Consider the following 461373-nt stretch of genomic DNA (forward strand, 5'->3'; position numbering starts at 1 on the left):
CGGTGCATAAGTCTCGATATCGACACTGTCAAAGTCTTCGACAAAGAAAACCGCATGAGGGTTACCAATATTCAGGGCGATACCATGGTTGAGAGGGCCGTTTTCGACGGGTAAAGACAGAGTATCGCAAGCATCTGTCAGAGGAATATGCTGCCAGTCAGTGGTAATTAGTCCCATATCAACGCTGATCAGGCCAGAGTCTTCTAACTGACAGGTAAGAATCCCTGCGCCTGTTTCAATTAATACTTCGTGGCTGTTGTTTTGTTCCATGAGTAAGCGGGCGGCACAGCGACTGGCGTTGCCACAGGTAGAAACTTCTTTACCGTCGATATTCAAAATGCGCAGAAAAGCATCAGCCCCGGCAGCTTTGCCGGATTGACTCGGAGGGTTGAGGATCAGTAATTGCTCGGCACCTATGCCGATCCGTACATCACAGATTCGAGTGATTTCGTTGGCATCAGGATCAAAAGGTGTAGTACGGGCGTCAACAATCACAAAGTGATTTTCCAGACCCTGCATTTTTACGAAAGGGCGCCCAGACATATAAATGGCTCCTGCTTAGATGTTTCTTATTATTAAGTGACGATCTGCTATTAGCGGTCTGCACGAGAAAGCACTTTTAAGTAAGCTAGTGCGTGCCTAAGTGACTTTTCTGTTTTTCCATACAAATGTGATATGTATGCTTTTTAGTTGGTTATGCGCGATTAAGAAAAATAAGTAACGATAATGGCTAAATATCAATGGTTTCTGACGTTAACAGATAGTGATGGAAAATTATCATGAAAAAAAACTGCTGTGAAATATCATTATTTAAGAAGTCTATTCATTTTTGATATGGGATACTTCAGATAGTTACTGATTATTTCGGAGAAAGCATCAATGCAGATTACACCTCGTCAGATTGAAATTTTTCGCTGGTTACTTATCAGTGGCTCTGCGACGGCGACTGCAAAGGCTCTGAATACTTCACAGCCCACGATTAGCAGGGAACTGAAGGCCCTGGAGGATCAGCTTCGGTTTAAGTTATTCAAGCGGGATAAAGGTCGCTTGCTGCCTACGGAAGAGGCGCTGGAGCTTGGTGAAGTTGTTGAAAATTCTTATGTAGGTTTTAAGCATATTGTTCGTGCAGCAGAGGGCATTAAAAACCATGGACTGGAACATATCAGAGTTGCCTGTTTACCCGCTTATGCTCATGCGCTGATTCCCGTTGTATCGCGTTATATGATAGAAGCAATGCCTAATGTGCGGATCTCAGTACACAGTGCCGAAGAACAGACATTACAGCAGGAATTTTTTACTAAACGCTACAACATAGTTTTAGTAGAGACATCACATATGCTGGGAGATGGCAGCGTGGATATTTTGGATGTGGGGAACTTAGTTGTAGTTCTGCCCAGCGGTCATCCACTGTGTGAACGTCAGGAAATATATCCGGAAGATTTCAATGGTGTTGATTTTATAAACTTCAATTTTGAAGATATATATCGGGAAAAACTCGATAAAGTACTGACTGAGAAAGGTATTACCCCGCGTTCACAAATCGAAACTATCACTGCGGTTGGTGTTTGTGCAATGGTGCAGGCAGGCTTGGGGGTTTCACTGATCAATCCTTTGACTGCTATGGCTTATCACGGGCAGGGCGTAGAAGTGAGGCGTTTCTCGCCAGCGATTCCTTACCGGATAGAAGCTAAAAAATTGCAGCATTCCTTATCCAGTGAACTAACAGAGCTGTTTCTTTGTCAGGTGAAAGCTTATCTGGAAGTGTTTCAGGATCAACTGCGGGCTAATGATTTACTTTAATAGAAAAGCGCCAAGTTAGCTTTAAAGTGCCTGTTGAATGCTAGTTATGCCTTTACTGATTTTGATTATTTTTGTAAAGAAATCGCTATATACTGCAAGACGGCGTTGATGTCTTTCTTGAGTCGTAGATTAACGATGGATAGATATATAATGACTATGTATTTAAAAAAGAATGTCTGTTAATAAGTCTGTTTTTAAATAAGTATTTAAGAGGCTATAAAATGGAGAATGGCGCAGTGCAGGATGTAAACGAAGTTTCTCAGGATGGTAAAAATATGGCGCTATTGTCATGGATTGGCACTTTCTTTTTAGGCTTCATTCCAGGATTAATTCTGTATTTGATCAAGACAGATGATGCCTATGTGCAGGATCAGTCGAAGGAATCTTTAAACTGGTCTATTACGGCGATGATCGGCTACTTCGTCGCATTTTTGCTCAGCTTTATCGTCATCGGAGTGTTTCTGATTCCCGTGATCGGTCTATGCCACCTGATCTTTTGTATTATGGGTGCGGTGGCTGCTTCAAAAGGCAAAGCCTTCAGAGTGCCTTTTGCGATCCGTCTGATTAAGTAAATCGTCAGATATAAAAAAGCCTTAAGTTTCGATAAACGTAAGGCTTTTTTATCTAGCAGTCGGGCTGATTAAGCAGCAGCAACGATCGCTTCAATGTCTTCAATAAAACCTTTCAACATAGTCAGGCAGGTGCCTGCATCATCTTCAGTCATGTCGTTGCCTTCACGCAGTACGTAACGGGCATCGTCTAGGTCGGTACGGTGAGAGAAATAGAACGTCTCTTTCCAGAACTTAACCGCAGTAGCTTCTTCAGTCTTCAGATATTCACAGGCAACGGTTGCATCATTAACACTTGGCAAAGCCGCCAGAGCTTTATGCTTATATACCTTTACGACAACGCCTTCAGGCCAGTGCTGTAAGCGGACATCCAGATCGCATTTGATATCCGCGTTTTCTTTCTTGATATAGACCTTCTTTACTTCGAAAGAACCGCGCCACTTGGCGAACATATCGCCGCTGAAAATCTGCGTTTCGATGTGATCAAAGTAGTTTTCGATTTGTGGGGTAATCAGGTTGATATCGGTAGACACAGAAGGGTACTCGTAGAGGTTAAATAATGTAGAAGACTACTTGTTTAGCGGCAGTAGTACGATTCATTAATTCTTATCGGGTGATTAACACTGCTTAGCTGAAAGGTATTTATTGTGGCTGTAAGAGTGAGTTTACGTATTGGCCCAGGCTAAAGAGTATATAGATGTGTTCTAAATGAATCGAACAAGGGTACTTATCCTGTAGATTTTTTTATGGCCGTTGGGGATTGTAGTATTTTTGTAGTAGTTCAATGATAATTCAATTATTACCCAAATTGGTTAGTTTTGAGATAGAAGTCACAGCTATTGTTTCGTAATATTCGCAAAATTTAATATAAATAAATCTTATAACAAAATAACAGCAACGGTATGCGACTGTTATAAAAGGAAATTCTATGGCTGTACTAGCTGGTCTAAAAGTTAGATCTACGTTGTTTCTAGGGTTTGGAGTGCTGATTATTATTTCAATAATTAGCTCTGTTTCGGTTTTCATTCAGTTAGAAAATACGACTAAAGTCCAGGAGAAGTTACTGAATGTACGGGCCCCAACGGTCGAGTCCGGAATCAAATTATCCGGCGCGATTAACCAGACCCTTTCAGGATTACGGGGCTACCTTATTTTGGGGGCAGATCCAGCTAAGGCGACTGTATTTAAAAATGAACGTACTGCAGGTTGGCAGGTACTGGATTCTTCTTTTCAGGAACTGAGAGCATTTTCACAGAGCTGGACTGTACCGGCTAATATTGAAAAGCTCGAACGGATGAAGGTGCTGATTGATGAGTTTCGTGTGGCTCAGCAAGAAATTGAAGGAATAGCACATACTAATGAAAATATTCAGTCATATGACATCCTGTTAAAACAAGCAGCGCCAACTGCGGCTAAAACAATTGCTGCTTTGACTGGGTTGATTGAAGCTGAGATGGATAGCTTTGCAGGCCTGGAACGTAAACGTTTATTGAAAAACCTTGCCGATAGCAGAGCAACTTTCGCCCTGAGTCTTGCCAATATAAGAGCTTATTTACTGTCGGGCGACGAGCAGTTTAAAAATAACTTTTTAACGTTATGGGAAAAAAACCAAAAGCAGTTCAAAGTTTTGGAAGGCAAGACCAGTTTTTTGTCATCAAAACAAAAGCCCCTGTGGAACGAATATGTATCGCTGCGTAAAGAGTTTCGTCCGTACGTTACTGAAATGTTTGCATCACGCAGTAGCCCAGACTGGAATAAAGCGAATGCATGGTTAGGTACAAAAGCAGCCCCTAAAGCTAAAGAAATCCAGCAAATACTTGTTGATATGCGTGCATCGCAAAAAGCACTGTATGAAGCAGATCAGGCTGAGTTAACGGAATCAGTCCATTTATTACATGAGGTGCTAATGGTCAGTTTAGCTCTGACCGTTCTGTTTGGGTGCGGCCTTGCATATACCATTAGCACAGCCATTACTAAGCCTCTGGGTGGCGAACCTAAAGATATGGCGCAACTTGCAGAGAGAATATCCAGAGGTGATTTAACCACTGATTTTGGCTCTGATCATAAAGCTCAGGGGCTTTTCCTGTCGATGATTAATATGAATGCTAACCTGAAGAAACTGGTTAGGAATATTCATGATTTATCCAGCGCAATTGCCAGTTCCAGCCAGATGACCACCAACATAGCTGAGCAAACAAATAATAATGTTCAGTCTCAATATCAACAAACTGAGCTGGTAGCTACGGCCGTTGAAGAAATGACGTTAACGGTTAATGAAGTAGCGCAAAATGCAGCAGGCTGTGCTCAGATTACTGATGATTCAGAAGCTATTACTTCAGATGGGCAGCGTAATGTTCAGCAAACAATTGATACAATTGAAAAGCTGACGAATGAAATTACCAACGCCTCGAAAGCTATTACTGCTGTACAGGAGCAGAGTCAGGCGATTAACTCTATTTCTGAAGTGATCGGTGGCATAGCCGAACAGACAAATCTTTTAGCACTTAATGCCGCGATAGAAGCTGCAAGAGCTGGAGAGCAGGGAAGAGGGTTTGCTGTAGTTGCTGACGAAGTGCGCTCGCTGGCATCGAAAACTCAGGACTCTATAACCAGTATTAATGACATTATTAGCTCACTGCAGAAAGGTGCTGATCAGGCTGTTGATGTGATGGCTTTAAGCCAGGAAATGGCGTTAGAAACCACGGAGCAAGCTCGGGTCTCAGGTGAGTCGTTAACGCAAATATCAGAGTCGGTAAAGCAGATTCAGGATATGGCCAGCCAGATAGCTGTTGCTTCGGAAGAACAGGCGAGTGTAACTGTGGATATCAGCGAGAACATCCAGGCGATTAGTGATATCTCAAGGGAAACCTCCACCCATGCGAATGACACAGTAGAAGCCGGACATGATATGAGCTCTAAGCTGGAGCAGCTAAAGAGCGTTGTCGCTACTTTTAAAGTGTCTTAGTTAGGCTGGTATTCGCTCTGACCAACGCTGCTGGGCATTCAAGACTGGATACCCAGCGGCTTAAATCTGCTATTAATGCGCAGAGCTGGTAAATCAGGAAACTTGTGGGGAGCTACGCTTGAGTTTCCAGATATTAAATTTATAGAACCCATAATAAATCCAATACACAGGAACAGGCGCAAGAAACAGGGCAATAGCCCACATAACCTGTTTGTTTTGGATAGTCAGTGTTGCCAGATAAACATAGTGGATAAGCACACAGCATAAAAATACGATCAAAATATCAAATCTGTAGTGAGTAACTGCGGCCCCTTCATCTGCGAACTTATTCAAATACAGCAGAATGAGTAATAGTAAGATGCCTACCAGCCCCAGGGTATCGAAGGCTTTTGTTATAAAACGCTTTCTGTCCATGATCATCGATCTCCATATCGTGCATAACTAGCTATAGCAATTCTGCGCTATCGGTATGTATTTGTCGTCACTTATGTGTCTGATCCGACCCAACTTGAGTATTGAAATATAAAGAATTTTTAATACTTTACTTGAGTCGCATATCAACGACAGATAAATTATGCCCGCTCTTTGCTTTCACCAGATGATAGCTGGAAGTGTTGTGAGCAATTGGTCAAAGATGATCTAGGAAATTATCCGGATAATGGAATCAGCATGGATGTGTTGTTTCGGAGATCCAGTTACATAGGATTAGAAATGAAAAGTTTTAAAGTGTTTATTGTTTTAGTTTTAGCTGGTTTTATGTCGGCGTGTTCTGCGCCAAGTTATAAGGGAGCGCCAATATCAGATAGTACTCTTGGAAGTAATCCTGAAATTGTGATCGTAAAAGACTCTGAAACGAAAGAGGGTTTTCTGGACACGATCAAGCAGTGGTTAACTAAAAATGGGTACGGTTATGAAGTTAAGCCTGACGATTCAAAGCATGATTTAGAGAAAATGACTATTGAGTATGTAGGGCACTGGAAGTGGGATCTTGCTCTATATCTGAGTCAGGCTGAAGTTGAAGCGTTTTATAAAGGGCAAAGAGTTGGTGAAGTAAATTACACAGCAGCGAATAATTTGAATTTTAATAAATTTAGTAATGCTGAAGAGCGAATTGAGTACATGTTGGATGTGTTATTCGGAAAATTAACACCTGCTGAAGCGACTGCAAGGATCAATGAAAAATAGTTTGAGTTTATTTGTGATCGAAATCTGCAGGCTTAGAAGTTAGAGTTGCTGTACTTAACATGCTTAGATTGCAGGAAACTGCAATCTAGTTTTTAGGTAGTTAAGCTTTGAGAGATTTCGGGAACAATCATCTGATGTAAAGGGGATGATATCTAAGTATGATATTCCTCCAGTTAATACATCAGGATAAACCAGAAATGTCTCTGTCATTCCAAGAAATCGACTGCCAAGAATCTCCTTTAGGCAATATCTCCCTGCGCAGACGCCGTTTACCGGCATTCAGTGACAGAGATATTTATGAAGTAAAGCTCGGTGATGAGTTCTTGATGTCCAGCATGTTTGTTGAGGCTGAAGAGGCGTTGTCAGATCTTGGTTTAGCGGCAGTGCAAGGCGAAGAGCTTAGTGTTGTGGTAGGTGGTCTGGGCTTAGGTTACACCGCTGTAGCAGCGTTGAAAGACGAACGCATCTCAGAACAGCTAGTGGTTGATGCTTTAGATACGGTTATCGGCTGGCATCAGGATGAGAAAGTCCCGCTGGGTAAGGTTCTAAATGCCGATGCTCGCAACCGTTACGTACATGGTAGTTTCTTTGACCTAGCCACTGATCCTGAAAACGGCTTTGACCCACAAAGCCCGGGCCGGAAGTTCGATGCCATCTTATTAGACATTGACCACTCCCCGACCGAATATCTGAATGAATCGAACGCCAGCTTCTATTCAACCGAAAACCTGTCACTTATGGCTGAACAGCTAAAGCCTAAAGGCGTATTCGCGATGTGGTCACAAAACCTGCCAGAAGAAAGCTTTGTTGCCTTGCTGAAGACTGTATTTGAGAACGTTGAATCCCACATAGTGCCTTTCTACAATCCATTCCTCGGTACGGAATCTACAAACTCTGTATATGTATGCGTGAAAGGCTAAATCAAAGCCTTTCGGTCATTTCTCTTATTTACCGGTAATAAGTGCTACGAGCTACTGGCACCAAGTTTCCCCTTCCGTGCAGCCGAGCATTGCAGCTGGCAACAGATAAGCCTGAGAAACTGTTTGAGGGAGCGTAGCGACCGAGTTTTGCGAAGGCCTGTTGCTAGTAAAACGCGCAGGGAATCTGGCGTAGCCGGACAAGCGGTGGGGCGGCGTTTAGATTCTTAAGACTTTTGCGCCGTTATAAAAGTCTTGAGTCGCGTTAGCGAAAAAGATCATCTCAAGCATTGAATTAGCACTGCAATGAACAAACAAAGAAGCTCTCAGCCTACTTATTCTCAAAGTCACACGAAGAAAAAAAAGACCAAAAAAATCCCAGCTCAATGGCTGGGATTTTTATCAGACAAAGAAAATAGGGGCTGATTACAGCGCCTCAATCTTCCCATATTGCTCAGTCAGCTGAGTCAAAGAAGCTTTAAACTCCCCTAGCTTCTCACGCTCTTTAGCAACAACCGCTTCAGGTGCATTGGCAACGAACTTATCGTTGTTCAACTTGCCTTCTAAACGACCGGCTTCTTTCTGCAGTTTGTCCATTTCTTTCTTCAGACGGGCCAGTTCAGCGTCTTTGTCGATTAGGCCGGCCATAGGTACCAGTACCTGCATATCGCCAACCAACTGTACTGCAGACATAGGTGCTTCGTCGCCCGGGTTCAGCCAGGTGATAGAGCCCAGCGCTGCCAGCTTAGACAGGAATGCCTGGTTAGCTTCGAGAAGTGCTTTGTCAGCTTCGCTACCGTTGTTGAACAGGACGTCCAGGTCTTTACCCGGAGAGATACCCATTTCACCACGGATGTTACGAATGCCGGTGATAACGCCTTTCAGCCATTCGATATTAGCTTCAGCTTCAGTATCCAGCTTGGCTTCGTCGCCGCGTGGATAAGGTTGCAACATGATAGTGTCGCCAGAAGTACCGGCTTCAGTCTTAATTGACTGCCAGATTTCTTCGGTGATGTACGGCATGATCGGGTGAGCCAGACGCAGGATCTGTTCCAGTGCCTGTACCAGTGTCTGACGGGTGCCGCGCTTGGCTTCTTCTGAAGCGTTATCGTCCCACAGTACTGGCTTAGACAGTTCCAGATACCAGCTACAGTACTCATTCCAGATGAAGTCATACAGTGACTGGGATGCCATGTCGAAACGGTATTCGTCCATGTGCTTCTGAACTTCAGTTTCTACTCGCTGTAACTGGCTGATGATCCAGCGGTCTGCCAGTGACAGTTCAACTGCATTACCGCTCTGGCCACAATCTTCGCCTTCAGTGTTCATCTGAACGTAGCGTGCAGCGTTCCAGATTTTGTTACAGAAGTTACGGTAGCCTTCCAGGCGTTTCATGTCCCAGTTGATGTCACGGCCGGTAGAGGCCAGTGCCGCCAGGGTGAAACGCAGGGCGTCGGTACCGTGAGCAGAGATGCCTTCAGGGAACTGCTTTTCAGTACGCTTACCGATTTTTTCAGCTTGCTGGGGTTGCATCATGTTGCCGGTGCGTTTTTCCATCAGCGTTGGCAGGTCGATACCGTCGATCATATCCAGTGGATCCAGAACGTTGCCTTTGGACTTGGACATTTTGTCGCCGTTTTCGTCACGGATCAGGCCGGTTACGTAAACGGTTTTGAAAGGTACCTGTGGCTTGCCGTCTTCATCTTTCATGAAGTGCATGGTCATCATGATCATCCGGGCTACCCAGAAGAAGATGATGTCGAAACCGGTAACCAGTACGTCAGTCGGGTGGAATGTCTGCAGGCGCTGGGTGTTTTCAGGCCAGCCAAGGGTGCCGAATGTCCACAGACCAGAGCTGAACCAGGTATCCAGAACGTCGTTGTCCTGAGTCAGTTCAACGTCGTCGGCCAGGTTGTACTTTTCGCGGGCGGCAGCGGCGCTGTTAGCAACATATACTTTGCCTTCATTGTCGTAGAACGCAGGGATACGGTGTCCCCACCACAGCTGACGGGAGATACACCAGTCCTGAATGTCACGCATCCAGGCAAAGTACATGTTTTCGTACTGCTTAGGAACGAACTGAATATCACCGTTTTCAACGGCTTCAACTGCGGGCTTAGACAGGGTCTTGGCATCGGCGAACCACTGATCGGTCAGCATAGGTTCGATAACTACGCCGCCACGGTCGCCGTACGGGATAGTCATGTCGTTTTCTTCGATCTTCACCAACTGGCCGGCAGCTTCAAAGTCGGCAACGATTTCACGACGGGCTGCAAAACGTTCCATGCCACGGTATTTCTCTGGCAGGAAAGTATCCATTTCGTTGTTTGGTGTGCCGTCTGTGTTGAAGCACTCGGCTTCATCACGGATGTCTGCGTTCAGGGTAAGGATGTTCACCATTGGCAAACCGCAACGCTTACCTACTTCGTTATCGTTGAAGTCGTGAGCGGGAGTGATTTTTACACAACCAGTGCCTTTTTCCATATCGGCGTGTTCATCAGCAACGATAGGGATGCGGCGGCCAACTAATGGCAGAATGATTTCTTTGCCGATCAGGTCTTTATAACGTGGATCTTCCGCGTTTACTGCTACACCGGTATCACCCAGCATAGTTTCCGGGCGGGTAGTCGCAACAACCAGGAAGTCTTCACCTTCAGAGGTTTTAGCACCGTCGGCCAGTGGGTAACGCAGGTACCACATCTTGCCTTTAACATCGCGGTTTTCAACTTCCAGATCGGAAATTGCAGTGTGCAGTTTAGGGTCCCAGTTAACCAGGCGCTTGCCACGGTAGATCAGGCCTTCGTCATACAGACGGATAAATACTTCCTGTACTGCGTTGTAGAAACCGTCGTCCATGGTGAAGCGTTCGCTTGGCCAGTCAACGGAGTTACCTAAACGGCGCATCTGGCCGGTAATGGTACCGCCGGACTCTTCTTTCCATTCCCAGATCTTGTCGATGAAGTTATCGCGACCCAGGTCATGACGGGTTTTCTGCTCTTCAGCGGCCAGTTTACGTTCTACTACCATCTGCGTCGCAATACCTGCGTGGTCGGTGCCGACCTGCCACAGAGTGTTTTTACCTTGCATGCGCTGGTAACGGGTCAGAGCATCCATAATCGTGTGCTGGAATGCGTGTCCCATGTGCAGGCTGCCGGTGACGTTTGGTGGCGGGATCATGATGCAGTATGAATCGCCTTCGCCGGATGGGGCGAAGTAACCGTTGTCTTCCCAGGTTTTATACCAGGATTTTTCGATCTCGTGGGGCTGGTAGGTCTTATCCATTATGCTCGTCCAAAACGCAGATGTTCACCGTCGTCGGTTACAGCCCGTAGGCGTGCTGGTAGCTAAAAGCAGTGACGGTGATAAATTGGCAAAAAATTGGTGTCGATTATACCGGCAGATGGTGTCAGAAAACATAGAGCGGCACACAAATATGGGATGAATTCGCCTCAGGTGTCGTCACTCAGGGAAAACAGCCGGGATAAGTGCTGAAGAAAACCGGCAGAAAGACGGTGTACGGGGAAATTAATAGTCAGTGCTTTGGCCGCATGTCGTGCATTTTGATTTCAATGCCGGCGTCTTTGTAGGTGGCGTAATTTTTCCGGGTGGATACCAGGATGTCATCTTGTTGCACAACGATTTCCAGAATACGTTCAAACTTCAGTATTGCTTCACCGGTATCCAGATGCAGGTTAATGAAAACGTCGCGATGCTCTGGCAAGGTATCTCCCCAGCCAATTTGTACGGGAGCAGGGGTATTGGCGCCGGAACTGGCTTTGCTTACTATGCCGTGGGGAATAAATGCTTCCGGGCGAAAGTCCCAGAGTAGCTGATCCAGCCGGTCGGCTTCCTGTTCATTGGCTACTGAGATGAACACCTGACGGCCCTGGCCCAGTACTTTATCCGCCAGACGGCAAAGAAAGGTATAGCGGCTTTCGTGGCTGGTGTCGGTAAGGACGTAAAAGTCGGCCTGGCTCAAAGGAATATCTCAGCAAAATGATGATGTAGTTATGGTAAAAGAAACGGCGGTTGATTTTCAAATCAGTACCGCCGTTTTTTATCTTTCAGAGTCTAATACTAGGTATTAGTGATCGTGACCACAACCTTCTTCAGCGTCGTCTTCGCCTTCATCAACCTGGTTTAACAGGTGCTGGCATAGCAGTGGTACACAGCGGCCTGTTGAGCCTTTGGCTTTGCCTGCGCTGTTCCATGCAACACCCGCGATATCCAGATGTGCCCAGGCGAATTCTTTGGCGAAGCGTTCCAGGAAGCATGCAGCTGTAATAGTACCTGCAGCCGGGCCACCAATATTCGCGATGTCTGCGAAGTTGCTGTCCAGCTGTTCCTGATATTCTTCACCTAGTGGCAGGCGCCATGCGCGGTCTGCAGCGAAGTCGCCAGCAGCTAGCAGGCTGTCGGCCAGTTCGTCGTTGTTGCTCAGCAGGCCTGTTGTGTGGTGGCCCAGTGCCACGATGCAGGCGCCGGTCAGTGTAGCAACATCAACTACACTTGCTGGCTCAAAGCGCTCTGCGTATGTCAGTGCATCGCACAGTACCAGACGGCCTTCAGCATCTGTGTTCAGAATTTCTACAGTCTGGCCGGACATAGTGGTAACGATGTCGCCAGGTTTAGTCGCTTTACTTGACGGCATGTTCTCAGCACTGGCTACGATAGCAACCACGTTGATTGGCAGTGCCATTTCTGTCAGCGACTCCATGGCACCGATCACGCTGGCTGCGCCACACATGTCGAACTTCATTTCGTCCATTTTCGCGCCAGGCTTCAGGCTGATACCGCCGGTATCAAAGGTGATACCTTTACCGACCAGTACATGTGGCTTTTCACCTTCTTCGCCGCCTTTGTATTCCATCACGATCAGCTTGGATGGCTGGATAGAACCTTCACCAACAGACAGTAAAGAGAACATGCCCAGTTCGGCCATTTCTTCTTCTTCAAGTACTGTGGTTGTCAGCAGTTCGCATTCAGCGTCCAGCGCAGTCGCTATTTCCGCCAGGTAAGTTGGCGTACAGATGTTGCCCGGCAGGTTACCCAGTTCACGTGCTGTTGTTACACCGTTAGCAATTGCGCTGCCGTCAGCGATGGAATATTCCGCCAGTTCAGCGTCAGCTTCTTCGACACGAAAAGCCAGAGACTCCAGTGCGATTGGATCAGCTTTTTTGCTCTTGGTTGCATCGTACTGATACAGTTCAGCACTGGCCCATTCAGTGTTGTGGCGGATTTGACGGTACAGATCGTCGTCATTGCTTTCCATGTGATCCAGTGCAAATACCGCGCTGCTCAGCTTCAGTGATTTGACTTGCGCCATACCGGCAACGATCACTTTGCGCTGGCTTCTGTCAGTTCGGTCTTCCTGCTTGCCAACACCCATGAGTACAACACGCTTGGCTTTGATGCCAGGAACCTTATGTAACAACAGATTCTCGCCAGCTTTACCACTGTGGTCGGCTGCAACATCTGTCAGGTAGCCCTGAGACTGAGCATCAATAGCTAAGGCTGAAGGACTTAGCTTGCCTTCCGGGGCAATCGCCAGAATAAGACATTCGGTTTCAAGGTCAGTGACTGCATCAGTAAAGATTTCAAATTGCATGGTTACTCCAGAGAAGACATCGTGTCAGCTTTGTAAGATAATGCCGGCGGTGATTTGCCGGTGTAAACAGTTGGCTTAGCACCGTACCGGATATGCTGACTGAAAGAGTCAAACGGTTGTGTGAAGCCTTTTGCTGCAGTGTATATGAATGTGCGGCATCTGCCCAACCGGATCAGCAACATCTGAGATGTTTTTACTGCCTAGTGATTCGTGGCCCCGGGAACATCGGAGGATTTACAGAGTCATTAGCTTGATGCCTGATTTTTTAGCTGTCAGGTGTAATATTGAATGCGTTTTATCTCAAGCCATCGAGAGATTAAAAGTTGATTATCTTCCGTTATATCAGTCGTGAAGTTTTGCTCAATATGAGTGCCGTCAGTGGAATACTTCTGCTGATTATTATGAGTGGACGGTTTATCCGTTATCTGACTAACGCCGCAGCGGGTAAATACTCGGTAGATACGGTGTTTTTGTTTTTGTGGTATCGCTTACCGGGCTTTCTTGAGCTGATTTTGCCTTTAGGGTTGTTTCTGGGGATTTTGCTGGCCTATGGCCGCCTGTATCTGGAAAGTGAAATGGCGGTGCTGAAAGCTACGGGTATGAGCCAGCGACGGTTATCCCTGTATACCCTTGGGCCTGCGGCAGTTGTTGCAGTGCTGGTTGGTGTAATGAGTTTGTGGCTGGCACCGGCCGGCGTGCAAAAAACCGAAGCGGTTTTCCAGCAGAGTCAGCAGAATGCTCTGGATAGTGTTGTACCGGGACGTTTTCAGAAACAGCCGGATGGTATTCGCTCAACCTATGTTGAAAAACTTTCTGATGAGCGCCAGATGCAGGGCATTTTTGTATCTGAAACCCAGCCGGGTAAATCGCTGGCTGTGGTGGCTGCCGACAGTGGCCGGCAAATAATCGATCCTGATACGGGTGCGCGCTATCTGGTACTGGAAAATGGATTCCGCTATGAAGGTCAGCCGGGTGATGCTAAGTACCGGGAAATTCAGTTCAGTGAATATGGTATCCGCTTGCCGGATAGCCGTGATGAGCCTGAGGTTTCCGGCGTGGATATGGCACCGACTGCGGAATTGTTTGGCGGTGATGCTCAGGAAACAGCGCAGCTGCACTGGCGTATATCATTGCCGGTGATGTGTCTGATAGTTGCCTTGCTGGCGGTACCTTTAAGCAAGACAAATCCACGGCAAGGTCGTTTTGCTAAGTTAATTCCATCTATTCTTTTGTATCTGGTGTATCTGTTATTGCTAACGAATACCCGTAGCTTAGTAGAGGATGGTAAAAGCCCGGTCATTGCTATGTGGGGTGTACATTTACTGTTCTTCGGCTTCGCGATGAGTTTGCTGTTTGCCCGTGGATTCTGGGAACGCCTTGGTAACCAGTTCGGCTTAGTAACCGGAAAGCTTTCCATTAAGAAACTGCGTAAGGGGAAGGCTGACAATGCTTGATACTTTTATGACCCGGCTTGACAGATATATTGGTGCATCGGTATTGGCATCCCTTGCGGTTGTTTTGGCGATTGTTATCGGTCTGGATGTGCTATTTGCCATGCTGGATCAGCTGGAACAGGTGAATGAGCGTTATACCATGGCCTCATTGCTCGAATATCTGCTGCTGACAACGCCTAAGCGTTTCTATGACTTTATCCCTTTAAGTTGCCTTGTTGGGTGTCTGATAGGTCTGGGCAGTCTGGCTTCCGGCAGTGAGTTGACTGTTATGCGGGCGGCAGGTGTCTCTATTGGCCGTATTGTTTTGGCGGTTCTTAAACCGATTGTTTTGCTGGGTGTATTCACTGTAGCGCTGGGTGAATATGTAGTGCCTTACACTGAGCCGCTGGCAGAAAGCCGCCGCGCAGTGAAAGTCAGTGATGGTGCGATTACTTCTGGCTATGGTATCTGGCATCGCGAGAGTGATGAATTTATTCATATTAATGCTGTGTTGCCGGACGGCTCGCTGAAAGGTGTGACCCGTTATCGCTTTGATAAGGATGACAGTCTGATTTCCAGTAGCTATGCAGTCAGTGGCAATTATGCAAATGATACATGGTTGCTAAATGATGTCCGTGAAACACAGTTTCATGAAGACAGTACAGAAGCTAACCGTTACGAAACTCAAAACTGGGATGTGAAGCTGACACCGCAGCGTTTATCAGTCATTGTGGTGGAACCGGATGAGCTACCTATATCAGGACTACTTAGCTACAGCAGTTATTTACGTGAGCAGGGCTTAGAAACGACTACTTATATGCTGGCGTTCTGGAGTAAGTTATTCCAGCCGTTATCTATGATTGCGCTGGTCCTGATTGCTATCTCATTTATTTTTGGACCGCTTCGCAGTGTAACGACTGGCCAGCGGGTTATTTCCGGAGTGGTTGTTGGGGTTATGTTTAAGTTTGCTCAGGATCTGCTGGCACCTATCAGTACTTTGTATAGCATTGCGCCTTTCTGGGCGGCACTGATGCCTATTTTGCTCTGTGCATTGGTCGGCGGCTGGTTATTGCGTCGGGCGGGTTAAAGTCAGAGAGCATTTAAGCAGAAATAAAAAAGCCGCTGTATCGTCAGAAACAGCGGCTTTTTTGTAGCTGTAAGATTATTTTTTCTTTTTCGGCAACAGCACTATCTGTGTTTCCGAAAAGCTGTCGTGCCAGGTCGCTTTATTGGCAGAGAACAGCATCCAGATAAAGCCTAGTCCGCCACAGGCAAAAGATAGAATAGCCATCATGAAACGCAGCAGTGCCTGTTTCAGGTTGATGTGCTTATTGTCGATGGTCTGTACGCGTAACTGCCAGGCTTGCATGCCAAGAGTCTGACCAAGGCGTACCCAAAAGTAGGCATAAAAACCGAAGGTACATAAGAACAGAGTAGACTGAAATAATGGGCCGGATACGGCTTCGCCATCATTTAAACCTATAACAAAGATCATACCTACGCACATCCAGATTGCAGCGATCAGCATACCGTCATATACCATTGCCGCCAGACGGCGTAATAAGGAAGGCTGGCGAAGAGCGCCGTCTAATTCCGGAAAAGGTTTATTCATGACTAACCCGTATAATCAAAGTGTTGAATGTTAATTCGCGGCTACTGAAGCTCTAAGTGTGCTTTCAGGTTCGGCTGAGCTTAAACAGCGGGCGTATCCAGATGCCCAGATAGCTGCCAATAATAGCGCCTGCCAGCCATAACCAGCCGTGCATACTACCGGAAACAATGCCGCCAAAGAAGGCGCCAATGTTACAGCCGAAGGAAATTGTCGCGCCGTATCCCAGCATCAGACCACCCAGGGCTGATGCCAACCAGTGGATTGGTGGTACGCGCCATTGCCAGCTAAAGCGACCGGCTAAGGATGCGGCCAGAAATGCCCCCAGCATAATGCCGATATTCATTACTGAAACTGTGTCTTCCCAGATGCTTTCTAGCAATGCATCGTCACGGCCCGGTTGTAGCCAGTAGGTCCAGAAGTCAGGCTCAAGTTCATAGCCAAGCTGCATGCTTGTATCTAACCAGAGTGCCAGTTTAGTACCCCACAGAGGATAAGACAGAGCAACTGACCATGGCCGGCCGGTCACAATTACAACTATGTAGTTAAGCACTGCAAGTGCTATAGCTCCCCAAATTAGTGGCCAGGGACCACGCAGTAAGCGCTTACTTAATGGCATACCTTTGCCTGCATTATCTGTCTGAAGTTCACCGTGTCGACGTTTTTCCAGCCATATAGTGGCCATAGCTATGAGTGCGAATGCAGTGAGGTTGATCGCCAGAGCGGTGATCAGGCCAAGACTTTTTAAACTGGATATCGGGGCTAATTGTGGCAGCGTTGTCCACCATTCATAATCAGCGGTTGCCCAGAAACCACCGGCCATAAAACCTATGATTGCCGGGATTGCACGCAATTGCCCACCACCGACCTGAAACAGGTTGCCGGAGCCGCATCCGCCGGCAATTTGCATACCTATTCCAAACAGAGCGGCACCAAAGAGGACGGAGAATCCCAGTGGGCGGTTGAAACCGTTGACGTCATTGCCGAACGCACTGCCAGTATCAAGAATTGGAAAGATCAGGCAAACGGCCACGGCGAGCATCAGCATTTGTGCCCGTAAACCGCGACCACGGCGTTCGACAATCAGATTACGCCATGCAGCAGTAAAACCAAAAGAAGCCTGATACAGCGCAAGACCTAAGGCGCCACCGAGGATTAATAACAAGGCCGAATGGGCGCTGAAGTCGCGATACAATAATCCCGTAAGCAGGGCGAAGAGTCCCAGAGAGATAAATAGTGGACGGCTGATCAGAGGGGCGGAATGGCTCATAGTGATCCCTGTACGGTGAGCAATAATTATGAGGGGAGAGTATAGGGGATGTCTGTTATCAGGCCAATTTTGAATAACAAAAAGCCGGCACACAGGCCGGCTTTTGTATAAATGATTGCAGCGCTTATTTAAAAGGCGTTACAAATTTGTTTTTGTAGTCTTCAGCCAGTTGCTTGGCTTCCGACAGTTCCTTATCAGACAGCTTCATTACGATGCGGGACTGAATAGCACGGGCTGTCGGATTGCCCAGCTCCATCGCGTTCTGTAACCATGCATAGGCTGTGATGTTAGTGCTTTGGCTGGCATCACCGCCATGGGCGTTGGAATACAGCGCCCCAAGGAAGAACATAGCATCCATGTGGCCTTGCTCTGCAGCTTTGCGATACCAGCGCTCTGCCTGAGTAAAGTCCTGCTGTACGCCGGTGCCAAAGTTGTAGCTGCGGCCAATATTGTGCTGCGCCAGTACCAGACCCTGATCAGCGGCGCGCTTGTACCATTCGATGGCTTTAGCCGGATCGCGTTTTACACCATAACCGAACTCATACATTTCACCGAGGCGGTTTTGTGCAGTGGCATCGCCACCTTCAGCAGAGGGCTGAATGCTTTCAAGTTCAACTTTGTATGCTTTGTTTTTATAAGCGCGGCGGGAATCTACACAGCCCAGGTTTCCTCGGTCTGCACAGCGATTATACAATTTAACAGCTTCTTGTTCGTCAGCATCTACGCCCAGACCGAATTCATACATCTGGCCCAGATAGTTCATAGCTTCAAGATTGTTTTCTTTAGCCAGTGGCGCAAGTTCAGCCAGTGCAATCGCGTAATCTTTATTTTCAAAAGCCTGAATACCTTTACCCAGGTTAGCAGCCAGCGCAGCAGTTGTGTTCAGACTTAACAGCAGGCCGGTAGCGATCAGAAGTTTTTTGCTCATTGGCGGACGCTCGTGTGTGACAAATATTATTTAATTGAGCGCATTATAACGCCCGATTGTTCAGAGTCGAAAGGTACAGTTATATTCATTTACACCGGGACTCATTGGGTAGCTGTTTTTAAAGCTGAATTATGAAAGTTTTTCGGTGGTTGCCGGTATGACCTGCATTTTGCCTGTAGGTTGCAATCGGGTTTAATATTAACTGTATCTAATATAGTGGTGAATTCTAACGGATCGCAGTTAAAAAAACAGGCAGGTGCGACGATTTGTCGTGCTGATTGTCTGCTAGAGTGATCAGGATCAAGTTGTTTTCTTCGGATAGCCATGGTCGTTAGAGCTGGTAACTTGTACTTGGTATTGAACAACTAACACTGAACTTGAAGTCCCGGATGAAGGTCAATGTATATATTGTATGAAGAGGCATGTTTAGCTTGTACTCAAACTGAGTCTGTATTATTGATATCTGCTTGATATCGCTATTAAATATTTATTTGTACTGTCGGCAGGATGCTGGCGAATAATCGGGTTTGTGGAGGTGTGTATGTTTCAGGATATGTCTAAGGCGTTGGATCAGTCGATGAGCCCGTTCAAAGAGCTGGTGGATATACAGACGAAAATGCTTGAGCAACTCACTCAGCAACAGATGGCCTGTACTAAGGCTTGTATTGACGCCACTATGCAGCAAACACAGGCTTTGCAGGAGTGTTCTTCTGCTGAACAGCTGGTTGAGTTACAAAAAGCCTACGCCAGTCAGTTGGAAGCAAGTCTGACAGTTGCCAACGAGAATAATCTTAAAGCCCTGGCGGATGCCCAGGCGTCAGTAGAAAAGTTGGCGCAGGACTCCTTTGAGGCGTTTGCTTCCAAACCCTGAACCTCACAGGTAATATGCGTGCCTTTCTAATACGGTCTTCTATGAAGGCCGTTTTTGTCAGTGTTTTGGATAGAGTCTATGTCCCAGAGTATCGGTTTATTTTACGGTTCAACGACTGGTAACACAGAAGATGTTGCTGAACGTATAGCTGCACAGTTAGGTAGCGAGCATGTTTGTTTGTATGACGTGGCTGATAACGGTTTGGCAGGTTTTGATAAATATTCATATCTGATTTTTGGTATTTCAACCTGGGATTTCGGCGAGCTTCAGGAAGACTGGGACGATATCTGGTCTGAGATCGATGATCTGGATTTTAGCGGTATAACCTGTGCGTTGTTTGGTCTGGGTGATCAGATTGGTTATCCCGAATGGTTTCTGGATGCCATGGGGATGCTGCATGAGAAACTGCAGAAAGGCGGTGCACATATAGTTGGTCACTGGCCAAATCAGGGTTATGACTTCGAAGCTTCAAAAGCTCTTAACGCTGATGAGTCTCAATTTGTCGGGTTGGCGCTGGATGATGATGGTCAGACTGGCGAAACAGATGAGCGCATTGCAGTCTGGTGTGAACAGATTAAGCCTGAGCTTGGTCTTGCGTGAGTTTTTTGTTTGTAGTCTATCCGTAATTGTCAGAGAAGGTCTTTTAGCTTTTTTACAGAGAATTGTCTTTTTAGCGACTGGTGTCTGAATAAAAAGCTCTTGAGGGCTTTTCTGATATGGGGATCTGATATGCCGTTCTGGAAAATGGCTCTAAAGAAAAATTACTAGCTGAAGCGTCAAAAAAAACCTGTAAAGCAGGCCAATCGTGCAAAGTTTTGTTTTGCCTGAACTCCGCTGAGTTCCGAATGTCCTTTGATGAGTAATATTAATGCTCAGACATTATTCTGAATAAGGAAGGCGAGATGTTCAAACGATCATTCACGATAGCGGGCTTGTCCGTTTTACTGGCATTTCCGGTGGTTTCTGTTGCTGCTTCTTCAGACATCAGTGCCAATGTACTAAAGGCCATGGACGGAGAACACCGTTCTGATAAGAATAAACAACGTAATGTTTATCGCCATCCGTTAGAAACACTTCAGTTTTTTGAATTAGATGCTGATATGAGTGTGGTGGAAATCTGGCCTGGTGGTGGTTGGTATACTGAAATACTGGCGCCTGTTTTAAAAGATCAGGGTGAGTTTTATGCCGCAGGTTTTTCTAAAGTGGCTAAGCGAACCCCTAAGTGGCGAAAGGACTTTCAACTACGCTTTGAAGCTAAGCTGACCAATGATCCGCAAAATTACAGTGCAGTGAAAGTGACTGATCTGGCTATCCCTGAACGACCTGAAATAGCGCCGGCTAACAGTGTTGACCGGGTATTTACCTTCCGCAATGTACATAACTGGATGAAGGGCGAATACGCTGATGGTGTGTTCAGCAGTATGTATGCAGCGTTGAAGCCCGGTGGTATTTTAGGCATTGTTGAGCATCGGGCTAAACCCGGTACTTCGCTAAACGATATGATCGTCAGTGGTTATGTGACAGAAGCGAAAATGATTGAATTAGCTGAAACTGCCGGTTTTCGCTTACTTGGTAAGTCGGAAGTGAATGCTAATGTTAAAGATACAAAAGATCATCCAAAAGGTGTTTGGAGTTTGCCACCGACTTTACGTCTGAAAGAGGTTGATCGTGATAAGTATCTGGCAATCGGTGAAAGTGATCGTATGACGCTGAAGTTTATTAAAGACTGATAAGCGGTGAGGTTAACTGGCCCGTTGTTGCTCGACGGGCTTTTCAATTGAAATGTTTTTCAGAAAAACAATGCAGCTATACAACCGCATAGTGTCATGACGAACAGAAACCATTTGAGGGTTTGTTGCTTCACGCTGACAGCGAAATGCACACCAATTCTTGCGCCAATCATGGCGCCTGCGCCTAATATTAATCCTGGTAGCCATAACACCTGATCTTGTGAAATGAACACGGCTAGTGCGACAGCTGTGAATGCCAGTGAACAGATAAGTTTCAGGGCATTGGCTCGGATCAGGTCATAGCGAAGGCTACCAGCCAGCGCGCCCAGCAAAATAAACCCCACTCCTGCCTGAACAAAACCACCATAGAAGCCTGCAATACCCAGCCACCACCAGGATGAACGGCGCTGACTGACTTTGTGTGCCTGGGTGCCTGGGGGTGGGCAGACAACTGAAGGGCGTAACAGAATGATCAGCGCCATGGTCAGCATAGCGCCCAGTAATAATGGTTTAAGTACCCAGCTGGGAGAGAAGGCGGCTGCAATAGCGCCGCATAAACCGCCGATGAGCGTTGGTAGTAAGATTGGTCCTATATCATCGGTGGGCAGTTTGCCTTTGCTTTTAAAACCGAGCACACCGGTGATTGATTGTAGAAAAATGCCCAGTCGATTAGTGGCATTAGCAATTTCGGCCGGCATACCCATTACCATTAACACCGGTAATGTCAGATTAGAGCCACCCCCAGCGAGTACATTGATGATCCCGGAGGCAATGCCGATAGCTATCAGTAGCAGTATAGTGACGAGGGATAGTTCCATTATTCTCAGCTGTTCCGGTCCATATCAGGGGTATGCATCATAGCGAATCTGCGGGATAAGCGGAAATTGCCGGGTTTCGCCGACTCAACCGTTTTCACTGGCGCTGACTTCGGGTAAAATACTGTGCCTTTTTATTTGGCTTGTCTGGCGGTGTTTTTTCCTGCTGAGGAGTCATTCATTCAACTGCCGAGTGTGATCATCTACGATGGAAGTTAATCCAATCATTACCAGCCTGAAAGATATCAGCGAACGTACGGAAGTACTGCGCGGTTATCTGGAGTATGCCGAGAAACAGGATCGCCTGGAAGAAGTGACCCGTGAACTGGAAGATCCAGCAGTATGGAACGAGCCTGAACGTGCCCAGACATTGGGTAAGGAACGTGCGACTCTGGAAGGCGTAGTAAAGACGATTGATGATCTGACTAATGGCGTTGCCGAAGCAGAAGAGCTGCTGGAAATGGCTGTTGAAGAAGATGATGAAGATACTGTTGAAGAAGTCCGCGGTGAAGTGTCTGGCTTAGAAGCTCTGCTCAGCCAGCTTGAATTCCGCCGGATGTTCTCCGGTGAAGCTGATGGCAACAATGCTTTCCTTGATATTCAGGCCGGTTCCGGTGGTACTGAAGCGCAGGACTGGGCTGAAATGATGCTGCGTATGTACTTGCGCTGGGGCGAAGATAAAGGCTTCAAAACTGAATTGCTGGAATGTTCTGCCGGTGATGTGGCAGGTATTAAGTCTGCAACGATCAGCTTTCAGGGCGAATATGCGTTTGGCTGGTTACGCACAGAAACAGGTGTACACCGTCTGGTACGTAAGTCACCATTTGATTCCGGTGGCCGTCGTCATACGTCATTCTCTTCGGTATTTGTATCCCCTGAAATTGATGACAATGTTGATATTGAAATTAACCCTGCAGATTTGCGGGTTGATGTTTACCGGGCGTCCGGTGCTGGTGGTCAGCACGTTAACAGAACTGAATCTGCGGTACGTATTACTCACGGTCCTTCGGGAATTGTGGTGCAGAGTCAGAGCCAGCGTTCTCAGCACCAGAACAAAGATACCTGTATGAAGCAGTTGCGCGCAAAGCTCTACGAGATGGAGATGCTGAAGCGAAGTGAAGCTGCTCAGGAAACTGAAGATAATAAAGCGGATATTGGCTGGGGTAGTCAGATTCGTTCATATGTACTGGATGACCAGCGCATTAAAGATTTACGTACCAATGTACAGAGCAGTAACTGTGACCGCGTGCTGGACGGCGATCTGGATCTGTTCATTGAGGCGAGTTTGAAAGCTGGTCTGTAAGGCTGGCTTGTAAAACTGAGCTGTTAAAAAGAGACAGCAATACATTATTAGTTTTCAGCGCTGAAAATACAGCGCTGAGACATTGACAAGATTTCACCATTTAAAGGTTCCGAACACCATGTCTGATAATACTCAGCAACAAGATGAAAACCGTTTGATTGCCGAGCGCCGTGAAAAGCTTAACGGCCTGCGAGAAGCGGGTCAGGCGTTTCCGAATGCCTTCCGTCGTGACAGCTACGCGCAGGATCTTCAGGATACTTATGGCGAAAAGTCTAAAGAAGAGCTGGAAGAGATGGCGATCACGGTCAGCATTGCTGGCCGGGTAATGCTGAATCGCGGTGCGTTCGGTGTTGTTCAGGATATGACTGGCCGTATTCAGTTCTACGTGAATAAAGAAGCGCGTCCATTTGCTAAGAGCCTGGACCTGGGTGACATCATTGGTGTAACCGGTATTCTGCATAAGTCAGGCAAGGGCGACCTGTATGTCGACCTGGGTGAGTACCAGCTGCTAACTAAGAGCCTGCGTCCGCTGCCAGACAAGCATAAAGGCCTGCAAGACACAGAGATGCGTTACCGTCAGCGTTATGTGGATCTGATCACTAACGATACTTCCCGTCGGGTGTTTGAGATCCGTGCGAAGATTGTTTCCGGTATTCGTAATTACCTGACAGAACGTCGTTACGTTGAAGCTGAAACACCTATGTTGCAGGTTATCCCGGGTGGTGCGACTGCACGTCCTTTCGTGACACATCATAACGCGCTAGACCGTGATATGTTCCTGCGTATTGCGCCAGAGCTGTATCTGAAGCGTTTGGTTGTTGGCGGCTTTGAGCGGGTTTTCGAGATTAACCGTAACTTCCGTAACGAAGGTCTTTCAACCCGTCATAATCCTGAATTCACCATGCTTGAGTTTTACCAGGCGTATGCGGATTACAACGACCTGATGGATTTGACCGAAGACATGCTACGCACTCTGGCGAAGGATGTGTTGGGGTCCACGACTATGACTTATCAGGAACAGGAATATGACCTCGGTGCGCCTTTCCGTCGCATCAGCGTGTTTGATTCTATCCTGCATTACAATCCGGACCTGACTGCGTCTGACATCGATAACATTGAGTCTGCCCGTGCCGTAGCCGACAAGCTGGGTATTCCCCTGAAAGATGGTTACGGTCTGGGTAAAGTGCAGATCGAAATCTTCGAGAAAACAGTTGAAGATCGCCTTGATCAGCCAACTTTCATCACTGAATATCCTGCCGAAGTGTCACCTCTGGCACGCCGTAATGACAACAACCCGTTCATTACTGACCGTTTTGAATTCTTTATCGGAGGCCGTGAAGTGGCAAATGGCTTCTCGGAGCTTAACGACTCTGAAGATCAGGCTGAGCGTTTCCGTGCCCAGGTTGAAGAGAAAGATGCTGGCGATGACGAAGCAATGCATTTTGATGATGACTACATCAGCGCGCTGGAATACGGCCTGCCACCAACGGCGGGTGAAGGTATTGGTATCGACCGTCTGGTGATGTTCTTTGCGGATTGTGATTCTATCCGTGACGTTATTCTGTTTCCGGCAATGCGTCCACGAGCGTAAACGTCGAAGCAGGGGAAAAGCTGCCGCGAGAAGTCGCCGCAGCTTTTTTGTTTTAAGGTCGTCGCATTATTAATGGCAGGTAGTTGCTGTTGATAACTGTGGTACAGGTATAAAAAATGAGTTGGTTAATTCCTGAAAAGAAACGCAATATTCCCGGTAAACGCTGGTTGAGTATTGGTTTACGTACCCTGCATTTGATTGGGATTGCCGGATTGTCCGGGGCATTTTTGTTCGATCTCCCTAAGGAAGTCTGGCATCACTATCTGTTGCTAACGCTGGCTAGCGGTGGCCTGATGGTGCTTAAAGAACTATACAGTGATGGTATCTGGCTAATACAGCTTCGTGGTCAGATCATTATGCTTAAAGTGGTTCTGTTGGCGCTGGCCTGGTTCTATTGGGAAGCTTATGATCTCTGGCTGTATATGCTGTCGATTGTCTTGTCTGGCATTATTTCCCATGGTCCTGGCAAACTGCGTTATTACTCTTTATGGCACGGTAAGGTTTTCACCCGGGATGTCATGCGGGGCAGGCCATTAGGTAAAGTAAAAGACAGTGGGGAAAGTGAATGACAGCTTTAGTCACGCTGCGTCAGCAATTAGCCAGCACTCAAGGCTGGTCAGAATATCTTGAAACAGAATTGCAGCAGGATTATATGTTGCAGTTAGCTGATTTTCTGGATGCTGAGGTAGCTGCTGGCAAGCAGGTGTTTCCGGCTGAGGGTAACTGGTTACAGGCATTGCAGGCGACGTCGCTGAATAAAGTAAAGGTGGTTATTCTGGGGCAGGACCCTTATCACCAGCCGGGTCAGGCTCATGGTCTCAGTTTCTCTGTCATGCCCGGTGTCAAAGTGCCACCTTCACTGAAGAATATGTATAAAGAGCTTGAGTCAGATTTAGGCTATACGGCGCCGGATCATGGCAATCTGCAGTGTTGGGCGGAGCAGGGAGTATTGCTGCTGAACACAGTGCTGACGGTTGAATATGACAAGGCCGGTTCGCATCAGAAAAAAGGCTGGGAGTCTTTTACCGACAAAATCATCGAGACAGTTAATGCGCAATGCAGTGATGTGGTGTTTGTTCTCTGGGGCAGTCATGCGCAGAAAAAAGCCAGCATGATTGATGTAGCAAAACATCAGGTTCTTGAGTCTGCCCACCCGTCACCGCTATCTGCATTTCGTGGTTTTTTTGGTAGCCAGCCTTTTAGCCAGGTAAATACATATTTGGAAACTGCAGGGCGGGAACCGGTTAACTGGTTGCTCGAGAATATTGACGTTAAACCGGATCAGGGAGCGCTGTTTTAAGTGTTTGCTGATAACCCCAATATGCGTGGCGCGATGCTGATGATGGCCAGTATGGCCGGTTTCGTGTTTAACGACAGCATCATGAAATATCTGGCCGCAGATATCAGTTTGTATCAGTCTATTTTTATTCGCGGTCTGATCGTAACTGCACTGATAGCAGCGCTGGCCTGGCGTTATGGTGTATTACGCCAAAGCCTGGAAAAGCGTGACCGTTTCTGGATGGGCTGGCGTGCATTAGGGGAAAGTGGTTCAACCCTTTGCTACCTCACCGGTTTAATGCAGATTCCAATTGCTGCGGCAGCGTCGATTCAGCAGGCTGTGCCTCTGGTGATTACCTTTATTGGCGCGATCTGGTTAGGTGAACAGGTTGGCTGGCGGCGTTATCTGGCGATTATTGTCGGCTTTCTCGGTGTCTTGCTCATCGTGCGACCCGGGGCAGATAATTTCAATATTTATGTAATGTTTTCAGTTGCCGGGGTTTTATTTCTGGTACTTAGAGATCTTTCTACCCGGCAGTTTTCCAGTGATGTATCCTCACTTTTTGTGGCCTTAATAGGCTCGTTACTGGTAACTGTCAGTAGCGGTATTCTGTCTTTATTTGAAACCTGGCAGCCGCTGACATGGCCTGTGATGGTTGGGCTGAGCGGTGCTGCCGGTTTTATCTTCTTCGGTTATCTGTGCGGCGTCATGACCATGCGTGCCGGGGATATCGCCTTTGTTTCGCCGTTCCGCTATACCGTGCTTATCTGGGCGGCTTTGCTGGGATATCTGGTTTTCGATGAAGTGCCGGATAACTATATGCTGATGGGCGGATTGGTAATCGCCCTTGCCGGGGTTTACAGCTTCTATCGGGAAACCCGTCAGTCTAAAACGTCCGCCAGTTGAAACGCCTGAATCGTTTTGCTGCTGGTGATTAACCAGTCGGTGAAGGTATGTAATGCGCTGCTGGCAGGTATGGCTGGGTTTGTACATAAAAAATAGCTGCATGGATTATCAACATAGATGTCTGTGAGAACAGTTAACTGCTTTCTTTTCACCGCATCCATCACCAGTGATGTCCGGCCAATTGCTATACCGTGACCCAGTTCGGCCAGTTGCAGAGTAATGTTTGACTGAGAGTGTCGCCCTACCTTATCGGTTGGCAGATCTATACCGACCTGTTCTGCCCAAAAGCCCCAGGTGTCACCGTAAGGTGGTGGGGTCGGGCTTTCATCACCCAGTAAAGGTAGTTCCGCCAGTTGTTGTAATTGTTGTTGGTCCAGAGGTGGCTGCAGATTATGCTGGTGGGCAAAATCTGGTGAGCATACTGGCATCAGCTGCTCATTAAACAAAGCAGAGAGTTTGCTGCTGCGGATTTCTTTGGGGCCATAAGCCAGTGCTGCATGAGCGTGATAGAGATCAAAATCTAACGGGCTGGCAACGGCGTTTACTGAAATTTTGATATGCGGGTAAGCCTCGTTAAACGCCATTAGTCGTGGGAATAACCAGCGAATCGCAAAGCCGGGCAGGACCGATAATACCAGTTCATTACTGTGCTGTTTACGGCGTTCCAGTTCAATACAGTGTTGGATGTGATTTAAACCATGCTTTACTGCAGCTAATAATTCAGCGCCGGCGGGTGTTAGTGATATCTGCCGGCCTTCACGGCTAAATACTTCAAAGCCAACTCGTACTTCCAGACCTTTTATATGCTGACTAATGGCGCCCTGGCTGACTCCAAGTTCTTCAGCGGCTTTAGTAAAACTGCTCAGTCGACAGGTACATTCAAATATCTTTAATGCTTGTAATGATGGTAATAAGAACATTTGTTATTAGTTTTTTCTAATGATTGTTTAAGCAGATTAGGATAGGGCAAGGCATATTACTTTGCTACCGTGCAGTCTCAAAAATATAAAAACAAATCTAGGAGAGTGTTTGTGAATACCACACATAATCCGAGCTTCAGACAGTCTTTGCTGACCTTCGCTGCCATCGTAACAGTGATTGGTGTGGGGCTCTTTTATCTGCAAACCAGCCTGCACAGCTTAATGTTAATTTGTCTGCTGATTGCCGGCGTTAGTGCCTGGCGACTTAGTGAGGATGGATTCAAATCTATCAGAGAGGCAATGAATGGCGGCATTCAGGGTGCATTGTCGGCAATCTATATATTTATTCTGATTGGTGTACTGATTGCCGCGTTTATTCAGAGCGGCACAGTAGCTGCACTGATTTACTACGGACTGGAGTTCGTGTCTCCGGTGGTGTTTCTTCCTGCAGGTCTGATCCTGTGTAGTTTTATGTCTGTTGCTACAGGTACCAGTTGGGGAACGGTTGGTACTGCTGGTGTTGTGTTAATGGGTATTGGTGAAGCGATGGGGATTCCGTTGCCGCTAGTGGCGGGTATGGTTGTTTCCGGAGCCTGCTTTGGCGATAAAATGTCGCCGGTATCTGATACCACTAACCTTGCAGCTATGTCTTCCGGTACAGACTTGTATAGTCATATTAAGAGCATGCTCTACACCACCGGACCTGCGTATCTTATTACGCTGGCAATCTTTACGTTCATGGGGCTGGGTTATATGGATAACCGCTTACCTCAGGATGAGCTGAGTGCAATGTTAGCGGGTATTACTAATACATATTCTATTAATCTGCTGTGCCTGCTGCCTTTTCTGGTGATGCTGGTGATGAGCCTGAAGAAGGTTAGTGCTGAAGTTGCCATGATGTCTGCGGCTGTTGTCGCAGTTGTGCTGGCGATTGTAATGCAGGGTGCTGAATTTACTTCTGTGCTGGGTTCTTTGTATGGCGGAGGTTCTTTTGAAACCGGTGTGCCGACTCTGGATAAGTTGTTTGGTCGCGGTGGTATTTCATCGATGATGTGGACGCTATCTCTGGCACTGATGGCGCTGGCGCTGGGCGGTATCTTAAGCGGGTTTGGTTTTTTGCGGGTTTTAATTGCCGGCATTCTCAGCCGGGTAAAGCGTGCAGCGAGTTTGATCGCAACGACCATATTGGCCTGTTTTGTCGGCAATATGAGTATGGGTGAAGCTTACATGTCTATCATTCTGGGTGGGCAATTGTTCGGTGATGCTTATGATAAACACAATATTGATCGCTCCGTTATGTCCCGTTCGCTGGAAGAAGGTGCAACTCTGACAACCGCATTGATTCCGTGGACGACTGGTGGGGCGTTCTTTGCTTCCACACTGGGTGTGGAGGTGTTGGACTACGCGCCATGGGCGCTACTGAACTGGATTAATCCATTGTTATCAATCGGGCTGGCTTACATAGGTGTAGCTATGTTCCGTAAGAAGTCACCCATGCAGCCTGCGGCTGCCTGATAAATGAAATGTCCGGCTGCTTCAGCCGGACGTTTCAGTTTTTTGAAGGAGTTAATAAATGTCCATTGAGTTTTCAGCGGCCCAGAATGATGTTTTGGCAGGCCTGCGGGCATTGCCAGAGGACCTGCAAAAAGATGTGCCGGTATTAATGGTAAACCGTATAGGTAATACGGATCAGGCATATATGCGGACGGAGAATTTTCTGGGTTATGCAGCGCCTGATGAGGTTTATCAGCTGACAATGGAAGGCATGATTACAGCCGCAGATATGCAGGTGCAACCAATGCCTGAGGCGGTAAAGCCGCCCAGTCTGGAGTTGACGGGGGACTGGCAGTCTGAAGTAGACCTGACCATTGATGATGCCAATATTTTGGGGGGGAACGGTCGCTATCTGTTGCCAAAAGGGGATGAGACGCTGGATATTCCCGTGGCAGAGACAACCGCTGAGCATTTGGCGTATTACAACAGCTATCTTGTGCCTGTAGGTGAGGCTCTGAGCTTTAAAAGCAGTGGTAATTTGCCGGTAACGGTAACCGCTGTGGGTGAGGATTATGCAGAAGAGTATTTGCTGGATCCTGCGCAGGGCGGTGGTGCTTATCTGGAAGTGCATGACCGTCCACATTTTCATATGCCACTGGATGAAACCGCGGGCGGTTATCTGATTATTGGCAAGCGTAATGCTGATGGTAAGGATGAGGTATCAGCATTTCAGGTACCGTTTGGCTATGGTCTGCATATGGGACCCTGGGCGATTCATGCGGATGCATATCTGGTAGGGCGGTATATGGTGATCTACTCAGCAACCTCTGAGTTTTCGACTGTTATTTTGCGTAAATCCTGTGGTGAGCTGGCTAAAGTTCGTTTTGTATAGTTGATATGTTATTGGTTTAGTTCTGTGTAGTCGGGCTGGCAGGTAAGCGTTTATGTATCTGTCGTTTGGTTAGCAGTCGTGAATAAAAAAAACGGCGTGACCCGAATGGGAACGCCTTTTTTTATGCTGCATTATGTGTAGAGCTTAGCTTGTCTCGTCCCGGGCATTGAGTTGGCGACGCAGATGCAGGTTTTCACCTATCTGGCTATCCGGGTCATCACTGAGCAGAACAATTAATTCTCCATCAATGAAGTCCTGCTCGATGCCAATCATTAATCCAGGCCCCTGATCGAAACGTAGCAGGATCAGTGCATCGTAATTGAATGCTTCTGATGGCATTTGTAATTTGCTGGCGACAATGTCGAAGCGTTCCTGTTGCTGATAGATTTCGATACTTTTCAGATAGCTGTCAGAAGGAAGTTCTAACCAGCAACTGGTGTCTTCATCCGGCCTTACGTCTGCGCGTAAGTTGCAATCCAGTCGACCAAAACTGAAACCGTCCTGGAATGCCTGACGGCAGGTACTGACTTCAAGCCACTGAGTATCACCACAGCTAAAGCGTAACTGACGGGCGCGATACAGCTCGCTACCCAGAACGCTGCTCATACCTTCTATCCAGATACGCCGTACGGAATGGCTGAACAGTTCATGTAAGGCATCCTGCGCCTGTTTATCCAGGTGCAGGACTTTCAGCAGAATAGGATCGCTCATCGCTTAGATTCGAATAATTCTGGATCAAGTACGTATGGCAGGCTCAGGCGTTCCAGTTGTGGGCCTTCGACTGATTCCAGGTGAATGCTTTGCTCGCCGTCATCAAATACGTCTTTGAGCATAACTGCCAGCAGTTCATATTCACCTTCCCCGGCAGGTGCGCTACAAACAACATTACCGACGCTGGCACGGGCGGCTGTGGCCAGTACTGTACCTGCAACAGGTGTAGTGTCTGCCTGTACTTTAAGACGGAACATAGGGCGTTTGAGTTTGCCACGGTGCTGTAAGCGGGTAATGATTTCCTGGCCGGTATAGCAGCCTTTACGGAAACTGACACCTTCGAAGGCCTGCAGGTTAGTCATCTGTGGAATAAAGGTTTCCAGAGTATCCGGTGTCAGTGACGGAATACCTTGCTGAATTTCACTGAGTAACCAGTTTTCGCTGCCGGTCAGAGCGCCGTCTGTGGCTAGTGCGCTGAGTACTTGCTCAGCTTGCTCAACTTCGAGCCAGAGTTCATATCTTTCACCGGGCACTTTAATTAATACGCCGCCTTCAAGGTTAACGAACTGATCAGTTTCAGTCGGTAGCTCACTGCTTAAAGCTGACAGTGCTTGAACAGCATCATTGCCTTGAATGCCCAAGCCGACAACAGTGTCGCTAATGTCTTTGCTATCTGCCTTAGAGAACATCATGTACTTGTTAAGTACTGATTGTGCGTTACTCAGGATCTGGCGGTTAGTGCGCAGCCAGAAGCCACCTTCAGCGGGCATTACCCGGCTCAGGCTGATCATACTGCCTTTGACATTGTTGTGTGATGCCAGTCGGCTGAAACCGTTATTGATATCCCGCATATCACAGGAGATTTGCCCCTGAAGAAACTTTTCTGCTTCTGTGCCTATAACATTGAAAATGCCCAGATGCGTCAGCGGTGTAATACTGAGTGCCGGGTTAGCAGCTGCAGGACTATGACTATAGCCTTGTTCGTCAATGCTGATCTGCTGAGATTCTAAGATGCTGTGCCAGGTGCTCATAGCATGACCTTCTTGCCGTAAAGCAGTTACGGTACCGGTTTATTCCGGAGGTAAGCTGCTTTGTTAAGTATGAGTTTGTTATATGGAGTTACAGGTAGTGAATTTAAACCCGGTTAGCAAAAGCATGGCCGAGATTAACCGGGCTGCCTGCCTGCAGGTTTTCCTGCCATTCAATAACGTCTTTGCCGAATAGCAGAATTACGGTTGAGCCCAGTTTAAAGCGGCCCATTTCAACACCTTTTTCAAGTGTAATGGGTTCCTGAGGTTCTGGCGTGTGCTCAATTCTCCAGGTCTTACGCTGCTGAGGTGCAACCTGGCCTGCCCATACCGTTTCGATTCCGGCGACGATCATTGCGCCTACCAGTATCATTGCCATCGGGCCGTATTCAGTATCGAAAATTGCCACCAGACGCTCATTGCGCGCAAACAGGTTTTCGACGCCTTCAGCAGTCGTCTGATTAACTGAGTATAGGTCGCCTGGTACGTAGATAGTGTCACGCAGAGTACCGGTTACTGGCATGTGTACCCGGTGATAATCTTTAGGTGACAGGTAAACTGTTGCGAACTGACCATCAATAAATTGCTCGGCTAGGTCGTTGTAGCCGCCCAGCAGGGTTGTCAGAGCGTAGCCTCGACCTTTTGCCTGAAAGATGCGGCCATGGTCGATGGGACCCAGCTGGCTGATAGCGCCGTCAGCAGGGCTGATAATATCGCTGTCAGCCAGAGGGCGACGGTCGAGCTTGATTTCCCGGGTGAAGAAACTGTTGAAATCCGGGTAGGCGTTCAGAGATTCCTGAACGGCTTCACTCATATTGACGTTGTAACGCTTTGCGAACCAGCTGATGAAGGTGCTTTTCACCCAGTTGATCCGGCAGTCTGCCAGTTTGCCAACTAAACGGGACAGTAAATGCTGAGGCAGAACATGCTGTAACAGAATGAAGATTTTATCTTTCACTTAGGGAATCCAGGTCGTTTAACAAAATATACCCGCCGAGAGAGTGTATCTGTCGGCGGGTAGTAAGAAATTTTTGATTGATTCGGAAGGATTTACTGCTCAACCGGTGTGTTTGGATGGTTACCCCATTCGAACCAGGAGCCATCGTAGCAGCGGACATTTTCAAAGCCAAGATACTTAGTAAAGAGATAGCTCAGACCTGAACGGCGGTGTGTCTGGCAGTGGGTAATAATGGTTTTATCCGGAGTGACTCCCAGAGCTGCCAGTTCGGCGATGATTTCTGCAGCCGGTCGCAGGCGGGTGTCATCTTCAGAGATCAGGGCATTGGTCCAGTTATAGTTAACTGCACCGGGAATATGGCCGCCTTTGGTCGCGTTGATAACTTTCTCACCGCGGTATTCCGCCGGGGAGCGGACGTCCAGAATACAGTGCTCTGCACTATTAAGATGAGTAAGTATGTATTCCATATCTGCGAGGTTGGCTGTGTCGAGGCTAACCTGATAATCGGTTGGTTCTATTTCCGGTACATCTGAGCTGGTGGTATAGCCGGCATCTTCCCAGGCTTTGAGGTGGCCATTCAGAAATGAACAGGCGTTATGCCCGGCAGCGTGCAGGGTCCAGATCATACGGCCGGCCTGTGGCCCCATCTGGTCATCATAAACCACGACGTGACTTTCCGGTGTCAGGCCCAACGCAGAAAATAATGTGCTGAGCTGCTCTTCAGACGGCCGTTTATTAGGGATAGGCTGTTGGCCGCAGAGTAAGCCTGCCGGTGCCATGTGTCTGGCGCCGGGGATGTGTTTAGCTGCGTAATGCTCAGCCGAGGACAGATCAATGATTACTATCTGGCTGGCGTCATTTTCAAGTTGTTCGGCAAGCTGTGCAGGAGAAACCAGTAAAGGCAGTGACATATACAGTATCCTGGAGTGTAGCGGATTAAATTTAGTTCTTGGACAGTGCCGCCAGACAGCTGGTTGCCGCCGTACAGAGTTGCTTAAACTGTTTATGCTGTACGGTTTCTATTTCTGTAGCTGCTTCGCCCATATCTGCATAGACAATAGCAACAGGTTTGCTGTTCATAAAGACTGACATTAATAAGTAGTTAGAATCATTAATGTGTTGCTTATAGCTGTCTGGAAGCATCTTGCTGATTCTGTGGGTATTATCCTGATTTACCATAATGCAGGCCACTTTATCATATAGGCGGCTAAACAGACCTTGTGTGTCTGTCTGATGCTGAGACTGGTTAAGCGGATGATCACTGCTAAAGCCAATGCTGTGAATAACTTTGAGAATCTGACTGCGGGTATTAAGAGTGTTCAGGCTCACCCGTTCCATTCCTACGCCCTGGACCAGTACTTTGAGTAAATCTTTTAACACTTCAGACGGATGCTGATAATCCTGCGCATATTGCAGGAAGCGTTCGTTGACGGTGGCGATCAGTGCCGGGTCTTTCAGCTTAGAGTCGGAGCCAACTGCCGTCTGAATTTTACGCGGTCGTGGAATTGGAAAGTGTTTGCTGCAGAATTTGTATTCAGCTTCTGAAAGCTTGTATCCCCCCTGATGACTGGAAGGGATAAATAACATTTCTGCTGCCGGTGTCAGCGTACCGACTACAAAGTAATCGCGGGATGACTGCGCACAATTCTTGTGTAGCAGGCTCATAGTGCTGCCAAGCTCACTTTTCAGGTAGTCACTGACAATATCTATGATGTGCAGTGTGGTTGGCTTATGCCAGCCAAAAGTAGCGGTACCTGCGAGCCAGTTAGATAGTTTTACTGGAAAAAAGCGTTGCTGAACCAGGTGGTTCAGTTCCCGTAATTCTTCGCCTCTGAGGCGCGGATCTTCCAGCGAACGCTGATGCAGTTTCATCAATGTACGTTTATTTAGCGGTAAGTCTTCAGCTAAAGAGGTTTGAACCAGCTCGGGCAGGTTCCAGGAAACAGCCAGGCCATGGGATATGTCTTTAATGGTGCAACCAAAGAGTTCGCGTTCGACGGTTTCGCTGTCTTTACCCTGTTCACGGATTTTGATCTGCATCTGTGACATATGCAGTGGTGCATGATGCCAGAGTGCCCAGTGGCCTATGCCGTAGAACAGTGCCGCAAGATAACTTTCTTCGGTAAACATGCCTTTACGGGCGTGTTCCAGCCAGGAACGTACCTGAACAGCAGCGTGGTGGCTGTTGGCAGTTGCACGGAAGTACATTTTATCGGCAGTGCTATGTGCATTCAGGCGGGTGCCTTTCATGCTGTTAATCAGTTTTTCGAGATTGTCTGTGCCTAATGAGCTGATGGCATGTTCAACACCGGTGACGACGGAACCTTTTTCCGCGTGGAGGATGCTGGCCGCCTTCACGACGTGGAGGCAGAGTAAAGGATCAGACTTGATCAGTCGGTTAAGATCCTTCATGGATGTCTTATCGGACTGCAATGCCTTTTGAATGCGACGTAAACTACTGGCGCGAACGGAAAAATCTCTATCCGTCAGATACTGCGTCCATTCTTCTGCGTCGTATGGCTGGATCGTACTCATTAATGGTCCTGGTGCCGGTCACTGATCAAACGAAAACCACTCTGGTTAAGTCTTTGTTAAGAGAGGTTTTCGGCACATTAAACCTTTTATTTACAAGATAGTTAAGTTTCTTCCCTCGAAGTGAGTATATGTTTGTAACTATTTACCCGTTGACGACTGATTTTTTCTTCCTCAATGGCCTGTTTTATCGCGCATTGAGGTTCCTGCTCATGCTGGCAATCGCGGAATTTGCACAGACCAAGAAAAGGTGTGAATTCGGTAAAGCCTTCGATGATGCGGTCTTTTTCAATATGCCAGAGGGCAAATTCCCGGATACCCGGTGAGTCGATCAGGTCGCCTCCATCAGGAAAGTGGAACAGGCGGGCAGTAGTTGTTGTGTGAGTACCTTTACGGGTCGACTCGGACAGAGCGCCGACTTTCAGATCAACGCCTGGCAGAAGGGCGTTAATCAGAGATGATTTTCCAACCCCTGACTGACCAACGAAGACGCTGATTCGGTCATTAAGAATGGCTTTAAGTTCGTCTAGCCTGTCTTCACTGGTACTGGAAACCTGGAGTACTTTGTAGCCGATGCCTGTGTAGAGGTTGATCATCTCTTCGATATACTGGCGGTTTTCGTCGTTAAGCAGATCTTGTTTGTTCACCAGTAAGATAGGCTCAATACCGCTGGCTTCTGCTGCGACCAGATAACGGTCGATCAGGTTGTAGTGGGGCGTGGGTTCAACCGCGATCGTGATAACGATGTGGTCAATATTCGCCGCGACGGGTTTCAGTTCGCCATGGTTATTTGGCCGCTGCAGGACTGACTGACGTTCTTCAGTAGCTACCACAACGCCGTGCTCAGCACCGGCGCGCCAGATAACTTTATCGCCGGTAACCAGTGTGCTCAGGTTGGTGCGCATGTGGCAACGGAAAATTTCGCCACAGTGTTCGCCTTCCAGAGCTTCAACGTCTACCTGTCGGCCGAAGTGGGAAATGATCTGACCATGCTGTTCCGGTCCGAGATCGCCGCCTTCAAGCTCTTGATCGATATTGGAATTCTTTCGCTTTGCCCGTTCAGAACGTTCGTCTTGAATCTTTTGTATGCGCCACGCCTGACGGCGGGTGAGTTTACGTTTGGCCATTAAGTTTGTTGCGCCGTATAGATGCAGTGGGATCTGATTATATTTTGGGCGCTGAAAAGAAGTTTTTTTATCACTACAGATGTTATGCAGATAGTTTTTCAGCGGCCTGCTAAGGTATTCTATAACACTTTTAAATAACAGTGCTGAAATCTAAGGGGAATTGCCGTATGTCTAGGCAAGATAATCTTATCTGGATCGATCTGGAAATGACCGGCCTTGATCCGGAACAAGAACGTATTATCGAGATTGCCACTATTGTGACTGATGCGGATCTGAATATTTTGGCGCTGGGGCCAAGTCTGGTGGTACATCAGTCTGATGAACTTCTGGATGCGATGGATGACTGGTGTACTAATCAACATGGCGGTTCAGGTCTGACTGCCCGGGTGAAGGCATCATCAATCAGTGAGCGTCAGGCTGAAGAAGAAACCATTGAGTTTGTTAAAAAATACGTTGATAGCGGTGCTTCGCCGATCTGTGGTAACAGCATCGGTCAGGATCGCCGCTTTCTGGTGAAATACATGCCTGAGCTTGAAGGCTATTTCCATTACCGTAATCTGGATGTCAGCAGCATTAAAGAACTGGCGCGTCGCTGGCGGCCTGAAGTGCTGAATGGTGTAGCGAAAAAGGGCTCTCATTTAGCGATGGATGACATTAAAGATTCTATCAATGAATTGAAACATTACCGGGAACACTTCTTTAATTTGTGATCTGGTGAAGTTATTCACAGCTGTGACCGATGCCCAAAATGAGTATCTTAAACTTTAGAATGAGTGAGTGCTAATTTAGCGGTTTAATATTTACGGTTATGGATGTATTTATTTCTTTTATTTCAATGGCTAAGCTTTACTAAGTAGCTTTTGTTTTATGTCTAAACCCCGGCTTCTCCGGGGTTTATTTTTTGATAAAGCCATTTTGGTCTGATTTACAGCAAATTTCTGCGTTCCTGCAGGGTTTCTATTTTTTTTTAAACAGGGTTTATTAATAGTCATCTGTTCGGTGTGCTTGAGGGAGCCTGCCTGAACAATATGAATGTTGTTGTGTCCGCTTCATTTAGATTCATAAAACAATAAATCTCAGCCGGACGCTGGTGAAGTGACATATGGACGTGCGTAACTGTGGCTGTTTTCGGGCTGGGTGTTTCGTGTAACTGTCTGCGTAACATTCCCTGTCGGCGGCTTCGAGTATTGAGAGAAGCAGTATGACGATCAAGACACGTATCTTACTGGCCATTGTATCTATTGGCATTATTCCACTGATCTGCGCCAGTGCAGTTGTAATGTATGCCACCTCCAATGAAGTCAATGTCGCCCTTGATGACGCGGCGTCTGCAAAGCTGATAGCTGTGCGGGAAATGAAAAAAGACCAGCTTGTCAGCTATATCAGTGATCTGAAAAATCTGGTGAAAAGCATTGCTGCCAATGAACAAACGGTGGTGGCTACCGGGTATTTTTCCAGCTCTTTTGATTTAAATAAAAAAGTAGACGCTGAGCAGCAGCAAAGCCTGGATAGCTTTTATAGTGGTGCCTTTACGAATGAGTTTAAGCAAAGAGACCCGGGTTTTGACGTGGCAAACTCAACGAATGCTCAGGGGGCTCTGGATGATGCAGCACGTTATTTTCAGATGCGTTATATCAGTACTAACCCAAATCCACTGGGGGCTAAACAGTCGTTAGATCAGGCAAAAAAAGTTACTAAGTTTAATGCCCGCTACGATCTTTACCATTCGCAGTATCATCCTGGTTTGCGCCGTTTACAGGAGGAGTTTGGCTTTCCGGATGTGCTGATAGTCAGCCCGGAAGGTCGGGTTGTGTATTCTGTTGCGAAGAACGTTGATTACGCGACTGATTTATCTGCAGGTAATGACAGTGGTTTGATCCAGGCGTGGAATCAGGCTAAAGATGCAGCGGCTGGCCAGGTGTTTCTGACGGATATCAATACTTACTTCGCTGACTTCGGAACCCCTGCAGCATTCCTTTCTTCACCGGTTTTTGAAAAAGATAAGAATATCGGTACTTTGATTGTGCGTTTGCCTGTAGAGCGGGTAACGCTTGCGCTGACCAGTAATAAGCATTGGGCAGATGTGGGTTTAGGTCAGAGTGGAGAGGTGTATCTGGTTGGTGATGATCAGCGTTTACGTACCGATAGCCGGCGTTTAATTGAGTCTCCAGATAAATACCTGAGTGAAATTACAGTGACTGGCTGGCAGGACAGCGTTGAGCAGATTCAGAATCGCCGTACCGGTGTGGCGCTGCAGAAAGTTAGCTCAGAAAGTGTTGCGTCAGCTTTGCAGGGGAATTCGGGTGTTATCCGCACGCAGGGTTATTACGGCGAAGAGGTGCTTTCCGCTTTTACAGCACTGGAAATTGACGGCTTACGATGGGCGCTGATTTCAGAAATGAGCAGCGCAGAAGCATTCGTCAGTGAAGAGCAGATACTGGGTTCTATTACCCGTACCAGTGGTGTTGTGGTGCTGGTGGTTCTGGTGGCTGCAATTCTGTTTGGTTTGTTATTGTCGCGGTTATTGGTTAATCCACTGCGTGAACTGGTTACCTCATTTCAGGAAATCGCTGAAGGCGATGGTGATCTGACAACTCAGTTGGCAAGCGCGGAACGTAAGGATGAAATCGGTGAGTTAGCAACTGCTTTTAATGCTTTTGTCGCCAATATTCGTGATGTTGTTGCACAGGCAAGTGAAACGGCAGAAAGCCTGACAGCTGTTACTAATCAGCTGGCGCAGCAGTCCGGTGATACTGCCTCCCGTATGGGGCAGCAACGTTCAATGAGTGAATTGATTGTAACTGCCATGACGGAGTTTTCGTATTCGATTGATCATGTTGCTCAGAGTAGTAATGAAACACTTAATGCAATGGTCAGTGCCGGTGAGAAAATGGTCAGCGGCGCCGATAATGCACAGCGTTCTGTAGGTGAAATTGACCAGCTGGTTGGCTTTACCCGGGAGTCGGCTGATTCGATTAATGCGCTTTCCGGCGAAATTGATCAGGTTAGCTCGATTCTAGATGTCATTAATGACATTGCTAAACAAACCAGTTTGCTGGCATTGAATGCGGCAATAGAAGCTGCCCGCGCCGGTGAGCAGGGGCGTGGTTTTGCGGTGGTAGCTGACGAGGTGCGTACATTGTCTTCACGGACCCAGGAAGCCACTGTGAATATTCAGGAAACAATGGAGAAGTTACGGGAAACCGCGGATGACTCTGTGCGTCGGGTTGAGAACTCTATGGAGAATGCTGAGCGTGGCATTGCCATGGTTAATGAAACAGCAACGGAACTGGATGAAACTAAGCGTCTGATGGCGGATGTTGAAGCAATGCAAACGCAGATTGCTACAGCAGTTAATGAGCAACTGGATGTTATTAAAGATATCGAAAAGAATGCAGTTGAGATTGATACCTTATCTGAGACAACCCTGGATAGCGCTCAGGAGTCCGCCGGGGATACCGATAAATTAAGCCAGATGGCTGATCGGCTGCACAGTCTGGTTGGGCGGTTTAAAACCTGATTGTCGACTGTTCTGTCAGAGTAAAGCGTTAACGCATAGTATCAGTCGGCCAGTTTGGCTGCTCGCGGATGCTCAGCAATTGGCAGAACAGTTACTGTATCTGTCTCGCGGGCATCCAGGTTATCCAGTGCCCATTGCGCATGTTCTTTCACCAGATCATTGGTAGTGGGGGTGCTTAACAGCGCTTGCAGTGCGAGTCGTGATTCAGGGCTGCTAACGCCGTTGCCCAGTGCAACTGCTATATTACGTTGCCAGCCCTGATAACCACTTCGACGAATAGCGGAGCCTTCGGTGCGTTTCAGAAATGTAGCTTCATCCCAGCTAAGTAATTCTGTGAGAGCTTTGTCATCCAGTCCGTGGCGGGGTTTAAAGTCGTCTTCAGCGGACGATTGGGCAAAACGGTTCCAGGGGCAGATCAGTTGACAGTCATCACAACCAAAAATTCTGTTGCCCATTAGCGGGCGCAGTTCTAAGGGTATGCTGCCGTTAAATTCAATGGTCAGATAGGAAATGCAGCGGCGGGCGTCGACGACGTATGGCTCGACAATTGCTTTGGTAGGGCAAACATCAATACAGGCCTGGCATTTTCCGCAGTGTTCTTCAGTGTAAGGGTCATCGACTGGTAACGGCAGATCAACAAACAGTTCTCCTAACAGAAACCAGGAACCGGCTTCTCTGTTGAGGATAAGACTATGTTTACCTTGCCAGCCAATACCTGCCTTTCTGGCCAGTGGGCGTTCCAGCACCGGAGCGCTGTCGACAAAGGCCCGGTAACCGAACTCACCGATTAAGGCTTCAATGTCTTTACCCAGCCGGGTGAGGCGCTTGCGCATCAGCTTGTGATAATCGCGGCCCATGGTGTAGCGGGAGATATAGGCTTTTTCCGGATTCTTAAGAATCCTGAGGGTTTGAATATCCGGCGGCAGGCAGTTCATCCTGACACAGATAACCCGTCGGGTACCTTCTACCAGTAACGCTGGATCAAGACGTTTATCGATATTGTTTTCCAGATAGCCCATTTCACCGTGATAACCTTTTTTCAGCCAGCGGTGATAAGCGTCTGACTCAGGCATTACATTGGTGTCACTGATGCCGCATTGTTGAAAACCATGCGTGAGTGCTGCTGCTTTAATGGCCTGACTGAGGTCGGCGAGTGATTTCGAATCTTGATTCATTATGGCTAAGTCGTGGTAGCTGTTTTTACTGTAGGTTGGATATAATGAAGCCAAATTCCCAGTCGAGATCAGATATCGTGGCTAAGTCTTCGCAATTACCCGCTGCATTATACACAGCTGAACTGACCCGGGCACTGGATGCTGCGGCGATCAGTGCCGGAATGCCAGGTTTCAAACTGATGTTGCGGGCCGGACATGTCGCTTTTGACCGCCTGATGCATCAGTGGCCGGAGGTTAGTTCATTAAGCATTCTCTGTGGTACCGGTAATAATGGTGGCGATGGCTTTGTCATGGCCGCATTAGCGCAGCAACAGGGAATTCAGGTGCAGGTGATCTGTGTTGCCCGGATGGATGATTTTTCCGTACAACTGCGGGGTGAAGCTCGTCAGGCATATGACTGGATGTGTGATCAGGGTGTTGAGTGCCACCGTTATCGTTTGGGTATGTCTTTGCAGGGTGATGTCATTGTTGATGCGTTATTAGGCACAGGTTTAAGTGGCGTCGTTGCGGAGCCTTTTGTTGGTGCTATCCGGCAGATAAACCTGGAGGGTAAGCCGGTCCTTTCGGTGGATATACCTTCCGGTTTATGCAGCGATACCGGCGCGGTATTAGGTGATGCTGTACGCGCTGATCATACGGTTACTTTTATCGGTATGAAGCAAGGCATGTTGACCCATGAAGGTGTGGATCACTGTGGGTATCTGCATTTCGACAGTCTGCGTATTTCTGACGATATCTATGAGTCTATTCCTGTCAGTGGCTTCAGAACCTGTAAGGATGATCTGGCTGAGCTCTTGCCTGCACGGGGTACATCCAGTCATAAAGGCCATTTTGGACATGTGCTGGTGATCGGTGGTGATCATGGCATGGGTGGTGCTGCGATTATGGCTGCTCAGGCAGCTGGCAGAAGTGGCGCTGGCCTGGTGACCCTGGCAACCCGGTCGGAACATGTCACAGCAGCGCTGACCAGAGCGCCGGAGGTTATGGCGCATGGGGTGCGAAGCGGGCATGATCTCGCGGCGTTAATTGAGCGAGCGTCAGTCGTGGTTGTCGGGCCAGGCTTAGGGCAGAGCGCATGGGGGGAGCAGTTGTTAATGGCAGTGTTGGATAACTGTCGGGCGGATAAAAAACCGTTGGTGATGGATGCTGATGCGCTAAATCTGTTAGTCATAAATGAAAAGCTTGATGGCACAATGCATTCAAATTGGTTACTAACTCCGCATCCGGGTGAGGCCGGACGTTTGCTTGAAACCTCCGCTGCCAAAGTACAGGTCAATCGCTTTGCTGCAGCAGAAGCTTTACAGGACCGCTTTGGCGGAACTCTGGTGCTGAAGGGGGCTGGCACGCTGAGTTGTGATGGTGATGCTATGCATTTGTGTTCAGCAGGTAATCCCGGGATGGCAACAGGTGGTATGGGGGATGTTCTCAGTGGCATCGTCGGTGCGTTGCTGGCGCAGGGGCTGGAATATATAGATGCTGCCCGTCTTGGGGTATATATACACGCAAAAGCGGCTGATGAGGCGGCAAAAGATGGTCAGCGAGGTATGCAAGCCACTGATCTGTTGGCACAATTACCGAAAGTTGTTAACGTTTCCCCAAAATGACAGATAGATTAAAGGGTGTAAGTAAGGTGTCAGGTGACCAACTGCAAAGTTTTTTTATCGCTGACGAAGCTGCCATGGTGGCTTTTGGTGGCAGTTTAGCGGCGTCAGGTTTAGGTGGAGTGGTCTTCCTGAATGGTGATTTGGGTATGGGTAAAACGACTCTGTGCCGTGGCATTATTCAAAGTGCCGGTCATCAAGGTGCGGTTAAGAGTCCTACCTACACATTAGTAGAACCATATGAGCTGGAGGATCGGGATATTTATCATTTCGATCTTTACCGGTTGGGTGATCCTGAAGAGCTTGAGTATTTTGGCGTCCGTGATTACTTCCATGATAATGCGCTTTGTCTTATCGAGTGGCCGGAAAAAGGTGAGGGCGTTTTACCGCCGGCAGACATGTTACTGAATATTACTGTGCAGAACGAAGGCCGTCTGATTGAGTTGCAGCCGCAGACGTTAAAAGGTCAGCAATTGTTGGCAAATCTGCAATTTGATAGCGAGTGAAGATGAAACTGAATATGTTGCGTGTGTCCCGTTTTGCCCTGCAGCTTGCGAGCTTAAGCCTGATCTCACTGTGCTTGTTTGTTTCTGTGGGAGTGAATGCGGCTGATGTTAAGAACGTACGTTTGTGGATTGCACCGGATCATGCCCGTTTAGTTTTTGATCTCAGTAAAAGCGCTAATCATAAGTTGTTCACGCTAAAGAACCCCGACCGTATCGTGTTGGATGTGGAAAATTCCAAATTTACTGCAGATCTTAAACAGCTGAACCTCACCAAGAGTCCTGTGCAACGTATCCGTAGTGGTGCGAAAGATAAAAAAAATCTGCGCATTGTGTTGGATCTGAAGTCGGATGTTCGAGCAAAAAGCTTCGCGCTAAGCCCGAATGATAAGTATGGTCACCGTTTGGTTGTCGATTTATATCAGCCCGAAAAAGTCGCTGAGACGGTGAAAACTGCTACGGCAAATAACCCTGATAAATTACGTAATGTGGTAATCGCCATTGATGCTGGTCATGGTGGTGATGATCCTGGGGCTGTTGGCCCGCGGGGTGAAAGAGAAAAAGATGTGGTTCTGGGGATTGCCCGGGAACTGAAGAAACTGCTGAAAAAAGAACCCGGTTTTACACCGCAGCTGACCCGTGACGGAGATTACTACATCAGCTTGCGAAGTCGCACCAGCCGGGCGCGGAAAAATAACGCTGATATGTTTGTTTCTATCCATGCAGATGGCTTCAAGGATAAACGGGCGAAAGGTGCCTCTGTGTGGGTGTTGTCCCCGCGGGGAGCAAGCAGTGAAATGGGACGCTGGCTGGCTAAACGGGAAAATAGCACCGATTTGATTGGTGGTGTTGGCAGTGTCAGTCTTGAAGATAAAGATGATGTCCTGGCAAAAGTATTGCTGGATATGTCGATGACTGCGAGTCGTAGCGACAGCAGGGTAATTGCTGAAACAGTTCACAAGAATATGAGCCGCTTTGCCAAAATGCATAAGAAGCGGGTGGAACAGGCTGGATTCGTTGTACTCAAATCCCCAGATATTCCGTCGATTTTGGTTGAAACGGGTTTTATTACTAATCCTGATGAAGCCAGAAAACTAAAGTCAAAGTCCTATCAGAAGAAAATGGCGCAAGCGATTTTTGCTGGTATTAAAGCCCACTTTGTTTCCAAACCGCCGGCGCTGACTTACCTAGCCTGGCAGAAACAGGGTGGCAGCAAGCGTAAAGCGACTGCTGGAAAATATAAGGTTGTCAGAGGCGATACTTTATCGGTGATTGCCCGTCGTAACGGTGTATCAATGACAGCGTTACGTAAAGCTAACGGCCTGAAAAATGCGGATCATATCCGTGTTGGTCAGGTGCTGCAAATTCCAACCAGTTGATAACTGCTGATAAAATTCTATTCCGGTACCGAGTGTAATTTATGTCCCGTATTCATTTACTGTCGCCACGACTGGCGAACCAGATAGCGGCTGGCGAAGTTGTTGAGCGTCCGGCGTCCGTAGTTAAAGAGATTCTCGAGAATAGCCTTGATGCAGGTGCTGACCGTATTGAACTGGATATCGAACAGGGCGGTATAAAACTAATCCGTTTGCGGGATAACGGTAGCGGTATCGAGAAAGAAGACTTATCTCTGGCGTTAAGCCGTCATGCTACCAGTAAAATTCGCGATCTGAATGATCTTGAAGCGGTGCAGAGTCTGGGGTTCCGGGGCGAGGCATTGGCATCCGTCAGTTCAGTTTCAAGGCTAACGCTGACGTCACGTACTGCTGATCAGGAAAGTGCCTGGCAGGTTCAGACCGAAGGCCGGGATATGGTGGCGGAAATTTCGCCTGCTGCACATCCTGCCGGAACTACGGTTGAAATGCGGGATCTGTTTTTTAATACGCCTGCCCGCCGTAAGTTCATGAAGACAGAGAAAACCGAGTTTAAGCACTTGGAAGAAGTGGTTAAACGTTTGGCGTTAAGTCGCTTCGATGTAGGTTTTACACTGCGACATAATCAGAAAGTGATTCATCAGTTACGTCCGGCTGTGAGCGAAGCGGAGCAGGAGCGGCGAATTGCCAGCTTGATGTCACCCGCTTTTATTGAAGAATCGATGCGGGTGGATGTGAATGCGGAAGCATCAGGTTTGCGCTTATGGGGCTGGGTGGGCTTGCCGACCTTTTCCCGGAGTCAGGCGGACTTGCAATACTTCTTTGTTAACGGCCGGGTTATTCGTGACAAGGTCGTATCCCACGCTTTGCGTCAGGCGTATCAGGATGTGCTGTTTCATGGTCGACATCCGGCCTACGTGTTATTTATGGAGCTTGATCCGGCGCTGGTGGATGTCAATGTTCATCCGACAAAGCATGAAGTGCGTTTTCGTGAAAGCCGTCTGGTGCATGATTTTATTTTCAGAACAACGCACCGGGTAATTGCAGATATGCGACCGCAGACCGGAGAAGACACTGCAGGTATTCCTGAAGCAGTGCTTGCTGCTGGGGGTAATGCACCAACCAGTGATTTCTTGCCTTCACCGGGCGTTGCAGGTGTTGGTCAGAGCTTTCAGCAGGGGCGTATGCCGCTTTATCAGTCTTCATCACAGATTGAACGGCCTTCGTCCGGTGAGGTGCGTGAGCAGATACAGCAGTACGGTCAATTGCATTCAGCAGTCACTCCGATGGCTGGTGCGGCAAGTGCTTCAGTTATGGGTAATACCGGAATAGCAATGCCTGATGCGGATGAGACGAAATGTCCACCAATGGGGTATGCTGTTGCCCAATTACATGGTGTATTCATTCTGGCGCAAAACGATATTGGTCTGGTAGTAGTCGATATGCATGCGGCACATGAACGAATTGTTTATGAGCGGATGAAAACAGCATATGAGGCTGAAGGCGTGCGCAGTCAGCCACTGCTGGTACCTGTCAGTATGGCTGTTAGCAGTGGCGAAGCAGATTGTGCTGAAGAGCAGCATGAAGTGTTCCGGCAGCTAGGTTTTGAGATTGCCCGGATGGGCGAAGAAACCATTGTTATTCGCCAGGTTCCGGTGGCACTGGCAAACGGTGATGTAACTAAGCTGATTCTGGACGTGATCGCGGATATGCAGCAGTTTGGTAATAGCCGTAAAGTTCAGGAGCATGTGAATGAATTATTGGGGACTATGGCGTGCCATGGTTCTGTGAGGGCTAACCGTCAACTGACTTTGCCCGAAATGAATGCCTTATTGCGTGATATGGAACAAACTGAGCGTAGTGGACAATGTAACCACGGCCGTCCGACCTGGACTCAGATGTCTATGCAGGAGCTTGATGGCCTGTTTATGCGCGGTCAGTAAGACCGTTCTGTCGTTTAGATTTAACAGATTTTGATTTTTGGAGTACTAAGTGACGACGTCTTTACCGCCGGCAATTTTCCTTATGGGCCCAACGGCTGCAGGTAAAACCGATCTTGCAATGGCGCTTTGTGATCTGCTGGACTGTGAAATAATAAGTGTTGATTCTGCGATGATTTATCGCCAGATGAATATAGGTACAGCTACACCTGAAGCTGAGCTGTTGGCACGCTATCCACATCGTCTGGTTGATATTCTAGATCCTTCTGAGGCGTATTCTGCGGCAGATTTCCGAAGAGATGCTTTGCAGCATATGGCTGAAATAACCAGCAAAGGCAAAATACCACTGCTGGTAGGCGGTACCATGCTTTACTACCAGGCGTTAATGAAAGGTCTGGCTGATATGCCTGAAGCTGATCAGAGCGTTCGTCAGCGGCTTTTAGATGAAGCGAATAGCTTTGGCTGGGAGCGTTTGCATGATCGCCTGAAACAGGTTGATCCGGTATCTGCGGCCCGTATTCATCCAAATGATCCGCAACGATTGCAGCGGGCTCTGGAGGTTTATGAACTGACGGGTAAAAGTATGACTGAACACTGGCAGACTCAGGAAGCTTCCCGTGCACCCTATAACATGCAGTCTTTGTGTGTCATGCCAACCGAACGTTCTGTGCTGCATCAGAGGATAGAACAGCGTTTTCATATAATGCTGGAACAAGGTTTTGAAGCAGAGGTTCGGGCGTTATGGGAGCGCGGTGATCTTGATGCCAGTATGCCATCCATTCGCTGTGTCGGTTACCGGCAGATGTGGGAGCATTTTCAGGGGCAGTGGGACCATGAAACTATGATCCAGAAAGGCATAGTTGCTACCCGACAACTGGCTAAACGACAGATAACTTGGTTGCGTAGTTGGCCTGATTTGAAAACTTTAGCTTCAAATGATCCAAATTTAACCAATAATGCCTTGAAATTGTTAGAGGGTGGCATTATATAATGCTGTAGCTTGAATTTTTCGGACCGTCCGGCTTTTTTGAGGCGGTCAGATGCGCAGTATTTCTAACAGGATTTGAATTGCGCATATTTTATTTTATCGATTCACAGGAAGGAGCTTCCAATGTCAAAAGGGCAATCTTTACAAGACCCTTATCTGAACGTACTGCGTAAAGAGCGCGTACCCGTTTCTATTTTCTTGGTAAATGGTATCAAGCTACAGGGACAGATTGAGTCATTCGACCAGTTTGTAATCCTGCTTAAAAATACTGTCAGCCAGATGGTCTATAAACATGCAATATCAACTGTGGTACCGGCACGTCCGGTTAAGTTACCGCAGGGTGATGAATCGGCTGACTGAGGTTCTATTTGTTTTTTGAGCGTCCTGAGTCTGGCGAATGCGCCATACTTGTCCACATAGATATGGCTGATGAGGCGGACCGGGAAAGCCCGAAAGAGTTGGAAGAACTCGCGCTTTCTGCTGGCGCCGATCCTGTAGATATTCTTACAGGTAGTCGCCATAAGCCTAGTCCGAAATTATTTATCGGTAGCGGTAAGGTCGAAGAGTTGAAGGCAATGGTGCATCAGTATGATGCCGAATTGGTTATATTCAATAATTCACTTAGCCCAGGCCAGGAGCGTAACCTCGAAAGAGAGTTGCAGTGCCGGGTGCTGGACCGTACCGGTCTGATTCTGGATATATTTGCTCAGCGTGCCCGCACCCATGAAGGTAAACTTCAGGTGGAGCTGGCTCAGCTGGAGCATATGTCTACACGCCTTATCCGAGGTTGGACACACCTTGAACGTCAGAAAGGCGGTATCGGTTTACGTGGCCCGGGTGAAACCCAGCTGGAAACCGATCGCCGGTTACTGCGTGCCCGAATTAAAAGCATTCTGAAGCGTCTGGAAAAAGTCCGCAAGCAGCGAGATCAGGGGCGTCGTGCCCGTAGTCGCGCTGAGGTACCGGGTTTGTCTCTGGTGGGATATACGAATGCTGGAAAGTCAACGCTGTTCAATCAGCTGACGGAAGCAGAAGTGTATGCCGCTGATCAGTTGTTCGCGACACTAGATCCAACTTTGCGTTGTATTGAGGTGGCGGATGTTGGTCAGGCGATTCTGGCTGATACGGTAGGTTTTATTCGTCATTTACCGCACAAGTTAGTTGAAGCGTTTCGGGCAACTTTGCAGGAAACGACTGAAGCGACTTTGTTGTTACATGTGATTGATGCGTTCGATGAGGACCGTCAGGAACATATCGATGAAGTGAATGCTGTGCTGGCGGAAATAAAAGCGGATGATGTGCCTTGTCTTGAGGTTTATAACAAAATAGACCGAATGGAAGGCATTGAGCCGCGTATCGACCGTAATGATGAAGGTATGCCTATTCGGGTTTGGGTATCTGCAGCCACTGGGCAGGGAACAGAGTTGCTGTTTCAGGCTATTTCAGAGCGTCTTGCTGACGACCTTTTTCACGATTCAATTCAGGTGGCGCCGTCCGAAGGGGCATTCCGTGCTCTGCTGTATGGTCAGGGTGCTGTATTGAATGAGTCGTATGATGAGGCGGGTGAAAGTCATCTGGAAGTGCGTTTGCAGCGTAAAGACTTTATGCAGATTCTCAGTAAAGCAAGTATACCGGCGGAACGTTACTTTGGGCTGGATGTCAATAAACCAGAGTGGCTACAGTGACGGCAAATATTTGAATTTTAAAAGTAAGCAGCGTATTTAAGGCGTTGCATACTATGATTAACCTACATACACTTTTTGTAGTTTTTGGTGCTTTGCCTGTGTATTCGGTAAAGACAAAGTATTAATGGTTTAGAGCGGAGAACAGTATGGCTTGGAATGAGCCTGGCGGTAACGGGAATAATCAGGATCCCTGGAACTCTGGTGGTAAGCGTAACGGTGGTGGCAACAATGATCAGGGGCCTCCTGATCTTGATGAAGCGCTGCAAAAACTGCAGGAAAAACTAAATGGCATTTTCGGTAAATCGAATAAGTCTGGTGGCTCCGGTGGTAAATCTGCAGCACCTTCAGGTGGCCTGTTTGGTATCTTGATAGTAATACTGCTGCTTGGTTGGGCTGGTTTTGGTGTTTATACCGTGGATCAGCAGCAGCGTGGTGTTGTTCTGACTTTGGGTAAGTACAGTGAAACTGTAATGCCTGGGCTGCACTGGAACCCACCTTTGATTGATCAGGTTACTCAGGTAAATGTTACCCGGGTAAACGCTTATGATCATCGATCGCTGATGCTGACCGAAGATGAGAATATTGTAGACGTTTCTATTACTGTTCAGTATGTCATCTCTGACCCTAAGAATTATCTGTTGAAGGTGCGTGATCCGGAAGCAAGTTTAGCGAATGCTGCCGAGTCTGCCTTACGTCATATTGTTGGTGGGTCTGAAATGGATTCTATTCTGACAGAAGGTCGTGAGATTCTGGGTACAGACGTTAAAGCTCGTCTGCAGCAGTATATGGAAGATTATCAGACTGGTTTGCGGATCAGTCAGGTGAACATTAAGGAAGTTAAGGCGCCGTCTCAGGTTCAGGATGCATTTGATGATGTAATCAAGGCACGTGAGGATGAGCAGCGAGTGATGAACGAAGCTGAATCTTACCGTAATGGTATTATCCCTGAAGCGCGTGGTATCGCACAGCGGATGAAAGAAGAAGCAAGTGCGTATCGTGAGCAGGTAGTTGCTCAGGCACAAGGTGATGCGCAGCGTTTTGAAGCGCTACTAGGTGAGTACTTGAAAGCACCGGGTGTAACCCGGGAGCGTCTGTATCTGGATGCCATGGAAACAGTTATGTCGAATAACTCCAAGGTGTTAGTGGATGTAGAAGGCGGTAATAACATGATGTATTTGCCATTGGATAAGTTGGCAGAGCGCCGTCAGGCACCGGTTGATTTTAATCGTTCAGGCAGTGGTGCTCGTCTGAGTAACGATAATATTCGTGATATTACTGATCAGGTGATTGAGCAGTTGCGTCAGCGTCAGCAAACAACTCGACGGGAGACTCGATAATGTCAGGTAAATCTATGGCAGGCGTAGTTGTTGCGCTATTGTTGGTCGTACTGGCGTCTAATTCGCTGTATATCATTAAAGAGACTGATCGTGCGGTACTGCTGAAATTTGGTGAGATTGTTAATCCAAATATTCAGCCTGGTCTCCATGTGAAGTTTCCGATCATTAATAAGGTGCGTAAGTTTGATGGCCGGGTATTAACATTGGATGCACAGCCTCAGTCGTATTTGACGGTTGAGAAGAAGCGTCTGGTGGTTGATTCGTTCATTAAATGGCGTGTTATTGATCCGCAAACTTACTACACAGCAACTTCCGGTGATCAGTTCCGTGCTGCTGAACGTTTGTTCCCTAGTGTGGATGCGGGTCTGCGTGCGCAGTTTGGTGAGCGTACCCTGACAGAAGTAGTGTCCGGTGAGCGTGATCAGTTGATGGTTGAGCTGACAGATTCTCTGAGTCAGACCACCCGTGATGAGCTGGGTATCGAGCTGATTGATATTCGGGTTAAGAAAATCGATCTGCCGCAGGAAGTATCTAACTCTGTATACGACCGTATGCGTACAGAGCGAGAGCGTGAAGCGCGTGAACTGCGTTCCCGTGGTCAGGAGCTTGCAGAAGGTATCCGTGCTGACGCCGATCGTCAGAAAACGGTTATCGAAGCAGGGGCTTACCGTGATGCACAGGAGCTGCGTGGTGAAGGTGATGCGGAATCAGCAGGTATCTATGCGAGTGCATATAGCCGTGACCCGGAATTCTATTCTTTCTACCGTAGTCTGAATGCATATAAAGAAGCATTTAATCAGCAGGGCGATGTAATGATTCTGGAACCGGACAGTGAATTCTTCCGTTATCTGAATCAGCCAAACCTGCAGCAATAATTGCTACCTTTGATTAATTTTTACCCGGAATAGGCTGCACTATTTGCCCTGTTCCGTGGTAGAATTCTGTAACCGGGTTAAAGCCCGGTTTTTTTATGCGGTTTTGTGAGAGGCGTTATGTGGGCAGAGCTTTGGCAGCCACTCTTAATCGGTTTAAGCCTGATGCTGATAATCGAAGGAGTAGTACCATTTCTTTATCCCGGACGCTGGCGAAGGTTGGTCCAGCAGTTAGCGAGAATTAGTGATAATGCGCTGCGGATAACCGGTTTAATCAGCATGCTGGCAGGTCTGTGCATGCTGTATATGATTAACTGATCTATCGATTAGGAGAGTTGCATGGCCTTGGCAGATCGCTGGTTATTACCAGACGGCGTCAAAGAAGTCTTGCCACCACAGGCGCGTCAGGTTGAAGCGGCCCGTCGGCAAGTGCTAGATATGTATAATACCTGGGGTTATGAATTAGTCATGACGCCAATGATCGAACACCTGGACTCTTTATTAAGTGGTGTTGGTCGTGACCTGGATCTGAATACTTTTAAAGTGACTGATCAGTTGACAGGTCGGATGTTGGGTATCCGTGCAGATATTACCCAGCAGGTTGCGCGTATTGATGCGCATCGCCTGAAAAATGATGGTCCTAATCGTCTTTGTTATTGCAGTACAGTGCTGCATACATTGCCAGCGAATCCGCTGGCGTCACGAAATCCTTTACAGGTCGGTGCTGAGTTATTTGGTCACTCTGGCCTGGCAAGTGATGTAGAAATTATTTCTCTGATGCTTGAGACCCTGCATGTGCTGGGTGTTAATCAGGAATTGAGTATCGATTTAGGGCATGTGGGCATTTATCGTGGGCTGATTGCCAGTGCAGGGCTTACTGATGCGCAGGAAAGTGATTACTTTGAATTGCTGCAGCGTAAAGATATGCCTGAGATTCAGCGTTTTCTGAGTAAGGTTGATCTGTCAGCTGATCAGGCGGCAATGCTGGCTAAACTGCCTGCGTTGCATGGTGGTATTGAAGTGCTGGATGCTGCTCAGGAGAGCTTTGCGGCAATTAGTGATGCCGTTGTACCGGCGCTGGATTATTTGCGTCAGATAGCTGAGCAGATTGGTCAGCGTTATCCGCAGGTAGATTTGTATTTCGACCTGAGTGAGTTACGTGGTTATAACTATCACACCGGAATCGTTTTCGGTGCGTATACGCCAAGCTTTGGTCAGGCGATTGCTAAAGGCGGTCGTTATGATGAAGTTGGGCGTGATTTTGGCCGGGCTCGCCCGGCAACAGGTTTTAGTGCTGACCTTAAGACATTGGTTGAGCTTTCTGCTCTGCAGTGTCAGCAGGATGGTGCAATACTGGCGTCAGCCGGCAGCGATGCTGGGTTGTTAAAGGCGATCAGTGAACTTCGCACGACCGGTAAGCGAGTTGTGCAGCAGCTCGATGGTGCAGCGTCTGATGATGTTGTATTCGCGCAGCAACTGGTGCAGCAGGATGGGGTTTGGGTTCTGCAGAGCCTGTAACCGCTTGAAATTAGATTGAGTTAAACGTTTAGAGACTAGCATGGGTAAAAATGTCGTTGTTTTAGGAACGCAGTGGGGCGATGAGGGTAAAGGTAAGATTGTTGACCTTTTAACTGATCAGGCTACTGCCGTGGCGCGCTTTCAGGGCGGTCATAACGCAGGTCACACTCTGGTAATTGATGGTGAGAAAACAGTTCTTCACCTGATTCCGTCAGGTATTCTGCGTGAAAATGTTCTTTGCATGATAGGCAACGGCGTAGTGCTGTCTCCTGAAGCATTGCTGAAGGAAATGAAAGAGCTGGAAGGGCGTGGTGTTCCGGTTCGTGAGCGTTTGCGTCTCAGTCCTGCTTGTCCGCTGATCCTGCCATATCATGTCGCGCTTGATCAGGCGCGTGAAGTTGCTCGCGGTAACGCCAAGATTGGAACAACTGGTCGTGGTATCGGGCCAGCGTATGAAGATAAAGTTGCCCGTCGTGGTCTGCGTCTTGATGACATGATGAATGGTGAGCGTTTTGCTACAAAGCTAAAAGAAGTAATGGAATACCATAACTTCATGCTGCAAAACTATTATAACGCTGAGCCTGTAAGCTACGAGAAAGTGCTTGAAGAGTCTCTGGCGATGGCTGAAGTATTGCGTCCAATGGTTATGGATGTGACTTCTAAATTGCATGAATACCGTGAACGTGGTGATAACATCATGTTTGAAGGTGCGCAGGGTTCATTGTTGGATATCGATCACGGTACATACCCTTATGTAACGTCTTCTAATACAACTGCGGGTGGTACGTCTACCGGTAGTGGTTTCGGTCCTTTGTACCTGGATTATATTCTGGGTATTACTAAGGCCTATACAACTCGTGTTGGTTCTGGTCCATTCCCGACTCAGCTGGATTGCGAAGTTGGTAATCATCTGGGTACTAAGGGGCATGAGTTTGGTGCGACTACTGGTCGTGCGCGTCGTTGTGGTTGGTTTGATGCGGTTGCGCTTAAGCACGCAATTCAGGTTAACTCAGTATCCGGTATCTGTCTGACTAAGCTGGATGTTCTGGATGGTCTGGAAGAGATTAAAGTGTGTGTTGGTTATAAAGATGCACAGGGTAACGCTGTTTACTCTCTGACAGGAAGTGAAGATTACGAGGCTATTGTGCCTGTGTATGAAACTCTGCCTGGCTGGAGTGAGAATACTCTGGGTGCTCAGACTCTGGAGGCGTTGCCTGAAAACGCACGTGCTTACATTAAGCGTCTTGAAGCATTGATCAATGCGCCAATTGATATTGTTTCTACAGGTCCTGATCGTGTAGAGACAATTGTTTTGCGTCATCCGTTTGATGCTTAACAGTTTCTTGAAGTGTTTGGTCTGCTGACCGAACATTGATCTAAAAAACCAGCTTCGGCTGGTTTTTTTGTGGTCGTAGCAAATTGTGGGCAATAAAAAACCGGCATGTAGCCGGTTTTAAAAAGACTAAAAGTTACTTTAGTTCATCGCTAACTGCTGGGTGAATGCTCTTAAGCAGTGCTTTAAGCATTTTTGGATTACCTACAATAAGGTTGCCATTCTGGGTGTGAGAATTGCCACCATTAAAGTCAGATAGTAACCCGCCAGATTCTTGAACAAGTAGGGTGCCGGCAGCCATGTCGGCGCCTTTCATACCAAACTGGAAGAAACCGTCAAATCGACCTGCGGCAGTGTATGCCATATTCAGTACCGGGGAGCCTGCATTGTAGATGCTGCCGTCTTCCAGAGTGATGTTGCTGAATACGCGTTGAAATGACTCAAGATGTTGCTTCTGGTTGCGACCAAAGTAATTACTTGCAACCAGTGCGCCTTGCAGGGTTTTAAGGTTGCTTACACGCAGGCGCTTTCCGTTGCATTGAGCACCACGGCCACGGCTGGCGGTGAATTCTTCGCCATTCATTGGGTTAAGTACAATGGCGTGTTCAAGTCTGCCTCGTTGGTAGCCTGCAATGCTCAGAGCAAATACAGGTACGCCATTGGCAAAGTTGCTGGTGCTGTCGATAGGATTAACCTGCCAGGTGATGGCCGGGTTGCCGTCAGCAGCGTGCTGGCCGGTGAACTCACCATTAACTTCGTGGTCTGGATAGGCTTTCTGGATTGTGCTGGCAATCGCTTTTTCTGCCTGGATGCAGGTTTCTTCGAAAAAGTCACTGACACTTGATTGTTCGGACTTAATCAGGTCGAGTCGTTCCACTGCGCGGGCGATTTGTTCACCTGCAATGCGTGCGCCGCGCAGGGCGATATTTACCATCGGTTGCATCTATCTAATACCAGTCGTAGGGAGGGTAAGAAATCAAAGAGCGCGATTATAGCAAAATCTTACCCCGATAAAGAACAACAAACCGCGAATACTTGGCAAGTTCTGGTAAAATAATCGCCTTTTTAACCCTATAAGTCTGAAATTGATGCTGCAAAATATACGAATAGTATTGGTAAATACCACGCATCCCGGAAATATCGGTGCGGTTGCCCGGGCGATGAAGAATATGGGGCTGGGTGAGTTGTGCCTGGTCGAACCAAAAATATTTCCTGACGAAGATGCTTTTGCAAGAGCTTCGGGGGCAACTGACTTGCTCGATAAGGCACAAGTTGTCAGTTCGCTGGATGAGGCGCTTGCGGATTGTCATCTGGTTGTGGGTACCAGTGCCCGTAGTCGCAATATTCCCTGGCCGTTGCTGAATCCGCGTGAGCTTGCTGGTGTTGCTACCGGGTTGGGTGAAAATCAGAAGATGGCGATTGTCTTTGGCCGTGAAGATCGTGGTCTGACCAATGAAGAGTTGCAGCGTTGTCATTATCACGTGCATATTCCTACCGATGAGTCGTTCAGTTCACTGAATATTGGTGCTGCTGTTCAGGTTATTTGTTATGAGTTACGTATGGCTGTCTTGCAGCAGGATGTGGCAGATGATAAGCCTCAGTGGGGTACTGAGTGGGATGTGGATCAGGCTGACATGCAAGAGCTGGAGCGAATGTTCGAGCATCTTGAACAAACCATGATAGATATTGAGTTTCTTGATCCGGAAAATCCTCGCCAGCTTATGCCCCGGCTTCGGCGGTTATTTTTGCGAGCGCTGCCTGACAAAATAGAAGTAAATGTTTTGCGGGGGATTTTAACAGCCACGCAGAAACGTCTTAAGAAGTCAGATACAGACGTTTAGTCGTGCCCTAAAAGGTGCTAGAATCTCGCCGCCCCTCTTGTGGAGGCGGTATTTTATCGCACGAATTTAACTTTATGATGCAGGTTATTTACTTAGTAAAAGCTGTTATTAAAAAGCCGAGTGAATTACTTGGTTATATAATTGACTAAAATACTAGGGTATTGCATAATCCCCGGCGTGCTCAGTTTGGGGTGAGGGAAGTATTTTATGCGATTAACAACTAAAGGCAGATATGCGGTTACCGCGATGCTGGATCTTGCGCTTCATGCGAGTGATGGTCCTATCAGCCTGGCGGATATATCTGAGCGTCAGGGAATTTCCCTGTCTTATTTGGAACAGCTTTTCGCTAAGTTACGTCGTAATGAACTGGTACGCAGTGTGCGTGGCCCAGGTGGTGGTTATCAGCTTAACCGTGAGCAACATGCAATTGATGTTGCTGAAGTGATAGATGCGGTTAATGAGTCAGTTGATGCTACGGGTTGCGGGCATACAGGCGGAGGCCATACAGGCGGATGCCAGGGTGGTAATACTTGTTTGACCCATCATCTCTGGTGTGATTTGAGTAGCCAGATACATGATTTTTTAAGCCAGATTAGTCTGGCTGATTTAATGGCCCGCCAAGATGTACAGGCCGTTGCAAAACGTCAGGATCGTGAACAGCAGACGTTAATAGATACGAGTTTAATCGAGGCGAAAGTGAGCGCCTAGTCTCTGAGTAAGAGACGTTTTTGGAGAGTTGATGTAATGAAGTTGCCAATTTATTTTGACTACGCAGCCACTACTCCGGTTGATCCCCGGGTAGCAGAAAAGATGATTGAATGTCTGACAATCGAAGGTAATTTCGGTAATCCGGCTTCCCGTTCTCATCTTTATGGCTGGAAAGCAGAAGAAGCAGTTGAAACTGCTCGCCGACAGGTTGCTGACCTGCTTAACGCTGACCCGCGTGAGATTGTCTGGACGTCCGGTGCGACTGAGTCAGATAACCTGGCGATCAAAGGTGTTGCGCATTTTTACTCGAAAAAAGGCAAGCACATTATTACATCCAAAATTGAGCATAAAGCTGTTTTGGATACCTGTCGCCAGTTAGAGCGTGAAGGTTTTGAGGTTACATACCTTGACCCGGACGTCGACGGTATTATCAGCCCTGAAGCTGTGGCTGAAGCGTTGCGTGAAGATACTATTCTGGTATCCATTATGCACGTGAACAACGAAATTGGTGTTATCAACGACATTGCCGCAATCGGTGAAATTACCCGTAGTAATGGCGTTTTATTCCATGTCGACGCAGCACAGGGTGCTGGTAAAGTTGATATTGATGTTGTTGCCATGAAAGTTGATCTGATTTCTATCTCTGGTCACAAAATGTACGGTCCTAAAGGGATTGGTGCATTGTACGTACGCCGTAAGCCTCGTGTTCGTCTTGAGGCGCAGATGCACGGTGGTGGTCATGAGCGTGGCATGCGTTCCGGCACTCTGGCAACTCATCAGATTGTTGGTATGGGTGAAGCAGCGCGACTGGCTAAAACTGATATGCAGCTGGATAAAGATAAGATTACTGCTCTGCGTAATCGTTTCTGGGATGCAATCGAAGATATGGAAGAAATCCACATCAACGGTTCTGTTGATCAGCGTTACATCGGTAACCTGAACGTGAGTTTCAACTACGTAGAAGGTGAGTCACTGTTAATGTCGCTGAAAGATTTGGCGGTATCTTCTGGTTCTGCATGTACATCTGCAAGCCTTGAGCCTTCATATGTATTGCGTGCATTAGGTCTGAATGACGAAATGGCGCACAGCTCGATTCGATTCTCTATCGGGCGTTTTACTACAGAAAAAGATATTGACGATGCTGTTGAACAAATTCGTACTGCGGTTTCTAAGCTGCGCGAATTGTCGCCTCTGTGGGACATGTACAAAGACGGTGTTGATTTAAGCAAGGTTGAATGGGTTCATCACTAAGCATTAGCTTGGATGATGAGGTCAAACTGAGGAGGTCGTTATGGCTTACAGTGATCAGGTAATCGATCATTACGAGAACCCGCGTAATGTCGGTAAGATGAATGATAAGAGCAGCAACGTTGGTACAGGCATGGTGGGTGCACCTGCATGTGGTGACGTGATGCGTCTGCAAATCCAGGTTAGCGATGAAGGCGTTATTGAAGACGCTAAGTTTAAAACCTACGGTTGTGGTTCCGCGATTGCCTCAAGCTCTCTGGTAACAGAGTGGGTTAAAGGTATGACGCTGGATGAAGCAGCTGAGCTTAAAAATACTAAAATTGCAGAAGAACTAGCTTTGCCACCAGTGAAAATTCACTGTTCAGTGCTGGCTGAAGATGCGATTAAGGCAGCGGTTGCTGACTATAAAGAAAAGCAGGCTAAGTAAGTCTGTATAGCGCCCGGGTAACTGGGCGCAGATCGGTATTTGAGGAGTAAGTCTATGGCAATCACAATGACCAGTGCTGCGGCCAATCATGTGAATGGTTATCTTCAGTCCCGTGGACATGGCGCTGGTATTCGTCTGGCAGTTAGAACTTCTGGCTGTTCTGGTATGGCATACGTATTAGAGTTTGTTGATGCTGTGCAGGATGAGGATAAAGTATTTGAGGCAGAAGGCGTCAAAATTGTCATTGATCCTAAAAGCCTGCTTTATCTTGATGGTACCGAGTTAGATTTTGTTAAAGAAGGTCTGAACGAAGGCTTTAAATTTAACAATCCTAACGTTAAAAACGAGTGTGGTTGCGGCGAAAGCTTCAATATCTGAGCCTGTTTATGGTTCTTTAAACACCCATTTCTTTTTTCAGCCGCTGTGTCAGCCCGATGTGTTTTGGGCCACAACGGCTGAATCGTATCTGCCGGCTCTTGCATGGATATTAAACAGAATTATTTCGAGTTTCTTGGTCTGCCTGAGAGCTATCAGCTCGATTTGCAGGTTTTGTCTGAGCGCAGTCGTGAGTTGCAGAAAACACTGCACCCGGACAAGTTTGCGCATCTTGCTGACCATGAACGCCGTCTTTCCGTCCAGTATACCGCGTATCTTAATGAGGCTGTTGCCACGTTAAAGTCGCCACTGCTTCGCTCTCAGTATCTGCTTTCGCTGAAAGGCGAGGATACATATGCAGAATCTTCAGTGCAGCTGGATCCAATGTTTCTGATGCAGCAAATGGAACTTCGTGAAGCCGTTGAAGATATTGCCGATGCTGACGATCCTGATACCGCAGTTGAAGAGATGTACGCTGAAGTTGCTGAGCAGCAGCAGGCTTTGCGCGAAGAATTCCAAAACCTTTATGATCAGGCCGATTATCCGGCTGCAGCGATGACTGTACGAAAGATGCAGTTCATACATAAGCTGGAGCGGGATGTAGAAGCGCTTGAAGATAAACTTTACGATTAATCATTATGGCCTTATTGCAGATAGCAGAACCGGGGCAAACCCCGGAACCCCATCAGCGCAAGCTGGCAGTGGGTATTGATCTAGGTACAACCAATTCATTAGTGGCTGCTGTTCGTAATGGTGAAGCAGTGACTTTGCCTGATTTAGACGGTAAGCATTTATTGCCTTCAGTTGTGCGATACACCGAAACACAATTGGAAGTAGGTGCGGCGGCGCTTGCGCAGGCAGCAACAGATCCATTCAATACTATTGTTTCTGTTAAACGTCTCATGGGGCGTGGTATTGATGATCTGAAAGAGCTGGATGGTCAGGCTGTATATCGCTTTGCACCTGCTGATGGTGGAATGCCATATATTGAAACTGTTGCCGGTAACAAAAGTCCGGTGCAGGTTTCTGCTGACATTCTTACTGATCTGAAAATGCGTGCTGAAGAGACGCTTGCCGGAGAGCTGCAAGGTGCTGTAATTACAGTGCCTGCATATTTTGATGACGCGCAGCGTCAGGCAACAAAAGACGCAGCAACGCTGGCGGGTATCAAGGTACTGCGCTTACTGAATGAGCCAACCGCAGCTGCTGTGGCTTACGGGCTTGATGAAGGCGCGGAAGGTGTTATCGCTGTTTATGATTTGGGCGGTGGCACATTTGATATCTCTATCCTGCGCTTAAATAAAGGTGTTTTCGAAGTGCTTTCTACCGGCGGCGACAGTGCGCTAGGTGGTGATGACTTTGATCTTGCACTGGCTCATTGGTTTAAAGATCAGCTTCGGCTTGAAGATATTGATGCCCGCCAGTCGCGTGAGCTGACCGGTCGTGCCCGCTGGGTGAAAGAGCAGCTGTCAGCAAATGATTCTGTAGATGTTGTCTTTGAGCTGCTTGATGGTTCGCCATCGCTTTCTGTGACCCGTGAAGTGTTTGATGGTCTGATTGACGGCTTGGTGAAGAAAACTTTATCGGCGTGTCGTCGTGCCTTGAAAGATGCGCGAATTACTTTAGAAGAAGTATCTGAAGTGGTCCTGGTTGGCGGAAGCACCCGTGTACCTGCTGTCCGTGAACGTGTTGAAACTTATTTTAAACGTGCTCCGCATGTAGATATCGATCCGGATCGTGTTGTCGCTGTGGGAGCTGCTGTTCAGGCTGACTTGCTTGCCGGTAATAAGCCGGATAGCGAAATGTTGCTGCTTGATGTGTTACCGCTGTCGCTTGGTCTTGAAACTATGGGTGGGCTGACTGAAAAAGTTATCCACAGAAATACGCCTATTCCAGTGGCTAAAGCACAGGACTTCACAACGTACCAGGATGGTCAGAATGGTATGGTGATTCATGTTGTTCAGGGCGAGCGTGAGTTGGTCGATGATTGCCGATCTCTGGCACGTTTTACGTTACGCGGTATTCCGCCGATGGCTGCAGGTGCAGCGAAGATTCGGGTGTCTTTCCAGGTTGATGCTGATGGTTTGCTAAGCGTTTCTGCAAAAGAGTTGTCCAGTGGTGTTGTTAGCGAAATTCAGGTTAAGCCTTCTTATGGTCTGGCAGATAACGAAATAGCTGACATGCTCAAGGCTTCTTACAGTAATGCTGAAGAAGATATGCATGCCCGTAGTTTGCGTGAACAGCAGGTAGAGGCCGATCGCATTCTGATTTCGCTTGAGCAGGCGATTACCGCTGACGGTGACGTACTTTTGAGCGTAGAAGAATTACAGCATTTACGTGAGCAGATGGCGCTGTTGTTACAATTACGTCAGGGTACTAATCACAAACTCATTGAAAAGGGTGTTAAAGAGCTGGCTAAGGCCAGTGATTTCTTTGCTGCCCGACGTATGGATTTAAGTATAAAAGAAGCACTCAAAGGTCAGAGTGTTGATGATATTGAAGGGGATATGTAATGCCGCAAATTATTTTCTTACCCCATGACGAGCTGTGCCCTGAAGGTAAGGTTATTGAAGCTGAACCGGGTGTAACGGTGTGTGATGCAGCCTGGGCTGAGGGTATTGAAATTGAACATGCGTGTGAAAAATCATGCGCTTGTACTACCTGTCATGTGGTTGTTCGTGAGGGCTTTAGCAGCCTGGAAGAGTCTGATGAGTTGGAAGATGATATGCTGGACAAGGCCTGGGGTCTTGAACCGGAATCACGTCTTAGCTGTCAGGCTGTAGTAGGCGAAGAAGATCTGGTTGTAGAAATTCCCAAGTACACTATCAATCAGGTTTCTGAACGCCATTAAGGCGGGAGTGAAAATACATGTCTTTTAAATGGGTAGATATACACGATATTGTCATCGAGCTTGATGAGCAGTATCCGGATACCGATCCGCTGACAGTGAGTTTTCCTGATTTATATGAGTCAGTAATGGCGCTGGAAGGCTTTGATGACGATCCTGATCGCTGTGGCGAAAAGATTCTGGAGGCCATCCAGATGGCCTGGATCGAAGAGCGCGAGTAAGCGCAGTAAGAAAGCCCGCAAAAGCGGGCTTTTTCGTCTTTGTGGATGCTGTTATCTGTCAGATGCATGACGTATAATGGCGCGTTTTTCTAATATCCCTTGTGTCCTAAAATTTAAGAGGATCTATAGCAAATGGCTATCGAACGTACTTTTTCAATCATTAAGCCCGACGCAGTTGCTAAAAACGTTGTTGGTAAGATCGTTTCTCGTTTTGAAGAAGCTGGTCTGAAAGTGGTTGAAATGCAGATGAAATCTTTGTCTCAAGCTGAAGCTGAAGGTTTCTACGCAGAGCATAAAGAACGCCCATTCTTCGGTGATCTGGTTGCTTTCATGACTTCTGGTCCTGTTGTTGTACAGGTTCTGGAAGGTGAAAATGCTGTTGCACTGAACCGCGAGCTGATGGGTGCAACTAACCCACAGGAAGCTGCGGAAGGTACTATCCGTCGCGATTTCGCTGAGTCTATCGATGCGAATGCTGTACACGGTTCTGACGCTCTGGCTTCTGCTGAGCGTGAAATTGCTTACTTCTTCGGTAAGTAATTCCTGTTGGGCCGGAACATTGTGTTTCGGCCCACTGTTTTAAGATGTTAGGTGAGATATGACTGAAGCCACAGAAAAAGTTAATTTACTGGGACATTCGCCACAAAAGCTGGCTGAATATTTTCATAGCATTGGCGAGAAGCCGTTCCGTGCTACCCAGGTATTGAAGTGGATCCATCAGTTTGGTGTCAGCGACTTCGCTGAGATGACTAACATCAGCAAGGCTTTACGGGAAAAGCTGTCAGCAGTGGCAGAAATCCGTGAGCCAGAAGTATTAGTTCAGAATATTTCAAAAGATGGTACCCGTAAGTGGGTCATTAAGCTGGAAGGCGGCTCCTGTGTAGAAGCGGTGTTAATTCCGGAAAATGGCCGTGCGACTTTATGTGTGTCATCGCAAATAGGTTGTTCCCTTGATTGCAGCTTTTGTTCGACAGGCAAGCAGGGATTTAACCGCAATATGAGTGCCGCCGAAATTATTGGGCAGGTACGTGTGGCAATTCGTTCCTTTGGTCCTTTTGATCCGTCTGGTGACCGCCGTGTTACTAACGTGGTATTCATGGGGATGGGCGAACCACTGATGAATTTCGAAAACGTTGTCGATGCTATTCACTTAATGATGGACGACAATGCTTATGGCCTGTCAAAGCGACGTGTGACCCTGAGTACTTCAGGTGTGGTTCCTGCGCTCGATAAGCTTCGTGAAGTAACTGATGTATCTCTGGCTATCTCACTGCATGCTGGTAATAACGCACTGCGTGATGAACTTGTGCCAATTAATAAGAAATATCCGATTGATGAGTTGGTTGCGGCCTGCAACCGCTATATGGATAGCCTCAACGATAAACGTGTAGTTACGGTTGAATATACCTTGATAGAAGGGGTAAATGATCAGCCGTTACATGCCCGTGAGTTAGTTAAAGTATTGAAACGCTTGCCTTGTAAGCTAAATTTGATACCTTTTAATCCTTTTCCTAATTCGGATTATATGCGACCTTCTGAAGATGCTATTCAGGCATTCAAAATGATAGTTGTGAAAGCCGGTATTATCACGACAGTGCGACGTACCCGTGGTGATGATGTTGACGCTGCCTGTGGACAGTTGGTTGGTCAGGTTATGGACCGTACCCGACGCAGCGAGAAATACATTCCATTAACGCCTGCTGATGCGGTACAGGTACAGCAGCCAGTTAAACATTAAGTTTGTCAGGAGACACGCGATTGAAAAGCTGTTTAGTTGTTCTGTTTTCAGTACTGCTCGCAGCTTGCGCGGGTAATACTCCACAGACGTCTGAAAACCTGAATGACAGTGCTGCTGAGGCTTATACACAGTTAGGCATTCAGTATCTTCGTGATGGCGATAATGCTAGTGCAAAGCAAGCATTCCACCGCGCTTCCCAGATAAATCCAAATGCTGAGCTGGCTTATAATGGGCTGGCTATGGTTTTCCAAATGGAACAGGAAGCGAGTCTTGCGGAGTCGTATTTCGAAAAAGCTGTGTCTATCGCTCCCGATAATGCAGTTGTGCACAATAATTACGGAGCTTTCCTGTTTAGTCAGGAGCGTTATGAGCAAGCCTGTAAAGAGCTTGGCAGAGCAACAGAAGATCCTTTTTATGCGCAACGTGCGCAGGCATTTGAAAACTTAGGGCGCTGTTATCAGAACCTTAAGCGTTATCCTGCAGCTGAGAATGCTTTTAAGCGTAGTCTGACATTGAATCCCAACCGACCTGTGGCGTTAATCGAACTGGCTGAAACTTTGTTAACTGAACAGCAGACTGATGAGGCGATTGTGTATTTTGATCGCTTCGGTGAGTTGGTTGATAACCGTCAGGTCGAACATTACGCAAAGAGTCTTTGGTTAGGCATTCGTATCTCCAGAATCAAAAATAATTCGATTAGTGCGGCAACTTATGGTTTGATTCTTAAGAATTTATTCCCAGATTCGCAAGAATACCGTGAGTATAAGGAGTCATCTCGGTGAGTAGAAAAGAATCACAAAATGGCGAAGCGGAACTGCATGAGCTTGTTTTTCCTGTTGATGAGCTGATCCAGGCGCGGGAAGTTAGTGGCCGTTCTCAGGATGATGTGGCTCAGGAGCTGCGTTTGTCGTTGCGATATATACAGGCATTGGAAACAGCAGAGTTTGAACAGCTTCCCAGTATGGTCTTTGCGCGAGGTTATATTCAGAGCTATGCCAAGTTATTAGGCTTAGATGCAGATCGTTATCTGGCTATTTTTGATGAGCTGACTACGCCGGGCGGAAAGCAACGTCGTCGACCAATCAGAGCGATTGGTAAAGTTGATCAGCAAGCGAAGTCTGGTGACTTTGCGGTAAGAATTTTTACCTGGGTTATTTTGCTGGCGCTGATCGGTGTATCTGTCTGGTGGTGGAAAACACAAAGTAATCCTGAATTATTGTCTGACCTATGGCCTGCTGGTGAGGCTGTTCAGGAAATGCCAGCAGAAGGTGATAATTCGCTGCAGTTAAATATCGAAGCTGCACCGGAAGTAGATAGTTTTCCTCCGATAGCAGTTGAGCCTGTCAATGTGCCGGTTACAGATCAGGCTGATGAAGTATTAGCGAATGCTGAGGCTGTACTTGAGCAAGCAGCAGAATCTGTTCGGGATGTTGCAGCGGAAACAGCTGTTGCTGCTGAATCTACAGTCGAGCAGGCTGACGTAACCGTAAATACTGAGCCGGATACGACCATCACCACGCAGACTAATGTTGAGCTTGCGACCGCTCAGGTGGATAAGCCTGCGGAGACTGCTGATACTCAGAATGAAGCTGTTTCAGCAGCAGGTGTATCTGGGGTAGGGCGGTTATTAATCGATTTCGCTGATGATTGCTGGATCAGTGTTAAAGATGTGAATGGTCAGGTATTAGCTATGCGCATCAAGCCGGCAGGTAGTCGTTTGGATGTGTCAGGCCCAGGCCCGTTAAAAATTCAGATTGGTAAAGTTTCTGCTGTTGATACTATTAGTTTTAATGGTAAAGATGTAGATCTGAGTAGTTATACCCGTTTAGATGTGGCAAAGCTTAATTTGCCAGCAAGTGAATAAGTTATCTGTTAGGACTAGTTAAATTGGCAAAAATTAAAGCCATCCGCGGAATGAACGACATTCTGCCGGAGCAGACGCCCGTCTGGCAATTTCTCGAATCTACTGTAAAAAATGTTCTGGCCAGTTATGGATACAGTGAAATCCGTATGCCAATTGTTGAGCAGACTGATTTGTTTAAGCGCTCTATTGGTGAAGTGACAGACATTGTCGAAAAAGAAATGTATACCTTTGAGGATCGCAACGGTGAAAGCCTGACGCTGCGTCCTGAAGGTACAGCCAGTTGTGTCCGTGCTGGTGAAGAGCATGGCTTGCTGTTCAATCAGACACAGCGTTTGTGGTACCAGGGGCCGATGTTCCGTTATGAGAAGCCACAAAAAGGACGTTATCGCCAGTTTCATCAGATTGGCGTAGAAACCTTTGGTATGGCCAGTGCGGATATTGATGCTGAAGTGATTATGCTGAGTGCGCGTCTGTGGAAGCAATTAGGCATTCTGGATGCGGTTACCTTGCAGCTGAATTCGCTGGGTAGCAATGAAGCAAGAGCAGTATTTCGTGCTGATCTGGTTACTTACCTTGAAGCACATAAAGAAGAGTTAGATGAAGACAGTCGTCGTCGGCTTGAGTCTAACCCGCTGCGTATCCTCGACAGTAAAGATGCGAAAACACAGGCTTTGCTGGATAAAGCACCTGTATTGAACGATTACCTTGACGATGACTCCAAGTCTCACTTCGCGGATTTATGTGAAGCATTGGATGCTGCTGGCATTAAGTATGAAATTAATCCGCGTTTGGTTCGCGGTCTGGATTACTACTGTAAAACTGTTTTTGAATGGGTGACTGATAAGCTCGGTGCTCAGGGTACGGTTTGTGCTGGCGGACGTTATGATGGCTTGGTTCAGCAGTTAGGTGGTCGTGCGACACCTGGTGTTGGATTTGCCATGGGTGTTGAGCGTCTTATTTTGTTGTTGGAGACTCTTGAAGTTATTCCTAGTTCACTGCGTCAGCCGTTCGATGTGTATTTAGCCGCTGAGCAAAAAGGCATGCAGTCCCGTTTGGTCGTATTAGCTGATCAGCTGCGTGATGCAGTGCCTGGGTTGCGGATTCAGTTGCACTGTAGCGGTTTGAAAAACATTGCCAGTAAAGCGCGTCAAACAGGAGCTGCCTGGGTGGTTCTTGCGCGTCAGGATGAAGCAGGTTTACTGACAGCAAACCTGTGGTATAACTCCGAGCCGACCTATGATGTTGCTGAGTCGGATATCGCTGCGTTATTGCAGCAACAGCAGGCATAATTTAGTTATTAGCGTTTAGAAAGCATGGGAGTATGTTGTGGCAGAGTTGCGCACAGAAGAAGAACAGGTTGAAGCGTTAAAGAAGTGGTGGCAGGAAAACGGTAAGTCAATGCTACTTGGTATTGCGCTTGCTGGTGCGATTATCTTCGCGTGGAAAGGTTGGCAGAATAATCAGCAGGTTGAAGCTGAAACTGCCGCCGCGTTATATCAGAACCTGATTCAGGCCGTTGCATTGGCAAGTGTTCCTCAGGCGACTGAAGAGCAAAAAGCTACGGCTACTCACCTTGCCAGTAATCTTAAGGCTGATTTTGATGGTACAGCTTACGCTCGCTTTGGCGCATTGCTGAATGCCCGTTTATTGTTGGATGCTGGTGATAAAGATGCTGCCATTGCCGAGTTTGACTGGGTATTGACGCAGTCTGAAGATCCCGTCATGACTGTTGTGACGACTATGCGTAAAGCGCGCGTAATGGCTTCCAAAGGTGATGTTTCTGAAGCTATTAGTTTATTGAACGGCGTTAGCTCTGATGCTTTCCAGGTTAGCTTGATGGAGCTTAAGGGTGACTTGCAGTTACGTAATAACGATCAGGCTAAAGCACGTGAAAGTTATGAGCAGGCGCTTGAGTTAGCAGGTGATGAACCTCGTCCGATCTTGGTAATGAAACTCGATAATCTGGCTGTAGAGGGTTGAGAATGAAATATCTGACACGCCTTGCGGTAGTTGGTCTTATGGCTGCAAATCTGAGTGCCTGTGGCTGGTTTAGCAGTGAAGTAGAAATCGAGCCTGCGCCATTAGTTAAGTTTGAATCTGAAAAAGATGTTGATGTTGTATGGCGTACATCTGTTGGAAGCTTAGGTGAAAAATTCAATCAGCTAACCATGGGTGTAACCGGTGAACGTATTTACACCAGCAGTGCAGAGGGTAATGTTTATGCACTGGATCGCAGTACCGGTGATGTAGTCTGGTCAGTTGATCTTGATGAGCCGGTTGTTGGCGGCGTTGGTGTAGGTCCGAAACAAATTGCCGTTACCACCGAACAGGGTGTGCTAATAGTACTGGGAATCGAAGATGGCTCTGAAATGTGGCGTCAGCAGCTACAGGCGGAAGCACTTAGCCCTGCACAGATGAATGAGCAGATTCTTGTTAGTCAGTTGCAAAACGGAAGTCTTGTTGCGTTTGATACTAATACAGGTGAGCAGAAGTGGACCTATGATACACAGATTCCCGCACTGACTTTGCGTGGCACAAGTGCTCCGATCGTTGCTTTAGATGCAACTCTGGCGGCTTTTGCAAACGGCAAGCTAATTGCCGTGGATAACCGCAACGGTGGTTTGTTGTGGGAACGCCTGATCGCTGCTGCTGACGGTAAGTCAGAACTTGAACGTATTATTGATATAGATGGTCAGCCAATTCTGGCAAATGGCGTCGTGTATGTTGTCAGCTATCAGGGCAAACTGGTTGCTGTGAGTGTTCAGGATGCTCAGGTCCTTTGGTCAAAGGATGCCTCCAGCTATCGTCAGTTAGCGGCGGGTTTTGGTAATGTTTACGTCAGTGAAGATAACGGCTTTATTCAGGCGTACGATCAGCGCACCAGTGCGAGTGTTTGGCGTCAGCCTGCACTTGAATATCGTGAAGCGTCAGCACCTGCTGTTTTAGGCAATACTGTTGCGGTTGGTGATTTTGATGGCTATCTGCATTTTATGTCGCAGATCGATGGCCGTTTTGTTGCCCGTTACCAGGTTGACGGATCGGGTATCCGCAGTGATATGAAAGTTGTAGACGATACTTTGTATGTGTTGACGAATGCGGGACGTCTTGCTGCTATAAAACTGCAATAAGTTTTAAATTCTATATAATGGCGATCCGTTGTTCTGCAGCGGGTCGCCATTTTGTTTTATATTGCTGAGAAAATGGTCGGGTTTGTCATCAGATCCTGAAAGTTACACTACCATTCAGCAATACCTTAATCTTTGAAGAGTTTGATCAGAATATGGTTCCTGTAATCGCCCTAGTAGGTCGGCCGAATGTCGGTAAATCAACGCTGTTTAACCGGTTGACCCGATCCCGTGACGCACTGGTTGCTGACTATTCCGGGTTAACCCGCGACCGTAAATACGGTGAGGGCCGGCTAGGTGAGCGCGATTATATCGTTGTCGATACCGGCGGAATTTCCGGTGATGAGGAAGGTATTGACTATAGGATGGCAGAACAGTCATTGCTGGCGATCGATGAAGCAGACATCGTACTGTTTATCGTTGATGGTCGTGCAGGGCTTAATCCTGCAGATGAATTGATTGCTGATCATTTACGTCGCTGCGGTAAAAAAGCCTATTTGACTGTTAATAAAACAGACGGCATTGATCCTGATATCGCTATGAGTGATTTCTACGGGCTGGGTCTGTCAGAGCCTCTGCCAATAGCCGCATCTCACGGCCGGGGTGTTACTCAGCTGGTTGAGCATGTACTGGAAGAAATTCCGGTTGTTGAGTTGAGTGAAGAGGAAGAAGAGTTACAGCGCAGCAAAAAAATCGCCATTATTGGCCGCCCGAATGTTGGGAAATCAACACTGGTGAATCGTTTGCTGGGTGAAGACCGGGTTGTTGTCTTTGATCAGGCAGGCACGACACGTGACAGTATCTATATTCCATACGAGCGTAATGAAGAGCTGTATACTCTAATAGATACCGCCGGCGTAAGACGTCGTAAAAATGTTCATGAAGCAGTAGAGAAGTTTTCTATTATTAAAACGCTACAGGCTATCAAGGATGCCAATGTAGTTGTTTTGGTTATAGATGCACAAGAAGGTATTTCTGATCAAGACTTGCATATGCTGGGCTATGTCCTTGATGCAGGGCGCTCACTGGTTATCGCACTGAATAAGTGGGATGGTATGAGCGGTGAAGAAAAAGAAGCAGTACGTGAACAATTGCGTAGGCGTTTAGACTTCGTATCTTTTGCCCGTATGCACTTTATTTCAGCATTGCACGGCAGTGGCGTAGGTGAGCTGTATACATCTATTGATGAGGCATACGAGTTTGCAATGATGAAGTGGGCTACGAATAAGTTGACCCGGTTGCTTGAAGATATTGTTGCTGATCACCAGCCGCCAATGGTACGTGGTAATCGTATTAAGCTTCGCTATGCGCACCAGGGTGGGTCGAATCCGCCGGTTATTGTTATTCATGGTAACCAGACTGCCAATCTGCCTAGTTCATATAAGCGTTATCTTGAAAACAAATTTACCAAAGTGCTTGGCATTAAAGGTACACCACTGCGTTTCGAATTCAGAAGTAGTGATAATCCATTCAAGGATAAGAAGAACGAATTAAGTAAGCGTCAACAGATGAAGAAACTGCGGTTTAAGCAGCATCTGGCTAAGCAAAAGAAAAAGTCTAAGAAGCGCTAACCGATTAATTGAAACGCCGTCCCTGAAAGACGGCGTTTTTGTGTCTAGGGAAGTATCCGGGATAGTTGGATTGTTTATTGGCCAAATAAGGTTTCTTGGACTAGAACTAATGAGCGTTAATGATGTGCTACTGAGGATGTTACAGTCATGTAACATTAATTTTAAAATTCTGTGAAAAGGCTGTTGACTCTTTTCAGTTGGTCCCTATAATACGCCCCCACATTGAGACGCAAGACAGCGGCAACGCAGACAGCAGACACAATGAGAAACAAAGTAACTCACTGATAAACAGCTTGTTTTGAAGTTCGAGTGAAATGCTTCGACCGGAACGAAAGTTTGTTTTTCCGGTTTTGAAACATTCTGCGGAATGATTCAAAATCTTCTGAAAATAAGCGTTGACTTCCACCGGGTGTTGAGTAGAATACGCACCTCGCTTGAGACGACAGCAACCACGGTCAACACCGACTGCTGAGACGGATTAAGCAACGCTCTTTAACAATTTGATCAGATAATTCGTGTGGGCGCTTGTTGAGATGAAGCACAAAAGCTTTATCAAAGATAAGCAACCTAGTGAATTCATTTATGAGATTTACAAAGTTAGTTTAACTTTGAGCTAGATTTAAGACACTGTTTACAGTGTCGAAATTAAACTGAAGAGTTTGATCATGGCTCAGATTGAACGCTGGCGGCAGGCTTAACACATGCAAGTCGAGCGGTAACAGGGGTAGCTTGCTACCCGCTGACGAGCGGCGGACGGGTGAGTAACGCGTACGAATCTGCCTAGTAGTGGGGGATAGCCCAGAGAAATTTGGATTAATACCGCATACGCCCTACGGGGGAAAGCAGGGGACCTTCGGGCCTTGCGCTATTAGATGAGCGTGCGTCGGATTAGCTAGTTGGTGGGGTAATGGCCTACCAAGGCGACGATCCGTAGCTGGTCTGAGAGGATGATCAGCCACACTGGGACTGAGACACGGCCCAGACTCCTACGGGAGGCAGCAGTGGGGAATATTGCACAATGGGCGCAAGCCTGATGCAGCCATGCCGCGTGTGTGAAGAAGGCCTTAGGGTTGTAAAGCACTTTCAGCAGTGAGGAAAGGTTAGTAGTTAATAACTGCTAGCTGTGACGTTAACTGCAGAAGAAGGACCGGCTAACTCCGTGCCAGCAGCCGCGGTAATACGGAGGGTCCGAGCGTTAATCGGAATTACTGGGCGTAAAGCGCGCGTAGGTGGTTATTTAAGTCAGATGTGAAAGCCCTGGGCTCAACCTAGGAACTGCACCTGATACTGGATAACTAGAGTACAGAAGAGGGTAGTGGAATTTCCTGTGTAGCGGTGAAATGCGTAGATATAGGAAGGAACACCAGTGGCGAAGGCGACTACCTGGTCTGATACTGACACTGAGGTGCGAAAGCGTGGGGAGCAAACAGGATTAGATACCCTGGTAGTCCACGCCGTAAACGATGTCTACTAGCCGTTGGGACACTTGATGTCTTAGTGGCGCAGCTAACGCACTAAGTAGACCGCCTGGGGAGTACGGCCGCAAGGTTAAAACTCAAATGAATTGACGGGGGCCCGCACAAGCGGTGGAGCATGTGGTTTAATTCGACGCAACGCGAAGAACCTTACCTACTCTTGAAATCCTGCGAAGTCGGAAGAGATTCTGATGTGCCTTCGGGAACGCAGTGACAGGTGCTGCATGGCTGTCGTCAGCTCGTGTTGTGAAATGTTGGGTTAAGTCCCGTAACGAGCGCAACCCTTGTCCTTATTTGCCAGCACTTCGGGTGGGAACTCTAAGGAGACTGCCGGTGACAAACCGGAGGAAGGTGGGGACGACGTCAAGTCATCATGGCCCTTACGAGTAGGGCTACACACGTGCTACAATGGCCGGTACAGAGGGCTGCAATCCTGCGAGGGGGAGCTAATCTCACAAAACCGGTCGTAGTCCGGATTGGAGTCTGCAACTCGACTCCATGAAGTCGGAATCGCTAGTAATCGTGAATCAGAATGTCACGGTGAATACGTTCCCGGGCCTTGTACACACCGCCCGTCACACCATGGGAGTGGATTGCACCAGAAGTAGCTAGCTTAACCTTCGGGAGGGCGGTTACCACGGTGTGGTTCATGACTGGGGTGAAGTCGTAACAAGGTAGCCCTAGGGGAACCTGGGGCTGGATCACCTCCTTAAACGATAGCGGATTCTCAGCAAGCGTTCACACGAATTATCTGATCAGAATGTAAAGAGAGCGAATTGGTATTTATACCAAGACATAGGCTTGTAGCTCAGCTGGTTAGAGCGCACCCCTGATAAGGGTGAGGTCGGTGGTTCAAGTCCACTCAGGCCTACCAACCTTTCCTTTCTCTTCGTTGAAGCAATACCTCACATGGCAGACTATGTGTCGGATTACTTCGCCTTGATAAAGAAAAGCTTGGCAGTGATGTAATGATCGCATTATCGCTCAAGTTTATGAAAGTTTTAAAAAATATTCACGATGTTGTGACTATCTTTTAAAGCTTTTTGCTTTAAACGCTCTTTAACAATTTAAATCCTGTAAAAAACGAGAATTAAGAAGTAAAAAATGTACAAGCGCTAATCCGGCGTAAATGTATCGTTACTTCAGCGTTATTTACTTTGTATAAAGTAGATGGCTATGAAGTTTTATCAGTCACTTTGAATCAGACCCTTTTGGGTTATATGGTCAAGTGACTAAGCGTGCACGGTGGATGCCTTGGCAGTCAGAGGCGATGAAGGACGTGGTAACCTGCGATAAGGTTTGGGGAGTCGGTAAACAGGCTTTGATCCAAACATTTCCGAATGGGGAAACCCACCCAGTGTAAGCTGGGTATCTCTTGAGTGAATACATAGCTCTTGAGAGGCGAACTCGGGGAACTGAAACATCTAAGTACCCGAAGGAAAAGAAATCAACCGAGATTCCCCTAGTAGCGGCGAGCGAACGGGGACCAGCCCTTAAGCTGTGTTGTAGTTAGTAGAACGCTCTGGAAAGTGCGGCCGTAGTGGGTGATAGCCCCGTATACGAAAACTTATACACAGTGAAATCGAGTAGGACGGGACACGTGATATCCTGTCTGAACATGGGGGGACCATCCTCCAAGGCTAAATACTCCTGACTGACCGATAGTGAACCAGTACCGTGAGGGAAAGGCGAAAAGAACCCCTGTGAGGGGAGTGAAATAGAACCTGAAACCGTGTACGTACAAGCAGTGGGAGCGGACTTGTTCCGTGACTGCGTACCTTTTGTATAATGGGTCAGCGACTTAATTTCAGTAGCAAGGTTAACCGTTTAGGGGAGCCGTAGGGAAACCGAGTCTTAATAGGGCGTGTAGTTGCTGGGATTAGACCCGAAACCGAGCGATCTATCCATGGGCAGGTTGAAGGTTGAGTAACATCAACTGGAGGACCGAACCGACTGTCGTTGAAAAGCCAGCGGATGACTTGTGGATCGGAGTGAAAGGCTAATCAAGCTCGGAGATAGCTGGTTCTCCTCGAAAGCTATTTAGGTAGCGCCTCATATCTCACCTACGGGGGTAGAGCACTGTTTCGGCTAGGGGGTCATCCCGACTTACCAACCCGATGCAAACTCCGAATACCGTAGAGTGCAATTATGGGAGACACACTGCGGGTGCTAACGTCCGTTGTGGAAAGGGAAACAACCCAGACCGTCAGCTAAGGTCCCAAAGTTATGGTTAAGTGGGAAACGATGTGGGAAGGCTCAGACAGCTAGGAGGTTGGCTTAGAAGCAGCCACCCTTTAAAGAAAGCGTAATAGCTCACTAGTCGAGTCGGCCTGCGCGGAAGATATAACGGGGCTCAAACCATACACCGAAGCTACGGACGCAACTTGTTTGCGTGGTAGAGGAGCGTTCTGTAAGCCGTTGAAGGGAAAGCTGTAAGGCATCCTGGAGGTATCAGAAGTGCGAATGCTGACATGAGTAACGATAAGGGGGGTGAAAAACCTCCCCGCCGGAAGACCAAGGGTTCCTATCCAATGCTAATCAGGGTAGGGTGAGTCGACCCCTAAGGCGAGGCCGAAAGGCGTAGTCGATGGGAAACAGGTTAATATTCCTGTACTTCTTGTTATTGCGATGGAGTGACGGAGAAGGCTAGGCCATCACGGCGTTGGTTGTCCGTGTTTAAGGCTGTAGGCTGGGGAATTAGGAAAATCCGGTTCCCTAAGGCTGAGAGTCGATGACGAGTCCTCTTTTGGACGAAGTGGTTGATGCCATGCTTCCAGGAAAAACTTCTAAGCTTCAGATAACAAGAAATCGTACCCCAAACCGACACAGGTGGTCAGGTAGAGAATACCAAGGCGCTTGAGAGAACTCGGGTGAAGGAACTAGGCAAAATGGTACCGTAACTTCGGGAGAAGGTACGCCCCTGACGGTGATGAGACTTGCTCTCTAAGCTGTTGGGGGTCGAAGATACTAGGTGGCTGCGACTGTTTATTAAAAACACAGCACTCTGCAAACACGAAAGTGGACGTATAGGGTGTGACGCCTGCCCGGTGCTTGAAGGTTAATTGATGGGGTTAGCTTCGGCGAAGCTCTTGATCGAAGCCCAAGTAAACGGCGGCCGTAACTATAACGGTCCTAAGGTAGCGAAATTCCTTGTCGGGTAAGTTCCGACCTGCACGAATGGCGTAACGATGGCCACACTGTCTCCACCCGAGACTCAGTGAAATTGAAATTGCGGTTAAGATGCCGTATATCCGCGGCTAGACGGAAAGACCCCGTGAACCTTTACTATAGCTTCGCAGTGGACTTTGATATTACTTGTGTAGGATAGCTGGGAGGCTTTGAAACTTGGACGCTAGTTCGAGTGGAGCCAATCTTGAAATACCAGCCTGGTACTATTGAGGTTCTAACGCAGGTCCCTTATCGGGATCGCGGACATTGTGTGGTGGGTAGTTTGACTGGGGCGGTCTCCTCCTAAAGAGTAACGGAGGAGTACGAAGGTGCGCTCAGCATGGTCGGAAATCATGCATCGAGTATAAAGGCATAAGCGCGCTTGACTGCGAGACTGACACGTCGAGCAGGTACGAAAGTAGGTCTTAGTGATCCGGTGGTTCTGTATGGAAGGGCCATCGCTCAACGGATAAAAGGTACTCCGGGGATAACAGGCTGATACCGCCCAAGAGTTCACATCGACGGCGGTGTTTGGCACCTCGATGTCGGCTCATCACATCCTGGGGCTGAAGCCGGTCCCAAGGGTATGGCTGTTCGCCATTTAAAGTGGTACGCGAGCTGGGTTTAGAACGTCGTGAGACAGTTCGGTCCCTATCTGCCGTGGACGTTTGAGATTTGAGAAGAGTTGCTCCTAGTACGAGAGGACCGGAGTGAACGAACCTCTGGTGTTCGGGTTGTCATGCCAATGGCATTGCCCGGTAGCTATGTTCGGACAGGATAACCGCTGAAAGCATCTAAGCGGGAAGCCCCCTTCAAGATGAGATCTCACTGGGACCTTGAGTCCCCTGAAGAGCCGTTCAAGACCAGGACGTTGATAGGCTGGGTGTGTAAGCGTTGTGAGGCGTTGAGCTAACCAGTACTAATTGCTCGTGAGGCTTGACCATATAACGCCAAAAGCGTTTGGTTGTGTGATTACACAACACGGATCAAGTGATTGATGAAGATACATTGCTGCAAAGCATGTTGGATTAGAGTTTGTACATCATCTTAAGACTCGGATTAGCCTGAAGAAGGCATACAGGATTTTTATTGTTACAGTTTTTTGCTTGGCGACCATAGCGAGATGGAACCACCCGATCCCTTACCGAACTCGGAAGTGAAACGTCTTAGCGCCGATGGTAGTGTGGGGATTCCCCATGTGAGAGTAGGTCATCGCCAAGCACCTATTTAAGAAACCCTGCTACGTTGTAGCAGGGTTTTTTTTCGTCTGCAGAAAAGCCAGGTCTTTGGCTGCTCAAGCTCATCTGTTTAAGAAGTCTTGCTTGGTTTTACCGTAGGCCCATTATTGCCTGCTGTAATTGAGTACTGATTATTTACCTAGGTTAGTCATTGTAATCAAACGTATGTTATAAATGTGTCACAGCGTGAATCCTTTGATGTAAGGGGGTTGAGTGGATACGGTTGTAGTGAGCAACTCAGCTACTTTGGATAAGACGTTAAGATCGGTAACAGGCGTACTGATTTTCAATTTAAGTGGTCAGATTAGCTATGCTAATCAGCAGGCTGCGGCGTTTTTAGATCTAAAGCAGGCAGATGTAAGTGACTGCGGTATTGAAGATTTTTTCCGGACAGAGTCAGGCCATGTGCCCCTTAGTAAGCTGATCGTTGCTGATTTTTGGCAAGGTTCACTGCTTGTTGAGGATGTCTGTATATCTGCTGAAGTAAGTCGTATTGGCAGAACCACTGAATGGCTACTCGAATTCTCTTTTCATGAATATGTTCTTCCTGTTGCTGATGATGATCTGCATGCGCGGCTACGCCATGCGGTAGACAGTGGGATGGAAGGACTATCGTTACACAACGCAGAAGGCCTGTTTGTTTATGTTAATCCCGCTGAAGCTGAGTTATATGGGTATTCAGTTGGAGAGCTACTTGGCGAGCACTGGAGTAAGTTATATAGCGCTGTGCAGATTCAGCAGATTAACGAAACGTATTTTCCACTGGTGCTTGCTGAAGGAAAGTGGCGAGGTGAGCTTGAAGGTCAACGCAAAGATGGCAGTAGATTTGATGTAGAGGTTTCACTAACCCTGATCAGGGATGATGCAGGTGAACCTGTGGGGCTTATCTGTACTTGCCGGGATATATCAGAACGTAAACTCATTGAACATCAGTTACGGCAGGCAGCAGCAGTTTTTGCCAGCGCTGGTCAGGGCATAGTTATAACAGATATTGATTTCCGTATCATTGCAGTCAACCCGGCTACGCTTGGTACTTCCGGTTACACTGAGCCGCAATTACTTGGTCAGCCTATTTATTTTCTCTCCAAAAAAGATCGGCGAAATATTCGTCTTGCTAAGCTATTTTCATTGGCCGCTGAGGGGAAGTGCTGGCAGGGGGAGGTATGGGCAAAGCGTGCAAACGGAGATATATACCCGATTTGGATGACGATGTCCGCGGTCTATGCGGAAGATAATCAGCTTACGAGTCTGGTGTTTGTTTTTTCAGATATTTCCAGTACCAAAGACGCTCAGGCTAAGCTTGATAAGTTGGCTCATTATGATCATTTAACGGGCCTGCCAAATCGGCTGCTACTTAATGAGCGTTTAGATAATGCTATTTACAGGGCTAAACGTCGTAAACAGAAAATTGCGCTTTTGTTCCTTGATCTCGATTATTTTAAAAATATCAACGATAGCCTGGGCCATGCTGTAGGTGATGAACTTTTAAAAGAAGTTGCCAAGCGCATTCGGCAATCTTGTCATCCGGATGATCTGGTTGCACGTCTCAGCGGTGATGAGTTTACTGTCGTTTGCCAGAACATTCCTGGCGTAGAACAGGCGGAGCATCTTGCATCCAGGCTTATCGATTGTATTGCTGAGCCTATGGACATTGAAGGCTATGATTATTATCAGAATGTCAGTATTGGTATAAGTATGTATCCCCGTGACGGAGGCTGTATTTCAGAGCTAATGAAAAGCGCCGATATAGCTATGTACAAAGCTAAGGCAGAAGGTCGTCAGAGTTATCCGGTATATAGCCATGATATGGCCAAGCAGGCGAATGAGATTCTAGTTGTTGAACGCGAGTTGCGTGAGGCTCTGCTCGAAGAGCAATTTGTTCTGCATTATCAGCCGGTTCTGTGTGCGGAGGGTAATCTAAAAGGGCTTGAGGCATTGGTACGCTGGCAGCATCCGAAAAGAGGCCTTATTTTCCCTGATCATTTCATTCATATTGCTGAAAGTTCACGCATTATTATTAATCTTGGTGAATGGGTGCTTCGAGAGGCCTGCTTACAAGCCAGACGCTGGATCGATGCTGGTTTTAAGTTTGAATATGTCGCGGTGAATGTTTCTGGCAGCCAGCTTGAATGGGATTTTTATCAGTTGGTTGAGAAGGTGCTTATTGAAACAGGTTTACCTGGCAATTTTCTCGAGTTAGAAATTACTGAGACCTATCTGATGACTGATTTACAAAGCCCAGAGCTGGTGCTGCAGTCATTGCGGAGTTTAGGTGTGCATCTGGCAATTGATGATTTTGGCGTAGGATATTCTTCGCTGGCAAGGCTAAAGCAGCTACCTATAAACCGTTTAAAAATTGATCGTTCGTTTATTCGCGATATTGTTGAAGATAGCAGTGACCTGTCTATCGTGAATGCAATTATTGCAATGAGTGATACCTTAGGATTAAACATTACTGCTGAAGGTGTTGAAACCGAAGCCCATTATGAACTGCTAAAGCAACATTCTAAGGTCTGTTCTCAGGGTTACTATTTTTCCAGACCTGTTGATGTTAAATCAATAGAAAGCTGGTATAGGAAAAAGTATCTGTAAAAGTGAATCAGTTCGTTCTCCAGCGGAGCCCAAGAGAGCTGCTGTAGCCCATACTTTTTTCAGCAATATTCCCCTTCGTATCTATAAGGTAATAGGTCGGAAAAGCAGAAATTTTATAGCTCTGACCAACTAGTTTGTTGCCAAGTAAAACCGGCACTTCAACTTCCTGATCACCAACAAAATCTGTAATTTCATTTATGCTTTGGTAATCAAGGGCAACGGCTACGGTCTTCACATCATCAGCTACCGCAGAAAGATTGCTAATGCTCAGCTTACAAATACTGCACCATGGCGCAAAAAAATATACCAGAGTCTGCTTTCCGGGTGTGAACAGAGGTTGAGTGTTTGTTGATTCGAGAATTGGCAAGTCAAAGTTAACTGCGGGGCGATCATTTGCCAGTAAGTTACGTTCCTGCCAAGCGGTTATGCCCAAGAAAACGACCGCAACTATGAAGGCATCCTTCCAATATTTATAAAGTAATTTCTTGAAGTTAAATAATGCAGGCATAACCGTATTTGAATTCTCGTCTATGAGTGAATTAAGACAACGATACTGACGTATATATTCATAACAGGATAAAATAATTAGAAGAAAAATATTTATCTTGGTATTAGGTGGGAGTTAGCTATGAGTCAGGCAGTGGTTGTCATCGATGTTCAACGGGCGTTTTTTGAACCTGAGCCTCTACCAGCAAAAGCTGACCAGACAATTGAAAATATTAATCGGCTCACTGTTGCTGCCAGAGCTGCTTCAGTACCGGTGGTTTTTATCTATCATGAGCGCCCTCAGAGTGGTTTGTATTTTAACTCTGATGAGTGGCAATTACAGCGTGATCTTATCACTTCTGAAGATGATCAAAAGGTGAGAAAAACAACACCTGACTCATTTCTCGAAACAGATTTGCAGGCTCTGTTAACTGAAATGCAGGTAGACGAGTTGATTATCTGTGGCTTTGCCAGTGAGTTTTGTGTCGATACAACTACCCGACGGGCAGCAGGATTAGGCTATAAGGTTAAGCTGGTCACTGATGCGCATACTACCCATGATAAGGCGCATGCTTCCGGTCAGCAGATTAGTTTGCATCATTCAAATACTCTAACTTCAATCGCCAGTTTTCCGCAGAAAGTTATTGCTGTAACCAGTGAGACAATTAGTTTTTGAGTGTTTGATCAGCGAGTTCCGTAAATATCTGACGGTAGTTTTCTCGCTGGTTTTTCCAACTGAGATGAGATGAGTCTGGTTGAGCAGGGGCTGTGAGTGGTGATGAATATTCCGTGAGTTTTTCGCAGGCGCCTTTAGCTTCCTGATTAATATCATCGGAGCAGGAGTAAAGATAGGTTTCATCAAACAATACCGGATACACTTCCCGAGCCGGTAATAATGGCAGGCAGCCACAGGTTACTGCTTCTGATACCGAGAGTCCCTGAAATTCATGAATGGCTGTAGATAGAAATATATCAGCGCCGCGCAGCCATTGCAGATATTCATCACGACTCTCTGCGTATCCAAACTGAACCAGGCGGTGTTTAAACTGTTCTGTTATAAGATTGAATTCGTTGGGAGAGTGGCGAAATTTTTGTCCCAGCAGACAAAGCCGATAGTCTATATCTTGCGTTTCAAATTGCTGAAGAATAGCCAGTAAATGGCCGGGCCCTTTGTCGTATTCCCAGCGTGCCGCCCAGACAATTCGAAGCGCTCTCTGATCATCATCCTGCCAGTCAGTATGTTTTAGTTGTGACTGTTCTGGCGAAGTAAATAGTCTGTTCTCTAATGGAACGGGTAGCACTTCAGAGCGATTTTTTAGTCTGGTTACTAATTCAGCAGGGACCTGATCAGGGAGTTTTTTCAGTAAGGCAGAAGCGCCATGCAGAAATGTATCGCGGTTATATGCTGTATTGAACAGAATTCGGTCTGCGCTCGCGGCTGTATAAATATTGAGTATCTGTGGCTCTACAGTTTTATGCGCTTTTTCTGTTGCCGGGTAGGCGAATTGATTTTCGTGGAAGTATACCATTGTAGGTGTGTTAGCCAGATTCGGTACCATACCTTTGAGTGCTGAAAGGTCTGTCATAGATGTTGCGATCAGTAAATCATAAGGTTGTTCGAGGGTTGATCTTTCCGGACCAAATGCCCAGCTCAGGCTGTTGCCACGGATTCGCCAGGAAAAGTAACGGGCGGGAAGTGTTAGTAAAGTCCAGTCATGCTCAGGAAATTGCTCAATCAGGTTCTGGTGCCAGTAACGATGGCTATCGGCATCATAGGCAGAAAGCAGCAGGATCTTCACAGTTAACGCAGCTCGTTAATTTATTCGGGGATGGGAGTATAGCGGTTACGACTCATGGAGTAACTGCCTGTAAATATCAGCAAAGAGCTGTTGGCCAGTAGCAATCAGTTCATCAGGGAAGTCGTAATCAGGATTGTGTATTTGCGGTGTCATTTCACCTGCTCCCAATGCGAACATAGCGCCATTTGTGGTTGCGCTGATTGCGCCAAAATCTTCGGACCAGCGAAAAGGCTCGTTTAACCGCTCTACGGGTTGCCCGCATCTGAAAGCCGCATTTTCAATGCGTTTAGTGCATTCAGCATCATTGTGACTTGCAGCAAAAATATCTGCCCACTGAAACTCAACGCTTAGCTGGTGCTGCTGAGCCACAGTGTTGCATTGTCTGGTGACGGATTCTATAAGATCTCTCATCGCGGAGTCAGACTCACTGCGGAGTGTTGCCAGTAATTCTGCCTGGCCGGGAGAGGTTCCAAATGCCGGCTCACCTAATTTACAGTGGATAAGTGTCAGCATTACCAGCTCTTCCTGACTGAGCTTGTCGGCAATGCTTGGCAGGGTCTGTATCAGTTCGGCTACTGCGTTGGCGGGGCTAATGCCTGTTTCAGGATAAGCAGCATGTGCCGTTTTACCGGTAAGTTTGATTGTCAGCCCGCGGGAGGCACAGTTAAAGCTGCCTTCGCGAATCATAACCAGGCCCATAGGGTGGCTGGGAAGGTTATGCAACGCGAAGCAATAGTCCGGATTGAGCTGTTTGAATATTGGGTCAGCTACAACCGCTCTGGCACCTTCGCCGGTTTCTTCGGCGGGTTGGAATAACACTATGGCGTTTCCGAAGTCAGGGAGGTTAGTCGTTATATATGCGGCCAGTGCCAGTAAGATTGTCATGTGGCCGTCATGGCCACATTTATGCGAGATACCGCTATGCACTGAACGGTGAGCAAAACAGTTAAGTTCTTCAATGGGTAATGCATCAAGCTCTGCACGAAACAGGACTGTTGGTCCCGGTTTTTGACTGTCGAAACAAGCTGCAATTCCATGTCCGCCTATTCTGGTATAGAGCCTATCTGGCTGGAGTGACTCTAGTTGTAACCTGATGAACTCAGCCGTTGACTGTTCTTTGCCTGATAATTCCGGATATTGATGTAATTGATGGCGGATTTGTTGCCAATTATTAGTTTTCATAGTCTTGATGTCACTTAGATAAATTGAACATGCGGGCAAAGCTGAAAGCCGGCGGTTTCAATTTGCTGAAGATAATAATGTTGCCGCTGATAACCAGCAGTAAACCACCAATTGACATAGGCGACCAGATATAGCCTTCATATACAGATGAAATACTTAATGCTACGACTGGGAATAAAACAGTCGCATAGGCCGCTGAATCAGGGCCGATACGTCCAACTAACATGAGGTAGGCTGTAAAGCCGATAACTGTACCTGGGATTGCCAGGTATAACAGTGCTGCCAGATAAGTTACGTCATGGTTTATAGTGAACTCAACGTTACTGATCAGGCTAATAATTAGAAGTATTCCAACGCCGTATAACATTCCCCAAGCATTGGTTGTTGGTGGTCTGAGGCCGCGCTGTTGATGACGGATGGAAAGCATGTTCCCCAGTGAAAAGCAGTAAGTGCCGGCTACAGCAAGTGCAATCCCTGGTAAAACTTGCCATAAATCCGTTTGTTGCTGAAGCTCAGGCCAGAACAGCATGCTGATACCAAGTAAGCCAAGTATTGCGCCACAGATTACCCGGATGTTGGGCTTTTTGCTGAACCAGAGCCAGTTATTAAGTGCGTTAAGCACTGTTGCCAGGGAAAAAACGACAGAGATAAGTCCGCTGGAAACGTAACCCGTGGCAAGGTAAAAGCAATAAAAGTTTACGCAGAATAAGCAGCTGCCCTGAAGCAGGCAATACAGATGGTCCTGGGTTGTGAGGGCTTGGCGTTTGTTAAATAGTTGCAATAAGCAAAACATGACAACGGCCGCTAATGAAAACCGATAGATTATTGATGCTTCGATGGCAACGTCACCGAGTTGTAGCTTTATTGCTATCCAGGTGGTTCCCCAAATAACGACAGTGAGTAGATATAAAAATCCGGTGAGCATGATGGCAGTTCCGCGATGTATGTTTCAGGTAAGTTCATATTGTTACAGTCAGGTGAGTTGTCTGGCTGGTAGGTTATTGCGTAATGGGTCACAGAAGGTGCGATTTTTGGTAAATTCTTGCGGTTTTATTTATCAGGTAATGGTCTGTGTCTGATAGGTGGATTAGCATGTAGTGATGAGTCAGCAGTTATTACAACAGGGTTCGCTGAAACAGCAGTCGTCTATGAGTCAGTGTAGTCATATGGAATATCTGGTTTTTAGCCAGTTAGATGCTTCTAAAGCAACGCTTGAACAAAGTGTTGATCTGGGGAGCGGTGTAGGTGCGGCTGTGTGGTCGAACGCTGAAGACTTTGTTGTCTATGAGGGGCCTGCTCATCATACTCTGAGTTGTTATCTTGATGGTGGCTACGATATTAGCCGAAGCCTGGAAGGGCAGCGCATGACTGGAGGAGCGCCGGGTAAAGTGTGTGTCATGCCTCAGGGGCATGAGTCATCCTGGGATGTCAGTGGCTACCTGCGTTTCTTTCATTTGTATTTTGATCATAATAATCTTGCGGAACTGACTACGCGTATCTGGGATCGCGAACATCAGGTACAAATGCCCGATCTGACATTTGAAGAAATAGCCTGGATTGATGCTTTATGTCGTAATGTGATTATGCCTTTGAACTGGGAGGCGCCGGCAGACCGTCTGACCTTGAGCAGTGCTGCCGATATGCTGATGACATATTTGTTGCAGCATTATGCCCGTCAGAATCACTTGCCGGATATATCTGGCGGTTTGGCGCCGCATATTAAGCGTCAGACTATTGAATATATGCATGCTCATCTTGAGCAAGGAGTGCGGTTGGAAGAGTTAGCTGAATTAGCGAATTTAAGCAGTTATCACTTTTCCCGGATGTTTAAACAGTCTTTGGGGGAGCCGCCACACCGTTATATGACAGAACTAAGATTGCAGAAGGCAGAGGATCTTGTCTTGAAAAGTCAGGTATCTTTAAAAGATGTTGCTTTGCAGTTGGGATTTAATGATCAGAGTCATTTTGGTAAAAAGTTTAAGCTACGTTTTGGTGTTAGCCCAGCGCAGGCACGCCGCTCTGTTCATTTATAACTACCCGGTTCCATTAAAGGTGCCGGGCGTTTTTGGCCGTCTTTTATTTAGACTGTAATGATTTTTCTTGAAGCATAATTAAGAAGTTATTGAATATTTTTTGCATCTGAGGGCGTTTGTAAGGATAAACTTCACTGCTATCCATGTCGTGAATATTTAGTGATGCACCTACTTCAAATATCAGTAGTTTGCCATCCAGTGTTTCACTGCAATCCATTCCGAAATAGTCCAGACCGACTGTTTCATGCAGCGTTCTGATCGCTGCTTCATGCCGTTTGGCAAAACCTTGTCTGAAGTTGCCCATTGCGCCGGCTTCCTCGAAACGTTTAGCGGCACTTTGCTCCATACCGGCATTACCGTAATGTACCATCCAGTGATCAGATACAGCCATGTGGGCCAGTTCAGGCTGACCGTCAATCATCACGACTCGGTATTTACGGAACTGACCATCATTGCTGCGATAATCTACATAGCGGGAAACAAAGAATTCCGGATCCGCATAGCGTTGCAGATAATCCAGTAAAGCTTCAGGCTTATCCAGTTTTTCAAGGCCTTGTCCGGCGTGAGAGTCTACCGGGCGAATAATAACCGGCATATCACCATCTACGATCAGTTCATCCAGAGGGGGATTGCCAGCGGCAACCTTTGATAGCTCTTCACGACTTACCCGAATAGTAATCGGCATGTCTATATGTTGCTGGTTTTGTAACTGATGACATATCAGATCCCGTCCCAGTACACTTATCGGAGCGGGCAGGTTGAGTAGCGGACGTGGCCAGAGATCAGCCCAGCTGTTGATATAGTCCAGCGTGGCGAGATTTCGGTCCAGTTCACTTAAGGCTACAATCGCAATGTCGTGATCAGGCAGTTCCTGCGGAAAAGGTAAAGCAGGATCCACGTAGAGAAGTTGCATACTAAAGCCCGCACCTTCGGCAATGAATTCCAGTGGTGTGTTAGTCATCAGGTTGCCGGGTGAAACTAATGCCAGTAGACGCACAGCATGGCGTTTTACTGAGGGCTCCAGATAATAGTGCTGCTGAATATCCAGAGCCTGCTGCTGAACCGCAACTCCGGTGTCCTGCTGGCCACGCAACTGGAGAAGAATCGACAGGTCTATAAGTGCCTGAGCATCACCTTTTCCGCCACGATCGATAAACTCGAGACCGAGATCGGTAAGGTCTTCACCGTGAAAAACCCGGGTCATTAAATTCGCCAGGCCATGCAAGTGAGGCGCCTGTAGTTTTGGATTGAATTGCGGAGCCGGATTATTCATGGCAATCCCTACATCTATTAACCAGGTAGAAGCCTGGCTTTGTAACAGACGTAAGAAGCAAGACTTATGCCACTAAAGAATAGTATCTGATTAATACGTAAAGATTCCCAATTGAGGTGAGCAGTTATAGAGGTGAATAGCTTTCTGATACCTTATTAAGTCTGTTTATTAGTGAGTGTGGTAGTAGTGGGTACTTACTTAATTCGTTGCTGCTTGCTTAACAGGATTGAAGGTAGTGCTTTTTTTCTTATCAAAGATGAAGGTTCCGGATGATTTATTTGCCGCTTTTGGTTGCTGAGCGGCAATTTCTCGCCGTAGTCAGATCAATACTTTGTGATACCACGCTTGCTCCTGATACGCTTAGTTTATATATTGCCCGCATAATTAAGTTGAGGAAGTCCTTAGATGTATACAGAAGAAGATGTGCGACGTTTAAAGTGGCAAAGCCGGCGCGGTATGCTGGAGCTTGATGTTCTGTTTGTGCCATTTGTTGAAGAAGCTTTTTCTGATCTTGATGAAACTGATAAGGATAGCTTCGTTAAACTGCTTACCTGTGAAGATACGGATTTGTTTGTCTGGATGATGGAGCGGGAAGAGCCTTCTGATCCGGATTTAAAGCGCATCGTTCGAATAATTCTTGACCGTGTTCAGCCCGCAGCAAGTTGAGCTGACCCCTTCACGTCGGCTCGGAGCGGTGTTCTTTGGGCTGGCGTTAATGACTGCTTATAGTCTTTGGCTGGTCATGATGCCCTGGTTCGTTTATGTACTATTGTATCCCGTCTTATTTGTGCTGTTAAACAGATGGCGGCGTCGTTATGTTTCATTAGAAAAAGAAAATTCTGTTTTGCGGTTACGTTGGCAGGCGAAGGAGCGGACGTTAGATTTGCGTCTGCAATCAGGTCAATGGCTGAACGTAACAGAAATAGAGCAACGAGTGATCTGGCCCTGGCTGACCGGCCTGCGCGTCAGGGTTGAACATCCGGAAATACAGGTTCTAAATATACTGGTATTACCGGATTCAGTGGCTTCACGAGGGCAGTACAGGCAGTTCAGAGTGATGTGCCGGTTTGCACGGGTACGTAATACGCAGGCAGAAACCGGTATTTTATAGTATCTCTGAATGAATCGATTACCAGTCGTAGTTGACCGGGGTAAGAATACTGTCGCGTGGTTCTGCATGGGTGTCTGGATAGTCCAGTGTATAGTGCAGGCCACGGCTTTCCTTGCGCAACATCGCGCAGCGGATAATCAGATCAGCAACCACAGCCAGATTACGTAATTCAAGTAAGTCACGGCTGATCTTATAGTTGCTGTAATAGTCGGTGATTTCCTGTTGTAACAAATCCACCCTGTGTTTAGCTCGCTGTAATCGTTTATCGGTTCGTACTATACCGACGTAATCCCACATAAAACGGCGCAGCTCATCCCAGTTATGAGCAATGATTACATCTTCGTCCGAATCGGTAACCTGAGATTCATCCCAACCGGGAATTTCTGGTAATTCGCAACTTTCTTTTAATGTTTGGCTTATATGCTGAGCAGCAGAAGATGCATAAACAATGCATTCAAGCAGGGAGTTACTGGCAAGGCGGTTTGCTCCGTGCAACCCGGTAAATGCTGTTTCGCCAACTGCGTACAGTCCCTCGATGTCTGTACAGCCGTGTTTGTCAGTCATGATGCCGCCACATGTGTAGTGAGCGGCAGGCACCACGGGAATCGGTTGTTTCGTAATGTCTATGCCGTAGCTCAGGCAGCGCTCATAGATAGTCGGAAAATGCTGTTTGATGAATGCTTCCGGCTTATGCGAAATATCCAGAAATAAGCAATCAGAGCCAAGCCGTTTCATTTCATGGTCTATTGCTCTGGCAACAATGTCCCGGGGAGCTAACTCTCCACGGGCATCAAACTTATCCATAAAGCGTCTGCCATTGGGCAATAATAATTTACCGCCTTCGCCCCGTACTGCTTCAGTGATCAGGAATGACTTGGCCTGAGGGTGGTACAAACAGGTTGGGTGAAATTGATTGAATTCGAGGTTGCTGACTCTGCAACCTGCTCGCCATGCTATTGCAATACCATCGCCGGAAGCACCGTCAGAATTACTGGTGTAAAGGTAGGCTTTACTTGCGCCGCCGGTGGCAAGTACAACGGAACGAGCTTTAAATACGTCGACCTTTTCGGTTTTGTTGTTTAGTACGTAAGCGCCGATGCAGGCGTTACTCGCCAGATTAAGTTTACGCCGGGTAATCAGGTCAACAGCTATACAGTCTTCAAACAGGTCAATATTTGCGCTTTCAGCTGCTCGTTGAATCAGGGTTTGCTGAATAGCTTGCCCAGTAGCGTCTGCCGAATGAATAATACGGCGATGGCTGTGGCCACCTTCTTTTGTCAGATGATACTCACCATCCTGTTGGGTAAAGGGCACACCCTGTTCAATTAACCAGTCGATGCTACTTTTGCCCTGTTCTACGGTAAAGCTTACGGCGTCAGGGCGGCTTAGATTTACACCGGCGGTCATAGTGTCGTCAATATGTGCCTGAGGTGTGTCTGTGTTGTCGAGTACTGCAGCGATACCTCCCTGTGCCTGATAGGTTGAGCCACTGGTGAGGTCAGCTTTGCTCAATACGGCGATCTTGTATTGGTCTGACAGTTGTAGTGCCAGGCCAAGACCTGACGCACCGCTGCCAATAATTAAAACGTCGTATTGAAATTCTTTACCCATGAGAGAGATCCACAAACAGGAAGCTATTAATCAGCTGCTAATTATTGCCTGAACTGGTGGTCGTAACCAGTCAGAAATAATAATTCCGAAAAATAATTATGAAAAACATGACACATGTGGAACTTAACGTGCCAGGGGTGTTCTTAATCTATGATTTAGCGATCATAAAGTGAATTGATTGCAGGGCAGGCATTCATTTTTTCCTGCGGGCTGAATAAGATAGCCGTTATTGTAGATTTTTGTATTAAGGAAACGAATGTCTAGCGAAAGCCAAGCATCGGTTGATCAGAGGTTGGTTGAGCGGGTTCAAGCGGGTGATAAGACCGCCTTTGATCTGTTGGTTAAAAAATACCAACATAAGATTATTGGCCTTATTGGTCGTTATGTATACGACCATCATGAGGCAATGGATGTTTCACAGGAAGCATTTATTAAAGCATATCGTGCGTTACCTAAGTTTCGCGGCGATAGTGCGTTTTATACATGGCTGTACCGGATAGCTATCAACACTGCTAAGAACCATCTGGTTGCTAAGGGCCGGCGTCCACCCGATATGGATGTGGATGTTGATGATGCTCATCAGTTGGAAAGTGGCCGGGGTTTAAGAGATATTGAGAATCCGGAAAACAACTTATACCGAGATGAGTTGTCACAGATTGTAAGAAGGACATTAGATAAGCTCCCTGAAGATTTACGCGCAGCTTTATCGTTGCGTGAGTTTGAAGGACTGAGCTATGAAGATATCGCGAATATTATGGATTGCCCGGTGGGTACCGTGCGTTCCCGAATATTCCGGGCACGGGAAGCAATCGATAAAGAAATTGCTCCGTTTATACAATAGCGGTCTGTAAAGGCTCGCAGTTGTATATGGAAAAGGTGAAATGCGTACTACTTTTAGTGTGTGAGGAGATCAGCAATGAGTGATCATCAGCAAGAGACTATCTCTGCTTTGATGGATAATGAAGTCAGCGAGCTGGAATTAAGAAGTTTGCTGAAACGGCTGCCAGAAGATCAGCAGTCCGGTGAACAATGGCAACGTTACCATTTGGCGAGTTCTGTTTTGAGGCAGGATGAGTCCCCGGTTGTTATGGATATCAGCAATTCCGTTATGGCCGCATTGGATGATGAGCCGACTTATACAATGAAACCTGGTGCTGACACTACAGCCGCCAGAACGATTGGTTGGCGAGAATATTTGCTGAAGCCGGTTGCAAGTATGGCAATGGCAGCTTCTGTAACTGCTGTGGTTATTCTTGGCGCCCAGCAGTATAACGTCGGTACTGTTGAAGACGGTTTGGCTCAGAGTACGCCTAATACCGGCTTTATTCTGCCGAGCACAACGTCTACTTCGGATGTGTTGCCGGCACAGTTTGGCGATCGTACGGTTAACACTGCTGAAGGTGAGCCGGATGTTATTCGTTTGAACCAAAGCCTGACTAAGTATATTAAGCAGCATGAAACACTGGTTGCTGCAGATGCTTCTTCCTGGCAGCCGAAGTGGGTACCAGAAGGTTATTCTCCGGTGAAGAACGGACGTACTTCTACAGCTGAAGTTGCTGTGTTCTCAAACGGTAAGAACGCTTTTACCGTATGTGTTGAAGAGCTTAAACAGCAGGCTTCTCTGGAAGGCGTAACGCGGGTCGGTGATGTTGTTGCCGTCGGTAAAGCTCAGGATGACCGTTTCATCACTGTTGTGGGTGATGTACCTTTAACTGTTGCGGATCGTATTGCGAATTCAGTTAAAGCAAAAGACTGATCAGTTATACTACTGATCAATTAATTGTTGATTGAATAGATCCTGAACATGATTGAAGAAGTTGGCCGGGTTATCTCCGTTGAAAAAGATAACCTGGTAGTAGAAACGATTAAACAGAGCAGTTGCTCTACCTGTAGTGCGCAAAAAAATTGTGGACAGAGCCTGTTGGCGAAGATAGGTGATGGTCGAAAATTACAAATTGCTGTCGATAACCCTGATCATCTTAAAGTTAAGTTGGATGATCAGGTTGTGCTGGGTGTCGAAGAAAGCACCTTTCTCAGCGCATCTTTACTGATTTATTTATTACCTTTAGTGGCAATGTTTGTGTTGGCTTTTGTTGCACAGACAGCTGCTCTCTCAGAACCTGTTGTTATTCTTAGTGCGCTGGCAGGATTGCTGGTGGGGTTTCTTGCGGTTCGGCTAATTGGCCGGCGCTTTGGCAAAAACTGTCGCTTCCAGCCTGTGTTATTACGCGTTGTTACTCATACTTAATGTCGATGATTCAAGGATCTCTTATGAAATCATTACATAAGCTCGTCAGCTTTATAGTTCTGTTCATCATTATTACGCCGGCACAAGCGGCCTTACCTGAGTTCAGAGACTTAGTGAAAAAAGCCTCACCGGCAGTGGTGAACATTAGTACTACTCAGGTGCAATCACAGCGACAAAGTAATTTCCCTGAATTTGAAGGTCCAAACGGTGAGCAGATACCGGAAATATTCCGGCATTTTTTCCGTTTACCTCCGGGTAGTGAGGGTTCTCAGCCGCGTCGTCAGACTCCTCAGTCACTGGGATCGGGTTTTATTATCTCGGATGACGGCTACATTCTTACCAATCACCATGTGATTAAAGATGCAGATGAAGTCATTGTGCGTCTTAATGACCGTCGTCAGTTAGATGCAATAGTGGTCGGCTCGGATGAACGCTCGGATGTCGCGTTACTTAAAATAGATGCCAGCAATTTACCTACCGTGCCAATGGGGAACTCAGATAAAGCTGAAGTAGGTGAATGGGTATTAGCTATTGGTTCGCCGTTCGGCTTTGATTACTCGGTAACGGCAGGAATTATCAGTGCAACTGACCGTAGTTTGTCGAATGGAACCTATGTACCTTTTATTCAGACGGATGTAGCGATTAACCCAGGTAACTCCGGTGGTCCATTGTTTAATCTGGATGGCGAAGTTATAGGTATTAATTCACAGATTTATACCCGTTCAGGCGGTTTTATGGGGCTTTCATTTGCGATCCCAATGAATGTTGCAATGGATGTGGTTGAGCAACTAAAAGCCAGTGGTGAAGTGCAGCGTGGCTGGTTGGGCGTTGTTATCCAGGAAGTAAGTCGTGATTTAGCTGAGTCATTTGGTCTGGATAAGCCTGAAGGCGCACTGGTTGCAAAAGTATTACCGGGAAGTCCTGCTGAAGCAGCAGGTCTTATGGAAGGGGATGTTATTTATAGCTTTGATGGCATGCCCATCAACCGTTCCAGTGACTTGCCTCATCATGTTGGCAGAGTGAAGCCAAATTCTGATGCCGTGGTGAGTGTGATTCGCAATGGTAGTCGTAAAAACATAGATGTCACAATTGGTGTGTTGGATGAAGGCGCTATGGTGATGAATACGGGTGCTCCAAAGAGTAATAAGCCTGCTGTAAATCGTTTGAATATAGAAATTGGCGAACTGGATCAGCAAATTAAAGATCGCTGGAGTGTTACATCAGGCGTGATTGTGCGTCGGGTTGATGCCGGAGCAGGTGCTGATGCAGGCCTCTTGCCTGGTGATGTTATTACTATATTGAATGGTCAGCGAATTGACTCTGTTCGTCAGTTTGACGGGATCGTCTCAGGTTTACCGATAGGAAAGGCAGTGCCAATGCGTATTGTGAGGCGGGGAAGTCCAATGTTTATTCCGCTTAAACTTAATTAAACCAGCGGTGATAAAGGAAGGGAGTGCGACTCCCTTCTTTTTTGTCAGTTACTTATATAACAGCCTGTTAACCGGGTTCTTTATCGATTGGTTTCAATGGCCGCGCAAAGTTAAATACGGTACACTTGGCCGCTTCTGATTTCGCGCCTGTTTGTAAGCAATCGCGCGCCCTATATCTTATGCTGGTGAATGCACGGTGAGTAAGCTCGATCATATTCGAAATTTTTCAATTATTGCCCATATCGATCATGGTAAATCTACCCTGGCGGATCGTTTTATTCAGACCTGTGGAGGTCTGTCTGAACGTGAGATGGCAGCGCAGGTGCTTGACTCAATGGATATTGAGCGTGAGCGCGGCATTACAATTAAGGCGCAAAGTGTCACGCTGAATTACACCGCGAAAAATGGTGAAACGTATCAGCTGAACTTTATCGATACACCGGGTCATGTGGACTTCAGTTATGAAGTATCCCGTTCACTGGCTTCATGTGAAGGCGCATTACTCGTAGTTGATGCGGCGCAGGGTGTCGAAGCCCAGTCAGTAGCCAATTGCTATACCGCGCTGGAACAGGGGCTGGAAGTATTACCTGTCCTGAATAAAATGGATTTACCTCAGGCCGAACCTGATAGAGTTCGCCTGGAGATTGAAGAAGTTATCGGCATTGATGCGAGTAACGCAGTAGCTTGTAGCGCGAAGAGCGGGTTGGGTATTGATGATGTACTGGAAGCGTTGGTTGAAGCTATTCCTGCACCAGAAGGTAGTGTAGATGCACCGCTTCAGGCTTTGATTATCGACTCCTGGTTTGATAACTATCTTGGTGTTGTATCGCTGGTGCGAGTTAAACAAGGTGTACTTCGTAAGAAAGATAAGATTGTTATTAAGTCTACCGGTCAGGTACAAGGTGTTGACAGCGTAGGTATTTTTACGCCAAAACGGGTTGAGACTGGCGAACTGAAAGCAGGCGAAGTAGGTTTTGTTGTTGCTGGTATTAAAGACATTCACGGTGCGCCTGTGGGTGACACCATTACGCATTCAAAAACGCCTGAAGTAGAAAGTCTGCCGGGTTTCCAGAAGGTACAGCCGCAAGTTTATGCCGGTTTGTTCCCTACCAGTTCTGATGATTATGAAGATTTCCGTGAAGCGCTGGATAAACTGACGCTGAACGACGCATCTTTATTCTTTGAGCCTGAATCATCTGATGCACTTGGCTTTGGTTTCCGTTGTGGTTTCCTGGGTATGCTGCATATGGAAATTATTCAGGAGCGCCTGGAGCGAGAATATAACCTTGATCTGGTTACTACTGCGCCGACAGTAGTTTACGAGTTGGAGCTGAATAATAAAGATATTATTCATATCGACAGTCCGTCCAAGTTACCTGATCTTGGCTCTGTTAATGAAATGCGTGAGCCTATCGTTGAAGCAAACATTCTGGTGCCACAAGACTATCTGGGTCAGGTCATTGGTTTGTGTGTCGATAAGCGTGGCGTTCAGAAACAAATGAATTTTGTCGGTAATCAGGTACAGATTACTTACGAATTGCCAATGGCTGAAGTGGTACTGGATTTCTTCGATCGTTTGAAATCAGTTAGCCGTGGCTACGCATCCCTGGAATACAACTTCGTACGTTTTGAAGAAGCAAAACTGGTACGTTTGGATATTCTGATCAACGGTGAGAAGGTAGATGCTCTGTCCGTTATTCTTCACAAAGATAATGCCATGTACCGTGGCCGTATGTTGTGTGAAAAGATGAAAGAACTGATTCCGCGTCAGATGTTTGATGTTGCGATTCAGGCGGCTATTGGTGGCAAAATAATTTCCCGAACCAACGTTAAGGCGCTGCGTAAAAACGTAACCGCTAAGTGTTACGGTGGTGATGTTAGCCGGAAGAAGAAACTGCTGCAGAAGCAGAAAGAAGGTAAGAAACGAATGAAGCAGGTTGGTCGTGTTGAGATTCCTCAGGACGCATTCCTGGCGGTATTAAAAGTAGATAACTAGGAATAAGCATGGACTTTGATTTTGCACTGGTGCTGGTATCGCTAACCTTTCTTGCTTTGCTGGGCTGGGTATATGACCGGGTAAAGCTGTCTGCGAACCGCCGTCAGAGGATAGCCGTTGCAGCGACCCAGGCAGAAGAGAATGGCTTAACGCTTTCAGATGATATGCTGGATGGTCTGAATAAAGAAAATCCGCTGATTGATACTGCCCGTTCATTATTTCCGGTGTTATTTGTCGTTTTGATTTTACGGTCTTTTCTGGTTGAACCGTTCCAGATTCCATCCGGATCAATGTTGCCTACTTTGAAAATTGGTGACTTTATCCTGGTGAATAAATGGGAATACGGTTTCCGTTTACCGGTTCTGGGCACTAAAGTTATTCCTGTTGGGGATCCTCAGCGTGGCGATGTAGTGGTGTTTAAATACCCGAAACAGCCTACCGTTAATTACATTAAACGTGTTGTCGGTTTGCCTGGCGACCACATTGAGTATGTCAACAAAGTGCTATACGTTAATGGCGAGGCTCAGAAGTTAGATGTGTTAGCTCAGATACCGCCTGCAAGGCCAACAAGAGAGCTGATGACGGAGCAGTTAGGTACAGTTAAACATGAGATTTATCGTGACTTGTTACCTTCTCCGCAACCTCGTCAAACCGAATGGGATGTACCGGAAGGGCATTACTTCATGGTTGGGGATAACCGCGACAACAGTAACGACAGCCGTTACTGGGGCTTTGTTCCTGATGAGTTGTTGGTGGGTAAAGCGTTTTCGGTGTGGATGCACTGGAACTCTTTCTTCTCCATACCAAGTTTTGGCGATGCCAGGATGATTAAGTAACCTCAGAGAGGTCTGCAATATGAGACGACAACAGCGTGGAGCATCTTTTTTTTCCACAATGATGATTTTGATGGTGATCGGTATTTTTGCTGCGGTGGGCCTGAAGCTTTATCCGGTATATTTTGATCACTATCTTATTAATTCTACTGTTGTTGAGCTGACTGAAAATAAGTCAGATATTGCTAAATCGAATCGTGAGATTCGAATTTTGTTGTCTAAGCGTTTTCGTATTAACCAGGTTAAGTTGCCTTCTGAAGAAGCGCTTAAACTGGAGCGGGACGCTGGTGTATTAACTATTACACTGAATTACCAGGTCGAAGTGCCAATGTTTTATAATGTTGCTGCTTTGGTAAAGTTTGATGAGAAGTATGAAGTGATTCCCCGTTGATTATTAAGTCTGTCACTGAGTTAGCCCGTAAGCTTGATTACACTTTTAAAGATGAAAGTCTGGCAGAGCTGGCCGTAACCCACCGTAGCCATGGAAAGCGCAATAATGAGCGTTTGGAATTTCTTGGCGATTCTATTCTGAATTTCGTAATTGCTGAGGCGCTGTTTAGGCGCTTTCCTGAAGCAAAGGAAGGTCAGCTTAGCCGTCTTCGTGCGCAACTTGTTAAAGGCGAAACCCTTGCGGAAATTGCCCGTGAAATGAAGCTTGGAGATTATCTCAAGCTCGGCTCGGGTGAACTGAAAAGTGGTGGTTTCAGGCGCGATTCAATATTGGCGGATGCGGTTGAAGCTATTATCGGTGCGATTTATTTAGACAGCGATATGGAAGTCTGCCGCGGCTATGTACTTGATTGGTACAAAGCGCGTCTTGAGCAAACCAATTTACAGAATACCCAGAAAGATTCTAAAACCCGTTTGCAGGAGTTTTTACAGTCCCGCCGGGTTGCTTTACCTGAATATGAACTGATGTCAGTTGAAGGTGAGGCGCATCAGCAGACTTTTTATATTCGCTGTACTGTGAGTTTACTGGAGAAGCCAACCGAAGGTGTTGGTAACAGTCGTCGTCAGGCTGAACAAGAAGCAGCACGTCAGGCGCTGATAGAACTGAAGGTAGATGTAGCATGAGTCGTGATTTGAGTTATATGCTGGCTGAGCCGAATGATAATCAGCACTGCGGTTTTGTGGCCATTGTTGGTCGGCCCAATGTCGGTAAATCTACCCTGCTAAATTATATTCTTGGTCAGAAGTTAAGTATTACTTCCCGGAAACCACAGACGACCCGTCATCAGATTTCAGGTATCAAGACTGAAGGTGATATTCAGGTTGTCTATGTAGATACACCGGGCTTACATAAAGATCAGGATAAAGCGATTAATCGCTATATGAATAAAGCCGCGAGTTCAGCATTGAGAGATGTGGACGCGGTTATCTTTATTATTGACCGTACTGCCTGGACAGAAGAAGATCAGATTGTATTTGATAAGGTTCAGGGGGCGAAGTGTCCGGTTATTCTGGCTGTGAATAAGATTGATCAGCTGGAAGATAAAGAGTCTTTATTACCGCATCTGGCTGTGTTGTCAGAAAAGATGGATTTCCACGAAATTATTCCAATTTCTGCAGAAAAAGGCACGAACGTTGACCGTCTTGAGTCGGCGATTAATGCTCAGATGCCTAAGAGTATGCACTTTTATCCAGAAGATCAGATTACTGACCGTAGTTCGCGCTTTTTAGCGGCGGAGTTAGTGCGTGAAAAACTGATGCGAAATCTGGGTGATGAAGTGCCTTATGGTACGACAGTTGAAATTGAAGAGTTTGGTAGAAATGAACGCGGCATACTCAACATTCATGCCCTGATTCTGGTTGAGCGGGAAGGTCAGAAGCGTATCGTTATTGGCGATAAGGGCGCCAAGATTAAAGGTATTGGCCGGGATGCCCGTATTGATATGGAAGACATGTTTGAAACTAAGGTTATGTTAAACCTTTGGGTCAAAGTACGCTCTAACTGGTCTGATGATGAGCGCGCCTTGCGCAGTCTTGGTTATAACGATCTGGACTGATCTGAATATCTGGCTGGCGGCTTAACATGGCTTTTCAGATTGATGCACAAGCTGCTTACGTTTTACATAGCAGACCTTATCGGGATACCAGTGCGCTGGTAGACTTCTTTACCTTGGAGCAGGGTAAAGTGAGTGCTGTTGTAAAAGGCGCGCGTAATGCGAAGTCTAAATTTCGTGCGGTACTGCAGCCTTTTACGCCGTTACAGATAAGTTGGCGTGGAAGGCAGGATCTGAAAACTCTGGTCAGTGCTGAAGCCGTTGCCGCACCGATATTTCTTACCGGATCTTCACTTTTATGTGGCCTCTATGTTAATGAGTTACTTGAGAGGTTGCTGCAGAATATTAATCCTCATCCCAAACTCTATGTGTATTATCAGTATGTTCTGAATGAGTTATTGTCCGGGGAGGATATCGAGGTCGCTCTGCGGGTTTTTGAACGTCAGCTCCTGCAACAACTTGGCTATGATTTCGACTTTTCCCGGTGCTTACCTGAGCGTCATTATTGTTTTCATCCTGAACAGGGCTTTTATCAGACCAGCCCGATGAATCGTGCTGCATTTCCGTCTGAATTACTGCAGGCAATGTCCGGGGAAGAGTATAGTCAGGCAGATGTGCGTAGAACCGCTAAGCGATTAATGCGTCAGGTGTTTGATCATTTACTCGGACATCAGCGTTTACGCAGCCGTGAGTTATTCACTAAAATAAATACTTAGGTTGTCAGAAATTATTAGTAACTAAGGTAACGACTTAATTTGTTCTTGAGTAGTTTCGTTTAGTACTTACTTATATTTTGTTTTTATTTGGCCGGCTCAACAGAGCGCGGTGTATTAGGGGATTACAGTGATCGAACCGAAACGCTTACTTCTTGGGGTTAATATTGACCATATCGCGACCTTACGACAGGCGCGTGGTACACGTTACCCTGATCCGGTACAGGCAGCTGCGATGGCAGAAGAAGCTGGTGCTGATGGTATTACCGTTCATTTGCGTGAAGACCGTCGGCATATTCAGGACCGGGATATCTATCTGTTAGCTGAAACGCTGCAGACCCGTATGAATTTCGAGATGGCGGTTACAGATGAAATGTTGTCCATTGCGGAAAAAGTAAAGCCATCCCATGCCTGTCTGGTGCCTGAAAAGCGTGAAGAATTAACCACTGAAGGTGGTCTTGATGTTGTCGGTCAGGAAGCTAAAGTAAAAGCTGCCTGTAACCGTCTGGCTGCTGCTGGTGTAGAAGCCTCATTGTTTATAGATCCGGATAATGCACAAATTGATGCGACAATTCGCTGCGGTGCGCCAGTGATCGAATTACACACGGGGGCATACGCGGATGCTGAAACTGCAGAAGAGCAAGCGGCAGAGCTTAGCCGTATTCGTGAAGCGGCCAGTTATGCGTATCGTAAAGGTTTAATTGTTAATGCGGGCCATGGTCTGCATTACCATAATGTCGAGCAGATTGCCGAAATCCCTGAACTTGCAGAGCTAAATATTGGGCATGGCATCATTGCCAGAGCAGTGTTTGTTGGTCTGAAAGAAGCGGTTTCTGAAATGCGTGATTTATTACGGGTCACACAAGCGCGTATCCAGCCACAGCGTGATGCGTTGCAGTCTGGTAAGTAAGCGGCTGTTATGATCTGTGGAATAGGCACTGATATTCTTGATATCGCCCGAATTGAACTGGCGCTGGCACGAACGCCAAAGTTGTCAGATCGAATTCTGACGCCGGCTGAGCGTGAAGCGTTTGCTGAAAGTGCTCAGCCAGCCAGGTTTTTGGCAAAAAGATTTGCCGCCAAAGAAGCAGCCGTAAAAGCCTTAGGTACTGGTATTGGCCATGGTATCGGCTGGCAGCAGTTCGAGGTGAGTCATGATGCACTTGGTAAGCCTTTGCTAGCAGTGACCGGAAATGCTGAATCCCGGGCTGAGGCCGCAGGTATTCGCGCCTGGCATTTGTCCTACAGTGATGAGCAGACACATGTTGTTGCTTTTGTTATCGCGGAAAACTGATCGGTAGCTTTACCACTTAAGTAGCGATTGCATGTGGTAGTTTCACTTGAGCTTTACTGACTGTCTCGTTAGTATCCGCTATATAGATTGCATTTTAAAAAACAGTTTTTTTATGCAAAAAAGTTATATTTATGCGCCCGTCTGTGTGGGCTTGTCAGGTGACTTATGACGATTCAATTCCCAACCATCGAAGATTATGTCGGCAATACACCGCTGGTGCGTTTGCAGCGCCTGGATGTTGGCAAGGGTAATACTGTGCTGTGTAAGCTGGAAGGTAATAATCCAGCGGGCTCAGTAAAAGACCGTCCTGCGATGAGTATGATCCAGCAAGCTGAAGACCGTGGTGATATCAAACCGGGTGATATCCTGATTGAAGCGACATCGGGTAATACCGGGATTGCGTTGGCGATGGCTGCAGCTATCAAAGGTTACAAAATGAAGCTGATCATGCCAGATAATGGCAGTGAAGAACGAAAAGCCTCAATGACGGCCTATGGTGCTGAGCTCATTACTGTTACGTCTGACGAAGGCATGGAAGGTGCCCGTGATCTGGCTCTGAAAATGCAGGCTGAAGGACAGGGTGTTGTGTTAGACCAGTTTGCGAATATGGATAATCCGGTAGCGCATTATACAGGTACTGGTCCGGAAATCTGGCAGCAGACTCAGGGTACAATCACGCACTTTGTTAGTTCTATGGGGACAACCGGTACGATTATGGGGACGTCCCGTTACCTGAAAGAACAGAATGCGGATGTTGAAATTATTGGCCTGCAGCCAAGTGATGGTGCTTCTATCCCGGGGATTCGTCGTTGGCCAGAAGAGTATTTGCCATCTATTTTTGATGCTTCTCGTGTTGATACAGTGCTTGATATTGGCCAGGAAGAAGCGGAAAACACTATGCGTGCCTTAGCTAAAGAAGAAGGTATCTTTTGTGGTGTGTCTTCAGGAGGGGCTGTTGCCGGTGCATTACGGATAGCACAGCAAGTTGAAAACTCTGTCATTGTTTGCATTATCTGTGACCGTGGAGACCGCTATTTATCCACAGGTGTATTTAAGAGTTAAGACTGCTGGAAAACTTTCAAAAGGCAGCTTCGGCTGCCTTTTTACGTTTTAGGGTATCACTTAATAAAACTGAACTTGCTCGCTATCGATGGTCATACAGACTAAAATGTGCGCGCAATATCTAAGGGGTTTAAGGTTGTTTGTACACTCTTGGTTTAAAGCAGTTGTAAGAACGCGTTGTTAATAGCAGTGACTGATTTAGTCGTAGCTAGTTGAGCAGTAACAATTGAGCAGTAGTAAAGAATAAAAATTATAAGTGTGTTTCTCAGGGGTAAACAAGCACAGCAAGGTATCGCTTTGCTGGCATAGAGGGAGTGGCGTGAGCCATGGTTAAAGTACGTGAAGATCATCCTATTCATGATGACGGCAGTGTTGATCTGGATTTATGGATAGAACGTTTACAAGAACAGGTCGAGCTGGATGATGTAGAAGTCGTTCGTCAGGCTTGTGAGTTAGCACAAAGTTTAAAAGGTCAGGAAGCACCGCCAGAAGAAGCCTGGGCTGAAACAGAAGACAGTTACGTCACAGGTTTGAAAATGGCACAGATTCTGATTGAGCTAAATCAGGATCAGGATGCACTGGTGGCTGCGATTCTGTATCGCAGTGTGCGTGAACAGAAACTGGCGCTGGATGATGTTCGCCGTCGGTTTGGTGCAAAAATTGAAAAGCTGGTCGATGGCGTCCTGCAAATGGCTGCGATTGGCAGTCGGCAGAATCCCCGTCGTGAAAAAGTACTTGGGCAGAGCGGAAATCCATTAGATAACGTCCGGCGTATGCTGGTCTCGATGATTGATGATGTCCGTGTTGTTCTGATCAAGATTGCAGAGCGTACCTGTGCTATTCGTGGTGTAAAACAGGGTTCCCGCAAGAAGCGTTATATCGTCGCCCGTGAAGTGTTTGATGTGTATGCCCCTTTGGCGCACCGTTTGGGTATCGGCCATATAAAGTGGGAGTTGGAAGACCTTTCGTTTCGTTACCTGAAACCGAATGATTACAAGCGCATTGCAGGTTTACTGGACGAAAAACGTCTCGACCGTCAGGAGTTCATCGGCACTGTGCTTGAAATCCTGGATACTGAGTTAGATCAGGCCAGTATTAAAGGTGATATGTCTGGCCGTGCCAAACATATTTATAGTATCTGGCGCAAAATGCAGCGTAAGAATATCGACTTTAATCAGGTCTATGATATTCGTGCGGTACGGATTCTGGTTCCTGAAATTCGTGACTGTTATACCGTACTTGGGATTGTGCATGGTTTATGGCGCAATATTCCGCATGAGTTTGACGATTACATAGCATCTCCGAAAGCAAACGGGTATCGCTCTCTGCATACCGCTGTATTTGGTCCGGATAATAAGGTACTTGAGATTCAGATCCGTACTCATACGATGCACGAAGAAGCTGAGTTGGGTGTATGTGCCCACTGGCTTTATAAGGGAACAGATACTCAGTCGCAAAGTTCTTCTTATGAAGAGAAGATCGCCTGGTTGCGTCAGGTTCTTGAATGGACTGAAGATCTGGGTGGCAGTGAAGAATTCTCAGATATGATCAGTGGTGATGTAACCCACGACCGGGTGTACGTGTTTACACCTGATGGTCATGTGGTGGATATGCCTTCTGAGTCAACCCCGGTGGACTTTGCTTATCGGGTACATACTGAAGTTGGCCACCGTTGCCGTGGTGCAAAGGTGAATGGCAGAATAGTTCCACTGACTCGCCAACTGCAAACCGGTGATCAGATTGAAATTCTAACCTCGAATGTGGAGCATCCCCGTCGTGACTGGTTGAACTCTAACCTTGGCTATATCACTAATTCCCGCTCCCGTGCCAAAGTACAACACTGGTTTAAAGAGCAGGATAAAGATAAGAATGCTGCAGCGGGTCGTAAGATAGTCGAACGCGAATTCCACCGTCTTGCGATTGAGTTAGCAGAAATTAATTTTAGTCAGTTAGCTGAACAGGTTAATTACAAAAATTCAGAAGATATGAACGCTGCACTCGGTGCCGGAGACTTGCGTTTATCCCAGATTATTAATGCTGCGCAACAGCAGGTAGAAACAGAGCAGGTTGATGAACAGCTGGATCTGGAGTTGCCGTCTTTTGTTGAGAAGTCATCTGAAACCTATGAAGGTATTAAGATTCGTGGTGTTGGTAATCTGCTGACCACAATTGCTTCATGCTGTAAGCCGGTTCCGGGTGATCCTATCATTGGTTATATCACCTTGGGCCGTGGCGTTTCGATTCACCGGGAAGATTGCAACAATGCGTTCCAGCTACGTCAGAACGAAGCAGAGCGAATCATTGAAGTAAGCTGGAGCGAAGAAGGTGAATCGACTTATCCGGTCGATATCTTTATTGAAGCTTTTGACCGCTCTGGACTACTGCGTGATGTGATGATGGTGTTGGCTAATGAGGATATCAATGTCATTGCTGCTCAGACCCGGTCTGATAAGAAGAGCAACGTTGCTCAGTTGAGTCTGACTGTTGAGATTGGTCGTCTGGATCTGCTGGGGCGGATTATGGATAAGATTAATCAGGTTCAAAACGTAACAGACGTGCATCGTCAGCGTAACAGCGGTCTGTAGCAGGCCGCTGCAGCAGGAATATTTCATGAAGTCATATACTCTGGATGATTTACTTTATTTGATGAACCGTCTGCGGGATCCGCAGACCGGCTGTCCATGGGATATAAAGCAGGATTTTGCGAGTATTGTTCCCCATACATTAGAAGAAGCTTACGAAGTTGCTGATACTATCGAGCGTAAAGACTGGCCGCATCTTCAGGATGAGTTAGGTGATTTACTCTTTCAGGTTATTTTCTATGCGCAACTGGGTAAAGAACAAAACAGTTTTGATTTCGAAAGCGTAATTGATGGTCTTGTAACTAAGCTAATTCGGCGCCATCCCCATGTATTTCCTGATGGAGAGCTCACTGCTGAGCGTGTCGGTGGCGAATTAACGGATGCTGAGATTAAAGCTAACTGGGAAGCAATAAAGCGTCAGGAACGTGCTGATAAACCGGTGGCTAAAATGCGGGTGTTAGATGATGTTCCCAGAACATTACCGGCGATTACCCGAGCTGAAAAACTGACCCGTCGGGCCTCTCAAGTGGGTTTTGACTGGGGGGCGGCATTACCGGTTTTAGATAAAATCGAAGAAGAAATTGCAGAGTTACGTGAAGCTATTGCTGAGGGTAATTTAGATGAAGTGCGTGATGAGTTTGGCGACTTGCTTTTTGCTCAGGTAAATCTGGCACGGCATTTAGGTATTAATCCGGATACTGCATTACGTGGCTGTAATCAGAAATTTGAACGCCGTTTTAATTATATTGAAGATCAGGTAGATGCCGGAAAAGGTGACTGGCATGCTTATAGTCTGGATGAATTAGATGCCTGGTGGGATGAAGCAAAACTGAAAGGGCTGTAATAACAGTTCTTTAGTGGCCGACAGGAAATAATTATGGGCTTACCACCGGTTAAGTTTATTGTTATCGCAGGTTTGATTATGTTGCTGGCGGTGTGGAATCACTTCCGCGAAGCAGATCAGCGTCAATTACTGTTAGCTGAAGGCTTTGTTGTTACTTCAGAACTAGATGGCTCACCGGCTATTCTTATTAGCGAAGTGCGTCAGCAGCTGGCAGTTTTATACCCTGATGGATTTGTGCGTACTTCTTTCGATCAGGTCGCCGGTATTGATATGACTTTTCAACTGAATAGCCAGCAGGAGCGAATGAATCACCAGCTGGTTATTACGCTTAAAGACGCTGCTGAAACCAGGTGGCGGATTCATTTTCCTAATGATGGCCTGCTGGAAACAGCTAAATCCAGCCTGGATCGTTTGATCCAAAACTGAGTTTTTCAGTTCATTTATTAGCCTTTCTTACTCGTCCGTTCGGCCTATTGTGCCAGCATCAGATTGGAGTAATATCGTAATCAAATGCCCGTCTGAGGAGATTACGATGAATAGTCTGCACGAAGACCTACGCGATGATGTAAGGATGCTGGGGGATTGTTTGGGGAAAATTATTGCGGCGCAACGCGGCGATGATTTTGTAGCAAAAATTGAGCAGATACGCCATTTAGCCAAACAGGCGAGAGCCTTAGGACAACCTGCGGATGATGAATTGCTGGAAACACTGGGGCAGTTATCAGACGATGAGCTGCTTGCAGTTGCCAGAGCATTTAGCCAGTTTTTAAACCTTGCCAATATTGCAGAAGAACACCATCGTGTGAGACGTCGTTCGGGAATTCTTGATGCATGCCACAGTGATTCTTTCTGTGGCTTGTTGGGGCGTTTGCTTCATCAGGGACTTAGTAAACAGGACATCGCCAATCAGGTAAGTCAGTTAGATGTAGAGCTGGTACTGACTGCACATCCCACAGAAGTTAACCGCCGTACCCTTATTCAGAAATTTGATGCCATAACCGACTGCCTTAAGCGCAACGATCGGGACGAGTCCGTGCGGTACCGTTTACAGGATCTGATTGCCCAGGCCTGGCATACCAATGAAATTCGTACTCACCGCCCAACGCCTGTTGATGAGGCTAAATGGGGCTTTACGGTTATTGAAAACTCTTTATGGCAGGCAGTTCCAGCGTTCTTGCGGCGCTTAGACCGACAGTTATTCGATGCAACTGGTCATCACTTGCCTCTTGATGCTGCTCCGGTTCGTTTTGCTTCCTGGATGGGAGGCGACAGGGATGGTAATCCAAATGTAACCGCGGATGTGACAGAGCGGGTTTTGCTATTGTCGCGTTGGATGGCGACAGACTTATATCTGAAAGATATTGAGCAGCTGCGGATTGAGCTGTCGATGGCGGACTGCTCTGATGAATTGCGTGCAGCAGTGGGGGACCATAAAGAGCCATACCGGGAATTACTGAGAAAATTGCGACAACGTTTCCGTACCAGTCAGCAGAGCCTTCAGCAATGCTTACAGGGAATGCCGGTAGATCGAGATGACATGATTATTACCCGTGAGCTGGTGGTCATTCCCTTGATGCTGATTGATCGCTCTTTGCGACAATGCGGTATGGACGTCATTGCTGATGGCCTGCTACAGGATATGTTACGCCGAGTGTCCTGCTTCGGTCTGAGTCTGGTGCGTTTAGATATTCGCCAGAACGCCGACCGTCATGAACAGGTAATAGCGGAGTTATGCGAATATTATGAACTTGGTGGTTATTTAAGCTGGTCAGAAACTGAAAAGCAGACATACCTTATTGGTGAGTTACAAAATAAACGGCCTTTATTACCTTCTCGCTGGCAGCCTTCAGATGATGCTGCGGAAGTCATTGCGACTTGTAAAGTGGTTGCCCGTGAAGAGGCTGATGCTTTAGGTTCTTATGTGATTTCTATGGCGAGCCAGCCTTCTGATGTACTGGCAGTTATTCTGTTGTTGAGGGAAATGGGTATTCAGCACAATATTGCAGTTGTGCCGTTGTTTGAAACTCTTGATGATCTGGACAATGCGAGCAGTTGTATTGAGCAACTGTTAGATATTCCCTGGTACAAAGCTTATATCCAGGGGCATCAGGAAGTTATGATTGGATATTCTGACTCAGCTAAAGATGCTGGTCAGTTAGCCGCTGCGTGGGGGCAATACCGTGCGCAGGAAGCGCTGACTGCACTGTGTAAATCCCATGATGTACATCTGAAGCTGTTTCATGGCCGTGGTGGTACCGTTGGCCGTGGCGGCGGACCAAGCCATACAGCGATACTGGCGCAACCACCAGGGTCAGTAAATGGTAGTTTAAGAGTCACTGAGCAGGGGGAGATGATCCGCTTTAAGTTTGGTGTACCTGAAATTGCTGAAAGAAATATGGAGCTGTATGCGTCAGCGACGTTGGAGGCTACCTTAGCACCTCATGCTAAACCAAAGCCTGAGTGGCGCGAACTCATGACACAATTGTCTGGCACAGGGTTGCGGCACTATCGACAGGTGGTACGTCATGATCCGCAGTTTGTTGCGTATTTTCGTGCAGCGACACCGGAGCAGGAGTTAGCGAAGTTACCTTTAGGCAGCCGGCCAGCTAAACGTAAAGCTGATGGCGGTGTTGAAAGTCTGCGGGCGATTCCCTGGATTTTTGCCTGGACTCAGATCCGCCTGATGTTACCTGCATGGTTAGGCAGTGATAATGCTTTACAGGAAGCCGTTGATCATAAGCAGTTGTCCCTGATTACTGAGATGAGGCAGCAGTGGCCTTTTTTTCGTTCGTATATAGATATGCTGGAAATGGTGGTGGCTAAAGCAGATGAAAATATTGCTGCTTATTACGATAAACGTCTGGTTTCAGATGAACTGACGGTTCTGGGTGCGGATCTGCGTTGCCGGTTGGCACATACTGTTTCTCTGGTGAAGCAGATAAAAAATCAGAGTGAATTGCTGGTGGAAAATCCGGTGATCAGACAGTCGATAGATGTACGTAATCCTTATATTGATCCACTGCATTTATTACAGGCTGAATTGCTTTATCGCGACAGAAATCAGCCGGATGAAAAGCTTGAACAGGCACTGATGATTACCATGGCAGGTATCTCTGCGGGGATGCGAAACACCGGATAATCCTGTTTCAGGCTAAAACTGTCGTATCCGGGCAAGATGTTAGCCTATTAGGGGGTTGAACCCGACAGCGGTTTTGACTAGCCTTGATGGCTTGTATTTGCTTTGGCAGTTTTATATTGCTGACAAGTCAGAGCGAAGCGCCGGTGTCTGAGCAGATTTCACCGAGTTAAGCAGGGCTGGCGATACACGCATACGATGCGTGACGTACAAGAGTTCGGAACAGAATTTTACTCCGGTTGCTAAGGCAGCCTGAGTCCAGATTATTATAAATTGACGAGGAGCAATCCTGATATGCGTATTATTCTTTTAGGCGCCCCAGGTGCAGGTAAAGGTACTCAGGCACAATACATTTGTGACAAGTACAGCATTCCACAGATCTCAACCGGCGATATGCTGCGTGCGGCGGTGAAAGCTGGCACACCACTGGGTATTGAAGCGAAGAAGGTAATGGACGCAGGTGGCCTGGTGTCTGATGACATTATTATTGGACTGGTGAAAGAGCGTATTACTGAAGCTGACTGCGTAAACGGTTGTCTGTTTGATGGTTTCCCTCGTACGATTCCTCAGGCTGATGCTATGAAAGACGCCGGTGTAGAGATTGATGCTGTCGTAGAAATTGATGTGGCTGATGAAGAAATCATCAAGCGTATGAGTGGTCGCCGTGTTCATCCGGGCTCTGGCCGTACATATCACGTTGTTTTTAATCCGCCTAAAGAAGAAGGCAAGGATGACGCGACCGGTGAAGAGTTGGTCCAGCGTGACGATGATCATGAAGATACCGTACGTTTGCGTCTGGGTGTTTACCATGAGCAAACAGCGCCTCTGGTTAGCTATTACAAAGGTTGGGCTGATGAAACACCAGAGTCTGCGCCACAGTATAAATACATTGCCGGCGTAGGCAGCGTAGATGATATCCGTGATGCAGTATTTGCATCGCTTGATGCGTAATCACTAATTATCAACATGAAAAATGGGCCTGATGGCCCATTTTTTTGTCTGAGTGTTTGTTTTATGGGCTAGTGTGACTAAATTTTGCACAGCACTAATCACCGCTAAGGCCTTTATATTAGGGAGTTTTAATTAAGTAGAAATGATTATGTGCAGAATAACGCACAGTTTTTTCTTGTTTTTAACTTTATCCAGAGAATTTTTTGCGTCAGTGATATTTACTACATTCTGAGCTGGAAACCGAGGAAATATGCTGGTTTTAGCGGTGTTTAAACGGACATTTAAGTTCTTTAGTTTTTACCTGACGGTCAGTTACACGTTGTTTTTGTACTATATTTAACCGACGGCTGTGTTGCGCCTGAAAATAGCTCATGTTATTAAATTGGTGTGTTTGAATAGCTCATCTTGAATAGATTTACCGTTTCAAGACTGCAAAAAAATAATAAAACTGTGTTTGGACAAAACTATCGTGAGGACACTTTCAATGTTCAATAAAAAATTAATGACCGCCGCTGCAGTATCTGCGGCTCTTGCATCTTCTGCATCTTTTGCTGGCACTTTAGACAGCGTTAAAGAACGTGACTCTTTGCAGTGTGGTGTAAGCTCCGGTGTACCTGGTTACTCTGTACCTGATGATAAAGGTGTTTGGACAGGGCTTGATGTCGACGTATGTCGTGCAATTGCAGCTGCTGTACTGGGCGATGCCAGCAAGGTTAAGTATATCCCTCTGACAGCGAAAGAGCGTTTCACCGCCTTGTCTTCCGGTGAGATTGATGTGTTATCCCGTACCACAACCTGGACACTGACCCGTGACAGCCAGTTAGGTATTAACTTTGCCGGTGTTAACTATTATGACGGTCAGGGCTTCCTGGTTAAGAAAGATCTGGGTGTAAGCAGCGTTAAAGATCTGGACGGTGCAACTATTTGTATCCAGTCAGGTACTACAACTGAGCTGAATACTGCTGATTATTTCAACGCAAATGGTCTGGCTCACACTCCGGTAACTTTTGATACTAACGATCAGGCTGCTACAGCATTTGATACTGGCCGTTGTGATGCCTTCACAACCGATTTATCTCAGGCATTCGCACTGCGTTCACGCATGGGTGATCCAAACTCTGTAGTTGCTCTGCCAGAAGTAATTTCTAAAGAGCCGTTGGGACCATCTGTTAAGCAGGCTGATGACCAGTGGTTCAACATGGTTAAGTGGTCTCTGAACGCTATGATCAACGCGGAAGAGCTGGGTGTAACTTCAGCTAACGTTGATGATCTGAAAGCGAACAGCAAGAACCCAAGTATCCAGCGTTTGCTGGGCGGTTCTGAAGGTTTGTCTAAAGGTCTGGGTGTAGATGATGACTGGTCTTACCGCATTATTAAGCAGGTAGGTAACTACGGTGAGTCTTTCGACCGTAACCTGGGTGCGGGTTCTGCACTGGGCATTGATCGTGGTATCAACGCTCTGTGGAATCAGGGTGGTTTCCTGTACGCTCCACCAATCCGCTAATTTAAATCATTAGCTGAAACCCCGGCGCACCTATGGTGTCCCGGGGTCATCTTATGAAATAAACCGTCTGATTATCAGATAAGTTACAACTGCAGAACTTATCGCAGTGATCATCAGATGAGCGGAGATTTTATATGCCTACCGATCTATCTCGCAGCGCGCCTCCGGGAGAGAAAACTCGTTTTTGGAATGATCCGGCAAAACGAGCACTTCTTTTCCAGGTTCTTTTAATTGGCGCAATTCTTCTTTTTGCCGGTTCTCTTATTTCGAATACCCTTAATAACCTTGAACAACGTGGTATCACCACTGGTTTTGCCTTTTTATCTCAGAAGGCTGGTTTCGGTATTCCTCTTTCCCTGATTGAGTACAATGAATCTTCTACCTACGGGACGACTTTCTTCGTAGGCCTGTTTAACACTCTCTTAGTTTCTGTACTGGGTATTATCGCCGCTACCATCCTTGGTTTTGTAATGGGTGTTGCGCGTCTGTCTGATAACTGGCTGATTGCTAAATTATCAGCGGTATATATCGAAATATTTCGTAACATCCCTTTGTTACTGCAAATTTTCTTTTGGTATTTTGCGGTTCTTCGAACCTTGCCTTCACCGCGTCAGAGCATTGAGTTTCTCGGCAGTTTTCTGAACATCCGGGGCTTATCTATGCCAGCTCCTGTCGCAGAAGGTGGTTTTAATCTGGTAATTGGTGCTTTTGCTGTAGGTGTTGTCCTGACGTTTGTAATGTCACGCTGGGCACATAAGAGGCAGGACCAGACAGGTCAGATTTTTCCAACATTCTGGGCCGGGCTTGGTCTGCTTATTGGTTTGCCGCTAATCGTATTCATGTTGGCTGGAATGCCGATGCATCTCGATTATCCGGTTCTGAAAGGCTTTAACTTCCGCGGAGGTATGACGCTTATACCTGAGCTGGTTGCATTATGGCTTGCGCTGACTATCTATACCGCAGCATTTATTGCTGAAACAGTGCGTGCAGGTATTTTGGCCGTGCCAAATGGTCAGCTTGAGGCTGCATCTGCTTTAGGCTTGCCGAAGGTTCGTACGTTACGTCTGATTGTTATTCCTCAGGCAATGCGAGTGATTATTCCACCGTTGACCAGTCAGTATCTGAACCTGGCGAAGAACTCTTCGCTTGCTGCAGCGGTTGCATATCCGGATCTTGTGGCGGTATTTGCAGGAACGACGCTAAACCAGACGGGACAGGCAGTTGAGATTATGTCGATGACCATGGCAGTTTATCTGACCATGAGTATCCTCACCTCGTTGTTTATGAACTGGTATAACAAGCGCATGTCGCTGATAGAACGTTAGGAGGCGGGCTTATGATTTATGAACAACAACCTACTCTGCCCGCACCGGCGAGTACTATCGGTTTAGTTGGCTGGTTACGTACGAATCTGTTCAATACACCAAAAAACAGTATTGCGACGTTACTATTGATATTCCTGTGCTATATCTGGCTTACACCTATATTTGACTGGGTTTTCTTCAGTGCAGACTGGGTGGGTTCCAGCAGAGAAAGTTGTACAAGTGGTGGTGCGTGTTGGGTGTTTATTACTCAGCGTATTGACCAGTTTATGTATGGCTTTTACCCGGCAGATGAAACCTGGCGTCTGAATCTGACGTTTGTGGTTTTTGTTGCCTGCATTGCCTGGCTCGTATGGCCGAACCTGCCTAAAAAAGGATTAGTTGCGGTTTTCACGCTGGCTGTTTTTCCTTTTATTGCCTTCGTGCTGTTAAGCGGTGGGTATTTTGGGCTTGAGCATGTAGAAACTCATAAGTGGGGTGGGCTGAGCCTGACACTGGTACTGGCTGTTGTCGGTATTGTTGCTGCTTTACCGCTTGGGATTCTGCTGGCATTAGGACGACGTTCTGAAATGCCAATCGTGCGTGCCTTTTCAGTGGCTTACATTGAAATTTGGCGGGGAGTTCCGCTAATTACGGTTCTGTTCATGGCGTCAGTAATGCTGCCATTGTTCTTACCGGAAAATATGCACTTCGATAAATTACTGCGTGCCCTGATTGGTATTACCATGTTCCAGACTGCTTATATGGCAGAGGTTATTCGTGGTGGCTTGCAGGCAATTCCAAGAGGGCAGTACGAAGCGGCTGATGCTTTGGGACTGGGTTACTGGCAGAAGATGGTTATGATCATTCTTCCGCAGGCTCTGAAGCTGATGATTCCGGGTGTGGTTAACACCTTTATAGCGCTGTTTAAAGATACCAGTCTGGTATTGATTATCGGTCTGTTTGATCTGCTGGCTATTGTTCAGGCAGCACAAAACGACCCTAAGTGGATTGGCTATGCAACGGAAGGTTATGTGTTTGTTGCCTTCGTATTCTGGATTTTCTGTTTCGGTATGTCTCGTTACAGTCAGAATTTAGAAAAAATGTTGCATACCGGTCACGGAAATCGAGCCTGATTCTGGAGTTAGAATAATGAGTGAAGTTAATAAGCAAGAAGATCAGTTGATGGTTCAGATCCGTAACATGAACAAATGGTACGGTGATTTCCATGTGCTGAAAAATATTAACCTGGATGTGAAGCGCGGTGAAAAGATCGTAATTTGCGGGCCTTCTGGTTCAGGTAAGTCAACAATGATTCGCTGTATCAACCATCTGGAAGAGCATCAGGAAGGTGATATCTTTGTAAACGGCATCGAGCTGGCATCTGATATCAAGAAGATTGACGCTATCCGTAAAGATGTCGGTATGGTGTTTCAGCACTTTAATCTGTTTCCGCACTTAACGGTTTTGGAAAACTGTGTACTGGCACCTATTTGGGTGAAGAAAGTACCACGTAAAGAAGCTGAAGCTATGGCTATGCAGTATCTGGAGCGGGTAAAAATTCCTGAACAGGCACTGAAATATCCAGGTCAGTTGTCCGGTGGTCAGCAGCAGCGTGTGGCGATTGCCCGATCTCTGTGTATGAACCCTGATGTTATGCTGTTCGATGAACCTACCTCCGCACTTGACCCTGAGATGATCAAGGAAGTACTGGATGTAATGATTGAGCTGGCAAACGAAGGTATGACCATGTTGTGTGTAACTCACGAGATGGGCTTTGCGAAAACCGTTGCCGATCGGGTTATCTTCATGGATGGCGGTCAGATAATTGAAGAAAATGAGCCGCAAGAATTCTTCAATAATCCGCAGCATGAACGTACTCAGTTGTTCCTTAGTCAGATTCTTAATCACTGATCATGTGATCTGAATATATAAACGGGCCGTAAGGCCCGTTTTTTGTGCCCGTAATTTGATATTAACCGGCTGTGTTAACGTTGGAATTCTGGGATAATGCCGCCTGAATTGTTGATTGGTTAGGAATCTCAATGACACAGCAAAAACTCGCTGTCGTATTGGTAAATCTGGGAACTCCGGATGAGCCGACCCCTGGTGCTGTCCGCCGTTATCTTAAAACTTTCTTGTCTGATGTTCGGGTAGTGGAAGGTAAAGGGCTGCGCCGCTTGTTTTGGTTGGCAGTACTGAACTTTATTATTCTGAATGTACGGCCAAAAAAGGTTGCGAAACTCTATGCCAGTATCTGGGATGGTGATTCTCCGCTGCGTAAAATTCTGAATCAGCAAGTGGCAGGTTTAACTGTCCACCTGCAAAGTGCATTTCCGGCTGCAAATGTGCAGGTGTTTCCTGCTATGACGTATGGATCACCAGGGCTACAGAAGCGTTTGTCAGATTTGGCCAGCGCCGGTTACGAGCGGGTGCTGATTATTCCTCTGTATCCACAGTATTCTGCAACAACAACTGCGCCAATTTATGATCAGGTTCATGCGTTTCAGAAAAAACAGCGTAATTTACTGGATATACGTATTGTCAAGGATTATCACGATCATCCGATGTATATAGAAGCTTTGGCAGACAGCGTACAAAGTTTCTGGCAGGAGAATGGTCGTAGTGAAAAGCTTATTATGTCCTTTCATGGTATCCCTCAGGAGTATGCCGATAAAGGCGACCCTTATGCTATACAGTGTCAGCAGACATCTGCATTACTGGCCAGTAAACTGGGTTTACAGGAAAACCAGTGGCAGCAAACTTTTCAGTCGCGTTTCGGACCTATGCAGTGGTTACAGCCCTATACAGATAAAACGCTGGAATCTTTAGCGAAAGACGGCTGTGAATCAGTTGATATGATTTGTCCGGCTTTTGCTGCCGATTGTCTGGAAACTCTGGAAGAAATTGCTGTTGAAAATTGTGAAGTGTTTCAGGGAGCTGGTGGTCAGGGTTACCAGTATATTCCGGCGCTTAACGCATCCCCTTTAATGATTAAATTGCTTGCTGCGCTAACAGCTACGCAGGCGAATGACTGGCTTCAGACGGAGAATCACCATGCAGCTTGATTATATTTTTGGTATTCATGCCGTCACTACTGCTTTACAACGCGATGCTAAGCGTTGTCGTGAATTGCTGATTCTGAAAGGGCGACAGGATGATAAGGTGCAGAAAATTTTGCATCTGGCGCAGCAGAGTAATATTAAATGTGTTCAGGTTCAGCGCAAACAGCTGGATGAGATGGCTGGTGATGGCGTGCACCAGGGAGTTGTACTCGGCTGTGAGCTGGTACAGGCAAAAAATGAGCAATTTTTGAACTCATTGCTTGAGCGTATTGACGAGCCCGCGTTTTTACTGGTTTTAGACGGCGTGACTGATCCGCATAATTTAGGTGCTTGTCTGCGTACTGCGGATGCAGCAGGTGTACATGCTGTTATTGCACCTAAAGATAAATCTGCACCACTTAATGGGACTGTCAGTAAGGTTGCCTGTGGCGCTGCTGATGCTGTTCCATATGTTCAGGTTACAAATCTGGCCCGGACAATGAAAGATCTTCAGCAGCGGGGTATCTGGATTACCGGTACTGCCGGTGAAGCGGAAGTTATGGTGTATGATGCAGATCTGAAAGGCCCTATGGCTCTGGTGATGGGCGCTGAAGGTAAAGGTTTACGTCGTTTAACCCGTGAACATTGCGATCACCTGATCAAGATACCTATGTCTGGAGAGGTGAGTAGCCTTAACGTATCAGTGGCGACCGGGGTGTGTTTATTTGAAGCGGTGCGCCAGCGTAGCTAAATAAGAGTAAAGGTAAACATAATACACATAAAAATGCCGGACTTTGATCCGGCATTTTTTGTTTAATTAACGCGCAAATTAAACTGCGGCCTGTTCTTCCCGTGCGGCCAGCCAGTCCATAACTTCTTCAGTATGCTGTGCAATCATTGCTTCTTCATTGGTCGCGATTACACGTACGCTAATGCTACTTTCTGCTGTGCTGATACAACTTAAGTTATTGCTATTAGCAAGGTCATTAATTTTTACACCTAGCCAAGCGCTGCGCTGGCAAATCTGCTCACGGATATAGCAGTCGTTTTCGCCTACACCGCCGGTAAAAACAAGCTGCTTAAGCCCCCCCAAGGCGGCACTTAACCGACCAATTTCCAGAGCAGCCCGATAGCAAAACATGTCTATTGCTTCTTGTGCATGTGGATTGTCACTGTGTCTCAGGGTAAGCATGTCGGCACTTTCTCCGGATACGCCCAGCCAACCACTTTGTTGATAGAGTACGTTTTCCAACTGATCATTATCCAGTTGGTAGTGACGTTGTAAAAATAACAGTACGCCCGGGTCGATAGTGCCGCAACGGGTACCCATTGGGAGGCCTTCTACAGCAGTGAATCCCATACTGGAGGCGATGGATTTACCATCTTTAATTGCACACATGCTGGCTCCGGCGCCAAGGTGACAAACGATAGTGTTAGCGTGTTTGTCCTGTTCAGAAAGTTCTTCGAGCTTATGATTAATAAACTCGTAAGACAGTCCATGAAACCCATATTTATGAATGCCGGCTTCACTATATTCACGGGGAATTGCGTAATACTTTTCTTCTGCAGCGTGGCTGTGATGGAACATAGTATCAAAGCTTGCAACCTGAATGGCTGAAGGGATCAGCTCCTGACAGACTTGTATAAGTTTTAAATTATAAGGCTGATGTAACGGTGCAAGTGGAATGAGTGTTTCAAGTTTTTGCATGACATCATCAGTCACTAGAACCGGTGCGGTGAACATGTCCCCACCGTGCACGACTCTATGACCGAAGGCGCATATTTCTGCATCCAGAAATTGAGCATCAATCCATTCCATCACATATTTCAGGCAGGCCTGATGACGCTCTTCCTTAGGTATATCTGTCAGCGGTAAGTCGTTTTGTTCAACACTGGCTTCACGGCCAAACGCTTTATCGCGTCGAACAAGTACCTGTGCCTGTTCAAGAATATTACTGAAGCGAAATCTGTACAGGCATTCGTCGTGGTCTGCATAACGGATAAAGAGTGCACATTTAAGGCTGGATGAACCGCCGTTTACGGTAAGGATTAAGCTCATGAGTCTGTCAGAATCTCTGTTAAGGATTGATGCTTATGTTGTACGGTTAATGCAGCCAATGCGCAGGATGCCAGGCGCGCATCACTGCCATCTGCCCGACTATTCAGCACTATAGGCACGCTCGCCCCGAGTACTAAGCCTGCAGAACGGGCGTTAGCTAAATATATCAGTTGTTTGGCCAGCATGTTGGCCGCTTCTAAGTCCGGCGCCAGGAGGATATCGGCATCACCACTGACCGGAGACTGAATATGTTTATCTCTGGCTGCCTGTAGCGATATAGCATTATCGAAGGCTAGAGGACCATCAACAATAGCGCCGTGAATTTGATGTCTGTCGGCCATTTTACACAGCGCCGCAGCATCAATTGTACTGGGCATACCAGGTTTTACTTTTTCAATAGCAGCAAGGATTGCTGCTTTAGGTGTTGTGATACCCAGAGATAAGCAAAGGTCGATGGCATTTTGTAGTATGTCGGCTTTTACTTGCAGATCCGGGGTGACGTTAATAGCAGCGTCAGTAATTACAAGTGGTTTATGATAACGGGGAATATCCAGCAAAAAAGCATGGCTTAGTCTGCGCTCGATTCTGAGCCCGCTGGCTTTATTCAGAATAGCACTGAGTAATTCTGCCGATGCGAGATCGCCTTTCATCAGAGCGCTTACAGTACCTTTACTGGCAAGCTGAACAGCTTTTTCGGCTGCTGCATGGCTATGGGCAGTGTCGATAATAGGGTACTGGCTAATGTCCCTTTGCAGCTTTTTAGCTTGTACCTGAATGCGTTGGGCTGGTCCAATTAGAACCGGAGCGATAATTCCTTTCTCTGCGGCATCAAGTGCACCATTAAGGCCGTTTGGTTCAACAGGATGGACTATGGCTGTTTTTAAAGGCGGATATTGATGTGACTGGCTAATGATGTGGTCAAAGCGGGAAAGCGTCATTGGGCTATCTCTGCAGTGTCTTATCGATAGACGTATTCTGCGCGGTGCTATGTTGCACTGCAATATATAAATACCAGATATGCGAAGATCAGCAGTAAGATTTGATATTCATTGATGTGCGACAAAAGTTTAACTTTGAAGAAATCAGGTCATTATTGAATGGTATGAAAGTAACGAAAACAGATTAAGCCCGGCATTGAATACCGGACTTGATTAGGGTTGTATCTGGAGCGATTTTATAAATGAATTTGAATTAGCCGCTGAATATCAGGCAGTTTTGAGTTTTTCCTGATAAGGAGGCCAGCCCATTGGTTTTCCACCCAACAGGTGAAGATGAATATGATAAACAGTTTGTCCGCCATCTTCGTTACAGTTGAATACCGTGCGATAGCCGTCTTCAGCGAAGCCTGCCTGTTTAGCAATGCTGTTAGCTGCTAAAACCATATGCCCAACAAGCTCACAGTCTTCAGGTCCAATATCATTAATGGTCGCAATGTGTTTGCGGGGAATAATCAGTACATGGGTAGGGGCTTCAGGATTAATGTCGTTAAAAGCGATAACTTTGTCATCTTCGTAAACGATTTGAGCAGGTATTTCCTGCTTAAGAATTTTACAGAAAAGGCAATCCATGATGCGTCCTTAAGTGTTGTCTTATTGGCTTTGTGGTTGATACTAATAGGGGCTGGCTGAATAAGCTATAGACCGGGGGAAAACAGGCGCCGGTGGTGCAGGCGCCAATAAGTTATTCTGCGGTTGCAGCTTCTGGCTGCAGAGGGCAGTGGAAGTTTTTTTGTACATTTCCTTCCGGAGTGACAGATTCCATATGGATATCAAATCCCCAGAGGATATGTAAATGCTTGAGGACTTCGAAAGTTGAGTCTCCAAGCGGCTGGCCGCTGTGTATGTAATGGCGCAGCGTTAGCGAGCGGTCACCTCTGACGTCAACGTTATACACTTGTATATTAGGTTCTCGGTTACCGATATTGTATTGCGCCGCAAGATTTTCGCGAACCTTCTGATAGCCGCTGTTATTGTGAATAGCACTTATTTGTAATGTGCTGCTACGGCTGTCATCGTCAATTGTGAACAACTTAAGTTCGCGAATCATGTTAGGGGACAAAAACTGTAAAATGAAGCTTTCGTCTTTATAGTTCCGCATCGCGTCCTGAATCGTTTCATTCCAGTCACTGCCAGCGATATCCGGGAACCATTCACGATCCTCATCGGTTGGGTTTTCACAAATACGACGGATATCCTGCATCATCCCATAGCCGAGCGCATAAGGGTTTATACCGCTAAAGTAAGGTGAGTCGAATGGAGGCTGATAGACTACGCTGGTATGAGAGTGAAGAAACTCCATGATAAAGCCATCGGTCACCAGACCTTCATCATGCAGATGATTTAATAAGGTGTAATGCCAGAAACAGGCCCAGCCTTCGTTCATTACCTGAGTTTGGCGCTGAGGATAAAAGTACTGCGCAATTTTACGAACAATCCGTACCAGTTCACGTTGCCATGATTCAAGCAATGGTGCATTTTTTTCAATAAAGTAAAGTAAGTTTTCCTCAGGATCTTTGGGAAAGCGTATTTCATGTACAACTTCTTCAGAATCTTTTTTGGGGATGGTATTCCAGAGCTGATTTATATGCCTCTGAACGTATTCTTCACGTTCCGCCTGGCGGGCTTTTTCTTCATCGGGGGTAATGGGTTGAGGTCGCTGATATCGGTTTACACCGTAATTCATTAGGGCGTGACAGGCATCGAGGATTTGTTCTACTGCCTCCAGGCCATGGCGCTCTTCGCATTTTGCGATGTAGTTTTTGGCAAATAGCAGATAGTCGATAATTGCTGAGGCATCTGTCCAGGTTCGGAACAGATAGTTACCTTTGAAGAATGAATTATGGCCATAGCAGGCGTGGGCAATAACGAGCGCCTGCATCGTCATAGTGTTTTCTTCCATTAGGTAAGAAATACATGGATCTGAGTTAATAACTATTTCGTATGCAAGGCCCATTTGGCCGCGTTTGTACTGCTGCTCTGTGGAGACAAACTGTTTGCCGTACGACCAGTGGTTATAATTCAGCGGCATACCTACAGAAGAGTATGCGTCCATCATCTGTTCAGAGGTGATTACTTCAATCTGGTTAGGGTATGTATCCAGGCCATAGTGTTTTGCAACCCGGGATATTTCTGCATCATATTTTTGGATCAGTTCGAAAGTCCACTCTGACCCGGTAGAAATCGGCTCGCGCTTCTTCATATAAGGTCACTCCTTTTTCTCGAACAGCTTACGGAATACAGGATAGATATCCGCAGCTTCGGTGATGTTATGCATCGCAAAACTTTCTTCAAACTGTTCTTGTATCTGTTGGTATTCCAGCCAGAGGTTCTGGGGCGGGCCAGTAGTGATTTCGATATACGCGAAGTATTGTGTGAGTGGCAGGATCTGTTCCTGCAGTACTTGCTTGCAAATGTGTGAGTCGCCATCCCAGTTATCGCCGTCTGAGGCCTGTGCGACATATATGTTCCAGTCGTTACTTGGATAACGGTCGCGAATGATATCAGCGGACAGATTCAGCGCGCTGGAAACGATGGTGCCGCCGGTTTCGCGAGAATAGAAAAATTCCTGTTCATCTACCTCTTTTGCGTGGGTATGGTGGCGCACAAATACCAGCTCTATCTGTTTATAGTTTCGGTTCAGAAACAGATAGAGAAGGATAAAGAAGCGCTTGGCGATATCTTTTATCGATTGAGTCATTGAACCGGATACGTCCATGATACAGAGCATCATCGCTTTACTGCTGGGCACAGGAGTGCGTATCAGGTTGTTATATTTAAGATCGAACTCATCAATAAACGGCATACGCTTGATGCGTTTTTTTAGCACCTCGATCTGTTCTTCAATATCCGCCATTTTCAGTTTGGCACTTTCGTCCGGGAGCATTAATTCAAGTTGATCCAGTTCCTTTTTCAGAATCCGGATTTCACGCCGTTCTTTACCTGAGAGCGCAATACGTCGGGCCTGTGCTGATCGCAGTGAACGGATAACATTAAGCTTGTCCGGGGAGCCCACGCTGGTAAAGCCTGCTCTGCGGGTCTCAAAGCTGGTGGCATCCCGCAGCTGTTTTTTGATCATGTAAGGCAGCTCAAGGTCTTCAAACATGAAGTCCAGAAACTCTTCCTGGTTGATCTGGAAGGTGAAGTCATCTTCACCTTCCCCCTGATTACTGGCGGAGCCTTCACCGGCGCCACCGCCACCTCCGCCACCTTGTGGGCGTTCGATTTCATCCCCGACAACAAATTCTTTGTTGCCAGGAAATACCCGTTGCCTGAAACCACCACTGCCGTGGTGGAGTACCGGTTCGGAAACATCTTTGTTTGGTATAGATATTTCGCTGCCCTGATTTATATCAGTAATGCTACGGGTGTTTACAGCCTCTTCTACGGAGCGTTTAATGTGCGCTTTATAACGCCTCAGAAAACGCTGTCGGTTTACGGTACTTTTCTTCTTCGCGTTGAGGCGACGGTCAATGATATAACTCATACTCGTCCTCCAGCTGTTTTCAGGTGTCAGTTACTGCGATTTTCTGACCCGGATATACCATTCAGATAACAAGCGAACCTGCTTCTCTGTATAACCCCTTTCGGTCATACGTTTAACGAATTCGCTGTGTTTCTTCTGGTCTTCACTGGACGCCTTAGGATTGAAAGAAATGACTGGTAACAGGTCTTCTGTATTAGAGAACATTTTCTTTTCAATGACGGTACGCATTTTTTCGTAACTGTTCCATGAAGGATTCTTTCCTTTGTTGTCAGCTCGCGCACGCAGTACGAAGTTGACGATTTCATGGCGGAAGTCTTTAGGGTTACTGATACCGGCTGGTTTCTCGATTTTCTCAAGTTCTTCGCTGATGGCTACACGGTTTAATATGTCACCGGTTTCAGGGTCGCGATATTCCTGATCCTGAATCCAGAAGTCAGCATAAGTAACGTAACGGTCAAATATGTTCTGACCATACTCTGAGTATGATTCAAGATACGCGGTCTGAATTTCTTTACCGAGGAACTCTATATATTTAGGTGCGATATATTCTTTGAGGAAGCCTATTAAACGTTCCTGCACTTCAGTTGGGAACTGCTGTTGTTCAATTTGCTGTTCCAGAACATACATCAGGTGTACGGGGTTCGCGGCAATTTCTACCGGATCGAAATTGAATACTTTGGAAAGAATTTTGAACGCGAAACGGGTTGAAAGGCCTTCCATACCTTCGTCTACACCGGCTGAGTCTCTGTATTCCTGTAAGGATTTCGCTTTAGGATCTGTATCTTTGAGATTTTCACCGTCGTAAATACGCATCTTAGAGAAAGTATTAGAGTTTTCAGGTTCTTTAATACGAGACAGTACAGAGAATTGAGCCAACATATGTAGGGTGTCTGGTGCGCAAGGCGCATGACGTAATGAACTGTGCTCCAGCAGTTTCTGATAGATGTGAACTTCTTCTGATACGCGCATGCAATAAGGCACTTTGACGATATAAACACGGTCGATAAAAGCCTCGTTGGTTTTGTTGTTCTTAAAGCTTTGCCACTCGGATTCGTTTGAGTGCGCAAGAAGAATGCCTTCGAACGGAATAGAGGCCATACCCTCTGTACTGTTGTAATTGCCTTCCTGAGTTGCTGTCAGTAAAGGGTGCAGTACTTTAATTGGGGCCTTGAACATCTCGACGAATTCCATCATTCCCTGGTTGGCATGGCAGAGAGCACCGGAAAAACTATAGGCGTCCGGATCATGCTGAGGAAACTCTTCCAGCATACGTATATCGACTTTACCGACCAGGCTGGATATATCCTGGTTGTTTTCATCGCCTGGCTCAGTTTTAGCGATGGCTATCTGATTAATAATGGAAGGATATAGTTTTACCACTTTGAATTTACTTATATCACCGCCATATTCATTCAGGCGCTTGACGACCCATGGTGACATTAAACCCTTCAGGTAGCGGCGTGGAATACCATATTCTTCTTCAAGAATAGCGCCGTCTTCAGTAGGGTTGAATAAGCCTAGCGGTGACTCATTGATAGGTGAGTCTTTAATAGCATAGAAAGGAATATGCTCCATTAACGCTTTCAGACGTTCTGCCAGAGAGGATTTACCACCCCCAACAGGACCTAGCAGATAAAGGATTTGTTTGCGTTCTTCCAGTCCCTGCGCGGCATGTTTGAAGTAGGAAACAATTTGTTCTATGGCGTCTTCCATTCCATAGAATTCATCGAAGGAAGGATAGCGCTGGATAAGTTTGTTGGAAAATATCCGGCTGAGCCGTGGGTCATGGGAAGTATCCACCAGTTCTGGTTTACCGATTGCGTTCAGGATACGTTCTGCCGCACTGGCATACGCCATCGGATCTTCTTTACAGATATCTAAATACTCTTGCAGGCTATACTCTTGCTCCAGCGTGGCATCAAAGCGTGCTTTGTATTGTTCAAAAATATTCATGTCCCACCTTCCTTAAACTTGAATTAAATTGTCTTACTTAAGGACTCATAACACTTTTCTCGGTCAACCTTTATTAATCAGTGTAGTTCAAGATTGCTCTTCTCTGACGAATTTTTCCTCATTTTGTGTTGAATCAACTATTTGATTTTTAATCAAATCCTCTTTAACGGCCCGCATGAAGCGGGCCGCTTCTCCACCGGTAGCAGCACGGTGATCAAAGGTCAGAGACAGAGGTAGCATGGGGTGCATTTCAAATGTGCCTTTGGCGTTAGCTGAAGCGGTCTGGTAGATAGCGCCAGCTCCAAGGATAGCCACAGTTGGTGGTACGACTATTGGGTTTGCGTAACGACCGGCAATGGTGCCGAAATTAGACAGCGTGATGGTATTGCCGGCTAATTCAGCAGGCGGAATGGTGCGGTTTATAACGTCATTACGCAGGTTATCAAGACCCAGACGGAGGTTATCCTGATTCCGGTTACCTATATCGCGCATTACAGGCACAAATAAGCCTTGTTCAGTATCGACAGCAACGCCCAGGTGAATTTTACTGTGCAGGCGTCTGGCCAAGCGTGGGCCATCAAACCAGGCGTTAAGGGCTGGCTCAGCGCGACAGCCTGCCGCGATAGCATGCATGAGGCGCATTGTTATATCCTGTTTTCCTGTCCAGCCGCTGATATCGACATCATCATTGAGCGTGACAGGAACGACTTCTGCCTGAGCCCTGGCCATATTTTTTGCCATTTGCTTACGGACACCCCGAAGCGGTTCGGCCTTACCGTGGAGCTGATCCAGATGAGCGGCATGTTCAATATCGCGGGGAGTAACATGGCCATCATGACCGCTACCCTGTAACTGGTTTATATCTACACCTAAACGTTGAGCCAGAGCCCGGACGGCCGGTGTCATTTGCGGCTGGTGGTGCTGAGTGCTGGGTGCTGCGCCAATGTAAAAATGATCGTCACTGCTGGCAGCTTCCTGGCTGAGTTTACCAACGACGGTACCTGTGTCTGCGTCTTCCTCACCAGCAAATTCGATCAGTGGTTCGCCGGTATGGATAGTGTCGCCATCAGCGCCGAATAAATGTGCAATGGTGCCGTCCTGAGGTGAGGGGATTTCGATGATGGCTTTAGCTGTTTCAACGGATACCAAAATCTGATCTGTTTTGACCTCATCACCTTCTTTGATGAGCCATTCAAGAATTTCGGCTTCCGGTAGGCCTTCGCCTAAATCAGGCAATTTGAAATACTTCATGAGAACTCCAGTGTTGTCTGAACTGCTGCAAGGATGTCAGCGGTGTTGGGCATATACTGCTGCTCTAGTTTGTAATATGGCATGACTGTGTCGTAGCCGGTTACTCGTTGTACCGGTGCCTTCAGGCTCAGAAGTGCACGTTCTGCAATCGTTGCTGAAATCTCTGCACCGACAGCACAGCTTTTTGGTGCTTCGTGAATAACAATACAACGGCCTGTTTTAGCGACAGAGGACAAAATTGTGTCGTGGTCCAGAGGATTCATACAGGCCACATCAATGACTTCGCATTCAATATTCTGTTGTTTAAGCGCATCGGCTGCTTCCAACGTCTCTTTGATCATCGCTCCCCAGCTAACCAGCGTTATGTCTTTGCCTTCGCGTAGTGTGAAACATGTATCTAAGGGTAAGGCCTGGCCGTTATCTTCCACTGGTTGGGCGCTGAGTCGGTATATTCGCTTGGGTTCAAGAAATACGACCGGATCGGGATTACGGATAGCTGCCAGTAACAAACCGTACGCACGGGCAGGGGATGAGGGGATGACAACTCTGATTCCCGGTATGTGTGATAACAGTGCTTCTGTACTTTCAGAATGGTGTTCCGGGGCATGAATACCACCACCAAATGGCGCACGGATAACAAGCGGGCAACTGAGGCGGCCGCGGGTTCGGTTGCGTATTCGTGCTGCGTGACAGATCAGTTGCTCCATTGTTGGGAAGATAAATCCCATGAACTGAATTTCAGCGACTGGCCTGAGTCCCTGGGTAGCCATACCTATACTCAGGCCGGCGATCATGTTTTCTGCCAGTGGTGTATCCAGAACCCGTTTAATGCCAAAGGTTTCACGAAGATCTACGGTGGCACGGAATACACCGCCGTTGGTGCCGACGTCTTCACCCAGAATAATCACGGATTCGTCTTTCTGCATTTCAGACATCAGCGCCAGATTAATAGCTTCAACCATGGTGACATTATGTGTTTCATTACTCATGATGTGACCCTCCTGTCATAGCCTTAATGGAAGCACTGGCTCGCTGTTCCTGAAGGGCCTTTGGTACCTCGGCATATAGATAGTCGAACATGCTCTCGACAGGCTGTGTATCCATCGCCAGATATGTATCTACCTGAGCCTGAATGATTTGCTGTACCTCGTTCAACCAAGCTTGTTCCTGAATTTCATCCCACCATCCGTTGGCAGCCAGATAGTTTTGTAAGCGTTTAACCGGTTCTTTTTGCCAGGCGGCTTTGAGTTCATCGTTATGACGGTAACGGGTAGCGTCATCGGCGGTTGTATGATCACTTAACCGATAACTGATGGCTTCAATCATAGTGGCGCCTTTACCGTCACGGGCATGTTTTAGGGCATCTGCCATAGCTTCATGAATAGCGATAACGTCATTGCCATCGACCTGTTCACTACGGATGCCTGCGGCGAGGCCTTTCTGGGCCAGTGTTTCGGCGCCACACTGAATACTGCGTGGTACTGAAATTGCCCACTGGTTGTTATTGACGAAGAAAACCACGGGCAGTTGCCAGGCGCCAGCCACATTGAGGGCTTCCAGGAAGTCCCCTTTGGATGTTGCACCATCACCGCAAAAACTAACTGCTACGCGCTTTTCGCCCCGGATTTTAAAGGCTGTTGCTACACCTGTAGCGTGCAAACTCTGTGTCGCGATAGGCACGGCGTTAGGAAAGTCCTCTCCATAACCTGAAGAAGCGTTGCCGCGTTCGTCTCCTCCCCAATAATTCAGGACGTCGAGTATTTCCGCTCCACGTATTATCTGTAATAGATGATTCCGGTAGTAAGGCACCAGGACATCTTCTGGAAGCATTAGGCCGCCGCTGACAGCATCTATGGCTTCGGCACCTAACATAGACGGATAAGTACCCATTTGGCCGGTTCGCTGCAGCGCGATGATTTTAGTGTCCAGCTGGCGTGCTAAAACCATATTGCGGTAATAGCTTTGCAGTATTTCAGGTTGGCTGGCCCAGATGGGAAGTTCAGCAACCGGTGTACCTTGTTCGTCAAGAAAGCGACGAAAATTGATTTCGCCCTGATATACCTGTGTCATCTGATGCACTCCTTATTTGTTTCAGGCAGCCTGAAACTGATTTGGACCGGACTGCTGAATAATCTCCAATGCCCGTTGGTCAGCTATATCGCTGATTACCCGGTTATCTTGTTTTGCGTCCAGATAGATATCTGACAAAGTGTCGAAAATGCCTGCTATTTTGTTACTGATCGCTACATCAGTCAGTTGTTGATAACGCATCGCCACGAACATCAGGCCGCCGGAATTTATCACGTAGTCAGGGGCGTACAGTATGTTGCGCTGTTTTAACTGCAGACCCATTTCAGGAGCTTCTAGCTGGTTGTTCGCGGAGCCGGCAATACTGCCGCAACGCAACCTGGAGATTGTTTCACTGTTGATAACAGCCCCCAGACCACATGGACTGAATACGTCACAATTGATGCCATAGATCTCTTCAGGGCTACAGATATCTGCATTCAGCTGTTGTCTGGCCAGTAGCATTTTGTTGTCATCTATATCAGTGACAGTCAGATGAGAACCCGCATTATGCAGCTGCGTCGCTAAGCTTAAGCCCACGTGCCCTAAGCCCTGTATTGCGATGTGTCTGCCTTTGAGTATGTCACTGCCGGTCGTGTATTTAAGATTGGCGCGAATACCGGCTAATACTCCCCTGGCAGTAGCTGGGGACGGATCACCCATATGGCGGGTACAGGATACAAAGTTTGTTTGCTGAGCAATGTCGTCCATATCATCAACCAGAGTGCCGCTGTCCATAGCAGTTATGTACTGCCCGTTCATGCTGTGAATTGATTGGCCGAAACTGCGCATGAGAGCATGCCGGTCTTTGATTGTGTCAGGTTGAATGATGACTGCTTTACCGCCACCAAAGGGTAAGCCTGCTAAAGCCGCTTTATAGCTCATGCCTTTCGCCAGACGAATCGCATCCGTAATGGCTTCGTTGGTAGTTGAGTAAGGAATAAACCGGCAGCCGCCGAGAGCAGGGCCTCGTTGCGTGTTGTGAATCGCAACGATGGCTCTTAATTCGGTGCTAGGGTCGCTGAAAAAATGTAGTTGCTCCAGCGAATCGGTTTCCATTTGTTTAAACATGACGGGATCCTCCGTACGCATAAAACTTGGAAATTCCGGATTGAACTGATAAATCAATCCGAACTGAATTTACTAGCTTGTACTAATTGGATAGCACAGGATTCAGTAAAGTTCAGCCGACAATTGTTTATTTTATATACTCTTTTTTACAGCAGAAAGGCACGAGCCCCCGTCCTGTGTAGTCTTCAGCAGAGTACAAAATATGCTCATAAAGGCGATAAATATTTTATATGAGATGAGGATTATGAAATGACGGGATCTGCCGATAAGTTCTACGAACGCATAGAGAAACTGTTTTTGCTTTGGTATGTCATAACCACTTTGGGTAACGCAATAAATATATGTCCACAGAGGTTTGTGATCGCTAACATTCTTGTTTGCGGCGTCAGTATAGAACTGTATAATTCTTTCAAAATATAGCATCAGGGCATGGTTATTTTCATAATGATACGAAGACTTATTAATCAAGGAGCGTCATTACGACGCAGTGTAAGTTTACTGACCATTTGTGCCTGTTTATCTGCCCCAGCTATTGCTGATCAGATTACTTATGCAGATGAAACTCTGGATCGTGAAACTCTGTTGCTTTCGAGCCTTGGAGATTTACAACAGAATCAGCTGAATGGTGCTGTCGATAAGTTAAAAACATTAATTGATGAGCAACCTGATTTTCGCCTGGCGCAATTAATTTACGCTGATCTGATGGCCGCTCAGGGAGCGCCCCTCAGTGCCGTTGGTAATAATAAAACAGATGCTGATGCTAAAACGCTTAACGGTCTGATCAAAGAAGCGCAAGCCCGGATGAATATTGCATCCGTGCGTCCTGATGCAGGACTTATTCCATCCAGCCTGATTAAAATGTCTGACGATCAGGAACATGTCATTGTTATTGATATATCCAGCTCACGGTTATATCTGTTTGAGAATCAGCAAGGCGTTCCTGTTTTAATCAATGATTATTATGTTTCATATGGGCGTGGCGGCGTTAATAAACGTATACGTGGTGATTTGAAAACACCTCTTGGAGTGTATTTCACAACCAGCCGTTTAAGCGATGAACAGTTGCCTGCTCGCTATGGTTCAGGTGCGTTGCCAATTAATTATCCGAATGTCTGGGATGTGCGTCACGGTTATAATGGTAGCGGTATTTGGTTACATGGGTCACCAAAGGATACGTTCAGCCGGCCACCGCAGGCTAGTGAAGGGTGTTTGTCTTTAACAAATCAACATTTCTCAGAGTTAGATGGTATCGTTGATTTTGATGCTACACCGGTATTATTAGGTACTAACTTTGAGTGGGTTGAACGTCAGGACTGGCTGGATAAGCAGACAGAGCTGGTGGAGGTTGTTAATGGTTGGCGAGATGACTGGCAAAGCCTGAATACGGATAAATTTGTTAGTCACTATTCTCGGGATTTTGATAACGGGAAGGAAGACTATAAGCGCTTCGTAGCGCATAAGCGCAGGGTTAATGCTGCTAAGTCCTATATTGATGTTGGTATTGAAAATCTAAGTCTTTATCAGTATCCGGATCAGCCTGATTTATTAGTGGCTTCGTTTGAACAGAATTACAGTAGCAACAATTACAACGGTAGTAGTATTAAGCGTCAGTATTGGGTAAAGCAAGACGGAAAGTGGAAAATTGCTTATGAAGGAGCGCCAAGTAAAGGTATTCCATAGGCTTTACTAAAAAGTATTTTAAAACCACGCTTATGCGTGGTTTTTTATGGGCGGACGTAAATATAGCCCTGTTGTTGTAACGCCACAATTGCAGGTAGGCCTGCCTGAACCCGGTTTTCTTTTTCTGCGCTATATATATTATCAATGACAACGTTATAAGCATCCAGTGTGTTGCCGCAAAACAATAATTCAGCTCCTTCAAGCTGTATGGTATCCAGGCGGACCTGTTTAGCTTCATCTTCGTTTGCAGCCAGAAAATATTCTAAGGCAGCGCCGTGAATCATCACTTTCAAGTCGATATTTTCTTCACCAACTGCTGCTATATGATTACTGATATTCGTAAAAGTAGCGTTTATCCGGGATGTTTCAGGATAATTGATGTGGTAAATGACTTTTTGTGGTGCGTAAGTCTGATCGGCAAAGCTTGTATTAGTAATACAGATAAGTAAAAAACTGGCTGTAATGAAGCGGGAAATAAATAGAGACATAAAAAAACCGATAGTTTCGTTAAAATGTTAACGAATAGACTATCGGTTTTTTAACAGGCTTGGAATTACTGGTTAACAGTAACTTGGTTCTGGCCTTCGATAACAACTTCTACACGACGGTTAGCGCGCAGGCAGCTAATCTGGCTTGCACCTTTGTCAGTACATGCACGAACAGGATCAGCTTCACCGTAGTGATGTGAAACGATGTTAGAAGTGCTAACGCCAGCGTTAGTCAGAGCAGCTTCTACAGCCTTAACACGACGCTCAGACAGCGCGTTGTTGTAGTTGTTGCTACCGATATCATCGGTGTAACCACTCAGGCGGATTGCGTCCAGTTTTTCAAGAGAGTTCGCGTAATTAGCAATGTTGCTTACGGAATCTACTTTTGAGCTGTCGAAAGCAAAGTTAACAACAAATGATTTAGTTTCAGAAACCATCATTGTTTTGGTTTTAGGCTCTTCTTTAGCCATAACTGGTGCTGGTTCTGCAGCAGGTTCTGCGCCACATGCAACAGTACGGTCTTCAGCTTTAAATTCAGAAGTGTGCCAGCATTCACCAGCACTTGTTTTCCAGTTAGTAGCGTTAGAGTTTACAGCGTAACCAGCGTGATCATCGTGTGCCTGGGCAACACCGGAAAGGCCCATTGCTGTAATTAAACCAGCGCACAGTGCAAGCTTTTTCATTGTTATACGTCCTTATGAGAGATCAAATAAAATCGGATACATATTAAACCGCTATGTATACCAGATTAACCTGAACAGCAGCTAAATTTGTCCAAAAATGCCTCGAAAAAACAGCCACTATTACTGCGTCAAGCCGTTTATGGTAATACTTTTTTATAGGGTTTGACTACTATCCGCTCGTATACACCCTGATGCAGATATGGATCATCGTTGGCCCATTCTTGTGCTGCACCCAGGGAGGTAAACTCTGCGACAACCAGACTGCCTGTAAATCCTGCCGGACCGGGGTCTTCAGAATCAATAGCCGGATGAGGTCCTGCAATTAACAGACGGCCTTCATCTTTAAGGGCTATCAGACGCTCTACGTGAGCCGGACGGGCGGCCATGCGCTGGTCAAGTGTATTAGGTTTATCTTCACTGATTATTGCGTAAAACATATTCTGATGTCCTTAGTCGCTGTGTGTTGACTCGTTTTCCAGATGTTTGGATATGTAAACGCCTTGCAGGAGAATAAACAGAAACGTTAATCCCATCATGCCAAAGAGTTTAAAGTTTACCCAGGTTTCTTCATCCATGGTGAAGGCTACGAAGAGGTTAAGGGCACCCAGTATTATATAAAAAACAACCCAGGCGTAATTCAGTTGACGCCAGGCGTGCTGGGGGAGCTGTATAGCGTTTTGCATCAGGCGCTGAATAATTGTTTTGTCGCCAATGTACTGGCTACCGAGAAAGGCAACAGCGAACAGCCAGGTAACTACAGTTGGCTTCCATTGAATAAAGGTTTTGTCCTGAAATATAACGGTGGCACCGCCAAGAACGACAACCAGTCCAAGTGTGACGAGCTGAATCATTTCAATCTTACGTGTTTTGATCCAGGTATATAACATTTGTAGCAAGGTTGCAGGAATCAGAATGGCGGTTGCTAAAATTATATCGTTCGTGCTTTTGTAAACGATAAAGAAGATAATAACCGGCAGGAAATCGAGTAATAGTTTCATGTGCGCTCGTCTTCGGAAAAATGTAATCAGTATAAAGTGAGCCTGATGAGTTATAAACCCAATCTGGCGGAGGATTTCGCCTTTTCTGACCTTCATTGTCATTCTTACTGTTCTGATGGTGAATTATCACCGCGTCAGTTGGTCGAGCGTGCCGCAAGTAAAGGCGTCAGAATTTTAGCTTTGACTGATCATGATACAACCGATGGTGTTGCTGAGGCTGAGGTCGCCAGTCAGGAATATGCTCTGAAATTAATTCCCGGGGTTGAGTTAACTGCGCTTTGGGGGAAAAGAGTTGTCCACATCGTTGGTCTTGGTTTTGATCCGGATAATTTAGTTTTGAAAGACTATTTGCAGGAGTTAAAACAGTTAAGGGATAGGCGGGCGGAATTAATAGCGGCCCGTCTGGTTAAGAAAGGCTGTCCTGATTTATTAGATAAAGCTAAAGCATTGGCAGGTGAAGGCCAGATTGGACGCCCACATTTTGCTCAGGCAATGGTTGCAGCGAGAGTAGTGGACTCGCCCGCGAAAGCATTTAGTTTATATTTAGGAGCGGGAAAGCCTGGTGATATAAAAGTAGAATGGCCGGAAATGTCTGCTGCAATTGAGTGTCTGCATCAGGCTGGTGGTTACGCAGTATTAGCGCATCCGACTAAATATAAACTTACTTTTACTAAAATTCGGGAAATGATTGCGGCATTTGCGGAGTCAGGTGGTGATGCTATTGAAGCCAGATATCCTGGAATTGATCCGGGACAAACCCGACAAATAGAAATTGCAGCGCAGCGCCATAATTTATCGTTATCTGCCGGTAGTGATTTTCACTGCACAGGTTTTAGCTGGAGTGAATTAGGCAAGTATCCAAAAATACCTGATAGTGATATGCATATTCTTCATCAGATTCTCTGAGTTTTTATGTCAGGGCAATTATAAGCTTAATTTCTGTGTGGCTTTTAACAGCTGCTCTGTTTATGAGAGCTATTATTCAGTAGAATCTCTTCTATCTTAGATAACCTTATTGCAGGTCTGATCGTGAGCCAATTTTTTCAGATTCACCCGGAAACGCCGCAGTCGCGTTTAATTAAGCAGGCTGTTGAAATTATTAATAAGGGTGGCGTCATTGTCTACCCTACAGATTCCGCTTATGCCTTAGGTTGTCATTTAGGTGATAAGTCAGCATTAGAAAAAATAAAGCGTATTCGTAAGCTTGATGATAAGCATAATTTTACGCTTGTGTGTCGCGATTTATCTGATATCGGTACTTATGCCAAAGTGGATAATGTGGCTTACCGGTTATTAAAAGCGCATACCCCTGGTGCTTATACTTTTATTTTGAATGCTACTACGGAAGTGCCACGTCGGTTATTACATCCTAAGCGTCGTACGATTGGTTTAAGGATCCCACAGAATACTATTGCGCTGGATTTAATGGCAGCGTTAGGGGAGCCGATAATGAGTACTTCTCTTATTATGCCAGGGGATGATCAGCCTTTAATGGATCCTTATGAAATTCGTGATCTTTTACAGCATGAGGTTGATTTAGTAATTGATGGTGGATATTGCGGTATGGAGGCGACGTCAGTCATTAATTTAGTTGAAGATGTACCGGTTGTTGTTCGTGAAGGTGCTGGTGATATTTCTGATTTCTAAATATATAGTCTTATACTAAACTGGGTTTAATAACTGTTAGATGTGTGAATGGTGTTATTTTTTATTGAATATTCTTGAAAAGAAACGATCAATGGAAAATAATATAAATCGTTTTGTTTAGTATATCTTTGGATGGTGAAAATGACTGATTTTGTGAAAATGCTGACACGCAAAAATTCTTTAAGAAAACAGTGTCAAGAATTAACAGCTGTAGAGATTGAAAAGGTTGTTACTGATCTGACTTTAATTCTCGAAGAAAAGCGTGAAAGCGAACAGGCGATGGTTGCTGCTGAGCAAGAACGTCTGGATAAAATCGATGCAATCAGAAAAAGTATGCAGGAAGCAGGTATTGAACTTGATGATTTAATGGGCATGGTAGAGACCACAACTAAGAAAAAAGTTGAGCCTAAGTATCAGGTGACTGATGAAGAAGGTGAGGAACACTTCTGGTCTGGTCGTGGTCGCACACCGATTGCATTCCAGAAGCATTTTGAAAAAGGTTTTTCCAAGGAAGATTGCTTAATTAAATAAGCGCTTTCTTGTATAATGTTTGAAAGCTCTCCAGCTTGGTTGTTGGAGAGCTTTTTTTGTTTTTGAATATATTCCCAGAGATTTGTCTCTGGTGCTGAGGATGCGCAGATGAGCGATGAAAAATTGCAGAAAGTACTGGCGCGTTCCGGGTTTGGTTCACGTCGTGAGATGGAACGGTGGATTGAAGCGGGGCGTATCCAGGTTAATGAGCAGGTAGCAACACTGGGAGATCGAATATCGCCTAGAGACCAGGTGGAAGTTGATGGTCATGCTAAAAGTATGGTCTTCGATCGTAAAAGTGAGCGCCGGGTTCTGGTTTATAACAAACCGCTGGGTGAAGTCTGCACACGTCATGATCCTGAAGGGCGTGGTACAGTATTCGATCACTTGCCACCGCTAAAACAGGGGCGCTGGATTGCCGTTGGGCGTCTGGATATTAATACTTCAGGCTTGTTGTTGTTTACCACTGACGGTGATCTTGCTAATAACTTGATGCACCCATCTGCAAACCTTGATCGTGAATATGCGGTACGAGTGTTAGGTGATGTAGATGAAGATTTGGTCAAGCGCCTGAAAAAAGGTGTTTTGCTGGAAGACGGCATGGCTAAATTTACAGATGTTCAGTATTTCGACGGTGCGGGTGCTAATAAGTGGTATCACGTGGTGGTAATGGAAGGCCGTAACCGTGAAGTGCGTCGCTTGTGGGAATCGCAGGGGATTAAAGTAAGCCGTTTGAAGCGTGTACGCTACGGACCTTTCTTTTTACCAAGTGAAGTTAAGGCGGGTACCTGGAAAGAGCTTGAGCAAAAAGAAATTAACATGCTCTCCAATATGATGGGTATGAAGCAGAAGCGTAATAAAGCTCTGACGCCTAAAGAGAAAGAAGTTGCGGAGCGCCGCGCTAAGCGCCAGAAACCTCGTCGTGAGGTTGGGCCAAAGCGTACAGAATAATGTGCTGAATAAATAAAAAAAACGGCTACCTGATCAGGTGGCCGTTTTTGTTTGTATCTTGCTTGATGCCAGGCTTGTGTTTGGTCAGCGAGCTATTACAGTGTGTTTTTGTGGCTGGCTGAAGAGATTACTGAGCGTTAAGTGTTTCTCCTTTTACGTTCAGGCTGTCGTCACCAAACAGGTATAAATACAGCGGCATAATATCAGCAGGCGCAGCGACAGTTGAAGGATCTTCAGCTGGATAGGCGTTGGCGCGCATATTTGTACGTGTTGCTCCGGGGTTGATACAGTTAACCCGGACATTAGTCACTGACTCAAGCTCATCTGCCAGAATTTGCATCATGCCTTCGGTAGCAAACTTGGAAACGCTATAGGCGCCCCAGTACGCTTTACCCTTTCGACCAACGCTGGAAGATGTGAATACAATGGAGGCATGATCGGCTGCCTGAGTCAGAGAGAGTAGCGCCTGAGTTAGCATGAAGGCTGCATTTACGTTCACCTGCATAACGCGTTGCCAGATGCTTGGGTCATAGCCTTCCAGAGGCGTCCGCATACCGAGCAGACTGGCGTTATGCAGTATGCCGTGTAATTTACCAAACTCTTGTTCGAGCATAGCTGCAAGGCTGTCGAAATCAGTTTCAGTTGCTGACTCCAGGTTCAGCGGAACAATAGCTGCCTGTGGATAACCTGCGGCTTCTATTTCGTCATATACCAGTTCCAGTTTCTCTTCGGTACGGCCAAGCAAAATAACTGTGGCGCCATATGAGGCGAAGCAGAGAGCTGCAGCACGGCCTATACCGTCGCCTGCACCCGTGATAAGAATATTTTTATCGGCAAGTAAGTTTGCCGGAGCCCTATAATCAAACATAATTATTGTTTCCTGGGTGCGTGGCCAAGTATCAGTGGATTGTAAAATGGCTGGCTAATAAAGGTTGCAGCTCAGTTGCCGTCTGGATGTTGTAATTGCTATTCCAGTTATTAATGTTGTCATCTTGACTGATGTAACCATAGGCGGCTGCAATTGTTACCATGCCAGCCCGGTTGCCTGCTTCAATGTCACGGATGTGATCTCCAACGTAAACGCTGTTTTCAGGTCTGCATTGTAATTGTTGGCAGGCTAGCAAGAGGCCTTCTGGGTTAGGTTTTTTTTGCTCGATATGCTCTGGACAGATAACACTGCCAGCGGCCGGCTTGAGGTTAAGCTGTCGCATTAATGGTTCTGTGTATAGCCAGGGTTTGTTGGTAACAATACCCCAGGGAATCGATTTCTGTTCAAGCCAGGTTAGCGTATCTGTAATGCCTGTAAAGGGGCGGCTTTCTACGCAGGTTTGCGCTAAATAAAGTTCTAATAAACGGTTTTGCAGGCTTGTTATTTCGAGACTGATATCTGTAGCTATGTGCTTTGAAAATGCTCTCTCTACCATAGCGCGGGCACCGTCAGAGACGGAGGGTAGGAGATCCTCATAGCTGATAGTTGGCAGATTCTTCTCACTTAGCAGGATATTGATAATGCGATGGAAGTCAGCAGCGGTGTCAATCAGAGTGCCGTCCAGGTCAAAAAGAACAGCCTCAAGTTTTTTGATGTGACGGGTCATTGGTTATTGCCTGGTTTGGCTGATTATTGCGTAACCTGAATTTATTTATCCGGTTACGCATTAAATGAAATGCAGATTGTTTTAGCTGAGGTTGGGTTTGCTGCAAGCGACCATATAATTAACATCTACATCCCGAGGGTTAAGTCGGTATGTCTTTGTCAGTGGGTTGTATGTCAGGCCGGTAATTTCATTGCTTTGCAGGCCGGCAGCGCGAATCCAGTTTGCCAATTCAGAAGGGCGAATGAATTTCTTAAAATCATGAGTGCCTTTTGGGACGAGCTGAAGAATCTGCTCGGCACCGACAATCGCCATCAGGTAGCTTTTAGGATTGCGGTTCAGCGTTGAAAAGAAAACTTTTCCACCGGGTTTGGCGAGCCGTGCGCAGGCATCAACGATTGAAGACGGATCTGGTACGTGTTCCATCATTTCCATGCAGGTAACAACATCGAAACTGCCGGGTTGTTCTTCTGCCAGTTGCTCAACGGTTACTTGTCGGTAGCTAACGCTTACACCGCTTTCTAAGCCGTGAAGCTTGGCCACTTTGAGGGGTTCTGCACCCATATCTATACCGGTAACTTCAGCGCCACGTTGTGCCATTGACTCAGAAAGAATGCCTCCGCCACAGCCTACATCCAGAACTCTTTTGCCCGCAAGATTAGCCAGCTTATCGATGAAACCAACTCTTAAAGGATTGATGTCGTGAAGAGGTTTGAATTCACTTTCTTTATCCCACCACCGGCTGGCAAGTTCTTCGAATTTGGCGATCTCTTCAGGATCGATATTCGCGGAGTGCTGGTTATTTGTGTCGCTCATAGTGCTGGCTGACCGTTCGCTAAAAAATAATGGCAGGGATTTTAGCATTGCTGTCAGGGCGAATACAAAAGGCTTTAGTTTTTCCGGATAGACAGGCGCTAAAAAACGCTAGAAAAAAGTTGTAATACTTTTGGTGATCAGGTATGGCTCAAGGTCTTAATTTTGCGGGATTATTATTGCTTCTTTATGGTATACTTCGGCGGTTCTGATCAGGGCTGTAACTGTATACCCTGATCCATTAATTCTCAGCAGTCTGATTCAAGGATAGCCAAAGCTATTATGGGTGATTTAGCCAGAGAAATTCTGCCAGTTAACATCGAAGATGAACTGAAGCAGTCGTATCTTGATTACGCAATGAGTGTAATTGTTGGACGTGCCTTACCTGATGTCCGTGATGGCCTGAAACCGGTGCATCGTCGGGTACTGTTTGCCATGAGCGAACTGGGTAATGACTGGAATAAAGCATATAAGAAATCTGCCCGTGTGGTCGGGGATGTTATAGGTAAATACCATCCTCATGGTGACAGTGCTGTATATGACACCATCGTACGGATGGCGCAGCCGTTCTCTATGCGTTACATGCTGGTAGATGGTCAGGGGAACTTTGGTTCTGTTGATGGTGATTCAGCAGCCGCAATGCGTTATACCGAAATACGTATGGCGAAGATTTCCCATGACATGCTGGCAGACCTGGATAAGGAAACTGTCGATTTCGTTCCAAACTATGATGGAACAGAGCATATACCGGAAGTATTACCAACCCGCGTACCGGCGCTGCTGGTAAACGGCTCTGCAGGCATTGCTGTTGGTATGGCGACTAACATTCCGCCACACAGTTTGTCGGAAGTTGTACGTGGCTGTATCGCATTGATTGATAACCCTGATATGACCATCGATGAACTGATGGAATTTATCCCGGGGCCTGATTTCCCAACCGGTGCAATTATCAATGGTCGGGCGGGTATTTTACAGGCCTACCGCACAGGTCGTGGCCGTATTTATATTCGTGCCAAGCACCACATCGAAGAAAATGAGAAGAACGGCAAGCAGTCGATCATCTTTACCGAGATTCCATATCAGGTAAACAAGGCGCGGCTGATTGAAAAAATCGCTGAGCTGGTTAAAGAAAAGAAACTCGAAGGTATAACTGAGCTGCGTGATGAGTCCGATAAGGATGGCATGCGGATTGTTATTGAGTTGCGTCGCGGTGAAGTGGCTGAGGTTATTGTTAATAACCTGTTTGCTCAGACTCAGCTACAGAATGTTTTCGGTATTAATATGGTGGCTCTGGTTGATGGTCAGCCACGGACGCTTGATCTGAAATCTATTCTTGAATGCTTCGTTCGTCATCGCCGTGAAGTTGTTACCCGTCGAACAGTTTATGAGCTGCGTAAGGCGCGTGAACGTGGTCATATTCTGGAAGGACTGGCGATTGCCCTGGCAAATATCGATCCGATTATTGAGTTGATTAAAAAATCACCAACGCCTGCTGAAGCTAAAGAGCGACTGTTAGCTAGCCCTTGGGTATTGGGTGATGTGACTTCAATGCTGGAAAGAGCTGGTGAAAATGCTTGTCGTCCTGAAGATCTTGAAGCTCAGTACGGTATGCATGATGGCAAGTATTTCTTGTCACCAGTACAGGCTCAGGCAATTCTTGAGTTGCGTTTGCACCGTCTGACAGGTCTTGAGCACGATAAGCTAATCGGTGAATACCGAGAGCTGCTGGTTAAAATTGCCGAGTTGCTGGAAATTCTGAGCAGTGCTGAGCGTTTGATGGAAGTTATCCGTGAAGAGCTCGAAGCAATTGTTGCTGAATATGGTGATGAGCGTCGTACAGAAATTATCGCATCGCAGCAGGATTTGACAGTTGCTGATCTGATTACCGAAGAAGATATGGTAGTAACCATTTCTCACGGTGGTTACGCTAAGACTCAGCCACTGACTATGTATCAGGCACAGCGTCGTGGCGGTAAAGGTAAGTCTGCCACAGCGGTTAAAGACGAAGACTTTGTAGAAAAACTGCTGATTGCCAGCACGCACGATACTATTTTGTGTTTTACCAATTTTGGTAAAGTTTACTGGTTGAAAGTGTATGAAATACCGCCTGCAAGCCGTGCTGCCCGTGGCCGACCTGTTGTTAATATTCTGCCTTTATCTGAAGGTGAACGTATTACAACTATTTTGCCGGTTAATGAGTACGCTGATGATCACTATGTATTCATGGCAACTGCTGCAGGTACTGTTAAGAAAACGCCGTTGGAGAACTTCTCTCGTCCCCGTTCTTCTGGTTTGATTGCGCTAGCGCTGGATGAAGGTGATTCTCTGATAGGTGCTGCAATTACTGATGGCACTGCTGAAGTCATGCTGATGTCTAATCAGGGCAAGTCTATTCGTTTTGCAGAAGGCGATGTACGTCCAATGGGTCGAACTGCCCGTGGTGTACGTGGAATTAAAATAGCTGAGGACGCGCACGTTATTGCGTTGATTATTCCTCAGGAAAGCGGCCGTATTCTGACAACCAGTATTAAAGGTTTCGGAAAGCAAACGCTGGTTGAAGATTTCCCGACTTATGGTCGTGGTGGACAGGGTGTTATCGCGATGCAATGTACTGAGCGAAACGGTGAGCTTGCCGGCGCAGTACAAATGTTCGAAGGCGATGATGTCATGCTCATCAGTGATAAGGGCACCTTGGTGCGTACCCGCAGTGAAGAAATTTCAGTGCTAGGTCGTAACACGCAGGGGGTTCGTGTAATTCGGATAGCCGACGATGAAAGTCTGGTAGGTCTGGCGCGAATTGAAGAGCCTGATAGTGATGAGATCGAAGGTGAAGAGCTGGAGGCTGCCGGTGAAGGTCAGGCGGTTTCTGACACTGAGCCAGCAGCAGAAGCCCCTGCTGATTCGTCAGAGAGCGATGAAGCATAATATCTGACTGATAATAATGTGCGGCTTTAGCCGCACATTTTATTTTGGAAGATAGTTATTTATGAAGTCTTACAGACCCTTAAAAGCCTCAGAGAAGGCTCTTCGGAAACAGTGTAAAAGAAGTAGTAATCATGACCCGCAAATATAATTTCAGTGCCGGTCCGGCGGCATTACCAGAAGACGTCCTGTTTCGGGCGCAAAGTGAATTACTTGACTGGCAAGGTCAGGGCTTGTCCGTGATGGAAATGAGTCACCGTAGTCCTGAATATGTCTCTGTTGCGAAAAAAGCTGAAAGTGATTTACGTGAGTTGATGAATATCCCTGACAATTATCAGGTGTTATTTATGCAAGGTGGCGCAACCAGTCAGTTCAGCATGATTCCAATGAACTTGATGGGCAATAACGTCAGTGCTGATTATATCAATACTGGTGACTGGTCATCTAAGGCAATCAAAGAAGCTAAGCGATACATTCAGGTTAATGTTGCTGGCAGCAGTGAGGACTCAAACTTTACCGCTGTACCTGCACAGGATGAGCTGCAGTTGGACTCTAATGCTGCTTATGTGCATTACACTCCGAATGAAACCATCCGTGGTGTTGAGTTTGATTATATTCCGGAGACTGGTGATGTGCCGTTAGTTGCTGACATGTCTTCAAATATACTTTCGGGTCCTATTGATGTTAGCCGGTTTGGAATGATTTATGCCGGTGCGCAAAAAAATATTGGTCCGGCGGGCTTAACTGTCGTTATTATTCGTGATGATTTATTACAGGCTCCGGTTGATAAAACGCCTACTTTATTCAGCTACAAAGCGATTGCTGATGCGGACTCGATGCTCAATACCCCGCCAACTTTTGGCTGGTACTTGGCGGGTTTGGTCTTTGAGTGGCTACAGGCACAAGGCGGCGTGCCTGCAATGGATAAATTAAATGATCTGAAGGCTAGTAAGTTGTACAGCTATATCGACAACAGTGATTTCTATACTAATCCTGTGGATATAGCAGTACGTTCACGCATGAATGTTCCTTTTATACTGGCGAAACCTGAGTTGGATAAGTTGTTTCTTACTGAAGCGACTTCAGCAGGGTTGCTGAATTTGGCAGGACATCGCTCTGTTGGCGGTATGCGTGCGAGTATTTATAATGCGGTACCTGAAGCGGCAGTCGATGCTTTAATCGAGTTTATGCAAGACTTCGCTGTAACCCATGGTTAATCAGGTTTGGGTAAGAATAATAAGAGGTTGCTGCAAAATATGAGTAATCAGGAAGCAGAATTAAAAGTATTGCGCGATCAGATTGATAGCATTGATCGTCAAATGCATAAGTTGCTGAACGATCGTGCCCGCTGTGCTCAGCAGGTTGCTGAAGTTAAAGAAAAGTATCAGGCTGGGGATGCTGTGTTTTACCGTCCTGAGCGTGAAGCTCAGGTATTACGCCGCGTTATGGAGCGTAATGAAGGGCCTCTGGCAGATAAAGAGGTAGCGCGTCTGTTCCGTGAGGTCATGTCTGTTTGTCTGGCTCTGGAAGAGCCGATGCGGGTGGCATTTCTTGGGCCTGAAGGGACTTTTACACAGCAAGCGGTTAACAAACATTTTGGCCACTCTGCCCAGGGCGTTCCTTTTAACTCCACAGATGAAGTTTTCCGTGAGGTTGAAGCGGGCAGTGCACACTATGGCGTTGTACCGATAGAAAACTCCACTGAAGGTATGGTCAACCATACACTGGATCTGTTTAAGCGCTTTAATTTACAGATTTGCGGTGAAGTAGAGTTACGGGTACATCACCATCTGTTGCGTAATGATGCCGATGGTATCAGTGGTATTAAACGCATTTATTCTCATCAACAGTCTTTCGCGCAATGCCGTAGTTGGCTGGATAGCCATTTCCCATCGGTAGAGCGGGTCGCGGTTAGTAGTAATGCTGAAGCTGCACGTCGCGCAGCAGAGGAAGGCGATGAAGTTGCAGCAATCGCCAGTGATATGGCTGCTGAGCTGTATCAGATGAATGTTATTACCCGCAATATTGAAGATCAGCCTGATAACTCAACCCGTTTCTTAATTATTGGCGATCAGGAAGTGGGTAAGAGCGGTAATGATAAAACTTCAATATTGGTAACTGCGCAGAATAAGACCGGTGCGTTATACGAACTATTGCAGCATTTTCACGCTTCGGACATAAGTCTGACTCGAATTGAAACGCGGCCTGCAGGGCAAGGCGCATGGAAGTATATGTTTTATATTGACTTTGAAGGGCACTTCAGTGATCCCGATGTTCAGAAAGCACTAGATGCACTGATCGCGGACTCTGTTGAGCTTAAGTTACTGGGTTCTTATCCGGTTGCGGTTATCTGATACGTATCTGTGGCTAAAGAGAATACATACATGGCGTGTGATTTTTATAAGTTAGCTGTTCCCGGTGTAAAGGACCTGAGTCCTTATCAGCCGGGTAAGCCTATTGATGAGCTAGAGCGTGAGCTGGGGATCAGTAACAGCATCAAGCTGGCCAGTAATGAAAATCCTTTAGGCCCTAGTAAGCAGGTGAATGCAGCTATTAATGCCGAGCTTTCTGACTTGAGCCGCTATCCTGATGCAAATGGTTTCGCGCTTAAGCAGGCTTTACAGGAACGCTTTAATATTGCCGCCGGTAAAATTACGCTGGGTAACGGCTCTAATGATGTTCTGGAACTGCTTGGCAGAGTGTTCCTGCAGCCTGGTAATGAAGTCATATATTCTGCACATTCCTTTGTTGTATATATGTTGGTTGCCCAGGCGAGTGGAGCGAAAAGTATAGTGACCCCTGCGCAAGAATGGGGGCATGATCTGGACGCAATGGCAAAAGCTATAACGCCTGAAACCCGGATGATATTTATCGCAAACCCGAATAATCCGACAGGTACCTGGGCAGATCAGTCTGCCTTGGATACTTTTATGGCAAAAGTGCCAGACAATGTTTTGGTTGTGCTGGATGAGGCTTACACCGAGTACGTAACTGAAGCGACCTATCCTGATGGTTTATTGCTGCAAAACACATTCAGTAATCTGATCGTGACGCGGACTTTTTCGAAAGCTTATGGTCTGGCAGCTATGCGGGTTGGCTATGCAGTTGCAGACGCTGCAATCACCGATTTGCTGAACCGCGTACGTCCGCCTTTTAATGTAAATTCACTAGCATTGGCGGCAGCGGTTGCTGCTTTGAATGACGAAGCGCATTTGCAAAGCAGTATTAATCTTAATTTGCAGGGAATGAAACAGCTGGAGCAGGGCTTTACTGAGTTAGGCTTGAGCTGGATTCCATCAGTCGGCAACTTTATCACCCTGGATTGTGGCAAAGAGGCAGCTCCAGTGTATCAGGGGCTACTACAGGAAGGTGTTATTGTTCGGCCTGTTGCTAATTACGGTATGCCGAATCATTTACGTATTACTGTCGGTTTGCCAGAAGAGAATCAGCGTTGTCTGGTTGCGCTAGAGAAGGTGTTGAGTTTGTGAGTGGTTTTTTAGCGCAGCGTATAGCTGTCATTGGATTAGGGTTAATTGGTGGTTCACTGGCTAAAGCGCTGCGTGAACGTGGTCTGTGTAAGACTGTTATAGGTTATGATCGTAACCCGGATGAACTGGCAGCTGGCTTGCGGTTAGGTGTTATTGATGAGGTAGCCGATTCACTTGTTGCTGCTGCTGAAGCAGATGTCGTAGTGTTAGCTGTGCCTGTGAAGGTCATGGAATCGGTGCTGGCTGAATTAAAACCAGCATTGCGCAGCGATACAGTGATTACTGATGTAGGTAGCGTAAAGGGTAATGTTGTTCGGGCGGCAGAAACTATATACGGCACTATGCCGCCATATTTTATTCCTGGGCATCCTATTGCCGGTTCGGAAAAAAGTGGTGTTGCAGCTGCTGATTCGGGGTTATTTAAGTGTCATAAAGTCATCATCACACCGTTACCTGACAGTAACTCAGATGCGGTTACTCTGATAAGCCGTATGTGGCAGTTAGTTGGTGCGGAAGTTTTACGTATGTCAGTTGACCGGCATGACGAAGTACTTGCTGCTACCAGCCATTTACCCCATTTGCTGGCATTTTCTTTGGTAGATACGCTTTCACAGGAACAAGAGCGGAATAATATTTTCCGTTATGCTGCGGGTGGTTTCAGAGACTTTACCCGAATTGCCGCCAGCGATCCGACGATGTGGCATGATGTTGGTATTGCTAATAAAGCCGCTATTTTAAGCAAGATAGACGAATTTTCCGAAGGTCTGGCGCAACTGCGCCAGGCTATCGAAACTGAAGACAGCCGTACCATGCTGGGTGTATTTACCCGTGCAAAAGCGGCTCGTGAACATTTTTCTAAGATTTTATCGGGCTCAGCCTACGCAAACGATATGACTACAACAAAAGAAACCGTATTTCATTTACAGCCTGGTGGTCAGGCTAAAGGTCAGGTACGTGTACCTGGTGATAAATCAATTTCACACCGCTCAATCATGCTGGGCTCTCTGGCGGATGGTGTTACTCATGTCAGTGGTTTTCTGGAAGGTGAGGACAGCCTTGCAACCTTACAGGCGTTCAGAGATATGGGCGTCGTAATTGAAGGTCCACATCAGGGTGAGGTTAAAATTTATGGTGTGGGTCTTAATGGTCTGCGCCAGCCACCGGGCCCTCTTTATGTGGGTAACTCTGGCACCTCTATGCGTTTATTGTCAGGTTTGCTTGCCGGGCAAGCCTTTGATGCTGAACTGACGGGTGATGCATCATTGACTAAACGCCCGATGGAGCGTGTGGCAGCGCCACTACGTTTGATGGGCGCAAAGGTTGAAACGGGCGAGAATGGTTGCCCGCCAGTTAAAGTAACCGGTGCGCAATCCCTGAAAGGTGTTAAGTATGCAATGCCTATGGCCAGTGCCCAGGTTAAGTCATGTCTGATGCTTGCTGGTTTATATGCTGAAGGTACCACCAGTGTGACTGAGCCTGCACCAACCCGTGATCATACAGAGCGTATGTTGCAAGGTTTTGGCTATAGCGTAAATGCATCTGGCGGTGAAATTGATTTGCAGGGTGGCGGTAATCTGCAGGCGACTAATATTGATGTACCTGCTGATATCTCTTCGGCAACCTTTTTCATGGTTGCTGCAGCGATCTCTCCAGATTCCGATGTGACACTTGAACATGTAGGTATTAATCCAACCCGTATTGGGGTTATCAATATTCTTACTCTGATGGGTACAAATATTGAAATGCTTAATGAGCGTGAAGTTGGTGGTGAGCCTGTAGCAGACATTCGTGTACGTTATGCTCCATTGAAAGGTATTCACATTCCTGAAGATCAGGTGCCATTGGCAATCGATGAATTCCCTGCATTGTTTATAGCTGCTGCTTGTGCTGAAGGCGAAACTGTTTTAAGCGGTGCTGAAGAGCTTCGCGTGAAGGAAAGTGATCGTATACAGGCAATGGTTGATGGTCTGAAAATCTTGGGTGCCGATATTGAGGGCACGCCAGACGGAGCGATTATTCGTCAGAGCCAGCTGAAAGGCGGTGTGGTTCAGAGTCATGATGATCACCGTATAGCGATGGCATTCAGCGTGGCTTCATTGCGTGCTACAGAAAATATCGAAATTCGTGAATGTAACAATGTCGCAACGTCATTCCCGAACTTTGTTGAGTTAGCACAGGAGCTTGGCCTGAACATCCGTAAGGAGGATGTCTGATGTCCCATGAATTTCCGGTAATAACAGTTGATGGTCCAAGTGGCTCAGGCAAAGGTACTATTTGTAGTTTACTGTCCCGAGAGTTGGGTTGGTCTTTACTCGATAGCGGTGCTTTGTATCGTTTAGTAGGACTGGCAGCGCGACACCACGGTGTCGCGCTGGATGATGAGGCTGCATTGGTTGTGCTGGCAGCACATTTAGATGTGCAGTTTTTGACAGCACAGTCAGGCGAAGTGCAGATCATTCTTGAAGGCGAAGAAGTGACTGACGTTATTCGCACTGAAGAGTGTGGTGCCGATGCTTCTCAGGTTGCTGCGCTTGGTCCGGTTCGGGATGCTTTGTTAGAGCGTCAGCGGGCTTTTGTTGCTGAGCCGGGATTGATTGCTGATGGCCGTGACATGGGCACTGTGGTTTTCCCTGATGCAGTGCTCAAAGTGTATCTGACTGCGAGTGCTGAAGAGCGTGCGAAGCGTAGATATAACCAGTTGATAAATAAGGGACTGGGTGCTAGTCTTCAAGCAATCACAGAGGATATCAGGGCGCGTGACGCACGGGATATAGGCCGTTCAGTAGCGCCATTAAAGCCAGCTGAGGATGCTATAAAGCTCGATACTACTACTATGGGTATTGATGAAGTCTTGGCGGAGGTGCTGGAACAAGCCAGGCATAAAGGCCTGCGCTAACGACCATTCTGCGAGGGTTGAGGGGTATGAGTGAAAGTTTTGCTGAGCTATTTGAAGAAAGCTTAAAAGAAATCGACATGACCCCCGGGACGATAGTCGCCGGTGTGGTAATGGCGATTGATGGTGATTTTGTCACGGTCAATGCAGGACTGAAGTCTGAAGGTGTCATACCCCGACAACAATTTCTCGATGATAATGGTGAGCTGCTGATAACAGTCGGCGATGAAGTTAGGGTTGCTCTGGTTTCTCTTGAAGATGGTAACGGTGAAACACAGCTGTCCCGGGAGAAGGCTAAACGGTATGAAGCCTGGCAGGTACTTGAGCTTGCCCATGCCAATGATGAAATTGTTACCGGTCATATTACAGGTAAAGTAAGGGGCGGTTTTACAGTAAGCGTAAATTCCGTTAATGCTTTCTTACCAGGTTCTCTGGTAGATATACGTCCTGTTCGGGACACTTCTCATATTGAAAATCAGGAACTCGAATTTAAGCTGGTAAAGCTTGATGCCAAACGGAATAACATAGTTGTATCCCGTCGGGCAGTGCTGGAGACCGCTTATAATCAGGAACGTGAGAAGCTACTGGCGAGTTTAGAAGAAGGACAGCGCGTTAAAGGCGTCGTAAAGAACCTTACTGATTATGGTGTGTTTATTGATTTAGGTGGACTTGATGGTCTGCTACATATAACGGATATGGCCTGGAAGCGAATTCGGCATCCCAGTGAGCTGGTTACAATCGGTGACGAGCTGGATGTTCAGGTCTTACGTTTTGACAAAGAAAAGAGTCGTGTATCTCTTGGGCTTAAACAGCTTGCAACTGATCCGTGGGATGAGTTTATTGATGCTTATCCGGTAGGTAGCAGAGTATCGGCTAAAGTGACGAATTTAACGGATTATGGTTGCTTTGCTCAGATCAGAGAAGGTATAGAAGGCTTAGTACATGTGTCTGAGATGGACTGGAAGAATAAGAATGTTCACCCATCTAAGGTTGTTCAGGTTAATGATGAAGTCGAGGTAATGATCCTCGATATTGATGCTAAGAAACGTCGTATATCACTGGGGATGAAACAGTGCCTGAATAACCCATGGGATACGTTTGCAGATACCCATACTAAAGGCACTAAAATTTCCGGTGTTATAAAGTCTATAACTGATTTTGGTATATTCATTGGCTTAGATGGCGGCATAGATGGTCTGGTGCATTTATCTGACCTTTCCTGGGACGAGCCTGGTGAAGAGGTGGTAAAGCAATACCAGAAAGGCGATAACCTGGAGGCGATTGTACTGGCTGTTGATGCTGAGCGGGAAAGAGTCTCTTTAGGTGTAAAACAATTATCCAGTGACCCGTTTTCTCTGTACGTCGAAGATGTACGTAAAGGTTCGATTGTTAAAGCTGTTATTAGTGTTATTGAGACGCGGCAACTAATAGTAACTCTTGCTGAAGGTGTGGAGGGGGCTATTAAACTTGCTGAGGCAAGCTCTGCTCGTATCGAGCAATTACAGGATCATTTCAAGGTAGGTGACCAGCTTGATGCTTTAGTTATTCAGGTTGACCGACGCAACAGGCATTTGGGGTTATCTGTTAAGCAAGTTGAGAAACATCAGGAAAAAGAGGCAATGGAAGCCATATCGAATCAGGATGTTGCTGGCAGTGGGCCAACAACGATTGGTGATTTAATAAAGGCGCAGATGGATAAGAAAAAATAGACTGGCCAAAAGAGTCTGTTTAGCGGTTTGTTCATTGTTGCTTCATATAAAATACGTTATCAATGCAGGAGGAGAGCTATGACAAAGTCAGAGCTGATCGAGCAACTGATAGATCAGAACCAGCAGCTTTCTATAAAAGATGTAGAGCTGGCGGTAAAAACCATGCTGGATCATATGACAGAATCATTGTCTGAAGGTGAGCGGATTGAAATTAGAGGTTTTGGTAGTTTTTGTTTACACTACCGTGCACCTCGTGTTGGCCGTAACCCAAAAACCGGGGATTCGGTAGCATTATCTGCTAAATACGTGCCTCACTTTAAGCCGGGCAAAGATTTGCGTGAGCAAGTAAATAACAGTTTGGCGGAGCAATAATACGCTGCGTTTTGAGTCATTCAGGGGATAGTAATGCGTTGGTTAAAATATCTGATCATCGTGATGTTGTGTATAGTTGCGTTGGTTGTCGGCATAGGCTTTGCCTGGCTTAATACTGATGATGTGGTGATCAATTTATTTTTTGTAACTTTACCCGAGGCGAGCTTATCTCTTTGGTTGATGGCTAGTTTCGTATTTGGCGGCTTTGCTGGAATTCTGGCAACGGGCGTTGGGATGATGCTGTTAAAGACTCAACTTAAAGCGGCAAAGCGTAAAGTAAATTCTGCTAATCAGGAACTCGACCGGTTAAGAACGGCGTCTCTGAAACAGAGTACCTGAAATGTCAGACCTGCTTTTAATCGGGCTGTTCTTTATAGCAGTAGGCCTGGGATGGTTCCTTGGACGTATGGGGAAAACTGTCCCGGCTGATACATCTTCCGGCTCACTGCAACGTGAGTATTTTGCCGGCCTGGATTACCTGTTAAGTGAAAAAACGGATGAAGCTATTGATAGCTTCATCCGTGCGTTAGAAATTAATTCTGACACCCTTCCTGCTCATATTGCGCTTGCAAAACTATTTCGCCGCAAAGGTGACGTCGATCGTGCAATACAAATTCATCAAAACTTGCTGGCCCGTCCGGACCTTTCTAAACATGATTTTTTACGCATTCAAATTGCGCTGGCAAAAGACTATTTCGCAATAGGGCTTTTTGATCGTGCTGAAAAACTATTGCTGGAGATTAACCAGCAGAATCCACCTGCAGAGCCCCGTCAGAAGGTTTTGACGTTATTAACTAAGCTGTATGAAAAAGAGCGGGAATGGCAACAGGCATTGCAGGTTGCCAGGCAGTTAGCCGCTAATGAAACCCGTGAGATTCAAACTGAACTTAGTCATTATTGCTGTGAGTTAGCGACAGACGATATTAAAAAACATCGTTATAAGCAGGCAAAAGTAAGATTATCACAGGCGCTGAATTACGATAATAATGCTGTCAGAGCTTCTTTATTACGGGCACAAATGGAGATGCAGCAAGCGAACTGGCGGGCTGCTATAAAAGATCTAAAATCAGTTGCTCAGCAAGATCCGGTATTTGTATCTGAAACGGTGCATTTACTTAAGAGTTGTTACTCAGAGTTAAATCGGTCTGACGAATTTGAGGTATATTTAAAACATTGTCTGGTTACAACACCTTCTACGTCTGTGATGTTAGGTATTGCTGATATTATTTTAGAAAAACAAGGGGCTTATCCCGCCGGTATTTTTATTACCGATGAATTAAAGAAGCGTCCAGCGGTGAAAGGTTTTAACAGACTGATTGATTTATATATCTCACATGCGGCCAAAGGCACTAATGAAAGTCTTTTGGTGTTGCGCGGACTGACAGGTCAGCTTGAGCAAAGTAAGCCTGTATATTTGTGTCACCGTTGTGGTTTCTCCGGTAAAAATTTACTTTGGCAGTGTCCTTCTTGTCAGAGCTGGGGTACAACCAAACCAATACAAGGCCTTGAAGGCGAATAACCATTTTATTGATTTAAGAGAAACTGATGAGCAAAAAGCAAATTATCGTTGCCTTGGATTATCCTGATCAGGCGGCTGCATTGGCTATGGCTGAGCGTCTTGACCCTAACCTTTGTCGCGTTAAAGTTGGTAAGGAATTATTTACCCGTGCCGGGCCGGCTATGGTGGAAAAGCTGCATTCAAAAGGCTTCGATGTTTTTTTGGATCTTAAGTATCACGATATTCCTAATACGACAGCTAAAGCGGTTCGCGCGGCAGCAGAGTTGGGTGTGTGGATGGTTGATTTACATGCAAGCGGCGGCAGAAGCATGATGGAAACTGCCCGTAATGAACTGGAAAAAGTTAACGGCGCGGATACCTTGTTGATTGCTGTAACGGTTCTTACCAGTATGGAGCGTAGCGATATGGTTGAGTTAGGTCTGGATCTGGACCCGCTTGATCAGGTAAAGAGATTGGCTTTGCTGGCACAGAGCTCAGGCATGGACGGAGTGGTGTGCTCTGCTCAGGAAGTACAGCCTTTGCGTGAGATTATTAAATCAGATTTCCAGCTGGTAACGCCTGGAATTCGCCCTGCAGATGCAGATGTTGGCGATCAGAAGCGGATTATGACGCCTGGTCAGGCGATTTCTGCAGGGAGTAGTTTTCTGGTGATTGGCCGTCCTATTACACAGGCTGAGAGTCCTGAAACGGCTTTAATTAAAATCCAGCAGGAAGTTACTGGCGCAGGTTGATCAGTCGCTTTTTAGTACTGGTTTGTATCATCGTAATTATCTGTGCTATTTTCATGATTCAACTAGTAATTTTGCAAGGATGCTTACTATGCTTAGATGGAATTTTTATAAAACTATTCTGGTTTCAATTGCATTGATTTTCTCCACATATTTATATGCTGGCGATCATCAGTTAGACATCAACAAAGCAAGTGCAGCCCAGTTGGCTGAACATCTTAGCGGTGTTGGTGCCAAGAAAGCTGATGCAATTGTTGCCTACCGGGATGAACTTGGCGGTTTTAGTAGTCTGGAGCAGTTGAAAGATGTAAATGGAATTGGCGCTGCTTTATTTGCTAAGAATCTTGATCGAATCACTCTCTCAGAGTCTGCCGTCGTTCTGGAAAAGCCGGATCCGGCTTCTTCTCAGTAATTGCTTAAGTATCAGAAAAGCTCTGCATTGCAGAGCTTTTTTATATCTGTCTCAATAATTTACACTCTGCTAGTTTAGAACGATTTTAAGCTAGTCATTGATAGCAATGACGGGAGTGTTTGTATGCTTTTCATTAGATGTTTCTAATTCACTATAGATTACTGATTTTTATCCCATTAGTTTTTCTTCAGGCTTTTCAGTTTAATTTCAGATTGGAAAATTATAGTGAACTCATTCTCAGAGAAGGACACAGAATAGGTATTCGTAGTCCGCTCTTATAATGCTTTTAATATCAAAGTGTTGTTAAACTAAATCCATACGACGATATCTGTAAACCGAGGTGAACTATGAAAACTAAGACTACAATTAAGCCGATTACTGCTGCTGTTGGTGCTGTTCTGCTGGCAGGTGTTGCTGCAATGCCTGTTACTGCTGCAGAAAATCCGTTTGCCGCTCAGGAACTGACTTCCGGTTATCAGCTGGCTGAAGCTGCTAAGAAAGTAGTTGAAGAAGGTAAGTGTGGTGAAGGTAAGTGCGGCGGTTCTGCTGAGAAGTCTTCCGAAGGTAAGTGTGGTGAAGGTAAGTGCGGCGGTTCTGCTGAGAAGTCTTCCGAAGGTAAGTGTGGCGAAGGCAAGTGCGGTGGTTCTTCTGAAAAGTCTTCTGAAGGTAAGTGTGGTGAAGGTAAGTGCGGCGGTTCCGCTGAGAAGTCTTCAGAAGGTAAGTGTGGTGAAGGTAAATGTGGTGGCGAGAAGAAGCCAATCGTTGAAGGTTAATACCTGATACCACATGATTGACCCCTCGTTGAAGTAGAGCCTGTTTGTCAGGCTTTACTTTCCACTGAGGGGTTATGTTTACTCAGAGAGGATAAACCATGACTAATCAAGCATTTCAGATTAAAGGCGCAGGCCTTGGATTTCGTCGCTGTATGGGCGATACGCTTGCTGAAGTCGGATCGGATCGGGTTGATTTTCTGGAGGTTGCTCCGGAAAACTGGATGCGGTTAGGTGGTCGGTTTGCAAAACTGTTCCGCCGTTATACTGAGCGTTATAACTTTGTTGCTCATGGTTTATCTCTTTCTATTGGTAGCCCTTCGCCGTTGGATATTGAGTTTTTAAAAGAACTGAAAGTCTTTATGGCGGAGCATAATTTTAAAGGCTACTCCGAACATTTGAGTTACTGCAGTGATGATGGTCATTTATATGATCTGATGCCTATTCCTTTTACTGAAGAAGCTGTGCATTACGTTGCAGGCCGTATCAGACAGGTTCAGGATATTCTTGAACAGCGTATAGCGATGGAAAATATTTCTTATTATGCTGCGCCGGGGTCTGAAATGACTGAGATGGAATTCTTCACTGCGGTTTTGAAAGAAGCTGACTGCGATATGTTGCTTGATGTTAATAACATTTATGTAAACAGTATTAATCACGGTTATGACGCGATTGAGTTTTTGAACCAGGTTCCTGGTGACCGAATCAGTTACATACATGTTGCTGGCCACTATAACGAAGCCGAAGATCTGATCGTTGATACTCACGGTGCAGATGTGATTGATCCTGTTTGGGATATTTTGCAGCATACATATGCCAAATTCGGTGCAGTACCAACATTGCTTGAACGTGATTTCAATATTCCGCCAATGCAGGAATTATTAAAAGAAGTAGATCAGATTCGTGATTTTCAGCAAGCCGCAAATGCTGCTCGTTTATCTCAGGTGAAGGGAGCGCAACATGCAATCGCATAAGCCTGACTTTACTGATCTGCAATACCGTTTTGCCGGAACAATTCGTGATCCTGAACATGTGGCGATACTTGAGGATGTAGAAGAGCGTCGTATGAATATTTACCGTGAGTTGTTTTATAACAATGTAGCGGGGTTTGTAAATTCAGGTTTTCCGGTATTAAAAAGCTTGTGTACCGATGCTTATTGGCAGCAGCTTATTCGTGATTTTTTAGTTGAATATCGCTGTCAGACGCCTTATTTCCTTGAAATTGCACAAGAATTTGTCAGTTATGTATCTGATGTACGTGAGCCACGGGATGACGATTTACCTTTTATGGCGGCTCTTGCGCATTATGAATGGGCTGAGTTGGCACTTGATACAGCTGAAGATTTAGATGATTTGAACGGTATTGATCCGGAAGGTGATTTACTTGCTGAGCATCCGGTTCAGTCTCCTTTGGCCTGGTCGCTGATGTATGAATATCCGGTACATCATATTAGTGAATCATTTATTCCTGAAGAAAAATCGGCGACACCTAGCTGTTTAGTCGTGTATCGAAATATTCAGGATGCAGTGAAGTTTATGGAAATTAATCCGTTAACTGCACGTCTACTACATTTATTGGCAGAAGACTCTGCTTTGAGTGGGCGGGAAGCCCTGTTACAGATTGCTGCCGAAATGGCACACCCTGATCCTGAGATGATTGTTCAGGGCGGCTTGAGCATCTTAGAACAATTGCGACAGTCAGAAATAATTTTAGGTACCAACAATAACTAAAAGCTGGGAATGTTCTATGGCTAACCAACTAGTGAAACACTATAACTCTGTACATAACTTGCTGGATAAAACCCGTTTTGCAGAAGGTATTGCACCTTTGCTGCTGCGGCTATATTTAGCACCTGTTTTGATGCAGGCCGGTTATAACAAACTTTCTCATTTTGAAGATACTGCTGCCTGGTTCGGTAATCCTGACTGGGGTCTGGGCCTGCCGTTTCCTGAGGTGATGGCTGCTTTGGCTGCAGGTACTGAATTTTTTGGCGGTGTTTTGCTGATTATTGGTCTGGCAACGCGCTGGATTTCAATTCCTTTGATGGTAACTATGCTGGTCGCAGCATTTACTGTGCATATAGATAATGGCTGGTTGGCTATTTCCGATGCCAGTAGCTGGTTAGCGAATGACCGTGTAATGGAGGCCAGTGAGCGTTTGTCCCGTGCTAAAGAAATTTTACAGGAAAACGGCAACTACGGTTGGTTAACAGGCAAAGGGTCTGTGGTTATTTTGAATAATGGTATTGAGTTTGCAATTACCTATTTCATTATGCTGCTGAGCTTATTCTTTACCGGTGGTGGTCGTTATCTGAGTATTGATTACTGGTTAGCGAAGTCTTTTCGTAACCAGGATTGAGTAGTTCGCTGTTCTCCACAGTGAGTAGACCTTTGCAGCACCTTTAGGTGCTGCTTTTTTATATCTGAATTTAATCAGATGCTTTGAGATTGCTGTGGTTCTTCTGCTGGCATCTGCGGCAATTTCTGTAATAAATCGTCGAGTAAAAACTGACAGGTTTCACTGCTGCTTACACCGGCAGAAAGACTTCCCAGTAGTTTATTTAACCACTCCCGGGTGATTTCTGGAGGTAAACTCTGATTATCAGGGAGGGTTTCGTCTTCAGCCTGCGTATTTTGTTTGAGGCAGCGGATATAGTTTTCTGTCTCTGTCGCAAGTAACTGGCTATGTTGTTCTAAGCTTTCGAATAGCTGTTGAAGACTGTGCAGGTCAATTATAGGTTCTTCGGCCTGATGGCTTGCAGGTGAAAGATAATCTGCATGTGAAAGAGTTATACCCATTAGCAAGCAGGCCAGGAAGGCAATCTTCCGTATCTGTTTAAGGAGTGGTAAAACGGACAGCATATTATTCTCCTGCACAGTGCTGGAATAAGCACTTTAAGACTCAAGTATAATTTCAGTTACCTGAATCTGTTCAGAATTTATTGTCCAGCGAATGTCCAGGTCATGCAGTTTGATACCGTATATACGCGTGTTTTGTTTGTTCTTATGGTATGCAGGACGAGGATCGCAGCGCAGAATTTCTTCTATTTGCTGTCGAAGTGGAGTATTTAACCGCAGAGCATGAGTTTCCATTTTTGCTTCAGCATCACCAGAATACTTAACAGCCAGTTCAAGCGTTTCAGCTTGTGTGGCCAATTCAAAATTAGCGTCTTCAATTATGTCGCTATACGGCAGATAAGGTTTAATGTCGAGAATAGGGGTTTGGTCGAGCAAATCTGCACCGCTGACATCCAGAAATACTGTGTTGTTTTCATGACGTATACTTTCGAGCTTTACCGGTGAAAGTCCAATTGGATTAGGTCGGAAAGGTGAGCGTGATGCGAATACTCCCAGTTTTTGATTACCACCAAGTCTCGGTGGCCTTACACTTGGAGACCAGCCCTTATCGACACAGGCACTAAATACGAATATTAGCCATATATGTGAGCAGGTTTCCAGGCCGCGAACCGCTTCTGGGGATGAAAACTCCGGCAGTAGTTCAATTGTGGCCATCATTGATTTTGCCAGTCCCGGTTGTCTGGGAATGCCGAACTTTTCTTTGAATCCGCTGTGGATAATAGCTATGGGGGGCAGATTGAGCTCGGTAGTCATAGTTTGTGAGTCTTAATATGTTTGAACAATGGCAGATTATATCCTTTATCGGTTTGATTTCGGATTTGTTTATGCCGTAGGGGGCTTATCGGTTCTGGCGAGCGCCATAATATCGACCCGCTTGCAGCCAGCCTGTTTGAGTATCTGGCTGATAATGTTAGCTGTGGCGCCAGTGGTAATAACGTCATCCACCAACATGACATGCGGCGGTGGTCTGCTGCGACAGTTAAAACTGTTGCGAAGATTGCTGCGTCTTTCTTTTGCGCTGAGGTGTATTTGGTTCGGAGTATGAACTATTTTCTGTAGAGTTTTAGTATCCAGCGATAACTGTAAATGCCGGCTTATCTCCTGGGCTATAAGCCAGGCGTGATTGTATTCACGTTTAAGCAGTTTTTGTGGGTGCATGGGGACAGGGATGATGCAATCAGGTCGCTTTGTCAGGCGAATGTTCAGCAGTGCCAGTTTGCTGAGTGCTATCAGATAGTCAGTGCGGTTATTAAACTTCCCAGGTGGTATTAACGCATCGATTGGGAATTCATAGCGAAAAGCGCAGTAAGCCTGGTTGAAAACTGGTTTTTTGCGCAGGCAAGCCGGGCAGGGATTATTATCAGACGGTAATGGAAGTGCGCAGATCAGGCAGTGATATTGTAGCCAGGGTAAGTCGTGTTGGCACTCTCTGCATATAGTACTTCGGTCGGCATGTTTTAGTTGGCAAATCATACATTTTTTCTGATTGAAAAATAACCAGTAGTCTTCTGTTGTGTATAACATGAGTTGACAGATTTCCTTATCCGTTTATCATTAGCCACTTGCCAAAAGCGGCTGTTTTTATGCCGTTCATCAAGTGACAGGACTAACATCAGTATGCAGCATTCAAGCGCTATCCGACATGACTGGACCGAAGCTGAAGTACAGGCTTTATTCGATCTGCCTTTTAATGATCTGCTGTTTCAAGCGCAGCTTGTTCATCGTCAGAACTTCAATCCTAACGAAGTTCAGGTAAGTACACTCCTGTCGATCAAAACCGGTGCTTGCCCGGAAGACTGTAAATATTGCCCACAGAGTGGTCATTACAATACAGGTCTGGAAAAAGAACGCTTGATGCAGGTAGAAAAAGTACTGGAAAAAGCCCGTAAAGCGAAGGCGTCAGGTTCGACCCGTTTTTGTATGGGAGCTGCCTGGAAACATCCTGCTGAAAAGGATATGCCATACGTGCTTGAGATGGTACAGGAAGTTAAGAAGCTTGGTCTGGAGACCTGCATGACTTTAGGCATGCTGGATCAGGGGAAAGCTGAGCGTTTGGCGGATGCGGGCTTGGATTACTATAACCATAACCTTGATACCTCTCCTGAGTTCTACGATAAAATCATTACTACACGTACGTTCCAGGACCGTCTGGATACCCTGCACAATGTCCGTGAGTCGGGTATGAAGGTTTGTAGTGGTGGTATTTTAGGCATGGGTGAAACCGCCACTGACCGTATAGGTTTATTACGTCAGTTGGCAAACATGCCGACTCAGCCTGAAAGTGTGCCTATTAATATGTTGGTGAAAGTGAAAGGCACGCCAATGGAAAATGTTGAAGATCTGGATCATCTGGAGTTTGTGCGTACGATCGCTGTTGCCCGTATTATGATGCCTGCGTCTCATGTACGTCTATCGGCGGGTCGTGAAAGCATGAGCGACGAAATGCAGGCGATGACCTTCATGGCTGGTGCAAACTCTATTTTCTATGGCGAGTGTCTGTTGACGACGCCGAATCCTGAAACTCACCGTGATTTACAGTTGTTCAAACGTCTGGGTATTAATCCTGAACAACGTATCGAAGAAAGTGATGATACTCAGGCACAGGTTATTATGCAGTCATTGCAGAAGCAGCAAGACGATCCTGTCTTCTACGAAGCCTGATTTAATCGCATTTCTCCTGGTCATGGCGAATAGCCATGACCGCATCTGATGGTTCGACTATGTCATTCTCACAGCTAAAGGATGAACTGGAGCTGCGCAAGCAGGCTTCACTTTATCGTTCCCGCAGAACCTTACAAACGCCTCAGACTCCTAATATCAGAGTTGACGGAAAAGAGTATTTGGCGTTTTGTTCAAACGATTATCTGGGTCTGGCAAATCATCCGGATGTTATCAGTGCATTCCAAACTGCTGCTAACAAGTACGGCGTTGGCGGTGGTGCGTCCCATCTTGTGAACGGCCATAGCCAGGCACATCACGAACTTGAGCTGGCATTAGCAGAGTTTACCGGGCGTGATCGGGCATTATTATTCTCGACCGGTTATATGGCCAATTTAGGTGCCGTGACTGCGTTATTAAATAAGCAGGATGGCGTGTTTGAAGACCGGGTAAATCATGCTTCATTACTTGATGCTGGATTATTAAGCGGGGCCCGTTTTCAGCGTTATTTACATAATGATGCTGCCAATTTACGCACGCGACTGCAGCGCAGTGAAGCACGCCGTAAGTTGGTTATTACTGATGGTGTCTTCAGTATGGATGGCGACTTAGCGCCGTTGCCTGATTTGGTGGCAGCCAGTCGTGAGTCAGATGCCTGGGTGATGGTCGACGATGCCCATGGTCTGGGATGCTTAGGCAAGGAAGGACGCGGTAGCGTGGATCATTTTGATCTTGGTCAGAATGATGTGCAAATCCTGATGGGTACTTTGGGCAAAGCATTTGGTACTGCTGGTGCGTTTATTGCCGGGTCTGATGTTCTCATTGAAACTCTGATTCAGCACGCCCGCAGTTATATTTATACCACCAGTATGCCACCAGCAGTTGCGGCGGCGACATTATGCAGTTTGCAGTTAGTTCGTAAAGACGAGTGGCGCAGAGAGAAACTTCAGTCGCTAATTACTCAGTTTCGTAGCGGTTGTGAAGCACTTGGTTTGGTGTTGATGGAATCGCGTACACCAATTCAGCCTATCCTGGTTGGCAGTAGCGAAACAGCGATGCAAATGAGTGCAGCTTTAGAAGCTAAAGGCATTTTTATTACAGCTATTCGCCCGCCTACGGTACCGAAAAACGAAGCGCGTTTGCGGGTTACTCTGAGTGCCAGTCATACAGAGGCTGAAGTTGACAGGCTATTGGTTGCGTTGTCAGAGGTGAAGTTATGAGTTTACATATTAGCTTTGCCGGCCAGCCATTGAAGCAAGCTCCTACGTTAGTGTTCTTACATGGTTGGGGCATGCACAGTGGTATCTGGAAGCAATTATCTGAGCAATTAAAAGATGATTTTTCGATAGTTCTCATTGATTTGCCGGGGCATGGATATAGCAATGTGCCTGTCGAAGCCTGTTCATTGGATGCTATGGTTGAGCAGATTCATGAAGTACTGAAAAAATCTAATATATCCAATGCTGCCTGGCTTGGCTGGTCATTAGGTGGTGTGGTGGCGATGGAATATGCTCGCCGCTATAACGAAGAAGTTTCATCTCTTATTACGTTGTGCAGCAGTCCTTGTTTTGTGGCCACTGATGATTGGTCTGCGGGTATGCCAGCGGATACTTTTAATCAATTTAGTAAAGCCTTTAAAGTTTCTTCGCTGAAAACCTTACAGCGTTTTGCCATGTTGCAGGTACAAGGTTCTGCGACAGCGCGGCATGATCTGAAAGAGTTGAAACGCCTGATTACGGAAGTAACTGAACCTGATCAGGAAGCTCTCAGTGCTGCGCTGGAAATTTTAGAGGCTGATCATCGTTTACTCACTGAAGCTCTGGATCAGTCGGGGTTGTCAGTTGCGCATGTTTTATGTGAACTGGATACACTGGCGCCAGTCGGTATTGCTGATTATCTTCGCCAGTTATCTCATTCTACGGTGGATATTTTACTGAATCTCTCCCATGTTCCGATGTTGTCTGCACCTGAGCAACTGGCTGAACTTATTCGGGGGAAACTGTTATGAGTCAGTTTTCTAAGCAGGAAGTGGCAAGTTCATTTAGCCGGGCTGCCAGCAGTTATGATAATTATGCAAAGTTACAGCAGCAGGTAGGCGAGCATCTTCTTGCTAATGTTTTATTGTCAGATACACATAGTATTAAGCAGGCTGTCGATCTGGGTTGTGGGACTGGCTATTTTATCCCCCGGTTAATGGATGTATGTCAGCCTGAACTTCTAACCGGGTTGGATTTAGCATCTGGTATGCTGAAGTATGCGCGGCAGTATCATGGCGCTGAAAACATTAACTGGCTATGTGCCGATGCCGAGGCATTGCCGCTGAGCGCTGACAGTGTTGATTTGATCTTTTCCAGTTTGGCTATTCAGTGGTGTGAAAATCTGCCGCAAATGTTTGCTGAAATTTACCGGGTACTTCGCCCAGGCGGACAGTTTGTATTCAGTACGTTGGGGCCTGAGAGTCTGTGTGAATTACGTGCATCCTGGGCGGTAGTAGATGAGTATCAGCACGTGAGTGAGTTTATTCCTTTCGGGCAGTTGAGAAGCAGCATTGGCCAGCTTCAGGAAGTTAGCTTCACTGCAGAGCCTGTGCAGCTGTTATATACAGAGCTGCGAGGGCTGACAAATGAGCTTAAGCGTATTGGTGCTCATAATATGAGCGCTGGTCGGCCTGGTGGTTTAACGGGTAAGCAACATCTGTTGGCTTTTCGGGATGCTTACGAAGCTTATAGGCGTGAAGATGGGTTCTTGCCAGCAACCTATGAAGTGGCTTATGTAGTGCTTCGTAAACCTGAACAGTATTCATAAATAAAGACGATTTGTTATGGCGAAGAAAAGTATTTTTATTGCTGGTACTGATACTGATGTTGGTAAAACAGTTATAGCAGCAGGTATTCTGCAGGCTGCTAACAATAAAGGCCTGTCGACGGTTGCTATTAAGCCAATCGCAGCAGGCTGCGAACTTACAGAAGCGGGATTGCGTAATTCTGATGCATTGTTGTTGCAGAAGACAGCAAGTATAGAGCTGAGTTATGAACAGGTTAATCCGATTGCATTTGAACCACCTATTGCGCCGCATATTGCTGCGGAGCATGAGGGACGTCGGTTGGATGCTGATCGGATAGCTGCTTTGTGTCGTGGCGTGTTACTCAAGCCTGCCGATCTGGTGGTTATTGAAGGGGCTGGCGGTTGGCGCGTTCCGTTAAATAATCGACAGACTATTGCCGATATTCCTAAAATGCTAAAGACGCCGGTTATATTGGTTGTAGGCATGAAGTTGGGCTGTATCAGCCATACCCTACTGACGGTTGAAAGTATTATCCGTGATGGTTTACCACTAGCCGGATGGGTGGCTAACCAGATTGATGCGGACATGAGTTGTTATGCTGAAAATTTGCAGACGTTAAAAAACATGTTGTCTGCACCTTTGATTGCCGAAGTGCCGTACTCTGATAATTGCTCTCCGGAAAACATTGCCCAATTTGTGGACATTGATGCTTTAATCGGTTGATTAAATACTGATCAATACGGATACTGTGATGGCAGATCGGTGGTTATGGCGGTAATTTTTTAGCCATCACAGTTTAAAGGTTAATTATTTTAGAGGTGTAATCATGAACGTATCCTCTGCACTTCAGACAGGTGTAATAGGTATCAACCGTGGTCTTGACGGTGTTCAGAAGGCCGCTTCTGATATTGCTGGTGCAGGTAAGCCGCAGGCTGCGGAGGAAGCATCAGGTAACGATCTTAATGCTGCGTTAGCAGATCTCACTATAGAGAAAAATGCTGCTGCAGCGTCAACAAAAGTTGTTCAGTCCGCCGACGAAGTTCTCGGCACTCTGATCGACGTACGGGTTTAAATCGCCATTTTGTTGTTGGTGAGGTGCGAATATGCAACTCAATATAAACAACCTTCAGTTACAAACTTCTAATACTGGTAGTACGCCTGATACCAGTAATAATGCTGCTTCCAGTCATCAAAATGTATCGGGTTCTAATGCCTCGTTACATTCTGCAGAATCTACTCCTTTAACGTCTACTCCTAAATCTGCCGATGTTAGCCGAAATGATAACCAGACTGCGGAAAAGAAAACGTCTGCTGAAGAGCGGCAGGTCTCACAGGCAAGAACGCAGGCTGGAGTTAAGGCAGGAACTCAGAATAGTCGTGGTACTGAAAATCTCGCAGATGCAGCACAGATTGAGCAGCTGGCTACTCGTGATAGAGAGGTGCGTCAGCATGAGCAGGCACATGCATCTGCGGGCGGACAATATACTGGCTCCCCAAGCTATGAATATACAAAGGGGCCGGATGGTCGTTTATATGCTGTTTCCGGGGAAGTGAGCATAGATACTTCTGCTGTAGCAAATGATCCGGAAGCTACGTTGGAAAAAGCTGAGGTCGTGTTACGTGCTGCGCTCGCTGTTTCAGAGCCTTCAGGGGCTGACCGTGCTGTTGCAGCTAAGGCATCAGCGTTAGCTGAGCAAGCTCGGGCAGAGTTGTCTGGTCAGGTTGCTCCGGGAGAAGGTCGAGCAGACCTTTCAAGAACAGGAAGTAGCTCAGAAACGGATGAGTCCGGTGCCGAAGATAGTCTGAAAGTTAATTCTGAACGGAATGATATAGACAGAATTGAACAGCCTGTGCCGCTTAGAGGTGAACAGGCTGATGAGCTTCGAGATGAACAGCGTGAGGAGGCCGAAGCGAATGCTCTGCGACGTCAGGGTGCAATAGAAGACATACGTGTTGACATGGAAAGTCAGGTTGCTGCAGTTGCAGAGAGTTTGGATGATTACAATAAGCGCCTGGATGAAGTTGGCGAACGTTTTGCTGAAATTAATCAGCGTTTAGTAGATGCAGGTGTGTTTAAAAAAATCTTTCCTGAAGGTCTGATCATTGATCAGAATGTTTAGTTTTCTTGTTGTTTCTATCAGCTAAAGCTGACTCTGCTTACTTTTCTTCGTTCAAAAAACTCATTACAAGTTTACTGAATGCTGCCGGTTTTTCGGCGTGGGGCCAGTGGCCAGCGTTTTGAATTATCTTATACGCTGCTGTGGGGAAGTATTTTAACAAGGCTTCCCTGTGTTCCAGAGTAATGTAATCTGAGTTGCCGCCTTTAATGAAAAGTGTATTTCCTATGTAACAGTTACCCTCGGGAGCAGCACTTATATGTGCATACTGACTTTCGATAACCTGTAGATTCATTCGCCATGCAAAACCGCTTTCGGTACGGAACAGGTTTTTAAGTAAAAACTGCCGAAGCCCTGTTTCAGTAATGTGTACTGCTAGCTGTTGATCAGCTTCTCGCCGGGATTTGATTGTATCGAGGTTAACAGCTATCAATCCCTGTATGACGCTATCGTGATCATGGCTGTATTGAACAGGCGCAATATCAACGATTATTAACTGTCGAATACGCTCGGGTTGAGTCATAGCCAGTTGCATGGCAGCTTTGCCACCCATAGAGTGGCCGAGAATATGGGCGCTTTCTAATCCGTGAAGATCCATTAATTCTGCGATGTCTGCAGACATGGCGCTATAAGTCATCTCACTGTCGTGAGGTGAGCGGCCGTGATTGCGTAGATCTATCGCATATACCTGATAGTTTTCAGCCAGTGTTTTTATCTGGCTACCCCAATTCTCTAGTGTGCCAAATAAACCATGCAAAATGATCAGTGGCTCACCCTGACCCTGTATATTTACGTGTAATTGCATAGTCGTATCCTTTATCGGCTTGTGTTACTGAGGTTCTTATAACCGTAAAAAAGCCGATGCGTGCATCGGCTTATTGCAGTGTTGCTCCAGGCTTTGTATTGCTTAGAGCTTTGTGCTGCTCAGGGCTTTATTCTGTTACAGAATAGCCAGTAGCTCAACGTCAAACACCAGAGTTGCATATGGTGGGATAGCGCCCTGAGAGCCCTGTGCACCGTAAGCCAGCTGGTATGGCACGTATAAACGGAATTTAGTACCAGGTGTCATTAATTGCAGTGCTTCAGTCCAGCCAGCAATTACGCCGCCAACAGGGAATTCAGCTGGCTGGCCACGCTCGTAAGAGCTGTCGAACACCTTACCGTCTGGGAATGTGCCGTGGTAGTGAACACGTACAGTAGATTCGCGTGATGGCTTTTCGCCTTCTTCGCCCGCAGTGATGACTTCATACTGCAGACCGGAGTCAGTAACGAATACTTCTTCACGCTGAGAGTTCTTTTCCAGGTAGATTTCACCTTCAGCAGCCGCTTTTTTAGCAGCCGCTTCAGCTTCTTCTTGCATGCGCTTCTGGATTTCGTTGAATGCAGCCTGGATTTGTTCGCCGGCAACTTTCAGTTCAGCGCCTTCAAAGGCGTCCTGAATACCAGTAACAACTGCGTTCAGTGATACACCTTCGAAGCTGTTATTTGCCAGTTGGTCGCCCATTTGACGGCCGATGCCGTAGCTAGCGATTTGTTCAGTAGTTTCTAGTTTTAGTTCAGACATGAGACTCGATCAATAGATGATTCATAAAGGCGGCTAGCCTAGCAAAATCCGGGATTAAACACCATGGTCGCAGATGTCAGAGAAGGTCCGGAATGACTTCGGTCACCTGGCTGCGAATCCGTCCATCCTGAAGGCGAATCTGTATTTCATCACCGGGGTTAATAGCTTTTACTTGCTGGATAACTTTGCCTTCAGAGCTTTCAGTAATGGCATAACCACGTTCAAGGGTTGCAAGCGGGCTGACGCCGTTAAGCCGACCAACAACCGCCTGTAAGCGAAGTTGCTGCCGGGCCTGATACTGATCAGTCAGCTGTTCAATACGGTGGTTGAGTTCATGTACTTTTTGCTGCAGCCTGGTGATGCGAGGTTGTTGCAAACAACGCTGCTGTCGCTGTTGTAACTGCCGAAGTCTATCTTTCTGGGTATGCAGGCGTTGCTGAATTGCGCTATGTAGTCTCAACTCCAGTTCATCAAGCTTCTGTGCGTGATCATTAAGCTTGTCGCCAGGGTGCTTCAGGCGACTGCTGATCCAGCGAAGCTGCTCCTGATGCCGTTTCAGTTTATGCTGAAGATTAACTTGTAGGCGACTTTTTAACTGTTTTAGTCGTAATTGCAGGTGCGCCTGATCCGGGCTGATAATTTCAGCAGCTGCAGAAGGTGTTGGGGCGCGTACGTCAGCAACAAAGTCTGCAATCGACACATCGACTTCATGTCCAACTGCGCTGATAACCGGTATCCTGCTATTAAAAATTGCCTGAGCGACTTTGGCTTCATTGAAGCACCAAAGATCCTCAAGTGAGCCACCACCACGGCCAACTATTAAGACGTCACAGATATTATGCAGATTGGCTACTTCGATCGCAGAAACAATTTCATCTGTGGCCTCATTGCCCTGAACTTTCGTTGGGTAAATATTAACTGGCAGTGAGGGGAAGCGGCGTTTAAGAACAGTCAATATATCGTGTACAGCAGCACCGGTTGGTGAAGTAATAATACCAAGATGCCTGGGGTGTACTGGCAGAGCCTGCTTGTGTGCCTGATCAAACATGCCTTGTCGCTGCAGTTGTAACTTCAGGGCTTCATAAGCTTGTTGTAATGAACCAATACCGGCATCTTCCATGTAATCACAGATTAGCTGGTAATCACCACGACCTGGGTAAAGACTGACTTTAGCGCGAACCCTTACCTGATCACCGTTCTTAGGCTGGTAGTTCAGATAATGATTACGGTTCTTGAACATTGCACAGCGAACCTGTGCGCCGCTATCTTTGAGTGTGAAGTACCAGTGTCCTGAGCTGGGGCGGACGAAATTCGATAGCTCGCCTTCAACCTGAATGATTCGAAAACTGTTTTCCAGCAGTGATTTAACTTCGTTGTTAAGTTCACTGACAGTAAATGCGGGAGGAGTTTGGTTGCTTTGCATGGCGCGATAGTAAACTATTCAGAAAGCTTAATTAAGCGCTTTGTAAAAAGTGGGCGAGAGCAGAAGATCAAACAGTGAAAAATAGTCAGGAAATCTGCCGTTTTTCGCGCCGGATGAATTGTCGCCACAGATGTAAAAGGCTATAATCCCGTGCCTTCTTTATATACAGAATACAGGCACGCTTTCACTATGTTGCGAATCGCTGAAGAAGCACTTACTTTCGACGATGTTCTTTTGGTTCCTGGTTACTCTGAAGTTCTGCCTAAGGACGTGTCACTAAAGACGCGTCTGACTAAAGGGATTGAATTGAATATTCCTTTAGCTTCTGCAGCGATGGATACTGTAACCGAATCTCGCCTTGCCATTGCTATGGCGCAAGAAGGCGGCATCGGTATCATTCATAAAAATCTCACTATCGAACAGCAAGCTGATGAAGTGCGTCGCGTAAAGAAATACGAGGCGGGTGTTGTTAGTGATCCTGTTACTTGCGAATCCAGCATGACTGTTGGTGATCTGAATGCGCTGAGTGCACGGGTTGGTTTTTCGGGTTTTCCAGTTGTTGATAACGGCAATCTGGTTGGTATCGTTACCAGCCGTGATGCGCGTTTTGAACATAAGCTGGATGCAACCGTTGCGTCTATCATGACGCCAAAAGATCGTCTGGTTACCGTCAAAGAAGGTGTTGATCCTGATGATGTGCGTAACTTGCTGCGTAAGCACCGCATTGAAAAGATTTTAGTTGTCGATGACAGCTTTGGTCTATGTGGCATGATGACTGTAAAAGATATGAACAAAGCACAAACGCATCCTAATGCCGCAAAAGACGAGAAAGGTAGTCTTATTGTTGGTGCGGCTGTGGGCACCGGTGCTGATACAGCAGAACGTGTAGAAGCGCTGGTCAATGCTGAAGTTGATGTCATCATTGTTGATACTGCTCATGGTCATTCGAAAGGTGTTATTGATCGTGTTGCATGGGTGAAACAGAACTTCCCAGGCGTACAGGTAATTGGTGGTAACATCGCGACTGCAGCAGCAGCTGTAGCATTGGCTAAAGCGGGTGCGGATGGCGTTAAAGTTGGTATCGGTCCAGGTTCGATCTGTACTACCCGTATCGTTGCTGGCGTTGGTGTTCCTCAGGTAAGTGCTGTTGCCAATGTTGCAGCAGCTTTAGAAGAATATGGCGTCCCTTGTATTGCTGACGGTGGTATTCGTTTTTCCGGTGACGTATCTAAAGCGATTGTTGCTGGTGCATCGGCAGTAATGGTTGGCTCTATGCTGGCAGGTACAGACGAAGCGCCTGGTGATGTTGAGTTATTCCAGGGCCGTGCTTATAAGTCTTACCGTGGTATGGGCTCCTTAGGCGCGATGGCTCAGACAACTGGTTCATCTGACCGTTATTTCCAGGATGCTGCTGCCGGTGCAGAAAAGCTTGTACCTGAAGGTATTGAAGGTCGGGTTGCCTGCAAAGGCCCAATGGGTGGTGTAGTGCACCAGCTGATGGGTGGTCTGCGAGCTTCCATGGGTTATACCGGTAGTGCTGATATTCAGACTATGCGGACAGTGCCTGAGTTTGTTCGTATTACAAATGCAGGTATGGCAGAAAGCCATGTCCACGATGTGAGCATTACCAAAGAGGCACCGAATTACCGGGTTGGGTAATTCGCTACCAGATACATACCAGTAGGTGGGATAGCTTAGGCTATCCCACTTTTGTTTTTAACAAGCTACAAAACTTGTAGAGATTCCTTTGGAGTCATCGAAATGTCCCAAGATATTCATGCACAACGGATTTTAATCCTCGATTTCGGCTCACAGTACACGCAATTGATTGCACGGCGTATTCGTGAAATAGGTGTTTACTGTGAAATTCATCCTTTTGATATGGATGATGCTGCGATTACCGAATACAAGCCTCAGGGTATTATTCTGGCTGGTGGTCCTGAATCAGTTACTGAAGGTGATTCGCCACGTGCGCCACAGGCAGTTTTTGATCTGAATGTACCGATCCTGGGTATTTGCTATGGTATGCAGACCATGGCTGAGCAGTTAGGCGGTTCAGTTGTTACTTCTGATAAGCGTGAATTTGGCTATGCCAAAGTACGTCTGGAAGACAGCCCAAGTCGTTTGTTTGAAGGTATTGAAGACCACATCGCTAACAATGGTTCATTATTGCTGGATGTGTGGATGAGCCATGGTGACAAAGTAGGTGATCTGCCTGAAGGTTTCCACGTGATTGCCAGCACTGAAAGTGCACCGATTGCAGCAATGTGCCATCCGGGTAAAAATTATTTTGGTGTTCAGTTCCATCCGGAAGTGACGCACACCAAGCAGGGTGGACGAATGCTGAAGCGTTTCGTTCAAGAAATCTGTGGCTGTGACGCACTCTGGACTGCAGAGAACATTATTGCGGATCTGATTGAGCGTGTACGTAAGCAGGTTGGCGGTCAGAAAGTCTTGCTGGGTCTTTCCGGCGGTGTGGATTCTTCTGTAGTGGCGGCGTTACTGCACAAAGCTATCGGTGATCAACTGACTTGTGTTTTTGTAGACAATGGTCTGCTGCGTAAGCAGGAAGGTGATCAGGTAATGGACATGTTCGCTAAGAACATGGGTGTTAAGGTTATCCGTTCTGACTCTGAAGAGTTATTCCTGGGCCGTCTGATTGGCGAGTCTGATCCGGAAACTAAGCGTAAAATCATCGGTAATACGTTCATCGAAGTGTTTGATGATGAAGCCGCTAAGCTTAAAGATGTGAATTTCCTGGCGCAGGGTACCATTTATCCTGACGTAATTGAGTCTGCAGCAGCTAAGACTGGCAAAGCGCACGTTATTAAATCTCACCATAACGTGGGTGGCTTGCCTGAAGATATGGCTTTTGAGCTAGTAGAGCCATTACGTGAACTGTTCAAAGATGAAGTCCGTAAGATCGGTCTTGAGCTGGGTTTGCCATACGATATGGTTTATCGTCATCCGTTCCCGGGTCCGGGTCTGGGCGTGCGTATTCTGGGTGAAGTTAAAAAAGAATATGCTGACATCCTGCGTGATGCTGATGCGATCTTCCTGGAAGAACTGCATGCCGCTGACTGGTATCATAAAACCAGCCAGTCTTTTGCTGTGTTCCTGCCGGTAAAATCTGTGGGTGTTGTGGGTGACGGCCGTCGCTATGAATACGTAATTGCATTGCGTGCTGTAGAGACAATCGACTTCATGACTGCTCGCTGGGCGCATTTGCCTTATGAGCTGTTGGAAGCTGTTTCCAGCCGTATCATTAACGAGATACCTAAGGTATCGCGGGTTACTTATGATGTAAGCTCTAAGCCGCCAGCGACAATTGAGTGGGAATAATCCTTCTTTAATTGTGATAGAAAGCCCGCTGTAGCGGGCTTTTTTGTGTCAGAGACTAATGAATCGGCAAAGAGGTTTAAATGAAAGCATCAGAAGAAGATGAAAAGTGGATGGCATATGCATTGGAACTGGCTGATAAGGCATCTGAAAGAGGTGAGGTGCCTGTAGGGGCTGTTGTTGTTCGGGATGGTGAGATTTTGGGAGAAGGCTGGAATCAGCCGATTTCTGGTCATGACCCCTGTGCGCATGCTGAGGTTATCGCATTGCGGAACGCAGCTGCGAACATCACTAATTATCGGCTCGTTGATGCAACTCTCTATGTGACCATTGAGCCTTGTACCATGTGCGCGGGTGCGATCATACATAGCAGGGTTAAGCGTTTAGTGTTTGGCGCGACAGAGCCTAAAGCTGGAGCAATTGTCAGTAATGGGCAACTGCTTGATCAGCCATGGATGAATTATAGGGTCGAATATCAGGGTGGGATTTTGGCGGAAAGTTGCAGTGCCGCCATCAGTACATTTTTTCAGCGGCGCCGTGAAGAAAAGAAAGTTGCTAAGCGCTTGAAGCAACAAACGGCTAATTTGCAACAGAATGATGTGTCTGTAGACGACATTGATTAAATATAGTAATTGAGAATTTATTCTGGCGAGGCTTCCCGGCGCGCCAGTAGGCTGTTTTTACCGCTGGTACGTAGCTTTATCCAACCTATCAAATCAGTCCACATCCGGGATATCTCGTCTTTTTTCGGCATAATTCCAGCGTGTTTAAGCTCTATGGTCATTACCGGAATGCTTTTTACAAACCAGCCGTAATTTCCCAGAGAGCCTGGGTAAGTGCCTAGTTGTTTCAGGTACAGAGGTCCCAGTTTGCGGGGCGGCTGAATGCTCCCGTCGAAATCGAGAATGCCGTGTGGTGCATGTACAGAAACAATTACATCCGGTTTTAGTTCATCGATTAGCTTGTGAATAGCCTGTGATTCCGGCTCACTTAGCGGCTTGGTGCCAGGGTAGTAGCGGGGACGTTTCTTTGCATAAGTCTGCCAGTGCTGTAACGGATTAACTGCCGCTTCTGATGGTATAAAGTTTCTGTTTAAGTCGACATTGTTAGCGTTTACCCGGCTGGCGCGCTTTTTTAACAGGCCATCAGGGTTCGCTAAAGGTAAAAAGTGCCAGTCATAGGCGCCGCTATGGTTTTCATCAAGTGTTTTTAACCACTTAAACGTGACGCTGATGCTGGAGTACTCATCACCATGGATTCCGCCGATAAAGAGAATTTTAACGGGTGTTTTAGTATCTGGAGATGCCGGATAGTGTTTTTCCAGAATAAGCTCGCCTTTGTTGGAATAAAAGCGGGGCGGTAAAAACTCCAGATTAAGGCAGTCTTCGACGGAAATGCTGCTGAGTTTTTTGCCTATCTTATTACAAATATCTGTGACATCAGTATGCGGTGTATAGTTGTCCTGACTTGGTTGGTAGCGCTCGGGTAACGGATTAGCTGTCGATGTGATCTGGTCATTTGATATGCTGGATTTTGTCGCTTGTTCAAGAGTTTGGCTGTTTAAGCTGTCAGCATTCTTTAATGGTTTGCTCGGGTCAGACTGGGGTGAAGATATGTCAGTTGTTTGTAGTGGCTCGGATAAGTTTTCCTGCACCGGCGCGCTGATCATAGATGGCAGAATCGGAGCTGAGTGTTGGTTGTTTATCTGGGTGTTTTCAGTTGTTTGACTGAGGAGTTTTCTTGCATCACCTTGCAAAATATCTTTGTCTACCGGTTGGGCTGTGTGATTACGTTTAATCGCTTTAGCTAATGCTTGTTGGGTAGGAGCGGGTTTTTTTTCGGCAATAAGTGCTGTAGAAATAGTTGTTTCAGTCTTTGTCTTAGGTGCAGCTGATTTTAGAGGGGCTGCGGGCGCTATTCCCCTGGTGTTATCAATGATGAGTTCTTCATCGAGGTTTGAAAGCAGTTTTTTTACACTGTCTTTAAGTTCTGCCTTTGCAGGTTGTGGCTGCTGTTTATCACTTATTGCCCGATCAAGACTGTTGGCGGGTAAAAATAAGGCCGGTAAAGATAAATTCTCTTCAGTAAATACGGCCTCTGCTTTGCTAACCTGAATATTTATTAAAAGGCAGCTGATAAGCGCGGCGCTCAGTGCGGATTTTCGCTGTAAATTACGACGAAACAGAGCTGAAAATGAAGATAGAGTCAAAACCATGAGTGCAAAAGAAGTCGTTTAAGGTTGAGAAAGCTGAATGAAAACAGTGAGACAGCGATTAAAATGCAAAAAATCGATCACATTTTAATCGCCTTTGGGGGTTATGTGGAGTCTTTTATTCGCTTTTATGCAGCTCGATTGCGGGTTTAGCTATGGGTAAAACCTGTGCTTCGATATCATTTTTCACTGTTTTATCAGTTTCGGTGATATCCAGATTCGGATCATTGTCTTCCGGATTGGCAGGAATGACGATTTCACCTTCGTTTTCTGCCGGGGATGGTTCGGGCTTACTGGCTTCAATTTCAGCGAGCTGCTGTTGCCAGAGAATCAGGTCGTAATACTGGCGAATATTTTTAACGTAGATAACTGGCTCATAGCCCCGTGCAAAGCCTCGTTTAACAGTTTTGTAGTATTTGGGTTGGGTGAGTAACGGTAAAAATTCTTTAACGTCTTCCCAGAGGTCTGGATTTTTTCCAGCCCGGCTGGTGAGAATACGTGCATCCTCGAGGTGGCCATAGCCCACATTGTATGATGCAAGAGCAAACCATAGACGGTTTTCTCCCTGTATTCTGTCAGGAATTTTCTTCATCACCCGGGTCAGATATTCAGCGCCACCCAGTACGCTCTGGATCGGATCAGTTCTGTCTTCAACGCCAACTTCTTTGGCTGCTGCGTTAGTTAGCATCATGATGCCTTTTACGCCAGTAGGAGAGACTGCTTTGGGATTCCAGTGAGACTCCTGATATGCAATCGCGGCGAGTAATAGCCAGTCGATGTCAGTTTCTTGTTCGGCCATGTAGAAATATTGTTCAAGCTTACAGAATCGGTTATTCAGATCGCGCTTGAAGGTCTCTATGTCCACATATGTCAGAGTGTTTTCGCGGTTAAAATACTTTTCCTGTAACTGACTAACCAGTTGCTTGGTTTCGGGTTTAGAAAAGAAGTTTTGTAAGGCGTTAAGCAGGCTCTGGTCGTCCTGTTTGGCCGTCATCCAGGCAATTGGCTCAGACTTTCCCATAGAAAATGCTTTCTTTAGGCCGGGGAAAAAAGATTTTTGTGCATCAAACACCAAATCATCTGAAATGGTGTAGAGATATTTTTTGTTATAAACCCCATCGAGCAGTTCTGTAATGCTACCTGTGCTGTTTTCCTGCCAGGTTAGATCAGGAAATTCGGCTTGCAGGTTATGCATTATTTCAGAATGACTGCTGTCGGCCAGCACTTCAATTGATTTACCTTTCAGGTCTTTAAGGGAAATTGGTTTTTTTTGTCCCTGAGTTACCCGATAAATAAGTGTTGGTGTGCTATAGGCATATGGCTGGGCAAAATTGAATTCGGCTTCTCTGGATTCGGTAATGGTCAGGCCTGCCGCTGCGATGTGGGCTTTATGCTCTTTAATTACAGGAAATATGTCACCGAAGCTGTCGGGAATAACAAGTTCTATTTCGACACCTATTTCGTCGGCAAAGGCTTTTGCCAGGTCGTATTCAAAGCCGGCAGGCTTGCCATCTTTATCAGAAATATATGTCGTAGGGGTATTACGTGTGACAATTTTTAAGATGCCGGTTTTCTGAATGGCTTCTAGTTGATTGTCTGTGGTGAGGTTGGCAAGGAACAGCCAGCCGATGATAGTTAGCAGGCTGCCTATGAATAACACTTCTCTGAGGAAAAAAATTCGCGTTCGCATAATAATAATGGCCCTTATTGATGGCGCCGGTGAGGCGATTTCAGTAAAATGCGGCCTTAGTTTTCTCCTAATCATCCATACCTGTTAGGCACACTCAAGAGGCTCGATACTAACATGCTAGTACTGCGTGGAGCGCCTGCTCTTTCTGCTTTTCGTCACGATAAGCTGCTGTCCGTCCTGCAATCCCAAATTAGCCAGGTAACGGCGATTTACGGTGAGTTCATGCATTTCGCTGATCTTCATCAAGACTTGTCTGCACAAGAGCAAACAATTTTGGAGCGAATTCTGCGCTACGGCCCTAAAGCTAAAGTGGAAGAGCCTTCAGGTCAATTGGTTTTAGCTGTGCCACGCCCTGGCACAATCTCTCCGTGGTCCAGTAAAGCAACGGATATTGCGAAAAACTGTGGTTTGGCAGCTATTAAACGTCTTGAACGTGGCGTTGCTTATTATGTCCAGTCTGAGCAGCCATTAACGGCTGAACAACTGGCAGCAGTAGAAGCTGTGTTGCATGACCGCATGGTGGAAGCTGTATTGGCTGATGTATCTACTGCTGATGCACTGTTCCGTAATGAAGAGCCGGCGCCGTTGACTGTTGTCGATATTCTTGGCGGTGGGCGTGAAGCTTTGGCAAGTGCGAATACTGAGCTTGGTCTGGCATTGGCTGAAGATGAAATAGATTATCTGGTTGCCAGTTTTATTGAGCTGAAGCGTAACCCGAATGATGTTGAGCTGATGATGTTTGCACAGGCAAACTCTGAGCATTGCCGACATAAAATCTTTAATGCTTCCTGGGATATTGATGGGGAAGCGCAGGATAAATCGCTGTTTGCGATGATTCGTAACACTAATGAAGTAGGTGGCGAGAATATTCTCTCTGCTTATTCAGACAACGCAGCTGTTATGGTTGGTAGTAAGGCGGGACGTTTCTTCCCGAACCCTGAAACTAAGCAGTACGAAGCTAATCAGGAAGATATTCATATCCTGATGAAAGTTGAAACGCATAACCATCCAACGGCTATCGCACCACATGCGGGGGCTGCGACTGGTTCCGGTGGTGAAATCCGTGATGAAGGTGCGACGGGTAAAGGTTCTAAGCCAAAAGCAGGCCTGACTGGTTTTACTGTATCTGATCTGAAAATTCCTGGCTTTGTACAGCCTTGGGAATCTGATTACGGCAAGCCAGAGCGGATTGTTAGCGCATTGGATATTATGCTGGAAGGTCCAATTGGTGGTGCTGCGTTTAACAATGAATTTGGTCGTCCTGCGCTGAATGGCTACTTTCGTACTTTTGAACAAAAAGTAAACGGAGCTGCTGGCGAAGAAATGCGCGGTTACCACAAGCCAATTATGATTGCTGGTGGTTACGGTAACATTCGTGGCGAACATGTTGATAAAGGTGAAATCCCAGTCGGTGCGAAACTGATTTGTCTGGGTGGACCTGCAATGCAGATCGGCCTGGGTGGTGGTGCTGCTTCTTCAATGTCTTCTGGCAGTTCTTCAGAAGATCTGGATTTTGCATCGGTACAGCGTGATAACCCTGAGTTAGAGCGCCGTTGTCAGGAAGTTATCGATCAGTGCTGGCAGTTGGGTGATGTTAACCCTATAGCATTTATTCATGACGTAGGTGCTGGTGGGCTGTCGAATGCTTTCCCTGAATTGGTAAAAGATGGCGGCCGTGGCGGTGATTTTGAACTGCGTAACGTTAATAACGATGAGCCAGGAATGTCTCCTCTGGCTATCTGGTGTAACGAAGCACAGGAACGCTATGTAATGGCGGTTGAGCCGCAGGATATGGCGCGTTTCGAGGCTATTTGTGCCCGTGAACGTTGTCCTTATGCTGTTGTTGGTACTGCAATCGAAGAAAAACACCTGACTTTGGGTGATACTCACTTCGAAAATAAGCCTGTTGATTTGCCAATGTCAGTATTGTTTGGCAAGGCACCTAAGATGCATCGTAGTGTTGAGCGTGTTGAGTACAGCGTACCTGCTTTTGATAGTGCAACTATTAATCTGGAAGATGCGGCAGAGCGTGTAATGAAGTTGCCAGCCGTAGCTTCTAAGTCTTTCCTTATTACCATCGGTGACCGCTCTATTACCGGTCAGGTGGTTCGCGATCAGATGGTTGGTCCATGGCAGGTTCCTGTCGCCGATTGCGCCGTGACGACTTCTGCTTTTGATACCTATGCCGGTGAAGCTATGGCAATGGGTGAGCGTACTCCGCTCGCTCTGGTTGATTCTCCGGCTTCCGGACGTATGGCTGTCGGTGAGACTGTTACTAACCTGGCGGCTGCACAAATTGAAGATATCATCGATATTAAATTGTCAGCTAACTGGATGTGTGCTGCCGGTCATCCGGGTGAAGATGAAAAGCTCTATGATACGGTTCGCGCTGTAGGTATGGAGTTGTGTCCTGAGCTGGGTATCACTATTCCTGTGGGCAAGGACTCAATGTCCATGCGTACGGTTTGGGAAGACGAAGGGGAAGCTAAGTCTATGACTGCGCCGACCTCTCTGATCATTACCGGTTTTGCTGCTGTCACTGATGTACGTAACACGCTGACGCCACAGCTGAAAACGGATCAGGGTGAAACTGACCTGATTCTGCTGGATCTGGGTAATGGTCAAAACCGTTTAGGTTTGTCTGCGCTGGCGCAGGTTTATAACGAAGTAGGTCAGGACGTACCGGATGTTGACGATGCTCAGCAGCTGGTTGCTTTCTTCAGCGCTATTCAGGAGCTGAACAAGCAGGGACTGTTGCTGGCATATCATGACCGTTCTGATGGTGGCTTATTTACGACTGTTGCTGAAATGGCATTTGCTGGCCGTACCGGCGTTGATATTAATCTGGATCTGCTGGCGGCTGACAGCTCAGAATTTGCAGCGGCTTTGTTTGCTGAAGAACTGGGTGCGGTTGTTCAGGTTAAGCGTGATGATTTACAAACAGTTTTGACTGAACTGAACGCTGCTGGTTTGGGTGATTGTGCCAAGGTTATCGGTTCTCTGAATCCGGATGGAATGTTGCAGTTTAGCTTTGACGATGAAGCGGTTTATTCTGCTTCCCGTATTCAGTTACAGCGCTGGTGGGCAGAAACGTCTTATCAAATGCAGTCACTGCGTGATAATTCTGAGTGTGCGCAGCAAGAATATGATGTGTTGCTTGATGCTGAAGATCCAGGTTTGAATGCCAAGCTTAGCTTTGATCAGAACGAAGATGTTGCAGCTGCTGTGAATGCGTCTGCAGAACGTCCACGCGTTGCTATTGTGCGTGAGCAGGGTGTAAACGGTCATATTGAAATGGCTGCTGCTTTTGACCGGGCAGGTTTTGCGTCTGTGGATGTTCACATGAGTGATATTCTTGAAGGTCGTGTGACTCTGGCAGACTTTAAAGGTCTGGTGGCATGTGGTGGATTCTCTTACGGTGACGTTTTGGGTGCCGGCGAAGGCTGGGCTAAGTCGATCCTGTTTAACAGCCGTGCCCGTGAAGAATTCAAGAACTTTTTCGAACGTGCAGATACTTTCACATTGGGTATCTGTAACGGGTGTCAGATGTTATCTAATCTGCATGAGTTGATTCCGGGTACTGAGCACTGGCCGCATTTCGTGCGTAACATGTCTGAGCAGTTTGAAGCCCGTGTTGCGATGGTTGAGGTTCAGGAAACTGCGTCTATTTTCCTTAAGGGAATGGAGGGCTCGAAAATGCCGATCGCCATTGCACATGGTGAAGGCCGTGCAGAGTTTGCTGATCAGGCTCACTTTGAAAACCTGAACGGTTCAGATGCAGTTGCTCTGCGCTATGTGGATAACTACGGTCAGATAACTGAACAGTATCCGGCGAACCCTAACGGTTCTCCTGCTGGAATCAGTGGTGTTACCAGTCAGGATGGTCGGGTTACCATCATGATGCCTCACCCTGAGCGTGTATTCCGTAGCGTGACAAATAGCTGGGCGCCGGATGAGTGGCAGGAAGATGGTGCATGGTTGCGGATGTTCCGTAACGCCCGTGTCTGGGTTGGCTAAGGCTTAGTCAGGATCATAAAAAAGCCCCGTATCTTTGCAGATACGGGGCTTTTTTTGTCTTTGTTTTTGGGAAGGAGTGAAGCCTGGTGGAATAAAGCGAGACAGTCTTAGAGGGTTTTCTCTGCACTGATTTTCCAGCTGCGGTTTTCGCGGGAGAAAATCAGCGATTTATAGATGTTATCCTGGAAGCTGTTGGAGGTGTAATCCTGCAGGAATACAACCCGTACACGTCCGTCCGGAAGAGCGCTCATCGTAATATCGGATACACCTACACGAATAAAGGTTGGCTTGCTTAAACGAATCTGGCGGGTGCTGCGCCATTTGCTATTGCTTGTTTTACTGTTAGGTCTGTAGCCACGGGTATAATGGTTTAGGTAATCCTGTATATTCTGATCAGACCATGCGCTTGCCCAGCCGTTCAGTGCCTGGTTAAGCTCTCGTTCCATCGCAGGACCGAGCTCGGTGTCACCGCGTGCCACGCTTTTTGTCAGTGCTGCAGTTGTTACAGTTGTCGCAGGTTCCGGGAGCGGGTTTTTCGGTGCTTCCAGTATTTCTGGCTGTGCTGCAGCACTTACAGTTGCTTCCGGAGTTTCGATAACCGGACGCGGAGCCGCATCTTCAGGATGGCGCTCTTCAATTTCAAGAGGTTTATCTGTTGATAGCTGGGTTGGTTTATTTGGCGCTTTCTGCACGGATGCTACTGCCGGGGTTACCGATGCGAGTAGCGTTGGATCAACATTATTATTTGGAGAGAATATTTGTCCACCTATTGGGCGGGCGAGATAAACCTGATCCAATGTTGCCAGTTGTGGCGGGGTCACGCTTTGCTTACTGTCCAGATCCAATGCGCGGTTATATGCCTGATTTGCAAGGTTAGCATATATTGATTTCAGGTTCTGTTGCACCTGTGCATAACTTGGGTGGGTGTTAAATGCCTGCAGTAATGTGCTAACTGCTTTGTCATTATTACCACGTAGTGCATAGATAGTTGCCAGGTTGTTATAGGCTTCAGGTGCGTCTGGGTAGATGCCGATTAGCTTGTTGAATACATCTTCGGCGGCCTGGAGTTTATTACGTTTGATAAGAGCTGTGCCATACAGCAACCATGCATTGGCATCTTTTGGATTATTGTTCAGATAATCGTTAATTTGATTAAATGCCTGGGTGTTATTTCCTGCATTCTGTAGATCAAGTACACGTTGCAATTCACTGGCGAGTAATTGTGAGTTGTACTCGATTTTGGTTTGCAATTCGGTGCTTTGGCTGGCGGCGGAGATTGCTGAATTTGCATTCGCATTTTTGCCGTCAGATTCATTATCCAGCCAGCGCTGAAGCTGATCCAGTTTGGCATTTATATCGGCGCTGTTAGTGTTGTTCTGTTCGCTGGCTTTAGAACAGTCGAAATCATTCTTGGCTCCGGCATTCATACAGAAGGTATCTGATTCCTGGGCCGCAAAGGCTGAGGATGCGCAAGTCATGCCAAGAGAAATTGCGAGTGTCAGTGGTTTCAGAAAAGTGCCAGACTTCGTTGCCATAAGATATGATCCGAAAATTGCCGCAACAGCGAAATAGCTGCTGTCATTAATGTCCATGTACCCGGGTAAAAAATGGGTCAGACGATTATAGCTTGATTCCGCACAGGGGTAAGCCCTGTGAGTCATCTCATTGTTAAAAATGTCACTTAAAACGGCTGTTTATAAAAAAACGGCGCAGATCCCGAAAGATGTGCGCCGCTTTTAAAGATCTGCAGGAGTTATGTATTTTCCCGGGCGATTGCCCGGTATGCGATATCATCGCGGTAATACACGCCTTTCCAGTTGATCATTGTTGTCAGTTTGTAAGCCAGTTGTTGTGCTTCAGTAACGTTATCGCCCAGTGCTGCTGCGCAGAGTACACGACCGCCACTGGTGACGATGTCGCCATCTTTCTCGCTGGTGCCAGCATGGAATACCTTGCTGTCAGCAGGTGCCTGTTCCGGCAGGCTGATAACATCGCCCTTCGGATAGTTGCCAGGGTAGCCGTCTGCTGCCAGTACGACACCTACTGCGCAACGGGGATCCCATTCAGCGGTGGTGCTGTCCAGTTTGCCATCCAGAGCTGCGTTAGCCAGTTCAACAATGCTTGATTTCAGACGCATCATGATTGGCTGGGTTTCAGGGTCTCCGAAACGGCAGTTGTATTCAATTACTTTTGGTGTGCCGTCAGCGGCGATCATCAGACCTGCATACAGGAAGCCAACATAGGTATTGCCTTCTTCTGCCATACCGTTAACTGTTGGGGTAATAACCTCAGCCATGATGCGGTTGTGGATATCCGGAGTTACAACCGGGGCCGGGGAGTAAGCGCCCATGCCACCCGTGTTAGGGCCCGTGTCACCATTTGCTGCGCGCTTATGGTCCTGGCTGGTTGCCATTGGCAGTACATTTTTACCGTCGACCATGACGATAAAGCTGGCTTCTTCGCCTTCCAGAAACTCTTCGATAACCACGCGGTGGCCAGCTTCACCAAAGGCGTTGCCTGCCAGCATATCGCGTACTGCTGCTTCTGCTTCTTCCAGCGTCATAGCAACAATTACACCTTTGCCCGCTGCCAGACCATCGGCTTTAATTACGATCGGAGCACCTTGCTCACGAACATAAGTTAGTGCAGGTTCAATTTCAGTGAAGTTTTGATAGTAGCCAGTTGGAATTTTGTGGCGTTCCAGGAAGTCCTTGGTAAAAGCCTTAGATCCTTCCAGTTGTGCGGCGCCTTTGCTCGGGCCAAAGCAGCGCAGACCTTCGCTTTCAAAGCGGTCTACAATGCCTTCTACCAGTGGCGCTTCCGGGCCTACAATGGTCAGAGCAATCTGGTTGTTCTGGGCAAATGCTACCAGGGCATCCTGATCCATAACATCAATAGCAACATTTTCCACTTTGGCTTCTAGTGTGCAGCCGGCATTGCCTGGTGCAACAAATACTTTGCTGACGTTGTCATCCTGAGCGGCTTGCCATGCAAGGGCGTGTTCCCGTCCACCGGAACCAATGACTAAGATTTGCATAATTTTCTCTGCCTATAAAAACGGTTCAGCCGGCAAAAGCCGGCTGAATGTACAACTGATTAGTGACGGAAGTGACGCATGCCGGTGAAGACCATGGCGATGCCATGTTCATCTGCTGCGGCAATAATTTCCTGATCCCGCATTGAGCCACCTGGCTGAATGACTGCAGAAATACCTGCAGCTGCAGCGGAGTCGATACCATCGCGGAATGGGAAGAAAGCATCGGAAGCCATAACTGAACCTGGTACGACAAGGCCTTCATCGGCGGCTTTAATACCGGCAATTTTGGCGCTGTATACACGGCTCATCTGACCTGCACCTATGCCGATAGTCTGGCCGTCTTTAGCGTAGACAATGGCATTAGATTTAACGAACTTAGCGACTTCCCAGCAAAACAGCAGGTCACGCATTTCCTGTTCACCAGGCTGTTTCTTGGTAACAACCTGCAGATCGCTTGCGCTGACCATGCCCAGGTCCTGATCCTGAACCAAAAGACCACCATTGACGCGCTTATAGTCAAAGCGCTGGGTACGTTCAGCATTCCATTCACCGCATGCCAGTAAACGCACATTTGGCTTACCTGCAACAATATCAGATGCTTCCTGAGTAACCGTTGGTGCAATGATTACTTCAACAAACTGACGGTCAATAATTGCTTGAGCGGTAGTTGCATCTAACTCGCGGTTGAAAGCAATAATGCCGCCAAATGCAGATGTAGGATCTGTCTGATAAGCCTTGTTGTAGGCTTCTAACAGATCAGCGCCAATAGCAACACCACATGGATTAGCGTGTTTAACAATGACGCAGGCAGGCTCAGCGAAAGGCTTAACACATTCCAGAGCAGCATCCGTATCGGCAACGTTGTTGAATGACAGTGCCTTACCCTGTAACTGACGAGCGGTGGCTACACTGGCTTCAGTTGGATTTGATTCAACATAAAATGCTGCACGCTGATGTGGGTTTTCGCCGTAACGCATTTCCTGGGCTTTAACAAACTGGGTGTTGAATGTGCGCGGGAAGGTTGCTGGCTCTGCTTCGGTACCGTCGGTGATCGCACCCAGGTAGTTAGCGATCATGCCGTCATAGGCAGCGGTGTGTTCAAAAGCCTGAACTGCCAGATCGAAACGGGTTGCATGGCTCAGCCCTTGGTTTTCATCCAGTTCAGTAATGATGCGGTTGTAGTTGTCTGCACAGACAACGATAGCAACATCTTTATGGTTTTTGGCAGCAGAGCGAACCATCGTAGGGCCGCCGATATCGATATTTTCAATTGCCAGTGGCAGGTCGCAATCCGGACGGGCGATGGTTTGCTCAAACGGATACAGGTTAACAACAACCATATCGATAGGGTTGATGCCGTGCTCATTCATAATGCCATCATCGGTACCACGACGGCCGAGAATACCACCATGTACTTTCGGGTGCAGAGTTTTAACCCGGCCATCCATCATCTCAGGGAATCCGGTGTAATCAGATACTTCAACCGCAGGAACCTGGTTGTCTTGCAGTAGCTTGTATGTGCCGCCGGTAGAAAGGATTTCAACGCCGCGCTGATTCAAAGCCTGGGCGAATTCAACGATACCGGTTTTGTCTGAAACGCTGATCAGCGCTCGACGAACCGGGGTATTTTTTTGCTCTGCCATGGTTGTTTATCTTCGATGATTAAGGTTAGACGGAAGGGATTACAGGAGACCGTATTGTTTCAGCTTCTTACGCAGGGTACCACGGTTAAGGCCGAGTACTTCTGATGCTTTGGTCTGGTTATCCTTGGTGTAGGTCATCACTGCTTCAAACAGTGGTGCTTCGATTTCCGACAGAACCATCTGATAGACATCTGTTACCGGTTGACCATCCAGTTGATGGAAGTAATCCGATAAAGATGTTTCAACACTGTCACGCAAGGTGCGGTGTGAACTTTCAGTTGGTAGTTCTGGGGTAAACGGCTGGGTATGTATATTGTTTTCCACGGTATATCGGTATCCAAATCTGCAACAGGTCAGGCCGCCGCACTTGCATTAGCAAGTTCAGCAAAATAGGCCTTGATCGCATCACGCTGCTGCGAACATGTTTCTAGTGAGTTAAAAGCTTTACGGAAGTCAGCACCACCAGGTTTATCTTTGAGGTACCAGCCCACGTGTTTACGGGCTATACGAATACCTAAGTATTCATCATAGAAATTGTAAAGCGCATTCAGGTGCTCTAATAAGGTGTTTCTGACTTCTGTCCCTTTAGGTGGGGATAATTCTTTTCCAGTAGCAAGGTAGTGATTTATCTCCCGGAAAATCCACGGATTTCCCTGTGCGGCCCGGCCTACCATGACTGCATCTGCACCGGTAAAGTTAAGCACTTCACTGGCTTGCTGCGGTGTCGTAATATCGCCATTGGCAAATAAAGGGATATCAATAGTCTGACGAATTGCTGCAATGGTGTCGTACTCGACGCCACCTTTATAGCCACAGCTTCGGGTACGGCCATGAACAGCCAGCGCCTGAATACCTGCATCTTCTGCAATGCGTGCAACGGTTACACCGTTACGGTTATCCGGAGACCATCCGGTGCGGATTTTAAGCGTCACCGGCACATCTACAGCAGCTACTGTAGTTTCGAGAATGTCACGTACCAGGTCTTCATCTTTTAGCAATGCTGAACCAGCGGCTTTGTTACAGACTTTCTTGGCTGGGCAGCCCATATTAATGTCGATAATATGCGCACCATTGGCGACATTAAGCCGGGCAGCATCAGCCATCATCTGAGGATCACCGCCGGCGATCTGGACGACACGTAAAGGATCATTGCTATCGGATTGCAGACGCAGGCTGGATTTTCGGGTGTTCCAAAGCCGGGTATCAGAAGTAACCATTTCGGAAGCCGCCATCCCCGCCCCTAACTGCTTACACAGTTGTCTGAACGGTAGGTCAGTGACGCCTGCCATTGGTGCCAGAATAACCTGACTGTCAATGGTATGGTTTCCGATTTGAAACATCTGCCAATCCTGAGCCTGAAAGAAATAGCACAACCCTGACTGCGTGCAGTCACAGGTTTCATGCTGTCTGGAAGGCGGACAATAATACCTTTATGTGGCAAGCGGGCCAAGCAGTTTTTGATGCTTTTTTAACCATTATTGGTGTTGCAAAGCAGCAAGAAATAGGCTTATAGCTGTGAATTTGTCAGGCTTGAGGGGTGTAAGTTGACTTCATAACCAACTGCGGCTCGACCAGGGTCGAGGATATCAAAGTGGACTTGGATGCTGTTCTCAAGGGGCATACTCACGGGGCTAAATACTGTTGTGTTCAGGTACTCCGCCGGCTGAAAGGTTCGGCGCTTTACGATTTCGCCACTACGATCAGAAAAAGCCAGTTCAATTGCTGGAAACGGCTGCTCAAATACTGCTTTGTTTTGAAGAAGCATGCTGATTTTTAGCACGCCCTGATAATCTTTGTGCTCTTGCACAATTAATTGCTCGGTTTGAATATTGGCAACACTTTGCGGTACAGATAATTGGCACTTAATCTGTTCGCACACGGGTTTGTAAAGTTTTGCCAGTGCTGGCTGTTGTATCAGGGTGTTACGTTCAAACCACATGTATTGCAGAAGCAGGGTACTTAAGGCCAGTAAAGTTATAAAACTGAAAGTAATAGTTTGGCTGGGGTATCGGGTTGTTGCCCGAATCATTACTGGTTCTGTTTGCTGAGGTATAAAGTTAGTGTCTTTATCTTCAGTATCCGGATGCAGTGCGAGAATGCTGCTGTGGGGCAGGTTATCCGGCGAAGGAGCTACTTCATCATGGCTGGCTGTTTCAGTTGCAGTCAGTGGATTGCCGGCATTGCGCAATAGTTCCTGTAACTTCTTTTCGGCAGGGTTCAGATAACCATGATCGTTAGTCTGAACCTGATAACTGGTTTGATGCTGATGCAAGGCCAGGCGAATTTTCTCATTTTGCCCATCGTTATTAATCTGATGTGCTTCATCGATGGCTGTCGCTAATGTTTGTTGCTGATTTTTTGGCTTGGCTGGCTGGACAGTTTTTGTGGCAGGTGATGTAGCTGTTGTTGATTGCTTTGCCTGTGTCTCTGGCTGCCTGGTTATTGCAGATTTGGCGTGCCGAATATGTAAGCTTACTGGCTGCTCAAGTGTCTGGTTTTGTATTTCTTCAACAGATTGTTGCGCAGGTAGCGTGTATGTATCTGAGCTTATTTGAGATATCGGTTTTCTGGCGACAGTTCGTTTAGTTATTGTTTCTTGTGTTGCTGTATCTGTAAACAAAGCCTGTACGGGCTTATCGAGATCGATAGCTGGTGTCTGTTTTGTTTGTGGCTGTTCCGTAACTGCTGGTGTTTTAGCTGGAATAAATGCTTTGGGAATTGCCGGGCGTTTGGGCTGTATCGTTTGCGATAAGTTCTGAGCAGTATCTGTACTGAGCTTTGTTGCAGGCCTTTCTTGAGGAGCTGAGTGTTGAGGAACTGTTTGTTGGAGAGCTGTGTGTTGCGGTTTAGGTTCAGGTATTTTGCATAATTGAGCATTGAATACCTCAAGGCAGGTACCGCAACGTACCTTGCCATGAGCTATTTTTAATTGTCCACTGGTTACCTGAAAGCGAGCTTTGCAGGCTGGGCATTCTGTAATCAGGCGTTCTTGCTTCACGGTTTATCGCTTGATACCGGTAATGCGGATCCAGCCTTCGCGTTCGCAAACAGGATCCAATTCAAAATCATTGTCATAGGCTTCACGGATTTCTTCTTCCTGATGGCTCAACAGGCCAGAGAGAACCAGCTGTCCACCGCTTAGGGTATGTTTACTGAGTGTCGGTGCCAGTTCAACCAGGGGGCCGGCAAGGATATTTGCAACAAGTACATCTGCCTGATGTTCCGGAGTTTGTTCTGGCAGGTAAACTTGCATGCGATCTTCGGGAAGACCGTTGCGGTTTAGGTTGTCTTTGCTGGCGGTAAGTGCCTGTACGTCGATATCTACAGCGGTTACTTTATCAGCACCAAGCAAAAGCGTGGCAATTCCCAGGATGCCTGAACCGCAACCGTAATCGGTTACTTTTTTATCAGTCAGTTCAAGGCCGTCAAGGAATTCCAGACATAAGGCTGTGGTTGGGTGTGTACCTGTACCAAATGCAAGGCCCGGGTCGAGCATAAGGTTGACGGCATCAGGGTTCGGAGTATCTTTCCAACTAGGACAAACCCAGAGGCGTTTACCAAATTGCATTGGCTGGTAGTTATCCATCCATTCCCGTTCCCAGTCTTTATCTTCCAGGATTTCTGTTTTGCAATTAGGGAAGGGGATTCCAGTGAACTGGTCTTCGTGAGCCTGTCGAAGAAAGCTCAGTGTGGCTTCGAGATCATGATCGGCGGAAAACAGTCCTGTTAATACCGTGTTGCTCCATAACGGAGTTGTGCCTAAGTCCGGTTCGAAGATAGGCTGGTCTGCCTGGTCAGTAAAAGTAACTGCAGCACAGCCGGCTGCCAGTAAAAGGTCTTCGTAAGGTTCGGCGTTGTCCGGGGAAACATCCAGTTTGATCTGCAGCCATGGCATGACGGGTCTTCCTGTATTCGGGTAAGCAGTATTGGCTAGCTAAACTATAGTATTTAATCGTTAAAGCTTTGTTACCTTAGATGTGAGGCGGTGATTAAACCGTCGTACGGCTGGAGTGGCCGGGTGGTAACAGGTTAATGCATAAAGCAGCAGACAGCGGTGAGCCGCTGTCTGCGTATGCCGGGATCAGTCTAGACCCAGTTTCTTTTCCAGATAATGGATATTTACTCCGCCTTCGGCGAAGTTCGTATCCTTAACGATATCCTGGTGCAGAGGAATGTTGCACTTGATACCGTCGATGAGCATTTCATCCAGAGCGATTTCCATGCGACGCAGAGCCACTTCACGGGAGTCACCGTAAGTGATCAGCTTAGCAATCAGAGAATCGTAGTGTGGTGGTACGCTGTAACCGCTGTACAGATGAGAATCAACTCGCACGCCAATGCCACCTGGGGCATGGAAGTGGGTGATCTTACCTGGACTTGGCATGAAGGTTACCGGGTCTTCAGCATTGATTCGGCATTCAATTGAATGACCGTTCAGTTTGATATCTTCCTGCTTAATTGTCAGCGGCAGGCCAGAGGCAATGCGCAGCTGTTCTTTAACGATATCAACACCGGTAACCATTTCAGATACTGGGTGCTCTACCTGGACGCGAGTGTTCATTTCAATGAAATAGAAGCAGCCATTCTCATACAAGAACTCGAAGGTGCCTGCGCCACGGTAGTTAATTTCAAGACAGGCATCAACACAGCTTTGCAGTACCTGGGCACGGGATTCCGGATCCAGATGTGGTGCTGGTGCTTCTTCAACCACTTTCTGATGACGGCGTTGCAAAGAGCAGTCACGGTCATACAGATGGATAGCATTGCCCTGACCATCAGACAGAACCTGAACTTCAACGTGACGTGGGTTTTCCAGGAATTTTTCCATGTAAACCGTGTCGTCACCAAAAGCGCCTTTGGCTTCTGCTTTAGTTACGTAGATAGCGTTTAGCAGGTGTGCTTCGTTGTGTACAACGCGCATACCGCGACCACCGCCACCGGCAGCTGCTTTGATGATAACCGGATAGCCGATACGGCGACCGATAGCTAACACTTCTTCGCTGTCTTCAGGCAGTTCACCGTCTGAACCAGGTACTGTTGGTACACCAGCTTTTTGCATTGCTGCAATTGCAGATACTTTGTCGCCCATCAGGCGAATGGTCTCAGCTTTAGGGCCAATAAATGCAAAACCGCTTTGCTCAGCGCGTTCAGCAAAATCAGCATTTTCTGCCAGGAAACCGTAACCCGGGTGGATACCCGTGGAATCAGTTACTTCAGCAGCGGCAATAATTGCCGGAATATTCAGATAGCTTTGCGGTGACGGTGCAGGGCCGATACAAACGGCTTCGTCCGCCAGGCGAACGTGCATCAGGTCACGGTCTGCTGTGGAATGAATGGCAACAGTTTTGATGCCTAGTTCCTTACAGGCCCGCAGGATACGCAAAGCGATCTCGCCACGGTTGGCAATGACTACTTTTTCTAACATCTTGTTAAGATCCTGTGGCTGATTTATACGATGTTCACCAGCGGCTGATCGAACTCCACTGGCTGGCCGTCTTCAACAAGAATGGCTTCAACAACACCCGCTTTGTCTGCTTCAATCTGATTCATCATCTTCATTGCTTCAACGATACAGATCGGGTCGCCAACTTTAACAGTAGAGCCGACTTCGATGAATGCCGGAGAGGTTGGAGATGGAGAACGGTAGAAAGTACCAACCATTGGTGACTTAAGTGCATTGTTGTTGGCTGGCGCAGCAACCGGTGCCGCAGCAACTGGTGCAGGAGCCGGAGCGGCAGCAACAGGTGCGACAGCCATTGGGGCAGCGGCAACTGGGGCTGCTACCAGGTTAGAACCGCGGCTGATGCGTACGGATTCTTCACCTTCTTTGATTTCAATCTCGTTGATGTTTGATTCTTCCAGCAACTCGATCAGTTTTTTTACTTTGCGAATGTCCATGCTAATGCAGTGCTCTATTTAGTAAATTCAGATAATTAAGGTTTTTCCAGCCGACTAATCGCCGACTGTAGTGCTAATTCGTATCCCAGGGTGCCCAGACCGCAGATTACGCCAACAGCTACATCAGATAGATATGAGTGGCTGCGAAAAGTTTCTCTGGCGTGTACATTCGAAATATGAATTTCGATAAAAGGAATAGCGACGCCCAGCAACGCATCACGTAATGCCACACTGGTGTGGGTGAAAGCTGCCGGGTTTATAATGATGAAGTCAGTCTGTTCGTCACGTGCCTGGTGAATCCGGTCAATAAGTACGTGTTCAGCATTGCTTTGCAGGCATTCCAGCTGATGACCTTCCTGCATGGCAAGCGATTGTAAGCGTACATTGATGTCCTGCAGTGTCGTGGTACCGTATACCTCTGGTTCCCGGGTGCCGAGAAGGTTAAGGTTAGGGCCGTTCAGAACAAGGATTTTAGCCATTAAATTGCCTTAAGTGACGCGTCATTCAGACTTCAAAAAGCGTTTAGGGATGGGGCTCTGGACCCCTTAAGACTGGCTAGTGTGCCGGAAAAAAAAGAGACTGTAAACAGTTCAGATGTTTATTGTGTTTTCTCTGCGAGTTTGCAGAAGTTGTCAGTGCTTTCTGTACATTATTTGACTAATTGAACTGTAAAAGATACTGATTAAGGTGCGGTTTGGGTGGTTTAGGTTAAGCCTGTTAGTCAGGTTTCTGACCGGTTTGGAAATCTGCATTTATATGTGAATTTAAACGCATGTTGTGTAATTTTGTTAAATTTCTGGGAACATTGACCTGCTGTCGATTATCAGAGATATTGCGCGCGATAACGCGACTTATTAAGAGAGGTTCAGGATGGAATGGTTGCAACGGACGTGGTTGCGTCTGTGGGATAGATTAACCGCAATTACATTGGGTATAAAAGGTGTTGGAATTGCCGTTGCTGCTCTGGTGTTGTATTTGGTGGTCGCGACAGGGGTAGGGGTATACTGGAGTATTGAGCCTTCGGGTTTTGAAGTGCGTGCTGAGCTGGCTGAGGATGGTAAAACACCGGTCGTTGGAACAGCAACGCTGAATGCTTTGATAGGCGTGACGGAAGTGTTACTCGATAAACCAGGTGGTTATTTATATAACGACCGTATGCCACCGGGCCTGTGGCTGGATAACATTCCAAATTGGGAGTTTGGTGTGTTGGTGCAGGCGCGGGATATGGCGCGTGCGCTGCGTAAAGACTTTAGTAGGTCTCAGTCACAATCTACAGAGGACGTTGATTTAATACAGGCGGAGCCATTACTTCACTTTGACAATAATAGTTGGCTGTTGCCGGCTACTGAATCTGAGTACCGTAAAGGTGTGAAAGCTTTGCTGGCTTACGAAGTGCGTCTGGCGCGTAATGATGATGCTGCGCAGTTTTATGCCCGTGCTGATAATTTACGTGACTGGCTGGCAGATGTTTCTACCCGGCTTGGCAGTTTGTCACAGCGGTTAAGTGCGAGTGTAGGGCAGAAAAGAGTGAACACTGATTTAGCTGGCGATAATGCTGCGCGTCAGTCAACGGTTGCTGCAACTGAGCTGGAGATTAAAACGCCCTGGCTGGAAATAGATGATGTGTTTTATGAGGCACGTGGCACGGCATGGGCGCTTATTCATTTGTTGAAAGCTGTTGAACAGGACTTCGCGCCTGCACTGGAAAAGAAAAATGCGTTGATTAGTCTGCGTCAGATTATTCGGGAGTTGGAGTCAACACAGTCCACTATCTGGAGTCCGATGATTTTGAATGGTACTGAGTTTGGTTTTCTGTCTAATCATTCTTTGGTAATGGCTTCGTATATTTCCCGGGCGAATGCGGCAATTATTGATTTGCGTGAGTTGTTGTCTCAGGGGTAATTAGCTTCCTGGTATTAAGTTTGTTCTGTGTCACTGCTGTATGTCGCAGAATCGACTATCCTTAAAGCCGACTATTAATAGTCGGCTTTTTAGTTTGTTATCAATGGATAAGTATTCATCTGAATTTCTGACTCTTTGGTAAGAAATTAAGACTTTTCTGGCATTTGTCAGTATCATCCCGGCTAAATAATGTTACTTGTCTGCTGAACGTTAGGCTTGCGAGCTCGCCTGACTTTGAGTACTGCTACGTCTGCTTGTTTTTAGCTGCAAATACTCGTGATGCGTCAGAGGCGGTAACGTCTTTTAATTTTCAAGATTTCTGGTGAGAACAACATGCGTGTTAATGAAATAAACCATCCGCTGGTAAAACACAAATTGGGCCTGATGCGGGCAGCAAGCGTTAGCACCCGCAGCTTTCGGCAGCTGGCTGCGGAAGTAGGTTGTTTACTGACCTATGAAGCCACTAAAGATCTGGCAACTGAAACCTATCAGTTGGAAGGTTGGTGCGGTGAAATAACAGCAGAGCGAATTAAAGGTAAGAAAATTACAGTTGTGCCAATCCTGCGTGCAGGTATTGGTATGTTGGATGGTGTGCTTGATTTACTGCCAAGTGCCAAGATTAGCGTAGTTGGTTTGTATCGTGATGAAGAGACATTACAACCTGTCGCGTATTTTGAAAAACTGGCGCATGACATTGATGAGCGGATGTCTCTGATCATTGATCCGATGCTTGCAACAGGCGGTTCGATGAATGCCACTATTGATATGCTGAAGAAAGCTGGCTGTAGCAGTATTCGTGCACTTGTTTTAGTTGCGGCACCTGAGGGTATTAAGGCTGTTCAGGAGGCGCATCCTGATGTAGAGATTTTTACCGCTGCACTGGATAGTCATCTGAATGAGCAGGGCTATATTATCCCTGGTCTCGGGGATGCCGGAGATAAGATTTTTGGTACTAAGTAAGTACCTGACACTCTGAGGTATTTAGGGTAGCTAACAGATTTGATGCAACACGATAAGTTGTTGTGTCTTAGCCCGGGACAGTTCTGCTGATCCCGGGTTTTTATAAGTTCTGCATGCTGGGTGCAGAGGATAATAACTGTGACATGCTGTGCTTGGCAGTAATGTCATCAAAAGATGAATAAGGTCTGAAGAATGAGTGATTCTAATACCGTGAATCTGGTGCCTGAGCCGCTTTGGCGAACAGTGCTGGCCGGGTCGCAGATGTTGTTTGTTGCGTTCGGTGCGCTAGTGCTGATGCCGTTGCTGACGGGTATGGATCCAAGTGTCGCGCTGTTTACAGCAGGCCTTGGTACCTTGATGTTTCAATTTGTTACTAAGCGTCAGGTGCCGGTTTTTCTGGCATCGTCTTTTGTATTCATAGCACCGATCATTTACAGCACTCAGACATGGGGTATGGCAGCGACACTGGGCGCGCTGTTCTGTGCGGGGCTTGTGTACATGCTGCTGGCGCTTATCGTTAAAGTGCGCGGTGCCGGCTTTCTGCATCGCTTACTGCCGCCGGTAGTTGTGGGTCCTGTTATTATGGTGATTGGCCTTGGTTTGGCGCCGATTGCAGTGAATATGGCAATGGGTAAGGCTGGTGATGGCAGTATTGAGTTGTTCCCATATATCGATGCCATGATTGTCTCTATGTCTGCGTTGGTAACTACTTTGCTTGTGGCTACTTTGGGGCGGGGAATTTTCCGGTTGTTGCCAATATTGTCAGGTGTGGTTGTGGGTTACACTGTGGCTCATTTTATGGGGATGGTGAACTACGATATCGTGGCGGCTGCGCCGTTAATTGCTGTTCCAGCGTTTGTCTTGCCTGAGTTTCAGTGGCAGGCAATCCTGTTTATGATTCCTGTAGCAATTGCGCCTGCGATCGAGCACGTTGGTGATGTATTGGCGATTGGTCACGTAACAGGCAAGGATTATATCAAGAAGCCTGGTTTGCACCGTACTTTGTTTGGTGATGGTATTGCGACTTCGGCAGCGGCGCTTTTTGGTGGGCCACCAAACACTACGTATTCAGAAGTAACCGGTGCGGTGATGTTAACGCGCTCATTTAATCCGATGATTATGGTGTGGGCTGCGGTATTTGCTATTGCCCTGGCATTCGTTGCGAAATTCGGGATTTTATTGCAAACCATTCCGGCACCTGTGATGGGTGGTATTTTGATTTTATTGTTCGGCTCGATTGCTGCAGTCGGTATGAATACGCTGATTAAGGCTAAGGTTGATTTGGCGCAGCAGCGTAATCTTGTGATTGTTGCTACAACTCTGGTATTTGGTATTGGTGGTATGGTCGTTGGTAAGGGTGAGTTCAGTATGCAGGGCGTTAGTCTTTGTGGCCTGATCGCTATTCTCCTGAACCTGGTTCTGCCAATGGGGCAGGTAGCAGATGATCTGAGTGAAGAAAAAGCGGTTGTTGATGATTTAGTTGATCATGCTAAATAACTGATCTGTATTACATAGAAGGCGCGCCTGGAAACAGTCGCGCTTTTTTTGTGTAGGTGATTAAGTCGCAGATGTTGCTGGTTTGGATTGTTTGTTTTGGCAGGGGAGGTTAAGAAGTGTTTGTCAGAGAAGGTAGGGCTGCATATAACAGCCCTGTACAGAAAGAGATTAAATGCTGCAGCCGCTCATACCTTTTTTGGCCAGGTATTGTTGATGATATTCTTCGGCACGCCAAAAATGAGGGGCGGGTTCGATCTGTGTGACGATTGGATTGCCAAAAATACCGCTTTTATCGAGAACGGCCAGGCTTTGTTCGGCCATAATACGCTGTGTATCATCGTGGTAGAAAATAGCTGAGCGATACTGGTCGCCAACATCTGGTCCCTGGCGATTCAGTGTTGTTGGGTCATGCATTTGCCAGAATAAATCTAACAGAGCGTCGTAATCAGTAATCTGGTCGTCAAACTCAACTTGTATGACTTCGGCGTGGCCGGTGTCTTTGCGGCAAATATCTTCATAAGTTGGTTTTTCTGTATGCCCGCCCATATAACCGACGGCGGTGCTGGTAACGCCCGAATGTTGACTGAAGCGGGCTTCTACGCCCCAGAAACAACCTGCAGCAAAAGTGGCGGTAGGCATAAAATGGTACTCCTGTAATCTGATCGCAGAGTGGCAATATTTGCCGCTCATATCCTCGTTTCTTCGATTTTATCGTGCCAGTTAGCGGTATACACGATTGTTAATGGTTAATACATAGCTTTTGAGCCAGTGTAAGCCGTAAAGTTCGGCAACAGAGCTGTCTGGCTGTATATGTTTATGTGCAGATAGTATTTTAGCTTGGCTCAGGAAATATGGCTGAGAAAAACCTGAAGAACTAAAAAACCGCTAGCAGATGCATTCTGTTAGCGGTTGATGATTACGAAGGTGGGCTAAAAGTTAGTCTGAAAAACCGTAGTTAAACCAGCTCATCCAGTTTTTGTTTTAGTAAGCCCTGCACTTGACCGGGGTTAGCTTTGCCTTGTGATGCTTGCATAACTTTACCCATGAAGAAGCCGATCATTTTACCGCGTTTTTCAGGTTCAGCATTTACATACTGATCGACTTGAGTTTGATTCGCTGCAATTACGTCAGCAACCATGCTTTCGATCGCACCGGTATCAGTAACCTGCTTCAGGCCTTTCGCTTCAATTACCTGATCGGCATCACCTTCACCGGCCCACATGGCTTCAAAAACCTGTTTGGCTATTTTGCCGGAGATAGTGTTGTCGCTGATACGGAGCAGTAATCCACCAAGCATTTCAGCGGTTACCGGAGCGTTAGTGATAGCTGTATCCGTCTGATTAAGGTGCTTGGATACTTCGCCCATTACCCAGTTAGCTGTGAGTTTTGCGTCTTTCGCTGCAGTTGCTGAGGTTTCGAAGTACTCGCTTAGTTTACGGTCAGCAGACAATACCATTGCATCGTAATCGCTTAGCTTGTATTCGCTGACAAAGCGCTCGCGACGAGCGTCTGGTAGCTCAGGCAAGCTGGCGCGTAACTGCTCGATATATTCGTCGTCGATGACGATTGGTAGCAGGTCTGGGCAAGGGAAGTAACGGTAGTCGTTGGCTTCTTCTTTGCTACGCATGGAGCGGGTTTCGTCTTTGTTTGCATCGTACAGGCGGGTTTCCTGAGTGATTCGACCGCCATCTTCGATGATATCAATCTGTCTTTCTATCTCACCGAGAATGGCTTTCTCGATGAAGCGGAAAGAGTTGATGTTCTTGGTTTCGGTACGGTTGCCGTATTCTTCTTCGCCTTTGAGACGAACAGATACGTTACAGTCACAACGGAAAGAGCCTTCTGCCATGTTGCCGTCGCAGATACCCAGGTTAGTGACGATTGCGTGGATTTTACGCACGTAGGCAACTGCTTCTGCAGCGCTGCGCATATCAGGTTCTGAAACGATTTCCAGTAGCGGTGTGCCGGCACGGTTTAAATCGATACCCGTCATATTGGGGAATTCTTCGTGCAGGGATTTGCCAGCATCTTCTTCCAAATGAGCGCGGGTTACGCCAACGCGCTTGATGCTGCCGTCTTCCATTTCAATGTCTACGTGGCCAATGCCAACTATTGGGTGAAATAGCTGGCTGGTCTGATAGCCTTTTGGCAGATCCGGGTAAAAGTAGTTTTTGCGGTCGAATACTGATGTACGGCCAATTTCAGCGTCAATTGCCAGCCCGAACATGGTGGCCATGCGCAGTGCTTCAGCATTAAAAACTGGCAGAGTTCCAGGTAAGGCCAGATCGACAGCGCAAGCCTGGGTGTTAGGCTCAGCGCCGAATGCGGTGCTTGCGCCGGAAAAGATTTTTGACTTGGTGGCCAGTTGGGCGTGAATCTCAAGCCCGATGACTGCTTCCCATTCCATTTTTATAAACCTCTTTGCTTGAATGCCTGAGTGAGTGGTCTCGAACTCAGGTATTCAGGGTGCGTATAAACGCGGAAATTAAATCGGTATGTCCTGCGTATTAGGCAAGTCCTTCCGGTGCTTTTGTGTGCCAGTCGGTTGCTTGCTGGAACATGTGTGCAACATTAAGTAGGCGGCTTTCTGCAAGATAGTTACCGATAATCTGTAAGCCAACCGGTAAACCGTTACTGAAGCCGCAAGGTACTGACATGCCTGGCAGGCCTGCAAGGTTCAGAGAGATAGTAAAAATATCTTCCATGTACATGGCGACAGGATCGGCACTTTTTTCACCCAGCTTCCAAGATGGGTGGGGTGTTGTCGGGCCCATGATTACATCAACTTCAGCCAGTGCAGCAGCGAAATCCTGTTGTATCAGGCGGCGAATTTGCAGGGCTTTTTTGTAATAAGCGTCATAGAAACCTTCAGAAAGAGCATATGTGCCTACCATGATGCGGCGCTGAACTTCAGGGCCGAAGCCTTCGCCACGGCTGCGCTTATACAAATCTTCCAGATTGACCGGATCTTCGCAGCGATGGCCGTAGCGTACACCGTCAAACCGGGATAAGTTGGAAGAAGCCTCTGCTGGCGCAACAATATAGTAGGCCGGAATGGCGAGGTGTGTATTAGGCAGGCTGATTTCTTTGATTTCAGCGCCCATAGCTTCGAATTCTTTGATTGCAGCCTGAACCTGTTCAGCGATACCCGTATCGATGCCGGCGGCAAAGTACTCTTTTGGCAGACCGATTTTTAAGCCTTTAAGAGGCTGACTCAGTTCAGCCGTAAAGTCAGGAACTGCTTTATCCAGGCTGGTAGAATCTTTTGGGTCAAAGCCGGCCATGACATTCAGCATCATGGCGGCGTCTTCCGCGGTACGCGTCATTGGACCGCCCTGATCCAGTGAGGATGCGAAAGCAACCATGCCGAAGCGTGATACCCGACCGTAAGTTGGTTTGATGCCGGTAATGCCGGTAAGCGCTGCTGGCTGGCGAATAGAGCCTCCGGTGTCAGTGCCGGTTGCAGCTGGTGCCAGGCGAGCAGCTACCGCTGCTGCTGAACCGCCCGATGAGCCGCCTGGTACGCGGTCGGTATCCCATGGGTTACGGGAAGGGCCATAGAAACTGGATTCGTTCGATGAGCCCATCGCAAACTCATCCATATTTGTTTTGCCCAGAGTAACTGCGCCGGCCTGGTTGAACTTTTCGACAACAGTAGCGTTATATGGCGAGATGAAGTTGTCCAGCATCTTGGAGCCGCAACTGGTGCGAACGCCTTCGGTACAAAACAGATCTTTATGGGCGATTGGTAAGCCGGTAAATGCACCTGCTTCACCTTTAGCGCGCTGAGCATCGGCGGCTTTTGCCTGCTCGATAGCCTGTTCATCAGTTACGCTAATATAGCTGTTGTAGTTGCTGTCCTGGTCTTTAATGCGGTCCAGGTAAGCCTGGGTCAGCTCGACACTGCTAAAGTCGCCGCTGTTTAACCCCTGTGCCAGTTCGGCAAGTGTTTTTTCAAACATGGTAATGGGTGATCCTTAAATCGAAATTCGGGTAACGGGCTTAGTTTCAATACGCGCGGTTAAATAAGTATTTCCGGCGATCATTGCTAAGCAGAGGTTATTCAATAACCTTCGGAACCTGGAACAGGCCGTTTTCAACAGCAGGCGCAACGGTTTGTAAATGGTCGCGCTGATTGGTTTCGCTCACTTCATCGGTACGCAGGCGTTGTACTGCGTCCAGAGGGTGTGACATCGGTGTCACATCGGCGGTATCCACAGCCTGCATCTGGTTAACTAAGTCCAGGATGCTGGAAAGGGTAGTGGTGTATTCCGGGATGTCCTGCTCATTGATTTGCAGGCGCGCCAGGTGGGCAATTTTTTCCACATCTGAGCGATCTAGTGCCATGGTTGGATACTCATAAAACTTAGTGATAGGTTAACCCGGGAATTCTGCCTGACTGTTGGAATGAAATCCATGGACAGAATATGCCGTTTTCGTTGATTTCAGTATTGCATAAATAACCTGAACTCAATGCTTCTCCTGTTGTCTTCAGCAGTGTAAATAGCAACGAAGCGGAAGGCTTGGCTGCGACGCATTGTGTATTCGTAAGATTATCTATAGCTTATTGAATATAAAGAGCTACGTTAACACATTTGTTGCTTGCCCAAAATCCCCGCCATTGCTACAGTGGGACATTTTTAAGAGGAAGCTGCGAACAGCTCCGGAACACCTCTGATTTTTAGAGTAAATCTTCAAACTATTTCGCAGGTTTCATAGTCATAGCGCAGTCTTTTTTTGCGCCGCTAGAGTAAGATATTCAGGTAAGGCGGACAGTCAATGTTTAAAAAAATTCGCGGGATTTTTTCCAGTGATCTATCTATCGATTTAGGGACAGCAAACACCCTTATCTATGTTCGCGATAAAGATATCGTACTCAATGAACCTTCTGTTGTAGCGATTCGTCAGAGCGGTAACGGCGCCCAGAAAGCTGTTGCGGCTGTTGGTACAGATGCCAAGCGCATGCTGGGACGGACGCCAGGAAATATCACGGCTATCCGGCCGATGAAAGATGGTGTTATCGCTGACTTTCATGTTACTGAGAAGATGCTGCAGCATTTCATCAGTAAGGTTCATGATAATAACTTTCTGACACCGAGCCCAAGGGTTTTGGTATGTGTGCCATGTCAGTCTACTCAGGTAGAGCGACGTGCAATAAAAGAGTCGGCAATGGGAGCCGGTGCCCGCGAGGTTTATCTGATTGAGGAGCCTATGGCTGCTGCTATCGGAGCAGGGTTACCTGTTGAAGAGGCAAACGGTTCAATGGTTGTGGACATCGGTGGTGGTACAACCGAGATCGCGATTATTTCTCTGAACGGTATTGTTTATGCAGAATCGGTTCGTGTAGGTGGTGACCGGTTTGATGAAGGTATCGTTACGTATATTCGTCGTAACTACGGCAGCCTGATCGGTGATGCAACTGCTGAACGTATCAAACAGGAAATTGGCAGTGCTTATCCTGCTGCTGAAACCCGTGAGATTGATGTTCGCGGACGTAACCTGGCTGAAGGTATTCCACGTAGCTTCACACTGAATAGCAATGAAATTATGGAGGCGCTGCAAGAGCCTCTGTCTGCTATTGTTCAGTCAGTTAAAAGTGCGCTTGAACAGTGTCCGCCAGAATTGGCATCAGATATAGCGGAACGCGGTATTGTGTTGACCGGTGGCGGTGCCTTGCTACGTAATCTGGATAAGCTGATTAGTGAAGAAACCGGCTTGCCGGTAATCGTTGCAGAAGATCCGCTGACCTGTGTGGCTCGTGGTGGCGGGCGTGCACTGGAGTTGCTGGACAAACATGCCTTTGAGTTACTGACGTACGAATAATCTCTATGTTGAAAACGTGCTACAGGGAAAGTGCCTGTCTGCCTGATGTAATTCAGGAGGTGCGGCATTAGCAGTATCTTTAGAAGCGGGTCCTTAAGGGCCCGCTTTGTTATTTTATTAGTCCTCGCAACTGCGCTGGTGGTTCTTGATCTGAAATGGGCCAAGATGAACCAGACGCGTGCCTATCTTTCTTTGGCGATAACGCCGTTACAATGGTTGGTGGATACGCCGGCACAGGTAGCGGATGAGCTTAGTGATGTTCTGATTACCCGTACTCAGCTGATTGAAGAAAACCGTCAGTTGCGGCAGGAAGCTTTATTGCTTAAGCGGAAGGTACTTCAGGTTTCTGCGCTCACTGCAGAGAATGTGCGCTTACGTGAACTGCTAAATGGTAGTCAGCGTCTGGCGGATGACGTTGCTCTTACCGAGCTTATCGGTATTAATCCTGATCCATTTCAGCATCAGGTGGTGCTGAATAAAGGTTTTGAAGACAACGTGTATATTGGTCAGGCGGTTTTGGACGCTGGTGGGATTATGGGGCAGATCATTGAGTTGTCGCACTATACCAGCCGTGCAATGTTGATTACGGATTCCCGACATGCGATTCCTGTTGAAGTAAACCGCAACGGTTTTCGTTCTATTGCTTTGGGGAACGGCTCTGTTGATGAGCTTGAATTGGGGCATGTGCCGGATACTGCAGACGTTCGGGAAGGTGATTTGTTAGTGTCTTCCGGTTTAGGTGGACGTTTTCCACGGGGTTATCCTGTGGCTCGTATTACCAGTGTGAAACGTGACCCGGGGCAGACTTTTGCGACAGTTAAAGCTAAGCCTACTGCGCGTCTGAATAAGAGTCGGCATATCCTTTTGGTCGATTTATCAGAGCAGCAGCCTGAGCCATTACCGTTAGCAGAAACACCTGTGATTAAAGATGCTGGTGCTGACTCCAGTCAGCCGGAGTCCTGACCGTGAGTCAGAATGAGCCGGGTGGCGGTGCCATTATCTTTGGAACCTTTTTATTAGGGCTGATGCTCAGCCAGGTGCCTTTGCCTACTTCTGTAGAATGGTTTCGTCCTGAGTGGGTAGTGATTATCCTGATTTACTGGGTAATGGCTTTGCCTGAGCGGGTAGGGCTGGGTAGTGCTGTTCTGCTTGGGCTTGCGTTGGATATCATTAAAGGTATTCCACTAGGCTTGAATGTTATTGCTCTGTTGGTTGTGGCGTATCTGACACTGATGCTGCACCGGCGTTTACGTATGTTTCCTTTATGGCAGCAGGCGTTTGTAGTGATGATTCTGGTCGGTATTAATCAGTTATTGTTTAACTGGTTCCATGGTTTGATTGGTACCCGGAGTGACAGTCTGATCTTTTTGTTACCGGCACTGATCAGTGCAATTCTATGGCCCTGGATGTTTGTTGTATTACGTGGCTTGCGCCGTACTTTTCGGGTCAGTTAAACAGGCAAGGTGCTTCATGTCAGATCTTATTCTCGCTTCTGCTTCACCTCGGCGCAGTGAGTTGTTGCAGCAAATCGGTGTTCATTTTGATGTTAAGCCGGTAGATATTCCAGAAGTTAAGTTAGCTGATGAATCCGCATTTGAGTTTGTCGAGCGTCTGGCGATAGAAAAGGCAGTCGCCGGGTGGCAGCGGAGTGAGCAGCGTTTGCCTGTGCTGGGTTCAGATACAGTCGTCGTTCTGGATGACAGAGTCATGGGTAAGCCGCAAAACCGTGAAAATGGTATTGATATGTTGTTGGCATTATCGGGGCGGGAGCATCAGGTAGTGACAGCGTTAGCTATAGTTAATAATGAACAAACTCAGGTACGTGTAGTCTCAACCCGTGTACGGTTTAAAGAGCTATCTGCAGGGTTGTGTCAGCGTTACTGGGAAACAGGTGAGCCGGTAGATAAAGCTGGTGGATATGGTATTCAGGGATTGGGCGCGGTATTTGTTGCCAGTATCAGCGGGAGTTATTCGTCTGTTGTAGGCTTACCACTGACAGAGACTGCTGAGTTACTGGATATTTTTAAGGTGCCGTTTTGGCAGCATGCAGCAGAATGATGTAATGACGATGTAATAAACCGGGCTGATAGTTTCTGTGCAGCGGCGAAGAAGTAAGGATAGACGATGAGTGAAGAGATACTGATTAACTTTACCCCAATGGAAACGCGGGTAGCGGTTATTGAAAATGGTATGCCGCAGGAAATTTATATCGAACGGGCAGAGCGTCGCGGCATTGTTGGTAATATTTATAAAGGAAAGGTTGTACGTGTATTGCCTGGTATGCAGGCAGCCTTTGTAGATATTGGTCTGGAACGCGCTGCTTTTATTCATGTGGATGAATTGCAGCGGCCTGAGCCAACTGATGATTCCGCAAAGCCTAACCTTGCGATAAATCATCTGTTGCGGGAAGGCCAGCCTCTGGTTGTGCAAGTCACGAAAGATCCATTAGGCACTAAAGGTGCCCGTCTGACGACAAACCTTTCTATTCCTTCCCGTTATCTGGTGTATATGCCAGGTAATGAACATATTGGTATATCTCAGCGCATTGAAGATAACGATGAGCGTGATCGCCTGCGAAATCTGGTTGAAAAGGCAGTCGCTGAACTCGGTCAGGATGGTGATACTAATATTGGTGGTTTCATTCTGCGTACTGTTTCTGAAGGCGCCTGTGAGCAGGAGCTGACTCTTGATATTCAGTTTCTTTGCCGTTTATGGCGGGCTGTAGAGCGCAAGATTAAAGAATCCCCTGTTGCGACAATCATCTATGAAGATTTGCCGCTAAATATGCGGGCATTACGGGATATGGCACATGCCGGGGTTGAGCGTATCCGGATAGACTCAAAGGAAACTTTTCAGAAGTCTGTCGATTTTGCCGCCGCTCTGGTGCCGCAAATTGGCGATATTCTCGAATATTATCCGGGTGAGCGGCCTATTTTTGATCTGTATAATATTGAGGAAGAGATACAGAAAGCATTAGGCCGTAAGGTTGAATTGAAATCAGGCGGCTATCTGATATTTGACCAGACTGAAGCCATGACCACTGTTGATATCAATACCGGGGCCTATGTTGGTCATCGTAATCTTGAAGAAACTATCTTCAAAACCAACCTGGAAGCAGCTACTGCTATAGGTCGTCAGCTACGATTACGTAATTTGGGCGGCATTATCATTATCGACTTCATTGACATGGTGGATGAAGATCATCAGCGTCAGGTGTTGCGCACTCTCGAGCGAGTTCTGGAAAAGGATCATGTTAAGTGCAAACTCACAGGGGTGTCCGAGCTAGGTCTGGTTGAAATGACCCGTAAACGCACCAGGGAGAGCCTGGAGCATATACTTTGCCAGCCTTGTGAGCATTGTCAGGGGCGGGGGTCAATTAAAACGCCTGAAACGGTTTGTTACGAAATTTTCCGTGAGATACTGCGACAGCACCGTGCCTATGATACTGACAGCTATCTAGTGCTGGCTTCTGAGTTGGTGGTTGATATGCTGCAGGATGATGCTTCTGATCATGTTGCTGAATTGGAGGCTTTTATTGGGAAGTCGATACGCTTTCAGGCTGAATCTATGTATAGCCCGGAACACTACGATGTGGTGTTACGGTAAGCATCATGGGGTTACTGAAATCGGGTTTTCGCTGGCTAAACTGGCTGATTCTGGCTGTCTTATTGTTGCTGGTAATCGCTATGCTGGCAATTCGGCAGCTAATGCCATTGGTTGGCGATTACCGTGAGAATATCAGTGCTTATCTGAGTCAGCAGTTGAATGTCGACATTGTAATGCAGCAGATAAGTGCTGACTGGGATGGCCGCTACCCGAGAGTTTTTGTTAGTGGCTTACAGGCTAATTTGCCTGATGAGGGTTTAGATATTCAGGTGCAAAGCCTGGATCTGAGTTTTAATTTTGTTGCCAGTCTGTTGCGCGGACAGCCGATTTTTCAACGTATTGATGTGACTGGCGTACATACCAATGTGGTTGTGCCGGAAGTTTCCTCTGTGGCAGCAACGCATACTTCTGAAGTTGAAACCGCAATACCCGACTGGCTCACCGTTCTGCTTAGCCAACCACGTATCTATATATCAGACAGTAAGATAGGTCTTATCCCGAAAAACGGTGCTGTTGTTTCTGTAGATTTACAGAGTGCTCAGCTGGAAAATACCTCTTCTCAGCATCAGCTAACAATTGATATGCAACTGGCAGAGCAGGATGAATCGGCAAGTTTATTGCGACTGATATTAGAAAGTAATGACCTGAAGGTATCACCGGCGGTTGATTTTTATGTGCAGGCCACCGATTTGTCTACTGATTTATTGGGGGCTATCAACAAGTTCTTACCGAATCAGGATGGGCTTAGTCTTCAAGATGTTGAGCGCGTGGAGGCTGGAATAAATTTCTGGGGTCGCTGGCAGAATGGTGTAGTCACACGGCTACGTGCCGCGTTAGATATTCTTGAGTTGAAGTTGTTAATTCCTCAGCCCGTTCATTTGCAGGATTTCAGTGCTGATCTGGTGTTTGATGAAAACGCAGGGCGAAAGCGTTTGCGTATCAGCCATCTTGAGGGAGTGCTGAATTCAGCACGGTTAAGGTTGAATGAAACAGTTCTTCAGGAAAATTTGAATGGGCTTCGTCTTACGATGCCTGAGCTGAATGTTGGTCGTCTTGAGGCATGGTTGCTTCAGCAGCCTCTTATTTCACAATCAGTACGTGATGAAATTGCTTTGCTGGCATTGCAGGGAAATGTACGTAATCTTCAAATTGACTGGTTAGGCGCTGATCCGGCGAAAGCGGGTGTGCTTGACCTCTCAGTTGTGCAGTTACCTGTCATCAATCCGCTGGATTTTGCAGCCATTGCTGACTTAGACCGTGTTGGTTTTAATGGCTATGAAGGTGCACCTGCAATGCAGGGGGTTGATGGTCGCCTTGAGCTGGCGTATTTGAATGCTGAACTGAATGGCAGGATTGATTTAGACAGTGATGATCTTGGCCTGTTTTTCCCTGAAGAGTTTAATGAAGGTTGGCGTTTTGATTATGCCCGTGGCACAACTTTTTTTAATGTAAAAGAACAAATACTCACGCTTAGCAGTGATTTAGTGCGCTTACGTAAAGAAGGTATTAACGCCAGTGGCCGCTGGAGCCTTTATCTTCCGCTGGATCCGGAAATTCGTAGTGAATTGACATTGCTGATCGGTATAAAAGATGCCGACGGTAGTTTGGCGCCCACATTGATACCGCATAAAGAGCTCTCTGATGAATTAAATAACTGGGTAGCTTCTGCCGTGAAGGAGGGGCATGTAACTGAAGGCAGTTTATTGCTGCATACTAATACCCGGTCAGCATTTAGCCATGAACCGCAAGTTGTACAGCTATTCCTGGATGTTAAAAACGGCAGTATAGAATATGACACAAACTGGCCAGCTGTGAACGCAACAGATGCAACTATGTTAATGCGTGAGCAGGGGCTGGAAGTTTATGCCACACAAGGAAAATTAAAAGACAGTCAGCTGCAGCAGGCATGGGTATATTTGCCGCCGGGTTCTGAAAAACTACGAGTACTGGGATGGGTTGAAGGCAATGCCAGTGATATTCAGAATGTCTTACTGGGCAGTAATATTTTCTCAGAACCAATCAAAGAGCTAGAGCAGTGGAGTTTAACTGGACAGGCTAAAACTGTCGTTAATTTAGATCTGCCTTTAAATGATCCTAAAGCATTGCCGGATGTGGATGTTTCTGTTGATTTATCCGCAGGCCGACTCAAGTCAGATATTCGAAAGTTGAGCCTGAGCCGTCTGGCCGGGCGTCTTAATTATAATCAGCGTAAAGGCTTATCTGCTAAAGAATTAACAGGCGAGTTATTTAACGAGCCTTTCACCGCTTCAATTGATAGTCGTGAAACTGATCAGGGGACTGTTACTACCACGACATTAAACTCCAAGGTAGAGCTGAAGAAAATTCAAGAGTGGGCTGGAGTAGCAGTGCTTCAGGGTATGCAGGGTCATCAGGCATATAAGGCAAAGCTTGATATTTGCGGTACAGCCAGTTGCTCTAATTTACGCATCGAAAGTGATTTGAAAACAACAGAACTGAACTTTTTTGATCCGCTGAATAAGCCGTCAGGTGAGGCGCTACCTTCACGTTTTTCCATTAATTTTGCAGAGCAGCCTATTGTTAATTTTAATTTAGGACAGCGATTAGCTGCCTCCATAGCTTTGCAGGGTGACAGCATAGAGCGTGGACGGTTTATTTTTGGGGCTGATCGTGCCGCATTACCGGTTAAAAAAGGCTATAGCCTGGAAGGTCATGTCTTACAGTTGGATGTTGAGCAGCTACAGATGTTTTTGGCCAAAAGTGGATTCCTTTCTGATGAAAAATCCACTGCCAATGAAGTTGCCGTGATGCCGACTGGTACGCTTGATTCGATATCTGAATTGGATATGACTTTTACTGCTTTGAGATTTGGTGGTACGGAATTAAAAGATGTTCGCCTGGGATTGCGGGATTTTGGTCAGCAGCGCCGGTTGAGTATTGACAGTTCTGCAGTGCAGGGCACCCTTACGTATAGTGATATTAATAGTCCTTATGATGTCGATCTGACATATATTGATTTCGATGCGCTTATCCCCTCGTCTGACGAGAATAAGCTGGCAGTTGAGCCTTTCGTCGATTCTGGAATCAGGCCCGGAGAGCTTCCCGCTGCTGATGTGAAGGTTGATCAGTTAGTTTATAACGGTAAGCGTTGGGGGCAGTGGGGGTTTAACCTGCGTAATCAGGATGGCGATACTGTTATTAATGACCTTTACGGAAGAATGGATCAGTTAGAGATTAAAGGCGATATACGCTGGTCTGCAGGAGCGCCTTCACAATCAGAGATGCGGCTTAGTCTGCGTGGTGAAAATGTTGGCCAGAGCCTTATGACCGCAGGCTATCAGGAGGTTCTGGAAACAAATGTTTTTCGCTCCGATACCAAGATGTTCTGGCCCGGTGCACCATGGCAATTTAGTTTGGCGCGCTTGCGGGGCGGACTTGATTTTGTTGCTGAGAAAGGCCGGCTGATTGAAAGTGGCACATCCGGAAACTTTCTGCGTATTTTTGGTATTTTAAATTTAAATACTTTAGGCCGTCGCTTGAGGTTGGATTTTAAGGATCTGTTTGCGAAAGGCGTCAGTTTTGATGTGTTGAAAGGGCGTTATCGTATTGAGAATGGAATTGCGTCCAGTGTTGAGCCTCTAACGCTGGATGGCCCATCCGCTGATATAGAGCTGTCAGGTGAAATAGATCTGGTCACTGAAACGCTTAATAAGCAGATGCAGGTTACTTTACCTGTTACTGATAATTTAACGATAGCAGCGGTGTTGCTAGGCGCACCACAAGTTGCGGGTGCTGCATTTATTATTGATAAGCTATTTGGTGATGAGATTAAGCAGCAGGTGGCAGCGGTTCGTTATCGGATGGAAGGGGATTGGAGTGATCCGCAGCTGGAGTTGATCGTGTCGGGTAATAAACAGGCGCAGGGTGTTGTTGAGAACTAATCTGCGCCTGTTGTTCGCATTGTTTAAAGTTGTAGCTGAGATTCTGCCCGTTCGCGCAGGTATTTGAACAGTTTGCGGGCAGCGACTGGTGGCTTTTCCTGAGCCTGTTCTTTCTTAGCGTTACGTAAGAGCTGACGCAAGTGCTGAATATCGGCACCGCCATCTTCATTTAAGTATGCTTGCAGATCACTGTTGTCGCCTAAAATCAGACGGTCACGCCAGCGTTCCAGCTTTTTAAAGATCTGAGCGTGTGCCTGCTTACCTGCTTCAAAGCGATCCAGAGCGGCCTCAATGGCTTCGGTATCTTCGTTACGCATTATGCGGCCAATGTATTGTAAATGCCTGCGAATGGCTTCCGAGCGAGGCTGAAGGCGAGCTGCTTCGGCAATAGCTGCGCGAAGCTCATCACTCATAGGTACCTGTTCAACCTGTTCTTTGTTCAATAACGTGATTTTAGCGCCTAGCTCCTGTTGAGCTTCGACTTCACGTTTGCGTTGGGTTTTAGATACCCATTCCTCGTCATCATTAATTTGCTCGTCAGAATCTGGGAAATATTCGTTACTCATAATGTCCACTTAACTAAAGGGGTTAGCGGTTATCTACCACTAACTATAGAAGAAGGTTGCCAGACCGAGAAAGGCAAAGAAGCCTACTACATCGGTAATGGTTGTCAGTAATACGCTACCAGCCAGTGCCGGGTCTATTCCCCAGGCCTTAAGAATAATAGGTAGCATAGTGCCGGCGAGTGCGGCGGCTATCAAGTTGATAACAATGGCACAGCCGATAATCAGGCCTATGGTGGTATCCTGGAACCATAATACAGCAATAATGGCGACAACAACCGCCCAAAGAATACCGTTTACGGTGCCGACGACAAGTTCACGGTTAAGCAGCCAGCCTGCATTGGAGCGCTCAACGTGACCGAGTGCCTGACCCCGTATCACCAGTGTTAAAGCCTGGCTGCCGGCTATACCACCCATACTTGCGACTATCGGCATGAGTACTGCCAGCGCTACGACCTTGTCGATTGTATCTTCAAAAATACCAATGACAGCAGAGGCTATAAAGGCAGTAATCAGATTGACGCCTAACCAGACAGCCCTGCGTCTGGTAGTTTTCATGATTGGCGCGAAGGTATCTTCGTCATCATCCAGGCCTGCCATACTCATCAGCGAGTGATCAGCATCTTCACGTATTACATCAACCACGTCATCGATAGTAATACGGCCAAGAAGTTTGTTGTTTTCGTCAACAACAGGAGCTGATACAAGGTCTTCCTGTTCAAACAGTTGTGCAACTTTATCATCGGGCATTTCAGCTTCGATGGGTTCGGCATCTGTGAACATGATTTCCCGAACAGTGATCGTTGGGTCGCTTACTAGCATGCGCGTAAGTGGCAGGTTACCGATGTATTCATCTCTGCGGTTCACGACGAACAGGCTGTCGGTCATATCCGGCAACTCATCATGCCGCCGTAAAAAACGCAGTGCAGTCTCTACGCTGATATCCGGACGTACCGTAATTGTATCGGTATTCATCAGGCCGCCGGCTGTATCTTCCGGGTAAGACAGGACCGCTTCCAGGCGTTCCCGGTTCTGGCTGCCCATAGAACGCAGAATTTCCCGGGTGAGCGTTTCTGGTAATTGCTGGATTACATCGGCCATGTCATCAGTTTCTAGGGCTTCAGTAATGGCTAGTACTTCATGCGCATCCATCTGGCTGAGAATTTCAGTACGAACGTCATCCCCCAGGTCCTGAAGAACATCTGCTTCCAGCTCCTGGTGAATCAGGCTCCAGAGTAAGCGCCGTTCTTTTGGCGGGGATTTTTCCAGTAGATGTGCAACTTCAGAAGGCCGCAGAGTATTGTTGAGGGTATAGCGTATTTGCTTGAACTCACCACTTTCCACAGCTTCTGAGAGTTTATCTAGATCTGTTCTTTCAGTGGTTTCGATCATCAAGTACCTCTGCTTTACCGGATAAAATGACGGGAGAGAGTATCCGGTATAAGACCGGTGAGGGCCTATTATAGCGGATTGTTTTTCAAGGGATAAGGGATGATTGCAGGAGGTGGAACAGTAACTGGGTTATTCTGCTTCGTCGAATCGGTTGTTGATCAGTTCAACAATAGCACTAAGTGCTTCCTGTTCGTCTTCACCGTCAGTGCTGATTGTCAGCTCGGTGCCTTTGCTGGCGGCGAGCATCATTACCGACATAATACTTTTGCCATCTACCTGACGGCCGTCTTTAGCCAGCTGAATGTCGCAGCTAAATTTGCTGGTTAGGTTAATCAGCTTAGCGGCAGCCCGGGCATGTAAGCCGAGTTTGTTGATAATGGTAAGTTGTTGTTCCTGCATAAAATTATATGCACCTCTGGTTATTCAGTTGCCAGGCTGGCATCTGAAGAGTCTGAATTCCTTAAGGCAGTTCACGATGCCTGACATGGACATTATCCATAGTTCGTCTGAAATGGCTAGTCAGCTGTTCGGCAATAAATACCGAGCGATGGTGCCCGCCGGTGCAGCCAATACCGATAGTGACATAGCTACGGTTATTTTTCTCGAAAACAGGTAACCATTTTTCCAGATATGCGGTGATATCTGCGAGCATTTCTTTTACTTCACTTTCCTGGCTCAGGAAGTCGATAACCGGTTGCTGTAAGCCAGTGTATTCCCGTAATGGTGGGAGCCAGTAAGGGTTAGGTAGGCAGCGTACATCGTAGGTGAAGTCCAGATCCAGCGGTAAGCCGTGCTTGAAACCGAAGGACTCAAACTGTATGGAAAGCCCCTGTTCCTGTTTTTGCATAATGCGCAGTTTGATGCTGTCGCGAAGCTGATACAGAGAGAGGCGTGTAGTGTCTAGGCGTAAGTCAGCGAGTACTGCTAACGGACTAAGCAATTCGCGCTCATAAGCGATGGCGTCTTTTAAGCTGAGTTGATCATCTGAAAGAGGGTGTTTGCGACGCGTAGCGCTGTAGCGTTTGAGGAGAATCTCTTCACTGCTATCAAGGTATAAAAGTTCGCAGCTTACCTGTTGGTTAGCCCGCAATTTTTTGAAGATTGCCGGAAACTCTTCAAGGTTACTGAGTGGGTTTCGGGCATCTATGCTGACTGCCAACAGTGTCTTTGGGGCGTCCTGGCTAGGTTTTTCCGGTGGTCGGGTTATCAGTTGTGGTAACAGCTGTGCTGGCAAGTTATCGATGCAATAAAAGCCAATGTCTTCCAGGGCCTGGAGGGCTGTGCTTTTGCCAGACCCTGAGCGGCCGCTTATCACCACAAGTTTCATATCAGTTATCAACCTTGTAATGAGTTGCGATTTCTAGCAGTGCTTCAGCTGAAGGTGCGTTGCGCAGTTGCTGGCGAAATTCTGCCTGACTGAATAATTCGGCCAGGTTACCTAGCGTCTGCAGATGCTTATCACAGGCGTCTGCCGGTACTAGCAGGACGAATAGTAAATCAACCGGAGCGCCGTCAATTGCATCAAAGTCGATGGGTTTGGCCAGCTGAACAAGACAGCCTACGACCTGGCTATAGTTATCCAGTCTGCAATGAGGTATTGCAACACCTTCTCCAATACCTGTACTTCCGAGGCGTTCGCGACCAATCAGGCCTGAGAAAATGTCTTCTTCCTCAAGATCGTCCAGTTGCTGAGAGATAGTTTGACTGATGAGTTCTAGGGTGCGTTTTTTACTGCCGCCCTCAAGAGCGTGGAGCACTCTTGAGGGGCTGAGTAGATCTTTGATTAACATATGGTTTCAGAAACGTTGCTATTTGTGATTCTTAAGTTTTTCTTTATGTTTGATAACCTGTCGATCGAGCTTGTCAATCAGGCCATCAATTGCTGCATACATGTCATCGTGTTCGTGTGTCGCGAACAGTTGGCCACCGGCTACGTGAACATCACCTTCAGCCTTCTGCCGGCTCTTTTCTATGCTCAGAGTTACCTGAGCATTGGTGATGTTGTCAAAGTGACGTTCCAGCTTACTGAATTTGCTGTGCACATAGTTGCTCAGTGAATCTGTCAGTTCAACATGGTGACCAGAAATATTGATTTGCATGGCAATCTCCTTGTTAGTGCATTACGGACATAATCCGTAATTTCATTAAACCAGACGCTTTCGCTCATTTGAAGGTGGAATGTTCAAAGACTCGCGATATTTAGCAATGGTTCGTCGGGCGACTTTAATTCCCTGCTCATCCAGCAGTTGAGTAATCTTATTGTCACTCAGTGGTTTTGCAGGGCTTTCAGCTGCAACCAGTTTTTTAATCAGTGCACGTATTGCAGTAGAAGAACAGGTTCCACCGCCGTCGGTACTGACGTGACTGGAGAAAAAATATTTTAGTTCGAAAATACCCCTTGGGGTATGCATGTACTTTTGGGTTGTAACTCTGGAAATGGTTGATTCATGCATATCGACAGCTTCGGCAATATCGTGCAGTACCATTGGTCGCATGGCTTCTTCGCCTTCTTCCAGGAAGTCTTGCTGACGGGCAACAATTTCCCGGGTTACTTTGAGTAAAGTTTCATTACGGCTGAGAATGCTTTTTATAAACCAGCGGGCTTCCTGTAAATGACTTTTCAGATAGGTATTATCCGGGCTGTTATCTGCGCGCTTAATTAAATCTGCATAGCTGTCGTTTATGCGCAGGCGGGGGGATGCTTCCGGACTTAGCCGGACTTGCCATATACCTTTATCTTGGCTGACGAATACATCAGGAATTACATACTCTGAATGTGTAGTTGTAATGCTGGCGCCAGGTTTTGGATTAAGTGTCTGGATCAGAGCAACTACTGCCTGTAACTGAGGTTCTTTCAGGCGGGTTTTACGCATTAATAATTTGTAGTCATGATTGCCAAGGATGGGCAGGTATTGGCTGACAACTTTGCGTGTTTCTTTGAGGTAAGCAGTGTCTGCCGGCAGCTGATTAAGTTGCAGCATCAGGCATTCACTCAAGTCTCGGGCAGCAACGCCTGGTGGATCAAATTGCTGTACTCGGCGAAGTACTGCTTCAATTTCATCCAATTCAGTTTCTTGTAAGAACTGGTCGTCCTGACTTATAAAGTGCTCGTGGATCGCTTCCAGTTCGATACTCAGGTAGCCATCAGGGGTAATACCATCAATGATATTCGTCGCGATTAACTGATCCAGTTCGCTCATTGGCGTAAGGTTAAGCTGCCAATTTAGATGATCCTGAAGGGTTTCAACGGCTGTGTCGTTAGCTTCAAAGTTGCTGTCACTGAAGTCGTTATTGCTGGTGGAGCTGCTGGGAGTCGCCGTCTGAAAGGTGTCTTCCCACTGGCTGTCAGTTGCCAGTTCGTCTGGAATGTCTTCGCTCCAGTCGCTGTCCGCGACATGGGTTTCTTCAGGCTCAGCGCTAACTGTTTCGGTCGTTTCCTGCTTGGCAGGGGAGTCAGCATCGTGCTCCGTTTTTGCTTCATTGCTTTCGGACGAATCTTCCTCGCCAACTTCCAGCATTGGATTTGAGTCGAGAGCTTCCTGGATTTCCTGTTGCAAATCAAGCGTTGACAGTTGTAACAGCCGAATCGCCTGCTGCAATTGCGGGGTCATCGTAAGGTGCTGGCCAATCTTCAGTTGTAACGCTTGTTTCATATAACTGCTTGTACCTGTCAGATAAAGAAGGGGTGAAAACTACAGACGGAACTGCTCGCCAAGATATGCCTGCTTCACTTGCTGATTACTCAGTATATCTTCTGGTGCGCCAGCGGCAAGGATATATCCTTCACTGACGATATATGCCTGTTCACAAATGTCTAAAGTTTCGCGAACATTGTGGTCAGTAATCAGAATACCAATGTTTTTACTTTGCAGGTGTTTGATTGTTGCTTTTATATCTGTAACTGAAATAGGGTCTACGCCAGCGAAAGGTTCATCCAGCAGGATAAAGCTAGGTTCGGTTGCCAGCGCACGGGCAATTTCAACCCGCCGACGTTCACCGCCTGACAGGCTCATACCTAGGCTATCAGCCAGATGTGTTACGTGAAACTCTTCCAGTAACTCTGAAAGTTTTTCTTCGCGTTGCTGTTTGTTAAGTTCAGGGCGGGTCTCGAGAATCGCCATAATATTATTGCGAACGCTCAGCTTCCGAAAAATGGATGCTTCCTGAGGAAGGTAGCCAATGCCTTTTCGGGCACGATTATGCATAGCTTGTCTGGTGAGGTCCTGACCATCGAGCTGGATAGTGCCCTTGTCAGCATCTACTAAACCGACAATCATATAGAAACAGGTAGTTTTACCTGCGCCGTTAGGGCCAAGTAACCCAACAATCTGGCCACGTTCAATGTGCAGGGAGACATCTTTTACAACTGACCGGCCTTTGTAACTCTTGGCCAGGTTAAGAGCTTCTAAGCTACTCATTAATTAGTGTCGCTCTGAGTTGCTTTAGGCTGAATCACCATAATTACCCGTTCGTTTGAGGATTTATTGTCGCTGAAGGCTTCGATGGTACTTTTTTTCATATCGTATACGATACGGTCTCCGGTAAAAACGTCGCCACCCTGAGTGACTTTAGCTTTGCCGGTGATAACCAGTACTTCTGCAAGCGTATCGTAATCCAGCTTACTGCCATAGGCATGGGTCAGAGGGTCTTGTTTATTGGGCTTTTGTTCATAGTGAGCGGGTGAGCCAAGGGCTTTAATATTTGTAACCCCACCGTTAGCCTGTTTTAACTCGACAGTACTTCCTTCAATTTTTAGAGTGCCCTGTTGAACGTTGACTGCGCCTTTGTAGACAGTTATCCCTGTTAGTTCATTCATGTTGGCGTTGTCGGCAGCTATATGAATGGGTTGGGATTTATCTTCAGGTAGCGCTGTAGCCAGGCTGGAAAACAGAGCTGAAAGTAGAATGAAAGGTGTTGCAATACGGCTAATTGACATAGTGAAGCCCTTTTACTTGGGATTGCAATTCGACAGTGTTGACGTTGAAATCAGCTTGCATGCCAACGCCTGTAGTTCGGCCTGACTGGTCAGATATTGTGACTTTTGAAGCTGTTTTCGCAAGTTTTTTTTCAGTGAAGACAGTCAGAACCTCGGTATTAATCGTCTGCTGTTTTTCAGGCTGTTGATGATCTCTGATGATCACATTGCCGATAAATTCAATCTGCTTGCTCTGATCTGGAATTTCGCCCTGATTACTATTAACTGAATTAGTAAGCTTACCCAGTTCGAAAAAGTGTATTTCAGGTTTTAATAATTCCAGACGTTGTTTTGCTGGCAGGTGTTCAATGAATTCTGAGGTAAGTGACTGAGTCTTGAATCCATCGGAACTGAAATCTTTGCTGTGGCTTTGCTTGATAAAATAGTCTGCTTGCGGGTGAGCAGGCTTGTTATCAGCATTTTTTGGTTTCTGCCCTGGGTCTTGCCAACCCAGGTAGAAAACACTGACGCCTACAATAAGTATCGCAATGAGTAAGCGTAGTCGGGACCGTGACATCACAGATATTCTGCCCAGATTGCATCAAGTTTCTGCTGCGCTGCAAGAATCGTTTCGCAGAACTCTCTGCCTGCGCCTTGTCCGGCCAGACGGGTTGTGCACCAGTCTGCATGCTGACGCACAAAGTCATGGCCGCCATTAACCGTTGCACCAAAAACCACCGCACGAATAGCGGCCAGGTCTGGCAGGTCATCGCCGATATATGCTGTGTTGTCAGGGGTAAAACCAGTATCTGACCAAAGTTCTTTCAGAGCTGTTAATTTATCTTCGCGTCCCTGATACAGGTAATGGATACCTAAGGAATTAGCGCGTTTTTCAACCTGGGGAGAGCTTCGGCCAGTTATAATGGCTGTTTTGATGCCTGCTTGCTGCAGCATCTTGATACCAAGTCCGTCCAGAGTATTGAAATTTTTAATTTCGCTGCCGTCCGGGAGAAAGTTTAATTTTCCGTCTGTGAGAACACCGTCGACATCAAATACCGCAAGCCGAACATTTTGCATATTTTGGATAAGTTGTTCAGAAATGTTTGCCAGCATCAGATAACTCCAGCCTGTAACATGTCGTGCATGTTAAGAGCGCCTACCGGCGTTCCTTGTTCATTCAGTACAATTAATGCGTTAATCTTATGTGTTTGCATAATTTGTAATGCTTCAGCGGCAAGCATTTCGGCTTCTGCTGTGGTGCATTCACGGGTCATGACCTGGCTGATTGGAGTGTTCTTCAGGTCAATATTTTGATCCAGAGTTCGGCGCAGGTCACCATCGGTAAATATACCGGCAAGTTTGCCGTCTGCACTTTGAATACCTGTCATACCTAAGCGTTTGCGGGTTACTTCAATTAAAGCATTATCCAGTGAAGTATCAGGGCTGACCATAGGTATTTCGTCACCGCTGTGCATAATATCTGCAACCTTCAGCAGCAGGCGACGTCCCAGGCTTCCTCCGGGATGAGAAAATGCAAAGTCTTCTGCACTGAATCCGCGGGCTTCTAAAAGAGCAATAGCTAATGCGTCTCCAATAACAAGTGCCGCTGTGGTGCTGGATGTAGGTGCTAATCCAAGCGGACAGGCTTCTTCGGTAACGGCAACATTTAAATTAGCGTTGGCGAAACGTGAAAGTGTTGATTCAGGGTTACCAGTTATACTGATCAGAGGGGCATTCATACGTTTGATCAGTGGTAGAAGTGCAGTGACTTCACTGGTTTCTCCGGAATTAGATAATGCAATTATCAGGTCGTCCGGAGTGATCATTCCTAAATCACCGTGACTGGCTTCACCTGGGTGTACAAAAAAAGCCGGTGTGCCAGTAGATGCCAGCGTTGCTGCGATTTTCTTACCGATATGGCCTGATTTACCCATCCCGGTAACAATAACTCTGCCGCTACAGTTGAGTACGAGTTGGCAGGCGTTATCAAAGTCGCCGTCTAAATGCTTTTCCAGATCGGCAATTGCCGCCTGTTCAATGTTGATCGTTCGGCGCGCTGAAGCTAGAAAATTAAATGTTTTACTCATTACTTAAACGCTCATTTGGTATAACACACCTAAATATGTAGCATAGCCAACCAGTAGCAATGCGCCTTCCGGACGGCTGATACGCGGTGGCTTCTGCCACAGAGCTAAGACCAGCAGCAAGGCGGTAAGGCTAAGCGTAACGCCATAGTCTCGCCATATTACGACCGCATCAAATGTAATTGGTGCCAGAAAACCTGGTACAGCCATAACTGCTGCAATATTAAAAATATTTGAACCAACAATATTACCGATAGCTATATCTGTATGACCTTTAAGGGCGCTGGCAACAGAGGCTGCAAGTTCAGGCAGGCTGGTGCCAATTGCAACAATTGTCAGACCAATAACCAGATCACTCACGCCTAATGATACAGCGATTTCTGTAGCACCCCATACCAGTGCCCGTGAGCTGGCTGCAAGCAATGCTAACCCTAGTATCAGCCAAAATAATGCCTTAGATGTTGCCATGTCAGGCAGTTCTTCATCTTCACTGGCGAGCTCGTCATTCTCTGCAGATTTTTGAAAGCGCGCGAACATGAACAGGCTGAATATAAGTGCTGCGACAAGAATTAATGCATCTGTTAACCCCAGGTACTGATCGAATAAAACCAATCCGGCTAGCAGCGTAATACCCAGAAGTAGAGGGATTTCGCGTTTTAGTACGCCTGATTTAACAGGGAGCTGAGTGATGAGTGCTGTGACTCCAAGTACTAATCCGATATTTGCAATATTTGACCCGAGTGCGTTACCTATTGCCAGCCCCCCGGCTCCGGTGGTTGAAGCCATAGCTGATACCAGAATCTCAGGTGCAGAAGTGCCGAATGAAACAACGGTCAGACCGATTAGCATAGGCGACATGCCGAAGTTTTTTGCGGTTGCCGCTGCACCGTCTACAAAGCGGTCAGCACTCCAGACCAGTACGACAAAACCGGCGAGTAAAGCAAGAATAGGGAAAAGCATCTGTTATAGGGACTCGAACATGAAAATGGATGAGCCGCATATTTAATGAAGAATCGGGCGGATGTGCAAGGCCTGTGTAGCTGAAGACTGATTTTATTAGTTTTTCAGGGAGTTTTTTTTGATGGTAGGGCGAGTGCTCTGGTATAGTGCGCGCTATTCGTTGCTATGCTGATGTGATTGCGGCTTTTAAGCTAAGAGTCAGGGAATATCGGACGGTTTGCGTGTATCACCTATTGCAGGGATCTTGCCTTGTACCTGTCTTTTTATATGCCTGAGTATCTGTTTAAACCACTGGCCAAACTTCAGTGGAAAATTGCAGTCCATAAACTTACTGCAACTTTAGCAGTCTCAGATTAGCCACAGCATTAACCCCGGGTTTACTTATCAGGGATTAATGTCTTGTAAATGAGGCTGCGGAAGTCAGAGTAGAGTTCTGAATTATAATTTGCTGAAGAAACACCACAGGAAGCTTAAGAGTTTAAGATGGATTATCTTGACGACAGTATTATTGATATTAAACAGCTGAGCTTTGCCCGTGGTGAGCGGGCAATCTTTGATAATGTTGATATCCGTATTCCCCGGGGAAAAATTACAGCTGTAATGGGGCCCAGTGGTACAGGTAAAACTACTCTGCTGCGCTTAATCGGTGGTCAGCTTAAGCCTGATCAGGGGCAGATTCTGCTTGAAGAAGACGATATACCTAAGCTTTCCCGCAAAGAGCTTTTTAAGGTGCGGGAAAAAATGGGCATGCTGTTTCAGAGCGGTGCACTTTTTACTGATATGAGTGTCTTTGAAAATGTCGCTTTCCCAATTCGGGTGCATACAGACCTGAGTAAATCTATGGTTCGGGATGTGGTGTTAATGAAGTTGCACTCGGTAGGGTTGCGCGGGGCTGCTGATATGATGCCCAGCGAACTATCTGGTGGTATGGCGCGTAGGGTTGCTCTGGCTCGTGCTATTGCTCTGGATCCGGACCTGGTTATGTATGACGAGCCTTTTACCGGCCAGGACCCGATTGCGATGGGTGTATTGGTAAACCTGATTTCCCGGTTAAATAAAGCTCTCGGTCATACCAGTATTATCGTTTCACATGATATTAACGAGACATTGGCGATTGCTGACTATATATATCTGATTGCTGATTCCAGAGTGTTAGCACATGGTACTGCAGAGCAGTTACGTCAGCAGAGCTCGCCTCAGGTACGTCAGTTCCTGGAGGGTTTGCCGGATGGACCGGTTCCGTTTCATTTTCCGGCTGATGATTATGTCGATCAGCTGATGCAAGGTTAATTACTATGCTCGCAAATCTTCAGCGTCTGGGCGCTGCCGGGCTTGATAAATTGGAAGCTTTTGGGCGTGCCGGCATAATACTGTCACAGTCTATTTTTGCTATACCCAGCCGCCAGGCTTTGCCACTATTGGTTCAACAGTTGTACTCAGTAGGTGTGTTATCACTGATCATTATAATTGTATCGGGTTTGTTTATTGGTATGGTGCTTAGCCTTCAGGGTTATACCATTCTGGTAGACTATGGCTCTGAGCAGGCGGTTGGCCAAATGGTCGCTTTGAGTTTAGTGCGTGAATTATCACCGGTAGTTACAGCGTTACTGTTTGCTGGTCGGGCTGGTTCAGCTCTGACTGCAGAAATCGGCTTGATGAAAGCGACTGAGCAATTGTCCAGCCTTGAAATGATAGGTGTTGATCCGTTGCGCAGAATTGTCGCGCCACGTTTTTGGGCCGGTATGATCAGTTTGCCGCTGTTGTCCATGATCTTCAGCGTTGTTGGTATCTGGGGTGGGTTACTGGTAAGTGTGGATTGGTTAGGCGTTTACGAAGGCTCGTTCTGGTCCAATATGCAAAACTCTGTCAACTTTTCTGAAGATATTCTGAATGGATTAATTAAGGCGCTGGTTTTTGGCGTAGCTGTAACCTGGATAGCTGTGTATCAAGGTTATGATTCGGTACCAACCTCCGAAGGTATCAGCCAGGCAACAACCCGCACGGTTGTGTATGCTTCGCTGGCGGTATTAGGACTGGACTTTATTTTGACTGCTTTGATGTTTGGAGATTTATAAGATGCGAATCCGGGGAGTGGAATTGGCAGTAGGCTTTTTTATGCTGGTAGGGGCGTTGGCTCTGTTGGTACTGGCATTAAAAGTAAGTGGGCTGACATTATCTGAAGGTAACCGCACATATAAAGTATACGCACTGTTTGAGAACATCGGCGGTTTGACCGCGCGTTCTAAGGTAACTATGTCCGGTGTTAAAATTGGTCAGGTTACAGCAATTGTGCTGGATGAAGATCAGTTGATGGCGCGTGTAGAAATGGCTATCGATGCCAATGTGAACTATCTGAGTCTGGATAGTTCAGCGTCTATTTTGACCTCAGGTTTACTGGGTGAAAAATATATTGGCATAGCTACTGGAGCCGATGAAGAAATGCTGCAGGACGGAGACCTGATTGAAGATACTCAGTCTGCACTGGTGTTAGAAGAGCTTATTGGCAAATTTTTGTTCAATGAAGCGACAGAGTAAAGAGAAAGGTTATGCGTAAAATTTTGTCTGTTTTTTGTCTGGTGATACTGGTTGCAACCAGTCCTGTTACCTACGCGTCCTGGCAAGCTGCCAGTGAACCTGTGGATAACACCAGCGCAGAGCTTATAAATATTCTAGGTGATTCATCACTGACGACTGATACCGATAATACGCCTTTGTTGAATGAGGTTGAGCGTCTGTTGGTTCCGGTTGTTGATTTTGAATATATTGCTAAGCGGGTAATGGGAAAGTATTACCGTAAGGCGACCGATAATGAGCGTACCGAGTTTACAGGTGTCTTTAAAAGCACTTTGATCAGAACCTATGCTAAAGCACTGGTTGGTTTTGAAATTACGGGTTACGAATTGTTACCGGAGGGCCGTCCAAGTCCTAAGCCGAATAAGCAAATTGTAAGTGTTAAAGTCCGCTCCGGTGGTAGTGCAACCTACAAACTTGATTACTATATGTTGCAGCAGAAAGATGGCTGGAAGCTGGTAAATGTTCATTTGGACGGTATTAATCTGCGCCTGAATTTTAAGAATCAGTTCGCTTCACTTGTTAAGAAGAATCGCGGTGATGTTGCTAAAGTCATTGCTAACTGGAAAGCTCAGGTTCAGACGGATGTGAGCAAGTAAATGGCGACTTTCAGTTGTAAACAGGAATCAGCTGATACATTGGTGTTAAGTGGTGACCTTGTTTTTGCGACTTCAGAGAATGCACGACAGGTAACGAATGCCTGCCTGGATGCTCTGAAAGGGAACGCAGTAGTGGATTTTTCCGGTATTAACCGTGTAGACAGCTCTGCGCTGGCGTACTGGTTGAGCTGTCTGCGCGTTGCCGAACAAAGTAATGCAGTACTTGAAGCCCGTAATTTTCCTGATGAAATGGTACAAATGGCAGAGCTCGTCGGTATTTCTGCCACCCGTATCTGGAAGTGAGTCGTTTTATATAGATCAGATACAGGAATTCCGAGCATCTCTGTTATCATCCCGTCGCCTTTTATATCGTAATCGGCTATCATTTCGTCTGTTATTTTTCCTCCCAAATTTAAGCGGTATTTTGCATGCAAATCGAACAAGTTAAGCAGTTACTGGAGAGCAAACTGGAAGGTTGTGTTGTCTACCCTGAAGGTGAAGGTTGTAATTTCCAGGTAACCGTTGTCGGTGAGGTTTTTGAAGGCTTACGTCCGGTTAAAAAGCAGCAACTGGTATCCCAGTGTTTGGCTGAAGAGATTGCTAACGGCAGTATTCATGCGCTGACTATCAAAACATATACGCCTACTCAGTGGGCTGAATTACAGAATTAATTTGATAAGGCAAACGCGTAATGGATAAATTAATTATTACCGGTGGAAGCCGGTTACAGGGCGATGTAAAGATTTCCGGTGCGAAAAACTCTGCATTGCCTATTTTGGCGGCAAGTTTGCTGGCTGATGAACCTGTTACTATCAGCAACCTGCCCCATCTGCATGATATTACGACTATGCTAGAGTTGTTGCGTCAGATGGGCGTAGATCTCACTGTAGATGAAAAGCTAAGTGTTGAGATTGATACCCGCACGATTAATTCAACAGTGGCGCCTTATGAGCTGGTAAAAACCATGCGGGCGTCAATTCTGGTACTTGGGCCTTTGCTGGCGCACTTTGGTCATGCTGAAGTGTCGTTGCCTGGTGGTTGTGCAATAGGTAGCCGTCCTGTGGATCTGCACATCAAAGGTCTTGAAGCCCTGGGTGCGACGATTGTATTGGAAGAAGGTTTTATTCGTGCAACCTGTGACGGGCGTCTCAAAGGTGGCCGTGTATTCTTTGATATGGTTACAGTAACAGGTACCGAGAATATTCTGATGGCTGCAGCACTGGCTGAAGGTCAGAGTATTATTGAAAACGCTGCACGTGAACCGGAAGTTGTTGACCTGGCTGAGTTCCTTATAGCAATGGGTGCTGATATTACCGGTCAGGGTACCGATACCATCATTGTGAATGGTGTGCCTTCTTTGAAAGCTTGTCATTTCCCTGTTGTTGCCGACCGAATTGAAACGGGTACTTATCTGGTTGCGGCTGCAGCGACTCGCGGATCTATCCGGGTAAAGAATACGCGTCCTGATATTCTGGATGCTGTCATTCAAAAGCTGGAAGAAGCCGGTGCAGAGATTAAAACCGGTAAAGACTGGATTGAGCTGGATATGCACGGTAAACGTCCGAAAGCGGTTAATTTGGTAACAGCGCCTTATCCTGCATTCCCGACTGACATGCAGGCGCAGTTTGCTGCTATGAACATAGTGGCAGAAGGTGTAAGCCGGATTAAAGAAACGGTTTTTGAAAACCGTTTCATGCACATGCAGGAAATGATCCGCATGGGCGCCAAGATTACGATTGAAGGCAATACGGCAATTATGGAAGGTGTCGACAAACTGACCGGTGCACCAGTAATGGCAACTGACTTACGTGCTTCTGCGAGTCTGGTTATCGCCGCGATCCTTGCTGAAGGTGAAACCGTTATAGAGCGGATTTATCACATTGACCGTGGTTATGAGTGTATTGAAGAAAAACTGCAACTATTAGGCGCTAAGATTAAACGCGTGCCGGGTTAACAGTTTTTGCCTGCCGACTTTTTTTTATTTTTCAGCAGCGCTACGGCGCTGCCCTCTTTACGGATTGTCAAATAGCAAACATGAAACAGCAATTGACTATAGCCCTGTCTAAAGGGCGTATTCTGAAAGACACGTTGCCGTTGCTCGAAGCGGCTAACATCCTGCCTGCTGAAGATATCTTTAGCAGCCGTAAACTTATCTTTGATACCAATCATGACAACATCAAGCTGGTTGTGATCAGGGCGACTGATGTTCCGACCTATGTTGAGCATGGTGGCGCAGATATGGGTGTGGCAGGTAAAGATGTACTGATGGAATACGGCGCCAAAGGCGTCTATGAGCCGCTGGATCTTGATATTGCTCGCTGCAAGCTGATGACAGCTTCTCTGAAGGATGCTCCGCCAGTATCTGGTCGTATCAAAGTTGCCACCAAGTTTGTGAATGTCACCAAAGAATACTATGCCCGTCAGGGACATCAGGTAGATATCATTAAGCTTTATGGTGCAATGGAGCTGGCGCCTATTATGGGTCTTGCTGATCGTATTGTAGATATTGTTGATACAGGTAACACAATGCGTGCTAATGGCCTGGTGCCTTTGGAAGAGATTGCTTACGTGAGCTCTCGTCTGGTGGTCGGTAAAGCTGCAATGAAGATGAAACACCGTCAGATTCAGCCGATCATTGAGCAGTTAGCCGCCGCAGTTGAAGCACGAAAGAGCGAAGATAAATAATGGCTGATTTAAAAGTATTACGGCTGGATAGTCAGCAGCAGGATTTTGCTGAACAGATGGATCGTCTGTTAGCTTGGGAAGCTGTATCCAATAAAGAAGTTAACGCTATTGTTGATGATATTCTGGATCAGGTTAAGCAACGTGGTGATGCCGCGGTAGTTGAGTTCAGCAATCGCTTTGACCGTTTAAATGTTACCGAAATGGCTGAGCTCGAGTTTTCTCAGACTCAGTTACAGGAAGCACTGGATACCCTGCCAGCGGAGCAGAAAACAGCCTTACAAACAGCTGCAGATCGTGTGCGCAATTATCATGAAAAGCAGCTTGGTGAGTCCTGGCAGTATCGTGAAGCTGATGGCACTTTACTGGGGCAAAAAGTTACCCCAATGGATAAAGTCGGCTTGTACGTGCCAGGTGGCAAGGCTTCTTACCCGTCATCCGTATTAATGAATGCGATACCAGCTAAAGTTGCCGGTGTTGAAGAGCTGATTATGGTTGTACCTACACCTGATGGTGAGGTTAATCAGTTGGTGCTGGCTGCTGCTGCATTGGCGGGTGTAGACCGCGCTTTTTCTGTCGGTGGTGCGCAAGCAGTAGCTGCACTGGCGTATGGTACTGAAACAGTACCAAAGGTCGATAAAATTGTTGGCCCGGGTAACATCTTTGTTGCGACAGCTAAACGGGCAGTATTCGGTGCTGTGGGCATCGATATGATTGCCGGTCCTTCAGAAATTCTGGTGATCTGTGATGGCCAGACAGATCCAGACTGGATAGCTATGGACCTGTTTTCTCAGGCAGAACATGACGAAGATGCGCAGCCTATTTTGGTATCTCCGGATGCAGAGTTCCTTAATAAGGTCGAAGCAAGTATTAACAAGCTGCTGCCGACAATGGAGCGTGAAGCGATTATCCGTGTATCTATGGCAGATCGGGCGGCGCTGATTAAAGTGCCTGATCTTTCAGCAGCAGCTGTTGTTAGCAACCGGGTTGCTCCTGAACACCTGGAATTGTCTATTGAAGATCCTCAGGCTTTGTTGCCTGAAATTAAGCATGCTGGTGCGATTTTCATGGGCCGTTATACGGCTGAAGCGTTAGGTGATTATTGTGCAGGTCCTAATCACGTATTACCGACGTCCGGTACCGCGCGCTTCTCATCTCCGCTGGGTGTATATGACTTCCAGAAACGTTCTTCACTGATTATGTTCTCTGAAGAAGGTGCTTCTGAAATGGGGAAAGTTGCGTCGGTTCTTGCCCGTGGAGAGAGTCTGACTGCACACGCGAGATCTGCTGAGTATCGAATTAAGGATTGATCTTAATTTTACTTATCATTCATGAAAGCCCGGCACTGTTGTCGGGCTTTTTTTTGCTTTAGAGTAAGTTTGACCAGTTTTAAATTAAAAGCTCTGAAGGAAAGAAAGTATGAAGATAGTGTTTTGCGCACGTGGCGAAGACTTTTCTGAGTGGCTGCCGGTTATATCAGAGTTTCTACCCAGTGCTGATTGTCGTCTCTGGTCTGAAGCGGAATGTTCGGATTGGCAGGCTGATTACGCACTGGTTTGGCAACCTCCGGAAGCGTTATTTGCACATCAGACCCAGTTGAAAGGCATCATTAATCTTGGTGCGGGTGTTGATAAACTTTTAGCTGTGGCGGGATTGCCTGAAGCTGTTCCTATTTTAAAATTACGTGATGCGGGCATGGCTGCGTGGATGACTGATTATGTACGTTACGGTTTGTTGCATTTTAGTCGTGATTTTGACCGTTATCAGCAGCAGCAATCAAACAATCAGTGGTGGTCAAAAAATATAGATGCTAGGGCTGGCTGGCCGGTTGGTATTCTTGGTATGGGTGCTATTGGAGCGCAGGTTGCTCAACAGCTTGCTGAAGATGGCTATCCTGTTAGAGGTTGGAGTCGTACCGAGAAGGTTGTTTCTGGTGTTGATAGCTTTGCTGGCCAGGACTGTCTGGATGAGTTTTTACAGGGAACTCGAGTATTAATAAATTTATTGCCTTCCAGTCAGCATACTCAAGGGTTAATCAATTCTGCTGTGTTTGAGCAATTACTGCCGGATGCTGTGATAATAAATGCAGGAAGGGGCGAGGTAGTAGATTCGCCTTCCTTAATTGATGCATTACGCAAGCAACGTTTACGCGGTGCAATGTTGGATGTGTTTGAGCACGAGCCGTTATCGCAGGACTCACCTCTTTGGTCAATGGAGAACGTACTCATCACACCGCACATTGCGGCCCCAACATCTATCAGGGACGCAATTGTTCAGGCAAAAGAGTATATCCATGCGTTAGGGCAGGGGCTGCCGGTTAAGTCGGTTGATCGCAGCTTAGGGTATTAAAAGAAAAAACGGACACAAAAAAGCCAGCGAGTTGCTGGCTTTGTTGTTTGCGGTGTTGATTAGATGCGCAGTGCACCATCCACTTCAATACACCGGCCGTTGACGTAGTCGTTTTCCAGAATAAAAGCGACAGTACTGGCTATTTCTTCAGGCTTGCCAAGGCGCTTGGCTGGAATGCCTGCGGCAATTTTTTCCAGCGCTTCAGGTTTCATACTCATGACCATTTCTGTGCCGATATAACCGGGAGCAATTGATGCTGCACGGATACTATAGCGCGCAAGTTCTTTTGCCCAGGTAACAGCCATAGCCTGAACGCCAGCTTTCGTTGCTGTGTAGTTAGTCTGGCCCATGTTGCCGTTACGTGAAATAGAGGAGATGTTAATGATGCATCCTTCGCAACCCAGCTCAATCATTTTAATGGCTGCTTCACGGCCACACAGGAAAGTGCCCGTCAGGTTAACATCCATAACCAGATTCCAGTTGTCCAGGCTCATTTTGCTGACGACCTTGCCATCTTTAACTTTGATGAACAGGCCATCCCGGGTAATACCTGCATTGTTTACCAGGCCGTGGATGGCACCAAAATCTTCAGCGATATCATTAAAGAGTTCGGTAACTGCATCTTCTTCAGCGATGTTAGCAATATAACCACGGGCTTCAGTACCGAGTTCCATGCAGAGTCCAATGGTTTCATCCAGACCTTGTTGATCAAGATCGACAAGCGCCAGCTTAGCGCCTTTAGCTGCAACCTGGAGTGCCATTGCACGACCAAGGCCTCTGCCACCACCGGTGATAACAATTACTTTATCTTTTAATTCCATCTGCGGACTACCTTAAATTATGTTGTGTTTTTTTGTTTTTATATGTGCAGTGCAACAATCTTTTGTAAAAGTTATAACGCAATTGCGTAAAAGTCCATACTGTTCAATGTTAAATTTATAATTTCAATATATATCAATAAGTTATGGTTTTTTTATATAAAAATATAAATGAATATTTTAGTTTGGTGTTGCATAGCACAACAAGAAACTCTGCTTTATTAAATTATTATGCTGCAGCTTTGTCGCTTTCGTACAGGTTATGAAAATATGTCAGGTTAAGCTGAAATGATCGCGAAATTGTGACAATCGTAGTAGCCTGAAGCATAGGATTTATAGGTTACTTATATAGTTACAAAGTAATGATTTCTCCAACGTTATTTTTCTGACAGGTTATTGTTATGCGTTTTATATTTTTGCTGTTCATCATAGTGCCAATTATAGAGATTACCCTGCTGATTAATGTAGGTCAGGCAATCGGTGCCTGGAATACTGTTGGCCTGGTGTTGTTGTCCGCATTTATTGGGGTAAACATGTTGCGATATCAGGGGTTTGCTACGCTACGTCGTGCACAGGGCCGAATGGCGACTGGTGAAATGCCTGGCCGTGAAATGGTGGAAGGGATTGTGTTGGCCGTAGGTGGGGCGCTTTTACTCACGCCTGGCTTTGTGACAGACGTGATTGGGTTTCTGTGTCTGATTCCGTTTACCCGTCAGCGTTTTGCTGATTTGGTCATGAGTAAGGTGACGCTGATCAACCCTACACAGGGTTTTCATCATCATGCTGGTCCTGGTAATTTCCACCATGCTGATCCCCGTGATTCATCGACTTTGAATAAAGGTGATGTGATTGACGGCGAATACCGACGGGAAGACTGATTTTCGGAACAGAAAAATCACACTTTTTTTAATGTTAAGTGTTGAAAACCATTTTGCCGGCCCCATCTAGCTAAACATCATCATTTATTAGGTGATATAGATAATCACTTTGTAAACATGTAAAACATGCTTTGCTTCGGTCTGAAGTCTTTATAAGTCAAAGAGTTCGGAGCTAAATGAGCGGTTTAATAACTATAAACGACTTTTTTTGATCAGATGGATCAGGAGAGATATTCAATGAAAATTCGTCCACTACACGACCGTGTTGTTGTTCGCCGTAAAGAAGAAGAAGCAACTACTGCTTCAGGTATCGTTTTACCAGGTTCTGCAACTGAAAAGCCTAACCAGGGCGAAGTAGTTGCTGTTGGTAACGGCCGCATAACCAATGCTGGTGAAATTCAGGCTTTGACAGTTCAAGTTGGTGATCAGGTTATTTTCGGTCAGTACGCAGGTTCTAACGTTGTTAAAGTTGACGGCGAAGAACTGCTGGTAATGAGCGAAAGCGAAATTTTTGGTGTTCTAGAAGCGTAATCGCTCCAGGCCCGGATAAGAATTTTTCAATCTACTTGAATTGAATACAGGATTTTCAAAATGTCTAAAGAAGTATTGTTTGGTAATGACGCGCGTCAGCGCATGCTGGCTGGTGTTAACATTCTGGCAGACGCTGTAAAAACAACTCTGGGGCCTAAAGGTCGTAACGTTGTTCTGGATAAAGCATTCGGCGCGCCAACAGTCACTAAAGATGGTGTATCTGTTGCGAAAGAAATCGAACTGAGCGACAAGTTCGAGAACATGGGCGCTCAGATGGTTAAGGAAGTTGCTTCCCAGGCCAACGATGTTGCCGGTGACGGTACAACTACTGCTACAGTTCTGGCTCAGGCTATCGTTAACGAAGGTCTGAAATCAGTTGCTGCTGGCATGAACCCAATGGATCTGAAGCGCGGTATCGATAAAGCTGCTGCTGCCGTTGTTGAACAGCTGAAAGCAATGGCTGTACCTTGTGCAGATACCAAGTCTATTGCTCAGGTAGGTACTATCTCAGCTAACGCTGACGTACAGGTTGGTGACATCATTGCTGAAGCTATGGAGCGTGTAGGTAAAGAAGGTGTTATCACCGTTGAAGAAGGTACCGGTCTGGAGAATGAACTGGACGTAGTAGAAGGTATGCAGTTTGACCGCGGTTACCTGTCTCCTTACTTCATCAACAACCAGGACAGCATGAGCGTTGATCTGGAAAACCCATTCATGCTGATCGTGGATAAGAAAGTTTCTAATATCCGTGATCTGCTGCCAATCCTGGAACAGGTTGCTAAGTCTTCCCGTCCATTGCTGATCATCGCAGAAGATGTTGAAGGCGAAGCGCTGGCGACTCTGGTTGTTAACAACATGCGCGGTATCGTTAAAGTTGCTGCTGTTAAAGCGCCTGGCTTCGGCGATCGTCGTAAGGCAATGCTGGAAGATATCGCAACTCTGACTGGCGGTACTGTAATTTCTGAAGAAGTTGGTCTGAACCTGGAGGGTGCTTCTCTGGAGCAACTGGGTCAGGCGAAGCGTGTTTCTATCACTAAAGAAAACACGACTATTGTTGACGGTGTTGGCGAAGCTACAGCTATCGAAAACCGTGTTAACCAGATTCGTGCACAGATGGAAGAAACTTCTTCTGATTATGACCGTGAGAAGCTGCAGGAACGCGTTGCTAAGCTGGCTGGCGGTGTTGCAGTTATCAAGGTAGGTGCTGCGACTGAAGTTGAAATGAAAGAGAAGAAAGCACGTGTTGAAGATGCTCTGCATGCAACCCGCGCTGCTGTAGAAGAAGGTGTTATCCCTGGTGGTGGTGTTGCCCTGATCCGTGCAATGGATAAGGTTGGCGTACTGAAAGGTGAAAACCACGACCAGAGCGTTGGTGTTGAGTTGGCTTTCCGTGCTCTGGAAGCACCACTGCGCCAGATCGTTGGTAACGCCGGTGCAGAAGGTTCTGTAATCGTTGCGAACATCCGTGAGAAGGGCGAAGGTAATTTCGGTTACAACGCTGCTTCTGGCGAATACGGCGACATGCTGGCGATGGGTATCCTGGACCCAGCTAAAGTTACCCGTTCTGCATTACAGGCTGCTGCTTCTGTTGCAGGCCTGATGATCACTACTGAAGCGATGATAGCTGATGCGCCTGCTGAAGGCGGTGCTGCTGGTGGCATGCCTGATATGGGTGGCATGGGCGGTATGGGTGGCATGGGCGGCATGATGTAATCAGCCCCCGGCACTCGCCGGCTATGCTTGCGTAGCCGGTTTGCTATAAAAAAATCCCCGATATCTTTACAGGTAGCGGGGATTTTTTATGTCTGAGTTTTCGCGGTCTTGCCGTTGATACGCAGCTATTTTTGCTCGCGTACCACTTTCATAAATATTTCGACCCATTGCTGGTCGAAATCGACACCGGCCTTATTACTTATTTCCAGTAAGGCCCGCATCAGTGGCCGTTTGTGCAACGAGGTGCTGGTGTGTCCGTGAGTGATTGCTTCAAAGGTGTGAACTATGGCAATGATTTTAGCACCAGTGCAAATTTGATTACCGCTAAGTCCTTTAGGGTAGCCACTGCCACTGAATAGCTCCTGATGCTGCATTAGCATTGTTCCGGCATTTTGCGAATCGAACATTGAGCGCATCAGATGAGCAGAAACCTGAACATGCTGGCGCATTAATTTGATCTGATGTTCGTCAAGGGAGCTTTGCTTAGTCAGTAGTGAGGTTGGCAGGAAGGCCATGGCTATATCGTGGGTAAAGAGGGAGGCGGCTAAAGCATTGGCGTCTACCGGGCTGCCGCCAGCTTCATTGGTTGCCAGTGCCAGCTTAACCACTCTGTCGGTCCGGCCCTGCCAGTATCCAACCCGCTGTTCACAAGCTTGTGCCATGTTGTACAGGAAACTGAGGTCTTCACTGGGTTCGGTGAAGCTTTCGAGCCAGTGCTTTTCTTTAAGAGGCACCTGGCTAGTATTAGGGTCCACCAGTGCAATGATATTGACTAGCAGTGGCGCGACCATTTCAGGTGGTGCCATTGAGAGTTTCTGTAATCCTGCTTTTACAGATTCATAGAGTGCATCATCATATTCAACCTGCTGAGCGTCATGATATTGCTCCATAAAATCCCGGGCTTTATCCATAAGCAGTAATACCAGATCGCCGGCTCGGTCGGAAAAGGGGATCTGGCCTTCCCGAACAAGGTCCAGTACGTTTTCCAATTCTTGAAGAATAACGACCATAGGTGCAAAGCTGAGCATGCTTGAGTTAGCTTTTACGGTATGCACGGTACGGAACAGATCGCCCAGTAATTCTGCATCTTCGGGGGAGTGTTCAAGGTCAACTATGCTGGATTCACAAAGTCTGTATTGTTCAAGAAACTCATCATAGGCTTCAGCGAAGAGTTCGTTATCCAGTGAGCCTCCGAGGGAGAACGTGGCCATCGTATAATCCTTTTCCAGCGGCAAATAACGCGGACTTATAGCTAAAAAAAAGCGATTTTAGCACTATACAGGATGCATAACTCATAGAAAGAGTTTTACATGTCACAATGATGACTCTGAGGCGTAACTTAAGTTAATGATTATAAGAGATAATTGCCAAATAGAAACGGGTTGCTCAAGGCAGCCCGTATCGTCTTTTTACTGCTGTTGCTATTTCTTGCCAATCGCATTACCTGCACCTTCAGGTACAGCTAAATCAGAATGGCTGTCAAATATAGCTGTCAGTCTGGTCTGTACATAATCGGTAGCAGGGCAGGTTTTGCCTGCATTAATATCGACATGAAGCAGCATATGTTCGCCAGTGGCAATTAAAGCTCCGGTTTCACGGTTGTACATAAAGTGGAATAAGTGCATTTTTTTAGCACTCTGCGAGATTAGCTGAGTGCGTACTTCAATACCTTGCCCCAGTTTAATGTCGTCCAGATGGCGAATATGAGTTTCTACTGTGTAGTAACTTTGGCCTGCCTGTATATATGCATCATTGACGCCTATAAAGGCCATGAAATTATCGGTAGCATCACTGAAGACCCGCAGATAATTGGCTTCGTTCATGTGACCGTTGTAATCGATCCAGGCAGGAAGTACTTTGCCGCTGAACATTTGCAGAGGCTCTGCACTAATTTCAGGCTGCGCCTGAGCCGGAGACATAGCTTTGAGACGTTGGTCATGCTCGCGCAGCATAGCTCCTACCCCCCAGTCGGCGTTTTTTTGTACCCGCATTATGCCAACCAGGTTGTCATCACGAATTTGTTCTAGCTGGCGAAGGTCGTACATACCTGACTGGGCATCTGACTGATCAGCAATTTTCTGGATTAGTTCATCAGTCAGTTCCGGTACATCCATCAGTTTGGTCCATGGCCACGCAAGGGCAGGACCGAACTGACCGATGAAGTGAGCCATACCGGCTTCACCGCCGGCAATACGGTAGGTTTCAAATAAACCCATCTGTGCCCAGCGTAAACCAAAGCCGAAACGAATAGCATCGTCAATTTCTTCGGTGGTCGCGATATCATCTTTAATCAGCCATAAGCCTTCCCGCCAGACTGCTTCTAGCAGACGGTCAGCAATATGAGCGTCGATTTCCTTGCGAACAACCAGAGGCTTCATGCCGATGCCATCAAGAATCTGTTTGGCACTAGTAACCTGATAAGGGCTGCAGGCCTGGCTGGGCACAACTTCAACCAGTGGTACCAGGTATACCGGATTAAATGGATGTGCCACCATTATTTGTCCCGGATTTGCAGCGTTTTCCTGCAGTTCCGATGGTTTAAAACCAGAAGTTGAAGAGCCTATGATGGCATCACTGCGGCAGGCTGCCTGAATAGAGGCCATCACTTTATGTTTCAGCTCCAGGCGTTCAGGAACGCTTTCCTGAATCCACTGTGCTTCGCTGACGGCTTCTTCCAGAGTAGAGCAGAGTGTCAGTGTGCCTTCAGCTGGCATTGGTACATCGGCCAGTGCGGGAAGGGCGCGGCGAGCGTTGGCAATGACTTCGTTAACTTTACGCTCAGCATCTGGTGCCGGATCAAACAGGCGTACGTCCCAGCCATGTAACAGAAAACGGGCGACCCAGCCGCCACCGATAACTCCACCGCCTATACAGGCTGCAATCTTATTCATATATGTCTCTTTTTTGTTCTCTGAGCCTTAAGGGCGGCTAAACTACTCAGCAGCCCGAAGGCTGCTGTTATTCTGGCAGGTTTACAGTGCCAGTGGGGCACGTTTAGTTAGCTGCATTTTTTCCCGTACTTCAGCAGGGGTCATCAGAGTGGCGCCCATGTTTGTTACGATAGTGGCTGCTTTTTCTACCAGCTGGGCGTTAGTTGCCAATTGCCCTTTGCCTAACCATAGGTTGTCTTCCAGGCCGACACGAACGTTTCCGCCAGCTAGCATTGCAGCGGCAGCAAATGGCATTTGGTTGCGGCCAATAGAGAAAGCAGAGAAGGTCCAGCTTTCCGGAATATTGTTGATCATTGCCATAAAGGTGTTTAGATCATCCGGTGCGCCCCATGGGATACCCATACATAGCTGGATCATTACCGGATCTTCAATAATACCTTCAGATACCAGTTGCTTGGCCAGCCAAAGGTGTCCGGTATCAAAGGCTTCAATTTCAGGGCGAACACCGAGGTCAGTCATCATCTGACCCATTGCGCGAAGCATGCCTGGAGTATTTGTCATCACGTAATCTGCTTCGGCAAAGTTCATGGTGCCGCAATCCAGAGTACAGATTTCAGGAAGGCACTGGCGTACATGTTCCATTCGCTCAGTAGCGCCTACCATATCAGTGGAAGCCTCATTCAGCGGAAGAGGTGATTCAGGGTTACCGAATACCATGTCACCACCCATGCCTGCTGTCAGGTTCAGCACAACATCGACTTCAGCATCCCTGACCCGTTCTGTCAGTTCACGGTATAGCTCTATGCGACGACTTGGTTTGCCCGTGTCAGGTTCACGGACATGGCAGTGAACGATGGCTGCACCTGCTTTGGCTGCATCAATACAATCATTTGCAATTTGCTCAGGACTACGTGGCACGTGTGGTGAGCGATCTTGGCTTCCGCCAGAACCGGTAACGGCGCAGGTAATAAAAGGCTTAGTGTTCGGTTGTAAAGGCATAGCGGGCTCCGCTTATTCAGTCTTACTTGATTATTGTTGTTTAGTGGAGCACAGAGGGTATCCCCTTCTTTGTGCACCGGAATGATCCAATAATTGCACGGGGTGTGGATAACGAGTTTGCACTTAGCGAATATGATTTGATATTTTGCGCAGCCGTTTAGGTTTTTTTCAGATATTATGAAAATGTTTTCTATTCTGGAGTCGCTTCTAATGAGTTTATTTAGCCCAGCTAATGACAGCCTGAATGTAGTCATTCTGCTCATGCCGGATTCTTCTCTGATGTCGTTGGCTTCAACCTTGGATACCATGCGGGCGGCCAATCGGATTTCCCGACGTGTGCTGTTTTCCTGGCGGGTTATTACGCTGGATGGTGAGCCGGCTGTATTGTCCTGTGGGCAGCCTATTCATCCTCAGGGTTCAATGGATCTGGCTATGGATGATACTGATCTGCAACGAGATTTATTAATTTGCATAGCGGCGTTTCATCACGAACAGCACATGGATAAGCAGCGTCTGGCCGGTTTTAAACAGTTTGCCAGAGACTTTGCTTATGTAGGAGGGGTTGAGTCTGGCAGTTGGATGCTAGCCAGAGCCGGTTTGCTGGAAGGAAAAAGTGCAACCACGCACTGGGAAGATCTTGAGGACTTTCGGGACCGTTATCCCAGAGTCGAAGTGCGGCCGGACCGTTATGTGGTTGATGGCCGTATTTTTACAACCGGTGGTGCCGCTCCCACGTTTGATTTTATTTTATATCTGATACGCAGCCGGTATGGCCATACACTCGCGCTTGAGGTTGCCAGTGCCTTTATTTATGACGGTAAGGCTCAGGCGGACTCTCCGCAGCCGCTGGTATCACTGGGGGCACTGGAGCAACACGAGCCCAAATTAAGTGCTGCAGTCAGAATGATGGAATCGCATCTGGATGCACCGCTGAAAACACAAGAGATTGCAGAGGCGCTGGGGTTTAGTGTTCGAAGCCTGGAGAACCTGTTTCGGCGCCGTCTGGATATTAGTCCGCACCAGTATTACAAGCGATTGCGTTTGCAAGCTGCCAGACGGTTAGTGCTGGACAGCCAGCACAGCATGCAGGAAATTGCTGTGCGCAGCGGTTTCAATTCGTTGGCGGTGTTCTCGAGAGAGTTTAGTAGCTTTTATGGGGAAAGCCCCAGTCGGTATCGACGTGAGGCGCGTAGCCGCTGAGTTACTGACGACACTCAGCAAACATATCTAGTGACGATTCATATACGGCTGTTTCTACGTCCATGATGCCTAGCATGCTGTGGAAAACATTATCCTGTGAATAACTGCCGGTCTTCGCCTTTTCTGTGAGGCAGTTTTCGTTAATGCCTTTTTCACGGCTAAATCCTTCTGAAAACCAGGTGATCAGTGGGATTTTTTTCTGGGTATCCGGTGCCAGAAGGTAGGGTATACCGTGTAGAAAAACACCATTTTCTCCTAGTGATTCACCATGGTCAGAAATGTAAAACAGAGCGGTGTTGTATTCAGATTCGAGCGTTTTAAGTTTTTCTATGGTTTGGCTGATGACGTAGTCGGTGTAAAGAATCGTATTGTCATAAGTATTAACAATTTCCTCGACTTCACAGTTTTCAATATCGCTGCGCGGGCAGTCAGGTGTGAATACTTTAAAGCCAGCTGGATAACGCTGATAGTAAGTAGGGCCGTGACTACCGATAAGGTGCAGTGTAATTAAGCGGTTATTTGTAAGACTGCTGACGTTACTGGAAAAGTTGTCCAGTAAGGCCATGTCATAGCAAGTTTTGCCATCACATAAAGGATGGCTGCTACCGCGATCAATAACTTCCGTTTTTACCCGGTCTGCAACGCCTTTATGGCCTCCGTCATTTTCTTTCCAGAAAATATCAACACCAGCACGCTGCAGAATATCCAGCAGATTGTCCTGATTCGCAGCGATTTGTTTATCGTAGTTTTCACGTGTCAGGCTGGAAAACATGCAAGGCACGGAAAGTGCGGTGGCTGTGCCGCAGGACGTTACATCCTGAAATGAAGTTACGCCGATTTCCTGAGTAAATTTATTGGTTGGCCGCGGGTAGCCGTTAAGCTGGTAGTTTTGTGCCCGTGCTGTTTCACCCAGAACAAAAACCATGAGTGTTGGTTTTTTAGCCTGTATTGCTGCGGTTTTTTGCTGGGCGTCTGCACCAATTATTTTATGTGTAACAGGTTCGGTGAGGTAAGTGGTATTGACGTAATTAGCGGTGCTGTAGACATACTCGGTTGGCACTATCATTTTCTTCAGATAGTGATTATTGCGGCCTACAGAGCTGTAGTCCTGATAATAGAGCCAGAAGGTAACCAGTATTATTCCGATGGCTGTAGCAATGCCAAGGCATTTTTCTATCAGTAAGGATAAGGTCTTTTGCTTGCGTCGTTTAACGCAGAGAAGTAACAGTGTCGGAACAATGCCCAGCAGTAAAACCCAGCTGAATGAGTACAGGCTGATGTAAGCGCTGGCCTCCGAACTGTCGGTTTCGAAAATGTTTTCCACCATGCCATAGTCGATATAAATGCCGTAGTTGTAGATGGAGTAGCTGACCATGCTGGAGGTAATCAGAATCAGGCTGAACAGTGGTTTGGTCAGGTATGGCCAGACAGCGAGGTTGAAGACCAGATATATAATCGCAAAAACGAAGAAAGGAATGGATACCACAAAGCCTGTTTTGACTGCTTCAGCTTCAGACAATATTTTATAAAATTCCTGAAAAAGCGGGAGGTTGAGTACCAGCACATAGTAAAGCGTCAGGCAGAGTGTGATCTGGGCGATGCTCAGTTCCGGGAGTTTCAGTTGTTTGAGTACTGCAGGGTATGTCATGTTATTTAACCAGTGGAAGTAGCAGGGTTATCCAGAGTGCTGCTGTGCCGAACAGGCAAACAAATACAGCCGCAGAGCCTATATCTTTGGCACGGCCGCTGAGTTCGTGGTGCTCCGGTCCGATCCGGTCGACCACCGCTTCAATTGCAGAGTTGAGTAGTTCGGTGATCAGTAGCAACACCAGACTGCCGATGAGCAGGATGCGCTCAATCTGTGTGACGGGCAGCATGATGGCGAAGAGAGTACCGACGATTAGTAATGCTGTTTCCTGACGGATAGCTGCCTCATTTTGCCAGGCAGCGATCAATCCTTTGATCGAATATCCGGTTGCAAAGCACAGCCGTTTCAGGCCTGTATAACCGGGTTTCATAATAGTGTCCGGGTAGTTAAATGCAGGCTATTATCGGTATCAGCTGTGGAAAAAATGTCGAAGTAATGACAGGCTTTTTTTAAACAGTTTGTTTGAATAAGTGACGGTGGTGATAAATGCATCGATGCTCTCCGGCAAATGTGTGCAGGCGAGTATGCAGAGAAATAGTAAAGCTGATTTGTCAGTAATCTGAATAATTATTCATGAATTAAGTTGAACTATCCGGGTTGTTTGAATATGTGGAAGGCGTGGTTTGTTACAGGTTTGTTGTGGGAAGCAGTTGTTGGAACTAGCTGAGTTTTAAAAGCTGATCTTAGATGCCAGAAAGTTTGGCTGCTAGATTATAAAGATTTATCCGCAGGCTTTTTTTGCTGGCGTTTGTAGAGTGTAAGTATCAGGACAGATAAAGCCAGAATAAGCGTAATCAGATTGGCCAGTAACATGGGCAAATCTTCGACGATAATACCGTACGTTAGCCACATAGCGACGCCAAATGTGAAGATACTATACATCAGCAAAGATATACCATCGACATTTCCGGTACGCAATATTTGAATGACCTGCGGAATAAAGGATGCGGTTGTACAAAAGGCTGCAGTCAGGCCAATGATTGTAGTGTTATCCATCAGAGATACTCTTTTTTGACTGTATATAGGTTATGTCTAGTTAGTAAAGCGTGGCGATTATATGAAGCCGATAATTTAATCACAATGATATATCGGGTTGTTTTTATGACAATTAGGTTAAGTTTTTGTGCGACTGAACCGGGAATATCAGACAAAAGAAAGCCGCCTGATCCGGTGAGGAGGAATCGGCGGCTAAAGGGTGCAGGCGGCAATCTCAGGCAGTAATTATTAATTACTGAGCTGAGAATGTCGTACTGCTGGACAAATCGGTGTCTGGAATTTTCTTCCAGTATTTATACACGCTCACTTAGCAGTTCAAGTACGGCATCAAGCTGTTGCTGTAATGTGTTGCGACTGGCGTTAAGACTAAGATCGGCTTGGCCTGCATCAATGTCTACATGCAGTGCGCCGGCAAAACTTTGCGTTGCGCTGACCAGTACTATTAGTCCTTGCTTATTCAGTAAGTTAGCAGTTACTTCTGCCTGGCGGCCCAAGTCCTCAGCGTTAAGCGTGACAACTGCGCGGCCCTGACTAAACAAGCGCTGTTCAACGGTATGTAATAGCTGTTCTCTACGTTCTGAATCTGTACCGGTAATGACCAGGCTTAGTGGTTGCTGGCCAAAGCGCTGTGCTTTTTGTTGGCTGCTAACCGGGCCTTCTGTCAGTGCTGCTTCATCGTCTTGTAGCTGATTACTAACGATCATACCGGCTGCAACGGTAGCGTTAGTAAAACGGTCGATCACAATAAAAGCACCGGTGCCGGCGATTTCCTGATAATCGTCAGCGATTACAGCTTGTTCCAGAGTGATTTCACAACGGCCAATCTCGTTTAGCGAAAGTGAGGCGGCGGGCTGGTTTTCCTGAGTGTTTACATCAACCCTATGACGGATGCTGCTGATTTTGCCAGTGTGGGTTTGGCTGGCTAGTTTAATGTCGTAATCTTTACCTGTTTCCAGTGGCGTGTCTGTCAGCCATACCAGGTTGGCATCAAAGCGCTCGTGGGTTTCAGGCAGTTTTTCACTGTGCACCAGAGTATCGCCACGACTAATATCTATTTCGTCCTCAAGCGTCAGTGTTACTGCCATCTGAGCAAAAGCGGATGTCAGTTCACCGTCCATTGTGACGATAGACTTTACTGTGCTGGTTTTGCCGGATGGTAATACGGTAATCGCATCGCCAGGCTTTACTGAACCGGATGAAACGGTGCCACAGTAACCCCGGAAATCCAGGTTTGGCCGGTTAACATACTGTACCGGAAAACGTAACGTATCCGTGTTGTTGTCTTCATCCAGTTCAATGTTTTCCAGCAGATCCATCAGTGAACCTTCTGTATACCATGATGTATGTTCACTCGTTGTTACGACGTTGTCACCATTCAGGGCTGACATAGGAACAAAGCGAATGTCTTTCAGGTTCAGGTTACTGGCGAAGTTCAGATATTCCTGTTTGATTTCTTCAAAACGTGCCTGGCTGAATTCCACCAGGTCCATTTTGTTGATAGCTACTACAGTGTGTTTAATACCCAGTAAAGAGGCAATGAAGCTGTGTCGTTTAGTTTGCACCTGTACACCGTGACGGGCATCAATCAGAATGATTGCCAGATCGCAGGTAGATGCGCCGGTAGCCATGTTTCGGGTGTACTGCTCGTGCCCCGGGGTGTCGGCAATAATGAATTTACGCTTTTCGGTAGAGAAATAGCGGTATGCAACATCAATAGTGATGCCTTGTTCACGTTCAGCTTGTAACCCGTCTACCAGTAATGCCAGATCCAGTGCTTCACCGGCATTACCTTGTTTGGCATTATCGGCGTGCAATGCTGCTAACTGATCTTCATACAGCATTTTTGAATCGTGCAGTAAGCGTCCGATCAGAGTGGACTTGCCGTCATCTACGCTACCGCAGGTCAGAAACCGCAGCAGTTCTTTGTTTTCATGTTGTGCCAGATAGGCGTTAATGTCTTCGGCGATGAGTTCCGATTGATGGCTCATGATGCTAATCCCGATATCTACCTGTGAGTCAGACTGGCAGGTAGTGAAAATATTATGTTTTGTCTTTAACAGCCTTTCAGGTTGCCAAGAGAGCGTAGCTTTTGGATAAAAAATTCAGGGCTAGAAATAGCCGGCAATTTTCTTCTGTTCCATAGACCCTGCTCCGTCATGATCGATAACCCGGCCCTGACGTTCAGATGTTGTGCTAAGCAGCATCTCCTGAATGATTTCAGGCAATGTAGTAGCCGTTGATTCAACTGCGCCGGTTAGTGGGTAACAGCCTAAAGTACGGAAGCGCACCATCTTGTTTTCAGGCACTTCATCTGCATCCAGTGGCATACGCTCGTCATCGACCATGATGTCTACGCCATCGCGCTGGACCACCGGACGTTTAGCGGCAAAATACAGCGGTACAATTGGAATGCTTTCCAGATAGATGTACTGCCAGATATCCAGTTCAGTCCAGTTCGAAAGTGGGAATACACGAATGCTTTCACCTTTGTCGATGCGGGTATTAAACGTATTCCACAGTTCAGGGCGCTGATCTTTTGGGTTCCAGCGGTGGTGTTTGTCCCTGAAGGAGAAAACTCGCTCTTTGGCGCGGGATTTTTCTTCATCACGTCGGGCCCCACCGAAGGCTGCGTCAAACTGGTATTTGTCCAGGGCTTGCTTGAGCCCCTGTGTTTTCATGATATCGGTATGTTTGGCGGAGCCGTGTTTAAACGGGCTGATGTCCATGTCGACACCTTCCTGGTTGATATGGACAAGTAATTCCATACCGGCTTCATCCGCCATTTTGTCGCGAAATTCAATCATTTCTTTGAATTTCCAGGTGGTGTCCACGTGAAGCAGTGGAAAAGGAGGCTTACCCGGATAAAAGGCTTTGCGTGCTAAGTGAAGCATGACCGCCGAGTCTTTACCGACCGAATAAAGCATGACCGGGTTTTCGAACTCGGCAATAACTTCACGAATAATGTGAATACTTTCGGCTTCAAGCTGGCGTAGGTGGGTCAGCTTGTGGGGTGATACTAGGCTCATCGCTGTGTGCTCAATTATGAATCAAAGAAATTAGACTTAGACCAAAGAGTGTCTGATGGTTTTTTTGACCGGTTGACTCCTTGTGCTAATTATTATTCCAATAAAAAAATCAAAACATAAAAGAATAAATAATTATTTTTTATTCCTTTTAGTAATATAGGGGTTCAAAGGCTGGTACCATCAACTTATTCGTTTTGGTTATTGAAGTTAATTTAAATATTATTTCATGGAATAAGGAGATCATGGGTAATATGAGGTATTAATTTTTCAATAATCGGTTTTGATGTGATTGATATTGATTATTGTGAAATATGTTAGCTAAACAGAGACACAAGTGAGCATGTAATGGAGATTGGCTATGTGATCGCTGGCGCTATGGTTGGCGTGTTAGTGGGGTTTACAGGCATTGGTGGTGGTGCACTGATGACGCCGATGCTTATTTTGGGGTTCGGTGTGCCTGTAGTAACAGCGGTGAGTACAGATCTGGTTTATGCCGCAGTCACTAAGTTTGCTGGTGGTGTGGCATATGCGCGACAGCGCTTGGTGGCATGGCGGCTGGTGGTATTACTGCTTTGTGGCAGTGTGCCCGGAAGTCTGGTGGCATTGCATTATCTGCGGACGGCTGAAACGTTGGAGAGCCAGGTGACACTGGTGAATCTTATTCTTGGTGTCAGTCTGGTTCTAACATCGCTGGTACTTTGTCTGCGCGGCAGAATTCAGCGTTGGCAGGCAGCACGGCAGAGTAGTGATTCTAAGGCTGTAGATGAACCTGCAGGCTTTGGTGGTAAAGATCTGATTCTGATTGTATCAGGATTTGTCTTGGGTGGTTTAGTGACTTTGTCATCAGTAGGTGCTGGCGCGTTAGGCACTGCTCTGCTGATTTTGTTATTTCCCCGCATGAGTATGCGCCGCATTGTTGGTACTGATTTAGCGCATGCGGTGGTGCTAACGGCGGTCGCCGGTAGCGGCCATTACAGTATGGGGAATCTGGATTTTGTATTACTGAGCTATTTGCTGATGGGGTCTGTTCCGGGCGTCATTCTCGGTAGCCAGCTGGCAAAGCACCTTTCCTCAGCGGTGTTGCAGCCAATTATAGCAATACTGCTGTTTGGGATCGGCGTGCGCTTTATGCTGATCTGATAATTTATAAAACGTGTCGTTGAACATGTAACAAGAGCGATGGTGAGAAAAAGTGAGTGATTCAATTTCCCCACAGTTAGCTGCCAAGGTAGAGCATAGCGTGAGCGTGCTGCAGCAGGCGGCCAGTGAATATGGTTCAGGTGTTGTGTTTGCCAATAGTCTGGGCGCTGAAGATGTTGTTATAACAGACCTTCTACAACGTGCTAATACGGGTATCGCAAGCTTTGTGCTGGATACCGGCCGCTTGCCGGAAGAAACGCTGACACTGCTGGAAGCTGTACAGCAGCGTTACCCTGAGTTGCCTGTCAAAGTTTATTATCCGCTTGCTGAACAAGTGGAAACTTACGTGGCAAACCATGGTGTTAATGCTTTTTATCGCAGCCAGACATTACGTAAATCTTGTTGTGCTGTGCGTAAGCTTGAGCCATTGAAGCGTGCCCTGGCAGGTAATTCTGCCTGGATTACCGGGTTGCGTCGGGAACAGTCTGTCACCCGTGAAGAGGTGGGTTTTAAAGAATACGATGCCGGTAATGCTATGGATAAATTTAATCCACTGGCTGACTGGACGGATGCAGATGTATGGGCGTATATCCGTGCTTACGATGTGCCTTATAACCAACTGCATGATAAGAACTTCCCAAGTATTGGTTGCGCGCCCTGTACCCGGGCGGTGAGTCAGGGAGAAGATATTCGTGCTGGTCGTTGGTGGTGGGAAAACCCTGAAACCCGGGAGTGTGGTTTGCACCCGGGTACGCCTGCTCAGACCGTAGCTGAAACGTCAAAAGGCGTGGCGGATTTTTTGCCAGGCTGATTTAGGTTTCTCATTTATGACTCCCGGTCGCGTTCAGCGTAAGTGTGACCGTCAGGCCGGGTGTGTGTTTTCTGTTACTGATTTCTAGTTTACCCTGCATAGCTTCAACCGCGGCTTTAACAAAGCTAAGACCAAGCCCGTTACCCTGCGACTCTTGTCGGCTGGTGTCCAGTCTGTAGAAACGGTCACTCAGGTATTGAATGGATGCCTGGGGAACACCGGGACCATTATCGTTTACTTCTATTATTAGTTTATCCGCTAAGTTTGATATGTTGATTTCTATATCACTGTTCTCAGGACTGTATTTACTGGCATTGTCTAGCAGATTACAAAGGCTCTGTTGCAGGAGATCTTCATTAGCATGGGCGAAATGAGCTGCCGAATGGTAAATGATGCTCTGGTTACGGCTTTCTAAAACCGGTTCGTATAATTCAATGGCGTCCTGAATGGTCTGGCTAATCTCAACTGGCTGCTTTTGAAAACTAGCTTGTCCTTCAAGCTGATTGATGCGCAATAACAGATTAAAGGTACTTAACAGTCGCTGTAATATTTGTTCGCTGCTTGCCAGAGCGGGGTAATGTCTTGCCTGTTCTTGTATCTGGTTGTACACCCCGGTTAAGGGAGTGCGTAAATCATGCGCTATATTGGCTGCCTGCCGGCGGCTTTTAAGCACGCTGTCTTCCATATGACTGAGTAAAGTGTTGAGCTGGTCAGTGGTGTGTCGCAGTGGACCTGTAATGTTTTTCTCAGGTATACGCTGGTCAAGAGTACGGTTGCTGATGATGGTTGCGCAGGTCTGGTTGATGTCTTTCAGTCGGGTGGTGATACGGCGCACAAACAGTCCGATAAAGAGTAGCCCCACAATTAAAAACAGCATTAACAGGACACCTAAGCGTGTGACACTTTGTGCCTGTTTTAAAAGGTGTTCAGTGTTCACAGCCAACAGAATACTTTCTTCTTCGGCTAGCCGGCTTTGTTCATAGAGAGTGGGAAATAATTCAGAGGGTACTTCGGCGTCGTACAGCTCTTCTGTATCAGAGTCTATATATTCTGACTCTGGTTCATCTATAGGGACCCAAAAACCAATATAGTTTTTTCCGTTTAAGGTGAAATTGATACCGTCGCCAAGTCCGACCTGTTTTTCTGAAAGTGTGATAGCCGGAAAAGCGCCCTGAAAGTTTTTAAAACGTTGCCCGCGGTGCTGATAAATATAAATGAACAGGTCGTCACGATTATTGCGTATCCAGCGAATCAGTGAACGGGGGCCTTCTTCATAGTGAATGTCTTCAAGGTTAGAGAGTTCTGTGCCAAGTAATGGCAGCGCTGCTTCTTCCAAATACCAATCTTCAATCAGCAGGCTGATACTGATTAACAGAGCAAGTGCCAGTGTCAGTATCAGGCCGTAAATGCTGTACAGTGCTGCGAATGGGTCGCGCCAGAAATTCATTGAGGCTTACTCATGGTCGAGTTGAAAGTTTATAACCAGCACCACGAATGGTGTGTAGTAAAGGTGGGCTATCGGGGAGGTCTATTTTTTTTCGTAATCGACCGATATGCACATCTATAACATTGGTTTGCGGGTCAAAGTTATAGCCCCACACTTGTTCAAGAAGCATGGTACGGGTGATGACCCGCTCCGGGTGGCTGAGAAAGTATTCAAGAATCTGGAATTCTCTGTTATTCAACTGTATGACGTGTGCTGCTCGGGAGACTTCGCGGTTTAAACGGTTGAGCTGCAGGTCTGCTAGCTGAAGGATTTCCTGAAAGGCCTGAGTAGTAACAGGGCTGCGGCGGGCCAGTATTTCTGCGCGGGCCAGCAGTTCGCTGAAGGCAAAAGGTTTAATCAGGTAGTCGTCGCCGCCACCTCTGAGGCCTTCAACTCTGTCGTCAACGCTGTCGAGAGCGCTGAGGATTAGCGTTGGTGTTTGATTACCTGCAGCTCGTAATGCCCGCAGCATTTGCAGGCCATCTGTACGGGGCATCATGCGGTCGGTAATTATCAGATCATATTCACCGTTCAGAGCCATAACTAAACCAATATGGCCATCTTCGGCATGATCGGTGTGATGGCCAGACTCAGCCATACCCTGACGAATATAGCTGGCCTGTTCCTGATTATCTTCAACAAGCAGTATTTTCATGCTGTCTGTTAGTACTCCCGCGAGTCCGTATAATCTTCTTCTGCTTCCAAATACTCTTCATCAAGCGTTTCGCTGTGGATGATTTGAAATTCCTGACTGTCCATTTCAGCAATGATGATGCTATCAGCTTGTGCTACCTCTATCACGTAGATCAGTTCTGATCTGTCATCAATATCTGTGCTGACGCTGAGAATTTCACCGCTGAAAATACGTTCAGCGGTATCAATTGCAGTGCCCAGATCGATATCCGGAGTAATGCTTTCGGTCAGGCTGCCATCTTGCGCATCCAGGATCAGAGTATTTGGTTTACTGTAACCAAAGCTGGTGAAGCGGTATTGCGTGCGAGTACCGGATTCATCAAGTGTCACTTCAGTAATAGGCGTTTTGGTTTGTGCCTGGGCTTTATCAAATAACTCACCAAGCGGCAGCGTTGTCGCAGCAAAACCTGAGGTACTGAATGCTGTAGCTGTTAGTGCAAGGATAGACAAGGCTGACTTAGAAAGAATTGATTTAGACATGATTATTCTCCTCGTTAATTGATGCAGGAGAGTATGTATGATTCAGACTGAATGGAATTTGTCAGTAACATGACAATTTTGTCATGTTAATCAGTCAAGCTTGAACTGAGTAACATTGCAGTATTCTATTGTACTCAGCCGCTGTTGTGAGGCTATTACCAGTTTGCAGTTGTGCTGTTGCAGCTCAGCTTCTTTCAGATAAATTCTACCTGCTTGCTTGTTGTCGTTTAGAGAGCATATTTTTTCAATGGGGGTAGTGTTTATATTAAGTATGCTTTGTAGCTTGTAAGTGGCTTCTTTTATACACCAGCTGCGATAAAAAAAGTCAGTCTGTTTTTCCTGTGGCAATGTGAGTAAGTGTTGTTTCTCTGCTGCTGTCATGAAGCCTGTCGCCATTGTTTGTAAGTTGTTTCTTGGCTTTTTGTATTCGATATCAATACCGGTTGCTTCATGTGTCAATGTTAGAGCAATCAGGTTATTGCTGTGGCTAAGGCTTATAAAAATATTATTGAATGGAGCTGTGAGTTCAGGTGGGGCGTTATCTGATTCAGTGATTTGCCAGAGTAAATTAGTTTGTTTGAAGTGGTCATTGAGTGCGTGTCTTAGCAGAGTCCGGCTGACAATGTACTCACGGTATTTACGCGCATGGGATATCTTTTCTAGCTTCATTTTTTCTGAAGCTGAAAGCATTGGTAGTAAGGCTTTTTCCAGTGATTCGGAATAAGTATTTAATTCTGCAAGCCAGAGTGTAAGAGCTTGTGTGTGGGGCAAGTGGGATCCCATGAGCAGATAATTAAAATCAATTAGGCTAAGTTAATTAGTTAGCTCTAAGTTATCTAAGCTTAATTTAACTTATCAGCTTTATCATTAGTTATTGCTTCAGTTTATCGGGTTTGTATTGTTGTATTTGGTGCTAAGTTGTTGTTTTAAATTTGAGGGACTTGCAACTGACTACTTCCAAGGTAGAATTCTTCGATTCGCTGAAAGTATTATTGATTGTCTTACCTTTAGACTGTTTTACAGATTGTTGTCACAGGGGAGTGGGAAGGTTGTTACGTTTTAATATTGATGCATGGAATGCCTACGCTCCTGGTCTGGAAGGTATTCCAGCTTGGCAGGACTGGTTTGCTAATCCTGTGGCTGTTAATGACGCTGTAAAACCTGCTGTGATGAAAGCGATACCGGCAATGTTAAGGCGTCGTTTTACGCCTTTAGGTAAAGTTGCTATGGGCGCTGCTCTGCCTTTGCTGGATGGTATCGATTCTATTCCAAGTGTGTTTGCTTCCCGTCATGGTGATACACCACTTACTCTTGATTTATTGCAAGAGATTGGCCGTGATGAGCCAATGTCGCCTACTGCTTTTAGTTTGGCCGTCCATAATGCCGTTGGAGGCTTATATTCAATAGCCCGTAAAGATCAGAGTCCGATTAATGCGATTGCTGCCAGTAAAGGGCTAGTGGTACAGGCTTTATTGGAAGTTATATGCCAGTTACAAGTCCATGGGCGAGTACTGTGTGTTATCTATGATGTAGTGTTGCCCAGCATTTATCAGGCGTATTGCCGAGGCCCTGAATTTCCACTAGCGTTGGCGATGATTATCAGTCGTGATGGCGATAACATTTATGAGCTGGAGCAAAATTCTGCAAATGAAAAAGGTGTTACTGAAGATTATCAGGATACTTTGAAGTTGATTGCCATGCTGTTAGGAAAAGAAGATGTTGTAAGTTATCAGATCAGACAATCTCAGTGGACTTTAAACCGAGGTTGTAAATGACGGTTATTGGGCGAAGCCTTAATCATATATGGCGCTGGATTGGAACCGCATTCAGTTTCTTGGTGTTTGGTATCGGCGGTGTGCTGTTGCCGGTAATTGTAGTGCCGGTTCTAAATTTATTGTATCGGGATGTGAATAAAAGGCAGTCTGCTGCAAAACGCTTTATACATCATTCGTTTCGGTTCTATATAGGAATGATGCGATTTCTGGGGGTATTAACTTATCAGATTGACGATGTAGAGAAATTTCGTGGTGCTCAGCTGGTCCTTGCAAATCATCCGTCCTTAATTGATGTGATCTTTCTGATAGCGCTCTTACCGAATGCCAATTGTGTTGTTAAGGGCCGTCTGGTGCAAAATCCTTTTACACGTGGACCTATCCGAACAGCTGGTTACATTATTAATGATGGTAGCGAAGATGTACTGGCTATGGCGAAAGATGCGTTTGTCAGAGGAGAAGCGTTGATCGTGTTTCCTGAGGGTACCCGGACTGAGCCGGATCAGGCTCCTCTTTTTAAACGTGGTGCCGCTCAGATAGCTGTGCGAACAGAAGCTGATATATCACCTGTGCTGATTGAATGTTCCCCCACAACACTTACTAAATCTGATCGTTGGTATGAAGTACCGGATAAAAAAGTACATGTTCGTATTCAGGTACAGGATATGATTCTCGCTGAACAATATATGGCGCCGGTATCTCCGGCTAAATTAGCCCGGGTGTTAACCCGGGATCTGAATGAATATTTTAACAAGGAATTAAAAGTGTATGAGTGAATTAAGCATCGAACTCAAACATATGATTATTGAAGCGCTGGATCTGGAAGATATAAGTGTTGATGACATTATTGATGAAGAACCGTTGTTCGTAGAAGGCTTAGGGCTGGATTCCATTGATGCTCTGGAAATAGGTCTGGCGTTGCAAAAGCGTTACGGCATCACTTTGAAATCAGACTCAGAAGACACGCGAAAGCATTTTTCCAGCATCACTGCTCTGGAGTCTCTGGTTGAATCTCAGCGAGTTAAATAAGAGATCGTTATGCATACTCAAGAAGAAATATATTCAAAAATTGTAGATATTCTGGAAGAGCTTTTTGAAGTTGATCCGGCGGGTGTTTCACCGGAATCGAATCTTTATCAGGATTTGGATGTTGACAGTATTGATGCTGTGGATCTGGTTGTTGAACTGAAGAAATACACGGGTAAAAAAATTCAGCCTGATGACTTTAAACAAGTTCGAACCGTGCAGGATGTTGTTACTGAAGTTGAAAAACTGTTGAATAACGGTTGATCTGATTTGCATTATAAAATCATTATTGGTGTCTTATCTTTAAGCTATCCCTTTATTGTTTATTGGGGGCTGCAAAATTATGGCGCTGCATTGTTATTGCCATTGCTATTTATTTTGCTATCACTGCGATGGATTACAGGTAATCAACCAGGAGAGCGTAAGGTACTCATATTCAGTGCGTTCGCTTTGTTATTAGTTGTTGTGTGCTGGGGACAGGCTCTGGGTTTAAAGTTTTATCCGGTAATCATGAACTTAGGATTCCTAACTTTATTTGCAGGTAGTCTGTTTTCTTCGATGACAGTGGTTGAACGACTGGCAAGAATAAAAGAGCCTGACTTGTCAGATGCTGGCATTGCTTATACGCGAAAGGTAACCGTCGTATGGAGCGTGTTTTTTCTGATAAACGGCACTGTTGCGGCAATAACGGCTGTATTTTTCAGTAATGAAATCTGGGTGTTTTATAACGGTTTTATTGCATACCTGCTGATAGGTATCTTGGCCACTGCAGAATGGTTCATACGGAAAAAGGTTAGGCATAACTGACATGGAATGGGTGAAGTTATCCCGCTGGATGGTTGATGTTGATCAGTATCATGAGCTGGCAGTTGATGCTGGCGTGGTGTTGAATAAGGCAGAGTTAAACGTTCGTGTGTCTCGATGGGTTGCCTGGTTGCAATGTAGGGATGGCCTGCGCTGGGCGGTGTACCATCAAGATATATATGAGTATTTAGCAATACTTTTAGCGTTATGGCATTTGCAGCGAACCGCTTGCGTACCTGGTGATAATCAGGCCGGCAATATAGAAAAACTACGTGCGGTAGTAGACGGTTTTGCAGGAGAGTTTCCCACCCAAAACAGCTATAGCAGTAGTGATGAGCTGCCGTTAACTGGGCTTCTGCCTGAAACGATTAACTGGCACCCGTTGAATACTGACTATCCAGCACTGGAAATTTACACGTCTGGATCGTCTGGTGAGCCCCAGGCAATTGTAAAAACAATTGGGCAGTTAGAAAGTGAAGCGTCTGCTTTAGATAAGTGGCAGGTAGCTAACTCCGGATCAGTAGTTATTTCAACTGTCTCTCACCAGCATTTATATGGCATGACATTCAGGCTGTTCTGGCCTATGAGTGCAGGTAAACTTTTTGAGCGTACGGTTTGTCAGTATGGCGAGTCAGTTATTCAACTGGCGAAAATATATGAACGTTTCTGTTTAGTATCAAGTCCCGCGTTGCTGGCACGAATGAACAAAGCGCTGGCCTGGCATGAAGTGGCATCTGGCTGCGAGTATATATTGTCGTCTGCAGCTCCTTTGCCTCTAATAGCTAGCCAGTGTGCAGAACATTTGCTTAAAGCACCCGTCAGAGAAATTTACGGTAGCTCTGAGACGGGAGCAATTGCCTGGCGGGAACAGCTGTATGGTGAGTGTTGGCAAACTTTACCTGGTGTTGAACTTCGAAGCCTTAAAAAAGGTGGGCTTCAGGTTCAGTCTACTCATTTAATTGAGGCTGTAGTCCTGCCTGATAAAATTGAATTTACAGAGCTGAACCGTTTCAAATTACTTGGCAGAATTGACAGAATTGCGAAGGTGGAAGGTAAAAGAGTATCTTTAAATGCTGTAGAGCGCTGTCTGAAAAACAATTCTGTGATTACCGATATTAAGGCTTTGGTTCTGCACCGTAAGCGTACTGAAGTTGCAGTTGTTATTGAGTTAACAGCAGAAGGGCGGCAATGGTTAAGGCGGGCAGGGCGTAAAGCGGTTATCAGATCCTTCAAAACACAGTTGGCCGCTTATTTCGAAGCAGTTACTTTACCCCGGCGTTGGCGTTTTCCTTACCGAATGCCCTATAACCAACAAGGAAAGCTACCTTTGGATAACCTTAATGCTTTGTTTGTCTCTGAGCCCCAAAAGTGGCCATTGCTGTTGAGTGAGAAGTTAAACGAAACTGTAGAGCTTGAATGTTTCATACCGGCAGATACCGAGTATTTTGATGGGCATTTTGCGGAGCACCCTATTTTACCGGGGGTGGTTCAGGTGCACTGGGCTGAAGCATTCGGTCGGCAATATTACTCAATAGAAGGTCGTTTCATCCGTTTAGAAGTAATTAAGTTTCAGCAAGTAATTACACCTGAGATGGTGGTTCTTCTTCTGTTGGATTATAGCCCGGAAAAACAGAAACTAAGTTTCAAGTATATGTCCTCAAAAGGTGTGCATTCCAGTGGCAGGATTTGTTTTGAATAAGACTGACTTTCAGCCAGCGTTTTTGATTCCTGTTTACAATCATGAGCATGCTATTACTGACACGTTAGAGAAAGCATTAGAGTACGAGCTTCCGGTTTTACTTGTTGATGACGGCAGTGATGACGCTTGCCGTCTTAAGTTGATAGAGTTGGCTGAACGTCATTCAGGCAAAGCGATACTAATTCGGTTAGCAGAGAATTCGGGCAAAGGCGCAGCTATTAAAGCAGGTATCAGGCATTTACAGCAAAATGGCTTCACCCATGCAATTCAAATCGATGCTGATGGACAGCATGATGTTGCGGATTTACCTAAGTTTATGAAAGCGGCAGAACAAAGGTCAGAAACACTTATTATTGGTTATCCGCAATATGATGAGTCAGTTCCCAAGACACGTTTATATGCACGGTATTTAACGCATGTATGGGTGTGGATAAATACTCTGTCTTTTGCGATTAAGGACTCAATGTGTGGTTTTCGCCTCTATCCTCTGGCTGCATTGGTGACACAGTTGGATGAAGAGCGCTGCGGTGACCGTATGGATTTTGATACAGAAGTTCTGGTCCGCTGGGTCTGGCGGGGCGGTAAAGTTACTAATGTGCCAGTGAATGTGCGTTACCCTCTTGATGGTGTTTCTCATTTTAATGTTTTCCGAGATAACGTTTTGATATCTTTAATGCACAGTCGTTTATTTTTGGGCATGTTAGTGCGTTCTCCTAACCTTATTTGGCGTAAAGTCCGTGGTTAAGAGGTCCTTATGTCAGAAATGAGCAGGCATTGGTCACGGGTAGGTGAGGCAGGTACTGTGGCCGGTATGCGCATATTGCTATTTATCTATATTTTGTTTGGCCGTGTGGGATTCCGAGCGGTGCTCTGGCCCGTCATGGCTTATTATTATCTGGTACACGCAAAAGCGCGGCAGCACTCTGCTGAATATCTGGCAAGGGTAAAACCTTTTTTATCTTCGCAGCAGGCACGTGAACTTACCTCATTTAAACATTTTCTGGCTTTTGGAGAGGCGTTGCTGGACAAACTGATTGTCTGGATGGGGCGAATAAGTGATGACAACGTTGAATTTGCGACGCCTGATGCTTTTGCGCATTTAGATACTGGTCAGAGAGGGGGGATTATAATTGTCTCCCATCTTGGTAATTCGGAGATATGTAATGCATTGGCGCATCAGGCCAGAGACGTTCGTTTGACGATTCTGGTGCATACCCGGCATGCGGTGAAATTTAATTCAGTGCTTAAAAAGCTCAATACCAGTAACCGAATTGAATTATTACAGGTTACCGAAATGTCACCTGCAACAGCGATGCTGTTATCCGAACGTATTGATGCTGGTGAATATGTAGTGATTGCTGGAGATCGGGTACCGGTGAACAACCCGGGCAGAACTTCAACAGTGACTTTTCTCGGAGAAAGTGCTGACTTACCTCAGGGCGCTTTTATTTTAGCTGCGTTGTTACGTTGTCCGGTACATCTTTTGTTCTGTTTGAAGCAACAAGGTACCTACCATTTATATTTAGAAATATTCGCTGAACGGTTGAAGCTTCCCCGCAAGGAGCGGCAAGCGGAGCTTGATAAGTATGTACAGCAATATGCACAGCGGTTAGAACATTATTGTATAAAGGCACCGCTGCAATGGTTTAATTTTTACCCTTTCTGGGGTGAAAGAAATACATAAGCTGGACGTTATTACAGTGCTATTAAGGTGTTGTTGAGTATGGAAACAGAAGTCGTTATTGAAGTGCCGTTTCATGATGTGGATAGTATGCATGTCGCGTGGCATGGTCATTATGCGAAGTATTTGGAAGTCGCCCGTTGTGCCTTATTAGATAAAATTGCATATAACTATATCGAAATGGAGGCTTCGGGGTATGCCTGGCCGGTTATCGATATGCGTATTCGTTATGCACAGCCTTTGAGGTTTCAGCAGAAGGTTTGTGTCAGAGCAAAATTAGTTGAGTGGGAAAATCGCTTAAAGGTCGATTACGTAATTGTCGATCAGGAAAGTGGGAGGCGCTTAACTAAGGCTTTTACCGTACAAGTAGCGGTGGGCTTAGCTGATGGTGAAATGCAGTATGCATCGCCTGCGGTACTATTAGAAAAACTTGGGAAAGAATAATGAAATTTGTGTCATTTATCTTTTTTTGTTTGCTTTCAGTGACCTGCGGGGCTGATGTTCTTACATACCAGCAATTGGCAAAATTAACGCAGGCGTCAGACAGTCTGACAGGTGAATTTGAACAAGATAAGTATTTAGCACTTTTGGATGCAAGTTTAAAATCAACTGGCCGTTTTTCTTACTTGCGAAATCAGCAGATCAACTGGTTAACAGAAAGCCCTGTTCAGAATGAATTGGTTATAACTCCTGAACGTCTGGTAAATCGTCAGCAAGGGCAAGAACTTATGAGTCTTGACTTAGCGTCTAATCCTGCAGGGGTTGTGCTTGGTGACATTTTGTTTGCGGTTTTAACGGCCGAATGGCCAAAACTGAAAGCTTTATTTCGTTTACAGGGTAAGGTGCAGGGGACTGACTGGCAGGCTGTTTTGGAACCCAGCGATCCCGCCATTGCACAGGTAATGTCCAAAGTTGAATTATCCGGTGATCATTTATTGCGGCAAATTGTACTGAACGAAGTGTCTGGTGATCGCACAACTATACGTTTTTTGAATCTTCAGCCGTAACCGATGTTAAAAACCAAGCTGGTATTTCTGTCTGACAACCTGCTACGTACTTTGGCATGTATTTGGTTGCTAATTATTCTTATCGTTGTGATGGGTGTCTGGCGTAAAGGGCTGAGCTTTGATTCCAGTATCATTTCATTATTACCCGCTTCGCAACAGAATCCAGCCGTCCAGTTAGCCACCGATAAAATGGCTGCTGAGTTCTCGCAGCGAATATTTTTACTAGTGTCTTCACAGGACGATCAGCTTGCACGAACTGCTGTAGCAGAAGCTGCAAATAGGTTTGCACAACAGGAAGGTGTTAGTGAATTAATCTGGAGGATTGGCTCCACAGAGTTAGGACGCTTTGATAATAATTATTTTGCTTACCGGTTTTCGATTTTGTCGTCTGACTTACGTCATGCTTTATTAGCAGCGGATTATGATTTCGTAGAAAATAAAGCACTACAAAAAGTTTACAGTCCGGTGAGCATTGCTGGCGGCAGTTTAATTGAAGATCCGTTTCGCTTATTTGCTGAGTTGAAAATTAATCAGAGCAGTGCTTTAAAACTTAAAGCCGAGGATGGTTTACTGCGAGTATCGTCGGCTGAACATCCGACGTATTTACTGATAATTACCTTGGCTAAGAGCCCGTTTGAACAGGCTCTTCAGAGTCAGGTACTTCAGGTTTTATCAGACTTAGATAATGTTCCCGGAGTGAGCATCGAAGCGTCTGGTATGTTATTACATGCTTCAGCAGGAACTGTTCAGGCGCGTAGTGAAATTCAAACAATTGGCTTGGGGTCACTTTTAAGCGTAGTGGTTTTGGTGCTATTGGTATTTCGTCGCTGGCAACCTTTGCTGCTAATGCTATTGCCTGTGACTGTTGGTTGCGTAGTTGCAGCCAGTGTCACTATGTTGGTGTTTACTAAGGTTCATTTAATTACGTTCGCCTTTGGTGCTGGGTTGGTTGGGGTATCTGTTGATTATGCATTACATTTTATTTGTGAGCGCAAATCTAAAGTTCCGGCGAAAACGACGTTAATAAAGTTATTACCTGGCTTGGTATTGGGATTGTTTTCCAGTGTCTTAGCGTATGCAGTACAAACACTAACTCCTTTTCCGGGGTTGCAGCAAATGGCGACTTTTTCTATCGCTGGCTTAATTGCTGCCTGGCTGACAGTGATTTTATGGCTGCCCCTTCTGACCAGCGATAACATTCGACAGCCAGCAGAAGCCAGCAAAAAACTGTCTTTATTGCGAAATACTTTTCCGCGTTTACAGCCTAAGCCCGGAATTATTTTTATGATGCTGGTGTTATTTGTAACGGCGTCATTAAGCGTCTTTAAGCATGAGGGTGTTGATGATGTGCGCTTGCTACAAACCTCTCCGCCGGCATTATTAGCGCAAGAACAGAGAGTTCAGACAATATTAGGTACGGCTAGTAGCTCACAGTTTTTATTAATACAGGCGGGTAACATTGAAGAGGCTTTGCAAAAAGAAGAGCGATTACAATCAACTTTAGAAAGTTTGATTAACAATGGCTATTTAAACGGGAGCCAGGGACTTTCAGATGTTATTCCGTCGGAACTGCGACAGCGCGAAAATTTACAGTTAGTGATGGATTTATATACAAGTAAACTTGAGGACTACCTGGGTCGTTTAGGACTGCCTTTGGCATTGGCTGCAAAGATAAGCAAGGAATTCTTTGAGTTGAATTCGCCGGTGTTAAGCTTCGATGAATGGATGCTCCTACCTGGAGAAAACCAGTGGAAGCCGTTGTTAATACAGCAGACCAGAGAGCAGGTTACTACGTTAATTCGTTTGCAGGGTTTATCTCCCCAAGGGCTAAGCAGACTAGAGAACTTCAGTGCTACAGATCCAAGTATCACATTTGTGGACCGGGTAGCTGATATATCAACTGTATTGGGAAAATACAGAACGCAGGTGAGTTATTGGTTGGCCGTTGCTTATTTAGTAATTTTCTTACTCTTGACGATACGTTATCGCACGCAGGTATGGTGTATTGTACTGCCACCTTTTATGGCGTCAGTTTTGACTATGGCACTGATTATAGAGCTGGAAGGAGGGGTTAATTTATTCCATCTGTTAGCTTTGGTCTTAGTTTTAGGGATTGGTTTGGATATGGGTATATTTTTAACTGAAACTCGGGGGGATTCATATACCTGGTTGGCAGTTACCCTTTCTTCTTTTACCAGCTTAATGGCATTTGGTTTACTGGCCCTGAGTCAGACGCCGGTGTTACATCATTTTGGCTTAACAGTGTTACTGGGATTAACGCTTGTCTGGTTATTAACTTTGTTGTTAAGGCCTCGTTTTTCATAAAACATTGCTTGCTGTAAGTGCATAAAGATTAGAATAAGGAAAATTACATGTCTGAACATCAGGGACGTCATGATGTGATTATTATCGGTGCCGGGCCTTCTGGTGCGGTTGCAGCAGCGCTACTGAATAAGCGCGGTTATAAAGTGTTAGTAATTGAAAAGAGCTATTTTCCCCGGTTTTCTATTGGCGAAAGTTTGTTACCTCAGTGTATGCAGTTTCTTGAGGATGCGGGTTTGTTGTCGGTGGTGGAACAGGCCGGCTTTCAGAGCAAGAATGGCGCGGCATTTAGCCGGGGAGATGAATATGATTATTTTGATTTTCGTGAAAAATTAACGCCAGGTTATGGGACAACATATCAGGTCAGACGTGATAAGTTTGATAAGTTACTGATTGATGAGGCTGAGGCGCAGGGGGTACAGGTAACGTACGGACATACAGTAACCGATTTCGAATTACATACTGATGGTGTGCTATTAACAGTTACTGATGAAGCATTATCTGAATACAGATTACAGGCTGATTTTGTGTTAGATGCCAGTGGCTTTGGGCGGGTGCTACCTAGGTTATTGGGTTTAGATAAGCCTTCAGCATTTGAGAGTAGGACGTCTGTTTTTACCCATGTTGAAGATCGAATTGATAATCAAAGTTTTGATCGGGAAAAAATTCTGATCAGTGTGCACCCTGAGAATCAACAAATTTGGTATTGGTTGATTCCGTTTTCGGATGGGCGTGCATCTGTTGGTGTAGTGACGCCTCCGGAAGTATTGGAAAATTTGTCTGGCAGTGATTTGGAAAAGCTGAAAACCTTGATAGGTGTTGCTGACTTTAAAGCTGATTTGCTTGGAGATGCTGTTTTTGATTCTGAGGTTGGCAAAATACAGGGCTATGCCTGTGATGTAGAGCAACTATATGGTGAACGTTTTGCCTTATTGGGGAATGCTGGTGAGTTTCTAGACCCGGTATTTTCATCAGGAGTAACGATTGCTTTAAAATCAGCTACTTTAGCAGTACAAACATTGGATCAGCACTTGTCCGGCCTTGAACCTGACTGGCAAGAACAGTTTGCTGACCCTTTACAGAAAGGCATTGATACTTTCCGGAATTTTGTTGAGGGTTGGTATGATGGACGGTTGCAAGATGTTATTTTCTCGGCAGAAAAAAATCCTGCTGTTAGTGAAATGATTAGCTCCATACTGGCAGGTTATGCATGGGATGATAAAAATCCGTTTGTAAAAAATCCTGCACGTCTCAGTGTGTTAGCTGAACTGTGTCGAAATGCTGAACGCGGAAAGCAGGCCGATGATAGATAGAAATACAGGGTTCGTAGCGGTAAGAACTCTAAGTACACTCGTAGTGGCAATATGTCTGTTGTTGTCTGGATGCAGCAGTTTTAATGACCGTGCTGCTGATTCGGGTTACCAGCCTGAGCTGTTGCTATTGTCTCCGCAAGACTCGCCGTTTACCGGTGTGCTTAAGCAGAAAGTTACTTTATCATTTCATGATATTGAACGATCATTTCTTGTTGTGACACGCTTAAATTCGGAAAAAATTGTCTTAGTGGTTTTGTTGCCCACAGGTCAGCAATTATTCCAGTTGATTTATGATGGCCAGAAATTACAGCATAAAGCGTCAGTGGTCGCTGATATTCCTACACGTGAGTTGTTAGCTATCATGCAGTTTTCTTTATGGCCGAAGGCATCCGTAAAACAGGCATATAGCATGGCTGACGAGTGGAAGCTTGGGTGGTCAGAAAAGGTCCGTGTTCTGAGCTTACGTCAAGAATTGTGGTTAAGCGTTGTTTTTGAGAGTAATCAGATACACATTGATAATTTGTTAGAGAATTATCAGGTTAAAATTGAAACGCTGGAGGCTCAGTAATATGAGAATTACTGCAGGTTCGAAGAAAACCTATCTGAATAAGATGGGCATTCTATGCGCTGCAGGTGGTTCCGCCGAAGAATTACGGATAGGCGTCAGTGAACAGAGCGATTATTTTAGTTTAAGTAATGCGTTTGGAACTGAAGTGAAACACCGATTAGGGGTCTGTCAGCAGGCGTTACCAAAAATACCTCTTAATGATGCAAAATGGCAGAGTCGTAATAATCAATTGGCATTGGCTGCCTTAATGCAAATTGAAGCGGATGTGAAGCTGGCAATAGAGCAATATGGTTCTGAACGCGTAGGTATTGTGATCGGTACAAGTACATCCGGAATTGCTGAAGGTGAAGCTGCTATAAGGGCTATACAGCAAGGGGAGGCTGCAGGAAACTATGATTACTGTGTTCAGGAGATGGGTGCAACTGCAGATTTTATTGCAGAGATATTGAACATAAACGGACCTGTATATGGTATATCAACGGCTTGCTCTTCGGGTGCTAAAGCTTTAACTAGTGCCCGGCGTTTACTACGCTCTGGTATTTGTGATGTTGTTATTGCTGGTGGCGTGGATTCTCTGTGCCGTTTAACGGTACAGGGTTTTAGTTCTCTTGATGCCGTGAGTTCTGAACGTTGTAATCCGTTCAGTAAAAATCGAAACGGTATTAACATCGGTGAAGGTGCTGCATTATTTATACTAAGTCGGACGCCTGAAGGTGTAGAGCTTTGCGGGGTGGGTGAAGGTTCTGATGCCCACCACATATCTGCGCCAGACCCTTCTGGTGAGGGGGCTATCAGAAGCATGACAGAGGCGTTAGAGGACGCTGAGCTTAAAGCTGCAGATATTAATTATGTGAATTTACATGGCACAGCGACTGCTTTGAATGACCAGATGGAAGCTAAGGCTATGCATAAGGTCTTTGGGTCGCAGACCCCCTGCAGTTCAACTAAGGCATTGACCGGACATACATTAGGCGCAGCCGGAGCTGTGGAAGCTGGCATTTGCTGGTTACTGCTGAATCCGGATAATACCTGTTCTCTGCCTGCGCATTGCTGGGATGGCGAATATGATCCTGAATTACCGAATATTAATCTTTTAAGCGTAACGGATGCTGCATTGATTACAGATATAAAGTATGTGATCAGTAATTCCTTTGCTTTTGGTGGGAATAATATTTCTTTGCTATTAGGAAGAGTCTGATGTCTGAATACAGCGTTGCTGAATTAGTGCCGCACTCTGGAAAAATGAGTCTATTGGATGAAATAGTCGCTTATGGTGACGATTGGTTGGAAGCACACGTCAATATACATTCCGGTGCGATGTTTGCTGATGAGTCTGGTGTACCTGGATGGGTTGGCATGGAGTATCTAGCGCAGGCGATTGGTGCTTATGCAGGGGTGCAGGAGCGGGCCGGTGGTAAAGTGCCGAAGTTAGGTTTTCTGCTGGGCAGCAGAAAATATGAATGTTCTACAGATAAGTTTTTACATGGGCAGACGCTGCTCATACGGGTAGAAAAAGAATTACAGGCGGAAAATGGCTTAAGCAGTTTTAATTGCCTGCTAAGTAGTGAAAATGTAACGGCTGAAGCACGGTTAAATGTGTTTCAGCCTGAAGATGCAGATGTGTTTTTAAAGGAAATGGCATAGTGAAGGGCAGAGTACTGGTTACTGGTTCAAGTAGAGGCATTGGACGAGGTATAGCAGAGCGGCTGATCGCTGATGGTTTCGAGCTGGTAATTCATTGCCACAGCAGTGTTGTTCAGGCGGAGGAGGTTGCTTCGATTGCTCGGGAGGTTGGTCAACAGGCTACTGTTTTGCAGTTTGATATTGCTGATCGGGAAGCTTGTCGTGAAACTATTGAAGCAGATATTGAGGCTAACGGTGCGTATTATGGCGTAGTTTGTAATGCCGGAGTTGCCAGAGATAATGCTTTTCCGGCTATACCGGGAGAAGACTGGGATTTAGTACTGAGAACTAATCTTGATGGTTTCTATAATGTGTTGCATCCGGCGATGATGCCGATGATTCGCAGAAGGAAGCCAGGCCGAATTGTAACCCTGTCTTCTGTTTCAGGTGAGATGGGTAACCGTGGGCAAGTGAACTACAGTGCTGCTAAAGCTGGTATTATCGGAGCGACTAAAGCATTAGCAGTAGAATTAGCCAAGCGAATGATTACAGTAAACTGTGTTGCTCCAGGGCTTATTGATACAGATATGATTAATGATGCACCGGTTGATGAAGCCTTGAAGATGATTCCAATGCAGCGTGTTGGCAGTATTGAAGAGGTAGCAGGTACGGTCAGTTTTTTGATGTCTGAAGATGCCGGTTATATTACCCGGCAGGTTATTTCTGTAAATGGCGGTATGTATTGATGAAGCGAGTAGTAGTAACAGGGATGGCTGGTTTCTCACCTTTAGGTGATAACTGGGACTCAATTCGAGAGCGTTTAAAAAATATGCAGACAGGGATTTGTCGCATGGACGACTGGGATAAATATGAAGGCCTGAATACTCGTTTGGCAGGGCCTGTAAAAGATTTTGAAATGCCCTCGCACTATAAGCGTAAAGCTTTGCGTAGTATGGGGCGGGTTGCTCAGTTAGCTGTCTTGAGTACTGAACGGGCGTTAGAGGATGCAGAATTATTAGGGACTGATGTTCTGACCAGTGGTAAGACAGGTGTGTCTTTTGGGTCTTCAGCAGGTGATTCAGTAGCTATCGGCGATTTCGGTAATATGCTGATAAATCATTCCAGTGACGGTTTAAATGCGAATTCTTATATTAAAATGATGGCACACACCTCGCCGGTAAATATCGGTGTTTATTTTGGTTTGAAGGGAAGGGTTTATACAACCTCGAGTGCCTGTACCTCAGGTAGTCAGGGAATCGGTTTAGCTTTTGAAACGATAAAATACGGCCAGCAAGATGTCATGATTAGTGGCGGCTGTGAAGGTTTGTGTGCAACACAAGCTGCGGTTTTTGATACCTTATATGCAACCAGTGTGCGAAATGATGCTCCTGATGAAACGCCACGACCTTTTGATCGTGACCGGGATGGACTGGTTATTGGTGAAGGTAGCGGTACTCTTATTCTCGAAGAACTGGAGCATGCGCTGGCACGTGGTGCAAAAATCTATGCGGAAGTGATTGGTTTTGGAACTAATTCAGACGGTAGTCATGTGACTCAGCCGTCGGCTGATACCATGGAGAAGGCTATTCGGCTTGCACTTAAAGATGCAGATATAGACGCTTCAGAAATCGGATATATTAGTGCGCATGGTACAGCGACTGCACGCGGGGATGTGGCCGAAAGTACAGCAACTGAAGCTGTATTTGGGAATACAGTACCAATCAGTTCAATGAAGAGCTTTACAGGCCATACGCTTGGAGCCTGTGGTGCATTAGAAGCTTGGGCAAGCATTGAAATGATGAATACCGGTTGGTTTCATGCCACAGCTAATTTACATAATCCTGATGATGAATGCGGAAATCTTGATTACATTATGCATGAGGGACGGCGTATAGAGACCGAATACGTGATGAGCAATAATTTTGCTTTTGGTGGTATAAACACCTCACTTATTTTTAAGCGTTGGCATTAATTGACAGTAAAGCTAAAAAGGCTAATCAGGGAACTGATTAGCCTTTTTTGTGTTTTGACTTATCCAGTATCGAATTCGCTAAGTAGCTGAAGGCTTATTTTGTCTTCGTCTGAGCAAACCTTCCCCAGTAAAGATAACCAATGCAAGCCAGATCATGGCGAATGTCACCAGGCGATTAGAGTCTAGTGTTTCACCAAAATAAAACACGGCGATCAGGAATGAAATGCTCGGTGCTATATATTGCATCAGACCAATATACAGCAGACTGAGTCGCTGAGTGGCCGAAGTGAAGCAGAGTAACGGTAAGCTGGTAACTATACCTGCAGCGAGTAATAATATGCTTAGTCCAGTACTGGCATTCAGCAGATATAGCTCGTTATGGTTAGCCAGCCAGATCATATAGCCCATCGCGAACGGAAAGAGTAAAAGTGTTTCCGTGAACAGCCCCAGAATAGAATCGACTGGAATTGTTTTTCGTAACAGCCCGTAAAAACCAAAACTGAATGCCAGACTTAGTGCTATCCAGGGGAGCTTGCCGAGTAGAACTAGCTGATAACCGACGGCGGCTAATGCCAGTAAGATAGCCAACCATTGTCCTATTCTTAACCGTTCGCCGAGAAAGATCATCCCCAGAAACACACTTACCAGTGGGTTAATATAATATCCAAGCGCTGCTTCTAATACTTGCTCTTGAGCAACGGCCCATATAAATACTAACCAGTTAGCTGAAACAATAAGGGCGGTCAGGGTGAGGCTCAGAAGCAGTTTAGGTTTTTTAAGCAGGCTAATAATGTCCTGGCAGCGTTTACTGATAAATAATATTGCTGCCAGAAATGCCAGTGACCAGACTATACGATGCGCAAGGATCTCCATGGCAGGTACACTGGCAATAGCGTGAAAATAAATTGGAAATACGCCCCACATGCCATAAGCGGCGAGGGCGAAGTAGAAGCCTTTCTTCTGTTCCTGTTCAGCGTGCACTGGAATCTCCGTCTGGCGCGGTTGGATGAACCACGTTGTGCATTAAATAACGTTGCTTGAATGTGTCACTGCAGGCTTTAAGCATGCGAGTCATAATTGCGATGAAAATCAGGCTGAATGCGAGTCGGGCCCAGAGAATTCCAGAAAGGTCAGCCCCTAGTGTCATTATCAGCAGAGTATCTTCAATGATGCTATGACACAATCCCAGTAAGCACAGAGCTGCAAAACAGTCTTGTGGTTCAATATTGCCGCTGCGAGCTTCCCTGATCAGCAAACCTCCGCCAAAAGATAATCCCAGTGTAATACCAATAATAGTAAGGGATGTTGCCTTAGGGCTGATTCCCAGGATTTTGAGAACAGGCTTTAGTAACCAAATCATTAAGCGTTCGATATGTAACCAGCGTAATAGCCGCAGTAGGCTGAGCAACACTGCAATTATGAGCAAAATCATAGCGAAGCTTTTTAACTGAGATATGCACCATGTCAGCAGGGTATCATCTGTTTGAGCGGGGGGCTGCCAGAGCAATTCAACTGGCTGCTGAAGCCAGTTACCCCAGCTATAAACATGATGCAGAATAATGCCAAGTATGAGAGCACTTATAATACGCAGCGACAATGCAATTGCCAGACGGACACCGGCCTGCTGAACAATTCGCACTTCGATGGGAAGACTGTGGGCGATTAGCATCATACTGCCGAGCACGGTTACCTGTGCAACTGTTAGCACCTGATCATCTGCCATCTGAAAGAAAATGATCATGCCACCGTAGACATTAGTGATCATAGTTGTCGTCCAGACAATGCCCATGTTCTCAGGTAAGCCGACCAGTACCATTAATGGCTCGAGCAATGCGCTGATATAGGGGATTGCGCCCATTTCTTCCAATATTTTAACGATGATTATAACGGGCAGAGTTAGTTTGAATAATAGAAAGAAGACGGCAAAAATCTCCTTTGCCAAGTCTGGTAACGTATTTTTCCAGAAGGAATACCATATCTTTTGCATTGTTTAACCTGTGACTGCGTGATGATGTAATCAGCGGATGCCTGCTTGAAAGATATATAGTGTAATTTAGGCTTGATTTTGATTATTTTCTATTTGTGTCTTAATGATTAATAATGTTTCTTGGTAACTCTTATTAAGATAACTTTATTAGCTTTTAAGAAAATTTATGGAACTTCAGTTAGATCGCATTGATCGGCAGATTCTTAATACTCTGCAAAGAAATAACCGTATCAGTAATCAGCAACTTGCTGAGGAAATAAGTTTGTCTCCTCCGGCTTGTCTGAAACGCGTGAAGCGTTTGCGTGAATCAGGCGTAATTGAAGCTGATGTGGCGATTCTCAGTACCCGGCTTTTGGGCAAGATGTTAAATATCATTGTGGAAGTGGAGATGATTCGGGATCAGGCAGACCTGGCAGATGCTTTTATGCGTAAGATGCAAAATGCTGGTGAAGTCACTCAGTGCTATCAGGTGACAGGGGAAGTCGACTTTCTGTTAGTTGTTATGGTGCCAGACATGCAGGCATATGAAGTTTTCGTACGACGTGATTTGTCCAACGATCCGTATTTGCGAAAATTCAGAACTCTGATATCAATGCGGCGTGATAAATTTACGACCCGAATTGATGTGTAGATGTATATTTCCAACAGACAAAAAAAGAGAGTACTCAGTTCCCCTTGAGTACTCTCTTCTGCTTGGCTTTCCCTGTTCCTTGCGGATTTTTAGCGGCATCCTGCCTACTTCCATGTATCCCTTTCCGCGTACCAGCCATCCTTTCTTCGATCCATGAAGCGTCTTGCTCCATAAAGCTTATTATGCGGATCGCAGAATAGATTTATATAGGAATAATTCTTAATTTTGATGTCAGAAAAAAGACAATAGAAATAACTGCTATAGAAAAGCAGTTGTAAGATAGAAAAGATGGAAAAAAAGAGAGCACTCAGTTCCCCCTAAGTACCCTCTTCGCGCTGGCATCCATTTTCCGTGCGGTAAATTTGCATCCTGCAATCATCCCTAACCCTGTCCGCAAGCTATGGCCTTCCTCGATTCGATCCCTGAAGTTTGATGATCCTGAAGCACATTATCCACGTTTGATTTTTTATAAATATAAGAAAAAGTCTTATTTTTGAGATGATTCTTGTAAGACTTTAGACGTAGATGTATTTGTAAGCGATACCTCCACTAGACTTTGTAGCGAGAGTTAGTTCCTTACATATAAGGGCATTGGGTGGACAGCGTTTACATGTCGCCATACACTAGCTGCAGTATCTTGGTCGGGGTGCCCTGAATGGGGCTGAGAGCTGTTCGATAGACAGTGACCCGCGAACCTGATCCGGTTAATACCGGCGTAGGAAATCGAGATGAACCGTCAGAACTATTTCCTTTTTTTGGGATTCATGCGGTTTAGCTCGTAATAGCTAACTGGATGATGAACTAACCTAAGCTGGCCCGTTAAGTGTTTTTCATAACGTATTTGATGGCAAAGCTCTTCGTTTATCGACCAAAGCCTCCTCGTCTTATTATTCCGTTATCAGTGTTATTACCACCAGGAAATGAGAATTTCACTTATAGAATTCTGTTCGCTGCCAAATGAGCCTGCAGATTTTTAAGTGAAAGTATTAATTTGATTCGTTATGACCTTCTTTCTATGGGAAGGGCAGACCGGTAGATCCGCAGAAAATAACGAGAATAACTAAAGGTAATACTATGACTGATTCCAATATTGCATTGAGCCGCAGCGCTCAGGTTGATGAAGCCTCTGTGCAGCCATTTCCAAAATCTCGCAAAGTATATGTTGAAGGCTCTCGCAGTGATATTCGTGTACCAATGCGGGAAATCTCGCTGGATCAGACGCCAACTGATATGGGTGGCGAACCTAATGAGCCTTTATACGTTTACGATACTTCCGGTCTGTATACTGATCCTGAAGCTGAAATTGACGTTCGTAAAGGCCTGAAGCCTGTACGTGCAAACTGGATCGCTGAGCGTAATGATACTGAGCAGCTTGCGGGTATGACATCTGAGTATGGCCGTGTACGCGAACAGGATCTGCGTCTTGACCATTTGCGTTTTGAACTGACGCGTAAGCCATTGCGTGCTAAAGAAGGCATGAATGTATCCCAGCTACATTATGCGCGTAAGGGGATTATCACTCCTGAAATGGAATACATCGCAATTCGCGAGAACATGAAGCTGGCTAAGGTTAAAGCTGAAGGTTCTATGGTTGATCAGCAGCATCCTGGCCATAGCTTCGGTGCTAAATTACCAGAAGAGATCACGCCTGAGTTCGTACGTAAAGAAGTAGCAGAAGGTCGTGCAATCATCCCTGCGAACATTAACCATCCTGAAGTAGAGCCAATGATTATCGGCCGTAACTTCCTGGTTAAAATCAACGGCAATATTGGTAACTCTGCTTTGACGTCTTCTATTGAAGAAGAAGTAGAAAAGATGACCTGGGGCATTCGCTGGGGTTCAGATACCATCATGGACCTGTCCACAGGTAAGAATATTCACGAAACCCGTGAATGGATTCTGCGTAACTCACCAGTACCAATCGGTACTGTGCCTATTTACCAGGCGCTGGAAAAAGTAAAAGGCGTTGCAGAAGATCTTAACTGGGAAGTATTCCGCGATACGCTGATTGAACAGGCCGAGCAGGGTGTGGATTATTTCACTATCCACGCAGGTGTATTACTGCGTTATGTGCCAATGACTGCTAAACGTATGACGGGTATCGTTTCCCGTGGCGGTTCTATCATGGCTAAATGGTGCCTGGCGCATCATGAAGAGAACTTCTTGTATACGCACTTCGAAGACATCTGCAAAATCTGTAAAGCGTACGATGTATCTTTCTCTCTGGGTGATGGCTTACGCCCAGGTTCTGTATACGATGCGAATGATGAAGCACAGTTTGCTGAATTGGAAACGCTGGGGGAACTGACTAAGATTGCCTGGGAGCATGACGTTCAGGTAATGATCGAAGGTCCGGGTCACGTGCCAATGCATATGATCAAAGAAAATATGGACAAGCAGCTGACTGAATGTCACGAAGCGCCTTTCTACACATTAGGGCCTCTGACGACTGATATCGCACCTGGCTATGACCACATTACGTCCGGTATAGGTGCGGCGATGATTGGTTGGTACGGTTGTGCGATGTTGTGTTACGTAACGCCTAAAGAGCACCTGGGTCTGCCAAACAAAGATGATGTAAAGACTGGTATCATTACTTATAAGATTGCTGCTCACGCTGCTGATCTGGCAAAAGGACATCCTGGTGCACAGATTCGCGACAACGCTATGTCTAAAGCACGTTTCGAATTCCGTTGGGAAGATCAGTTTAATATTGGTCTGGATCCGGATACAGCCCGTGCATACCACGATGAAACATTGCCGAAAGAGTCTGCAAAAGTTGCTCACTTCTGCTCAATGTGTGGTCCTAAGTTCTGTTCTATGAAAATTTCGCAAGAAGTGCGTAATCTTGATGAAGCTCAGGTTGCTGCAATTCACGCGAAGGCTGAACAGGGCATGCAGGAAAAATCTGCTGAGTTTAAGAATACTGGCGCTGAGATTTACCATAAGGTTTAAGCCTTAGGTATACCAGCTTGCGTTAGAAAAGCTGGGGTAAATGTAAAAAACCGCCGAATATTCGGCGGTTTTTTTATGGAAGAGTTAAGTGGTTATTCTTCTTTTAATGGATGTCCGTTAGGAAGTTGACGTTCAATCCACAGGGCAAGCTTATGCTTCATATTCGGTTCGTTATCTTCGCCTTTAGCGAGAGGCTGAATAAGTTTGTCCAGAACCAGTAAGCGATATATTGCTGTAATTTTGTTGCTGGCGCTGTCGGTCGCTTCTATGTTTCCCGCTCCGCGCTTTTCCATGTAAACCCCACCAATACGTATGGCTTCTTTGACCAGTGCTGCTTCGTGCTTCAATTTTGCCAAAACCCTGACTCCTTATGCTTGCTGTCATGCCACTATAACTAAGCCAGCAAAACAGGCAAGATAAATTAAGCCATAGGTTCGGTATATATATGCAGTATACTGGCGCGGTTTATAGCCCGTTGTGTCGGATACAGCCAGCCAAAGTGTGAGAGTTACTTATGAAATATTGCATCATTCCTGTTACCGCTTTTCAGCAAAACTGTACCTTATTGTGGTGTGAAAATACCCGGCGTGCAGCTGTTGTTGATCCGGGTGGCGATATTTCTCGCATTGTAGAGAAATTGAACAGCGAACAGTTGATACTCGAAAAGATCTTGCTTACACATGCGCATATTGATCATGCAGGAGGCACAGCTGAGCTGGCTCAGGCATATAATATTCCGGTAGAAGGTCCGCATATTGAAGATAAGTTTTGGATTGATGCGCTGGATCAGCAGAGTAAGATGTTTGGTTTTCCTGCTGTAGAAGAGTTCACGCCAGATCGCTGGTTGAATGATGCTGATACAGTCAGTTTTGGTGAGCAATGTCTGGATGTGCTCCATTGTCCGGGTCATACCCCGGGTCATGTAGTCTTTTATCACCGTGGAATTAACCTGGCTTTAGTCGGTGATGTTTTGTTTAACGGTTCTATTGGTCGTACTGACTTTCCAAAAGGTGATCATCCAAGCCTTATTCAGTCAATTAACGAAAAACTCTTCACTTTAGGTGATGATGTAAGTTTTATTCCTGGTCATGGACCAATGTCTACTTTTGGACATGAGCGTTTGAATAATCCGTTTGTCAGCGATCACAGAGGCTGACAGGCAGCCATATATACTGGTTGATCGTTAGTCTATTAAGTTTGCAAATAATGCTTGTTTTACACGTCCAAATGACACTTCTCTGCATGAATAATAATCCGGTTCAAAGCCAAGAGGAATGGTGCCTTCAGCTATACTGTTAAGGCTATGTTCAAGCAACTTAGGGAGGCGTGAATGCAGCAGGTTAGATATGGTGATTATCAAATCACCCCGGCCGTGCAATCGTTGGGCCGCAACCGCTGGAACTTACTGCCAAGGATTACCGGCATGGAGGTTACTCCATTGATAGCTCCGGAAATGTTTACAACTGCGGATCCTGAAAATCAGATTGTTGCTTCTTCTGAAGCAGAGGCCATAAAACAATGCGTCGAGCTGGGTAAAATGATTATCGATGCTGATCTTCAACTTTACCCATAGCTTTATTTTTAACCCCTAGTTTCTTAAGGGCGCTTGATTTTGATATTCCACCGAACGCATTTCAGTTAGTCTGCTTCGGGTACGGTTGAATTCAAACTCAAGACTGCCCTGAGAATATAACCTTTCCAGCGGCTGCTTTGCGCTAACGAATAAATTTACCCTCCGATCATATAGCTCATCAACAAGACTGATAAAGCGCTTGGCTGCATCATCCATACGCGCATATTGCATGGTACGTTCGCCGGTTCGGGTAGATTCATACCCTGCGCCAATATTGCCGTCTTCAACACCACGGGTTTTGATCCACTCCTGTGTTATTCCTCCAAGTTGCGGTATGTCACTCACAAAGACATGTTCATAGCGGGAGGCCAGCTCGATGTAATCTAATTGTGAGCGGGGGCCTTCACAGAGCTGGTTGAAATCAAACCAGATACAGTTTTGGTTTCTTTTTCTAACGGGAATTTCCCGGTTCATGATTTTAGCTGGCTGTGAGGTCAGGGTGTTGTCAGTCTGACTCAGGGAAATGAAAATCTTATCAAGTTCGGAGTCAGCAGAATGCACGAAATAATTGTTTCTGTAGGTTAGCTGCCGAAGGCGGTGATCGGTATCTCCATCCATATGAAGAATTGTGAGATGTTGCTGTAGCAGGCTAATAGCCGGTTCAAAACGCTGACGTTGCAAACCATCTTTATACAGGTTGTGTGGTGGAGTATTAGAGGTTGCAACAAATATTATACCGGCAGTGAAAAAGCTTTCGATCAGGCGAGCAAGAATCATCGCGTCACCTATATCGCTAACATAAAACTCATCAAAGCAAATGACCTTGCATTCGTGTGAGAACTTTTCTACAACGAGTTGTAAAGGGTTTTTATGCCCGCTTAACTGCTGTAATTCCCGGTGAATTCTGGCCATGAAATGATGGAAATGCAGGCGGGTGACATAGCCTTTTGGCAAAAATTCACTAAACAGGTCAAGTAAGTATGTTTTGCCGCGTCCAACTGACCCCCATAGGTATAAACCTTTAGGTGTGTGTGTGTTGTTACGGAAGAAGCGCTTTTGGCCAGTGGAATTTTGAAGCTCATCAGATAGTTGCTGTAAGCATTCGACAGCCCGTTGTTGTGCCGGGTCGTTGTGATAACCATGTTTAGTGTTACTGTTTTGATAATACTGAATAAATAAACTGTCGGAAGTGCGCATATCTATCCCGAGAGGAAACCCTGATAACTGTTTCGCGAGAATACCAGCATATGACATCGACTTGTATTGCCTGGCGGTTCCCGGGACAATTGCGCGCAATCTTTATGTAGTAAGGTACTCAGATGAGTGTTACGCCGGAAATTTCTGATCATATTTATAGTGGTGGAATGCCTGAAGAACAGGCGCGTATCAGTGAAGTACTAAGTGTTCCTGTGAATGAACCGCAGCTACTGATTTGGCGATATGCTGAGCCAGCCATAATTATGGGACGTTCACAGCGTCCGGATGATTCAATGTTGCAACGGGGAAGAGATAGGAGTATTCCTGTTCAGCAACGAGGTTCCGGTGGTGGTGCAGTTCTCGCTGGTCCCTGGATGTTGAGTGTTACTTTGTTTCTACCAACTGATCATCCGGCTGCTGAGCTGGGTATTATTGATATCTTTAAGTGGTTTGAAGCTGCCTGGCTTGAAGTCTTACTGGATAATGGAGTGACTTGTCGGTCAGTTGACGAGGCAATGATTAATACATCTAAAGTAAGGGCCAAGCAGGAAGGTGTTGAGTGGGCCTGTTATGCGGGCTTATCACACGGTGAATTAGTGTCACTGCAAGGGCGAAAGCTATTAGGTTTGGCGCAGATTCGTAAACGCAATGGCGTCGCGTTAGTCAGCGGCTTGCACTTGTCGCCATGCAATTGGTCGTTACTGGCTGAGGTTGTCGTAAATCAGCCTGAACTTGGTGAGAACCTGCAACGACTTAACAGTGATTGTTTTACGTTAAGTGACAAGAGTGCAGATGCGTTACTCTTACCGCTGGTGTCTGATTTACGGGATAGAATGACCGTAGCGTGCGGTGAGCTGTTAACTATATAGAGGGGATGCTGCCTGTTATTTATGTAGCAGCATTGCCATATCTAATAATTGTTTGTTCACGGGTTTGGTTTTTTCCATCACATCCCGTAACGGCACGGTACATATCTGACTTTCACAGATTCCCACCATTATATCGCTGTAGCCAGCTTTGAGATATTCAACAGCCGATGTCGCCAGGCATGAAGCTAGTACTCTGTCACGGCCTGTAGGTTGTCCGCCACGCTGAATATGTCCGAGAATACATACGCCAGGGGATTCTCCTTGTTCTTCAAGTCGTTGAGCAAGACGGTAAGTTAAACCTGGTCGCGGACCTTCAGCGACAACGATAATTCCGCTACTGCCTTTACCTTCCTGACGATTGTTTGCCAGAGAAAAACATAGCGCTTCCAGCTTAAATTCAGTTTCAGGTACGACAATCATTTCTGCACCGCAGGCGATACCCACCTGAGTTGCGATGTGGCCTGAGTTTCTCCCCATTACTTCGACGAGAAATAAACGCTCGTGTGAAACCGCAGTATCACGAATTTTATCGATGCCTTCCAGGGCGGTATTAACTGCCGTATCAAAACCTATAGTGTCATCAGTACCAAACATATCATTGTCGATTGTGCCTGGCAGGCCTATAACCGGAATCCCACTTTCCTGCGTTAGAAGATGAGCGCCAGAAAGCGAGCCATCACCGCCGATAACAATTAAACCATCAATGCCGTTTTTTTTAAGAATTTCAGCTGCCTGATTCCGTACAACCGGATCTCGGAAAGCATCACACCGGTCACTTTTAAGTAAAGTTCCGCCTCGCTGAATAATGTTTGTGACATCACTGGCTGCTAATTCAACCATGTCACCAATAATCAGGCCACTATAGCCGCGGTTAACGCCATAAACTTTAATGCCCTGGTTGATGGCTGCACGGACGACACCGCGGATAGCGGGATTCATGCCCGGGGAATCACCACCGCTGGTAAGCACTGCAATTGCTCTGAGTGAGCGGGTCTGTTCGAGTTGTGGTAGTTGATACATAAATGAATCCTTCCTCAGCGATTCCTTAAATATGAGTGACTTAACTAAATTAGACAAGCACTTTACCTGGGATATCTGACGCTTTTATTAAGAAAGCCCGGATTACGCTTATACTTATCCAAGTGCTGAACCGAGGCTTGTTAAATGAGTAATACGTCAGAAATAGCATTACAGATTTTGAATGCTTTTATTGAGTACCGGCAAATATTTCAGAGCATCGCTCGTGAAGCAAAAGACTGCTTTGAACAGAGTCAGTGGCGACAGTTACAGGATATTTCTTCACGCCGCATAGATCTTTATGCGTTAAAAGTCAGGGAGGTTGCGAACCAGATTTCAGTACAAGCGGTATCAGGCTGGCGATGGTCTGAAGTAAAAAAAGAATATGCCGCGCTGGTGGCTGTTCGTGCAGATACTGAATTAGCCGAAACATTCTTTAACTCTGTTTATAGTCGTATTGAAGGGGATCATCCCAGTGCCCAGGCGCAGTTATTCATTCCCCGTGAGCGTATAAAGCATTCGGGCAGTAGAGGCGTTTATCGACAGTATTTACTAAGCAGCGGCATCTATAACATGTTGCGAAGTATGTTAGATGACTGTGGCTTTAATATTGGTTGGGAGAATCGGCGGCGTGATATCTGCAACTTAATGCGCTATATGCGGGAGCAATGGGTAGAGGGGGCCGAAAAAGGCAGTCAACTTGCTTCCGATAACACGGTAGATGTTATTCATAGTCTGTTCTTCAGGAATAAAGCTGCTTATCTGGTTGGCAGGCTAAATAGAGAAGGTAAGCAATCTCCTTTCGTGATTGCTTTGTTACTGAATGAGGAAGGTAAGTTGTATGTTGATACTGCAGTCAGTCATCCGGATCAGGTTTCAGTTATCTTCAGTTTTACCCGGGCATATTTTTTAGTAGATGCAGAGGCGCCTGTTCAGTTTATTGAATTTTTGCATCAGTTGATTCCTCTGAAGTCCCGGGCTGAGCTTTATAATTCGATCGGATTTTATAAACAGGGTAAAGCTGAGTTTTATCGGGACTTCATGAAGCACCTCTCTGAATCGGATGATGTCTTCTGCCCCGCAGAAGGGATTAAAGGCATGGTGATGACGGTATTTACACTGCCTTCATATCCCGTCGTATTCAAGATAATCAAAGACCGCTTTTCCTCTTCTAAGCAAGTCTCGCGCGCAGTAGTCAAAGATCGCTATGCGCTTGTGAAGCATCATGACAGAGCTGGACGCCTGGCAGATACTCAGGAGTTTGTGAATTTACAATTGCCTTTGGCTCGGTTTGATCCTGAGTTGCTAACTGAGCTGGAAGCTATTGCTGGATCATCTGTTGAATCAACTGATGATCAGTTACTTATTAAGCATGTATGGGTGGAACGCAGGATGACGCCGCTCAATATGTATTTGCAGGAAGCATTACAGCAAGAGAATGAAGAACAACTGTTTCATGGCATTAATGAGTTTGGCAAATGTATCAAGGAGCTTGCCGCCGCGAATATCTTTGCCGGGGATATGCTGTTTAAGAATTTCGGCGTTACCCGGCACGGCAGAATAGTGTTTTATGATTATGATGAAATCATGTATCTGACAGCATGTAACTTCAGGCATATTCCGGAAGCCATGTACCCTGAGCAAGAGCTTGCAGATGAGCCTTGGTATTCGGTAGGGCCTGCTGATGTATTTCCAGAAGAGTTTAATCTCTTAACTGCATGTGACCGTAAGATAAGGAAACTGTTTAATGAATTACACAGTGAGTTATTAACAGTTGAATGGTGGCAAAAGGTTCAGAAGCAGGTAGAGGAGGGAGATATAGTGGATTTATATCCTTATCGCCGTCATCAGCGTTTTGAGCGTTAGTTTCTGATGTGGTTTTGTAAAGAAGGAGAGTGTTTAGGCCTTTGTTACAGTCAGATAACACTAATTTTTAAATTCTGTGAAAAGGCTGTTGACTCTTTTCAGCTGGTCCCTATAATACGCCCCCACATTGAGACGCAAGACAGCGGCAACGCAGACAAGCAGACACAATGAGAAACAAAGTAACTCACTGATAAACAGCTTGTTTTGAAGTTCGAGTGAAATGCTTCGACCGGAACGAAAGTTTGTTTTTCCGGTTTTGAAACATTCTGCGGAATGATTCAAAATCTTCTGAAAATAAGCGTTGACTTCCACCGGGTGTTGAGTAGAATACGCACCTCGCTTGAGACGACAGCAGCCACGGTCAACACCGACTGCTGAGACGGATTAAGCAACGCTCTTTAACAATTTGATCAGATAATTCGTGTGGGCGCTTGTTGAGATGAAGCACAAAAGCTTTATCAAAGATAAGCAACCTAGTGAATTCATTTATGAGATTTACAAAGTTAGTTTAACTTTGAGCTAGATTTAAGACACTGTTTACAGTGTCGAAATTAAACTGAAGAGTTTGATCATGGCTCAGATTGAACGCTGGCGGCAGGCTTAACACATGCAAGTCGAGCGGTAACAGGGGTAGCTTGCTACCCGCTGACGAGCGGCGGACGGGTGAGTAACGCGTACGAATCTGCCTAGTAGTGGGGGATAGCCCAGAGAAATTTGGATTAATACCGCATACGCCCTACGGGGGAAAGCAGGGGACCTTCGGGCCTTGCGCTATTAGATGAGCGTGCGTCGGATTAGCTAGTTGGTGGGGTAATGGCCTACCAAGGCGACGATCCGTAGCTGGTCTGAGAGGATGATCAGCCACACTGGGACTGAGACACGGCCCAGACTCCTACGGGAGGCAGCAGTGGGGAATATTGCACAATGGGCGCAAGCCTGATGCAGCCATGCCGCGTGTGTGAAGAAGGCCTTAGGGTTGTAAAGCACTTTCAGCAGTGAGGAAAGGTTAGTAGTTAATAACTGCTAGCTGTGACGTTAACTGCAGAAGAAGGACCGGCTAACTCCGTGCCAGCAGCCGCGGTAATACGGAGGGTCCGAGCGTTAATCGGAATTACTGGGCGTAAAGCGCGCGTAGGTGGTTATTTAAGTCAGATGTGAAAGCCCTGGGCTCAACCTAGGAACTGCACCTGATACTGGATAACTAGAGTACAGAAGAGGGTAGTGGAATTTCCTGTGTAGCGGTGAAATGCGTAGATATAGGAAGGAACACCAGTGGCGAAGGCGACTACCTGGTCTGATACTGACACTGAGGTGCGAAAGCGTGGGGAGCAAACAGGATTAGATACCCTGGTAGTCCACGCCGTAAACGATGTCTACTAGCCGTTGGGACACTTGATGTCTTAGTGGCGCAGCTAACGCACTAAGTAGACCGCCTGGGGAGTACGGCCGCAAGGTTAAAACTCAAATGAATTGACGGGGGCCCGCACAAGCGGTGGAGCATGTGGTTTAATTCGACGCAACGCGAAGAACCTTACCTACTCTTGAAATCCTGCGAAGTCGGAAGAGATTCTGATGTGCCTTCGGGAACGCAGTGACAGGTGCTGCATGGCTGTCGTCAGCTCGTGTTGTGAAATGTTGGGTTAAGTCCCGTAACGAGCGCAACCCTTGTCCTTATTTGCCAGCACTTCGGGTGGGAACTCTAAGGAGACTGCCGGTGACAAACCGGAGGAAGGTGGGGACGACGTCAAGTCATCATGGCCCTTACGAGTAGGGCTACACACGTGCTACAATGGCCGGTACAGAGGGCTGCAATCCTGCGAGGGGGAGCTAATCTCACAAAACCGGTCGTAGTCCGGATTGGAGTCTGCAACTCGACTCCATGAAGTCGGAATCGCTAGTAATCGTGAATCAGAATGTCACGGTGAATACGTTCCCGGGCCTTGTACACACCGCCCGTCACACCATGGGAGTGGATTGCACCAGAAGTAGCTAGCTTAACCTTCGGGAGGGCGGTTACCACGGTGTGGTTCATGACTGGGGTGAAGTCGTAACAAGGTAGCCCTAGGGGAACCTGGGGCTGGATCACCTCCTTAAACGATAGCGGATTCTCAGCAAGCGTTCACACGAATTATCTGATCAGAATGTAAAGAGAGCGAATTGGTATTTATACCAAGACATAGGCTTGTAGCTCAGCTGGTTAGAGCGCACCCCTGATAAGGGTGAGGTCGGTGGTTCAAGTCCACTCAGGCCTACCAACCTTTCCTTTCTCTTCGTTGAAGCAATACCTCACATGGCAGACTATGTGTCGGATTACTTCGCCTTGATAAAGAAAAGCTTGGCAGTGATGTAATGATCGCATTATCGCTCAAGTTTATGAAAGTTTTAAAAAATATTCACGATGTTGTGACTATCTTTTAAAGCTTTTTGCTTTAAACGCTCTTTAACAATTTAAATCCTGTAAAAAACGAGAATTAAGAAGTAAAAAATGTACAAGCGCTAATCCGGCGTAAATGTATCGTTACTTCAGCGTTATTTACTTTGTATAAAGTAGATGGCTATGAAGTTTTATCAGTCACTTTGAATCAGACCCTTTTGGGTTATATGGTCAAGTGACTAAGCGTGCACGGTGGATGCCTTGGCAGTCAGAGGCGATGAAGGACGTGGTAACCTGCGATAAGGTTTGGGGAGTCGGTAAACAGGCTTTGATCCAAACATTTCCGAATGGGGAAACCCACCCAGTGTAAGCTGGGTATCTCTTGAGTGAATACATAGCTCTTGAGAGGCGAACTCGGGGAACTGAAACATCTAAGTACCCGAAGGAAAAGAAATCAACCGAGATTCCCCTAGTAGCGGCGAGCGAACGGGGACCAGCCCTTAAGCTGTGTTGTAGTTAGTAGAACGCTCTGGAAAGTGCGGCCGTAGTGGGTGATAGCCCCGTATACGAAAACTTATACACAGTGAAATCGAGTAGGACGGGACACGTGATATCCTGTCTGAACATGGGGGGACCATCCTCCAAGGCTAAATACTCCTGACTGACCGATAGTGAACCAGTACCGTGAGGGAAAGGCGAAAAGAACCCCTGTGAGGGGAGTGAAATAGAACCTGAAACCGTGTACGTACAAGCAGTGGGAGCGGACTTGTTCCGTGACTGCGTACCTTTTGTATAATGGGTCAGCGACTTAATTTCAGTAGCAAGGTTAACCGTTTAGGGGAGCCGTAGGGAAACCGAGTCTTAATAGGGCGTGTAGTTGCTGGGATTAGACCCGAAACCGAGCGATCTATCCATGGGCAGGTTGAAGGTTGAGTAACATCAACTGGAGGACCGAACCGACTGTCGTTGAAAAGCCAGCGGATGACTTGTGGATCGGAGTGAAAGGCTAATCAAGCTCGGAGATAGCTGGTTCTCCTCGAAAGCTATTTAGGTAGCGCCTCATATCTCACCTACGGGGGTAGAGCACTGTTTCGGCTAGGGGGTCATCCCGACTTACCAACCCGATGCAAACTCCGAATACCGTAGAGTGCAATTATGGGAGACACACTGCGGGTGCTAACGTCCGTTGTGGAAAGGGAAACAACCCAGACCGTCAGCTAAGGTCCCAAAGTTATGGTTAAGTGGGAAACGATGTGGGAAGGCTCAGACAGCTAGGAGGTTGGCTTAGAAGCAGCCACCCTTTAAAGAAAGCGTAATAGCTCACTAGTCGAGTCGGCCTGCGCGGAAGATATAACGGGGCTCAAACCATACACCGAAGCTACGGACGCAACTTGTTTGCGTGGTAGAGGAGCGTTCTGTAAGCCGTTGAAGGGAAAGCTGTAAGGCATCCTGGAGGTATCAGAAGTGCGAATGCTGACATGAGTAACGATAAGGGGGGTGAAAAACCTCCCCGCCGGAAGACCAAGGGTTCCTATCCAATGCTAATCAGGGTAGGGTGAGTCGACCCCTAAGGCGAGGCCGAAAGGCGTAGTCGATGGGAAACAGGTTAATATTCCTGTACTTCTTGTTATTGCGATGGAGTGACGGAGAAGGCTAGGCCATCACGGCGTTGGTTGTCCGTGTTTAAGGCTGTAGGCTGGGGAATTAGGAAAATCCGGTTCCCTAAGGCTGAGAGTCGATGACGAGTCCTCTTTTGGACGAAGTGGTTGATGCCATGCTTCCAGGAAAAACTTCTAAGCTTCAGATAACAAGAAATCGTACCCCAAACCGACACAGGTGGTCAGGTAGAGAATACCAAGGCGCTTGAGAGAACTCGGGTGAAGGAACTAGGCAAAATGGTACCGTAACTTCGGGAGAAGGTACGCCCCTGACGGTGATGAGACTTGCTCTCTAAGCTGTTGGGGGTCGAAGATACTAGGTGGCTGCGACTGTTTATTAAAAACACAGCACTCTGCAAACACGAAAGTGGACGTATAGGGTGTGACGCCTGCCCGGTGCTTGAAGGTTAATTGATGGGGTTAGCTTCGGCGAAGCTCTTGATCGAAGCCCAAGTAAACGGCGGCCGTAACTATAACGGTCCTAAGGTAGCGAAATTCCTTGTCGGGTAAGTTCCGACCTGCACGAATGGCGTAACGATGGCCACACTGTCTCCACCCGAGACTCAGTGAAATTGAAATTGCGGTTAAGATGCCGTATATCCGCGGCTAGACGGAAAGACCCCGTGAACCTTTACTATAGCTTCGCAGTGGACTTTGATATTACTTGTGTAGGATAGCTGGGAGGCTTTGAAACTTGGACGCTAGTTCGAGTGGAGCCAATCTTGAAATACCAGCCTGGTACTATTGAGGTTCTAACGCAGGTCCCTTATCGGGATCGCGGACATTGTGTGGTGGGTAGTTTGACTGGGGCGGTCTCCTCCTAAAGAGTAACGGAGGAGTACGAAGGTGCGCTCAGCATGGTCGGAAATCATGCATCGAGTATAAAGGCATAAGCGCGCTTGACTGCGAGACTGACACGTCGAGCAGGTACGAAAGTAGGTCTTAGTGATCCGGTGGTTCTGTATGGAAGGGCCATCGCTCAACGGATAAAAGGTACTCCGGGGATAACAGGCTGATACCGCCCAAGAGTTCACATCGACGGCGGTGTTTGGCACCTCGATGTCGGCTCATCACATCCTGGGGCTGAAGCCGGTCCCAAGGGTATGGCTGTTCGCCATTTAAAGTGGTACGCGAGCTGGGTTTAGAACGTCGTGAGACAGTTCGGTCCCTATCTGCCGTGGACGTTTGAGATTTGAGAAGAGTTGCTCCTAGTACGAGAGGACCGGAGTGAACGAACCTCTGGTGTTCGGGTTGTCATGCCAATGGCATTGCCCGGTAGCTATGTTCGGACAGGATAACCGCTGAAAGCATCTAAGCGGGAAGCCCCCTTCAAGATGAGATCTCACTGGGACCTTGAGTCCCCTGAAGAGCCGTTCAAGACCAGGACGTTGATAGGCTGGGTGTGTAAGCGTTGTGAGGCGTTGAGCTAACCAGTACTAATTGCTCGTGAGGCTTGACCATATAACGCCAAAAGCGTTTGGTTGTGTGATTACACAACACGGATCAAGTGATTGATGAAGATACATTGCTGCAAAGCATGTTGGATTAGAGTTTGTACATCATCTTAAGACTCGGATTAGCCTGAAGAAGGCATACAGGATTTTTATTGTTACAGTTTTTTGCTTGGCGACCATAGCGAGATGGAACCACCCGATCCCTTACCGAACTCGGAAGTGAAACGTCTTAGCGCCGATGGTAGTGTGGGGATTCCCCATGTGAGAGTAGGTCATCGCCAAGCACCTATTTAAGAAACCCTGCTACGTTGTAGCAGGGTTTTTTCGTGTGATTTCACGAACATAATAATAAGAAAACCCCTGATCGTAATCCGGTCAGGGGTTTTCTTATTCTTGATACATGCCTTACCAAAAGTCAGGCTGTAAAGGCGGCTTAGTATTTACCAGCTAAGCTTAAGTAATCGTTTATTTTGAGAATCTGGTTGTCGTAATGATGGCACATTCTAATTACCACATGCCTTATATGGCTGGTGTTATGCCGCCGTTTTTCTTTGCCTGCCGGCAGGAAGGGATGTGGTACGGCCTTAACAGTACCGCTGATGAAACGGTCAATTCTGGTGAATTACTGGCGTGGTTGCGCGGGTTTGATGAGCGTATTGAGCTTGAAACTTATCAGAATAAACGTGGTGAGCAGATGTATTCTGCTTGCATATGTTTTCCGAACATCCCACTGAAACGTATGACTACTTCACGTCTTAAGCCTTATGTTACTAAGCATCGACGTTCGAAAAATGGTGGTTATTTTATTACAGAAACCAAGTTATACCTGCCGTTAGTCTCTTCAGTGATTATGGCAAACATGCTTCAGGATCTTAAGGTAGGTCTGAATATGTTGGATGAGGTTGAAACTGTAATGGCGCATGTGAAACTAATGGAGTCTCGCAGAACTGCCTGTGCTGTTGAAGTAGAAGGAAAGCTGGGTTCTAAGTTATCTGCCGATCAGATGGGGCGCTATACAGCAGGGTATTTACAGTATGATGCTGAAGTAAGCCGCTCAGATAAAGAAGCTAAGACGTTATTAAATAATGCGGTGCGTAAAATCAGTCAGGTTTATTCTGATTGGGAAGAGTTCTGTCAGATCTAAAAAAGCCCGCGATTAAGCGGGCTTTTTATTGTGCTGAGTATTAATCCATATACATGGATTCTATCTTATGAATTGACAGGTCAGCGCCGTTGAATTCTTGTTCTTCGTCAAGGCGAAGTCCGCAAAGAGCTTTAATAGTACCATACACAATTAAGCCACCTACAACAGCGACGGCAATGCCTGCCAGGGTGCCAATGACTTGTGACATAAGACTTACGCCACCTAACCCTCCTAACGCGGTGCTGCCAAAAATACCAGCTGCAATGCCTCCCCAGGCACCACATAAACCATGTAGTGGCCACACACCCAGGACATCATCAATCTTCCAGCGATTCTGGGCGGTAGTGAACATCCAGACAAATAATGCACCTGCAACTACGCCGACAAATAGTGCACCAATAGGATGCATAATGTCAGAACCGGCACAGATTGCTACCAGCCCTGCCAGAGGACCATTGTGAATAAAGCCAGGGTCGTTTTTACCAAAGATCAGTGATGCAATAATGCCACCAACCATTGCCATCAGGCTGTTAACAGCGACTAACCCGGAAATCCCATCCAGTGTCTGAGCAGACATAACATTAAAGCCAAACCAGCCAATACACAGAATCCAGGCACCCAGGGCCAGGAATGGAATGTTGGATGGCGGGAAAGCCATCAGACGTCCTGATTTATAGCGGCCTTTTCGCACGCCAAGCAGTAATACCGCGATTAATCCCAGCCATCCACCAACACCGTGAACAACAACTGATCCGGCGAAGTCGTGGAACTGAGCGCCAAAACTGCTCTCAAGCCACGCTTGAAAACCATAGTTACCATTCCAGATCATGCCTTCAAAAAGTGGGTATACGATACCAACTAACAATGAAGATGCGATCAGGAAAGGCCAGAAACGTGCGCGCTCTGCGATACCTCCAGAAACAATTGCAGGAATCGCTGCAGCAAACGTCATTAAGAAAAAGAACTTAACCAGCTCATAGCCATTCCCGGCGGCAAGGGTTTCGGCATCTCTGAAGAAAGTGACATCATAGGCGATCCAGTAACCGACGAAGAAATATGCCACTGCAGAAAAGCCGAAGTCAGTCATGATTTTAACTAAGGCATTTACCTGATTTTTCTGCCGGACAGTACCGACTTCCAAAAAGGCAAAGCCTGCATGCATGGCAAATACCATGATTGCACCCATGAGAATAAACAGAGTATTTGAACCCTGCATTAAGGTTTCTACTGCACTGTTAATGCTTTCCACAGCGGTCTCCGAAGCGTTCTGTGCACTAATTGGAGTCAGATTGAAATTGATCCGCACCAATAAAGAGCGTTGATTATTTGTTATGTTGCAAAACAGAGCCCTATGCACTGTTTTTGCGATTTATGCTTCTTTTATTGCAGGAGCTGTGCCAGTTTCGGGCCAGATAATTTTTAAGTGGAATAAAAAAAACCGGGAGAGTTCCCGGTTTGATGATTTATTGAAAGCGTATCTGAAGTTTGATGTTACTTTAGGTTATGCAGATAATCCTGACATTCCTGCCAACTGCCCCGGTAAACAATCCGATCCGCTTTATTGCCGAGCTGGTAGGTATACATAGGGTCGTAATACCACTCTAAAAGTGGGCTCAGCCAGTTCAGGTGTTGGCTAAATCCCTCACCTGTTTGTTGGGCTGATATAGCCTGTTCCATCATTTTGCGAAGCTCACGCCAGCGTTCACTTCCGAGTCGCTTGCGAATTTTATCCAGGCCACTCAATAAGTATTCTGCGCACAGGTGTGAGCCTTCTTGTGCACCATAGTGTTCTATATGGGAGTGATGCATATCGATTACATATTCCTGAAGAAGATTTTGTAAACGGGTTTCGAGGTCTTCTTCAACGACAACAATTGGTGCTTTTTGCATTTTCAGGTGGAGTGAATGGGGGATATCTACACTGCCGATGATACGTCCTTCATCTTCAAGTACCAGTTCACTGATATTGGCATTACGTAGTTTTAATAACGCGATTGCAAGTTGGTTTTCAAAATTAATTTGTGAACTTTGTGGGGTGACATAGCGACCGAAACTTGAGCCTCTGTGGTTGGCCGCACCTTCCAGATCTACGGCGTTTTTCAGACTATTAATCAGAGGCGTTTTTCGACAGCCGGTGTTGCCGCCAACAATATAGAAAGGGAGCTGTTCGCTGGTTGCTTCTATTTCATTGAGGAGGAAGTTTCGTAAGGCTTTATATCCACCGGTGACTAATGGGTAATCTGCCCCGGCTTCTTTTAGCCATTGCTGAGTTGTTCGGGAGCGGAGGCCGCCACGAAAGCAATATAAGTAACCTTCAGGATTTTCTGCAACAAAGGCTTTCCAGGCAGCCATACGTTGTTCTTTAATCTCACCGCTAACCAGTTTGTGGCCCAGAACAATCGCGGCATCCTGGCCCTGTTGCTTGTAACAGGTACCTACTTTTTCCCGTTCTTCATTACTCATTAATGGCAGGCTAACAGCCGATGGAAATGCGCCTTGCTTGAATTCTACCGGCGCTCGCAGATCAATCATTGGAGTGTCGTTGAGAAACAGTTGCCGGTAATTTTGAGAGTCTTCGCGCATTTGGCTGCCTGTATGCTGGCTATGATTTTCGGGCGGATATTATATGCCATCTTATTCTGAATACCTAAGAAACATGGGCTTCGGCAGAGACTGGAGTTGCTTTCCGGTTGTTGCTTGGCTATTTTCCTCTGCGATAATATTTAATCCCCGATTCTTAGTCAGGAAAGTTGAATGAATACTTCCTCAGCACCACCGCGACGCCCTTATCTTGGCAGAGGAGCAACTGTAAAACGTTGCGAATCCTGTTTTCTGAGAACAGATAAATGTATTTGTGAGCTTCGCAGTAGCGTGTCAGCAAGTGTTGAATTCTGCCTACTAACGCATAATGATGAAATTTATAAACCCAGCAATACGGGGCGTCTGATCAGGGGCTCTATAAACGCTACACGTTGTTTCATTTGGCATCGAACTGAAGTTGATCCTGAACTGTTGGAACTAATAGAAAATTCTGAAGTGAATACTTACATTGTCTTTCCACCGGGAGATGATTATCTAGAGCGAATGACAGAATACAAATCTGAGCCTGATAAGCGTAACGTGTTTATTGTGTTGGATGGAACCTGGCGCCAGGCAAGGCGAATGTTCAGGCTGAGTGCTTATTTACAGAATGTGCCGCTTATAAGTTTGCAGAATGCGCCGGCTTCCCGTTACGGGTTACGTAAAACTGAGGAAGTCAGTCAGTTATGCACTGCTGAAGTTGCGATAGAGCTGCTTGCAGAAATTGGGGATCAGATTGCCAGCAAACATCTACGGAATTATTTTGAAGTTTTTACCCGCAGATACAGCGAAACCCGAAGTCAGAAGATTGATTTATCTGCTTCAGGCAATAGGGCTATTTAATTGCAGATTGGGAATATTGATTGTATGACCGGTTGCTGAGGTTTCTGCATTGGGTAGGATATCTGTGCTTGGCCAGAGTCCGGTTTTCAGGGCTTCAGCGTATGGTGTATTTAAGCCTGCTTGCTGCATTTTATGGATACTATCTGCAACATCGTATTCAAGAATATGCCAGCTAGCAGTTATGTGACCATCAGCGTCTGCAGTCAATAGCATATACCATGTATCGGTCTGGCCATTATTAGCGGGCATGCCGATTACACCTGCATTAAGCCAGAAGCCATTGCTGAGTTGCTGGCCAAAAGGTAATCCGCAATGGCCGCCTATTATCACGTCTACAGCAGCTTCATTGAGCTGCTGTTCCATAGTTATATCATCAGACGCAAATACAAACTGATTAATGCTATTCAGACCACCGTGTATTGCCAGCATTTTTGTTTTGGCGTACTCAAACTCTATATTTAGCGGTAACTCTCCCATCCACTGTTTTGCCTGAGTATTTACCTTAGGTTTCGCGTAATTAAACCAGCCGGCTGAAAGAAGGTCGCAAGTGCTACCTGTATTAAAGCCGCAGCCGCAATCATTAGCGTTATTGGCGAGGGATTCTTCGCAGTTACCCTGAACAACAGTAATGCCCCAGTCCCGAATAAGGTCTGTTGTTTCCTGTGCTGAGGCGCAATATGCAACGATATCACCTGTGCAAAGGATATTTCCTGAAGGAATCTGTAACTGCTTGCTTACATTTTGTATGGCCTGTGTGGCGGCAAGGTTACTATAAGGCCCGCCGAATATAAGCATGGGCCGTGAAGCATCGGGTGTAAATGGCATCATAGTTGCTGTTACGCTTAAGTTGAGCTGGGCAGTGGCTGACTGTTTCGATTACTTAAAATACCGAGCCAGAAAAGTGTGCATCCAGCGATCATTACGCCAGCGGAGATGAACAGTAGTTTTGTGTATTTGTGAGAATCACCAAGCAGGTGAGTGTGTCCTGCAGATTCAACAAAGTATATGGCGGCACCGGCAATGGCCAGAACGAATGTGCTGACGTAGCTCCATACAGGTACCTGATCCTGCTTACCCCACAGGCAGAAGAAGATTACCGGTGCGAGATACATAGAAGCAGTACCGCTGACGGCTACGGCGCTGAAAAGATCCTTGTTACCCAGGAATACACAAAGTAACCCCAGTAACATGAATACAGCCATTGTTGCCCGGCCGTTAAAGCGGCTGGCTTGCATGAGTTTCATATCGACAGCAACCAGCTTGGATGAGCTTGAAAGCGTGCTGTCTAAGGTAGACATAGCTGAGATGACCAATGTGATATTAAATAACAGCATTGCGTTGTCGCCGAGTAAGCGAAGTAACGCCGTGTTCATTGACTCGCCGGATATTGCCTGTGCACCGGCGATTACACCTAAAGCACCGAACACAATGATGCAGATAACACTTATCCAGCCTGCGTGCAGAAAGCTTTTACGTGTGGTTTCACGGTCGGCAAGAAAACCACGATCCATCATTACCGGATCATGCATTGGATAGCTCCATACCTGCAGGAAAGCGACCAGCAACAAAATCGGGCCAGGTTCGGTAATATCAAAGGCCTTGAACATCAGGTTGTCGACACTCAGGTGTCCCTGAAATAACACCATTCCACTAAGTAACGCCAGTACAACCAAAAACAGTACCATCTGGAATAAGTCTGTGCGCAGGGAAGCTTTGAGCCCGCCCAGCATTGAATAAATCAGTGTAATGCCTGCAAATAAAACCACTGCAAATGTATAACTGCTGCTGCCTGCAGCACCAAAGAGAATGCCTATTACCAGTATATTTGCGAAGACTTCACTGATAAGACGCAGGCCAATTACAAAGTTGTAGCAGCTTGTACCCCAGCGGCCGAAGCGATCATTTAGAAACTCTTGAACACTCTGGTAGCCATGCTGAAAACGCAGTGAGTCGATGATTTTTCCGCCGGTGAGAAAAGACAGGTAGTAAGCGGCATAAGCAAGTGTGCCCCAGATACCATAATAGAAGCCAAGAATAGCTGCATTTAGCAATGATCGGGCAAAGATCCAGGTGGTTACCTGTGAGAAGGTAAGCAGTAATAAGCCAGGTTGCTCACCGTCTTTGCTGTAGCCTTTAAAAAAGGTTTGGTCGTTATTTACCTTGGGGGAAAGAAATAATGAGATCGCCGCAACGATGCCTACAACAATTGCCAGTGATAACGCCATGTTAAATGCTCTTGGTGGGAGAGAACAGACTGCAGCATGCTGCAGATTGACGTGAAATTACAAGGCAAAATGCCGGAGTGGTCAAGGCAGCAGTTTCCACAGCCAAGATTGATTGTTTTATAACTTATAACAGTTAGCTATATACCGCGATTAATTGTAACCGGTCGGGCCAGTAAATAACCGTTTGGCCCGACTGGTTTGAAACAACTTCAGTCGAACGCTTTACCGGTAGGCACGGCAACTACAGGTACTTTCGCACCTTTGATTACCTGACGGGTAGTCTGGCTGTGATGGCCGAAAGTGTTTTCTGAACCCATCACAATCATATCGGCATTGCTCAGTTTGGCTTGTGCCAGAATTGAGTCGGTATAGTTACCTTCTACAACTCTTTGTTCGATATTGAGTGTGACCGCTTTATCCAGCGATCCCAGTTCCTCTTCACAAAAACGTTCGACACGTTTTTGCATGGAGGCTTTTACTTCATCAATGCCTTCGTCGTGAATCTTCTTTACCAGGTCTTGTGGCAGGTAGTTTTGAATGAGTGCCTGACCCAGTTCACCGATAGGCTCAATAACGTGAAGCATGATGATATGTGCGTCAAATTGCTGTGCCAGATTAACTGCCTGACGGAATACCGGACGGGTATGCTTGCCCAGAGAGGTTGTGTAAAGAATCGTTTTAATCGTTGGTAAAGCCATGATCTTCCTCGCTAATTATCTGCCGCAGGTGGGTTCAGCATAGGAGCTAAACTCACCTGACTAAGGTAAGTCTTACTTAAACAAGGGTAAATCCCATAAGTTGGGTAGCCTTGATCAGGGTCAACAACCGCAACGGCGTTTAGATGTTTTGCCAATACCAGGGTTGAATGTATTCGTTGGGTCCAGGGCAACGTAGAAGTCTTTCAGTCCTTCTTCAGCTGCGTACAGGTGCCCAACGTTATGCTCAGCCGGATACTTAGCTCCTTTTGCAGCAAGAATTTCCAGCATCTGCTTTTTGATGGCTGCGGCATCAGCACCTTTCTTTAAAATATAGTCCTGATGGAATACGTGGCACATAAAATGTCCGTAATAAAGAGAGCTGACTAACTGACTACTGATCTCTTCCGGTAGCTCTTCAACCCAGTTTTCATCGTTACGTTTAAGTGCAATATCAAGTGCGAGAATGTTTTCAACTTCATCCTGATGAACTGTTTGATAACGAATAGCGGCACCAGCAGCGGCAAAACGTAGCAAATACGCTTTTTTGGCTTCATCAGCATTACAGGCGAAGTAATTACCAGATGTACTGTTTGCAAAAAATTCCTTGAGATAATTTTCAGCTTCATTAATACCTGTGTCGCTCATTTTAAGAATCAGGTGATGCTCGTAGTCATCCCTGTATTGCAGCAGACGCTTAGGTACAATGTTTTTCCAGCAGCGGCTTAATAGCTGCATGGCCCTGTCCGGTATATCTTTTGGCAGAAAACTAAAGCGATTTAACCAGGCACTTATTGCGCCTTTCATTGCAAAGAGCCTTGGTAGCGGGTCAGTGCCAAGATAGTTAATCATCAGGAATACGTCTTTACCGTATTTCAGGGCAATGTCGAAAACATCCCGGTGCATGTACTCGCCGACTTCCGGGAGGTTGTCAAAGTTCTGCAGAATATCCCGGCGAAGCTGGGTTAGCTCTTTCGGGTCATTGGTGCCGATATAAAAAACCTGTTCTTTTTCAGCAACTGGAAATGTGTCGATACGGACTGCAAAGATTGCCAGTTTGCCGGCACAACCGCTGGCTTCGTAGAGGCGGCTGGTATCTGCGTTATAGCGTGCTGGGGTGTCGGCATCTACATCCCGGAGAATTTCAGGGTAATCGCTGGCAGAGGCTTTTCCTTCATAGGGCTCAAGAGTGTAGGCATTGAAGTGCTGTAACTCTAAGTTAGTGAGAATTTCCTCTGGTGTGTTACCCAGTTCTATGCCCAGATGGTTTACCAGTTCCAGCTCACCTGTAGGATTGATTTGCGCGTATAGCGATAGTTCTGAATAAGCCGGGCCGCGCTTTACCAGTGCGCCACCCGAATTGTTGGCTATTCCACCAATGATTGAAGCGCCTATGCAGGAAGAGCCTATAACCGAATGCGGTGCACGATTCAGTGGCTTAAGCAGTTTTTCCAGTGTGAACAGAGTTGCTCCGGGAAAGCTGATAATTTGCTTTCCTTCATCAAGCAGGATGATTTTATTCATTCGGGTGGTATTGAGGATGACTATATCGCGGTCATAATCATCACCACTGGGTGTTGAACCTTCTGTCAGGCCTGTATTAGCTGCCTGCATAATGATTATTTTGTTGGCTTTTACGCAGGCTTTAAGGATCTGCCATTGTTGCAGTAAAGTGGTCGGGAATACGACGGCCAGGGCATCGCCTTTTCCGGAGCGAAAGCCACTGCGGTAGTGTTCTGTCTGGCGCTCTTTAGTGTAGATATTGTCTTTACCGACAATTCCACTCAACTGCTGGATAATCGCATCTTGTGACATAGTGATAGCCTTGAGTATTTCACGTTACATCACGGCCTGGCGAATGCCAGACCGGGGTCTATAACGGCAGTAGATTAGCCGTATGCAGCAGCAGGTAACCAGAGTACCAGCTGCGGCCAGAAAACCAGCACTAACAGGCCGATCAATTGCAGGATAATGAAAGGCGTCACACCTTTATAGATATCTGTAATCTTCACATTTGGCGGGCATACACCTTTCAGATAGAAGAGGGCAAAACCGACCGGGGGGGTGAGGAAGGATGTCTGTAAGGCCATGGCGACCAACATCACAAACCAGACCAGCTCAGGATTATCGACAACACCGTAGCCATTAATATCCAGGCCCAGCGCCGAAATAACCGGTGCCAGTAATGGCAGAATGATCAGCGTGATTTCGATCCAGTCGAGGAAGAAACCCAGCAAGAAGATCACGCCCAGAATAAAGAAAATAATACCGTACGGACCAAATGGCAGACCAGTCAGGAATGACTCAATCAACTCATCACCGCCTAATTCCCGCAGTACCAGTGCAAAACAGGTCGCACCAATGAAAATTGCAAAGATGTAGGCTGTCGTATTATAGGTGCCGGTCATAACCTCTTTCAGCACTTTAAAGCTGAACTTACGGTTATAGATTGCCAGCATAGTGGCACCGAAAGCACCCACACCGGAGGCTTCCGTTGGTGTGGCGATACCCGCAAATATCGACCCCAGTACAACGAAGATCAACGCCAATGTCGGCAATATAGCCTTCAGTACTGAAATCAGTGTGGCAAAAGTGACTGGCTTGGCATCCACAGGCAAAGGTGCTGAGTCAGGCTTAAGGAAGCCGGTAATCAGAATATAGGCAATGTACATCGCGCCTAACATCAGGCCGGGGAAGACCGCGCCCATGAACAGATCGCCTACGGATAAACCTAACTGGTCGGCCATGATGACCAGCATGATGCTGGGGGGAATTAAAATGCCTAAGGTGCCAGCACTGGCAATAGTACCCAGCGCAAGCGGCATTGAGTAACCCTGCTTAGTCATGGAAGGTAAAGACATTACCGCGAGTAACACGACTGAAGCACCAATGATGCCGGTAGACGCCGCGAGGATAATCCCGATAGCCGTAACGGTAATCGCCAGGCCACCGCGGACATTTCCGAACAGCTCCTGCATGGACTTCATCAGCCGTTCCGCAACACCGGATTTATCTAGCATGATGCCCATAAATATGAACATGGGGAGGGCGACCAGAATCCAGTTATCCATGATCTTCCAGAGGCGGTTTACAACCAACCCCAGTGTCAGATAATCCAGCCCGGTAATCGTGTCGAAATAGGTATCAGCAAGGTAACCAATACCCGCAAAAATTACGCCTATGCCGCCTAATACCCAGGCAACAGGAATGCCGGTAAATAACAGTGCGATGAATGATACAAACATCGCAATGACAAGAATTTCATTAATTTCCATTATGCATCCCCTCTAAACAACAGAACGGTGTCGCGGTACAAACGTGAAAGTGCCGCCAGTGCCAGCATTGCCATGCTGAACGGAATGACGCTCTTAATCAGCCAGCGCCAGGGCAGGCCAGAAGGAGATTCTGAATGTTCGTTGATGCGCCAGGCATCGGCAACAAATTCAAGACTGTGTAAAAAGATGATGCTGATAAATGGCAATACCAATACCAAAATACCGAAGATCTCGATGATGTATTTACTGCGGGCACGGAAACCTGTGTAGAACAAATCTACACGGATATGAGAATTTGTTGTCTGTGCGTAAGCGAGGCCAAACATTACGCCTACAGCATAGAGGTGCCATTGCAACTCTTCGAGCAGAATTAAGCCGCTTGAAAAGCCCTTCCGCAGAATTACCTGAGTCATGATTACCAGTACAAGTAATACGTATGACCAGGCGATGTAGCTGCCAATTTTTTGAATAGCGCGATCGATACAATCGGCGAGAGGCACTGGTGGCATGTTACCTGAAGTATTCACCTTGAGGCTCCTCTGTAAATTATTATTCTGAAACATCTACTACTGAGTGCAGTTATAAACGGGCTGCAAGGGCAGCCCGTATACTGCAAAGGGAGAAGTAAGTTTCTCCGGTGGGAACGTCTTAGCGTTCAGCGCGAGGCAGGAAGGCATTTGCTTCCCACAGGTCGTAACCTTTACGGAAAGTGCTCATGTCAGTCCATACCTTATTGAAGAATTCGTCGCCGGCAGTCTTCTCAGCAACAACTTCCTGCCATTTTTCATTAAAGGTATTTAGCATGTCATCGCTCCAGTAACGAATCTTTACGCCGTTTTCCTGTGCTTTGGCCATGACTTCAAACTGCATAGACTCGCCTTCAGCAATCGCGTTAGTCATAGAAGCTTTACAGGTATTTTCAACAATTGCTTGCTGGCCTTCAGACATCTTGCCCCAGGCATCTTTGTTGACCAGTAGTTCGAATACTGTTGCTTGCTGATGCCAGCCAGGGAAGTAGTTGTATTTAACAATCTTATGGAAGCCTAAGCGCTGATCAATTGCAGGCTGAGAGAATTCAGATGCGTCAATTGCACCTTTCTCCAGTGCACCGAAGATTTCGCCGCCAGGTAACTGGGAAGTAGAAACGCCCAGTTTTTCCATAACAGAAGCGCCAAGGCCAAAGAAGCGCATGTTCAGGCCGCTCAAGTCTTCAGGGCTGTTGATTTCTTTACTGAACCAACCAGAGGTTTCAGGAGAAATAATGGCGCACGGGATAACTTTTACGTTATAGCCGTTAGTGTCATACATTTCCTGGTACAGACTCATGCCATTGCCGTAATACAGCCATGCCATGTATTCACCGGCTTCAGGGCCGAAAGGAACCGCAGAGAACAATGCTGCTGCTGGCATTTTACCTTGCCAGTAACCTGCAGTGGCATAGCCTGAATTGATCTTACCGGCAGAGACAGCATCAAGAATTTCTTTTGGTGCAACCAGTTTACCTGGCTCGTAAATCTTCATTTTGATTGAGCCGTCGCTCATGACTTTCAGCTGTTCAGATACCCATTTAATCGGGGTACCTAATGCCGGTAAGTGCGAGCCGAACGCGATTGGTGTTTTTAGCAAAACTTTATCAGCAGCCTGAGCGCTGACTGTTCCGCAGATAGCTGCGCTTAATACCGCTGTACTCAGAATAGACTTAACGAACGTTTTCATGACTTGCCCTCGTGAGGTTGTTGTTCTTTTTTCTGCCAGAGGCTGAATCTGTGGTTGTCCTTTTGATGTCTGATTTCTCATATCAGATCTTGGCTTGATAAATTGGTAATACCAATTTACCATCAAAAGTGTTGTAACCATAAAGATTCGCGGTAATACTTGTCAATAGCTAAATTTTGCTGAATATGGCCGCTTAGTTATGGTTTTTTGTGCAAGTTACTGATTTTTTATGCTGTAATTTGGTCTTACCAATTTATTTTGTGGTTTGTGTTTTTGAATAACTTGCTCTGGATCAATGCACATTTCTGTATAGCTGAGTGGTTTGTCTGAGAGAGTGGTGTTCAGTGCCTGCTCTTGGGCAGTAGAAAAATACAACTATTGATTGTGCGAGCAGGTATACTGCGCTCCCCGGCGTATTTTGCTTTTTATTACTGTCGGGAAATGGTTTGAAAATGCAGGGTATTATTGCTGTACAGAGCAGCTGATTCTGCTCTCTGGAGAAATGTAAACATGGCATATCAGCGCGTAAAACAGCCGAAAATATCTGATGTCATTATGGGGCAGCTGGAAGAGATGGTGCTGGAAGGCACGCTTAAGCCTGGTCAGCGTTTGCCATCAGAACGTGAGTTGGCTAAGCAGTTTGATGTTTCCCGGCCTTCTTTACGTGAGGCTGTACAAAAGCTATCTGCTAAAGGTGTGCTGATTAGTCGGCAGGGTGGCGGCACTTATGTGTCTGAAGATCTGGGCGGTGCCTTTTCTGATCCTCTGCTTGAGTTGTTCAAGACACATCCGGAAGCTCAGTATGATCTGCTGGAGTTTCGTCATGCGTTAGAAGGTGTATCTGCTTATTATGCGGCTCTGCGCAGTACGGCTGCGGATAAAGAAAATATTCGTGCCCGCTACAATGCTCTTCAGGAGCATCATGAAAACAAAGCTTTTGATAAAGAAGTATATGCTGACGTAGATTTTCATTTGGCGATCGCTGAAGCAACTCATAATATGGTGTTGTTGCATATGATGCGTGCTTTGTTCACTTTACTGCGTCAGCATGTCTGGGATAACTTGCAGGATATTTATCCGAAGCCTGAGATCAGAGGGAAAATTCATCAACAGCACTATGTGTTGATGGAAGCTATTTTAGAAGGCGATCCTGAGCGGGCAAGCCAGGCTGCCCATGACCACCTTGCATATGTGGAAGATGCGTTATTGCAACAGGGTAAGGAAGACACCCGTCTGAAGCGTGCATTGCGCCGTGCAGATCTGACGCCGCGTTAGTCTGTTTGAAAAAAATCCCTGCTTTGGTGACTTGTATCAATAGATACAAGTCACACTAATTCTGTTAATTACTCATTTTTATTCGATCTGATGTGCAGGAAACCCGGAAAGCCACGTCAGATGTAAATATCCTGTCATATACGTTCTGTATAAAAACTACACAGTCTTATATTGCTATTCAATTTTGTAGTCTGACTAGACTTGAAAAGCCATTTTTTGTAGTATTACTACAAAATTTTTGCCAACAAACTCTTATACCTCAGTGTGAAAAGTAAATTAAATGCGTCATGCTTAGGTCTGATTGGGTCATTAGTCGTTGTTTTTACGACGATTCAGGCTAATCGAAACTCTGATTTGTTTTTGTAGTGTGTAATTTATTCAGGTGATACCGGCCGCTTGTGCCGTATCTGATCGTCTGTTCAGTTACCAAATATTCAGGGCATTCTGGTTTGTTGGCGGTTATGTGGCTTTGTATTCGGAAACCGAATACTCAGAAATTGGCCGGTAATAAGAATTAGATGTAAGAAAAATAAGTGGAGAAAGGAAACGTGCAAGACATAATCGATGATATTGATCCAATCGAAACGAATGAATGGCTGGATGCGCTCGAGTCAGTTGCAAAACACGAAGGCGATGAGCGTGCGCGTTATATCCTTAGCAAGCTTGGTGAAAAAGCTTCTAACATGGGTCTTGAGTCGGAAAATACTTTAACGACTTCTTACGTGAATACGATAGCGCCTAAAGATGAAGCCCGTATGCCGGGTGACTTGTTTATGGAGCGTCGGATTCGTTCTTTCATCCGTTGGAACGCTATGGCAATGGTTATGCGTGCCAATGATAACGATGAAGGTCTTGGCGGCCATATCTCCAGTTTTTCTTCCTCCGCAACGCTATATGATATTGGTTTTAATTATTTCTTCCGCGGTTCCGAAGGTGAGCAGGAAGGTGATCTGGTATTTTTCCAGGGGCATATCGCACCGGGTATTTATTCCCGTGCTTACCTTGAGGGCCGTCTGACTGAAGAGCAGATGGATAACTATCGCCGTGAAGTAGACGGTGTAGGTTTGTCTTCATATCCTCACCCTTGGTTAATGCCTGACTTCTGGCAGTTCCCGACTGTATCTATGGGTCTTGGTCCGATTCAGGCGATTTATCAGGCACACGTTATGCGTTACCTGTCTGCCCGTAGTCTGATTGATCGCGCTGACCGTAAGGTTTGGGCTTTCCTAGGCGATGGTGAGTGTGATGAGCCGGAATCCTTAGGTGCTATTGCTCTGGCCGGTCGTGAGCAGCTTGAAAACCTGGTCTTCGTTGTTAACTGTAACCTGCAGCGTCTTGATGGCCCTGTGCGTGGCAACGGTAAAATTGTTCAGGAGCTGGAAGGTGTATTCCGCGGTGCAGGCTGGAATGTTGTTAAGTGCCTGTGGGGCCGTCACTGGGATCCTCTGTTCGAAAACGATACGTCCGGTTTGCTTAAAAAGCGTATGGACGAAGTCTGCGATGGTGAGCTGCAGAACTATAAAGCCAACGGTGGTGCGTATACCCGCGAGCATTTCTTCGGTAAGTATCCTGAGTTGCTTGAACTGGTTAAGGATATGTCTGATCAGGACATTATGAACCTGAACCGTGGTGGTCACGACCCGTATAAGGTATATGCTGCGTATCAGCAGGCGATGAACCATAAAGGTCAGCCAACGGTAATTCTTGCGCAGACAGTTAAAGGTTACGGTACCGGTAAATCTGGTCAGGCGAAGAACGATACTCACTCTATGAAGAAGCTGGCCATGGATGACCTGATGGACTTCCGTGACAATCATAATATTCCTCTGAGTGACGAGCAGCTTAAAGATGTTCCGTACTATCGTCCGTCGAAAGATTCGCCGGAAATGAAGTACATGATGGATCGTCGTAATAAGCTTGGTGGTGTTTATCCTTCCCGTCGTGCTGATTTTGATGCGCTGGAAGTACCGCCGCTGGATACCTTCTCTTCACAGCTGAAAGAGAGTGGTAAGCGTGAGATGTCTACTCAGATGACGCTGAACCGGGTGTTGAGTACGTTAGTTAAAGACAAAGCGATTGGTGAGCGTATTGTGCCGATTGTTCCGGATGAAGCCCGTACTTTTGGTATGGAAGGCATGTTCCGTCAGCTGGGTATTTATACGTCTGAAGGTCAGCGCTATGTACCACACGATGCTGATCAGATCATGTTCTATAAAGAATCCAAGACCGGTCAGATTCTTGAAGAAGGTATTAACGAAGCGGGTGCAATGAGTGCCTGGATGGCGTGTGCTACGTCATACAGTAACAACAACTGCACTATGATTCCTTTCTACATTTATTATTCTATGTTTGGTTTCCAGCGCATTATGGATCTGGCCTGGGCGGCTGGTGATATGCAGGCCCGTGGTTTCTTGATTGGTGCGACTTCCGGGCGTACCACGCTGAACGGTGAAGGTCTGCAGCATCAGGATGGTCATTCTCACCTGATGGCGCAAATGATTCCAAACTGTGTGTCTTACGATCCTACTTTTGGTTATGAGCTGACAGTTATTGTTCAGGATGGCCTGAAGCGTATGTTCCAGGACAAAGAGAATAAGTTCTACTACATCACGACAATGAACGAAAACTATGCGCATCCGGCCATGCCTATTGGTGCGGAAGAAGGCATTGTTAAAGGCATGTATCTGCTGCAGGAGGGCAAGTCAGCTGAGAAGAAAGTACAGTTGATGGGTTGCGGTACTATTCTTCGTGAAGTGATTGCAGCTGCTGAAATTCTGCGTAATGAATACGGTGTGGAAGCGGATATCTGGAGTACGACTTCTATCAATGAAGTACGTCGTGACGCTCAGGCTGTTGCTCGCTGGAATATGCTGCACCCGGCGGAAGAGCAACGCACAAGCTACCTGCAGGATTGTCTGGCGGATCGTCAGGGGCCTGTAATTGCCGCGACTGACTATATGCGTATGTATCCTGAACAATTGCGCGAATATATGCCGGGTACATACCGTGTGTTGGGTACTGATGGTTATGGCCGTTCGGATACCCGTACCAAGCTGCGCGAATTCTTCGAAGTAAATAGTCACTATGTGACGGTTGCTGCGCTGACAGCATTGGCAGATGATGGCCATATTGAGCGTTCTGTAATTGCCAGTGCGATGCAGAAGTTTGGCATTAACCCAGAAAAACCAGCCCCTTGGACTGTGTAACCCTGGCCAAACCGAAGCAAAAGAGGAAATGACTGTGAGTACTGTGAATATTACGGTTCCTGATTTAAGTGGTGCGGCTGACGTTGACGTAGTCGAAGTATTTATTAAAGCCGGAGACCGGGTTGAGGAAGGGGATTCCCTGATCGCTCTGGAAACCGACAAAGCATCAATGGAAGTACCGGCGATTCAATCCGGTGTGGTGGTATCTGTCGCTGTTAGTGAAGGCGATACGATCAACGAAGGTGACGCTTTGTGTGTGCTTGAAGAGGTGGGTGCTGAGACACCTGCTGCTGAAGAGGCACCTGTAGAGGCTTCTGTGGCTGAAGCTGCCCCTGCTGTTGCTGCACCAGCCCCGGCTGTGAGTAGTGAAGCTGTCCAGGTAGCGGTACCTGATTTGAGTGGTGCCACCGATGTTGATGTTGTTGAGGTGTTTGTTAAAGCAGGTGACAGCGTTGAAGAAGGTGATTCTTTAATTGCACTGGAAACAGATAAGGCTTCACTGGAAGTACCTGCTCCTCACAGTGGTACTGTTGTAAGTATCGCAATAAGTGAAGGTGGCACGGTTAATGAAGGTGATCATCTTTGTGAAATGCAGGTTGTCGGCAGTGTACCTGTTGCGGCGCCTGCTGCAGCCCCGGTTGCTGAAGCTCCGGCTGCTCCTGTCGCTGAAGCGGCAGCTGAACCTGCAGTGATGATTGCCGGTGGTGTTGAAGATGTATTAATTCCAGACTTAAGCGGCGCTGCAGATGTGGATGTTGTTGAAGTACTAGTGAAAGCTGGCGACAGTGTTGCCGAAGGCGACTCGCTGATCGTTCTGGAAACTGATAAGTCTTCAATGGAAGTGCCTGCACCTAAAGCGGGTACCATTAAGGTAATGCAGATTAAAGAAGGTGATCAGGTTAATGCTGGCGATTTGCTGATGAGTCTGGAAGTTGCTGCGAGTTCAGCTCCGGCGGTTGCGGCTCCTGTTGCAGCCTCGCCAGCTAAAGCGCCAGCAGCTGCACCAGCACCTCAGGCTACTGCTAAGCCAGCTGCAACAGCGACTGTTGATAAAGCAGCTTTAGAGCAGAAAAATAAAACGGTTCATGCCGGACCTGCTGTACGGGCTATTGCTCGGGAGTTCGGTGTTGATCTGGCACTGGTAACTGGCACAGGTTCGCGTAGTCGTATTCTTAAAGAAGATGTGCAGGCGTTTGTTAAAACCGCCCTGAAGAAGGTTGCAGAGAAACCTGCAGCGGCTGTTACGGATGGTTCAGGTATTCCAGCAATTCCTGAGATTGATTTCAGCCAGTTTGGTGAAATCGAACTGGAAAAACTCAGCAAAATTAAGAAAGTAACTCGCGATAATATGTCGCGCTGTTGGTTGAACATTCCACATGTTACTCAGTTCGATAAAGCTGATATTACAGACCTGGAAGCTTTTCGTGCCGGAATGAAGGAAGAGGCTGCCCGTGAAGGTGTTAAGCTAACACCGCTGCCATTCATGCTTAAAGCGATTGCGATGGCTCTGAAGGCGCATCCTAAGTTCAATGCTTCCTTGCATGCTGATGGTGAACATATTGTTTATAAAAAATATGTAAACATTGGTATGGCGGTTGATACACCGAATGGTTTGATGGTTCCGGTAATTAAGGATGCAGATAAGAAGAGCATTTATGAATTATCACTGGAAGCTGTCGAATTGGCAGGTAAAGCCAAGGATCGTAAGCTGAAACCGAATGAAATGCAGGGCGCATGCTTTACGATTTCCAGCTTAGGTGGCATTGGTGGTACTGGTTTCACGCCTATCGTTAATGCGCCAGAAGTTGCGATTTTAGGTATTTCTAAGGCGGATATAGAGCCGCGTTGGAATGGTAAGGAATTTGAGCCGCGTAAGATGTTACCGTTGTGTCTGTCTTATGATCACCGGGCAATTAATGGTGGTGATGCCGGTCGTTTCCTGACATACCTGAATGCTCTGTTGAGTGACGTGCGAAGAATGGCAATGTAATGCTGTTTTGTGAGTAATAAAAAAGGCGCTTAAAGCGCCTTTTTTGTTGTTTCGACATAGTTAGCGTCGCAACAGTGCGAGCAACTCTGCGGTTTTGTCTTCCATCAAGCTAATATCGCCTTTGGTTTCAACGTTCAGGCGCACCACTGGCTCGGTGTTTGAGCTGCGAAGGTTGAAGCGCCATTCGCCCATATCCAGGCTGATACCGTCTGTATGATCGACACTCACAGCTTTACTTTCATAGTTCTCAAGCACGCGTTGAATAGCGCCGGCAGGGTCGGCAAGTTTGCTGTTAATCTCGCCCGGTGATGGATATTTTGCTATGCGATCATCTACCAGTGAAGAAAGTGGCTGAGCTTTGTTGCTAATCAGTTCGGCAACTAGCAGCCATGGGATCATACCGCTATCGCAGTAGAAGAAATCGCGGAAGTAATGGTGGGCACTCATTTCACCACCGTAAACGGCGTCTTCTTCGCGCATGCGTTCTTTAATGAACGCATGGCCTGTTTTACTCTGGATGGCGCGACCACCACTGGTTTCGGCGATGTCCAGCGTATTCCAGATTAAGCGTGGGTCGTGGATCACGGCCTCATCTGGGTGTTTATTGAGGAAAGCTTCAGCGAGCAGGCCAACGATGTAATAGCCTTCAATAAAGCGGCCTTTCTCATCAAACAGGAAGCAACGATCGAAATCGCCATCCCAGGCTATCCCCATATCTGCCTTGTGTTCCAGTACTGCTGCGATAGTATCGGCGCGGTTTTCCGGCAGGATAGGATTAGGAATACCATTTGGGAAAGTACCGTCAGGTTCATGATGTAACTTAATGAATTCAATAGGTACTTCTAATTGCTGAAATACTTTTTCAAGTGCATCAATTGCCGGTCCAGCGACACCGTTACCAGCATTAACGACTAGGCGCATTGGTTTCAGGTTTGAAAGATCAGCGTATGTTTTAAGGTGTTCTATATACGCGCTACGGGTATCGGTTAGCTGGAATCCACCTCTGGCAGTAGGCTCTGGCTGAGGAAAGTTATTTTCCCGGGTAAGTTTTTCAATCTCGTTCAGTCCGGTATCGCCACTAATAGGTCTGGAGCCTTTGCGGACCAGTTTCATCCCATTGTAATCTTCAGGGTTGTGGCTTGCTGTGACAACGATGCCGCCATCGGTTCCGAGGTAGGCTGTAGCAAAATAAATTTCTTCAGTGCCACACAGGCCTATATCTAGAACATTTACCCCGGAGTCACGCAGACCGTTGCTGAGTGCTTCTTTCAGTTCGCTGGTGGATAGACGCATATCGCCTCCAACAACAACTGTCTCAGGTTTTAAAAACTGAGCATAAGCACGACCTATTCTGTAGGCGATGTCTGTATCCAGTTGGGTGCCAAGCTGGCCACGGATATCGTAGGCTTTAAAGCAAGCTAAAGGAGTCATATTGCTTCCATAGTAGGGAGTGTAATGGGTTAGTGTGGCTTTGATTTAGCAGAATGGCAGATCTTAATAATGATACCCGCTAAGAGTATTCCTGACAGGTTAGCAAACATATCCTGTAGAGAGAAATAGCGGGCGGGCAGAAAGCTTGCTTGTGCATATTCGGAGCCAATAGCTAATAAAATTAATGCCAGAATAAAAAGTTTGGTTAATGTTTTTGGGAGTGCATAGTAACCGGATAGTGTCAGGATCATAAAGCCGGCAATATGGCCGACTTTATCGGAATTCTGGAACAGTTCCTGTGGCGGAGTGCTGCGAAATAAACCGGTCATTATTGCAATAATACTGATAGTAAAGGCTAGCTGAGCGAGCCTCTGAAATGATTGTGTTTGCATTAACGGCCAATGCCTATGTAAGTGAATCCCTGGCTTTCAAGCATTTCTTTATCAAATATATTTCTGCCGTCAATAACCAGAGGAGAGTTCATTTTTTCCAGCATCAGGCTGTAATCAGGTGACCAGTATTGCTGCCACTCGGTTACGATGAGCAGCGCGTCACTGTTTTCAAGTGCTGTGTAGCGGTCTTCGCAATAGCGCAGTTTTTGGTTGGTGCCAAAATATTCCTGAAGGTTCGTTAAGGCCTGTGGGTCATGTAATTGTACCCTGACATCCTGAGCGAGCAGTGCTTCAATAATTTTCAAACTTGGTGCGTGATCAATACTGGCTGTTTCAGGCTTAAAAGAGCCGCCCCAGAGCGTCACTGTTTTGCCTTTCAGATTGCATTGATAGTGCTGCCATAGTTTCCTGAAAAGCAGTTCTTTTTGAACTTCGTTTTCTTTAATTACAGTAGCCAGCAATGAAGGGTTACTTTTTTGCTCAAAAAGCTCGGAAAACTTTCGGGTGTACTCCTGAAAGTTTTGTCCGCCGAAACCGCAGCCAGGAGACATGTAGTGGTAGCCGATACGTGGATCAGCTCCCATGCCTTGTCGGATGACATCAATGTCGACATCTATCTGATCGGCCAGGTTGGCAAGTTCGTTGATGTAACCAATTCTGATGGCCAGCATGCCGGTAATGGCAAACTTGGTAAACTCAGCTTCTTTCGGTGCCATTACCTGAATATTATCTGCTGATTGGCTGAAAGGGCGTAACAGGGCGTTTGTCTGAATAATACTCCATTCGTGATCGGCACCAATAATCAGGCGTTTTGGGGTGGAAAAGTCACTTATAGCGTTGCCTTCCTGGATTAAGTCAGGAATGTAAACGGCATCATGCTGATCAGTTTGTGTAAGTAAAAGCTGTAATTGTTCAGTTGCACCAACGCCAAAGTTCGATTGGTTAACGATTAGCCTCTGAGTATTCGGGTTGGTTGTTTCTGCACAGATAATTGATTTAGCACGGCTGATTTCATCAGGATTTAGCGCCAGCCAGTGAATTTCAGTATCAGGTGTGCTTTGCTGGCTGCGTGAAAGTCGACCTGAAGTGATTTGCTGCTCAGTCAGTTCTAGCAAGCCTGGCTCGTTTACCAAGACACGAATAGTCTGTAAGTCATCATCAGAGTGGGTGTTTTCAACAATGGTTACTTCATTACCGCTGCGGGCAAGACAGGCTGCTGCGACCCAGGAAGTGAGCTCGTTACCGTAGACTGTTATTTTCATTCTGCATTTCCGCCATCGGTTTTGCGACTGCCAGTATTTGACTGGATAAAATCAATCAGGCCTGCGGTGGAGCTGTCCAGTTGAGATGTGTCATCACTGTTGAATTGAGATAGTAGATCTGTCGCAATGACTTTACCCAGCTCCACGCCCCACTGATCAAATGGATTTATGTTCCAGATGACAGACTGAACAAATACTTTATGTTCATACAGTGCTATCAGTTCGCCGAGGGTTTCTGGATCCAGACTTTTTAACATGATAGTGCTGGAAGGTTGGTTTCCCTGATAGCGTTTATAAGCGGGTGCCTGATCTGCAGATTCAAAGATACTGTCGCCAAGTGCCAGTAGCCGTGATTGTGCAAGGCAATTTGCGAGAGCCAGCTGATGTTGCTGTTGTAGCTCTTCGCTCGCTTGCTGATAACGCTCTGCGGGCACAATAAAATCACACATTACTGCTTCTGTGCCCTGATGAAGAAGTTGGTAAAACGCGTGTTGTGCGTTAGAACCAATTTCGCCCCAGAGGATGGGGCAAGTTCGGTAATCTGTTACCTTACCGTCCAGACTAACGTTCTTACCGTTACTCTCCATTTCCAGTTGTTCCAGGTAGGCTGGTAAGTGTGAGAGTCGTCCGTCATAGGGCAGAATCGCGTGCGCGTGAATATCAAGAAAGTTAATATTCCAGATGTCTGTCAGTGCGAGCAAGACGGGCAGATTGCTATTCAGCTCGCTGGTACGGAAGTGCTCATCCATCTTATGCGCGCCGGCAAGTAAGCGATGGAAATTTTTAACGCCGATATGTAGCGCAATGGGAAAGCCTATCACCGACCACAAGGAATAGCGCCCTCCGGTCCAGTCCCAGAAATGCAGCTGATTCGCGATTGGTATGCCCCAGCTTTCTGCTTTCTCAGGTTTGCTGGTTACGCCTATAAAGTGGTGCTGGTTAATAATTTCAGCCGGTGCGCCGCTGGCATTTATTAGCCATTCCCGGGCCGTTTTAGCGTTAGCCAGGGTGTCTATAGTAGAAAATGACTTGGAAGAGATAATGAATAGTGTCGAAGCAGGTTCCAGTTTATGTAGAAGCCGTTCAAGCTGGCTACCATCCATCGATGACACGAAATGAACATTTAGCTGTTTAGCTTCTTCCGGTACCCATTCGGCGAGTGCTTTACAGCACATCAGGGGGCCAAGGTCTGAGCCTCCAACGCCAATATTTACTATGTTTTGAATCGGGCTGCCGTTATAGCCACGCCACTGTTGCTGGTGGATGCGATCAGCCAGTTGAGCCATTGCATCTAATGACTGATGAACATCGGCGACAATATCAGTGCCATTCAGCGATAATGTATTATCTTTTGGCTGGCGTAATGCTGTATGCAGGGCGGGTCTGTTTTCTGACGGATTGAGAATCTCACCATCAAACATGGCTTTTATTTTAGCAGGTAGTTTCTGTGTTTTAGCCAGTTGTACAAGCAAGTACACAGTTGTTAACTGAAAGCGCTGTTTGGACAGATCCAACAATAAGTTATCAGTATGAAAGCTGAGTTCAGAAAAGCGTGCAGGCTGTTCAGCGAACATATCTTTAATATGAGATTGCTTGGCTTGTTCTGCATGTTGCTGAAGGGCTTGCCAGGCAGCGCTTGAAGTTATGCTCATAATTATTTATTAAGTTGCTCAATGAAGGTGGTAAGTTCTGCTGCAGTCTCCGGGTGCTGGAGTCCGTACGCCAGGTTTGCTTGCAAAAAGCCTGTTTTATTACCGCAATCGTATGTTTTACCCTGCATGCGGTAAGCTTCCATCGTTGCTTCTTTGATTAAGGCGTCCATGGCATCGGTTAACTGGATTTCATTGCCTGCGCCAGGTTCGGTCGTGGCCAGCAGGTCCATAATGCGTGCCGGCAAAATATAACGTCCTACGACCGCCAGATCGGAAGGGGCTTCTTCTGCAGCAGGCTTTTCGACAAAACGTACTACTGGAGTTGATTTGCCTGCTTCAGGTGTAATCTGCTTGCAATCTGCGATGCCGTATAAGCTGACTTTATCTTCAGGAACAGTTTCCACCATAATTTGTGCAGCATTACTGGCTTCGAACGCTGAGATCATGCAGGCAAGGTCGTTTTTTGTTTGGCTGAAATTATTCACCAGCACATCTGGCAGAATCACTGCAAATGGTTCGTTATTAATCATGCTGGCAGCGCACTGAACTGCATGCCCCAGACCCAGAGCGTGAGACTGTCGAACTGACTGAATAGTTACGTCGTCCGGGACAATATTGGTAATTGCTTCAAGCAAAGCTGTTTTGTTTTTACGGCTCAGTTCTGCTTCTAGTTCGTAGTGTGTATCGAAATGGTCTTCAATGGCGGATTTCCCACTGCGGGTAACCAGAATAATGTCTTTAATGCCTGCGGCGACAGCTTCTTCTACAACATGTTGGATAACCGGTTTGTCTACAACAGGTAGCATTTCTTTCGGAATTGCTTTTGAGGCAGGAAGAACACGGGTACCTAAACCTGCAACCGGGATAATAGCTTTGCGAACAGTTGTCATGATGTTGATAGCTCTCTGTTAATCTTTGATTATTGCGTGTTTATTTTGTCTGAAAAAGATCAGGCATTATTAAAGCTGGAGTATGTTGCTTTTTGTATCTCGGAAGAATTGGCGTCACAGACAAACATTACTGCAAAAAATCAGTATATCGTTTTAAGCGTGAGGACCAAAGGTTGCAAGTGATGGTTAGTTGCTTTGTTTTTCTGGGGTGTAACGGGATGTGTCAGCATTATTCAGTGTTTGTAGAATAGGTTTATACGTCATATCGTCTGAAATGAGCATTTCTTGCTCGAGATCTTGTGTCAGGCGCACAAATAAACGCTCCATGTTCTCAAGTTCCTGTGTGTAGCGGTTTGCTGATGTTTGAGAAGTCATCTGAGGTATTCTCCGTGTAATTGTTTTTCTTCCGGTTGTTATGGAAGGCCTTTCCGTAGGCTAATCTGTAGTACAGCTATTCTATCAGAAGAACTGGTGGATTGAAGTGTCTGAATTATACCTGAATACATAGATAAAGCTTGTTACTGCGGAGTCTCTGAAAAAATTAACTTAGGTCATTGGATTCGTAATATGGTCTGTTGATTGCTAAATAAAGCTTGCTTGCATAGCAGGCATACAATAATTTAGCCGGGCTTTTAATTCAGATCGGAGATTTAGTCATGGGTCATGCTAAGCAAGACGTTCCATTTCAGCCTTTAAATATTGCGGTATTAACAGTATCTGACACCCGTACGCCGGAGAACGATACTTCTGGTGATGCTTTAGTTGCCGGGTTAACGGAGGCTGGTCATCAGTTGGCGACCCGTACGATCTGTATTGATGACGTGTATCAGTTGCGGGCGGTTGCCTCTGCCTGGATAGCAGATGCGGAGATACATGCAATTTTAGTTACTGGCGGGACGGGTTTTACGCTGCGTGATTCTACACCTGAAGCCATGACGCCATTATTCGATAAGCATATAGAAGGCTTTGGTGAGTTATTCCGTCAGGTTTCGTATCAGGAAATTGGCACATCAACAGTGCAGTCCCGTGCTTTTGCAGGTATAGCGAACCGAACAGCTATTTTCTGTATGCCGGGCTCGACAGGTGCCTGTAAAACAGCCTGGAATAATATTATTTGTGAACAGCTGGATTCCCGTCATCGGCCATGTAACTTTGTTGAAATGGTAATGACGTCCGCAGTTGCAACTGCGTGCGGGAGCCGGGGATGAGTGGCTGCGGGTGTGATACACAAAAGCAGCAGGCGCTGATGCCTGTTGCTGAGGCGTTGAATGCCATGCTGGAGCTGGCGCAGGTTAGCAAAAACCATGTTGATCTGGCTGTGGAAAGTGCTCTGGGAAGAGTGTTAGCAGAAGATGTTTATTCTTCTGTTGATGTACCGCCGCAGGATAATAGTGCGATGGATGGTTATGCGCTAAACGCGGCTAGCCTGGAGCAAGGAAAGCGATTTTATATTTCTCAACGTATTCCGGCTGGAGTTGCACCACAGTTGCTTGAGGTGGGTACTGCTGCACGTATTTTTACTGGTTCAGAAATTCCGCCTGGAGCGGATGCCGTTGAAATGCAGGAAAATACTGTTAGCGGTGAAGATGAACAGGGTGTTTGGGTTGAATTTAAAGAGCCGGTTCGTTCTGGTGCGAATATACGTCCGAAAGCTCAGGATATCGCATCTGGCCAGGTAGTAATGAAAGCTGGTACGCGGTTACTGGCTGCTCATCTGGGGGTGTTGGCTTCAGTCGGTGTGGCCAATGTAAAAGTCGTACAGCCTCTGACGGTAGCTATTCTGACAACTGGCGATGAATTGGTTATGCCCGGGAGTCCGTTGCAGCCAGGTCAGATTTATAATTCGAATCTGTTTACGCTGAAAGGTTTGTTGCAGGGGCTAGGTCTTAATATTCTGGACTTAGGGACAGTAGAGGACACCTTTGAGGCAACTGAGGCTGCGCTTTTAAAAGCTGCTAACGGAGCTGATTGTATTATCAGTAGCGGCGGTGTTTCCGTTGGTGAGGAAGACCATGTTAAAGCTGCAGTGGAAAAACTTGGTAAGCTGAACCTGTGGAAAATGGCTATTAAGCCGGGTAAGCCGTTGGCGTTTGGTGAGGTTGCGGGTACGCCGTTTATTGGTTTGCCAGGAAATCCTGCGTCTGTATTTGTGACCTTTGCTATTCTGGCGAGGTCTTACTTGTTGAAATCTCAGGGTGCGACAGAATTTCTGCCACAAATCTTTAAGGTTGCTGCAGGCTTTAATCGTACAAAAGCTATTTCCCGTCAGGAATACCTTCGTGTTGAGCTGGACGCTGGTAAAGCTTGTCTGAGCAGAAGTCAAAGTTCTGGAATTCTGAGTTCTGCGGCCAGTGCAGCTGGGTTTATGATTGTGCCTTGTGACACTCAGGTGGTGGAAGGTCAGTTTTATGATTTCATTCCATTGAGTGAAGTGTTGAATTAGGTAGTATATTTCGCAAGCATCGACGAAATAATAATTGGGTGGCTGGATGATTAATGTGCTGTTTTTTGCTTCAATTCGTGAAACTTTAGGGCTTGAGCGGACAGAAGTTGCTTGTGGTGAAGCATGTTCTGTTGCTGATGTGGTTTTGTCGCTTCGTCAGCGTGGTGATGTCTGGAATGATATTTTGGGTAATGCGGATCTGTTGTGTTCGGTTAACCAGGAGTTGGTTGCTATGGATGCGCAGCTGAGTGATGGTGATGAGTTAGGGTTATTTCCACCGGTAACAGGCGGTTAATGCGTGACAATGCTAAATCGTGATGTTGTCAGCGGCCTGGTGCTAGCTGGTGGACAGGGACAACGCATGGGCGGTGAGGATAAGGGTTGGGTAGAGTTCCGGCAGCGGCCTTTGGTTGAGTATGCAGTACAGCTTTTACGCCCAAGAGTGTCTTCGTTACTGATTAGTTGTAATCGTAATATTCCTCGTTATTCTGAGTTGGCCGACATTACAGTTGCAGATGAACTTGAAGGATATCAGGGACCATTGGCGGGTATTCAGGCTGCTTTGAGAGTCTGTGAAACAGATAATCTGTTGATTTTGCCATGCGACACGCCCTTGTTAAGCGATCAGGTAATTGAACGACTCTTGACGGCAGCCGCAGATCAGCCGGAGCATATCTGTGTGTTATCTGAAGCTGAATGGTGGCATCCATTGCATGCAGTTATTCCCCGTCAATATGCGGGCTCGCTTGATGAGTGGTTGAGCGAAGGGCGTCGTGGTGTACAGGGATGGATGCGTAAACATCCGTTTTGTGAGGTTGACGTAGGTGATTTAGCTGGACAGCTGCAAAATTTGAATTCACCAGATGAACTGCAGATGTAACAAATACGAATTGTCATTAAATGTAATGCAGAATTAGCCGGGCTCACAGAGTCCGGCTTTTTTGTTTCAGGGCTGTTAGCACCAAGCGCCTTTAGTAGCAGGGAAGCTTATGTTGCGTTGCAAAGTAAGCGGGGTCTATGTAGAGTCCCCCGCAGATTTGAAAACAGACTATTTGGATGTGTTATGACCCCCTTAGAACGCTATAAGGCTGATTTGGAGCGGGAAGGCTTTAGCTATGATCCTGCTCAGGAAGTGGCAGTTAAGCATTTGCAGCGGTTATACGAGAATATGCTCGCAGCTCAGCAGGAAAAACCTAAAGGCGGTTTATTGCAGCGCTTAACAGGGCGTTTTAACAAACAGCCGGTTGAGCCTGTGCAGGGGTTATATTTCTGGGGTGGAGTAGGGCGCGGCAAAACCTATCTGATGGATACGTTTTTTGACAGCTTGCCTTTTGATAATAAAGAGCGAACACATTTTCATCGTTTTATGCAGCGGGTTCATAAAGAGCTGCGGTTGCTGGATGGTACGCCGGATCCTCTGGTTGTTATTGGTAAAAAGTTTGCGTCTGAGTTTCAGATTATCTGTTTTGATGAGTTTTTTGTAACAGATATTACTGATGCCATGATATTGGGTGGGCTGTTAGAGCAAATGTTCGCCAATGGCGTCACGCTGGTTGCGACATCGAATATTGTGCCTGATGGTTTGTATGCGAATGGTTTGCAGCGTGAGCGATTTATTCCGGCAATCAAGTTGCTGAATAAATACACTGATGTGCTTAATGTCGATGGCGGTGTGGATTATCGTTTACGAACCCTTGAGCAGGCGGAGTTGTATCATCACCCGCTGGATGCGGCTGCAGATGTGAGTCTGAATACCAGCTTTGAAAATCTGGCACCTGACCTTGAGGAGGTTGTCGAGGCAGAAGTGTTGGAAATTAATGGTCGTGAAATTAAGTCTCGTCGTTGCTGTGAAGATGTTGTCTGGTTTGATTTCGCTGAACTGTGCGAAGGTCCCCGGAGCCAGAATGACTATATTGAGCTTGCTAAAATCTTCCATGCGGTTTTGCTGAGCAATGTGCCGCAGTTGGGGCGTGCTAATGATGATGCTGCCAGGCGTTTTATAAATCTGGTTGATGAGTTTTATGACAGCGGCGTTAAATTGATAATATCTGCTGCTGCGTCAATTCCTGAGATTTATACGCAAGGTGGTCTGGAATTTGAGATTGCCCGGACTCAGAGTCGTTTGCTGGAAATGCAGTCCCATGACTATCTGGCAAGAGAGCATCGTGCTTAATTTCAGACGTCATTTATTGGAAGAGCAGATTTCTGAAGGGCTTCTTTGAAGAAACTATCAATTTAATGGGTAATTAAGCGTAAACAGGCTTGGTTTATCTGAGGTGCTGCATTATAATGCGCGCCTCTTGTTATTGGGTTCAGTGAAAGCCGTTCAAAATAACTGGGTTATATGAAGTTGTCAGAGAGGTTTACGCTTCGCTGGCAACCAATAATTATAAGGTCGTCGGTCTTGTATATATAAGATCAGACTGATGTAAAGGCGAAAATATCATGAGTACATTTAGCGCAAAGCCTGCAGAGGTAAAACGCGATTGGTATGTTGTAGATGCTGAGGGTCTAACCCTGGGTCGTCTGGCTACTGAAATTGCCCGCCGTCTGCGTGGCAAGCACAAACCTGAATACACACCTCACGTTGATACTGGCGATTACATCGTTGTTGTTAACGCTGAAAAAGTTCACGTAACCGGTAACAAGCGTAAGGATAAAACTTACTACCGTCACACTGGTTACCCTGGCGGTCTGCGGGAAACTTCTTTCGAGAAGATGGTTGAAACTCACCCAACCCGTACTATCGAACTGGCCGTTAAAGGCATGCTGCCTAAAGGTCCCCTGGGTCGTGCTATGTACACTAAGATGAAAGTGTACGCTGGTGCAGAACATCCGCATGCGGCTCAACAGCCACAAGAACTGACTATCTAAGGGGCAGGTTGAATTATGTCTACTACTCAGTATTACGGCACTGGCCGTCGTAAATCTTCTACCGCTCGTGTTTTCCTGCGTCCGGGTACTGGCAAGATCACTGTTAACCAGCGTACTCTGGAAGAGTATTTTGGTCGTGAAACTGCGCGTATGATTGTTAAGCAGCCTCTGGAACTGACTGACAACGTTGAAAAATTCGACGTTTATGTAACAGTTAAAGGTGGTGGTAGCTTCGGTCAAGCTGGTGCTATCCGTCACGGTGTAACCCGTGCACTGATGGAATATGATGAGACATTACGTCCTGAACTGCGTTCTGCTGGTTTCGTTACCCGTGACGCACGTGAAGTTGAGCGTAAGAAAGTGGGTCTGCGTAAAGCACGTAAGCGTCCACAGTTCTCCAAGCGTTAATATCGCTTCGATACGACTTTCGTATCATCCAGAAAACGCCCTGGCTCTTGCGGTCCGGGCGTTTTTTTGTGCCTGTTTTTCAATCCTTTGTGCAAGGTCAACTATAGGGGTAAAAACGCCGTTTTGCGGTGGAATTACCTTGTAAGAAGCAGGGATTTTCTTTAATATTTGGCGCATTTTAAAAATCCGTTAAATCGGTATTCATTACGAGCAGCCATGATTTCCGCATAAGCGGGGGTGCAAGGTTGAGTGAGGGGAGAAAGTCTTAATGAGTAATGACGGCGTGAATAAGGGGCGGCGACGTCTCCTAGTCGGTGCCACCTCTGTTGTCGGAGCTGTGGGTGCTGTAGGAGCTGCGGTTCCATTCGTAGCTTCATGGTCACCCAGTGCTAAAGCCAGAACAGCGGGTGCTCCGGTTACAGTAGACGTCAGTAAGATCGAGCCGGGCCAGCAGATAGTTGTACAGTGGCGTGCCAAGCCGGTGTGGATTGTCAGTCGTGGTGCGCAAGCACTTGAAGATCTGGCTAATCTGGATCCGAGCCTTACAGATCCACTTTCGGAAGTGCCGCAGCAGCCTGATTATATTCCGCATACACCAGCTCGAGCGCTTCGTGAAGATTTGTCAGTGCTAGTGGGTATTTGTACGCACCTGGGTTGTTCGCCAACATATCGTCCGGAAATTGCTCCACAGGATCTTGGCGATGAGTGGGTAGGTGGTTTCTATTGCCCGTGTCATGGTTCTCGATTCGATTTGTCTGGTCGCGTGATTAAAGCGTCTCCTGCGCCAAGCAATCTGGTGATTCCGCCGCATCATTATGCGGAAGATAATACTCTAATCATTGGTATCGATCCGGAGACTGTGTAATGGCTGGCTCACGAAATAAAGGTAATCCAGGTCTGATGGGCTGGATTGATGATCGTTTCCCGCTTACAGCGATGTGGGATGATCACCTGGCGAAATACTATGCGCCAAAAAACTTCAACTTCTGGTACTTCTTTGGCTCCCTGGCTCTGTTGGTTCTGGTTAACCAGCTGCTGACCGGTATCTGGCTGACGATGAGTTATACGCCAACTTCTGAAGAAGCTTTTGCTTCTATCGAATACATCATGCGTGATGTCGAGTACGGCTGGTTGCTGCGTTATATGCACTCCACTGGCGCTTCAGCATTCTTCGTTGTTGTTTACATGCACATGTTCCGTGGTCTGCTTTACGGTTCTTACCGTAAGCCGCGTGAGTTAGTGTGGATCTTCGGTATGGCTATCTATCTGGCACTGATGGCAGAAGCTTTCATGGGTTACTTATTACCATGGGGTCAGATGTCTTACTGGGGTGCTCAGGTAATCGTTTCTCTGTTCTCTGCGGTGCCAATTGTCGGTCCTGACCTGGCTGAGTGGATCCGTGGTGACTATGTGATTTCCGGTATTACTCTGAACCGTTTCTTCTCATTGCACGTTGTTGCATTGCCTATCGTCCTGTTGGGTCTGGTAGTTATGCATATTATTGCTTTGCATGAAGTAGGTTCGAACAACCCGGATGGTATCGAGATTAATGAGAAGAAAGATGAAAATGGTATCCCTCTTGACGGTATCCCATTCCACCCTTACTACTCTGTGAAAGATATTGTCGGTGTTGTTGTGTTCCTGTTTGTCTTCTGCATGATCATCTTCTTCTTCCCGGAGATGGGTGGTTACTTTATTGAGAAGCCAAACTTTGAGCCTGCAAACCCGCTGAAAACACCTGAGCATATTGCTCCGGTATGGTACTTCACGCCTTTCTACGCAATGTTGCGTGCTATACCGCCTATTTTGGGATCTCAGTTCCCGGGTGTTGTAGTAATGGGTGGTGCGATTGCTATTTTGTTTGTATTGCCTTGGCTGGATCGCAGCCCTGTTAAGTCTATGCGCTATAAGGGAATGTGGAGCAAAATCTGGTTAGTAATTTTCGCTATTAGCTTTGTGGTTCTGGGTTACCTGGGTGTTGTAGCATCTTCACCTGAACGTACTCTGGCAGCACAGATCTTTACTGCTCTTTATTTTGCGTACTTCTTCCTGATGCCGTTCTACACCAGAATGGAAAAGACTAAACCGGTACCAGAAAGGGTGACAGGCTAATGAAAAAGTTTTTTATCACATTGATGATGGTGTTGCTGCCTGCTGCAGGTCATGCTGCTGGTGGCGGTGTGCCTCTGGACAATATCGACGTCGATCATACTGATAAGGCGTCACTGCAGCGCGGCATGACAACTTTTGTTAACTACTGCATGGGTTGCCACTCTGCTAATTACCAGCGTTTTGAGCGTGCGGCTATCGATCTGGAAATCCCGGTAGATATGGTTGAAGAGAACCTTATTTTCGGTACTCAGAAAGTTGGCGAGCAAATGACTATTGCTATGTCTCCTGCTGATGCAGGTAGCTGGTTTGGTGCTCCGCCACCGGATTTGACGCTTGAGTCACGTTTGCGTGGTGAAGACTGGTTATACACATATCTGCGTAGCTTCTATAAAGATGCTGAGCGTCCTTGGGGTGTTAACAACGTAGTATTCCCGGACGTTGGTATGCCTAACGTGCTTGAGGGCTTGCAGGGCGTACAGTCTAACCACTGTACACCTGATGAGCTGAAGCATCAGGAGAAGAAGATTGATCCGCTGACCGGTATGACCATGGGTGGTTGTCTGACTCAGAGCAAAAAAGGTACGCAGTCTGTAGAAGAGTTTGATCAGACTGTATACGATTTGGTTAACTTCCTGTCATACATGGGCAACCCTGTATTGGAAGAGTCTAAGGAGTTGGGTACTAAAGTACTTATCTTCCTGGCTATCTTCTTCGTATTTGCTTTCGCTCTGAAGAAAGAATACTGGCGCGACATTCACTAACGCGTTTTAATAGTATGCTTTACGGATACGCGACCCTGTTATGGGGTCGCGTATAGTTATTTTTAGGAATCAGGAAAAGGGTGATTTAATGGGCGTAGTGGCCAAGCGTTCTTCCATGACTTTTTACTCTAATGGTACAGACCATTACAGCCATCGCGTACGTATTGTGCTGGCAGAAAAAGGCGTGGCAGTCGAAATTAATGATTGTGATCCGAACAACTTGCCGGAAGATCTTGCATCATTGAATCCGTACAACAGCCTGCCAACTCTGTTGGATCGTGAGTTGGTGTTGTATGAGCCAAATGTGATGATGGAGTATCTGGATGAGCGTTTTCCTCATCCACCGTTGCTACCTGTTTATCCTGTAGCGCGTGCTGAAAGTCGACTGTTTATGTATCGTATTCAGCGTGACTGGTCTTCACAGGTTGATGTCATTCTGAACAGCGAAGATATGGATCAGGTTGATACAGCGCGTCAGCAGCTGCGTGACAGTCTGGTAACTATTTCTCCGATCTTTGGTGAAAAAGACTTCTTCATGAGTGAAGAATTTACATTAGTGGATTGCTGTATTGCTCCACTGCTGTGGCGTTTAGAGATTCTGGGTGTTGAGTTACCTGAAGCTCAGTGTAAAGATCTGCTGGAATATATGGAGCGTTTGTTTGAACGTGAATCTTTCCAGTTAAGTCTTTCTGAGGAAGAGCGCGAAATGCGCGACTAAACTACATGGTATATCCAGAGGGATTACGCTTTAGCTTAATCCCTTTTTTTATGCCTGATTATTGGCTTAGAGTGATAAATATGAATCCAAGCAGACCTTATCTTGTACGTGCATTGCAGGAGTGGATTTTAGATAATAGTTGTACACCGCATTTGGCCGTTGATGCGCATGTCGAAGGCGTGGTGGTGCCAACTCAGTTTGTCCAGGACGGGCAGATAGTGCTGAATATTTCCCCATCGGCGGTGCAGAATCTGTTTATAGATAATGATGGTGTTAGTTTTAATGCCCGTTTTGGCGGTGTGCCAATGAATGTTTTTGTGCCTATGGTCGCGATTATGGCTGTGTATGCGCGTGAGAACGGCCAGGGGATGGGTTTTGGTATGGAGCCGGGTGCTGAGCTGTACGAACAGCAAGCAGCGGGTGAGGCTGAGTTTACGCGGGATGAGCCTTTGCTTGAAGAAGCAGAAGATAAGCCTAAGCCTGGGAAGAGGCCAAGCCTTAAGGTTGTTAAGTAGTCGCTGTTATATATGCGGCAATAAAAAAAGGGTCACGATTGTGACCCTTTTTTTATTGTTGGGTGTGGCAATTAAGCAGTGCCATCGTCAACATATTCAAATATTTTAATGATCTTCTGGATGCCGTTCACTCTGCGAACCAGGTCGACAGATTTGTCAGCTTCGTTCCGGGTTACCAGGCCCATCAGGTAAACAACACCGTTTTCAGTAACAACTTTAATGCGTGTTGCGTCGACAGCTTCGTCACCCAGCATGTTGGCTTTTATTTTTGCTGTAATAAAAGCGTCGCTGGCGCGGGTGAGTGCGGAGGTTGGGCTGGTCAGTGTGAGTTCATTGTGAACGCGTCGGATTTTACGAATCTGACCAACAATTTGCTCTGCTTCCAGTTTACTGCGTTCTGAAGCAACCTGGCCGCTAAGCAGCACAATACCGTTAAAGCTGGTAACACTGATATTGCTTTGCTGGAGTTCCTGAGAACCTTTGCTGATGTTAACCAGGGCTTTTACTTCGATGAGTTCATCATCGATGTAGCTACCTGTTGTGCGGCTGCCAACATCTTCCTGAACTGGTTCTTCGCGGGCTGCGCCGATAAGACTGGCACAACCGCTAAGAATAGCGCTGGATAAAATTAAGGCGATGACTCGTTTCATTTATTCTTCTCCGCCGAATAGCTGATAATCAATAAGGTCACATAAAGCGTGTAAAACCAACAGATGCGCGCCATAAATCAGGCTGTAATCATCTGCCGGAATGCAAAATTCTACTTCATCAGGAAGTAATAGAGACTGGATGTTGTCATTAGTTCCGCCGGTAAGAGCGATAACCATCATGTCACGGTCATGGGCGGCTTGTATTGCCTGTACCAGATTCTGAGAACGGCCGTCTGATGAGGCAATAATCAGCAGGTCTCCGGGTTGTCCCAGTGCGCGTATTTGCTTAGAGAAAATGTCGTTGTAGTGGCCGTTATCGCTGATGCCTGTTATGGCGCTGCCATCGCTAGAGAGGTTTATCGCAGGTAGCCCCGGGCGCTCATGGCGGAACTGGTTAATGAGCAGGGAACTGAAGTGTTGAGTCAGTGCTGCTGAGCCACCATTGCCGCAACACAGAATCTTACTTTCTGAAATCAGGCAGTTAAGGAGAAGTTCGCCAGCATGTGCAATCAGGGGCGTATATTCTTCGATGGTTTGAGCATTAACTTCCATAGTGTTATGAAATAAGTTAATGACGCGATCTTGAAGTACCATCGGGGCTCCTGTGTGGAAAAATACCTCGTTTTCACGAGCTTACAATCTGAAGGCGTCTTTATACCATATAGGTGGGGAATCGCCACCCCCGTGGGCTTTAATGCCTGCCTCAAAAGCAATTACATCAAAGCGACAGTTAAGCTTACCGTATTCAGGGTGCTGACTGAGAAAAAATTCCGCACAATGAATAATTTTTTGCTGTTTACGATAATCGACTGAGGCGCTGGCACCGCCCCAATTTTTATAACTGCGGCTTCTTACTTCGATAAATATCAGGCTGCGCTGCTCCAGCATGATCAGATCTATTTCACCAAACCGACTATTAAAGTTTCGACATATTAATTTAAGTTTTTGTTTGCGCAGAAACTGTTCAGCTTGTTGTTCGGCGTCCTTGCCGAGTTGTTGTCTGTCCATGGCATGTAACCCTTAGGTTAAGGAATTAGTTTAGGTTGTCCTTCCTGAAACACTGCCCAGTCTAGCTCTCTCTGAACGTGGTTGTTATGCTGAATAGACAGGCTGCCGGTTTCACCGTTAATTCTGGCGGTGGGTGACGCTGCCAGTTGATTCAGGTAAGGGTATAGCTGATAGGCATCAAGTCCCAGTGCGTATAATCGACCAAAACGTGAGTCGGTATTTTTACCTTGCTGGGCCAGTCGGATATGGTTATCTGACGGTGAGCGCAGTAACCATGGGCTGCCGGTAAACAGAATGTTGTTCAGGTCCTGATCGCTGATTGGGTTTGGACGACCTGCATAAATGTTTGAAGTTGCATAAACCGGAATATTGCCAGCGTAGAAAAAAGCCAGAGTAGGCTTGATTTGGCGAGCGGCCTGAGGTGCAGCCCCCAAGAATATAGCGTCTACATCTTGACGACGACGTGCTTCTGTTTCAAAGCCAGGGCCAACAATTTGGCGCAATAGCGTGCTGCGTTCTTTGCTTTGATCAATGGCTAGCAGTTGAGTTACTTTGGCTGAGTAGTCGTCTTTATTTGCGTATTCGATGTTATCAAGTACCTGGCCACCCAGGGCGATAAACTCTGCAGAGAAAGCAGTAGTCGCACGTTTTCCCCATTCTGAATCCAGTGTCATTACGAGGGCAGTGCGTTGTCCGTCACTCCAGGCGCGACGCGCTGCCTGTTGTGCTTCATCTTCGATGGCAAGTCCAAACTGGTAAATGTTAGCTGCAGCGCTGCCTGCAACAACATTCAGTGTCAGTGTAGGTATTGGTGCATTACCTGATGCCACCAGATCGCTGACCAGTTGCTTTTCAAGCGGGCCGATAATCAGATCAACACCTTTTTCAGCAGCTATTTGATACAGTGCTTCAGGGCTGGTGATTTGGCTTGAGTCCAGAATAGTAATCTGGGAAGTCTTCTTACCTTGTTGAGCAGCCTGATAATGGGCCGCCATGAAGCCGGTCATAATTGCTTCAGCAGGTTTTTGTAAGCGACCAGTTAATGGCAGAACTAACGCAATATGGTTACTGACAATAACCTGGTTGGTTGCCAATGCTGCCAGATTTGCTGGCGCGGCTGTGTTGGCAGGGTGTGATTGCCATAAAGTCTGCCACTGTTGCAGGTTGTTAGTCTGAGTTGCCAGGTCTGTAGCAGAACGAACTGCCAGTGCCAGTTCGTACCAGCCCTGTTCGGTGTAGCTGTTGTTAGTTGCCAGAGCTACTTGTTCAAGGGTTTGAAGCTCAAGAGCCATTAGTGAAGCCCAGATGCTGTCATGCAGCGCTTCTTTATCTGTTTCCAGTCCGAATCTACCTAAACGAATGAGTTGCTGTGCCTGGCGTAACTGGTCGTTTTCCAGGCCATATGCTTCAGCAGCCATCTGACCAACCTGATATTTCTGATCAGGCTGTAAGCGTGGGTCATCGGTTGGTAATTGCTCGAGATAGCGCAAAGCGGTTGCGCCATCCTGTTGATCGAGAGCAGCTTGCGCACGCAAAGATGCGATATCAAACTTAAGCGTTGGGCTTAAGAGGCGCAGATCAATACCGTCAATCAGGTTAACGGCTTCGTCCTGACGATTTGCTGCAATCAATATTCTGGCTGCCTGGGCTTTTAGGCGGGCTTGCTCGATTGGGGCGGCCTGGTCGGCCTGCATCAGGAGTTTGCTTACCTGTTGCTCTGTGGTTTCAATGACTTGTGGTGTGCCTGTGCTGGTCGGGCTGGTACCACAGCCACCGAGTAATAATGTTGCGCTGGTTGTTACGATTAGAGACAGACGGATTGCAAACGTCATATACTTTCACACCCTGAATAATTAATAGTCCAGAAACACATGTCTGAATCAGCGTTATATATAGTTGCGACCCCGATTGGAAATCTTGAAGATTTCACCCCCCGGGGGATCAAAACACTAAGTTCAGTCGCGTTAATCGCAGCTGAAGATACCCGACACAGTGCCCGGTTGATGGCGCATTTTGATATTAAAACGCCGATGATAGCAGTTCATGATCATAATGAACGCCAACAAGGTCAAAAAATTATCAATTCTTTAGCTCAGGGAGACAGTGTCGCATTAATTTCAGATGCTGGAACGCCACTGATTTCTGATCCTGGCTTTGTAATTGTTCGGGAAGTAAGGGCTGCAGGTTATCGGGTTGTACCTGTTCCCGGTTGCTGTGCCATGGTGGCAGCACTGAGCGCGGCGGGTATTGCGTCTGACCGGTTTGCTTTTGAAGGATTTGTACCGTCTAAATCGCAGCAGCGCTTAAATTACTATGAAAACTTGGCAGCAGAATCCCGGAGCCTGATTTTCTATGAGTCGCCGCATCGTATCGAAGCCAGTCTTGAGGCGATTGTTACGGCGTTCGGTGCTGACAGGCCAATCGTTATCGCACGTGAAATAACCAAAACATTTGAAACCTTTCTTTCCGGTTCCGCTGAAGAGGTTTTGCATCAGGTTCAGGCTGATCATAACCAGCGTAAAGGTGAGTTTGTAGTCATTGTTCAGGGCGCGCCTCAGGCAGACGCTAGTTTGCTGGATGCAGATGCAACACGGGTGTTAGATATTTTATTAGAAGAGCTGTCGGTTAAGCAGGCATCGGCACTGGCTTCTAAGATCACAGGTGTTAAAAAGAAAGTGCTGTATCAGGCTGCGCTTGAAAAGAAGGTCGATTAACGGTCCTTAAGATATTAGTTAAGCCAATAGTTATTCAGGCTAAAGCTATAATCACCTATTGAGTGTTTCTATGGTTGATCGGCATATTTTGTGTGCTGTTAACTGCCCTTATGCAGTTCATTGAGTTGTCGGCTGTCTTTGTTGCCGTCTTTGGCTCTGGCAGGCGTCTGTTTGGGCCAGGTACTGGCCCGGCTACAAAATGTGTAATTCTCTTGTATCTCAGTTTTTTCTTGGTATCCTTGCCGCCGAGAGTTCACCAGACAATCGTCGCTGGCAATAGCCAGGGGAGGAAAGTCCGGGCTCCATAGGATAGGGTGCCAGGTAACGCCTGGGGGGCGAAAGCCTACGGAAAGTGCAGCAGAGAGCAGACCGCCTAAGCTCAGCAATGAGCCGGTAAGGGTGAAAGGGTGCGGTAAGAGCGCACCGCGTGGGTGGCAACACATCACGGCATGGTAAACCCCACTCGGAGCAAGACCAAATAGGAATCCTTTAAGGTGTGATCCGCACTGGATTCGGGTAGGTCGCTTGAGGCCTGTGGCGACGCAGGTCCTAGATGAATGATTGTCCACGACAGAACCCGGCTTATCGGTGAATTCTCAAACTGTTTCTCAGTGCTTTCAAGGGGTTGTATGGCCCTTTGAGGCATTTGAGGGATGGTACATAAATTAATACAAAACCACTCTTTCTTCGTTGTTCTGCGAAGAAGTCCTGGCAACTGCTGTTGTGCATTTCTCTAGTGTTTTTTAATTCGGTTAAGCTGAAAGCTTTTTGAAAATAATTAACAGGCAAGTCAGAATAAAATATGTCTGGGTTTTAGCTTGTCGGTATGTTGTATCTGCTGTTTTCTTATCGAGTGTTTTTATAATGGTGGTATGAAAGTTTGTTTCATGCTTAAACCATGGAGCACAAGCGTCTGATTTCTATTTTTTCTTTGACGCTGTTGTCTCGTATTTGATTTTATTCCCGTAAAAAATATCTAATCTATAACTGAATTTGATTCCGCGGCTTGCATTATATGGCTTGCACGCTTTGTGGTGCTTGTAGTTTATGCATCAAATTTTTTGGGATTATTGCGTCAGAAGTGGACGCTAGAGAGAAGGGAGCCTATGATTTTTTTATATCCAGATATCTATAGAGTCTAAAGATAAGGATGGTTTGATGGATTCCTTCTCCCGCAAGCAAGCTGGTTTAACGACGGTCGAATATGCAATTGCAGCAGCGTTGATATCTGCGGGACTGATCTTGGCATTTACTGCGTTAGGCGTGTCAGTATTCAGTACTGTTGATAAATTAGCAGTTGCTATTCAGGTAAGTAGTTCAGGAGCAGGCAGTTCAGGAACAGGCAGTTCTGGATCGGGCGGTTCAGGAACAGGTGCTTCAGGAGCAGGCAGTTCAGGAACAGGCAGTTCTGGATCGGGCGGTTCAGGAACAGGTGCTTCAGGAGCAGGTGCTTCAGGAACAGGCAGTTCAGGAACAGGCAGTTCAGGAACAGGTGGTTCAGGAGCCGGCAGTTCAGGAATAGGCAGTTCAGGATCAGGCAGTTCAGGATCAGGCAGTTCAGGAACAGGCGGTTCTGGATCAGGCGGTTCAGGAGCGGGTAATTCAGGAACAGGTAGCTCAGGATCAGACAGCTCAGGATCAGGTGGTTCTGGTACAGGCAGTTCAGGATCGGGCGGTTCAGGAGTTGCTGGTTCAGTAGCAGGCAGTTCGGGATCAGGCAGTTCAGGGGCAAATAGTTCTGGGTCCGGCGGTTCGGGAGCTGGCAGTTCAGGAGTAACAGGTTCAGATGGCTTTGGCGGCAAAGGCGCCGTTATTCCAGGCGTAAGTGGCTATGCTTCAATAGATAGCGTGTCAAAAGAGCTGATATTTGCGGATGGCAATGCTGCTACTTCTCAGAAGCAGGTTATTTCGGATGTTAATGTGGGAGGCGGCGAACAATCAGCGTTTATAGCTAAAAGTGAGTACGCTGTTTGGTTCTGGGTTATTTCTTTTTTATTACTTGCTTTTCTCGTTAGCAGGTTTGCCCGGCGTCTGGTGCAAAACAAAGCCGACAATTAATTAAGAATTGTTGAGTATATGTTTTATAAGCGCTTACGTAATAGCAGTGCTCTTAAGCTCTTAAGGCGTAAGAATGCTCAATACTGGTAATGTTTGTTATGAGTTTACATAGTTAAATGTAGTCTTCTTATTGTTGATAAATCTATTCCTTTCACTTTGTTATACAGAAGCTCTGTAACTGTTGTGCTATCGGTTACCCAGTTGTCGTTATTTCTTACTCTGCATAGATAAAAACACTGTCACCATTTTGGTTGATGCAGCCTTATTTCCTGTTTGTAGATTGATTCTTAAGTCTATAATGATTCTTCTATCTTTATGATTTTCTTTCTTTTATGTGAAAGAGAAGTGCTGATCTGCAACAGATTTTTAGCGATTGTATGTCCTGAGGGTGTTCATGAAAATACAACATAAAATTATAGCTATTCCCCTGGCGGTAATGCTTTTTGTTAGTTTGGTCACCATTCTCTTTCTTGAACACACTCTTCGTAAAGATCTTCGGGATAGGAAAGTAGCTGAGTTAACGACACTGGCTGTAGCGTCTCTCGAGTCGCTTAAGACGCTTGAGGCTTTGGATGAACATGAAGACGAGCAAATAAGTCGTTCGTTTCAGCGCTTGGCGACGAATTTTTCCCATGCAGGCGATATACGTGTCACTTATATCGATGCAAATGGCAGGGTGCTTGGCGACTCTGAAGTAACTTACGATAAGTTATCGCACCTGGAAAACCATCTTGATCGTGCAGAGATTCTGCAGGCGTTAGAAGCAGGAAAAGGTGTGTCTGAGAGCTATAGTGATACGCTTAGTCTTAATATGGTTTATGTCGCAGTTCGCTCTGATGAAGATCATTTTACGGATGAGAACTCACATTTAGCACATCCGATTATTGCGCGTATCGCCCGTTCAGAGTTATCGATTCAGGCAGCTATTAATGAGTTTAGAGAAACCTTAATCGTAACGGGTTTAATCAGCCTGCTGGCTGTGCTCGGGTTGGGTTATTTTGGTTCCAGAGCAATGAATAAAGCTGTTATGAGTGAGCAATCTCTGTTGGAGCAGCGAGTTAACGACCGGACGACAGAGATTTCGATACTGCAAACGTTTGGTGCCTTGTTAAATGCATGTTCTACGTTGGCTGAGGCTGGCGAAGTTATGAAAAATGTTATTCCCCGTTTGATTCCCGGCTGTGCGGGTAGTATCTCTATTATTAAGGCGTCCCGTAACCGGTTAGATGCTATTACAAGCTGGGGCGGTGAGTGGCCCGGTGCTGAGAGATTTGCGCCCAGCGAGTGCTGGTCGCTTCGTAAAGGTCATCAGCATCTGGCTTTGGAACATGGTATTCAAACTTACTGTCAGCACTGGGCTGAGTCTCTTGAGGGGAATCAGACGTTGTGCCTTCCTTTGATAGCGCAAGGTGAAACTGTAGGTATTTTACATTTTGTGCTTCCTGATGGAGAGGGTTTTGACCAAAGTCAGGGGCTCATGAATTCTATCGCGGAGCAGGCTGGTCTGACACTTGCTAACATCCAGTTACGGGATACGTTGCGTGAGCAGGCGATCCGGGATCCTCTGACGGGCTTGTATAACCGGCGCTACATGCTTGAAGCGCTGGATCAGGCACACAGTAGGGTAGAACGTACTAACACTGAAATCGCGGTTCTGATGGTCGATCTTGATCACTTTAAACGCTTTAATGATAACTTTGGGCATGATGCGGGTGATCATGTGCTTAAAGCTTTCTCGCAAATACTCAAAGAGTCGTCCCGTAATGAGGATATTGCGTGTCGTTACGGCGGTGAGGAGTTCTGTATTGTCTGTCCGTCGACGAACGAAACTCAGGCGTTAAAAGTCGCGACACGTATCATTAAAGGGATAAGTAAGCAGGAACTGACAATGAATCAGTTGTCACTGGGCAAGGTGACAACATCTATTGGTATTGCTGTTTATCCTGGTCATGCCAGCTCGATGGACGAGGTTGTGAAGCTGGCAGACGAAGCGTTATATATAGCTAAGCAAAACGGCCGTGACCGGGTTGAGGTGATTCAGTTAAGCGGCGTAGATACAAGTGTTAGTGACGAGATTGAAAAGCTGGAATGTTCATAGCTTGATTGTGCGCTAGCAGTATTAAGTAATAGGTTGTTTGCTATTACATCGTGCCAGGAAGGATTGCTTTGTGAACAGTCGATAAGCTGTCGTTGCCTGTTCTTCATCGTGCAAGATAAAATATTGCGGATTATTCCAAGGCTTAAGCTGGCACTGTTGGACGGTAATCGTTAGCATGTCAGCTTATTTATTTGTACTGCCTTAATTTAAGCCTTAACTGGCTTTCCGGATAAGAATCATCACATCATGAGTTATCAGGTTCTGGCGCGAAAATGGCGCCCTGCAACATTTCAGGAGATGGTTGGCCAGGAGCATGTGCTCAAAGCACTGGTTAATGCCCTCGATGATGATCGTTTGCATCATGCTTACTTGTTCACCGGAACACGGGGTGTGGGTAAAACATCGATAGCGCGTTTGTTTGCTAAGTCGCTTAACTGCGCTGAGGGTGTGTCTTCTACCCCGTGTGGTGAATGTGCGCCTTGCCGGGAAATCAGTGAAGGCCGTTTTGTTGACTTAATTGAGGTCGATGCGGCGTCCCGAACTAAAGTTGAAGATACCCGGGAACTGCTGGAAAACGTTCAGTACGCGCCAACACATGGCCGCTATAAAGTGTACCTGATTGATGAGGTGCACATGCTTTCGACTCACTCTTTCAACGCGTTGCTGAAAACGCTGGAAGAGCCACCTCCGCATGTTAAATTTCTGTTAGCAACGACTGATCCGCAAAAACTGCCGGTGACGATTCTGTCCCGTTGTCTTCAGTTTAATTTGAAGAACATGATTCCTGAGCGAATTGTGGATCATTTGCGTCATGTTTTAACGCAAGAGTCGATTAAATTTGAAGAGCCTGCATTATGGCTGTTAGCCCGTTCGGCTGATGGTTCAATGCGGGACGCTATGAGTCTTACTGATCAGGCCATTGCTTTTGGTGCTGGCGAGATCAATGAAGCTGATGCCCGGTCTATGCTGGGAACGATTGATCAGCGTTTGGTTTATCGCTTGCTGGATAGCCTGGTGGCTCAGGATGCCAAGGAAATGTTGGCAACTGTGAGTGATCTTGCGCAGTTCTCGCCGGATTATAATACTGTTTTAGGTGACCTGATTAGCTTGCTACATCGGGTTGCACTTGGGCAGGTGATGCCTGATGCTGTCGATAATGGCATGGGTGACCGTCAGCAGGTACTTGAGCTTGCGCAGCAACTGACCGCTGAAGATGTACAGCTGTATTATCAGGTAGCACTGTTAGGCAGAAAGGATCTGCCTTATGTTCCGGATGCACGTGAAGGTCTGGAAATGGTCTTATTGCGTATGCTGGCATTCCGTCCGGCATCAGCTCCGCCCCGCAGTGGCGATAAGCCTAAAGCTTTAGCCGCTGACTCTGCTGCTCAGTCAGGCTCAGGAACGGCTAACCTTGCACCTGCTTCTGATGCAGTTGCCAGTTCTGAAGAAGCTCCCTTAGTAAGCTCTCAGGTAAGTTCTGATACCAGCCCTGATAACAATTCGAATACATCGCCTGCCGTTGAGTCAGTTGCGCAGCCTGTATCTGTGCCAGTTGTTGCTGATGCCGGGCGAGCTGAGGTTGCAACAGCCGAAGTAGAACAAACTGAAGCTATTTCTGATGGGGTTGCTCAGAATGGACATCCACAGGATGTGCCTCAAGTTGCTGAGTCGGCTGTGGCTGAGCCTGTAGCGGCGGTTATTCAAAATTCCACGCCTGTAGCTGACGCGGTAGTGGCTGTGAGCGCCCAGGAAAGTGTGCAGCCTGCTGTTGAGGTAAGTGCTCAGCCGGTAGCTGAAATACCGGTCGTTCAGGCGGCTCCGGCGCAGAAAATCCCCGCGCATGATGTTCCTCCATGGGAAGAACCGCCAGCATATGATGAATCATACTTTTCAGGTGCGTCGCAGGAGGCGTCTGAACCGTCAAAAAAGTCTGAAGGGTTTAGTCAGCCATCGGCACCGATGGCGCAGAGGGCGTATGAGCCAGAAATCGCTGCAGTGCCTGCGGTTAATATGCCGCCTTCAAATATGGCGACAGACTATATAACTGAACCGACGGCTGAAACTGTTTCACCGCAATTATCTGAGCTGGATGTATCGCAGTGGGTGTTGCTGGTGGATGTGCTTGGCCTATCCGGGATGACCTATATGATTGCCGCGAACACCTCGCTGGAAACTGTCAGTGACGGAGTATTCAGATTCCACTATGCGGATGAGCAGAAAAATATTCTCAATGAGGTCCATACTGACCGTATATCTGCGGCGCTGAGCGATTATTTTAAAGAGTCGCTTCAGGTAGAATTTGAGTTAGGTATTTTTAGTCGGGAAACACCGAGTCTGTATCGTTCGCGGAAAAAGTCAGAGCGTTTGGTTCAGGCCGTTGCAGCGATTGAGACGGATGCTACAGTTCAGGCGATAATCCAGCGTTTTAACGGGCGAATCGATATTTCATCCGTTGAGCCAATTGATGCGCCGGTGACACTGCATTAGTTTGCAGATAAAAAAATTTCACTTAACCGGCACTGATAGTGTGGGTTACAGGTATTAGATATCGAGGTTAAAGATGATGAAAGGTGGTATGGGCAATCTGATGAAACAGGCCCAGAAAATGCAGGAAGAGCTGCAAAAAGCTCAGGAAGAAGTAGCTAAAGCTGAAGTTAATGGCGAGTCCGGCGCCGGTATGGTGAAAATCGTCATGAACGGTCGTCACGACGTGAAGCGCGTTGATATTGATGACAGCCTGATGGAAGAAGATAAAGAAATACTGGAAGACCTTATCGCAGCAGCGGTAAATGATGCTGTGCGTAAAGTTGAGTCTGCCAGCCAGGAACGGATGTCTAAGGTGACCGGTGGCATGGGTATGCCGCCAGGTTTTAATATGCCGTTCTAAGGGGCGATTATGTCATTCAGTCCGTTAATTCAGTCACTGGTTGAAGCTTTTCGCTGTTTACCCGGTGTCGGGCCTAAAACGGCTCAGCGTATGGCATTTCATATGCTTGAGCGTGACCGTGAAGGCGGTGTCAGGTTGTCAGAGACTTTACAGCTGGCAATCGAGAATGTTGGCCGCTGTAGCCGTTGCCGCACCTTGTCTGAGAACGAGCTCTGTGAAATTTGTGATGATTCCCGTCGCGATAGTTCAAAGCTTTGCGTACTTGAAACTCCGGTAGACGTACTAGCGGTTGAGCAGACTGGTGGCTTTAACGGCCTGTACTTTGTATTGATGGGGCATTTGTCTCCGATTGACGGTATAGGCCCGCAGGATCTTGGGCTGGATGTTCTGCTTCAGCAAATCGATGGCGCCGAAATAGAAGAAATTATTCTGGCAACAAATCCAACGGTTGAAGGCGAAGCGACTGCTCACTATATAGCTGAGCAGGTAAAAGATATGGGGATTAAAGTAACTCGCATTGCTCACGGTGTTCCTGTGGGGGGTGAACTTGAGTTCGTTGATGGTGGAACACTGGCGCATGCGCTGGCTGGTCGCCGTTCTCTTCTCTGATAAGTCTTGTGCAGGAAATTTATATGAATGCTGGAAGTTCAGCACCTTACGATCATCTCGCCTTAGAAAATGCTGCGAAAGAGCCTGTTTGGGTTAGATCTGATGAAGAGTTGGCAAGCTGTTGTCAGCATTGGCTAACGCTGCCGTTAATTGCTCTGGATACAGAATTCATCCGCGTAGATACTTTTTATCCGTTACCCGGACTGATTCAGGTTGCTGATGATCAGCGTTGTTATCTGCTGGATCCGTTGTTGCTGGAGAATTATCAGCCGCTGATCGAGGTGTTTCGCGCATCTTCAGTGCTGAAGGTACTGCATGCATGTAATGAAGATTTAGAATTATTTCTCTATATGTTGGGCGAAATGCCAACCCCTGTGTTTGATACACAAGTTGCAGCAGGTTTTCTGGGTTGGGGGTTTTCCATGGGCTACCAGCGTATAGTTGAACATGCGCTGGGTATTGCTGTTGGAAAAGGTGAAACACGTTCGGACTGGTTACAGCGTCCATTAACTGCCGCGCAGGAGCATTATGCGACCCTTGATGTTGCTTACTTGCCAGCGTTGTATCTCAAGCAGAAAGAAGAGTTGGATACCCGGGAAATGACGGCCTGGCTGGAGGATGAGCTGCAGCAGCTGCTGGCAAATATTCCAGATCAGGATCCGGATGGCGTTCATTACTATAAACGCTTTAGTCAGGCCTGGAAGTTACCGGCGGAAAAGTTGGCTGCTCTTCGGGATTTGACCGCATGGCGTGAACGTATTTGCCGTCAGCGTGATGTTCCCCGTAACCGGGTCCTGAGAAATCAGACATTAATCGATATTGTTTATACCTGGCCGACGTCAGAATATGCGTTGTCACAGATAGATGATATTCGTCCCCGTTCGATTCGGCAGGATGGTTCGACTATATTAAGTTATCTGCAAATGGCAAAAAGCTCTGCAGCCGAGAATCCGCCTGAGTCTATCGTGCAGCCGCTGAGTTATGACTGGAATAAGCCGTTGAAGCAGCTTAAGGCTATGGCCCGTGAAAAGGCGACCGAGCTGAATATGGCGCCAGAGGTGCTGTTGCGAAAGAAGGACCTGGATGCCTTAATCCGCACCGGTGAGCAGGGTGAGTATAGTTTGCCGGAAACGTTAAGTGGCTGGCGAAAATCTGTAATTGGCGATGCGCTGGTTATTAAACTGAAAGAAATTGCATAACTAGCCTGCGAAGGCTGCTTCGGAATATCCATGAAAAAGATCTGTAGTGTTTTTAAGAGTTCGAAGAAGGATGAGATGTACCTGTATGTTGATAAGCAGGAACAGCTCAAGCGTGTGCCGGATGCACTTAAAAGTATGTTTGGCACGCCGTTGCATGTATTCGATATGTTGATTACGCCGGAAAAGAAAATGGCCCGGGCAGAGGCGGCAAAGGTATTGAGCGATATTCAGGAGAAAGGTTTCTTTCTGCAAATGCCGCCGGTTAAAGAAGACTATCTGCTGGATTTACATGTCGATCGTCCGGAAACCGGAGTACGCTGATGGCCGCTGAAGTTTTCTGGCGTTCTACACCGCTGGAAGAAATGTCAGAAAGTCAGTGGGAGTCGCTCTGTGATGGCTGTGCTTTGTGCTGCCTGCATAAGGTTGAAGATGAAGAAACAGAGCAGGTGTATTACACCAGTGTTGTTTGTCATTTGCTTGATCTGGATAACATGTATTGTACTGAGTATGAGAAGCGTTGTTCATTAGTACCTCAGTGCGTCAAGCTCAGACCGGAAGATGTCGAAGAGTTCCATTGGTTGCCCCGAACCTGTACCTACCGCCTGGTTCATGAAGGTAAGGATATTCCTGACTGGCATCCGTTAATTACCGGACGACGCGAATCTGTTAAACAGGCGGGTGCTTCTGTTGTTAGCTGGTTTGAAGTGACGGATGATCAGATATCAGAAGATGATTATATTGATTATGTGATCGAATCCGGTGGCCCTGCTTAGTGCCACCGCTTGCCTTTTTTGTTGTTTCTTTTCTATAGTTTGTTTCTTTTTACTGCCTCGCCATAAACTGATGTTGCCTGGTAGTTGTCTTTGTTTGTGTTCTGCAGGATTAAAAATACAGGAGTTTTTTTGATGACCGGATTAAAAGTTGCGATGGCGGGTGCGCTGGCATCGGTTATTTTGTCTGGATGTGCTTTGCTTCAGCCGGCAGAGCATCAGTGGCAGGATGGTAAGGAATATCGTCTGACCGTTTTACATACCAATGATCATCATGGGCGCTTCTGGGCGAATCGTCATGGTGAGTATGGCATGGCGGCGCGAAAAACGCTGATTGATCAAATCCGTGCTGAAGTAGCTGCAGAGGGTGGTGAGCTACTATTGCTGTCCGGTGGTGATATCAATACCGGCGTGCCCGAATCTGATCTTCAGGATGCTGAGCCTGATTTTAAAGGGATGAGTCGTATAGGCTATGACGCAATGGCGGTTGGTAATCATGAGTTTGATAACCCACTTGATGTGTTGCGTCAGCAGCAGGAATGGGCTGATTTTCCTTTTTTAGCTGCAAATATTTATCAGCAGAGCAATGGTGAGCGACTATTCAGGCCGTACCATATTTTTAATAAGGGTGATTTGAAAATAGCAGTACTTGGTTTGACGACCAAAGACACCGGTAAGTTAGGCAATCCTGAGTATATTGGCGATATAGCCTTTACTGATCCTGTTGCTGAGGCGGCGACTTTAGTGCCGGAGTTACGTGCGCAGGCTGATGTTGTGATTGCTGCCACGCATATGGGGCACTATGTAGATGCTGCTTACGGTATTAATGCACCTGGTGATGTGACGATGGCGCGGGAAGTAGATGGTCTGGATATGATCATTGGCGGACATTCGCAGGATCCGGTTTGTATGACTGCAGAAGGTAAAGCTGATTCAGACTTTAAGCCAGGTTCAGCCTGTATGCCGGATGTGCAAAACGGGACTTTGATTATGCAGGCGCATGAATGGGGTAAATATGTGGGCCGTGCGGATCTAGTTTTTAAAGGCGGTGAGGTGAGTTTACAGCGCTATCAGCTGATACCGGTGAACCTGAAGAAAAAAGTTAAAGATGCTGATGGTAATAAGGTCAGGGTATTGGTTGCAGATGCTATAGCTGATGATGCGGCCATGAAGGCTTTTTTGCAGCCATATCAGGATAACGGTCAGGAGCAGTTGCAGGTTCAGATTGGTTCTGTAGACGCTAAACTTGAGGGCGACCGGGATGTTATTCGTTTTCAGCCAACCAACCTGGGTGTTTTGATTGCTCAGTCGCAGATGGATAAAACCAATGCCGACTTTGCTGTAATGAATTCAGGCGGTATTCGGGACAGTATTGCAGCAGGTAATATTACTTATAAAGATGTGCTTAAGGTGCAGCCGTTTGCAAACGCTGTGGCGTTTGTGGAATTAAGCGGGGCTGAGTTGCTGGACTATCTTAAGGCGGTGGCAGAGAAACCTGTTGATAGTGGTGCGTTTGCGCAGTTTGCAGGTGTTCAGTTAGAAGTGCTGGGTGGTAAGTTGCAAAAGGTTATGGTGGCTGGTGAGGTTGTTGATCCTCGCAGAACCTATCGAATGGCTATTAATAGCTACATAGCATCGGGTGGTGATGGGTATCCGAAAATGGATACGCATCCGGGCTACGTTAATACCGGGTTTGTCGATGCCGAAGTGCTGCGTGCCTTTATTCAGAGTAATAGTCCGTTGCGGGCTTCTGGCTTTGAGTCAGCGGATATTGTGCGGCACTAGTTATGCTGAGCGTTCAGCTTTGTTTCAGTTTGTGGTTCTAAGGTGCTGATTCTGAAGCAAGCTGAGCAGACTGTGTTTGTTGGCTAACCGAAAAGAAATACTGACTCTTCTGGGGAGTGAATGTGAGCGTACAGCAGAATAGACTGACGGCTTTTGCCAAAGCGACTTTATCCGACATGCCATTAAACGTCGCCGCTTTACCCAGAAAGCCGGGACGTTCCGAATCTGTTTTGGATGTTGCTATTACAGACGTTCTTTTAAATGAGCGGTTTGAGTCAGTGATGGCTGCGCTCATTGCTGCAGGTCCTCATGAAAGTGTGTACGAATATCGTGAAAAAGAAGAAACGCCAGAATTTGAGACGTTAAGAGTTCAGCTTGATGCGTTGTTTATAAGTAATGGTATTTCTCCTGAGAAAGGGCTTGAGGCATTTATATATGCCTGGCAGTGTGCCAGAGATACCAATAAACCAGGTTTAGATGTGTTGCGCAGTATTGATGAATTGCCAGCGGCTGCTCGCCTGAATTTATCCCTTTACATAGCGGGGATTGCTACCCGGCTGATTAATGACAGTACCTTGGTTGGGCAGTCTTACATTTCTGAAGCGGCGAATACTTTATTGCTTGAGTTGTTTTACACTGAAATTGCTGCTTGTCGGGAGTCACTGGTAGATGAGGCGGATCTGGCCGCATTATTGGTTTATGTTTCACGCCTGGAGTTGGCGTTTGACCATCATCGTCAGGCGGCTTTAACGTTAATGGCGTGTTTGGAGCTTTCGCTCAGCAGTAATACTTATGAAATGTCGACTTTATTTGGTTTTAGTGCCTGCCGGGCATCTGTTGTTGAAGATATAGGTGTCGCGCTAAGTTATTTGGGTTTAGAGCCGACAGCGATAGAGTGCTTTGCTCAGGCATTTGAAATGTACAAACATGGTTTTGGTAGCCGTTATCGTTTAAATCTGGTTACTACCGAGTCGCTATTTACTGTTGCGACGCTGCATGCCTCTATTGATCAGTCTGAGCAGGCGGTTGCTAAATACAGTGAATATCTTGATGTCACAAAGCCACTGATTCAGAGTGATTTTCTGAATAAAAATGAACAGCTTTGGACGAAGCGTGAACACGCGTCGCACTATGTAATGGAGAATAGCCAGCCTCAGCCTGATAAGACACAGCCATGTTTATGTGGCAGTGGAGGGCGTTATCTGGACTGTTGTTATGATTTACATGTTGATGATGCGGTTTAGTCGAGTGATATAGTTCTTTATATATCAGTGTGTTACTTGGAAGTGTGAGTAGTTGTTGATATCTGTATTAATTTTTTTCAATAAAATCTGAAAATATTGAGTTTTACTAATTTTAATTCTATTTCTATGATGTCTCCACCTTATGAGCTGTTACGCAGTTTCGCGATACAGCCAGATAAACCAGAGGAGAGACATCATGAGTCTGGAAAAGCGCGATTTACAAACCCGTTTGGCATCCCAGGGAGTATTAACAGCATCCCGTGTCGCTTGCAGCGATGTGCAAGCGGTTGCGCTGATGAATCTTGGTGAGAGATTTGATCTTCTGGTAGCAGAGTACTCTAAACAGGTTGATTTAAAGGGAGATGTGGTTGAAAGCAGTCATCCTTTTACGTCTGAAGAAAATGATCTTGCAGCAGTGTCTTTACGGGCAGCCCGACGTATAGCAAATGAAGCAGCTGAGCCTTTGCTGGTTGCTGCGGAAGTTAATGCAGCATCGCATAGTGATTATGCAGTTGTGTTAGAGCAAGTGTCTGTAGCGGGTGCTGATTTCGTTATCCAAAGTAATCTGGCCAGCAAAGAAACTGCATTGTTATTTCTGCAGGCTGCTGCTGTGTCAGGTATTCCGGCTGTACTGAGTCTTGATCAGTCAGCATTTGTTGATAAAGGTGAGTCAGCTGTTGAACTTGCGCAGACTTTATATAAGGCTGGTGCAGTGGCTGTTGGTGTGACTGGCTATATCGGCCCGCAAAACACTGAAGAAGTAAACGGGCATTACTGGATAGCGGACAAGCGTGGCTCTTTATATATACATTAAGCATGGCTTGCCGTGCTGGTTACAGGTTTGATCTGAAGTACTGAATCAAATTTCCCACCTATAAAAACGGAGATCCAGGTCTCCGTTTTTCGTTATGATTTAATATCAAAAAAATTCAAGTTTATCTGCGTCGACAAATGTCATTTGTGGCGGTTTCATATGTTAAAATTCTGCAGCCGCGAAAGCGCATTAGCTTACTGACGGTTTGATTTTGTAGTTGTAGATTTTTTCTCTTGTCAGGCTGGTATACAGCCCTGATTCAGTTTTATCTCTTCTGTTTTATTGCTCTGTTTTCAGATTCTCCGACTGGCTTTAAGCCCTTGAGATATCTGGTCTTGACGATTGCCCAAAATCTGTTTTACGGCCTTGCAAAAGCCAAGGTTAATTTCTATAGTGTGACGTAGTGGGTAAATGTGGGTAAATGTGGAGCAAAGGGGAATTAAAGTGGAAGTCAGGGCATGTTCCGGGGTGTAAACCCGATTAATCTCGATGCCAAGGGCCGAATGGCCATTCCGGCGCGCTACCGTGAGGCAATCTCAGGGTTCTGTGCCGGGCAGTTAGTAGCCACTATTGATACTGAAGACCGTTGTCTGCTGCTTTACCCGCTTTCCGAATGGGAAGAAATTCAGGAAAAAATTGAAGCGCTTCCTAGCTTTAACAAACAGGCCCGGCGAATTCAGCGTTTGCTGATAGGCCATGCGACCGATCTGGAAATGGATAATAACGGTCGCCTTTTATTGCCAGCACCATTACGTGATTACGCTGAGCTGGAAAAGAAAATCATTCTGCTGGGGCAGGGCAATAAGTTCGAGATCTGGAGTGAAGACCGCTGGAACAGCACCCGGGATGATTATCTGAATGATGATGACGGCGGAATGGAACTGCCGGATGATTTGCAAAATTTATCGCTTTAAGCCGGTAACGGCTGATGAAAACCATTAGGGGTCAATGCACATGAGTGCAGAATTTCAACACATTACAGTGCTGCTGAATGAAGCTGTCGATACCCTTGTTGGTGACGGAGATGGTTTTTATATTGATGGAACCTTTGGCAGGGGCGGGCATTCCGCACTGGTTCTTGAACGTTTAACGCCGCAGGGCAAGTTACTGGCAATTGATAAAGATCCTGAAGCAATTGCCTGTGCAGCACAGCGATTTGCAACAGAACCGCGCTTCGATATCGAGCGCGGTTCTTTCGCTCAGCTACAGGAGTTTGTTGAAGCCCGTGATCTGTCAGGCAAGCTGGACGGTGTGTTACTGGATCTGGGGGTTTCTTCTCCGCAACTGGATGATCCAAACCGCGGCTTCAGTTTTATGACTGATGGCCCGTTAGATATGCGCATGAACCCGGACGTTGGGGAAAGTGCTGCTGAATGGCTGACCCATGCGACTGAGGCGCAAATTGCGGATGTTCTTTATACCTATGGAGAAGAACGTCACGGTCGCCGAATAGCCAGAGCTATTCTGGCTGCACAAGCAGAAGAACCTATTACGACGACAGGGCGCTTATCAAAGATTGTCGCTGATGCGAACCCTTCTTGGGAAAAAGGTAAGAATCCTGCTACCCGTGCTTTTCAGGGTATCCGTATATTCATTAACCGCGAGCTGGATGATCTGGAAGCCTGTCTTGAGCAATCACTGGAAATGCTTAAGGTCGGTGGCCGACTGGTTGTGATTAGCTTCCACTCTTTGGAAGACAGAATAGTTAAACGTTTTATTCGTCAGCACGTGAAAGGTGATGAGCATTTGCCGAGAGGTATTCCTTTTACCGATGACATGTTGGAAAAACGACTTAAGGCTGTGACAAAAGCTGTTAAAGCCAGTCGTAAAGAAGTTGATGATAACCCGCGTTCACGCAGTGCCGTTATGCGTGCGGCGGTAAAACTGAAGTGAAAGTTAGTTGGCCTGCCTGGCTGCAGTTTGGTACTGCAGCCCTGAGTGATGAGGAAAATGATTCAGTAGTTGCTGAACGTCCTGCTGTCATGCTGAAGGCCAGTGATCTGTACGTTAAATCGGTTGTTCTGTTGGTGTTGGTAAGTTGCATTGTTATTTCGGCATTGATGGTTATTTTTACCGCCTATCAGTACCGCCTGAACTTTAACCATCAACAGCAACTGGTGCAGCAATGGGATGAGTTACAGGTGGAGTGGGGGCAGCTGCTTTTAGAGCAAGGAGCCCTGGCAGCGAATAGCCGGGTTGAAAACCTGGCAACTAAAAAGTTAAGCATGCAGATTCCGGCCAGAATAGAGGTTATACGTGATGAGCGTTAAAGCTACAGCGAACAGTCAGGATAACCAGGAGATGTTGCAAGACGTCGCCGGTATCCAGACGCGTGCTGCACGTGGCTGGCGCTTGTGGCTGGTACTGCTGCTCTTGTTGCTGATTGCTGGCTTTATTGTTGCCAAAATGGTTTCGCTGAATGTGCAGGATCAGGCATTTTTGCAAAAGCAGGGCGATTCCCGGGTATTACGAACGACGGCGATTCCGGCGCACCGTGGTGTAATTACCGATCGAAATGGCGAACCATTGTCTGTCAGTGCTCCAGTAGCAACGGTATGGGTAAATCCGAAAGAATTCGAAATTGAGAATCCTGCTGTTGGCAAGCTTGCAAGCTTGCTGGGTTTTAAACCCGGTGAAGTGAAAGAGAAAGTAGCCCGTTACCGAACTAAGCAGTTTTTATATTTGAAGCGACAGATTACGCCAGATCTTGCAGAAAGTGTTGAGGCTCTGCGTATTAAAGGGCTGCATGTCGATCGGGAATATAAGCGTTATTACCCAGCATCTGAAGTGACTGCCCACCTTGTGGGTTTTACTAATTTAGATGGTGTCGGGCAGGAAGGACTTGAGTTGGCATTTGAGGACTGGCTCAAAGGTGTTCCGGGCAAAAAACTAGTAATGCGTGATTTGCTGGGTCGGACAATTAAGCATATTCGCCAGGTCGAAGATGTTGTGCAGGGTAAAGATCTGCAGTTGAGTATTGATCTGCGTCTGCAGTATTTAGCTTACCGTGAGCTGAAGGCTGCAGTCAGTGCACATAAAGCGGATTCTGGCGCACTGGTTATGTTGAATGCTCGAACCGGTGAGGTGTTAGCGATGGTGAATCAGCCGTCGTTTAACCCAAACGATCGCTCGAACCTGATTCCTGCAATGCTTAGAAATCGTGCGATCACGGATATTTTTGAACCAGGTTCAACTATGAAGCCGTTAACAGTTGCTGCGGCGCTAATGAGTGGTCAGTACACGGCGGAAAGTGTGGTAGACACCGCGCCAGGTTATATTCGGGTCAGAGGGCGGACCATCAGAGATCACCGTAATTATGGTGAGCTGGATATGACCAAGATTATTACTAAGTCCAGTAACGTAGGTGTGACTAAGTTAGCGCTGAGTATGCATGAAGATGCAGTGCGTAACGTGTTTTACAACCTTGGTCTGGGGCAGTCCACAAACAGTGGGTTTCCAGGGGAGCAGACCGGGGTTTTACCGTACATAGAAAAGAAACGTGTAGTTGAGCGGGCCACTATGTCATACGGCTATGGTTTATCAGCAACGCCGTTGCAGGTTGCTCAGGCATATTTGCCATTTGCCAACCAGGGTGTGATGCCAACAGTTTCATTGCTGAAGATTGATAAGCCTGACAGTTCAGTGCGGGTAATGCCGGTAGATATCGCTGAAACGATTTTAGACATGATGGAAACGGTTACCAATAAAGGCGGTACCGGAACCCAGGCTGCGGTTGATGGGTACCGGGTTGCAGGTAAGACAGGTACTGCACATAAAGCTGCTAAAGGTGGTTATAAAGAAGATCAGTATATTTCGGTATTCGCAGGCATCGCTCCGGTAAGTGATCCACGGATAATCACTGTTGTGATGATAGATAATCCGAAAGGTCAGGAGTATTACGGCGGTGAAGTAGCTGCGCCGGTCTTTGCGCGGGTCGTAGGTGGTGCGTTACGCAGTTTAAATGTTGCACCGGATAAGTTGGCCGAAGGCGAGACCCAGGTGGTAATGAAATGACAGGTTTGGGAACGGGGAAACAACTAGCTGAACTGTTGGCGATAGGGGTCGCGGACAGTCAGTTAGCCCCACTTATTCATGATGCTGATCTGACTAATGTGCAGATCAGTGCGTTGACGCTGGATAGCCGTATGGTGCAGCCGGGTATGTTGTTTTTTGCCCGCTCAGGCGTTGCTCATCGTGGTTGTGACTTTATTCTTGATGCGCAGGCTAAAGGTGCTGCTGCGGTTGTTGTTGCAGCGACCGACTGGCAGGCAGGTTTTAGCGGTCAGGATGAAGTGACTGTCCCGGTTATTCAGGTTGTAGATATAGATGCTGCAACCGGGGCGATTGCTGCACAGTTTTACGGCCAGCCAGGTCAGCGGCTGAAAGTGATTGGTGTAACCGGTACTAATGGTAAAACATCTTGTGCGCATTATATTGCACAGGGGCTAAATGCGCTGGGTGAAAAAACAGCGTTGATCGGTACGGTAGGTAATGGGTTGTTGGACGGTTTGAAACCGGCAACTCATACCACGCCGGATGCTATCAGTCTGCAGGCGCTGCTGGCCGATTTTGTTGCAGCCGGTGCAACTGCCGTCGTTATGGAAGTGTCCAGTCACGCCCTTGATCAGCAGCGGGTTGCCGGACTGAAGTTTGATTTAGCCGCATTTACTAATCTTTCCCGCGATCATTTGGATTATCACGGTGATATGCAGGCATATTTTTCTGCTAAAGCACGCTTATTTACTGAACTACAGGTGCCCCGGCAGGTCATTAATCTGGATGATGAGTACGGACAGAAGTTACAAGTATTGGCTATTGGCGATTCAGTTACCACTTTTGGTGAAAGTACCAGTGCAGCAGTAGTCGCTTCAAACATTGAACTGAGTAGTAAGGGTATTGCTGCTGAACTGAAAACCCCCTGGGGTAGTTTGCAGATTCATTCACCTCTGTTAGGGCGTTTTAATCTCAGTAATTTGTTGCTGACAGTCAGCGCTTTAGGCGAGTTAGATTTCAGTGCATCACAGATTGAAAGTGCTGTTGCAAATATTCATGCGGTACCGGGAAGGATGCAGGCTGTTCAGAGCGCGTTACCAGTAGTGCTGGTGGATTACGCCCATACGCCGGATGCACTGGAGAAAGCTTTGCAGGCATTGATGGATTATTGCCAGGGTGACCTGGTTTGTGTGTTTGGCTGCGGTGGTGACCGTGATAATGGTAAGCGTCCTCAGATGGCAAAAGTAGCGGAAGCTCTTGCGGATACGTTAGTTGTTACCAGTGATAATCCCCGGACAGAAGAGCCCGAGACTATTATCGATATGGTGGTGGCTGGATTGAAGGCTGAGACCAGGTTTGTACGCATCGCTGATCGACGAGAAGCAATAGAACACGCAATTGCAGCGTTGAAAGAAGAAGATATTTTGCTGATTGCCGGAAAAGGCCATGAAGATTACCAGGAAGTGAACGGTGTGCGCTTACCTTTTGATGATGTAGAAGTTGCACGTAGCGCAATGAACAATATCTCCCGTGTTACATCTGAAGGAGAGCAGCGATGAACGGACCATTTTCGTTAGAGCAACTTCAGCAAGCGCTTCGGGCTGATTTAATCAATGCTACTGCTGTAAGTGTTACGGGAGTAAGTACAGATTCCCGCCAGTTAGTTAGTGGTGATTTGTTTCTGGCGATTAAAGGACCAAATTTTGATGCGCATAGTCTGGTTGCCCAGGCTGAAGAAAAAGGTGCAGTTGCACTGGTCGTTGAGCATCAGGTTGATTCAGATTTACCTCAGTTGATTGTCAAAGATAGTCGTTTAGCTCTGGGTGATCTTGGTGCATTTAACCGGAGTTTTTTTTCGGGCAGCGTGTTTGCCATTACAGGCAGTAGCGGTAAGACCACTGTAAAAGAAATGTTAGCGTCAATAAATAGTCAGAGGGGCCAGACATTAGCAACTCTGGGCAATCTGAATAATGAAATTGGTGTACCACTGACATTGTTAAGACTGAGTACTCAGGATCAGTTTGCTGTAATTGAAATGGGTGCCAGTGGCGCGAATGAAATTGATTACAGTGTTGGTCTGACGAAACCGGATGTCGCATTGTTAAATAATGCATTAGCTGCACATCTTGAAGGTTTTGGTAGTTTGGAAGGCGTGGTTCATGCGAAAGCAGAAATCTTTAACGGGTTGTCGGCTGAGGGTGTCGGCATTATTAACCGGGATGATCCGCATTACAGTGTTTGGAAAGACATTCTGGGAGAGCAACCTCAGCTAAGTTTTGGTCTGCACCCGGAAGCTGATGTAACTGCTTCAGAAATCCAGCGCCAGGAAAATGGATGTTATCAGTTTGAACTGCATTTTAAAGGTCAGCAGCAAACCGTACAGCTGGCCATGCTGGGACGCCATAACGTGAATAATGCGTTAGCTTCGGCTGCAACTGCTTTGGCTGATAACTGTTCTTTGAAGGTTATTTCCGAAGGATTAGGTGCTTGCAAAGCGGTGCCAGGCAGAATGTGCCCGATCGCAGCAGATAATGGATTACTAATTGATGATACCTATAACGCTAATCCGGGCTCAATGAAGGCTGCAGTTGATGCCTTACTGGACTTGGCTTCTGATGATGCTCTGAGTGTTTTAGCTCTGGGCGATATGGGTGAATTAGGTCCGGACGAAATTGAGATTCATGCCGATATAGGCCGTTATGCTGCACAAGCCGGAGTGGATGTGCTGTATACCTGCGGGCCTTTGAGCGCTAATACAGTAGCCGCCTATCGGTCAGCTGGTGGTAAACAGTCAGAAAGTTATCAGCGTCACGAAGATGTTGTAGCTGCGATACAGCAATTATCGAATAACAGGGTGACGCTGGCGAAGGGATCGCGGAGCGCAAGAATGGAACAGGTCATTAAGGGCCTGCAAGAGAGAGGTTAAATCAATGTTACTCCTTCTAACCGATTGGTTAGCACAACACTTTTCCAGCTTTACCGTATTCAGTTATCTGACGTTGCGGGGGATTTTGGGAGTACTGACGGCACTGGCTATCTCTTTGATGCTTGGGCCGTTACTGATCCGTACATTAAAAATGAAGCAGATTGGTCAGTCTGTTCGTGATGATGGTCCGCAGTCTCATCTGAGTAAAGCCGGAACCCCGACGATGGGTGGCGCGTTAATTCTGCTGGCCATTATGATCAGCAGCCTGTTATGGGGTGATCTGAGTAACCGTTATGTATGGGTGGTATTGATTGTAACCTTCATATTCGGAGCTGTTGGCTGGGTCGATGATTACCGGATGGTAATTGAAAAGAATTCCCGTGGTTTACCTGCGCGGTGGAAGTATTTTTGGCAGTCCGTTGGTGGTATCGGCGCTGCTGTTTTCTTATATGTAACGGCGGAGTCTGCGGTAGAAACACAGCTGATTATTCCGTTATTTAAAGACGTCGCGATAGAGATGGGTATTTTCTATATCGTCTTTACCTATTTTGTAATCGTAGGTACTTCTAACGCTGTAAACCTGACAGATGGCCTTGATGGGCTGGCAATATTACCGACTGTTCTGGTGGCTGGCGCGCTAGCTATTTTTGCTTATCTGAGTGGTCACGTGCAGTTTGCGAATTATCTGAATATTCCTTATTTACCGGGTTCAGGCGAACTGATCATTATTTGTGGTTCGATCGTCGGGGCAGGTCTGGGCTTCTTGTGGTTTAACGCTTACCCGGCTCAGGTATTTATGGGTGATGTCGGTGCGCTGGCATTAGGTGCTGCTTTGGGCGTGATTGCTGTAATAGTCCGTCAGGAACTGGTGCTGCTTATTATGGGCGGCGTATTTGTTATTGAGACAGTGTCGGTCATCTTGCAGGTAGCATCATTCAAGCTGACAGGTCGGCGTATATTCCGAATGGCGCCGTTACATCATCATTTTGAATTAAAAGGCTGGCCTGAACCTCGGGTCATCGTACGTTTCTGGATCATTACTGTGGTACTGGTACTGGTCGGCCTGGCAACACTGAAGATTCGTTAAGAATCAGGGGAATAAGTAGCTGTGACGCTGATTGCATCTGATAATCGCCGTATCGTCATCGGGTTAGGACAAACCGGGCTTTCTTGTGCCCGGTTTCTTGCGCGAGAAGGTTTACCCTTTGCGCTGATGGATACCCGTGATGTACCACCGAACCTTGATGCGATAAAAACGGAATTTCCGGATGCAGACGTTTACTGTGGTCCACTCAATGCAGAGCTGTTGTGTGCGGCAGGTGAGTTATTGCTCAGTCCTGGAGTGGCTAAGGATCAGCCAGCAATTCAGCAGGCAGTAGAGGCGGGTGTAAAGTTGTCCGGCGATATTGATCTGTTTTGCCGCCAGACCTCTTCGCCTGTCATTGCGATTACTGGCTCTAACGCTAAGAGCACAGTCACAAGTCTTGTCGGTCAGATGGCTCAGGATGCCGGCATAGATACGGGTATTGGCGGCAATTTAGGCACGCCGGTTCTGGATATGCTCAAAGAAGGTGAGCAGGATTTATATGTGTTGGAACTGTCCAGTTTTCAACTGGAAACAACGCATGATTTACGCCCGGCGGTAGCCACTGTTCTGAATATCAGCCCGGATCATCTCGATCGATATGATAACAATATGCAGTTGTACTATCAGGCGAAACACCGGGTATATCGGGGTGCACAGAAAGTTGTAACTAACCGTGATGATGCACTGACAACCCCTTTACTGCCTGAACAGGTTAAACGTTGCAGTTTTGGCCTGGGTAAACCGGATTTGCAGGACTTTGGTGTCATTCAGCAAAATGGCGAAGCATGGTTAGCAAAAGGTCTGCAGGGCCTGATGCCGGTTAAGTCAATGAAGTTGCAGGGTGGTCATAATGTGGCGAATGCACTTGCTGCTCTGGCGCTGGGTGATGCAGCAGATTTACCCATGGCTGTTATGTTGAAAACACTGCAGAGCTTTGCGGGTTTACGGCATCGTTGTCAGTGGGTAACTGAATTGAATGGGGTTAATTATTTTAATGACTCCAAAGGGACCAATGTTGGTGCGACTGAAGCTGCTCTGAATGGTTTGGGAGCGACTCTTTCCGGCGAGCAGAAAGTTATCCTGATTGCTGGTGGGCAAGGTAAAGGTGCTGAGTTTGACGCCTTAAGTCTGCCATTGCGACAGCATGGACGTGCTTTGGTTTTGATTGGTGAGGATGCGGCAAAGCTGGCTGCAATTACTGATCTGGATACTTTTTACACTGACAGTATGTCAGCAGCAGTTAAGCAGGCGCAGGTATTAGCAGAGCCAGGGGATATAGTGTTGCTCTCTCCTGCCTGCGCCAGCTTCGATATGTTTGCCAGCTTTACCGCCCGTGGCGATGCTTTTTGTGACGCGGTGCTGGCACTATGAATCTGTTTAGCCGGTTGACCGGAAGGGGCGTTAACAGCGGCCCGCAGATAGCAACGCCTGTTAATCAGGTATTGCCATTTGATGCCTGGTTACTGGCGGCAGGTTTAAGCTTGATGCTGATCGGTTTTGTGATGATCAGTTCTGCGTCTATTGAGGTGGCATCAGTTAAAAATAACAATCCGTTTTTCTACATGATACGGCATGGGATTTTTATTTTGCTGGGGCTGGCAGGAGCTGTAATTGTAACTCGGATTCCCATGGCGTTGTGGCAGCGAACAGGTCCCTGGTTATTGTTTGTTGGTTTGGCTTTGCTGGTGTTGGTTTTACTGGTTGGCCGGGAAGTTAATGGCAGTACCCGTTGGATTGGTTTTGGTCCGATTAATCTGCAGGCATCTGAAATTGCCAAATTCAGTATGGTTATTTATCTGGCGGGTTATCTGGTGCGGCGCTTATCTGAAGTGCGTTCCAGCTGGAAAGGTGTTGCCAAGCCAGCGTTACCTTTAGCGTTTTTTGTATTGTTACTGATTCTTGAGCCTGATTTTGGTGCTGCTGTTGTGCTTATGGGAACAGTAATGGGCATGATTTTTTTAGGTGGTATGAAGTTCGGACAGTTTTTACTGGTGGTTACCGGTTGTTTATCGGTAATCGCTACGTTGGCAGTAGTGCAGCCATACCGGATGCAGCGCTTACAGACCTTTCTGGATCCCTGGGCGGATCCTTATGGTAGCGGTTATCAGCTGGCACAGGCGCAAATTGCATTTGGTCGCGGTGACTGGTTTGGTACGGGCTTGGGTAACAGTGTACAGAAGCTGTTTTATTTGCCTGAAGCGCACACTGATTTTGTGTTTTCAGTTTTGGCTGAAGAAATGGGCGGTGTCGGCGCTTTGTTTGTCGTGGCGTTATATGTGGTGTTGGTACTGCGTATTTTTATTATTGGGCGGCAGGCTGAAAAGCAGGAACAGTTTTTCATGAGCTATGTCGCTTATGGTTTTGGCATCATGCTGGCTGCGCAGGCACTGATAAATGTTGGGGTAAATGTTGGTGCTTTACCAACCAAAGGGCTTACCTTGCCGCTGCTTAGTTATGGCGGCAGTAGTTTGCTGGTATGCGCAGCTATGTTAGCTATGGTGCTACGGATTGATTATGAGTTGAAAGTCTTACGGTTACAGCCCAAAGAGAAAGTAGAAAAGGCTGTACCTGAAAAGCAGACTAAGAAAAAAGTTAAAAAGAAGGCGGCAGCCACAGATGTTTCATCAGAATACGGTAAATCTCGAGAGGCAATAAATGTCAGTAGCGCATAAAACTTTACTGGTCATGGCTGGTGGAACCGGGGGGCATGTATTCCCGGCACTGGCATGCGCTGATTTATTGCGGGAACAAGGTGTTAACGTTGAGTGGCTGGGAACGGCCGCAGGTATTGAAGCACGGGTTGTGCCTGATGCGGATATTAAGTTGCACTGTATTGATGTAACTGGCTTACGTGGCAAGGGCAAGTTGAGCTTGTTACTGGCGCCTTTTAAATTATTAAAGGCCTGTTATCAGGCGTTGCGTGTATTACGTCAGGTGAAGCCGGATGCAGTGTTGGGGATGGGAGGCTTCGCTTCCGGTCCTGGTGGTGCCGCAGCGTATTTGTCAGGTGTACCGGTTATCGTACATGAGCAGAATGCTGCTGCCGGGATGACGAATAAGTTGTTAGCTAAAGTAGCCTGCGTTGTGATGGAGGCTTTTGGTGGTGCCTTTAACGATAAGGTTAAAACTCAGGTAGTGGGTAATCCTGTCAGGGGTAATATCCTGCAATTAGCGGAACCTGCAAAGCGATTTTCTGAACGTAATGGTGCGTTACGTTTATTAGTTGTCGGTGGTAGCTTAGGTGCTCAGGCAATTAATACCTTACTACCACAAGTATTGCAGGAGTTACCTGAAGGTCAGTTCGAAGTGTTACACCAGGCGGGTAAGCGTAATATTGACGCTACAAAACAGGCTTATGCATCTGCCGGATTATCAGAGCGGGATGATATTAGGGTAGTTGATTTTATTGATCGTATGGATGAAGCCTATGGCTGGGCGGATGTGGTTCTATGCCGTGCAGGTGCGCTTACGGTCAGTGAGCTAAGTATTGCTGGAGCGGCGGCGATATTAGTGCCGTTCCCGTATGCAGTTGATGATCATCAGACAGGTAATGCACGCTATCTGTCTGAGCAGGGAGCTGCCGTATTAGTGCAGCAGCGGGATCTGGATAAGAATCGTTTAATGACGTTGCTGACAGATGAGCTGTCTCAACGGGACAAATTATTAGAAATGGCGCAGTCGGCCAAACGCTTGGGTCGACCTGAGGCAACAGAAGTTGTTGCCAGAGCATGCCTTGAGGAAATGAAATAATGACACAGTCAACAGTGACGAGACATGACGTACCAGAAATGCGCCGGATTCGGCGGATACATTTTGTCGGTATAGGTGGCGTAGGTATGTGCGGCATTGCTGAAGTATTACTGAACCAGGGATATCAGATCAGTGGTTCTGATATCAAAGTATCAGCAACGACCCAGCATCTCGCTTCGATGGGGGCTGAGATATTCATCGGCCATAGTGAAGATAATATTACGGCTGCCAATGTTGTTGTTACTTCTACTGCAGTGAATGAAGAAAACCCTGAAGTAAAAGCAGCCCGTGAACGCCGGATACCGGTTGTACGCCGTGCCGAAATGCTGGCTGAGCTGATGCGTTATCGTCACGGTGTTGCGGTTGCCGGGACACACGGTAAGACCACCACTACCAGTCTGCTGGCGTCAGTCATGGCTGAAGGGGAGCTTGATCCTACATTTGTAATCGGTGGCCGTCTTAACAGTGCGGGTACCAATGCTAAATTGGGCGGTAGCCGATATCTGGTTGCAGAAGCTGACGAGAGTGATGCTTCATTCCTGCATTTGCAGCCGATGGTGGCTATTGTGACCAACATTGATGCTGATCATATGGATACCTATGGCGGCGATTTCGGCAAGCTGAAAAAAACCTTTGTGGATTTTTTGCATAATTTGCCTTTCTACGGTCTGGCAATACTTTGCCATGATGATCCGGTTGTTCGTGAAATTATGCCGGATATTGGTCGGCCGATGGTGACTTACGGTATCGAGGAAGGAGCGGATTATCGTGCTATTGATATCAGCCAGCATGGAATGCATACACACTTCACGGTTACTCGTCCAGACGGACGTCCGGATTTACAGGTTACCCTGAATATGCCGGGTCATCATAACGTGCTTAATGCGTTGGCAACTATTGCAGTGGCCAGCGATGAAGGAATTGATGATGAAGCGATAAGCCGGGCACTGGAAAAATTCCAGGGTGTTGGCCGACGTTTCCAAGTATTGGGTGATATCCCGGTTGAAGGTGGTGAAGTCATGCTAGTGGATGATTATGGCCATCACCCCCGGGAAGTTCAGGCAACGATTAAGGCCGTTAAAGATGGCTGGCCAGAACGGCGTCTGGTGATGATCAATCAACCACACCGATATAGCCGAACCCGCGATCTTTACGAAGACTTTGTTCAGGTATTGTCTGATGTGGATGTGTTGTTATTAATGGAAGTATATGCCGCAGGTGAAGAACCTGTTGCAGGTGCTGATAGCCGTAGTTTATGCCGCAGTATTCGCCAGCGTGGCAGCATTGATCCGGTGTTTGTTGAGTCTCTGGATGCGGTACCTGAAATCCTGAAGAACCTGTTACAGCCAGGAGATTTGTTACTGACCCAGGGGGCAGGTGATATTACTGCGTTGGCACATCGCCTTAAATCGCTTGATTTAAGCAGTGTGCAGGAGGTCTGACATGGCAGATTTTCGAATTGATGCGCAATTAGCTGGTCAGTTTGGCCGGGTTGCGGTGATTTATGGTGGTAATTCAGCTGAGCGGTCAGTATCGCTAAAAAGTGGTGCTGAAGTTCTTAAAGCTTTACTGAATGCTGGTGTAAATGCCTTCGGACTGGATCTGTGTGGCGACGGTGAAAATCTGGTTGCCGGATTATCACCGGTTAAGCAATTGATGGATGCTGAGTTCGACCGGGCTTTTTTGATCTTACATGGACGGGGCGGCGAAGACGGAACTTTACAGGGGTTGCTGGAAATTATGAATAAGCCTTATACCGGCAGCGGTGTGATGGCTTCGTCACTGGGTATGGATAAAGTTAAATGTAAGCAAATCTGGCAGGGTGCAGGTATGCCGACACCGGCGTATGAATTGCTTACTGCGGATACTGATTTTGCAGCAGTGGCTGAACGTTTAGAATTTCCGATAATCGTTAAGCCTGCTCATGAAGGTTCCAGTATCGGCATGAGTAAGGTAACCGATTTGCCTGGTTTGAAGGCTGCCTTTACTGAAGCTGTGCAATATGACAGAGCAGTATTAGCTGAACAATGGATCGAAGGCCCTGAGTTTACAGTGACAGTTGTAAACGGTGAGGCTTTACCTGTCATTCGCCTTGAAACGCCTAATGATTTTTATGATTTTGAAGCGAAGTATCAATCGGAAGAAACTCAGTATCATTTTGATAATGAATTGAGTGAAGCCGAAGTAACTGAACTAATGGCTTTAGCGGTTAATGCTTTCAATATGGTGGGCTGTAAGGACTGGGGCAGAGTTGATGTTATGCAGTTGCCAGGGGTGGGCTTCCAGTTACTGGAAGTGAATACTTTGCCAGGTATGACTGACCATAGTTTGGTGCCAATGGCTGCTCGTAAAGCTGGAATGAGTTTTGAAAAGTTGGTTGTGAGTATTTTGCAGGGAACGTTGTAAGTATGGCTGCCACAGATGCTCAGGAACCGGTGAGCCCTGCTCCGAGGGGTGCTTCGCGTACCCGGGTTGAGCCTGAGTCTGTGGTAACTGAAAAGCATACCTGGCGATTCTCTGTTTCATGGCAAACCGACTGGTGGTTGAAGCCTGTGACTTTATTGACTGCAGTATTGGTGTTTGCATCTTTGGCAAACAGTGCAGTTGAAAAAGTATATGTGTGGCTGGATCAGCCTGTTACGCATTTGACGGTTAAAGGTCAGACGCGTTTTTTGGATAAAACAGAGTTGGCAAACAATAGTCTGGCAGCTGTAGATGGGGGGCTAATGTCAACCGATATAGCGCGGGTAAAAGATGAAGCACAGGCGCATCCCTGGGTGTTTCAGGTAAATGTTGAACGTCAGTGGCCTGCTAGTCTGGTGTTGGAAGTAAAAGAAGAGGTCCCTGTAGCGCGCTGGGGTGGTAATGGTTTGCTGAATCACGAAGGCGATATTTTTTGGCCTGAAGATGCAGAGAAGTATCAGCAGTTACCTTTGTTGGAAGGGCCATCAAGTAATACCGCTCAGATGATGGCGCAATATTATGAGTTGAGTCAGCGGTTGCGGAATCTGCAATTACAGGTGGACTCTCTGCAGATGGAAGCGAGAGGGGCATGGTCACTAAAGCTGAAAAATGGCGTGACACTGGTGCTGGGGCGAGAAGATTTAGTAGGCAGGTTGGAGCGGTTTGTCAGCTTGTATCAGTTAAGGTTAAAGGATGACATTGAAGCGGGTCGAGTCGACCGTATTGATGTTCGATATGAAAATGGTGTGGCGGTTAAATGGCGGCCACAACCGGATAATTCTGCTGGGTTAGGTTAGTGGCAGATACGAGACAAGTGGGTAGGTAGTTCGTGAATGAGCCTGGAAATAATATGATTGTCGCCCTGGATATCGGTACTTCTAAGGTGGTCTGTCTGGTTGCAGAGATCAGTCCTGATGGTGGGATTGATATTGTTGGTATTGGCTCGCATGTATCCCGCGGTCTTAAGCGTGGTGTAGTGGTAAATATAGAGTCGACAGTGCAGTCAATTCAGCGAGCGGTGGAAGAAGCTGAGTTAATGGCTGGCTGTAAAATCCATTCAGTGACGGTGGGCATTGCAGGAAGTCATATTAAGAGTATGAACTCTCATGGGATTGTTGCAGTCCGTGACAGAGAAGTTCTGGAATATGATCTTGAAAGAGTACTTGATGCTGCTCAGGCTGTAGCGGTTCCGGCAGATCAGAAGATATTGCATATTCTGCCTCAGGAATACGTTATCGATAACCAGGAGGGCATCCGTGAACCTTTAGGCATGTCTGGTGTGCGTCTGGAAGCTAAAGTGCATCTGGTTACCGGTGCGGTGAATGCTGTGCAGAATATTGAAAAATGTGTGCAGCGTTGTGGTCTCGAGGTTGATAACAGTGTGCTGGAACAGTTGGCGTCAAGCTATGCCGTGCTGACTGAGGATGAGAAAGAACTCGGCGTTTGTATGGTCGATATGGGCGGTGGGACAACAGATATTGCCGTTTTTACTGCTGGTGCTATACGTCATACCGCAGTTATTCCGATCGCTGGCGATCAGGTAACAAATGACATTGCGATGGCATTACGTACACCTACTCAGCATGCGGAAGATGTGAAGAAAAAATATGCCTGCTGTCTGGCGCAGTTAACCGGGCCAGAGGAAATGATTAAGGTTGCCAGTGTCGGTGACCGGCCAGCCAGGGATTTATCCCGTCAGGCATTGGCAGAGGTTGTTGAGCCGCGTTATGACGAGTTGTTTACGCTGATTCAGGCAGAGTTACGTCGCAGTGGTTTTGAAGACATGGTAGCTGCAGGCATCGTGCTTACCGGTGGTACCGCTAAGATGGAAGGTGCGGTAGAACTGGCTGAAGAGGTGTTTCATATGCCGGTCAGACTGGCATTACCCAAAGGTGTACGGGGAATGGAGGATATTCTTGCCAGTCCGATTTATGCCACAGGTATTGGGTTATTACAGCATGCAAAGAGAGAGTTACCAGCCGGTGCATTACAGCAGCGTAACTTTACTGCAGAGCGTTCGGTCAGTGAGTCGCGTGAACCGGTAGAGCCATTACTTAGTCGTATGAAGGCGTGGTTCGCCAGGAATTTTTAAGGGGTTGCGGCGTGTTCGCAAACTCGGGGGCCTTAAGGGCCAAGCGTAATTATAAGATACAAAGAGTTTACAGAAACCGGTGTGGGTCAGGCACTGAATCTGGAGGAAAGGGATATGTTTGAATTAGTAAATGATCTCGCGCAAAACGCGGTGATTAAAGTAGTAGGCGTTGGCGGTGGTGGCGGTAACGCAGTTCAGCATATGGTATCAACAGATGTTGATGGCGTTGATTTCATTTGCGCAAATACCGATGCTCAGGCTCTGGACCGTATGGAAGCAAAAACTTTGCTGCAAATCGGTGGACAGATGACAAAAGGCCTGGGGGCTGGAGCTGATCCTAATATCGGACGCAAAGCCGCTGTGGATGACCGTGAAAAAATAGCTGAAATGCTAAGCGGTGCTGACATGGTGTTTATTACTGCCGGTATGGGGGGAGGCACAGGAACGGGCGCTGCGCCTATTGTTGCTGAAGTCGCTAAAGAGCTGGGTATTCTTACGGTTGCTGTGGTGACAAAGCCTTTCCCGTTTGAAGGTAAGAAGCGTGTACAGTATGCCGAGGATGGGATTCGCGAGCTACGTGAGAACGTTGATTCACTGATTATTGTACCAAACGAAAAGCTGATGCAGGCATTAGGCCGGCAATGCACACTGATTAATGCGTTTAATGCGGCGAATGATGTCCTGAAGGGAGCTGTGCAAGGGATCGCTGACCTGATTATTCGTCCGGGTATGATTAACGTTGACTTTGCAGACGTGCGTACAGTGATGTCGGAAATGGGAACTGCGATGATGGGGTCAGGCACCGCACGTGGTGAAAATCGCGGTACTGAAGCTGCCAATGCTGCTATTAGCAGTCCGTTATTGGAAGATATCGATCTGAATGGCGCCCGCGGTATTCTGGTAAATATAACAGCTGGTCCTGATTTAGGACTGGGTGAGTTTTCTGAAGTGGGTCAGGTGGTTGAAGAAATTGCCTCTGAGCAAGCAACTGTCGTCATTGGAACCGTTATTGATCCGGCGCTTGAGGACGAAATTAAGGTAACGGTTGTTGCGACAGGTATTGATGGTGGTGCTTCAGTAGAGGATACCGTTAAAGTTGTAAGCCAGAATCGTAAGCCCGATGGCAGTCTGGATCTGAAGCAATTGGAAATGCCTGCGGTACTGCGTCGTAAAGGTGAAGATCTGCGCGCAGAAAATAATTCAGAGACAGGGGAACTATCCGCTTCAGCCGTGTCCAATGAAAACGATGGAGAAACCGATAGCGAATATCTTGATATTCCTACTTTTTTACGTCGCCAGGCTGACTAGTAAAGCAGCGCCAGACTGTAGATTTAGTCAGCATTAGCGAGTAAAAATGAACTGTAAACGGGATTGCTGTATCGCAGCAATTTTTGTTACAATGTCGGGTTAACAGGCGACTCAAAAATTGGCAGAGAATATGATCGGACAACGCACGCTAAGAAACAGTATTAAAGCTACCGGAGTGGGGCTGCACACAGGACAGAAAGTTTACCTGACGCTTAAGCCTGCGCCGGTTAATACGGGTATTGTGTTTCGTCGGGTTGATATTGAGCCTGCGGTAGAAATTCAGGCCAGTGCTAAGAATGTTGGCGATACTACTCTGTCGACAAATTTGCAAAAAGGCGATGTTCGGGTTTCCACAGTAGAGCACTTGTTATCGGCGATGGCTGGTCTGGGTATTGATAATGCCTATGTTGAGCTGAGTGCTGAAGAAGTGCCGATCATGGATGGCAGTGCTGCGCCTTTCGTTTTCCTGATTCAGTCTGCCGGTATTGAAGAACAGGATGCACCAAAACAATTTATTCGTATTAAACAGGAAGTATCTGTTTCTATGGATGATAAAGTTGCCACTTTTAAGCCTTTTGAAGGTTTCAAGGTAGGTTTTACAATTGACTTCGACCATCCTGCGTTTGCCGATCGCAATATGGAAGCTTGTCTTGACTTCTCCAGTACGTCATTCGTTAAAGAAGTAAGTCGCGCGCGTACTTTTGGTTTTATGCGCGATATTGAATATTTACGTGCTCAGAATCTGGCTCTGGGTGGCAGTATGGATAATGCTATTGTTGTCGATGACTATCGCATTTTGAATGAAGACGGCCTGCGTTACGATGATGAGTTCGTAAAGCATAAAGTTTTGGATGCTGTAGGTGATCTTTATTTGCTGGGCAAGAGTTTAATTGGTGAGTTCCACGGCTTTAAGTCTGGTCATTATTTAAACAATCTTCTCTTGCGCAAGTTATTAGAGAATGAAGATGCCTGGGAAGTTGTTACTTTCGAAGAGCAAGATTCAGCAGTGCCTATTTCTTACCTGAAACCGATTTTGGCGTAAGGTATATATTGCCGACAGGCAGTACTTATATTGATTAAAACCGGGTTAAGCCCGGTTTTTTTATGTCTTTAAAAATATTCGCGGTTGAGATTCAACTTATTGCCCCAATAGAGGTAGAATGCTTGGCCAATAATAGTTTAGAACAGCGGCATAGATGTCAGCCGCTCACGTGTCTCAAGGGTTAAAAGTCACATTATGCTCACCTCGATGTTAAAGAAAGTATTTGGTAGTAAAAATGATCGTGAACTCAAGCGGATGGGTAAGGTCGTAAAACAGATCAACGCCCTTGAAGCTGACCTTGAGTCTCTCAGCGATGAACAGCTGAAGTTAAAAACGAAAGAATTCAAACAAAGACTGTCAGATGGGCAGACGATAGAACAGCTCTTGCCGGAAGCGTTCGCGACTGTCCGTGAAGCATCTAAGCGTGTCATGGGAATGCGCCACTTTGATGTACAGTTTATCGGTGGTATTACCTTGCATGATGGTAAGGTTGCTGAGATGCGGACAGGTGAAGGTAAAACACTTGTAGCAACTGCGCCTGTATATTTGCGAGCGTTAACCGGCAGAGGTGTTCATGTTGTTACTGTGAACGATTACCTGGCAAGCCGAGATGCAGAGTGGATGCGTCCACTTTATGAATCTCTTGGTTTAAGCGTAGGTGTAATTCTGTCCGGTCAGGATGCAGAAAGTAAGCGTGCAGCTTATCAGTCTGACATTACTTACGGCACAAACAATGAGTTCGGCTTCGATTATTTGCGCGATAACATGGCATTCAGCGTTGAAGATAAGGTTCAGCGAGATTTCCATTATGCAGTGGTCGATGAAGTTGACTCCATTCTTATCGATGAAGCCCGTACCCCTCTGATTATTTCTGGTCCTGCTGAAGACAGCTCTGAGCTTTATCGGCAGATGAATACTCTGATACCGGGACTACGTCGTTTTGATGGTGAAATTGACCCTAAGAGTGAAGAAGAAGTTGACGGTGACTTTGCCGTTGATGAGAAGAACAAAAGTGTTGAGCTGACCGAGCAAGGTCACCAGAAAATTGAAGAGGTATTGGTTGAAAAGGGCATCTTAGGTGAAGGTGAAAGTCTATATGCACCTCATAACCTGAGCCTTTTGCATCATGTTCTGGCTGCCTTGCGTGCTCATAACCTGTTCCAGCGCGATAATGACTATATTGTGCAGGATGGTCAGGTGGTTATCGTTGATGAGCATACAGGCCGGATTATGCCAGGCCGTCGCTGGTCTGAAGGGTTACATCAGGCAGTTGAAGCGAAAGAAGGCGTGCATATTAATCAGGAAAGCCAGACGTTAGCTTCTACTACTTTCCAGAACTACTTCCGTTTATATGAAACCCTTTCCGGTATGACTGGTACTGCTGATACTGAAGCATTCGAATTGCGTCAGATATATGCGTTGGATGTAGTGGTTATTCCAACCAATGTAGAGGTTGCCCGGATTGATTATAACGACTTAGTGTTCCTGACCGTTGCTGAGAAATACGAAGCAATTGTTACCGAGATTGAAGAATGTGTTGAGCAGAAGCGTCCTGTATTGGTTGGTACCGCATCAGTTGAATCTTCCGAATTGATCTCTGCATTCCTGACGAAGAAGAACGTACCGCATAATGTATTGAATGCGAAAAACCATGGTCGTGAGGCTGGTATTATTGCTGAAGCAGGGCGTCCGGGAGCAATTACCATTGCAACCAACATGGCAGGCCGTGGTACTGATATTGTGTTGGGCGGTAAACTGGAAGCTGCACTGGATAAGTTAGATAACCCTTCTGAAGCAGAAATTGTAGAAGCTACTGCTGAATGGCAGAAACGCCATGATGCGGTTCTGGAAGCTGGCGGTTTGCATATTATTGGTACAGAGCGACACGAGTCTCGCCGGATTGATAATCAGCTGCGAGGCCGGGCGGGTCGTCAGGGCGATAATGGTTCTTCGCGTTTCTTCTTATCACTTGAAGATGACCTGATGCGTATCTTTGCCTCTGAGCGTGTTCGTCAGTTCATGCAGGCTCTGGGTATGGAGAAAGGTGAAGCCATCGAACATAAGATGGTATCAAATGCGATTGAGAAAGCTCAGCGTAAGGTCGAGGGTCGTAACTACGATATTCGTAAGCAGTTACTGGAATATGATGACGTTGCGAATGATCAGCGTCGTGCGGTATACGAGCAGCGTAATGAGCTGATGGCAAGTAGCGATGTTTCTGAAACTGTCACCGCTATTCGCAGTGAAGTGATTAATAAAGGTGTTGATACTTTTATTGCTCCGCAAAGTCTGGACGAGCAGTGGGACATTGCAGGTCTTGAAAAGCATATCGAAAGCGAGTTTGGTTTGCAGTTGTCTATTCAGCAGTGGCTGGATACTGATGATACTTTGCATGAAGAATCCCTGCGTTCAAAAATTGAACAGCAAATAGTGGAAGACTATCACGCCAAGGAAGCCATGGTCGGCTTGGATAATATGCGGACCTTTGAGAAGCAGGTAATGCTACAGGTGCTTGATACATTGTGGAAAGAGCATCTTCAGGCTATGGATCTTCTGCGTCAGGGTATTCATTTGCGCGGTTATGCGCAGAAGAATCCGAAGCAGGAATATAAGCGTGAATCTTTCATCCTGTTTGAGCAGCTACTGGAAAATATCAAGACAGATGTTGTAAAAATTCTCAGCAACGTACAGATTCGTCAACCTGAAGAAATTGAAGCAATGGAGCAACAACGCCGGGAGCAGGCTGAACGTCAGCAGATGGATTTCAAACATGATACTGAATCCGCAATGGACGAAGAGCATGGAGAAGCTTCCGCAGAACCTGTTGCCGAGACTTTTGTTCGTGATGAGAAGAAAGTTGGCCGGAATGAGCCTTGCCCATGTGGATCAGGTAAAAAATATAAGCAATGTCATGGTAAGTTAAACTAATGACATATGCCGGGGCTACTTCATAATTTAGTAGCCCTTAGATTACAAAATTTACTTAAGAAAGCAGCCTGGCTGCTTTCTTTTGGTTGGAGAAAAAGAAATGGCAGTAGGAAGCGGTGTAATCCCGGAGCTTAAGCCGGTTGCAGGTATACGTGTTGGAACAACTTCAGCGGGTGTGAAAACACCAGGACGTCCAGATCTGGTTTTGATGGAACTGGATGAAAGCGCAACTGTTGCCGGTGTCTTTACGCTGAATCAGTTTTGTGCCGCACCAGTGCGTATTTGCAAAGCTAATCTTCAGTCAGGTAAGCCGCGTTATCTGGTTATTAATACCGGCAATGCTAATGCAGGCACAGGTAAAGAAGGCCATGAAGATGCGTTGGTGTGTTGTCAGGTAGTCGCTGATCATGCAGGTGTAAAGCTCGAAGAGGTGTTGCCTTTCTCAACAGGAGTTATTGGTGAAAAGTTACCGGTTGAGCGTATTACTGCTGCAGTACCTGCTGCGTTTGATGCGCTTTCTGATAACGGCTGGTTGGATGCCGCCAGCGGCATTATGACGACTGATACACGTCCTAAGGCTTACTCGACTCAGTTTGAGTATCAGGGGCAGATAGTTACCTTTAGCGGGATTTCTAAAGGTGCAGGCATGATCAGGCCAAATATGGCAACTATGCTGGCCTATGTCGCTACTGATGCGGCTGTAGATGCTGAATTGTTGCAAAGAATGCTTAAGCGCTCAGCAGACAAGACCTTTAACCGGGTAACGATTGATGGTGATACTTCAACCAATGATTCTTGTATGTTAATAGCGACCGGGGCTTCAAAGCTGCAAATTACAGAGGCTGATGAGGCTTTGTTTGTTGCTTTTAATGACGCTCTTGATGACATTATGCTACAGCTGGCCCAGGCGATTGTAAGAGACGGTGAAGGTGCTACTAAATTTATAACTGTTGCCGTAGAGCAAGCAGAAACTTCTGCTGAAGCACTATTGGCTGCTTATGCTGTTTCCCATTCTCCATTAGTAAAAACTGCGTTATTTGCCAGTGATCCTAACTGGGGGCGTATTCTTGCAGCTGTTGGTTATGCCGGTATTGATAACCTGGATGTGGATGCATTGCAGATATATCTTGGTGATATTTGTATTGTCGAGGAGGGTGGTCGGGCTTCAAACTATACAGAGGAGGCTGGCCAGGCGGCTATGAATGAGGAAGAGATCACTATTCGTATCGTGCTTAATCGCGGCGATGTTGCTGAGACGGTCTGGACGACGGATCTAAGTAAGGACTACGTGTCTATAAATGCGGATTATCGTTCTTAATCTATAAGAGAGTCCTGACTAAGTACTTATAACTACTCATTCAGAAAAGCCGCTTGTTAAGGCTAATTATTGAAAGCTATCGATTAAACTATGACTAAATTGATTCATGTTGCCGCTGCTGCCATTTTTAATCCTGAAGGTCAGGTGTTACTTGCTTTACGAAGTAAGCAGCAGCATCAGGGCGGCCTTTGGGAGTTTCCCGGAGGGAAGGTTGAGGCAAATGAATCAGTGCTTGAAGCACTGTCACGTGAGCTTGACGAAGAGCTGGACATTCAGATTGATCATGCGGCAACCCGACCGCTAATTCAGGTGCCTTATCATTATCCGGATAAATCCGTACTGTTGGACGTATATAAAGTTTCTGGTTTTTCAGGTGTGCCCCATGGTGCTGAAGGGCAGCCGCTAGAATGGGTTGATATTGCTAATCTTGAACAGTATGACTTTCCAGCTGCTAATACGCCAATTGTCAATGCTTTGCTGTTACCACAGTGTATCGCAATAACTGGTAATGCTAACGGGACTGCAGAATATGTAAAAAAATCTGTAGCAGCGATCTCAGGGGGCGCTCAGTGGTTAATGCTGCGTGCACATCAGCTGAGCTCTTCAGAGCGGACTGCTTTAGCGCGACAGATTAGAGCGACTATTGATGCTGCTGACGGTGTAGTGCTTAGTCTTAATGGTAGTGTTGCTGAAGCTAATGACTGTGGTGTAAATGCATTGCATCTGAGCTCTGATAAGTTAATGGTTTTGAATACGCGTACAGAGTTTCGCGGGCGTTGGTTGAGTGCTTCGTGTCATACTATTGAGCAGCTTGAGAAGGCTGTATCTCTGGGGCTGGACTTTGTGACTTTATCGCCAGTAAAGACAACAGCAACACATCCTGAGCAGCCGGCAATGGGGTGGCAAGCATTTTCTGAGTTGGTTAATGCTTATCCTCTGCCTGTTTATGCATTAGGTGGAATGACGGCAGAGGATGTTGATCAGAGTTGTCAAAGTGGTGGACAGGGGATCTGTGCGATTCGCGAATACTGGTAATTTATCCTTTTGAAAGAAAATGGTGATTAATGTAAGCGTGGCTTAGCTTCGTCTATTTTACTTTCAGGGTCTTCGAAGCTGCTGCTGTAATCATCTAGTTCTGGTTCGCTGGCAATTTGGTATGATTCGCTGGCCCAGGCGCCAAGATCAATGGTCCGGCAACGTTCACTACAGAAAGGTCTGTAAGGGTTTTCTGCACTCCATTCGTTTTTCTTCCCGCACTCAGGACAATCAACCATTGGCTTATTCATTTATTGGGTTCTCCTGAGTGATTTTATATCGTTGAGGCTTCGAGAAACTGCATATGTAACTCAGATACTTGTTGGTTCAATGCAGATTGCGGACCACTATTATCGATGATGTAATTAGCTTTGTCTAAGCGTTCCTGACGGGGTATTTGAGCAGCAATTATTTTTTGTATTTGCTCGACAGAATTATTGTCTCGTAAACAGCTGCGTTCAATCTGAATTTCTTCGGTTACATCGACAACCACAATGGTATGACACAGCTTATGTTGGTCGGTTTCTAGTAACAAAGGTGAGGTTAAAATAGCATAAGGACTGGCGGCTGAATTGAGTTGTGAGACTATACTCTCACGAATTAGTGGGTGTAGCAGTGCTTCAAGCCATTCTCGTTCCTTGGGAGAAGCGAAGATTAAACTGCGTAATCTTGAGCGATTAAGGCTCTTATCAGTGTTGAGTGTTTCTGTTCCAAAATGCTGGCTGATTTTATTGAGTGCTGCTGTTCCGGGCTGCACTACTTCTCTGGCAACAATATCTGCATCAACAATGGTAATACCAAGTTTTTTGAAGCGCTCAGATACAGATGATTTACCGCTGCCAATACCACCGGTGATACCCATAATCAGCATGTTTATACCTGAAGAAAATGTAGATAGTAGCCAGTTATATCATGTCCCCAAAGCATGGCTATCCAGCCTGCACATGCCAGGTAAGGTCCGAACGGAATAGGGTTTTGCGAATCATGGCGCTTTATCAGTATCATGCTGATGCCTATTATGGCTCCGACCAGCGATGATAAAAGAATAATTAATGGTAGCATGCTGGCACCAGCCCAGGCTCCCAGCGCTGCCAGCAGCTTGAAATCCCCATAACCCATACCTTCCTTGCCGGTTAGTAACTTGAAGATCCAGTAAATACTCCATAGTGACAGATAACCGAGAATAGCACCCCACAATGCTTGCGGTAGGGTTGTAAAGTATTCGAAGCTGTTAAAAATTAATCCAAGCCAGATGAGCGGTAATGTGATTTTGTCAGGTAGTAACTGATGATCGATATCAATCAGCGTTAGGCAAATTAAACACCAGGTTAACAGAATGAGTGCAAAACTCAGGTAATGAAAGCCAAAGCTGTAAACAATATATCCACTGAGTAAGCCTGTTATTAATTCAACTAGTGGATAGCGAATAGAAATTCGAGTTTTACATGAAGAGCAGGCGCCGCGAAGTAATAGGTAACTTATAACGGGAATATTTTCGAACCAGCGAATTTTGTGCCGACAACCAGGGCATGTTGATGCAGGCACGCATAGGTTGAATTTATCTGTTGATGGTTGGGTAGAAGAATTTCCACTAAAATCAGCAATTTGCTCGGACCATTCTCGTTCCATTATGATAGGTAAACGATAAATTACTACGTTCAGAAAACTGCCTATCATTAGTGAAAAAATAATAGTTAAACTGACAGCTAGCCAGAGTGAGTTTGAAATGTATTCAACGATCATAAATGTGATTCTTACTTGTTTATCAGTTCGGCTTACTTGTTTGGATTAGCTTGTCAAAAAAATAGTTTTCCTCATATTATAGCAGGCAAAAAACGTTTCATTCGTGTGCGTGAGTGAGTAAGTGTCTTGTTATTCATGGTTTTTTTTGCCTTTGGGTGGCTTGGGGTTTTTGTAATCGTTCCAAAAATGCTCGTATAACGTTATAGATTAATAAAAAAACAAATTTTGGAACACTTTTAATAAACACATCGTCCATATAATTAATATGGAACTCAACCTAAAAATGGAACGAGTTTTTTTATGTCGTTTGTCATCGATTCCTGACTGTTCCAGTCCATCATCGTGACCCCTACAAGATCAGCCCCGTGCGCAAGCGCACGGCCCCTCAGGCGGGGTGCTTGTAAGCACAAGCTAGATAGACCATACCGTACTTCAATTACGGTTTCGGTTAAACAGTAAAGGGCTGGTTTTCCTCCAATTTGTTGGACACCTTGGTTTTACCCCGATTTGTCGGACACCTTGTTAAGATCTTATATAAGTTAAGCTTGATATTTGGTATTTAGTCCCAATTTATCCCTTATTAATCAAATGGTGAGGGACAGGCCAAGTATGAGTGTTGCGGACGACTTCAATTCTTTTGTAGATAACCTAAAGATCACAGAAGCAAGTGCAACTACGATTAGTGATCGATACGGAAAGATCACTAAGGCGCTAAACAAAAAATACCGTAATACAGAGTCTAAAACTGATAACAGTTTGCAGGTTGGCTCTTACGGCCGCTTCACTGCCATTAAAGGCATTTCTGATCTTGATATGATCTATGAGATGCCAGTTTCTGAGTGGGATAGATTTAAAGAAGAGGGTACAGGCAGGCAGTCAGTACTTCTCCAAGAAATGAAAGAAGCCATAAAAGTCTCGTATCCCAAAACTAAGATGCGTGGAGACGGACAAGTCGTTGTTATTGAATTTGGAGACCAAGTTGTCGAAGTGGTTCCAGGATTCAAGCAGGCTAATGGTAGTTACAAATATCCTGATACAAAGAATGGAGGGAAGTGGAAGAACACCGACCCAAAGCCTGAGATAAAGGCTATTCGTGAGGCTAACCAGATTACTTCAAATGTCCGCAAGCTATGCAAGATGGTTAGAGCTTGGAAAAGTAGGCAAGGTGTTAATATGGGTGGCCTTCTCATAGATACAATGGTTTATAATTTTTTTCAATCTACAGATACTTACAACAATAAAGGGTACAAGTTCTACGATCAGCTATGCAGGGACTTCTTTGAGTATCTGAGTGAACAGCCTAATCAGGATTATTATAAAGCGCCAGGAAGTAGACAGCATGTTTATGTTAAGTCGAAATTCCAGAGGAAAGCGAAGAAGGCTTACAACCTTTGTTTGAAAGCTATAGAAGCAGAAGGGAAAGCTTCAGCCAACAAGAAGTGGAAACAGGTGTTTGGTCGTAATTTCCCAGCTGCAACAGATGTTCAGAAATCTGCGGAGGCCAGGACTTGGCGAGATACAGAAGAGTTCATCAGTGACAAATATCCTATCGAGATTAGTTACAATCTCTCTATCGATTGTCGGGTAGAGCAAAGGGGCTATCAAGCTCATTGGTTAACTCATATGCTAGCCAAGAGACTGCCTTTGCTCGCTAATAAGCAGCTTGAGTTCTCTGTTACTAATATTGATGTACCACCACCTTATAACATCGAATGGAAAGTGCTTAATCAAGGCTCTATAGCTGAACAAAGAGATGAGATCAGAGGTGAAATCTGGCAAGACACAGGGCATCAGAAGAGAAGGGAAAGTACCAAGTTCAAAGGTGAACACATGGTTGAATGTTATGCGATCAAAGATGGCGTCGTCGTAGCCAGTGATAGCATTGATGTACCTATTCGATAGGAGTGTAAATGGATAAGGAAAGCTTGTTAAAACTGATTGCTGAGTCGGGGTATAACGTTGCCTTTGGTGCTAAGAAGCACTTTGCCAGCTATGACATGATTGAGAAGTTGCCTGAACTCATCGGGCTTGTTTCTATCTTTGCTGGTGTCCTTGCTTTGGTTTACCCTGAGTTTGCGCAAGTTAAAGTATCCGTTGTGGTAATACTCATGGGGGTAGTAGGTCTTTACATTTCTCAGCACAATAGTGAAAAGGCTAAGTACGAAGAGGCTGGCAGAGCACTCACGGGGATACACGATCAGCTTAAGGCCCTTTTCTATAGAGCAAAGAATAACCAATCAGCTAGCTTCACCACAGAGGAAGCGGAGCTTAAAAGCCTGCTGGAAGAATTTAATGAGGCCTCAATTTCTAAGCAGCTCATACTCAGCGATTGGTATGCTCATTACAAATTCTTTTGGCAACACCAAATCGATTGGATTGAAAGACAAAGAATAGAAGAGGGAAGAAAGTTTCGCTTCTGGAGAGATAAAGTTCCATTATCATTCAGTATTGTCTGCACAGTTCTAATCGTATCGTTATTATATAGTGCAATACCTTTCACTAACGCTTGTAGCACTGCTCTTGCTACGGTTAAAAACTGGATTGGCTAGTACAATCGTTCATTGGCTGAGTATTCAGCAAGTTCTTGGATCTCCAGAGATTGCTGGTCGAGTTCGTGATTCAAAGGCGCTGTCACTAGCGCTTTAGTCTTCAAAGCGGATAATCCAAATGTCTGGCTCTGTCATGACTTGGTTGATCTCATCAATAGCTTGCTTGAGAGCATCTATTTTTGTATGTGTGGTTTTGTTGAACATGAGTCCCAGAAAATCTGGATTACCGATGCCAACCAGAGCCTCTGTATGCTCTTCAAAATCTTTTAGATAGTCATCATGCACCTTGCCTTTAGGTAGCCTCACCGAGATACTGAATTCGTAATCTCTCATTCTTTTAGCTTCTCTAATTTATGTATTGAAGATCGTTCATGAACATCTTGGCTAGTTCATCACGCTTCTCTGAGGGTATCTGCTCAATATTGATACCCAAGCGTCGAAAAGCTTCAAGCTGAGAAATTTTGTTATCTGCAAAAGCCTCATAAATTACTTTAAATTCAGGCGTTAGCTTGACTCCTTCCAGCTCTATATTGGCGTAGGCAAAAACTCTGGCGTCAGATGTCATGTGGTCATGCCATGTTTTAATCGATTGATGATGTCTAACACCTCTCTGTCGCCGCTGTATGCCTTGGTACAGTACTCGCCAGGGGATTCACCACCGAGAGCCAACGAAGGTGTTCTGAACCATCTGAGAGCTTTCTCTTCAGTACCAAAGTAGTTTACCGCCACAGTCCAAACTTCTCCGTCAATAAACAACTCAGGTTTCTTCTCTTGAATCATGTTTTTGCTGTGCCTCGAGTTGTTCACTTATCCAGCCAAAATTATAATCCAGTAATGGCTCCTGTCGGTCTTTGACAGCTTTGCGTATAAAGCTTTCAGGCAAGTCGGGATTATCATGTATGGCAAGCTGAATATACGCTTCATCTAAATGCTTTTGAGTTATGATAAATCAACAATTTCTAACTCCTTGGCTTTCAGTTTCTTCAGAGTTGTTTTCAGAAGCCGCTGAGATACTTGAGTTGGTTTCGCTGGTTCAAGCTTACGTGCATGTTTGCGTCCCGAGACATATTCTTCTCTTACCTTCAATTGCAAGGGCGTTAGCATTAGATAGTTTCTTTGGTCAGCCATAGTATTAAAAGCACTCCATCAGCATTCATTGGTTAGATAGAACTTGGCCTTTCCTTAGATAGACACCCTAATTGATAAAGATATGCTCAAACAGGTCAAAAAGATGCCTGTCGGACATATCCCCATTGAACCTCGGAATAGGGATCAACTTACAAGGAAAATCGACTAGTGCATTCGGCCTATCTATCAGCCATGTATGGTTTATAGGGCAATCCAATTCTTCCGATAGATTTCCTAACAGTTTTTTTGGGCCGCTTGATGTGATGACGCAATCCTCACGGCCACGTATTCCAATGTTTGCAACACACAAAGCTAATGCATCTGACCAATCCGTATCAGGATGCTGCTGAAGGTATAGGTGGTATGTGATATCCAGAATCTCTGATCGGGGGAGGTCAGAATAAATAAATGTATGAGAATGCTTGGTCAGCTCTTCTAGCAGTTCAACTGCTCCAGGCCTTATCGTTACAAAGAAGTCCTCATTAGGAGGATGTCGTTGTATTTTAAAAGTCTGCTCTTCTTCGACTTGTCGGTCTATTTGAGACCGATTAATAGACATCAAAGTCCCCTCAAGGTTTAGGCAAACGGTAGGCTCATCGTTATCTGGTCGAGCGGCTCTGTCGATAATTAGGTCTGTTATCTCGATGGGAGGGCTTTGCATAAAAGAAGCTTAATGTTGTCTCGAATTTCGAGATATAATACATCGTCTCTAATATCGAGACAATGAGACATAGTAGAAACTCGAAGGCCTATGCAGCCTTAGCTGCTTGGCTTAAAAAGAAGAGGCTTGAGCAAGGCCTTAGCATTAGGGATCTCGCGAACATCTTAGATGTACACCCTTCAATCGTTGGAAAGATCGAAACTTGCATGAGAAAAATCGATGCTATAGAGCTGATTGAGTACTGCAATGCGCTGGGTGTTGATCCCAACGATTGTACGGCGGAAGTGCAAACAGTGATGCGTGGTAAAAGGCTTTTATAAGCCATTAATCAACAATAAATTCGACACCTGCATGTAATCATGATCAGGTCATTTTTTGCGCCCAAAATAAGTGGTGTCTAGCTTAAACTGCGATATTTGGCCGCGTTCTGTAGTACACTCATTCGTTTAACATATGAGGCAGCGGAAGCTTCATTCTATTCCCGCTGCCATGGTCGTTACAGAGGCTTCTAGGTTGCTTACAGATCTAGCTAAGTCCTTATTTGAGAAGAGATAAATGGCTAAGAAGTCAGCAGCAAAAAAGAAAGAAAAATCATTTGAAGAAACGCTCTGGGATGCGGCAAATAAGCTGCGTGGAAGTGTTGAATCGTCAGAGTACAAGCACATCGTTTTAAGCCTGATCTTTTTGAAATTTATCAGTGATACCTTTGAGAGGCAGAGGCAGAAACTGATAGATGCAGGGCTTGAAAAACACGTTGATATGGTGCCTGCATATACCAAAGACAATGTATTCTATTTGCCTGAAAAAAGTCGCTGGAGCTTTATTCAGAAGAATGCAAAGCAGGAAGACATTGCGCTCAAAATAGATACCGCATTAAGTACCATCGAGAAGACCAACAAAGCTCTTCAAGGCGCTCTCCCAGATAACTATTTCTCACGTCTGGAGCTGGATGTTAGCAAACTGTCGGCTTTGATAGATGTGATTAACAACATTGATACATTGGCAAACCCTCACCAAGATGTAGTTGGACGTGTCTATGAATACTTTCTAGCTAAGTTCGCTATTGCAGAAGGTAAAGGTAAAGGCGAATTCTACACTCCAAAGAGTATCGTAAATCTGATAGCAGAACTGATCGAACCCTTTAAAGGGAAGATTTACGACCCTTGTTGTGGCTCAGGCGGTATGTTTGTTCAGTCGATGAAGTTCATAGAAAACCATCAGGGTAATAAAAAAGACGTGTCTGTATATGGCCAAGAATATACAGGGGCTACTTATAAACTGGCCAAGATGAATTTGGCAATTCGGGGAATCTCAGCCAATCTGGGGGCAGCCTCTAAAGACACCTTTGCCAATGATCAGCATGAAACACTTAAGGCTGATTTTATTATGGCCAACCCTCCCTTTAATCAGAAAGATTGGCGTGCTACAGATGAATTAACAGACGATCATCGTTGGGATGGCTATGAGACACCTCCTACCAGTAATGCAAATTATGGTTGGATTTTACATATGGTTTCAAAGCTATCTGAGAATGGAGTTGCTGGCTTTATACTTGCTAATGGCGCTATTTCAGGAGATGGGATAGAAAAAGCCATTCGTAAAAAATTAGTTGAAAACAACTTGGTTGAAGCAATTATCATCTTGCCCATGAGAATGTTCTATACCACTGATATCAGCGTCACTTTATGGATTCTTAACAAAAATAAAAAAGCTAGAGATGTTCCCCATGGAGATCTGACACGCCACTATCGATCTCGTGAAGATCAAGTGTTATTCATGGATCTTCGGAAGCTTGGCGAACCGTTTGAAAAGAAATATATTCAATTTTCTCCTAGTAGAATATCTGAAATAGCAGAGACTTTGCATACTTGGCAAGAAGTACGAGCCGAATCTGAATATGAAGATATTGAAGAATATTGTTACGCCGCTAAAAAAGATGAAATTGCTGCTAAGGACTATTCACTTGTACCTAGTAAATATATTCAGTTTAAGAACCATGATCAGGATGTCGATTTTGATCAGAAAATGAATCAAATACGTGATGACTTTGAGTCACTTCTTAAACAAGGAGAGAAGTCTAAATCTGAACTGTTGAATGTATTTGAAGAGCTGGGTTATGAGATCTCATTATAAACGCATTGGTGATTACGTCACTCAAATCAAACAGAAAAACACTGATGGTTTAGTCTCAGATTTAAAGGGTATAAATATTAATAAATACTTCATGCCGTCTGTAGCAAATACCAATGGTACAGACCTGAAGAAGTATCGGGTTGTTGCGAAAAAGCAGTTTGCATTTAATCCGATGCATGTTGGTCGTGATGAAATATTGCCGATAGCGATGCTCGAAACTGACGATCCTATAATTGTCTCGCCTGCTTATGTGGTATTCGGGGTAAAAGATGAAGAGCAACTGTTGCCAGAATATCTGATGCTATGGTGCAGACGTTCAGAATTTGATCGTAATGCTTGGTTTATGACGGATAATAGCGTACGTGGAGGGTTTAGCTGGTCTGATTTTTGCGATATGGAATTTCCCGTCCCGCACATCGAAAAGCAGCGCGAAATCGTTCGAGAATACGATATAGTAAATGACCGCATAGCACTAAATAACCAATTCATCCAAGAATTAGAAGATACAGTTCAAACGATTTATAAGCGTTGGTTTGTAGACTTCGAATTTCCTATATCCAAAAAGTACGCTAATTCAATCGGTAGACCAGAGATAGAGGGGATGCCTTACAAATCAACAGGTGGAAGGATGGCTTATTCTACTCAATATGGGAAAGACCTTCCGTTAGGTTGGCAGCTATATGAGCTTGAGAATCTAGTTGAACGTGTATGTGTTGGGTTTGTAGGGACTTTGCACTCTTCATATTGTAAGGAAGAAGAGGGGGTTAGACTCCTCAGAACTACTGATCTTTCCGAATTAGGTATGCAGTACGCGGAGAATAAATTCGTTCTTCCCGAGTTTCATCATAAGAACATAAAATCGCAGCTAAATTATGGCGATATTCTAGTGGCACGGCATGGTTCGAATGGAATGCCTGTAATCTATGATCGTACTGATGAATCTAATTGCCTGAATGTCATCATCGTAAAACCTGCATCGGAAAGAATGCCTTCAAAAGTTGTACAGACATTCATGAAATCAAATTCTGCTATGGAGCAGGTTCGTGTCTCTCTAAGAGGATCGGTACAAAGTGTACTTAATACGAAAATAGTTGCGTCTATGAAGTTACCTTACTTTCCTCATGATGCCGTAAATTACGTTGACCTTTCTCCCTTTTCAAAAATCCAGCAGCATATTGAAAGTATCAGAAAAGAGAGTGAGCTACTCAATAAATTCAGACTACTACTTTTCACAAAAATATCTAAGGCTTGATGGATGAAGTTTACTGAAGAAAGGCTTGAGCAGGCCATCATTGAATTGCTAGGGAAAGAAGGCTACCTGCATACAAAAGGGGAGCAGGTTGGGAGAACAACCGAAGATGTGCTGATTAAGGCTGACCTTCGTGATTTTTTAGCTCAGCGCTATCAGTCAGATTCAATTACTGAGTATGAAATTGAATCTATCATCCATAAGCTGGAGTTCCTGCCAGCATCCGACTTGTACGATACCAATAAAGCCATCATGAAGTTTGTTTCTGATGGCTTTCTATTAAAGCGTGAAGATTCATCGCAAAAAGATTTATACATTCAGCTGATTGACTATGACGAGATAGATAGCAACCGCTATCGCATTGTCAATCAGATGGAAATACAAGGCTATGAGCTGAGGATTCCTGATGGAATTTTGTATATTAACGGTTTACCGTTGGTTGTATTTGAGTTTAAGAGTGCGATTCGTGAAGAGGCAACGATTCACGATGCCTACAAGCAGCTTACCACGCGATATGACCGTGATATCCCCGAACTATTTAAGTACAACGTGCTGTGTGTAATTAGCGATGGTGTAAATACCAAGATGGGGTCTTTCTTTGCCCCTTACGAATTCTATTATTCTTGGCGTAAGGTATCTGGCGAAGAAAAGCTAGAGAAAGAGGGTATCGATTCACTCTTCACTATGACCAGTGGCTTGTTTGATAAGCAGAGGTTGGTAGATGTTATCCGAAACTTCATTTATGTACCTGACACCTCTAGCAAGCAAGAGAAAATAGTCTGCCGATATCCTCAGTACTACGCAGCTACGAAGCTATTTGCCAATATTAAGCAACATATGAAGCCGCTTGGTGATGGTAAAGGCGGCACATACTTCGGAGCTACTGGCTGCGGTAAAAGCTTCACAATGCTCTTCCTGACTCGTCTGCTGATGAAGGACATCGAGTTAGGCAGCCCTACCATTATATTGATCACAGATCGCACCGATTTAGATGATCAGTTGTCTGGGCAATTTACCAACGCGAAAACCTACGTAGGCGATCAAAATATCATTAGCGTTGAGAGCCGAGCGGAACTGAGAGAGCAGCTAAAAGGTAGGAAAAGTGGTGGCGTGTTTCTTACTACTATCCATAAATTTACTGAAGATTTAGATCTGCTTACCGAACGTACTAATGTCATCTGTATCTCAGATGAAGCCCACCGTAGCCAGGTCAATTTAGAGCAGAAAGTTACTGTCACTGAAGAGGGTGTGAAGAAGACTTATGGCTTTGCTAAATACCTTCATGACTCGCTTCCAAATGCCACTTACGTTGGATTCACTGGCACTCCTATAGACGCAACGCTAGATGTCTTTGGTGCAGTCGTGGACAGCTATACCATGACAGAATCTGTTTACGATGATATTACTGTTCGTATTGTTTATGAGGGCCGAGCTGCAAAAGTACTGCTTGATGGTCGCCAGCTGGACGAGGTGGAGAAGTATTACAAAGAATGTGAAGAAGCAGGCGCGAACGAATATCAGATTGATAAAAGTAAGACTGCTATGGCCAGCATGTCTACTATCCTGGCTGATCCTGATCGCATTAAAGCGATAGCTAAAGACTTTGTGGAGCATTATGAAAATCGTGTAGAGGAAGGTTCCACGCAGAAAAGCAAAGCCATGTTCGTGTGTAGTAGCCGAGAATCCGCATACCTCTTCTACAAAGAAATTATCCAGCTCCGCCCTGAGTGGGATGAGATCAAAGTCTGCGAGGAAGGTGCCACCTTATCTGAGAGTGATAAGAAGAAGGTTAAGCCGATGGAGCGGGTTAAAATGATCATGACCCGAAACAAAGACGATGATAAGACTCTGTGGGGTATGCTCGGTAACAAAGAGTACCGAAAAGAGCTGGATCGTCAGTTTAAAAACGGTAAATCCAACTTCAAAATTGCCATCGTGGTTGATATGTGGCTGACAGGATTTGATGTGCCATTTTTGGACACGATCTATATCGACAAGCCCCTTCAGAAGCACAGCCTTATTCAGACTATTTCTAGGGTAAACCGTAAGTTTGAAGGCAAAGAAAACGGCCTGGTAGTTGATTATATCGGCATCAAGAAGCAGATGAACCTGGCTCTCTCTCATTATACTGGTGGGCAAGAGCAGAACCTTGAGGACATCAAGCAATCAGTCATCGTAGTGAAAGATCACCTGAGCTTATTAGATGGCCTTTATCACGGATTTGATTCATCTCCGTATTTCACTGGTTCCCCACTTGAGCAACTGCATTGCCTCAATTCATCAGCCGATTTCGCCCTGCGTACGAAGAAGTTTGAAAAGACCTTCATGGATCTGACCAAACGACTTAAATCAGCCTATGACATTTGCGTTGGTAGTAGCGAGTTATCTCAAGAACACAAAGACAAGATCCATTACTACCTGGCTATTAGAACTATCGTCTTCAAGATAACTACGGGCGGTGCTCCTGATATTGACCAGATGAACAGTCGTGTAAGGGATCTAGTGAAAGACGCACTACTCAGTGATGGTGTAGAAGAGATCTTCAAGCTTGGTGAGAAAGATGGCGGAGAGATCGATATCTTTGATGATGATTACCTTGCCAAACTGGAAGTGATTAAACAGCCCAACACAAAGCTCCAACTACTACAGCAGATGCTGGCCAAGGCAATAGGCGAGTTTAAGAAAACGAACAAGGTTAAAGGGGTAGATTTCACGAAGAAGATGAACTTGCTTGTTGAGAAGTACAACGAGCGTGACGAGCAGGACGTTCTTCGTAGTGAGGTTATCAATGATTTCTCAGACGAGATTATAAGCCTCTATAACGAACTGAGAGAAGAGATGGCTTCATTCGGGGAGATGGGTATCGACTTTGAAGAAAAGGCCTTCTACGACATTCTGTTAGCTCTGGCGCACAAGTATGACTTCACATACCCCGAAGATCGATTACTCGATCTGGCGAAAGAAGTTAAAAAGGTCATTGATGACAAAGCCAAATACACGGACTGGAACAAACGTGCAGACATCAAAGCTGAGCTGCAATTTGATCTGATCATCTTGCTGGATGAGTGGGATTATCCGCCAATTGATCGTGATGAGGTTTATAAAGAGATCTTTGAGCAAGCTGAAAACTTCAAAAGGAATGCTGCTTGATCACGAATGCTGAGACTAGTTTTATCGTGATCCTGAGTAAGACCTGATCTGACGGTATATGTCTGATTAAGACCCTAATTCTCCTCTTGACGAGTGACGGATTTTCTTTGATGAGGTCTTTGATTTTTGAATACGTCACATCGTAAATGCTGCGGTGTGGGGTATTCACGGAGTTTGTCACGAGCGGCCTTCAGAACAGTAAGCAACGAGGGGCTGTTTTGAGTGCTGTTTTCAAATGGCAGAAATTAGCAGGTTTTCGATATTTGTTATGCGTTGCAGCGCAATGCTGCCGCGTCTTAATGCGTTAGTAACTAGGGATGAATGCCCCAAAATTACTAACTGATCAGAAGGGCGTGTAACAGCCGTATATAGCAGTGTCTGATCAAGCATATGGCTGACATACCCAGGGAGTATCAAGATGCATGTAGGCCACTGAGAGCCTTGCGATTTGTGAATCGTAATCGCGTATCCTAAATCCAGAATTTCCAAGGTTTCATAAGTGATATCGATGATCTCGCCATTGATATCCATTTGGGCTACAACACCATCTTCATCAGGTTCTTTATAGATCGATGTGATTGAACCCAAATCACCATTACGGATGCCAGTTGTGTAATCGTTTGATGTGACCATGATCTGATCATCTAGCCTTAAAACTGCGCCAGTTCTAGTTATCCAGGGAATCCAGCCTCGAATGCCATCCTGATAATGAATCTCTGGACGCACTTCTTTTTCATCACGATATGCTTGTATTAGCTTGTTGAGATTATCAACACCCAGCGGGCCTTTACGAGTAGGTGTCAGCAATATACAACCTTGAGATCCGCCAGCCTTTTCCCACTCTGCTATGATTCGTTCGTGAGAGCTATCAGCGGAATATACACAGTCACCAGAGTCACTGTTCAATAGGCCGTGGTGATAGTCATTTTCACGAATACTAGTCGCTAGTTGGTGAATGCCAGAATCCTGGCCTTGGCGTTTAACTTGGGTTAACTCATAGACAGGCAGAGGGCTTTTCATCACAGCGTGGAAAATCAAGCCACTGCCAACAGGTGGAAGCTGAGCCACATCACCAACCATGACGATTCGTGTTGCATAAGGTAGTACTCCGACCAGCTTGTACATGGTCAAAAGATCGACCATCGAGGCCTCATCTATTACAAGCAGAAGGTGATCTGGCATTGATTGCTTCTTCTCACCAATGTGATCTGAAATTAGTTTAGCGATAGTGAAAGCTGGCCTTCCTGTACTCTCTGACATGCGTTGTGCTGCACGTCCTGATAAGGCAGCCTGGTATTCATACATACCATCAGAAAGCTGCTCATAGATGGAGAGCATTGCTAACAGTATTGTGGTTTTTCCTGTACCAGCCCCTCCACTGATAACCGATACAGGTGAGCTTACAGCATTCTTCACAGCCTCGCGTTGCTCGGCTGTCATCTTGAAGGGGAGGGTAGTCTCAAAAGACAATAAAGCTTGCTCGATAGCGTTATCTGTTAGATTTTTTTCCCACGCAGATAGAAGTGATCCGTCTCCAGGCTCTCGTGAAGCCGCTTTGCTGATAAAGCGTGCTACAGCGTGTTCTTGAATGGCTGACCCTAATGTTTGATACCCGTAGGGTGTTTCGAGAAGGACTCCTTTTTTCAAAGAGTCTTCAATAATTGAATCAGCAGAAATATCCACATCTTTTGCGATGACAGAAGCATCGGTTAGAAGCTTCTCTTTCGGGATAAGAGTTGATCCAGTGCGATAACAATACTTAGAGGTAACATGCTCTGCAATTGCTGCTATGAGATCTTGATTGGAGACTTTCAAGTTTAGCTTATCAACCAGTCCCAGAATTTTTTCAAAAGACACACCGAAAGCGGCAAGGATGAACGGATTGGTCTTCAGCTGTATGAGCGCCTCAGAATTGTAAACACGGATTAATCGTTCAGCTAAACTGAGTGGAAGGCTTGAACCCTGTAACCACTCCAGAACGGCGTACAGGCCCTCGGAAGGCCATTTGGCAATTAATGCCTTGGCTCGGCCTTCATTGAATCCTTGAACCCTTGTAAGGGCCTCTACATCGCCTAGAGATACTTTTTCATTGAGGTCTGGTATTGCTCGCACTAACCGACGTGCTAGAACATCACCAATGCCCTCGACATTGCCAGAAATCCATCTGGCAATAAGTTCTCCCGAAGGCTTTAGGAGCGTAGCCGTATCAACATCTATGAGTTCTTCTTTAATCAGGATGCCGTTGATGCGGTACTCACGTTGAGTTCGCTCTCCAGTTATGGCCCAAAGACTGCCTACCTCTGCCATCTCAAGGCAGTTTTTGGGGAGCCTTGCGGCTAGCGTCATTTCCATAAACTCTATCGTTCCGTCGTCATTTATGGGTTTGACGGTACGTATACCAGATGGGCGTACTTTAGAGACCTGGACATTTAGCATGAGCGAGGAGCCATTCCTGTTTGCTGAATCACTTCATCGATTGCAGAAAAACGCTCTAATTGCTTACGTAACGTGGCATTCTCAGCCTTGAGCTTAGCGATCTCGTCTTCAAGCTTGCTGACTTCTGAAGCGCGTTGGTTTGCTCGCTTTTCTGAGCGCTCACGAGCGGCCTCATGAGCCTTGCTATCAGTTTTTTCTTTCTCACCAAACCAGCGCTTTTCAGCTTTATCAAGAAAGTCTCTGACTGTAAGATTCTGAGTTGTAACTGAGCGACTAAAATCAAGTTCAGCACAGAGTGCAGCTCGGTTAATTTTTCCACCATTGTTGTACTCGTGGAAATCACCTGCCTTATCACGCTGAGCAATCCAGTTTTCCACTCTTTCTGCGTACAGCTTTCCTTTCTGTTTGCCGTTCATTTTTTCTTCCGAAACTGGGCAATTAGCGGGTCATTCAAATCAAGAACATTGTCATCTTTGACTTTGATGTTTGCATTTAAAAGCGGAGACCGCTCGGTAAATTCTTCAGGATCAATTTTTCTCCTACGGGCAATCATTGCTGCGTAAGCAAGAGCTTCTCTTGCCTTATCTCTTTCATCTTGAAGCTCTTTAATCTGTTTCTTAAGTTTTTCAATTTCAGACTCAAGTACGCTGATCTTAGAGCCTTTAACCGTGTACTCTTTACCTTCGTTCTTGTAGCTTTTAGTCAGCTTCTGGACACGCCCAAACTCAGAATAAAACTTTCCGTTGCGCCATAAAGTTTGCTTGCTTACTCCAACTTTCTCTATAAAGAACTGCCACTTGAAGAGTGATGGGTCTAATGCTTGGCGTTCAAAGTCACTCAACAATTTGAAGGCAAGTTTAAGCTGCTGATCAGTCATCGCCATTGCTTATTCTCCACACTGAAAAGGGCAGTCGTCAGGGTAAGATCCGTCCTTGTGGAAGGGCTTAAATTCAACCTTGTCATCGGCAAAAGAACTGCCTAACAATTTGTCGGCCATTTCCAACGTTGTATTGGAGTTTGTGTAGATGATGAGGAGCCGATCAATATGCATTTTCACCGCTTTTGTGCCGTTTTCATAAATCTCTATGAGCCGTTCCAATTCAACAGCTGTTTTGTCTCTCTCAGCTAGTAGTTTCTCTCTTTGGAATTCATCTTTTAGGTCAAAAATAAAATGCTTACAGCCTTTGCCTTCAGCACCGACTAAGCACTTCATGTTCAGCTCACATGGTCTGAGATTTAACGAGCGAACACAGTATCCAAGAGGGGTGTGCTGAATGGTTTGCATAGTGCTATAAAGGTACTCAATGATATCTGCCTCAGGAATTTCGTCCTGTTGGAATTGACGAATTTTCTGTGGAATGTCACCCACGAAACGATTGTTATCATTGAGCATCAGTTCACCAATGAGTTGTGCTCTTTCAGATCCAGAGTTGTGATCATAATGGCGGCCTTGCAGCTCAGTACGTCCCATCCAGCGGTTGACGATAGCCTCGGAAACGCCTGCTCTGAATAGAGAGGTGGTGCGCCAATGGCGGCCTTTATGTGACTGCCAGGTGGCTGTTACATGCTCTTCAACATTAACTGCGTATTTGAGGAAGGCATTAGGGTAACGATCATTGCCTGTAAAGAAATACTTAACGGCGTCATAGCCTAGTATTTCAGGTATGAGAGGGTTGGGTTCGGCACCGCCGCTCGTGATTTCTGCACGAAGAAATAGGTGTTCAGAGACCTTTTGTTCAACCTTGAAGGATTTAGATTGAATTGTTATCGCTTTCGCTTCAAAGTCTTTGACTGTGAGACCTTTTTCTTCAGCTTCATTCCTTATGATTTCATTTGCATCCTGGAGATCCGCCTCATATAGCTCTTTCTCCAAAGCAAAATTGTTATCAGTAAAGCGATTGTAGATGTAGCTTTCGATTGATGCCTGGCTAACTGTATAAGCAGAGCTTACGGAGTACCGTACATACTGGTCTTCAGTCTTAACTTTGACCGTGATTTTTTGCTTTTTGGTGATCTCAAAGTTTTTGTTTAGTTCTTTGAAGTCAGTATCACTGTTGGAAGACATCAGAACCAGTTCAGGAAAGAGTTCTCTGAAAGTAAGAACGTCTAAATGAGTACTGATGTCGTAGCTGCCATGAGCGTAGCTTGTTAGCTTGGCTTTGGCATCTTCAAGACTCATGACCGCTGGAGCGCGACCTTTTCCCTTAAACTCGGAAGGATTGAAGGTATAACAAGCAGCGGTACTCCCCCAAGCTTCACTTGTGAGCGCTGATATTGTTTTGTCACCTGAGTTCTGTCTGTGAACATTTCGACCATGAAGAACGGTTAAAAACTCTTTTTCCGTGATCGAGCTGGAGCGAAGTCTTATCTGTCCTTTTACGAATTCCAGAATTGCTTCGCCAGTTACTGTGAAGCGATTTCTTTTAGCATCAATCGGTGTAATAGTAAGCTCTAACTCCCACTTATCATAAGCTTTAACCTTTGATGGTGTGCTTTTCGCAGTACTGTAAATTGGGAGAATATCTGCTAAATCATCAAGCTCATATTCATCGTCAGGATTCACATCTCTTTTCAGCTGCCAAGCTTCTTTGGCCTCTTGGATTTTGACCGTTATAAATGCTTCAAGCTCTTCTATCAAAGATTCAGCATCAGCATTTCTTTTTGCTCTAAAGCTATCAAGTCGAGATCTAACTACAGCTAGAGACTTATTAGCTTCAAGCTCTTCTGCACACTGACGGTACGGCTCAGTAAGTTTGTGAACTTGCTCTACAACATCTGTTAACAGAGGACGCCAATCTTGAGGAATATAGCGCGAATGAGGAGCCATTCCTTTTTCAGTCCAGACTTTACAGAATAGTTCACCATTGAACTCCTGTAGGCAGTCATACGGGAGTCTAAGAACTTCACCGATGCGTAACCCTAATCCATACTGAAATGCTTGTGTGTAGACAGACAGCAGATCTGAGATAAGGTGGTGATTTAGAGGATCTAGCTTATATGCTTCTTCCACTTTCCACTTGAGCTGAACAACTGCCCTAACAAGTTCAGGAATAGGCATTTTCTCCTTAATGGCAGGAAGTCCTTGTTTCTCCTGGGCAAACTTGTGCTTTGCTGGGCTAATAGTGTCTATTGTTCCAGCTAGAAGGTATTCGCTCTGAAGGAAATTTACATACCCATTCAAATCCTGAAGAGGCTGAACTGGACGGCGGTAATGATCAATCATCATTTCATAGGCCAAGTGATAGAGATCAAAAGTCAGATCTTCCAGTTTAGTGATTCCAACCTTGGTTAAAAATTGAGCAATGTTTCTATGTGAATGCAGCCTACCTATGGAAAGTGGGGTAGTACGTACTCGCAAATCCCAAAGATGACCAATAATTAAAAGCTTAATTGTTTCTTCAATTTCAGTTGGCCAAGGTGTGCGCTCTTTATCTTCTCCTGGTTCTGAGAAATAGAGGTTTTCACCCCGATATCGCCATGTGCTCGATTCGTAATCTTGCCCCTTAAAGTAATCAAGCTGGGTGAATTGAGACCGTGCTCGTTCACAAAGAATTTGATAGTTGGACTCAATAGAACGATTACGTTTGTCGCTTAGATTAATAATGTTATTCATGCTCAGCACCGATCATAGGAGTTGCTATTGAGGTCTTGCCAGTTTCGAGAAAAGTTACAGATTCGCCTTCTGCATATGCAATTGCGGCTCTACATCCCGCAACCGCTTCATCTAGTTGATGAACAGCAGCACCTGTGGATGTGTTTTTAAGTTCTTCAACCTTCTCTAGTAGGTTCTCCAGGGCGTTTTTATGGGCTTGTGCGTCTTTGTTTGCGCAAAATTTGTCGCACTCATAGCAGGCAACCGCAGGTTCTAGCATACAAACAGAACCCTTGTGGCATTTACCAATAGAGGTAAAGTGCTTAATTTCGACTATCTCTTCGCCGTATATGTTTCCTGTTTGATCGCCTTCACGAGTCCAAGCTGCTACAAAATGGCGTTGTTCAACGCGCTTATTAGTTGCCTCATTTAGGATTTCAAACATCTCATGTGTGTAGCGGAAATAATGCTTAACGGAACCTACTCCGCTGTGGTCTAGCAGATCAGCGACTTCCTCTTCAGTCTTTCCTTCATTCACGGCATTTGTTCCAACCGTATAGCGGAATCGGTATGGGTTAAGATTGAATCGCATACCTGTGCGAGGAGACCTTGGAATATAGTTTGCGATGCAATTCAACCGATAGCTAATACCCTGAGAGCTAAGGTGATGCCCTTCATCGGTCTTACCAGATTCATCGTATAGCTCCTGATAAGGCTGAAAAGCATTATGTGTTCTATAGATTGTTTGGTTGGTAAATTCAGGACGATCTAACAAGTAAGGGTTATCAAGATCTGAATAAAATCTTTTAGTTCTGCGCATAATCAAAGGTGGATTGTTCAGCGCCAAGTCAGCATGAACTTGCTTGTGTGCTTCGATTAAGTTTCGAATCATAGTCGCTAGCTCGCCGCTAAGTATTCGCTTGGTAAACTGAGTTCTCCGCTTTTGTTGCCGCTGCTTAACGCGAGGAACGTTGAGGTAAGCAATCCCAAGTTTATCGTTATCAACAAAGTCAGATTGCTTCATCAGTGAGATTTGAATAGGACGAAGGCCAAACGTCATGCAAAGAGCGAGAATTACGCGGTCTTCAAGATGAATAACTGGATTATTCACAGCCTCCTGGATAATTGCCATTTCCTCTCGAACAAATGGCCCCATTTCAGCATCCAGGGTAAAAAGAGTGCTGTATAGATTCTGACTCCCTCCACTAGATAGTTTTTGTACTTCATCATGGAAATCGTAGGAATAACCTTCGCACTCGTATGCAATCAACCATCTTGAGAAGGCTTTGATAGCCGTCAGATCACTGTCTTTCCTTATATCTAAAATGGCTGCTTGAATGGCACTGGTAATGTCTTTTCCCTGAAGAACTCTTGAGGTAATTAAATCAATCCCTTCGGCATATTGGTTGATGCTCCCTGCTATATAGTGCTGAAGCAGATACTTCAGAAACGATGATGTGATCGAGTCTAGTTCACTAACACCCGTAAAGAATGGAGACGTATCGATATTTACAACAACACCATTGTCATCAGGCCACTGGAGATTAGAAAGCCAGGTGCCAGAAGCATCTTTAATCTCCATCTGATAGCCGTGGCGGCTAGTCATATAGCGATCAGCTTCTGTGGAGGTGGGTAGTTCATGATCAAGAAAACCTTCATAAGGTATTTGCTCTAACTCACCAAGCTGTACAGCTAGCTGATCATTCATTATCAGGTGCTCCTTGTAATATTTGAGCTTGTACGGCAAGAGTGAATTCACTAACCCGTCGCTGAATTGAACCTTTTGCGTAGTGGTCAGGCATCTGACTTCCTTTCGCCCATCCTCCAGCTTGTTCCATCAGTTGTGATACAGCAGCTTTCTTAGCAATAGGCCCCATAGTTTCATATTCATTAAGAGCCTCTTCACGTAGTGAATCTACATAGGTGTTTCTTAATCGGTGTGGGCCAAGTTGTCCTTCAAATTCTGGGTATTTTTTTATGATTACATTGAGAGCGTCTGTAGGTGTTTGTCGGCTGATAGGCTTCTGATCAATAGCAGACAAGAAAAGGTATTCTGAGCGATGAGCATTCTTAAGTTTTGAGCGAATATTAGTGATGTAATGAGTAAAAATGGCGGCTAGCCCGTCGTTTAAAGCAACAATTCGTTCTTTAGTTTTGGCAGCAGGGCGATCTTTACGACCATATTCACGATGTTCATCTTTAAGAATCTCAAAGTACTTATCCGCACCTGAAGGCCCTGAAAGATAGAAATCCTTTTCTCTTAATCCTAGTGTTTCGCCTCTACGGTTTCCGCCTAGAATCATAGTGAGAAAGAGGCAGTAATTTCGCCAGCGAACATACTCGCTCTTAAATGGATTTAGATCGTTGTCTTGCAATGGGTTGATGATGGCCAAAAACTTTAATTTCAGTTCTTCATCCAGACCAACCATGTCAGAGCTACCATCAGAATATGGTGCTTTGCCGTGGAGCTGAAAGGAGGTATTCATAGTCCCAAGCTTTGCTTGGGAGGCTTTAATCTCAACTGGGTCTTTCAGTCGTCCTGCATAAAAGTTCCAGATGAACCGAATGAAGGCTGTGGTTTGTGTCCAACGTAACTTATAGGTTTTACGACCAACGGGTTCGCCTGTATCTAAGCGAGCAGAGTAAAAGGCACTTAAGCTTTCAATCTCTCCTATTTGTAGGTGTTCACCTGCTGCAAACCGTCCAGCGAGACTAAAACCATTATTGGCACAGAACTCATAGAGCTTCTTAATGCTGTTTGCTTCAGCCTTGATCGTATAGTACGGATGCCCCTGGTCAAAACGTTGTAACAGGTAACTTGCAGCGCTGAGATCTACTATGCCATCAACAATGACTAGTGGGATGTGCTGGCCTCTAAGTTTCTCAAATTTGGTCGTCGCAACTTTTATCTGCATCTTTCCTTGACTCGAATTAGAACGAAATTGATTATCCTGCGGATAACCCAATTTAGAACAGTGATTCGAGAATGACGAAAAAATAAATGAAACGTTTTATTTGTCTTGCGAATAACTGGGTGAGTACTTAAGAAATGAAACGAAGTATTTTAGGTTTTTCAATGATGTGGAATCTATTAAGGCAATATAATTAGGGGGTGTAGAGTACAGCCCCCTAGTTAATGGAACGTTATGAAAAAAGTCTGTTATAATTCAAACAACAGCGCCTAGCTGGAATATAGGTAAATACATAGCTATAACTAACCCGCCAACTAAAACACCCAGGACGGACATAATCATGGGTTCAATTAGGCTGGATAAGTTATCAACGGCATTATCCACTTCTTCTTCGTAAAAATTAGCCACTTTATCCAGCATTGTATCCAGAGAACCCGCTTCTTCACCGATAGCAATCATCTGTGTCGCCATCGGCGGAAATAAACCTGTCATATTTACTGCGTTTTTTAATGATTGGCCAGTTGATACACCGTTCTTGACTTGCATAATTGCTGTTGAATAGACGATATTACCTGATGCTCCTGCTGCTGAGTCTAATGCGTTGACTAGCGGTACCCCTGCCGCAAATGTAGTGGATAAGGTCCTGGCAAAGCGTGCAATAGCAGAGTTATGTAAGATTTTTCCGATGATGGGGAGTTTCAGAATGCTACGGTCAACGGAGGCTCTTAGTTTGGCTGAGCTTTGCATTGCCCTTTGAAATAAAAAGCCTGAAACTATAATGGCCAGAAGTGCAATAAACCACCACTCTCGGGCTACAACAGATAAGCCTACAACGAACTGGGTAAATGCGGGCAAATCTGCACCGAATGATTTAAATACACTTTCAAACTGAGGTACAACTTTTATTAGCAAAATGGCTGAAACCACAACACCAATAACAATTACTGCAATAGGGTAGGTTAGCGCTTTTTTGATTTTTGCTTTGAGGGACTCAATTTTTTCTTTATAAGTAGCGATTCGATCAAGCATTGTTTCCAATGAGCCTGATTGTTCACCTGCTTGGACTAGATTGCAAAATAGCTCATCAAAATACTTTGGGTGTTTTTCCAGGGCTTTAGCAAAACTTGTACCGCTGTTTACGTCATTTTTTAGCTCATAGATGATTTTCTTCAGTTTTAACTTTTCAATGCCGTTAGAAACAATATCAAAGCCCTGTAATAAAGGAACACCGGCTTTGAGCATTGTCGCCATTTGTCGGGTAAACAAAGCAATGTCTAAAGCTTTAATAGGTTTAGACGCTTTGCTGAACATGCTGTTGGTTTGTTTGCGCACCTTACGCGGAAGTATTCCCTGGCGGCGTAGCTGTGCTTTTGCAATAGTAAGATTTTCGGCATTGATACTGCCTTTACTGGCATTGCCGGTTTTATCTTTGCCTTCCCAGAGGAAGGTTACAGGTAATTTTTCTTTCTTTTTTATTGCCATCAGAGTGATCTACCGTCTAGTCAGACTTTTATTACCCGGTTAATTTCTTCGAGGCTGGTTAAGCCCTGACTCGCTTTTTCTAATCCCGAGTGACGTAAGGTCTTAAAGCCTTGTGTCTTAGCAACAGCCTGAATATCCAGGGAAGAGCCATTAGACATAATACTTTCTGCGATTTCTTGGCTCATTGCTAACATTTCGTAAATGCCTACTCGTCCCTTATAGCCTTTATTGCATTTGCTGCAGCCTTTAGGGTTAGCTTCAAATAAGCTTAATTGATTTTGTAATTGTTCATCACTAAAACCGGCTTCTTTTAGTGCCTCTTTTGGAATGTTAGCTGGTTGTTTGCATTGTGTGCAAAGACGTCGGGCTAGCCGTTGGGCGATTATCAGGCTGACTGATGTAGCGATATTGAATGCCGGTACGCCCATATTTCTTAGACGGGTTAAGGTTTCAGGTGCGCTGTTGGTGTGTAATGTTGATAGAACCATGTGGCCAGTTTGTGCCGCTTTAATGCCAATTTCAGCTGTTTCTAAATCGCGGATTTCACCAACCATTACTACATCGGGATCCTGACGCAAAAATGCACGTAAAGCTTCGGCGAAAGTTAATCCCACTTTTGTATTAACATGCACCTGGTTTATGCCCTCAAGGTTAATCTCTACGGGGTCTTCTGCGGTAGAAATATTGCGTTCAACTGTATTGAGAATATTAAGGCCTGTATACAGAGATACGGTTTTACCGCTGCCTGTGGGGCCTGTTACCAAGATCATACCTTGCGGTTTTTCTAAGGTTTCAAGGTATAAAGCTTTCTGGTGAGGCTCAAAACCAAGTGCTTCTACCCCCATTTGAGCACTAGTGGGGTCTAGAATACGCAGTACAACTTTCTCGCCCCACAGTGTAGGCAGGGTGTTTACCCGGAAATCGATAGAACGTTTCTTAGATAAACGCATTTTTATTCGACCATCTTGAGGCATGCGACGTTCAGAAATATCCATTTGCGACATTACTTTTAAGCGTGCACATAGCTGCAAAGCCAGGTTTGAAGGTGGCCTAGCAACTTCCTGAAGAATGCCATCAACTCGGCTACGAATACGATAGCTTTTTTCGTAAGGTTCGAAGTGAATATCAGATGCGCCATTTTTTATCGCATCCAAAAGGATTTTATTAACGAAGCGAACAATTGGTGCGTCACTTGCGCCGTCGTCGGCCTGGTCCTCTTGTTGCGTTTCTGTCGGATCTTCAACATCTAAATTGTCCAGATCTGCATCATCTAGCCCTTCTAATGCAGAATTTTGTTCATCCAGAAAACTGTCAATTAAGCGATTTAGCTTATCTTCTTCAACAATAACTGCTTCGGTAGTTATGCCTGTATTAAACTTGAATTCATCTAAGGCCTGTATATTTGTCGGGTCCGAGATACCTACAAATAAGCGGTTTTCTCTTTGTATAAGTGGCAGGGCGTGATGTTTATTGATGAGTTTTTCATCAACCAGGCTTTTCGGCATGCTTTCTTGATCCAGCATATCAAGATCAAGTAATGGCATGCCGAATTCGTCAGCAGCGGCTGCGGCGGCCCGATAAGCACTTACCAGACGGTTAGCAATAATATGGGAAATAAAAGGAGTTTTTTCTTCTCTGGAAGTTTTAAGAGCTTCCATCGCTACATCGGATGAAAAAACACCGTCGTTTACTAAACGTCTTGCTAATCCGCTTAAGGGTTGAAAAGGCTGTAAACTCATTGATTCCTCTACTGAATTTAGCAGTATTGCTACCTTGTATTTATCTCTGGATGTAAAGTAACATTTATACGCCGGTTTGAAAAATTAAAGGACTTACTTAAGTTCTTATCGGTGTGTAGAGAGAACTATGTGTTTCAGGAAACTTGTCATTTTGCGATATCCTTTACTGGACTGACATGCAGGTTAGGTTAGTATTAGCCATAAGCTTGTAGGGAGCATGGATGAAGGGCTAATCGGCAAGGGAAAGTTTTGCTGGAGCAAGGATGATATTAATAATAATCTCTGTGGAGAGAAAAAGCATGAAAAAACAACAGGGCTTTACCCTTATCGAATTAATGATTGTTGTTGCGATCATTGGGATTTTGGCAGCAATCGCGTTGCCTGCATATAATAGCTACTCGAATAGAGCTCGTTTTTCTTAAGTTGTGCAAGCAACTCAGGGGGTTAAGACTGCGGTAGAAGTATGTGCGCAGACTACTGGTGCTGTCGCTGGTTGTGGTACAGCGGGGAATGGTGCTGTTTCTGTTGCTGCATTAGGTGCTACAGGTGGCGCTAATGTTTCGGCTGTTGCAGTTGATGCTAACGGTGTCATTTTAGCCACAGGTTCAGGTGCTGCTCCTTTAAAACTCTACTTATCAGTTGACACCTGCGTTGGCTAATGGTCAAGTCACCTGGACACAAGCAGGGTCTTGTGGCGGTACAGGGATGTGCTAATTTAAAAATAAAAGTAGAAAAGAGAAGCTATAAGCTTCTCTTTTTTGTTATTAGATTGAATTTGGTTGTTTTTAGGATTTATATTCATTTATGAAAAAAACACTCCTAATTATCGTAATAGCAATCGCGGCGGGCGTAGGCTATTTTCTCGAAACGAAAAAAGTACATGTTAGCACCCAGCAGCGAGCATCTGTCGAAGCTGCTTTAGCGCTAGAGCCTGAAAAATATCCTGCAACGCCTGTTTGGTGGTCCGATGGTGATATTCTTGCGGTTGGTATGCGCGTATCGGATGAGAAAGACAAGCTGGATGCGAGTGCTCAGGATATTTGTAAAGTTCTTTGGAAGTATGATGTAAATCGTACAGCGGTTGAAATTTACGATATAGAAAAGATTCAAAAAGCAGATGACTGGAAGATGATTGGTGGAGCGGACTGTCGTCGTTAATTGTTTTCAAAACTAATTCTTTATTGATACGTGTTATCCATCCTTGAATAACACGTTTCGACTTTTTTATTCCTTTATAAACCGCATAGACAGATCCACTGCTCGGCAGTCTTTGGTCAGCAAACCTATAGAAATGTAATCGACGCCTGTTTCTGCGATTGGGCGTAAAGTCTGATCGTTAATTCCCCCCGACGCTTCCAGTTTTACCGGTTTACCTAATTCAGAATTTGTTTCAACTGCTGTGCGCATGTTCTCCAGACTGAAGTTGTCAAGCATAATAGTATCGGCGCCAGCATTCAGGGCTTGTTGGAATTCATCCAGGCTTTCCACTTCAACTTCGACAGGTTTACCACGTTCGTTTATCTTGGCAATAGCAACTGCGTTAGCGATTGAGCCGCAAGCCATGATGTGATTTTCTTTTATGAGGAAAGCATCATAGAGGCCGATTCGGTGGTTGTATCCACCACCGCAGCTGACAGCGTATTTTTGCGCATTGCGAAGGCCGGGAATGGTTTTGCGGGTATCAAGGAGTTTAACGCCGGTGTCAGCTACCAGAGACGCGTAATGTGCGCTGATAGTGGCAGTGCCAGATAAGGTTTGCAGAAAGTTAAGTGCAGCCCGTTCAGCGGTTAACATTGAGCGGGCTGGGCCTTCAATCTCAAACAACGTTTGATTAGCGACTACACTGTCACCGTCTTCTACTTTCCAGGTGATTTGCATGGAATCATCTACCTGTCGATATACTTCTGATACCCAGGCTGTGCCGCAAATGATAGCGTTTTCTCTGCATATCACTCTGGCTTTCGCGAACTGGTCAGCAGGGATAAGTTGTGCGGTTATATCACCATCACCAATATCTTCTGCCAGGGCATTTGCGACAGTTGAGTTCAGGTCTGCGAGTAATGGTGATTGGGTCATAGCTATCCCGTATGAGTTTGTAAATGGGCTGTTTTTCATTCTGATATTGATGGCATACCGAATAGCCAGCAAGGTAGAATAATCTGTAATTGATAGAGCGGGTTTATTGCGAGACAGTTTAATTCAGTCGCGTTTTATATGCACCCTGAGTTTTCTTCGGTTGTTGTATTTCTTAAGATAAGAAGTAAGTGGGTAAGGTGTAAGAATTAGCACTTGCTAAGAACAAGAGCTATTTACTGAGGGATTTATGAAAATTTTAAATGGCTGGCTAACAGATACAGAAGTGTGTGTGTCGCCAAACCAAAATGAACGGCCTGACCTGATTACACCTGAACTACTGGTTGTACATAATATAAGCTTACCGCCAAAACAGTTTGGTGGTGGTTATGTGGAGCAGTTTTTCGTTAATAAGCTGAATCCAGCTGATCATCCTTATTTTGCTGAAATAAGCCATCTAGAGGTATCTGCGCATCTTCTGATAGAGCGTACCGGTCGCCTGGTGCAGTTTGTTTCATTTGATAACAGAGCATGGCATGCGGGTGTTTCTGAATACAAAGGAAAAGAGGCCTGCAATGACTTCTCTATAGGTGTTGAATTGGAAGGGTGTGATGACTTTCCTTACACCCTGATCCAGTACCAGAAGTTATCTGAAGTGCATAAAGCTTTACAGAATTACTATCCGCATTTGACTGACGAAACTGTGACGGGGCATTCAGATATAGCACCGGGCCGAAAAACTGATCCTGGTGATGCATTCAACTGGTGCTATTTCAGAGGCTTATAGAGATGGTTACCAGACAGGCTTGCTAGTCAGGTTCACTCGGCTGGCTTCCTAGAGAGGCTTTGTCAGTGTTATCTGTAGCTAAAATTTAAGGGGATCTTAATCCGCGTTAAAGAGTACAGGATTGTTTATATCCAGCTGAATACTAACGTTATCACCAGGCTGATGTTCAATATTTGCCGGAACTGCGCAGGTAAGTCGCTCACCTGACTCAAGCTCGAGTTGGTACTGATGATAAGCACCACGAAAAGTCTTTTTCAGTAACTGAGCTTTGTAAGGACTTGTTGTATTTTGGCGAACGTTATACTGGCGAATTAATAACTTAACCTGTTCTCCTGGAATAAGCTGATGGGGTTCGGGACTGCGAATTTTTCCTAGCACAGTATCTACACAGTGTTCGCAGGATACCGTCGCATCAATCAAATTGCCCTGGCCGACAAACTGAGCAACAAATGGCGTTGCTGGTTTTTGATAGACTTTTTTGGCCAGGTCCCACTGGTGTATCTCACCTTCGTTCATGACGCCTATTAAGTCAGCGATTGAAAATGCTTCTGACTGATCATGACTAACGACTAGCGCGCTAATGTTTTCCTGCTTCAGAATGCGTCTTACTTCAGGAACCAGGGTTTCACGCAGCTTTGCATCCAGCCCGGAAAAAGGCTCGTCCATTAGTAATAAATCAGGCTTAGGTGCCAGCGCGCGTGCCAGTGCAACCCGTTGCTGCTGACCACCGGATAATTCGTGTGGATACCTTTGTGCGTAATCAGGTAAGCCAATCAGTTCAAGTAACCCGTTGATACGCTGTTGTTGCTTTTCTGATTTGAGATACCGAATACCAAAGCGGATATTATCGCTGACTGTTAGGTGTGGAAACAGGGCTATATCCTGAAAAACCATACCAATATTGCGCTGTTCCGGAGGAAGAACGCTGACAGCATCAGAAATATTTTCACCGACAGTGCTGATGATACCTTGTGTTGGCTTTTCAAAACCGGCTATAGCACGTAGTAGCGTTGATTTGCCGCATCCGCTGGGGCCAAGCAGGCAACCAATCTGCCCTGCAGGTAGTTGTAAGCAAGCATTGTGAACAACTGTCTTACTACCATAGGCAAGATCGAGGTTTTTAAGTTCAAGCTGATAAGTCAGCGAAGTTCCATGGGCGGTCATAGGCATCTCTTTACTACAGACTGCATGTCAGCAGAGAAAATTTCAATACAGGCATTATTCTTTACCACGGGCGATTGAGCGGCTAAGTAATATTACCGGTAACAGACCAACGGCGACAATCATAAGTGAGGCCGGTGCAGCATCAATGAGTCGCTCGTCTGAGGCGAGTTCAAAGGCACGTACTGCAAGCGTATTAAAGTTAAAAGGTCGCAATATCAGGGTAGCAGGTAGCTCTTTGAGAACATCAACAAAGACAATGAGCAGGGCTGTCAGTACAGAGCTGCGCATCAGCGGTATATGAATACGCTTTAATACTTGTGTAGATGTGCAGCCCAGAGAGCGGCCGGCGCTGTCAATACTCGGCTTTATTTTATCCAGTCCGGTTTGAATAGTCCCCAGAGAAACCGCCAGAAAGCGAACCATATAGGCGAACAGTAATGCGAATAAAGTACCGGAGAACACTAGTCCCAGATTTAGGTCGAACCATTTACTCGCCAGGTTAATGAGTTGGTGATCGAGCCATGCCATTGGGATCAGGATACCAATAGCAATTATTGTTCCGGGTAACGCATAGCCCATGCCAGCTATCATTATGGATGTTTGTACACGTTTCTGATTATTCATTCGGCGTGCATAGGCAAGAATTAAGGCTAAACATACAGCTAATGCTGCAGCAGCTGATGCCAGGGTAAAAGAATTCCAGGCAAGCTCAACAAAGTCCTGGGGGTTAAATTCAGCCTGGGTAAGTGCCCAGTTAAGTAATACTCCGCCGGGGATCAGAAAGCCAAACAGAACGGGTAACAGACATAATAAGAAAGCCCCAAGTGCCTGCATGCCGGAAAGCTTAACCAGTATCGGCCGTTTTCTTTGTTCGTTATTTGCGTGGTATTTAATTTGGCGACGGGAGTATTTTTCTAAAAGGATCAGTAATACTACGAAGCCAAGCAGCATCGCAGCCAGTTGCGCAGCAGCAGCAGAGTCACCAAGACCATAGAAGGTGCGGAAAATCCCGGTAGTAAAGGTCGTGACGCCAAAGTATTGTACGGTGCCGTAGTCGGCGAGTGTTTCCATAAGTGCCAGGGTTAAGCCTGCAATGATGGCTGGCCGGGCCAGAGGTAATGCAAGTTTGAAGAAAGCTTTAGAGCGGCTGTATCCTAAGGTTCTGCTTACTTCGATAGCACTATTCGACTGTTCGAGAAAGGCGGCACGGCTGAGCAGGTATACGTAAGGGTATAGTACCAGTGACAGCATTATCGTTGCGCCGCCCAATGAGCGAATCTCAAAGAAGTAATACTCACCATAACCCAGACCTGTTATATCCCGGATCAGTGTCTGTACTGGGCCGGCAAAGTCTAGCAATCCTGTGTAAGTGTAAGCAATGATATATGCCGGGACCGCCAGAGGTAGAAGCAGCGCCCAGGTGAATATTTTGCGGCCAGGAAAGTCACAAACACTGGTCAGCCAGGCAGGTGGTACGCCTAATAGCAAAACTCCTACGCTGACACCGATCAATAATGCCAGGGAGTTACCAATGTAGTCGCCGAGAACAGTGCTGAATAAATGACTCCAGACGTCCATTGAACCCGCGAATAAAAAAGCGCAGATAACCAATACCGGTAATGCAAGTATGCTTGCAATCAGTACAGCTGAGCCAGACAGCCAGTTAAAGCTTCTGGTGGTCGAGTTGAATGTCTGCGTTGTCATAAAAATCAATCTTACAAAAGTACAAAAAGCGCTGGCCGCTCATTATTACAAATGAGCGGCAACGCCTGGAACTGTTCTATGTTGGGTTGCTTATTTCCAGCCAGCCCGGTCCATCAGTTCAACAGCTGTGCGGTTATTTGCTCCCAACTTGCTGAGTTCAACAGTGTCTGCCGTAAAATCACCGAAGTCTTTTAACACGCTGGAAATATCACTGCCTGCAACAACAGGATATTCGCTGTTTACTTCGGCATACCATTTCTGTGATTCAGGTGATGTCAGAAACTCGATCAGTTTGATGGCGTTTTCTTTGTTTTTTGATGCGGCAGTTACACCGGCACCACTGACATTAACATGTGCCCCGCGATCGTTCTGATTTGCCCAGAATACGCCGATATTCTCTACCAGTTGTTTGTCGACATCTTTGCTGCTATTTGCTAAGCGGCCAAAGTAATAGGTGTTTGCCAGAGTAAGGTCGCATACACCGGCGTTAACCGCGCGTAGTTGATCGGTATCGCCTCCAGCAGGAGGTTTTGCAAAGTTAGCAACAAAACCTTTTGCCCAGGTTTCAGTTTGTTCTGCGCCATTAGATTCCAGCATTGCAGCAACCAGCGACTGGTTGTATACATTGTTTGATGAGCGGGAGCAGATTTTACCTTTCCATTTCGGGTCTGCTAAATCTTCGTAGGTGCTAAGCTGCGCAGGATCTACCCGGTCTTTTGCGTAGAAGATAGTGCGGGCACGTTGTGACAGACCATACCACTGGCGATCAGTATCCCGAAGGTGCGCAGGAATAGCAGCATCAAGTTTTTCGCTGCTAATAGGTTGTAAAACCTTAGCGTCTTTTGCGCGCTGCAAACGGCCAGCATCAACCGTAATGAAAATGTCTGCAGGGCTGGCTGAACCTTCGATTTGTAAGCGTTTTAGCAGTGCGTCGGCGTTACCGGTAACAAGGTTAACAACTATATCTGTTTCAGCTTCGAACTTGTCTAAAAGAGGTTTGATAAGAGCCTCTTTACGAGCTGAATAAACATTGACCAGATCAGAATCAGCCAGTACCGGAAGTGTTATTGAGCTGAAAAAAGTGCCGGCTGCCAGAGCAAAAATACCAAGACGATTTGCCATCGAAGATACCTTATCAATAGATGGTTAGCTGCTGATCTGTAACCAGTAAGAAAGATCAGCGTATAGTTAATTTGATTATAAATGATAACGGTTTGTATTTATAGCATCGTTACGTATCACTGTATGATTTATCTGCGCTGGATCAATGCCTGAATGATACGGGGTTTTAGTAGCGCATTCCGGACAAGTGCTGCAGCTTCAGTAAAGGGCTGCAAATACAGCTGTTTTAATGTGTGTTCGTTAGCTTGTTCTGCCTTACTTATACCAAAGCTAAGCTGAGTGCCAGGCTCTGATAGGTGCAGGCAGCGGAACAAACGATCCCAGATAGCCAGTGTTGCGCCAAAGTTTTTATCAAAATGACGCGGCGCTGTTGAATGATGGATCTGATGTTGGGCTGGTGATATCAACCAGCGTTCCAGTGGTTGCCAGTAATGGATGGCGATATGGCTGTGGCGAAGGTTAGAACCGGTAACGTTAAATGCAAATACCAGTGCATTGGCACCAAGTACGGTAATCAGGTCTACCTGATTGGCAAACAGGAAAACAAATAGAGCGATACTGACACCTTGTACCAGACTGCTGCGCAGAGAGAATAAAACTCCTTCGACAGGATGTGTTCGCAGCACTGTCAGTGGCGTCATAGTGCGGGCGCTGTGATGAACCTTGTGAAATGCCCAAAGTGCAGGCCAGCGGTGCATCAGATAGTGCAGATAGAAGCGTGCAAAATCATCAAGTATGAATAACCAGAGGGTGAAACTGGCGGCTATCTGCCAGTCAGCTAACTGTATGAGTGGACGATAGCCCAGACTGCTTTGTAGCCATTGGAACATAAATGTAGCGATGGTTAGTTTTGCGAGTAGGGCTGGCGCGAGAACAGTAAATAACAGTCTGTTAATGATAAAGATCAGACCGTCTGCCCGGCTGGACTTAGATAGCCATACATTTTTATCGAAACAGGTCCGCCAGGCGTGTTTTATCTGTTGTTTTCTGAGTAGAGTCAGCCAGGCAAGAGCAATAACCAATGCACAGCCGAGATATCCGACGAATAACCGCTTACGCGGGTCGAAAAAGCTAGCGTAGATATCGCTGCTGAATTCGGAAAAAAATGTTTCGAACACGTTACTGCCTGGAGTCGAATGGGTTACTGCGAATGTAACCTTTTAAGGTTTAGAGAGTATATTTTCGTAGCTGTATGTTGTCAGCTGTTTTCAGATCTGGGGTTGTGATCTGCTTGATCCATGTCAGGCCGTGGCAGATAAGTGCCGAAAAAAAAACCGCAGAGATTATCTGCGGTTTTTTTGTTTATTTGCATAAACAGCTTAATTAATCGTTTTCAGCGCTGTCAGCAGAGCCCAGCTTTTCAGCGAGATCTGACAAGTTAGCTAACTGATCATTACTGTTAGCAACCAGGCTGAATTTATCTTTCAGTAACTGCTGTACTTGCAGCATGTTCAGGGCGTACTCGTTCAGCGTAACAGAGTTAGACTGCTGGTAGTTACCCTTAGCATCAATGCTGGTTACCTGAGTATTACCCAGCAGTACCGGGCTGAAGCCGATCATACGATTTAACTGTACAGCCGTTTCGCCCAGATCCTTGCCGCCGGTTTGCAGTGCCATAGTGAAACCTTTCAGCTCACCCCAGTGCTTAGCGTATTTACGGTACAGTTTTTCGATATCAGCATTGCTTTCAACGGCAGCCTGCAGAGCGATAGCGTCTTTATACACTGAACCTGCATATTTAAATGCTGCTTCCGCAATTACTTTTTCCCAGTTAGTTTTGATGGTTTTAGCGTAACCTTTCAGCTCTTCGCGTTGTTCTGCAGTCAGGTTTTCACCCTTTGCAGAAGTGATTAGCTGGCGGCCATCAATGAATGCTTCAGTGATTGTGTGCAGATAATCAGACTTACCGCCTTTGTCTGCGTTAGCGGCATAGTAACCGTGTGCAAAGGTCATTTCGCTCTTCAGGTCGATCATGCCATCGTTGTTGGCATCTGCGGCTTTAAATGCGTCTTTCTTACCTTTAGCAATAGCGTAAGCGGTTTTTGCGTCCATGCTCAGAACATGTGCAGGTACACCGAAATAGCCGAAAGCTTCATCCCAAACGTGTTCTTTACCTGTGTAAGGGGTGCCTTCTTTGTAAGCCTTGCCGTTTGGTTTGGTATCGGCTTCTAGTTTTTCGTCCAGATAGTTATCTACCGCCTGGTTATAGAAGACAGCGCCCATTGCAAATTTAGAGATCAGTTGGGTGTAATCCAGACCTGTTAGTGGATCGAAGCCTTTGTTGGTAGCAGCAGCTTTCTTGATCATGAATTCAATAACTTCAGGACCGGTCATGTTGCCAGGCCAGCCGTTAACAGCGCCTTTGTAAGTTTTACCGGCCAGGTTTTTCTTTTTAGAAAGTTTATCAACCTGAGTTTGCTTAACTTTAAAGCCTTCTTTCGACGCTGGGTCTATGATTGCACGGCCTGCGTCTTTACCTGAGAAGTAAGCCAGCATCTGAGCTTCCAGCTCCGGATTAGCAGAACCGTTTCCTTTACCTGTCAGTTTTTTCAGCGAGTTATGCAATGCGTGACGTGCGATCTGACCGCTGTAGGAAACAGAGCTTTTCTTGTCGCCGTTGTAGTCTTTAACGGTAATAGGGAAGTCCGCATAAACTTTATGGCTATCAGCCAGAGTTGCCTGAGAGACCAAGATGCCAAAGGTGGCGAAAGTTACTGCTAATGCGAGGGATTTAAGTTTCACGGTAATAAGACCTTTACTGAACAGGTGGAAAAATCCTGTGTCTGTAAACCGGTAGGCGATTACAAACACGCTTATTTAAGATGGCAGGAAATTATCATAATAGTATTAAAGGGGCAATTAATAGTTATTATCATTTAGATTTTGCTTGATGAAAGTCATGCTTTAGAGTGATAAAAAAGCTTTATATACTTGCCAAATGAAGGTTAAAGCTGCTGCAGTGGATCAGATTGGAAATAATCTGGCGAGAAGTACGGGGACAGCGTTCTCTACTCGCAAAATACGTGGGCCGATATGCATAGGAGTAAGCCCTGCTTCATTGAGTTTATCTACTTCATACTGAATGAAACCACCTTCAGGACCAACAGCCAGAGTCGTTGGAGTGTTTTCTGCACAAGGACAGGAAGCTGCATTGTAAGGATGTGCGACAAGTGCCCGGGTGTGAGCTGCAATGGCTGGAAGCTCATCTTCAACGAAAGGTTTGAAGCGTTTACGCAAATGAATTTCAGGTAGTTGGGTATCAATACACTGTTCCAGCCCCAGCATTAATTGTTCCTGGAGGCTTTCAGCATCAAGTACAGGGGAGGACCAATAGCTTTTGTCTACTTTGTAGGCATTGATCAGATAAATCTGTTTTACACCCATGCTGGTGATGCTTTGTAGGGTTCGTTTCAGCATTTTGGGGCGTGGTAACGCCAACACTATGGTCAGAGGGAGCGCGTCGGGAGGGGATTGTGTGCAATTTGTCCTGAGTGTAACGGATATGCCTGAAATAGCGGTAACTTCCGCAATGCCTAACTCTCCATTGAGTTTGCCAACTTTTAGGGTGTCTCCGACCTGAGCCTTGTGAACAGTATGAATGTGCTGAAAGCGGCGGTCTGAGAGCGTCGCAATGTTATCGGTATCGAAGTCGGCTTCAGTTAAGAGTATCAGGTTCATAGCAAGGGTTTTGGCTGCGCAAAAATTGTTTTGTATCTGGTCTTCAGACGGCGAGAGTATGCGGCAAAGTTGTGATGTTGTGTAGTATGTTTCGGCAATTGTTGTAAGAGGTGTTGCAGGTGCAGGTCTGAATAGCTGGTCAGATCAACAAATCGCTGAGAAAAGACACAATACTAAGGGGGATTCTGTAGAATAGCGGAAATTTTTTCGTTAAGGCCAATCTGTGCGTGCAAATCTTCTAACAGGCAATATTACCGGCACTTTGGTCAAAATGACTGTGCCTATGGTGTTTGGCATTGTCAGTCTGATGCTTTTTAATTTAGTTGATAGCTATTTTGTCAGTCAGTTAGGGACAGATGAGCTTGCCGCACTGGGTTTTACTTTTCCTGTTTCGTTTGCCGTTATAAGTCTGTCTATTGGTTTAAGTGTCGGTACATCAGCGACTTTAGCGAAATTAATAGGTGCGGGTGAGCATCAGCAGGCAAAGCAGCTAACAACGGATAACTTGCTGCTAACATCTATTCTGATGTTGCTCGTCAGCAGTATCGCTACTCAGTTTATTGATCCTTTATTCCGATTATTAGGTGCCAATTCTACATTGCTGCCTTTTATTGATGCGTATATGTCTGTCTGGTTTGTTGGTGCCGTTTTTTACGTCATTATAATGGTGTCGAACAGTTCCTTGCGTGCTTATGGCGACACTACAACGCCTGGCGTCATAATGGCATTCTCGGCCATTCTTAATGGTATTCTTGATCCGCTGTTTATTTTTGGTTGGGGTCCGGTGCCTGCGTTTGGCATTGAAGGTGCAGCGATCGCAAGCCTGCTCGCCTGGGGAATTACGGCAAGCCTGGCATTATTTAACCTGTTATTACGTAAACGTTTATTACTACTGACAATCGTCTCCTGGTCGAGTTGTGTTGGTCATTGGTTAATGGTGATGCGCATAGGCTTTCCTGCTGCACTATCCAATATGATGACGCCGTTAGCCGCCGCCATTATGACTGCAGTGGTTGCTGAACATGGTGCGGAAGCTGTTGCCGCTTTCGGTGTTGGTAGTCGGCTGGAGTCTCTGGCGCTGATTGTCAATCTGGCTTTATCCATGACGTTGCCACCATTTTTGAGTCAGAATTTTGGGCGGGGCAGTATTGACCGTGTCGCAAAAGCTTATCGGGGAGCGATGAAGTTTGCTCTGCTCTGGCAAGCTGTTGTTTACCTGATTTTGTGGATGTTTGGCAGCGGAATTGGTGGGTTATTCAGCGATAAACCAGAGGTGGTAGATCTGATTGGTCTCTGGATTATGATTGTGCCAATAGGCTTTGGTTTTCAGGCGGTTACCTTCCTCAGCGCGTCCAGTTTTAATGCTCTGCATCAGCCGTTTAAAGCGATGCGTATCAGTATATTCAGACTCTTTATTCTCTATGTACCTTTAGGCTGTGCTGGTAATTATCTACTGGGGCTTGAAGGTATGTTTTATGGTTTTGTAATTGCCAATATGCTGACGGCATGTCTGGCATTTTTCTGGGTTCGCAAACATCTATCCGGATTGCATACCAGCCAGTTGCCTGACTCACCCTAAAGACTATAAGGGGTTTTATATCTCTGGGAATGCGGGTATGTTGTCATACGTGCTTAACACACAGCAGTTAGATTATTCGTGACTTTGCGAGATATATTCCACTGCTGGAATGTCCACCAAAGTCATATTATCAGCTTGCTGATTAAGCAATATGATCGTACTTGTTTGATTAACTTTCAGTTAAATTCAGGCGCGTTCGATCAAATGTACTTGATATAGATGCAAAGGGGATGTGGGCATGACACAAAAAATTGCGCTGGTTACAGGTGGTACAGGCGGTATTGGTACAGCTATTTGTCGTGCGCTTGCGGATGCAGGTGTGAAGGTGGTTGCAGGTTATAATTCCGGCGGTAATCACGATAAAGCCAGGGCTTGGCAAGACGAACAAAAGAAAGACGGTTATGACATTCTGGTTGCTTATGGTGATGTCACAAATGAAGAGTCATGTGCGGCTTGTATTAAAACCGTAGAAGAAGTTGCCGGAGGCAGTGTTGATATTCTGGTCAACAATGCAGGTATTACCCGTGACGGTACTTTCCGTAAAATGAGCTGGGAACAGTGGAATCAGGTGTTATCTGCTAACCTGGACAGTATGTTCCATATGACGCGTCTGGTGATTAACCCAATGCTGGAAAGCGGTTGGGGCAGGGTGATTAATATTTCATCCGTAAACGCGCAGAAAGGTCAGTTCGGTCAGTGTAACTATTCAGCTGCAAAAGCTGGTATTCACGGTTTTACTAAGGCTTTGGCACAAGAAGTAGCAGCGAAAGGTGTTACCGTTAATACAGTGTCACCCGGGTATGTACTGACACCTATGGTTGCTAAAATTCCGCAGGAAGTTCTGGATAAAATTGTTAAACAGATTCCTGTTGGACGTTTGGGACAACCCGAAGAAATTGGTAAGGCGGTTACTTATCTGTCCAGTGATGACTGTGGTTATGTGACAGGTTCGGATTTCTCTATCAACGGCGGTCAGCATATGTCTTAAGACATTTCTGTAAACGAAAAGTAGAGCACTAAAAAACCCGCAATAGCGGGTTTTTTTGTGGCTAATAAATGCTGCTTACAATATGCCGTAGAAGCGTTGATAAAGCGTTTCCTGGTGACGGGCAAATGGCTGGCAAAGCCATTCCATTTCCAGGCGCTTCAAGTCTGTCAGGCTGGTAGTGCTGTGCTTTTCTTCCAGTGCCTGTTGCAGCCTTTGCATTTGATACTCCAGGCGTAATGCCTGATCTTCTTCCGGAGAGCTTAGATTAAAAGCAATTTCCAATTGGATACAGAGTTGGCGCAGTGCTGTGTCTGAAGCAAATATAACCGGATCAAATTCCTGAGTGCCGTTATGAATGCTACATCCTGTTGTAAAGCGCTGCTGGAGTAACTCGTAAAACGGTGTTTCCGGTTCTAATCCCAGCTGCCATGCGCTTTTCAGTTGCTCAAGGCTGTTGTCATCTAATTCTGCTGCCAGTAACTTTTCTTCTAGTTGTTCGCAAAGGTTAACTTTCCGTTGCCAAGCCTGGAAGGTTTCACTTTGAATGAGTTTTTCCAGCTCAGCTTGCTGCTTCTGTAAATAGCCTTTTGCTGCATGCAGCCGTTGTTGCAGAGTTTCAGAAATGTCGTCCTGCTGACTAAGTATGTTGGCCTGCTCAAGCAGATTGTTGATATGTGCCGGTGACGCCGGAGCTGTCTGCAGGTCTTCTAATATCAGGCATAACTGTTCGATTTTTTCCTGCTCAGTTTGCTGTGACTGAATCGCTTTGCGATTACTTTTCTCAAGCTCATATACTTTGTTGCAGGTTAGACGAAAAGCAGGCCAGAGTTTACGTTCAACACTGTGGAAGCTGTTACCTGTCTGGCGCCACTGTTGTTGTAACTGTTTAATTTGGCGCAGCAACCCATTAAGTAATTCAAGATGCCCTTCTGCGGTGGCCTGTTCGGCTTGCAAACTTAACTGTTTAGCCTGATCAACCAGTGCTTGCTTGGCATCAGCATTCTCTTCCCGGTACGTTTTAATCTTGCCATCAAGAAGTTTTAGCGTACCGTTGAAACGGCTTTGAGCTTCACGGCCAGGTGTACGGTCTACCGGTGTATATTGGCGCCATTCCTGTTTTGCCGTGCGGCTAATCTGTTCTACTTCATTCCAGTCAGGTTGCTCCCAGTCTGTATTTGCTACCAGCATTTCCAGCTGTTCGCAGAGTAGCAGCCGTTGTTGTAGATTTTGTACGCGTTGCTGTTTGAGTTCAGCATAGTGTTGGCTGCATGGCTCGTACGCCTGATCCGATGCTTTCTTGAAGCGTTTCCACAGTTCATGGCTGTGGTAAGGGTCAGTGGCATCCAGGTCTTTCCATTCTTGCTGTAATGTACGTATATGGTCGGCAAGAATTGGTGCATCTGTTGTGCTGCCAATCAGCGCTTCCATTTGCTCACATATGGATTCTTTTTTTGGTGTAACTGCAAAGCCCTGCCAGTCTTTCAGCTGTTGAAGCTGTTTTTGCAGGTTTGCATAGCGGTTACGGCAATTCTTCAGGCTGCTCTGCGGTAATTCATTAAGTAACTCTGCAGCGCGCTTATCTAGGCGGTAAGCATTCTTACTGTTACCTTCGCTGAGGGCCTGTTCTAACTCGTCGAGGCAAACCTCTGCCTGCTGAAGATCCAGCTGCTGAGCTTGCTGGCGTTCAGCACGATGTTGTTGCTTAGCTTGTTTGAGCGTATCGAGGCGTTGTTGCAGTAGCTGAAGAGGGGCAGGAGCGGGCTCGTTAGCTGGCCAGTTAATTAACTGAAGGCATTGTTTCAACACTGTGCTGTCAGCGGTTTCATCTTGCAGTGTTGTGTTTATCTCACTGTAGTGAGTATTAAACCTGTCGCTAGCATCAAGCAGTGTTAGCGTATGTTTACTGACCTGATCTAACTGAGAGTTTATCTGAGAGAACTCAGGGTCAGTTGCTGCCATTGACTGCTGAGTGTCTTTTAATCCTGTTAGCTTGGTTCTGTATTCACTGGTATCTGTCATATCAGCAGATAATTGTGACTGAATGTGCTGCAGATAATCATCAAACTGTTTGAGAAGAGTATTTCTTAGCTGTTGGCGCTGCTCTTTTTCTACCTGTAGACGTTGCTCTGCGGCCAGTTTTTGCTGTTCTTCAGAAAATAGTTGCTGGCAGGCCTTTAGTGCATCTTCCAGCGGTGCTTTTATAGCATTGTTGGAGTCTGCTTCTGATAGCAGTTTTTCTGCATTTTGCTGATAAGCATTCAGTCTGGCTTCAAACTGAGGGTAGATGCCGGTATTGAAGAGTTGTTGCAGTGCTGAGGTTAGTTCGTGCAGCTGCTGTAACAGTTTCTCATGAGTTTTTTGCTGTTCGCGAATATCCCGTAATTTATTACGGATAATACGGTGTACGGTTTTATCTTTGCTGCGGATTTCTTTACAAAGCTGTTCAATGATTTCTGCTTCGTGCAATTTTTCAGCAGCAGCCTGGCGGGTTTGTGAGTGGCCTGCTTTCAGAATGATCGTTCCAAGGCAGGTTTGATCGCTGATTTTTTCGATGGCTACCTGCTGAACAACAGAGTCATCTATGTGCAGTGCAATATGTGTCAGGATGTTGTCATCCTGTAATTGCTGAATGCTATTGATGCTTTGCTGTTGATCGCAGTTATCTGTATTGATAATGACGCGGCATGCACGATCTGCAGCCAGATGACGAACCTGATGGTCGGTATCAATATTTGAGATCCGGCACAGCAGCTCAGGTTCTTCCAGTTTTATAACAGCGGCACTGCGCACGGCAGGATTCTGATCCTGAAGTGCCAGCTGTGTAAGGATCTGATGCTGGTCCGAGTTACTCGCCTCTAATTTGGTGATCGCACGAATACGGACATCAGCTTTAGTGTGTTGCCATTTAGGCTTAAAGAACTTCGCAAACATTTACAACCCGATCCTGAATGAGCCAGCTAAAAACACGATACTGTGGCTAAGGGCGGCTATTCTACCGGGCTTTGAGGTGGCAGGGGAAGGCTTGACAGCTGAGAAAAATCGCCTTTTAGTCAGTGATTTGTTGCAGTTGCTCTGTGTAACTTGCTCTGGACCCAGTGATGCCGCCTGATGTGGCGCCATTGTATAAATTTATCTCTAAAAAAATATCAGGCTGAAGATTGTTGTACTCAGCTGCGACGTATTTCTACATCGCCGTCAATGTAGTACCAGCGATTCTGTTCCTGACGAAAGCGGGAACGTTCCTGCAGGGCAGCAGATTGTCCTTCACTGTCGAAATAGGCGATAAATTCAACAGTGCCTATGTTATCCTCGCGCCCGCCATTATGGCTGCTGATTATTTTTAATCCCGTCCAGGTCGTCATACGCATTTGTTCTGCAATTATCGGAGCGTCTTCCGGTTGTCTGTTTTCTGCGGCTGTTGTCGCTATCAGATAATCCACACTACCTAGTGCAAATGCAGTGTAACGGGATCGCATCAGAGCTTCGGCAGTTGTTGCCGGTTTGTTACCGTTAATGGCGGGTTCGCAACAAAAATTGAATGGTTTTCCTGAGCCGCACGGGCATTGCTTTGTGGTATCTTTGGCGTCATGCAGCATAGGAATTCCTGTTTTGATTCAAACGGTTTTGATTCAGACGGCTTTCATTATAAATAGCCGCGGCGTGAATCATATAGACCGATAGCATTAGAGGCTAGCAATGGCTAAGCAAACTTTTTACTGGCATGACTATGAAACCAGTGGTGCCGATACCCGCCGTGACCGGCCATTGCAGTTTGCCGGTATACGTACTGATATGGATCTGAATATCATTGAAGAGCCTTTGATGATTTATTGCAGTCCGGCGGAAGATGTTTTACCTCATCCTGAGGCATGCCTTATTACCGGGTTAACACCTCAGCAAGCTTTACGTGAAGGTTACTGTGAAGCTGAGTTTATGCAGCAGGTGCATGATCAGCTCGCTCGTCCGGGTACTTGTGGTGTTGGCTATAACAGCATCCGCTTTGATGACGAGATTACCCGTCAGGCGTTGTACCGTAATTTTTTTGATCCTTATGCCCGTGAATGGCAAAACGGCTGCTCCCGCTGGGATATCATCGATATGATGCGCTTGACCCGTGCTTTACGGCCAGAAGGTATCGAATGGCCTGAATATCCGGATGGACGGCCGAGTATGCGGCTTGAAGATCTGACTAAAGCCAATGGCATAGATCATGGTAATGCCCATGATGCTTTGTCAGATGTGCATGCCACGATTGGTATGGCCAGGTTGGTTAAAGAGCGACAGCCTAAGTTATATGACTATGTTTTAAATAACCGCTCCAAGCAGTCGATACAGAATATGTTAGATGTAGTTACCATGAAGCCGGTACTACATGTTTCATCAATGTATCCGGCGGAATGGGGAAATTTGGCAATTGTTGCACCCGTAGCGGCTCATCCGGTTAACCGTAACAGCATCATCGTTTACGATTTGAGGGTTGACCCTTCAGCAATGCTGGCAATGCCACAAGAAGAGATTAAACGTCTTTTATATACAGCGACAGATGATCTTGCGCCGGGTGAGGCACGTTTACCCCTGAAGCAGCTGCATGTTAATAAATCGCCTGTTGTTGCGCCAGCAAGCATGCTGACAACAGAAGAGGCGAATCGGCTGGGGATTAAGGGGGCTGATTGCCGTACCCATTTAGAGATGTTGCGTGCTAGTCGGGATTTAAAAGAGAAGCTAGCATGGGTATTTGCAGAGCAGGATTTTGCAGAGGATCTTGACCCGGATCATATGCTGTATGGCGGTGGTTTTTTCAATGATTCTGATAAAGCGGCAATGAATCAGATTCGTGAAGCTTCGCCGCAACAGTTAGCGGGTATGGAGTTTGCGTTTCAGGATCCGCGTTTAGAAGAAATGCTGTTGCGTTATAAAGCGCGTAACTATCCTCATATTTTGGATGAGGAGCAGCGTCAGCGTTGGGAAGAGTACCGTAAGCTGAAGTTGATGGGGCCAGATAATGGCGGCTATCTGACGATTCCAGCACTCTTTGAACGCTTAAATGTCTTGTATCAGTTACCGGAAACGGAACAGAAGCAAAAGGATATCTTGGAAGAACTCGCACTCTATGCGGAGGCGATTTATCCATCTGATGAGGTCTATTAATGATAATACGTAGAGCTGCAGTTTGGCTGGGTGTACTGGGAAGCATGGCTACTTTGTCGCTTGCTTCTCATGCGGCTGGACAGCTGAATGAAGCGATTACGTATGTGATTACTCAGCCAGCCGGATATCTGGATAGTTCACCTGAACCTGCTACCTTGTATGACCTGAAGCCGCGGGGATTCGTTGATGGCGAAAGTATGTTCGAGGTGCGCCCTGCAATGATTCAGGAGAAACAGTTACCACCGCCAACGGTGATACCCTTTGATCGCTTTGATCCTGTTCAGGTTGTTATTGGTGAGCAGGAAATAGTACCGACTCATTCAGCTGAAGATAAAATTTTCTTGCAAATAGCCATTGATCAGGTCGAAATTGATTGTCTGTTGGGCGAAATAGAAGGTGATGACTGTGCGGCATTTGATGTTATCGAAGAAGAACCAGCAGGACCTGATTCGCAACCCAAATCACGGCGGGTAATTGATCGTCAGTTTCAGGCTTTGCAGTAAGTTGTCTGGTTGGTTTATATACAGAATTAAAAAACGCGTCATAAGACGCGTTTTTTATGTTTGAAGGGTAGTCCAAAAAGGCGTTAGCTTTGTTGTTTCAGCGCCAGCAGATTGCTGCCGATACTTTCTACAGTAAGGCGACGCTGAGGCAGGTCCTTTAATGCTTTCTGTATATCTTCAAGTGTCAGGCTGGAGATACTCTGGCTGAGTTTTTCACGGCTGTTAAAACCGTATTCTTTGCGGTCTATTTCCTGCCAGTAACGCCCGGTTAGCTGATAAAGGCTGGTTTCTTTCTGATTGATTCGTGATAGTACACTGCGCTTATATGTGCTGAACTGTTCATCAGTCATGTTAGCCAGCTCCAGTTGCATATTTTGCAGAAATTCATCAACAGCAATGGCTATTTTGTCCGGATGGCTATTTGGCGACTGTATGACGAAAGCCATACCAGGTACATCCAGCATTTGTAGCGGCGTTGCAAATACTACATAGCCAAGCTGTTGCTCGGTTCTGAGGCTGGTATAAAATGGCGCCTCAATGATTTCACCTAGCAATGTATAGGCTGCGCGGGTACTGAGGTCATTATTTTTCCCCTGAAAGTAAATACTGATTGCAGAGTCATTATGTTCAAGGTCGAGCGTCGTTGTGCGTGGCTTGCTGGCATCCAGCCTGTCTATTGTTATTGGTGTTTCTGCAGCGTTGGCTTGCCGTTTGGTTAAGCCTTTCTCAACTATCTGTAGCATGGATTCAGCTTCACTTTGGGAAACATTGCCATGGCTTAGCATGCGAATGCTGCTATTTTCGATCAGCCGCAGGGCATGTTGGTTTAGCTCATCCAGAGTAATATCATTCAGGGCTGCCAATTTATCTTTAGCCCGCCAGCGAGGCATCAGGTCGTTATAAATCTCATCGATGGTTTGATCGTAAGGTTTATTTTTTGCGCTGTTTTGCAGCTGTTCCAGATATTTCTGTTTAATTCGCTCAAAGCTAACCGGATCAAATTGTGGCTGGTCAAAAGCTGCGACTATGTGTTTTAACAACGTTTCCTGTTTGTCGTTATAACCGGTAATACGAAAACCAAAACCGCGTAAATGAGAATAAACCTGGCCGCCAATACCTGCCAGACCAGCGTCATAAAGAGTTTCGCTTAGTTGCTCGCGAATCATTTGTATGGTCATGCTGGTGAGCACCCGGGCACGTGGATCTGTATTTGCTGCGGGTGAGAACAGAGAAATAAACGTATTAGTTTTAGGTAAATTAAAGGTTTGATCCTGCTGGTACCACAGAGTAGCGCCCGCCTGATCAATCAATTTGACTGGCTGAGCTACTGCTTTTTCAGTCGCTTTAAGATCAAGGTTTTCAGCGATAAACGGATTCGTAGTTCTGTTTTCTAAACCCGCAGGTGTCTTTGGATCAATCCAGTGATTTAAACGTTCTTTACTGATAGCTTTAATACTGTAAGGCGTCTGATACCAGGGGCTGACTTTGTCTGTTTCAGCATTAGAATCAAGCAATGTCAGAAGCATGTTCTCAGGGGTTAGGTGAGTTGCAAAATCAGCAATCAGTTCCGGCTGGAAATCGTTCATGCTGTAACCAACATCAAGAATTGATGCAGTAGGGTAAAGCTGTAAGCGTCTGGACAGGCTGGAAACGTAGCCCAGTGCGCCGCCTTTTTCTTTAAAGCGAAAGCCCTGTTCTCCTAAGCGTTTTTCTTCGCGGTAAATGTCTTCCCGGATTCCGCTATCTCGCAGTAACTCTATGCTGGCAAAGACTTGCTCTACGACAGTATCCATATTACTCAGGCCTGACTGGGTGAGGTCTATAGATATATCCAGTGTTGCCATACTGTTGAGATCAGTTCCCTGAAATACATATAAAGAGTTAGCTAACCCCTGGCGTTTAAGTTCACTGAGCAGGCTGTTCTTACCTTCATAGCCAAGCATTGAGGCAAGATAAAATAAAGGTTTCTGGTTATACAGCTGCCTGGTTGGCGGTAACGGAAAGCTTAAACGTAATTGCTGTAATTCTTTTAGAGGACGGATTGTCAGCTGTGCCGGCAGCTGTTCTGTTGTAAACAGTGGCAGTTCTGATTGTGGTGCCTCTGATTCATGATTGATTACCGCGGAGAATTTTTCCCGCACCATGGTTTCCAGTTGATCGAGCGGTTGCTTGCCCAGCACCACCAGACTCATAAGGTTTGCTGAGTAATAACGCTCATAGAAGGCGATCAGTTCCTGACGTAGCTGTCCCGGATTATCATTGCTTAATGTGTTCAGGTCACCTACCGAAAACTGAGCATAAGGGTGCTCTGGATTCATGACCTGTTTATAAGCGTCCAGTGTGCGGCGACTGTCATCTTTTAATTTTGACTGATATTCGGAGAAAACCGCCTGACGCTCCCGGTCTACGTAAGCTTCGTCAAAAGTAGGAGATATGAAAAATTGGGCAAAGCGGTCCAGAGCGGGTTCCAGCTGATCAACGGCAATATCGAAAAAGTAATTCGTATTTGGATAAGCAGTATATGCATTCTGATTTCCGCCATTAGCACTTATAAAGGCTTTATAACTGCCAGCTTCCGGATATTTCTCAGTACCCAGGAATAACATATGTTCAAGAAAATGCGCTAATCCTTCACGGCCAGGTGGGTTAGCATTTGAACCGGCGTTAACGTCAAGAGAAGCTGCTGCTTTGTCTGCTTCAGGGTCTGAGACAACCAGTACCTTCATCTGGTTTGGCAGAGTAAAGCTACGATATAAGCGTTCGTCATTCGGACTTTTAATGATTGCGTTGTCTGTCTGGGCTGATGTTTCATTGGCCAGAGCAATACTTGATGTAACTGAGCTGAGTGCCAGTATTAAGCAGCCGGTGAATATGTGACGTAATGAAGCCTGATGCATGATAGATCTCTGCTGAGGATACTTAGTATTTGAAGCTGGAATTTAACGCTGAATTTAAAACGCTAAGCGGAGTATATTCAACTTGCAGTTTGGACAGCAAAATTTCGATATAGATCACTTATTCATTGATATTTTGTGTGTTTTTCTGGTTGGAGGGCGAGTGCTTGGTTACAATCCAGCTAAGGTATGCAGGCGAAGCAATACATACTTACCTGCAATTTTTGACAGCACTTAATTTGGAATGAGTGATTTATGAACCGGGAAAAAGTGATTTTTGCGTTTTTTATTGTCTTGGCACTTACCCTTAATTTTGGTTTTTTTCTCGGTAGTTTCGATGAAATATCACATCACAATGTCTATGAGCTATTTGCTGCGACGATAGTGAGTATGATTTGTACGGTACTCAAGTTTGGTGACCGGACGCATATTGGTGCGTTGATGCTGGCAACCAGTCTGGTTGCTGATCTGCAGTTGATCGTTGCTGCGATGATTTGGGGTTACGGCGTACAGATGAGCGCTGAAGGCATGACGCCTGAGTTGGTGACCAGTGTCGTTTCTCTTTCTGGTGGTGCTTTACTGGCGAATGTCGTTTCTGTAGTGCTGTTGATGGTTGAGACTATTGTTGTGCGTCGCTAAGGCTTACCACAATGTATGATGTTCTTTATCTGCTATTGAGACGACTGCGCAAGCCGCTGATCACAGTGATTGTAGTATATGCAGTTGCTGTGACAGGTTTTGTGCTGATTCCCGGCCAGGATGATTCAGGGCAACCCTGGCGTATGGATTTCTTCCATGCGATCTATTTTGTCAGTTTTATGGGCTCCACCATTGGTTTTGGTGAGATTCCTTATCCGTTTACCACCCCACAGCGAGCCTGGACGCTGGTTACCATTTATGGAACCGTGATTGCCTGGCTGTATGGTATTGGTTCTATGCTGGCTTTAGTTCAGGAGAAGGGCTTCTCTCGTATTTTGCGGCGTCGGTCGTTTGCAAAAGAAGTGCGTAACTTTAATGAACCTTTTTATCTGGTTTGTGGTTATGGCGTGACAGGTACCGCAATTATTGCCGCTTTATGTAAGCGCGGCATTCGTTCTGTTGTAGTGGATGTGGATCAGGAACGGATAGATGCATTGCAAATGGATGATTTGCTTATTCGTGTTCCCGGTTTGTGCGCCAATGCATCATTACCTGATGTATTAGATGATGCAGGTTTGCAGCATTCAAGCTGTATTGGTGTGCTGGCGCTGACAAATGAAGATAACGTCAATCTTTCGATTGCAATTGCCAGTAAGCTACTGCAACCGGATCGGGTGGTCGTAAGCCGTACTGAATCTGATGTTCATGCACGTAATTTGGCTTCCTTTGGTACAAATCATATTATCGACCCATTCCGGGCATATGCGGAATATCTTTCGCTGGTGGCCAATTCACCTTATATGCATTTGGTATATGACTGGCTGGTGAATCCATACCACAGACCAATTTCCAGTGTGTATAAAAAAGCTTCCGGGCGCTGGATTATTTGTGGCTTTGGGCGCTTTGGCAGGGCCTTGCATGACGACTTTACCCGGTGTGGTGTCGAAATGGTGTTGCTGGATGACAACCCAGAAGTGCTGGATGGCTATGAAAATACCGTTTTAGGTTTGGGTACGGAAGCAGAAACGCTGCTTAAGGCCGGCGTTGATGACGCGGTTGCTGTCGTCGCCGGCACGCATAATGATGCTGACAACATGTCGATAATCATGACGGCTATGGAAATTAATCCAAAGTTAGTAACAGTGGTACGACAGAATTTGAGTTCGAATAAGCTTGTTTTTGAGAATTCCCGTGCTGATTTTGTTATGGAGCCAGGCAGTATCATTGCAAACCGTATTCTGGCGAAATTGAAAACACCTCTTTTGCCAGTGTTTATTGAAAAAATGCAGACGCATGATGAAGTCTGGGCACACACATTGCTGAACCGGATGAGCAATATCGCTGGTGATAATGAACTAGATAGTTGGTCTGTTGAAATAACAGAGGTTTCTGCGCCTGCTGTTCTTGCAATGCTTGAACAGAATATGACTGTGAAACTGCAGTCTTTGATGAAAAACTCCCGTGACCGGCGCCATTCACTGCTATGTTTTCCGTTATTACATCGTCGTGGAGAAGTTTTATCTATGTTGCCCGGTGAGCTGATAGAGCTGCAGCTAGGGGATGAGGTGCTGTTTTGTGGACTCTCTTCTGCAAAAGGGCGCATGGAGTGGATACTCAAGAACTACAATATTTTGTTTTATATACTGACAGGCGAAGATCCGAGTTTTAATCTGCTATCGCGAATACTTAAACGTTTCTAAACTTTATATTTGTCGGTGATACCGCTACTATCTGGTCTGTAAAAAATTTGGCAGCCCTTTATTAGTCGCACATTAGTTATGCTTAACCGCACTATAATAGTTGTCAGCAATCCCAGCATGATTCAGGAGATGATATGCGTACCCTGTTAGTAACTCTGTTTGCCTGCATTCTTAGCTTTGGTCTGGTTGTACCGGATGCAGAAGCGAAGCGCTTTGGCGGCGGCAAGAGCTTTGGTAAATCTTTTTCTACTCCGAAAACTGCAAAACCTGCAGCGGCCCCAACCAGTCAGAAAACAGCAACTAATACAGCTGGTAAGACGACTGCAACTAAAAAGCGTAGTGGTTTTGGCGGTATCATGGCCGGTGTACTGGCTGGTGGTCTGCTAGGTGCAATGCTGTTTGGTGACGGTTTTGAAGGTATTCAGTTCATGGATATTTTGCTGGTGGGTTTATTAGCCTTTGTTGCCTTTAAGATATTCTCAACTCTGAAGAAGGGAGCTCGACCGAATTATGCGGGCGCAGGTGCCGGTATGGGAGGCGTGAATCAGCAATCTAATCAGCAAAATTTTAAAACGTCTGATGCACAGAATTTTCAGACAGCTGAGCCGGTAGCGAAACCGTCTCGTTTTAGCAGTGGTGGTTTTGGTGGCCGTGGCTTTGTACTGCCAAACTGGTTCAATGAAAATAGCTTCCTTGAAGGCGGTAAACAGCACTTTTCTCACTTGCAGAAAGCATGGGACAGCAATGACTGGGATGATATCCGCAGCTATGTTTCTCCGGATGTTTTACATCATTTACAGGCTGAGCGGGCTAAGTTATCTGAAGCTCAGAACACTGAAGTCGTATCTGTGATGGCTGAAATGGCTAACTTCATTGATAACGGTGATCATGTGATTGCGACCATTAATTTCTATGGTTGGATGAAAGAAGATAGTGATCAGACCACTGAATTTAGTGAGATGTGGCATTTGATGCGTGATATGTCGCAGGAAAATACTGACTGGCTAATCGTTGGTATTGAACAGTCATCCTGATTTGGCAATCGAATAATAAAAAGGCGCTTCCCTGATGGGGAAGCGCCTTTTTTGTTTACAGCAATTTATTTGATTCACGTTTTAAAGCTTGTGCCTGAAAGCTTAACCTCAAAGCTTTACTTCTAAACCAGTATTTGAAAAGTGCTTATAAAGCTTCTTTACGGGTGAAAACCCAGGTATCACCTTTGGAGAGACTTTCGTCATACTGGTAACCTGCCAGGTCAAAACCTTTCAGCTCTTCTGCATTCTGAATACGATTCTCAATGGCGTAACGGCACATCAGACCTCGGGCTTTTTTTGCGAAGAAGCTGATGATTTTGTATTGACCGTTTTTCCAGTCTTTAAAAACCGGAGTAATGATACGACCGTTGAGCCCTTTAGGCTTCACTGATTTGAAGTATTCGGTCGATGCCAGATTAACAAGTTCTTCACTATTCAGCGTCTTTAGCTGTTCGTTCAGTGCATCAGTAATGACATTACCCCAGAATGCATACAGATCTTTACCCTGAGGATTAGCCAGCTTTGTGCCCATCTCCAGTCGGTAAGGTTGCATCAGGTCGAGAGGGCGAAGTAAACCATACAGGCCGGATAAAATGCGCAAGTGCTGTTGGGCAAATGTCAGGTCGTCTTCGCTGAAAGCTGGTGCATTAAGGCCGGTGTAAACGTCACCGTTGAAAGCCAGCACGGCCTGCTTGGCATTTTCTTCATTGAAGTCCGGATGCCAGCTCTGATAGCGGGCTACATTGAGTGCCGACAGTTTGTCGCTGAGCTTCATTAGCTCGGCAATATCCTGAACTGCAAAGTCGCGCAGCAGTGCAATCAGCTTTGCCGCAGGGTCCAGATGATCTGGCTGGCTAAAAGTGTTAGTCGTAGCAGGTGTGTCGTAGTCCAGATTTTTCGCTGGAGAAATAACAAGTAGCATGGTTCTGAATATACCCGGCCAGTGAATTTGTTATGATGGTAAACCACTGGCCGGTAAACTGAAAGTTTAGAAAGTGTATCGGTAGGATAGGGAATTTTTATCAGGCATGCAGCCGGGTATTCAGTTCGTCCACTGCTTCTGACCAGTCTGAATCAAAATCCAGAGATTCTTTAATAAAACTGGCCTGACTGGGAGTCCAGAAGCTGGCCTCATCAAGGCGAATGCCCTTACTGAACAGGGTATGGGTGCGAATGAACTGATCGACTTCGTGATCCTGACTTGGCAGACCAAGCTGCGCAAACAGAGTGTTGATGCTGTGTAATGAACGATCCATAAAGGGCCTCCGTCAGGGGGTTAAATTACGGGTGCCCTAAAAAGCCTAGCTGGTTAGCGGAGCTTGTCAAAATTGTTCAGTCTTTAGATTTATTTGCCAGCTGTTTTTTTTCGATGTTGTGAAAGATTGCTGTTGAGCCTGCAGTACCTATCATCACAAGAATTGCGACAATCATTGGGTCAGTAGCTTCTTCCACCACTCTGGAATACATTGCGGATAACAGAAAGCCGCCGATGAAACATAAGGCTGCCATCAGTAGGCGGTTAACCAGTGTGGCGGGTTTTTTATCTGGCCCGGTGGCAATCAGATACGTTAAAGAGGCCAGTGCAGAACCCAGTACAATCCATGACGGTAGTAAATCGGTCATGTTGATTCCTTGAAGTGTAATCAGAAAGCTCAGGAGTATACCCCGGAGTCATAACCGAACCCAGCATTAAAGGCTTGAATTCACTACGCCTATAGTCGACATGTTGTTGATTAAAATCCACTGTAAGTGACTGAGAAAAAGCTGCATAGTGCGTTTCTAATTAGGGCGTCAGCGAGTATTATGGATGGCCTTGTTCCAGGTACCCTGTTGATTAGGTGCCGGCTTTTTTGATATTCGTAATTATTCAGACCTAAGCAGAAATCAGATGACTAAACAGACTGTTCTTACTGGCATTACAACTACCGGTACCCCACACATTGGCAATTATTTAGGGGCGATCAAGCCAGCGATTGAAGCAAGCCAGAACAGTGACTTTAACAGCTATTTCTTTCTGGCAGACTTTCATGCCCTGATTAAGTGCCATGATCCGGATCGTGTAGCTCGTTCTACTCGTGAGATAGCTGCAACCTGGCTGGCATTAGGGCTGGATACTGATAAAGCGACTTTCTATCGTCAGACCGATATTCCTGAGATTACCGAACTGACCTGGATCCTGACATGTATGACATCCAAGGGGTTGATGAATCGTTCCCATGCTTATAAAGCGTCTGTGGATGCAAACCGGGATGCAGGTAAGCAGGAAGATGATGATGTCACCATGGGACTGTTTAGCTATCCAATTCTGATGGCGGCGGATATTCTGATGTTTAACGCGGATATTATTCCGGTAGGTAAAGATCAGATTCAACACATCGAAATGGCCCGTGATATTGCGGGGCGTTTTAACCATACTTACGGCGAGTTATTTAATCTTCCGCAAGCGCAAGTTGATGAGCAGACACAGCTTATTCCAGGCCTTGATGGCCGTAAGATGTCTAAGAGCTATGACAACACTATTCCTTTGTTTGCCGGTTCAGATGAGCTGTATAAGTTAATTAAACAGATCAAAACCGATACGCTCGAGCCTGGTCAGCCTAAAGATGCGGATAACAGTACTATTTTCCAGTTGTTTGCTAATTTTGCTACTGAAGCTGAGCAGGCAGAGATGCGCCGTCAGTTCGAGAACGGCATTGGTTGGGGTGATGCCAAGAAGCAGTTGTTCGAATATCTGGATGCCTATCTGACGAAGCCGCGTGGTGAATACAATCGTCTGATGCAGGATCTTAGCTTTGTTGAACAGCAGTTACATAAAGGTGCTGCTAAAGCCCGTGAATTTGCCACGCCGTTTTTATCTCAGGCACGTTCTGCTGTAGGTATACGTCCACTGACTTATACGGAAGCTGCGCCTGCTCAGGAAGCCGAGCAGAAGAAAGAGAAGTCTGAAGAGCAAATTGCCCGTGCCGAGGCTGGTCGCCGTCGCGGTATTTTGATGCAACTAAAATCTGTATTAGAGCAAGTTGCTCAGGCTGACGATAAAACGGCTGCAGCCCAGGAGGTATTGGCGCAAAAGGCAGCAGAAATTGAAGGTCTGAAGAAAAAAGCTAAACAGAAAGCTCAGAATGAGCTGGATGTTCTGCAGGAAGAATTTGCTCAGTATTTATAACTCAGTGCTTTTAATTCAGTACTTATAATTCAGAGATTATGGAGAATCAGCATGCATCAGACTTTGATCAGCGTTGATGAGCTTAAAGTAAAAATTGAACGCGGCAGTGCTTTGGTTATCTGGGATTGCCGGTTTAATCTGATGGATGTCAATCAGGGGCGTAAAGCTTACCAGGCAAGTCATATCCCTGGTGCGTTGTATGTGAATCTGAATAAAGATCTTGCTGCACAAGTGAGCGACGAAACTGGGCGGCATCCGTTACCGGCGTTAGATAAGTTTGCAGAACTTTGTGAAGTCACCGCTATAGGACCGAACATTCAGGTAGTGGTATATGATGATTGCGGCGGTGCGATGGCAGCCCGTGCCTGGTGGTTATTACAGGCGATAGGTTTACGTGATGTGGCTGTGCTGGATGGTGGATATCCAGCCTGGCTGGAGGCTTCTGCGCCGGTTGTGACTGAGTTTATTATGCCACAGCCGACAGCTGTTCGCTTAAATAGCTATGATCAGAGCATGCTTGCTGACCGTAAAGAAGTGGCTGAATTTGCTCCGGATACTTGTCTTGTTGATGCCCGTAATGCAGAGCGTTACCGCGGTGAGCAGGAGCCGATAGATCCTGTTGCCGGGCATATTCCTGGCGCACTCAACCGTCCTTTGCAAGATAACCTTACGAGTGACGGTTGCTTTAAGTCTGCAGAGCTTTTACGCAGCGAATGGCAAGCTTTACTGGCTGATGTGTTACCTGAGCAAGTTATACATTACTGTGGTTCAGGTGTGACTGCCTGTCATAATCAGCTGGCAATGGAAATCGCAGGGTTGAATGGTTCCCGGGTGTATCCAGGGTCCTGGAGTGAATGGCTTAAGTATCATCCGCCAGCATAAATATTCAGAAAGATCGGCCGGTTAGCCATAAATTGCCGGCAAGTCAGAAAAGGAGTGAGGTATGACTGAAATAAGTGCTAACAAGACAGACTGTCAGTCAGGTGTCATTGCAGAAGCCAACAGTGATGCATTATTTATTACTTACAACCTGGCACCTAATGCTGATATCGCACGCCTGAAGCAGTTATTGGCGCAGGTACCGGTGTTAGCCAAAAGTTTGGGCCAAACGCTGGCAGAAACCGTGTCACAATCCGGTGCTGCGACAGAGTTGCATGTCACTGTTGCAGTTGGTGAGCAGGCCTGGGAAATATTTGAAGCTGATGAGCGGCCAGCAGAATTACTGCCTTTCCCGCAACAGCAGCGAGAGCAGTTAACCGCACCGTCTACGCCAGTTGATTTGTTATTACATATACGTAGTAACCGCCACGATATGAATCATGAAATGGCGGCACGTTTACATGCGTTGTTTGCAGCTCACCTGGAGCTGGTTGAACAGGTACATGGGTTCCGCTATCTCGACAGTCGGGATATGACAGGATTTGTTGATGGTACTGAAAACCCTCAGGGCGATGACCGTGCTGATGTAGCAGTCGTGGCTGAAGGTCGCTTTGCCGGTGGTAGTTATATTCATCTGCAGCGTTATGAGCATGATTTACTACGCTGGAATCAGCTGGTGGTGAAGCAGCAGGAAGATATTATTGGCCGAACTAAGGCTGAAAATATTGAATACCCGGGCGCTGATAAAGCTAGCTTTGCGCACACCAAGCGAACGTCTTTAAAAGATGCCGCGGGTAAGTCTATTGAAATTCTGCGTCACAGTATGCCTTATGGTGATCTGACTAAGCGTGGCCTGTTATTTGCCTCTTTTGGTGCATCCGCAGTGCCTTTTACCAAAATGCTGGAAAGCATGTTTCATGGTGAGGAAGAAGGCGGTGCATACGATAAGCTGTTGGATTACACAGCTGCAGTGACAGGGCAATCATTCTTTGCACCAGGTCTGGCGCTGTTAGAAAGTTGGAAGCAGAGCTGAAAGGTTGTCTGATGACTGATTAAAAATACCTGCGTTTGCAGGTATTTTTTTGTCTTGTAGAGTCTGATGATCAGGCTGAGGGATGAGGCTTACCGGTACGCTTATTTTCATACATATGCTTATCTGCCAGATCAATCATCGTTTCCATACATGCTTTGTCAGCATCGTTTGTAAAACAGTAACCATAGCTCAGACTGTTAAACTGAAACTCTGGGTTTTGTTTTAATTCAGTACTGAATTGGTATTCGAGGCGGTGACAGAATTTCTGAATATGTTGTTCGTCATCTGCCAGCATCATGACTAAAAATTCGTCCCCTCCGACCCGGGCTATAATATCGCTGTCCCGGCAACTGTTTTTAAGGGTGTTGGCGAGAGTTGTTATGCAAGCGTCTCCGGCCTGGTGTCCTTCTGTATCATTCAGCTGTTTCATATTATCAATATCAAGGTATACCATGCCGATATTCTGATTGAAGCGCCGGGCATCTTTAATCCGCTGATCTCCAAGCAGGTTTAACCCCCGACGGTTATTTACCTGGGTAAGCTCATCAGTAATAGCCAGTGATTTGATTTCTTCATAGTCGAAGAGCAGCTGCAGATCGGCATTAATCATGTCACGAAACTGTTTTAACAGCTGCTTCTGAACCTGATTATATTCAGATGTTTTGGTATCAATGACGCAAATGGTGCCGAATAAAGAACCGTCAGGCCAGCTAACAGGTAAGCCTAAGTAAGAACGTACGAGGCCTTCTGATACAGGTGGTGCGCTGTGCCATTCATTACTGAGCTCTGCATCATCGACATAGAGGCTTTTTTCAGTCTCCATTATTCGTCGGCAAAAGCTTTTCATGTCCCAGGGCCAGCTGGAGTTACGTTGCAGGAAGTTATCCTGATTATTACTGGCGGCTACAGCGTTAAATTCCTGCTGACGAAACTGAACAATAGTACCGCAGGCAGCATTAAAAAGTTCTGCCATCAGGTTTACTGTCATCTGCCATTTTTGCAGATCGAGGTTTGGGTGAGGGTGACGGGAAATACAAGCCTGAGTATCGATCATTTGCCTAACCTTTTATATCGCTGATTCTGCCGGCTTAGATCAGTCGGGCAGATGTATCAGTTTCAATCGGGTTACCTGGCAGGACTAGCAGCAAACCAGGTAATGCGAATAGTGTGCGACCTGATTCCTTAGTCTTAATCAAATGTCTTTATGATTACAGAAAGTATGGTTTTTGTGTTTTAAAATCGCAACCTGATTTGTTTGAAAAACCAAGCAATAGTTGTCATTTTGTGGAGAGGAGTAGGAAGGAATTAAGAGCAAAACCAGACCTGCATAGCAGGTCTGATCGTTACAGCAAAATTAAGCGGTATTCTTACTGTACGTTTTCATTATCGCTGAACATGCCTTCGAACAGGGCCGTTGAGAGGTAGCGCTCACCTGAATCAGGCAGGATAACCACAATGTTTTTCCCCTGGTTTTCAGGTTTCTCTGCTTGCTTCACCGCTGCTGCCAGTGCGGCACCGCATGAAATACCTGCCAGAATGCCTTCTTTAATCATTAACTGGCGTGCCATTTCAATGGCTTCATCGTTGCTGATCTGGGCGACTTCATCTACCAGTGAAAGGTCGAGGTTTTTAGGTACAAAGCCAGCACCAATGCCCTGGATTTTGTGTGGGGCAGGCTGCAGTTCTTCATTATTCAGAGTTTGCGAAATGATCGGTGAATCTGTTGGCTCAACCGCAACAGAATGAATCGCTTTGCCTTCTGTTTGTTTGATATAGCGGGAGGTACCACTAATAGTTCCGCCAGTGCCGACACCTGCAACCAGAATATCGACTTGTCCTTCAGTGTCGCGCCAGATTTCAGGTCCGGTGGTTTTTTCGTGAATCTCAGGGTTGGCCGGGTTTTCAAACTGCTGGAGCATCAGGTAGCTGTCTGGATTTTCAGCGACTAGTTCTTCCGCTTTGGCGATTGCGCCCTTCATGCCCTTTGGTGGTTCAGTCAGAACGATTTCTGCGCCCAGTGCTTTCATCAGTTTACGACGTTCAATACTCATTGAGGAAGGCATAGTAAGAACCAGCTTATAGCCCCGTGACGCAGCAACGAATGCCAGAGCAATACCTGTATTACCGCTGGTTGGTTCAATAAGTGTCATGCCCGGTTTAAGACGGCCATCCTGTTCTGCCGCCCATACCATGTTGGCGCCGATTCGACATTTTACTGATCCCGCCGGGTTACGGCTTTCTATTTTGGCGTAAATGTTGGCCTGTGGTGCAATTTTTCCCAGGCGTACAAGTGGAGTGTTACCAATCGATAGAGAATTATCACTGAAGCTGTTCATGGAGGGATGTCCTGATTTCATTGGATAAGTAATAAAAAAAATAACTTCTATAACTTTTCGATTTAAGCGCAGAGCCATAGCTAACGCAAGATAAATATAGATGTATTACTTAGTCAGCCTGAAATAAAATTGGTTTGATTTGTTGTGCTCCGATTTATCCAGAGAAATAATTATGCGTTTAGTGATGAAGTTTTTAGCGCCTTTGCTGGGCTGGCTGGCGTTTAGCCTGTTTCGCAGTTCAATATTCAAATCTTCCCGGGCTAGGCATCATTTAGTGATGAAGTTATTTCGTGTTGCAGCAGATAACGGCAGTACTAAAGCATTGTCAGTATATGGACATTTATTGCATTACCGCGGTGAGGATGAGAGCAACAAAATTCAGGGAGCTATTTATCTACGCAGAGCTGCTGAGCAGGGAGATACGAAAGCAGCTTATCAGATAGCCCGGCTTTTTGAACAAGGCTATCCTGTGATTGGAGAGGATGCTGATAAAGCGCTGCAGTTTTATTGTCAGGCGGGAGAGAAAGGGCACGTGTTGGCGATTAAACGCTTAATAGAAGTATATGAATACGGAGGGTTACACCAGCTGGCAGATCCCCAGCAGCTGGCGTTTTGGAAGCAACAACAATCTCGGTTTTGCAGTTAAGGCTGCATTAGTTGTACGCTGAAGTTAACCGTTTCCAATCCTTTTGCCGGGATGTCGATAATCCACTGAGCCTGTCCTGCTGCTGATTTAGTATAAGTATGGCTACTGCTTTCTATTTTCCAGTCTTGTGAAAAATCTGCATTTAACTTCACTTTAGCAGCTGTGTTCCGGCTGTTACGAATTTCCAGTTTTTGAGCCATTTTGTGGCCGTTAAAGATTTTCTCGAAGTCACTTTGCTGACGTTTTATGCTGATATCAAATGCTTTGCCTATTGGTAGCCTGACAGTTTCGCCTGCTGCGGTATGTTCGACCCTGGCGCTGCCAATGAACTGCAGCTGTGCGTCGTTATCCGGACTGAATACCCGCGCGTTACCTGCCGGTAACGGGAATCCAAGATTGCTGCTGGCAGAGTTTTTAAAGCTCAGTTCGATATTTGGTTTTTCCTGATATTCGTTGTGATCCAGTCCTGGATATACCGGGAACCGGTAGCGGTAAGTCTTTTCTGTTTTGACCTGATCTGAGCTAATCAGATTGACCTGTTTAGTCTGGCCGGTTTGCAGATTAGTAGTTTGTGGCAACTTATACAGCTGATAATCTTGCAGCTGTTGCGGTTGTCCGCTGTCCATTCCGTCGGACATGGCCATTGCCATCATTCCGCGTTCCTGTTTAAAGCGATGGTTAGAAGGAGGCTGGTTAATTTGACCGGCCATTAGCAGGATTTTGCTGTTGTTAAAATCCACCCCGGTCTGGTTATTCAGCGTGGCAAGTCCATCCAAACTGAGCTGGTTGCCTTGCTGGTTAAGTGTCATGGCGTAATCCATTTGCCAGCTTAGGCCCCGTGTCAGGTAAGTGAGAATAGCCTCGCTGTTAGCTTTGCTGCCCTGGGTAGTAATTTCTAAGCTGGGTTTGGACTGCATGCCCGCAGGTAGAGAAGGGAAAATAAAGCGCCAGCCGTTGCTGTTTACCGGCACGCTTTCGATTGCGCCGGCGTTACTAATTGTGGCTGTCTGACCTTCATAGCTGAGCAAGCGGGCGGAGATTCGTGATTCCTGACCTGTTGCCAGGTTTGTACGTGCTAACTGTAAATCTTTGCCGATGTAGTGTTGCAGCAGGGCATGAGTGCTGATTAGATTGGTGTTTAAGTTCTGTTCCAGAACTTCGCCGGCATTTTCCAGACGTAGCGTTTCACTCATCATCTGATGACTGACATCTTTTATGGACAGGCTTTCGCCGGCAGGGATGCTGGGTAACTGACGAATGTCTCTGACCAGTCCCAGGTCGTTATTATATAAAGTGACAGTTAACGACTGTTGCTGGCTGGCATCTATGCTGATGCCAGCGGCGAGTGATAGTGCCGGGGCGAGTACAGTGACGACACCGGTAAATAGCTTCTGCATAAATTATTCCTCGTTAGGCGTTGATACGTCCGGTGTATCTTCCGGTAAGTTCAGGGCAACCCGGAAGCCCCAGCTATTTTTACTGGCGTTGGCCGGATGGCGATAGCGGCTGGAAGAGCGAATGACCCGGCCTATGTCGAACCAGGAGCCACCGCGCATAACCCGGAATTCACAGCTACCGTCGCGGCGGGCATCGCCATTGACCGGTGCACCGATATAGGAGTCCTGATAGCAGTCTTCCACCCATTCGTCGACGTTACCGCTCATGTCATGAATCCCCCATGAATTGGCAGGGAAGCTGCCAACAGGCGCGGTTTGTTTACCGTCCCACGGACTGCCGCATTCACCGCAAACGGCGCGTTCCGGTTCCAGTTTCTGTCCCCACCAATAGTTACTCTCTGAGCCTGCACGGGCAACGTATTCCCATTCAGCTTCGGTAGGTAGCCGGTACGGCTGGCCGGTAATTTTTGCCAGCCACTGAGTATACGCTTTGGCTTGTTGCCAGGTGATGTTGATAACCGGGCGGTTGCCCCGACCCCAGCCGTTATCGTCTGGCAAAGGCTGGCCGGTAGACTGTGCATAATAATCATAATCACTGAAAGTGATTTCGTTGCGCGCCAATGCGAATTTATAACCAATATTTACTTCATGGCTGGGAAGTTCATTGTCATCCCCGATAAGCTGCTGATCACCCATCAAGAATCTGCCACGGGGAATGATGACCATTTGTGGTCCTTTGAAACCTCCGGTTAACTGGTCAGTGAACAGCGTTTTTGCATCAGCGTCAGGGTACTTAGCTTTAAGTAGTTGTGCTTCCAGTGAGGTTACTTCATCTGTACGCGCTACCAGGCTGTCTTTAAGGGCATCTATCTGAGACTGGAAGTTGTTATCTGAATTTTGCTGTTCTGCTGTCTGTTGCTCCAGCTGATTTCTCAGGCTTTCAATTTCAGCAAGGCTAGTGGTTAGCGTGATGTTGGTGCGCATTTGCTGCAGCATTAATATAGCTGCAGTTGCTACGGCACCAATCAGCATGCCAGCAGTGAAAATCCCCAAGCCTATTATCTGTGGACGACTAGGGCGCCAGCCCATGAGTCCAGTTAGCCTGTTACGAAAACTGGTTTGCGAAGAGTTTTGTTCTACAGAGTTGTCATCATTAAATGTATCAACAGCAGATGTCTGGTCAGAGGTCTTCGGCTTGCTGATATTTGGCAGCGGTTCTTCCGTTTCTTCCTGAAGGATGCTCTGAATAAGTTTCGAGGCGGTTGCCGGACGTTCATCCGGGTCAGTTGAAAACGCGCTTTGTAAGGCTTGCCACTGGGTAGCTGTCAGCATTTTCAGCGGCTTAAGTTCGATACGTACCCGGCTGGCTTCGTTGTCCTGTGCCCTGAATGGCGCTTTACCGCTGAGCAACTGATAAATGATTGCTGCATAGGCGTATATATCGGCTCTGGGAGTTAAGGGCTCAGGGTGAAAACATTCCGGTGCCTGGTAAGCAAGATAGCTGGCAGGGGCTTTTAGCTGGTCGCTGATACATTCAAGACTATCTGCCAGATTGTAACCAATGAGCCGGACGCCTCCCTGACGATTGACGAATACCATATCTGGGCTAAGGCTTCTGTGCGGGCTGGCCAGTTTCGCGTGGATACTATCCAGGGCCAGAGCCAGCTGAATAAGTAAGCCTTCTTTTTGGTTCAGGCTGAGTTTTTTGTGGGCTCCGCTTTGTAACAGCTGCGCAAGAGTCAGGCCGTCAAGACGTTCGGTCGCAATTAATATCAGGCCACCCCGATGCTTAAAAATACCGTAGTGATCTGCCAGGTACTGATGCTTTAGCCGTTTACTGAGACTGACTTGTTTTTTAAGGTGATCAAGAAAGCCAGCATGTCGACTGAATTTTGGGTCAATGATTTGCAGGCTGACCAGTGCGCTGCTGCTGGTCGAAAGATCTTCTGCCTGCCAGAGCTGGCCAAGTATCGTGGGTTTCAGGGCTGTCAGCAGTTTATACGGATGATGATCCGGGCCGATTATCTGTTCGGCTTTAAGTCCGTTATAAAGGGCTTGCTGCGAATCCACCATACATTATCGGCCTAATCCCTGATGATTGATTAGCCCATAATAGAACAAGCGTAAAGTATAGTGAAGTGGGTAGAAACGATGTGCCGCAAAAGCGGGAAAAGGTTTGTATAACAGGCTGTTATCTCTCTAGTGGATAGAAGAGAGATAACCGCTTGAGAAGAGCTGTTTAGCCGGACTTTTAAGTAGAGATCTTAAGCCAAGATCTTTAGTAGAGACCTTAAACAGGGCTCTTAAATAGGGTTCTTAAGCAGAGCTCTCAGTCAGGCTATTCAGTAATTAGTGGCGGAAAGCTTTTAACCAGTTGGTCGACTGCCTGCATTTGTTGCAGGTAAGGTTCCAGCTTATCCAGTGGCAGTGCACATGGACCGTCGCACTTGGCTTCAATCGGATTTGGGTGTGCTTCTAAAAAGAGTCCGGCGATTCCCTGAGCCAAACCTGCACGGGATAACTGTGCAACCAGCGCCCGGCGCCCATCAGCGCTGTCGCTTCGGCCACCTGGCATTTGCAGTGCGTGAGTTGCATCAAACATGATTGGATAGCCAAACTCTTTCATGACAGAGAAGCCAAGCATATCCACAACCAGGTTGTTATAACCAAAGCTGCTGCCCCGCTCACACAGGATTAGTTGATCGTTGCCTGCCTGTTCAGCTTTATTCAGAATGTGCTTCATTTCCTGTGGAGCCAGAAACTGAGCTTTTTTGATGTTGATGACAGCGTCAGTCTTGGCCATAGCTTCAACCAGATCTGTCTGGCGGGAAAGAAATGCCGGTAGTTGGATAATGTCACATACTTCTGCAGTAGGTGCTGCCTGATGAGGCTCATGTACATCAGTAATCAAAGGTACGTTAAATGTCTGTTTTATTTCCTGAAGTATTTTCAGGCCTTCATCCAGGCCGGGCCCACGGAATGATGTCAGGGATGAACGGTTTGCTTTATCAAAAGAAGCTTTAAAAACGTAAGGGATACCAAGTTTCTGTGTGACTTCCACATAGTGTTCAGCAATACGCATGGCCAAATCCCGGGATTCCAGTACGTTCATGCCACCAAAAAGTACCATTGGAGCTTCGTTGCTGATCTCGATATTACCGGCTTTAACGATTTTCTGTTGCATCCTAGTTATTCCTTAATAGTGTCGCGAGAGCCTGAAAAGCTTATACCTTAAGCGCATAGAGCCTACATATTTATAGCTCATATCTGGCGCATTTAAGAGGTTGTATAGCAGGCTGCTAAAATTGGCATCAGTATACGCTAGCCAGCGGCTTTGCGGTATATTAGAGACATCATTGCAAGACAATACGGAAGCTTCTAAATGAGCGAAACGGATCTGACTTTGCTGGCGCAGGAATGCCAGATATTTATGAAACAGCGTCAGTCTCTGATGTTAAGTAGCCTCAAGGCGAGCAGTCTGGCAGGGGACTCACCTGAAGATGTCTGGCCAGATATAAGCTACGCACCTTTTATCTGGCGTGACGGTGTATTTTATATTTTCATCAGTGAGCTGGCAGCGCATACCCGTAACTTAATGCGCAGTGAAAGCACTTCGGTTATGTTCATTGAAGATGAAGAAGGTAACCGTAATCCTTTTGCCAGGCGTCGGGCGACTTTTGTGTGCCGGGCAGGTCAGGTTGAGAGGGAAGCAGAAGCATTTGAGCCCGCACTGGCAGAGCTGGAAAAGGCATTCGGACCAACTGTTGGTGTACTGAAAGGCCTGAGTGACTTTCGTCTGTTTGCTTTACAGCCGGTGAGTGGTCGGTATGTCGTTGGTTTTGGTAAGGCTTACGATATTGATCCGACAAGCTTCAGTTTGCACCATGTTGGCCCGGATGATTTGCAGAAGTAAGATTTGTTGAAATAAGTATTGTTACATTGGAAAGGATGGTGAAAAAGCTGAGCGTTTAGGTATAAACGCTCAGAATGTCTAGTTAAAAGGTCAGCCCGGATCAGGCTGAGCCGCCACCTTCAATCATATAAACGGCTACGGTTTTAATTAAAAATGCTGCCAGGCCTAAGCCTAAAGCAAAAAATAAAATCACAGTGCCGAATTTTCCGGCGTTAGATTTTTTTGCCAAATCGTAAATGATGAAGAAAATAAAGGCTGCGAATACCGCAATGCCTACGTTCATCATGATGCCTTCAATCTCTGCCAGACGCACAGTACACCTCTTAAGGATAACGGATTGGAGTCAGCCCGGCTAAAGAGTACCAGTCGGGCCTGTTCAAAAATTGATCGCGATTGTACAGCGATTGAATCTAAGGTGAAAGCTTTCGCTAACCTAAGGCTATTTGTATCAGAGGCTATTCTGCATTGGGATGCTTAAGGCTACCGATGAGGGCTGTCGCCATAACGACAGTGGCTACAAGGCTGATGAGTAACAGACCTTCTGCCATAGTTATGCCGAGTAATAAGTCTGGTGTATAACCACACAGCTCCCAGGGTTCGAAAACGACCGGGAACCATTTGTCGAGTGCAAACCAGTCTGGTAGTCCGGTAGACATTTTACAGCTGCTTTCTATTAGGTTGCGTTCTACTGCAAAAACCATCCAGGAGCGTTCAAGTAATCCTGCCATAGCGCCCAGGCTGAGTATCTGCAATAGTAAATTTGGAATCCTGTAGCGGCGCAGGCATAGCGCCAGTATTGCCAGAGCTATGATGGCCAGCACCCAGATGCGTATATGTACACAGAGTACGCAGGGGCCATAGTCCAGAACGTATTGATAAAACAGGGCTACTCCTTCAAGTACACAACCAACAAGAATAATGGTCAGCCAGAAGCCGGCGTGTTTTCCGAGTGCGGCAGCATAGTGCAACATATTTAGAATACCTGTGAGTCCCTGATTCAATTGTTGTGAGGCTAAGTGAAAAAGAAAGTTCAATCAATGGCTTAAACAGAATATTCCCCTCTGTCCGAATACAGGAACAGAGGAGATCTGAAAGGCATTAGTTGTCGAGAAAGTTAACCTGACTGTTAAAAGCCATTACGATACGTGCCTGAGCGCCAAAATAAGGCATGGCGGCATGCTTCAGGTATGATGGGAAAATAACAATCTGGCCTTCCTGGGGGGCAAAGTCCCAGGTGCCTGCTGCATTCAGGTAAGCAGTACCGGCGTCCAGATACTGATCAGCACCATGGCGGGGGTCGTAGAAACGATTGACACCATTACGTTGCTGAATATCGCTTTCTCCTGCCTGCAGGTAGTAAATGCCACACCAGGAACAGTTCGGGTGTGAGTGAGTGTCGTGATAACCACCGTTTTCTGTCACATGAAACCAGGACTCTACAATGCTGGCTTGTGCCTGAGCGTCTTCAGGCCAGAAATTTTCATTGACGGCGTAAGCGACTGTCGTTAGCAGGTCTTCAAGAAATTCTTTCAGATCGCTGAGTGCCGCATCTGGCTGATCGAGTAGATCGAGGCTGCTTTCATATAAAGCATGTTTGGCCGTTGGGGCGACATAACTGGCAATAGCTTCGTCCTGCTTCAGGCGAATTTTTTCAATCGCTTCTAACAGTGCTTGACGATTTTTACTGTGTTCCGGGTAGTTCACGCTGAACATACGTGTTTCCCAGACATTCATATCTTCAATCAGGAATGGCTCGTCGCTCATTACGGTCCTTAGCTTCGATCAGGTAGTATTAAAGCAGATGCTGCAACTGAGTGTTGCAGCAGGGTATTGCAGTAGATAGTCGTATCAGGCTGCAGGTTTAGGTGGTGTGAGAATATTTAACAAGCTGTGTGCCTGGTCAGCTGCTTCATGCCCAAGTGGTGTGAGATAACCACCGTCCTGTTGAGAAATCAGACCTTTATCGAATAGCCGCGTGGTGGCATCAATAACTTCATTATCGGCGTTGGCGTGTACTTTTATACCTTGGAGGGTGCTGGTCTGGCTGAAACGGATCAGCATATTAATCTCTTCGGCAATCTCATGATTACAAGGCATAGTGACTTTCCTTATACGGGTATGCTTCAAGTGATTATACCGGTAGAAAAGTTTACAACACCGGCATGGATCAACTCTGGCACAGTCAGAGAAAAATAAACAGAAGAAATGTATTTGATTGTGAAACATTTTCTGAAAAGAAAATGGTGGTGGGAGGTGGATTCGAACCACCGAAGCTTGCGCGTCAGATTTACAGTCTGATCCCTTTGGCCACTCGGGAACCCCACCAGAAGAGGGCGTGAATCTTATGTGTATGGAGGCGCTTTGTAAACAACAAAAACATAAAAAACGTAAAAAAATTTAAGCTTTTGGAATGCCAAAGACAGAGAAAAACTCCAATAGATATTTACTATGAAACTTACAGATGCCATATAAAATTTTTTGAAACACGCCATTAGTTTAACTGTCACGCCGGAGGTCTTGTAACCAGTGGGATTGCTAGGTGTTAATGGGTTTGGTTCTTATCTGGCTACACCTATAAGAAATCAAAATCAATATTGAATTTAACGTCTTAATATCTATATTGGGTGTCTGCTGTATGACCCTGCACTATATATAGTGTTATTTACTTCTTTATTAAGGGTCTGTTTTGTTTGGATTTTGTACAGTCCGGGCTAATTGTTGCCGAACATGTGGTTCTGCAGCAGTGACGGCAAAGTCGATTTCAGTTTATTCATTGGTGGGAAGCGCGTAATGCAGGACTTGATGGTTACCAAAAGAGATGGTCGAAAGGAAAAGATCGACCTGGAAAAAATTCACCGCGTCGTAATCTGGGCGGCAGAGGGATTGCAGAATGTTTCGGTATCACAAGTCGAACTGAAAGCACACATACAGTTCTATGAAGGCATGAAGACAGCGGATATTCACGAAACGCTTATTAAGTCTGCTGCCGACCTTATTTCTGAAGATGCGCCGGATTACCAGTATCTGGCCGCGCGACTGGCTATCTTTCATTTGCGTAAACGTGCCTTCGGAAGTTATGAGCCGCCACATCTTATGACGCATGTCGCTAAGATGGTTGATAATCAGCGTTACGACAAGCACTTGCTGGAAGACTATTCTGAAGCTGAATTTAACGAGCTGAATGATTACCTTGATCACAGTCGTGATATGAACTTCAGCTATGTTGCCGTTAAGCAGCTGGAAGGTAAGTACCTGGTACAGAACCGGGTAACAGGTGAAATTTTTGAAAGCCCACAGATTCTTTATATGCTGGTTGCTGCATGTCTGTTCGCAGGATATCCGCAGGCGAGCCGACTGGATTATGTGAAACGCTTCTATGATGCCTGTTCACTGTTTAAGCTGTCGTTGCCGACACCTATTATGGCAGGTGTTCGTACACCAACCCGTCAATTCAGTTCTTGTGTCCTGATTGAGTCAGACGATTCTCTGGATTCTATTAACGCAACAGCCAGTGCCATTGTTAAGTATGTCAGTCAGCGGGCCGGTATTGGTATTAACGCTGGCCGTATCCGTGCTTTGGGTAGCCCTATTCGTCAGGGTGAAGCATTCCATACTGGCTGTATTCCTTTCTATAAGCACTTCCAAACGGCGGTTAAGTCCTGTTCTCAGGGTGGTGTACGTGGTGGTGCGGCAACGCTGTTCTACCCAATCTGGCATTTAGAAGTTGAATCGCTGCTGGTACTGAAGAACAACCGTGGTGTGGAAGAAAACCGGGTTCGTCATCTGGATTACGGTGTACAGCTGAATAAGCTGATGTACCAGCGTCTCATCAAAGGTCAGAATATTACTTTGTTCAGCCCGCACGAAGTACCAGGTTTGTACGATGCGTTCTTTGCTGATCAGGACGAGTTTGAGCGTCTTTATGTGAAGTACGAGCAGGACGACTCTATCCGCAAGCAAACGATTAAAGCGGTTGAGCTATTTGGTTTGCTGGCGTCTGAACGTGCCTCAACAGGTCGTATCTACATTCAAAACGTTGATCACTGTAATACACACAGCCCGTTTGATCCTGCAGTCGCGCCGGTTAAGCAATCTAACCTGTGTCTGGAAATTGCACTGCCAACTAAACCGCTGACTGATGTTAATGATGACAAGGGTGAAATTGCACTTTGTACGCTGTCTGCATTTAACCTGGGTGCAATAGAGAATTTGGATGAGCTGGAAAATCTTGCTGATCTGATTACCCGGGCGCTGGATAGTCTGCTGGACTATCAGGATTATCCAATTGAGGCTGCACGTCAGGCTTCGCTGAGCCGTCGTACGCTGGGCGTTGGTGTTACTAACTTTGCATATTACCTGGCTAAAAATGGTGTGCGTTATTCAGATGGTTCTGCGAATGGTCTGGTACACAAAACATTTGAAGCTATTCAGTATTACTTGCTGAAAGCCTCGAATGAACTGGCTAAAGAGTTAGGCGCCTGTTCTAAGTTTAATGAAACAACTTATTCGAAAGGCTTGCTGCCAATCGATACCTATAAGCGTGACGTGGATGATTTCTGTGAAGAACCGCTTCACTATTTCTGGGAGACGCTGCGGACTGATATTCGTGAGTTTGGTCTGCGTAACAGTACACTGACAGCGCTGATGCCATGTGAAACTTCGTCTCAGATTACTAACTCTACTAACGGTATTGAGCCGCCACGGGGTTATGTAAGTGTGAAAGCGAGTAAAGATGGTGTAATGAAGCAAGTTGTACCTGAGTACTCTGAACTTAAGGATGACTACGAGTTGCTATGGGATATCCCAAGTAATGACGGTTATCTGCAGTTGACAGGTATCATGCAAAAGTTTGTTGATCAGTCTATTTCGGCAAACACCAACTACGATCCTTCCAACTTCCCTGGCGATAAAGTGCCGATGAAATTGTTGCTGAAAGATCTGCTGACGGCTTATAAGTACGGCGTTAAGACGCTTTATTATCATAACACCCGTGATGGTGCGACCGATCAGCATGATGATATGGGTTGTGAAAGCGGTGCTTGTAAGCTTTAATTGCCCGCTGGCCAACCGGTAGATATTCCGGTTGGCCATATATCTTCATCTGGCGATAAGCTTAGGTGGAGGTATGAATATTGCCGGTGTCTCTTTTCCGGCGTGATGATCCCAAGCTCGCGATAACTTTAAGATACCAGATGCTATATTCAACTTTTGATCCGACCTTTAATGACAGCACTAAAGAGCCGATGTTCTTCGGCCACAACGTTAACGTTGCACGTTATGATAAGCAGAAGTATCCGATCTTTGAAAAGTTGATAGAAAAGCAGCTGTCTTTTTTTTGGCGGCCGGAAGAAGTGGATTTATCCACTGACCGTAAAGATTTTATGGGTATGCCTGAGCACGAGAAGCATATCTTTCTGAGCAATCTGAAGTATCAGACTTTGCTGGACAGTGTTCAGGGGCGTTCGCCTAATATTGCATTTCTGCCTATTGTTTCCTTGCCTGAGTTAGAGACCTGGCTTGAAACATGGTCGTTCAGTGAGACGATTCACAGCCGTTCTTACACGCACATCATTCGTAATATTATGAATGAGCCGTCCGAAGTGTTTGACGAAATCGTTACCAATGAGGAAATTGTTAAGCGGGCTCAAAGTGTCACCCGTTTATATGATGAGTTGATTGAGCTGACAAATATCTATTTGATACAGGGTGAGGGTCGTCATACCGTTGATGGTAAGTTGTTTGATACCACCTTATATAATCTGAAGAAGAAGCTGTATCTGACGATTGTATCTGTGAACGTACTGGAAGCTATTCGTTTCTATGTCAGCTTTGCATGTTCATTCGCTTTTGCTGAGCGGGCGATCATGGAAGGTAACGCTAAGATCATCAAGCTGATTGCGCGTGATGAGGCGTTACATCTGACAGGTACTCAGTTCATGATCAACGTGCTTTCGTCCGGGGCTGATGATCCGGATTTTAAGAAGATTGCGGCTGAATGCCACGATGAGGTTGTAGAGATCTTCCGTGAAGCAGCTGAGCAGGAAAAAGACTGGGCAGACTATCTGTTCAGTGGTGGCTCGATGATCGGTCTGAATGCGCAAATTCTGCGTGATTACGTTGAATATATTACTAACGTCAGAATGAAAGCGGTCGGTCTGGAGGAGATTTTCCCGTCCAGCCAGAATCCATTGCCATGGATGAACGCATGGTTAGTGAGTGATAACGTACAGGTTGCACCACAAGAAGCTGAAATAAGCTCCTATTTAGTGGGTGCAATCGATAACGAAGTTAATGACAGTGACTTCGATGATTTTGATCTTTAAGGGCTAAGTCATGAGTGGTATTCCAAGGATTAAGGTTAATAACCACGGTACGTTTTTCTACCAGTATGAATTTTCGTTACTGGATGCTTTAGAGGCGCAGGAAATTCCTGCGCCGTATAATTGTCGCGGCGGATATTGCGGTACCTGTAAAGTCCGTTTGTTGGACGGTGAGGTTGAACAAGTGCAGGATGCGCTGTTTGATACCGTTGGCGATGAGATCCTGACATGCTGTTGTAAGCCTGTCGGGCATATTGAGATTGAGCTTCCGGAAGACTGATCAGCAGCGCTTCCGTTTCCTTCCCGTTTTTATATCTGCTTTCCGCTTAGTGTATTTGTGTAATCGTCTGGCACGGATGTATTGGTGTCTGTAAAAAGTCCCCTTGCCGTTTTTCTACTGTAAATTATTAGTAACAGTTTTGTTTGAATTTTGTGTATCAATGAAGCCAAGCTTTGAGTTGTTAATGGATTGTATAGCTAAAGGTGTCAGGAATATCTCGGCATGTAAGGGGTTGCGAGAGTTTTGGTTTTTTTTGATTGCCAGGTCGGTTAAGTGTGTTGCTAATCCAATGTTTGAGTAGCTTGCTGGTTTTCAGAAGAATAGGATTATAAAGTGGAACTGGCATGAAAATTGGTTGTTATTTGATCAGGGAAATAGCGCTGTTATTTTAACTGATAAATTTAAAGTCCACAGTTGTCTGTCAAGGTTTTTTTTCTTGAATGGCTGTTTAGTTAATTATTGGTTTTAATGATTGTTTGGTCGTAAGTTATTGAATTTATTAGACTAAAATGTTTTGTGTTAAATATGACCGATCTGTAACAAAGCCTTTGTTTACGGGCCTTTCAGAAGGGTGTCCAATAGTTGTAAACAGAGTTATCCACAGAATGTGGGGGTAACTTCCCGTTTGATTTTAGATGTATTTCAGAAGTTAAAGCACTGATTGCTGTAGCTGGTTTAGCAGTGATTTATAGGCTTATGTTGTGGGCCTTTGATCATTAGGCGGATATGTTAATTGATAGCCTCAGCGAAGGCTGGCGAGCCTGACGGTAGCAGTAAATGACTATGCCAGTCAGGCTATAAGAAGAGATTGAGTAATGGTTGAAAGAGGAGTGTTAACCTTTATTCAGAGTTCTGTTTTATCTTTGAATTCGCACAGATCTTCGATCATGCAGCTATTACATTTTGGCTTACGGGCGGTACACACATAACGACCATGTAAGATCAGCCAGTGATGGGCGTCCATCAGAAATTCGTCAGGTACAAATTTCAGCAGCTTTTGCTCTACTTCGTTTACGTTTTTTCCTGGTGCGATTTTAGTACGGTTAGAGACACGGAAGATATGTGTATCTACTGCCATCGCGATTTGCCTGAAGGCTGTATTAAGTACAACATTGGCGGTTTTTCGACCGACTCCTGGCAGTTCTTCGAGGTCTTCACGGTTTTCAGGTACAACAGAGTTATGCTTATCAATAAGTAGCTTGCAGGCTTTTATGACGTTCTCTGCTTTTGAATTGTACAGGCCGATGGTTTTTATGTATTCCTTGAGACCGTCTACACCTAGGGCGTAGATAGCTTCTGGCGTGTTAGCCACAGGAAAGAGCTTGCGTGTTGCTTTATTAACGCTGACGTCGGTTGCCTGAGCTGATAGAGCTACAGCTACCAGCAGTTCGAAGGGGCTACTGAATTCAAGTTCTGTGACTGGGTTTGGGTTGTCGGCACGCAGACGGGTAAATATTTCTTGGCGTTTGGTTTTATTCATTATTCTGGCTGTTGGCTTGGCTCGTGGTGCTTATCTTAATGGCCCAGCGCCTGTATTAGAAGAGGCTTTTGTGTCCTGTGTGCTGCTGAGCGGCGTGATTCTTGTGAGTATTATTCTGACTTTTGGTATATATGAAAAATGCCGGCGTATAGCCGGCATTTAATTTTCAGAAGTTTTAGATTCTGGAATGGCTATTACGTTTGACCTAGCTGATGTTACCTGTGATTCGGGCGCGCTTAGGCCCTTCGGATGGCGCTTTTGGCTGTTGCTTGCGACGTTCTTCCAGACGCTGATCAACGATGTTTTTAACCGCGATAATCAGGCCCATGCCGACAAAGGCTCCAGGCGGTAAAATAGCGAATAGAAAGCCACTGTAGTCATCGACCAGTGTGATTTTCCAGTTTTCTGCCATTGGGCCGAAAAGCAGGTGCATATCAGCAAACAGGGTGCCAAGGCCAAGTATTTCCCGCATGGCGCCGAGCAGTACCAGTACCAGAGTAAAGCCCAGTCCCATCATTACGCCGTCCAACAAGGAGGCGCCTACAGGGTTTTTACAGGCGAACGCGTCAGCTCTGCCCATGATGGCACAGTTGGTGACAATCAATGGAATGAAGATGCCCAGGATCGTGTACAGCTCATAGGTAAAGGCTTGCATGAGCAGTTCGATACAGGTTACGAAGGAGGCAATAACCATCACGAATACCGGTAAACGTACTGAATCAGGGACAAAGTGACGGAACATGGAGATCGTCAGGTTTGAACCTATTAATACTAAAATACTGGCAATGCCCAGTCCGAGAGCATTCACCACAGTACCGGTAACGGCTAGCAGAGGGCAGAGACCGAGTAACTGAACCAGAGCCGGGTTATTCGTCCAGAGTCCGTCCAGAGTGATTTTCTGATAATCGGTCGCCATTATTCTGCTCCCGTAGATGCATTGGTCGCTGCCTGGGAATCCTGCGGTTGAGGATTGTCCAGCAGTGCTGTTTTGTGTTCGCGGAAATAGTGAATAGCAGCAGCGGTTGCGTTAACTATTGCCCGTGGGGTAATTGTCGCGCCGGTAAACTGATCGAAGCGGCCGCCGTCTTTTTTAACTGCCCAGTTTGTATCATTATCGCCATTATATTGCTGGCCGTTAAAGCTTAACACCCAGTCAGACTTTTTAAGTTCGACTTTATCGCCCAGTCCCGGGGTTTCTTTGTGTGCAAGTACCCGAACGCCGGCCAGAGTTTCGTCACGGTTGATGCCTACAATCAGTGATATGGCACCGGTATAGCCGTCTGGAGCAATGACAGGCATGATGACTGTTTCTACCTGGCCTTTGCGGCGGGCGCGAAAAGCAGTGGCTTGTGCTAGGCCTGTCAGATCAGCATCTTCGATAATTACAGTGTCGCTGAGCATGTCATTATCAATACTGCTTTCTGGCACTATTTCATAGAGTGCTTTTGCTTGCTGAGCTTCGATATTGTCGGCTATGCGCTGTTCAGTGGATACCTGAGTCAGAGCAATTGCGCCAGCTGTAACAACGGCAAAAATACCCAGTCCTACAGCGCTGTTGCGGATCGCAGTGAACATTTCCATTAGTTGCTTCCCTTCATGCCGCGTTTGGCTTTAGCGTGGCCGTAAGTCCGCGGTTGGGTATATTGGTCGATAAAAGGCGCACTAAGATTCATAAGCAATACAGCGAAAGCGACAGCGTCAGGGTAGTTACCCCAGCTGCGAATGATAAATATAAGTAAACCGATACCGGCAGCGAACCAGAGCTTGCCCTTATTACTGGTACAGGAGGTAACCGGATCAGTAATAATGAAGAAGGCGGCCAGCATCGTTGCACCTGTTGTCAGGTGGAAGAACGGATCCGGATAGTTATCCGGATCAATCAGGAAGAACAATGTTGATACCAGGGCCAGTGTGCCAAGCATTGCTACCGGGGCGTGCCAGGTGAAAATCTTACGGTAGAGCAGGAATATGCCACCCATCACATATGCTGCGCTAACTGCATGCCAGGCGCCGATACCATCGGCTAAAAGTGCACTCTGGTACCACATTTCTTCGGTAGTGAAGCCACCGCGGTGCTTCATTACGTCCAGAGGAGTTGCCATGGATAAGACATCGTATAGCGCTGGTTGAATGCCTGCGAAAATAAGCTGTAGGGTATCTATGAAGCTAATGATGTTCCAGCCTTCGCCAGCCATAACAAAAGGTGCGCTCCAACTGGTCATCGGCACCGGAAAAGACACCAGTAGTAAAGCATAAGCAGCCATTGCCGGGTTGAAAGGGTTGCTGCCCATTCCACCATACATATGCTTCGCAATGGCGATTGCAAACAGGATGCCGACAAACATCACCCACCATGGAGCGAATGGAGGGATTGCCAGACCAAGCAGTACGGCGGTTACTACGGCGCTGTAATCCTGCAGATAGAAGCTGACCGGACGGTTGCGTAATTTAATGATAGCGGCCTCAAAACCAACCGCCAGTAAGCAACCCCAAACAACCTGAACCAGGCTGCCCCAGCCGAAAAAGAAGGTCATTGCAGCCAGACCTGGCAAGGTTGCCAGGATAACTGTGCGCATTACATCACCTGTGTTGCCGGGGCGATGTGTGTGAGGAGAGGTAATTCTGATTAAAGCCATAATGGTTACTTAGAAAAACGTTCCAGGGTTGAATTGAGTTCAGCTGCTTTTTGCTCAACGGCAAGTAAATCTTGTTGCAGGCTTTCCTGCTCTGCTGCTTCGGCTTTGCTAAGCGCGCGCTCTGCTTTGGTAATGGCAGCACGGGCTAATGCAGCATCAATTTTCAGTTGTTTCAGGTCGATGCCTTCGGCCGCTGCTGCAGCGTTTTGTTCCGCTTCCAGGGTCGACAGCTCCGACTGGGCCTGTTCATAACGAGCTGTCAGGTTGGTAACGTCCTGTTGCAATCTTTCAAGGCTATCATCACCGTCAGCTTCACTGAGTGCTTTTTCAGCTTTTTTCAGCTTAGTGCGCATGATAGATACTTGTTGCTTAAGCGCTTTGGCATCAGGTTTTTCAATAGCAATATTATTGATCTCTGGTACTGCTTGCTGAGAGGCTCCTGATGCTTTTTGATATTCGTCTTGCAGGTCTTTTAGCTTGCTTTCGAGCTTGGCGACGCCGTCAGCCATTTTTGGGGCGGCGGGGCTGTCAGAAGCTACCGCTTTTTCGTAAGCGGCTTTGGCTTTGTTGACCTTGCCTTGCATGGCATCAACGTCTGTCTTCAGGTCATCGAGCTGTGCCTGGCTAAATGCCGGTGCAGCAGGAGCTGCTGATACAGTGCTAGCCTGGTTAGCCTGCAATGCCTGTTGGTATCCTGTTTCAGCGTCTTTAAGTTTACCTTCCAGCTTGATCACACCGTCAGCCATTTTTGGAGCCGCGGGACTGTCTGAAGCAGCGGCTTTTTCATAAGCTGCTTTAGCTTTGTTGACTTTGCTTTGCATGGCATCAACATCTGCTTTCAGGTCATCAAGTTGTGCCTGGCTGAATGCAGGCGCTGTTGATGCAGTACTCGTCTGGTTAGACTGCAGTGCCTGTTGGTATTCTGCTTCAGCGTCTTTTAACTTACTTTCCAGCTTAGTCACGCCGTCAGCCATTTTTGGAGCGGCGGGGCTGTCAGAAGCAGCGGCTTTTTCATAAGCAGCTTTAGCCTTATTAACCTTGCCTTGCATGGCATCAACATCTGCTTTCAGGTCATCAAGCTGTGCCTGGCTAAATGCCGGTGCAGCAGGTGCTGCTGAAACAGTGCTGGTCAGGTTGGCTTGTAATGCCTGTTGGTATTCTGTTTCAGCGTCTTTAAGTTTGCCTTCCAGTTTAGTCACGCCGTCGGCCATTTTGGGAGCGGCGGGGCTGTCAGAAGCAGCGGCTTTTTCATAAGCGGCTCTGGCTTTGTCTACTTTGCCTTGCATCGCATCGATAGCCGCTTTCAGGTCATCAAGCTGCGCCTGGCTGAAGGCTGGTGCGCTAGTCGCAGTCGCTGGTTGCGTGCCCCCGGATTCAGCAGCTTTAAATGCTGCTTCAGCACTGGCTGACTTTTCAGTTAGAGCTTTTAAATCGGCTTCCAGTTCAGCAATATTATCAGCGCCATTTTCCTGTGCTGTCGCTAGCTGTTTCTCAGCTTTCTTGAGCTTAGTGCGCGCTATTGCTGCATTGGTTTTCAGTTGTTTAATGTCAAGCACTGGGGCGGCAGGTGCTGCGGGTGCTTGCTGCGCCTGCTCGTAAGCTTGTGCTGCTGCGTCGGACTTAGCTTGTAACAGGGTAACTGTTTCTTGTAATGCATCTACGCCGTCCAGCCCTTTTGACTGAGCGTTGCTTAGTGCTTTTTCTGCTTTCTTTAGTTTAGTGCGGGCAACTGCAGCGTTGGTTTTCAGCTGTTTAAGGTCAGGCTCGCTGCTTTCTGTCGCGGCAGTGCTGGCTTGTTTCGTAATGACGGCGTCACGTTTAGCTGCCTGATTCTTAGCGGCTTCTTCGGCACGTGCTTTGCGGCGTAATTCTTTTTCCAGCTGTTCCTGTTCCTGGCGTGCCTGGCGAGCTTCAAAACGCAGGCGGGCATGGTCAGCTTTACGCTGTTCGGAGTCCTCTTTGCGGATTTCACCTTTAGCGAAACGATAGTATTGCACCAATGGAATGTTGCTTGGGCATACATATGAACAGGCGCCGCATTCGATACAGTCGAACAAGTTATGGTGCTTGGCTTTCTCGAATTCACGGCCTTTAGCAAACCAGTGTAGTTGCTGAGGCAGTAGTTCAACCGGGCATACCTGCTCGCACATGCCGCAGCGAATACACGCTTGTGCTGGTGGTTGGGCCGGAAACTCGTTGCGGCTGCCGGCTATCAGGCAGTTGCTGGTTTTGATCATTGGAATTTGTGGGTTCTCAATGGTCAGTCCCATCATAGGGCCGCCAACAATCAGGCGGGCCAGATGCTGTTCGTTCAGGCCGCAAAATTCAAGCAGGTCGGCGAAAGGGGTGCCAATATGCGCTTCAATATTTTGCGGACGAGCTACTGCTTCACCGGTAATGGTGATAACCCGGGATACCAGAGGCTTGCCATGGATAACTGCATCATAAACAGCGGTTGTTGTGCCTACGTTCTGACAGACGATACCGACATCAGCAGGAATTCTTCCGCTTGTAACTTCTACACCGGTTAACAGCTTGATGAGCTGTTTTTCGCCACCTGATGGGTATTTTGTCGGTACACTTATGATGTCCAGATTCAGTTCGCTGCTGTCGAATGCTTCACGCAGTGATCGAATGGCCTGTGGTTTGTTGTCCTCAATGCCGACAATAATGTGCAGAGGTTTTAACAGGTGAGCGATGATTTCAATGCCGCCGAGAATTTTATCTGCCCGTTCACGCATCAGCATGTCATCAGCGGTTATATAAGGCTCGCACTCTGCTGCATTGATGATCAGGGTATTGACGATGTGGTCATCACCCAGGTGCAATTTGACGTCAGTAGGGAAGCCTGCACCGCCCATGCCGGCGACTCCTGCCTGGCGAATAAACTCAATCAGTTCCGGTTTTGGTAACTGCTGATAGTCATCCAGCCCCTGGTGTTCAGTCCACTTATCTTCACCGTCCGCTTCAATGATGATGCATTCTGCCATCATTCCTGACATATGAGGGACTGGGTGTGCTTCTATGGCGGTAACTGTGCCGGACGTTGAGGCATGTATATTGGCGCTGATGCGGCCGATTGCCTCAGCAACGGTCTGGCCTTTCAATACCTTATCACCGACCTTAACTAACGGATCTGCTGGCAGACCTATATGCTGCTGCAATGGCAGAACAACCCGAGAAGGTACTGGTGCGCAAATAATGCTGCCGCCGGTGGACTGGCGTTTATTTTCTGGTGGGTGAATGCCGCCGTGAAAGCTGTGAACCTGAGCTGTCATAGTTTGCCCTCCGCCGGAATTTGGCTCACGCCAGGGCGCAGGTCGGTGGCAATCAGATCGATACCTTGTTTTGGCATATTCCACTGCCAGGTATTCAGGGTTGTTTCAATTGGCAACATATCAATACAGTCAACAGGGCATGGTTCGACACAAAGGTCGCAGCCAGTACATTCGGAAGTTATTACAGTGTGCATTTGTTTGGCTGCACCCAAAATGGCATCAACAGGGCAGGCCTGGATGCATTTGGTGCAACCTATACATTCATCTTCGCGGATATAGGCGATGGATTTGATCTGTTCTTCGCCGTGTTCAGAGTCAAGCGGAACAGCTTCTACGTCGAGCAGGTCTGCCAGTGCTTCAATTGTGCTCTGGCCGCCCGGAGGGCATTTGTTGATTGCTTCGCCGTTAACAATTGCTTCCGCGTAAGGGCGGCAGCCCGGGTGGCCACACTGGCCGCACTGGGTTTGTGGAAGTAGGCCGTCGACCTGTTCAACCAGTGGGTTACCTTCGACTTTAAAGCGAATAGATGAGTAGCCAAGCAGGATGCCAAAGATCAGCCCCAGACCCAGCAGAACAAGAATGGCGATTAATATTGCGCTCATGATAATTCCTCGACTGTGCTGCTGGTCAGAACTGAACCAGGCCAGTAAAGCCCAGAAATGCCAGTGACATCAGGCCGGCGGTTACCATGCCGATGGCTGAGCCTTTAAATGGCGTCGGCACATCCGCGACTGCGATCCGCTCACGCATGGCAGAAAATAGAATCAGTGCGAGTGAGAAACCAACTGCTGCGCCAAATCCATAGACGATAGAATCAATAAAGCCGTTCATTTTTTTGATATTCAGAAGAGCGACACCCAGCACGGCACAGTTAGTCGTAATCAGTGGCAGGAATATTCCCAGTAGCTTGTAAAGCAAAGGGCTGGTTTTACGTACGACCATTTCGGTGAACTGTACCACTACCGCGATGACCAGAATAAAGCTGATAGTCTTCAGGTAGGTAAGGTCAAGAGGTTCCAGTAAATAGCTGTATACCAGGTAACTGCAGACTGATGACAGGGTCAGTACAAAGGTTGTCGCCAGCGACATACCCATAGCGGTTTCGAGTTTATTGGAAACCCCCATGAAAGGACAAAGGCCGAGAAACTGCACCAGTACGAAGTTGTTAACCAACACGGTGCTGATAAGAATAAGCAGATACTCTGTCATATGGCGATTGTGTAACCTTTTATCTAGCTCTTATAGGGTTCTCTTCTTTCTGGAAGAGCATAAGTAATGTGTCCTGGTGCTGACTGGACACGGCGCTGTCGCTGTATATTCAATTTGTTAGCTTTGTCGCTGAGCAGCTTTTCATTACCTCTGTGTCAGAAAGGTATGAATGCTTAAAAAGGCTGCGTTTACGGCGGCTAAATTCTACTGATTTTAGCATCCTCAGGGTATAGGCAGGCTTTCTCACGGCGGCAATTTATATCCTTTTTCCGGCTTTTATTGCCGGGGAGCAGGTTTTCCGTCATTCCTGCCATCAGACGCCGCCATGGAAGGGGTGTCATGATGGCGGGTATTATGGCAGATAACTGCATAAAATTAAAAAGAATAAATTAGCTTCTTTTTAAACCTTTTAGGAATAATTAATGACATTTAGTTTTATCTGCTTATTCCTTTTTTGTGATTTTAAATTCCTAATTATTATTTTGAGTTATATAAAATGGCAGTTAGACTAGCCACTAATCTAGGGCATTCATGCATGTTGTATTTGTGATTGCTATATAGGGCTGTAATGGCCTGACACTTGGGCAGCTTCCTGCAATATGCAGAACTAATGTCGACCGTCGGGCCGGATGCAGGTGAATAGCCTGCTTTAATTGAATAAAGGGTGAGTGCCGGTATTTCCTGAACCACTGTCTAGCGCCAAAATTAGCAGATGGTTTTGTTGGAAGAGTTGAGTTAGCCGGCTTTATTTAAGGTTAAAGAATATGTATCAGTATAACGAACAGGATCAGAACCTGGTCAACCAGCGGGTTGAACAGTATCGCGATCAAACCCGTCGTTTCCTCGCCGGTGAAATTCCAGATGATGAGTTTCGTGGCCTGCGTCTGATGAACGGCCTGTATATTCAGCGTTTCGCGCCTATGTTGCGGGTCGCGGTACCTTACGGTCTGATGAACTCTGTTCAGGTGCGTAAGCTGGCTCATATCGCCCGTACGTATGATAAGAATTATGCGCACTTTACAACCCGTACCAATTTACAGTTTAACTGGCCGAAGCTGGAAGAAGTTCCGGATATTCTGGCTGAGCTGGCTGAAGTGCAGATGCACGCTATTCAGACCAGTGGTAACTGTCTGCGTAACACGACGACAGATCATTTCGCCGGTATTCTGAAGGATGAAGTTGAAGATTCACGCCCGTGGTGTGAAATTATTCGTCAGTGGACAACACTTCATCCTGAGTTTGCATACCTGCCGCGTAAGTTCAAAATTGCTGTCACCGGTTCCAGTGAAGACCGTGCAGCATCCCAGGTTCACGACATCGGTTTGCATCTTGTTAAGAATGATGCCGGTGAAGTTGGCTTTGAAGTATTAGTGGGCGGTGGTCTTGGCCGTACACCAATGATCGGTAAAGTGATTCATAAATTCCTGCCGAAGCATGACTTGCTGACATATCTGGAAGCGATTCTGCGGGTATATAACCTTAATGGTCGTCGTGACAATAAATACAAAGCACGGATTAAAATTCTTGTTGATGCTTTAGGTATCGATAAATTCCGTGAGCTGGTTGATGCTGAATGGGCTGAGATCCGTGGCGGTGAAATGCACCTGACGGATTCTGAAATCGAGCGTATTAAAGGCTTCTTCGCGCCGCATCCTTATTCTACTGATGCTGTTAACGGTGTTGCTGCACTGGAGAGTAAGCTGGCTGAAGATGCAGACTTTGCTGCCTGGTATGAGCGTAATACCCGTGAGCACAAGGTAGATGGCTACCGTGCTGTTATTGTCAGCCTGAAACCATATTTGAAAGCACCTGGTGATATTACTGATGTTCAGCTGGATGTTGTTGCTGATCTGGCAGATAAATACAACTTTGGCGAAATCCGCAGTACTCATGATCAGAACTTAGTACTGGCGCATGTACAGGCAGGTGATCTGTTTGCGCTGTGGCAGGTAATGGCTGAGCATAATCTGGCGCGTCCAAATATCGGTACGCTGACAGATATGATCGTATGCCCGGGCTTTGATTTCTGCTCATTGGCAAATGCACATACACTGAATGTTGCGGATCAGATTAACCAGAAGTTTGATGACTTGGATTATCTGCACGACATCGGTGATATTAAACTGAATATGTCTGGCTGTATTAATGCTTGTGCGCATCATCATGTTGCACACATTGGTATTCTGGGTGTGGACCGTAAAGGTGAAGATTTCTACCAGATTACGCTGGGCGGTTCTTCCCGTGAAGATGCGTCTCTGGGTAAGGTTATCGGTAAAGCCGTTCCTCAGGCTGATGTTGCCGATACTATTGAGAAAGTGCTGCAAGTTTATGTTGAACAGCGTGAAGAAGAAGAGCGCTTTATTGATACAGTTCGCCGTATTGGTCTGACGCCGTTTAAGGAGAGAGTATATGCCCCTGTTAATTAATCAGAATGTCGTTGCCGACGACAAATGGCTGCGGGTTGATGCGGATACTCTGGCTCAGCACCCTGAAGCAGCGGTGATTGTTCCTTTTGACGTATTTGCTGCTGAACAGGAAACCTTGCTTGCAGGTGAACGACCATTAGCAGTTCAGATTAATGGCGACCAGGATTTTGATCTGGTACTGGCTAATCTGGAGCGGTTATCGCTGGTTGTTATCGAGTTTCCAGCGTTTACTGATGGCCGTGGTTTTAGTTTTGCGCGTATTTTACGACGTAAAGGCTTTACCGGTGAGATCCGTGCAACAGGTGATGTCAGCCATGATCGTCTTGAGTATATGACCCGTTGTGGTTTTGATGCTTTTGAAATCTCGGATGAGCGTTTCTCTGATGAAACCTGTTCGGTTTTTGGTGAAATCACTGTTCATTATCAGGGCAGTGCAGACGACGAAAGACCAATCTTCCGCCGTTAATTTCTTCGAGGCCGGTAGCCATGCTACCGGTCTTGCATATTGCAGACTTGTCGACGATGGTGAGTGTGTGAGTTGATGCAAAACGTCCGACTTTCCAATATGCGTCAACAATGATGCTAATTGTGAACTAATCAGTACCTTCGTTCTTGAGTTTTTGTTACATTCCGAGCCAGTAACCGGCCGGAATTATCTGTCTTTTTATCAGGCCGTATTTATCTGTCGCCAAGAACAGAGTTTTTCTCAGGAGATTCTTCGTGGAATACCTTCCGCTATTTTTTAAGTTAGATGATAAAACTGCAGTATTGGTCGGTGGTGGTCAGGTAGCACTGCGTAAAGCTACGCTGCTGGTACGTGCACGTGCTCAGGTTAAAGTTATTGCACATCATATTTTGCCGGAGCTGGTTGAGCTGGTTGAGCAGAATAATGGTGAAGCGATTATCGGAGAGTATCAGGCGGAGATGCTTGAGAAGGTTGATCTGGTTATTGCAGCAACCGATAACCTGTCGCTGAACGAACAGGTTCATCATGATGCTGTTGCCCGGCATATACCGGTTAACGTGGTTGATAAGCCTGATCTGTGTAGCTTCATATTTCCTGCGATTGTTGACCGTTCACCTCTGGTGATTGGCGTGTCTTCCGGTGGTGAGTCGCCAGTATTGTCGCGGCTGATGCGCGCCAAGTTGGAAACCTGGATTCCGCAGGGCTACAGCCGTTTAGGTAAGCTTGTTGGGCAATTCCGTGAGCAGGTTAAAGGGCGTTTTACGACCATTAATGCCCGGCGTACTTTTTGGGAAAAAACTCTGCAGGGTCAGGTGGCAGAAAAAGTTTTTGCCGGCCGTGACGAAGAGGCTGCTGAATTGCTGCAGGCGAACCTTGATGCGGCTGATCCGGATCAGCAGGTCGGAGAGGTTTATCTGGTTGGTGGTGGCCCGGGTGATCCGGAACTGCTGACATTTAAAGCACTGCGTCTGATGCAGCAGGCTGATATCGTGCTATACGATAGCCTGGTGTCTGAAGAAGTGGTGGATCTGTGTCGCCGCGATGCAGATAAAGTATTTGTTGGTAAGCGCCGTGATAATCATGCGGTACCACAGGATGGTATTAATCAGTTATTGATTGACTATGCGCTGCAGGGTAAGCGGGTATTACGCCTGAAAGGCGGTGATCCGTTTATCTTTGGCCGTGGTGGTGAAGAGCTGGAGTCGCTGAAGGAGCATAATATTCCTTTTCAGGTAGTACCGGGTATTACCGCTGCCAGCGCCTGTTCTACCTATGCAGGTATTCCACTGACTCACCGGGATTACGCTCAGTCTGTGAAGTTGGTTACCGGTCAGCTAAAAAATCGTACTACGGATCTGAACTATGCCGAACTGGTGCATCCGAATCAGACGGTTGTTTTCTACATGGGGCTGCATACTTTACCGGTACTGGCGCAAAATCTTATTGAACACGGTAAACCGGCAGATACACCTGCTGCAGTAGTGTCTAAAGGCACGACCCGTGATCAGCAGGTACTGATTGGAACATTGGCAGATATTGCTGAGAAGCAAGCGCAGGCACAGTTACCTGCACCGGCTCTGATCATTGTGGGTGAAGTGGTTAATCTACAGGAAAATCTGACCTGGTTTGGCGATCAGGTGCTGCACAATCATGGTTTGGTACTGCCAGATGCGCATGCAACAGAAGATTGATTTTTAATCATTTTTTGGTTTTACCCCAATTATTCGGCTTTTTTGGGTAATTGGGGCTAAGAATACACAAGATGTGAAATATCGTGCTTCAGTTATCTCTGTGTTTTCTTTATATTCGGTATCAGGATCATAGCTTGTTAAGTTAAAGCTAAGCTTTTCTCAGGGGGGAGACAAGCTACATACCGAGGAAAAAATATGCCTACGGCGAAAATCAACGGCATGGAAATGCAGTACCTGGATCAGGGAGAAGGGTTTCCACTGTTGTTTGGTCATAGCTATCTGTGGGACTCGCGAATGTGGGCGCCGCAGCTTGATGTGCTAACTGAGCATTTTCGTTGCATCGTTCCGGATTTGTGGGGCCATGGCGGTTCGCAATCAGATTCAAACCGGCCGCTGGATGTCAGTGCGCTGGCGAACGATCATCATGCATTGATGCAGCAACTTGGAATTGAACGTTATGCCGTCATTGGCTCTTCAATAGGGGTACTATGGGGAGCCCGTCTCGCTCTGGAGTATCCGCAAGAGGTTGCCGGATTAGTCATGCTGAATGGTTATCTGGGCGAAGAACCGGCAGAAAATGTTGCTGAATATGAGCATCTATTGGATATCGTTGGTTCGATGGGATCTATCCCGGGTCCAGTCATGGATGCGCTTTCCCGCATGATGTTTTGTGAATCTACTTTTGTTTCCAAGCCCGCTCTGGTTGAAACCTACCGCTTCGATATGATGACATTATCGCCTGATCAGATAGCGACCAGTGTCGCTGTCGGCAAAGCGATGCTCAAACGGCGCTCTTTGCTGGATCGTCTGGACGATATTCGCTGTCCGGTGGGTATTATCGTCGGTGACAGTGATGTCTTTCGCCCGGTTGCTGAGGCGCGGCACATGCACAGTCAGATTCCGGGCAGTAAACTTACCGTCGTGAAAGATGCCGGGCATATGTCAAACCTGGAGCAGGATCGTCAGGTAAGTCAGGCGCTGGTGGATTATCTTAAGTCTAATCCGGAGATTCCCTGTGATGATGACCGGTTGGTGTTGATCTGAGTTAATCTCAGGCCTTTGTATATGACAAAAACCGATGTCTGGTTTGTTTATATCCTGAAGTGTGCAGATAAAACGCTGTACACAGGAGTCACTACGGACCTGCAGCGTCGCGTGCAGGAGCATAATAATAATGACCGGTTGGGTGCTAAATATACGCGCACCCGGCGTCCGGTCATTCTGCAATATCACGAAGCCTGTACTGGGCGAAGTAATGCCTGTAAGCGTGAGTCTTCGATCAAAAAGCTTACCCGTCGTGCAAAACTACAGTTAATTGCTGCTCAGACTGAATAATAATTTGAATAGATTGAGCCGTTACTTTTTCTGACGTAATCTCAAACACTTGTATGAATCATTGATGGCTTAAGTTGTCTGTGTTCATATCAGGTTATTCTGCTGTCTTTAATATGTATTGCTACTCATATGGCAGAGTTTCTACACTGGCTATGCCGGAATTTATGTTGTCTGAATTTTGCAGGGAGAAAGTAATGCGCTGCTCTAAGTTGTTTATCTGGAAGTTATTTGCCGGGAGGTTTTTCGGCTGGTTGGCTGGGGCAGTATTTCTCAGTCAGGGGGTGCTTAGTGCAAGTGTTCAGGCAAGCCCTGTCTGGAAAGTTTCTAACGGTACAGAGACTGTCTATCTTGGAGGTACTATTCATGTGCTGGCGGAAAGTGACTATCCGTTACCTGGCTCTTTTCAGCAGGCATATAGCAATTCTGAGGTGGTTTTCTTTGAAACAGATATTGAAGTCCAGTCGAAGCCAGAGTTTGCTCAGAAGTTAGTCGCTTTGACCAGTTATCCGGATGGTCAGGGAATAGATAGCAGGTTGAGTTCTGATACATTACAGAAGCTAAATGATTATTTGCAGAGCAGGGGTGCATCTTTACAGGCTTTGAGAAGGTTTCGACCTGGTATGTTAGCGATGGTGATGACGAATCTTGAATTGCAGTATCAGGGGATGTCAGGGGACGGTGTTGATCAGTTTTATACAAATACCGCTATACAGGACGGGAAGCCAAGAGGGCAGTTAGAAACCCCTGAGGAGCAGATTAAGTTTATCGCATCTATGGGGCAGGGCAGTGAAGATGATCTTATAGATTATGCTTTGCAGGATATGTATAAAATGCGTGAAGATATGCTGGCGATAAAAAGTGCCTGGCGTGAAGGTGACAGGCAAGGTTTGCGAGAAGTAGCACTGGAGCCTTTTCGTGAGAACTCACCGGAAGTATTTAACACGCTGATTGTTGAACGTAACAATAACTGGTTACCGCAGATTGAGCAGATGTTTGTTACGCCGGCTGATGAGTTGGTCTTAGTAGGTGTCTTACATTTAGTAGGTAAAGAAGGTTTATTACAACAGTTAGAAAAAAAAGGTTATAGCGTCACTCAGCTAAATTAGCAGTAGAGTCTTATGCTAAAAAAAACGGGCTAAGACAGCCCGTTTTTTATACCTTATTTTTACAAGGATACTCAGCGACGCTGCTGCGGCATGATAAATGAGCTCAGTTGCTGCCACTGACCCGCACTGTTTGCTGCTGTGAAGTTGATCTGGCGCGGTAACAGGCTAGTGTCAGCATTTACAGGTGCACAGACGCGATAGTTAAGCTCGTCACGCTGGCCTTGTTGCAGGTTTAGCTGGGACTTGCCTTCCAGGCGAAGCAGGGTGCTGTCGAGGCCAAGAGTAAAGCTGTTGTTCGCAATAGATACGTTTTCAACTATCAGCTTGTATTCGTTACAGACTTCCCCGGCACCATTGGTGACAAATAAGGTTTGTCGGTCACGAATTACATCAATGATAAGTGCTTCTTTGTTAACGAATGCCCAGATCAGGTAACCACTGATCATTACTATTGCTGCGATGTAAGCATAGATACGGGGCCGTAATACCGGGCTGGCCTTTCCCTGTTCCTGATTTTCTGAAATAAACCGAATCAGGCCTGTTGGCCGGCGCATCCGGGTCATTACATCGTCGCAGGCATCTATACAAGCGCCGCAACTGATACAGTCCGACTGCAGCCCCTGGCGAATATCGATGCCGGTTGGGCATACATGCACACACAGTTTGCAGTCTATACAGTCACCGCTGTCATTACTGCTGCGGTTTTTATGTCGGGGCTCGCCACGTTCAACATCATAACTGATATTGCGAGTGTCCGGATCAAACATAACCGACTGGAAACGTGCGTAAGGGCACATGTGCGCGCAGACTTTTTCCCGTACTAAGCCTGCATTAACGTAGGTAAGCAGGGCAAATATCAGTATCCAGCTAAACATTTCCAAGCTTAGGTTCAGGCTAATGATGTCGTTGGCGATTTCGCGGATCGGAACAAAGTAACCAATGAAAGTCATTGATGTCAGAGTTGCGAATGCAGCCCACAGGCTATGCTTAGCTATCCGACGACTTAGTTTGGCAGTATTCCAGCCTTTGGTATCGTCTTTGATACGGTTGTTACGACGGCCTTCAGTAATGGTTTCAATACGAATAAATACCCAGGTCCAGATACTTTGTGGGCAGGCAAAGCCACACCATACGCGGCTGTAAGCAGAGGCCAGGGCGAATAACAGAATAGCGCCGACGATCATAAAGCCGGCTAACAGGTAGATGTCCTTAGGGCTCATTAACATACCGAAGAGATGCAGGCGCCGGCTGGAAAAATCGAACAGTACGATTTGCTGGCCATCTAGGTTGATCCACGCGGTAAGGAAAAACATCAACATCAGACCGCCGCTGATTACCCGGCGAATTTGCTGAAAATGCCCTTCGGTAAGGCGCACGTAAATCTTGCCGTCGACCTGTTTAGGGTCGTGTTGGTGTACAGGAATTTGTTGCATGGCGATGCTCTGAAAGACTCTGTTCAAAAGTAATGGCTATGGCCCGCGGGACTTTATTGGCATTCAGAAGTCGTCGCGGGGACCGGATCGCAATCAAGGGGGATGTTTTGTAATTTATTGTTGTCACTTGGTTCTTTGCGAGGATGCTTATGTTAGAGGAAAAATAGAATAAGAACAGACGTAAAAAATAATATATTATTAGGTACAGATTTTTAGTGATACTGTCTGTGCCTGTTATTTTTTTAGGATCTGTACCTATGTTCCTCTACCAAGTACTTGAGCAACAAATTCGTGAGCAAATTGAAAGCGGCCAGTTATCGTTTGGCAGCCGGCTGCCTTCGGTAAGGGCTTTATGTCAGGAGCAGGATCTTTCTAAAGCGACGGTGTTAAATGCTTATGCCAGGCTTGAAGCTGCTGGCTTAATCGAAGCACGACCGAAGTCCGGATATTTTGTCAGTTATACCGCGCGGCGGCTAGAGTTACCGGGCGAGAGCCAACCAGATATGGCGCCGGCGTTTATAAATCTGGATCAGGTCTTGCTGGATATTATGGAGCAAAGTGCTGCTTTTGATATTCGTCCGGAAGGTAAGTCAGACGAGTACAGTGAGCCATTGAGGCGCTGTCTGGCCAGGGCAGCCCGGTCGCAAAAAGGCCAGGAACAGCAATATTATGATGAACCTGCAGGGTTATTGGGGTTGCGGCAGCAGTTAGTACGTCGTTGCGCAGATGCTGGGAGCCTGGTTTCAGCAGATGAAATTGTTATTTCGGGAGGCTGTCAGCATTCTCTGATGCTGGCGCTAATGGCAACGACATCTCCGGGTGACACTGTGGCTGTTGAGTCACCAGGTTTTTACGGCAGTTTACAGTTGATAGAAGCTCTGGGGTTAAAAGCGGTTGAAGTACCTTCTTCCCCTGCAACGGGAGTTAGCCCCGATGCGCTGGAACTGGCAATGCAGCACTGGCCTATTAAAGCTGTATTGTTGACCCCTAATTTTGCCACGCCCACAGGCGCCTGTATGCCCGACAGCCATAAGCAGCGGGTGCTGAATCTGATTCGCAGTAAAGACGTTGCTCTTATAGAAGATGATATATACGGTGATCTGACCTTTGGCTTACAGCGACCGCGGAGTATTCATTCCTATGATCAGGAAGCCGGTGCCAGTGGTCTGGTCTTATTATGCTCCTCTTTGTCGAAGAGTTTGTCCCGGGATTTACGGGTTGGCTGGATATTACCAGGCCGTTATAAAGATAAGATTAAGCGCCTTAAGCTTGTTACGCAGTTAGCCAGTAGTCAGTTGACTCAGCAAGGGGTCAGGATGTTTTTGGAATCCGGCAGCTACGACCGTTTTCTGCGTAAGCGCAGGCAGCAACTGGCTGAGCAGTGTCAGCAGTTACAGGATCTATTGGCCCGCTTATTTCCGCAGGCGACCGGCTGTAGCAAGCCTTTAGGAGGGATAGCACTTTGGCTGGAGTTGCCTGAAAAAGTGGATACTCTGGCGCTTTATAACCAGGCCCGTAAACGCGGTATTATCATTACTCCTGGTAGTCTGTTTACTTCGCAGCAGCGATATCAAAACTGCTTGCGCATAGGTTTTGCCCAGCCCTGGAGCGCATCGCGGATAGCGGCACTGGAAGAGATAGCTACGCTGCTTGATGTAATGTAAAAATTCCCTGCAGACGTCGCACATGTCATGAATGGTTATTGTATAATGCGGGCATATTATCCATGCCCGCCAAGGATCACTGTTTAAACGGTGGTCCGGTTATACAGAAGAGCCTCTATGACAAGCCTGACGATTCAAACCCCTGATGACTGGCACCTGCATCTGCGTGATGCTGATATGCTGCCAGAAACCGTACCTGCGACAGCGCGTTGCTTTCAGCGCGCGATTATCATGCCGAATCTGGTGCCGCCAGTCACAAATGTTGAAATGGCGATGGCGTATAAACAGCGGATTCTTGATGCTCGTCCTGAAGGCAATTCTTTTGAGCCGCTGGTCACTCTGTTTCTGACCAATGCTACTTCAGCGCAGGATATTATTGATGCCAAGGCAGCTGGTGTTGTCGCTGCGAAGATGTATCCGGCCGGCGCCACGACTAACTCTGCAGCGGCGGTCAGTCAGCTGGAAGCCTTATATCCTGTGTTTGAAGTCATGGCTGAGCAGGGGATGTTGCTGCTGGTTCATGGTGAAGTGACAGATCATCACATTGATATTTTTGATCGTGAAAAGGTCTTCATTGATCAAAAGTTACAGCACATAGTGTCACGCTTTCCGCAGTTAAAAGTCGTCTTCGAGCATATTACTACCGGTGATGCTGCTGCTTTTGTTGCTGGCGCTTCCGATAATGTTGCTGCGACTATTACACCTCAGCACTTATTGCTGAACCGTAATGATTTGCTGGTGGGTGGTGTACGTCCGCATAACTTCTGCCTGCCTGTTCTGAAGCGTAATACACATCAGCAGGCGTTGCAGGATGCAGTGAAGACAGGTTCTGCTAAGTTCTTCCTGGGAACTGATTCAGCGCCCCATGCTAAAGATGCTAAAGAAAATGCCTGCGGCTGTGCCGGTTGTTACAGCGCATGGAGTGCAATTGAATTGTATGCACAGGTATTTGAAGATATCGGTGCACTGGATAAGCTGGAAGCCTTTGCCAGTCATCATGGTGCTGATTTCTATGGTCTGCCACGTAATAGCGGCAGTATCACTCTGGTTCAGGATGAGTGGCAGGTACCTGCTGAAATTATTCTGCCGAATGGTAAGCCTATCGTACCTTTCTATGCCGGTGAAACATTACGTTGGAAGGCTCAGGTATAAAACGCCCAGGTATAAATAGACCGTTAAAAAGTTCAGGCATAAACACCTGAATGGAGATTGATGAATGAGCAGTAACGTTTTAATTATTTACACCGGCGGAACTATCGGCATGCAGATGTCTGCAGATGGTTATATACCGGTTGCCGGTTTTGAAGCGTTACTGCGTGAGCGCCTTAATGCAGGCGCAGCTATGCAATTACCGGCGTTTGAAGTGCTGGAGTTTGAGCATCTTATCGATAGCTCTAATTTGCAGCCTGAGCACTGGAATAAAATTGCTGAAGCCCTGCAGGATAACTGGGACCGTTTTGACGGTTTTATCGTTCTGCATGGCACTGACACAATGGCGTACAGCGCCTCAGCCCTGTCTTATATGATGCAGGGGCTGGATAAACCTGTGATATTTACCGGTTCGCAAATTCCGTTGACCGAATTACGCAATGATGCCTTAGACAACTTACTGACAGCTTTAATTCTGGCGGGTAATTATCCGCTGAATGAAGTCAGCGTATTTTTTAATGGTCGCTTGTTGCGCGGTAATCGCAGTAGCAAACTGAAAAGCACAGGTTTTGATGCCTTTGATTCGCCAAATTTTCCATGGCTGGGCCAGGCGGGTATTCATATTGATTTGCATGAGCATCTTTTACTACCGAAACGTAAACAGCGTTTCATGAATCCGGTATTTGCTGAAGATGCTGTGCGGGTGTTACCTATTTATCCCGGAGTCAGTGCCTGCGTTGCGCGGGATTTGCTTGCGCCTGAACATGTTAAAGCGCTGATTATGATCAGTTATGGTGTGGGTAATCCGCCGGATGCAAATGTCGAGCTGATGAATGTTCTGGCAGAAGCCAATGCACGTGGAGTCGTCATTATTAATCTGACTCACTGTTTGCAGGGGCGGGTAAGCCAGGGCGCTTATGCGACCGGTCAGACGCTGAACAGGATCGGGGTACTGCCGGGCAGTGATCTGACTTTAGAAGCGGCCTTCAGTAAATTGCATTTTTTACTGGCAACTGAGACATCAGCAGAAGATGTACGTCGCTTAATGGCTGAGTCAGTTTGTGGTGAATTGTCAGGCTAACATTTTATCTTTCATGTGTTGTAAATATCGGCTGTCCGATACTGGTATTAAAGCGGTTTTGCGAAAGCTTTTGAGAACCGGTTTTAGAAGAGAGTGCGTTGTCGGAATATGTATCTGTTAACTACGAGTAAGCTTCCTGAATTATGAATAATCCGACAGATGTAATCGGGCAAGGTGCTGAGCGTACCCTGATTGATAATATTGCTGACCTGACTGCAATCCGTGATACAGAGCACCTCGAATTCAGTTTGTTGAAATCGTTACACCAGTTTCTACAACCGCAGGACCTGATTTTATATAAACGCCATAATGATGGTCACTTACTGGCTGAAATGCGCTATACCGCTGATGGCGGCGACGTAAAAATTGATGATCTGACATTACCAGAGATCATGAGTCAGGCTGACTTCACAGAATCAAAACAGCATACAGAAGTGCAGGGTAACTGCGCGCTGAATCTGTTCAGCTTATTTGAATCACGTTTTCATCAGGTGTATTTGCTGGTGCAGACTGAACAGATTCTATCTGCTTATAACAGCGATCTGATTACCGGTCTGATGGATATCTACAGTAACTTTTGTAATTTACTGGAGGATGCTCAGAAAGATCAGCTGACCGGATTGGCTAACCGTAACAGTTTTGATAAATATATTAAGAAAATCTACCAGCAGGTGAGCCAGTACAGTGATGTACAGGCCTGTGCAGATGCTGCCGTAAAAGCACCGGTGTACTGGATGGCCATTCTTGATATTGACCACTTTAAATCGATCAATGATAACTTTGGTCACCTGTATGGTGATGAAGTGTTAGTCCTTCTGGCGCAAACGATGCAGAACAAGTTGCGCCGAAATGACATGCTGTTCCGTTATGGCGGTGAAGAATTTGTATTGATTGCTGAGTGTGGTGATGAGCAAGCGGCACGGGATATGTTTGCACGTTTGCGAACTGCTGTTGAGCAACGCAATTTTCCACAACTGGGGCAGGTAACTGTGAGCATTGGTGTTACCCAAATTTCGCCACAGGTGATGCCGGTTACTTTACTGGAATATGCTGATCAGGCCTTATATCACAGTAAAGATAGCGGCCGTAATCAAGTGACGTTTTATACCGATATGCAGTCGTCCAACAGTGAGAAATACGATAGTGTGAAGTTTGATGGCGGTGATGTAGAACTGTTCTAGTTTAGTGATAAGAACAGCCTGTTAGCATTATCTTGATGGCAACTGATTCAGGGAGTGAACCTGGGAATGATTACCGGTAGTTGTTTGTGCGGTGCTGTTAAATACAGTCTGAATGGACCAATGGGTGAAATAGTACACTGCCATTGTGAAACCTGTCGCAAAACCCACAGCAGTGCATTTTCAAGTGTTGCAGCGGTTGCTGATACAGATTTCAATTTACAGGTTGCTGTTAATCAGTTGGGTTGCTTTGAATCATCTCCGGGAAAACGCCGCTACTTTTGTCAGGCATGTGGCAGTCATCTCTATGCTAAGCGTGACAACACTGAACATGTGATTTTACGCCTTGGTAGCCTAGATGATAGCAGCCTGACAGTTGAAAACACGCCTCGCGAACGTAATCATATCTGGGTTTCACAGCAGGCTAACTGGTATCAGCGGGATGCTGAATTACCCGCATTTGATGAATACGAACCTTCAATCTCAGATTAAGTAATTTACATGGTATCAAAATGATCTTTATCTCCAATGCAGTACAACTTCACGATGATGAAGTAGAGCTGTCTGGCATTCGTGCGCAGGGAGCTGGCGGTCAGAATGTAAATAAGGTTTCGAGTGCGATTCATCTGCGCTTTGATATACCGGCTTCATCTTTGCCTGAATTCTATAAGGAGCGCTTACTGGGGCTAAAAGATCGGCGTATCAGTAAGGAAGGTGTGTTAATAATTAAGGCACAGATGCACCGTAGTCAGGAGCTGAATCGTGAAGATGCTCTGGAGCGACTGGTAGAGCTGATTCGTACTGCTACAGTTGTGCAGAAAACACGCCGGCCGACTAAACCTACGCGGGGATCACAGCGACGACGATTGGATGGAAAAAAACAGCGCGGTGCTACTAAGGCGTTGCGGGGCAAAGTTTCGGACTAAATTTAGCTTGTAAGTATTATGTTATATTGTAACAATTGTGTTTCTTGGGCACTGCTTTGTTGTGTCTGATTGTTATTAAAATCCGCCAGGGAGCATAGAACACCATGAAAATGGGATTGCAGCAAATACTGATTAAAGATGTCGCCGGTAAACAGTTTTCAGGAGCTTGTAGCCGCTCTGCGTCGGGTAATCAGGTGCGCCGACGAACATCCCGGTCGTTATTGTTCTCATCAGTATTGCTGGCCAGCAGTATGGCTTCAGTACAGAGTCAGGCGCAGTCTGATGAAAGCTATGAGCGCCAACTGGGCAGTCATCAGCATGGTGAAGCTCATTTGGATGTTGTGTTGGAAGGTGAGCAACTGGTTCTGAGTTTTTTAACACCGGCGGCAAACATTGTTGGCTTTGAGTATGCACCGAAAACTGAAGCAGAAAAGGCACAGGTAGCAACAGCCCGTAAGCAGTTACTGGATATCGAAAGCTGGCTGGAATTACCAAAGGCTGCTGGTTGTCAATTGTTGCAAGCGGAGTTCACGGAGTCGGGTGAAGAGCACGGCGATCACGACGAGCATGAAGATCATGGTGATCATGAAGATCACGACGAGCATGAAGGTCACAAAGGTCATGATGACCACAAAGCTCACGACGATCATGATGACCACAAAGCTCATGATTATCATGAAGAACATAGAGCTCATGACGATCATGAAGAACACAAAGCTCATGATGATCATAAACATGAAGAGCATGCAGATACGCACAGTGACTGGCGTTTTGAATATAAATTGAAATGTTCTGACAGTCAGGCGGTCACATACTTTGATGTAGGTTTATTTGCAAAATATCCGGCACTTGAGGATATTCGGGTACAAGCTGTTGGTATGCAGCAACAAGGTCTGAAAACGCTGACGCCGGCCAACTTGCGGTTTGAGTTTTAACTGGAAGTCTTGATGTGTAATACGGTCAGCCATTGCTGGCCGTTTTTTTAGTTGTGATGTTTTTCTGAGTAAATACATGATTCTGACACTGAGTGATATTCGTTTTGGCTGGCAAAATCAGCCTTCACTGATCGATATTTCAGATTTTAGTTTGTCCCGTGGTGAAAAGGTGTTTCTGCACGGGCCTTCAGGCAGTGGTAAAAGTACGCTGTTGAATCTTATTACCGGCATTCAGCAGCCACAAAGTGGCAGTGTTCAGGTATTGGAACAGTCATTAAACGCATTAGGCAGCCGGCAGCGGGACAGCTTCAGAGCGGACCATATGGGCCTGATATTCCAACAGTTTAATCTGCTGCCTTATCTTTCGGTTCTGGATAACGTGCTCTTGCCCTGCGGATTCTCTGCGCAGCGCAAGCAACGGGTGCTTGATACTCATGGTACTGAAACCAATGGCGCTGAAGCATTGCTGAGCCGGCTCGGCCTTGCAGATCTGATGACAAGAGAAGTTGCTCAGTTGAGTATTGGTCAGCAGCAGCGGGTAGCGGCAGCACGAGCGCTAATAGGTCAGCCGGAGCTGATCATTGCTGACGAGCCAACATCGGCGCTGGATGCAGATAGCCGTGACAGGTTTATTGATTTACTGGCTGAACAATGTGAGATCAGCAACAGCAGTTTACTCTTCGTTAGTCATGACTTATCACTGGCGCATCATTTTGACCGCAGCATTGCTCTGGCTGAATTAAATAGCGGAGGTACGTGCTAATGCTTTTGTTTCGTATAGCAGCTAAAAGTCTACTTAACCGACGTACCTCAGTACTCTTAACGATTATTTCTATTGCTGTGAGTGTGGCGCTGTTACTGGGTGTGGAAAAGATCAGAGACCAGGCGAAGCAAAGTTTTACCAACACTATCTCCGGTACTGACCTTATTATTGGTGCCCGGTCTGGCTCCGTGCAGTTATTACTTTATTCTGTATTCCGGATTGGTGATGCCAGTAACAATATTACCTGGCAGAGCTACCAGGACATTGCCGGGCATTCCCGGGTGGCCTGGACGATACCCATTTCTTTGGGGGACTCTCACCGGGGGTATCGGGTTGTCGGTACGAATACGGATTATTTCAAACATTATAAATATGGCCGTAAACAACCCTTGGTGTTTTCTGCAGGGAATGAATTTAACAAGCTACATGACGTAGTGCTTGGCGCAGAGGTTGCCAAGCAGTTGAATTATCGTCTGGGTGATGAGCTGGTTGTTGCGCATGGCACAGGAAATGCCAGTTTTGCTAAGCACGAAGATCAGCCTTTTCATGTCAGTGGCATTCTGGAGCCTACAGGCACACCGGTAGACCGTGCACTGTATGTTAGTCTTGAGGCTATTGAAGCGATTCATGTGGACTGGAAGTCCGGAGCATATTTACCAGGATCCGGTGGCGATAAAAAACTGGTGGCTGAAGAATTACAGCCGGAAGCGATTACAGCTATTTTAGTTGGACTGAAATCTAAGGTTTCAACTTTCCAGCTGCAGAGAGCGGTAAATAATTATCGGAAGGAACCGCTGCTGGCAATACTTCCCGGAGTAGCACTACAACAGTTATGGAGTATGCTGAGTGTGGCTGAAAATGCCATGCTGGTGATCTCCGCCTGTGTGGTTTTATCAGGCTTGTTTGGCATGTTGACGGTATTATTAAGCGGACTTAATGAACGTCGACGGGAAATGGCGATCTTACGATCTGTAGGTGCGCGTCCGGCGCATATATATTGTTTACTGGTAATGGAAACCTGTTTGCTGACATTGCTGGGTATTTTGCTGGGAACTGGCTTATTATTTATGGTTTTGGCGGCAGGTTTGAATTTGCTGGAAACTGAGTTTGGCTTATATCTGCAACTTACCTGGCTGAGTTTACATGAGCTTGGATTGCTCGGAGCTATTTTTGTCGCGGGTTTATGTACCGGTTTAATACCGGGCTATAGGGCTTACCGTTATTCACTGGCTGACGGTATGACTATTCGTATTTAATGACTGATATTTATCTGATGGAGTAACCGGGTGTTTAAATTCTGTCTGTCCGCTTTGCTGGCGGCTTTACTGTGGATCTCATTACCTCTGACTGCAAGCGCAGCAGAGACATTCAATGGTGAGCCGGTTGAAGAACTCGACTGGGAAGTATTAATGCCAGCGGATTACAACATCGAAGCTATTTTTGCTGCCAGTGCCGATCAGTACAGCAGCCTGGATGATTTCGACCCGTTAGCAGATATTAAATTTAAAGCGATGATGCAAGCACTGAGTTCGGCGCCAGTGGTGCCTGAAATGGACGGCAAGATGATTCGTATTCCCGGTTTTGTCGTACCGCTGAGTGAAGAAGGTTCCCGGGTGACGGAGTTCTTTTTAGTACCGTATTTTGGTGCTTGTATCCATGTGCCGCCACCGCCTTCAAATCAGATGATTCATGTAGCGTTTGAACCAGGTACGAATGTTGAAAATCTGTATGACGCTGTCTGGGTAACCGGAAAGTTAAAAGTCGCGACGGTTGCTCATGATTTGGGAACCGCCGGATATGTCATGGATGCATTTCAGATTGAGCCTTACGAAGAGGGCTAATCAGCTTTCGTTAGCAGCTAATTGTGTTGCTTGTCTTTCTTTATACAGTGCCAGCTGTTTTTTCTCATAGTTACGGGCATTCTGGCTGACTTTGCCCGTTTCACCTTTTGTTAGCCATCGTTTTACCCGCCCAGCATCGCCTATGGGAGTCCGTTTTCCGTATGAATTCAGGAATACCATTGCCAGTTTTTTACCTTTAACTTCCGTCACCATTACCAGGCAACGCCCGGCAATATCTAAGTATCCGGTCTTAGTGATATCTATTGGCCAGCTGGTGCGATGTACCAGAGGGTTGGTATTACCGTAGCCAAGACGGTAGCGAGGGCCTTTGAAGTTAGCTGTGAACTGGCCGGTAGTACTGAATTCACGAAGTTTAGGGTACTTAGCCGCCGCCAGAGCCATTTTCGCCAAATCTGATGCCGTTGCTACATTGTTGGGCGATAAACCGCTTGGGTCTGCAAAGCGGGTTTGATTCATGCCCAGCTCTGCGGCCTTATCATTCATTGCCTGAACAAAGGCTTTGCTGCCACCCGGATAGTTAGTTGCCAGCGTCATTGACGCAAAGTTCTCTGAAGACATCAGGGCGATCCGCAGCGCATCTTTACGGCGCAGGCGGGAGTCTATTCGGATACGGCTGTAATAGTTATTAATGGCTTGCTTGTCAGCTTTAGTGAAGGTGATGTATTCGTTCAGATCCTGTTCGGCATCCAGAATAACCATTGCCGTCATTATTTTTGTGACAGAGGCAATCGGTACCTGCATATCGGCATTCTTTAGCAACAGCGGATCGGTTTCATTGTCAGCAAGTACAGCGACGCTGACAGAAGCAAGTTGAGGGAGTTTTTCGGAAGAGGACTGTGTACCAGCCTGAATACAAGCACTAAAAAATATAACTATTGAAAAAAGTGCTGATCGCATAGTCATTGCCTTTGAACACGTGTTAGAAATTGGGTAATGCACGTGGTGCAGTATTAATGCACAGATGTAAAAAGAAAAACGACACACCGTTCAATATACCCAATATGGTGAGTAATGAAAGATTTTGTTAAGTTTTTGTACACCGTTAAGTCTGTGTAAGACCACCTGAGAGCGAATTGGTGCCATTGCCGTTATAAAGGAAAGGTCAGACCGGTCGTAAAATATTTCAGACCAGAAATGTAGCTTTGCGTAAAATTGCCGGTTTTTATCTGCGGTTAGATATGGAGCATTACCAGTGGAGCAGATTGTCCCGTTAATTTTAGAGTCTGGCCGAACGGCCGTTGATATGGCCCTGTATCTGTTGATGCCGGTAATGGTAGTCATGCTGGCACTGATGAAGTTGCTGGAGGCTAAGGGGGTACTGGCATTCATAGCCAATCTGTTGTCACCTCTGTTACGGATATTTGGTATCCCCGGTATGGGTGTATTTGCCATCGTTAAGATTCTGTTTGTCAGCTTTTCAGCACCGATTGCGACTCTGGCGGTTATGGATAAAGACGGTACCGCCCGGCGTTCAATTGCGGCAACACTGGCTGTAGTACTGACTTTGTCGCAAGCCAATGTAGTGTTTCCCCTGGCAGCAGTGGGTCTTGATCTGGGCGTTATGATGCTGACATCTGTAGTGGGTGGTCTGGTCGCCGCCAGCGCTACCTATTACTGGTTTGCCCGACAGCCTGTCTGGGATGATGGCGATCAGAAAGACCATGCGGTAGAAGCAGAAAAGCCAGAGCCGAAGAGCATCATGCAGATTATGTCTGACGGTGGTCAGGAAGGTATTAAAATCGTTATCAGTTCGATTCCTTTACTGATACTGGCTATATGTCTGGTGAATGTGCTGAAGCTTACCGGTGCCATTGAGGGCATTACCTGGTTGTTATCTCCACTGCTGGAGTTACTGGCGTTACCGGAAGCTGCGGTATTACCTATTGTGACTAAGTTTATTGCCGGTGGCACGGCGATGATGGGGGTAACACTGGATCTGCTGGATCAGGGAGCGCTGACAGTGACGGATCTCAACCGGATTGCAGGCTTCGCTATTAATCCGTTCGATGTTGTTGGCGTAGCTATTATTATTTCTGCCGGCAAGCGGGTAAGGCAAGTCGCGAAAGCTGCCATGCTTGGAGCCGCAATAGGGGTGCTCGTTCGTGGCGTGCTACATCTACTAATTTTTTAATGTGCTTGGCAGAACTAATCACGGGGCCAAAATTTTATAAGTTAGTGTCACTGCTAACTCTGATGGGTAATAGGTTTAGTGCTTTCAATTCTTTATTTTTAATATTGTCTGATGTTGCCCAGTGTTGCCAATTAGGCGCCAGTATTGAAAAGCTGAGGAAGTTACTGCGGTAGCTATCAACTGGGTGTAAGATTTTGTCAGAAACTGAAAATAACAGCGTACTGATAAAAGACTTTAATCGTGCATATAGATTCAAAATTACCAAAAGTCGGCACAACGATCTTTACCCGAATGTCGCAACTGGCAGCCGAAAAAAATGCTATCAATCTTTCACAGGGGTTTCCTGACTTTGACAGTCCACGTGAATTACTGGAACGGGTTAATTTTTATCTGCAACAAGGGCTGAATCAGTATGCGCCGATGACAGGGGCACCTTCTTTACGTCAGGCTATTGCTGAGAAAACCCAGCGTTGCTACGACGTGCTGCCGGATGCTGAATCTGAAATTACTGTTACCAGTGGTGCGACAGAAGCCATTTTTGCTGCGATCAGTGCTGTGATTCGTCAGGGCGATGAGGTGATTGTGTTTGATCCGGCCTACGACAGTTATGAACCGGCGATAGAGCTGAATGGTGGTACGGCTGTACATTTGCAGTTGAACAGTGGTGATTTTAGTTTACCACTCGATACGTTGGCTCAGGCAATTAACACCCGTACCCGGATGGTGATTATTAACTCTCCGCATAACCCCAGTGGAGCAGTACTGAGTGAAACTGAGCTGGACGGTCTGGAAAAGCTATTAGCCGGCACCGAAATATTGCTGCTCAGTGATGAAGTGTACGAGCATATTTATTTTAATGGCAGTCAGCATCACAGTGTACTTACCCGACCTGCTTTGGCTAGCCGCAGCTTTGTGGTGTCTTCTTTCGGAAAAACCTTACATACCACCGGCTGGAAGCTTGGGTATTGCGTGGCGCCTGAGGCGCTGAGTAAGGAATTGCGTAAGGTTCATCAGTATCTGACGTTCAGTTCGGTACATCCTATGCAGTGTGCCGTTGCAGATTATCTGCAGACGCATCCGGAGCATTATCTGCAGTTGCCGGCATTTTATGAAGCCAAGCGGGACCTGTTCTGTTCACTGATGCAAAAAAGCCGTTTTAAGTTTTCGACTACGGCCGGTACTTATTTTCAGCTGATGGATTATTCAGCGATAGATGACCAGAAAAGTGATATTGAGTTTGCTGACTGGCTGACAGAGCAGGGTGTTGCGGCAATCCCCATTTCAGTCTTTTATCAACAGCCGCCGGCGCAGAAACTTATCCGTTTTTGTTTTGCCAAAGAAGACAATACTCTTGAGAAGGCCGCGGAAATATTATGCAAAATTTAGTTCAGGACGAATTGACCGTTGTACTGGTTCAGCCAGATATTAAGTGGCAGAGCCCGGCACAGAACTGTGAAATGTATGTACGCATGCTGGATGAACATTCAGCCAAGGCTGATGTGATAGTGCTCCCTGAAATGTTTGCCACTGGTTTTTCTATGGATAGCCGTAAAGCGGCCCAGAATATGGATGGTGAAAGTATCGTTTGGATGAAGCAACAGGCGGCACAGCGAAATGCTGCTGTCTGTGGCAGCCTGGCAATTATTGAGGATGGTGAATACTACAACCGGATGCTCTGGGTTGAGCCTGATGGTAGCGTTCAGTTTTACGATAAACGTCATCTGTTCCGCATGGCAGGCGAACACGAGCGTTACCAGAGCGGGGAAGGTCGTGTTGTGGTCAACTTTCGTGGCTGGGATATATTACTGCAAGTGTGTTATGACTTACGTTTTCCTGTTTATTCACGCAACCGCAATGACTATGATCTGGCGTTGTATGTGGCAAACTGGCCAGCGGTACGCCGCTATCCGTGGCGGACATTATTAGCTGCCAGAGCAATTGAGAACCTTTGTTATGTTGTTGGTGTAAACCGGGTAGGGGTAGATGCCAATCAGCTTGAATACAGCGGAGACAGTATGCTGTTGGATTTCAAAGGCGAAATTATGTGTGATGAGGTGCAGGGTAAAAGCTTCTGCGCCAGTAAAACTTTATTAAAAACAGATCTACTGGCGTTTCGGGAGCAATTCCCTGCTTATCAGGATGCCGATGATTTCACACTGACGCTGTAATTTCATTCGCCTGTTGTTGGTAAGGCTGCGTTGTTATCAGTGAAGATGACGACGCAAGCTCTTTTGGTAGGTTGCTGTTTCTGCCAGACAATCCGGATATCCTTCAAACGCGCCATGCTGATGACTATGCTGCTTGAGTCGCTGAATAGATTCCTGCAGGTTAAGGCTCAGCGGGTAATATTCAGATGCACTGCTTTTTGCCAGATCAATCAGTCGGTAGTGAATTGAGAGTAAGAAGTGTAATTCCAGATCGGTACGGCCACTGCGGCGACAACAGCCAGCAAGCCTTTGACCAGCGGTAATAAAATGTTTCAGGTGGGCAAAATCCTGCTGCTCAGTCTGGCAATCAAATAGCAACCACTCGGCGGCTTCAAAGCTACATCCCAGTACCCGAAAAGCGTCAGCCCACTGCTCTGCCTGCAAAAAAGAATCACCCTGCCGCATCCATTCATGCCAGTGACTGAGTACCTGATTTTCATCCTGAAGAAGTTGCTGGCGGTGAGTTTCGCAAAGAAAGCGCATAGTTTTAATTCCGTAAATCTAAATGATAACGATTATCATATTTATGTAATCCTCAACTGTAAAGTGACATATGTCATTTTTATGGGTCTTACAGGTATAAACGGGAAAAAATTTCAAAATGAGTTTTGTTGCATATGCAACTGACCACTTGGTAAAAGCCGTGCTTAATAGGCATGTAACAGCAGTGAACGTGCCGCTAACACCTGAAAAATCTATTATTTCACAATAGTTAAAGTGTTTAAATTTTTCTTATAACTTATTGAAATAAAGGAGATATATTGATTTTTAAGTTGTAATTCTGGCGACCTGACTAATACTTAGTGTCAACGCTGTATATGGAATGGACTCGTGTTAAGGCCTGTACAGTTTGTAGGGCAACACCTATTACAAAGTGCTGTTTGCAGGTCTTACTGAGTATGGGGGTGATGTATGTCCAGAGGACATGCTAAACATTATGAAGGTCATTATGGCCTGTCGATGTTCGGTAAAGATTTAGTGCGCCGTTGCAGCGCACATTGTGAACTGTGTGACGCGCAGGGTGTGAAGCTGTCGGTGTATGAAGTACCGCCGGTTCTGACTGAGCCTGATTATGATCACTGCATTATGATTTGTGGTACTTGTCAGAAGCAGATTATGCGGCCCAGGTTAATTGATCATAATCACTGGCGATGTCTGAATAACTCTATCTGGAGCGAAGTGGTTCCGGTCAAAATGCTGTCTGTCGCTATGCTTCGTTATATCAACCAGCAACATGCCTGGCCAGGAGCCTTACTGGAACAGGTATATCTGGATAACGATGAAGAGAAGTGGATAGAGCAGATAGAAATTTGCTGACAAAAATTTATTTTCTAACATTTCTTGCTTTAAAGCTGCGATAAAAACTGCTTATTAATCAAAGTAGGTTAAATATTAATCAGTGCCTTAGTTGGCTATTGGTTATTAGTAAATACCAAACTGATTGAATTTAGGCCTTAAGTTTGTGGAATCAGTGTCGATAAACAGACCATTGATCCACTTAATATACAGGGCCTGCACGATGGACATTTCACAGTTACCGTCCTCGAACTTATTCAGTAATCCTCTTTCTTCTGACCGGACTCCGGGGCGTAATGAACGATTAGACCCGCCGGGACAGACGCAATCTGATGAAGTATCACGTCGTGGCAGTTCGCAGGCAGTAGCTGCGTCAGAGCGTTTTACTGCTGCTGAAAGCTTTTCACTGACACTGGAAACCAAAGAAGGTGACAAAGTTACCATCGAGTTCAGTGGACAGGACAGCTTCAGAGCCAGTATTGCAGGCGTCAGTAATAACAACGGCCAGGCAGCAAGCGTTTCGTTAGAGCAGTCTTCCAGCAGTTCTTTTGGATTCAGTGTCGAGGGCGACTTAAATGCTGATGAGCTGGATGCGATAACGAACCTGGTAAAAGACATGACAGGCATTGCCAATGATTTCTTCTCTGGCAATGTACAGGATGCTTTTAATACCGCTGCTAATTATCAGATGGATGGTGCTGAACTGGCGTCTATGGACTTCCAGCTGACCCGCAGCCAGACATATACCAGCACAGCAATGTATGAAAATGTGCAGCAAATGAATGATCCTGGCTTTGGGCTGCAGGGTCTACAGCCAATACGTGAAGGCCTGACAGAACAGCTGGGTAATGCGCATCAGATTATGCAGGACGCCACTGACTTTACACGTTCACTGCTAAACAACCTGATTGAGCAGGATGGCCGTTATACCGAAGCCAGCAACAATGCTCAGCAGCAACTGCAGAATAATCTGTCGATGCTGGATTCCATGCTTGCAAACCTCGGTACCCAATCTGGGGATGAAACCCAGTTGCAAGAGGAGCCAACAGGCGAAGCCTAGGCTATGATGAATTTATCTACAGTGAAACAGACAAATTAACCGGTAACTTTTACTTAACGCCGTCCAGTCTGTTTCCGTAAACCGGAATTTTCCTGGGACTGTTGAGGGCGACAAACCTTTGATCGTTGCTTATGACCGCACATATGTGCGGTTTTTTTTTGCCTGGAATTTATAGTGGCTCCGGTTCACTGTATTCGGTATCTACATGGCTGAAAAAACTTCAGCTATTCTCAGCGGGTAATTCTTAGCGAAGTAATTTTCTGTTTGCATCAGCGGTGCCTGTTACAATGCACGAAATCTGCTTTACCTGTCAGTTAATTCAAGATTGATTCTATATGATTTCATTGCCTATCCATGATGTGCTCGACGCGCTTAAGTCTGCTTTGCTCTCCAGTACTGAGGTAATACTGGAAGCACCACCCGGTGCCGGTAAAACCACCTGTGTACCTTTAGCTTTAATAGATGAAGACTGGCTGAGTGGCCAGAAAATCATCATGCTGGAGCCTCGCCGGCTTGCTGCCCGTGCAGCGGCTCAGCGTATGGCGCAGATGTTGGGCGAAAAAGTTGGTGAAACTGTTGGTTACAGAGTGCGTCTTGAGTCTGCAATTGGTCCGGCGACCCGCATCGAAGTGGTTACTGAAGGCATACTGGTGCGGATGCTTCAAGATGATCCCAGCCTTGATGGGATCGGCTTAGTTATTTTTGATGAGTTCCATGAGCGTAATCTGGATGCTGATCTGGGGCTGGCCTTATGTTTACAGGGGCGTGAATTATTTCGGGACGAACAGCCGCTGCATCTTTTAGTGATGTCCGCCACTCTGGACGGTGCTCAGCTGCAAAAGCTGTTGCCGGATGCACCTTTAGTGAGCAGTGCCGGGCGTATGTATCCGGTTGAAGTTGAATATTTAGGTTATAACACGCAGAAGCCGCTTGAAGAGCAGGTTGCAGCTGCAGTCCGACAGGCATTAGAAAGTGAAACTGGCAGTATTCTGGTTTTCCTGCCGGGGCAAGCTGAAATTCGCCGTGCTGCTCAGCGGCTCGCATCGATTGAAACCGAGTTTAATGATGCTCGCCTGTTTCCTTTGTTTGGTGATCTCGATTTTGCACGCCAACAACAGGCAATAGCACCGGCTAAGAAAGGGCAGCGTAAGATCGTTCTGGCTACCAGCATTGCCGAAACCAGCCTGACAATCGATGGTGTCAGGGTGGTTATTGATGCCGGACTCAGCCGTTATGCAGCCTTTGATCCGAATACCGGTATGTCGAGATTGCATACCCGACGTTTATCCCGGGCGGCGAGTATTCAACGTACAGGGCGTGCCGGTCGGACCGAACCAGGTGTTTGTTACCGGCTTTGGTCTCAGGAGCAACAGGATCAGTTAGCGCCACACAGTGATCCGGAAATCCTTAATGCGGATCTGGTTCCTTTGGTGCTGCAGCTACAGTCCTGGGGCGTAGATAATCCGGCTGAATTAGACTGGCTGGATTTACCGCCTGTAGGTGCGGTGGCCCAGGCAACAGATTTACTGGTAAATCTTTCAGCATTGTCCATAGATGCTGCAACCTCTGTGGTTAGTGTGACTGCTTTGGGTGAGAAAATGGCTGCTTTGCCAGTACATCCCCGTTTAGCGCGTATGTTGATGCTTGGGGCCCAGCAGGGGCAATTACCACTTGCTGCCGATATTGCAGCCCTGCTGAGTGAACGCTCCGGAATAGACAGCTCAGACTTCAGCCAGCACCTTGCATGGCTTAAGGGAAAGCTCAGTGGCCGATCGCAGGATGCGCCGTTACGTAAGCGTTGTCAGCAGTTAGCCGGGCAATTCAGTCGTCTTGCACTTAAAGAGGCAGCTAGAGACGCAGATCAGAACAGGCTTTCTGCAGCGCCGAATAGTGCTGATGACTGGCTGGCAATATTACTCAGTTATGCCTATCCGGACAGAATAGCTGCACGGCGCAGCCCTCAGAGTCATGATTACCTGTTAAGTAACGGTCGGGCGGCACGTCTGCGGCAGCATGATCCGTTACAGAAAGCCGCTTTTTTAGTGATTGCAGAGCAGGGCGGTCGACAAGGGCAGAGTGTTGACCAGATCTATGCAGCGGTGGCTTTGAATAAACAGTTATTCGACGGTCCTCTTTCAGAACTGACCGGGATCAGAGACAGTGTTGAGTGGGATATGTCCGCAGAGCGTTTACGCAGTGAACGCCAGCGTAGAGTCGGAGCGATTGTATTGCAGCGTTCGGATCTTTCCGATGTGGCTTCTGAATTAAGGGTAAAGGCTATCGTCCGAATGTTGGCAAAACGCGGGCTGCATTTGCTTAGCTGGGACAGCGCAACTGTATTGCGGCAGCGACTGGCATTTTTACATAGTCAGGAGCCGGATGTCTGGTTGGATGTTTCAGATGAAGCACTTACGGCCAGCCTGGCAGACTGGCTGGGTCCTTATCTGGAAAATATCAGGCAGCTGCCACAACTGAAGAAGCTTAACTTGCAGGATATATTGTTAGCCCGTCTCAGCTGGGAGCAGCAACAGTCGCTGAATAATCTGGCTCCGGTGAGTGTTAAATTACCTGCGGGCAGCAGTGCACGGCTGGATTATAGTCAGAGCCCACCAGTACTGGCGGTAAAGCTACAGGAAATGTTTGGCTGTACTTCAACCCCGACAATTGGTCGTGGTACAGCGGTGATGCTGCACCTGTTGTCGCCGGCGCAGCGACCGTTACAGGTGACGCAGGATTTGGCGAGTTTCTGGAAAAACAGTTATCGGGATGTCCAAAAGGATATGAAAGGCCGTTATCCTAAACATTACTGGCCGGATAATCCGATGGAAGCCGTGCCCGGAAATTCATTGAAAAAACGTCGTTCAGACTGATAGCTTTACGAATAAATATACATATTTAGTACTTAGGTCGGGTAGTTTGGGGAGTAATTGAATTGCTAATCTTGCTATGTTGTTAACGCGGAGTTAACGTGCAGCATCGTATATTTTTATGTGCAATATGTAAGCAGCGTATGTATAGAAACCTGAGCAAAGATCAGGTGTTGGGATGGCTGTGAATATTTCAGGTTTTATCTTTATTTTTCGTGTCTTAGGCACTAAGAACCTGGTTATTGCACTATACTGAGATTGTGATTCCCGGAGACGGATTATGCAGTTATACCAATACTCAGATTTGAGTGGGCAGTTTTCCCTGGAGTATTGCCATGGCTTGTCCATGTTTGGTGCTTTATCTGATGAAAGTCTGAGTTTTTTACTCACTCACGGCGACATTTACAAACTGGCAGGTAACGACAGAGTTTATTCTCTGGGTGATAGTTCTGATATGTTTTTTGTCATCCTTAGTGGCCAGGCGCGGTTTTATCATCCTAAAACTGATTCCGATGATCAGGTTCCCCTGAAAGCGTATTTACCTGGCGAACAGCTTGGCTTTGTTGGCATGATTGGGCTACAGGCCCGCCACGGTAACGCCGTCATGCAGAAAGATGGTTATTTGCTGGAAATATCCAGCGCACTGTTTCATGAACTGTGTGACGTTTTTCCTGAAGATTTCAAAATTTTTATGATTAATGTGACCAGAGAAATGAGTCGTGAGATCGCACAGTTGGATAGTATGTGCGGAAATATGCCATCGACCTGATGGTTGTCTGTTTCTGCCGAGCTTTTCCCATAATCTATGGGATGTTATTTCTCCGATAAATACATTTAACGGGATGCATTACATCCCGTATTCATAGCTATATTTCTCAGCTAATCAGATCCCCAACTTATCCCGCAAAGTGTAATACCAGGCCCCCATCGCTGTGTATGGAATCCGGAAAGTACGTCCACCAGGGAATGGGTATTGTGGCAGACCAGCAAATACATCGAAACGTTCAGCCTGTCCCTGAAGCGCTTCAGCAATGACGCGGCCGGCAAGGTGGGTACTTGTGATGCCATGACCGCTATAACCCTGCGCATAGAAAATATTATTACCGATACGGCCAAATTGCGGCAGGCGCATCAGTGTTAGCAGGAAGTTTCCGGTCCATGCAAAATCAACTTTTGTATCCTTCAGCATTGGGAATGTTTTGAGCATTTTAGGCCGGATCAGCGATTCTATTTTTCCAGGCTCACGGGCACCGTAAGTAACGCCGCCGCCATAAATCAGACGACCGTCGCCGGATAAACGGAAATAATCCAACAGGTAGTTACAGTCCTCAACACATTGGTCTTTTGGCAGAAGTTGCTGCTGAAGTGCCGGGCTCAGAGGTTCTGTAGCGATTACCTGCGTACCACATGGCATGGCTTTTTGTTCCAGCTTTGGCAGTAAGCCATTGAGATAAGCATTACCGGCAACCACAACATACTTGGCCGTGACACTGCCCCGGGCAGTGTTAACCCGGGTTATTGCCTGCTGATCAATACTGGTAACGGCGGAATCTTCAAAGATACGTCCACCAAGTGATTCAATCGCTGCAGCTTCGCCTAAAGCCAGATTCATTGGGTGAAAATGACCGCCACTCTTATCCAGCAAGCCACCTTTATAACGGCCAGTACCAATATGTTGCTGGATCTCAGTTTCACTAAGCAGTTCCAGTTTGCGATGACCGTTTGCCTGCCAAAGAGCTTTTTTGCTTTCCAGTTCACGCATTTGTTTGTCGTTACAGGCGGCAAAAATACCACCATCTTTAAGGTCACACTGGATGTTAAATTCATCGACCAGGCCACGGATTATCTCACCACCTTCGAATGCCATACTGGCCATCGCTGAGCCGGTTTCTTTACCGTAATGCTGGTGAATGAAGTCGATATCACGACTGTAGCTATGCACAATCTGGCCACCGTTACGACCAGACGCACCAAAAGCTATACGATCGGCTTCAAGGACAACAACCTTAAATCCGGCTTTTGCCAGGTGAAGAGCGCTGGATAAACCGGTGAAGCCAGCACCGATGACACAAACGTCGGCTTCAATGTTGTCGTTCAGTGCAGGGCGTAGCTGCTTTTCGTTGGCAGATGCAGCGTAATAAGATGTTGTGTGGGCCTGGGCAGTCATAAATACCTCTGTCATTCTGTGGGCGAACATATTCGCCGATAATGTCGCTACAGTATCGGTAAGCTCCCAATCGCTGATATACCCAGTTGGAGATATTTTGCGTGCCAGTCGCCATTGGTTATTAAAACAGCTATAGTTTTTGGCCGTATGGCACATATGTGTCAGAGACGCTGAGAAATAAGGATATTAACCATGAATACAGACACGCTGATGATGTATCTGCTGATTTCATTTTTTTATGTGATTAGTCCGGGCCCGGCTATCTTGCTGGCGATCTTCAACAGCATTTCCCATGGCATGCGAGCGGTAATGATTGGCGCATTGGGAAATATTACCGGTCTGTTTGTTTTGTCTCTGGTATCTGTTGGCGGACTTGGTGCTATTTTAATGGCCTCAACCACACTGTTTATGCTGGTTAAGGTGCTGGGTGCCTCGTATCTGATTTATCTGGGCGTACGTCAGCTGTTTTCCCGCAAGCGCCAGTTGAAGCTTCAGGAAGAAGGCGGAGCTGAAACTGAACAGCGGGCATGGTTTTCACATTACCGCGAAGGCTTATTTTTAGCAGTTACTAACCCTAAGCCTATTCTGTTTTTTGGGGCGTTATTCCCCCAGTTTATTGATCTGAACTACGCGCTGGCGCCACAGTTTTCGGTCATGACTGGCGCATTCATGTTGTTCTCTTTCATTTCACTGAGTTGCTATGGACTGCTTGCTCAGTCAGCAAAAGGTTTTCTTACTGGCAGCCAGGGAATGAAATGGTTTCACCGGGTAACCGGTGGACTGTTTGTCAGCATGGGTGTCGGGTTGCTGTCATTTAAGAGTGCCAGTCAGTAATTCTGCAGTTAGCTTTTTGAAGTGCTGCCGCCATCAATTTTATCGCAACTGCCTTCGGGCACGAATATCCAGGCGTTTTTCTGACGGTCTTCCGTTGAGGTACCTGCACAGGCAAGCCCGTTAGAAAAACAGTCATTCTGGCCTTTCTTTGCTACGCCATAACATTTTTCAAATTCATATACGGGTTTTTCCGGATGGCTAAGGGCCTGCGTTGTATTGCCCGGAGTTAGCGTTGAGGAAATTTCCAGTTGGGCGCAGCCCTGCAAACTCACAGCAGAGGTGAGTGCCAGAATAGCTTTGGCTTTATTGTTCATAAGCAGACTCTTTTGATTGATATTCACAGGATGATTCGGACGCCAAGTAAAACGACGTCACCGTCACTGCTACTCTGGTTATCGTTACGCAGATCATAATGATAGTAAGCAGTGTACAAGCGGGTACGGATATTAAAACGGTACGATGCGCCTATCTGGTATGCTTCCAGCCGGTTGCGTCCGGCTTGCTGAGTATCTCCCTGCCCATACGCCTGCTGGTAGAAGCCGCCGTAAGTCCAGGGGCCACTGTTGTAATTGAGGCTGGTTACCCAGCCCTGAGTATTTTCCTGAATACTATTACTTAGCTGCCCGGAAGTACCGTTATAAGTGGTACTGATCCCAATCGCCAGTTTACTGTTAAAGGTTGCTGAAATGCCTAGATTTGCCGAACTTAAGTCGTCTCGCTGCTGGCTGCTGATGAGATTCTCAGCCTGTGCGTAGGTATAGCTGCCACCCAGGTGTAGCTGGTGTTCATCCCAGTAATAGTCATAAGTCAGGCCACTTTGAATCAGCTGTTTAAAGCCCGGATTATCGTCACTGATATCCGGTGCGTATGAGATGCCGGTGTTGATTCCGGATGCGGAGCGGGGCGCTGCATAAATCAGTTTGGCTGAGCGGTTGCCGGCCAGCGAGGCGACAAAGCCAAGCGAGCTGAGCTGGTTAATAGCAGTGGCTTCGGTTTGATTTATAAAGCTGCTTTGCAGGCCTCCAGCCGGGTTGAGGTTGCGTCCGGTAGAGGGGCCATATTCTGCAAAGGTAAAAGTGTAGTTGTTGGGTGCAAAGCCAGTGAGTACGTCCGGTAACCCCTGACGTTCGCCAACTTCTATTCGGCCCCAGTCAGACTGAGCCAGTAAGCTGACTTCGCCGACTTCAGGATCCTGGTTATTGCTGCCAGCTGAAGTTGATTCGAAAGTGATACGGCCGCCGTATTTATTGCCTTCTTCGGTTTCGTGCAGGCCCAGCAGGCGGATGTCTGCATCGGCTGCAATCCTGTCGGTATTTTCTGCGGCGTTGCCAGTGGTCAGATTAATATAAGCATCGGCAACTACACTGAAATCAGGATGCTTAATCAGCACTCCAGCGCTTGCATTCAGGGGCAGCATAATCAGTGGCAGCAAACTGACGACTGCATTGCGTGAAATTTTAGAGATTGGCATAAAAGGCAATATCCGGTGAGCAGGTTTGCTGCATTATTCATCTGTTTCCTGAAACCACTGTGAATATGCGGCTATCAGTTAGTTGTCACTGAAGCGGGGCGAACCTGATTCAGTGCATCCAGAAAGACTTCGATAATTTCATCTTTAGTGGTTTTTTTCGGCCAGATTGCCCGGTAACTGTTGCGATAACCGTAGGTGTCTTTCATCAACGGCCGCAGTTTATCCTGTAGCCCCCAGCTGGCCACAAAATGCTCCGGCAGCAGGCCCAGATACTGGCCGCTGAGAATTAAAGTTGCCCGGGCTTCCTGATGGTGAGCCTTGGCGTGCCGATTCCAGTGACGCATATCAGGATGAACTTCCCGGCCAGGTAGTAAGCGTGGCGACTCAACAAAGCGATATTCACGCAGCGCTTCAGCAGTTATTGAGGATTCAGCCTGATCGTAAAGGGGATGCTGCTGGCCACAGTAAAGCAGCATTTGTTCATCGAAAAGGTCCAGAGCGTTGAGTTCATGGTAGCGCCTTGCTTCTACTGTAATGCCAATGTCGACCTGTTTGTTCAGTACTGCAGTGGTTACTTCATCGGAGCTGAGAGTCGTTATTTCAATGTTTACTTCCGGTGCCTGACGGGTAAACAGATCAAGCGCTTCAACCACAAAGGCATTGTGGGCGCCAAGCATATGTTCAGCAAATGCCAGATGCAGCCGGCCGTAAATACCCTGCGTGGAACGGTTGAGCCGTTGGCTGAACTGGTCCAAAGCATTGAGTAGCTCCAGTGTGGCTTCATAAACAGTCTGGCC

The 461373-nt window shown here is 46.4% G+C and carries 420 protein-coding genes, 3 tRNA genes, 6 rRNA genes, 1 other RNA gene and 1 riboswitch (2 of these 431 running past the window's edge); of the genes, 263 read left to right on the top strand and 167 right to left on the bottom strand.

Annotation, left to right across the window (positions count from 1 at the left end; genetic code table 11):
- On the bottom strand, positions 1–543 hold the 5' portion of the coding sequence (gene dapF / locus OCU49_RS05245; RefSeq protein ID WP_261843931.1) for a diaminopimelate epimerase. The gene continues 294 nt to the left of window position 1, outside the view; the window shows 543 of its 837 coding nt (coding positions 1–543); the start codon lies at positions 541–543; its stop codon lies off the left edge, out of view.
- A 336-nt stretch (positions 544–879) separates the two neighbouring features.
- On the opposite strand from dapF, the gene OCU49_RS05250 reads away from it, so the two are divergent.
- Entirely contained in the window at positions 880–1800 is a 921-nt protein-coding gene (locus OCU49_RS05250) for a LysR substrate-binding domain-containing protein (RefSeq protein WP_261843932.1), read from the top strand.
- Between the two features lie 221 nt (positions 1801–2021).
- On the top strand, positions 2022–2372 hold the full coding sequence (locus OCU49_RS05255) for a DUF4870 domain-containing protein (RefSeq protein WP_261843933.1): 351 nt from the start codon (positions 2022–2024) through the stop codon (positions 2370–2372).
- A 68-nt stretch (positions 2373–2440) separates the two neighbouring features.
- On the opposite strand, the gene OCU49_RS05260 is transcribed toward OCU49_RS05255, so the two are convergent.
- On the bottom strand, positions 2441–2902 hold the full coding sequence (locus tag OCU49_RS05260; protein WP_261843934.1) for a hypothetical protein: 462 nt from the start codon (positions 2900–2902) through the stop codon (positions 2441–2443).
- Positions 2903–3297: 395 nt separating this feature from the next.
- Between OCU49_RS05260 and OCU49_RS05265 the strand changes: the two genes are divergently transcribed.
- Positions 3298–5334 carry a methyl-accepting chemotaxis protein gene (locus OCU49_RS05265; RefSeq protein WP_261843935.1) on the top strand — a complete coding sequence of 679 codons (2037 nt, stop codon included), beginning with the start codon at positions 3298–3300 and terminating at the stop codon, positions 5332–5334.
- A 93-nt stretch (positions 5335–5427) separates the two neighbouring features.
- Here the strand turns inward: OCU49_RS05265 and OCU49_RS05270 are convergent, their stop codons facing one another.
- Positions 5428–5748: a hypothetical protein gene (locus OCU49_RS05270; RefSeq protein WP_261843936.1), complete on the bottom strand. Its 321-nt coding sequence runs from the start codon at positions 5746–5748 to the stop codon at positions 5428–5430.
- A gap of 297 nt (positions 5749–6045) precedes the next feature.
- On the opposite strand from OCU49_RS05270, the gene OCU49_RS05275 reads away from it, so the two are divergent.
- Entirely contained in the window at positions 6046–6519 is a 474-nt protein-coding gene (locus OCU49_RS05275) for an Sbal_3080 family lipoprotein (protein ID WP_261843937.1), read from the top strand.
- A gap of 197 nt (positions 6520–6716) precedes the next feature.
- On the top strand, positions 6717–7439 hold the full coding sequence (locus tag OCU49_RS05280) for a spermidine synthase family protein (protein WP_261843938.1): 723 nt from the start codon (positions 6717–6719) through the stop codon (positions 7437–7439).
- Between the two features lie 423 nt (positions 7440–7862).
- Here OCU49_RS05280 and OCU49_RS05285 read toward each other — a convergent pair whose 3' ends face one another.
- From OCU49_RS05285 to OCU49_RS05295, 3 genes are all read right to left on the bottom strand, one after another.
- Complete coding sequence (locus OCU49_RS05285) at positions 7863–10718, bottom strand: valine--tRNA ligase (protein ID WP_261843939.1); 2856 nt, start codon at positions 10716–10718, stop codon at positions 7863–7865.
- A gap of 250 nt (positions 10719–10968) precedes the next feature.
- The gene (locus OCU49_RS05290) at positions 10969–11415 is read right to left on the bottom strand and encodes a DNA polymerase III subunit chi (protein ID WP_261843940.1); all 447 of its coding nucleotides are present in this window, start codon (positions 11413–11415) and stop codon (positions 10969–10971) included.
- 105 nt (positions 11416–11520) lie between these two features.
- Positions 11521–13044, bottom strand: a complete 1524-nt coding sequence (locus tag OCU49_RS05295) for a leucyl aminopeptidase (RefSeq protein WP_261843941.1) — start codon at positions 13042–13044, stop codon at positions 11521–11523.
- Positions 13045–13367: 323 nt separating this feature from the next.
- Between OCU49_RS05295 and lptF the strand changes: the two genes are divergently transcribed.
- Both lptF and lptG read left to right on the top strand, forming a co-directional pair.
- Positions 13368–14498 carry an LPS export ABC transporter permease LptF gene (lptF, locus tag OCU49_RS05300; RefSeq protein ID WP_261843942.1) on the top strand — a complete coding sequence of 377 codons (1131 nt, stop codon included), beginning with the start codon at positions 13368–13370 and terminating at the stop codon, positions 14496–14498.
- Positions 14491–15564, top strand: coding sequence for an LPS export ABC transporter permease LptG (lptG, locus tag OCU49_RS05305; protein WP_261843943.1), 1074 nt, complete (start codon positions 14491–14493; stop codon positions 15562–15564). The genes lptF and lptG overlap by 8 nt, the downstream gene beginning before the upstream one ends.
- 75 nt (positions 15565–15639) lie before the next feature.
- Here the strand turns inward: lptG and OCU49_RS05310 are convergent, their stop codons facing one another.
- The 3 genes from OCU49_RS05310 to OCU49_RS05320 all read right to left on the bottom strand — a co-directional run bounded on the left by OCU49_RS05310 (position 15640) and on the right by OCU49_RS05320 (position 18284).
- Positions 15640–16089, bottom strand: coding sequence for an RDD family protein (locus OCU49_RS05310; RefSeq protein ID WP_261843944.1), 450 nt, complete (start codon positions 16087–16089; stop codon positions 15640–15642).
- A gap of 64 nt (positions 16090–16153) precedes the next feature.
- A complete protein-coding gene (locus OCU49_RS05315; protein ID WP_261843945.1) occupies positions 16154–17356 on the bottom strand; it encodes a YeeE/YedE family protein in 1203 nt (400 codons plus the stop codon).
- 124 nt (positions 17357–17480) lie between these two features.
- On the bottom strand, positions 17481–18284 hold the full coding sequence (locus OCU49_RS05320) for a tetratricopeptide repeat protein (protein ID WP_261843946.1): 804 nt from the start codon (positions 18282–18284) through the stop codon (positions 17481–17483).
- Positions 18285–18825: 541 nt separating this feature from the next.
- On the opposite strand from OCU49_RS05320, the gene OCU49_RS05325 reads away from it, so the two are divergent.
- From OCU49_RS05325 to OCU49_RS05335, 3 genes are all read left to right on the top strand, one after another.
- Positions 18826–19155 carry a phasin family protein gene (locus OCU49_RS05325; protein ID WP_261843947.1) on the top strand — a complete coding sequence of 110 codons (330 nt, stop codon included), beginning with the start codon at positions 18826–18828 and terminating at the stop codon, positions 19153–19155.
- Positions 19156–19233: 78 nt separating this feature from the next.
- Positions 19234–19755, top strand: a complete 522-nt coding sequence (gene fldB, locus OCU49_RS05330) for a flavodoxin FldB (RefSeq protein ID WP_261843948.1) — start codon at positions 19234–19236, stop codon at positions 19753–19755.
- 302 nt (positions 19756–20057) lie between these two features.
- Positions 20058–20885, top strand: coding sequence for a class I SAM-dependent methyltransferase (locus OCU49_RS05335; protein ID WP_261843949.1), 828 nt, complete (start codon positions 20058–20060; stop codon positions 20883–20885).
- A 59-nt stretch (positions 20886–20944) separates the two neighbouring features.
- Here the strand turns inward: OCU49_RS05335 and OCU49_RS05340 are convergent, their stop codons facing one another.
- Positions 20945–21703, bottom strand: a complete 759-nt coding sequence (locus tag OCU49_RS05340) for a sulfite exporter TauE/SafE family protein (protein WP_261843950.1) — start codon at positions 21701–21703, stop codon at positions 20945–20947.
- A 205-nt stretch (positions 21704–21908) separates the two neighbouring features.
- Here OCU49_RS05340 and prfB point away from each other — a divergent pair, with 205 nt between their 5' ends.
- The 5 genes from prfB to OCU49_RS05365 all read left to right on the top strand — a co-directional run bounded on the left by prfB (position 21909) and on the right by OCU49_RS05365 (position 26779).
- Positions 21909–23003, top strand: coding sequence for a peptide chain release factor 2 (gene prfB / locus OCU49_RS05345; protein ID WP_261843951.1), 1095 nt, complete (start codon positions 21909–21911; stop codon positions 23001–23003).
- 118 nt (positions 23004–23121) lie between these two features.
- Positions 23122–24594, top strand: coding sequence for a lysine--tRNA ligase (gene lysS, locus OCU49_RS05350; RefSeq protein WP_261843952.1), 1473 nt, complete (start codon positions 23122–23124; stop codon positions 24592–24594).
- A 116-nt stretch (positions 24595–24710) separates the two neighbouring features.
- Positions 24711–25163 carry a hypothetical protein gene (locus tag OCU49_RS05355; RefSeq protein WP_261843953.1) on the top strand — a complete coding sequence of 151 codons (453 nt, stop codon included), beginning with the start codon at positions 24711–24713 and terminating at the stop codon, positions 25161–25163.
- Positions 25160–25894, top strand: a complete 735-nt coding sequence (gene ung / locus OCU49_RS05360; protein WP_261843954.1) for a uracil-DNA glycosylase — start codon at positions 25160–25162, stop codon at positions 25892–25894. The genes OCU49_RS05355 and ung overlap by 4 nt, the downstream gene beginning before the upstream one ends.
- Entirely contained in the window at positions 25895–26779 is an 885-nt protein-coding gene (locus OCU49_RS05365) for a DMT family transporter (RefSeq protein WP_261843955.1), read from the top strand.
- On the opposite strand, the gene OCU49_RS05370 is transcribed toward OCU49_RS05365, so the two are convergent.
- On the bottom strand, positions 26755–27699 hold the full coding sequence (locus OCU49_RS05370; protein ID WP_261843956.1) for a LysR substrate-binding domain-containing protein: 945 nt from the start codon (positions 27697–27699) through the stop codon (positions 26755–26757). The genes OCU49_RS05365 and OCU49_RS05370 overlap by 25 nt on opposite strands.
- 111 nt (positions 27700–27810) lie before the next feature.
- Here OCU49_RS05370 and nhaC point away from each other — a divergent pair, with 111 nt between their 5' ends.
- Together nhaC and OCU49_RS05380 are read left to right on the top strand one after the other, a co-directional pair.
- A complete protein-coding gene (gene nhaC / locus OCU49_RS05375) occupies positions 27811–29214 on the top strand; it encodes a Na+/H+ antiporter NhaC (RefSeq protein WP_261843957.1) in 1404 nt (467 codons plus the stop codon).
- A gap of 58 nt (positions 29215–29272) precedes the next feature.
- A complete protein-coding gene (locus tag OCU49_RS05380) occupies positions 29273–30085 on the top strand; it encodes a hypothetical protein (RefSeq protein ID WP_261843958.1) in 813 nt (270 codons plus the stop codon).
- Between the two features lie 144 nt (positions 30086–30229).
- Here the strand turns inward: OCU49_RS05380 and OCU49_RS05385 are convergent, their stop codons facing one another.
- The 6 genes from OCU49_RS05385 to rsgA form a co-directional block, all read right to left on the bottom strand.
- Positions 30230–30796: a hypothetical protein gene (locus OCU49_RS05385; protein ID WP_261843959.1), complete on the bottom strand. Its 567-nt coding sequence runs from the start codon at positions 30794–30796 to the stop codon at positions 30230–30232.
- Positions 30793–31827: a CAF17-like 4Fe-4S cluster assembly/insertion protein YgfZ gene (gene ygfZ, locus OCU49_RS05390; protein ID WP_261843960.1), complete on the bottom strand. Its 1035-nt coding sequence runs from the start codon at positions 31825–31827 to the stop codon at positions 30793–30795. Before ygfZ ends, OCU49_RS05385 begins: the two co-directional genes overlap by 4 nt.
- A 103-nt stretch (positions 31828–31930) precedes the next feature.
- Positions 31931–32782: an archaetidylserine decarboxylase gene (gene asd / locus OCU49_RS05395; RefSeq protein WP_261843961.1), complete on the bottom strand. Its 852-nt coding sequence runs from the start codon at positions 32780–32782 to the stop codon at positions 31931–31933.
- Positions 32783–32874: 92 nt separating this feature from the next.
- Positions 32875–33693: a sulfurtransferase gene (locus OCU49_RS05400; RefSeq protein WP_261843962.1), complete on the bottom strand. Its 819-nt coding sequence runs from the start codon at positions 33691–33693 to the stop codon at positions 32875–32877.
- Positions 33694–33724: 31 nt separating this feature from the next.
- Positions 33725–35317, bottom strand: a complete 1593-nt coding sequence (locus OCU49_RS05405) for an HDOD domain-containing protein (protein ID WP_261843963.1) — start codon at positions 35315–35317, stop codon at positions 33725–33727.
- A gap of 101 nt (positions 35318–35418) precedes the next feature.
- Positions 35419–36441 (bottom strand): small ribosomal subunit biogenesis GTPase RsgA, encoded by a 1023-nt coding sequence (rsgA, locus tag OCU49_RS05410; protein WP_261843964.1) that lies wholly within the window; start codon positions 36439–36441, stop codon positions 35419–35421.
- Between the two features lie 167 nt (positions 36442–36608).
- On the opposite strand from rsgA, the gene orn reads away from it, so the two are divergent.
- Together orn and OCU49_RS05420 are read left to right on the top strand one after the other, a co-directional pair.
- The gene (gene orn / locus OCU49_RS05415) at positions 36609–37151 is read left to right on the top strand and encodes an oligoribonuclease (RefSeq protein WP_261843965.1); all 543 of its coding nucleotides are present in this window, start codon (positions 36609–36611) and stop codon (positions 37149–37151) included.
- A gap of 491 nt (positions 37152–37642) precedes the next feature.
- Positions 37643–39961 carry a methyl-accepting chemotaxis protein gene (locus OCU49_RS05420; RefSeq protein ID WP_261843966.1) on the top strand — a complete coding sequence of 773 codons (2319 nt, stop codon included), beginning with the start codon at positions 37643–37645 and terminating at the stop codon, positions 39959–39961.
- Between the two features lie 41 nt (positions 39962–40002).
- Here OCU49_RS05420 and queG read toward each other — a convergent pair whose 3' ends face one another.
- Entirely contained in the window at positions 40003–41136 is a 1134-nt protein-coding gene (gene queG, locus OCU49_RS05425; RefSeq protein WP_261843967.1) for a tRNA epoxyqueuosine(34) reductase QueG, read from the bottom strand.
- Between the two features lie 44 nt (positions 41137–41180).
- Between queG and OCU49_RS05430 the strand changes: the two genes are divergently transcribed.
- The 12 genes from OCU49_RS05430 to OCU49_RS05485 all read left to right on the top strand — a co-directional run bounded on the left by OCU49_RS05430 (position 41181) and on the right by OCU49_RS05485 (position 54289).
- The gene (locus OCU49_RS05430) at positions 41181–42740 is read left to right on the top strand and encodes an NAD(P)H-hydrate dehydratase (RefSeq protein WP_261843968.1); all 1560 of its coding nucleotides are present in this window, start codon (positions 41181–41183) and stop codon (positions 42738–42740) included.
- Positions 42741–42766: 26 nt separating this feature from the next.
- Complete coding sequence (gene tsaE, locus OCU49_RS05435; RefSeq protein WP_261843969.1) at positions 42767–43243, top strand: tRNA (adenosine(37)-N6)-threonylcarbamoyltransferase complex ATPase subunit type 1 TsaE; 477 nt, start codon at positions 42767–42769, stop codon at positions 43241–43243.
- A 2-nt stretch (positions 43244–43245) separates the two neighbouring features.
- Positions 43246–44619 carry an N-acetylmuramoyl-L-alanine amidase family protein gene (locus OCU49_RS05440; RefSeq protein WP_261843970.1) on the top strand — a complete coding sequence of 458 codons (1374 nt, stop codon included), beginning with the start codon at positions 43246–43248 and terminating at the stop codon, positions 44617–44619.
- A gap of 41 nt (positions 44620–44660) precedes the next feature.
- Positions 44661–46556, top strand: a complete 1896-nt coding sequence (gene mutL, locus OCU49_RS05445) for a DNA mismatch repair endonuclease MutL (RefSeq protein WP_261843971.1) — start codon at positions 44661–44663, stop codon at positions 46554–46556.
- 82 nt (positions 46557–46638) lie between these two features.
- A complete protein-coding gene (gene miaA / locus OCU49_RS05450) occupies positions 46639–47544 on the top strand; it encodes a tRNA (adenosine(37)-N6)-dimethylallyltransferase MiaA (protein WP_261845198.1) in 906 nt (301 codons plus the stop codon).
- A 120-nt stretch (positions 47545–47664) separates the two neighbouring features.
- Complete coding sequence (hfq, locus tag OCU49_RS05455) at positions 47665–47901, top strand: RNA chaperone Hfq (RefSeq protein WP_124925946.1); 237 nt, start codon at positions 47665–47667, stop codon at positions 47899–47901.
- A gap of 8 nt (positions 47902–47909) precedes the next feature.
- Entirely contained in the window at positions 47910–49226 is a 1317-nt protein-coding gene (gene hflX, locus OCU49_RS05460; RefSeq protein ID WP_261843972.1) for a ribosome rescue GTPase HflX, read from the top strand.
- A gap of 146 nt (positions 49227–49372) precedes the next feature.
- A complete protein-coding gene (hflK, locus tag OCU49_RS05465) occupies positions 49373–50563 on the top strand; it encodes an FtsH protease activity modulator HflK (protein WP_261843973.1) in 1191 nt (396 codons plus the stop codon).
- Positions 50563–51438, top strand: a complete 876-nt coding sequence (gene hflC / locus OCU49_RS05470; protein WP_261843974.1) for a protease modulator HflC — start codon at positions 50563–50565, stop codon at positions 51436–51438. The genes hflK and hflC overlap by 1 nt, the downstream gene beginning before the upstream one ends.
- A 117-nt stretch (positions 51439–51555) precedes the next feature.
- Positions 51556–51753 (top strand): DUF2065 domain-containing protein, encoded by a 198-nt coding sequence (locus OCU49_RS05475; RefSeq protein WP_261843975.1) that lies wholly within the window; start codon positions 51556–51558, stop codon positions 51751–51753.
- 21 nt (positions 51754–51774) lie between these two features.
- Entirely contained in the window at positions 51775–52953 is a 1179-nt protein-coding gene (locus OCU49_RS05480; RefSeq protein WP_261843976.1) for an ATP phosphoribosyltransferase regulatory subunit, read from the top strand.
- Positions 52954–52993: 40 nt separating this feature from the next.
- On the top strand, positions 52994–54289 hold the full coding sequence (locus OCU49_RS05485) for an adenylosuccinate synthase (protein WP_261843977.1): 1296 nt from the start codon (positions 52994–52996) through the stop codon (positions 54287–54289).
- 133 nt (positions 54290–54422) lie between these two features.
- On the opposite strand, the gene OCU49_RS05490 is transcribed toward OCU49_RS05485, so the two are convergent.
- A complete protein-coding gene (locus tag OCU49_RS05490; RefSeq protein WP_261843978.1) occupies positions 54423–55229 on the bottom strand; it encodes an inositol monophosphatase family protein in 807 nt (268 codons plus the stop codon).
- 145 nt (positions 55230–55374) lie between these two features.
- Here OCU49_RS05490 and trmJ point away from each other — a divergent pair, with 145 nt between their 5' ends.
- From trmJ to OCU49_RS05600, 22 genes are all read left to right on the top strand, one after another.
- Positions 55375–56127: a tRNA (cytosine(32)/uridine(32)-2'-O)-methyltransferase TrmJ gene (gene trmJ / locus OCU49_RS05495; protein WP_261843979.1), complete on the top strand. Its 753-nt coding sequence runs from the start codon at positions 55375–55377 to the stop codon at positions 56125–56127.
- Positions 56128–56334: 207 nt separating this feature from the next.
- Positions 56335–56835 (top strand): Fe-S cluster assembly transcriptional regulator IscR, encoded by a 501-nt coding sequence (gene iscR, locus OCU49_RS05500; protein ID WP_261843980.1) that lies wholly within the window; start codon positions 56335–56337, stop codon positions 56833–56835.
- Positions 56836–56871: 36 nt separating this feature from the next.
- Positions 56872–58086 carry an IscS subfamily cysteine desulfurase gene (locus tag OCU49_RS05505; RefSeq protein WP_261843981.1) on the top strand — a complete coding sequence of 405 codons (1215 nt, stop codon included), beginning with the start codon at positions 56872–56874 and terminating at the stop codon, positions 58084–58086.
- A 40-nt stretch (positions 58087–58126) separates the two neighbouring features.
- Complete coding sequence (gene iscU, locus OCU49_RS05510) at positions 58127–58510, top strand: Fe-S cluster assembly scaffold IscU (RefSeq protein ID WP_261843982.1); 384 nt, start codon at positions 58127–58129, stop codon at positions 58508–58510.
- A 54-nt stretch (positions 58511–58564) separates the two neighbouring features.
- Entirely contained in the window at positions 58565–58888 is a 324-nt protein-coding gene (gene iscA / locus OCU49_RS05515) for an iron-sulfur cluster assembly protein IscA (protein ID WP_261843983.1), read from the top strand.
- Between the two features lie 102 nt (positions 58889–58990).
- The gene (gene hscB / locus OCU49_RS05520; protein ID WP_261843984.1) at positions 58991–59518 is read left to right on the top strand and encodes a Fe-S protein assembly co-chaperone HscB; all 528 of its coding nucleotides are present in this window, start codon (positions 58991–58993) and stop codon (positions 59516–59518) included.
- Between the two features lie 5 nt (positions 59519–59523).
- Positions 59524–61398: a Fe-S protein assembly chaperone HscA gene (gene hscA / locus OCU49_RS05525; RefSeq protein WP_261843985.1), complete on the top strand. Its 1875-nt coding sequence runs from the start codon at positions 59524–59526 to the stop codon at positions 61396–61398.
- Positions 61398–61736, top strand: a complete 339-nt coding sequence (gene fdx / locus OCU49_RS05530; RefSeq protein ID WP_261843986.1) for an ISC system 2Fe-2S type ferredoxin — start codon at positions 61398–61400, stop codon at positions 61734–61736. Before hscA ends, fdx begins: the two co-directional genes overlap by 1 nt.
- A gap of 17 nt (positions 61737–61753) precedes the next feature.
- Positions 61754–61954, top strand: a complete 201-nt coding sequence (gene iscX / locus OCU49_RS05535; RefSeq protein WP_261843987.1) for a Fe-S cluster assembly protein IscX — start codon at positions 61754–61756, stop codon at positions 61952–61954.
- 132 nt (positions 61955–62086) lie between these two features.
- Positions 62087–62494: a nucleoside-diphosphate kinase gene (ndk, locus tag OCU49_RS05540; RefSeq protein ID WP_261843988.1), complete on the top strand. Its 408-nt coding sequence runs from the start codon at positions 62087–62089 to the stop codon at positions 62492–62494.
- Positions 62495–62552: 58 nt separating this feature from the next.
- A complete protein-coding gene (gene rlmN, locus OCU49_RS05545; protein WP_261843989.1) occupies positions 62553–63692 on the top strand; it encodes a dual-specificity RNA methyltransferase RlmN in 1140 nt (379 codons plus the stop codon).
- A gap of 20 nt (positions 63693–63712) precedes the next feature.
- On the top strand, positions 63713–64474 hold the full coding sequence (gene pilW / locus OCU49_RS05550) for a type IV pilus biogenesis/stability protein PilW (protein WP_261843990.1): 762 nt from the start codon (positions 63713–63715) through the stop codon (positions 64472–64474).
- Positions 64471–65556, top strand: a complete 1086-nt coding sequence (locus OCU49_RS05555; RefSeq protein ID WP_261843991.1) for a RodZ domain-containing protein — start codon at positions 64471–64473, stop codon at positions 65554–65556. Before pilW ends, OCU49_RS05555 begins: the two co-directional genes overlap by 4 nt.
- A gap of 23 nt (positions 65557–65579) precedes the next feature.
- Positions 65580–66845 (top strand): histidine--tRNA ligase, encoded by a 1266-nt coding sequence (gene hisS, locus OCU49_RS05560; protein ID WP_261843992.1) that lies wholly within the window; start codon positions 65580–65582, stop codon positions 66843–66845.
- A 37-nt stretch (positions 66846–66882) separates the two neighbouring features.
- Positions 66883–67536 (top strand): YfgM family protein, encoded by a 654-nt coding sequence (locus tag OCU49_RS05565; protein ID WP_261843993.1) that lies wholly within the window; start codon positions 66883–66885, stop codon positions 67534–67536.
- Between the two features lie 2 nt (positions 67537–67538).
- On the top strand, positions 67539–68684 hold the full coding sequence (gene bamB, locus OCU49_RS05570) for an outer membrane protein assembly factor BamB (protein ID WP_261843994.1): 1146 nt from the start codon (positions 67539–67541) through the stop codon (positions 68682–68684).
- 152 nt (positions 68685–68836) lie between these two features.
- Entirely contained in the window at positions 68837–70252 is a 1416-nt protein-coding gene (gene der, locus OCU49_RS05575) for a ribosome biogenesis GTPase Der (protein WP_261843995.1), read from the top strand.
- 647 nt (positions 70253–70899) lie between these two features.
- Positions 70900–72439, top strand: a 16S ribosomal RNA gene (locus OCU49_RS05580).
- An 85-nt stretch (positions 72440–72524) separates the two neighbouring features.
- A tRNA-Ile gene (locus tag OCU49_RS05585) sits at positions 72525–72601 on the top strand.
- Positions 72602–72949: 348 nt separating this feature from the next.
- Positions 72950–75839, top strand: a 23S ribosomal RNA gene (locus OCU49_RS05590).
- A gap of 161 nt (positions 75840–76000) precedes the next feature.
- Positions 76001–76116: ribosomal RNA gene (rrf, locus tag OCU49_RS05595) — 5S ribosomal RNA — on the top strand.
- The 16S, 23S and 5S rRNA genes sit together here with 1 tRNA gene alongside, the layout of an rRNA operon.
- 230 nt (positions 76117–76346) lie before the next feature.
- On the top strand, positions 76347–78725 hold the full coding sequence (locus OCU49_RS05600; protein ID WP_261843996.1) for a putative bifunctional diguanylate cyclase/phosphodiesterase: 2379 nt from the start codon (positions 76347–76349) through the stop codon (positions 78723–78725).
- Positions 78726–78732: 7 nt separating this feature from the next.
- On the opposite strand, the gene OCU49_RS05605 is transcribed toward OCU49_RS05600, so the two are convergent.
- Positions 78733–79233, bottom strand: a complete 501-nt coding sequence (locus tag OCU49_RS05605) for a redoxin family protein (RefSeq protein ID WP_261843997.1) — start codon at positions 79231–79233, stop codon at positions 78733–78735.
- Positions 79234–79353: 120 nt separating this feature from the next.
- Here OCU49_RS05605 and OCU49_RS05610 point away from each other — a divergent pair, with 120 nt between their 5' ends.
- Complete coding sequence (locus OCU49_RS05610) at positions 79354–79887, top strand: cysteine hydrolase family protein (RefSeq protein ID WP_261843998.1); 534 nt, start codon at positions 79354–79356, stop codon at positions 79885–79887.
- Here the strand turns inward: OCU49_RS05610 and OCU49_RS05615 are convergent.
- Genes OCU49_RS05615 through OCU49_RS05625 form a run of 3 tightly spaced genes read right to left on the bottom strand, consistent with a single transcriptional unit; the run spans position 79877 to position 83117 of the window.
- Positions 79877–81010, bottom strand: a complete 1134-nt coding sequence (locus tag OCU49_RS05615) for a tRNA-queuosine alpha-mannosyltransferase domain-containing protein (RefSeq protein ID WP_261843999.1) — start codon at positions 81008–81010, stop codon at positions 79877–79879. The genes OCU49_RS05610 and OCU49_RS05615 overlap by 11 nt on opposite strands.
- 45 nt (positions 81011–81055) lie before the next feature.
- On the bottom strand, positions 81056–82192 hold the full coding sequence (locus OCU49_RS05620; RefSeq protein ID WP_261844000.1) for an amidohydrolase: 1137 nt from the start codon (positions 82190–82192) through the stop codon (positions 81056–81058).
- 10 nt (positions 82193–82202) lie between these two features.
- Positions 82203–83117 (bottom strand): DMT family transporter, encoded by a 915-nt coding sequence (locus OCU49_RS05625; RefSeq protein ID WP_261844001.1) that lies wholly within the window; start codon positions 83115–83117, stop codon positions 82203–82205.
- A gap of 175 nt (positions 83118–83292) precedes the next feature.
- Between OCU49_RS05625 and OCU49_RS05630 the strand changes: the two genes are divergently transcribed.
- On the top strand, positions 83293–84225 hold the full coding sequence (locus OCU49_RS05630) for an AraC family transcriptional regulator (protein WP_261844002.1): 933 nt from the start codon (positions 83293–83295) through the stop codon (positions 84223–84225).
- Positions 84226–84268: 43 nt separating this feature from the next.
- Here OCU49_RS05630 and OCU49_RS05635 read toward each other — a convergent pair whose 3' ends face one another.
- Positions 84269–85498: an ATP-grasp domain-containing protein gene (locus OCU49_RS05635; RefSeq protein ID WP_261844003.1), complete on the bottom strand. Its 1230-nt coding sequence runs from the start codon at positions 85496–85498 to the stop codon at positions 84269–84271.
- A gap of 405 nt (positions 85499–85903) precedes the next feature.
- Between OCU49_RS05635 and OCU49_RS05640 the strand changes: the two genes are divergently transcribed.
- Together OCU49_RS05640 and OCU49_RS05645 are read left to right on the top strand one after the other, a co-directional pair.
- A complete protein-coding gene (locus tag OCU49_RS05640; RefSeq protein WP_261844004.1) occupies positions 85904–86164 on the top strand; it encodes an FAD assembly factor SdhE in 261 nt (86 codons plus the stop codon).
- A complete protein-coding gene (locus tag OCU49_RS05645) occupies positions 86142–86609 on the top strand; it encodes a protein YgfX (RefSeq protein ID WP_336605383.1) in 468 nt (155 codons plus the stop codon). The genes OCU49_RS05640 and OCU49_RS05645 overlap by 23 nt, the downstream gene beginning before the upstream one ends.
- A gap of 18 nt (positions 86610–86627) precedes the next feature.
- On the opposite strand, the gene nadB is transcribed toward OCU49_RS05645, so the two are convergent.
- Positions 86628–88220 (bottom strand): L-aspartate oxidase, encoded by a 1593-nt coding sequence (gene nadB / locus OCU49_RS05650; RefSeq protein WP_261844006.1) that lies wholly within the window; start codon positions 88218–88220, stop codon positions 86628–86630.
- Positions 88221–88476: 256 nt separating this feature from the next.
- Here nadB and rpoE point away from each other — a divergent pair, with 256 nt between their 5' ends.
- The 24 genes from rpoE to rlmB all read left to right on the top strand — a co-directional run bounded on the left by rpoE (position 88477) and on the right by rlmB (position 113912).
- Positions 88477–89061: an RNA polymerase sigma factor RpoE gene (gene rpoE, locus OCU49_RS05655; protein WP_261844007.1), complete on the top strand. Its 585-nt coding sequence runs from the start codon at positions 88477–88479 to the stop codon at positions 89059–89061.
- A 75-nt stretch (positions 89062–89136) separates the two neighbouring features.
- A complete protein-coding gene (locus OCU49_RS05660) occupies positions 89137–89976 on the top strand; it encodes a MucB/RseB C-terminal domain-containing protein (protein ID WP_261844008.1) in 840 nt (279 codons plus the stop codon).
- A 48-nt stretch (positions 89977–90024) separates the two neighbouring features.
- Positions 90025–90468, top strand: coding sequence for a SoxR reducing system RseC family protein (locus OCU49_RS05665; protein ID WP_261844009.1), 444 nt, complete (start codon positions 90025–90027; stop codon positions 90466–90468).
- A gap of 23 nt (positions 90469–90491) precedes the next feature.
- The gene (locus tag OCU49_RS05670; RefSeq protein ID WP_261844010.1) at positions 90492–91898 is read left to right on the top strand and encodes a DegQ family serine endoprotease; all 1407 of its coding nucleotides are present in this window, start codon (positions 90492–90494) and stop codon (positions 91896–91898) included.
- Positions 91899–92094: 196 nt separating this feature from the next.
- The gene (lepA, locus tag OCU49_RS05675) at positions 92095–93894 is read left to right on the top strand and encodes a translation elongation factor 4 (protein ID WP_261844011.1); all 1800 of its coding nucleotides are present in this window, start codon (positions 92095–92097) and stop codon (positions 93892–93894) included.
- 8 nt (positions 93895–93902) lie between these two features.
- Positions 93903–94730 (top strand): signal peptidase I, encoded by an 828-nt coding sequence (lepB, locus tag OCU49_RS05680; protein WP_261844012.1) that lies wholly within the window; start codon positions 93903–93905, stop codon positions 94728–94730.
- 19 nt (positions 94731–94749) lie between these two features.
- Complete coding sequence (locus OCU49_RS05685) at positions 94750–95118, top strand: DUF4845 domain-containing protein (protein WP_261844013.1); 369 nt, start codon at positions 94750–94752, stop codon at positions 95116–95118.
- Entirely contained in the window at positions 95118–95801 is a 684-nt protein-coding gene (gene rnc / locus OCU49_RS05690; protein WP_261845199.1) for a ribonuclease III, read from the top strand. Before OCU49_RS05685 ends, rnc begins: the two co-directional genes overlap by 1 nt.
- Complete coding sequence (gene era, locus OCU49_RS05695; RefSeq protein ID WP_261844014.1) at positions 95798–96733, top strand: GTPase Era; 936 nt, start codon at positions 95798–95800, stop codon at positions 96731–96733. Before rnc ends, era begins: the two co-directional genes overlap by 4 nt.
- A 26-nt stretch (positions 96734–96759) precedes the next feature.
- Positions 96760–97446: a DNA repair protein RecO gene (gene recO, locus OCU49_RS05700; protein WP_261844015.1), complete on the top strand. Its 687-nt coding sequence runs from the start codon at positions 96760–96762 to the stop codon at positions 97444–97446.
- Between the two features lie 127 nt (positions 97447–97573).
- Positions 97574–98353, top strand: a complete 780-nt coding sequence (gene pdxJ, locus OCU49_RS05705) for a pyridoxine 5'-phosphate synthase (protein ID WP_261844016.1) — start codon at positions 97574–97576, stop codon at positions 98351–98353.
- Between the two features lie 9 nt (positions 98354–98362).
- Entirely contained in the window at positions 98363–98737 is a 375-nt protein-coding gene (locus OCU49_RS05710; protein WP_261844017.1) for a holo-ACP synthase, read from the top strand.
- Positions 98738–98902: 165 nt separating this feature from the next.
- Positions 98903–99799, top strand: a complete 897-nt coding sequence (gene cysM, locus OCU49_RS05715; RefSeq protein ID WP_261844018.1) for a cysteine synthase CysM — start codon at positions 98903–98905, stop codon at positions 99797–99799.
- A gap of 326 nt (positions 99800–100125) precedes the next feature.
- Positions 100126–102384, top strand: a complete 2259-nt coding sequence (gene relA, locus OCU49_RS05720; RefSeq protein ID WP_261844019.1) for a GTP diphosphokinase — start codon at positions 100126–100128, stop codon at positions 102382–102384.
- 25 nt (positions 102385–102409) lie between these two features.
- A complete protein-coding gene (gene mazG / locus OCU49_RS05725; RefSeq protein WP_261844020.1) occupies positions 102410–103225 on the top strand; it encodes a nucleoside triphosphate pyrophosphohydrolase in 816 nt (271 codons plus the stop codon).
- 33 nt (positions 103226–103258) lie between these two features.
- Positions 103259–103651: a hypothetical protein gene (locus OCU49_RS05730; RefSeq protein ID WP_261844021.1), complete on the top strand. Its 393-nt coding sequence runs from the start codon at positions 103259–103261 to the stop codon at positions 103649–103651.
- Positions 103652–103757: 106 nt separating this feature from the next.
- Entirely contained in the window at positions 103758–106364 is a 2607-nt protein-coding gene (gene ppc / locus OCU49_RS05735) for a phosphoenolpyruvate carboxylase (RefSeq protein ID WP_261844022.1), read from the top strand.
- A gap of 291 nt (positions 106365–106655) precedes the next feature.
- Positions 106656–107312, top strand: a complete 657-nt coding sequence (adk, locus tag OCU49_RS05740; protein WP_261844023.1) for an adenylate kinase — start codon at positions 106656–106658, stop codon at positions 107310–107312.
- 484 nt (positions 107313–107796) lie between these two features.
- Positions 107797–108816, top strand: coding sequence for an amino acid ABC transporter substrate-binding protein (locus OCU49_RS05745; RefSeq protein ID WP_261844024.1), 1020 nt, complete (start codon positions 107797–107799; stop codon positions 108814–108816).
- A gap of 134 nt (positions 108817–108950) precedes the next feature.
- Positions 108951–110141, top strand: a complete 1191-nt coding sequence (locus OCU49_RS05750) for an amino acid ABC transporter permease (protein ID WP_261844025.1) — start codon at positions 108951–108953, stop codon at positions 110139–110141.
- Between the two features lie 11 nt (positions 110142–110152).
- Entirely contained in the window at positions 110153–111253 is a 1101-nt protein-coding gene (locus OCU49_RS05755; protein WP_261844026.1) for an amino acid ABC transporter permease, read from the top strand.
- 49 nt (positions 111254–111302) lie between these two features.
- Positions 111303–112031, top strand: a complete 729-nt coding sequence (locus OCU49_RS05760; RefSeq protein ID WP_261845200.1) for an amino acid ABC transporter ATP-binding protein — start codon at positions 111303–111305, stop codon at positions 112029–112031.
- A gap of 131 nt (positions 112032–112162) precedes the next feature.
- Positions 112163–113185: a ferrochelatase gene (gene hemH, locus OCU49_RS05765; RefSeq protein WP_261844027.1), complete on the top strand. Its 1023-nt coding sequence runs from the start codon at positions 112163–112165 to the stop codon at positions 113183–113185.
- Positions 113175–113912 carry a 23S rRNA (guanosine(2251)-2'-O)-methyltransferase RlmB gene (rlmB, locus tag OCU49_RS05770; RefSeq protein ID WP_261844028.1) on the top strand — a complete coding sequence of 246 codons (738 nt, stop codon included), beginning with the start codon at positions 113175–113177 and terminating at the stop codon, positions 113910–113912. The genes hemH and rlmB overlap by 11 nt, the downstream gene beginning before the upstream one ends.
- A gap of 78 nt (positions 113913–113990) precedes the next feature.
- Here the strand turns inward: rlmB and OCU49_RS05775 are convergent, their stop codons facing one another.
- The 10 genes from OCU49_RS05775 to OCU49_RS05820 form a co-directional block, all read right to left on the bottom strand.
- A complete protein-coding gene (locus tag OCU49_RS05775) occupies positions 113991–115220 on the bottom strand; it encodes an acetate/propionate family kinase (protein WP_261844029.1) in 1230 nt (409 codons plus the stop codon).
- Complete coding sequence (locus tag OCU49_RS05780; protein ID WP_261844030.1) at positions 115217–116158, bottom strand: bifunctional enoyl-CoA hydratase/phosphate acetyltransferase; 942 nt, start codon at positions 116156–116158, stop codon at positions 115217–115219. Before OCU49_RS05780 ends, OCU49_RS05775 begins: the two co-directional genes overlap by 4 nt.
- Positions 116159–116425: 267 nt before the next feature.
- Positions 116426–116788, bottom strand: coding sequence for a histidine triad nucleotide-binding protein (locus OCU49_RS05785; protein WP_261844031.1), 363 nt, complete (start codon positions 116786–116788; stop codon positions 116426–116428).
- A gap of 112 nt (positions 116789–116900) precedes the next feature.
- Positions 116901–118418 carry a SpoVR family protein gene (locus OCU49_RS05790; RefSeq protein ID WP_261844032.1) on the bottom strand — a complete coding sequence of 506 codons (1518 nt, stop codon included), beginning with the start codon at positions 118416–118418 and terminating at the stop codon, positions 116901–116903.
- 6 nt (positions 118419–118424) lie between these two features.
- On the bottom strand, positions 118425–119702 hold the full coding sequence (locus OCU49_RS05795) for a YeaH/YhbH family protein (RefSeq protein WP_261844033.1): 1278 nt from the start codon (positions 119700–119702) through the stop codon (positions 118425–118427).
- Between the two features lie 30 nt (positions 119703–119732).
- Positions 119733–121655: a PrkA family serine protein kinase gene (locus OCU49_RS05800; protein WP_261844034.1), complete on the bottom strand. Its 1923-nt coding sequence runs from the start codon at positions 121653–121655 to the stop codon at positions 119733–119735.
- A gap of 87 nt (positions 121656–121742) precedes the next feature.
- Positions 121743–122906: a dihydrolipoamide acetyltransferase family protein gene (locus OCU49_RS05805; protein ID WP_261844035.1), complete on the bottom strand. Its 1164-nt coding sequence runs from the start codon at positions 122904–122906 to the stop codon at positions 121743–121745.
- The gene (locus OCU49_RS05810; RefSeq protein ID WP_261844036.1) at positions 122903–123895 is read right to left on the bottom strand and encodes an alpha-ketoacid dehydrogenase subunit beta; all 993 of its coding nucleotides are present in this window, start codon (positions 123893–123895) and stop codon (positions 122903–122905) included. The genes OCU49_RS05805 and OCU49_RS05810 overlap by 4 nt, the downstream gene beginning before the upstream one ends.
- Complete coding sequence (gene pdhA, locus OCU49_RS05815) at positions 123888–124976, bottom strand: pyruvate dehydrogenase (acetyl-transferring) E1 component subunit alpha (RefSeq protein WP_261844037.1); 1089 nt, start codon at positions 124974–124976, stop codon at positions 123888–123890. Before pdhA ends, OCU49_RS05810 begins: the two co-directional genes overlap by 8 nt.
- A gap of 21 nt (positions 124977–124997) precedes the next feature.
- Positions 124998–126044 (bottom strand): Leu/Phe/Val dehydrogenase, encoded by a 1047-nt coding sequence (locus OCU49_RS05820; RefSeq protein ID WP_261844038.1) that lies wholly within the window; start codon positions 126042–126044, stop codon positions 124998–125000.
- Between the two features lie 444 nt (positions 126045–126488).
- On the opposite strand from OCU49_RS05820, the gene OCU49_RS05825 reads away from it, so the two are divergent.
- Positions 126489–127724 carry a L,D-transpeptidase family protein gene (locus OCU49_RS05825; RefSeq protein WP_261844039.1) on the top strand — a complete coding sequence of 412 codons (1236 nt, stop codon included), beginning with the start codon at positions 126489–126491 and terminating at the stop codon, positions 127722–127724.
- Positions 127725–127768: 44 nt separating this feature from the next.
- On the opposite strand, the gene OCU49_RS05830 is transcribed toward OCU49_RS05825, so the two are convergent.
- The 4 genes from OCU49_RS05830 to OCU49_RS05845 form a co-directional block, all read right to left on the bottom strand.
- Positions 127769–128212 carry a DsrE family protein gene (locus OCU49_RS05830; RefSeq protein WP_261844040.1) on the bottom strand — a complete coding sequence of 148 codons (444 nt, stop codon included), beginning with the start codon at positions 128210–128212 and terminating at the stop codon, positions 127769–127771.
- Positions 128213–128277: 65 nt separating this feature from the next.
- A complete protein-coding gene (locus tag OCU49_RS05835; RefSeq protein ID WP_261844041.1) occupies positions 128278–128895 on the bottom strand; it encodes an OmpA family protein in 618 nt (205 codons plus the stop codon).
- A gap of 137 nt (positions 128896–129032) precedes the next feature.
- The gene (locus OCU49_RS05840; protein WP_261844042.1) at positions 129033–129332 is read right to left on the bottom strand and encodes a YciI family protein; all 300 of its coding nucleotides are present in this window, start codon (positions 129330–129332) and stop codon (positions 129033–129035) included.
- A gap of 12 nt (positions 129333–129344) precedes the next feature.
- The gene (locus tag OCU49_RS05845; protein ID WP_261844043.1) at positions 129345–129893 is read right to left on the bottom strand and encodes a septation protein A; all 549 of its coding nucleotides are present in this window, start codon (positions 129891–129893) and stop codon (positions 129345–129347) included.
- A gap of 45 nt (positions 129894–129938) precedes the next feature.
- Between OCU49_RS05845 and OCU49_RS05850 the strand changes: the two genes are divergently transcribed.
- The 4 genes from OCU49_RS05850 to rluB all read left to right on the top strand — a co-directional run bounded on the left by OCU49_RS05850 (position 129939) and on the right by rluB (position 133022).
- Positions 129939–130799: a PHP domain-containing protein gene (locus tag OCU49_RS05850; protein WP_261844044.1), complete on the top strand. Its 861-nt coding sequence runs from the start codon at positions 129939–129941 to the stop codon at positions 130797–130799.
- Between the two features lie 123 nt (positions 130800–130922).
- Positions 130923–131540 (top strand): L-threonylcarbamoyladenylate synthase, encoded by a 618-nt coding sequence (locus tag OCU49_RS05855; RefSeq protein WP_261844045.1) that lies wholly within the window; start codon positions 130923–130925, stop codon positions 131538–131540.
- Between the two features lie 141 nt (positions 131541–131681).
- The gene (locus OCU49_RS05860; RefSeq protein WP_261844046.1) at positions 131682–132071 is read left to right on the top strand and encodes an H-NS histone family protein; all 390 of its coding nucleotides are present in this window, start codon (positions 131682–131684) and stop codon (positions 132069–132071) included.
- A gap of 108 nt (positions 132072–132179) precedes the next feature.
- Positions 132180–133022 carry a 23S rRNA pseudouridine(2605) synthase RluB gene (gene rluB, locus OCU49_RS05865; RefSeq protein ID WP_261844047.1) on the top strand — a complete coding sequence of 281 codons (843 nt, stop codon included), beginning with the start codon at positions 132180–132182 and terminating at the stop codon, positions 133020–133022.
- A 127-nt stretch (positions 133023–133149) separates the two neighbouring features.
- On the opposite strand, the gene OCU49_RS05870 is transcribed toward rluB, so the two are convergent.
- The 3 genes from OCU49_RS05870 to ubiG all read right to left on the bottom strand — a co-directional run bounded on the left by OCU49_RS05870 (position 133150) and on the right by ubiG (position 135430).
- Entirely contained in the window at positions 133150–133890 is a 741-nt protein-coding gene (locus tag OCU49_RS05870; protein WP_261844048.1) for a YciK family oxidoreductase, read from the bottom strand.
- Positions 133891–133921: 31 nt separating this feature from the next.
- Positions 133922–134617 (bottom strand): HAD-IA family hydrolase, encoded by a 696-nt coding sequence (locus OCU49_RS05875; RefSeq protein ID WP_261844049.1) that lies wholly within the window; start codon positions 134615–134617, stop codon positions 133922–133924.
- Positions 134618–134698: 81 nt separating this feature from the next.
- Complete coding sequence (gene ubiG, locus OCU49_RS05880) at positions 134699–135430, bottom strand: bifunctional 2-polyprenyl-6-hydroxyphenol methylase/3-demethylubiquinol 3-O-methyltransferase UbiG (RefSeq protein WP_261844050.1); 732 nt, start codon at positions 135428–135430, stop codon at positions 134699–134701.
- Between the two features lie 279 nt (positions 135431–135709).
- On the opposite strand from ubiG, the gene gyrA reads away from it, so the two are divergent.
- The 16 genes from gyrA to OCU49_RS05960 all read left to right on the top strand — a co-directional run bounded on the left by gyrA (position 135710) and on the right by OCU49_RS05960 (position 152599).
- Positions 135710–138352, top strand: a complete 2643-nt coding sequence (gyrA, locus tag OCU49_RS05885) for a DNA gyrase subunit A (protein ID WP_261844051.1) — start codon at positions 135710–135712, stop codon at positions 138350–138352.
- Positions 138353–138483: 131 nt separating this feature from the next.
- On the top strand, positions 138484–139566 hold the full coding sequence (gene serC / locus OCU49_RS05890; protein ID WP_261844052.1) for a 3-phosphoserine/phosphohydroxythreonine transaminase: 1083 nt from the start codon (positions 138484–138486) through the stop codon (positions 139564–139566).
- A 39-nt stretch (positions 139567–139605) separates the two neighbouring features.
- Positions 139606–140703 carry a prephenate dehydratase gene (pheA, locus tag OCU49_RS05895; protein ID WP_261844053.1) on the top strand — a complete coding sequence of 366 codons (1098 nt, stop codon included), beginning with the start codon at positions 139606–139608 and terminating at the stop codon, positions 140701–140703.
- A gap of 30 nt (positions 140704–140733) precedes the next feature.
- A complete protein-coding gene (hisC, locus tag OCU49_RS05900; protein ID WP_261844054.1) occupies positions 140734–141837 on the top strand; it encodes a histidinol-phosphate transaminase in 1104 nt (367 codons plus the stop codon).
- Positions 141834–144050, top strand: a complete 2217-nt coding sequence (locus OCU49_RS05905) for a bifunctional prephenate dehydrogenase/3-phosphoshikimate 1-carboxyvinyltransferase (protein WP_261844055.1) — start codon at positions 141834–141836, stop codon at positions 144048–144050. The genes hisC and OCU49_RS05905 overlap by 4 nt, the downstream gene beginning before the upstream one ends.
- Positions 144050–144733, top strand: coding sequence for a (d)CMP kinase (cmk, locus tag OCU49_RS05910; RefSeq protein WP_261844056.1), 684 nt, complete (start codon positions 144050–144052; stop codon positions 144731–144733). Before OCU49_RS05905 ends, cmk begins: the two co-directional genes overlap by 1 nt.
- Positions 144734–144759: 26 nt before the next feature.
- Entirely contained in the window at positions 144760–146439 is a 1680-nt protein-coding gene (gene rpsA / locus OCU49_RS05915; protein WP_261844057.1) for a 30S ribosomal protein S1, read from the top strand.
- A 78-nt stretch (positions 146440–146517) separates the two neighbouring features.
- Positions 146518–146811 carry an integration host factor subunit beta gene (locus OCU49_RS05920; protein ID WP_261844058.1) on the top strand — a complete coding sequence of 98 codons (294 nt, stop codon included), beginning with the start codon at positions 146518–146520 and terminating at the stop codon, positions 146809–146811.
- 33 nt (positions 146812–146844) lie between these two features.
- Positions 146845–147150: a LapA family protein gene (locus OCU49_RS05925; protein WP_261844059.1), complete on the top strand. Its 306-nt coding sequence runs from the start codon at positions 146845–146847 to the stop codon at positions 147148–147150.
- Position 147151: 1 nt separating this feature from the next.
- Positions 147152–148330, top strand: coding sequence for a lipopolysaccharide assembly protein LapB (gene lapB, locus OCU49_RS05930; RefSeq protein ID WP_261844060.1), 1179 nt, complete (start codon positions 147152–147154; stop codon positions 148328–148330).
- Positions 148331–148356: 26 nt separating this feature from the next.
- Entirely contained in the window at positions 148357–149061 is a 705-nt protein-coding gene (pyrF, locus tag OCU49_RS05935; RefSeq protein ID WP_261844061.1) for an orotidine-5'-phosphate decarboxylase, read from the top strand.
- 88 nt (positions 149062–149149) lie between these two features.
- Positions 149150–149470 (top strand): ComEA family DNA-binding protein, encoded by a 321-nt coding sequence (locus OCU49_RS05940; protein ID WP_261844062.1) that lies wholly within the window; start codon positions 149150–149152, stop codon positions 149468–149470.
- Between the two features lie 347 nt (positions 149471–149817).
- Positions 149818–150243 (top strand): HvfA family oxazolone/thioamide-modified RiPP metallophore, encoded by a 426-nt coding sequence (locus OCU49_RS05945; protein WP_261844063.1) that lies wholly within the window; start codon positions 149818–149820, stop codon positions 150241–150243.
- Positions 150244–150341: 98 nt separating this feature from the next.
- Positions 150342–151214, top strand: a complete 873-nt coding sequence (locus OCU49_RS05950; protein WP_261844064.1) for an HvfB family MNIO-type RiPP peptide maturase — start codon at positions 150342–150344, stop codon at positions 151212–151214.
- Positions 151201–151971 (top strand): HvfC family RiPP maturation protein, encoded by a 771-nt coding sequence (locus tag OCU49_RS05955; RefSeq protein ID WP_261844065.1) that lies wholly within the window; start codon positions 151201–151203, stop codon positions 151969–151971. The genes OCU49_RS05950 and OCU49_RS05955 overlap by 14 nt, the downstream gene beginning before the upstream one ends.
- Before the next feature lie 16 nt (positions 151972–151987).
- Complete coding sequence (locus OCU49_RS05960; RefSeq protein ID WP_261844066.1) at positions 151988–152599, top strand: HvfX family Cu-binding RiPP maturation protein; 612 nt, start codon at positions 151988–151990, stop codon at positions 152597–152599.
- Positions 152600–152673: 74 nt separating this feature from the next.
- Here OCU49_RS05960 and OCU49_RS05965 read toward each other — a convergent pair whose 3' ends face one another.
- From OCU49_RS05965 to OCU49_RS05975, 3 genes are all read right to left on the bottom strand, one after another.
- Positions 152674–153102 (bottom strand): hypothetical protein, encoded by a 429-nt coding sequence (locus tag OCU49_RS05965; protein ID WP_261844067.1) that lies wholly within the window; start codon positions 153100–153102, stop codon positions 152674–152676.
- 33 nt (positions 153103–153135) lie between these two features.
- Positions 153136–153852 carry a tRNA (N6-threonylcarbamoyladenosine(37)-N6)-methyltransferase TrmO gene (gene tsaA, locus OCU49_RS05970; RefSeq protein WP_261844068.1) on the bottom strand — a complete coding sequence of 239 codons (717 nt, stop codon included), beginning with the start codon at positions 153850–153852 and terminating at the stop codon, positions 153136–153138.
- A gap of 69 nt (positions 153853–153921) precedes the next feature.
- Positions 153922–154572, bottom strand: coding sequence for a ComF family protein (locus OCU49_RS05975; RefSeq protein ID WP_261844069.1), 651 nt, complete (start codon positions 154570–154572; stop codon positions 153922–153924).
- 144 nt (positions 154573–154716) lie between these two features.
- Between OCU49_RS05975 and bioB the strand changes: the two genes are divergently transcribed.
- The 7 genes from bioB to OCU49_RS06010 all read left to right on the top strand — a co-directional run bounded on the left by bioB (position 154717) and on the right by OCU49_RS06010 (position 160662).
- The gene (gene bioB / locus OCU49_RS05980) at positions 154717–155760 is read left to right on the top strand and encodes a biotin synthase BioB (RefSeq protein ID WP_261844070.1); all 1044 of its coding nucleotides are present in this window, start codon (positions 154717–154719) and stop codon (positions 155758–155760) included.
- Between the two features lie 59 nt (positions 155761–155819).
- A complete protein-coding gene (bioF, locus tag OCU49_RS05985) occupies positions 155820–156977 on the top strand; it encodes an 8-amino-7-oxononanoate synthase (RefSeq protein WP_261845201.1) in 1158 nt (385 codons plus the stop codon).
- Positions 156974–157765: an alpha/beta fold hydrolase gene (locus tag OCU49_RS05990; protein ID WP_261844071.1), complete on the top strand. Its 792-nt coding sequence runs from the start codon at positions 156974–156976 to the stop codon at positions 157763–157765. Before bioF ends, OCU49_RS05990 begins: the two co-directional genes overlap by 4 nt.
- On the top strand, positions 157762–158562 hold the full coding sequence (bioC, locus tag OCU49_RS05995; protein ID WP_261844072.1) for a malonyl-ACP O-methyltransferase BioC: 801 nt from the start codon (positions 157762–157764) through the stop codon (positions 158560–158562). The genes OCU49_RS05990 and bioC overlap by 4 nt, the downstream gene beginning before the upstream one ends.
- A 16-nt stretch (positions 158563–158578) precedes the next feature.
- Positions 158579–159265 carry a dethiobiotin synthase gene (bioD, locus tag OCU49_RS06000; protein ID WP_261844073.1) on the top strand — a complete coding sequence of 229 codons (687 nt, stop codon included), beginning with the start codon at positions 158579–158581 and terminating at the stop codon, positions 159263–159265.
- Between the two features lie 103 nt (positions 159266–159368).
- The gene (locus tag OCU49_RS06005) at positions 159369–159614 is read left to right on the top strand and encodes a hypothetical protein (protein WP_261844074.1); all 246 of its coding nucleotides are present in this window, start codon (positions 159369–159371) and stop codon (positions 159612–159614) included.
- Between the two features lie 31 nt (positions 159615–159645).
- Entirely contained in the window at positions 159646–160662 is a 1017-nt protein-coding gene (locus tag OCU49_RS06010) for a putative metalloprotease CJM1_0395 family protein (RefSeq protein WP_261844075.1), read from the top strand.
- A 37-nt stretch (positions 160663–160699) separates the two neighbouring features.
- Here the strand turns inward: OCU49_RS06010 and OCU49_RS06015 are convergent, their stop codons facing one another.
- From OCU49_RS06015 to xseA, 3 genes are all read right to left on the bottom strand, one after another.
- Positions 160700–161464: an alpha/beta fold hydrolase gene (locus OCU49_RS06015; protein WP_261844076.1), complete on the bottom strand. Its 765-nt coding sequence runs from the start codon at positions 161462–161464 to the stop codon at positions 160700–160702.
- Between the two features lie 135 nt (positions 161465–161599).
- Positions 161600–162223: a BamJ family beta-barrel-assembly machinery protein gene (gene bamJ, locus OCU49_RS06020; protein ID WP_261844077.1), complete on the bottom strand. Its 624-nt coding sequence runs from the start codon at positions 162221–162223 to the stop codon at positions 161600–161602.
- A 76-nt stretch (positions 162224–162299) separates the two neighbouring features.
- Entirely contained in the window at positions 162300–163646 is a 1347-nt protein-coding gene (gene xseA, locus OCU49_RS06025) for an exodeoxyribonuclease VII large subunit (RefSeq protein ID WP_261844078.1), read from the bottom strand.
- Positions 163647–163835: 189 nt separating this feature from the next.
- Here xseA and guaB point away from each other — a divergent pair, with 189 nt between their 5' ends.
- The 3 genes from guaB to tadA all read left to right on the top strand — a co-directional run bounded on the left by guaB (position 163836) and on the right by tadA (position 167608).
- Positions 163836–165305, top strand: coding sequence for an IMP dehydrogenase (gene guaB, locus OCU49_RS06030; RefSeq protein WP_261844079.1), 1470 nt, complete (start codon positions 163836–163838; stop codon positions 165303–165305).
- A gap of 102 nt (positions 165306–165407) precedes the next feature.
- Positions 165408–166988 (top strand): glutamine-hydrolyzing GMP synthase, encoded by a 1581-nt coding sequence (gene guaA, locus OCU49_RS06035; RefSeq protein WP_261844080.1) that lies wholly within the window; start codon positions 165408–165410, stop codon positions 166986–166988.
- 80 nt (positions 166989–167068) lie between these two features.
- On the top strand, positions 167069–167608 hold the full coding sequence (tadA, locus tag OCU49_RS06040) for a tRNA adenosine(34) deaminase TadA (RefSeq protein ID WP_261844081.1): 540 nt from the start codon (positions 167069–167071) through the stop codon (positions 167606–167608).
- A 17-nt stretch (positions 167609–167625) separates the two neighbouring features.
- On the opposite strand, the gene OCU49_RS06045 is transcribed toward tadA, so the two are convergent.
- Positions 167626–169200, bottom strand: a complete 1575-nt coding sequence (locus OCU49_RS06045) for a M14 family zinc carboxypeptidase (RefSeq protein WP_261844082.1) — start codon at positions 169198–169200, stop codon at positions 167626–167628.
- Between the two features lie 115 nt (positions 169201–169315).
- Positions 169316–170887 (bottom strand): membrane-bound lytic murein transglycosylase MltF, encoded by a 1572-nt coding sequence (mltF, locus tag OCU49_RS06050; RefSeq protein WP_261844083.1) that lies wholly within the window; start codon positions 170885–170887, stop codon positions 169316–169318.
- A gap of 114 nt (positions 170888–171001) precedes the next feature.
- Between mltF and purL the strand changes: the two genes are divergently transcribed.
- Entirely contained in the window at positions 171002–174904 is a 3903-nt protein-coding gene (gene purL, locus OCU49_RS06055; protein ID WP_261844084.1) for a phosphoribosylformylglycinamidine synthase, read from the top strand.
- A 107-nt stretch (positions 174905–175011) separates the two neighbouring features.
- Here purL and OCU49_RS06060 read toward each other — a convergent pair whose 3' ends face one another.
- The 10 genes from OCU49_RS06060 to aroQ form a co-directional block, all read right to left on the bottom strand.
- On the bottom strand, positions 175012–176439 hold the full coding sequence (locus OCU49_RS06060; RefSeq protein WP_261844085.1) for a tetratricopeptide repeat protein: 1428 nt from the start codon (positions 176437–176439) through the stop codon (positions 175012–175014).
- Between the two features lie 218 nt (positions 176440–176657).
- Positions 176658–177941, bottom strand: coding sequence for a phosphoribosylamine--glycine ligase (gene purD / locus OCU49_RS06065; protein WP_261844086.1), 1284 nt, complete (start codon positions 177939–177941; stop codon positions 176658–176660).
- Between the two features lie 59 nt (positions 177942–178000).
- Positions 178001–179584: a bifunctional phosphoribosylaminoimidazolecarboxamide formyltransferase/IMP cyclohydrolase gene (purH, locus tag OCU49_RS06070; protein WP_261844087.1), complete on the bottom strand. Its 1584-nt coding sequence runs from the start codon at positions 179582–179584 to the stop codon at positions 178001–178003.
- A gap of 39 nt (positions 179585–179623) precedes the next feature.
- A complete protein-coding gene (fis, locus tag OCU49_RS06075) occupies positions 179624–179908 on the bottom strand; it encodes a DNA-binding transcriptional regulator Fis (protein WP_261844088.1) in 285 nt (94 codons plus the stop codon).
- 29 nt (positions 179909–179937) lie between these two features.
- A complete protein-coding gene (gene dusB, locus OCU49_RS06080; RefSeq protein ID WP_261844089.1) occupies positions 179938–180924 on the bottom strand; it encodes a tRNA dihydrouridine synthase DusB in 987 nt (328 codons plus the stop codon).
- A gap of 167 nt (positions 180925–181091) precedes the next feature.
- Entirely contained in the window at positions 181092–182582 is a 1491-nt protein-coding gene (locus tag OCU49_RS06085; RefSeq protein ID WP_261844090.1) for a DUF3426 domain-containing protein, read from the bottom strand.
- Between the two features lie 3 nt (positions 182583–182585).
- On the bottom strand, positions 182586–183479 hold the full coding sequence (gene prmA, locus OCU49_RS06090; protein WP_261844091.1) for a 50S ribosomal protein L11 methyltransferase: 894 nt from the start codon (positions 183477–183479) through the stop codon (positions 182586–182588).
- A gap of 186 nt (positions 183480–183665) precedes the next feature.
- Positions 183666–185009, bottom strand: a complete 1344-nt coding sequence (gene accC, locus OCU49_RS06095; RefSeq protein WP_261844092.1) for an acetyl-CoA carboxylase biotin carboxylase subunit — start codon at positions 185007–185009, stop codon at positions 183666–183668.
- Between the two features lie 23 nt (positions 185010–185032).
- Positions 185033–185482: an acetyl-CoA carboxylase biotin carboxyl carrier protein gene (accB, locus tag OCU49_RS06100; protein ID WP_261844093.1), complete on the bottom strand. Its 450-nt coding sequence runs from the start codon at positions 185480–185482 to the stop codon at positions 185033–185035.
- 35 nt (positions 185483–185517) lie between these two features.
- Positions 185518–185961 carry a type II 3-dehydroquinate dehydratase gene (gene aroQ / locus OCU49_RS06105; RefSeq protein WP_261844094.1) on the bottom strand — a complete coding sequence of 148 codons (444 nt, stop codon included), beginning with the start codon at positions 185959–185961 and terminating at the stop codon, positions 185518–185520.
- 391 nt (positions 185962–186352) lie between these two features.
- Here aroQ and OCU49_RS06110 point away from each other — a divergent pair, with 391 nt between their 5' ends.
- From OCU49_RS06110 to OCU49_RS06120, 3 genes are all read left to right on the top strand, one after another.
- Positions 186353–187384, top strand: coding sequence for a DUF2333 family protein (locus tag OCU49_RS06110; RefSeq protein ID WP_261844095.1), 1032 nt, complete (start codon positions 186353–186355; stop codon positions 187382–187384).
- 333 nt (positions 187385–187717) lie between these two features.
- Positions 187718–188344, top strand: a complete 627-nt coding sequence (upp, locus tag OCU49_RS06115) for a uracil phosphoribosyltransferase (protein WP_261844096.1) — start codon at positions 187718–187720, stop codon at positions 188342–188344.
- A gap of 192 nt (positions 188345–188536) precedes the next feature.
- Positions 188537–189841, top strand: a complete 1305-nt coding sequence (locus OCU49_RS06120) for a uracil-xanthine permease family protein (protein ID WP_261844097.1) — start codon at positions 188537–188539, stop codon at positions 189839–189841.
- A 168-nt stretch (positions 189842–190009) separates the two neighbouring features.
- Here the strand turns inward: OCU49_RS06120 and msrA are convergent, their stop codons facing one another.
- From msrA to gatC, 4 genes are all read right to left on the bottom strand, one after another.
- Positions 190010–190480 (bottom strand): peptide-methionine (S)-S-oxide reductase MsrA, encoded by a 471-nt coding sequence (msrA, locus tag OCU49_RS06125; RefSeq protein WP_261844098.1) that lies wholly within the window; start codon positions 190478–190480, stop codon positions 190010–190012.
- 316 nt (positions 190481–190796) lie between these two features.
- The gene (gene gatB / locus OCU49_RS06130) at positions 190797–192248 is read right to left on the bottom strand and encodes an Asp-tRNA(Asn)/Glu-tRNA(Gln) amidotransferase subunit GatB (RefSeq protein WP_261844099.1); all 1452 of its coding nucleotides are present in this window, start codon (positions 192246–192248) and stop codon (positions 190797–190799) included.
- Between the two features lie 100 nt (positions 192249–192348).
- On the bottom strand, positions 192349–193803 hold the full coding sequence (gatA, locus tag OCU49_RS06135; protein WP_261844100.1) for an Asp-tRNA(Asn)/Glu-tRNA(Gln) amidotransferase subunit GatA: 1455 nt from the start codon (positions 193801–193803) through the stop codon (positions 192349–192351).
- A 97-nt stretch (positions 193804–193900) separates the two neighbouring features.
- Complete coding sequence (gene gatC, locus OCU49_RS06140; protein WP_261844101.1) at positions 193901–194188, bottom strand: Asp-tRNA(Asn)/Glu-tRNA(Gln) amidotransferase subunit GatC; 288 nt, start codon at positions 194186–194188, stop codon at positions 193901–193903.
- 432 nt (positions 194189–194620) lie between these two features.
- Here gatC and OCU49_RS06145 point away from each other — a divergent pair, with 432 nt between their 5' ends.
- From OCU49_RS06145 to OCU49_RS06170, 6 genes are all read left to right on the top strand, one after another.
- The gene (locus OCU49_RS06145; protein WP_261844102.1) at positions 194621–195664 is read left to right on the top strand and encodes a rod shape-determining protein; all 1044 of its coding nucleotides are present in this window, start codon (positions 194621–194623) and stop codon (positions 195662–195664) included.
- A gap of 75 nt (positions 195665–195739) precedes the next feature.
- Entirely contained in the window at positions 195740–196627 is an 888-nt protein-coding gene (gene mreC, locus OCU49_RS06150) for a rod shape-determining protein MreC (RefSeq protein WP_261845202.1), read from the top strand.
- A gap of 2 nt (positions 196628–196629) precedes the next feature.
- Positions 196630–197118 carry a rod shape-determining protein MreD gene (mreD, locus tag OCU49_RS06155; RefSeq protein ID WP_261844103.1) on the top strand — a complete coding sequence of 163 codons (489 nt, stop codon included), beginning with the start codon at positions 196630–196632 and terminating at the stop codon, positions 197116–197118.
- A gap of 16 nt (positions 197119–197134) precedes the next feature.
- Positions 197135–197722 (top strand): Maf family protein, encoded by a 588-nt coding sequence (locus OCU49_RS06160; protein ID WP_261844104.1) that lies wholly within the window; start codon positions 197135–197137, stop codon positions 197720–197722.
- Positions 197723–197788: 66 nt separating this feature from the next.
- On the top strand, positions 197789–199270 hold the full coding sequence (gene rng, locus OCU49_RS06165) for a ribonuclease G (RefSeq protein WP_261844105.1): 1482 nt from the start codon (positions 197789–197791) through the stop codon (positions 199268–199270).
- Between the two features lie 5 nt (positions 199271–199275).
- Positions 199276–203190 (top strand): YhdP family protein, encoded by a 3915-nt coding sequence (locus OCU49_RS06170; RefSeq protein ID WP_261844106.1) that lies wholly within the window; start codon positions 199276–199278, stop codon positions 203188–203190.
- A gap of 23 nt (positions 203191–203213) precedes the next feature.
- Here the strand turns inward: OCU49_RS06170 and yjgA are convergent, their stop codons facing one another.
- From yjgA to OCU49_RS06235, 13 genes are all read right to left on the bottom strand, one after another.
- Positions 203214–203756, bottom strand: a complete 543-nt coding sequence (gene yjgA, locus OCU49_RS06175; protein ID WP_261844107.1) for a ribosome biogenesis factor YjgA — start codon at positions 203754–203756, stop codon at positions 203214–203216.
- A 39-nt stretch (positions 203757–203795) separates the two neighbouring features.
- The gene (mgtE, locus tag OCU49_RS06180; protein ID WP_261844108.1) at positions 203796–205145 is read right to left on the bottom strand and encodes a magnesium transporter; all 1350 of its coding nucleotides are present in this window, start codon (positions 205143–205145) and stop codon (positions 203796–203798) included.
- Positions 205146–205274: 129 nt separating this feature from the next.
- Entirely contained in the window at positions 205275–205544 is a 270-nt protein-coding gene (locus tag OCU49_RS06185) for an HPr family phosphocarrier protein (protein WP_261844109.1), read from the bottom strand.
- 61 nt (positions 205545–205605) lie between these two features.
- Positions 205606–206472 carry an RNase adapter RapZ gene (rapZ, locus tag OCU49_RS06190; RefSeq protein ID WP_261844110.1) on the bottom strand — a complete coding sequence of 289 codons (867 nt, stop codon included), beginning with the start codon at positions 206470–206472 and terminating at the stop codon, positions 205606–205608.
- A gap of 1 nt (position 206473) precedes the next feature.
- Positions 206474–206935 carry a PTS IIA-like nitrogen regulatory protein PtsN gene (gene ptsN, locus OCU49_RS06195; RefSeq protein ID WP_261844111.1) on the bottom strand — a complete coding sequence of 154 codons (462 nt, stop codon included), beginning with the start codon at positions 206933–206935 and terminating at the stop codon, positions 206474–206476.
- An 18-nt stretch (positions 206936–206953) separates the two neighbouring features.
- Positions 206954–207244, bottom strand: coding sequence for a ribosome hibernation-promoting factor, HPF/YfiA family (hpf, locus tag OCU49_RS06200; protein WP_261844112.1), 291 nt, complete (start codon positions 207242–207244; stop codon positions 206954–206956).
- 45 nt (positions 207245–207289) lie between these two features.
- Positions 207290–208798: an RNA polymerase factor sigma-54 gene (locus tag OCU49_RS06205; RefSeq protein WP_261844113.1), complete on the bottom strand. Its 1509-nt coding sequence runs from the start codon at positions 208796–208798 to the stop codon at positions 207290–207292.
- Positions 208799–208837: 39 nt separating this feature from the next.
- Positions 208838–209563 carry an LPS export ABC transporter ATP-binding protein gene (lptB, locus tag OCU49_RS06210; protein WP_261844114.1) on the bottom strand — a complete coding sequence of 242 codons (726 nt, stop codon included), beginning with the start codon at positions 209561–209563 and terminating at the stop codon, positions 208838–208840.
- Positions 209563–210081 carry a lipopolysaccharide transport periplasmic protein LptA gene (gene lptA / locus OCU49_RS06215; RefSeq protein ID WP_261844115.1) on the bottom strand — a complete coding sequence of 173 codons (519 nt, stop codon included), beginning with the start codon at positions 210079–210081 and terminating at the stop codon, positions 209563–209565. Before lptA ends, lptB begins: the two co-directional genes overlap by 1 nt.
- On the bottom strand, positions 210071–210637 hold the full coding sequence (gene lptC / locus OCU49_RS06220; RefSeq protein ID WP_261844116.1) for an LPS export ABC transporter periplasmic protein LptC: 567 nt from the start codon (positions 210635–210637) through the stop codon (positions 210071–210073). The genes lptA and lptC overlap by 11 nt, the downstream gene beginning before the upstream one ends.
- Positions 210637–211173: a KdsC family phosphatase gene (locus OCU49_RS06225; protein WP_261844117.1), complete on the bottom strand. Its 537-nt coding sequence runs from the start codon at positions 211171–211173 to the stop codon at positions 210637–210639. The genes lptC and OCU49_RS06225 overlap by 1 nt, the downstream gene beginning before the upstream one ends.
- A complete protein-coding gene (locus OCU49_RS06230; RefSeq protein WP_261844118.1) occupies positions 211173–212147 on the bottom strand; it encodes a KpsF/GutQ family sugar-phosphate isomerase in 975 nt (324 codons plus the stop codon). The genes OCU49_RS06225 and OCU49_RS06230 overlap by 1 nt, the downstream gene beginning before the upstream one ends.
- Before the next feature lie 3 nt (positions 212148–212150).
- A complete protein-coding gene (locus OCU49_RS06235) occupies positions 212151–213104 on the bottom strand; it encodes a calcium/sodium antiporter (protein WP_261844119.1) in 954 nt (317 codons plus the stop codon).
- A gap of 483 nt (positions 213105–213587) precedes the next feature.
- Here OCU49_RS06235 and OCU49_RS06240 point away from each other — a divergent pair, with 483 nt between their 5' ends.
- From OCU49_RS06240 to OCU49_RS06285, 10 genes are all read left to right on the top strand, one after another.
- Positions 213588–214394, top strand: coding sequence for an ATP-binding cassette domain-containing protein (locus OCU49_RS06240; protein WP_261844120.1), 807 nt, complete (start codon positions 213588–213590; stop codon positions 214392–214394).
- A gap of 5 nt (positions 214395–214399) precedes the next feature.
- Positions 214400–215179, top strand: coding sequence for a lipid asymmetry maintenance ABC transporter permease subunit MlaE (mlaE, locus tag OCU49_RS06245; protein WP_261844121.1), 780 nt, complete (start codon positions 214400–214402; stop codon positions 215177–215179).
- A 1-nt stretch (position 215180) separates the two neighbouring features.
- The gene (gene mlaD, locus OCU49_RS06250) at positions 215181–215639 is read left to right on the top strand and encodes an outer membrane lipid asymmetry maintenance protein MlaD (protein WP_261844122.1); all 459 of its coding nucleotides are present in this window, start codon (positions 215181–215183) and stop codon (positions 215637–215639) included.
- Between the two features lie 11 nt (positions 215640–215650).
- Positions 215651–216274: an MlaC/ttg2D family ABC transporter substrate-binding protein gene (locus OCU49_RS06255; RefSeq protein ID WP_261844123.1), complete on the top strand. Its 624-nt coding sequence runs from the start codon at positions 215651–215653 to the stop codon at positions 216272–216274.
- Entirely contained in the window at positions 216275–216577 is a 303-nt protein-coding gene (locus tag OCU49_RS06260; RefSeq protein ID WP_261844124.1) for an STAS domain-containing protein, read from the top strand. It abuts the gene before it with no gap.
- A 125-nt stretch (positions 216578–216702) separates the two neighbouring features.
- Positions 216703–216945 (top strand): BolA family protein, encoded by a 243-nt coding sequence (locus OCU49_RS06265; protein WP_261844125.1) that lies wholly within the window; start codon positions 216703–216705, stop codon positions 216943–216945.
- A 20-nt stretch (positions 216946–216965) separates the two neighbouring features.
- Positions 216966–218228 carry a UDP-N-acetylglucosamine 1-carboxyvinyltransferase gene (murA, locus tag OCU49_RS06270; protein ID WP_261844126.1) on the top strand — a complete coding sequence of 421 codons (1263 nt, stop codon included), beginning with the start codon at positions 216966–216968 and terminating at the stop codon, positions 218226–218228.
- 80 nt (positions 218229–218308) lie between these two features.
- Positions 218309–218959 carry an ATP phosphoribosyltransferase gene (hisG, locus tag OCU49_RS06275; RefSeq protein WP_261844127.1) on the top strand — a complete coding sequence of 217 codons (651 nt, stop codon included), beginning with the start codon at positions 218309–218311 and terminating at the stop codon, positions 218957–218959.
- Positions 218959–220266 (top strand): histidinol dehydrogenase, encoded by a 1308-nt coding sequence (gene hisD, locus OCU49_RS06280; protein ID WP_261844128.1) that lies wholly within the window; start codon positions 218959–218961, stop codon positions 220264–220266. The genes hisG and hisD overlap by 1 nt, the downstream gene beginning before the upstream one ends.
- Before the next feature lie 109 nt (positions 220267–220375).
- Positions 220376–221305 (top strand): 2-hydroxyacid dehydrogenase, encoded by a 930-nt coding sequence (locus OCU49_RS06285; RefSeq protein ID WP_261844129.1) that lies wholly within the window; start codon positions 220376–220378, stop codon positions 221303–221305.
- Positions 221306–221364: 59 nt separating this feature from the next.
- On the opposite strand, the gene OCU49_RS06290 is transcribed toward OCU49_RS06285, so the two are convergent.
- Positions 221365–222126 (bottom strand): SDR family oxidoreductase, encoded by a 762-nt coding sequence (locus tag OCU49_RS06290; protein ID WP_261844130.1) that lies wholly within the window; start codon positions 222124–222126, stop codon positions 221365–221367.
- 398 nt (positions 222127–222524) lie between these two features.
- Between OCU49_RS06290 and OCU49_RS06295 the strand changes: the two genes are divergently transcribed.
- The 3 genes from OCU49_RS06295 to groL all read left to right on the top strand — a co-directional run bounded on the left by OCU49_RS06295 (position 222525) and on the right by groL (position 225245).
- Positions 222525–223001: an FxsA family protein gene (locus tag OCU49_RS06295; RefSeq protein ID WP_261844131.1), complete on the top strand. Its 477-nt coding sequence runs from the start codon at positions 222525–222527 to the stop codon at positions 222999–223001.
- A gap of 237 nt (positions 223002–223238) precedes the next feature.
- A complete protein-coding gene (locus OCU49_RS06300) occupies positions 223239–223532 on the top strand; it encodes a co-chaperone GroES (protein ID WP_261844132.1) in 294 nt (97 codons plus the stop codon).
- A 60-nt stretch (positions 223533–223592) separates the two neighbouring features.
- A complete protein-coding gene (groL, locus tag OCU49_RS06305; RefSeq protein WP_261844133.1) occupies positions 223593–225245 on the top strand; it encodes a chaperonin GroEL in 1653 nt (550 codons plus the stop codon).
- A 125-nt stretch (positions 225246–225370) separates the two neighbouring features.
- Here groL and OCU49_RS06310 read toward each other — a convergent pair whose 3' ends face one another.
- The 3 genes from OCU49_RS06310 to bcoG all read right to left on the bottom strand — a co-directional run bounded on the left by OCU49_RS06310 (position 225371) and on the right by bcoG (position 229135).
- Positions 225371–226456, bottom strand: coding sequence for an HD domain-containing phosphohydrolase (locus tag OCU49_RS06310; RefSeq protein WP_261844134.1), 1086 nt, complete (start codon positions 226454–226456; stop codon positions 225371–225373).
- A 210-nt stretch (positions 226457–226666) separates the two neighbouring features.
- Positions 226667–228136 carry a carnitine 3-dehydrogenase gene (locus OCU49_RS06315; protein WP_261844135.1) on the bottom strand — a complete coding sequence of 490 codons (1470 nt, stop codon included), beginning with the start codon at positions 228134–228136 and terminating at the stop codon, positions 226667–226669.
- A gap of 81 nt (positions 228137–228217) precedes the next feature.
- Positions 228218–229135, bottom strand: coding sequence for a 3-dehydrocarnitine:acetyl-CoA trimethylamine transferase BcoG (bcoG, locus tag OCU49_RS06320; protein ID WP_261844136.1), 918 nt, complete (start codon positions 229133–229135; stop codon positions 228218–228220).
- Positions 229136–229345: 210 nt separating this feature from the next.
- Here bcoG and OCU49_RS06325 point away from each other — a divergent pair, with 210 nt between their 5' ends.
- On the top strand, positions 229346–230335 hold the full coding sequence (locus OCU49_RS06325) for a GlxA family transcriptional regulator (protein ID WP_261844137.1): 990 nt from the start codon (positions 229346–229348) through the stop codon (positions 230333–230335).
- A gap of 1 nt (position 230336) precedes the next feature.
- On the opposite strand, the gene OCU49_RS06330 is transcribed toward OCU49_RS06325, so the two are convergent.
- The 5 genes from OCU49_RS06330 to cysD all read right to left on the bottom strand — a co-directional run bounded on the left by OCU49_RS06330 (position 230337) and on the right by cysD (position 236005).
- On the bottom strand, positions 230337–231983 hold the full coding sequence (locus OCU49_RS06330) for a phosphoethanolamine transferase (RefSeq protein WP_261844138.1): 1647 nt from the start codon (positions 231981–231983) through the stop codon (positions 230337–230339).
- 1 nt (position 231984) lies between these two features.
- Positions 231985–232353 (bottom strand): diacylglycerol kinase, encoded by a 369-nt coding sequence (locus tag OCU49_RS06335; protein ID WP_261844139.1) that lies wholly within the window; start codon positions 232351–232353, stop codon positions 231985–231987.
- Positions 232354–232694: 341 nt separating this feature from the next.
- Complete coding sequence (locus OCU49_RS06340; protein WP_261844140.1) at positions 232695–232979, bottom strand: SWEET family sugar transporter; 285 nt, start codon at positions 232977–232979, stop codon at positions 232695–232697.
- A 293-nt stretch (positions 232980–233272) separates the two neighbouring features.
- Positions 233273–234967: a sulfate adenylyltransferase subunit CysN gene (gene cysN / locus OCU49_RS06345; RefSeq protein WP_261844141.1), complete on the bottom strand. Its 1695-nt coding sequence runs from the start codon at positions 234965–234967 to the stop codon at positions 233273–233275.
- A gap of 120 nt (positions 234968–235087) precedes the next feature.
- On the bottom strand, positions 235088–236005 hold the full coding sequence (cysD, locus tag OCU49_RS06350; RefSeq protein WP_261844142.1) for a sulfate adenylyltransferase subunit CysD: 918 nt from the start codon (positions 236003–236005) through the stop codon (positions 235088–235090).
- A 345-nt stretch (positions 236006–236350) separates the two neighbouring features.
- On the opposite strand from cysD, the gene OCU49_RS06355 reads away from it, so the two are divergent.
- Together OCU49_RS06355 and OCU49_RS06360 are read left to right on the top strand one after the other, a co-directional pair.
- Entirely contained in the window at positions 236351–237145 is a 795-nt protein-coding gene (locus OCU49_RS06355; protein ID WP_261844143.1) for a sulfite exporter TauE/SafE family protein, read from the top strand.
- A 52-nt stretch (positions 237146–237197) separates the two neighbouring features.
- Positions 237198–237956, top strand: a complete 759-nt coding sequence (locus OCU49_RS06360; protein ID WP_261844144.1) for a phosphoadenylyl-sulfate reductase — start codon at positions 237198–237200, stop codon at positions 237954–237956.
- 10 nt (positions 237957–237966) lie between these two features.
- Here OCU49_RS06360 and OCU49_RS06365 read toward each other — a convergent pair whose 3' ends face one another.
- The 4 genes from OCU49_RS06365 to OCU49_RS06380 all read right to left on the bottom strand — a co-directional run bounded on the left by OCU49_RS06365 (position 237967) and on the right by OCU49_RS06380 (position 241386).
- Positions 237967–239403, bottom strand: a complete 1437-nt coding sequence (locus OCU49_RS06365) for a sensor histidine kinase (protein WP_261844145.1) — start codon at positions 239401–239403, stop codon at positions 237967–237969.
- A 10-nt stretch (positions 239404–239413) separates the two neighbouring features.
- The gene (locus OCU49_RS06370) at positions 239414–240097 is read right to left on the bottom strand and encodes a winged helix-turn-helix domain-containing protein (RefSeq protein ID WP_261844146.1); all 684 of its coding nucleotides are present in this window, start codon (positions 240095–240097) and stop codon (positions 239414–239416) included.
- 8 nt (positions 240098–240105) lie between these two features.
- Positions 240106–240615, bottom strand: coding sequence for a hypothetical protein (locus OCU49_RS06375; protein WP_261844147.1), 510 nt, complete (start codon positions 240613–240615; stop codon positions 240106–240108).
- A gap of 90 nt (positions 240616–240705) precedes the next feature.
- Entirely contained in the window at positions 240706–241386 is a 681-nt protein-coding gene (locus OCU49_RS06380; protein ID WP_261844148.1) for a 4'-phosphopantetheinyl transferase family protein, read from the bottom strand.
- Positions 241387–241664: 278 nt separating this feature from the next.
- Here OCU49_RS06380 and OCU49_RS06385 point away from each other — a divergent pair, with 278 nt between their 5' ends.
- Genes OCU49_RS06385 through OCU49_RS06465 form a run of 17 tightly spaced genes read left to right on the top strand, consistent with a single transcriptional unit; the run spans position 241665 to position 256402 of the window.
- Positions 241665–242390 (top strand): beta-ketoacyl synthase chain length factor, encoded by a 726-nt coding sequence (locus OCU49_RS06385; protein WP_261844149.1) that lies wholly within the window; start codon positions 241665–241667, stop codon positions 242388–242390.
- Entirely contained in the window at positions 242387–243163 is a 777-nt protein-coding gene (locus OCU49_RS06390; protein ID WP_261844150.1) for a lysophospholipid acyltransferase family protein, read from the top strand. Before OCU49_RS06385 ends, OCU49_RS06390 begins: the two co-directional genes overlap by 4 nt.
- Entirely contained in the window at positions 243156–243416 is a 261-nt protein-coding gene (locus OCU49_RS06395) for a phosphopantetheine-binding protein (RefSeq protein WP_261844151.1), read from the top strand. The genes OCU49_RS06390 and OCU49_RS06395 overlap by 8 nt, the downstream gene beginning before the upstream one ends.
- Before the next feature lie 9 nt (positions 243417–243425).
- Complete coding sequence (locus tag OCU49_RS06400) at positions 243426–243677, top strand: acyl carrier protein (RefSeq protein ID WP_261844152.1); 252 nt, start codon at positions 243426–243428, stop codon at positions 243675–243677.
- Between the two features lie 6 nt (positions 243678–243683).
- A complete protein-coding gene (locus OCU49_RS06405; protein WP_261844153.1) occupies positions 243684–244220 on the top strand; it encodes a COG4648 family protein in 537 nt (178 codons plus the stop codon).
- Between the two features lies 1 nt (position 244221).
- Entirely contained in the window at positions 244222–245916 is a 1695-nt protein-coding gene (locus OCU49_RS06410) for an ApeI family dehydratase (RefSeq protein ID WP_261844154.1), read from the top strand.
- Positions 245909–246661: a glycosyltransferase family 2 protein gene (locus OCU49_RS06415; protein WP_261844155.1), complete on the top strand. Its 753-nt coding sequence runs from the start codon at positions 245909–245911 to the stop codon at positions 246659–246661. The genes OCU49_RS06410 and OCU49_RS06415 overlap by 8 nt, the downstream gene beginning before the upstream one ends.
- Positions 246662–246670: 9 nt before the next feature.
- Positions 246671–247600: a lysophospholipid acyltransferase family protein gene (locus tag OCU49_RS06420; RefSeq protein WP_261844156.1), complete on the top strand. Its 930-nt coding sequence runs from the start codon at positions 246671–246673 to the stop codon at positions 247598–247600.
- Positions 247601–247639: 39 nt separating this feature from the next.
- Positions 247640–248041: an acyl-CoA thioesterase gene (locus OCU49_RS06425; protein ID WP_261844157.1), complete on the top strand. Its 402-nt coding sequence runs from the start codon at positions 247640–247642 to the stop codon at positions 248039–248041.
- Positions 248041–248604: an outer membrane lipoprotein carrier protein LolA gene (locus OCU49_RS06430; RefSeq protein WP_261844158.1), complete on the top strand. Its 564-nt coding sequence runs from the start codon at positions 248041–248043 to the stop codon at positions 248602–248604. The genes OCU49_RS06425 and OCU49_RS06430 overlap by 1 nt, the downstream gene beginning before the upstream one ends.
- A 3-nt stretch (positions 248605–248607) precedes the next feature.
- Positions 248608–250929 carry an MMPL family transporter gene (locus OCU49_RS06435; RefSeq protein ID WP_261844159.1) on the top strand — a complete coding sequence of 774 codons (2322 nt, stop codon included), beginning with the start codon at positions 248608–248610 and terminating at the stop codon, positions 250927–250929.
- Positions 250930–250976: 47 nt separating this feature from the next.
- Positions 250977–252239: an NAD(P)/FAD-dependent oxidoreductase gene (locus OCU49_RS06440; protein ID WP_261844160.1), complete on the top strand. Its 1263-nt coding sequence runs from the start codon at positions 250977–250979 to the stop codon at positions 252237–252239.
- The gene (locus OCU49_RS06445; protein ID WP_261844161.1) at positions 252229–252807 is read left to right on the top strand and encodes a DUF3261 domain-containing protein; all 579 of its coding nucleotides are present in this window, start codon (positions 252229–252231) and stop codon (positions 252805–252807) included. The genes OCU49_RS06440 and OCU49_RS06445 overlap by 11 nt, the downstream gene beginning before the upstream one ends.
- Position 252808: 1 nt before the next feature.
- Positions 252809–254005: a beta-ketoacyl-[acyl-carrier-protein] synthase family protein gene (locus OCU49_RS06450; RefSeq protein ID WP_261844162.1), complete on the top strand. Its 1197-nt coding sequence runs from the start codon at positions 252809–252811 to the stop codon at positions 254003–254005.
- Positions 254005–254451 carry a hotdog family protein gene (locus tag OCU49_RS06455; RefSeq protein ID WP_261844163.1) on the top strand — a complete coding sequence of 149 codons (447 nt, stop codon included), beginning with the start codon at positions 254005–254007 and terminating at the stop codon, positions 254449–254451. Before OCU49_RS06450 ends, OCU49_RS06455 begins: the two co-directional genes overlap by 1 nt.
- Positions 254451–255176: a 3-ketoacyl-ACP reductase FabG2 gene (locus OCU49_RS06460; protein WP_261844164.1), complete on the top strand. Its 726-nt coding sequence runs from the start codon at positions 254451–254453 to the stop codon at positions 255174–255176. Before OCU49_RS06455 ends, OCU49_RS06460 begins: the two co-directional genes overlap by 1 nt.
- The gene (locus OCU49_RS06465) at positions 255176–256402 is read left to right on the top strand and encodes a beta-ketoacyl-ACP synthase (RefSeq protein ID WP_336605369.1); all 1227 of its coding nucleotides are present in this window, start codon (positions 255176–255178) and stop codon (positions 256400–256402) included. Before OCU49_RS06460 ends, OCU49_RS06465 begins: the two co-directional genes overlap by 1 nt.
- Positions 256403–256480: 78 nt before the next feature.
- Here the strand turns inward: OCU49_RS06465 and rarD are convergent, their stop codons facing one another.
- Positions 256481–257383 (bottom strand): EamA family transporter RarD, encoded by a 903-nt coding sequence (gene rarD / locus OCU49_RS06470; RefSeq protein WP_261844166.1) that lies wholly within the window; start codon positions 257381–257383, stop codon positions 256481–256483.
- Positions 257373–258389, bottom strand: a complete 1017-nt coding sequence (locus OCU49_RS06475; protein WP_261844167.1) for a hypothetical protein — start codon at positions 258387–258389, stop codon at positions 257373–257375. The genes rarD and OCU49_RS06475 overlap by 11 nt, the downstream gene beginning before the upstream one ends.
- Before the next feature lie 166 nt (positions 258390–258555).
- Here OCU49_RS06475 and OCU49_RS06480 point away from each other — a divergent pair, with 166 nt between their 5' ends.
- On the top strand, positions 258556–259020 hold the full coding sequence (locus tag OCU49_RS06480) for an Lrp/AsnC family transcriptional regulator (protein WP_261844168.1): 465 nt from the start codon (positions 258556–258558) through the stop codon (positions 259018–259020).
- A gap of 632 nt (positions 259021–259652) precedes the next feature.
- Positions 259653–259759: riboswitch (TPP riboswitch) on the top strand.
- Between the two features lie 335 nt (positions 259760–260094).
- Entirely contained in the window at positions 260095–261975 is a 1881-nt protein-coding gene (thiC, locus tag OCU49_RS06485) for a phosphomethylpyrimidine synthase ThiC (RefSeq protein ID WP_261844169.1), read from the top strand.
- A gap of 92 nt (positions 261976–262067) precedes the next feature.
- On the opposite strand, the gene OCU49_RS06490 is transcribed toward thiC, so the two are convergent.
- Positions 262068–262331: a DUF5062 family protein gene (locus OCU49_RS06490; RefSeq protein ID WP_261844170.1), complete on the bottom strand. Its 264-nt coding sequence runs from the start codon at positions 262329–262331 to the stop codon at positions 262068–262070.
- A gap of 158 nt (positions 262332–262489) precedes the next feature.
- Between OCU49_RS06490 and OCU49_RS06495 the strand changes: the two genes are divergently transcribed.
- Positions 262490–263131, top strand: coding sequence for an MBL fold metallo-hydrolase (locus OCU49_RS06495; protein ID WP_261844171.1), 642 nt, complete (start codon positions 262490–262492; stop codon positions 263129–263131).
- 174 nt (positions 263132–263305) lie between these two features.
- Positions 263306–263548 (top strand): hypothetical protein, encoded by a 243-nt coding sequence (locus OCU49_RS06500; protein WP_261844172.1) that lies wholly within the window; start codon positions 263306–263308, stop codon positions 263546–263548.
- Positions 263549–263563: 15 nt separating this feature from the next.
- Here OCU49_RS06500 and zapE (OCU49_RS06505) read toward each other — a convergent pair whose 3' ends face one another.
- Positions 263564–264745: a cell division protein ZapE gene (zapE, locus tag OCU49_RS06505; RefSeq protein WP_261844173.1), complete on the bottom strand. Its 1182-nt coding sequence runs from the start codon at positions 264743–264745 to the stop codon at positions 263564–263566.
- Positions 264746–264867: 122 nt separating this feature from the next.
- Here zapE (OCU49_RS06505) and OCU49_RS06510 point away from each other — a divergent pair, with 122 nt between their 5' ends.
- A complete protein-coding gene (locus OCU49_RS06510) occupies positions 264868–265614 on the top strand; it encodes a lipoyl protein ligase domain-containing protein (protein WP_261844174.1) in 747 nt (248 codons plus the stop codon).
- 15 nt (positions 265615–265629) lie between these two features.
- On the opposite strand, the gene pfkA is transcribed toward OCU49_RS06510, so the two are convergent.
- Positions 265630–266634 carry a 6-phosphofructokinase gene (gene pfkA, locus OCU49_RS06515; RefSeq protein ID WP_261844175.1) on the bottom strand — a complete coding sequence of 335 codons (1005 nt, stop codon included), beginning with the start codon at positions 266632–266634 and terminating at the stop codon, positions 265630–265632.
- Positions 266635–266778: 144 nt separating this feature from the next.
- On the opposite strand from pfkA, the gene aceK reads away from it, so the two are divergent.
- The 6 genes from aceK to OCU49_RS06545 all read left to right on the top strand — a co-directional run bounded on the left by aceK (position 266779) and on the right by OCU49_RS06545 (position 275127).
- The gene (gene aceK / locus OCU49_RS06520) at positions 266779–268497 is read left to right on the top strand and encodes a bifunctional isocitrate dehydrogenase kinase/phosphatase (RefSeq protein WP_261844176.1); all 1719 of its coding nucleotides are present in this window, start codon (positions 266779–266781) and stop codon (positions 268495–268497) included.
- A 553-nt stretch (positions 268498–269050) separates the two neighbouring features.
- A 16S ribosomal RNA gene (locus tag OCU49_RS06525) occupies positions 269051–270590 on the top strand.
- A gap of 85 nt (positions 270591–270675) precedes the next feature.
- Positions 270676–270752 (top strand) — tRNA-Ile (locus OCU49_RS06530).
- Between the two features lie 348 nt (positions 270753–271100).
- Positions 271101–273990, top strand: a 23S ribosomal RNA gene (locus tag OCU49_RS06535).
- A gap of 161 nt (positions 273991–274151) precedes the next feature.
- Positions 274152–274267, top strand: a 5S ribosomal RNA gene (gene rrf, locus OCU49_RS06540).
- Between the two features lie 206 nt (positions 274268–274473).
- Entirely contained in the window at positions 274474–275127 is a 654-nt protein-coding gene (locus OCU49_RS06545) for a hypothetical protein (RefSeq protein ID WP_261844177.1), read from the top strand.
- Between the two features lie 40 nt (positions 275128–275167).
- Here OCU49_RS06545 and OCU49_RS06550 read toward each other — a convergent pair whose 3' ends face one another.
- Both OCU49_RS06550 and mnmH read right to left on the bottom strand, forming a co-directional pair.
- The gene (locus OCU49_RS06550; protein ID WP_261844178.1) at positions 275168–276376 is read right to left on the bottom strand and encodes an ammonium transporter; all 1209 of its coding nucleotides are present in this window, start codon (positions 276374–276376) and stop codon (positions 275168–275170) included.
- Positions 276377–276618: 242 nt separating this feature from the next.
- Positions 276619–277710: a tRNA 2-selenouridine(34) synthase MnmH gene (mnmH, locus tag OCU49_RS06555; protein WP_261844179.1), complete on the bottom strand. Its 1092-nt coding sequence runs from the start codon at positions 277708–277710 to the stop codon at positions 276619–276621.
- A 171-nt stretch (positions 277711–277881) separates the two neighbouring features.
- On the opposite strand from mnmH, the gene OCU49_RS06560 reads away from it, so the two are divergent.
- The gene (locus OCU49_RS06560; RefSeq protein WP_261844180.1) at positions 277882–278550 is read left to right on the top strand and encodes a tRNA-uridine aminocarboxypropyltransferase; all 669 of its coding nucleotides are present in this window, start codon (positions 277882–277884) and stop codon (positions 278548–278550) included.
- On the opposite strand, the gene OCU49_RS06565 is transcribed toward OCU49_RS06560, so the two are convergent.
- The 7 genes from OCU49_RS06565 to OCU49_RS06595 all read right to left on the bottom strand — a co-directional run bounded on the left by OCU49_RS06565 (position 278530) and on the right by OCU49_RS06595 (position 286461).
- Positions 278530–279378 (bottom strand): metallophosphoesterase family protein, encoded by an 849-nt coding sequence (locus tag OCU49_RS06565; RefSeq protein ID WP_261844181.1) that lies wholly within the window; start codon positions 279376–279378, stop codon positions 278530–278532. The genes OCU49_RS06560 and OCU49_RS06565 overlap by 21 nt on opposite strands.
- A gap of 14 nt (positions 279379–279392) precedes the next feature.
- Positions 279393–280775, bottom strand: coding sequence for an SLC5/6 family protein (locus tag OCU49_RS06570; RefSeq protein ID WP_261844182.1), 1383 nt, complete (start codon positions 280773–280775; stop codon positions 279393–279395).
- 209 nt (positions 280776–280984) lie between these two features.
- The gene (locus OCU49_RS06575; protein WP_261844183.1) at positions 280985–281473 is read right to left on the bottom strand and encodes a universal stress protein; all 489 of its coding nucleotides are present in this window, start codon (positions 281471–281473) and stop codon (positions 280985–280987) included.
- Positions 281474–281593: 120 nt separating this feature from the next.
- Positions 281594–283285, bottom strand: a complete 1692-nt coding sequence (gene dld, locus OCU49_RS06580; protein WP_261844184.1) for a D-lactate dehydrogenase — start codon at positions 283283–283285, stop codon at positions 281594–281596.
- 74 nt (positions 283286–283359) lie between these two features.
- The gene (locus OCU49_RS06585; RefSeq protein ID WP_261844185.1) at positions 283360–284745 is read right to left on the bottom strand and encodes a TRAP transporter large permease; all 1386 of its coding nucleotides are present in this window, start codon (positions 284743–284745) and stop codon (positions 283360–283362) included.
- Complete coding sequence (locus OCU49_RS06590; RefSeq protein ID WP_261844186.1) at positions 284745–285272, bottom strand: TRAP transporter small permease subunit; 528 nt, start codon at positions 285270–285272, stop codon at positions 284745–284747. The genes OCU49_RS06585 and OCU49_RS06590 overlap by 1 nt, the downstream gene beginning before the upstream one ends.
- A 121-nt stretch (positions 285273–285393) precedes the next feature.
- Positions 285394–286461, bottom strand: a complete 1068-nt coding sequence (locus tag OCU49_RS06595) for a TRAP transporter substrate-binding protein (RefSeq protein ID WP_261844187.1) — start codon at positions 286459–286461, stop codon at positions 285394–285396.
- A gap of 510 nt (positions 286462–286971) precedes the next feature.
- Between OCU49_RS06595 and pdhR the strand changes: the two genes are divergently transcribed.
- From pdhR to aceF, 3 genes are all read left to right on the top strand, one after another.
- Entirely contained in the window at positions 286972–287736 is a 765-nt protein-coding gene (gene pdhR / locus OCU49_RS06600; RefSeq protein WP_261844188.1) for a pyruvate dehydrogenase complex transcriptional repressor PdhR, read from the top strand.
- A gap of 548 nt (positions 287737–288284) precedes the next feature.
- Positions 288285–290942: a pyruvate dehydrogenase (acetyl-transferring), homodimeric type gene (gene aceE, locus OCU49_RS06605; protein ID WP_261844189.1), complete on the top strand. Its 2658-nt coding sequence runs from the start codon at positions 288285–288287 to the stop codon at positions 290940–290942.
- 34 nt (positions 290943–290976) lie between these two features.
- Complete coding sequence (gene aceF, locus OCU49_RS06610; protein ID WP_261844190.1) at positions 290977–292932, top strand: dihydrolipoyllysine-residue acetyltransferase; 1956 nt, start codon at positions 290977–290979, stop codon at positions 292930–292932.
- Positions 292933–292992: 60 nt separating this feature from the next.
- Here the strand turns inward: aceF and OCU49_RS06615 are convergent, their stop codons facing one another.
- The 6 genes from OCU49_RS06615 to OCU49_RS06640 form a co-directional block, all read right to left on the bottom strand.
- Positions 292993–294363, bottom strand: a complete 1371-nt coding sequence (locus OCU49_RS06615) for a phosphohexomutase domain-containing protein (protein ID WP_261844191.1) — start codon at positions 294361–294363, stop codon at positions 292993–292995.
- Positions 294364–294392: 29 nt separating this feature from the next.
- Positions 294393–294755, bottom strand: a complete 363-nt coding sequence (locus tag OCU49_RS06620; RefSeq protein ID WP_261844192.1) for a VanZ family protein — start codon at positions 294753–294755, stop codon at positions 294393–294395.
- Positions 294755–296017, bottom strand: coding sequence for a nucleotide sugar dehydrogenase (locus OCU49_RS06625; protein ID WP_261844193.1), 1263 nt, complete (start codon positions 296015–296017; stop codon positions 294755–294757). Before OCU49_RS06625 ends, OCU49_RS06620 begins: the two co-directional genes overlap by 1 nt.
- Positions 296014–297669, bottom strand: a complete 1656-nt coding sequence (gene pgi, locus OCU49_RS06630; RefSeq protein ID WP_261844194.1) for a glucose-6-phosphate isomerase — start codon at positions 297667–297669, stop codon at positions 296014–296016. Before pgi ends, OCU49_RS06625 begins: the two co-directional genes overlap by 4 nt.
- Before the next feature lie 2 nt (positions 297670–297671).
- A complete protein-coding gene (gene galU / locus OCU49_RS06635; RefSeq protein ID WP_261844195.1) occupies positions 297672–298559 on the bottom strand; it encodes a UTP--glucose-1-phosphate uridylyltransferase GalU in 888 nt (295 codons plus the stop codon).
- 186 nt (positions 298560–298745) lie between these two features.
- A complete protein-coding gene (locus OCU49_RS06640) occupies positions 298746–298934 on the bottom strand; it encodes a hypothetical protein (protein WP_261844196.1) in 189 nt (62 codons plus the stop codon).
- Between the two features lie 281 nt (positions 298935–299215).
- Between OCU49_RS06640 and moaB the strand changes: the two genes are divergently transcribed.
- The 12 genes from moaB to OCU49_RS06700 all read left to right on the top strand — a co-directional run bounded on the left by moaB (position 299216) and on the right by OCU49_RS06700 (position 308390).
- Positions 299216–299767, top strand: a complete 552-nt coding sequence (gene moaB / locus OCU49_RS06645) for a molybdenum cofactor biosynthesis protein B (RefSeq protein ID WP_261844197.1) — start codon at positions 299216–299218, stop codon at positions 299765–299767.
- Positions 299764–301002, top strand: coding sequence for a molybdopterin molybdotransferase MoeA (locus OCU49_RS06650; protein WP_261844198.1), 1239 nt, complete (start codon positions 299764–299766; stop codon positions 301000–301002). Before moaB ends, OCU49_RS06650 begins: the two co-directional genes overlap by 4 nt.
- A 46-nt stretch (positions 301003–301048) precedes the next feature.
- Entirely contained in the window at positions 301049–301297 is a 249-nt protein-coding gene (locus OCU49_RS06655; protein ID WP_261844199.1) for a MoaD/ThiS family protein, read from the top strand.
- Between the two features lie 9 nt (positions 301298–301306).
- Complete coding sequence (mobA, locus tag OCU49_RS06660) at positions 301307–301882, top strand: molybdenum cofactor guanylyltransferase MobA (RefSeq protein WP_261845203.1); 576 nt, start codon at positions 301307–301309, stop codon at positions 301880–301882.
- A gap of 183 nt (positions 301883–302065) precedes the next feature.
- On the top strand, positions 302066–303175 hold the full coding sequence (zapE, locus tag OCU49_RS06665) for a cell division protein ZapE (protein WP_261844200.1): 1110 nt from the start codon (positions 302066–302068) through the stop codon (positions 303173–303175).
- 272 nt (positions 303176–303447) lie between these two features.
- Positions 303448–303876, top strand: a complete 429-nt coding sequence (gene rplM / locus OCU49_RS06670) for a 50S ribosomal protein L13 (RefSeq protein WP_261844201.1) — start codon at positions 303448–303450, stop codon at positions 303874–303876.
- 15 nt (positions 303877–303891) lie between these two features.
- Positions 303892–304284, top strand: coding sequence for a 30S ribosomal protein S9 (gene rpsI, locus OCU49_RS06675; RefSeq protein ID WP_261844202.1), 393 nt, complete (start codon positions 303892–303894; stop codon positions 304282–304284).
- Positions 304285–304552: 268 nt separating this feature from the next.
- A complete protein-coding gene (gene petA, locus OCU49_RS06680) occupies positions 304553–305149 on the top strand; it encodes a ubiquinol-cytochrome c reductase iron-sulfur subunit (RefSeq protein WP_261844203.1) in 597 nt (198 codons plus the stop codon).
- Positions 305149–306396 (top strand): cytochrome b, encoded by a 1248-nt coding sequence (locus OCU49_RS06685; RefSeq protein ID WP_261844204.1) that lies wholly within the window; start codon positions 305149–305151, stop codon positions 306394–306396. Before petA ends, OCU49_RS06685 begins: the two co-directional genes overlap by 1 nt.
- Complete coding sequence (locus OCU49_RS06690) at positions 306396–307157, top strand: cytochrome c1 (RefSeq protein ID WP_261844205.1); 762 nt, start codon at positions 306396–306398, stop codon at positions 307155–307157. The genes OCU49_RS06685 and OCU49_RS06690 overlap by 1 nt, the downstream gene beginning before the upstream one ends.
- Before the next feature lie 88 nt (positions 307158–307245).
- Complete coding sequence (gene sspA, locus OCU49_RS06695; protein ID WP_261844206.1) at positions 307246–307875, top strand: stringent starvation protein SspA; 630 nt, start codon at positions 307246–307248, stop codon at positions 307873–307875.
- Positions 307876–307955: 80 nt separating this feature from the next.
- Positions 307956–308390, top strand: coding sequence for a ClpXP protease specificity-enhancing factor (locus tag OCU49_RS06700; protein WP_261844207.1), 435 nt, complete (start codon positions 307956–307958; stop codon positions 308388–308390).
- Positions 308391–308461: 71 nt separating this feature from the next.
- Here OCU49_RS06700 and OCU49_RS06705 read toward each other — a convergent pair whose 3' ends face one another.
- Genes OCU49_RS06705 through OCU49_RS06720 form a run of 4 tightly spaced genes read right to left on the bottom strand, consistent with a single transcriptional unit; the run spans position 308462 to position 311880 of the window.
- On the bottom strand, positions 308462–309040 hold the full coding sequence (locus tag OCU49_RS06705) for a BON domain-containing protein (protein ID WP_261844208.1): 579 nt from the start codon (positions 309038–309040) through the stop codon (positions 308462–308464).
- Positions 309041–309634 (bottom strand): SIS domain-containing protein, encoded by a 594-nt coding sequence (locus OCU49_RS06710; RefSeq protein WP_261844209.1) that lies wholly within the window; start codon positions 309632–309634, stop codon positions 309041–309043.
- Positions 309635–309673: 39 nt separating this feature from the next.
- Complete coding sequence (locus tag OCU49_RS06715) at positions 309674–310048, bottom strand: YraN family protein (protein WP_261844210.1); 375 nt, start codon at positions 310046–310048, stop codon at positions 309674–309676.
- A gap of 17 nt (positions 310049–310065) precedes the next feature.
- Entirely contained in the window at positions 310066–311880 is a 1815-nt protein-coding gene (locus OCU49_RS06720) for a penicillin-binding protein activator (RefSeq protein ID WP_261844211.1), read from the bottom strand.
- 39 nt (positions 311881–311919) lie between these two features.
- Between OCU49_RS06720 and rsmI the strand changes: the two genes are divergently transcribed.
- Together rsmI and rnpB are read left to right on the top strand one after the other, a co-directional pair.
- Positions 311920–312762: a 16S rRNA (cytidine(1402)-2'-O)-methyltransferase gene (rsmI, locus tag OCU49_RS06725; RefSeq protein ID WP_261844212.1), complete on the top strand. Its 843-nt coding sequence runs from the start codon at positions 311920–311922 to the stop codon at positions 312760–312762.
- A 248-nt stretch (positions 312763–313010) separates the two neighbouring features.
- Positions 313011–313363: RNase P RNA component class A (gene rnpB, locus OCU49_RS06730), an RNA gene on the top strand.
- A gap of 699 nt (positions 313364–314062) precedes the next feature.
- Here rnpB and OCU49_RS06735 read toward each other — a convergent pair.
- Positions 314063–314494 (bottom strand): hypothetical protein, encoded by a 432-nt coding sequence (locus OCU49_RS06735; protein WP_261844213.1) that lies wholly within the window; start codon positions 314492–314494, stop codon positions 314063–314065.
- 116 nt (positions 314495–314610) lie between these two features.
- Between OCU49_RS06735 and OCU49_RS06740 the strand changes: the two genes are divergently transcribed.
- The 30 genes from OCU49_RS06740 (at position 314611) to OCU49_RS06885 (ending at position 350168) form a co-directional block, all read left to right on the top strand.
- On the top strand, positions 314611–314820 hold the full coding sequence (locus OCU49_RS06740) for a hypothetical protein (protein WP_261844214.1): 210 nt from the start codon (positions 314611–314613) through the stop codon (positions 314818–314820).
- A gap of 394 nt (positions 314821–315214) precedes the next feature.
- Positions 315215–316918, top strand: a complete 1704-nt coding sequence (locus OCU49_RS06745) for a sensor domain-containing diguanylate cyclase (RefSeq protein WP_261844215.1) — start codon at positions 315215–315217, stop codon at positions 316916–316918.
- Between the two features lie 246 nt (positions 316919–317164).
- The gene (gene dnaX, locus OCU49_RS06750; RefSeq protein WP_261844216.1) at positions 317165–319405 is read left to right on the top strand and encodes a DNA polymerase III subunit gamma/tau; all 2241 of its coding nucleotides are present in this window, start codon (positions 317165–317167) and stop codon (positions 319403–319405) included.
- Between the two features lie 73 nt (positions 319406–319478).
- Entirely contained in the window at positions 319479–319805 is a 327-nt protein-coding gene (locus OCU49_RS06755) for a YbaB/EbfC family nucleoid-associated protein (protein ID WP_261844217.1), read from the top strand.
- Between the two features lie 9 nt (positions 319806–319814).
- Positions 319815–320414 carry a recombination mediator RecR gene (gene recR, locus OCU49_RS06760; protein WP_261844218.1) on the top strand — a complete coding sequence of 200 codons (600 nt, stop codon included), beginning with the start codon at positions 319815–319817 and terminating at the stop codon, positions 320412–320414.
- A 23-nt stretch (positions 320415–320437) separates the two neighbouring features.
- On the top strand, positions 320438–321613 hold the full coding sequence (gene rnd / locus OCU49_RS06765; RefSeq protein WP_261844219.1) for a ribonuclease D: 1176 nt from the start codon (positions 320438–320440) through the stop codon (positions 321611–321613).
- A gap of 30 nt (positions 321614–321643) precedes the next feature.
- Positions 321644–321934 carry a YcgL domain-containing protein gene (locus OCU49_RS06770; protein ID WP_261844220.1) on the top strand — a complete coding sequence of 97 codons (291 nt, stop codon included), beginning with the start codon at positions 321644–321646 and terminating at the stop codon, positions 321932–321934.
- Complete coding sequence (locus OCU49_RS06775) at positions 321934–322386, top strand: YcgN family cysteine cluster protein (protein ID WP_261844221.1); 453 nt, start codon at positions 321934–321936, stop codon at positions 322384–322386. Before OCU49_RS06770 ends, OCU49_RS06775 begins: the two co-directional genes overlap by 1 nt.
- A gap of 132 nt (positions 322387–322518) precedes the next feature.
- A complete protein-coding gene (ushA, locus tag OCU49_RS06780) occupies positions 322519–324168 on the top strand; it encodes a bifunctional UDP-sugar hydrolase/5'-nucleotidase UshA (protein ID WP_261844222.1) in 1650 nt (549 codons plus the stop codon).
- Between the two features lie 122 nt (positions 324169–324290).
- On the top strand, positions 324291–325412 hold the full coding sequence (locus OCU49_RS06785; RefSeq protein WP_261844223.1) for a YchJ family protein: 1122 nt from the start codon (positions 324291–324293) through the stop codon (positions 325410–325412).
- Between the two features lie 196 nt (positions 325413–325608).
- The gene (locus OCU49_RS06790) at positions 325609–326226 is read left to right on the top strand and encodes a hypothetical protein (RefSeq protein ID WP_261844224.1); all 618 of its coding nucleotides are present in this window, start codon (positions 325609–325611) and stop codon (positions 326224–326226) included.
- Positions 326227–326684: 458 nt separating this feature from the next.
- Positions 326685–327140: a division/cell wall cluster transcriptional repressor MraZ gene (mraZ, locus tag OCU49_RS06795; protein WP_261844225.1), complete on the top strand. Its 456-nt coding sequence runs from the start codon at positions 326685–326687 to the stop codon at positions 327138–327140.
- Positions 327141–327180: 40 nt separating this feature from the next.
- On the top strand, positions 327181–328119 hold the full coding sequence (gene rsmH / locus OCU49_RS06800) for a 16S rRNA (cytosine(1402)-N(4))-methyltransferase RsmH (RefSeq protein WP_261844226.1): 939 nt from the start codon (positions 327181–327183) through the stop codon (positions 328117–328119).
- Positions 328116–328496 (top strand): cell division protein FtsL, encoded by a 381-nt coding sequence (ftsL, locus tag OCU49_RS06805; RefSeq protein WP_261844227.1) that lies wholly within the window; start codon positions 328116–328118, stop codon positions 328494–328496. The genes rsmH and ftsL overlap by 4 nt, the downstream gene beginning before the upstream one ends.
- Positions 328486–330240 (top strand): peptidoglycan D,D-transpeptidase FtsI family protein, encoded by a 1755-nt coding sequence (locus OCU49_RS06810; protein ID WP_261844228.1) that lies wholly within the window; start codon positions 328486–328488, stop codon positions 330238–330240. Before ftsL ends, OCU49_RS06810 begins: the two co-directional genes overlap by 11 nt.
- On the top strand, positions 330237–331778 hold the full coding sequence (locus tag OCU49_RS06815) for a UDP-N-acetylmuramoyl-L-alanyl-D-glutamate--2,6-diaminopimelate ligase (protein WP_261844229.1): 1542 nt from the start codon (positions 330237–330239) through the stop codon (positions 331776–331778). The genes OCU49_RS06810 and OCU49_RS06815 overlap by 4 nt, the downstream gene beginning before the upstream one ends.
- Positions 331775–333145 carry a UDP-N-acetylmuramoyl-tripeptide--D-alanyl-D-alanine ligase gene (locus OCU49_RS06820; RefSeq protein ID WP_261844230.1) on the top strand — a complete coding sequence of 457 codons (1371 nt, stop codon included), beginning with the start codon at positions 331775–331777 and terminating at the stop codon, positions 333143–333145. The genes OCU49_RS06815 and OCU49_RS06820 overlap by 4 nt, the downstream gene beginning before the upstream one ends.
- Positions 333146–333149: 4 nt before the next feature.
- Positions 333150–334232 carry a phospho-N-acetylmuramoyl-pentapeptide-transferase gene (gene mraY, locus OCU49_RS06825; RefSeq protein WP_261844231.1) on the top strand — a complete coding sequence of 361 codons (1083 nt, stop codon included), beginning with the start codon at positions 333150–333152 and terminating at the stop codon, positions 334230–334232.
- Between the two features lie 21 nt (positions 334233–334253).
- Positions 334254–335603: a UDP-N-acetylmuramoyl-L-alanine--D-glutamate ligase gene (gene murD, locus OCU49_RS06830; RefSeq protein WP_261844232.1), complete on the top strand. Its 1350-nt coding sequence runs from the start codon at positions 334254–334256 to the stop codon at positions 335601–335603.
- A complete protein-coding gene (gene ftsW, locus OCU49_RS06835; protein WP_261844233.1) occupies positions 335600–336904 on the top strand; it encodes a putative lipid II flippase FtsW in 1305 nt (434 codons plus the stop codon). Before murD ends, ftsW begins: the two co-directional genes overlap by 4 nt.
- Positions 336888–337982, top strand: a complete 1095-nt coding sequence (gene murG / locus OCU49_RS06840; RefSeq protein WP_261844234.1) for an undecaprenyldiphospho-muramoylpentapeptide beta-N-acetylglucosaminyltransferase — start codon at positions 336888–336890, stop codon at positions 337980–337982. Before ftsW ends, murG begins: the two co-directional genes overlap by 17 nt.
- Complete coding sequence (gene murC, locus OCU49_RS06845) at positions 337982–339424, top strand: UDP-N-acetylmuramate--L-alanine ligase (RefSeq protein WP_261844235.1); 1443 nt, start codon at positions 337982–337984, stop codon at positions 339422–339424. The genes murG and murC overlap by 1 nt, the downstream gene beginning before the upstream one ends.
- A 1-nt stretch (position 339425) precedes the next feature.
- Positions 339426–340388, top strand: coding sequence for a D-alanine--D-alanine ligase (locus OCU49_RS06850; protein WP_261844236.1), 963 nt, complete (start codon positions 339426–339428; stop codon positions 340386–340388).
- 2 nt (positions 340389–340390) lie between these two features.
- Entirely contained in the window at positions 340391–341242 is an 852-nt protein-coding gene (locus OCU49_RS06855) for a cell division protein FtsQ/DivIB (RefSeq protein ID WP_261844237.1), read from the top strand.
- Between the two features lie 53 nt (positions 341243–341295).
- Complete coding sequence (gene ftsA, locus OCU49_RS06860; protein WP_261844238.1) at positions 341296–342537, top strand: cell division protein FtsA; 1242 nt, start codon at positions 341296–341298, stop codon at positions 342535–342537.
- 114 nt (positions 342538–342651) lie between these two features.
- Positions 342652–343845: a cell division protein FtsZ gene (gene ftsZ, locus OCU49_RS06865; protein ID WP_261844239.1), complete on the top strand. Its 1194-nt coding sequence runs from the start codon at positions 342652–342654 to the stop codon at positions 343843–343845.
- Positions 343846–343975: 130 nt separating this feature from the next.
- A complete protein-coding gene (lpxC, locus tag OCU49_RS06870) occupies positions 343976–344887 on the top strand; it encodes a UDP-3-O-acyl-N-acetylglucosamine deacetylase (RefSeq protein ID WP_261844240.1) in 912 nt (303 codons plus the stop codon).
- A gap of 195 nt (positions 344888–345082) precedes the next feature.
- A complete protein-coding gene (gene secA, locus OCU49_RS06875; RefSeq protein ID WP_261844241.1) occupies positions 345083–347815 on the top strand; it encodes a preprotein translocase subunit SecA in 2733 nt (910 codons plus the stop codon).
- Between the two features lie 100 nt (positions 347816–347915).
- The gene (gene argJ, locus OCU49_RS06880; protein ID WP_261844242.1) at positions 347916–349133 is read left to right on the top strand and encodes a bifunctional glutamate N-acetyltransferase/amino-acid acetyltransferase ArgJ; all 1218 of its coding nucleotides are present in this window, start codon (positions 347916–347918) and stop codon (positions 349131–349133) included.
- A 90-nt stretch (positions 349134–349223) separates the two neighbouring features.
- On the top strand, positions 349224–350168 hold the full coding sequence (locus OCU49_RS06885; protein WP_261844243.1) for a Nudix family hydrolase: 945 nt from the start codon (positions 349224–349226) through the stop codon (positions 350166–350168).
- A gap of 26 nt (positions 350169–350194) precedes the next feature.
- On the opposite strand, the gene OCU49_RS06890 is transcribed toward OCU49_RS06885, so the two are convergent.
- The 3 genes from OCU49_RS06890 to OCU49_RS06900 are packed head-to-tail and all read right to left on the bottom strand — an operon-like array spanning position 350195 to position 351911.
- On the bottom strand, positions 350195–350419 hold the full coding sequence (locus OCU49_RS06890; RefSeq protein ID WP_261844244.1) for a DNA gyrase inhibitor YacG: 225 nt from the start codon (positions 350417–350419) through the stop codon (positions 350195–350197).
- Between the two features lie 23 nt (positions 350420–350442).
- Complete coding sequence (coaE, locus tag OCU49_RS06895) at positions 350443–351039, bottom strand: dephospho-CoA kinase (protein WP_261844245.1); 597 nt, start codon at positions 351037–351039, stop codon at positions 350443–350445.
- Positions 351040–351041: 2 nt separating this feature from the next.
- A complete protein-coding gene (locus tag OCU49_RS06900) occupies positions 351042–351911 on the bottom strand; it encodes a prepilin peptidase (RefSeq protein WP_261844246.1) in 870 nt (289 codons plus the stop codon).
- Between the two features lie 609 nt (positions 351912–352520).
- On the opposite strand from OCU49_RS06900, the gene OCU49_RS06905 reads away from it, so the two are divergent.
- Entirely contained in the window at positions 352521–353813 is a 1293-nt protein-coding gene (locus OCU49_RS06905; protein ID WP_261844247.1) for an SMODS domain-containing nucleotidyltransferase, read from the top strand.
- Positions 353814–353821: 8 nt separating this feature from the next.
- Positions 353822–354460: an SLATT domain-containing protein gene (locus tag OCU49_RS06910; RefSeq protein ID WP_261844248.1), complete on the top strand. Its 639-nt coding sequence runs from the start codon at positions 353822–353824 to the stop codon at positions 354458–354460.
- Between the two features lie 93 nt (positions 354461–354553).
- Here OCU49_RS06910 and OCU49_RS06915 read toward each other — a convergent pair whose 3' ends face one another.
- From OCU49_RS06915 to OCU49_RS06930, 4 genes are all read right to left on the bottom strand, one after another.
- A complete protein-coding gene (locus OCU49_RS06915; RefSeq protein WP_261844249.1) occupies positions 354554–354793 on the bottom strand; it encodes a hypothetical protein in 240 nt (79 codons plus the stop codon).
- Between the two features lie 13 nt (positions 354794–354806).
- The gene (locus OCU49_RS06920) at positions 354807–355025 is read right to left on the bottom strand and encodes a hypothetical protein (RefSeq protein WP_261844250.1); all 219 of its coding nucleotides are present in this window, start codon (positions 355023–355025) and stop codon (positions 354807–354809) included.
- Complete coding sequence (locus OCU49_RS06925) at positions 355022–355240, bottom strand: MbcA/ParS/Xre antitoxin family protein (RefSeq protein WP_261844251.1); 219 nt, start codon at positions 355238–355240, stop codon at positions 355022–355024. The genes OCU49_RS06920 and OCU49_RS06925 overlap by 4 nt, the downstream gene beginning before the upstream one ends.
- A gap of 415 nt (positions 355241–355655) precedes the next feature.
- Complete coding sequence (locus tag OCU49_RS06930) at positions 355656–356249, bottom strand: NIF family HAD-type phosphatase (RefSeq protein ID WP_261844252.1); 594 nt, start codon at positions 356247–356249, stop codon at positions 355656–355658.
- Positions 356250–356311: 62 nt separating this feature from the next.
- On the opposite strand from OCU49_RS06930, the gene OCU49_RS23765 reads away from it, so the two are divergent.
- The 4 genes from OCU49_RS23765 to OCU49_RS06945 all read left to right on the top strand — a co-directional run bounded on the left by OCU49_RS23765 (position 356312) and on the right by OCU49_RS06945 (position 362781).
- Positions 356312–356569 (top strand): helix-turn-helix domain-containing protein, encoded by a 258-nt coding sequence (locus OCU49_RS23765; protein WP_376787892.1) that lies wholly within the window; start codon positions 356312–356314, stop codon positions 356567–356569.
- 235 nt (positions 356570–356804) lie between these two features.
- Complete coding sequence (locus tag OCU49_RS06935; RefSeq protein WP_261844253.1) at positions 356805–358382, top strand: type I restriction-modification system subunit M; 1578 nt, start codon at positions 356805–356807, stop codon at positions 358380–358382.
- Positions 358366–359634 (top strand): restriction endonuclease subunit S domain-containing protein, encoded by a 1269-nt coding sequence (locus OCU49_RS06940; RefSeq protein WP_261844254.1) that lies wholly within the window; start codon positions 358366–358368, stop codon positions 359632–359634. The genes OCU49_RS06935 and OCU49_RS06940 overlap by 17 nt, the downstream gene beginning before the upstream one ends.
- Positions 359635–359637: 3 nt before the next feature.
- Positions 359638–362781, top strand: coding sequence for a type I restriction endonuclease subunit R (locus OCU49_RS06945; RefSeq protein WP_261844255.1), 3144 nt, complete (start codon positions 359638–359640; stop codon positions 362779–362781).
- Positions 362782–363012: 231 nt separating this feature from the next.
- Here the strand turns inward: OCU49_RS06945 and OCU49_RS06950 are convergent, their stop codons facing one another.
- The 8 genes from OCU49_RS06950 to pilB all read right to left on the bottom strand — a co-directional run bounded on the left by OCU49_RS06950 (position 363013) and on the right by pilB (position 374942).
- On the bottom strand, positions 363013–365133 hold the full coding sequence (locus tag OCU49_RS06950; RefSeq protein ID WP_261844256.1) for an AAA family ATPase: 2121 nt from the start codon (positions 365131–365133) through the stop codon (positions 363013–363015).
- 77 nt (positions 365134–365210) lie between these two features.
- Entirely contained in the window at positions 365211–365633 is a 423-nt protein-coding gene (locus tag OCU49_RS06955) for a VPA1267 family protein (RefSeq protein ID WP_261844257.1), read from the bottom strand.
- Positions 365630–366100: a sensitive to high expression protein 9 homolog gene (locus OCU49_RS06960; protein ID WP_261844258.1), complete on the bottom strand. Its 471-nt coding sequence runs from the start codon at positions 366098–366100 to the stop codon at positions 365630–365632. The genes OCU49_RS06955 and OCU49_RS06960 overlap by 4 nt, the downstream gene beginning before the upstream one ends.
- Before the next feature lie 3 nt (positions 366101–366103).
- Positions 366104–368830: a hypothetical protein gene (locus tag OCU49_RS06965; RefSeq protein WP_261844259.1), complete on the bottom strand. Its 2727-nt coding sequence runs from the start codon at positions 368828–368830 to the stop codon at positions 366104–366106.
- On the bottom strand, positions 368823–370517 hold the full coding sequence (locus OCU49_RS06970) for a site-specific integrase (protein ID WP_261844260.1): 1695 nt from the start codon (positions 370515–370517) through the stop codon (positions 368823–368825). The genes OCU49_RS06965 and OCU49_RS06970 overlap by 8 nt, the downstream gene beginning before the upstream one ends.
- Positions 370510–371724: a site-specific integrase gene (locus OCU49_RS06975; RefSeq protein ID WP_261844261.1), complete on the bottom strand. Its 1215-nt coding sequence runs from the start codon at positions 371722–371724 to the stop codon at positions 370510–370512. The genes OCU49_RS06970 and OCU49_RS06975 overlap by 8 nt, the downstream gene beginning before the upstream one ends.
- Before the next feature lie 252 nt (positions 371725–371976).
- Positions 371977–373203: a type II secretion system F family protein gene (locus OCU49_RS06980; protein ID WP_261844262.1), complete on the bottom strand. Its 1227-nt coding sequence runs from the start codon at positions 373201–373203 to the stop codon at positions 371977–371979.
- A 20-nt stretch (positions 373204–373223) separates the two neighbouring features.
- Positions 373224–374942 carry a type IV-A pilus assembly ATPase PilB gene (gene pilB / locus OCU49_RS06985; protein WP_261844263.1) on the bottom strand — a complete coding sequence of 573 codons (1719 nt, stop codon included), beginning with the start codon at positions 374940–374942 and terminating at the stop codon, positions 373224–373226.
- Between the two features lie 299 nt (positions 374943–375241).
- Between pilB and OCU49_RS06990 the strand changes: the two genes are divergently transcribed.
- The 3 genes from OCU49_RS06990 to OCU49_RS07000 all read left to right on the top strand — a co-directional run bounded on the left by OCU49_RS06990 (position 375242) and on the right by OCU49_RS07000 (position 376100).
- Positions 375242–375364 (top strand): prepilin-type N-terminal cleavage/methylation domain-containing protein, encoded by a 123-nt coding sequence (locus tag OCU49_RS06990; protein ID WP_272885325.1) that lies wholly within the window; start codon positions 375242–375244, stop codon positions 375362–375364.
- A gap of 3 nt (positions 375365–375367) precedes the next feature.
- Positions 375368–375601, top strand: coding sequence for a hypothetical protein (locus OCU49_RS06995; RefSeq protein ID WP_261844264.1), 234 nt, complete (start codon positions 375368–375370; stop codon positions 375599–375601).
- A 145-nt stretch (positions 375602–375746) separates the two neighbouring features.
- Positions 375747–376100, top strand: coding sequence for a hypothetical protein (locus tag OCU49_RS07000; RefSeq protein ID WP_261844265.1), 354 nt, complete (start codon positions 375747–375749; stop codon positions 376098–376100).
- A 66-nt stretch (positions 376101–376166) separates the two neighbouring features.
- On the opposite strand, the gene nadC is transcribed toward OCU49_RS07000, so the two are convergent.
- Complete coding sequence (nadC, locus tag OCU49_RS07005; protein WP_261844266.1) at positions 376167–377018, bottom strand: carboxylating nicotinate-nucleotide diphosphorylase; 852 nt, start codon at positions 377016–377018, stop codon at positions 376167–376169.
- 247 nt (positions 377019–377265) lie between these two features.
- On the opposite strand from nadC, the gene ampD reads away from it, so the two are divergent.
- On the top strand, positions 377266–377802 hold the full coding sequence (ampD, locus tag OCU49_RS07010; RefSeq protein ID WP_261844267.1) for a 1,6-anhydro-N-acetylmuramyl-L-alanine amidase AmpD: 537 nt from the start codon (positions 377266–377268) through the stop codon (positions 377800–377802).
- Between the two features lie 96 nt (positions 377803–377898).
- Here ampD and OCU49_RS07015 read toward each other — a convergent pair whose 3' ends face one another.
- The 6 genes from OCU49_RS07015 to OCU49_RS07040 all read right to left on the bottom strand — a co-directional run bounded on the left by OCU49_RS07015 (position 377899) and on the right by OCU49_RS07040 (position 385470).
- Positions 377899–378966, bottom strand: a complete 1068-nt coding sequence (locus OCU49_RS07015) for an ABC transporter ATP-binding protein (RefSeq protein WP_261844268.1) — start codon at positions 378964–378966, stop codon at positions 377899–377901.
- A 54-nt stretch (positions 378967–379020) separates the two neighbouring features.
- Entirely contained in the window at positions 379021–380670 is a 1650-nt protein-coding gene (locus tag OCU49_RS07020) for an ABC transporter permease (protein ID WP_261844269.1), read from the bottom strand.
- A 90-nt stretch (positions 380671–380760) separates the two neighbouring features.
- Positions 380761–381792 carry a Fe(3+) ABC transporter substrate-binding protein gene (locus OCU49_RS07025; protein ID WP_261844270.1) on the bottom strand — a complete coding sequence of 344 codons (1032 nt, stop codon included), beginning with the start codon at positions 381790–381792 and terminating at the stop codon, positions 380761–380763.
- Positions 381793–381920: 128 nt separating this feature from the next.
- Complete coding sequence (locus OCU49_RS07030; protein ID WP_261844271.1) at positions 381921–382910, bottom strand: sterol desaturase family protein; 990 nt, start codon at positions 382908–382910, stop codon at positions 381921–381923.
- Between the two features lie 205 nt (positions 382911–383115).
- Positions 383116–384534 (bottom strand): DUF4856 domain-containing protein, encoded by a 1419-nt coding sequence (locus OCU49_RS07035; protein WP_261844272.1) that lies wholly within the window; start codon positions 384532–384534, stop codon positions 383116–383118.
- 222 nt (positions 384535–384756) lie between these two features.
- Positions 384757–385470 carry a 16S rRNA (uracil(1498)-N(3))-methyltransferase gene (locus OCU49_RS07040; protein ID WP_261844273.1) on the bottom strand — a complete coding sequence of 238 codons (714 nt, stop codon included), beginning with the start codon at positions 385468–385470 and terminating at the stop codon, positions 384757–384759.
- 223 nt (positions 385471–385693) lie between these two features.
- Here OCU49_RS07040 and OCU49_RS07045 point away from each other — a divergent pair, with 223 nt between their 5' ends.
- The gene (locus OCU49_RS07045; protein ID WP_261844274.1) at positions 385694–387049 is read left to right on the top strand and encodes an MATE family efflux transporter; all 1356 of its coding nucleotides are present in this window, start codon (positions 385694–385696) and stop codon (positions 387047–387049) included.
- A gap of 238 nt (positions 387050–387287) precedes the next feature.
- Positions 387288–388037: an acetoacetyl-CoA reductase gene (gene phbB / locus OCU49_RS07050; protein WP_261844275.1), complete on the top strand. Its 750-nt coding sequence runs from the start codon at positions 387288–387290 to the stop codon at positions 388035–388037.
- Between the two features lie 75 nt (positions 388038–388112).
- Here phbB and OCU49_RS07055 read toward each other — a convergent pair whose 3' ends face one another.
- Entirely contained in the window at positions 388113–390968 is a 2856-nt protein-coding gene (locus tag OCU49_RS07055; RefSeq protein WP_261844276.1) for a DUF349 domain-containing protein, read from the bottom strand.
- 236 nt (positions 390969–391204) lie between these two features.
- Entirely contained in the window at positions 391205–391633 is a 429-nt protein-coding gene (locus OCU49_RS07060; protein WP_261844277.1) for a YchJ family protein, read from the bottom strand.
- 100 nt (positions 391634–391733) lie between these two features.
- Here OCU49_RS07060 and sbcB point away from each other — a divergent pair, with 100 nt between their 5' ends.
- Both sbcB and OCU49_RS07070 read left to right on the top strand, forming a co-directional pair.
- On the top strand, positions 391734–393185 hold the full coding sequence (sbcB, locus tag OCU49_RS07065) for an exodeoxyribonuclease I (protein ID WP_261844278.1): 1452 nt from the start codon (positions 391734–391736) through the stop codon (positions 393183–393185).
- Positions 393185–393688 (top strand): hypothetical protein, encoded by a 504-nt coding sequence (locus OCU49_RS07070; RefSeq protein WP_261844279.1) that lies wholly within the window; start codon positions 393185–393187, stop codon positions 393686–393688. The genes sbcB and OCU49_RS07070 overlap by 1 nt, the downstream gene beginning before the upstream one ends.
- Positions 393689–393771: 83 nt before the next feature.
- Here OCU49_RS07070 and OCU49_RS07075 read toward each other — a convergent pair whose 3' ends face one another.
- On the bottom strand, positions 393772–396585 hold the full coding sequence (locus OCU49_RS07075; protein WP_261844280.1) for an insulinase family protein: 2814 nt from the start codon (positions 396583–396585) through the stop codon (positions 393772–393774).
- Between the two features lie 252 nt (positions 396586–396837).
- On the opposite strand from OCU49_RS07075, the gene OCU49_RS07080 reads away from it, so the two are divergent.
- From OCU49_RS07080 to OCU49_RS07090, 3 genes are all read left to right on the top strand, one after another.
- Positions 396838–397221 carry a DUF6394 family protein gene (locus tag OCU49_RS07080; RefSeq protein ID WP_261844281.1) on the top strand — a complete coding sequence of 128 codons (384 nt, stop codon included), beginning with the start codon at positions 396838–396840 and terminating at the stop codon, positions 397219–397221.
- A gap of 11 nt (positions 397222–397232) precedes the next feature.
- The gene (locus OCU49_RS07085) at positions 397233–398921 is read left to right on the top strand and encodes a potassium channel family protein (protein ID WP_261844282.1); all 1689 of its coding nucleotides are present in this window, start codon (positions 397233–397235) and stop codon (positions 398919–398921) included.
- Positions 398922–399055: 134 nt separating this feature from the next.
- Positions 399056–399955, top strand: a complete 900-nt coding sequence (locus OCU49_RS07090) for a Tim44 domain-containing protein (RefSeq protein ID WP_261844283.1) — start codon at positions 399056–399058, stop codon at positions 399953–399955.
- A 145-nt stretch (positions 399956–400100) separates the two neighbouring features.
- On the opposite strand, the gene yaaA is transcribed toward OCU49_RS07090, so the two are convergent.
- The 3 genes from yaaA to OCU49_RS07105 form a co-directional block, all read right to left on the bottom strand.
- A complete protein-coding gene (gene yaaA, locus OCU49_RS07095; RefSeq protein ID WP_261844284.1) occupies positions 400101–400877 on the bottom strand; it encodes a peroxide stress protein YaaA in 777 nt (258 codons plus the stop codon).
- 100 nt (positions 400878–400977) lie between these two features.
- Positions 400978–401211, bottom strand: a complete 234-nt coding sequence (locus OCU49_RS07100) for a DUF2789 domain-containing protein (protein WP_261844285.1) — start codon at positions 401209–401211, stop codon at positions 400978–400980.
- A gap of 76 nt (positions 401212–401287) precedes the next feature.
- Positions 401288–401578: a hypothetical protein gene (locus OCU49_RS07105; protein ID WP_261844286.1), complete on the bottom strand. Its 291-nt coding sequence runs from the start codon at positions 401576–401578 to the stop codon at positions 401288–401290.
- A 265-nt stretch (positions 401579–401843) separates the two neighbouring features.
- Here OCU49_RS07105 and OCU49_RS07110 point away from each other — a divergent pair, with 265 nt between their 5' ends.
- From OCU49_RS07110 to OCU49_RS07120, 3 genes are all read left to right on the top strand, one after another.
- Positions 401844–403121: a tryptophan--tRNA ligase gene (locus OCU49_RS07110; protein WP_261844287.1), complete on the top strand. Its 1278-nt coding sequence runs from the start codon at positions 401844–401846 to the stop codon at positions 403119–403121.
- A 51-nt stretch (positions 403122–403172) separates the two neighbouring features.
- Positions 403173–404003 (top strand): sulfurtransferase, encoded by an 831-nt coding sequence (locus OCU49_RS07115; protein WP_261844288.1) that lies wholly within the window; start codon positions 403173–403175, stop codon positions 404001–404003.
- 61 nt (positions 404004–404064) lie between these two features.
- Positions 404065–405033, top strand: coding sequence for a Dyp-type peroxidase (locus tag OCU49_RS07120; RefSeq protein ID WP_261844289.1), 969 nt, complete (start codon positions 404065–404067; stop codon positions 405031–405033).
- A gap of 70 nt (positions 405034–405103) precedes the next feature.
- Here the strand turns inward: OCU49_RS07120 and OCU49_RS07125 are convergent, their stop codons facing one another.
- Positions 405104–406087, bottom strand: a complete 984-nt coding sequence (locus tag OCU49_RS07125) for a sensor domain-containing diguanylate cyclase (protein WP_261844290.1) — start codon at positions 406085–406087, stop codon at positions 405104–405106.
- Between the two features lie 313 nt (positions 406088–406400).
- Complete coding sequence (gene cysK / locus OCU49_RS07130; RefSeq protein WP_261844291.1) at positions 406401–407369, bottom strand: cysteine synthase A; 969 nt, start codon at positions 407367–407369, stop codon at positions 406401–406403.
- A 172-nt stretch (positions 407370–407541) separates the two neighbouring features.
- On the opposite strand from cysK, the gene OCU49_RS07135 reads away from it, so the two are divergent.
- The gene (locus OCU49_RS07135) at positions 407542–408015 is read left to right on the top strand and encodes a tetratricopeptide repeat protein (RefSeq protein ID WP_261844292.1); all 474 of its coding nucleotides are present in this window, start codon (positions 407542–407544) and stop codon (positions 408013–408015) included.
- Here OCU49_RS07135 and OCU49_RS07140 read toward each other — a convergent pair.
- The 3 genes from OCU49_RS07140 to kdsA all read right to left on the bottom strand — a co-directional run bounded on the left by OCU49_RS07140 (position 408012) and on the right by kdsA (position 412596).
- Entirely contained in the window at positions 408012–409412 is a 1401-nt protein-coding gene (locus OCU49_RS07140) for a DUF4139 domain-containing protein (RefSeq protein WP_261844293.1), read from the bottom strand. The genes OCU49_RS07135 and OCU49_RS07140 overlap by 4 nt on opposite strands.
- A gap of 3 nt (positions 409413–409415) precedes the next feature.
- Entirely contained in the window at positions 409416–411485 is a 2070-nt protein-coding gene (locus tag OCU49_RS07145) for an SUMF1/EgtB/PvdO family nonheme iron enzyme (RefSeq protein WP_261844294.1), read from the bottom strand.
- A 265-nt stretch (positions 411486–411750) separates the two neighbouring features.
- Positions 411751–412596 (bottom strand): 3-deoxy-8-phosphooctulonate synthase, encoded by an 846-nt coding sequence (gene kdsA, locus OCU49_RS07150; protein WP_261844295.1) that lies wholly within the window; start codon positions 412594–412596, stop codon positions 411751–411753.
- Between the two features lie 198 nt (positions 412597–412794).
- On the opposite strand from kdsA, the gene OCU49_RS07155 reads away from it, so the two are divergent.
- Positions 412795–413325: a HugZ family pyridoxamine 5'-phosphate oxidase gene (locus OCU49_RS07155; RefSeq protein ID WP_261844296.1), complete on the top strand. Its 531-nt coding sequence runs from the start codon at positions 412795–412797 to the stop codon at positions 413323–413325.
- A 100-nt stretch (positions 413326–413425) separates the two neighbouring features.
- On the opposite strand, the gene OCU49_RS07160 is transcribed toward OCU49_RS07155, so the two are convergent.
- The 5 genes from OCU49_RS07160 to OCU49_RS07180 form a co-directional block, all read right to left on the bottom strand.
- The gene (locus tag OCU49_RS07160) at positions 413426–413638 is read right to left on the bottom strand and encodes a DUF2788 domain-containing protein (RefSeq protein ID WP_261844297.1); all 213 of its coding nucleotides are present in this window, start codon (positions 413636–413638) and stop codon (positions 413426–413428) included.
- 142 nt (positions 413639–413780) lie between these two features.
- Positions 413781–414296, bottom strand: a complete 516-nt coding sequence (locus OCU49_RS07165; RefSeq protein WP_261844298.1) for a disulfide bond formation protein B — start codon at positions 414294–414296, stop codon at positions 413781–413783.
- Between the two features lie 127 nt (positions 414297–414423).
- Positions 414424–415089 (bottom strand): TIGR02466 family protein, encoded by a 666-nt coding sequence (locus OCU49_RS07170; RefSeq protein ID WP_261844299.1) that lies wholly within the window; start codon positions 415087–415089, stop codon positions 414424–414426.
- An 84-nt stretch (positions 415090–415173) separates the two neighbouring features.
- The gene (locus OCU49_RS07175) at positions 415174–415422 is read right to left on the bottom strand and encodes a TIGR02647 family protein (RefSeq protein ID WP_261844300.1); all 249 of its coding nucleotides are present in this window, start codon (positions 415420–415422) and stop codon (positions 415174–415176) included.
- 144 nt (positions 415423–415566) lie between these two features.
- Positions 415567–415650: transfer RNA gene (locus OCU49_RS07180), tRNA-Tyr, on the bottom strand.
- A 465-nt stretch (positions 415651–416115) separates the two neighbouring features.
- Here OCU49_RS07180 and nrdA point away from each other — a divergent pair.
- From nrdA to yfaE, 3 genes are all read left to right on the top strand, one after another.
- Positions 416116–418377 (top strand): class 1a ribonucleoside-diphosphate reductase subunit alpha, encoded by a 2262-nt coding sequence (gene nrdA / locus OCU49_RS07185; protein WP_261845204.1) that lies wholly within the window; start codon positions 416116–416118, stop codon positions 418375–418377.
- A gap of 140 nt (positions 418378–418517) precedes the next feature.
- Positions 418518–419648 carry a class Ia ribonucleoside-diphosphate reductase subunit beta gene (gene nrdB, locus OCU49_RS07190; protein WP_261844301.1) on the top strand — a complete coding sequence of 377 codons (1131 nt, stop codon included), beginning with the start codon at positions 418518–418520 and terminating at the stop codon, positions 419646–419648.
- Positions 419649–419658: 10 nt separating this feature from the next.
- Positions 419659–419925, top strand: a complete 267-nt coding sequence (gene yfaE, locus OCU49_RS07195; RefSeq protein WP_261844302.1) for a class I ribonucleotide reductase maintenance protein YfaE — start codon at positions 419659–419661, stop codon at positions 419923–419925.
- Between the two features lie 844 nt (positions 419926–420769).
- On the opposite strand, the gene nth is transcribed toward yfaE, so the two are convergent.
- The 7 genes from nth to rsxA all read right to left on the bottom strand — a co-directional run bounded on the left by nth (position 420770) and on the right by rsxA (position 428528).
- Positions 420770–421405: an endonuclease III gene (nth, locus tag OCU49_RS07200; protein WP_261844303.1), complete on the bottom strand. Its 636-nt coding sequence runs from the start codon at positions 421403–421405 to the stop codon at positions 420770–420772.
- A 205-nt stretch (positions 421406–421610) separates the two neighbouring features.
- On the bottom strand, positions 421611–422321 hold the full coding sequence (locus OCU49_RS07205) for an electron transport complex subunit E (protein WP_261844304.1): 711 nt from the start codon (positions 422319–422321) through the stop codon (positions 421611–421613).
- Positions 422321–422986 (bottom strand): electron transport complex subunit RsxG, encoded by a 666-nt coding sequence (gene rsxG, locus OCU49_RS07210; RefSeq protein ID WP_261844305.1) that lies wholly within the window; start codon positions 422984–422986, stop codon positions 422321–422323. The genes OCU49_RS07205 and rsxG overlap by 1 nt, the downstream gene beginning before the upstream one ends.
- Positions 422986–424041, bottom strand: coding sequence for an electron transport complex subunit RsxD (gene rsxD / locus OCU49_RS07215; protein WP_261844306.1), 1056 nt, complete (start codon positions 424039–424041; stop codon positions 422986–422988). The genes rsxG and rsxD overlap by 1 nt, the downstream gene beginning before the upstream one ends.
- A gap of 5 nt (positions 424042–424046) precedes the next feature.
- A complete protein-coding gene (rsxC, locus tag OCU49_RS07220; protein WP_261844307.1) occupies positions 424047–427319 on the bottom strand; it encodes an electron transport complex subunit RsxC in 3273 nt (1090 codons plus the stop codon).
- On the bottom strand, positions 427316–427921 hold the full coding sequence (gene rsxB / locus OCU49_RS07225; protein WP_261844308.1) for an electron transport complex subunit RsxB: 606 nt from the start codon (positions 427919–427921) through the stop codon (positions 427316–427318). Before rsxB ends, rsxC begins: the two co-directional genes overlap by 4 nt.
- Before the next feature lie 25 nt (positions 427922–427946).
- Positions 427947–428528 carry an electron transport complex subunit RsxA gene (gene rsxA / locus OCU49_RS07230; protein WP_205658582.1) on the bottom strand — a complete coding sequence of 194 codons (582 nt, stop codon included), beginning with the start codon at positions 428526–428528 and terminating at the stop codon, positions 427947–427949.
- A gap of 764 nt (positions 428529–429292) precedes the next feature.
- On the opposite strand from rsxA, the gene OCU49_RS07235 reads away from it, so the two are divergent.
- The 6 genes from OCU49_RS07235 (at position 429293) to OCU49_RS07260 (ending at position 435552) form a co-directional block, all read left to right on the top strand.
- Positions 429293–430954 carry a nitrite/sulfite reductase gene (locus OCU49_RS07235; RefSeq protein WP_261844309.1) on the top strand — a complete coding sequence of 554 codons (1662 nt, stop codon included), beginning with the start codon at positions 429293–429295 and terminating at the stop codon, positions 430952–430954.
- Positions 430938–431420, top strand: a complete 483-nt coding sequence (locus tag OCU49_RS07240; protein WP_261844310.1) for a DUF934 domain-containing protein — start codon at positions 430938–430940, stop codon at positions 431418–431420. Before OCU49_RS07235 ends, OCU49_RS07240 begins: the two co-directional genes overlap by 17 nt.
- Positions 431421–431674: 254 nt before the next feature.
- The gene (gene cysG / locus OCU49_RS07245; RefSeq protein WP_261844311.1) at positions 431675–433111 is read left to right on the top strand and encodes a siroheme synthase CysG; all 1437 of its coding nucleotides are present in this window, start codon (positions 431675–431677) and stop codon (positions 433109–433111) included.
- Between the two features lie 195 nt (positions 433112–433306).
- Complete coding sequence (locus tag OCU49_RS07250; RefSeq protein ID WP_261844312.1) at positions 433307–434155, top strand: alpha/beta fold hydrolase; 849 nt, start codon at positions 433307–433309, stop codon at positions 434153–434155.
- A gap of 21 nt (positions 434156–434176) precedes the next feature.
- Positions 434177–434446: a GIY-YIG nuclease family protein gene (locus OCU49_RS07255; protein ID WP_261844313.1), complete on the top strand. Its 270-nt coding sequence runs from the start codon at positions 434177–434179 to the stop codon at positions 434444–434446.
- A 194-nt stretch (positions 434447–434640) separates the two neighbouring features.
- Positions 434641–435552 (top strand): TraB/GumN family protein, encoded by a 912-nt coding sequence (locus tag OCU49_RS07260; RefSeq protein WP_261844314.1) that lies wholly within the window; start codon positions 434641–434643, stop codon positions 435550–435552.
- Positions 435553–435623: 71 nt separating this feature from the next.
- Here the strand turns inward: OCU49_RS07260 and ccoG are convergent, their stop codons facing one another.
- A complete protein-coding gene (gene ccoG, locus OCU49_RS07265; protein WP_261844315.1) occupies positions 435624–436985 on the bottom strand; it encodes a cytochrome c oxidase accessory protein CcoG in 1362 nt (453 codons plus the stop codon).
- Positions 436986–437242: 257 nt separating this feature from the next.
- Between ccoG and OCU49_RS07270 the strand changes: the two genes are divergently transcribed.
- The 10 genes from OCU49_RS07270 (at position 437243) to OCU49_RS07315 (ending at position 446522) form a co-directional block, all read left to right on the top strand.
- Positions 437243–438649 carry an aminotransferase-like domain-containing protein gene (locus OCU49_RS07270; RefSeq protein ID WP_261844316.1) on the top strand — a complete coding sequence of 469 codons (1407 nt, stop codon included), beginning with the start codon at positions 437243–437245 and terminating at the stop codon, positions 438647–438649.
- Between the two features lie 117 nt (positions 438650–438766).
- A complete protein-coding gene (gene pyrC, locus OCU49_RS07275; RefSeq protein ID WP_261844317.1) occupies positions 438767–439801 on the top strand; it encodes a dihydroorotase in 1035 nt (344 codons plus the stop codon).
- A gap of 64 nt (positions 439802–439865) precedes the next feature.
- Positions 439866–440879, top strand: coding sequence for an asparaginase (ansA, locus tag OCU49_RS07280; protein WP_261844318.1), 1014 nt, complete (start codon positions 439866–439868; stop codon positions 440877–440879).
- A gap of 143 nt (positions 440880–441022) precedes the next feature.
- On the top strand, positions 441023–442060 hold the full coding sequence (locus OCU49_RS07285) for a GGDEF domain-containing protein (protein WP_261844319.1): 1038 nt from the start codon (positions 441023–441025) through the stop codon (positions 442058–442060).
- Between the two features lie 66 nt (positions 442061–442126).
- Positions 442127–442549, top strand: coding sequence for a GFA family protein (locus tag OCU49_RS07290; protein ID WP_261844320.1), 423 nt, complete (start codon positions 442127–442129; stop codon positions 442547–442549).
- A 20-nt stretch (positions 442550–442569) separates the two neighbouring features.
- A complete protein-coding gene (arfB, locus tag OCU49_RS07295) occupies positions 442570–442983 on the top strand; it encodes an alternative ribosome rescue aminoacyl-tRNA hydrolase ArfB (RefSeq protein ID WP_261844321.1) in 414 nt (137 codons plus the stop codon).
- A gap of 104 nt (positions 442984–443087) precedes the next feature.
- Positions 443088–443918, top strand: coding sequence for a ZrgA family zinc uptake protein (locus tag OCU49_RS07300; protein WP_261844322.1), 831 nt, complete (start codon positions 443088–443090; stop codon positions 443916–443918).
- A gap of 76 nt (positions 443919–443994) precedes the next feature.
- Positions 443995–444681 carry an ABC transporter ATP-binding protein gene (locus OCU49_RS07305; protein ID WP_261844323.1) on the top strand — a complete coding sequence of 229 codons (687 nt, stop codon included), beginning with the start codon at positions 443995–443997 and terminating at the stop codon, positions 444679–444681.
- Positions 444681–445937: an ABC transporter permease gene (locus tag OCU49_RS07310; protein WP_261844324.1), complete on the top strand. Its 1257-nt coding sequence runs from the start codon at positions 444681–444683 to the stop codon at positions 445935–445937. Before OCU49_RS07305 ends, OCU49_RS07310 begins: the two co-directional genes overlap by 1 nt.
- A gap of 30 nt (positions 445938–445967) precedes the next feature.
- Positions 445968–446522, top strand: coding sequence for a DUF3299 domain-containing protein (locus OCU49_RS07315; RefSeq protein WP_261844325.1), 555 nt, complete (start codon positions 445968–445970; stop codon positions 446520–446522).
- Here OCU49_RS07315 and pbpG read toward each other — a convergent pair whose 3' ends face one another.
- Complete coding sequence (gene pbpG, locus OCU49_RS07320) at positions 446523–447440, bottom strand: D-alanyl-D-alanine endopeptidase (RefSeq protein ID WP_261844326.1); 918 nt, start codon at positions 447438–447440, stop codon at positions 446523–446525.
- Between the two features lie 295 nt (positions 447441–447735).
- On the opposite strand from pbpG, the gene OCU49_RS07325 reads away from it, so the two are divergent.
- The 3 genes from OCU49_RS07325 (at position 447736) to OCU49_RS07335 (ending at position 450842) form a co-directional block, all read left to right on the top strand.
- Complete coding sequence (locus tag OCU49_RS07325; protein ID WP_261844327.1) at positions 447736–448674, top strand: nucleoside recognition domain-containing protein; 939 nt, start codon at positions 447736–447738, stop codon at positions 448672–448674.
- Between the two features lie 240 nt (positions 448675–448914).
- On the top strand, positions 448915–450060 hold the full coding sequence (locus OCU49_RS07330) for a pyridoxal phosphate-dependent aminotransferase (RefSeq protein ID WP_376787893.1): 1146 nt from the start codon (positions 448915–448917) through the stop codon (positions 450058–450060).
- Positions 450048–450842 carry an amidohydrolase gene (locus OCU49_RS07335; RefSeq protein WP_261844328.1) on the top strand — a complete coding sequence of 265 codons (795 nt, stop codon included), beginning with the start codon at positions 450048–450050 and terminating at the stop codon, positions 450840–450842. The genes OCU49_RS07330 and OCU49_RS07335 overlap by 13 nt, the downstream gene beginning before the upstream one ends.
- 36 nt (positions 450843–450878) lie before the next feature.
- On the opposite strand, the gene OCU49_RS07340 is transcribed toward OCU49_RS07335, so the two are convergent.
- A complete protein-coding gene (locus tag OCU49_RS07340; protein ID WP_261844329.1) occupies positions 450879–451364 on the bottom strand; it encodes a hypothetical protein in 486 nt (161 codons plus the stop codon).
- Positions 451365–451793: 429 nt separating this feature from the next.
- On the opposite strand from OCU49_RS07340, the gene OCU49_RS07345 reads away from it, so the two are divergent.
- The 4 genes from OCU49_RS07345 (at position 451794) to OCU49_RS07360 (ending at position 456873) form a co-directional block, all read left to right on the top strand.
- Entirely contained in the window at positions 451794–452198 is a 405-nt protein-coding gene (locus OCU49_RS07345; RefSeq protein WP_261844330.1) for a phnA protein, read from the top strand.
- A 202-nt stretch (positions 452199–452400) separates the two neighbouring features.
- Positions 452401–453237 carry a hypothetical protein gene (locus OCU49_RS07350; protein ID WP_261844331.1) on the top strand — a complete coding sequence of 279 codons (837 nt, stop codon included), beginning with the start codon at positions 452401–452403 and terminating at the stop codon, positions 453235–453237.
- A 335-nt stretch (positions 453238–453572) separates the two neighbouring features.
- Positions 453573–456107 carry an ATP-dependent helicase HrpB gene (hrpB, locus tag OCU49_RS07355; protein ID WP_261844332.1) on the top strand — a complete coding sequence of 845 codons (2535 nt, stop codon included), beginning with the start codon at positions 453573–453575 and terminating at the stop codon, positions 456105–456107.
- A 277-nt stretch (positions 456108–456384) separates the two neighbouring features.
- On the top strand, positions 456385–456873 hold the full coding sequence (locus OCU49_RS07360) for a Crp/Fnr family transcriptional regulator (protein WP_261844333.1): 489 nt from the start codon (positions 456385–456387) through the stop codon (positions 456871–456873).
- A gap of 114 nt (positions 456874–456987) precedes the next feature.
- Here OCU49_RS07360 and OCU49_RS07365 read toward each other — a convergent pair whose 3' ends face one another.
- The gene (locus tag OCU49_RS07365; protein WP_261844334.1) at positions 456988–458271 is read right to left on the bottom strand and encodes an NAD(P)/FAD-dependent oxidoreductase; all 1284 of its coding nucleotides are present in this window, start codon (positions 458269–458271) and stop codon (positions 456988–456990) included.
- A 192-nt stretch (positions 458272–458463) separates the two neighbouring features.
- On the opposite strand from OCU49_RS07365, the gene OCU49_RS07370 reads away from it, so the two are divergent.
- The gene (locus tag OCU49_RS07370) at positions 458464–459105 is read left to right on the top strand and encodes a LysE family translocator (protein WP_261844335.1); all 642 of its coding nucleotides are present in this window, start codon (positions 458464–458466) and stop codon (positions 459103–459105) included.
- 8 nt (positions 459106–459113) lie between these two features.
- Here the strand turns inward: OCU49_RS07370 and OCU49_RS07375 are convergent, their stop codons facing one another.
- The 3 genes from OCU49_RS07375 to OCU49_RS07385 all read right to left on the bottom strand — a co-directional run.
- Entirely contained in the window at positions 459114–459419 is a 306-nt protein-coding gene (locus OCU49_RS07375) for a BufA1 family periplasmic bufferin-type metallophore (RefSeq protein WP_261844336.1), read from the bottom strand.
- Positions 459420–459442: 23 nt separating this feature from the next.
- Entirely contained in the window at positions 459443–460576 is a 1134-nt protein-coding gene (locus OCU49_RS07380; protein ID WP_261844337.1) for a porin, read from the bottom strand.
- Positions 460577–460650: 74 nt separating this feature from the next.
- A protein-coding gene (locus OCU49_RS07385; protein ID WP_261844338.1) for a LysR family transcriptional regulator crosses the window boundary here: on the bottom strand, positions 460651–461373 show its 3' portion. Its footprint extends 222 nt past the window's final position; only the last 723 of its 945 coding nucleotides appear in the window; the start codon falls outside the window, past its right edge; it ends in the stop codon at positions 460651–460653.

The sequence above is a fragment of the Aliamphritea ceti genome (assembly GCF_024347215.1).
Lineage (GTDB): Bacteria > Pseudomonadota > Gammaproteobacteria > Pseudomonadales > Balneatricaceae > Amphritea > Amphritea ceti.

Bases quoted from the DNA above. Each gene is read 5' to 3' on its own strand.
- OCU49_RS05250 (WP_261843932.1), top strand. From the start codon at position 880: ATGCAGATTACACCTCGTCAGATTGAAATTTTTCGCTGGTTACTTATC.
- OCU49_RS05255 (WP_261843933.1), top strand. From the start codon at position 2,022: ATGGAGAATGGCGCAGTGCAGGATGTAAACGAAGTTTCTCAGGATGGT.
- OCU49_RS05265 (WP_261843935.1), top strand. From the start codon at position 3,298: ATGGCTGTACTAGCTGGTCTAAAAGTTAGATCTACGTTGTTTCTAGGG.
- OCU49_RS05270 (WP_261843936.1), bottom strand. From the start codon at position 5,748: ATGGACAGAAAGCGTTTTATAACAAAAGCCTTCGATACCCTGGGGCTG.
- OCU49_RS05275 (WP_261843937.1), top strand. From the start codon at position 6,046: ATGAAAAGTTTTAAAGTGTTTATTGTTTTAGTTTTAGCTGGTTTTATG.
- OCU49_RS05280 (WP_261843938.1), top strand. From the start codon at position 6,717: ATGTCTCTGTCATTCCAAGAAATCGACTGCCAAGAATCTCCTTTAGGC.
- OCU49_RS05285 (WP_261843939.1), bottom strand. From the start codon at position 10,718: ATGGATAAGACCTACCAGCCCCACGAGATCGAAAAATCCTGGTATAAA.
- OCU49_RS05295 (WP_261843941.1), bottom strand. From the start codon at position 13,044: ATGCAATTTGAAATCTTTACTGATGCAGTCACTGACCTTGAAACCGAA.
- lptG (WP_261843943.1), top strand. From the start codon at position 14,491: ATGCTTGATACTTTTATGACCCGGCTTGACAGATATATTGGTGCATCG.
- OCU49_RS05310 (WP_261843944.1), bottom strand. From the start codon at position 16,089: ATGAATAAACCTTTTCCGGAATTAGACGGCGCTCTTCGCCAGCCTTCC.
- OCU49_RS05315 (WP_261843945.1), bottom strand. From the start codon at position 17,356: ATGAGCCATTCCGCCCCTCTGATCAGCCGTCCACTATTTATCTCTCTG.
- OCU49_RS05320 (WP_261843946.1), bottom strand. From the start codon at position 18,284: ATGAGCAAAAAACTTCTGATCGCTACCGGCCTGCTGTTAAGTCTGAAC.
- OCU49_RS05325 (WP_261843947.1), top strand. From the start codon at position 18,826: ATGTTTCAGGATATGTCTAAGGCGTTGGATCAGTCGATGAGCCCGTTC.
- fldB (WP_261843948.1), top strand. From the start codon at position 19,234: ATGTCCCAGAGTATCGGTTTATTTTACGGTTCAACGACTGGTAACACA.
- OCU49_RS05335 (WP_261843949.1), top strand. From the start codon at position 20,058: ATGTTCAAACGATCATTCACGATAGCGGGCTTGTCCGTTTTACTGGCA.
- OCU49_RS05340 (WP_261843950.1), bottom strand. From the start codon at position 21,703: ATGGAACTATCCCTCGTCACTATACTGCTACTGATAGCTATCGGCATT.
- prfB (WP_261843951.1), top strand. From the start codon at position 21,909: ATGGAAGTTAATCCAATCATTACCAGCCTGAAAGATATCAGCGAACGT.
- lysS (WP_261843952.1), top strand. From the start codon at position 23,122: ATGTCTGATAATACTCAGCAACAAGATGAAAACCGTTTGATTGCCGAG.
- OCU49_RS05355 (WP_261843953.1), top strand. From the start codon at position 24,711: ATGAGTTGGTTAATTCCTGAAAAGAAACGCAATATTCCCGGTAAACGC.
- ung (WP_261843954.1), top strand. From the start codon at position 25,160: ATGACAGCTTTAGTCACGCTGCGTCAGCAATTAGCCAGCACTCAAGGC.
- OCU49_RS05370 (WP_261843956.1), bottom strand. From the start codon at position 27,699: ATGTTCTTATTACCATCATTACAAGCATTAAAGATATTTGAATGTACC.
- OCU49_RS05380 (WP_261843958.1), top strand. From the start codon at position 29,273: ATGTCCATTGAGTTTTCAGCGGCCCAGAATGATGTTTTGGCAGGCCTG.
- OCU49_RS05385 (WP_261843959.1), bottom strand. From the start codon at position 30,796: ATGAGCGATCCTATTCTGCTGAAAGTCCTGCACCTGGATAAACAGGCG.
- ygfZ (WP_261843960.1), bottom strand. From the start codon at position 31,827: ATGAGCACCTGGCACAGCATCTTAGAATCTCAGCAGATCAGCATTGAC.
- OCU49_RS05400 (WP_261843962.1), bottom strand. From the start codon at position 33,693: ATGTCACTGCCTTTACTGGTTTCTCCTGCACAGCTTGCCGAACAACTT.
- OCU49_RS05405 (WP_261843963.1), bottom strand. From the start codon at position 35,317: ATGAGTACGATCCAGCCATACGACGCAGAAGAATGGACGCAGTATCTG.
- rsgA (WP_261843964.1), bottom strand. From the start codon at position 36,441: ATGGCCAAACGTAAACTCACCCGCCGTCAGGCGTGGCGCATACAAAAG.
- orn (WP_261843965.1), top strand. From the start codon at position 36,609: ATGTCTAGGCAAGATAATCTTATCTGGATCGATCTGGAAATGACCGGC.
- OCU49_RS05420 (WP_261843966.1), top strand. From the start codon at position 37,643: ATGACGATCAAGACACGTATCTTACTGGCCATTGTATCTATTGGCATT.
- queG (WP_261843967.1), bottom strand. From the start codon at position 41,136: ATGAATCAAGATTCGAAATCACTCGCCGACCTCAGTCAGGCCATTAAA.
- OCU49_RS05430 (WP_261843968.1), top strand. From the start codon at position 41,181: ATGAAGCCAAATTCCCAGTCGAGATCAGATATCGTGGCTAAGTCTTCG.
- OCU49_RS05440 (WP_261843970.1), top strand. From the start codon at position 43,246: ATGAAACTGAATATGTTGCGTGTGTCCCGTTTTGCCCTGCAGCTTGCG.
- mutL (WP_261843971.1), top strand. From the start codon at position 44,661: ATGTCCCGTATTCATTTACTGTCGCCACGACTGGCGAACCAGATAGCG.
- miaA (WP_261845198.1), top strand. From the start codon at position 46,639: ATGGGCCCAACGGCTGCAGGTAAAACCGATCTTGCAATGGCGCTTTGT.
- hfq (WP_124925946.1), top strand. From the start codon at position 47,665: ATGTCAAAAGGGCAATCTTTACAAGACCCTTATCTGAACGTACTGCGT.
- hflK (WP_261843973.1), top strand. From the start codon at position 49,373: ATGGCTTGGAATGAGCCTGGCGGTAACGGGAATAATCAGGATCCCTGG.
- hflC (WP_261843974.1), top strand. From the start codon at position 50,563: ATGTCAGGTAAATCTATGGCAGGCGTAGTTGTTGCGCTATTGTTGGTC.
- OCU49_RS05475 (WP_261843975.1), top strand. From the start codon at position 51,556: ATGTGGGCAGAGCTTTGGCAGCCACTCTTAATCGGTTTAAGCCTGATG.
- OCU49_RS05480 (WP_261843976.1), top strand. From the start codon at position 51,775: ATGGCCTTGGCAGATCGCTGGTTATTACCAGACGGCGTCAAAGAAGTC.
- OCU49_RS05485 (WP_261843977.1), top strand. From the start codon at position 52,994: ATGGGTAAAAATGTCGTTGTTTTAGGAACGCAGTGGGGCGATGAGGGT.
- OCU49_RS05490 (WP_261843978.1), bottom strand. From the start codon at position 55,229: ATGCAACCGATGGTAAATATCGCCCTGCGCGGCGCACGCATTGCAGGT.
- trmJ (WP_261843979.1), top strand. From the start codon at position 55,375: ATGCTGCAAAATATACGAATAGTATTGGTAAATACCACGCATCCCGGA.
- iscR (WP_261843980.1), top strand. From the start codon at position 56,335: ATGCGATTAACAACTAAAGGCAGATATGCGGTTACCGCGATGCTGGAT.
- OCU49_RS05505 (WP_261843981.1), top strand. From the start codon at position 56,872: ATGAAGTTGCCAATTTATTTTGACTACGCAGCCACTACTCCGGTTGAT.
- iscU (WP_261843982.1), top strand. From the start codon at position 58,127: ATGGCTTACAGTGATCAGGTAATCGATCATTACGAGAACCCGCGTAAT.
- iscA (WP_261843983.1), top strand. From the start codon at position 58,565: ATGGCAATCACAATGACCAGTGCTGCGGCCAATCATGTGAATGGTTAT.
- hscB (WP_261843984.1), top strand. From the start codon at position 58,991: ATGGATATTAAACAGAATTATTTCGAGTTTCTTGGTCTGCCTGAGAGC.
- hscA (WP_261843985.1), top strand. From the start codon at position 59,524: ATGGCCTTATTGCAGATAGCAGAACCGGGGCAAACCCCGGAACCCCAT.
- fdx (WP_261843986.1), top strand. From the start codon at position 61,398: ATGCCGCAAATTATTTTCTTACCCCATGACGAGCTGTGCCCTGAAGGT.
- iscX (WP_261843987.1), top strand. From the start codon at position 61,754: ATGTCTTTTAAATGGGTAGATATACACGATATTGTCATCGAGCTTGAT.
- ndk (WP_261843988.1), top strand. From the start codon at position 62,087: ATGGCTATCGAACGTACTTTTTCAATCATTAAGCCCGACGCAGTTGCT.
- rlmN (WP_261843989.1), top strand. From the start codon at position 62,553: ATGACTGAAGCCACAGAAAAAGTTAATTTACTGGGACATTCGCCACAA.
- bamB (WP_261843994.1), top strand. From the start codon at position 67,539: ATGAAATATCTGACACGCCTTGCGGTAGTTGGTCTTATGGCTGCAAAT.
- der (WP_261843995.1), top strand. From the start codon at position 68,837: ATGGTTCCTGTAATCGCCCTAGTAGGTCGGCCGAATGTCGGTAAATCA.
- OCU49_RS05605 (WP_261843997.1), bottom strand. From the start codon at position 79,233: ATGCCTGCATTATTTAACTTCAAGAAATTACTTTATAAATATTGGAAG.
- OCU49_RS05610 (WP_261843998.1), top strand. From the start codon at position 79,354: ATGAGTCAGGCAGTGGTTGTCATCGATGTTCAACGGGCGTTTTTTGAA.
- OCU49_RS05620 (WP_261844000.1), bottom strand. From the start codon at position 82,192: ATGAAAACTAATAATTGGCAACAAATCCGCCATCAATTACATCAATAT.
- OCU49_RS05625 (WP_261844001.1), bottom strand. From the start codon at position 83,117: ATGCTCACCGGATTTTTATATCTACTCACTGTCGTTATTTGGGGAACC.
- OCU49_RS05630 (WP_261844002.1), top strand. From the start codon at position 83,293: ATGAGTCAGCAGTTATTACAACAGGGTTCGCTGAAACAGCAGTCGTCT.
- OCU49_RS05635 (WP_261844003.1), bottom strand. From the start codon at position 85,498: ATGAATAATCCGGCTCCGCAATTCAATCCAAAACTACAGGCGCCTCAC.
- OCU49_RS05640 (WP_261844004.1), top strand. From the start codon at position 85,904: ATGTATACAGAAGAAGATGTGCGACGTTTAAAGTGGCAAAGCCGGCGC.
- nadB (WP_261844006.1), bottom strand. From the start codon at position 88,220: ATGGGTAAAGAATTTCAATACGACGTTTTAATTATTGGCAGCGGTGCG.
- rpoE (WP_261844007.1), top strand. From the start codon at position 88,477: ATGTCTAGCGAAAGCCAAGCATCGGTTGATCAGAGGTTGGTTGAGCGG.
- OCU49_RS05660 (WP_261844008.1), top strand. From the start codon at position 89,137: ATGAGTGATCATCAGCAAGAGACTATCTCTGCTTTGATGGATAATGAA.
- OCU49_RS05665 (WP_261844009.1), top strand. From the start codon at position 90,025: ATGATTGAAGAAGTTGGCCGGGTTATCTCCGTTGAAAAAGATAACCTG.
- OCU49_RS05670 (WP_261844010.1), top strand. From the start codon at position 90,492: ATGAAATCATTACATAAGCTCGTCAGCTTTATAGTTCTGTTCATCATT.
- lepB (WP_261844012.1), top strand. From the start codon at position 93,903: ATGGACTTTGATTTTGCACTGGTGCTGGTATCGCTAACCTTTCTTGCT.
- OCU49_RS05685 (WP_261844013.1), top strand. From the start codon at position 94,750: ATGAGACGACAACAGCGTGGAGCATCTTTTTTTTCCACAATGATGATT.
- era (WP_261844014.1), top strand. From the start codon at position 95,798: ATGAGTCGTGATTTGAGTTATATGCTGGCTGAGCCGAATGATAATCAG.
- recO (WP_261844015.1), top strand. From the start codon at position 96,760: ATGGCTTTTCAGATTGATGCACAAGCTGCTTACGTTTTACATAGCAGA.
- OCU49_RS05710 (WP_261844017.1), top strand. From the start codon at position 98,363: ATGATCTGTGGAATAGGCACTGATATTCTTGATATCGCCCGAATTGAA.
- cysM (WP_261844018.1), top strand. From the start codon at position 98,903: ATGACGATTCAATTCCCAACCATCGAAGATTATGTCGGCAATACACCG.
- relA (WP_261844019.1), top strand. From the start codon at position 100,126: ATGGTTAAAGTACGTGAAGATCATCCTATTCATGATGACGGCAGTGTT.
- mazG (WP_261844020.1), top strand. From the start codon at position 102,410: ATGAAGTCATATACTCTGGATGATTTACTTTATTTGATGAACCGTCTG.
- OCU49_RS05730 (WP_261844021.1), top strand. From the start codon at position 103,259: ATGGGCTTACCACCGGTTAAGTTTATTGTTATCGCAGGTTTGATTATG.
- ppc (WP_261844022.1), top strand. From the start codon at position 103,758: ATGAATAGTCTGCACGAAGACCTACGCGATGATGTAAGGATGCTGGGG.
- adk (WP_261844023.1), top strand. From the start codon at position 106,656: ATGCGTATTATTCTTTTAGGCGCCCCAGGTGCAGGTAAAGGTACTCAG.
- OCU49_RS05745 (WP_261844024.1), top strand. From the start codon at position 107,797: ATGTTCAATAAAAAATTAATGACCGCCGCTGCAGTATCTGCGGCTCTT.
- OCU49_RS05750 (WP_261844025.1), top strand. From the start codon at position 108,951: ATGCCTACCGATCTATCTCGCAGCGCGCCTCCGGGAGAGAAAACTCGT.
- OCU49_RS05755 (WP_261844026.1), top strand. From the start codon at position 110,153: ATGATTTATGAACAACAACCTACTCTGCCCGCACCGGCGAGTACTATC.
- OCU49_RS05760 (WP_261845200.1), top strand. From the start codon at position 111,303: ATGGTTCAGATCCGTAACATGAACAAATGGTACGGTGATTTCCATGTG.
- hemH (WP_261844027.1), top strand. From the start codon at position 112,163: ATGACACAGCAAAAACTCGCTGTCGTATTGGTAAATCTGGGAACTCCG.
- rlmB (WP_261844028.1), top strand. From the start codon at position 113,175: ATGCAGCTTGATTATATTTTTGGTATTCATGCCGTCACTACTGCTTTA.
- OCU49_RS05775 (WP_261844029.1), bottom strand. From the start codon at position 115,220: ATGAGCTTAATCCTTACCGTAAACGGCGGTTCATCCAGCCTTAAATGT.
- OCU49_RS05780 (WP_261844030.1), bottom strand. From the start codon at position 116,158: ATGACGCTTTCCCGCTTTGACCACATCATTAGCCAGTCACATCAATAT.
- OCU49_RS05785 (WP_261844031.1), bottom strand. From the start codon at position 116,788: ATGGATTGCCTTTTCTGTAAAATTCTTAAGCAGGAAATACCTGCTCAA.
- OCU49_RS05790 (WP_261844032.1), bottom strand. From the start codon at position 118,418: ATGAAGAAGCGCGAGCCGATTTCTACCGGGTCAGAGTGGACTTTCGAA.
- OCU49_RS05795 (WP_261844033.1), bottom strand. From the start codon at position 119,702: ATGAGTTATATCATTGACCGTCGCCTCAACGCGAAGAAGAAAAGTACC.
- OCU49_RS05800 (WP_261844034.1), bottom strand. From the start codon at position 121,655: ATGAATATTTTTGAACAATACAAAGCACGCTTTGATGCCACGCTGGAG.
- OCU49_RS05805 (WP_261844035.1), bottom strand. From the start codon at position 122,906: ATGAAGTATTTCAAATTGCCTGATTTAGGCGAAGGCCTACCGGAAGCC.
- OCU49_RS05810 (WP_261844036.1), bottom strand. From the start codon at position 123,895: ATGAGTAATGAAACACATAATGTCACCATGGTTGAAGCTATTAATCTG.
- pdhA (WP_261844037.1), bottom strand. From the start codon at position 124,976: ATGACACAGGTATATCAGGGCGAAATCAATTTTCGTCGCTTTCTTGAC.
- OCU49_RS05820 (WP_261844038.1), bottom strand. From the start codon at position 126,044: ATGTTTAAACAAATGGAAACCGATTCGCTGGAGCAACTACATTTTTTC.
- OCU49_RS05825 (WP_261844039.1), top strand. From the start codon at position 126,489: ATGATACGAAGACTTATTAATCAAGGAGCGTCATTACGACGCAGTGTA.
- OCU49_RS05830 (WP_261844040.1), bottom strand. From the start codon at position 128,212: ATGTCTCTATTTATTTCCCGCTTCATTACAGCCAGTTTTTTACTTATC.
- OCU49_RS05835 (WP_261844041.1), bottom strand. From the start codon at position 128,895: ATGAAAAAGCTTGCACTGTGCGCTGGTTTAATTACAGCAATGGGCCTT.
- OCU49_RS05840 (WP_261844042.1), bottom strand. From the start codon at position 129,332: ATGTTTTACGCAATAATCAGTGAAGATAAACCTAATACACTTGACCAG.
- OCU49_RS05845 (WP_261844043.1), bottom strand. From the start codon at position 129,893: ATGAAACTATTACTCGATTTCCTGCCGGTTATTATCTTCTTTATCGTT.
- OCU49_RS05850 (WP_261844044.1), top strand. From the start codon at position 129,939: ATGAGTTATAAACCCAATCTGGCGGAGGATTTCGCCTTTTCTGACCTT.
- OCU49_RS05860 (WP_261844046.1), top strand. From the start codon at position 131,682: ATGACTGATTTTGTGAAAATGCTGACACGCAAAAATTCTTTAAGAAAA.
- rluB (WP_261844047.1), top strand. From the start codon at position 132,180: ATGAGCGATGAAAAATTGCAGAAAGTACTGGCGCGTTCCGGGTTTGGT.
- OCU49_RS05870 (WP_261844048.1), bottom strand. From the start codon at position 133,890: ATGTTTGATTATAGGGCTCCGGCAAACTTACTTGCCGATAAAAATATT.
- OCU49_RS05875 (WP_261844049.1), bottom strand. From the start codon at position 134,617: ATGACCCGTCACATCAAAAAACTTGAGGCTGTTCTTTTTGACCTGGAC.
- ubiG (WP_261844050.1), bottom strand. From the start codon at position 135,430: ATGAGCGACACAAATAACCAGCACTCCGCGAATATCGATCCTGAAGAG.
- gyrA (WP_261844051.1), top strand. From the start codon at position 135,710: ATGGGTGATTTAGCCAGAGAAATTCTGCCAGTTAACATCGAAGATGAA.
- serC (WP_261844052.1), top strand. From the start codon at position 138,484: ATGACCCGCAAATATAATTTCAGTGCCGGTCCGGCGGCATTACCAGAA.
- pheA (WP_261844053.1), top strand. From the start codon at position 139,606: ATGAGTAATCAGGAAGCAGAATTAAAAGTATTGCGCGATCAGATTGAT.
- hisC (WP_261844054.1), top strand. From the start codon at position 140,734: ATGGCGTGTGATTTTTATAAGTTAGCTGTTCCCGGTGTAAAGGACCTG.
- cmk (WP_261844056.1), top strand. From the start codon at position 144,050: ATGTCCCATGAATTTCCGGTAATAACAGTTGATGGTCCAAGTGGCTCA.
- rpsA (WP_261844057.1), top strand. From the start codon at position 144,760: ATGAGTGAAAGTTTTGCTGAGCTATTTGAAGAAAGCTTAAAAGAAATC.
- OCU49_RS05920 (WP_261844058.1), top strand. From the start codon at position 146,518: ATGACAAAGTCAGAGCTGATCGAGCAACTGATAGATCAGAACCAGCAG.
- OCU49_RS05925 (WP_261844059.1), top strand. From the start codon at position 146,845: ATGCGTTGGTTAAAATATCTGATCATCGTGATGTTGTGTATAGTTGCG.
- lapB (WP_261844060.1), top strand. From the start codon at position 147,152: ATGTCAGACCTGCTTTTAATCGGGCTGTTCTTTATAGCAGTAGGCCTG.
- pyrF (WP_261844061.1), top strand. From the start codon at position 148,357: ATGAGCAAAAAGCAAATTATCGTTGCCTTGGATTATCCTGATCAGGCG.
- OCU49_RS05940 (WP_261844062.1), top strand. From the start codon at position 149,150: ATGCTTAGATGGAATTTTTATAAAACTATTCTGGTTTCAATTGCATTG.
- OCU49_RS05945 (WP_261844063.1), top strand. From the start codon at position 149,818: ATGAAAACTAAGACTACAATTAAGCCGATTACTGCTGCTGTTGGTGCT.
- OCU49_RS05950 (WP_261844064.1), top strand. From the start codon at position 150,342: ATGACTAATCAAGCATTTCAGATTAAAGGCGCAGGCCTTGGATTTCGT.
- OCU49_RS05955 (WP_261844065.1), top strand. From the start codon at position 151,201: ATGCAATCGCATAAGCCTGACTTTACTGATCTGCAATACCGTTTTGCC.
- OCU49_RS05960 (WP_261844066.1), top strand. From the start codon at position 151,988: ATGGCTAACCAACTAGTGAAACACTATAACTCTGTACATAACTTGCTG.
- OCU49_RS05965 (WP_261844067.1), bottom strand. From the start codon at position 153,102: ATGCTGTCCGTTTTACCACTCCTTAAACAGATACGGAAGATTGCCTTC.
- tsaA (WP_261844068.1), bottom strand. From the start codon at position 153,852: ATGACTACCGAGCTCAATCTGCCCCCCATAGCTATTATCCACAGCGGA.
- OCU49_RS05975 (WP_261844069.1), bottom strand. From the start codon at position 154,572: ATGATTTGCCAACTAAAACATGCCGACCGAAGTACTATATGCAGAGAG.
- bioB (WP_261844070.1), top strand. From the start codon at position 154,717: ATGCAGCATTCAAGCGCTATCCGACATGACTGGACCGAAGCTGAAGTA.
- bioF (WP_261845201.1), top strand. From the start codon at position 155,820: ATGTCATTCTCACAGCTAAAGGATGAACTGGAGCTGCGCAAGCAGGCT.
- OCU49_RS05990 (WP_261844071.1), top strand. From the start codon at position 156,974: ATGAGTTTACATATTAGCTTTGCCGGCCAGCCATTGAAGCAAGCTCCT.
- bioC (WP_261844072.1), top strand. From the start codon at position 157,762: ATGAGTCAGTTTTCTAAGCAGGAAGTGGCAAGTTCATTTAGCCGGGCT.
- bioD (WP_261844073.1), top strand. From the start codon at position 158,579: ATGGCGAAGAAAAGTATTTTTATTGCTGGTACTGATACTGATGTTGGT.
- OCU49_RS06005 (WP_261844074.1), top strand. From the start codon at position 159,369: ATGAACGTATCCTCTGCACTTCAGACAGGTGTAATAGGTATCAACCGT.
- OCU49_RS06010 (WP_261844075.1), top strand. From the start codon at position 159,646: ATGCAACTCAATATAAACAACCTTCAGTTACAAACTTCTAATACTGGT.
- OCU49_RS06015 (WP_261844076.1), bottom strand. From the start codon at position 161,464: ATGCAATTACACGTAAATATACAGGGTCAGGGTGAGCCACTGATCATT.
- bamJ (WP_261844077.1), bottom strand. From the start codon at position 162,223: ATGTCTGAACTAAAACTAGAAACTACTGAACAAATCGCTAGCTACGGC.
- xseA (WP_261844078.1), bottom strand. From the start codon at position 163,646: ATGCAAAGCAACCAAACTCCTCCCGCATTTACTGTCAGTGAACTTAAC.
- guaB (WP_261844079.1), top strand. From the start codon at position 163,836: ATGTTGCGAATCGCTGAAGAAGCACTTACTTTCGACGATGTTCTTTTG.
- guaA (WP_261844080.1), top strand. From the start codon at position 165,408: ATGTCCCAAGATATTCATGCACAACGGATTTTAATCCTCGATTTCGGC.
- tadA (WP_261844081.1), top strand. From the start codon at position 167,069: ATGAAAGCATCAGAAGAAGATGAAAAGTGGATGGCATATGCATTGGAA.
- OCU49_RS06045 (WP_261844082.1), bottom strand. From the start codon at position 169,200: ATGGTTTTGACTCTATCTTCATTTTCAGCTCTGTTTCGTCGTAATTTA.
- mltF (WP_261844083.1), bottom strand. From the start codon at position 170,887: ATGCGAACGCGAATTTTTTTCCTCAGAGAAGTGTTATTCATAGGCAGC.
- purL (WP_261844084.1), top strand. From the start codon at position 171,002: ATGCTAGTACTGCGTGGAGCGCCTGCTCTTTCTGCTTTTCGTCACGAT.
- OCU49_RS06060 (WP_261844085.1), bottom strand. From the start codon at position 176,439: ATGGCAACGAAGTCTGGCACTTTTCTGAAACCACTGACACTCGCAATT.
- purD (WP_261844086.1), bottom strand. From the start codon at position 177,941: ATGCAAATCTTAGTCATTGGTTCCGGTGGACGGGAACACGCCCTTGCA.
- purH (WP_261844087.1), bottom strand. From the start codon at position 179,584: ATGGCAGAGCAAAAAAATACCCCGGTTCGTCGAGCGCTGATCAGCGTT.
- dusB (WP_261844089.1), bottom strand. From the start codon at position 180,924: ATGTTTCAAATCGGAAACCATACCATTGACAGTCAGGTTATTCTGGCA.
- prmA (WP_261844091.1), bottom strand. From the start codon at position 183,479: ATGCCATGGCTGCAGATCAAACTGGATGTTTCCCCGGACAACGCCGAA.
- accC (WP_261844092.1), bottom strand. From the start codon at position 185,009: ATGTTAGAAAAAGTAGTCATTGCCAACCGTGGCGAGATCGCTTTGCGT.
- accB (WP_261844093.1), bottom strand. From the start codon at position 185,482: ATGGACATTCGCAAAGTAAAAAAACTGATCGAGTTGCTGGAAGAATCA.
- aroQ (WP_261844094.1), bottom strand. From the start codon at position 185,961: ATGGCTAAAATCCTTGTTCTGAACGGCCCTAACCTTAACCTTCTCGGC.
- OCU49_RS06110 (WP_261844095.1), top strand. From the start codon at position 186,353: ATGGAATGGTTGCAACGGACGTGGTTGCGTCTGTGGGATAGATTAACC.
- upp (WP_261844096.1), top strand. From the start codon at position 187,718: ATGCGTGTTAATGAAATAAACCATCCGCTGGTAAAACACAAATTGGGC.
- OCU49_RS06120 (WP_261844097.1), top strand. From the start codon at position 188,537: ATGAGTGATTCTAATACCGTGAATCTGGTGCCTGAGCCGCTTTGGCGA.
- msrA (WP_261844098.1), bottom strand. From the start codon at position 190,480: ATGCCTACCGCCACTTTTGCTGCAGGTTGTTTCTGGGGCGTAGAAGCC.
- gatB (WP_261844099.1), bottom strand. From the start codon at position 192,248: ATGGAATGGGAAGCAGTCATCGGGCTTGAGATTCACGCCCAACTGGCC.
- gatA (WP_261844100.1), bottom strand. From the start codon at position 193,803: ATGTTTGAAAAAACACTTGCCGAACTGGCACAGGGGTTAAACAGCGGC.
- gatC (WP_261844101.1), bottom strand. From the start codon at position 194,188: ATGGCACTAGATCGCTCAGATGTGGAAAAAATTGCCCACCTGGCGCGC.
- OCU49_RS06145 (WP_261844102.1), top strand. From the start codon at position 194,621: ATGTTTAAAAAAATTCGCGGGATTTTTTCCAGTGATCTATCTATCGAT.
- OCU49_RS06160 (WP_261844104.1), top strand. From the start codon at position 197,135: ATGTCAGATCTTATTCTCGCTTCTGCTTCACCTCGGCGCAGTGAGTTG.
- rng (WP_261844105.1), top strand. From the start codon at position 197,789: ATGAGTGAAGAGATACTGATTAACTTTACCCCAATGGAAACGCGGGTA.
- OCU49_RS06170 (WP_261844106.1), top strand. From the start codon at position 199,276: ATGGGGTTACTGAAATCGGGTTTTCGCTGGCTAAACTGGCTGATTCTG.
- yjgA (WP_261844107.1), bottom strand. From the start codon at position 203,756: ATGAGTAACGAATATTTCCCAGATTCTGACGAGCAAATTAATGATGAC.
- mgtE (WP_261844108.1), bottom strand. From the start codon at position 205,145: ATGATCGAAACCACTGAAAGAACAGATCTAGATAAACTCTCAGAAGCT.
- OCU49_RS06185 (WP_261844109.1), bottom strand. From the start codon at position 205,544: ATGCAGGAACAACAACTTACCATTATCAACAAACTCGGCTTACATGCC.
- rapZ (WP_261844110.1), bottom strand. From the start codon at position 206,472: ATGAAACTTGTGGTGATAAGCGGCCGCTCAGGGTCTGGCAAAAGCACA.
- ptsN (WP_261844111.1), bottom strand. From the start codon at position 206,935: ATGTTAATCAAAGATCTACTCAGCCCCTCAAGAGTGCTCCACGCTCTT.
- hpf (WP_261844112.1), bottom strand. From the start codon at position 207,244: ATGCAAATCAATATTTCTGGTCACCATGTTGAACTGACAGATTCACTG.
- OCU49_RS06205 (WP_261844113.1), bottom strand. From the start codon at position 208,798: ATGAAACAAGCGTTACAACTGAAGATTGGCCAGCACCTTACGATGACC.
- lptB (WP_261844114.1), bottom strand. From the start codon at position 209,563: ATGAGTAGCTTAGAAGCTCTTAACCTGGCCAAGAGTTACAAAGGCCGG.
- lptA (WP_261844115.1), bottom strand. From the start codon at position 210,081: ATGTCAATTAGCCGTATTGCAACACCTTTCATTCTACTTTCAGCTCTG.
- lptC (WP_261844116.1), bottom strand. From the start codon at position 210,637: ATGTCACGGTCCCGACTACGCTTACTCATTGCGATACTTATTGTAGGC.
- OCU49_RS06225 (WP_261844117.1), bottom strand. From the start codon at position 211,173: ATGCTGGCAAACATTTCTGAACAACTTATCCAAAATATGCAAAATGTT.
- OCU49_RS06230 (WP_261844118.1), bottom strand. From the start codon at position 212,147: ATGAGTAAAACATTTAATTTTCTAGCTTCAGCGCGCCGAACGATCAAC.
- OCU49_RS06235 (WP_261844119.1), bottom strand. From the start codon at position 213,104: ATGCTTTTCCCTATTCTTGCTTTACTCGCCGGTTTTGTCGTACTGGTC.
- OCU49_RS06240 (WP_261844120.1), top strand. From the start codon at position 213,588: ATGGATTATCTTGACGACAGTATTATTGATATTAAACAGCTGAGCTTT.
- mlaE (WP_261844121.1), top strand. From the start codon at position 214,400: ATGCTCGCAAATCTTCAGCGTCTGGGCGCTGCCGGGCTTGATAAATTG.
- mlaD (WP_261844122.1), top strand. From the start codon at position 215,181: ATGCGAATCCGGGGAGTGGAATTGGCAGTAGGCTTTTTTATGCTGGTA.
- OCU49_RS06255 (WP_261844123.1), top strand. From the start codon at position 215,651: ATGCGTAAAATTTTGTCTGTTTTTTGTCTGGTGATACTGGTTGCAACC.
- OCU49_RS06260 (WP_261844124.1), top strand. From the start codon at position 216,275: ATGGCGACTTTCAGTTGTAAACAGGAATCAGCTGATACATTGGTGTTA.
- OCU49_RS06265 (WP_261844125.1), top strand. From the start codon at position 216,703: ATGCAAATCGAACAAGTTAAGCAGTTACTGGAGAGCAAACTGGAAGGT.
- murA (WP_261844126.1), top strand. From the start codon at position 216,966: ATGGATAAATTAATTATTACCGGTGGAAGCCGGTTACAGGGCGATGTA.
- hisG (WP_261844127.1), top strand. From the start codon at position 218,309: ATGAAACAGCAATTGACTATAGCCCTGTCTAAAGGGCGTATTCTGAAA.
- hisD (WP_261844128.1), top strand. From the start codon at position 218,959: ATGGCTGATTTAAAAGTATTACGGCTGGATAGTCAGCAGCAGGATTTT.
- OCU49_RS06285 (WP_261844129.1), top strand. From the start codon at position 220,376: ATGAAGATAGTGTTTTGCGCACGTGGCGAAGACTTTTCTGAGTGGCTG.
- OCU49_RS06290 (WP_261844130.1), bottom strand. From the start codon at position 222,126: ATGGAATTAAAAGATAAAGTAATTGTTATCACCGGTGGTGGCAGAGGC.
- OCU49_RS06295 (WP_261844131.1), top strand. From the start codon at position 222,525: ATGCGTTTTATATTTTTGCTGTTCATCATAGTGCCAATTATAGAGATT.
- OCU49_RS06300 (WP_261844132.1), top strand. From the start codon at position 223,239: ATGAAAATTCGTCCACTACACGACCGTGTTGTTGTTCGCCGTAAAGAA.
- groL (WP_261844133.1), top strand. From the start codon at position 223,593: ATGTCTAAAGAAGTATTGTTTGGTAATGACGCGCGTCAGCGCATGCTG.
- OCU49_RS06310 (WP_261844134.1), bottom strand. From the start codon at position 226,456: ATGGCCACGTTCTCCCTCGGAGGCTCACTGGATAACGAACTCTTCGCT.
- OCU49_RS06315 (WP_261844135.1), bottom strand. From the start codon at position 228,136: ATGAATAAGATTGCAGCCTGTATAGGCGGTGGAGTTATCGGTGGCGGC.
- bcoG (WP_261844136.1), bottom strand. From the start codon at position 229,135: ATGCCTTTACAACCGAACACTAAGCCTTTTATTACCTGCGCCGTTACC.
- OCU49_RS06325 (WP_261844137.1), top strand. From the start codon at position 229,346: ATGAGTTTATTTAGCCCAGCTAATGACAGCCTGAATGTAGTCATTCTG.
- OCU49_RS06330 (WP_261844138.1), bottom strand. From the start codon at position 231,983: ATGACATACCCTGCAGTACTCAAACAACTGAAACTCCCGGAACTGAGC.
- OCU49_RS06335 (WP_261844139.1), bottom strand. From the start codon at position 232,353: ATGAAACCCGGTTATACAGGCCTGAAACGGCTGTGCTTTGCAACCGGA.
- OCU49_RS06340 (WP_261844140.1), bottom strand. From the start codon at position 232,979: ATGGATAACACTACAATCATTGGCCTGACTGCAGCCTTTTGTACAACC.
- cysN (WP_261844141.1), bottom strand. From the start codon at position 234,967: ATGAGCCATCAATCGGAACTCATCGCCGAAGACATTAACGCCTATCTG.
- cysD (WP_261844142.1), bottom strand. From the start codon at position 236,005: ATGAGCCTAGTATCACCCCACAAGCTGACCCACCTACGCCAGCTTGAA.
- OCU49_RS06355 (WP_261844143.1), top strand. From the start codon at position 236,351: ATGGAGATTGGCTATGTGATCGCTGGCGCTATGGTTGGCGTGTTAGTG.
- OCU49_RS06365 (WP_261844145.1), bottom strand. From the start codon at position 239,403: ATGAATTTCTGGCGCGACCCATTCGCAGCACTGTACAGCATTTACGGC.
- OCU49_RS06370 (WP_261844146.1), bottom strand. From the start codon at position 240,097: ATGAAAATACTGCTTGTTGAAGATAATCAGGAACAGGCCAGCTATATT.
- OCU49_RS06375 (WP_261844147.1), bottom strand. From the start codon at position 240,615: ATGTCTAAATCAATTCTTTCTAAGTCAGCCTTGTCTATCCTTGCACTA.
- OCU49_RS06390 (WP_261844150.1), top strand. From the start codon at position 242,387: ATGACGGTTATTGGGCGAAGCCTTAATCATATATGGCGCTGGATTGGA.
- OCU49_RS06395 (WP_261844151.1), top strand. From the start codon at position 243,156: ATGAGTGAATTAAGCATCGAACTCAAACATATGATTATTGAAGCGCTG.
- OCU49_RS06400 (WP_261844152.1), top strand. From the start codon at position 243,426: ATGCATACTCAAGAAGAAATATATTCAAAAATTGTAGATATTCTGGAA.
- OCU49_RS06410 (WP_261844154.1), top strand. From the start codon at position 244,222: ATGGAATGGGTGAAGTTATCCCGCTGGATGGTTGATGTTGATCAGTAT.
- OCU49_RS06420 (WP_261844156.1), top strand. From the start codon at position 246,671: ATGTCAGAAATGAGCAGGCATTGGTCACGGGTAGGTGAGGCAGGTACT.
- OCU49_RS06425 (WP_261844157.1), top strand. From the start codon at position 247,640: ATGGAAACAGAAGTCGTTATTGAAGTGCCGTTTCATGATGTGGATAGT.
- OCU49_RS06430 (WP_261844158.1), top strand. From the start codon at position 248,041: ATGAAATTTGTGTCATTTATCTTTTTTTGTTTGCTTTCAGTGACCTGC.
- OCU49_RS06435 (WP_261844159.1), top strand. From the start codon at position 248,608: ATGTTAAAAACCAAGCTGGTATTTCTGTCTGACAACCTGCTACGTACT.
- OCU49_RS06440 (WP_261844160.1), top strand. From the start codon at position 250,977: ATGTCTGAACATCAGGGACGTCATGATGTGATTATTATCGGTGCCGGG.
- OCU49_RS06445 (WP_261844161.1), top strand. From the start codon at position 252,229: ATGATAGATAGAAATACAGGGTTCGTAGCGGTAAGAACTCTAAGTACA.
- OCU49_RS06450 (WP_261844162.1), top strand. From the start codon at position 252,809: ATGAGAATTACTGCAGGTTCGAAGAAAACCTATCTGAATAAGATGGGC.
- OCU49_RS06455 (WP_261844163.1), top strand. From the start codon at position 254,005: ATGTCTGAATACAGCGTTGCTGAATTAGTGCCGCACTCTGGAAAAATG.
- OCU49_RS06465 (WP_336605369.1), top strand. From the start codon at position 255,176: ATGAAGCGAGTAGTAGTAACAGGGATGGCTGGTTTCTCACCTTTAGGT.
- OCU49_RS06475 (WP_261844167.1), bottom strand. From the start codon at position 258,389: ATGCAAAAGATATGGTATTCCTTCTGGAAAAATACGTTACCAGACTTG.
- OCU49_RS06480 (WP_261844168.1), top strand. From the start codon at position 258,556: ATGGAACTTCAGTTAGATCGCATTGATCGGCAGATTCTTAATACTCTG.
- thiC (WP_261844169.1), top strand. From the start codon at position 260,095: ATGACTGATTCCAATATTGCATTGAGCCGCAGCGCTCAGGTTGATGAA.
- OCU49_RS06495 (WP_261844171.1), top strand. From the start codon at position 262,490: ATGAAATATTGCATCATTCCTGTTACCGCTTTTCAGCAAAACTGTACC.
- OCU49_RS06500 (WP_261844172.1), top strand. From the start codon at position 263,306: ATGCAGCAGGTTAGATATGGTGATTATCAAATCACCCCGGCCGTGCAA.
- zapE (WP_261844173.1), bottom strand. From the start codon at position 264,745: ATGCGCACTTCCGACAGTTTATTTATTCAGTATTATCAAAACAGTAAC.
- OCU49_RS06510 (WP_261844174.1), top strand. From the start codon at position 264,868: ATGAGTGTTACGCCGGAAATTTCTGATCATATTTATAGTGGTGGAATG.
- pfkA (WP_261844175.1), bottom strand. From the start codon at position 266,634: ATGTATCAACTACCACAACTCGAACAGACCCGCTCACTCAGAGCAATT.
- aceK (WP_261844176.1), top strand. From the start codon at position 266,779: ATGAGTAATACGTCAGAAATAGCATTACAGATTTTGAATGCTTTTATT.
- OCU49_RS06545 (WP_261844177.1), top strand. From the start codon at position 274,474: ATGATGGCACATTCTAATTACCACATGCCTTATATGGCTGGTGTTATG.
- mnmH (WP_261844179.1), bottom strand. From the start codon at position 277,710: ATGCGCGAAGACTCTCAAAATTACCGGCAACTGTTTCTCAACGACACT.
- OCU49_RS06560 (WP_261844180.1), top strand. From the start codon at position 277,882: ATGAATACTTCCTCAGCACCACCGCGACGCCCTTATCTTGGCAGAGGA.
- OCU49_RS06565 (WP_261844181.1), bottom strand. From the start codon at position 279,378: ATGATGCCATTTACACCCGATGCTTCACGGCCCATGCTTATATTCGGC.
- OCU49_RS06570 (WP_261844182.1), bottom strand. From the start codon at position 280,775: ATGGCGTTATCACTGGCAATTGTTGTAGGCATCGTTGCGGCGATCTCA.
- OCU49_RS06575 (WP_261844183.1), bottom strand. From the start codon at position 281,473: ATGGCTTTACCAACGATTAAAACGATTCTTTACACAACCTCTCTGGGC.
- dld (WP_261844184.1), bottom strand. From the start codon at position 283,285: ATGTCACAAGATGCGATTATCCAGCAGTTGAGTGGAATTGTCGGTAAA.
- OCU49_RS06585 (WP_261844185.1), bottom strand. From the start codon at position 284,745: ATGGAAATTAATGAAATTCTTGTCATTGCGATGTTTGTATCATTCATC.
- OCU49_RS06595 (WP_261844187.1), bottom strand. From the start codon at position 286,461: ATGAAAACGTTCGTTAAGTCTATTCTGAGTACAGCGGTATTAAGCGCA.
- pdhR (WP_261844188.1), top strand. From the start codon at position 286,972: ATGGCATATCAGCGCGTAAAACAGCCGAAAATATCTGATGTCATTATG.
- OCU49_RS06615 (WP_261844191.1), bottom strand. From the start codon at position 294,363: ATGACTCCTTTAGCTTGCTTTAAAGCCTACGATATCCGTGGCCAGCTT.
- OCU49_RS06620 (WP_261844192.1), bottom strand. From the start codon at position 294,755: ATGCAAACACAATCATTTCAGAGGCTCGCTCAGCTAGCCTTTACTATC.
- OCU49_RS06625 (WP_261844193.1), bottom strand. From the start codon at position 296,017: ATGAAAATAACAGTCTACGGTAACGAGCTCACTTCCTGGGTCGCAGCA.
- pgi (WP_261844194.1), bottom strand. From the start codon at position 297,669: ATGAGCATAACTTCAAGCGCTGCCTGGCAAGCCCTTCAGCAACATGCA.
- galU (WP_261844195.1), bottom strand. From the start codon at position 298,559: ATGACAACTGTTCGCAAAGCTATTATCCCGGTTGCAGGTTTAGGTACC.
- OCU49_RS06640 (WP_261844196.1), bottom strand. From the start codon at position 298,934: ATGACTTCTCAAACATCAGCAAACCGCTACACACAGGAACTTGAGAAC.
- moaB (WP_261844197.1), top strand. From the start codon at position 299,216: ATGGGTCATGCTAAGCAAGACGTTCCATTTCAGCCTTTAAATATTGCG.
- OCU49_RS06650 (WP_261844198.1), top strand. From the start codon at position 299,764: ATGAGTGGCTGCGGGTGTGATACACAAAAGCAGCAGGCGCTGATGCCT.
- OCU49_RS06655 (WP_261844199.1), top strand. From the start codon at position 301,049: ATGATTAATGTGCTGTTTTTTGCTTCAATTCGTGAAACTTTAGGGCTT.
- mobA (WP_261845203.1), top strand. From the start codon at position 301,307: ATGCTAAATCGTGATGTTGTCAGCGGCCTGGTGCTAGCTGGTGGACAG.
- zapE (WP_261844200.1), top strand. From the start codon at position 302,066: ATGACCCCCTTAGAACGCTATAAGGCTGATTTGGAGCGGGAAGGCTTT.
- rplM (WP_261844201.1), top strand. From the start codon at position 303,448: ATGAGTACATTTAGCGCAAAGCCTGCAGAGGTAAAACGCGATTGGTAT.
- rpsI (WP_261844202.1), top strand. From the start codon at position 303,892: ATGTCTACTACTCAGTATTACGGCACTGGCCGTCGTAAATCTTCTACC.
- petA (WP_261844203.1), top strand. From the start codon at position 304,553: ATGAGTAATGACGGCGTGAATAAGGGGCGGCGACGTCTCCTAGTCGGT.
- OCU49_RS06685 (WP_261844204.1), top strand. From the start codon at position 305,149: ATGGCTGGCTCACGAAATAAAGGTAATCCAGGTCTGATGGGCTGGATT.
- OCU49_RS06690 (WP_261844205.1), top strand. From the start codon at position 306,396: ATGAAAAAGTTTTTTATCACATTGATGATGGTGTTGCTGCCTGCTGCA.
- sspA (WP_261844206.1), top strand. From the start codon at position 307,246: ATGGGCGTAGTGGCCAAGCGTTCTTCCATGACTTTTTACTCTAATGGT.
- OCU49_RS06700 (WP_261844207.1), top strand. From the start codon at position 307,956: ATGAATCCAAGCAGACCTTATCTTGTACGTGCATTGCAGGAGTGGATT.
- OCU49_RS06705 (WP_261844208.1), bottom strand. From the start codon at position 309,040: ATGAAACGAGTCATCGCCTTAATTTTATCCAGCGCTATTCTTAGCGGT.
- OCU49_RS06710 (WP_261844209.1), bottom strand. From the start codon at position 309,634: ATGGTACTTCAAGATCGCGTCATTAACTTATTTCATAACACTATGGAA.
- OCU49_RS06715 (WP_261844210.1), bottom strand. From the start codon at position 310,048: ATGGACAGACAACAACTCGGCAAGGACGCCGAACAACAAGCTGAACAG.
- OCU49_RS06720 (WP_261844211.1), bottom strand. From the start codon at position 311,880: ATGACGTTTGCAATCCGTCTGTCTCTAATCGTAACAACCAGCGCAACA.
- rsmI (WP_261844212.1), top strand. From the start codon at position 311,920: ATGTCTGAATCAGCGTTATATATAGTTGCGACCCCGATTGGAAATCTT.
- OCU49_RS06745 (WP_261844215.1), top strand. From the start codon at position 315,215: ATGAAAATACAACATAAAATTATAGCTATTCCCCTGGCGGTAATGCTT.
- dnaX (WP_261844216.1), top strand. From the start codon at position 317,165: ATGAGTTATCAGGTTCTGGCGCGAAAATGGCGCCCTGCAACATTTCAG.
- OCU49_RS06755 (WP_261844217.1), top strand. From the start codon at position 319,479: ATGATGAAAGGTGGTATGGGCAATCTGATGAAACAGGCCCAGAAAATG.
- recR (WP_261844218.1), top strand. From the start codon at position 319,815: ATGTCATTCAGTCCGTTAATTCAGTCACTGGTTGAAGCTTTTCGCTGT.
- rnd (WP_261844219.1), top strand. From the start codon at position 320,438: ATGAATGCTGGAAGTTCAGCACCTTACGATCATCTCGCCTTAGAAAAT.
- OCU49_RS06770 (WP_261844220.1), top strand. From the start codon at position 321,644: ATGAAAAAGATCTGTAGTGTTTTTAAGAGTTCGAAGAAGGATGAGATG.
- OCU49_RS06775 (WP_261844221.1), top strand. From the start codon at position 321,934: ATGGCCGCTGAAGTTTTCTGGCGTTCTACACCGCTGGAAGAAATGTCA.
- ushA (WP_261844222.1), top strand. From the start codon at position 322,519: ATGACCGGATTAAAAGTTGCGATGGCGGGTGCGCTGGCATCGGTTATT.
- OCU49_RS06790 (WP_261844224.1), top strand. From the start codon at position 325,609: ATGAGTCTGGAAAAGCGCGATTTACAAACCCGTTTGGCATCCCAGGGA.
- mraZ (WP_261844225.1), top strand. From the start codon at position 326,685: ATGTTCCGGGGTGTAAACCCGATTAATCTCGATGCCAAGGGCCGAATG.
- rsmH (WP_261844226.1), top strand. From the start codon at position 327,181: ATGAGTGCAGAATTTCAACACATTACAGTGCTGCTGAATGAAGCTGTC.
- OCU49_RS06810 (WP_261844228.1), top strand. From the start codon at position 328,486: ATGAGCGTTAAAGCTACAGCGAACAGTCAGGATAACCAGGAGATGTTG.
- OCU49_RS06815 (WP_261844229.1), top strand. From the start codon at position 330,237: ATGACAGGTTTGGGAACGGGGAAACAACTAGCTGAACTGTTGGCGATA.
- OCU49_RS06820 (WP_261844230.1), top strand. From the start codon at position 331,775: ATGAACGGACCATTTTCGTTAGAGCAACTTCAGCAAGCGCTTCGGGCT.
- mraY (WP_261844231.1), top strand. From the start codon at position 333,150: ATGTTACTCCTTCTAACCGATTGGTTAGCACAACACTTTTCCAGCTTT.
- ftsW (WP_261844233.1), top strand. From the start codon at position 335,600: ATGAATCTGTTTAGCCGGTTGACCGGAAGGGGCGTTAACAGCGGCCCG.
- murG (WP_261844234.1), top strand. From the start codon at position 336,888: ATGTCAGTAGCGCATAAAACTTTACTGGTCATGGCTGGTGGAACCGGG.
- murC (WP_261844235.1), top strand. From the start codon at position 337,982: ATGACACAGTCAACAGTGACGAGACATGACGTACCAGAAATGCGCCGG.
- OCU49_RS06850 (WP_261844236.1), top strand. From the start codon at position 339,426: ATGGCAGATTTTCGAATTGATGCGCAATTAGCTGGTCAGTTTGGCCGG.
- OCU49_RS06855 (WP_261844237.1), top strand. From the start codon at position 340,391: ATGGCTGCCACAGATGCTCAGGAACCGGTGAGCCCTGCTCCGAGGGGT.
- ftsA (WP_261844238.1), top strand. From the start codon at position 341,296: ATGATTGTCGCCCTGGATATCGGTACTTCTAAGGTGGTCTGTCTGGTT.
- ftsZ (WP_261844239.1), top strand. From the start codon at position 342,652: ATGTTTGAATTAGTAAATGATCTCGCGCAAAACGCGGTGATTAAAGTA.
- lpxC (WP_261844240.1), top strand. From the start codon at position 343,976: ATGATCGGACAACGCACGCTAAGAAACAGTATTAAAGCTACCGGAGTG.
- secA (WP_261844241.1), top strand. From the start codon at position 345,083: ATGCTCACCTCGATGTTAAAGAAAGTATTTGGTAGTAAAAATGATCGT.
- argJ (WP_261844242.1), top strand. From the start codon at position 347,916: ATGGCAGTAGGAAGCGGTGTAATCCCGGAGCTTAAGCCGGTTGCAGGT.
- OCU49_RS06885 (WP_261844243.1), top strand. From the start codon at position 349,224: ATGACTAAATTGATTCATGTTGCCGCTGCTGCCATTTTTAATCCTGAA.
- OCU49_RS06890 (WP_261844244.1), bottom strand. From the start codon at position 350,419: ATGAATAAGCCAATGGTTGATTGTCCTGAGTGCGGGAAGAAAAACGAA.
- coaE (WP_261844245.1), bottom strand. From the start codon at position 351,039: ATGCTGATTATGGGTATCACCGGTGGTATTGGCAGCGGTAAATCATCT.
- OCU49_RS06900 (WP_261844246.1), bottom strand. From the start codon at position 351,911: ATGATCGTTGAATACATTTCAAACTCACTCTGGCTAGCTGTCAGTTTA.
- OCU49_RS06905 (WP_261844247.1), top strand. From the start codon at position 352,521: ATGAGTGTTGCGGACGACTTCAATTCTTTTGTAGATAACCTAAAGATC.
- OCU49_RS06910 (WP_261844248.1), top strand. From the start codon at position 353,822: ATGGATAAGGAAAGCTTGTTAAAACTGATTGCTGAGTCGGGGTATAAC.
- OCU49_RS06915 (WP_261844249.1), bottom strand. From the start codon at position 354,793: ATGAGAGATTACGAATTCAGTATCTCGGTGAGGCTACCTAAAGGCAAG.
- OCU49_RS06920 (WP_261844250.1), bottom strand. From the start codon at position 355,025: ATGACATCTGACGCCAGAGTTTTTGCCTACGCCAATATAGAGCTGGAA.
- OCU49_RS06925 (WP_261844251.1), bottom strand. From the start codon at position 355,240: ATGATTCAAGAGAAGAAACCTGAGTTGTTTATTGACGGAGAAGTTTGG.
- OCU49_RS06930 (WP_261844252.1), bottom strand. From the start codon at position 356,249: ATGCAAAGCCCTCCCATCGAGATAACAGACCTAATTATCGACAGAGCC.
- OCU49_RS23765 (WP_376787892.1), top strand. From the start codon at position 356,312: ATGAGACATAGTAGAAACTCGAAGGCCTATGCAGCCTTAGCTGCTTGG.
- OCU49_RS06935 (WP_261844253.1), top strand. From the start codon at position 356,805: ATGGCTAAGAAGTCAGCAGCAAAAAAGAAAGAAAAATCATTTGAAGAA.
- OCU49_RS06940 (WP_261844254.1), top strand. From the start codon at position 358,366: ATGAGATCTCATTATAAACGCATTGGTGATTACGTCACTCAAATCAAA.
- OCU49_RS06945 (WP_261844255.1), top strand. From the start codon at position 359,638: ATGAAGTTTACTGAAGAAAGGCTTGAGCAGGCCATCATTGAATTGCTA.
- OCU49_RS06950 (WP_261844256.1), bottom strand. From the start codon at position 365,133: ATGGAAATGACGCTAGCCGCAAGGCTCCCCAAAAACTGCCTTGAGATG.
- OCU49_RS06955 (WP_261844257.1), bottom strand. From the start codon at position 365,633: ATGAACGGCAAACAGAAAGGAAAGCTGTACGCAGAAAGAGTGGAAAAC.
- OCU49_RS06960 (WP_261844258.1), bottom strand. From the start codon at position 366,100: ATGGCGATGACTGATCAGCAGCTTAAACTTGCCTTCAAATTGTTGAGT.
- OCU49_RS06965 (WP_261844259.1), bottom strand. From the start codon at position 368,830: ATGAATAACATTATTAATCTAAGCGACAAACGTAATCGTTCTATTGAG.
- OCU49_RS06970 (WP_261844260.1), bottom strand. From the start codon at position 370,517: ATGAATGATCAGCTAGCTGTACAGCTTGGTGAGTTAGAGCAAATACCT.
- OCU49_RS06975 (WP_261844261.1), bottom strand. From the start codon at position 371,724: ATGCAGATAAAAGTTGCGACGACCAAATTTGAGAAACTTAGAGGCCAG.
- OCU49_RS06980 (WP_261844262.1), bottom strand. From the start codon at position 373,203: ATGGCAATAAAAAAGAAAGAAAAATTACCTGTAACCTTCCTCTGGGAA.
- pilB (WP_261844263.1), bottom strand. From the start codon at position 374,942: ATGAGTTTACAGCCTTTTCAACCCTTAAGCGGATTAGCAAGACGTTTA.
- OCU49_RS06990 (WP_272885325.1), top strand. From the start codon at position 375,242: ATGAAAAAACAACAGGGCTTTACCCTTATCGAATTAATGATTGTTGTT.
- OCU49_RS07000 (WP_261844265.1), top strand. From the start codon at position 375,747: ATGAAAAAAACACTCCTAATTATCGTAATAGCAATCGCGGCGGGCGTA.
- nadC (WP_261844266.1), bottom strand. From the start codon at position 377,018: ATGACCCAATCACCATTACTCGCAGACCTGAACTCAACTGTCGCAAAT.
- ampD (WP_261844267.1), top strand. From the start codon at position 377,266: ATGAAAATTTTAAATGGCTGGCTAACAGATACAGAAGTGTGTGTGTCG.
- OCU49_RS07015 (WP_261844268.1), bottom strand. From the start codon at position 378,966: ATGACCGCCCATGGAACTTCGCTGACTTATCAGCTTGAACTTAAAAAC.
- OCU49_RS07020 (WP_261844269.1), bottom strand. From the start codon at position 380,670: ATGACAACGCAGACATTCAACTCGACCACCAGAAGCTTTAACTGGCTG.
- OCU49_RS07025 (WP_261844270.1), bottom strand. From the start codon at position 381,792: ATGGCAAATCGTCTTGGTATTTTTGCTCTGGCAGCCGGCACTTTTTTC.
- OCU49_RS07040 (WP_261844273.1), bottom strand. From the start codon at position 385,470: ATGAACCTGATACTCTTAACTGAAGCCGACTTCGATACCGATAACATT.
- phbB (WP_261844275.1), top strand. From the start codon at position 387,288: ATGACACAAAAAATTGCGCTGGTTACAGGTGGTACAGGCGGTATTGGT.
- OCU49_RS07055 (WP_261844276.1), bottom strand. From the start codon at position 390,968: ATGTTTGCGAAGTTCTTTAAGCCTAAATGGCAACACACTAAAGCTGAT.
- OCU49_RS07060 (WP_261844277.1), bottom strand. From the start codon at position 391,633: ATGCTGCATGACGCCAAAGATACCACAAAGCAATGCCCGTGCGGCTCA.
- sbcB (WP_261844278.1), top strand. From the start codon at position 391,734: ATGGCTAAGCAAACTTTTTACTGGCATGACTATGAAACCAGTGGTGCC.
- OCU49_RS07070 (WP_261844279.1), top strand. From the start codon at position 393,185: ATGATAATACGTAGAGCTGCAGTTTGGCTGGGTGTACTGGGAAGCATG.
- OCU49_RS07075 (WP_261844280.1), bottom strand. From the start codon at position 396,585: ATGCATCAGGCTTCATTACGTCACATATTCACCGGCTGCTTAATACTG.
- OCU49_RS07080 (WP_261844281.1), top strand. From the start codon at position 396,838: ATGAACCGGGAAAAAGTGATTTTTGCGTTTTTTATTGTCTTGGCACTT.
- OCU49_RS07085 (WP_261844282.1), top strand. From the start codon at position 397,233: ATGTATGATGTTCTTTATCTGCTATTGAGACGACTGCGCAAGCCGCTG.
- OCU49_RS07090 (WP_261844283.1), top strand. From the start codon at position 399,056: ATGCGTACCCTGTTAGTAACTCTGTTTGCCTGCATTCTTAGCTTTGGT.
- yaaA (WP_261844284.1), bottom strand. From the start codon at position 400,877: ATGCTACTTGTTATTTCTCCAGCGAAAAATCTGGACTACGACACACCT.
- OCU49_RS07100 (WP_261844285.1), bottom strand. From the start codon at position 401,211: ATGGATCGTTCATTACACAGCATCAACACTCTGTTTGCGCAGCTTGGT.
- OCU49_RS07105 (WP_261844286.1), bottom strand. From the start codon at position 401,578: ATGACCGATTTACTACCGTCATGGATTGTACTGGGTTCTGCACTGGCC.
- OCU49_RS07110 (WP_261844287.1), top strand. From the start codon at position 401,844: ATGACTAAACAGACTGTTCTTACTGGCATTACAACTACCGGTACCCCA.
- OCU49_RS07115 (WP_261844288.1), top strand. From the start codon at position 403,173: ATGCATCAGACTTTGATCAGCGTTGATGAGCTTAAAGTAAAAATTGAA.
- OCU49_RS07120 (WP_261844289.1), top strand. From the start codon at position 404,065: ATGACTGAAATAAGTGCTAACAAGACAGACTGTCAGTCAGGTGTCATT.
- OCU49_RS07125 (WP_261844290.1), bottom strand. From the start codon at position 406,087: ATGATCGATACTCAGGCTTGTATTTCCCGTCACCCTCACCCAAACCTC.
- cysK (WP_261844291.1), bottom strand. From the start codon at position 407,369: ATGAACAGCTTCAGTGATAATTCTCTATCGATTGGTAACACTCCACTT.
- OCU49_RS07135 (WP_261844292.1), top strand. From the start codon at position 407,542: ATGCGTTTAGTGATGAAGTTTTTAGCGCCTTTGCTGGGCTGGCTGGCG.
- OCU49_RS07140 (WP_261844293.1), bottom strand. From the start codon at position 409,412: ATGCAGAAGCTATTTACCGGTGTCGTCACTGTACTCGCCCCGGCACTA.
- OCU49_RS07145 (WP_261844294.1), bottom strand. From the start codon at position 411,485: ATGGTGGATTCGCAGCAAGCCCTTTATAACGGACTTAAAGCCGAACAG.
- kdsA (WP_261844295.1), bottom strand. From the start codon at position 412,596: ATGCAACAGAAAATCGTTAAAGCCGGTAATATCGAGATCAGCAACGAA.
- OCU49_RS07155 (WP_261844296.1), top strand. From the start codon at position 412,795: ATGAGCGAAACGGATCTGACTTTGCTGGCGCAGGAATGCCAGATATTT.
- OCU49_RS07165 (WP_261844298.1), bottom strand. From the start codon at position 414,296: ATGTTGCACTATGCTGCCGCACTCGGAAAACACGCCGGCTTCTGGCTG.
- OCU49_RS07170 (WP_261844299.1), bottom strand. From the start codon at position 415,089: ATGAGCGACGAGCCATTCCTGATTGAAGATATGAATGTCTGGGAAACA.
- OCU49_RS07175 (WP_261844300.1), bottom strand. From the start codon at position 415,422: ATGCCTTGTAATCATGAGATTGCCGAAGAGATTAATATGCTGATCCGT.
- nrdA (WP_261845204.1), top strand. From the start codon at position 416,116: ATGCAGGACTTGATGGTTACCAAAAGAGATGGTCGAAAGGAAAAGATC.
- nrdB (WP_261844301.1), top strand. From the start codon at position 418,518: ATGCTATATTCAACTTTTGATCCGACCTTTAATGACAGCACTAAAGAG.
- yfaE (WP_261844302.1), top strand. From the start codon at position 419,659: ATGAGTGGTATTCCAAGGATTAAGGTTAATAACCACGGTACGTTTTTC.
- nth (WP_261844303.1), bottom strand. From the start codon at position 421,405: ATGAATAAAACCAAACGCCAAGAAATATTTACCCGTCTGCGTGCCGAC.
- OCU49_RS07205 (WP_261844304.1), bottom strand. From the start codon at position 422,321: ATGGCGACCGATTATCAGAAAATCACTCTGGACGGACTCTGGACGAAT.
- rsxG (WP_261844305.1), bottom strand. From the start codon at position 422,986: ATGGAAATGTTCACTGCGATCCGCAACAGCGCTGTAGGACTGGGTATT.
- rsxD (WP_261844306.1), bottom strand. From the start codon at position 424,041: ATGGCTTTAATCAGAATTACCTCTCCTCACACACATCGCCCCGGCAAC.
- rsxC (WP_261844307.1), bottom strand. From the start codon at position 427,319: ATGACAGCTCAGGTTCACAGCTTTCACGGCGGCATTCACCCACCAGAA.
- rsxB (WP_261844308.1), bottom strand. From the start codon at position 427,921: ATGAGCGCAATATTAATCGCCATTCTTGTTCTGCTGGGTCTGGGGCTG.
- rsxA (WP_205658582.1), bottom strand. From the start codon at position 428,528: ATGACAGAGTATCTGCTTATTCTTATCAGCACCGTGTTGGTTAACAAC.
- OCU49_RS07235 (WP_261844309.1), top strand. From the start codon at position 429,293: ATGTATCAGTATAACGAACAGGATCAGAACCTGGTCAACCAGCGGGTT.
- OCU49_RS07240 (WP_261844310.1), top strand. From the start codon at position 430,938: ATGCCCCTGTTAATTAATCAGAATGTCGTTGCCGACGACAAATGGCTG.
- OCU49_RS07250 (WP_261844312.1), top strand. From the start codon at position 433,307: ATGCCTACGGCGAAAATCAACGGCATGGAAATGCAGTACCTGGATCAG.
- OCU49_RS07255 (WP_261844313.1), top strand. From the start codon at position 434,177: ATGACAAAAACCGATGTCTGGTTTGTTTATATCCTGAAGTGTGCAGAT.
- OCU49_RS07260 (WP_261844314.1), top strand. From the start codon at position 434,641: ATGCGCTGCTCTAAGTTGTTTATCTGGAAGTTATTTGCCGGGAGGTTT.
- ccoG (WP_261844315.1), bottom strand. From the start codon at position 436,985: ATGCAACAAATTCCTGTACACCAACACGACCCTAAACAGGTCGACGGC.
- OCU49_RS07270 (WP_261844316.1), top strand. From the start codon at position 437,243: ATGTTCCTCTACCAAGTACTTGAGCAACAAATTCGTGAGCAAATTGAA.
- pyrC (WP_261844317.1), top strand. From the start codon at position 438,767: ATGACAAGCCTGACGATTCAAACCCCTGATGACTGGCACCTGCATCTG.
- ansA (WP_261844318.1), top strand. From the start codon at position 439,866: ATGAGCAGTAACGTTTTAATTATTTACACCGGCGGAACTATCGGCATG.
- OCU49_RS07285 (WP_261844319.1), top strand. From the start codon at position 441,023: ATGAATAATCCGACAGATGTAATCGGGCAAGGTGCTGAGCGTACCCTG.
- OCU49_RS07290 (WP_261844320.1), top strand. From the start codon at position 442,127: ATGATTACCGGTAGTTGTTTGTGCGGTGCTGTTAAATACAGTCTGAAT.
- arfB (WP_261844321.1), top strand. From the start codon at position 442,570: ATGATCTTTATCTCCAATGCAGTACAACTTCACGATGATGAAGTAGAG.
- OCU49_RS07300 (WP_261844322.1), top strand. From the start codon at position 443,088: ATGAAAATGGGATTGCAGCAAATACTGATTAAAGATGTCGCCGGTAAA.
- OCU49_RS07305 (WP_261844323.1), top strand. From the start codon at position 443,995: ATGATTCTGACACTGAGTGATATTCGTTTTGGCTGGCAAAATCAGCCT.
- OCU49_RS07310 (WP_261844324.1), top strand. From the start codon at position 444,681: ATGCTTTTGTTTCGTATAGCAGCTAAAAGTCTACTTAACCGACGTACC.
- pbpG (WP_261844326.1), bottom strand. From the start codon at position 447,440: ATGCGATCAGCACTTTTTTCAATAGTTATATTTTTTAGTGCTTGTATT.
- OCU49_RS07335 (WP_261844328.1), top strand. From the start codon at position 450,048: ATGCAAAATTTAGTTCAGGACGAATTGACCGTTGTACTGGTTCAGCCA.
- OCU49_RS07340 (WP_261844329.1), bottom strand. From the start codon at position 451,364: ATGCGCTTTCTTTGCGAAACTCACCGCCAGCAACTTCTTCAGGATGAA.
- OCU49_RS07345 (WP_261844330.1), top strand. From the start codon at position 451,794: ATGTCCAGAGGACATGCTAAACATTATGAAGGTCATTATGGCCTGTCG.
- OCU49_RS07350 (WP_261844331.1), top strand. From the start codon at position 452,401: ATGGACATTTCACAGTTACCGTCCTCGAACTTATTCAGTAATCCTCTT.
- hrpB (WP_261844332.1), top strand. From the start codon at position 453,573: ATGATTTCATTGCCTATCCATGATGTGCTCGACGCGCTTAAGTCTGCT.
- OCU49_RS07360 (WP_261844333.1), top strand. From the start codon at position 456,385: ATGCAGTTATACCAATACTCAGATTTGAGTGGGCAGTTTTCCCTGGAG.
- OCU49_RS07365 (WP_261844334.1), bottom strand. From the start codon at position 458,271: ATGACTGCCCAGGCCCACACAACATCTTATTACGCTGCATCTGCCAAC.
- OCU49_RS07370 (WP_261844335.1), top strand. From the start codon at position 458,464: ATGAATACAGACACGCTGATGATGTATCTGCTGATTTCATTTTTTTAT.
- OCU49_RS07375 (WP_261844336.1), bottom strand. From the start codon at position 459,419: ATGAACAATAAAGCCAAAGCTATTCTGGCACTCACCTCTGCTGTGAGT.
- OCU49_RS07380 (WP_261844337.1), bottom strand. From the start codon at position 460,576: ATGCCAATCTCTAAAATTTCACGCAATGCAGTCGTCAGTTTGCTGCCA.